Source organism: Nocardioides sp. F233 (genome assembly GCF_057813895.1).
Genome location: NZ_JBVASH010000003.1, coordinates 340,454 through 788,312 on the forward strand (window position 1 = coordinate 340,454; position 447,859 = coordinate 788,312).

At 70.7% G+C, this 447,859-nt stretch carries 448 protein-coding genes, 6 tRNA genes, 1 pseudogene and 2 riboswitches (2 of these 457 cut by a window edge); of the genes and pseudogenes, 273 read left to right on the top strand and 182 right to left on the bottom strand.

What is annotated here, in order from left to right; all coding sequences use genetic code 11:
- The 3 genes in view from ACZYRU_RS12885 to ACZYRU_RS12895 are tightly spaced (at most 58 nt apart) and all read left to right on the top strand, a layout consistent with a single transcriptional unit that may run on beyond the window.
- Positions 1-3,139, top strand: partial view of an ExeM/NucH family extracellular endonuclease gene (locus ACZYRU_RS12885; protein WP_488957489.1) — the final stretch only. Its footprint begins 4,649 nt before the window's first position; 3,139 of the gene's 7,788 nt are visible here — the last part of the coding sequence; its start codon lies beyond the left edge, outside the window; it ends in the stop codon at positions 3,137-3,139.
- Positions 3,140-3,197: 58 nt separating this feature from the next.
- A complete protein-coding gene (locus tag ACZYRU_RS12890) occupies positions 3,198-3,713 on the top strand; it encodes a CinA family protein (RefSeq protein WP_488957490.1) in 516 nt (171 codons plus the stop codon).
- A gap of 55 nt (positions 3,714-3,768) precedes the next feature.
- Positions 3,769-4,077 (top strand): helix-turn-helix domain-containing protein, encoded by a 309-nt coding sequence (locus ACZYRU_RS12895; protein WP_179725814.1) that lies wholly within the window; start codon positions 3,769-3,771, stop codon positions 4,075-4,077.
- A gap of 108 nt (positions 4,078-4,185) precedes the next feature.
- Here ACZYRU_RS12895 and htpX read toward each other — a convergent pair whose 3' ends face one another.
- From htpX to ACZYRU_RS12910, 3 genes are read right to left on the bottom strand one after another with little or no spacing between them, the layout of a single operon-like run.
- On the bottom strand, positions 4,186-5,058 hold the full coding sequence (gene htpX / locus ACZYRU_RS12900; protein ID WP_488957491.1) for a zinc metalloprotease HtpX: 873 nt from the start codon (positions 5,056-5,058) through the stop codon (positions 4,186-4,188).
- 56 nt (positions 5,059-5,114) lie between these two features.
- Positions 5,115-5,912 (bottom strand): DNA-formamidopyrimidine glycosylase family protein, encoded by a 798-nt coding sequence (locus ACZYRU_RS12905; RefSeq protein ID WP_488957492.1) that lies wholly within the window; start codon positions 5,910-5,912, stop codon positions 5,115-5,117.
- On the bottom strand, positions 5,905-10,440 hold the full coding sequence (locus ACZYRU_RS12910; RefSeq protein ID WP_488957493.1) for an ATP-dependent helicase: 4,536 nt from the start codon (positions 10,438-10,440) through the stop codon (positions 5,905-5,907). The genes ACZYRU_RS12905 and ACZYRU_RS12910 overlap by 8 nt, the downstream gene beginning before the upstream one ends.
- Before the next feature lie 47 nt (positions 10,441-10,487).
- On the opposite strand from ACZYRU_RS12910, the gene ACZYRU_RS12915 reads away from it, so the two are divergent.
- From ACZYRU_RS12915 to ACZYRU_RS12925, 3 genes are all read left to right on the top strand, one after another.
- Positions 10,488-11,162, top strand: a complete 675-nt coding sequence (locus tag ACZYRU_RS12915) for a class F sortase (protein WP_488957494.1) — start codon at positions 10,488-10,490, stop codon at positions 11,160-11,162.
- Between the two features lie 161 nt (positions 11,163-11,323).
- Entirely contained in the window at positions 11,324-12,025 is a 702-nt protein-coding gene (locus ACZYRU_RS12920) for a DUF5343 domain-containing protein (RefSeq protein ID WP_488957495.1), read from the top strand.
- Positions 12,022-12,561 carry a TIGR02391 family protein gene (locus ACZYRU_RS12925; protein WP_488957496.1) on the top strand — a complete coding sequence of 180 codons (540 nt, stop codon included), beginning with the start codon at positions 12,022-12,024 and terminating at the stop codon, positions 12,559-12,561. Before ACZYRU_RS12920 ends, ACZYRU_RS12925 begins: the two co-directional genes overlap by 4 nt.
- A gap of 177 nt (positions 12,562-12,738) precedes the next feature.
- Here the strand turns inward: ACZYRU_RS12925 and ACZYRU_RS12930 are convergent, their stop codons facing one another.
- The 11 genes and pseudogenes from ACZYRU_RS12930 to ACZYRU_RS12980 all read right to left on the bottom strand — a co-directional run.
- Entirely contained in the window at positions 12,739-13,245 is a 507-nt protein-coding gene (locus ACZYRU_RS12930; protein ID WP_488957497.1) for an MGMT family protein, read from the bottom strand.
- Positions 13,242-13,562, bottom strand: coding sequence for a hypothetical protein (locus tag ACZYRU_RS12935; RefSeq protein ID WP_488957498.1), 321 nt, complete (start codon positions 13,560-13,562; stop codon positions 13,242-13,244). The genes ACZYRU_RS12930 and ACZYRU_RS12935 overlap by 4 nt, the downstream gene beginning before the upstream one ends.
- A 107-nt stretch (positions 13,563-13,669) precedes the next feature.
- Positions 13,670-14,953, bottom strand: a complete 1,284-nt coding sequence (locus ACZYRU_RS12940; RefSeq protein ID WP_488957499.1) for an MFS transporter — start codon at positions 14,951-14,953, stop codon at positions 13,670-13,672.
- A 68-nt stretch (positions 14,954-15,021) separates the two neighbouring features.
- Positions 15,022-16,335 (bottom strand): MFS transporter, encoded by a 1,314-nt coding sequence (locus ACZYRU_RS12945; RefSeq protein WP_488957500.1) that lies wholly within the window; start codon positions 16,333-16,335, stop codon positions 15,022-15,024.
- Entirely contained in the window at positions 16,287-16,634 is a 348-nt protein-coding gene (locus ACZYRU_RS12950; protein ID WP_488957501.1) for a TfoX/Sxy family protein, read from the bottom strand. The genes ACZYRU_RS12945 and ACZYRU_RS12950 overlap by 49 nt, the downstream gene beginning before the upstream one ends.
- Positions 16,635-16,675: 41 nt before the next feature.
- A complete protein-coding gene (locus ACZYRU_RS12955) occupies positions 16,676-17,251 on the bottom strand; it encodes a TIGR03086 family metal-binding protein (protein ID WP_488957502.1) in 576 nt (191 codons plus the stop codon).
- Positions 17,248-17,763: an SRPBCC family protein gene (locus ACZYRU_RS12960; protein ID WP_488957503.1), complete on the bottom strand. Its 516-nt coding sequence runs from the start codon at positions 17,761-17,763 to the stop codon at positions 17,248-17,250. The genes ACZYRU_RS12955 and ACZYRU_RS12960 overlap by 4 nt, the downstream gene beginning before the upstream one ends.
- A complete protein-coding gene (locus ACZYRU_RS12965) occupies positions 17,760-18,146 on the bottom strand; it encodes an ArsR/SmtB family transcription factor (RefSeq protein ID WP_488957504.1) in 387 nt (128 codons plus the stop codon). The genes ACZYRU_RS12960 and ACZYRU_RS12965 overlap by 4 nt, the downstream gene beginning before the upstream one ends.
- Before the next feature lie 137 nt (positions 18,147-18,283).
- A complete protein-coding gene (locus ACZYRU_RS12970; RefSeq protein WP_488957505.1) occupies positions 18,284-19,000 on the bottom strand; it encodes an NUDIX domain-containing protein in 717 nt (238 codons plus the stop codon).
- The gene (locus ACZYRU_RS12975) at positions 18,997-19,581 is read right to left on the bottom strand and encodes an isochorismatase family protein (RefSeq protein WP_488958078.1); all 585 of its coding nucleotides are present in this window, start codon (positions 19,579-19,581) and stop codon (positions 18,997-18,999) included. Before ACZYRU_RS12975 ends, ACZYRU_RS12970 begins: the two co-directional genes overlap by 4 nt.
- A 21-nt stretch (positions 19,582-19,602) precedes the next feature.
- A pseudogene (locus ACZYRU_RS12980) lies at positions 19,603-20,892 on the bottom strand (nicotinate phosphoribosyltransferase); the annotation flags it as partial.
- Positions 20,893-20,951: 59 nt separating this feature from the next.
- On the opposite strand from ACZYRU_RS12980, the gene ACZYRU_RS12985 reads away from it, so the two are divergent.
- The 3 genes from ACZYRU_RS12985 to ACZYRU_RS12995 are packed head-to-tail and all read left to right on the top strand — an operon-like array spanning position 20,952 to position 23,867.
- A complete protein-coding gene (locus ACZYRU_RS12985) occupies positions 20,952-22,394 on the top strand; it encodes an HsdM family class I SAM-dependent methyltransferase (RefSeq protein WP_488957506.1) in 1,443 nt (480 codons plus the stop codon).
- A gap of 54 nt (positions 22,395-22,448) precedes the next feature.
- A complete protein-coding gene (locus ACZYRU_RS12990; RefSeq protein WP_488957507.1) occupies positions 22,449-23,453 on the top strand; it encodes a hypothetical protein in 1,005 nt (334 codons plus the stop codon).
- A gap of 39 nt (positions 23,454-23,492) precedes the next feature.
- Positions 23,493-23,867, top strand: coding sequence for a VOC family protein (locus tag ACZYRU_RS12995; RefSeq protein WP_488957508.1), 375 nt, complete (start codon positions 23,493-23,495; stop codon positions 23,865-23,867).
- A gap of 15 nt (positions 23,868-23,882) precedes the next feature.
- Here ACZYRU_RS12995 and ACZYRU_RS13000 read toward each other — a convergent pair whose 3' ends face one another.
- From ACZYRU_RS13000 to ACZYRU_RS13010, 3 genes are all read right to left on the bottom strand, one after another.
- Entirely contained in the window at positions 23,883-24,692 is an 810-nt protein-coding gene (locus ACZYRU_RS13000) for a hypothetical protein (protein ID WP_488957509.1), read from the bottom strand.
- Between the two features lie 73 nt (positions 24,693-24,765).
- Complete coding sequence (locus tag ACZYRU_RS13005; protein WP_488957510.1) at positions 24,766-25,524, bottom strand: IclR family transcriptional regulator; 759 nt, start codon at positions 25,522-25,524, stop codon at positions 24,766-24,768.
- 21 nt (positions 25,525-25,545) lie between these two features.
- A complete protein-coding gene (locus tag ACZYRU_RS13010) occupies positions 25,546-26,325 on the bottom strand; it encodes a VOC family protein (protein WP_488957511.1) in 780 nt (259 codons plus the stop codon).
- A 108-nt stretch (positions 26,326-26,433) separates the two neighbouring features.
- On the opposite strand from ACZYRU_RS13010, the gene hutH reads away from it, so the two are divergent.
- From hutH to ACZYRU_RS13095, 17 genes are all read left to right on the top strand, one after another.
- Positions 26,434-27,978, top strand: coding sequence for a histidine ammonia-lyase (hutH, locus tag ACZYRU_RS13015; RefSeq protein ID WP_488957512.1), 1,545 nt, complete (start codon positions 26,434-26,436; stop codon positions 27,976-27,978).
- Complete coding sequence (hutU, locus tag ACZYRU_RS13020; protein WP_488957513.1) at positions 27,975-29,663, top strand: urocanate hydratase; 1,689 nt, start codon at positions 27,975-27,977, stop codon at positions 29,661-29,663. The genes hutH and hutU overlap by 4 nt, the downstream gene beginning before the upstream one ends.
- Positions 29,664-29,752: 89 nt before the next feature.
- A complete protein-coding gene (locus tag ACZYRU_RS13025) occupies positions 29,753-30,952 on the top strand; it encodes an allantoate amidohydrolase (protein ID WP_488957514.1) in 1,200 nt (399 codons plus the stop codon).
- Positions 30,949-32,259, top strand: a complete 1,311-nt coding sequence (locus tag ACZYRU_RS13030) for a formimidoylglutamate deiminase (RefSeq protein ID WP_488957515.1) — start codon at positions 30,949-30,951, stop codon at positions 32,257-32,259. The genes ACZYRU_RS13025 and ACZYRU_RS13030 overlap by 4 nt, the downstream gene beginning before the upstream one ends.
- Positions 32,256-33,404: an imidazolonepropionase gene (gene hutI, locus ACZYRU_RS13035; RefSeq protein WP_488957516.1), complete on the top strand. Its 1,149-nt coding sequence runs from the start codon at positions 32,256-32,258 to the stop codon at positions 33,402-33,404. Before ACZYRU_RS13030 ends, hutI begins: the two co-directional genes overlap by 4 nt.
- A gap of 33 nt (positions 33,405-33,437) precedes the next feature.
- On the top strand, positions 33,438-34,001 hold the full coding sequence (locus ACZYRU_RS13040; RefSeq protein WP_488957517.1) for a DM13 domain-containing protein: 564 nt from the start codon (positions 33,438-33,440) through the stop codon (positions 33,999-34,001).
- Between the two features lie 17 nt (positions 34,002-34,018).
- Positions 34,019-34,981 carry a DUF389 domain-containing protein gene (locus ACZYRU_RS13045; RefSeq protein ID WP_488957518.1) on the top strand — a complete coding sequence of 321 codons (963 nt, stop codon included), beginning with the start codon at positions 34,019-34,021 and terminating at the stop codon, positions 34,979-34,981.
- Positions 34,982-35,003: 22 nt separating this feature from the next.
- Positions 35,004-35,528, top strand: a complete 525-nt coding sequence (locus tag ACZYRU_RS13050) for a hypothetical protein (protein ID WP_488957519.1) — start codon at positions 35,004-35,006, stop codon at positions 35,526-35,528.
- A 49-nt stretch (positions 35,529-35,577) separates the two neighbouring features.
- Positions 35,578-36,126, top strand: coding sequence for a DinB family protein (locus tag ACZYRU_RS13055; RefSeq protein WP_488957520.1), 549 nt, complete (start codon positions 35,578-35,580; stop codon positions 36,124-36,126).
- Positions 36,123-36,317 (top strand): DUF3046 domain-containing protein, encoded by a 195-nt coding sequence (locus tag ACZYRU_RS13060; protein ID WP_488957521.1) that lies wholly within the window; start codon positions 36,123-36,125, stop codon positions 36,315-36,317. Before ACZYRU_RS13055 ends, ACZYRU_RS13060 begins: the two co-directional genes overlap by 4 nt.
- Positions 36,314-37,594 carry an MFS transporter gene (locus tag ACZYRU_RS13065; RefSeq protein ID WP_488957522.1) on the top strand — a complete coding sequence of 427 codons (1,281 nt, stop codon included), beginning with the start codon at positions 36,314-36,316 and terminating at the stop codon, positions 37,592-37,594. The genes ACZYRU_RS13060 and ACZYRU_RS13065 overlap by 4 nt, the downstream gene beginning before the upstream one ends.
- A gap of 194 nt (positions 37,595-37,788) precedes the next feature.
- A complete protein-coding gene (gene recA / locus ACZYRU_RS13070; protein WP_488957523.1) occupies positions 37,789-38,841 on the top strand; it encodes a recombinase RecA in 1,053 nt (350 codons plus the stop codon).
- A 359-nt stretch (positions 38,842-39,200) separates the two neighbouring features.
- Complete coding sequence (locus ACZYRU_RS13075; protein ID WP_488957524.1) at positions 39,201-39,752, top strand: regulatory protein RecX; 552 nt, start codon at positions 39,201-39,203, stop codon at positions 39,750-39,752.
- Positions 39,742-40,254 carry a phosphoribosyltransferase family protein gene (locus ACZYRU_RS13080; RefSeq protein ID WP_179725843.1) on the top strand — a complete coding sequence of 171 codons (513 nt, stop codon included), beginning with the start codon at positions 39,742-39,744 and terminating at the stop codon, positions 40,252-40,254. Before ACZYRU_RS13075 ends, ACZYRU_RS13080 begins: the two co-directional genes overlap by 11 nt.
- Before the next feature lies 1 nt (position 40,255).
- Positions 40,256-41,113, top strand: coding sequence for a PPK2 family polyphosphate kinase (locus ACZYRU_RS13085; protein ID WP_488957525.1), 858 nt, complete (start codon positions 40,256-40,258; stop codon positions 41,111-41,113).
- On the top strand, positions 41,110-41,892 hold the full coding sequence (locus tag ACZYRU_RS13090) for a HipA family kinase (RefSeq protein ID WP_488957526.1): 783 nt from the start codon (positions 41,110-41,112) through the stop codon (positions 41,890-41,892). Before ACZYRU_RS13085 ends, ACZYRU_RS13090 begins: the two co-directional genes overlap by 4 nt.
- The gene (locus tag ACZYRU_RS13095; RefSeq protein WP_488957527.1) at positions 41,889-42,299 is read left to right on the top strand and encodes a DUF3037 domain-containing protein; all 411 of its coding nucleotides are present in this window, start codon (positions 41,889-41,891) and stop codon (positions 42,297-42,299) included. The genes ACZYRU_RS13090 and ACZYRU_RS13095 overlap by 4 nt, the downstream gene beginning before the upstream one ends.
- Positions 42,300-42,306: 7 nt before the next feature.
- Here the strand turns inward: ACZYRU_RS13095 and ACZYRU_RS13100 are convergent, their stop codons facing one another.
- From ACZYRU_RS13100 to ACZYRU_RS13130, 7 genes are all read right to left on the bottom strand, one after another.
- Positions 42,307-43,923, bottom strand: a complete 1,617-nt coding sequence (locus tag ACZYRU_RS13100; protein ID WP_488957528.1) for a flavin monoamine oxidase family protein — start codon at positions 43,921-43,923, stop codon at positions 42,307-42,309.
- 158 nt (positions 43,924-44,081) lie between these two features.
- Positions 44,082-45,530, bottom strand: coding sequence for an aminobutyraldehyde dehydrogenase (locus ACZYRU_RS13105; protein WP_488957529.1), 1,449 nt, complete (start codon positions 45,528-45,530; stop codon positions 44,082-44,084).
- Positions 45,531-45,549: 19 nt separating this feature from the next.
- Positions 45,550-46,917 (bottom strand): NAD(P)/FAD-dependent oxidoreductase, encoded by a 1,368-nt coding sequence (locus ACZYRU_RS13110; protein ID WP_488957530.1) that lies wholly within the window; start codon positions 46,915-46,917, stop codon positions 45,550-45,552.
- The gene (locus ACZYRU_RS13115; protein ID WP_488957531.1) at positions 46,914-47,921 is read right to left on the bottom strand and encodes an ABC transporter ATP-binding protein; all 1,008 of its coding nucleotides are present in this window, start codon (positions 47,919-47,921) and stop codon (positions 46,914-46,916) included. Before ACZYRU_RS13115 ends, ACZYRU_RS13110 begins: the two co-directional genes overlap by 4 nt.
- The gene (locus tag ACZYRU_RS13120) at positions 47,908-48,702 is read right to left on the bottom strand and encodes an ABC transporter permease (protein WP_488957532.1); all 795 of its coding nucleotides are present in this window, start codon (positions 48,700-48,702) and stop codon (positions 47,908-47,910) included. The genes ACZYRU_RS13115 and ACZYRU_RS13120 overlap by 14 nt, the downstream gene beginning before the upstream one ends.
- A complete protein-coding gene (locus tag ACZYRU_RS13125) occupies positions 48,699-49,589 on the bottom strand; it encodes an ABC transporter permease (protein WP_488957533.1) in 891 nt (296 codons plus the stop codon). Before ACZYRU_RS13125 ends, ACZYRU_RS13120 begins: the two co-directional genes overlap by 4 nt.
- Positions 49,586-50,734: a polyamine ABC transporter substrate-binding protein gene (locus ACZYRU_RS13130; protein ID WP_488957534.1), complete on the bottom strand. Its 1,149-nt coding sequence runs from the start codon at positions 50,732-50,734 to the stop codon at positions 49,586-49,588. Before ACZYRU_RS13130 ends, ACZYRU_RS13125 begins: the two co-directional genes overlap by 4 nt.
- Before the next feature lie 212 nt (positions 50,735-50,946).
- On the opposite strand from ACZYRU_RS13130, the gene ACZYRU_RS13135 reads away from it, so the two are divergent.
- From ACZYRU_RS13135 to ACZYRU_RS13155, 5 genes are read left to right on the top strand one after another with little or no spacing between them, the layout of a single operon-like run.
- On the top strand, positions 50,947-51,564 hold the full coding sequence (locus ACZYRU_RS13135; RefSeq protein ID WP_488957535.1) for a TetR/AcrR family transcriptional regulator: 618 nt from the start codon (positions 50,947-50,949) through the stop codon (positions 51,562-51,564).
- Positions 51,561-52,874 (top strand): nucleotide disphospho-sugar-binding domain-containing protein, encoded by a 1,314-nt coding sequence (locus tag ACZYRU_RS13140; protein WP_488957536.1) that lies wholly within the window; start codon positions 51,561-51,563, stop codon positions 52,872-52,874. The genes ACZYRU_RS13135 and ACZYRU_RS13140 overlap by 4 nt, the downstream gene beginning before the upstream one ends.
- Positions 52,858-53,826, top strand: a complete 969-nt coding sequence (locus tag ACZYRU_RS13145) for a hypothetical protein (RefSeq protein WP_488957537.1) — start codon at positions 52,858-52,860, stop codon at positions 53,824-53,826. Before ACZYRU_RS13140 ends, ACZYRU_RS13145 begins: the two co-directional genes overlap by 17 nt.
- A complete protein-coding gene (locus ACZYRU_RS13150; protein ID WP_488957538.1) occupies positions 53,823-54,797 on the top strand; it encodes an SIS domain-containing protein in 975 nt (324 codons plus the stop codon). Before ACZYRU_RS13145 ends, ACZYRU_RS13150 begins: the two co-directional genes overlap by 4 nt.
- A gap of 18 nt (positions 54,798-54,815) precedes the next feature.
- Positions 54,816-56,408 (top strand): PucR family transcriptional regulator, encoded by a 1,593-nt coding sequence (locus tag ACZYRU_RS13155; protein ID WP_488957539.1) that lies wholly within the window; start codon positions 54,816-54,818, stop codon positions 56,406-56,408.
- A 17-nt stretch (positions 56,409-56,425) separates the two neighbouring features.
- Here the strand turns inward: ACZYRU_RS13155 and ACZYRU_RS13160 are convergent, their stop codons facing one another.
- From ACZYRU_RS13160 to ACZYRU_RS13170, 3 genes are all read right to left on the bottom strand, one after another.
- Positions 56,426-57,169, bottom strand: coding sequence for a sirohydrochlorin chelatase (locus tag ACZYRU_RS13160; RefSeq protein ID WP_488957540.1), 744 nt, complete (start codon positions 57,167-57,169; stop codon positions 56,426-56,428).
- A 49-nt stretch (positions 57,170-57,218) separates the two neighbouring features.
- Positions 57,219-57,965 (bottom strand): phosphoadenylyl-sulfate reductase, encoded by a 747-nt coding sequence (locus ACZYRU_RS13165; RefSeq protein WP_488957541.1) that lies wholly within the window; start codon positions 57,963-57,965, stop codon positions 57,219-57,221.
- A 199-nt stretch (positions 57,966-58,164) separates the two neighbouring features.
- Positions 58,165-59,880 (bottom strand): nitrite/sulfite reductase, encoded by a 1,716-nt coding sequence (locus ACZYRU_RS13170; protein ID WP_488957542.1) that lies wholly within the window; start codon positions 59,878-59,880, stop codon positions 58,165-58,167.
- Between the two features lie 349 nt (positions 59,881-60,229).
- Here ACZYRU_RS13170 and ACZYRU_RS13175 point away from each other — a divergent pair, with 349 nt between their 5' ends.
- On the top strand, positions 60,230-61,702 hold the full coding sequence (locus ACZYRU_RS13175) for a glycine hydroxymethyltransferase (protein WP_488957543.1): 1,473 nt from the start codon (positions 60,230-60,232) through the stop codon (positions 61,700-61,702).
- Here ACZYRU_RS13175 and ACZYRU_RS13180 read toward each other — a convergent pair.
- Together ACZYRU_RS13180 and ACZYRU_RS13185 are read right to left on the bottom strand one after the other, a co-directional pair.
- A complete protein-coding gene (locus ACZYRU_RS13180) occupies positions 61,683-62,375 on the bottom strand; it encodes a response regulator (protein WP_488957544.1) in 693 nt (230 codons plus the stop codon). The two genes, ACZYRU_RS13175 and ACZYRU_RS13180, sit on opposite strands and share 20 nt — an antisense overlap.
- Positions 62,372-63,961, bottom strand: coding sequence for a sensor histidine kinase (locus ACZYRU_RS13185; RefSeq protein ID WP_488957545.1), 1,590 nt, complete (start codon positions 63,959-63,961; stop codon positions 62,372-62,374). The genes ACZYRU_RS13180 and ACZYRU_RS13185 overlap by 4 nt, the downstream gene beginning before the upstream one ends.
- 136 nt (positions 63,962-64,097) lie before the next feature.
- Between ACZYRU_RS13185 and ACZYRU_RS13190 the strand changes: the two genes are divergently transcribed.
- Positions 64,098-65,435, top strand: coding sequence for a cation:dicarboxylate symporter family transporter (locus tag ACZYRU_RS13190; RefSeq protein ID WP_488957546.1), 1,338 nt, complete (start codon positions 64,098-64,100; stop codon positions 65,433-65,435).
- Here the strand turns inward: ACZYRU_RS13190 and ACZYRU_RS13195 are convergent.
- On the bottom strand, positions 65,423-66,553 hold the full coding sequence (locus ACZYRU_RS13195) for a phosphotransferase (protein WP_488957547.1): 1,131 nt from the start codon (positions 66,551-66,553) through the stop codon (positions 65,423-65,425). The two genes, ACZYRU_RS13190 and ACZYRU_RS13195, sit on opposite strands and share 13 nt — an antisense overlap.
- Positions 66,554-66,640: 87 nt before the next feature.
- On the opposite strand from ACZYRU_RS13195, the gene ACZYRU_RS13200 reads away from it, so the two are divergent.
- The 7 genes from ACZYRU_RS13200 (at position 66,641) to ACZYRU_RS13230 (ending at position 71,115) form a co-directional block, all read left to right on the top strand.
- The gene (locus ACZYRU_RS13200) at positions 66,641-67,594 is read left to right on the top strand and encodes a YihY/virulence factor BrkB family protein (protein ID WP_488957548.1); all 954 of its coding nucleotides are present in this window, start codon (positions 66,641-66,643) and stop codon (positions 67,592-67,594) included.
- Positions 67,595-67,603: 9 nt separating this feature from the next.
- Positions 67,604-68,719, top strand: a complete 1,116-nt coding sequence (locus ACZYRU_RS13205) for a potassium channel family protein (protein WP_488957549.1) — start codon at positions 67,604-67,606, stop codon at positions 68,717-68,719.
- A 147-nt stretch (positions 68,720-68,866) separates the two neighbouring features.
- A complete protein-coding gene (locus ACZYRU_RS13210) occupies positions 68,867-69,040 on the top strand; it encodes a hypothetical protein (protein WP_179725855.1) in 174 nt (57 codons plus the stop codon).
- Positions 69,041-69,110: 70 nt separating this feature from the next.
- Positions 69,111-69,494: a hypothetical protein gene (locus ACZYRU_RS13215; protein WP_488957550.1), complete on the top strand. Its 384-nt coding sequence runs from the start codon at positions 69,111-69,113 to the stop codon at positions 69,492-69,494.
- Between the two features lie 31 nt (positions 69,495-69,525).
- Positions 69,526-69,735, top strand: coding sequence for a hypothetical protein (locus ACZYRU_RS13220; RefSeq protein ID WP_488957551.1), 210 nt, complete (start codon positions 69,526-69,528; stop codon positions 69,733-69,735).
- 548 nt (positions 69,736-70,283) lie between these two features.
- Positions 70,284-70,688, top strand: a complete 405-nt coding sequence (locus ACZYRU_RS13225; RefSeq protein WP_488957552.1) for a YjbQ family protein — start codon at positions 70,284-70,286, stop codon at positions 70,686-70,688.
- Positions 70,689-70,707: 19 nt separating this feature from the next.
- Positions 70,708-71,115 carry a YccF domain-containing protein gene (locus ACZYRU_RS13230; protein WP_488957553.1) on the top strand — a complete coding sequence of 136 codons (408 nt, stop codon included), beginning with the start codon at positions 70,708-70,710 and terminating at the stop codon, positions 71,113-71,115.
- A gap of 10 nt (positions 71,116-71,125) precedes the next feature.
- Here the strand turns inward: ACZYRU_RS13230 and ACZYRU_RS13235 are convergent, their stop codons facing one another.
- Together ACZYRU_RS13235 and ACZYRU_RS13240 are read right to left on the bottom strand one after the other, a co-directional pair.
- Complete coding sequence (locus ACZYRU_RS13235) at positions 71,126-72,346, bottom strand: alanine racemase (protein ID WP_488957554.1); 1,221 nt, start codon at positions 72,344-72,346, stop codon at positions 71,126-71,128.
- On the bottom strand, positions 72,343-73,620 hold the full coding sequence (locus ACZYRU_RS13240; RefSeq protein WP_488957555.1) for a D-arabinono-1,4-lactone oxidase: 1,278 nt from the start codon (positions 73,618-73,620) through the stop codon (positions 72,343-72,345). Before ACZYRU_RS13240 ends, ACZYRU_RS13235 begins: the two co-directional genes overlap by 4 nt.
- Positions 73,621-73,751: 131 nt before the next feature.
- Between ACZYRU_RS13240 and ACZYRU_RS13245 the strand changes: the two genes are divergently transcribed.
- Together ACZYRU_RS13245 and ACZYRU_RS13250 are read left to right on the top strand one after the other, a co-directional pair.
- Positions 73,752-74,942 (top strand): MFS transporter, encoded by a 1,191-nt coding sequence (locus ACZYRU_RS13245; RefSeq protein WP_488957556.1) that lies wholly within the window; start codon positions 73,752-73,754, stop codon positions 74,940-74,942.
- Between the two features lie 8 nt (positions 74,943-74,950).
- On the top strand, positions 74,951-75,823 hold the full coding sequence (locus ACZYRU_RS13250; protein ID WP_488958079.1) for a LysR family transcriptional regulator: 873 nt from the start codon (positions 74,951-74,953) through the stop codon (positions 75,821-75,823).
- An 8-nt stretch (positions 75,824-75,831) separates the two neighbouring features.
- On the opposite strand, the gene ACZYRU_RS13255 is transcribed toward ACZYRU_RS13250, so the two are convergent.
- From ACZYRU_RS13255 to ACZYRU_RS13265, 3 genes are read right to left on the bottom strand one after another with little or no spacing between them, the layout of a single operon-like run.
- On the bottom strand, positions 75,832-76,713 hold the full coding sequence (locus ACZYRU_RS13255) for a dioxygenase family protein (RefSeq protein WP_488957557.1): 882 nt from the start codon (positions 76,711-76,713) through the stop codon (positions 75,832-75,834).
- A complete protein-coding gene (locus ACZYRU_RS13260) occupies positions 76,710-77,765 on the bottom strand; it encodes a maleylacetate reductase (RefSeq protein ID WP_488957558.1) in 1,056 nt (351 codons plus the stop codon). Before ACZYRU_RS13260 ends, ACZYRU_RS13255 begins: the two co-directional genes overlap by 4 nt.
- On the bottom strand, positions 77,762-79,558 hold the full coding sequence (locus ACZYRU_RS13265) for an FAD-dependent oxidoreductase (RefSeq protein ID WP_488957559.1): 1,797 nt from the start codon (positions 79,556-79,558) through the stop codon (positions 77,762-77,764). Before ACZYRU_RS13265 ends, ACZYRU_RS13260 begins: the two co-directional genes overlap by 4 nt.
- A 118-nt stretch (positions 79,559-79,676) precedes the next feature.
- On the opposite strand from ACZYRU_RS13265, the gene ACZYRU_RS13270 reads away from it, so the two are divergent.
- Positions 79,677-80,603, top strand: coding sequence for a helix-turn-helix domain-containing protein (locus ACZYRU_RS13270; protein WP_488957560.1), 927 nt, complete (start codon positions 79,677-79,679; stop codon positions 80,601-80,603).
- A gap of 15 nt (positions 80,604-80,618) precedes the next feature.
- On the top strand, positions 80,619-81,215 hold the full coding sequence (locus ACZYRU_RS13275; protein WP_488957561.1) for a TMEM175 family protein: 597 nt from the start codon (positions 80,619-80,621) through the stop codon (positions 81,213-81,215).
- Between the two features lie 66 nt (positions 81,216-81,281).
- On the opposite strand, the gene ACZYRU_RS13280 is transcribed toward ACZYRU_RS13275, so the two are convergent.
- The 3 genes from ACZYRU_RS13280 to ACZYRU_RS13290 form a co-directional block, all read right to left on the bottom strand.
- Positions 81,282-81,356: transfer RNA gene (locus ACZYRU_RS13280), tRNA-Val, on the bottom strand.
- Positions 81,357-81,373: 17 nt separating this feature from the next.
- Positions 81,374-81,444 (bottom strand) — tRNA-Cys (locus tag ACZYRU_RS13285).
- 50 nt (positions 81,445-81,494) lie between these two features.
- Positions 81,495-81,567 (bottom strand) — tRNA-Gly (locus tag ACZYRU_RS13290).
- Between the two features lie 145 nt (positions 81,568-81,712).
- Here ACZYRU_RS13290 and ACZYRU_RS13295 point away from each other — a divergent pair.
- Positions 81,713-82,540: an aminotransferase class IV gene (locus ACZYRU_RS13295; protein ID WP_488957562.1), complete on the top strand. Its 828-nt coding sequence runs from the start codon at positions 81,713-81,715 to the stop codon at positions 82,538-82,540.
- Here the strand turns inward: ACZYRU_RS13295 and ACZYRU_RS13300 are convergent.
- On the bottom strand, positions 82,521-83,696 hold the full coding sequence (locus ACZYRU_RS13300) for a GAF domain-containing protein (protein WP_488957563.1): 1,176 nt from the start codon (positions 83,694-83,696) through the stop codon (positions 82,521-82,523). The two genes, ACZYRU_RS13295 and ACZYRU_RS13300, sit on opposite strands and share 20 nt — an antisense overlap.
- A gap of 93 nt (positions 83,697-83,789) precedes the next feature.
- Here ACZYRU_RS13300 and ACZYRU_RS13305 point away from each other — a divergent pair, with 93 nt between their 5' ends.
- The 31 genes from ACZYRU_RS13305 to ACZYRU_RS13455 all read left to right on the top strand — a co-directional run bounded on the left by ACZYRU_RS13305 (position 83,790) and on the right by ACZYRU_RS13455 (position 114,926).
- Entirely contained in the window at positions 83,790-85,622 is a 1,833-nt protein-coding gene (locus tag ACZYRU_RS13305) for an NAD(P)-binding domain-containing protein (RefSeq protein ID WP_488957564.1), read from the top strand.
- Positions 85,623-85,717: 95 nt separating this feature from the next.
- A tRNA-Val gene (locus ACZYRU_RS13310) sits at positions 85,718-85,789 on the top strand.
- A gap of 126 nt (positions 85,790-85,915) precedes the next feature.
- On the top strand, positions 85,916-88,534 hold the full coding sequence (locus tag ACZYRU_RS13315; protein ID WP_488957565.1) for a PKD domain-containing protein: 2,619 nt from the start codon (positions 85,916-85,918) through the stop codon (positions 88,532-88,534).
- 77 nt (positions 88,535-88,611) lie between these two features.
- The gene (locus tag ACZYRU_RS13320) at positions 88,612-88,899 is read left to right on the top strand and encodes an excalibur calcium-binding domain-containing protein (RefSeq protein WP_488957566.1); all 288 of its coding nucleotides are present in this window, start codon (positions 88,612-88,614) and stop codon (positions 88,897-88,899) included.
- A gap of 107 nt (positions 88,900-89,006) precedes the next feature.
- Positions 89,007-90,989, top strand: coding sequence for a threonine--tRNA ligase (gene thrS / locus ACZYRU_RS13325; RefSeq protein ID WP_488957567.1), 1,983 nt, complete (start codon positions 89,007-89,009; stop codon positions 90,987-90,989).
- 3 nt (positions 90,990-90,992) lie between these two features.
- Positions 90,993-91,988, top strand: a complete 996-nt coding sequence (locus ACZYRU_RS13330) for a glycoside hydrolase family 25 domain-containing protein (RefSeq protein WP_488957568.1) — start codon at positions 90,993-90,995, stop codon at positions 91,986-91,988.
- Between the two features lie 40 nt (positions 91,989-92,028).
- Entirely contained in the window at positions 92,029-92,775 is a 747-nt protein-coding gene (locus tag ACZYRU_RS13335) for a TetR/AcrR family transcriptional regulator (protein ID WP_488957569.1), read from the top strand.
- Entirely contained in the window at positions 92,772-93,320 is a 549-nt protein-coding gene (locus ACZYRU_RS13340; RefSeq protein WP_488957570.1) for an HIT family protein, read from the top strand. The genes ACZYRU_RS13335 and ACZYRU_RS13340 overlap by 4 nt, the downstream gene beginning before the upstream one ends.
- 14 nt (positions 93,321-93,334) lie before the next feature.
- Complete coding sequence (pgsA, locus tag ACZYRU_RS13345; RefSeq protein ID WP_488957571.1) at positions 93,335-93,976, top strand: phosphatidylinositol phosphate synthase; 642 nt, start codon at positions 93,335-93,337, stop codon at positions 93,974-93,976.
- Between the two features lie 132 nt (positions 93,977-94,108).
- Positions 94,109-95,002, top strand: coding sequence for a pyridoxal 5'-phosphate synthase lyase subunit PdxS (pdxS, locus tag ACZYRU_RS13350; RefSeq protein WP_488957572.1), 894 nt, complete (start codon positions 94,109-94,111; stop codon positions 95,000-95,002).
- A 231-nt stretch (positions 95,003-95,233) separates the two neighbouring features.
- Positions 95,234-95,755, top strand: a complete 522-nt coding sequence (locus tag ACZYRU_RS13355; protein WP_488957573.1) for an alternate-type signal peptide domain-containing protein — start codon at positions 95,234-95,236, stop codon at positions 95,753-95,755.
- 22 nt (positions 95,756-95,777) lie between these two features.
- A complete protein-coding gene (locus tag ACZYRU_RS13360) occupies positions 95,778-96,551 on the top strand; it encodes a signal peptidase I (RefSeq protein ID WP_488957574.1) in 774 nt (257 codons plus the stop codon).
- Positions 96,548-97,213, top strand: coding sequence for an LPXTG cell wall anchor domain-containing protein (locus tag ACZYRU_RS13365; RefSeq protein ID WP_488957575.1), 666 nt, complete (start codon positions 96,548-96,550; stop codon positions 97,211-97,213). The genes ACZYRU_RS13360 and ACZYRU_RS13365 overlap by 4 nt, the downstream gene beginning before the upstream one ends.
- Complete coding sequence (locus tag ACZYRU_RS13370) at positions 97,206-97,820, top strand: SipW-dependent-type signal peptide-containing protein (RefSeq protein WP_488957576.1); 615 nt, start codon at positions 97,206-97,208, stop codon at positions 97,818-97,820. Before ACZYRU_RS13365 ends, ACZYRU_RS13370 begins: the two co-directional genes overlap by 8 nt.
- On the top strand, positions 97,817-99,148 hold the full coding sequence (locus ACZYRU_RS13375; RefSeq protein WP_488957577.1) for a signal peptidase I: 1,332 nt from the start codon (positions 97,817-97,819) through the stop codon (positions 99,146-99,148). Before ACZYRU_RS13370 ends, ACZYRU_RS13375 begins: the two co-directional genes overlap by 4 nt.
- Before the next feature lie 50 nt (positions 99,149-99,198).
- Positions 99,199-99,834, top strand: coding sequence for a hypothetical protein (locus tag ACZYRU_RS13380; RefSeq protein WP_488957578.1), 636 nt, complete (start codon positions 99,199-99,201; stop codon positions 99,832-99,834).
- A gap of 76 nt (positions 99,835-99,910) precedes the next feature.
- On the top strand, positions 99,911-100,543 hold the full coding sequence (locus ACZYRU_RS13385; RefSeq protein ID WP_488957579.1) for a hypothetical protein: 633 nt from the start codon (positions 99,911-99,913) through the stop codon (positions 100,541-100,543).
- Positions 100,540-101,919, top strand: a complete 1,380-nt coding sequence (locus ACZYRU_RS13390) for a LamG-like jellyroll fold domain-containing protein (RefSeq protein WP_488957580.1) — start codon at positions 100,540-100,542, stop codon at positions 101,917-101,919. Before ACZYRU_RS13385 ends, ACZYRU_RS13390 begins: the two co-directional genes overlap by 4 nt.
- On the top strand, positions 101,916-102,764 hold the full coding sequence (locus ACZYRU_RS13395; RefSeq protein WP_488957581.1) for a S26 family signal peptidase: 849 nt from the start codon (positions 101,916-101,918) through the stop codon (positions 102,762-102,764). The genes ACZYRU_RS13390 and ACZYRU_RS13395 overlap by 4 nt, the downstream gene beginning before the upstream one ends.
- Entirely contained in the window at positions 102,730-103,302 is a 573-nt protein-coding gene (pdxT, locus tag ACZYRU_RS13400; protein WP_488957582.1) for a pyridoxal 5'-phosphate synthase glutaminase subunit PdxT, read from the top strand. The genes ACZYRU_RS13395 and pdxT overlap by 35 nt, the downstream gene beginning before the upstream one ends.
- A gap of 68 nt (positions 103,303-103,370) precedes the next feature.
- On the top strand, positions 103,371-104,312 hold the full coding sequence (locus tag ACZYRU_RS13405; RefSeq protein WP_488957583.1) for an acyltransferase family protein: 942 nt from the start codon (positions 103,371-103,373) through the stop codon (positions 104,310-104,312).
- On the top strand, positions 104,228-104,995 hold the full coding sequence (locus ACZYRU_RS13410) for a YebC/PmpR family DNA-binding transcriptional regulator (protein ID WP_488957584.1): 768 nt from the start codon (positions 104,228-104,230) through the stop codon (positions 104,993-104,995). The genes ACZYRU_RS13405 and ACZYRU_RS13410 overlap by 85 nt, the downstream gene beginning before the upstream one ends.
- An 80-nt stretch (positions 104,996-105,075) precedes the next feature.
- Positions 105,076-105,618, top strand: coding sequence for a crossover junction endodeoxyribonuclease RuvC (gene ruvC / locus ACZYRU_RS13415; RefSeq protein WP_488957585.1), 543 nt, complete (start codon positions 105,076-105,078; stop codon positions 105,616-105,618).
- Positions 105,615-106,208, top strand: coding sequence for a Holliday junction branch migration protein RuvA (ruvA, locus tag ACZYRU_RS13420; RefSeq protein WP_488957586.1), 594 nt, complete (start codon positions 105,615-105,617; stop codon positions 106,206-106,208). Before ruvC ends, ruvA begins: the two co-directional genes overlap by 4 nt.
- Positions 106,209-106,219: 11 nt before the next feature.
- Positions 106,220-107,299 carry a Holliday junction branch migration DNA helicase RuvB gene (ruvB, locus tag ACZYRU_RS13425; protein WP_488957587.1) on the top strand — a complete coding sequence of 360 codons (1,080 nt, stop codon included), beginning with the start codon at positions 106,220-106,222 and terminating at the stop codon, positions 107,297-107,299.
- A gap of 141 nt (positions 107,300-107,440) precedes the next feature.
- A complete protein-coding gene (yajC, locus tag ACZYRU_RS13430; RefSeq protein ID WP_488957588.1) occupies positions 107,441-107,776 on the top strand; it encodes a preprotein translocase subunit YajC in 336 nt (111 codons plus the stop codon).
- Positions 107,777-107,778: 2 nt separating this feature from the next.
- Complete coding sequence (gene secD, locus ACZYRU_RS13435; RefSeq protein ID WP_488957589.1) at positions 107,779-109,620, top strand: protein translocase subunit SecD; 1,842 nt, start codon at positions 107,779-107,781, stop codon at positions 109,618-109,620.
- A complete protein-coding gene (gene secF, locus ACZYRU_RS13440; RefSeq protein ID WP_488957590.1) occupies positions 109,620-110,888 on the top strand; it encodes a protein translocase subunit SecF in 1,269 nt (422 codons plus the stop codon). The genes secD and secF overlap by 1 nt, the downstream gene beginning before the upstream one ends.
- Before the next feature lie 4 nt (positions 110,889-110,892).
- Entirely contained in the window at positions 110,893-111,453 is a 561-nt protein-coding gene (locus tag ACZYRU_RS13445) for an adenine phosphoribosyltransferase (protein WP_488957591.1), read from the top strand.
- Positions 111,454-111,474: 21 nt separating this feature from the next.
- Complete coding sequence (locus ACZYRU_RS13450; protein ID WP_488957592.1) at positions 111,475-113,784, top strand: RelA/SpoT family protein; 2,310 nt, start codon at positions 111,475-111,477, stop codon at positions 113,782-113,784.
- A gap of 305 nt (positions 113,785-114,089) precedes the next feature.
- Positions 114,090-114,926, top strand: a complete 837-nt coding sequence (locus ACZYRU_RS13455) for a hypothetical protein (RefSeq protein ID WP_488957593.1) — start codon at positions 114,090-114,092, stop codon at positions 114,924-114,926.
- 105 nt (positions 114,927-115,031) lie between these two features.
- Here ACZYRU_RS13455 and ACZYRU_RS13460 read toward each other — a convergent pair whose 3' ends face one another.
- Positions 115,032-116,270, bottom strand: a complete 1,239-nt coding sequence (locus ACZYRU_RS13460) for a DUF349 domain-containing protein (protein WP_488957594.1) — start codon at positions 116,268-116,270, stop codon at positions 115,032-115,034.
- Positions 116,271-116,316: 46 nt separating this feature from the next.
- Between ACZYRU_RS13460 and ACZYRU_RS13465 the strand changes: the two genes are divergently transcribed.
- From ACZYRU_RS13465 to ACZYRU_RS13675, 43 genes are all read left to right on the top strand, one after another.
- Positions 116,317-117,030: an MBL fold metallo-hydrolase gene (locus ACZYRU_RS13465; protein ID WP_488957595.1), complete on the top strand. Its 714-nt coding sequence runs from the start codon at positions 116,317-116,319 to the stop codon at positions 117,028-117,030.
- Positions 117,031-117,037: 7 nt separating this feature from the next.
- Positions 117,038-118,399 carry a histidine--tRNA ligase gene (hisS, locus tag ACZYRU_RS13470; protein ID WP_488957596.1) on the top strand — a complete coding sequence of 454 codons (1,362 nt, stop codon included), beginning with the start codon at positions 117,038-117,040 and terminating at the stop codon, positions 118,397-118,399.
- The gene (aspS, locus tag ACZYRU_RS13475) at positions 118,396-120,165 is read left to right on the top strand and encodes an aspartate--tRNA ligase (RefSeq protein WP_488957597.1); all 1,770 of its coding nucleotides are present in this window, start codon (positions 118,396-118,398) and stop codon (positions 120,163-120,165) included. Before hisS ends, aspS begins: the two co-directional genes overlap by 4 nt.
- Before the next feature lie 150 nt (positions 120,166-120,315).
- Positions 120,316-121,341, top strand: coding sequence for an ABC transporter permease (locus ACZYRU_RS13480; protein ID WP_488957598.1), 1,026 nt, complete (start codon positions 120,316-120,318; stop codon positions 121,339-121,341).
- Between the two features lie 93 nt (positions 121,342-121,434).
- On the top strand, positions 121,435-123,174 hold the full coding sequence (locus ACZYRU_RS13485) for an ABC transporter substrate-binding protein (RefSeq protein WP_488957599.1): 1,740 nt from the start codon (positions 121,435-121,437) through the stop codon (positions 123,172-123,174).
- Positions 123,175-123,269: 95 nt separating this feature from the next.
- A complete protein-coding gene (locus tag ACZYRU_RS13490) occupies positions 123,270-124,286 on the top strand; it encodes an ABC transporter permease (RefSeq protein ID WP_488957600.1) in 1,017 nt (338 codons plus the stop codon).
- A gap of 14 nt (positions 124,287-124,300) precedes the next feature.
- Positions 124,301-125,392: an ABC transporter ATP-binding protein gene (locus tag ACZYRU_RS13495; protein WP_488957601.1), complete on the top strand. Its 1,092-nt coding sequence runs from the start codon at positions 124,301-124,303 to the stop codon at positions 125,390-125,392.
- The gene (locus ACZYRU_RS13500) at positions 125,392-126,624 is read left to right on the top strand and encodes an ABC transporter ATP-binding protein (RefSeq protein ID WP_488957602.1); all 1,233 of its coding nucleotides are present in this window, start codon (positions 125,392-125,394) and stop codon (positions 126,622-126,624) included. Before ACZYRU_RS13495 ends, ACZYRU_RS13500 begins: the two co-directional genes overlap by 1 nt.
- A 51-nt stretch (positions 126,625-126,675) precedes the next feature.
- Positions 126,676-128,067, top strand: a complete 1,392-nt coding sequence (locus tag ACZYRU_RS13505; RefSeq protein ID WP_488957603.1) for a replication-associated recombination protein A — start codon at positions 126,676-126,678, stop codon at positions 128,065-128,067.
- Positions 128,068-128,078: 11 nt separating this feature from the next.
- Entirely contained in the window at positions 128,079-128,633 is a 555-nt protein-coding gene (locus tag ACZYRU_RS13510; protein WP_488957604.1) for a hypothetical protein, read from the top strand.
- Entirely contained in the window at positions 128,630-128,893 is a 264-nt protein-coding gene (locus ACZYRU_RS13515; protein ID WP_488957605.1) for a DUF6167 family protein, read from the top strand. The genes ACZYRU_RS13510 and ACZYRU_RS13515 overlap by 4 nt, the downstream gene beginning before the upstream one ends.
- Before the next feature lie 11 nt (positions 128,894-128,904).
- Positions 128,905-131,586, top strand: coding sequence for an alanine--tRNA ligase (gene alaS, locus ACZYRU_RS13520; RefSeq protein WP_488958080.1), 2,682 nt, complete (start codon positions 128,905-128,907; stop codon positions 131,584-131,586).
- Between the two features lie 11 nt (positions 131,587-131,597).
- Complete coding sequence (gene ruvX, locus ACZYRU_RS13525) at positions 131,598-132,068, top strand: Holliday junction resolvase RuvX (protein WP_488957606.1); 471 nt, start codon at positions 131,598-131,600, stop codon at positions 132,066-132,068.
- A complete protein-coding gene (gene mltG / locus ACZYRU_RS13530) occupies positions 132,061-133,212 on the top strand; it encodes an endolytic transglycosylase MltG (RefSeq protein WP_488957607.1) in 1,152 nt (383 codons plus the stop codon). The genes ruvX and mltG overlap by 8 nt, the downstream gene beginning before the upstream one ends.
- Positions 133,213-133,222: 10 nt before the next feature.
- Complete coding sequence (locus ACZYRU_RS13535) at positions 133,223-134,029, top strand: shikimate dehydrogenase (RefSeq protein ID WP_488957608.1); 807 nt, start codon at positions 133,223-133,225, stop codon at positions 134,027-134,029.
- Between the two features lie 10 nt (positions 134,030-134,039).
- Positions 134,040-134,738: an A24 family peptidase gene (locus ACZYRU_RS13540; RefSeq protein WP_488957609.1), complete on the top strand. Its 699-nt coding sequence runs from the start codon at positions 134,040-134,042 to the stop codon at positions 134,736-134,738.
- 24 nt (positions 134,739-134,762) lie between these two features.
- Complete coding sequence (aroC, locus tag ACZYRU_RS13545) at positions 134,763-135,941, top strand: chorismate synthase (protein ID WP_488957610.1); 1,179 nt, start codon at positions 134,763-134,765, stop codon at positions 135,939-135,941.
- Positions 135,938-136,456 (top strand): shikimate kinase, encoded by a 519-nt coding sequence (locus ACZYRU_RS13550; protein WP_488957611.1) that lies wholly within the window; start codon positions 135,938-135,940, stop codon positions 136,454-136,456. Before aroC ends, ACZYRU_RS13550 begins: the two co-directional genes overlap by 4 nt.
- Positions 136,453-137,556, top strand: a complete 1,104-nt coding sequence (gene aroB, locus ACZYRU_RS13555; RefSeq protein WP_488957612.1) for a 3-dehydroquinate synthase — start codon at positions 136,453-136,455, stop codon at positions 137,554-137,556. Before ACZYRU_RS13550 ends, aroB begins: the two co-directional genes overlap by 4 nt.
- Positions 137,553-137,993, top strand: coding sequence for a type II 3-dehydroquinate dehydratase (locus tag ACZYRU_RS13560; protein ID WP_488957613.1), 441 nt, complete (start codon positions 137,553-137,555; stop codon positions 137,991-137,993). Before aroB ends, ACZYRU_RS13560 begins: the two co-directional genes overlap by 4 nt.
- A gap of 71 nt (positions 137,994-138,064) precedes the next feature.
- A complete protein-coding gene (efp, locus tag ACZYRU_RS13565) occupies positions 138,065-138,631 on the top strand; it encodes an elongation factor P (RefSeq protein ID WP_488957614.1) in 567 nt (188 codons plus the stop codon).
- Positions 138,632-138,639: 8 nt separating this feature from the next.
- Positions 138,640-139,047: a transcription antitermination factor NusB gene (gene nusB, locus ACZYRU_RS13570; protein ID WP_488957615.1), complete on the top strand. Its 408-nt coding sequence runs from the start codon at positions 138,640-138,642 to the stop codon at positions 139,045-139,047.
- 125 nt (positions 139,048-139,172) lie between these two features.
- A complete protein-coding gene (locus ACZYRU_RS13575) occupies positions 139,173-140,552 on the top strand; it encodes a dihydrolipoyl dehydrogenase family protein (protein WP_488957616.1) in 1,380 nt (459 codons plus the stop codon).
- A 53-nt stretch (positions 140,553-140,605) separates the two neighbouring features.
- Positions 140,606-141,781 carry a MinD/ParA family ATP-binding protein gene (locus tag ACZYRU_RS13580; RefSeq protein WP_488957617.1) on the top strand — a complete coding sequence of 392 codons (1,176 nt, stop codon included), beginning with the start codon at positions 140,606-140,608 and terminating at the stop codon, positions 141,779-141,781.
- Positions 141,782-142,114: 333 nt separating this feature from the next.
- Positions 142,115-142,666: a bifunctional pyr operon transcriptional regulator/uracil phosphoribosyltransferase PyrR gene (gene pyrR, locus ACZYRU_RS13585; protein ID WP_488957618.1), complete on the top strand. Its 552-nt coding sequence runs from the start codon at positions 142,115-142,117 to the stop codon at positions 142,664-142,666.
- Entirely contained in the window at positions 142,663-143,598 is a 936-nt protein-coding gene (locus tag ACZYRU_RS13590; protein ID WP_488957619.1) for an aspartate carbamoyltransferase catalytic subunit, read from the top strand. Before pyrR ends, ACZYRU_RS13590 begins: the two co-directional genes overlap by 4 nt.
- On the top strand, positions 143,595-144,881 hold the full coding sequence (locus tag ACZYRU_RS13595) for a dihydroorotase (protein WP_488957620.1): 1,287 nt from the start codon (positions 143,595-143,597) through the stop codon (positions 144,879-144,881). Before ACZYRU_RS13590 ends, ACZYRU_RS13595 begins: the two co-directional genes overlap by 4 nt.
- Positions 144,878-146,005, top strand: coding sequence for a glutamine-hydrolyzing carbamoyl-phosphate synthase small subunit (gene carA / locus ACZYRU_RS13600; protein ID WP_488957621.1), 1,128 nt, complete (start codon positions 144,878-144,880; stop codon positions 146,003-146,005). The genes ACZYRU_RS13595 and carA overlap by 4 nt, the downstream gene beginning before the upstream one ends.
- Positions 146,005-149,304, top strand: coding sequence for a carbamoyl-phosphate synthase large subunit (carB, locus tag ACZYRU_RS13605; RefSeq protein ID WP_488957622.1), 3,300 nt, complete (start codon positions 146,005-146,007; stop codon positions 149,302-149,304). Before carA ends, carB begins: the two co-directional genes overlap by 1 nt.
- Positions 149,301-150,326, top strand: coding sequence for a quinone-dependent dihydroorotate dehydrogenase (locus ACZYRU_RS13610; protein ID WP_488957623.1), 1,026 nt, complete (start codon positions 149,301-149,303; stop codon positions 150,324-150,326). Before carB ends, ACZYRU_RS13610 begins: the two co-directional genes overlap by 4 nt.
- A 97-nt stretch (positions 150,327-150,423) precedes the next feature.
- The gene (locus tag ACZYRU_RS13615) at positions 150,424-151,581 is read left to right on the top strand and encodes an alpha-hydroxy-acid oxidizing protein (protein ID WP_488957624.1); all 1,158 of its coding nucleotides are present in this window, start codon (positions 150,424-150,426) and stop codon (positions 151,579-151,581) included.
- Positions 151,582-151,675: 94 nt separating this feature from the next.
- Positions 151,676-152,500 carry an orotidine-5'-phosphate decarboxylase gene (gene pyrF / locus ACZYRU_RS13620; protein WP_488957625.1) on the top strand — a complete coding sequence of 275 codons (825 nt, stop codon included), beginning with the start codon at positions 151,676-151,678 and terminating at the stop codon, positions 152,498-152,500.
- Between the two features lie 2 nt (positions 152,501-152,502).
- Positions 152,503-152,964: a hypothetical protein gene (locus ACZYRU_RS13625; protein ID WP_488957626.1), complete on the top strand. Its 462-nt coding sequence runs from the start codon at positions 152,503-152,505 to the stop codon at positions 152,962-152,964.
- Between the two features lie 102 nt (positions 152,965-153,066).
- A complete protein-coding gene (gene mihF, locus ACZYRU_RS13630) occupies positions 153,067-153,387 on the top strand; it encodes an integration host factor, actinobacterial type (protein WP_488957627.1) in 321 nt (106 codons plus the stop codon).
- Complete coding sequence (gene gmk / locus ACZYRU_RS13635) at positions 153,384-153,941, top strand: guanylate kinase (RefSeq protein WP_488957628.1); 558 nt, start codon at positions 153,384-153,386, stop codon at positions 153,939-153,941. Before mihF ends, gmk begins: the two co-directional genes overlap by 4 nt.
- 58 nt (positions 153,942-153,999) lie before the next feature.
- Positions 154,000-154,329: a DNA-directed RNA polymerase subunit omega gene (gene rpoZ / locus ACZYRU_RS13640; RefSeq protein WP_488957629.1), complete on the top strand. Its 330-nt coding sequence runs from the start codon at positions 154,000-154,002 to the stop codon at positions 154,327-154,329.
- A gap of 10 nt (positions 154,330-154,339) precedes the next feature.
- Complete coding sequence (coaBC, locus tag ACZYRU_RS13645) at positions 154,340-155,593, top strand: bifunctional phosphopantothenoylcysteine decarboxylase/phosphopantothenate--cysteine ligase CoaBC (RefSeq protein WP_488957630.1); 1,254 nt, start codon at positions 154,340-154,342, stop codon at positions 155,591-155,593.
- Between the two features lie 79 nt (positions 155,594-155,672).
- Positions 155,673-156,872 carry a methionine adenosyltransferase gene (gene metK / locus ACZYRU_RS13650; protein ID WP_488957631.1) on the top strand — a complete coding sequence of 400 codons (1,200 nt, stop codon included), beginning with the start codon at positions 155,673-155,675 and terminating at the stop codon, positions 156,870-156,872.
- A 154-nt stretch (positions 156,873-157,026) separates the two neighbouring features.
- Complete coding sequence (locus ACZYRU_RS13655; RefSeq protein ID WP_488957632.1) at positions 157,027-159,072, top strand: primosomal protein N'; 2,046 nt, start codon at positions 157,027-157,029, stop codon at positions 159,070-159,072.
- Positions 159,073-159,103: 31 nt separating this feature from the next.
- The gene (def, locus tag ACZYRU_RS13660; RefSeq protein WP_488957633.1) at positions 159,104-159,649 is read left to right on the top strand and encodes a peptide deformylase; all 546 of its coding nucleotides are present in this window, start codon (positions 159,104-159,106) and stop codon (positions 159,647-159,649) included.
- Positions 159,646-160,572: a methionyl-tRNA formyltransferase gene (gene fmt, locus ACZYRU_RS13665; RefSeq protein WP_488957634.1), complete on the top strand. Its 927-nt coding sequence runs from the start codon at positions 159,646-159,648 to the stop codon at positions 160,570-160,572. The genes def and fmt overlap by 4 nt, the downstream gene beginning before the upstream one ends.
- On the top strand, positions 160,565-161,905 hold the full coding sequence (locus tag ACZYRU_RS13670; protein ID WP_488957635.1) for an RsmB/NOP family class I SAM-dependent RNA methyltransferase: 1,341 nt from the start codon (positions 160,565-160,567) through the stop codon (positions 161,903-161,905). The genes fmt and ACZYRU_RS13670 overlap by 8 nt, the downstream gene beginning before the upstream one ends.
- 40 nt (positions 161,906-161,945) lie before the next feature.
- Positions 161,946-162,962, top strand: coding sequence for an LLM class flavin-dependent oxidoreductase (locus ACZYRU_RS13675; RefSeq protein ID WP_488957636.1), 1,017 nt, complete (start codon positions 161,946-161,948; stop codon positions 162,960-162,962).
- Here the strand turns inward: ACZYRU_RS13675 and ACZYRU_RS13680 are convergent.
- The 5 genes from ACZYRU_RS13680 to ACZYRU_RS13700 all read right to left on the bottom strand — a co-directional run bounded on the left by ACZYRU_RS13680 (position 162,928) and on the right by ACZYRU_RS13700 (position 166,467).
- Complete coding sequence (locus ACZYRU_RS13680) at positions 162,928-163,308, bottom strand: hypothetical protein (protein ID WP_488957637.1); 381 nt, start codon at positions 163,306-163,308, stop codon at positions 162,928-162,930. The two genes, ACZYRU_RS13675 and ACZYRU_RS13680, sit on opposite strands and share 35 nt — an antisense overlap.
- Positions 163,309-163,392: 84 nt before the next feature.
- A complete protein-coding gene (locus tag ACZYRU_RS13685; protein WP_488957638.1) occupies positions 163,393-164,343 on the bottom strand; it encodes a hypothetical protein in 951 nt (316 codons plus the stop codon).
- A 47-nt stretch (positions 164,344-164,390) separates the two neighbouring features.
- The gene (locus ACZYRU_RS13690; protein ID WP_488957639.1) at positions 164,391-165,200 is read right to left on the bottom strand and encodes a hypothetical protein; all 810 of its coding nucleotides are present in this window, start codon (positions 165,198-165,200) and stop codon (positions 164,391-164,393) included.
- On the bottom strand, positions 165,197-165,715 hold the full coding sequence (locus ACZYRU_RS13695) for a SigE family RNA polymerase sigma factor (protein WP_488957640.1): 519 nt from the start codon (positions 165,713-165,715) through the stop codon (positions 165,197-165,199). Before ACZYRU_RS13695 ends, ACZYRU_RS13690 begins: the two co-directional genes overlap by 4 nt.
- Positions 165,716-165,747: 32 nt before the next feature.
- Complete coding sequence (locus tag ACZYRU_RS13700) at positions 165,748-166,467, bottom strand: AAA family ATPase (protein ID WP_488957641.1); 720 nt, start codon at positions 166,465-166,467, stop codon at positions 165,748-165,750.
- A 37-nt stretch (positions 166,468-166,504) separates the two neighbouring features.
- Here ACZYRU_RS13700 and ACZYRU_RS13705 point away from each other — a divergent pair, with 37 nt between their 5' ends.
- The gene (locus ACZYRU_RS13705; protein ID WP_488957642.1) at positions 166,505-167,050 is read left to right on the top strand and encodes an NUDIX domain-containing protein; all 546 of its coding nucleotides are present in this window, start codon (positions 166,505-166,507) and stop codon (positions 167,048-167,050) included.
- Positions 167,051-167,068: 18 nt separating this feature from the next.
- A complete protein-coding gene (gene ligD, locus ACZYRU_RS13710; protein ID WP_488957643.1) occupies positions 167,069-168,016 on the top strand; it encodes a non-homologous end-joining DNA ligase in 948 nt (315 codons plus the stop codon).
- A gap of 1 nt (position 168,017) precedes the next feature.
- On the opposite strand, the gene ACZYRU_RS13715 is transcribed toward ligD, so the two are convergent.
- Positions 168,018-168,251, bottom strand: a complete 234-nt coding sequence (locus ACZYRU_RS13715) for a hypothetical protein (protein WP_488957644.1) — start codon at positions 168,249-168,251, stop codon at positions 168,018-168,020.
- 99 nt (positions 168,252-168,350) lie between these two features.
- Entirely contained in the window at positions 168,351-168,770 is a 420-nt protein-coding gene (locus ACZYRU_RS13720) for a Cif family virulence factor (RefSeq protein ID WP_488957645.1), read from the bottom strand.
- Positions 168,771-168,817: 47 nt separating this feature from the next.
- Between ACZYRU_RS13720 and rpe the strand changes: the two genes are divergently transcribed.
- Complete coding sequence (gene rpe, locus ACZYRU_RS13725) at positions 168,818-169,483, top strand: ribulose-phosphate 3-epimerase (protein ID WP_488957646.1); 666 nt, start codon at positions 168,818-168,820, stop codon at positions 169,481-169,483.
- Between the two features lie 4 nt (positions 169,484-169,487).
- Here the strand turns inward: rpe and ACZYRU_RS13730 are convergent, their stop codons facing one another.
- Positions 169,488-170,078: a hypothetical protein gene (locus ACZYRU_RS13730; protein ID WP_488957647.1), complete on the bottom strand. Its 591-nt coding sequence runs from the start codon at positions 170,076-170,078 to the stop codon at positions 169,488-169,490.
- A gap of 24 nt (positions 170,079-170,102) precedes the next feature.
- On the opposite strand from ACZYRU_RS13730, the gene ACZYRU_RS13735 reads away from it, so the two are divergent.
- Positions 170,103-170,570 (top strand): MOSC domain-containing protein, encoded by a 468-nt coding sequence (locus tag ACZYRU_RS13735; RefSeq protein ID WP_488957648.1) that lies wholly within the window; start codon positions 170,103-170,105, stop codon positions 170,568-170,570.
- Here ACZYRU_RS13735 and ACZYRU_RS13740 read toward each other — a convergent pair.
- The 3 genes from ACZYRU_RS13740 to kstD all read right to left on the bottom strand — a co-directional run bounded on the left by ACZYRU_RS13740 (position 170,542) and on the right by kstD (position 173,579).
- A complete protein-coding gene (locus ACZYRU_RS13740; RefSeq protein ID WP_488957649.1) occupies positions 170,542-170,982 on the bottom strand; it encodes an OsmC family peroxiredoxin in 441 nt (146 codons plus the stop codon). The two genes, ACZYRU_RS13735 and ACZYRU_RS13740, sit on opposite strands and share 29 nt — an antisense overlap.
- 61 nt (positions 170,983-171,043) lie before the next feature.
- A complete protein-coding gene (locus ACZYRU_RS13745; protein ID WP_488957650.1) occupies positions 171,044-171,931 on the bottom strand; it encodes a MaoC/PaaZ C-terminal domain-containing protein in 888 nt (295 codons plus the stop codon).
- Positions 171,921-173,579: a 3-oxosteroid 1-dehydrogenase gene (kstD, locus tag ACZYRU_RS13750; protein ID WP_488957651.1), complete on the bottom strand. Its 1,659-nt coding sequence runs from the start codon at positions 173,577-173,579 to the stop codon at positions 171,921-171,923. The genes ACZYRU_RS13745 and kstD overlap by 11 nt, the downstream gene beginning before the upstream one ends.
- A 143-nt stretch (positions 173,580-173,722) precedes the next feature.
- Here kstD and ACZYRU_RS13755 point away from each other — a divergent pair, with 143 nt between their 5' ends.
- The 8 genes from ACZYRU_RS13755 (at position 173,723) to ACZYRU_RS13790 (ending at position 181,759) form a co-directional block, all read left to right on the top strand.
- Positions 173,723-174,844: a calcium-binding protein gene (locus tag ACZYRU_RS13755; protein ID WP_488957652.1), complete on the top strand. Its 1,122-nt coding sequence runs from the start codon at positions 173,723-173,725 to the stop codon at positions 174,842-174,844.
- Between the two features lie 45 nt (positions 174,845-174,889).
- Positions 174,890-176,038 carry a calcium-binding protein gene (locus tag ACZYRU_RS13760; RefSeq protein ID WP_488957653.1) on the top strand — a complete coding sequence of 383 codons (1,149 nt, stop codon included), beginning with the start codon at positions 174,890-174,892 and terminating at the stop codon, positions 176,036-176,038.
- A 141-nt stretch (positions 176,039-176,179) separates the two neighbouring features.
- Positions 176,180-177,367 carry a 3-hydroxy-9,10-secoandrosta-1,3,5(10)-triene-9,17-dione monooxygenase oxygenase subunit gene (gene hsaA, locus ACZYRU_RS13765; protein ID WP_488957654.1) on the top strand — a complete coding sequence of 396 codons (1,188 nt, stop codon included), beginning with the start codon at positions 176,180-176,182 and terminating at the stop codon, positions 177,365-177,367.
- Positions 177,367-178,257, top strand: a complete 891-nt coding sequence (gene hsaD, locus ACZYRU_RS13770) for a 4,5:9,10-diseco-3-hydroxy-5,9,17-trioxoandrosta-1(10),2-diene-4-oate hydrolase (protein WP_488957655.1) — start codon at positions 177,367-177,369, stop codon at positions 178,255-178,257. The genes hsaA and hsaD overlap by 1 nt, the downstream gene beginning before the upstream one ends.
- A complete protein-coding gene (gene hsaC, locus ACZYRU_RS13775) occupies positions 178,254-179,150 on the top strand; it encodes an iron-dependent extradiol dioxygenase HsaC (RefSeq protein WP_488957656.1) in 897 nt (298 codons plus the stop codon). The genes hsaD and hsaC overlap by 4 nt, the downstream gene beginning before the upstream one ends.
- Positions 179,151-179,171: 21 nt before the next feature.
- Entirely contained in the window at positions 179,172-179,807 is a 636-nt protein-coding gene (locus ACZYRU_RS13780; protein WP_488957657.1) for a flavin reductase family protein, read from the top strand.
- Between the two features lie 62 nt (positions 179,808-179,869).
- Positions 179,870-181,222 (top strand): trypsin-like serine peptidase, encoded by a 1,353-nt coding sequence (locus ACZYRU_RS13785; protein ID WP_488957658.1) that lies wholly within the window; start codon positions 179,870-179,872, stop codon positions 181,220-181,222.
- Between the two features lie 36 nt (positions 181,223-181,258).
- Positions 181,259-181,759: a TetR/AcrR family transcriptional regulator gene (locus tag ACZYRU_RS13790; protein WP_488957659.1), complete on the top strand. Its 501-nt coding sequence runs from the start codon at positions 181,259-181,261 to the stop codon at positions 181,757-181,759.
- Here the strand turns inward: ACZYRU_RS13790 and ACZYRU_RS13795 are convergent.
- Genes ACZYRU_RS13795 through ACZYRU_RS13805 form a run of 3 tightly spaced genes read right to left on the bottom strand, consistent with a single transcriptional unit; the run spans position 181,689 to position 184,731 of the window.
- Entirely contained in the window at positions 181,689-182,681 is a 993-nt protein-coding gene (locus ACZYRU_RS13795) for an acyl-CoA dehydrogenase family protein (RefSeq protein WP_488957660.1), read from the bottom strand. The genes ACZYRU_RS13790 and ACZYRU_RS13795 overlap by 71 nt on opposite strands.
- Positions 182,681-183,586, bottom strand: coding sequence for an acyl-CoA dehydrogenase family protein (locus ACZYRU_RS13800; RefSeq protein WP_488957661.1), 906 nt, complete (start codon positions 183,584-183,586; stop codon positions 182,681-182,683). The genes ACZYRU_RS13795 and ACZYRU_RS13800 overlap by 1 nt, the downstream gene beginning before the upstream one ends.
- Positions 183,583-184,731, bottom strand: a complete 1,149-nt coding sequence (locus ACZYRU_RS13805) for an acyl-CoA dehydrogenase family protein (RefSeq protein ID WP_488957662.1) — start codon at positions 184,729-184,731, stop codon at positions 183,583-183,585. Before ACZYRU_RS13805 ends, ACZYRU_RS13800 begins: the two co-directional genes overlap by 4 nt.
- Positions 184,732-184,828: 97 nt before the next feature.
- On the opposite strand from ACZYRU_RS13805, the gene ACZYRU_RS13810 reads away from it, so the two are divergent.
- The 5 genes from ACZYRU_RS13810 (at position 184,829) to ACZYRU_RS13830 (ending at position 189,606) form a co-directional block, all read left to right on the top strand.
- Positions 184,829-186,034 (top strand): acyl-CoA dehydrogenase family protein, encoded by a 1,206-nt coding sequence (locus ACZYRU_RS13810; protein WP_488957663.1) that lies wholly within the window; start codon positions 184,829-184,831, stop codon positions 186,032-186,034.
- A 5-nt stretch (positions 186,035-186,039) separates the two neighbouring features.
- Complete coding sequence (locus ACZYRU_RS13815; RefSeq protein ID WP_488957664.1) at positions 186,040-186,843, top strand: SDR family oxidoreductase; 804 nt, start codon at positions 186,040-186,042, stop codon at positions 186,841-186,843.
- Positions 186,844-186,880: 37 nt separating this feature from the next.
- Positions 186,881-188,044: an acetyl-CoA C-acetyltransferase gene (locus ACZYRU_RS13820; RefSeq protein WP_488957665.1), complete on the top strand. Its 1,164-nt coding sequence runs from the start codon at positions 186,881-186,883 to the stop codon at positions 188,042-188,044.
- A 75-nt stretch (positions 188,045-188,119) separates the two neighbouring features.
- The gene (locus ACZYRU_RS13825; protein ID WP_488957666.1) at positions 188,120-188,638 is read left to right on the top strand and encodes a SigE family RNA polymerase sigma factor; all 519 of its coding nucleotides are present in this window, start codon (positions 188,120-188,122) and stop codon (positions 188,636-188,638) included.
- On the top strand, positions 188,635-189,606 hold the full coding sequence (locus tag ACZYRU_RS13830) for a hypothetical protein (RefSeq protein WP_488957667.1): 972 nt from the start codon (positions 188,635-188,637) through the stop codon (positions 189,604-189,606). The genes ACZYRU_RS13825 and ACZYRU_RS13830 overlap by 4 nt, the downstream gene beginning before the upstream one ends.
- 21 nt (positions 189,607-189,627) lie before the next feature.
- On the opposite strand, the gene ACZYRU_RS13835 is transcribed toward ACZYRU_RS13830, so the two are convergent.
- Complete coding sequence (locus tag ACZYRU_RS13835) at positions 189,628-190,335, bottom strand: PilZ domain-containing protein (protein WP_488957668.1); 708 nt, start codon at positions 190,333-190,335, stop codon at positions 189,628-189,630.
- Positions 190,336-190,505: 170 nt separating this feature from the next.
- Here ACZYRU_RS13835 and ACZYRU_RS13840 point away from each other — a divergent pair, with 170 nt between their 5' ends.
- Together ACZYRU_RS13840 and ACZYRU_RS13845 are read left to right on the top strand one after the other, a co-directional pair.
- Positions 190,506-190,886 (top strand): VOC family protein, encoded by a 381-nt coding sequence (locus ACZYRU_RS13840; protein ID WP_488957669.1) that lies wholly within the window; start codon positions 190,506-190,508, stop codon positions 190,884-190,886.
- Positions 190,886-191,320: a GNAT family N-acetyltransferase gene (locus ACZYRU_RS13845; RefSeq protein ID WP_488957670.1), complete on the top strand. Its 435-nt coding sequence runs from the start codon at positions 190,886-190,888 to the stop codon at positions 191,318-191,320. Before ACZYRU_RS13840 ends, ACZYRU_RS13845 begins: the two co-directional genes overlap by 1 nt.
- 17 nt (positions 191,321-191,337) lie before the next feature.
- Here ACZYRU_RS13845 and ACZYRU_RS13850 read toward each other — a convergent pair whose 3' ends face one another.
- Positions 191,338-191,712, bottom strand: coding sequence for a hypothetical protein (locus ACZYRU_RS13850; protein WP_488957671.1), 375 nt, complete (start codon positions 191,710-191,712; stop codon positions 191,338-191,340).
- 52 nt (positions 191,713-191,764) lie between these two features.
- Between ACZYRU_RS13850 and ACZYRU_RS13855 the strand changes: the two genes are divergently transcribed.
- A complete protein-coding gene (locus tag ACZYRU_RS13855) occupies positions 191,765-192,754 on the top strand; it encodes a GNAT family N-acetyltransferase (protein ID WP_488957672.1) in 990 nt (329 codons plus the stop codon).
- Positions 192,755-192,760: 6 nt separating this feature from the next.
- Here ACZYRU_RS13855 and ACZYRU_RS13860 read toward each other — a convergent pair whose 3' ends face one another.
- Positions 192,761-193,018 carry a hypothetical protein gene (locus ACZYRU_RS13860; protein ID WP_488957673.1) on the bottom strand — a complete coding sequence of 86 codons (258 nt, stop codon included), beginning with the start codon at positions 193,016-193,018 and terminating at the stop codon, positions 192,761-192,763.
- Between the two features lie 92 nt (positions 193,019-193,110).
- On the opposite strand from ACZYRU_RS13860, the gene ACZYRU_RS13865 reads away from it, so the two are divergent.
- A complete protein-coding gene (locus ACZYRU_RS13865) occupies positions 193,111-193,437 on the top strand; it encodes a hypothetical protein (protein WP_488957674.1) in 327 nt (108 codons plus the stop codon).
- 26 nt (positions 193,438-193,463) lie between these two features.
- Here ACZYRU_RS13865 and ACZYRU_RS13870 read toward each other — a convergent pair whose 3' ends face one another.
- From ACZYRU_RS13870 to ACZYRU_RS13885, 4 genes are read right to left on the bottom strand one after another with little or no spacing between them, the layout of a single operon-like run.
- Complete coding sequence (locus ACZYRU_RS13870; RefSeq protein WP_488957675.1) at positions 193,464-194,531, bottom strand: NAD(P)H-dependent flavin oxidoreductase; 1,068 nt, start codon at positions 194,529-194,531, stop codon at positions 193,464-193,466.
- Positions 194,524-195,279: a CoA-transferase subunit beta gene (locus ACZYRU_RS13875; protein WP_488957676.1), complete on the bottom strand. Its 756-nt coding sequence runs from the start codon at positions 195,277-195,279 to the stop codon at positions 194,524-194,526. Before ACZYRU_RS13875 ends, ACZYRU_RS13870 begins: the two co-directional genes overlap by 8 nt.
- Entirely contained in the window at positions 195,276-196,175 is a 900-nt protein-coding gene (locus tag ACZYRU_RS13880) for a CoA transferase subunit A (RefSeq protein ID WP_488957677.1), read from the bottom strand. The genes ACZYRU_RS13875 and ACZYRU_RS13880 overlap by 4 nt, the downstream gene beginning before the upstream one ends.
- A complete protein-coding gene (locus tag ACZYRU_RS13885) occupies positions 196,175-196,933 on the bottom strand; it encodes an enoyl-CoA hydratase family protein (RefSeq protein WP_488957678.1) in 759 nt (252 codons plus the stop codon). Before ACZYRU_RS13885 ends, ACZYRU_RS13880 begins: the two co-directional genes overlap by 1 nt.
- A 96-nt stretch (positions 196,934-197,029) precedes the next feature.
- Between ACZYRU_RS13885 and ACZYRU_RS13890 the strand changes: the two genes are divergently transcribed.
- On the top strand, positions 197,030-197,914 hold the full coding sequence (locus ACZYRU_RS13890) for an SDR family oxidoreductase (protein ID WP_488957679.1): 885 nt from the start codon (positions 197,030-197,032) through the stop codon (positions 197,912-197,914).
- A 110-nt stretch (positions 197,915-198,024) separates the two neighbouring features.
- Here ACZYRU_RS13890 and ACZYRU_RS13895 read toward each other — a convergent pair whose 3' ends face one another.
- A complete protein-coding gene (locus ACZYRU_RS13895; RefSeq protein ID WP_488957680.1) occupies positions 198,025-198,963 on the bottom strand; it encodes a type IV toxin-antitoxin system AbiEi family antitoxin domain-containing protein in 939 nt (312 codons plus the stop codon).
- A 243-nt stretch (positions 198,964-199,206) separates the two neighbouring features.
- Here ACZYRU_RS13895 and ACZYRU_RS13900 point away from each other — a divergent pair, with 243 nt between their 5' ends.
- The 4 genes from ACZYRU_RS13900 (at position 199,207) to ACZYRU_RS13915 (ending at position 203,492) form a co-directional block, all read left to right on the top strand.
- Positions 199,207-199,812 (top strand): hypothetical protein, encoded by a 606-nt coding sequence (locus ACZYRU_RS13900; protein WP_488957681.1) that lies wholly within the window; start codon positions 199,207-199,209, stop codon positions 199,810-199,812.
- Positions 199,812-201,461 (top strand): Y-family DNA polymerase, encoded by a 1,650-nt coding sequence (locus tag ACZYRU_RS13905; RefSeq protein WP_488957682.1) that lies wholly within the window; start codon positions 199,812-199,814, stop codon positions 201,459-201,461. Before ACZYRU_RS13900 ends, ACZYRU_RS13905 begins: the two co-directional genes overlap by 1 nt.
- Before the next feature lie 109 nt (positions 201,462-201,570).
- Entirely contained in the window at positions 201,571-202,071 is a 501-nt protein-coding gene (locus ACZYRU_RS13910) for a hypothetical protein (protein ID WP_488957683.1), read from the top strand.
- A gap of 74 nt (positions 202,072-202,145) precedes the next feature.
- Complete coding sequence (locus tag ACZYRU_RS13915) at positions 202,146-203,492, top strand: phospholipase D-like domain-containing protein (protein ID WP_488957684.1); 1,347 nt, start codon at positions 202,146-202,148, stop codon at positions 203,490-203,492.
- 3 nt (positions 203,493-203,495) lie between these two features.
- On the opposite strand, the gene ACZYRU_RS13920 is transcribed toward ACZYRU_RS13915, so the two are convergent.
- Complete coding sequence (locus ACZYRU_RS13920) at positions 203,496-203,969, bottom strand: nuclear transport factor 2 family protein (RefSeq protein WP_488957685.1); 474 nt, start codon at positions 203,967-203,969, stop codon at positions 203,496-203,498.
- Positions 203,970-204,038: 69 nt separating this feature from the next.
- Here ACZYRU_RS13920 and ACZYRU_RS13925 point away from each other — a divergent pair, with 69 nt between their 5' ends.
- Positions 204,039-204,368, top strand: a complete 330-nt coding sequence (locus ACZYRU_RS13925; protein ID WP_488957686.1) for a TraR/DksA family transcriptional regulator — start codon at positions 204,039-204,041, stop codon at positions 204,366-204,368.
- Here ACZYRU_RS13925 and ACZYRU_RS13930 read toward each other — a convergent pair whose 3' ends face one another.
- Both ACZYRU_RS13930 and ACZYRU_RS13935 read right to left on the bottom strand, forming a co-directional pair.
- Complete coding sequence (locus ACZYRU_RS13930; protein ID WP_488957687.1) at positions 204,369-204,809, bottom strand: VOC family protein; 441 nt, start codon at positions 204,807-204,809, stop codon at positions 204,369-204,371.
- A gap of 22 nt (positions 204,810-204,831) precedes the next feature.
- On the bottom strand, positions 204,832-205,782 hold the full coding sequence (locus tag ACZYRU_RS13935) for an RNA polymerase subunit sigma-70 (RefSeq protein ID WP_488957688.1): 951 nt from the start codon (positions 205,780-205,782) through the stop codon (positions 204,832-204,834).
- A gap of 95 nt (positions 205,783-205,877) precedes the next feature.
- Here ACZYRU_RS13935 and arr point away from each other — a divergent pair, with 95 nt between their 5' ends.
- Positions 205,878-206,288 carry an NAD(+)--rifampin ADP-ribosyltransferase gene (gene arr / locus ACZYRU_RS13940; protein WP_488957689.1) on the top strand — a complete coding sequence of 137 codons (411 nt, stop codon included), beginning with the start codon at positions 205,878-205,880 and terminating at the stop codon, positions 206,286-206,288.
- 15 nt (positions 206,289-206,303) lie between these two features.
- Here the strand turns inward: arr and ACZYRU_RS13945 are convergent, their stop codons facing one another.
- Complete coding sequence (locus ACZYRU_RS13945) at positions 206,304-206,714, bottom strand: VOC family protein (RefSeq protein ID WP_488957690.1); 411 nt, start codon at positions 206,712-206,714, stop codon at positions 206,304-206,306.
- A gap of 53 nt (positions 206,715-206,767) precedes the next feature.
- Between ACZYRU_RS13945 and ACZYRU_RS13950 the strand changes: the two genes are divergently transcribed.
- Positions 206,768-210,073, top strand: coding sequence for an error-prone DNA polymerase (locus ACZYRU_RS13950; protein WP_488957691.1), 3,306 nt, complete (start codon positions 206,768-206,770; stop codon positions 210,071-210,073).
- A gap of 9 nt (positions 210,074-210,082) precedes the next feature.
- Here ACZYRU_RS13950 and ACZYRU_RS13955 read toward each other — a convergent pair whose 3' ends face one another.
- On the bottom strand, positions 210,083-210,574 hold the full coding sequence (locus tag ACZYRU_RS13955; RefSeq protein ID WP_488957692.1) for a hypothetical protein: 492 nt from the start codon (positions 210,572-210,574) through the stop codon (positions 210,083-210,085).
- Between the two features lie 108 nt (positions 210,575-210,682).
- Between ACZYRU_RS13955 and ACZYRU_RS13960 the strand changes: the two genes are divergently transcribed.
- A tRNA-Pro gene (locus ACZYRU_RS13960) sits at positions 210,683-210,756 on the top strand.
- 55 nt (positions 210,757-210,811) lie between these two features.
- On the opposite strand, the gene ACZYRU_RS13965 is transcribed toward ACZYRU_RS13960, so the two are convergent.
- From ACZYRU_RS13965 to ACZYRU_RS13980, 4 genes are read right to left on the bottom strand one after another with little or no spacing between them, the layout of a single operon-like run.
- Positions 210,812-211,207, bottom strand: coding sequence for a response regulator (locus tag ACZYRU_RS13965; RefSeq protein ID WP_488957693.1), 396 nt, complete (start codon positions 211,205-211,207; stop codon positions 210,812-210,814).
- Positions 211,204-212,748 (bottom strand): acyl-CoA synthetase, encoded by a 1,545-nt coding sequence (locus tag ACZYRU_RS13970; RefSeq protein WP_488957694.1) that lies wholly within the window; start codon positions 212,746-212,748, stop codon positions 211,204-211,206. The genes ACZYRU_RS13965 and ACZYRU_RS13970 overlap by 4 nt, the downstream gene beginning before the upstream one ends.
- Before the next feature lie 10 nt (positions 212,749-212,758).
- Entirely contained in the window at positions 212,759-213,883 is a 1,125-nt protein-coding gene (locus ACZYRU_RS13975) for a DUF5938 domain-containing protein (RefSeq protein ID WP_488957695.1), read from the bottom strand.
- 5 nt (positions 213,884-213,888) lie between these two features.
- Positions 213,889-214,677 carry an SDR family NAD(P)-dependent oxidoreductase gene (locus tag ACZYRU_RS13980; protein WP_488957696.1) on the bottom strand — a complete coding sequence of 263 codons (789 nt, stop codon included), beginning with the start codon at positions 214,675-214,677 and terminating at the stop codon, positions 213,889-213,891.
- Between the two features lie 162 nt (positions 214,678-214,839).
- On the opposite strand from ACZYRU_RS13980, the gene ACZYRU_RS13985 reads away from it, so the two are divergent.
- Positions 214,840-215,454, top strand: coding sequence for a TetR/AcrR family transcriptional regulator (locus ACZYRU_RS13985; protein WP_488957697.1), 615 nt, complete (start codon positions 214,840-214,842; stop codon positions 215,452-215,454).
- A gap of 386 nt (positions 215,455-215,840) precedes the next feature.
- Here ACZYRU_RS13985 and ACZYRU_RS13990 read toward each other — a convergent pair whose 3' ends face one another.
- The 10 genes from ACZYRU_RS13990 to ACZYRU_RS14035 form a co-directional block, all read right to left on the bottom strand.
- The gene (locus ACZYRU_RS13990) at positions 215,841-216,458 is read right to left on the bottom strand and encodes a response regulator (RefSeq protein ID WP_488957698.1); all 618 of its coding nucleotides are present in this window, start codon (positions 216,456-216,458) and stop codon (positions 215,841-215,843) included.
- Positions 216,459-216,519: 61 nt separating this feature from the next.
- A complete protein-coding gene (locus tag ACZYRU_RS13995) occupies positions 216,520-218,211 on the bottom strand; it encodes a SulP family inorganic anion transporter (RefSeq protein ID WP_488957699.1) in 1,692 nt (563 codons plus the stop codon).
- On the bottom strand, positions 218,208-218,621 hold the full coding sequence (locus ACZYRU_RS14000; RefSeq protein WP_488957700.1) for a hypothetical protein: 414 nt from the start codon (positions 218,619-218,621) through the stop codon (positions 218,208-218,210). The genes ACZYRU_RS13995 and ACZYRU_RS14000 overlap by 4 nt, the downstream gene beginning before the upstream one ends.
- 491 nt (positions 218,622-219,112) lie before the next feature.
- Positions 219,113-219,661, bottom strand: coding sequence for a flavodoxin family protein (locus ACZYRU_RS14005; RefSeq protein ID WP_488957701.1), 549 nt, complete (start codon positions 219,659-219,661; stop codon positions 219,113-219,115).
- Entirely contained in the window at positions 219,658-220,503 is an 846-nt protein-coding gene (locus ACZYRU_RS14010; protein WP_488957702.1) for a universal stress protein, read from the bottom strand. Before ACZYRU_RS14010 ends, ACZYRU_RS14005 begins: the two co-directional genes overlap by 4 nt.
- 8 nt (positions 220,504-220,511) lie before the next feature.
- On the bottom strand, positions 220,512-221,435 hold the full coding sequence (locus tag ACZYRU_RS14015; protein WP_488957703.1) for a universal stress protein: 924 nt from the start codon (positions 221,433-221,435) through the stop codon (positions 220,512-220,514).
- The gene (cydD, locus tag ACZYRU_RS14020; RefSeq protein ID WP_488957704.1) at positions 221,425-224,781 is read right to left on the bottom strand and encodes a thiol reductant ABC exporter subunit CydD; all 3,357 of its coding nucleotides are present in this window, start codon (positions 224,779-224,781) and stop codon (positions 221,425-221,427) included. The genes ACZYRU_RS14015 and cydD overlap by 11 nt, the downstream gene beginning before the upstream one ends.
- Positions 224,778-225,797 carry a cytochrome d ubiquinol oxidase subunit II gene (gene cydB / locus ACZYRU_RS14025; protein ID WP_488957705.1) on the bottom strand — a complete coding sequence of 340 codons (1,020 nt, stop codon included), beginning with the start codon at positions 225,795-225,797 and terminating at the stop codon, positions 224,778-224,780. Before cydB ends, cydD begins: the two co-directional genes overlap by 4 nt.
- 20 nt (positions 225,798-225,817) lie before the next feature.
- A complete protein-coding gene (locus ACZYRU_RS14030; RefSeq protein WP_488957706.1) occupies positions 225,818-227,251 on the bottom strand; it encodes a cytochrome ubiquinol oxidase subunit I in 1,434 nt (477 codons plus the stop codon).
- Positions 227,252-227,393: 142 nt separating this feature from the next.
- Positions 227,394-228,380, bottom strand: coding sequence for an Acg family FMN-binding oxidoreductase (locus tag ACZYRU_RS14035; RefSeq protein WP_488957707.1), 987 nt, complete (start codon positions 228,378-228,380; stop codon positions 227,394-227,396).
- Between the two features lie 108 nt (positions 228,381-228,488).
- Between ACZYRU_RS14035 and ACZYRU_RS14040 the strand changes: the two genes are divergently transcribed.
- Positions 228,489-229,160 carry a response regulator gene (locus ACZYRU_RS14040; protein ID WP_488957708.1) on the top strand — a complete coding sequence of 224 codons (672 nt, stop codon included), beginning with the start codon at positions 228,489-228,491 and terminating at the stop codon, positions 229,158-229,160.
- On the opposite strand, the gene ACZYRU_RS14045 is transcribed toward ACZYRU_RS14040, so the two are convergent.
- Complete coding sequence (locus ACZYRU_RS14045) at positions 229,135-229,548, bottom strand: pyridoxamine 5'-phosphate oxidase family protein (protein WP_488957709.1); 414 nt, start codon at positions 229,546-229,548, stop codon at positions 229,135-229,137. The two genes, ACZYRU_RS14040 and ACZYRU_RS14045, sit on opposite strands and share 26 nt — an antisense overlap.
- A gap of 119 nt (positions 229,549-229,667) precedes the next feature.
- Between ACZYRU_RS14045 and ACZYRU_RS14050 the strand changes: the two genes are divergently transcribed.
- On the top strand, positions 229,668-231,245 hold the full coding sequence (locus ACZYRU_RS14050) for a GAF domain-containing sensor histidine kinase (protein WP_488957710.1): 1,578 nt from the start codon (positions 229,668-229,670) through the stop codon (positions 231,243-231,245).
- Positions 231,246-231,258: 13 nt separating this feature from the next.
- Here the strand turns inward: ACZYRU_RS14050 and ACZYRU_RS14055 are convergent, their stop codons facing one another.
- The 3 genes from ACZYRU_RS14055 to ACZYRU_RS14065 are packed head-to-tail and all read right to left on the bottom strand — an operon-like array spanning position 231,259 to position 232,683.
- A complete protein-coding gene (locus tag ACZYRU_RS14055) occupies positions 231,259-231,687 on the bottom strand; it encodes a DUF1003 domain-containing protein (protein WP_488957711.1) in 429 nt (142 codons plus the stop codon).
- Complete coding sequence (locus tag ACZYRU_RS14060; RefSeq protein WP_488957712.1) at positions 231,680-232,108, bottom strand: pyridoxamine 5'-phosphate oxidase family protein; 429 nt, start codon at positions 232,106-232,108, stop codon at positions 231,680-231,682. The genes ACZYRU_RS14055 and ACZYRU_RS14060 overlap by 8 nt, the downstream gene beginning before the upstream one ends.
- Positions 232,105-232,683: a hypothetical protein gene (locus ACZYRU_RS14065; RefSeq protein ID WP_488957713.1), complete on the bottom strand. Its 579-nt coding sequence runs from the start codon at positions 232,681-232,683 to the stop codon at positions 232,105-232,107. The genes ACZYRU_RS14060 and ACZYRU_RS14065 overlap by 4 nt, the downstream gene beginning before the upstream one ends.
- 303 nt (positions 232,684-232,986) lie before the next feature.
- Between ACZYRU_RS14065 and ACZYRU_RS14070 the strand changes: the two genes are divergently transcribed.
- The 3 genes from ACZYRU_RS14070 to ACZYRU_RS14080 all read left to right on the top strand — a co-directional run bounded on the left by ACZYRU_RS14070 (position 232,987) and on the right by ACZYRU_RS14080 (position 236,283).
- The gene (locus ACZYRU_RS14070; protein WP_488957714.1) at positions 232,987-233,829 is read left to right on the top strand and encodes a helix-turn-helix domain-containing protein; all 843 of its coding nucleotides are present in this window, start codon (positions 232,987-232,989) and stop codon (positions 233,827-233,829) included.
- 138 nt (positions 233,830-233,967) lie between these two features.
- Positions 233,968-234,264, top strand: coding sequence for a helix-turn-helix domain-containing protein (locus ACZYRU_RS14075; protein WP_488957715.1), 297 nt, complete (start codon positions 233,968-233,970; stop codon positions 234,262-234,264).
- A gap of 111 nt (positions 234,265-234,375) precedes the next feature.
- Positions 234,376-236,283 (top strand): hypothetical protein, encoded by a 1,908-nt coding sequence (locus tag ACZYRU_RS14080; RefSeq protein ID WP_488957716.1) that lies wholly within the window; start codon positions 234,376-234,378, stop codon positions 236,281-236,283.
- Between the two features lie 66 nt (positions 236,284-236,349).
- Here the strand turns inward: ACZYRU_RS14080 and ACZYRU_RS14085 are convergent, their stop codons facing one another.
- Complete coding sequence (locus tag ACZYRU_RS14085) at positions 236,350-236,700, bottom strand: nuclear transport factor 2 family protein (protein ID WP_488957717.1); 351 nt, start codon at positions 236,698-236,700, stop codon at positions 236,350-236,352.
- Positions 236,701-236,820: 120 nt separating this feature from the next.
- Between ACZYRU_RS14085 and ACZYRU_RS14090 the strand changes: the two genes are divergently transcribed.
- The 4 genes from ACZYRU_RS14090 to ACZYRU_RS14105 all read left to right on the top strand — a co-directional run bounded on the left by ACZYRU_RS14090 (position 236,821) and on the right by ACZYRU_RS14105 (position 240,794).
- A complete protein-coding gene (locus ACZYRU_RS14090; protein ID WP_488957718.1) occupies positions 236,821-237,597 on the top strand; it encodes a helix-turn-helix domain-containing protein in 777 nt (258 codons plus the stop codon).
- A 9-nt stretch (positions 237,598-237,606) separates the two neighbouring features.
- Positions 237,607-238,623 carry an NADP-dependent oxidoreductase gene (locus tag ACZYRU_RS14095; protein ID WP_488957719.1) on the top strand — a complete coding sequence of 339 codons (1,017 nt, stop codon included), beginning with the start codon at positions 237,607-237,609 and terminating at the stop codon, positions 238,621-238,623.
- Positions 238,620-239,315 (top strand): GntR family transcriptional regulator, encoded by a 696-nt coding sequence (locus tag ACZYRU_RS14100; RefSeq protein WP_488957720.1) that lies wholly within the window; start codon positions 238,620-238,622, stop codon positions 239,313-239,315. Before ACZYRU_RS14095 ends, ACZYRU_RS14100 begins: the two co-directional genes overlap by 4 nt.
- A 159-nt stretch (positions 239,316-239,474) precedes the next feature.
- Entirely contained in the window at positions 239,475-240,794 is a 1,320-nt protein-coding gene (locus ACZYRU_RS14105; RefSeq protein ID WP_488957721.1) for a cytosine permease, read from the top strand.
- Here the strand turns inward: ACZYRU_RS14105 and ACZYRU_RS14110 are convergent.
- A complete protein-coding gene (locus tag ACZYRU_RS14110; protein ID WP_488957722.1) occupies positions 240,772-241,374 on the bottom strand; it encodes a TetR family transcriptional regulator in 603 nt (200 codons plus the stop codon). The genes ACZYRU_RS14105 and ACZYRU_RS14110 overlap by 23 nt on opposite strands.
- A 115-nt stretch (positions 241,375-241,489) precedes the next feature.
- Here ACZYRU_RS14110 and ACZYRU_RS14115 point away from each other — a divergent pair, with 115 nt between their 5' ends.
- Positions 241,490-242,287 carry an SDR family NAD(P)-dependent oxidoreductase gene (locus ACZYRU_RS14115; protein ID WP_488957723.1) on the top strand — a complete coding sequence of 266 codons (798 nt, stop codon included), beginning with the start codon at positions 241,490-241,492 and terminating at the stop codon, positions 242,285-242,287.
- 64 nt (positions 242,288-242,351) lie between these two features.
- Positions 242,352-243,323 carry an AurF N-oxygenase family protein gene (locus ACZYRU_RS14120; protein ID WP_488957724.1) on the top strand — a complete coding sequence of 324 codons (972 nt, stop codon included), beginning with the start codon at positions 242,352-242,354 and terminating at the stop codon, positions 243,321-243,323.
- Positions 243,324-243,413: 90 nt separating this feature from the next.
- On the opposite strand, the gene ACZYRU_RS14125 is transcribed toward ACZYRU_RS14120, so the two are convergent.
- Together ACZYRU_RS14125 and ACZYRU_RS14130 are read right to left on the bottom strand one after the other, a co-directional pair.
- Positions 243,414-244,382 carry a cation diffusion facilitator family transporter gene (locus ACZYRU_RS14125; RefSeq protein WP_488957725.1) on the bottom strand — a complete coding sequence of 323 codons (969 nt, stop codon included), beginning with the start codon at positions 244,380-244,382 and terminating at the stop codon, positions 243,414-243,416.
- A 17-nt stretch (positions 244,383-244,399) separates the two neighbouring features.
- Positions 244,400-245,134, bottom strand: a complete 735-nt coding sequence (locus tag ACZYRU_RS14130) for a PaaX family transcriptional regulator C-terminal domain-containing protein (RefSeq protein WP_488957726.1) — start codon at positions 245,132-245,134, stop codon at positions 244,400-244,402.
- A 102-nt stretch (positions 245,135-245,236) separates the two neighbouring features.
- Here ACZYRU_RS14130 and ACZYRU_RS14135 point away from each other — a divergent pair, with 102 nt between their 5' ends.
- Both ACZYRU_RS14135 and ACZYRU_RS14140 read left to right on the top strand, forming a co-directional pair.
- Positions 245,237-246,079 carry an SDR family oxidoreductase gene (locus ACZYRU_RS14135; RefSeq protein ID WP_488957727.1) on the top strand — a complete coding sequence of 281 codons (843 nt, stop codon included), beginning with the start codon at positions 245,237-245,239 and terminating at the stop codon, positions 246,077-246,079.
- Entirely contained in the window at positions 246,076-246,447 is a 372-nt protein-coding gene (locus ACZYRU_RS14140; RefSeq protein WP_488957728.1) for a hotdog fold thioesterase, read from the top strand. The genes ACZYRU_RS14135 and ACZYRU_RS14140 overlap by 4 nt, the downstream gene beginning before the upstream one ends.
- Positions 246,448-246,464: 17 nt before the next feature.
- Here the strand turns inward: ACZYRU_RS14140 and ACZYRU_RS14145 are convergent, their stop codons facing one another.
- Complete coding sequence (locus tag ACZYRU_RS14145; RefSeq protein WP_488957729.1) at positions 246,465-246,749, bottom strand: hypothetical protein; 285 nt, start codon at positions 246,747-246,749, stop codon at positions 246,465-246,467.
- Positions 246,750-246,855: 106 nt separating this feature from the next.
- Positions 246,856-248,064, bottom strand: coding sequence for a cytochrome P450 (locus tag ACZYRU_RS14150; protein ID WP_488957730.1), 1,209 nt, complete (start codon positions 248,062-248,064; stop codon positions 246,856-246,858).
- A 130-nt stretch (positions 248,065-248,194) separates the two neighbouring features.
- Between ACZYRU_RS14150 and ACZYRU_RS14155 the strand changes: the two genes are divergently transcribed.
- Positions 248,195-248,740 (top strand): TetR/AcrR family transcriptional regulator, encoded by a 546-nt coding sequence (locus tag ACZYRU_RS14155; protein WP_488957731.1) that lies wholly within the window; start codon positions 248,195-248,197, stop codon positions 248,738-248,740.
- A 7-nt stretch (positions 248,741-248,747) separates the two neighbouring features.
- Here the strand turns inward: ACZYRU_RS14155 and ACZYRU_RS14160 are convergent, their stop codons facing one another.
- A complete protein-coding gene (locus ACZYRU_RS14160; RefSeq protein ID WP_488957732.1) occupies positions 248,748-249,416 on the bottom strand; it encodes a hypothetical protein in 669 nt (222 codons plus the stop codon).
- A gap of 70 nt (positions 249,417-249,486) precedes the next feature.
- On the opposite strand from ACZYRU_RS14160, the gene ACZYRU_RS14165 reads away from it, so the two are divergent.
- A complete protein-coding gene (locus ACZYRU_RS14165; RefSeq protein WP_488957733.1) occupies positions 249,487-250,590 on the top strand; it encodes a PucR family transcriptional regulator in 1,104 nt (367 codons plus the stop codon).
- A 46-nt stretch (positions 250,591-250,636) separates the two neighbouring features.
- A complete protein-coding gene (locus tag ACZYRU_RS14170; protein ID WP_488957734.1) occupies positions 250,637-252,241 on the top strand; it encodes an SDR family oxidoreductase in 1,605 nt (534 codons plus the stop codon).
- On the opposite strand, the gene ACZYRU_RS14175 is transcribed toward ACZYRU_RS14170, so the two are convergent.
- Positions 252,225-253,565 carry a DUF7168 domain-containing protein gene (locus ACZYRU_RS14175; protein ID WP_488957735.1) on the bottom strand — a complete coding sequence of 447 codons (1,341 nt, stop codon included), beginning with the start codon at positions 253,563-253,565 and terminating at the stop codon, positions 252,225-252,227. The genes ACZYRU_RS14170 and ACZYRU_RS14175 overlap by 17 nt on opposite strands.
- 12 nt (positions 253,566-253,577) lie before the next feature.
- Positions 253,578-254,726 (bottom strand): CDP-glycerol glycerophosphotransferase family protein, encoded by a 1,149-nt coding sequence (locus tag ACZYRU_RS14180; protein ID WP_488957736.1) that lies wholly within the window; start codon positions 254,724-254,726, stop codon positions 253,578-253,580.
- 80 nt (positions 254,727-254,806) lie between these two features.
- Here ACZYRU_RS14180 and ACZYRU_RS14185 point away from each other — a divergent pair, with 80 nt between their 5' ends.
- The 16 genes from ACZYRU_RS14185 to ACZYRU_RS14260 all read left to right on the top strand — a co-directional run bounded on the left by ACZYRU_RS14185 (position 254,807) and on the right by ACZYRU_RS14260 (position 270,518).
- Complete coding sequence (locus ACZYRU_RS14185) at positions 254,807-255,469, top strand: acyltransferase (RefSeq protein WP_488957737.1); 663 nt, start codon at positions 254,807-254,809, stop codon at positions 255,467-255,469.
- Positions 255,466-257,325 (top strand): acetoacetate--CoA ligase, encoded by a 1,860-nt coding sequence (locus ACZYRU_RS14190; protein WP_488957738.1) that lies wholly within the window; start codon positions 255,466-255,468, stop codon positions 257,323-257,325. The genes ACZYRU_RS14185 and ACZYRU_RS14190 overlap by 4 nt, the downstream gene beginning before the upstream one ends.
- On the top strand, positions 257,322-258,686 hold the full coding sequence (locus tag ACZYRU_RS14195; protein WP_488957739.1) for a hemolysin family protein: 1,365 nt from the start codon (positions 257,322-257,324) through the stop codon (positions 258,684-258,686). Before ACZYRU_RS14190 ends, ACZYRU_RS14195 begins: the two co-directional genes overlap by 4 nt.
- Positions 258,679-259,743 carry a hemolysin family protein gene (locus ACZYRU_RS14200; RefSeq protein WP_488957740.1) on the top strand — a complete coding sequence of 355 codons (1,065 nt, stop codon included), beginning with the start codon at positions 258,679-258,681 and terminating at the stop codon, positions 259,741-259,743. Before ACZYRU_RS14195 ends, ACZYRU_RS14200 begins: the two co-directional genes overlap by 8 nt.
- A gap of 38 nt (positions 259,744-259,781) precedes the next feature.
- Positions 259,782-260,360 (top strand): cardiolipin synthase ClsA, encoded by a 579-nt coding sequence (gene clsA / locus ACZYRU_RS14205; protein WP_488957741.1) that lies wholly within the window; start codon positions 259,782-259,784, stop codon positions 260,358-260,360.
- Positions 260,353-261,222 (top strand): DUF881 domain-containing protein, encoded by an 870-nt coding sequence (locus ACZYRU_RS14210; protein ID WP_488957742.1) that lies wholly within the window; start codon positions 260,353-260,355, stop codon positions 261,220-261,222. The genes clsA and ACZYRU_RS14210 overlap by 8 nt, the downstream gene beginning before the upstream one ends.
- Entirely contained in the window at positions 261,219-261,551 is a 333-nt protein-coding gene (locus ACZYRU_RS14215; protein ID WP_488957743.1) for a small basic family protein, read from the top strand. The genes ACZYRU_RS14210 and ACZYRU_RS14215 overlap by 4 nt, the downstream gene beginning before the upstream one ends.
- Positions 261,544-262,323, top strand: coding sequence for a DUF881 domain-containing protein (locus tag ACZYRU_RS14220; protein WP_488957744.1), 780 nt, complete (start codon positions 261,544-261,546; stop codon positions 262,321-262,323). The genes ACZYRU_RS14215 and ACZYRU_RS14220 overlap by 8 nt, the downstream gene beginning before the upstream one ends.
- An 11-nt stretch (positions 262,324-262,334) precedes the next feature.
- Positions 262,335-262,724, top strand: a complete 390-nt coding sequence (gcvH, locus tag ACZYRU_RS14225) for a glycine cleavage system protein GcvH (protein WP_488957745.1) — start codon at positions 262,335-262,337, stop codon at positions 262,722-262,724.
- Between the two features lie 40 nt (positions 262,725-262,764).
- Positions 262,765-263,283, top strand: coding sequence for an FHA domain-containing protein (locus ACZYRU_RS14230; protein ID WP_488957746.1), 519 nt, complete (start codon positions 262,765-262,767; stop codon positions 263,281-263,283).
- Positions 263,284-263,285: 2 nt separating this feature from the next.
- The gene (ftsR, locus tag ACZYRU_RS14235; protein WP_488957747.1) at positions 263,286-264,017 is read left to right on the top strand and encodes a transcriptional regulator FtsR; all 732 of its coding nucleotides are present in this window, start codon (positions 263,286-263,288) and stop codon (positions 264,015-264,017) included.
- Positions 264,018-264,058: 41 nt separating this feature from the next.
- Positions 264,059-264,529 carry a bifunctional nuclease family protein gene (locus ACZYRU_RS14240; protein WP_179726065.1) on the top strand — a complete coding sequence of 157 codons (471 nt, stop codon included), beginning with the start codon at positions 264,059-264,061 and terminating at the stop codon, positions 264,527-264,529.
- 101 nt (positions 264,530-264,630) lie between these two features.
- On the top strand, positions 264,631-265,281 hold the full coding sequence (locus ACZYRU_RS14245) for a MerR family transcriptional regulator (protein ID WP_488957748.1): 651 nt from the start codon (positions 264,631-264,633) through the stop codon (positions 265,279-265,281).
- Between the two features lie 58 nt (positions 265,282-265,339).
- Positions 265,340-265,430, top strand: a riboswitch (glycine riboswitch).
- Positions 265,431-265,515: 85 nt separating this feature from the next.
- Positions 265,516-268,338 (top strand): aminomethyl-transferring glycine dehydrogenase, encoded by a 2,823-nt coding sequence (gcvP, locus tag ACZYRU_RS14250; RefSeq protein WP_488957749.1) that lies wholly within the window; start codon positions 265,516-265,518, stop codon positions 268,336-268,338.
- Positions 268,339-268,345: 7 nt separating this feature from the next.
- Positions 268,346-269,653: a serine hydrolase domain-containing protein gene (locus tag ACZYRU_RS14255; protein ID WP_488957750.1), complete on the top strand. Its 1,308-nt coding sequence runs from the start codon at positions 268,346-268,348 to the stop codon at positions 269,651-269,653.
- 22 nt (positions 269,654-269,675) lie between these two features.
- Entirely contained in the window at positions 269,676-270,518 is an 843-nt protein-coding gene (locus ACZYRU_RS14260; protein ID WP_488957751.1) for a thioesterase family protein, read from the top strand.
- 9 nt (positions 270,519-270,527) lie between these two features.
- On the opposite strand, the gene ACZYRU_RS14265 is transcribed toward ACZYRU_RS14260, so the two are convergent.
- The 3 genes from ACZYRU_RS14265 to pepN are packed head-to-tail and all read right to left on the bottom strand — an operon-like array spanning position 270,528 to position 275,242.
- Positions 270,528-271,934 (bottom strand): DNA recombination protein RmuC, encoded by a 1,407-nt coding sequence (locus tag ACZYRU_RS14265; RefSeq protein WP_488957752.1) that lies wholly within the window; start codon positions 271,932-271,934, stop codon positions 270,528-270,530.
- A gap of 60 nt (positions 271,935-271,994) precedes the next feature.
- The gene (locus ACZYRU_RS14270; protein WP_488957753.1) at positions 271,995-272,807 is read right to left on the bottom strand and encodes a formate dehydrogenase accessory sulfurtransferase FdhD; all 813 of its coding nucleotides are present in this window, start codon (positions 272,805-272,807) and stop codon (positions 271,995-271,997) included.
- A 5-nt stretch (positions 272,808-272,812) separates the two neighbouring features.
- Positions 272,813-275,242 (bottom strand): aminopeptidase N, encoded by a 2,430-nt coding sequence (pepN, locus tag ACZYRU_RS14275; RefSeq protein WP_488957754.1) that lies wholly within the window; start codon positions 275,240-275,242, stop codon positions 272,813-272,815.
- Between the two features lie 54 nt (positions 275,243-275,296).
- Between pepN and ACZYRU_RS14280 the strand changes: the two genes are divergently transcribed.
- From ACZYRU_RS14280 to ACZYRU_RS14290, 3 genes are all read left to right on the top strand, one after another.
- Positions 275,297-276,178: an oxidoreductase gene (locus tag ACZYRU_RS14280; protein ID WP_488957755.1), complete on the top strand. Its 882-nt coding sequence runs from the start codon at positions 275,297-275,299 to the stop codon at positions 276,176-276,178.
- A 13-nt stretch (positions 276,179-276,191) separates the two neighbouring features.
- A complete protein-coding gene (locus ACZYRU_RS14285) occupies positions 276,192-276,413 on the top strand; it encodes a hypothetical protein (RefSeq protein WP_488957756.1) in 222 nt (73 codons plus the stop codon).
- A 260-nt stretch (positions 276,414-276,673) separates the two neighbouring features.
- A complete protein-coding gene (locus tag ACZYRU_RS14290) occupies positions 276,674-278,074 on the top strand; it encodes a hypothetical protein (protein WP_488957757.1) in 1,401 nt (466 codons plus the stop codon).
- Positions 278,075-278,112: 38 nt separating this feature from the next.
- Here the strand turns inward: ACZYRU_RS14290 and ACZYRU_RS14295 are convergent, their stop codons facing one another.
- The 3 genes from ACZYRU_RS14295 to ACZYRU_RS14305 all read right to left on the bottom strand — a co-directional run bounded on the left by ACZYRU_RS14295 (position 278,113) and on the right by ACZYRU_RS14305 (position 279,999).
- Entirely contained in the window at positions 278,113-278,274 is a 162-nt protein-coding gene (locus tag ACZYRU_RS14295) for a hypothetical protein (protein ID WP_488957758.1), read from the bottom strand.
- A 105-nt stretch (positions 278,275-278,379) separates the two neighbouring features.
- A complete protein-coding gene (locus ACZYRU_RS14300) occupies positions 278,380-279,216 on the bottom strand; it encodes a hypothetical protein (protein ID WP_488957759.1) in 837 nt (278 codons plus the stop codon).
- Between the two features lie 36 nt (positions 279,217-279,252).
- Positions 279,253-279,999 carry a peptidylprolyl isomerase gene (locus ACZYRU_RS14305; RefSeq protein ID WP_488957760.1) on the bottom strand — a complete coding sequence of 249 codons (747 nt, stop codon included), beginning with the start codon at positions 279,997-279,999 and terminating at the stop codon, positions 279,253-279,255.
- Between the two features lie 60 nt (positions 280,000-280,059).
- Between ACZYRU_RS14305 and ACZYRU_RS14310 the strand changes: the two genes are divergently transcribed.
- Entirely contained in the window at positions 280,060-280,926 is an 867-nt protein-coding gene (locus ACZYRU_RS14310) for an LLM class F420-dependent oxidoreductase (RefSeq protein ID WP_488957761.1), read from the top strand.
- On the opposite strand, the gene ACZYRU_RS14315 is transcribed toward ACZYRU_RS14310, so the two are convergent.
- On the bottom strand, positions 280,916-281,065 hold the full coding sequence (locus ACZYRU_RS14315; protein ID WP_488957762.1) for a hypothetical protein: 150 nt from the start codon (positions 281,063-281,065) through the stop codon (positions 280,916-280,918). The genes ACZYRU_RS14310 and ACZYRU_RS14315 overlap by 11 nt on opposite strands.
- A complete protein-coding gene (locus ACZYRU_RS14320; RefSeq protein WP_488957763.1) occupies positions 281,062-281,184 on the bottom strand; it encodes a hypothetical protein in 123 nt (40 codons plus the stop codon). The genes ACZYRU_RS14315 and ACZYRU_RS14320 overlap by 4 nt, the downstream gene beginning before the upstream one ends.
- Here ACZYRU_RS14320 and ACZYRU_RS14325 point away from each other — a divergent pair.
- Both ACZYRU_RS14325 and ACZYRU_RS14330 read left to right on the top strand, forming a co-directional pair.
- On the top strand, positions 281,171-281,467 hold the full coding sequence (locus tag ACZYRU_RS14325; protein WP_488957764.1) for a TetR family transcriptional regulator C-terminal domain-containing protein: 297 nt from the start codon (positions 281,171-281,173) through the stop codon (positions 281,465-281,467). The two genes, ACZYRU_RS14320 and ACZYRU_RS14325, sit on opposite strands and share 14 nt — an antisense overlap.
- Entirely contained in the window at positions 281,464-281,763 is a 300-nt protein-coding gene (locus tag ACZYRU_RS14330) for an antibiotic biosynthesis monooxygenase family protein (RefSeq protein ID WP_488957765.1), read from the top strand. The genes ACZYRU_RS14325 and ACZYRU_RS14330 overlap by 4 nt, the downstream gene beginning before the upstream one ends.
- Here the strand turns inward: ACZYRU_RS14330 and ACZYRU_RS14335 are convergent.
- The gene (locus ACZYRU_RS14335; RefSeq protein WP_488957766.1) at positions 281,750-282,508 is read right to left on the bottom strand and encodes a sulfite exporter TauE/SafE family protein; all 759 of its coding nucleotides are present in this window, start codon (positions 282,506-282,508) and stop codon (positions 281,750-281,752) included. The two genes, ACZYRU_RS14330 and ACZYRU_RS14335, sit on opposite strands and share 14 nt — an antisense overlap.
- A 48-nt stretch (positions 282,509-282,556) precedes the next feature.
- Between ACZYRU_RS14335 and ACZYRU_RS14340 the strand changes: the two genes are divergently transcribed.
- Complete coding sequence (locus tag ACZYRU_RS14340) at positions 282,557-283,192, top strand: HD domain-containing protein (protein ID WP_488957767.1); 636 nt, start codon at positions 282,557-282,559, stop codon at positions 283,190-283,192.
- Positions 283,189-283,746, top strand: a complete 558-nt coding sequence (locus ACZYRU_RS14345; RefSeq protein WP_488957768.1) for a DinB family protein — start codon at positions 283,189-283,191, stop codon at positions 283,744-283,746. The genes ACZYRU_RS14340 and ACZYRU_RS14345 overlap by 4 nt, the downstream gene beginning before the upstream one ends.
- Positions 283,747-283,766: 20 nt before the next feature.
- Here ACZYRU_RS14345 and ACZYRU_RS14350 read toward each other — a convergent pair whose 3' ends face one another.
- Positions 283,767-284,177, bottom strand: a complete 411-nt coding sequence (locus ACZYRU_RS14350) for a VOC family protein (protein WP_488957769.1) — start codon at positions 284,175-284,177, stop codon at positions 283,767-283,769.
- A gap of 201 nt (positions 284,178-284,378) precedes the next feature.
- Between ACZYRU_RS14350 and ACZYRU_RS14355 the strand changes: the two genes are divergently transcribed.
- A complete protein-coding gene (locus ACZYRU_RS14355; protein ID WP_488957770.1) occupies positions 284,379-284,630 on the top strand; it encodes a hypothetical protein in 252 nt (83 codons plus the stop codon).
- On the opposite strand, the gene ACZYRU_RS14360 is transcribed toward ACZYRU_RS14355, so the two are convergent.
- Genes ACZYRU_RS14360 through ACZYRU_RS14370 form a run of 3 tightly spaced genes read right to left on the bottom strand, consistent with a single transcriptional unit; the run spans position 284,614 to position 285,922 of the window.
- The gene (locus tag ACZYRU_RS14360) at positions 284,614-285,168 is read right to left on the bottom strand and encodes a DapH/DapD/GlmU-related protein (protein ID WP_488957771.1); all 555 of its coding nucleotides are present in this window, start codon (positions 285,166-285,168) and stop codon (positions 284,614-284,616) included. The genes ACZYRU_RS14355 and ACZYRU_RS14360 overlap by 17 nt on opposite strands.
- A gap of 17 nt (positions 285,169-285,185) precedes the next feature.
- Positions 285,186-285,452 (bottom strand): hypothetical protein, encoded by a 267-nt coding sequence (locus ACZYRU_RS14365; RefSeq protein WP_488957772.1) that lies wholly within the window; start codon positions 285,450-285,452, stop codon positions 285,186-285,188.
- Complete coding sequence (locus ACZYRU_RS14370; RefSeq protein WP_488957773.1) at positions 285,449-285,922, bottom strand: hypothetical protein; 474 nt, start codon at positions 285,920-285,922, stop codon at positions 285,449-285,451. Before ACZYRU_RS14370 ends, ACZYRU_RS14365 begins: the two co-directional genes overlap by 4 nt.
- A gap of 47 nt (positions 285,923-285,969) precedes the next feature.
- Between ACZYRU_RS14370 and ACZYRU_RS14375 the strand changes: the two genes are divergently transcribed.
- Both ACZYRU_RS14375 and ACZYRU_RS14380 read left to right on the top strand, forming a co-directional pair.
- Entirely contained in the window at positions 285,970-286,521 is a 552-nt protein-coding gene (locus ACZYRU_RS14375; RefSeq protein WP_488957774.1) for an RNA polymerase sigma factor, read from the top strand.
- Positions 286,518-287,276, top strand: coding sequence for a hypothetical protein (locus ACZYRU_RS14380; protein WP_488957775.1), 759 nt, complete (start codon positions 286,518-286,520; stop codon positions 287,274-287,276). The genes ACZYRU_RS14375 and ACZYRU_RS14380 overlap by 4 nt, the downstream gene beginning before the upstream one ends.
- A gap of 2 nt (positions 287,277-287,278) precedes the next feature.
- Here the strand turns inward: ACZYRU_RS14380 and ACZYRU_RS14385 are convergent, their stop codons facing one another.
- From ACZYRU_RS14385 to ACZYRU_RS14395, 3 genes are read right to left on the bottom strand one after another with little or no spacing between them, the layout of a single operon-like run.
- Positions 287,279-287,701 (bottom strand): DUF3224 domain-containing protein, encoded by a 423-nt coding sequence (locus tag ACZYRU_RS14385; RefSeq protein WP_488957776.1) that lies wholly within the window; start codon positions 287,699-287,701, stop codon positions 287,279-287,281.
- A 53-nt stretch (positions 287,702-287,754) separates the two neighbouring features.
- Positions 287,755-288,501 carry an SDR family oxidoreductase gene (locus tag ACZYRU_RS14390; protein ID WP_488957777.1) on the bottom strand — a complete coding sequence of 249 codons (747 nt, stop codon included), beginning with the start codon at positions 288,499-288,501 and terminating at the stop codon, positions 287,755-287,757.
- A 20-nt stretch (positions 288,502-288,521) separates the two neighbouring features.
- Positions 288,522-288,983 (bottom strand): VOC family protein, encoded by a 462-nt coding sequence (locus ACZYRU_RS14395; protein WP_488957778.1) that lies wholly within the window; start codon positions 288,981-288,983, stop codon positions 288,522-288,524.
- A 151-nt stretch (positions 288,984-289,134) separates the two neighbouring features.
- On the opposite strand from ACZYRU_RS14395, the gene helR reads away from it, so the two are divergent.
- The 4 genes from helR to ACZYRU_RS14415 all read left to right on the top strand — a co-directional run bounded on the left by helR (position 289,135) and on the right by ACZYRU_RS14415 (position 294,490).
- Entirely contained in the window at positions 289,135-291,276 is a 2,142-nt protein-coding gene (gene helR / locus ACZYRU_RS14400; protein ID WP_488957779.1) for an RNA polymerase recycling motor ATPase HelR, read from the top strand.
- 66 nt (positions 291,277-291,342) lie between these two features.
- A complete protein-coding gene (locus ACZYRU_RS14405) occupies positions 291,343-292,539 on the top strand; it encodes a hypothetical protein (RefSeq protein WP_488957780.1) in 1,197 nt (398 codons plus the stop codon).
- Positions 292,536-293,327 (top strand): SDR family oxidoreductase, encoded by a 792-nt coding sequence (locus ACZYRU_RS14410; RefSeq protein ID WP_488957781.1) that lies wholly within the window; start codon positions 292,536-292,538, stop codon positions 293,325-293,327. The genes ACZYRU_RS14405 and ACZYRU_RS14410 overlap by 4 nt, the downstream gene beginning before the upstream one ends.
- 11 nt (positions 293,328-293,338) lie before the next feature.
- Positions 293,339-294,490, top strand: coding sequence for a sulfotransferase family protein (locus tag ACZYRU_RS14415; protein WP_488957782.1), 1,152 nt, complete (start codon positions 293,339-293,341; stop codon positions 294,488-294,490).
- On the opposite strand, the gene ACZYRU_RS14420 is transcribed toward ACZYRU_RS14415, so the two are convergent.
- Both ACZYRU_RS14420 and ACZYRU_RS14425 read right to left on the bottom strand, forming a co-directional pair.
- Complete coding sequence (locus tag ACZYRU_RS14420; RefSeq protein WP_488957783.1) at positions 294,483-294,959, bottom strand: nuclear transport factor 2 family protein; 477 nt, start codon at positions 294,957-294,959, stop codon at positions 294,483-294,485. The two genes, ACZYRU_RS14415 and ACZYRU_RS14420, sit on opposite strands and share 8 nt — an antisense overlap.
- A 71-nt stretch (positions 294,960-295,030) precedes the next feature.
- On the bottom strand, positions 295,031-295,333 hold the full coding sequence (locus tag ACZYRU_RS14425; protein WP_488957784.1) for a DUF1330 domain-containing protein: 303 nt from the start codon (positions 295,331-295,333) through the stop codon (positions 295,031-295,033).
- A gap of 28 nt (positions 295,334-295,361) precedes the next feature.
- On the opposite strand from ACZYRU_RS14425, the gene ACZYRU_RS14430 reads away from it, so the two are divergent.
- Positions 295,362-295,811 carry a MarR family winged helix-turn-helix transcriptional regulator gene (locus ACZYRU_RS14430; protein ID WP_488957785.1) on the top strand — a complete coding sequence of 150 codons (450 nt, stop codon included), beginning with the start codon at positions 295,362-295,364 and terminating at the stop codon, positions 295,809-295,811.
- Between the two features lie 3 nt (positions 295,812-295,814).
- On the opposite strand, the gene ACZYRU_RS14435 is transcribed toward ACZYRU_RS14430, so the two are convergent.
- Genes ACZYRU_RS14435 through ACZYRU_RS14450 form a run of 4 tightly spaced genes read right to left on the bottom strand, consistent with a single transcriptional unit; the run spans position 295,815 to position 297,506 of the window.
- Positions 295,815-296,090 (bottom strand): hypothetical protein, encoded by a 276-nt coding sequence (locus ACZYRU_RS14435; protein WP_488957786.1) that lies wholly within the window; start codon positions 296,088-296,090, stop codon positions 295,815-295,817.
- A gap of 10 nt (positions 296,091-296,100) precedes the next feature.
- Positions 296,101-296,568, bottom strand: coding sequence for a pyridoxamine 5'-phosphate oxidase family protein (locus tag ACZYRU_RS14440; RefSeq protein ID WP_488957787.1), 468 nt, complete (start codon positions 296,566-296,568; stop codon positions 296,101-296,103).
- Positions 296,569-296,580: 12 nt separating this feature from the next.
- Positions 296,581-296,991 carry a VOC family protein gene (locus tag ACZYRU_RS14445; protein ID WP_488957788.1) on the bottom strand — a complete coding sequence of 137 codons (411 nt, stop codon included), beginning with the start codon at positions 296,989-296,991 and terminating at the stop codon, positions 296,581-296,583.
- A 5-nt stretch (positions 296,992-296,996) separates the two neighbouring features.
- The gene (locus ACZYRU_RS14450; RefSeq protein WP_488957789.1) at positions 296,997-297,506 is read right to left on the bottom strand and encodes a helix-turn-helix transcriptional regulator; all 510 of its coding nucleotides are present in this window, start codon (positions 297,504-297,506) and stop codon (positions 296,997-296,999) included.
- 166 nt (positions 297,507-297,672) lie between these two features.
- Between ACZYRU_RS14450 and ACZYRU_RS14455 the strand changes: the two genes are divergently transcribed.
- Genes ACZYRU_RS14455 through ACZYRU_RS14465 form a run of 3 tightly spaced genes read left to right on the top strand, consistent with a single transcriptional unit; the run spans position 297,673 to position 300,472 of the window.
- Positions 297,673-298,494 (top strand): alpha/beta fold hydrolase, encoded by an 822-nt coding sequence (locus ACZYRU_RS14455; protein ID WP_488957790.1) that lies wholly within the window; start codon positions 297,673-297,675, stop codon positions 298,492-298,494.
- Positions 298,491-298,886 carry a hypothetical protein gene (locus ACZYRU_RS14460; protein WP_488957791.1) on the top strand — a complete coding sequence of 132 codons (396 nt, stop codon included), beginning with the start codon at positions 298,491-298,493 and terminating at the stop codon, positions 298,884-298,886. The genes ACZYRU_RS14455 and ACZYRU_RS14460 overlap by 4 nt, the downstream gene beginning before the upstream one ends.
- Complete coding sequence (locus ACZYRU_RS14465; RefSeq protein ID WP_488957792.1) at positions 298,883-300,472, top strand: FAD-binding oxidoreductase; 1,590 nt, start codon at positions 298,883-298,885, stop codon at positions 300,470-300,472. Before ACZYRU_RS14460 ends, ACZYRU_RS14465 begins: the two co-directional genes overlap by 4 nt.
- On the opposite strand, the gene ACZYRU_RS14470 is transcribed toward ACZYRU_RS14465, so the two are convergent.
- The gene (locus tag ACZYRU_RS14470) at positions 300,450-301,310 is read right to left on the bottom strand and encodes an SDR family oxidoreductase (protein ID WP_488957793.1); all 861 of its coding nucleotides are present in this window, start codon (positions 301,308-301,310) and stop codon (positions 300,450-300,452) included. The genes ACZYRU_RS14465 and ACZYRU_RS14470 overlap by 23 nt on opposite strands.
- A gap of 120 nt (positions 301,311-301,430) precedes the next feature.
- Here ACZYRU_RS14470 and ACZYRU_RS14475 point away from each other — a divergent pair, with 120 nt between their 5' ends.
- Positions 301,431-301,592: a hypothetical protein gene (locus ACZYRU_RS14475; RefSeq protein WP_488957794.1), complete on the top strand. Its 162-nt coding sequence runs from the start codon at positions 301,431-301,433 to the stop codon at positions 301,590-301,592.
- Here ACZYRU_RS14475 and ACZYRU_RS14480 read toward each other — a convergent pair.
- Both ACZYRU_RS14480 and ACZYRU_RS14485 read right to left on the bottom strand, forming a co-directional pair.
- The gene (locus ACZYRU_RS14480) at positions 301,577-302,377 is read right to left on the bottom strand and encodes a maleylpyruvate isomerase family mycothiol-dependent enzyme (protein WP_488957795.1); all 801 of its coding nucleotides are present in this window, start codon (positions 302,375-302,377) and stop codon (positions 301,577-301,579) included. The two genes, ACZYRU_RS14475 and ACZYRU_RS14480, sit on opposite strands and share 16 nt — an antisense overlap.
- Positions 302,374-303,390 (bottom strand): zinc-dependent alcohol dehydrogenase family protein, encoded by a 1,017-nt coding sequence (locus ACZYRU_RS14485; RefSeq protein WP_488957796.1) that lies wholly within the window; start codon positions 303,388-303,390, stop codon positions 302,374-302,376. The genes ACZYRU_RS14480 and ACZYRU_RS14485 overlap by 4 nt, the downstream gene beginning before the upstream one ends.
- Before the next feature lie 64 nt (positions 303,391-303,454).
- Between ACZYRU_RS14485 and ACZYRU_RS14490 the strand changes: the two genes are divergently transcribed.
- From ACZYRU_RS14490 to ACZYRU_RS14505, 4 genes are all read left to right on the top strand, one after another.
- Entirely contained in the window at positions 303,455-304,996 is a 1,542-nt protein-coding gene (locus ACZYRU_RS14490; RefSeq protein ID WP_488957797.1) for a helix-turn-helix domain-containing protein, read from the top strand.
- Positions 304,997-305,116: 120 nt separating this feature from the next.
- On the top strand, positions 305,117-305,917 hold the full coding sequence (locus ACZYRU_RS14495) for a glycerophosphodiester phosphodiesterase family protein (RefSeq protein ID WP_488957798.1): 801 nt from the start codon (positions 305,117-305,119) through the stop codon (positions 305,915-305,917).
- Complete coding sequence (locus tag ACZYRU_RS14500; RefSeq protein ID WP_488957799.1) at positions 305,914-307,269, top strand: MFS transporter; 1,356 nt, start codon at positions 305,914-305,916, stop codon at positions 307,267-307,269. Before ACZYRU_RS14495 ends, ACZYRU_RS14500 begins: the two co-directional genes overlap by 4 nt.
- 120 nt (positions 307,270-307,389) lie before the next feature.
- Entirely contained in the window at positions 307,390-307,779 is a 390-nt protein-coding gene (locus tag ACZYRU_RS14505; protein ID WP_179726105.1) for an RNA polymerase-binding protein RbpA, read from the top strand.
- Positions 307,780-307,801: 22 nt separating this feature from the next.
- On the opposite strand, the gene ACZYRU_RS14510 is transcribed toward ACZYRU_RS14505, so the two are convergent.
- The 4 genes from ACZYRU_RS14510 to ACZYRU_RS14525 all read right to left on the bottom strand — a co-directional run bounded on the left by ACZYRU_RS14510 (position 307,802) and on the right by ACZYRU_RS14525 (position 311,553).
- Positions 307,802-308,245 (bottom strand): FxsA family protein, encoded by a 444-nt coding sequence (locus ACZYRU_RS14510; RefSeq protein ID WP_488957800.1) that lies wholly within the window; start codon positions 308,243-308,245, stop codon positions 307,802-307,804.
- Between the two features lie 48 nt (positions 308,246-308,293).
- Complete coding sequence (locus ACZYRU_RS14515) at positions 308,294-309,043, bottom strand: polyprenol monophosphomannose synthase (protein WP_488958081.1); 750 nt, start codon at positions 309,041-309,043, stop codon at positions 308,294-308,296.
- Between the two features lie 28 nt (positions 309,044-309,071).
- Complete coding sequence (lnt, locus tag ACZYRU_RS14520) at positions 309,072-310,655, bottom strand: apolipoprotein N-acyltransferase (RefSeq protein WP_488957801.1); 1,584 nt, start codon at positions 310,653-310,655, stop codon at positions 309,072-309,074.
- Positions 310,656-311,088: 433 nt separating this feature from the next.
- Positions 311,089-311,553 (bottom strand): Lrp/AsnC family transcriptional regulator, encoded by a 465-nt coding sequence (locus ACZYRU_RS14525; RefSeq protein ID WP_488957802.1) that lies wholly within the window; start codon positions 311,551-311,553, stop codon positions 311,089-311,091.
- 28 nt (positions 311,554-311,581) lie between these two features.
- On the opposite strand from ACZYRU_RS14525, the gene ACZYRU_RS14530 reads away from it, so the two are divergent.
- From ACZYRU_RS14530 to ACZYRU_RS14585, 12 genes are all read left to right on the top strand, one after another.
- Complete coding sequence (locus ACZYRU_RS14530; protein WP_488957803.1) at positions 311,582-312,508, top strand: 5'-3' exonuclease; 927 nt, start codon at positions 311,582-311,584, stop codon at positions 312,506-312,508.
- A 160-nt stretch (positions 312,509-312,668) separates the two neighbouring features.
- Positions 312,669-313,916, top strand: a complete 1,248-nt coding sequence (urtA, locus tag ACZYRU_RS14535; RefSeq protein ID WP_488957804.1) for an urea ABC transporter substrate-binding protein — start codon at positions 312,669-312,671, stop codon at positions 313,914-313,916.
- Between the two features lie 86 nt (positions 313,917-314,002).
- Positions 314,003-314,887, top strand: a complete 885-nt coding sequence (gene urtB / locus ACZYRU_RS14540) for an urea ABC transporter permease subunit UrtB (RefSeq protein WP_488957805.1) — start codon at positions 314,003-314,005, stop codon at positions 314,885-314,887.
- Entirely contained in the window at positions 314,884-316,014 is a 1,131-nt protein-coding gene (gene urtC / locus ACZYRU_RS14545; protein ID WP_488957806.1) for an urea ABC transporter permease subunit UrtC, read from the top strand. The genes urtB and urtC overlap by 4 nt, the downstream gene beginning before the upstream one ends.
- Complete coding sequence (gene urtD, locus ACZYRU_RS14550; RefSeq protein ID WP_488957807.1) at positions 316,011-316,763, top strand: urea ABC transporter ATP-binding protein UrtD; 753 nt, start codon at positions 316,011-316,013, stop codon at positions 316,761-316,763. The genes urtC and urtD overlap by 4 nt, the downstream gene beginning before the upstream one ends.
- Positions 316,756-317,436 (top strand): ATP-binding cassette domain-containing protein, encoded by a 681-nt coding sequence (locus ACZYRU_RS14555; RefSeq protein ID WP_488957808.1) that lies wholly within the window; start codon positions 316,756-316,758, stop codon positions 317,434-317,436. Before urtD ends, ACZYRU_RS14555 begins: the two co-directional genes overlap by 8 nt.
- A 1-nt stretch (position 317,437) precedes the next feature.
- Positions 317,438-317,740, top strand: coding sequence for an urease subunit gamma (locus ACZYRU_RS14560; protein WP_488957809.1), 303 nt, complete (start codon positions 317,438-317,440; stop codon positions 317,738-317,740).
- Between the two features lie 11 nt (positions 317,741-317,751).
- On the top strand, positions 317,752-318,090 hold the full coding sequence (gene ureB, locus ACZYRU_RS14565) for an urease subunit beta (protein WP_488957810.1): 339 nt from the start codon (positions 317,752-317,754) through the stop codon (positions 318,088-318,090).
- On the top strand, positions 318,083-319,789 hold the full coding sequence (locus ACZYRU_RS14570; RefSeq protein WP_488957811.1) for an urease subunit alpha: 1,707 nt from the start codon (positions 318,083-318,085) through the stop codon (positions 319,787-319,789). Before ureB ends, ACZYRU_RS14570 begins: the two co-directional genes overlap by 8 nt.
- A gap of 3 nt (positions 319,790-319,792) precedes the next feature.
- On the top strand, positions 319,793-320,458 hold the full coding sequence (locus tag ACZYRU_RS14575; protein ID WP_488957812.1) for an urease accessory protein UreF: 666 nt from the start codon (positions 319,793-319,795) through the stop codon (positions 320,456-320,458).
- Positions 320,451-321,161, top strand: coding sequence for an urease accessory protein UreG (gene ureG / locus ACZYRU_RS14580; protein ID WP_488957813.1), 711 nt, complete (start codon positions 320,451-320,453; stop codon positions 321,159-321,161). Before ACZYRU_RS14575 ends, ureG begins: the two co-directional genes overlap by 8 nt.
- Complete coding sequence (locus tag ACZYRU_RS14585) at positions 321,145-321,894, top strand: urease accessory protein UreD (RefSeq protein ID WP_488957814.1); 750 nt, start codon at positions 321,145-321,147, stop codon at positions 321,892-321,894. The genes ureG and ACZYRU_RS14585 overlap by 17 nt, the downstream gene beginning before the upstream one ends.
- On the opposite strand, the gene ACZYRU_RS14590 is transcribed toward ACZYRU_RS14585, so the two are convergent.
- Entirely contained in the window at positions 321,891-322,967 is a 1,077-nt protein-coding gene (locus tag ACZYRU_RS14590; RefSeq protein ID WP_488957815.1) for a substrate-binding domain-containing protein, read from the bottom strand. The genes ACZYRU_RS14585 and ACZYRU_RS14590 overlap by 4 nt on opposite strands.
- A gap of 89 nt (positions 322,968-323,056) precedes the next feature.
- On the opposite strand from ACZYRU_RS14590, the gene ACZYRU_RS14595 reads away from it, so the two are divergent.
- Positions 323,057-323,416 (top strand): MarR family winged helix-turn-helix transcriptional regulator, encoded by a 360-nt coding sequence (locus tag ACZYRU_RS14595; protein WP_488957816.1) that lies wholly within the window; start codon positions 323,057-323,059, stop codon positions 323,414-323,416.
- A gap of 4 nt (positions 323,417-323,420) precedes the next feature.
- Here the strand turns inward: ACZYRU_RS14595 and ACZYRU_RS14600 are convergent, their stop codons facing one another.
- The 16 genes from ACZYRU_RS14600 to ACZYRU_RS14675 form a co-directional block, all read right to left on the bottom strand.
- Entirely contained in the window at positions 323,421-326,201 is a 2,781-nt protein-coding gene (locus tag ACZYRU_RS14600) for a DEAD/DEAH box helicase (RefSeq protein WP_488957817.1), read from the bottom strand.
- Positions 326,198-327,067: a diacylglycerol kinase gene (locus tag ACZYRU_RS14605; RefSeq protein WP_488957818.1), complete on the bottom strand. Its 870-nt coding sequence runs from the start codon at positions 327,065-327,067 to the stop codon at positions 326,198-326,200. Before ACZYRU_RS14605 ends, ACZYRU_RS14600 begins: the two co-directional genes overlap by 4 nt.
- A gap of 20 nt (positions 327,068-327,087) precedes the next feature.
- A complete protein-coding gene (gene tatC, locus ACZYRU_RS14610) occupies positions 327,088-327,861 on the bottom strand; it encodes a twin-arginine translocase subunit TatC (protein ID WP_488957819.1) in 774 nt (257 codons plus the stop codon).
- Positions 327,862-327,933: 72 nt separating this feature from the next.
- Positions 327,934-328,212, bottom strand: coding sequence for a twin-arginine translocase TatA/TatE family subunit (gene tatA / locus ACZYRU_RS14615; RefSeq protein ID WP_488957820.1), 279 nt, complete (start codon positions 328,210-328,212; stop codon positions 327,934-327,936).
- A 59-nt stretch (positions 328,213-328,271) separates the two neighbouring features.
- Positions 328,272-329,279 (bottom strand): helix-turn-helix transcriptional regulator, encoded by a 1,008-nt coding sequence (locus ACZYRU_RS14620; RefSeq protein ID WP_488957821.1) that lies wholly within the window; start codon positions 329,277-329,279, stop codon positions 328,272-328,274.
- A gap of 94 nt (positions 329,280-329,373) precedes the next feature.
- Positions 329,374-330,336 carry a helix-turn-helix transcriptional regulator gene (locus ACZYRU_RS14625; protein ID WP_488957822.1) on the bottom strand — a complete coding sequence of 321 codons (963 nt, stop codon included), beginning with the start codon at positions 330,334-330,336 and terminating at the stop codon, positions 329,374-329,376.
- Positions 330,317-331,423, bottom strand: coding sequence for an FKBP-type peptidyl-prolyl cis-trans isomerase (locus ACZYRU_RS14630; RefSeq protein ID WP_488958082.1), 1,107 nt, complete (start codon positions 331,421-331,423; stop codon positions 330,317-330,319). Before ACZYRU_RS14630 ends, ACZYRU_RS14625 begins: the two co-directional genes overlap by 20 nt.
- A gap of 39 nt (positions 331,424-331,462) precedes the next feature.
- Complete coding sequence (gene pafA / locus ACZYRU_RS14635; RefSeq protein WP_488957823.1) at positions 331,463-332,824, bottom strand: Pup--protein ligase; 1,362 nt, start codon at positions 332,822-332,824, stop codon at positions 331,463-331,465.
- A gap of 91 nt (positions 332,825-332,915) precedes the next feature.
- Entirely contained in the window at positions 332,916-333,962 is a 1,047-nt protein-coding gene (locus tag ACZYRU_RS14640; RefSeq protein WP_488957824.1) for a hypothetical protein, read from the bottom strand.
- An 83-nt stretch (positions 333,963-334,045) separates the two neighbouring features.
- Positions 334,046-334,924 (bottom strand): proteasome subunit alpha, encoded by an 879-nt coding sequence (gene prcA, locus ACZYRU_RS14645; protein ID WP_488957825.1) that lies wholly within the window; start codon positions 334,922-334,924, stop codon positions 334,046-334,048.
- A 1-nt stretch (position 334,925) separates the two neighbouring features.
- The gene (prcB, locus tag ACZYRU_RS14650) at positions 334,926-335,780 is read right to left on the bottom strand and encodes a proteasome subunit beta (RefSeq protein WP_488957826.1); all 855 of its coding nucleotides are present in this window, start codon (positions 335,778-335,780) and stop codon (positions 334,926-334,928) included.
- 6 nt (positions 335,781-335,786) lie between these two features.
- Positions 335,787-335,984 (bottom strand): ubiquitin-like protein Pup, encoded by a 198-nt coding sequence (locus ACZYRU_RS14655; protein WP_488957827.1) that lies wholly within the window; start codon positions 335,982-335,984, stop codon positions 335,787-335,789.
- Positions 335,985-336,165: 181 nt separating this feature from the next.
- Positions 336,166-337,674 carry a depupylase/deamidase Dop gene (gene dop / locus ACZYRU_RS14660; RefSeq protein ID WP_488957828.1) on the bottom strand — a complete coding sequence of 503 codons (1,509 nt, stop codon included), beginning with the start codon at positions 337,672-337,674 and terminating at the stop codon, positions 336,166-336,168.
- Positions 337,675-337,887: 213 nt separating this feature from the next.
- On the bottom strand, positions 337,888-339,651 hold the full coding sequence (gene arc, locus ACZYRU_RS14665) for a proteasome ATPase (RefSeq protein WP_488957829.1): 1,764 nt from the start codon (positions 339,649-339,651) through the stop codon (positions 337,888-337,890).
- 130 nt (positions 339,652-339,781) lie between these two features.
- Entirely contained in the window at positions 339,782-340,747 is a 966-nt protein-coding gene (locus tag ACZYRU_RS14670; protein ID WP_488957830.1) for a tRNA (adenine-N1)-methyltransferase, read from the bottom strand.
- A gap of 182 nt (positions 340,748-340,929) precedes the next feature.
- Positions 340,930-342,060: a site-2 protease family protein gene (locus tag ACZYRU_RS14675; RefSeq protein ID WP_488957831.1), complete on the bottom strand. Its 1,131-nt coding sequence runs from the start codon at positions 342,058-342,060 to the stop codon at positions 340,930-340,932.
- Positions 342,061-342,135: 75 nt separating this feature from the next.
- Here ACZYRU_RS14675 and ACZYRU_RS14680 point away from each other — a divergent pair, with 75 nt between their 5' ends.
- On the top strand, positions 342,136-343,050 hold the full coding sequence (locus tag ACZYRU_RS14680; protein WP_488957832.1) for a RecB family exonuclease: 915 nt from the start codon (positions 342,136-342,138) through the stop codon (positions 343,048-343,050).
- On the opposite strand, the gene ACZYRU_RS14685 is transcribed toward ACZYRU_RS14680, so the two are convergent.
- On the bottom strand, positions 343,013-343,720 hold the full coding sequence (locus tag ACZYRU_RS14685) for an HAD family hydrolase (RefSeq protein WP_488958083.1): 708 nt from the start codon (positions 343,718-343,720) through the stop codon (positions 343,013-343,015). The genes ACZYRU_RS14680 and ACZYRU_RS14685 overlap by 38 nt on opposite strands.
- 145 nt (positions 343,721-343,865) lie before the next feature.
- Here ACZYRU_RS14685 and ACZYRU_RS14690 point away from each other — a divergent pair, with 145 nt between their 5' ends.
- A complete protein-coding gene (locus tag ACZYRU_RS14690; protein WP_488957833.1) occupies positions 343,866-344,099 on the top strand; it encodes an excisionase family DNA-binding protein in 234 nt (77 codons plus the stop codon).
- Positions 344,096-345,421, top strand: coding sequence for a tyrosine-type recombinase/integrase (locus ACZYRU_RS14695; RefSeq protein WP_488957834.1), 1,326 nt, complete (start codon positions 344,096-344,098; stop codon positions 345,419-345,421). Before ACZYRU_RS14690 ends, ACZYRU_RS14695 begins: the two co-directional genes overlap by 4 nt.
- A gap of 220 nt (positions 345,422-345,641) precedes the next feature.
- Here ACZYRU_RS14695 and drmB read toward each other — a convergent pair whose 3' ends face one another.
- Genes drmB through ACZYRU_RS14720 form a run of 5 tightly spaced genes read right to left on the bottom strand, consistent with a single transcriptional unit; the run spans position 345,642 to position 355,225 of the window.
- Complete coding sequence (gene drmB, locus ACZYRU_RS14700; protein WP_488957835.1) at positions 345,642-347,573, bottom strand: DrmB family protein; 1,932 nt, start codon at positions 347,571-347,573, stop codon at positions 345,642-345,644.
- Positions 347,570-351,088, bottom strand: coding sequence for a helicase-related protein (locus ACZYRU_RS14705; protein ID WP_488957836.1), 3,519 nt, complete (start codon positions 351,086-351,088; stop codon positions 347,570-347,572). Before ACZYRU_RS14705 ends, drmB begins: the two co-directional genes overlap by 4 nt.
- Positions 351,085-352,785 carry a nuclease-related domain-containing DEAD/DEAH box helicase gene (locus ACZYRU_RS14710; RefSeq protein WP_488957837.1) on the bottom strand — a complete coding sequence of 567 codons (1,701 nt, stop codon included), beginning with the start codon at positions 352,783-352,785 and terminating at the stop codon, positions 351,085-351,087. Before ACZYRU_RS14710 ends, ACZYRU_RS14705 begins: the two co-directional genes overlap by 4 nt.
- A complete protein-coding gene (locus tag ACZYRU_RS14715) occupies positions 352,773-354,287 on the bottom strand; it encodes a DISARM anti-phage system protein DrmE domain-containing protein (protein WP_488957838.1) in 1,515 nt (504 codons plus the stop codon). The genes ACZYRU_RS14710 and ACZYRU_RS14715 overlap by 13 nt, the downstream gene beginning before the upstream one ends.
- Positions 354,284-355,225, bottom strand: a complete 942-nt coding sequence (locus ACZYRU_RS14720; RefSeq protein WP_488957839.1) for a hypothetical protein — start codon at positions 355,223-355,225, stop codon at positions 354,284-354,286. The genes ACZYRU_RS14715 and ACZYRU_RS14720 overlap by 4 nt, the downstream gene beginning before the upstream one ends.
- Before the next feature lie 192 nt (positions 355,226-355,417).
- Here ACZYRU_RS14720 and ACZYRU_RS14725 point away from each other — a divergent pair, with 192 nt between their 5' ends.
- Entirely contained in the window at positions 355,418-355,801 is a 384-nt protein-coding gene (locus ACZYRU_RS14725) for a DUF3846 domain-containing protein (RefSeq protein ID WP_488957840.1), read from the top strand.
- 9 nt (positions 355,802-355,810) lie between these two features.
- The gene (locus ACZYRU_RS14730; RefSeq protein WP_488957841.1) at positions 355,811-356,272 is read left to right on the top strand and encodes a very short patch repair endonuclease; all 462 of its coding nucleotides are present in this window, start codon (positions 355,811-355,813) and stop codon (positions 356,270-356,272) included.
- A gap of 8 nt (positions 356,273-356,280) precedes the next feature.
- On the opposite strand, the gene ACZYRU_RS14735 is transcribed toward ACZYRU_RS14730, so the two are convergent.
- From ACZYRU_RS14735 to ACZYRU_RS14745, 3 genes are read right to left on the bottom strand one after another with little or no spacing between them, the layout of a single operon-like run.
- Positions 356,281-357,090 (bottom strand): protein NO VEIN domain-containing protein, encoded by an 810-nt coding sequence (locus tag ACZYRU_RS14735; RefSeq protein WP_488957842.1) that lies wholly within the window; start codon positions 357,088-357,090, stop codon positions 356,281-356,283.
- Positions 357,091-357,097: 7 nt separating this feature from the next.
- Positions 357,098-358,927, bottom strand: a complete 1,830-nt coding sequence (locus ACZYRU_RS14740) for a DEAD/DEAH box helicase (protein ID WP_488957843.1) — start codon at positions 358,925-358,927, stop codon at positions 357,098-357,100.
- Positions 358,924-360,330, bottom strand: a complete 1,407-nt coding sequence (locus ACZYRU_RS14745) for a hypothetical protein (protein ID WP_488957844.1) — start codon at positions 360,328-360,330, stop codon at positions 358,924-358,926. Before ACZYRU_RS14745 ends, ACZYRU_RS14740 begins: the two co-directional genes overlap by 4 nt.
- A gap of 120 nt (positions 360,331-360,450) precedes the next feature.
- Here ACZYRU_RS14745 and ACZYRU_RS14750 point away from each other — a divergent pair, with 120 nt between their 5' ends.
- On the top strand, positions 360,451-361,143 hold the full coding sequence (locus ACZYRU_RS14750) for a hypothetical protein (protein ID WP_488957845.1): 693 nt from the start codon (positions 360,451-360,453) through the stop codon (positions 361,141-361,143).
- Between the two features lie 13 nt (positions 361,144-361,156).
- Here ACZYRU_RS14750 and ACZYRU_RS14755 read toward each other — a convergent pair whose 3' ends face one another.
- Positions 361,157-362,182, bottom strand: a complete 1,026-nt coding sequence (locus ACZYRU_RS14755) for a DNA cytosine methyltransferase (RefSeq protein WP_488957846.1) — start codon at positions 362,180-362,182, stop codon at positions 361,157-361,159.
- A 155-nt stretch (positions 362,183-362,337) separates the two neighbouring features.
- Here ACZYRU_RS14755 and ACZYRU_RS14760 point away from each other — a divergent pair, with 155 nt between their 5' ends.
- Positions 362,338-363,249: a NaeI family type II restriction endonuclease gene (locus ACZYRU_RS14760; RefSeq protein WP_488957847.1), complete on the top strand. Its 912-nt coding sequence runs from the start codon at positions 362,338-362,340 to the stop codon at positions 363,247-363,249.
- Positions 363,250-363,945: 696 nt separating this feature from the next.
- Here ACZYRU_RS14760 and mobF read toward each other — a convergent pair.
- Positions 363,946-367,458, bottom strand: coding sequence for a MobF family relaxase (gene mobF, locus ACZYRU_RS14765; protein WP_488957848.1), 3,513 nt, complete (start codon positions 367,456-367,458; stop codon positions 363,946-363,948).
- Between the two features lie 589 nt (positions 367,459-368,047).
- On the opposite strand from mobF, the gene ACZYRU_RS14770 reads away from it, so the two are divergent.
- The 19 genes from ACZYRU_RS14770 (at position 368,048) to ACZYRU_RS14860 (ending at position 385,794) form a co-directional block, all read left to right on the top strand.
- Positions 368,048-368,476 (top strand): hypothetical protein, encoded by a 429-nt coding sequence (locus ACZYRU_RS14770; protein WP_488957849.1) that lies wholly within the window; start codon positions 368,048-368,050, stop codon positions 368,474-368,476.
- Positions 368,461-369,423, top strand: a complete 963-nt coding sequence (locus tag ACZYRU_RS14775; RefSeq protein WP_488957850.1) for a hypothetical protein — start codon at positions 368,461-368,463, stop codon at positions 369,421-369,423. The genes ACZYRU_RS14770 and ACZYRU_RS14775 overlap by 16 nt, the downstream gene beginning before the upstream one ends.
- A 26-nt stretch (positions 369,424-369,449) precedes the next feature.
- A complete protein-coding gene (locus ACZYRU_RS14780; protein ID WP_488957851.1) occupies positions 369,450-370,127 on the top strand; it encodes an SAF domain-containing protein in 678 nt (225 codons plus the stop codon).
- Entirely contained in the window at positions 370,127-370,891 is a 765-nt protein-coding gene (locus ACZYRU_RS14785) for a CpaE/TadZ family protein (protein WP_488957852.1), read from the top strand. The genes ACZYRU_RS14780 and ACZYRU_RS14785 overlap by 1 nt, the downstream gene beginning before the upstream one ends.
- A complete protein-coding gene (locus ACZYRU_RS14790; protein WP_488957853.1) occupies positions 370,888-372,363 on the top strand; it encodes a TadA family conjugal transfer-associated ATPase in 1,476 nt (491 codons plus the stop codon). The genes ACZYRU_RS14785 and ACZYRU_RS14790 overlap by 4 nt, the downstream gene beginning before the upstream one ends.
- Positions 372,360-373,217 carry a type II secretion system F family protein gene (locus ACZYRU_RS14795; protein WP_488957854.1) on the top strand — a complete coding sequence of 286 codons (858 nt, stop codon included), beginning with the start codon at positions 372,360-372,362 and terminating at the stop codon, positions 373,215-373,217. Before ACZYRU_RS14790 ends, ACZYRU_RS14795 begins: the two co-directional genes overlap by 4 nt.
- Complete coding sequence (locus ACZYRU_RS14800) at positions 373,214-374,113, top strand: type II secretion system F family protein (RefSeq protein WP_488957855.1); 900 nt, start codon at positions 373,214-373,216, stop codon at positions 374,111-374,113. Before ACZYRU_RS14795 ends, ACZYRU_RS14800 begins: the two co-directional genes overlap by 4 nt.
- A gap of 33 nt (positions 374,114-374,146) precedes the next feature.
- Positions 374,147-374,341 (top strand): hypothetical protein, encoded by a 195-nt coding sequence (locus ACZYRU_RS14805; RefSeq protein WP_030485704.1) that lies wholly within the window; start codon positions 374,147-374,149, stop codon positions 374,339-374,341.
- Positions 374,310-374,726, top strand: a complete 417-nt coding sequence (locus tag ACZYRU_RS14810) for a TadE/TadG family type IV pilus assembly protein (protein ID WP_488957856.1) — start codon at positions 374,310-374,312, stop codon at positions 374,724-374,726. Before ACZYRU_RS14805 ends, ACZYRU_RS14810 begins: the two co-directional genes overlap by 32 nt.
- Positions 374,723-375,145 carry a TadE/TadG family type IV pilus assembly protein gene (locus ACZYRU_RS14815; RefSeq protein WP_488957857.1) on the top strand — a complete coding sequence of 141 codons (423 nt, stop codon included), beginning with the start codon at positions 374,723-374,725 and terminating at the stop codon, positions 375,143-375,145. The genes ACZYRU_RS14810 and ACZYRU_RS14815 overlap by 4 nt, the downstream gene beginning before the upstream one ends.
- A complete protein-coding gene (locus ACZYRU_RS14820; RefSeq protein WP_488957858.1) occupies positions 375,142-375,561 on the top strand; it encodes a TadE/TadG family type IV pilus assembly protein in 420 nt (139 codons plus the stop codon). The genes ACZYRU_RS14815 and ACZYRU_RS14820 overlap by 4 nt, the downstream gene beginning before the upstream one ends.
- Positions 375,558-378,566: an AfsR/SARP family transcriptional regulator gene (locus ACZYRU_RS14825; protein ID WP_488957859.1), complete on the top strand. Its 3,009-nt coding sequence runs from the start codon at positions 375,558-375,560 to the stop codon at positions 378,564-378,566. The genes ACZYRU_RS14820 and ACZYRU_RS14825 overlap by 4 nt, the downstream gene beginning before the upstream one ends.
- 53 nt (positions 378,567-378,619) lie before the next feature.
- The gene (locus ACZYRU_RS14830) at positions 378,620-379,480 is read left to right on the top strand and encodes an abortive infection family protein (protein WP_488957860.1); all 861 of its coding nucleotides are present in this window, start codon (positions 378,620-378,622) and stop codon (positions 379,478-379,480) included.
- Between the two features lie 82 nt (positions 379,481-379,562).
- Positions 379,563-380,201: a hypothetical protein gene (locus ACZYRU_RS14835; protein WP_488957861.1), complete on the top strand. Its 639-nt coding sequence runs from the start codon at positions 379,563-379,565 to the stop codon at positions 380,199-380,201.
- Between the two features lie 691 nt (positions 380,202-380,892).
- Positions 380,893-381,801 (top strand): bifunctional DNA primase/polymerase, encoded by a 909-nt coding sequence (locus ACZYRU_RS14840; protein ID WP_488957862.1) that lies wholly within the window; start codon positions 380,893-380,895, stop codon positions 381,799-381,801.
- A gap of 337 nt (positions 381,802-382,138) precedes the next feature.
- Complete coding sequence (locus ACZYRU_RS14845; RefSeq protein ID WP_488957863.1) at positions 382,139-382,987, top strand: serine/arginine repetitive matrix protein 2; 849 nt, start codon at positions 382,139-382,141, stop codon at positions 382,985-382,987.
- Positions 382,980-383,957: a ParB N-terminal domain-containing protein gene (locus ACZYRU_RS14850; RefSeq protein ID WP_488957864.1), complete on the top strand. Its 978-nt coding sequence runs from the start codon at positions 382,980-382,982 to the stop codon at positions 383,955-383,957. The genes ACZYRU_RS14845 and ACZYRU_RS14850 overlap by 8 nt, the downstream gene beginning before the upstream one ends.
- A gap of 216 nt (positions 383,958-384,173) precedes the next feature.
- Complete coding sequence (locus ACZYRU_RS14855) at positions 384,174-384,668, top strand: cell wall protein (protein ID WP_488957865.1); 495 nt, start codon at positions 384,174-384,176, stop codon at positions 384,666-384,668.
- Positions 384,669-384,672: 4 nt separating this feature from the next.
- On the top strand, positions 384,673-385,794 hold the full coding sequence (locus ACZYRU_RS14860) for a C40 family peptidase (RefSeq protein WP_488957866.1): 1,122 nt from the start codon (positions 384,673-384,675) through the stop codon (positions 385,792-385,794).
- Positions 385,795-385,801: 7 nt separating this feature from the next.
- Here ACZYRU_RS14860 and ACZYRU_RS14865 read toward each other — a convergent pair whose 3' ends face one another.
- Entirely contained in the window at positions 385,802-386,908 is a 1,107-nt protein-coding gene (locus ACZYRU_RS14865; protein WP_488957867.1) for a hypothetical protein, read from the bottom strand.
- The gene (locus ACZYRU_RS14870; protein WP_300578894.1) at positions 386,898-387,077 is read right to left on the bottom strand and encodes a hypothetical protein; all 180 of its coding nucleotides are present in this window, start codon (positions 387,075-387,077) and stop codon (positions 386,898-386,900) included. Before ACZYRU_RS14870 ends, ACZYRU_RS14865 begins: the two co-directional genes overlap by 11 nt.
- Before the next feature lie 71 nt (positions 387,078-387,148).
- Here ACZYRU_RS14870 and ACZYRU_RS14875 point away from each other — a divergent pair, with 71 nt between their 5' ends.
- Genes ACZYRU_RS14875 through ACZYRU_RS14890 form a run of 4 tightly spaced genes read left to right on the top strand, consistent with a single transcriptional unit; the run spans position 387,149 to position 390,565 of the window.
- Positions 387,149-387,469 carry a DUF6112 family protein gene (locus ACZYRU_RS14875; RefSeq protein ID WP_488957868.1) on the top strand — a complete coding sequence of 107 codons (321 nt, stop codon included), beginning with the start codon at positions 387,149-387,151 and terminating at the stop codon, positions 387,467-387,469.
- A 32-nt stretch (positions 387,470-387,501) separates the two neighbouring features.
- Positions 387,502-387,807, top strand: coding sequence for a DUF6112 family protein (locus ACZYRU_RS14880; protein WP_139624216.1), 306 nt, complete (start codon positions 387,502-387,504; stop codon positions 387,805-387,807).
- A gap of 10 nt (positions 387,808-387,817) precedes the next feature.
- On the top strand, positions 387,818-389,110 hold the full coding sequence (locus ACZYRU_RS14885; protein WP_488957869.1) for a TrbL/VirB6 family protein: 1,293 nt from the start codon (positions 387,818-387,820) through the stop codon (positions 389,108-389,110).
- A gap of 6 nt (positions 389,111-389,116) precedes the next feature.
- Positions 389,117-390,565 (top strand): SCO6880 family protein, encoded by a 1,449-nt coding sequence (locus tag ACZYRU_RS14890; protein WP_488957870.1) that lies wholly within the window; start codon positions 389,117-389,119, stop codon positions 390,563-390,565.
- Between the two features lie 11 nt (positions 390,566-390,576).
- On the opposite strand, the gene ACZYRU_RS14895 is transcribed toward ACZYRU_RS14890, so the two are convergent.
- On the bottom strand, positions 390,577-391,863 hold the full coding sequence (locus ACZYRU_RS14895; RefSeq protein ID WP_488957871.1) for a DUF6884 domain-containing protein: 1,287 nt from the start codon (positions 391,861-391,863) through the stop codon (positions 390,577-390,579).
- On the opposite strand from ACZYRU_RS14895, the gene ACZYRU_RS14900 reads away from it, so the two are divergent.
- Positions 391,862-393,760 (top strand): DUF262 domain-containing protein, encoded by a 1,899-nt coding sequence (locus ACZYRU_RS14900; protein WP_488957872.1) that lies wholly within the window; start codon positions 391,862-391,864, stop codon positions 393,758-393,760. The genes ACZYRU_RS14895 and ACZYRU_RS14900 overlap by 2 nt on opposite strands.
- Before the next feature lie 109 nt (positions 393,761-393,869).
- On the opposite strand, the gene ACZYRU_RS14905 is transcribed toward ACZYRU_RS14900, so the two are convergent.
- Positions 393,870-394,265, bottom strand: coding sequence for a hypothetical protein (locus tag ACZYRU_RS14905; protein WP_488957873.1), 396 nt, complete (start codon positions 394,263-394,265; stop codon positions 393,870-393,872).
- A 108-nt stretch (positions 394,266-394,373) separates the two neighbouring features.
- Here ACZYRU_RS14905 and ACZYRU_RS14910 point away from each other — a divergent pair, with 108 nt between their 5' ends.
- From ACZYRU_RS14910 to ACZYRU_RS14925, 4 genes are all read left to right on the top strand, one after another.
- Positions 394,374-394,790 (top strand): hypothetical protein, encoded by a 417-nt coding sequence (locus tag ACZYRU_RS14910; RefSeq protein WP_488957874.1) that lies wholly within the window; start codon positions 394,374-394,376, stop codon positions 394,788-394,790.
- Positions 394,787-395,035, top strand: a complete 249-nt coding sequence (locus ACZYRU_RS14915) for a hypothetical protein (protein WP_488957875.1) — start codon at positions 394,787-394,789, stop codon at positions 395,033-395,035. The genes ACZYRU_RS14910 and ACZYRU_RS14915 overlap by 4 nt, the downstream gene beginning before the upstream one ends.
- Positions 395,036-395,188: 153 nt before the next feature.
- On the top strand, positions 395,189-395,596 hold the full coding sequence (locus ACZYRU_RS14920; protein WP_488957876.1) for a hypothetical protein: 408 nt from the start codon (positions 395,189-395,191) through the stop codon (positions 395,594-395,596).
- A gap of 32 nt (positions 395,597-395,628) precedes the next feature.
- Positions 395,629-397,077, top strand: a complete 1,449-nt coding sequence (locus ACZYRU_RS14925; RefSeq protein WP_488957877.1) for an ATP-binding protein — start codon at positions 395,629-395,631, stop codon at positions 397,075-397,077.
- Here ACZYRU_RS14925 and ACZYRU_RS14930 read toward each other — a convergent pair.
- Positions 397,074-398,213, bottom strand: coding sequence for a PD-(D/E)XK nuclease family protein (locus tag ACZYRU_RS14930; RefSeq protein WP_488957878.1), 1,140 nt, complete (start codon positions 398,211-398,213; stop codon positions 397,074-397,076). The two genes, ACZYRU_RS14925 and ACZYRU_RS14930, sit on opposite strands and share 4 nt — an antisense overlap.
- Before the next feature lie 92 nt (positions 398,214-398,305).
- On the opposite strand from ACZYRU_RS14930, the gene ACZYRU_RS14935 reads away from it, so the two are divergent.
- From ACZYRU_RS14935 to ACZYRU_RS14970, 8 genes are all read left to right on the top strand, one after another.
- The gene (locus ACZYRU_RS14935; RefSeq protein ID WP_488957879.1) at positions 398,306-399,385 is read left to right on the top strand and encodes an ArdC-like ssDNA-binding domain-containing protein; all 1,080 of its coding nucleotides are present in this window, start codon (positions 398,306-398,308) and stop codon (positions 399,383-399,385) included.
- Positions 399,382-399,843, top strand: a complete 462-nt coding sequence (locus ACZYRU_RS14940) for a hypothetical protein (protein WP_488957880.1) — start codon at positions 399,382-399,384, stop codon at positions 399,841-399,843. Before ACZYRU_RS14935 ends, ACZYRU_RS14940 begins: the two co-directional genes overlap by 4 nt.
- Positions 399,840-401,555 carry a type IV secretory system conjugative DNA transfer family protein gene (locus tag ACZYRU_RS14945; protein WP_488957881.1) on the top strand — a complete coding sequence of 572 codons (1,716 nt, stop codon included), beginning with the start codon at positions 399,840-399,842 and terminating at the stop codon, positions 401,553-401,555. Before ACZYRU_RS14940 ends, ACZYRU_RS14945 begins: the two co-directional genes overlap by 4 nt.
- 281 nt (positions 401,556-401,836) lie before the next feature.
- Entirely contained in the window at positions 401,837-402,376 is a 540-nt protein-coding gene (locus ACZYRU_RS14950; RefSeq protein ID WP_488957882.1) for a hypothetical protein, read from the top strand.
- A 589-nt stretch (positions 402,377-402,965) separates the two neighbouring features.
- Entirely contained in the window at positions 402,966-403,379 is a 414-nt protein-coding gene (locus ACZYRU_RS14955; RefSeq protein WP_488957883.1) for a single-stranded DNA-binding protein, read from the top strand.
- A 12-nt stretch (positions 403,380-403,391) separates the two neighbouring features.
- Entirely contained in the window at positions 403,392-403,928 is a 537-nt protein-coding gene (locus ACZYRU_RS14960; protein ID WP_488957884.1) for a hypothetical protein, read from the top strand.
- Between the two features lie 118 nt (positions 403,929-404,046).
- A complete protein-coding gene (locus tag ACZYRU_RS14965) occupies positions 404,047-404,346 on the top strand; it encodes a hypothetical protein (RefSeq protein ID WP_488957885.1) in 300 nt (99 codons plus the stop codon).
- Complete coding sequence (locus ACZYRU_RS14970) at positions 404,346-405,653, top strand: hypothetical protein (RefSeq protein WP_488957886.1); 1,308 nt, start codon at positions 404,346-404,348, stop codon at positions 405,651-405,653. Before ACZYRU_RS14965 ends, ACZYRU_RS14970 begins: the two co-directional genes overlap by 1 nt.
- Positions 405,654-405,712: 59 nt before the next feature.
- On the opposite strand, the gene ACZYRU_RS14975 is transcribed toward ACZYRU_RS14970, so the two are convergent.
- The 7 genes from ACZYRU_RS14975 to ACZYRU_RS15005 are packed head-to-tail and all read right to left on the bottom strand — an operon-like array spanning position 405,713 to position 417,493.
- Complete coding sequence (locus ACZYRU_RS14975) at positions 405,713-407,788, bottom strand: hypothetical protein (RefSeq protein ID WP_488957887.1); 2,076 nt, start codon at positions 407,786-407,788, stop codon at positions 405,713-405,715.
- Between the two features lie 2 nt (positions 407,789-407,790).
- Positions 407,791-410,049, bottom strand: a complete 2,259-nt coding sequence (locus tag ACZYRU_RS14980) for an AAA family ATPase (RefSeq protein ID WP_488957888.1) — start codon at positions 410,047-410,049, stop codon at positions 407,791-407,793.
- The gene (locus tag ACZYRU_RS14985) at positions 410,030-411,232 is read right to left on the bottom strand and encodes a hypothetical protein (RefSeq protein ID WP_488958089.1); all 1,203 of its coding nucleotides are present in this window, start codon (positions 411,230-411,232) and stop codon (positions 410,030-410,032) included. The genes ACZYRU_RS14980 and ACZYRU_RS14985 overlap by 20 nt, the downstream gene beginning before the upstream one ends.
- Positions 411,210-414,410: a DEAD/DEAH box helicase gene (locus ACZYRU_RS14990; RefSeq protein ID WP_488957889.1), complete on the bottom strand. Its 3,201-nt coding sequence runs from the start codon at positions 414,408-414,410 to the stop codon at positions 411,210-411,212. The genes ACZYRU_RS14985 and ACZYRU_RS14990 overlap by 23 nt, the downstream gene beginning before the upstream one ends.
- On the bottom strand, positions 414,407-415,759 hold the full coding sequence (locus ACZYRU_RS14995; RefSeq protein WP_488957890.1) for a protein kinase domain-containing protein: 1,353 nt from the start codon (positions 415,757-415,759) through the stop codon (positions 414,407-414,409). Before ACZYRU_RS14995 ends, ACZYRU_RS14990 begins: the two co-directional genes overlap by 4 nt.
- Positions 415,749-416,423 carry a vWA domain-containing protein gene (locus ACZYRU_RS15000; protein WP_488957891.1) on the bottom strand — a complete coding sequence of 225 codons (675 nt, stop codon included), beginning with the start codon at positions 416,421-416,423 and terminating at the stop codon, positions 415,749-415,751. Before ACZYRU_RS15000 ends, ACZYRU_RS14995 begins: the two co-directional genes overlap by 11 nt.
- A gap of 11 nt (positions 416,424-416,434) precedes the next feature.
- Positions 416,435-417,493: an FHA domain-containing protein gene (locus tag ACZYRU_RS15005; protein ID WP_488957892.1), complete on the bottom strand. Its 1,059-nt coding sequence runs from the start codon at positions 417,491-417,493 to the stop codon at positions 416,435-416,437.
- Between the two features lie 432 nt (positions 417,494-417,925).
- Here ACZYRU_RS15005 and ACZYRU_RS15010 point away from each other — a divergent pair, with 432 nt between their 5' ends.
- Complete coding sequence (locus ACZYRU_RS15010) at positions 417,926-420,226, top strand: ATP-binding protein (RefSeq protein ID WP_488957893.1); 2,301 nt, start codon at positions 417,926-417,928, stop codon at positions 420,224-420,226.
- Here the strand turns inward: ACZYRU_RS15010 and ACZYRU_RS15015 are convergent.
- Entirely contained in the window at positions 420,204-420,872 is a 669-nt protein-coding gene (locus ACZYRU_RS15015) for a hemerythrin domain-containing protein (protein WP_488957894.1), read from the bottom strand. The genes ACZYRU_RS15010 and ACZYRU_RS15015 overlap by 23 nt on opposite strands.
- Positions 420,873-421,057: 185 nt before the next feature.
- Between ACZYRU_RS15015 and ACZYRU_RS15020 the strand changes: the two genes are divergently transcribed.
- The gene (locus ACZYRU_RS15020; RefSeq protein ID WP_488957895.1) at positions 421,058-421,489 is read left to right on the top strand and encodes a hypothetical protein; all 432 of its coding nucleotides are present in this window, start codon (positions 421,058-421,060) and stop codon (positions 421,487-421,489) included.
- Here the strand turns inward: ACZYRU_RS15020 and ACZYRU_RS15025 are convergent.
- Positions 421,404-422,858: an aminotransferase-like domain-containing protein gene (locus ACZYRU_RS15025; protein WP_488957896.1), complete on the bottom strand. Its 1,455-nt coding sequence runs from the start codon at positions 422,856-422,858 to the stop codon at positions 421,404-421,406. The genes ACZYRU_RS15020 and ACZYRU_RS15025 overlap by 86 nt on opposite strands.
- An 82-nt stretch (positions 422,859-422,940) precedes the next feature.
- On the opposite strand from ACZYRU_RS15025, the gene ACZYRU_RS15030 reads away from it, so the two are divergent.
- Positions 422,941-423,603, top strand: coding sequence for a LysE family translocator (locus ACZYRU_RS15030; RefSeq protein ID WP_488957897.1), 663 nt, complete (start codon positions 422,941-422,943; stop codon positions 423,601-423,603).
- Between the two features lie 5 nt (positions 423,604-423,608).
- On the opposite strand, the gene ACZYRU_RS15035 is transcribed toward ACZYRU_RS15030, so the two are convergent.
- A complete protein-coding gene (locus ACZYRU_RS15035) occupies positions 423,609-424,079 on the bottom strand; it encodes a cupin domain-containing protein (RefSeq protein ID WP_488957898.1) in 471 nt (156 codons plus the stop codon).
- Positions 424,080-424,157: 78 nt separating this feature from the next.
- On the opposite strand from ACZYRU_RS15035, the gene ACZYRU_RS15040 reads away from it, so the two are divergent.
- Positions 424,158-424,784, top strand: a complete 627-nt coding sequence (locus tag ACZYRU_RS15040; protein WP_488957899.1) for a TetR/AcrR family transcriptional regulator — start codon at positions 424,158-424,160, stop codon at positions 424,782-424,784.
- A 27-nt stretch (positions 424,785-424,811) separates the two neighbouring features.
- Here the strand turns inward: ACZYRU_RS15040 and metH are convergent, their stop codons facing one another.
- Positions 424,812-428,534, bottom strand: coding sequence for a methionine synthase (gene metH, locus ACZYRU_RS15045; protein ID WP_488957900.1), 3,723 nt, complete (start codon positions 428,532-428,534; stop codon positions 424,812-424,814).
- Positions 428,535-428,549: 15 nt separating this feature from the next.
- A riboswitch (S-adenosyl-L-homocysteine riboswitch) is annotated at positions 428,550-428,620 on the bottom strand.
- A gap of 42 nt (positions 428,621-428,662) precedes the next feature.
- Here metH and ACZYRU_RS15050 point away from each other — a divergent pair.
- On the top strand, positions 428,663-429,508 hold the full coding sequence (locus tag ACZYRU_RS15050; RefSeq protein ID WP_488957901.1) for a PAC2 family protein: 846 nt from the start codon (positions 428,663-428,665) through the stop codon (positions 429,506-429,508).
- A gap of 307 nt (positions 429,509-429,815) precedes the next feature.
- Here ACZYRU_RS15050 and mshC read toward each other — a convergent pair whose 3' ends face one another.
- The 4 genes from mshC to ACZYRU_RS15070 all read right to left on the bottom strand — a co-directional run bounded on the left by mshC (position 429,816) and on the right by ACZYRU_RS15070 (position 433,284).
- The gene (mshC, locus tag ACZYRU_RS15055) at positions 429,816-431,051 is read right to left on the bottom strand and encodes a cysteine--1-D-myo-inosityl 2-amino-2-deoxy-alpha-D-glucopyranoside ligase (protein WP_488957902.1); all 1,236 of its coding nucleotides are present in this window, start codon (positions 431,049-431,051) and stop codon (positions 429,816-429,818) included.
- A gap of 182 nt (positions 431,052-431,233) precedes the next feature.
- Positions 431,234-431,974: an SCO1664 family protein gene (locus ACZYRU_RS15060; RefSeq protein WP_488957903.1), complete on the bottom strand. Its 741-nt coding sequence runs from the start codon at positions 431,972-431,974 to the stop codon at positions 431,234-431,236.
- Between the two features lie 8 nt (positions 431,975-431,982).
- A complete protein-coding gene (locus tag ACZYRU_RS15065) occupies positions 431,983-432,546 on the bottom strand; it encodes a DUF3090 domain-containing protein (protein ID WP_488957904.1) in 564 nt (187 codons plus the stop codon).
- Positions 432,547-432,555: 9 nt separating this feature from the next.
- A complete protein-coding gene (locus ACZYRU_RS15070; RefSeq protein ID WP_488957905.1) occupies positions 432,556-433,284 on the bottom strand; it encodes a histidine phosphatase family protein in 729 nt (242 codons plus the stop codon).
- Between the two features lie 30 nt (positions 433,285-433,314).
- On the opposite strand from ACZYRU_RS15070, the gene corA reads away from it, so the two are divergent.
- Positions 433,315-434,295 carry a magnesium/cobalt transporter CorA gene (gene corA / locus ACZYRU_RS15075; RefSeq protein ID WP_488957906.1) on the top strand — a complete coding sequence of 327 codons (981 nt, stop codon included), beginning with the start codon at positions 433,315-433,317 and terminating at the stop codon, positions 434,293-434,295.
- Positions 434,296-434,488: 193 nt separating this feature from the next.
- Here corA and ACZYRU_RS15080 read toward each other — a convergent pair whose 3' ends face one another.
- Positions 434,489-435,316: an undecaprenyl-diphosphate phosphatase gene (locus ACZYRU_RS15080; protein ID WP_488957907.1), complete on the bottom strand. Its 828-nt coding sequence runs from the start codon at positions 435,314-435,316 to the stop codon at positions 434,489-434,491.
- Between the two features lie 96 nt (positions 435,317-435,412).
- Between ACZYRU_RS15080 and ACZYRU_RS15085 the strand changes: the two genes are divergently transcribed.
- Both ACZYRU_RS15085 and ACZYRU_RS15090 read left to right on the top strand, forming a co-directional pair.
- On the top strand, positions 435,413-436,366 hold the full coding sequence (locus tag ACZYRU_RS15085) for an aldo/keto reductase (protein ID WP_488957908.1): 954 nt from the start codon (positions 435,413-435,415) through the stop codon (positions 436,364-436,366).
- Entirely contained in the window at positions 436,363-436,596 is a 234-nt protein-coding gene (locus ACZYRU_RS15090; RefSeq protein ID WP_488957909.1) for a DUF5703 family protein, read from the top strand. Before ACZYRU_RS15085 ends, ACZYRU_RS15090 begins: the two co-directional genes overlap by 4 nt.
- 72 nt (positions 436,597-436,668) lie before the next feature.
- Here ACZYRU_RS15090 and ACZYRU_RS15095 read toward each other — a convergent pair whose 3' ends face one another.
- The gene (locus ACZYRU_RS15095) at positions 436,669-438,012 is read right to left on the bottom strand and encodes a M20/M25/M40 family metallo-hydrolase (protein WP_488957910.1); all 1,344 of its coding nucleotides are present in this window, start codon (positions 438,010-438,012) and stop codon (positions 436,669-436,671) included.
- A gap of 40 nt (positions 438,013-438,052) precedes the next feature.
- On the opposite strand from ACZYRU_RS15095, the gene ACZYRU_RS15100 reads away from it, so the two are divergent.
- Positions 438,053-438,754, top strand: a complete 702-nt coding sequence (locus ACZYRU_RS15100) for a hypothetical protein (protein WP_488957911.1) — start codon at positions 438,053-438,055, stop codon at positions 438,752-438,754.
- A 6-nt stretch (positions 438,755-438,760) separates the two neighbouring features.
- Here the strand turns inward: ACZYRU_RS15100 and ACZYRU_RS15105 are convergent, their stop codons facing one another.
- Together ACZYRU_RS15105 and ACZYRU_RS15110 are read right to left on the bottom strand one after the other, a co-directional pair.
- On the bottom strand, positions 438,761-439,249 hold the full coding sequence (locus ACZYRU_RS15105) for an aminoacyl-tRNA deacylase (RefSeq protein ID WP_488957912.1): 489 nt from the start codon (positions 439,247-439,249) through the stop codon (positions 438,761-438,763).
- Positions 439,246-439,866 carry a LysE family translocator gene (locus tag ACZYRU_RS15110; RefSeq protein ID WP_488957913.1) on the bottom strand — a complete coding sequence of 207 codons (621 nt, stop codon included), beginning with the start codon at positions 439,864-439,866 and terminating at the stop codon, positions 439,246-439,248. Before ACZYRU_RS15110 ends, ACZYRU_RS15105 begins: the two co-directional genes overlap by 4 nt.
- Before the next feature lie 173 nt (positions 439,867-440,039).
- Between ACZYRU_RS15110 and ACZYRU_RS15115 the strand changes: the two genes are divergently transcribed.
- Positions 440,040-441,002, top strand: coding sequence for a LysR family transcriptional regulator (locus ACZYRU_RS15115; protein WP_488957914.1), 963 nt, complete (start codon positions 440,040-440,042; stop codon positions 441,000-441,002).
- Here ACZYRU_RS15115 and ACZYRU_RS15120 read toward each other — a convergent pair.
- The 7 genes from ACZYRU_RS15120 to ACZYRU_RS15150 all read right to left on the bottom strand — a co-directional run bounded on the left by ACZYRU_RS15120 (position 440,989) and on the right by ACZYRU_RS15150 (position 447,716).
- Positions 440,989-441,840 carry an alpha/beta fold hydrolase gene (locus ACZYRU_RS15120; RefSeq protein WP_488957915.1) on the bottom strand — a complete coding sequence of 284 codons (852 nt, stop codon included), beginning with the start codon at positions 441,838-441,840 and terminating at the stop codon, positions 440,989-440,991. The genes ACZYRU_RS15115 and ACZYRU_RS15120 overlap by 14 nt on opposite strands.
- Positions 441,841-441,916: 76 nt before the next feature.
- A complete protein-coding gene (locus tag ACZYRU_RS15125; RefSeq protein WP_488957916.1) occupies positions 441,917-442,711 on the bottom strand; it encodes an ATP-binding cassette domain-containing protein in 795 nt (264 codons plus the stop codon).
- Positions 442,708-443,730, bottom strand: coding sequence for an ABC transporter ATP-binding protein (locus tag ACZYRU_RS15130; RefSeq protein WP_488957917.1), 1,023 nt, complete (start codon positions 443,728-443,730; stop codon positions 442,708-442,710). The genes ACZYRU_RS15125 and ACZYRU_RS15130 overlap by 4 nt, the downstream gene beginning before the upstream one ends.
- Positions 443,723-444,709 (bottom strand): ABC transporter permease, encoded by a 987-nt coding sequence (locus ACZYRU_RS15135; RefSeq protein WP_488957918.1) that lies wholly within the window; start codon positions 444,707-444,709, stop codon positions 443,723-443,725. Before ACZYRU_RS15135 ends, ACZYRU_RS15130 begins: the two co-directional genes overlap by 8 nt.
- Positions 444,706-445,635 (bottom strand): ABC transporter permease, encoded by a 930-nt coding sequence (locus ACZYRU_RS15140; protein ID WP_488957919.1) that lies wholly within the window; start codon positions 445,633-445,635, stop codon positions 444,706-444,708. The genes ACZYRU_RS15135 and ACZYRU_RS15140 overlap by 4 nt, the downstream gene beginning before the upstream one ends.
- Positions 445,622-447,304, bottom strand: a complete 1,683-nt coding sequence (locus ACZYRU_RS15145) for an ABC transporter substrate-binding protein (protein WP_488957920.1) — start codon at positions 447,302-447,304, stop codon at positions 445,622-445,624. Before ACZYRU_RS15145 ends, ACZYRU_RS15140 begins: the two co-directional genes overlap by 14 nt.
- A gap of 323 nt (positions 447,305-447,627) precedes the next feature.
- A tRNA-Leu gene (locus ACZYRU_RS15150) sits at positions 447,628-447,716 on the bottom strand.
- A gap of 125 nt (positions 447,717-447,841) precedes the next feature.
- Between ACZYRU_RS15150 and ACZYRU_RS15155 the strand changes: the two genes are divergently transcribed.
- Positions 447,842-447,859 carry the beginning of a LysR family transcriptional regulator substrate-binding protein gene (locus ACZYRU_RS15155; RefSeq protein ID WP_488957921.1) on the top strand. The gene runs 576 nt beyond the window's last position, so the window shows 18 of its 594 coding nt (coding positions 1-18); the start codon lies at positions 447,842-447,844; the stop codon falls past the right edge of the window.

Sequence of the window (447,859 nt, forward strand, 5' to 3'; positions counted from 1 at the left end):
CCAGCGCGGCGTCGCGTTGACCCTGCCGGACGCCGCACCCTCGACGTACCACGGGGGTGACCAGGTCACCTTCGACATCGCCTCGTGGGCGATGTCGGCCGACGAAGACCAGCACGACACCGAGCTGCAGGTGAAGCTCGGTGGGACGGTCCTCGGATCGTTCCCGGTCGACAACGCCCGGGGCACCGCGCCCTACGACCGCACCGGAACGGCGCACGTCACCGTGACCCTGCCGGCCGATGTGGCCGACGGCACCACCACGCTGACCGTCCATGGCCCGACCACGAAGACGTCGGTCCCGCTGGTCCTCGCGACCGAGGACGGGCTGACCGACATCCAGATCGTCGGAACCAACGACTTCCACGGCCGGATCCAGAACGACCCGGCCTCGGCGTCGGCAGGCGCCGCGGTCATGTCGACGGCGGTCAAGGAGCTGCGCCAGGCCAACCCGAACACCGTGTTCGCGGCTGCCGGCGACCTGATCGGTGCCTCCACGTTCGAGTCCTTCGTCTCGAACGACAAGCCCACCATCGACGCCCTCAACGCAGCGGGCCTCGAGGTGTCGGCCGTGGGCAACCACGAGCTCGACCAGGGCTACGACGACCTGATGAACCGGGTCATGGCTGCCTATGACCCGGCGACCAACCCCGACGGCGGCGCGCAGTGGCAGTACATCGCGTCCAACCTGAGGGTGCGTGCCACCGGAGACCCGGCGGTCCCGGCGTCATGGGTCAAGACCATGGACGGCGTGGACGTCGGCTTCGTCGGCGCGGTCACCGAGGCGCTGCCGACCCTGGTCTCGCCGGACGGCATCGCCGACATCGAGGTCGAGGACATCGTCGACTCGGTCAACGCCGAGGCGAACCGGCTGGCCAACGACGAGGACGTCGACCTCGTGGTGATGCTGGTGCACGAGGGCGCGCCGTCCACCGACTGCGCGACCATGGACGACTCCGGTCCGTGGGCCGAGATCGTCAACTCGATCACGCCGAACGTCGACGCGATCGTCTCCGGCCACACGCACCTCGCCTACAACTGCAGCTTCCCGGTTGCCGAGTGGGCGGACCGTCCGGTCAAGGAGCGCCCGGTGGTCTCGGCCGGCCAGTACGGCGAGAAGCTGAACAAGCTGGTGTTCTCGGTCGACCGTTCGACCGGCGACGTGCAGGCCCAGACCCAGCAGGTCCTGAACCTCAAGACGTGCAGCAACAGCACCACCTGCACGCCGTACACCCCCGACCCGGCGGTCGCCCAGATCGTGCAGGACGCGGTCGACGTGGCCACGCCGATCGGCAACCAGGTGCTCGGTCCGATCCAGGGGCCGTTCAACCGCGCGAAGCGGGCGGACGGCACCACTGAGAACCGCGGTGGCGAGTCGACGCTCGGCAACCTCGTCGCCGAGGTCCAGCGGGCCGAGACACCGCAGGAGCAGGGAGGTGCGCAGATCGCGTTCATGAACCCGGGCGGCCTGCGCGCCGACATGGCCGGCACGCTGACTGGCGACACCCGCAACCTGACCTACCGCCAGGCGGCCGCGGTGCAGCCGTTCGCCAACGGGCTGGTCAACATGGACCTGACCGGTGCACAGATCGAGAAGGTCCTCGAGCAGCAGTGGTCGCGGACGCCCGACGGGACGCAGATCCCGGCCGGCCTGACCCGCTACTTCCTGCGGCTCGGCGTCTCCAAGGGCTTCACCTACACCTACCGCGAGGTACCCGCGCCCGCCGTACCCGTCCAGGGTGGCGGACCTGCGGTCGACACCTGGGTGGGTGACGTGACGGGGATGTGGCTCAACGGCGTGCCGATCGACCCCGCACAGACCTACTCGGTCACGGTGAACGCGTTCCTCGCCGGCGGTGGCGACTCGTTCTGGGAGCTCAAGAACGGCCAGGGCCAGGCGCAGTGGGGTGTCACCGACCTGCAGGCGATGACCCACTACATGTCGACCCACACCCAGATCGGCGGGGCGGCCCTGCCGGTCGACTACTCCCAGCGAGCGGTCGAGGTCCACGACGTGGCCGACGGCTACCCGCTCGGTGGACGTCTCACCTTCGGCGTCGAGTCGTGGAGCCTGTCGAACGCCACCGACGCGAAGGACACCCAGATCGAGGTCAGGATCGGCGACGACCTGCTCGGCACGGCGACCCTCGACAACACCGTCGGCACGGCTGCGATCGACAAGACCGGACGGGCGAGCATCGACGTCCCGCTGCCGGCGGACACGCCGCTCGGCCAGGTCGAGGTGACGCTGACCGGCGCCACCACGGGCACGGAGGTGCCGGTCCTGGTCGACGTCGTCGCGGGCACGTTCGTCAACGACACCAAGCCGGTGATCACCGGTACGGCGAAGGTGGGCTCGCAGCTGTCGGCCTCGGCCGGCACGTGGACCCCGACGCCGGGCTCGGTGTCCTACCAGTGGTCGGCCGCGGGGGTGGAGATCGGCGGCGCGACGTCGGCGACGTACACCCTGACGGCGGCCGAGGCCGGGAAGACGATCACGGTCGCGGTCACGGCGAAGGCCGACGGGTACGACGACAAGACCGTCGTCTCCGACCCGACCGGTGCCGTCGAGGCAGCGGTCATCGTCAACACCGCCGTACCCGTCGTCTCCGGTACGCCGCGGGTGGGTCGGACCCTCACCGCCACCTCGGGGACCTGGACGCCGACGCCCACGTCGGTCAGCTTCCAGTGGTACGCCAACGGGGCGCCGATCGCTGGCGCCACCGGACCGAGCCTGGTCCTCGGCGCGGCCCAGGTCGGGACCCGGGTCACGGTCGCGGCCACCGCGCACGCGACGGGCTTCGCCGACGCCACGGCGGTCTCGGCCCAGGTCGGCCCGGTCGCCCAGGGCTCGGTGGCGCTGACGGTGAAGACCACACCGAAGAAGATCAAGGTCGGCAAGACGAAGACCAAGGTCATCGTCTCCGTCACCACTGCCGACGGCGTCCCGGTCACCGGCCAGGTCACGATCAAGGCCAAGGGGCAGAAGGCGAAGACCGTCACCGTGGTCAACGGCCAGGCGAAGGTCACGCTCAAGGCCTTCGGCTCGGTCGGCGCGAAGTCGATCAAGGTCTCCTACCTGGGCAGCCCTGCGCTGGCCCCGGCGCAGACAACGACGACGGTCTGGGTGGTGCGTCGCTGACCCGACACGCCTGAGCTGACCGAGGGCCTCGGTCGGTGCCCCGTGACACGATGCGGTCATGGAGTCACCGGCCGAGGCCCTCGTTCGTGCCCTGCGCGACGCCGAGGCCAGCGTCGCGACGGCGGAGTCGCTCACCGGCGGCCGACTGGCGTCCCGGCTGACGGAGGTCCCCGGATCGTCGGTGGTGTACGCCGGCGGAGTGGTCAGCTACCAGACCCACATCAAGGTCGAGGTGCTCGGCGTGCCCCAGGACGTCGTCGACACCTACGGGGTCGTGTCGGCCGAGTGCGCCCGCGCGATGGCCGACGGGGCGCGGCGGCTGCTCGGGACGACGTACGCGCTGAGCACGACCGGAGTCGCGGGTCCGGACCGCCAGGAGGACAAGCCGGTCGGGACCGTGTACGTCGGCCTGGCCGGTCCCGGAGGTACCCAGGTCCTGGCCCTCGACCTGACCGGCGACCGGTCACAGATCCAGGCAGCGGCCGTCGACGCGGCGGCGGCCGCCCTCGCCGACGAGCTGGCCGCGGCGCGCTCAAGGGCTGGGCAGCCAGCGGAAGATTCGGGGCTCGGGTAGCGTTGGGCACAAGACGTGACCACACCCACCCCCAACCCACGGAGAGGAGTTCGCGATGGTGCTCTTTCGCCGGTCGCTCGGTGACATCCTGCGGAGTCGCCGTACCGAGCTCGGACTGACCCTCCGTGAGGTCTCCGGGGCGGCTCGGGTGAGCCTGGGCTACATCTCCGAGATCGAGCGTGGCCAGAAGGAGGCGTCCTCCGAGCTGCTGGCGTCACTGTGCGACGCGCTCGAGATGCCGCTGTCCGACGTGCTGCGCGAGGTCGCCGACGCGGTGGCCCTCGAGGAAGCCGCGGCCCTGGTGGCCGCCGCGCCGACCCCGATCGCGCCGCGCCGCGCGCCGGTCGTCGCCTCCGCCGCCTGACGGACATCAGAAGAGTTTCACCGGCCGGCCGGTGAAACTGGCGCTGGGACGAGGAAGCATCCTCGTCCCAGCGCCAGTTTCGTCGTCCAACCTTGCGGGGCAGCGGCCTCAGCGGCGCGCCATCGCCTCCAGGCGCGCGATCCGGTCCGCCATCGGCGGGTGGGTCGAGAACATCTTCTGCACGTCGCCCGCCCGGAATGGGTTGGCGATCATCATGTGGCTGGCGTTCTGCAGCTGAGGCGTGGGGGCCAGGGGAGCGCGGGCGGTGCCGGACTCCAGCTTGCGCAGCGCCGAGGCCAGGGCCAGCGGGTCGTCGGTGAGGCGAGCGCCGTCCTCGTCGGCGTCGTACTCGCGGGTCCGGCTGATCGCCATCTGGATCACCGCGGCCGCGAACGGCGCGAGCAGGGCCGTACCGATCATGACCAGCGGGTTGGGCCGGTCCTCGTCGTTGCCGCCGCCGAAGAAGGACGAGAACGCCAGGAACTGCGCGACCGAGCTGATCACGCCCGCCACGGCAGCGGCGACGGAGCCGGTGAGGATGTCGCGGTTGTAGACGTGCATCAGCTCGTGGCCGAGCACGCCACGAAGCTCGCGCTCGTCGAGCAGGACGAGAATGCCCTCGGTGCAGCAGACGGCGGCGTGCTGCGGGTTGCGGCCGGTCGCGAAGGCGTTCGGCGCCTGGGTGGGGGACACGTAGAGCTGCGGCATCGGCTGGCCCGCGCGCTCGGACAGCTCGCGCACGATCCGGTACATCGCCGGCTGCTGCGACTCCGAGACCGGGTAGGCGTGCATCGCCTTGATGGCGAGCTTGTCGGAGTTCCAGTAGCCGTAGGCCGTCGTACCGACACCGATCAGCGCGAAGATCCAGATGAACGCCGAGCTGCCCGTCGCGGCGGCGATCAGGCCGCCGACCGCGAGCAGCAGCGCGAAGATCGCGCCGAACAGCCCGGCGGTCTTGAGGCCGTTGAAGTGCTGGTGCATGCCTGGTCAACGAACGACGGTGCGTGTCGCGTTCCGCACGCCGGGCGAGACCCGGGTCACGCGGCCGGCTGGCAGCGCGGACACCAGTACGTCGTCCGCTCCCGGCCGGCCTCGCCCACCGAGCCGGCCTCGACCGTCGTGCGGCAGCGCAGGCACGGCTGCCGCTGGCGCCGGTAGACCCAGACCGGGTTGCGCCGGTCGCCAGTGGTCAGCGGCTGGCCGTGCTCGAGCCCCGAGCGCAGCATCAGCCGCGCCCGGCGCACCAGGCGCAGCGGGTCACTGACGCTCGCGACCGGAGACTGCGGGTGCACGCCCTGGACGAAGCAGACCTCGGAGAGCCAGATCGTGCCGAGCCCGGCGACGACGGTCTGGTCGAGCAGCGTGCTACCGAGGATGCGGTCGGGCGCGGCGGTGAGCCGTGCCAGCGCGGTGGCCTCGTCGTCGGCGGTCCACGGGCCGAGCAGGTCGGGGCCGAGGTGGCCGATCACCGAGCCCTCGTGGGCCGTGGGCAGCAGCTCGACCAGCCCGAGCAGGAACCCGATCGCCTCGGCCCGCTCGGTGCGCAGCACCACGCGAGCGTCGGCGGCGGGCCCCGGCCAGCGGGCGCCGGGAGCGATCACCCGCCAGCTGCCTTCCATCTTGAGGTGGGTGTGCAGGGTGAGCGGCGCGCCGTCGGGCACGGCCAGCCGGGTGAGCAGGTGCTTGCCGTGGGTGGCGGTCCGCTCGACGGTGGCTCCGGTGAGGTCGGTGGTGGCGAGCTGGGGGACCCGCAGGTCCGACCCGGTGAGGGCCTGGCCGGCGAGCGCGCGGTCCAGCCGGTCAGCGGTCCGACGGACCGCATCGCCCTCAGGCACGGACCCGCAGCCCGCGCGGGGTGGCCACGAACCCGGCCGCCGCGAGGGCGTCGCGCATCGGCCCGCCGCTGCCGAGCAGGGCGGTGCCGTCGGCCTTCTCGACCGTGAGCTGCCCGAGCGTCCCGCGGCGCACGGCGGTCGAGAGGGCCTCGGCGGCGGGCGTGAGCAGGTCGGGGTCCTCGGTCCAGGTCAGCAGGGTCCGGCCGCCGCGCTCGACGTAGAGCACCAGCGCCCCGTCGACCAGCACGACCAGGGCGCCCGCCTTGCGGCCTGGACGGTGCCCGGCACCCTCCTGCTCGCGCTCCGCCGTCGGCCACGGGAGGGCGGCGCCGAAGGGGTTGGCCGGGTCGGTGGCCGCCAGCGCGACCGCGACCGGCTTGGCGTCGAGCCCCTCGCCGACCGGCGTCGAGAACGAGCGCAGCCGGTCGACCGCACCGGCCGTGCCGAACTGGGCGGCGCCGAGGCCCTCGACGAAGTACCCGCGCCGGCAGCGGCCGGCGTCCTCGAACGCGCTCAGCACCTTGTAGACCGCGGCGAACCCACCCGGGACCCGCTCGTTGACGACGGCGCCGCGGGTCACCACGCCGTGGCGCTCGAGGAGCTGCTCGGCGATGGCGTGGGCGCGGCGGGTCGGGTCGGTGTCGATCGGGGGCAGCAGCGCCCAGCGGCCGGCGGTCTCCGGAGGTCCGGTGCGCGCGACGCGTCCCGGGCGCGCCGGAGCGCGGCGGGTGCGGTGGGCGGCGCGGCCGGAACGGGTCAGCGCGCGCAGCGGGGTGAGCGTGTCGTTGGTGAGGTGGCCGCTCCACACCAGCGCCCAGAGCGCGGCGCTGACCGCCTCGTCGAGCGGGCCGTCCTCGCCGGCCTCGACGCAGGCGCGGGCCACCTGGTCGGCGACCTGCCGGAAGAACCAGGCGCCGCCCGGCGCGAGCACGTCGAGCACGCGCTGGTGGAGCGGGTCCTCGACCGGGCCGGGGTCGGGGAGCGTGAGGTGGGCGCGGTCGGCGAGGTGGAGCGAGACCCAGCCGTCGCTGCCGGGCAGGGCGCCGTGCCCGGACCAGACGACCTCGCCGGTCGCGGTCAGCTCGTCGAGCAGGGCCGGCTCGTAGTCGCGCACCCGGGCCGGCAGCACGAGGGACTCCAGCGCACTCGCCGGCATCGGCGCGCCGGCCAGCTGCTCGATGGTGTAGAGCAGGCCGTCGACCCCGCGCGGCCCCTTGCCGGTGGTGATCTGGTGCCACGCCGTCGAGAACCGGGCCAGTGTGGTCGGCTCGACCGGCTCGATCTCGTGGCGCAGCCGGGCCAGCGAGCGCCGCCGCAGCCGGCGCAGCACCTCGACGTCGCACCACTCCTCTCCGGCCCCGACCGGCCGGAACTCGCCGGACAGCACCCGACCCTGCGCCTCCAGCCGCTGCAGGGTGTGGCGCACGACCGCGACGCCGAGACCGAGCCGGGTCGCGACCTGTTCGACGGTGAACGGTCCGTGGGTGCGGGCGTAGCGGCCCACCAGGTCGGCGAGCGGGTCGTCGACCGGCTCGGTGAACGCGGCGGGGGTGCCGGGCGGCGCCGGGACGCCGAGGCCGTCGCGCAGCCGGGCGACGTCCTCGACGACGGCCCACGCGTCGCCGTAGGGCATGCGCACCTCGACCGCTCGCCGGGCCGCGACCAGGTCGGTCAGCCACTCGGTGACCGGGGCGTCCTCGCGGGCGCGTGCGGCGACCTCGGCGGCCGTGAGCGGGCCGAGCAGGCGGAGCAGGTCGACCAGGCCCTCGGCGTCGCGCGCGCGGCGCTCGGGGGTGGTGCGCTGCAGCTCGGCCTCGACCTCGGCGAGGACGTCGGGGTCCAGCAGCTCGCGGAGCTCGGCGCGCCCGAGCAGCTCGGCGAGCAGGCCCTGGTCGAGGGTGAGCGCGGCCGCCCGGCGCTCGGCCAGCGGGGAGTCGCCCTCGTAGACGAACTGGGCGACGTACCCGAACATCAGCGTGCGGGAGTACGGCGACGGCTGGGTCGTCTCGACCTCGGTGACGGTGACCTCGCGCTGGTCGACGCGGCGCAGCAAGGCGGTCAGGCCCGGCAGGTCGTAGACGTCGTTGAGCACCTCGCGAACCGTCTCGAGCACGATCGGGAACGCCGGGTAACGGGCGGCGACCTCGAGCAGCGCCGCAGCACGCTGCCGTTGCTGCCACAGCGGCGAGCGACGGCCGGGATCGCGACGGGGCAGCAGCAGCGCCCGCGCGGCGCACTCGCGGAACCGGGCGGCGAACAGCGCGGAGCCGCCGACCTCGCGGGTGACGATCTCCTCGATCTCGTCGGGCTCGAACGCGATCAGGTCGGCGCCGGGCGCCTCGGCGTCGGTGTCGGGGATCCGGATCACGATGCCGTCGTCGGCCGCCAGCGCCTGTCCGTCGACGCCGTAGCGCTCGCGCAGCCGGGCGTTGATCGCCAGCGCCCACGGTGCGTGGACGGCGGTGCCGTAGGGGGAGTGGACGGCGAGGCGCCAGTCGCCGAGCTCGTCGCGGAACCGCTCGACCAGGACGGTGGTGTCGCTGGGAAGCACTCGGGTGGCCTCGACCTGCTCACGGAGGTAGGCGACCAGGTTGGTGGCCGCGTTGTCGTCGAGCCCGACCTCGCGCGCCCGCGCCTCGGCGTCGGCGTCGGGAAGCGCGGCGAGCTCGCGGGTGAAGGCGCCGATCGCCTCGCCGAGCTCGGTCGGGCGCCCGGCGGTGTCGCCCTTCCAGAACGGCAGTCGCCCGGGCACGCCCGGAGCCGGGGTGACGATCACGCGGTCGTGGGTGATGTCCTCGATCCGCCAGCTGGTCGCGCCGAGCGCGAACACGTCGCCGACCCTGCTCTCGTAGACCATCTCCTCGTCGAGCTCGCCGACCCGTCGGTTGGTGCCATCGCCGGCGAGGAAGACGCCGTAGAGCCCACGGTCGGGGATGGTGCCGCCACTGGTGACCGCGAGCCGCTGCGCGCCGGGGCGGCCGCTGATCAGACCGGTGACCCGGTCCCAGGTGATGCGGGGGCGCAGCTCGGCGAACTCGTCGGACGGGTAGCGCCCGGCGAGCAGGTCGAGCACGGCGTCGTACGCCGACCGGGGCAGGTGGGCGTAGGGGGCGCTGCGCCGGACCAGCGCGAACAGCTCCTCGACGTCCCACTCGTCGGCGGCCGTGGCGGCGACGACCTGCTGGGCGAGCACGTCGAGCGGGTTGGCCGGGACCCGGAGGGCCTCGATGCCGCCGGTGCGCATCCGGGCGACGGCGACCGCGGCAGGCGCGAGATCGCCGCGGTGCTGGGGGAAGAACACACCGGCCGAGGTCTCGCCGACCTGGTGGCCCGCGCGGCCCACCCGCTGGAGGGCACTCGCGACGCTCGGTGGTGAGGCGATCTGGAGCACGAGGTCGACCGCGCCCATGTCGATGCCGAGCTCGAGGCTGCTGGTGGCGACCACCGCTGGCAACCGGCCGGACTTGAGGTCGTCCTCGACCAGCGCGCGCTGCTCCTTGGACACCGAGCCGTGGTGGGTGCGGGCGAGCACCGGAGGCGCTCCCGCTGCCGCCCCCGACTGGGCCATCACCTGGGCCGGCGGGACGATGCCCTCGGTCGTCATCTCGGCGGCGATCTCGTTGAGGCGCGCGGTCAGCCGCTCCGCCGTGCGTCGCCCGTTGGTGAACACGATCGTCGAGCGGTGCTCGCCGATCAGCGCGGCCACCCGCTGCTCGACGTGGGGCCAGATGCTGGCCCGGCTCGGCGGGGCGGTCGGGTCGTCGTCCTCGACCACCTGCCCGAGCTCGGTCATGTCCTCGACGGGCACCTCGACGCGCAGGTCCCATTCCTTGTGGGTGGGCGGGGCGACGATCTCGACGGGGGCGGTGCCGCCGAGGAAGCGGGCGACCTCCTCGGTGGGCCGCACGGTCGCGGACAGCCCGACTCGCTGGGCCGGCTGGGGGAGGAGGGCGTCGAGGCGTTCGAGGCTCAGCGCGAGGTGGGCGCCGCGCTTGGTGCCGGCGACGGCGTGCACCTCGTCGATGATCACCGTCTCGATGCCGCGCAGGGTCTCGCGGGCCTGGCTGGTGAGGATGAGGAAGAGCGACTCCGGCGTCGTGATGAGGACGTCGGGTGGTCGGGTCGCGAGCCGGCGGCGCTCGTTGGCGGGGGTGTCGCCGGAGCGGATGCCGACCGTGACCTCGGGGAACGGCTGGCCGGGGTGGAGCCGCTCGGCGGTCTGCCGGATGCCGGTCAGCGGGGCGCGCAGGTTGCGCTCGACGTCGACCGCGAGCGCCTTGAGCGGGGAGACGTAGAGGACCCGGGTGCGGTGCAGCTTGTCGTCGGGCGCCGGCGTGGTGAGCAGCCGGTCGAGGCCGGCGAGGAAGGCGCTGAGCGTCTTGCCGGACCCGGTCGGCGCGACGACGAGGGTGTGCTGGCCGCGCGCGATCGCGTCCCACGCGCCGGCCTGGGCGGCGGTGGGCTCGGCGAAGGCGGCGCGGAACCAGGTCCGCGTCGCCTCGCTGAAGCGGGCCAGGGGGTCCTCCATTCCGTCATCTTCCCGCACGGCACCGACACTGCCGCGACAATGGTCGGGTGGCTGTGGAGGAGGGGAGCCGGCGGCGTGGTCTCGCGCTGGTCGGCGGCGTGGTCGGGCTCGTGCTGGCGGTGCTGCTGGCCTGGTTGCTGCTGCGCGGCGGGGACGAGCCGTCCCGGCCGGTCGCCGTACCCCCTGCCGCGACGCCGACAGCCACTCCGACCCCGACCCCGCCCGCTGACCCGTGCGCACGGCCCGCGACGACGGGGTTCGTGCCGACGACCGTGACCGTCCCCGGTGTCGCCCGCAAGGCCCGGGTGCTGGCCCTGCCGCGCGATGCGGCGGGGGTGCCCGGCGTACCTCCCGTGTCCGACAAGCTGTCCTTCGCCTGGGACCGTGGCGGCATCGAGCCCGGCTCGGCGGTCGGGCACGTCCTGCTCAACACGCACACCTGGCCGGGGTCGAACACAGGGGGTTACCCCGCGATGGGGAACCGGCTTCTGGACCTGCTCGACGTGGGCGGCCGCATCGTGCTGCGGGGTGAGGGCGGCGCGGTCGCGTGCTACACCGTGACCAAGCGCGACGAGGTGCGTGCGGAGGACGGCTACCGCGGCTGGGACGCAGTCGACGGCCCGCCACAGGTGGTCATCGTCGTGTGCTCAGGGCAGCGGCTCGGCCCCGGCCGCTGGACACACCGGACGCTGTGGTTCGCCGACCTAATAGAGGCTCTGTAGGTGCTCGACGGCACCCGCGCCCGGCCACGGGCTACGCGACCCTCAGCGGTCCGGTGGAGGGCTTCTACGCCGTGCGGGTGGCTGGCCGCTTTGGAGAAGGTGCACCAAGTGTCGGGCCCGCCCGGTAAGGTCTCGGCCATCGAAGCACTTCAGGAGGAACTGTGCCGAACTACCCCTACATCTCCGGGCAGGCGGGGCTAGTCAGCGCGTTCGGACAACTCCGGAAGGGCTTTCCCGCGAAGGTCGACGCCGGATACCTCCAGCGCTTCAAGATCGCCCCGTCCAACGAGTCCTACGTCATCTCGATCCTCAGGTTCCTCGGGTTGGTAGACGACGAGGGCAACCGCGTCGAGGCCAACACCCATTACTTCTTTGGCAGCGACGACGCCTTCAAGGGCGGCCTCGAGAAAACCCTGCGCACCGCGTACTCACAGTTGTTCAACGAGATGGGCAATGACGCGACACTCGACGCCGAGAAGGTCGATCTGACCCACTGGTTCCGCGCCTCCGACAAGACCTCCGACTTGGTCGGTCAGCGGCAGGCCACCACATTCCAGACACTTGCTGCTTTGGCCGGGCACGGCGACCTTCCTGCGGCTCGGGCTGTTACTGCGAAGAAGACGGCGTCCGGTTCCAACGGAACAGCCCAGAAGGTGACGGCAAAGAAGGCGGCTCCGACGAAGGGGGACGAGCCCACCCGAGACGAGCAGAGTCACAACGGGTCCGGCGGTGGCAAGGTTGGGTTCTCGACTGGGCAGGGCGTTGGCCTCACTGTTCGTGTTGAGGTCAACCTGCCGCCCGGAGGCGACGCCGACACGTACGACGCCATCTTCGCGAGCATCAAGAAGCACTTGATGTCGTGAGCGGACCGTTCGACCGCTTCGAACACATCGCGAGGTCCCTCAGCGCAGACCAGCCCGCAAAGGGTCCGCTGCCCCCCGGCCCGGTCGGAGAGGCCGTGCCGGAGCAGGACGAGGCGCATCCCTTCGAGTCGCGAAACATCCACCCTGACCTCCCGCCCAAGGTGCGCAAACTCTTCGACGACGGCCACCCCGAGGAGGCCGTGTTCCAGGCGTTCAAGTTCATCGAGCACGAGGTCAAGACGATCAGCCAACTTCGTGGCAAGACGGGCTACGCGCTTATGATGGACGCCTTTAACGAGAACAACGCCAAGATCCAACTGAACCCGTTGGCCACAGACTCCGACCTTGATGAGCAACGCGGTTTCAAGTCGATCTTTGCCGGAGCTGCTGCTGGCATCCGCAACCCGCGCGGTCACGAAGTGGAGATCGGGGACACCCCCGATGAAGCCTTGGACTACCTCGCCCTCGCGTCATTGCTCCTGAGGCGGATGGACGCTGCCGGAGTTAGGAACGACGGCACTCAAGCAAGCCTCTGACGGTCTCCGTCAGGATTTCCACGGTCACTAGTACAGGTCGCGGCGACCAGTCTGCGACAGTCGCGTGCTGCGGCAGCCACTGACACAACGCTGCCTTGTGTGCCACTCGGGCCCTCGCCGACGCAAAGAGGCCCGGCCGCCGAAGCGACCGGGCCTCAATCCCGGTAGATCTAGGGACTACCGGCGTGGTGTGCAGTCGGGGCAGGTCGACTGCGGCACGGTCTCGTGGCCACGACGACCGCAGGGCGACGGCTCGCGTAGCACCTTCGCCCTTCGCGAGCCGCTGCCGCCGGAACGGGCAGGCGCCACCACCTTGGTCACTCGGTCGGCCGGGTCGAGCGGGGGCAGGGCGATCAGGCGGCCCGCGATGTTGGCCACGCGGCCGTCATCGAGCAGGGCCACGCCTTCCTCCACCAGCGTGCGGCGGTGGCGGGCGACCTCGTCGGGCCATTGCTCCTCGTGGTCGGCCCGGTTCACTCGACCGTCTGCCATCACGACTCGCCAGAAGGGGACGCCGTCGTTGTCATCGAACGTCAGCGGCATCAGCGCGTTGCCGACCGCCCTGCTCGCGCCGGGGCTGCCGACCTGCGCGGCAATCTCTCCATAGGTGCGAACCTGTCCGGCCGGAATCTGGCGCGTGGCGTCCCACACGTGGGCCTGGAAGTCGGTCGTTGCGTTGATCATGCGGGGATCCTCTCAGCAGGGGCCGACAGATCGGCGGGATTCTCGTCGTATTCCTCTGCGTCGGTGTGCAGCGTGTCGGCCCACTGGAACGACAGCCGCGCCAGCGCCTTGGCCTTGGTCTGCCGACCGGCCCGGCCACGACGGACCACCAGACGCACCAGATCGTCCTGTAGAACGGCTCGTCGCTCGGCCTCGGTGTCGGCAGCCGCCCAGCCCGCCGCGAAGGTTCCAGTGGGCTCGGCCCGGTACGACACCGTGGGGGACTTGGCGCGGCGGGCTCGCCGCTCGCGCATCAGTCCCAACTGCTGCGCCTGCAACCGCTCGACTCATCGTCATCGGTGGCGGCGTCGAGCAGGGCGTTCAACTCGTCCAGGCGGTGCTCGATCTCGGGCAGCAGGGTTGCGCCGCCCCAGTCCGGGGACAGCTACCTGACCGGCTCCGGTACGGCTGCCCGCCCGTTCACCGCAGCCGGCAGGTGCCGCTCCAGCACCGTCGTCACCACCGCGATCGCACCGCACCCGACCACCATCAGCCCGATCAGCGCAGCTCCCTGGCCACGCTCGAGCAGGAATCCGGCGACGACCGGTCCGGCGACGGTGCCGGCCTGGACGGCCGCGGCGTTGAGCGCGTTGTAGCGCCCGCGCAGGTGGTCGGCGGCGAGGTCGTTGTTGATCGCGGGGAGCGTGGGCTGGAGCAGGGTCTCGCCGATGCCGAACACGATGCCGAAGCCGAGCAGGCCGGTGACCGCGAGGGCGCTGCCGGGTGCGAGCGCACCGGCGCCCATGAGAAGCCAGGCGGCGGCCCACAGCAGGGCCATCACGGAGAGCACCCGGGTGCGGCGGCGGCCGCGGATACGGCCCATCACCGTGAACTGGAAGGCGACGATGACGAAGGTGTTGAGGGCGAACCCGAGGCCGATCATCTCGGTCGACAGGCCGGCGTCGCCGCGGGCGAAGGCGGGCAGGCCGACCTCGAACTGCCCGTAGCCGATGAAGGTGGCGACGAAGGTGAGCAGCGTCAACCAGCGCACGGCGGGGCTGCGCAGGATGGTGCGGTAGCCGGGCGCCTTGCCGGTCTCGAGCCCTGCCTCCAGGTTGCGCGGCGGGTGGAGCACCCGGCCGTGCAGGTGGCGCAGCGGGCCGAGGAAGAGGGCCAGCGGGATCAGACCGGAGGCCGCGTCGGCGAGGTAGATGGCCGTGAACGTCTCGGGCCAGGCGACGTCGGCGAACAGGCCGCCGACGATGCCGCCGACCCCGAGGCCGAGGTTGGTGAGCGCGAAGTTCACGCCGAAGTACTGCTGGCGGACCTCGCCCTCGACCACGGTGGCGATCAGCGAGTTGAAGGCCGGCCAGGACGCTCCGAAGTTGATGCCGATGAGGAGCAGCGCGACCGCGGCAGCAGCCGGGGTGGTCGCGAACGCGAGCAGCACGGTGCCGACCACCATCGCGGACTGGCCGCCGAGCATGACGACGCGGGCGCCGTACCGGTCGGTCAGGGCGCCGCTCGGACCGGTCACCACGAAGGCAGACAGGGCGATGACCGCCATCAGCAGGCCGGACAGCCCGAGTCCGAAGCCACGCACCTCGTGGAGGTAGATCAGCGTGAAGGGCAGCACCAGGCCGCGGCCGAGCGTGGAGATCGCCACCGTGGACAGCAGCCACCGGCCCTCGGTGGGAAGTGCGGTCCAGAACGACTTCAACGAGATCATGCGTGGACCGTGTGCTTCACACAGGAAATCCTACGGAAGTTGCCGGTCGGCAACCGAATCGTGTGGGGTCAAACGACCTCGGTTGTGGGGGACTTCACGCCGGCACCTCCGTTGGCGCTCGCCGGGACGTGCCGCTCGAGCACCAGCGCCATCGCCGCGATCGCCACGCAGCCCGCGACCATGGTCGCGATGTAGGCCGCCGCGAGGTCGTGCTGGAGCAGGAAACCGGCCACGACCGGGCCGGCGATCGCGCCGCCCTGGAAGGCGGCTGCAGTGATCGCGTTGTAGCGGCCGCGGGTGTGGTCGGTGGCGAGGTCGTTGGCCATCGCCGGCACGGTCGGCTGCAGCAACGTCTCGCCGAGTGCGAAGACCGCCATGTAGGCGAGCACGCCGGCGATCGCGAGACCACCGCCCGGGACGATCCCGGCCGCGCCGAGCAGCCCCCATGCCGCGGCCCAGATGAAGGCCATCACGACCATCACCCGGGTGCGCAGGTGCCGCTTGATCCGGTTGAGGACGGAGAACTGCAGCACCACGATGACCACCGTGTTGACCGCGAAGGCGAGGCCGACGGTGCGGGTCGACACCTCGGCGGCCTGCCGGGCGAAGCCGGGGAAGCCGGCCTCGTGCTGGCCGTAGCCGATGAAGGTGCCGACGAAGGTGAGCAGGGTCAGCCAGCGCACGGCCGGTTGCCTGAGGATCGCGAGGTAGCCGACGGTGGCCGGCGTGCTGCCGTCCTCGGGTGCGGTCGCACGGCCGTGGACGTGGCGCAGCGGGCCGAGCAGCAGCGCCAGCGGGACGAGTCCGGTCAGCGCGTCGCCGACGAAGATCGCGGTGAAGGTGCCGGGCCGGTCGACGTCGGCGAACAGGCCGCCGACCACGCCGCCGACGCCGATGCCCAGGTTGACCAGGGCGAAGTTGATCCCGAAGTACTGCTGGCGCAGCTCGCCGCTCACCACCGCGGCGATCAGCGCGTTGAACGCCGGCCACGAGACCCCGAAGTTGAAGCCGACCAGCACCAGTGCCGCTGCCGCCACCGCCGGGGTCGTCGCGAAGGCGAGGGTCAGGTTGCCCACGATCATGGCCGCGAGGCCGACGAGCAGCACTGCGCGGGCGCCGTACCGGTCGACCATCGCACCGCCCGGGCCGGTCACCAGGAACCCGACGATCGCGATCAGCGCCATCAGCGTGCCCGACAGGCCGAGCTCGAAGCCGCGGACCTCGTGCAGGTAGATCAGCGTGAACGGCAGGGTCAGGCCGCGGCCCAGGGTCTGGATCGCGACCGTCGACAACAACCAGCGGCCCTCGGTGGGCAGGGCCGCCCAGAACGTCCTCACTTCGGTGGCAGGGCCGCGGCGTACGTCGCGCCGCGGTGCACCCACGCACCCAGCGCCTCATCGGTGGCTACGTCGGCGAGGTCGACCCGCAGCCAGCCGCTCATCGACCGTCCGCGCATCTCCATCGGGTACGCCGCCGTCGTGGCGACGAGCTCGTCGCCCTCGGTCGGGTCGACGCGCACCATCAGGCCGCCCTGGCCGCTGGCGGCGACCGCCATGTTGCCGCCGACCATGAAGCCCAGCCCGCCGAACATCTTCTTCTCGGTCAGCTCCTGGCCGGCCGCGCCGGGCTCGTCCGCGAGGAGGTCGCGGACCCGCCCGGCCAGCTCTTCGTCGTACGCCATGGCATCAGGCTAGGACCGGCCACCGACATCGTTCGACCTGATTACGAGCGCTGCCACGCGGGGTCGCGGCCGATGAACCCGATCAGCCGGTCCTGCCAGCGCGCATCCTCGGCGACGGGCACCTTCGCGCCGTACTGCCCGCTCTGGCGCAGCATCTCGTCCAGCGGCGCCATTCCCTCGACCATCACCTGGCAGCGCTCGGCGTCGAGGGTGTCGTCCTGGCCGGTCGCGCGGGCGAGGTCCCAGGTGTGCATGAAGACGTCGCCGGTGTAGAACTCCGAGATCGCGCGGGGGAGCGGCATCTGGGGGAGGCGCGGGTGGGCGAAGGTCACGTCCGCGTTGGCCGGGTCGTCGAGGACCGCCTGGACAGCGGCGGCATGGTGGTCCCACGCGGCGACCGGGTCGGCGTCGACGTCCGGGCCGGGCGGCAGCTTGATGTCGGAGCCGTCGGCGAGGAAGGCGGGGAACCACTCGACGAGGTGGCGTACGACGTCGCGGGCCCGCCACTCCTGCACGGGCGTGGGGGCGTCCCACCCGTCCGCAGCCACACCCCGGACGCGAGCGCCGAAGGTGGCCGCGATGCTGCGGTGCTCCTCCGCGGGGCCGCCCGGGATCACTTGTCCGCTCCCGTCAGCGTGGCGAGGAGGCGGTCGAGGGCGGCGTACCCCTCGTTGATGCCGACCTCCATGCCGCTGGCGAGCATGCCGGCGCGGGACTCGAAGTCGTAGACCACCGAGAGCGCCTCGAGCCGGGTGCGGCCGCCGGGGAGCTCGACGAAGACCATCGTGTCGAGGCTGACCGCGTCGGGCATCTCCTCGAAGCCGAAGGTCTGCACGATCTTCTCGTTCTCGTTGACCCGGTGCACGGCGCCGTAGAAGTGCGCGATCTCCTCGCCGTCACGGATCGCGGTGTAGCGGTACTCACCGCCGGTACGGATGTCCCACACGTCGATCGCCATGCCGATCGAGTCCGGGCCCATCCACTGCCGGACCAGGTCGGGCTCGACGTGGGCGCGGAAGACGAGGTCGCGCGGGGCGTCGAACTCGCGGACGATCCGGACCGTGGGGACGTCGGGGTCCGCCTCGATCAGGACCTCGGGGGCCGTGCTGCTCGGGCTGCTGGTGGTCATCCTGCTGCTCCTTCGTGTCGCTGCTCGTCGGTGTCGGTGGCGGTGCCGGTGTCCTTGCCCTGCATCCGGGCGAGGACCTGGTCGAGTCGTCGGTAGCGCTCCTCGGCCTGCTGCCGGTAGCGCTCGATCCACTTCGTCATCAGGTCGAACACCTCCGCTTCCAGGTGGACCGGGCGCCGCTGGGCCTCGCGGCTGCGCCGCACCAGTCCCGCCTCCTCGAGCACCTTGAGGTGCTTGGAGACGGCCTGGAGCGAGACGTCGTACGGCGCCGCGAGCTCGCCCACCGTCGCGTCGCCCGCCGCCAGGCGGGCCACCATGTCGCGCCGGGTCGGGTCGGCGAGGGCGCCGAAGACCCGCGACAGCCGGTCGTCTTGCTCAACCATGTGGTTGATTAGACGCCTGGATTGCGCTCGTTGTCAACCGTTGGGTTGAGGATGGCGCTGCGGTTTGGTCCCAAACCGCAACATCTCCCGGCGTGTCGCTGCGGTTTGGGACCAAACCGCAGCGCCCGGCCGCAGGATCAGCCGCGCACCATCGGCGGTGTCACGACAGTGGCGGAGCCTCGCCGGTACAGCAGCGCCCGCCGTCCACCGGCCTCGGTCGCCTCGCCCCGCACGTCGGTCGGTACGACGAACCCGTCGGTGCCGAGGACCTTGCGGCGGAAGTTGCCGAGGTCGGGAGGGGAGCCCCAGACGGCGGCGTACACGCGGCGCAGCTCGGGCAGCGTGAACGGCTCGGCGACGAACTCGGTGGCCAGCGTCGTGTACTCCAGCTTGGCCCGGACCCGCTCGCGCGCGTCGAGCAGGATCTGGCGGTGGTCGAAGGCGAGGGTGGGGCCGTCGTCGCCCTCGAGCAGGTCGTCGACGACCCACCAGCGGGCGTCGGCGGCGTCGGTGCCGGCCTGTGGCTCGGGCAGGTCGGGGGCCAGGGCGACGTGGGCGATCGAGACGACGCGCTGGCGCGGGTCGCGGTCGGGGGCGGAGTAGGTCCGCAGCTGCTCGAGGTGACCGGAGAAGCGCGCGGAGTCGCTCAGGCCGGTCTCCTCGCGCAGCTCGCGCCACGCGGCCTGCTCGGCGTCCTCGTCGGGCTCGACGAACCCGCCGGGGAGCGCCCACGAGCCGCGGAACGGTTCCTCGCCGCGCTCGACGAGGAGGACGGCGAGCGCGCCGTCGCGGATCGTGAACACGGCGAGGTCGACGGCGACGGCGAACGGCGGGTGCGCGGACGTGGTGCTCATCGGGCCACCTCCACGCCGGCCGCGGCCAGCTCCTCGAGCGCCGCCTTCGACGAGTCGGGGGCGACGCCGGCGTGCAGGCCGTCGAGCAACCGGACCCGGAACCCCGCCCTCACCGCATCGAGGGCGGTGGCCCGCACGCAGTAGTCGGTGGCGATGCCGGTGACGTCGACCTCCGAGACGCCCGCCGACCGCAGGACGTCGACCAGCCGCTCGCCAGCAGCCGTGACCCCCTCGAAGGCGGAGTACGCCGGCTCACCCATGCCCTTCACGACGTGGTGCGTCACCGCCGACGTCACCAGCTCGGGCGCGTACTCCGAGCCGGCCTCGCCCTGCACGCAGTGGACCGGCCAGGTGGTCACGAAGTCCGCCTCCTCGCCGGGTGCGTGGAAGTGACCGCCGTTCGTCTCGCCCGCGTGGTGCCAGTCGCGGGAGGCCGCGACCACCGCGTAGTCACCGGCGTGGTCGGCGAGGTGCCGGCTGATCCGCTCGGCGACCTCGCGGCCGCCGGTGACGCCGAGCGAGCCGCCCTCGACGAAGTCGTTCTGGACGTCGACGACGACCAGGGCACGGGTGCTGTCCATCGCTGTCTCCTCTTGTGGCTCGTCGCGCAGGCTGGTGGTGAGGTACGCCGGACCGGCGGCGACCGTGCGCGCGTCGGCCGGCAGGGTGGCCAGGGTCCGGGCCGCGAACGAACGGACCTCGGCGAGCGTGGGCCGGTGCACGACCTCGCCCGACCGGATCAGGGCGACCTGGACCGGCTGTGCGCCGGGCCCGGGCGGGGGAGCGCCCTGCCCGGTGAACCACTCGGCGACGAGGATGCCGCTGCCGTCGTACTCCCGGAAGGCGTGCTTGCGGCCGCCGACCGAGCCCTTGTCCTTGGACTTCTTCGCGACCGAGCGCAGCGGCTCGCTCGGGGCGTCCGCGATCGCGACCAGCTTGTAGACCATGCTCGCGGTCGGGTGGCCGGAGCCGGTCGCGACGCGGGTGCCGACGCCGTACCCGTCGATGGGGGCGTCCGCGAGCGCGGTGATGACGAACTCGTCGAGGTCGCTGGTCACAACGATCCGCGTCGAGGTCGCGCCGAGCGAGTCGAGCAGCTGTCGCGCCTTGTGCGACTCCTCGGCCAGGTCTCCGGAGTCGATCCGGACCGCGCCCAGGCCGGTCCCCGCGACCTCGACGGCGGTGCGGATGCCTTCGGTGATGTCGTAGGTGTCGACGAGCAGCGTGGTCCCGACGCCCAGCGCCTCGACCTGGCTGCGGAAGGCGTCGGCCTCGGTGTCGTGGGCCAGCGTGAACGCGTGCGCGGCGGTGCCGGCCGTGGGTACGCCGAACCGGCGGCCCGCGGCGAGGTTGCTCGTCGTCGCGAAACCCGCCAGGTACGCCGCCCGCGCGGTCGCGACCGCCGCCTCCTCGTGCGTACGACGCCCGCCCATCTCGATGATCGGCCGGCCACCGGCGGCGTCGACCATCCGCGCGGCCGCGCTGGCGATCGCCGTGTCGTGGTTGAGGATGCTCAGCGCCAGTGTCTCCAGCAGCAGGCACTCGCCGAGCGTGCCGGTGACGGTGAGGATCGGGCTGCCGGGGAAGTAGAGGTCGCCCTCGCGGTAGCCGTCGACGTCGCCGGAGAACCGGAAGTCGGCCAGCCAGCGGGCGGTCTCGTCCCCGATCACGCCGGCGGCCTGCAGCCAGGCGAGCTCGTCGGCGTCGTACGTGAAGTGCTCGATCGCCTCGAGCAACCGGCCCAGTCCGGCGAGCATCCCGTAGCGCCGGCCCTCGGGCAGGCGGCGTGCGAAGGCCTCGAACACCGCCGGGCGGCGGGCACTGCCGTCGCGCACGAACGAGTCGAGCATGGTGAGCTCGTAGCGGTCGGTGAGCAGTCCGGTGCGGTCCATCCCAGCTCCTCGATGTTGTAGTCAGTGTGACTATAACAGGCGTGCCCTACTGTCCCAGCATGGCGCGCACCACCGAGGCGGACGAGGCGGCCGACGCCTACGAGCGCCACCTCGCCGTCAACGAGCGCGACCGGCGCCGCGCGCAGGGCTCCTTCTACACGCCCGCCGAGCTGGTCGAGTGGGTGCTCGACCGCGCGCTACCGACGCAGGGGAGCGTGCTCGACCCGGCCTGCGGGACCGGGCACTTCCTGGTCGCCGCCGCCCGTCGCCTCGGCGTACGTGCGGTCCACGGCTCCGACCTCGACCCGGACGCGGTCCGGATCGCCCGCGAGCGGCTGCAGGCGCTCGACCCGACCGTCCCCGTCGCGGACATCGCGCGCCAGGTGGTCGTGGCCGACGGGCTGGTCGCCTGGCAGGACGCCCGCTTCGACGCGGTGGTCGGCAACCCGCCCTTCCTCGGCCAGCTCCGCCGCCACTCCGCCGGGCAGAGCGAGGAGCACCGGCGCGGGCTGGGCGCCTACACCGACACGAGCGCGGTGTTCCTGCGCCGCGCACTCGACCTCGTCGTACCCGGCGGCACGGTCGCCCTCGTCCAGCCGATCTCGGTCCTCGCCGCTCGCGACGCGGGCCCGGTCCGGGCCGCCGTCGCCGAGTGCGGCGCCGTCACCGACTTCTGGTGCAGCGACCGTCCGGTCTTCGACGGCACCACCGTGCTCACCTGCGTCCCCGTCGTGCGGACCGGCGCCAGTCCGCCCACCGACCCCGACGGCTGGGGTGCGCTCGCGGCGCCCGGATTCGGGATCCCCGCCGTCGCCCTGCCCGCTGACGCCGGCACCCTCGCCGACGTCGCCACCTGTACCGCCGACTTCCGCGACCAGTACTACGGCCTCGCGCCCTTCGTCCACGACCACCTGCCCGGTGGCACCCCGCTGGTCACCACCGGCCTGATCGACCCCGCCGAGTCGCGCTGGGGGAGCGCGCCGACCCGCTTCGCCCGTCAGCAGTACGACGCCCCGGCGGTCGATCTCGCGGCGCTCCGTGCGGACGGCACCCTCGCCCGGTGGGCCGACGCGCGCCTCGTGCCCAAGCTGCTGGTCGCCGGGCAGGGACGGGTGATCGAGGCGGTCGCCGACGAGGCGGGTGCGTGGCTGCCGTCGGTGCCGGTCGTGAGCGTCGTACCGCACGATCGGGCCGACCTGTGGCGGCTGCTGGCCGTGCTGCTCGCGCCCCCGGTGGTCGCCCACGCCGCCGCCCGCTACCTCGGCGCCGGCCTGACGCCGGGCTCGGTCAAGGTCAGCGCGCGCCAGCTCGCTGCGCTCCCGCTGCCCGCCGACGCCGACGCCTGGACCACGGGCGCCCGGCTCGCCGAGGCCGCCCAGCGTGGCGGGGTCGACGACCGTGCGTCCTGCTTCGCCGAGCTGGCGTCGGTGATGACGACCGCCTACGGCCTGGCCGCCGGCCACGAGGTGGCCGCCTGGTGGCTCGAGCGCCAGCAGCGCTGAGCCCTCGGGCGTTTGCGGCCCACGACCTGCGGGCACGGGCGAACCGTGTCCCGCATGCTGACGACGCTCGCCCCGCACCTGCCCGCCGGCCTCGAGGTCCCGGACGAGCTCGAGCAGGCGTGGTCCTGGATGGAGGACCAGGGCTGGGGCATCGCGAACGGCCGCGACTACTTCCTCGCCCCCTACGCGGGCGACCGCGTGCTGGGCGCGGTGTTCGGCGTGCTCGAGGACTTCCTCGAGCACTGGCTCGTGCCCGGCTTCCCGACCGATCGGCTCGCGCCGATCGGCACCATCGGCGGGGACGGCTCGGCCGCCGCGCTCTGGCTCGACGACGACGGTCGGCTGCACTTCGTCGGGCTCGGCTCCGAGGGGGAGGCCTACCTGCTCGCCGACTCCACCGTCGACTTCCTGCGCCTGGTGGCGGTCGGCCACAGCGAGCTGACGAGCCACGAGCTCGGGCTGCCGCCCGGCGACACCGAGGCGGTGGCGGCGCTCGCCCCGTTCCGGGCCTGGGTCGAGGCGACCTTCGACGTCGTCGTCCCGACCGAGTGGCCGGCGGTCGGCGAGGACGAGTTCACCGACTGGATGGACCGCCTCAGCGGTACGCCGGTCCCGGCAGGGCTGCGCCGGGTGCCCGACGACAGCCCCGGAGCCGACCTCGTCGCCGGCGACGCGCGGACCCTGCTCCAGGTCGTCGGTGGCCCCGACGGTGCGAGCGCCCTGCGTGCGGTGGCCGCCACGGCCGGGATCGTCGTACCTCGCGACATCGGGGAGCTGCGCTGGGCCGGTGCCGCCCTGCGCTCCGCCGGACTGGAGGTCGCCGTACGCCGGGGCGTCGTCGAGACCGTCTTCGTCCGGGTCGCGGACTACCCGCGGCGCGAGACGCTCCTCGACACACTGTCGCTGAGCGCCACGCTCGACGACGTGGTCGCGGTGCTCGGGCGGCCGGAGTGGCGCGGTGCCCGCGGGCTGCGGTACGTGGTGGACGGCCGCTACCTGCACCTCGAGGTCGGCGACGCCGGCATCGAGCGGCTGACTCTCATGCTCCGGACACCATAGGACCGATGACTCCGGCCCCGCCGGCAGGTCCACCCGGGCATGAGCGAGTTCCTGGCCGACGGAGTCGAGCTGTTCGCCGGCATCTGCGTGCGCGACCACGCGCAGGCCCGGCCGTGGTACGAGGCGCTGCTCGGAAGCCCACCCACCTTCATGGCGCACGAGAAGGAGTCGATGTGGGAGGTGGCGCCGCACCGGTGGCTGGTCGTCGAGGAACGGCCCGAGCGCGCCGGGTACGCCGCGCAGACCCTGTTCGTCGACGACCTCGTCGCCCGGGTCGCGGCGATCGCGGAACGCGGTGTCGAGCCGGCCACCGAGGAGGTCTACGGCGACGGCGTGCGCAAGGTGATCTTCCGGGACCCGGACGGCAACGAGGTCGGCTTCGGGGGCAACCCCGGAGCCGACCTCGTTGACTGATCCCGAGGTGCGGGCCTACTTCACCGACGTGCAGTAGATCTCGGGGTCGGCGGCGACGGCGATCGCGTTCGGCGCCGGCGTCACGTTGCCCGGGTTCTCGACCGTGGAGGTGATCCCGACCCGGAACGGGCTGGTGAGCGGGACCGTCACCAGCTCGGACTCGGTCAGGCCGAAGGACTTCGCGTAGACGGCCGTGCCGTCGCTGACGACGGAGACCGTCGTGCGTGCCGTGGCGTCGGAGTTGTCGCTGAGGCCGAAGCGGGCCCGCAGCAAGATGCAGTTGCGGTTGACGTTGAAGTCGACCAGCGGTGCGGTCGGGCCCCAGTTGTAGCTGGCGAACGCGGGGCCGTACGCGGTTCCGTTGACCTGGACCGACTTCTGCTGGCCCCAGCCCATGCTGGTGCGGGCCTTCAGCTTGGTCAGGTCCTTCCACTCGTAGACGCCGACGGTGACCTTGGCGGACTTCTGCTTCGGGCCGGTCGCGCTGATGACGCGGTACTTGCGGGTGACTGCCGTGGTGGTCCTGTCCTTGAGCCTGTAGGTGCCGTCGGCCTTCACCTTCGCCGAGGCCTGGGCCTTCCAGGCCGTGCCCTTGCGCTTCTGCTGAAGGGTCACCTTCGTGACCTTCTTGCTGGTCACGGTGCCGGTGACGACGACCTTCTTGCCCCGCTGCACGACGGTGCTCTTGGCGGCGATGGTGATCGCCGGGGCGGCGGCGTGGGCCGCCGACGACGAGGCCTGCGGGGTGGTGGCGACGGCAGGAGTGGCCAGGGTGAGTGCGGCGGTCAGCAGCAGTGCTGACGGCCCGGCAGTGAGGATCTTCATGGGCGATCGATCCCCGGGAGAGGGGTTGCCGAAACCCCATCCGTCACACCGGCTGCTCCCCCCGGCGTGGGCCCTACCGGCCCCGCAGCCTCCGGCTGAGCGTCCCGGCGGTCGCGACGACGGCCCCGGCCAACCGCTCGCGCTGCCGCTCGTCCAGATCCTCGGTCGGGTACGTGATCGCCACGCCCGCGACCGGCATCTCGTTGTGGTCGAGGACCGCGGCGGCGACGCTGGCCATGCCCTCGGTGACCTCGCTGTCCTCGATGGCGTACCCGCGTTGCCGGGTCTCCGAGAGCACCGAGCGCAGCGCGGTGGGGGAGCCGGGGCCGACACCGGTGCGGTCGACGAACGATGCCTTGTCGGGGTAGAGCGCCCGGACCTGGCTCGGGGGCAGGTGGGCCAGGATCGCGCGACCGCTCGCGGTCAGGTGCGAGGGCAGCCGGACGCCGACGTCGGTGACCAGCGGTGGGCGCCCCGGGGCGCGCTCCTCGACGACGTAGAGCACGTCGCGGCCGTGGGGGACCGCGAGGTGCGCGCTGTGGCCGGTGCGGTCGACCAGGGTCGCCAGCGGGCGCCGCGCCAGGCGCTGCAGCGGTGCCTGGCGCTGGTAGCCGGACCCCACCTCGAAGGCCGCGACGCCCAGGCCGTAGCGACGGTCGTCGGCGAGGTGGACGACGAAGCCCTCGTCGGCCATCGCCTGGAGCAGGTGGTACGTCGTGGAGCGCGGGATCCCGAGCTCCCGCGCGATCCGTTCGACGGCGACCGGCTCCGGCTGGCCGGCGAGGAAGCGCAGGACCCGCAGGGCCCGGGTCGCTGCGGGTACCTGTGCCATCAGTCGTCGATCGGTGAGCCGTCAGGCCTGGCCGAGCAGGCCGAAGACCTCGCCCTGCGCGCCCTGGACCACGGCCATCCGGCCGAACGGGCTGTCGGTGGGCTCCATCCGGGTCGAGCCGCCGAGCTCGGAGACCTTCGCGACCGCGTCGTCACAGGAGGCGACGGTGAACCAGGTCAGCCAGACCGACGGGACGCCCTCCGGGAGCATGGCGGCCGTGGTCATCCCGCCGACCGGCTCGCCGTCGGGCTGCTTGAAGGTGAAGTAGGTGAAGTCGGGGGAGCCCATGTCGTCGTACGCGTAGCCGAAGACGGCGCCGTAGAACGCCTTCGCCGCGTCGAGGTCGCGGGAGTGAAGCTCGTTCCACGAGTAGGCGCCCGGCTCGTTGCAGATGCCGGCGCCGATGTGGTTGCCGGCCTCCCAGACGCCGAACGTCGAGCCGTCGGTCGCCGTACCGAAGAACATCCGGCCGTGCTTGCCCATGGCGGTCTCGACGTCGAACGGGTCCATGTGCAGCGCGCCGCCGGCAGCCTTGATCGCCTCGGCGGTCGCGTCGGCGTCGTCGGTGGCGATGTACGTCGCCCAGTTGCTCGGCATGTCCGGCATCGGCTTCGGGCCGATGCCGGCCGCCGGGCGACCGGAGAGGGTCGCGATCCGGTAGCCGCCGGCGTCCTCGGGGGCGGCGTCGACCGTCCAGCCGAGCAGCTCGCCGTAGAACGCGGCGGCGGCGTCCGGGTCGTCGGCGGCCAGGTCGACCCAGTTGGGGGTGCCGGCGGACCAGGCGGTGTCTCGAGTGGGCATCGGAGCTCCTCTGCTCGCGAAGGGTGACCCGAGAGTGTGTCTCGGATCTGAGACCGATCATGCCGCGGGACGCTGGCGGGCGCCAGTCCCAGGGCCCAAGATCGAGGCATGGAGAAAGTGATGGTCGGAACGGGCGCGGTTTCGTTCGACGACGTGGTTGCGGTTGCCCGTGGCGGTGCCGCTGTTGTGCTCAGCGACGAGGCCCTCGCCGCGATCGACAAGGCGCGCGCGGTCATCGAGGACCTCGCCGCGTCCCCGACGCCCCACTACGGCGTCTCCACCGGGTTCGGCGCCCTTGCCACCCGCCACATCGCCCCCGAGCTGCGTGCCCAGCTCCAGCGCTCGCTGGTCCGCTCGCACGCCGCCGGCAGCGGCCCCGAGGTCGAGCGCGAGGTCGTCCGCGGCCTCATGCTGCTGCGCCTCTCGACCCTCGCGACCGGACACACCGGCGTCCGGCGCGAGACGGCCGAGCTGCTCGCCGGCCTGCTCACCCACGGCATCACACCGGTCGTCCACGAGTACGGCTCGCTCGGCTGCTCCGGCGACCTCGCCCCGCTCGCGCACTGCGCGCTCGCCCTCATGGGCGAGGGCCCGGTCCGCAACGCGGCCGGCGAGCTCACCGACGCCGCCACCGCTCTCGCCGCCGCCGGCCTCAGCCCGGTCGAGCTGCACGAGAAGGAGGGCCTGGCGCTCATCAACGGCACCGACGGCATGCTCGGCATGCTGGTGCTCGCGATCAACGACCTGACCGACCTGCTCAAGGTCGCCGACATCTCGGCCGCCATGTCGGTCGAGGGCCAGCTCGGCACCGACCGCGTGTTCGCCCCCGAGCTGCAGGCCATCCGCCCGCACCCCGGCCAGGCGGCCTCCGCGGCCAACCTCACCGCGATCCTGCGTGACTCCGGCGTCGTCGCGTCCCACCGTGGCCCCGACTGCAACCGGGTCCAGGACGCCTACTCGCTGCGCTGCTCGCCGCAGGTCCACGGCGGTGTCCGCGACACCGTCGCCCACGCGGTCTCCGTCGCCTCGCGCGAGCTCGCCTCGGCGGTCGACAACCCGGTCGTCCTCGCCGACGAGAACCGCGTCGAGTCCAACGGCAACTTCCACGGTGCGCCGGTCGCCTACGTGCTCGACTTCCTCGCGATCGTCACCGCCGACCTCGCCTCGATCGCGGAGCGTCGTACCGACCGCTTCCTCGACAAGGCCCGCAACCACGGCCTGCCGCCGTTCCTCGCCGACGACCCGGGCGTCGACTCGGGCCTGATGATCGCCCAGTACACCCAGGCCGCGATCGTCTCGGAGCTCAAGCGCCTCGCCAACCCGGCCAGCGTCGACTCCATCCCCAGCAGCGCGATGCAGGAGGACCACGTCTCGATGGGCTGGTCGTCCGCGCGCAAGCTCCGCAAGGCCGTCGACGGCCTGACCCGGGTGCTGGCCATCGAGCTGATGACCGCCGCCCGCGCGCTCGACCTGCGCGCCCCGCTGACCCCCAGCCCGGCCACCGGCGCCGTGGTGGACCTGCTCCGCAACGCCGGCGTGGGCGGACCCGGCATCGACCGGTTCCTCGCCCCCGAGATCGAAATCGCCTACCAGCTCGTCGCCGACCGGTCCGTCACCGGTGCCGTCGCCAACGTGATCGGAGAACTCGCATGACCGACAACCCCCGCCTGCCCATCCACGCCGCGACCGGCACCGAGCTGACCGCGAAGTCGTGGCAGACCGAGGCCCCGCTGCGGATGCTGATGAACAACCTCGACCCCGAGAACGCCGAGCGTCCCGAGGACCTGGTCGTCTACGGCGGCACCGGCAAGGCTGCCCGCAGCTGGGAGGCGTACGACGCGCTCGTGCGCACCCTGCGCGACCTCGAGGACGACGAGACCATGCTCGTCCAGAGCGGCAAGCCGGTCGGCGTGTGGAAGACCAACAAGTGGGCCCCCCGCGTCCTCATCGCCAACTCCAACCTGGTCGGCGACTGGGCGAACTGGGAGGAGTTCCGCCGCCTGGAGGAGCTCGGCCTCACCATGTACGGCCAGATGACGGCCGGCTCGTGGATCTACATCGGCACCCAGGGCATCCTCCAGGGCACCTTCGAGACCTTCGCCGCCGTTGCCGACAAGCGCTTCAACGGCACCCTCGCCGGCACGATCACCCTCACCGCCGGCCTCGGCGGCATGGGCGGTGCCCAGCCGCTCGCCGTCACCATGAACGACGGTGTCGCGATCTGTGTCGACGTCGACCAGAGCCGGATCACCCGCCGCATCGAGCACCGCTACCTCGACGTCCAGGCCGACAACCTGGAGCACGCCCTCGAGCTGGCCGTCCAGGCCCGCGACGAGAAGCGCGGCCTGTCCATCGGCCTGCTCGGCAACGCCGCGGAGATCTTCCCGCAGCTGCTCGAGATGAAGGCCCCGATCGACATCGTCACCGACCAGACGTCGGCGCACGACCCGCTGTCCTACCTCCCCGTCGGCGTGGCCTTCGAGGACTGGCAGAGCGCCGCCGAGCGCGACCCGGCCGGCTTCACCAAGGACGCCCAGGCGTCGATGGCCACGCACGTGCGGGCGATGGTGGAGTTCCAGGACGCCGGCGCCGAGGTCTTCGACTACGGCAACTCGATCCGCGACGAGGCGCGCAAGGGCGGCTACGACCGCGCCTTCGAGTTCCCTGGCTTCGTCCCGGCATACATCCGCCCGCTGTTCTGCGAGGGCAAGGGCCCCTTCCGCTGGGCCGCGCTCTCCGGTGACCCGGCCGACATCGCCGCCACCGACAAGGCGATCCTCGAGCTGTTCCCCGACAACGAGCGCCTCCACAAGTGGATCGGCATGGCGCAGGAGCGGGTCCACTACCAGGGCCTCCCGGCGCGCATCTGCTGGCTGGGCTACAAGGAGCGCCACCTGGCGGGCCTGAAGTTCAACGAGATGGTCAAGAGCGGCGAGCTCAAGGCGCCGATCGTGATCGGCCGCGACCACCTCGACTGCGGCTCGGTCGCCTCGCCGTACCGCGAGACCGAGTCCATGCTCGACGGCTCCGACGCCATCGCCGACTGGCCGCTGCTCAACGCCATGACCGCGGTCGCCTCGGGCGCCACCTGGGTCTCGCTGCACCACGGCGGCGGCGTCGGCATGGGGCGCTCGATCCACTCCGGCCAGGTCTGCGTCGCCGACGGCACCGAGCTCGCTGCGGCGAAGATCGAGGCCGTGCTGACCAACGACCCCGGCATGGGCGTCATCCGCCACGTCGACGCCGGTTACGACCGCGCCATCGAGGTCGCTGCCGAGCGCGGCGTCCGGATCCCGATGTCCGAGGCCACTCACTCCGAGCCTGCGAGGAGTGAGTGATGGCCGAGGAGGTTGAGGAGCGCCGGCTGGGGGCCGAGCGCAGCGAGGCCGACAGCGGCGCGTCACGAAACCAGGAGGGCTGATCCACCGTGGACCAGGTTGCTGACTTCGAGCAGATGTGGCGCGACCTCGTGCCCATCGGACGCTCGGCGTCCTCCGGCGGCTACTTCCGCCAGCCGTGGCACGCGGCCGAGCTCGAGCTCCGTGCGTGGTTCCGCGAAGCGGCCACCGCGCGCGGGCTCGAGATCGAGGAGGACCCGTTCGGCAACCTGGTCGCGTGGTGGGGGCCGGCGGCCGACTTCGCCGCCACCGGCAAGATCCTGACCGGCTCCCACCTCGACTCCGTCCTCGACGGAGGCGCGTACGACGGCCCGCTCGGTGTCGTCTCCTCCTTCGCCGCGCTCGACCTGATGCGCGAGCGCGGCGTCCAGCCGGCCCGACGCCTCGGCGTCGCCGCGTTCGTGGAGGAGGAGGGCTCGCGCTTCGGCCGGGCCTGCCTCGGCTCCCGGCTCGCTGTCGGAGCCACCACGTGGGCCGACGCGGCCGAGCTCACCGACCGCGAGGGTGTCCGTCTCGGCGACGTCATCGAGGGTGGCGAGTCCACGATGCTCGACGGCGTCGCCACCTACGTCGAGCTCCACGTCGAGCAGGGCCGCGGCCTGATCGACCTCGACGCGCCCGTCGGCGTGCACGACGCGATCTGGCCTCACGGCCGCTACCGCTACGACATCGCCGGTCGCGCCGACCATGCGGGCACCACCCGCATGGAGGACCGCGTCGACCCGATGCTCACCTACGCCATGACCGCGCTCGCCGCCAACAAGCAGGCGCGCGTGCAGGGCCAGCGCGCCACCTTCGGCCGGATCGACGTACGGCCCAACGGCACCAACGCGGTCCCGTCCCACGTTACCGGCTGGCTCGACGCCCGCGCCGAGTCCGACGCCGCCCTCGCTTCCCTGGTGGGCGAGATCGAGCGCCAGGCCACCGAGCGCGCCGAGCGCGACGGCACCACCGTCACCGTCACGGCCGAGTCCGTGAGCGGCGAGGTCGCCTTCGACGTCGCCCTGCGCGACGAGCTCGCGGGACGCCTGGGGGGCGTCCCGATCCTGCCGACCCAGGCCGGGCACGACGCCGGCATCCTGCAGGACGCCGGCATCCCCACCGCCATGCTGTTCGTCCGCAACCCGTCGGGCGTCTCGCACTCGCCGTACGAGACCGCGGAGATGGCCGACTGCCTCGTCGGCGTGACCGCCCTCGCCGACTCGCTCACCGGCCTGGTGACCCGATGACCGCGTTCCTGCTCGAGCGCGCCTGGGTCGACGGCCGCGTGCAGGACACCGTCCGGGTCGAGGTCGAGCACGGCCGGATCACCTCGGTCGTGCCCGACGCGACCGAGACCGGCGTACCGCTGCGCGGCCTGACCCTGCCGGGCCTCGCCAACACCCACAGCCACGCCTTCCACCGGGCGCTGCGCGGTCGCACCCAGACCGACCGCGGCACCTTCTGGACCTGGCGCGACCAGATGTACGCCGTGGCCGGGCGTCTCGACCCGGACACCTACTACGAGCTCGCGAAGGCGACCTATGCCGAGATGGTGGCCGCGGGCTTCACCTCGGTGGGGGAGTTCCACTACCTGCACCACCAGCTCGACGGGACGCCGTACGACGACCCGAACGCGATGGGCAACGCCCTGCTCGCCGCGGCGCGTGACGCCGGCATCCGGATCACGCTGCTCGACACGCTCTACCTCTCCAGCGGCTTCGGCGCCGCACCCGAGGGCGTGCAGCGGCGCTTCTCCGACGGCAGCGCCGAGGCCTGGCAGGAGCGGGTGTCCGCGCTCGCGCCGCTCACCGGTGCCGACGCGCTGATCGGTGTCGCCGCCCACTCGGTGCGCGCGGTCCCGGCCGACTCGCTGAAGGCGTTCGCGCCGTACGTCGAGGACGGCGTGCCGGTCCACGTGCACCTCTCCGAGCAGGTCAAGGAGAACGCCGACTGCGTCGCCGCGCACGGCGTGACCCCGACCCGGCTGCTCGCCGACCACGGCTTCCTCGGCCCGATGACGAGTGCCGTGCACGCCACGCACCTGACCGACGAGGACATCCGGCTGCTCGGCGAGGCGCGGGCGTTCGCGTCCTTCTGCCCGACCACCGAGCGCGACCTCGGCGACGGCATCGGCCCGGCCCGTCCGCTGCAGGAGGCCGGCTCGATCCTGACCCTCGGCTCCGACAGCCACGCGATCATCGACGCGTTCGAGGAGATGCGCGCGGTCGAGATGAACGAGCGCCTGGCCAGCCAGGCGCGCGGCCACTGGACCGCTGCCGAGCTGCTCCTCGCCGGAACCGCCGACGGCCACCGCAGCCTCGGCTTCGCCGACGCCGGCGAGATCGCGGTCGGCCAGCGCGCCGACCTCGTCACCATCGACGTCGCCTCGTCGCGCACCGCCGGCACGGGCGGCGACGAGCACACCGCCGTCTTCGCCGCCAGCGGTGCCGACGTCACCCACGTCGTCGTCGACGGCAAGGTGGTCTTCGAGGGCAACCACGACCAGGTGGGCCGCTCGCTCGCCGACGCGATCGGAAAGGTGTGGAACGCGTGAGCCTGCTCATCACCAACATCAGCGAGCTGGTCACCAACGACCCCGCCGCCGATGACCTGCTCGGTGTGCGCACCGACGCGGCGGTCGTCGTGGCCGACGGCGTCGTGTCGTGGGTCGGGTCCGCCGCCGATGCGCCCGCCGCCGACGAGGTGTTCGACGCCCAGGGCCGGGCGGTGATCCCCGGCTTCGTCGACAGCCACAGCCACCTGGTGTTCGCGGGCGACCGCGCCCTGGAGTTCCAGGCCCGGATGGCGGGGGAGTCGTACGCCGCCGGCGGCATCCGCACCACCGTGGCCGCCACCCGCGCCGCCTCCGACGACCAGCTCGCGGCCGGCGTCGCACGCCACGTCGCCGAGATGCGCCGGCAGGGCACGACGACCCTCGAGATCAAGTCCGGCTACGGCCTCTCCGTCGAGGACGAGGCCCGCTCGCTGAAGGTCGCGCGCCAGTTCACCGACGAGACCACCTTCCTCGGCGCCCACGTCGTCGCGCCCGAGTACGCCGACGACCCGGCGGCGTACGTCGACCTGGTCACCGGCCCGATGCTCGAGGCCGCTGCCCCGCACGCGTCGTGGATCGACGTGTTCTGCGAGCGCGGTGCCTTCGACGAGGACCAGGCCCGCACCATCCTCGCCGCCGGCGCGGCCGTCGGCCTCAAGGGCCGGCTGCACGCCAACCAGCTCGGCGAGGGCCCGGGAGTCCGGCTCGCCGCCGAGCTCGGCCTCACCGCGGTCGACCACTGCACGTACCTCACCGACGACGACGTCCACGCGCTGCGCGACGCCGGCACGGTCGCGACCCTGCTGCCCGGCGTCGAGTTCAGCACCCGGCACCCGTACCCCTCGGGTCGCCGGCTGATCGACGCCGGCGTGACGGTCGCGATCGCCAGCGACTGCAACCCCGGCTCCTGCTACACCAGCTCGCTGCCGTTCTGCATCGCCCTGGCCGTGCGGGAGATGGGCATGACGCCGGGCGAGGCCGTGTGGGCCGCGACCGCCGGTGGCGCCGCCGCCCTCGGCCGCACCGACGTCGGTGTCCTCGTCCCCGGTGCCCGCGCCGACCTGGTCCTGCTCGACGCGCCGACCCACGTGCACCTGGCCTACCGGCCGGGCGTGCCGCTCGTCGCCCGTACCTGGAGCGCCTGACGCTCGGCTCGATCACGGCCTAGGGTGAGCGGCGTGAGCCGCCGACGTGCGACCTGGCTGGCGACCGGGGGTGTCCTGGTCGTCGTGCTCGTCGCTGCGCTGGCGGTCTTCGAGCCCTGGCTGCTCGTCGTCGACCGCACCGCTGACGACGGCGACGACCCCGCCGCCGTCGTCGGTACGGCGAGCGGCGGGCTCGCCGACACCACCGTGCCCTCGGCGCGCGGGGACGAGCTGACCCGCGTCGTGCTCGCCTCGGCCGACTTCATCGACGGAGAGCACGGCACCACCGGCAGGGCCACCGTCTACCGGCGCAGCGACGGCAGCCGCTACCTGCGGATCGAGGACCTCGCCACCTCCAACGGCCCGGACCTCCACGTCTGGCTCACCGACAAGCCGAGCGGCGGCTCGTGCGACGGGTGCCGCGACTCGTGGGGCATCTACGACGACGACGCGTATGTCCGGCTCGGCGAGCTGAAGGGCAACCGGGGCAACCAGAACTATGAGATCCCTGCCTCTGCGGACCTCTCGGCGATGCGCTCGGTCGTGATCTGGTGCGACCGCTTCAACGTCGCCTTCGGCACGGCACCGCTGACCTGACCTCTAACCTGACCTCCGTGCAGCACCTGCGGATCACCTCGCCCCGTGACCTGACCCCGGCCGTGCTCGACGCGCTGAAGGCGGACCCCGCGGTCACCAGCCTCACCTGCGTGCACGGCGCCTCGTTGGTGCCCGAGGGCGACGTGGTCGAGGCGGACGTGCCCCGCGAGGCGGTCAACGACGTCGTCGACGTGCTTCGCGAGATCGGCGTGCCGCGGGAGGGCTCGATCCACGTCGTACCCGTGGCCACCTGGCTCTCGCAGCCCGCGCTGGACGCGGAGCGTCGTACGCCGGGCTCCTCGGCCGACTCCGTCGTCTGGGCCGACGTCACCCAGCGCGCGTTCGACGAGTCCGAGCTCAACTGGACGTTCCTGACGTTCATGAGCCTGGCGACGCTGATCGCGAGCATCGCGATCGTCCTCGACTCGCAGATCCTGGTGATCGGCGCGATGGTGCTCGGTCCGGAGTTCGTGCCGGTGGCGGCCCTCGGCCTCGCGCTCGTCCGGCGCCGCCCCACGCTGTTCAGGTACGCCGCCCGATCGCTCCTCGTCGGGTTCGCCGTCGCGATCGTGGTCACGATGCTGGCCGCGTTCGCCGCGCGCGGCCTGGGCTGGATCACTGCCGACCAGGTGACCGCGCCCCGGCCGGGCACGGCCTTCATCTACACCCCCGACAAGTGGTCCTTCATCGTCGCTGTCGTCGCGGCGGCGGCCGGCGCGCTCTCGCTCACCTCAGCCAAGGTCGGCGGCCTGTCGGGCGTCTTCATCTCGGTCACGACGATCCCCGCCGCGGGAAATGTCGCGCTGGGACTGGCGTTCGGGCTCCCCGACGAGATCCGCGGCAGCCTGCTCCAGCTGCTCCTCAACATCTCCGGGATGGCCGCCGCGGGCTGGCTGACCCTCGCCTTCCAGCAGGCCGTGTGGAGCCGGATGTCGGCGCGACGCGCGCACCTCGTCGCGAAGATCCGCCGGCACGACTGAGCGGTCCGGCTACGGTGCGGGCATGGAGCCGTCCCGCGACCTCACCGCGGCCATGCCGAGCGCCCGCCGCAGCCAGTCGGCGGTCGTGTCCGGCTGGTACGCCACCCACGCCGACGCCGGTACGCCGGGCCCGCACCTGCGGCTGTCCGCCTCCGACCTCGAGGATCTCGTGGTCCGCACCGACCAGGTGCCCCAGCTGTGCGCCCTGCTCCAGGCCATGGCGCAGCGGGTCGACGAGCAGTGGGCGGTCGATGGCGAGCAGTACGCCGACGAGGTCGTCCGCCGCGCGCCCGATCCCCAGGACCCCGCCGTGGAGCGGGCCGCCGCCCTCGACCGGCTTCGCTTCGCCGCGGCCGTGGGAGAGCGTCTCGACGAGGTCGTCGCGCTGATCCGCGCGGCCGACAGCACCGACGAGGCGATCGACGCCGTCGGCGCCCTGCTCGAGGTCGACCCGGTCGTGGTCCTCAGCCGGTTGACCCGCTTCAACCTGCTCGGGCTGACCCGCCCGGCCACCGAGCGGCGCTGGCAGTTGATCGACGGCGATTGACCGGATCCCCGCTCGTGGTGGGGGATTCCGGGCCACGAGGATGGTCCCCGTGAGCAACGAGACGACCGCCGAGATCACTCCCGACACGAAGGACTGGACCTGGGTGCTCGACCGCCCGTGCCCCGACTGCGGGTTCGACCCCGCTGCCGTCGACCGGGTCGCCTTCGGCGACGCCATCCGCGACAACACGGACTTCTGGGTGGCCGTGCTCGACGACCCGCGCGCCGGCGAGCGGCCCGAGCCGACGGTCTGGTCGCCCACCGAGTACGCCTGCCACGTCCGCGACGTGCACCGCATCTTCCTCGGCCGCGTCGAGCAGATGCTCGCCGAGGACGACCCGCAGTTCGCGAACTGGGACCAGGACGAGACCGCCGTCGCGGAGCGGTACGACGAGCAGCGGGCTGAGGACGTCGTACCTGACCTGGTGGCGGTCGCCGACGCCGTCGCCGACGCCTACGACCGGGTCGCCGACGACGCCTGGAGCCGTCCGGGACGGCGCAGCAACGGCAGCGTCTTCACCGTCGAGACCCTCGGCAGCTACCACCTGCACGACCTGGTGCACCACCGCTGGGACGTCCGGTGGATCATTGCGGAGTGAGGCACACCGAGTTCTGGGCACGCATGGAGCGCAACCTCGGTGAGGCCTACGCCCACGTGTGGGCCGACAGCTTCGTGATCGGGACGCTCGACCACCGCACCCCCAGTGAGGCGCTGTCCGCCGGCGTCTCGCCCAAGGAGGTCTGGCGCGCGGTCTGGGAAGCCCGGGAGCTGCCGGAGACCGAGCGGTGACCGACGTCGTCGAGCCCGACCTCGCCCTCGGTGCGGTGCAGCGCCGTACGGTCCGCGTCCTCGTGCTCACCCAGGCCGTCGGCGCCGTCGGCATCACCATCGGCATCGCCACCGCGTCCCTGCTCGCGCGCGACCTGTCGGGCGCGGAGTCGATGGCCGGACTCGCGCAGACGGCACAGGTCCTCGGCGCCGCGGTCATCTCCTTCCTGCTGGCGCCGCTGATGGCACGGCGGGGCCGTCGTACCGGACTGATGACGGGGTACGTCGTCGGTTCGGCCGGAGCCCTGACCGCGGTGCTCGCCGGCGTGGCCGGCTCGATGGCGCTGCTGCTGGTGGGCGCGATGATGCTCGGCGCGACGACCTCGGCCAACAACGCCGCGCGGTACGCCGCCACCGACCTCGCCACCGACGACAACCGTGCCCGGTCGCTGTCCCTCGTCGTGTGGGCCACCACGATCGGCGCCGTCGCCGGACCGAACCTCACCGGACCGGCCGGCTCCTTCGCCGACGCCGTCGGCATCCCCGAGCTGACCGGCCCGTTCGCGATCGGCGCGATCGGCATGCTGGTCGCCGCGGTCCTCGTCGGCCTGCTGCTGCGGCCCGACCCGCTGCTCACCGCGCAGCAGGCCGCGTCGCGTGCCGCACCGGGCGTCGTACGGACGGGCTCGTCGTGGAGCCGCGCGGCTGCGACCGTGCGCGAGCGCCCGGTCCTCGGCTACGCCATCGGCGGGCTCGCGCTCACCCACGCCACGATGATCGGCGTGATGACGATGACGCCGCTGCACATGGAGCACGGCGGCTCGGGCCTTGAGGTCATCGGCATCGTCATCAGCGTCCACGTGCTCGGCATGTTCGCCTTCTCGCCGTTCGTCGGCATGCTCGCCGACCGCGTCGGCCGCCCGCCCGTGCTGGCTGCCGGGGGAGTCGTGCTGCTCGCCGCGCTGCTGCTCTGCGCGTCCTCACCCACCGGGATGTCGTGGGAGGTGACCGCCGGGCTGTTCCTGCTCGGCGTCGGCTGGTCGCTCGCGATGGTGTCGGCGTCCACGCTGGTCGCCGAGCACGCACCGCTCGAGGTGCGCACCGACGTGCAGGGCGTCTCCGACCTCGTCATGGGCCTGACCGCCGCCGCTGCCGGCGCGGTCGCGGGCGTCGTCGTCGGCGGGGCCGGCTACCCCGCCCTGGCGCTGGGGAGCCTGCTGCTCGTCGTGGGCGTCCTCGGCTGCGCGGCCCGGGCGATCGCCGAGTCGCGTGGCGCCGCGACACGCCGACTCGCCTGACGCGACTTCGAACAGGTGTTCGGCTAGGTTGGTCCTACGGCAGCAGCCGGACCGATCGGGTCCCTCGGCTGTCCACAGGTACGACGTCCGGGCGAGTTGTCCACACCCACGACACGACTGATCAGGTTGTGTCGGGACCTCGCCCTAGCGTCGCCGACGTACCTGGCCCACCACGACACTAAGGACTGAGGACCATGGCTGGAGACGACCGGCAGAAGGCGCTCGAGACCGCCCTGCTCAACATCGAGAAGCAGTACGGCAAGGGTTCGGTGATGCGGCTCGGCGACGAGACGCGTGCCCCCCTGGACGTGATCCCGACCGGGTCGATCGCGCTGGACGTGGCGCTCGGCATCGGTGGCCTCCCGCGTGGCCGCGTGGTGGAGATCTACGGCCCGGAGTCCAGCGGTAAGACCACCGTCTCGCTGCACGCCGTCGCCAGCGCCCAGGCCGCCGGCGGCATCGTGGCCTTCATCGACGCCGAGCACGCGCTCGACCCCGACTACGCCAAGGCCCTCGGCGTCGACACCGACGCCCTCCTGGTCTCGCAGCCCGACTCCGGTGAGCAGGCCCTCGAGATCGCCGACATGCTGATCCGCTCCGGCGCCCTCGACCTGATCGTCATCGACTCCGTCGCCGCACTCGTGCCCCGCGCCGAGATCGAGGGCGAGATGGGCGACAGCCACGTCGGCCTCCAGGCCCGCCTGATGAGCCAGGCGCTGCGCAAGATGACCGGTGCCCTCAACCAGTCCAAGACGACGGCCATCTTCATCAACCAGCTGCGCGAGAAGATCGGCGTCATGTTCGGCTCGCCCGAGACCACCACCGGTGGTCGCGCGCTGAAGTTCTACTCCTCCGTGCGCCTCGACGTCCGCCGCATCGAGACCCTCAAGGACGGCACCGACATGGTCGGCAACCGCACCCGGGTCAAGGTCGTCAAGAACAAGGTCGCCCCGCCCTTCAAGCAGGCCGAGTTCGACATCATGTACGGCAAGGGCATCTCCCGCGAGGGCAGCCTGATCGACGTCGGCGTCGAGGCGGGCCTGATCCGCAAGGCCGGCGCCTGGTACACCTACGAGGGCGACCAGCTCGGCCAGGGCAAGGAGAACGCCCGCACCTTCCTCAAGGACAACCCCGACCTGGCCAACGAGCTGGAGAAGAAGATCCTCGAGAAGCTCGGCGTCACCCCCACCGTCGAGGGCGACTTCAACGACCTCTCCGACGAGCCGATCGGCGTCGATTCCTTCTGATCCGAGGCAGGCCGGCGGGCCGGGGCCGCGAGGCTCCGGCCAGCAGAGGTCGGGAGATTCGGGGCCGCCGGGTTCCGGGCCGGGTTACCCGAACGTTCTGCGCATCCGGGCGGGCCGCACCCTGCGGCCGTCCGGGCGCCGCAGGCGCCGGACGGCACAGCCCGGGCGGCGAAGTCGGGGTGCCGTCGGCGCTGGAATGACGAGCCCTGGCGAGGCTGGGTCGCGCCGACGGCGGGGCCCCCGCTCCGAGCCGTACGGGCTGTGCCGGTAGGCGCCGGAGGCGCCCGGACGGACGTCCCCAAGTGGCCCGGCCGGATGTGCTGGACCCGTGGCGCGCGAGATGCGACAGGAGGCGACCGATGCACGACGAAGAACCCCCCGAGGACGACGGCTGGACCGAGGACGCCGACCCCGAGTCGGTGGCCCGCAAGATCCTCCTCGACCAGCTCAGCATCAAGGCCCGCAGCCGCAAGGAGCTCGAGGACCGCCTCGCCCGACGCAATGTCCCGGCCGACGTGACCGCCCGCCTCCTCGACCGCTTCGAGGAGGTCGGCCTGGTCGACGACGAGGCCTTCGCCCGCGCCTGGGTCGAAGGCCGGCAACGCAGCCGCGGCCTGGCCACGAAGGCCCTGGCCGCCGAGCTGCGCCGCAAGGGCGTCGACGACGACACCACGAAGACCGTGCTGGCCGAGGTCGACCCGGCGCACGAGGAGGAGACGGCGGCGGTCCTGGTCCGCAAGAAGCTGCGCAGCATGCGCGGCCTCGACGCGCAGGTCGCCACCCGCCGCCTGGTCGGGATGCTGGCCCGCAAGGGCTACTCACCCGGTGTCGCGTACGCCGTGGTCCGGCGCGAGCTCGGGGCCGCAGCGGAGTCGATGGACGCCGGTGCAGAATGGGCGGGTGACGACTGACGCGGCCCCGGCGCCTGAGCGCGAGATCCTGACCTACGACCTCTTCGGCACCGCGGTGCGCGACCTCGCGCAGCAGGTGGTCGACGACGGCTTCGAGCCGGACATCGTGCTGGCGATCGCCCGCGGCGGGCTCGGCCTGGCGATGGGCCTGGGCTACGCGCTCGACGTGAAGAACCTGTCGGCGGTCAACGTCGAGTTCTACACCGGGGTCAACGAGCGGCTCGACGTACCGATGATGCTGCCGCCCACGCCGGCCGCGATCGACCTCACCGGCATGAAGGTGCTCATCGCCGACGACGTCGCCGACACCGGCAAGACCCTCGAGGTGGTCCGCGACTTCTTCGTCGACCACGTGGCCGAGGCTCGCACCGCGGTGATCTACGAGAAGCCGTGGACCGTGATCCGACCGGAGTACGTGTGGCGCCGTACCGACGCCTGGATCGACTTCCCGTGGTCCTCGACCCCGCCGCTGGTCGACCGTCGCGGCGGCCAGGCCCACTGACATGGCCTTCCCCCTCTCGGACCTGACGTCCGCGCTGCGCGTCGCACCCGGCCCGATCGACCTGGGCAAGGTCGAGACCGACGCCGCGCCCGGCTTCGACGGCGACAAGAAGGACGGCGAGGCCGCGCTCGCCGCGCTCGGCCCGAACCTCGAGGACCTGCAGGAGCGGCTGTTCGCCGACGGCAAGTCCGGCGGCCGCCGGTCGATCCTGCTGGTGCTGCAGGGCATGGACACCTCCGGCAAGGGCGGCACGTTGCGCTCGACGGTCGGCCTGGTCGATCCGCAGGGCGTGCGGATCACGTCGTTCAAGGCCCCGACGCCGGAGGAGCGTGCCCACGACTTCCTGTGGCGGATCACCAAGGCGCTGCCGCCCGTCGGCCTGATCGGCGTCTTCGACCGCTCGCACTACGAGGACGTCCTCATCGGGCGCGTCCGTGAGCTGGCCCCCAAGGAGGAGATCGAGCGTCGGTACGACGCCATCAACGCCTGGGAGGCCGAGCTGGCGGCCGAGGGCACCACCATCATCAAGTGCATGCTGCACATCTCGGCCGCCGAGCAGAAGGCGCGACTGCTGGCGCGGCTCGACGACGCGACCAAGCACTGGAAGTACAACCCCGGCGACGTCGACGAGCGCGAGCTGTGGCCGGCGTACCAGGAGGCGTACGAGATCGCGATCGCGCGCACCAACACCGAGGTCGCGCCGTGGCACGTGATCCCGGCCGACAAGAAGTGGTACCGCAACCTGGCGATCGGCACCCTGCTCCACGACGCACTGCAGGCCTTCGACCTCGACTGGCCGAAGGCCGACTTCGACGTCGAGCACGAGAAGCAGCGCCTCCTCGACGAGAAGCCGCTGTGACCGGACGGATGGAGCAGGTCAAGGTCACCCGGTACGTCACGCCGCTGCGCGAGGGCGGCAGCCTGCCCGGGATCGTGGAGGCCGACGACCTCGGCACGTACGTGTGCAAGTTCCGCGGCGCCGGCCAGGGCACCCGGGTACTGGTGGCCGAGGTCGTGGTGGCGGGCATCGCCCGGCTGCTCGACGTACCCACGCCCGACCAGGTGGTGCTCGACCTCGACCCCGAGATCGCGCGCTACGAGGCCGATGAGGAGGTGCAGGACCTGATCAACGCCAGCACCGGCCTCAACCTCGGCATCGACTTCCTGCCGGGCTCCTTCGGCTACGACCCGACGAGCACCCCGGACGCCGACCTGGCCGGCCGCGTGCTCTGGCTCGACGCGTTCACCGCCAACGTCGACCGCAGCTGGCGCAACCCCAACCTGCTGGTCTGGCGCGGCACCCTGCAGGCCATCGACCACGGTGCGTCGCTGTACTTCCACCACTCGTGGTCCGGCGGCCCGGGTGACCCGGCCCGCTTCGCGGCGCAGCCGTACGACGCCTCGGAGCACATCCTGCGCGGGTTCGCCGAGCAGGCGCTCGCCCAGGACGCCGACCTCGCGGCCCGGCTGACCGACGACGCGCTGGCGAAGGTGCTGGCCGACGTGTGCGACGACTGGCTGGAGCCGGTGCCCGGGGCAGAGACGCCCGACGCGCTGAGAGAGCGGTACGTCGCCTTCCTCGCCGCGCGCCGCGACGGTGGCCGCGCCTGGCTGCCGGCGCCGGAGATGGCGTCGTGAAGCCCTACCAGTACGTCACCCTGCGCTGCGTCCCTCGCGTCGAGCGCGAGGAGTTCGTCAACGTGGGCGTCGTGCTCTACTGCCCGGCCGAGGACTACCTCGGCGTCCGCTCATCGGTGGATGCGGACCGGATCCGGGCGCTCGACGCCGACGTCGACGTCGCCTCGGTGCAGGCCGCGCTCGACGCGATCGACCGGGTGTGCCGCGGCGACGCGCACGCAGGCTTCGGCGTGGGCGTGCGCGCGACGGCGTACGGATCCCGCGCCCAGAAGGACGACGCCAGCACCCGCTTCGGGTTCCTCAAGGCGCCGAAGAGCACCGTGCTCCAGCCCGGGCCGGTCCACGGTGGGGTCACCGCCGATCCGGCCCGGACGTTGGAGCACCTGCTCGAGCAGCTGGTCCTCTAGCGCGCCGCTAGGCGACGACGGCCTTGGCCGCCCGCTCGCCGGAGGTCACCGCGCCCTCGAGGAACCCGTAGTACTCCACGCTCGTGTGCTCGCCCGCGAAGTGGACGTTCCCCTCCGGCACGGCACCCTGCCCGAAGAGCTGGGTGTACTGGCCGGGGCGCTGCGCCGTGTAGGCGCCCTTGGACCACGGGTTCCCGTACCAGAAGTCCCTATAGGACTTCCCCGTGTACGCCGCGGTGGTGCCGGGGAAGATCGGTTCGATCTGGCTGAGCATGGCGTTCACCTGTGCTGCCGGCGCCGGCCCGAACGGAGCACCGCTCCAGCCGTTCGTGACCTGGCTGCCGCTCGGGAAGAAGCACATCACGCCGGAGCTCGTCTCCCGGTCCGCCGTGTCGTCCCACGCACACTGGAACCCGGACTTCGTCGTGTAGGCCGTGCCGCCGTGGCCGAGCGGGATCCAGGGCCGGGTGCGCAGCTGCAGATGGATCTTGCCGTTGGCGCCCAGGCCCTGCTCGTCGATGGTGCGGAGCTTCAGGCTGGAGAAGCCCGACTGGGTCAGGTCGCAGTCGCGCAGCGTGGTGAACGGGAGCGCGAGGACGACCTTGTCGGTCGTGACATCGACGTAGGAACCGCCGTTGCGGAAGGTGCACCGCACGGAGCCGTTCGACATCGTCTTGACGGCGACCAGGGCGTGGTCGTACTTGACGGTGCCGCCCGGAAGCTCGCTGATCATCCGTGTGACGAGCTGGTCGTTGCCGCCGTTGACGTGGTACTTCTCGTCGGCGCCGTTGATCGGGTCGAGGCTGTTGCGGGGGTTCCAACCCAACAGGTAGATCAGGTTGAGGGCCGACTGCTGCTGCGGCTCGAGCCCGTACTCGGACATGACGTTGCTCTGCATCAGCTTGGCGAACCTGCTGTTGAGCCCGCCCGGCACATTGGCCGCGAGCCAGTCGTCCACCGTCATGTTGTCGAGCGCGACGCCGGCGCTCGTGTGGTTGTCGAAGGTCTGGCTGTACGGCGCGCTCGCGATCGCGGAACGCAGAGCGGTGTAGACCTGTCCCCAGTCGGCGTTGGCCGCGTCGTAGGAGTAGTTCGCCCCGTCGATCCAGTACTTGTCCGGCAGGCCGTGGTAGTTGCCGCCCGCGACGGCGTCGAGCTTGAGTCCGAGCGAGCTCGCGAGGTTGCGGGTCGCGTTGTGGTCGGTGTTGATGAACGCCCCGCCGTGCTCGACCGTGGCGCCGTCGTCGAAGTAGTCGCGCAGCGAGTAGCAGCGACCGCCCGCACGGGTGTTGCCCTCGTAGACCGGGGCCACGATGCCCTTGACCTTGTAGAGCCAGTGCGCGGCGCGGACGCCGGCCAGGCCGGCGCCGACGACCAGCACGCTGGGGGAGGTGGCCGTCGCCGCGGCTGCCCGCAGTGCCCCCGGCCCGGCAGCGGTGATCGCGAGAGCCGCGCCGGCCCCGCCGAGACCACGGAGCACGGCACGTCGGGTCGGTCCTGCAGTGCCGCTCGCCTGCTCGGACTCGAGGATCTCGGAGACCGGCCGGCCGGTCCGCTCGGCTTCGCCGTGGGCTGCCAGGATGCGGCGGACCGCGTCGGTCGCCGGGTTCTTGGAGGATCGCATTCCCTGGGCACCACCGTTCTGTGAGGCGCGACGAGCGCGCGTGGGACGTGGCGCAAGCCTCGGGGACGTTCTGCTCGCGGTGTCCCTACACTTCGTCGCTTTTGGGTCGACCTGCAGACATTGCGTAGGTGCCGTCGCCGGGGCCCGGCCCGCCGGGGTCAGGCGGGACGGAACGAGTCGTGGACCACGGGCGCGTCGTGCCGGAGCATCACGTGCTGGGTGACCGTGTACTCCAGGACCGCCTCGTGGCTCATGTCCTTGCCGTAGCCGCTGGCCTTCCGCCCGCCGTGCGGCGCCTCGGAGGCGATCGGCAGGTGGTCGTTGACCCAGGTGACGCCGGCCTCGACCCGATGGGCGACCCGGAGCGCCCGTTGCACGTCCCGGGTCCAGACCGACGAGGCCAGACCGTAGGCGCTGTCGTTCGCGAGCGCGATGGCGTCGTCCTCCTGCTCGAACGGGACGACGGCGAGCACGGGGCCGAAGACCTCCTCCTGGATGATCTCGGCATCCTGCGCGACATCGGTCAGCAGGGTCGGCGGGTAGTAGGCGCCCGTGCCGTCCGGTGGGGTGCCGCCGCACCGGAGGGTGGCGCCGTCGGCCACGGCGCGGGTGACGAACCCGTGCACCCGGTCCCGGTGCTCGATCGAGGCCAGTGGGCCGATGTCGGTCGTCGGATCGTCGGGGGAGCCGACCCGGATGGCGCCGAAGCGTTCGGTGATCGCGTCGACCAGCTGGTCGTGCACCTCCCGCTGGACGTAGACCCGGGTGGCGGCGGTGCAGTCCTGACCGGAGTTGTACGTCGCAGCCATGGCGATCCCCGCAGCCGTCGCGTTCAGGTCCGCGTCGGCGAAGACGATCGCGGGCGCCTTGCCGCCGAGCTCGAGGTGCAGTCGCTTGGCGCCCGCGGCCGCGGCCGTGGCGACGGCCCGGCCGGCACGGGTGGACCCGGTGATCGAGATCATCGCCACGTCGGGGTGGGCCACCAGTGCTTCCCCGGTCTCGGCGTCGCCGGTGACGACGTTGAGGACTCCGGCAGGCAGACCGGCGGCGTGCGCGATCTCGGCGAGCCGCACGGTCGTCGACGGGGTCTGGGGCGAGGGCTTCAGGACGATGGTGTTGCCGGCGGCCAGCGCCGGTCCGAGCTTCCAGATCGCCATGACGAACGGGAAGTTCCACGGTGCGATCCCCGCCACCACGCCGATCGGGCGTCGCAGGAGCACCGAGGTGTAGCCGGTGCTCAGCACGCCGGCGCCCGAGCCTTCGAGCGATCGGGCCGATCCGGCGAAGAACCGCAGGTTGTCCAGGCCGAAGGGCAGCTCGCCGTCGGCGAACACGGCTCGGGGCTTGCCGGTCTCGCGGACCTCGAGGTCGGTGAGCTCGTCGGCGTGCGCGGCGAGCGCGTCGGCGACGGCGACCAGGCAGGTCGCCCGCTCTGACGGTGTCCGGGCCGCCCAGGCGGGCAGCGCGGCGACGGCCGCCCGGACCGCCTCGTCGACCTCGGGGCCGCTCGCGGTCCGCTCCTCGGCGAACACCTCGCCAGTGGCGGGATTGGTGAGCGCCTGCACCGGGCCGGTGCCGGCGCGACGGGTTCCGTCGATGAACAGCATGGTGGTCCCTTTCTGGGGATCAGGAGTTGAAGCCGACGCCGAAGCGGTCGAGGAGCCGGAGCCAGGGGCCGCGCCGGCCGGTCAGGTCTTCGCGGGCGAGGGCTGCCCGAGTCGCCTGGATCGCGAGGTAGCGCACCGGCTCCGGCGGGAACGGGATCGGCCGGTCGGTCAGCACGCTCGGGCCATCACCACCGTCGAGCAGGTCGACCAGTACCTGACCGGCGAGTCGGCTCGACGCCACGCCGAGCCCGGTGAAGCCGAGTGCATGGCCGATCCGGCCGGACCGGTCGAGGCCGACGTACGGCGTGAACCGGCTGCTCGTGTCGATGGCCCCGGCCCACCGGTGGGTGAAGCGGAGGCCTTCCAGCTGGGGGAAGGTCTCGAAGAACTGCCGCGCGAGCAGCCGGTGGGACACGTCGCGTTGCTCCCGCGCCGCTGCCATGGCGCCGCCGTAGTAGTAGATCGCGTCGTAGCCGCCCCACAGGATCCGGCCATCGGCCGTCGGACGGTAGTAGTGGAACTGGTTGCCACTGTCGGTCAGGCCCTGCCGTTCCGCCCAGCCGATCCGGGACCACTGCTCGGGGCTGAGCGGTTCGGTGACGAGCACGTGGTCGTAGACGGGTACGACGTACTTGCGGAGCCGACGCCGCAACGGGGGGAAGGCGTTGGTGGCGAGCGCGATGCGTCCGGCGCGCACGTGGCCGTCCGGGACCAGGAGGCTCCCCGGAGCCGCCGCGGTCACGGAGGTCCCTTCGTGAATGCGTACGCCGAGCTCCAGCGCCCACCGGCGCAGGCCGACGGCCAGCGCGATCGGGTCGACCAACCCACCGCCGGAGCGCACCCGCAGGCCGCCGAGGTAGGTCGGCGAGGCGACGTCGGCGCGCACCTGCTCGGCATCGAGGATCGTCACCTGCTCGCCATGGTCGGCCATCAGCTTGGCCGCGGACTCCAGCCCGGCCGCCTGGTGGGGTGTCGTGGCGACGACCGTCTTGCCGCACAGCCTCAGGTCGGCGTCGATCCCGGCGCCGACCAGGTCGGCCACGAGACCGGCCACGTTCTGTCGGCCGAGCCGGACCAGGGCGTCGAGCTGCTCGGGCCATCGCTCGACCCCGTGGGCGAGTCCGTGGGTGAGCGAGTCGGACACGAATCCGCCGTTGCGCCCGGATGCACCGAAGCCGATCCACCGGTCCTCGAGCAGCACGACGTCGCGACCGGGTTCCTTCTGCTTCGCCGCGATCGCCGTCCACAACCCCGTGAAGCCACCGCCGACCACGGCGAGGTCTGCTTCGGTCTTCGCGCGCAACGGCTCGGTGACGGGCCCGGCCGTGGGATCGGCGTGCCACCACGGCCGGGGCTCGGCGTCGGCGAGTGGGTCGAACCCCGTCACGGGATGCTCACCGCGTCGGCGGCGTCCCAGGTGATCCCGACCCGGTCGCCGCGGACGACGCGTGTGAAGCCCTGCTCGGTCACCAGGACCGGGCGGTCCTGTCCCACGACACCGACCGCGATCGTCGAGCTGCCGCCGGTGAACTGGACGTCGATGATCTCGCCGTCGAGGGTGCCCGCACCGGGCGCGGTGACCGTGATGGCCTCCGGACGGACGAGCACGTCGCTCCCGTCGGCCGCGAAGAAGTTGCTGCTTCCGACGAACTCGGCCACGAACCGGTTCGCCGGACGCCGGTAGAGCTCGTGCGGAGGAGCGACCTGCTGCACCCGGCCGTGGGCCAGGACCGCGACCCGGTCGGCAAGGGACAGAGCCTCCTCCTGGTCGTGGGTCACGACGATGAAGGCGATACCCACCTCGTGCTGCAGCCGCTTGAGCTCGAGCTGCATCTCGGCGCGCACCTGCTTGTCCAGGGCCGAGAGCGGCTCGTCGAGCAGCAGCACCTGCGGCCGGTTCACGATCGCGCGGGCCAGCGCGACCCGCTGCCGCTGGCCACCGGAGAGCTGGTGGGGGCGGCGCTTCGCGTACGGGCCGAGGGAGACGGTCTCCAGCGCTTCGGCGACCCGGCGCGCGGCCTCGGCGCGTGCCACGCCGGCGCGGGCCAGCCCGTAGCCGACGTTCTTCTCCACGCTCATGTGCGGGAACAGCGCGTAGGACTGGAACATCATGTTGACCGGCCGGCGGTGCGGAGGCACCCCCAGCAGCTCGGTGCCGTTGATCGTGATCGACCCCGTGTCCGGGGTCTCGAAGCCCGCGATCGAGCGCAGCAGGGTGGTCTTGCCGCAGCCCGACGGCCCGAGGAGGGCGAAGAACTCTCCCTGAGCGATGTCGAGGGACACCGAGTCGAGAGCCTGGACGTCCCCGAAGCTGCACCCGACGGAGGTGATCCGGACGAGCGGATCGGGTGCGACGTGCACTGGTGCTGGAGTCGACTCAGTCGTGGTCATGGGACGTTCCCTTCGGGCGCAGGGCTCGCGAGGCGATCGCCACGACCACAACGGTCACGAGCAGCAGGAGCGTGGCCAGGGCGTTGATCTCGGGGGTGACCCCGAACCGCACTCGGGAGTAGATGGCGATCGGCAGCGTGGGAGTGGACGGCCCGTCGGTGAAGAAGGCGATGACGAACTCGTCGAGGGAGAGGGTGAAGCACATCAGCGCGCCGGCCACGACGGCCGGCGAGATCGTCGGCAGGGTGATGTGGACGAAGGTGGCGATCCGGCCGGCGCCGAGGTCCGCCGAGGCCTCCTCGAGCGATCCGTCCAGCTGGACGAGCCGGGCGCGGACCACCGCGACGACGAAGGCGGTGCCGAACGCCGCGTGGGCGAGCAGCACCGTGCCGAGCCCGAGCGGGAAGGCGACCAGGCTGAACAGCGCGAGCATCCCGATGGCGAGGACGAGGTCGGGCAGGATGGCCGGCGCCATCGCGAGGGTGTCGAGGACGGTCGACCGGGCGTGCCGGACCAGTCCCACCGCGAGGAGAGTGCCGAGCACGGTGGCGAGGGCGGTGGAGCCGACGGCGACGACGAGCGAGTTCACCAGGGCCTGCCCCAGGTCGGCGTCGGAGAACAGCTCGCCGTACCAGCGCAGCGAGAAGCCCTTGAAGTTCAGGGCGAACCGCGTGGAGTTGAAGGACATGACGACCACGGTGAGGATCGGCAGCCACAGGAACACGAGGCAGGCGATGAGGGGGAGTCGGAGCCAGCCGATGCCCTTTCGACGGTTGCTCATCGGCCGCTCACCGCGAATCGCCGGGACACGAGCGACTGGACCGCGAAGAGCGCGAGCAGGGCGAGGACCATGACCAGCGCCAGCGTTGCGCCGAAGGGCCAGTCCCGGGCCACGAGGAACTGGTCGCGTACCAGGTTGCCGACCATCACGGTCTTCCCGCCGCCCAGCAGCTCGGGAATGACGAAGTTCCCGAGACTGGGCACGAAGACGAAGATGCAGCCCGTCACGACACCCGGCAGCGACAGGGGCAGGGTCACGTCGAGGAACGTGCGCGCCTGGCTCGCGCCGAGGTCGCCCGCCGCCTCCCGCAGGTCCGCGTCGAGCCGCGACACCGAGGCGAAGATGGGCAGGATCATCAGTGGCAGGTACGCATAGACCAGTCCGACCACCGACGCACCGCGAGTGTTGAGCATGCTCAGCCGGTCCTCGATGATCCCGGATCCGACCAGGGCGTCGTTGACGACGCCCTGGGTGCTGAGCAGGACGATCCAGGCGTAGGTACGGATCAGGAAGCTCGTCCAGAACGGGATCACGATCATCAGCAGGCAGATCGTCCGGGCTCGCGGCCCGAGCCGGGCAACGGCGTACGCCGTCGGGTAGCCGATCAGGAGGGCGAGCACGGTGGCGATGCCCGCGACCACGACAGAGTCGACCATGACCTGCCGGTAGACCGGTTCGAAGGCCCGGCTGATGTTGTCGACGGTGAACTCGTGGACCACGCCGCCGAACCGTCCTCGCCGGAAGAAGGCGTAGCTGAGGACGATCAGCAGCGGGACGACCACGAGGACCGCCATGAAGGCGAACCCGGGGCCGAGGAAGGCCACGCGCTCGAGGATCGCGCTGCGCCGCTGCGTGGCCTTCACCCGGGTCGTCGTGCTTCGGCTCACGACGAGGAGGTCACGGCGGTCAGGAGATCGGTGTACTTCACCGAGTCCTCACCGAGATCGACGAGCCCCTCGCCCTTCAGCAGCTGCTCGGGCGTCTCCTCGAGCGTGGGCGCTGCCTGCTTCTCCTCGGGCGTCACGAGCGCGGCGGCCGCCTCGTTGGGGACGTTGTAGTAGACGTTCTTCGACACCCAGGCATGGGTCTCCGGGTCGAGCATCTGGTTGATGAAGGCGAAGGCGGCTTCCTTGTTCTTCGAGGACTTCAGCACGACCATGGTGTCCACCCACAGGTCGCTGCCCTCCTCGGGAACCGTGAACTTGATGTCGGGGTTCTCCGCGGTCCCGTAGCCGCACCACCCGTCCCATGACTCGGTCATCACGGCTTCCCCGGAGATGAGCTTCTCGTAGAAGGTCGTGTTGTCGTAGCCGAGCAGGTCCTTCTTGGTGTCCTGCAGGAGGTCGGTGGCCTTGGCGAGCTCGTCGTCGTCGGTGGTGTTGAGCGAGTAGCCCAACGACTTCAGGGCGGGTAGGGCCAGCCACCGTTCGGTCGAGAGCATGGTGACCTTGCCGGTGTACTCCGGCCGGGGCGTGAGGATGTCGTTCCACGACGTCGGCGCCGGCTTGACGAGGTCGGAGCGGTAGCAGATGCCGGTGGTGCCCCAGGTGTACGGCACGGAGTACTCGTTGCCCTTGTCGTAGGCGAAGGTGCTGGCCTCCGGGTAGAGGTGGCTCAGGTTCGGCACGAGGTCGGCGTGGATCGGCTCGAGCAGTCCCTGCTCGGCGAGCGCCTGGGCGTACTGGCCGGACACGAAGGCGACGTCGATGCCGGGGTCGGCGGTCGCGGTCAGCTTGGCGACGATCTCCTCGTTCGTTGCGTGCTGCGCCACCGTCACGGACGCCCCGACGGCCTTCTCGAAGGTCGTCGCGATGTCTTCGGGCATGTAGCCCTCCCAATTCGACACGACGATCGACTGCTCGGACAGGTCGGCCTTCGGGTCGAGGTCGTCCTTGCCGGCGGGCGCGCCACCGCCGCTCGATCCACCGCACGCGGCGAGTCCGAGGGTGAGCGTCAGCGCGCCGATCGTGGCCTGCAGCGCGGTGCGCCGACGTCGACCGGTGGTGCGCCGAGAGTGCGGAGGATTCGTCATGGGATGCGTCATGGTGGTGCCCCTTTCCCGGCGGCGCCGTGGTCCGACGCGCCCTGTTGGGCCGATACTTTGCATGAACATTCAAATCGTGGCAAGGGTCAGTTTGCGCTTGATTTCTGATCGAAACGGCCATTCTTTGAATTCCTGTTCAAATCCAGATCGGTCTGCAAGACTCCGCGTCAGGACGTTTCTTCGACCGAAGGGAGACGACGGTGGCGCGCGCGAAGAACCAGCGGCGACGCGACGAGTTGGTCGGTGCCGCCCAGCGCGCCGTGCTGGAGCACGGCACGGCGGTGAAGCTCCGGCACGTGGCCGAGGAGGCGGGGCTGACCTCAGGCGCGGTGCTCTACCACTTCCCCGACATGCAGGCGCTCCTGCTCGAGGCCAACCGGGCAGGCATGGAGCGCTTCTACGACCAGCGGGTCGCTGCCGCGGCCGAGATCGACGACCCTGTCGGGAAGCTGGTGCTCACCGTGCGGACCGGACTCCCGGTCGACGGCGACGACGCCTCCGTGCGGCTGCTGTGCGAGCTCGGCGGCGCCGCCGGGCGGCAGCCCGTGTACGCGGCGCTGCTCACGGCCCTCTACGACCGTCAGGTCGCGATGTACGAGGTGATCCTGGCTGCCGGCGTGGGACGGGGCGAGTTCCACCTCGCGCAGAGCCCGACGACGATCGCCCGCAACATCGTGGCCCTCGAGGACGCCTACGGGTACCGGATCGTCGCCGGCCACCAGCAGATCGACCACGAGACAGCCGCGGAGCTGATCCTCGACTATGCCCGCCTCGCGACGGGACACCCGCTGCCGACCGACGAAGGAGCCCCCGCATGACCCGACCGTTGACCGTCCTCTTCATGCCCGAGTCGGCCTACGGTCCGACCAACCAGTGCATCGGTGTCGGCAAGGTGCTGCTCGACCGCGGGCACCGGGTCGTGTTCGCGGCCGAGCGGTCGTGGGCCGGCAAGCTGGCGCCGCTCGGGTTCGACGAGGACCTCGTCGATCTCGCCGAGCCGGCGCCCGAGGCCGGTGAGGAGGCCGCCGGCCAGTTCTGGATCGACTTCATCGACGAGACCGCACCGGAGTTCCGCAAGCCCACCATCGAGCAGCTCGGCAGCTTCATCCAGCCGACGTACCAGGCCTTGATCGACGGCGCGAAGTACTGCGAGCCGCAGCTGCGGGAGATCATCGCCCGCCATCGCCCCGACGTGATCGTCGAGGACAACGTCGTCGCGTTCCCCGCACTGACGACGGCGGGCGTGCCGTTCGTCCGGATCGTTTCCTGCAACCCGCTCGAGGTGCGGGGTGACGACATCGCACCGCCGTTCTCGGGCTATCCGGCCGCCGACCGCTCCGGCTGGGCCGAGTACGTCGCCGAGTACGAGCGGACCCACAAGGCCCTGTGGGACGACTTCAACGGCTGGGTGGTCGCCCAGGGCGCGGCGCCGCTGCCCGAGGGGGAGTGGATCCACACCTCGCCGGACGCCAATCTCTACGTCTTCCCCGAGGAGCTCGACTACACCGACCAGCGCCCGCTCGACGAGCGCTGGCATCGCATCGACTCCAGCGTCCGCGAGACCGACGACGAGTTCACCCTTCCCGAGGCCTTCGCCGACCGGGAGCCCGGAGCGGCACTGATCTACCTCTCCCTCGGGTCGCTGGGCGGCGCCGACGTCGCGCTCATGCAGCGGCTGATCGACGTGCTCGCCACGACCCGACACCAGGTGATCGTCAGCATGGGGCCGCGAGCCGAGGAGCTGCGCCTCGGAGAGAACATGTACGGCGCAGCGATGGTCCCGCAGACCCGGGTGATCCCGCTCGTCGACCTGGTCATCACCCACGGCGGCAACAACACCACGACCGAGACCCTGCACTTCGGGAAGCCGATGATCGCGCTGCCGTTGTTCTGGGACCAGTACGACAACGCCCAGCGCGTCGACGAGGTCGGCTTCGGCGCCCGGCTCTCGACCTACGAGTTCGCCGATGCCGAGCTGGTCGACGCCGTCGAGCGCCTGGTCGCCGACGTCGACCTGCGTGAGCGGCTGACCGCGATCGGGGCCGCGATCCGTGGCCGTGACGGCCTGCGCAAGGCGGCCGACGTCATTGAGCGAGTGGGGCAGCACCACGGTGCTTCCCGCGACTGACCTCGAGGATCTCTGCCTGCGTCGGCCCGCGTCGGCGGAGGCCACGCTCGCCTTCCTGCGGGCCGCGGCCGAGCCGCGGTCCGTGGGCCGGGTGCGGGTGACGGGCGGCGTCGTCCCGCATCTGGCCCCGGACGCCGCCGCGCGCCGGGTCGAGGTCGACCAGACGAACGCGTCGTGGATCGTCGACGACGCGGTCGTCGCCAAGTGGCACAACCCGCCGTTCGTCGGACCGCACCCGGCCGGCGACCGGCTCCGACGACTGGCCGGCGCGGGCTTCGAGGCGATGCCCCCGCTCGTCGCGCTCGCCGAGTGGTGCACCGACGACGGGTCCTGGGTCCCGCTGGTGACGGCGACGGCCTACCTCCCGGGAGCCGAGGACGGCTGGACCTGGTGCGTCCGCGAGGCCCGCACGGCGCTCGGCCTCGAAAGCGGCTCGGTGTCCACCCATCCCGGGTGGGCGGCGGACCTGGGTGAGCTGGTGGCACTGATGCATCTCGGTCTGGCCGAACCGGGGGCGCCGGACGTCGCCGTCCACGGCGACCTGCACGTGGGGCAGCTCCTGCGACAGGAGGACGGGCGGATGTACATCGTCGACTTCGACGGCAATCCGACGCTCTCCGCCGAGGAGCGGATGGCCCAGCGGCCCGCGGCCTACGACATCGCCGGCATGCTGCTGTCCCTGGAGAACGTCGGTCATGTGGTGCGCCACCGCGCCGCGGACCCCGTGCCCGACAGCGACATCGTCGCCTGGACCGAGGCCACCCAGCACGACTTCCTCTCCTCCTACCGGGCGGCGCTGTCCGCGGGCGGCCGACCGGACCTGCTGGACGAGTCGCTGCTGGAGCCGATGATGACCGACCAGATCCATCGCGAGCTCGCGTACGCCACCGACTTCCTGCCGAGCTGGCGCTTCGTGCCGCAAGCCGCCCTGACCAGGAGGGGAATGCTGTGAATCCCGAGCTCTTCCGAGCCGATCTCGAGGAGAAGCCCGCTCGGCTGCGCGCCTTCGCTGCTTCTCTGCCCGATCTGGAGCTGCCCCGCCCCGGACCGACGGGGGTCACCTACCTGGTCGGCATGGGGTCATCGCACTACGCGGGCCAGGTCGTCGCCGCACGTCTGCGTCGCGATGGGCAGCACGCCCACGCCGAGCTGGCCAGCACCGACCTGCTGCCTCGCCTGCGTGAGGGCGACCTGGTCCTGGCCGTGTCAGCGTCGGGCGGTTCACCCGAGACCATCGACGCGGTACGCCGGCTCCGGCAGCAGGACTGCGCCGGAGCGAGCTTCGTCGCGGTCACCAACCACGCGGGCTCTGACCTCGAGGCGCTCTGCGACGACGTCCTCCCGCTCCTGGCCGGTCCGGAGCGCGGCGGCGTCGCGTGCCGTACGTTCCAGCACACCCTCGGCCTCCTCCTCTCGTCGAGCCCCGGCTTCGACCCGGCGACCCTGCTGCGGGCGGCGGAGGCGACCGAGGACCTGCTCGATCGGGTCGACGCCTGGTTGCCGCGCACGAGCGAGCTGCTCCTCGGGCCTGCCGGGTCCTGGATCGCGGCTCCCGCCCGCCGCTTGTCGTCGGCGCTCCAGTCGGCACTGATGCTGCGCGAGGGACCCCGGCTGTCCGCGGTCGGCTGCGAGACGGGCGACTGGAGTCATGTCGACGTCTACCTCACCAAGACGCTCGACTACCGCCTGCTCCTCCTGGGTGGCTCCCGCTGGGAGCCCGAGATGCTGCGATGGGTCGAGGAGCGAGGTACCACCGTCGTCGCCGTCGGGCCGACGTCGGTCCCGTTCGGCGCTGCGAGCTCCATCAGGTACAGGCACGACGAGGACGACGACGTCCGGCTCCTGTCGGAGACCGTGGTGGCCGAGCTCGTGGCCGCGTCGGCCTGGGCGGGAGCTGCGCCCGCCCCGTCTGCCCAGCATTGAGAGAAGAGGCGGGGTCCGGTGGCGGTGACGGTCGCGGATGTCCTGGAGATGCCCGTCGTGCGCGCCGCAGAGCCGGTGCTGGTGGCCGGCGCGGACGGACTCCGGCGGGCGGTCAGGTGGGTCCACACCTCCGAGCTGCCGGACATCGCCGACCTGCTCCGAGCCGGGGACCTGGTGCTGACCACCGGCATCGCGCTGCCCGACCGGGAGGCGGACCTGTCCGACTTCGCGCGGAGCCTCGCCGAATCAGGTGCAGCAGGGCTCTTCGTCGAGCTCGGACGGCGCTGGGACAGCGTGCCGGCCGCGCTGACGGCAGCGTGCGACGGACTGGGACTTCCCCTGGCGGCGTTGCGTCGCGAGATCCGGTTCGCGAGCCTCGCCCAGAGCGTCGGTGAACGGATCGTCGATCGACAGCTGCACGAGCTGCGGGAGTCGCAGCAGGTGCACGACATCTTCACAGCCCTCAGCGTCGACGAGGCCGCTCCCGATGACATCCTGGCGGCCGTCTCACGGCTCGCCGGGGCCGCGGTCGTCCTCGAGAGCGAGGGCGGCAGGATCCTCGACTACGTGGCAGGCCCCGGAGACACCGCGTCGTTCCTCGAGGACTGGCAGCGGCGGTCGGCCGCCGTGCACCCACGTGGCCGCACCAGCTGGGACCCGAGCAACGGCTGGCTCGTCGTCCGCATCGGTCGGACCGAACGGCGATGGGGGCGCCTCGTCATCGACTCGCCGGCGGAGCCGCCTCAGCGGCTCATCGCCGTGGCCGAACGGGGCGCGGCGGCACTTGCGATGCACATGCTCCACCACCGCGAACGCACCAGCCGCGAACGGCAGGTTCACAGCGAGCTGCTCGTCGCGCTTCTCGCGGACCCGGCCGCTGCCGAGGTCGAACAGCGCTGCAACGTGGCGGGGATGCCCACGGCCGAGCGTCAGTTCATCGCCCTCGCCCTGCGCCACGATCCCGAGCACGTCCGCCGCAACGGCATCACGGGCGAGCTGCTGTCCGCCGTCGTGCACGCTGTCGCGACTCGCCGCATGGCTGCCTTGACCAGCGCCATCGGCGACGTCGTGAGGGTCCTGCTGTCGGTGCCGCGGTGTGTGTCGGCGACGCAGGCCGCCGACGACCTCGTCGGAACGATTCCCCGTCGGGTCGGCTTCCTGGCCGCCGCCGGCGGCGTGGTGGACGACTTCGCCTCGGCCGACCGAACTCTCCGCGAAGCGCACCAGATCCTGCTGACGCTGCCGGCGCAGGCAGCGAGCGGAACGGTCCACCACCTCGTGGACGCTCAGGTACGCGGGCTGCTGACCGCGTTGATCGGGGACGAGAGACTGGCCGTCTTCTGCGACCGACAGCTCGCCGGGCTGCGTTCGGCCGACGTGGGGCTCGACGGCCGGCTCGAGCAGGCGCTGCGAGCACTGCTCGAGCATCCCAACAGCAAGTCAGCAGCAGCCGCCAGCATCAACGTGTCGCGGCCGGTTCTCTACGATCGCATCGCCCAGGTGGAGCGGATCCTCGGCGTCTGCCTCGACGACGGTGAGACGCGGACGTCCCTCCACCTGGCGCTCCTGGCCGCTGACCTCCTGGCCGGCACCCACGAGCCTGGCGCGTAGCGACGGCGCCGGGTCGGTCAGACGGGGACCAGCTCGACCGCGCCGACGGCGTACCGGGCGAGGATCGTGCGGGCGATCTCCGGGTGGGCGCCGAGCGGCTCGGAGACGGCGACGGCGCCGGCCTCCAGGGCGAGCTCGGTGGCCCGGTCGACCAGGTTGCCGGGCGCCAGGAACAGCGAGGCGACGGCGATGTGGCGGCGGCCCTCGGCGCGGAAGGCACGCACGGCCTCGCCGGTGGCCGGCGGGGCGCTGGTGGCGTACGCCGCCGTGACGGGCAGCTTGTGGTGCGCGCCCCACAGCCGGGCGAGCCGGGCGACGGCCTGGTTGGCCAGCGGGTCCGACGTACCGGCAGCGGCGAGCACGAGCGCGTCGAGCTCGCGCACCCGGGCGTCCTTCAGCGCGTCGCGGAGCCGCTCGTCGAGCACCTCGAGGAAGCGCGCCTCGAGGCCGAGCACGGCCGTGGCGCGGATCTGCAGGCCGGGGTGGCGCGTCGTGGCCTCGGCGATCACCTCGGGCACGTCGACCCGGGCGTGGAAGGCCTCGACCAGCAGCAGCGGTACGACGACGATCTCGTCGTACCCCGCCTTCACCAGCCGGTCCACGACGGTGTGGAAGTTCGGCTTGGCGAGGTCGAGGAACGCCTTCTCGATGCGCAGGTCGGGACGCAACGCCTTCGTCGCGTCGACGAGCGCGGAGACGGTGGCGGCCGAGCGCGGGTCGCGGCTGCCGTGGGCAAGGGCGATGAGTGCCGGAGCGGTCATCGTCGGTTCCCCCCTTCTTCCAGGGTGCGGTCCTCCGGGATGCGGGTGGTCATGAGTGGATCCCGCATTCGGTCTTGTTGGTGCCGGCCCAGCGACCGCTGCGCGGGTCCTCGCCGGGGGCGACCCGGCGGGTGCACGGCGCGCAGCCGATGGACGGGTAGCCGTCGTAGACGAGCGGGTTGACGAGCACGCCGTTCTCGGCGATGTAGCGCTCGACCTGCTCGTCACTCCACCGGGCGATGGGGGAGACCTTGACCTTCTGCTTCTTGGCGTCCCAGCCGATCACCGGAGCGATCACGCGGTTGTGCGTCTCCGCGCGGCGCAGACCGGTGGCCCAGGCGTCGTACTTGGCGAGCGAGTCGGCCAGCGGCTTGACCTTGCGCAGGGCGCAGCACAGGTCGGGGTCGCGCTTGTAGAGCTCGGGGCCGTACTCGGCGTCCTGCTCGGCGACCGTCTGGACCGGGGTGATCGAGATCAGGTTGACCTTCATCGTGGCCGCGACGGCGTCGCGGGTGCCGATGGTCTCGACGAAGTGGTAGCCGGTGTCGAGGAAGACGACGTCGACGCCGGGCACGACCTTCTCGGCCAGGTGCGCCAGGACGGCGTCGCCCATCGAGGAGGTGATGCAGAACCGCTCGCCGAACGTGGCGGCAGCCCACTCGATGATGACCTCGGCAGGGGCGAGCTCGAGCTCGGCGCCCCAGTGGGACACCAGCTCGCGGAGCTCCTCAGGGGACCGGCCGGCGGTGTGCGACCCGCGGAACTCGCGGGCAGCACGCGTGGTGGCGGTGGTCATGAAGCACCTCCTTCAGGGGTGCGGGCGGACGGGGCGGCGGGCCCCAGGAACTGAAGACTGAAGGCGCGGAGACAGCTGCGGCATTCCCAGCCGCCTGCTTCGCGTGGCCACAGGTCGGTGTCGCCGCAATAGGGGCAGTGGAACGGCGACGCGGCGCGCGCGCTCCGTCCGCTGCCCGGCTCGACCGACCCGTGTGCCATCAGACAGATTCCAGGGTCTTCTCGCCGCGCAGCAGATCCTCGTCCGCGCGGTGGACCCACTCGTCGAACGCCTCGCCGTCGTTGCGGTCGGCGAGGTAGTTGGTGACGATCGTGGTGACGTAGTCGTCGAGGCCGACGCTGGTGACCTTGTGGGCGCGCAGCTTGCGGCCGAAGTTGGCGCGCAGGCCGGTGGCGCCACCGAGGTGCACCTGGAAGCCCTCGACCTGCTCACCGTTCGAGAGCACCATCTGGCCCTTGAGGCCGATGTCGGCGATCTGGGTGCGGGCGCAGGCGTTCGGGCAGCCGTTCACGTTGATCGTGATCGGGGTGTCGAGGTCGGGGAAGCGCTTCTCGAGCTCGACCGTGAGCAGGCGCGCCCGCTCCTTGGTGTCGACCAGGGCCAGCTTGCAGAACTCGATGCCGGTGCAGGCCATCGTGTTGCGGCGCCAGTTCGAGGGACGGGCCGTCAGGCCGATGCCGTCGAGGCGGTCGAGCAGGGCCTCGGTCTTGTCGCCGTCGACGCCGATCAGGACGATCTTCTGGTACGCCGTCAGGCGGGCACCCTCGACGCCGAACTCCTCCATCAGGTCAGCGAGCTGGACCAGGGCGGTGCCGGAGATCCGGCCGGCCGAGGGAGCGAGGCCGACGTAGAAGCGGCCGTCCTTCTGCTCGTGGACGCCGATGTGGTCGCGGTGGCCGACGGGCGTCTCGGGGGACTCGAGGGTCTCGAGCTTCTTGCCGAGGTACTCGTTCTCGAGGACCTCGCGGAACTTCTCGACACCCCAGTCGGCGACGAGGAACTTCAGCCGGGCGCGCGAGCGCAGGCGGCGGTAGCCGTAGTCACGGAAGATGCCGGCGACACCGGCCCAGACGTCGGGGACCTCGTCGAGCGGGATCCACACGCCGAGCTTCTGCGCGAGCATCGGGTTGGTGGACAGGCCGCCGCCGACCCAGACGTCGAAGCCCGGGCCGAGCTCGGGGTGCACCGAGCCGACGAAGGACACGTCGTTGGTCTCGGGGGAGACGTCCATGCTCGGGTGGCCGGTGACCGCGGTCTTGAACTTCCGCGGGAAGTTCGAGAAGTCCTTGTTGCCGATGTAGCGGCGCTCGATCTCGAGCAGCGCCGGCGTGCCGTCGATGATCTCGTCCTTGGCCACGCCCGCGACGGGGGAGCCGAGGAACGGGCGCGGTGAGTCGCCGCAGGCCTCCAGCGAGTGCAGGCCGACCGCCTCGAGGCGTTCCCAGATCGCGGGCACGCTCTCGATCTCGATCCAGTGGTACTGGATGTTCTCGCGGTCGGTGACGTCTGCGGTGTCGCGGGCGAAGTCCACACCGATGGTGCCGAGCGTGCGGACCGCGGCCGGCGCCAGCAGCTTGCCGTCGGAACGGACCCGCAGCATGAAGTAGCGGTCGTCCAGCTCCTCTTCCTCGAGGGCGGCGGTCTCGTTGCCGAGGATGCCGGGCCTGCGCTGGGTGTAGAGGCCCATCCAGCGGAAGCGGCCGCGCAGGTCGGCCGGGTCGATCGAGTCGAAGCCGCGCTTGGAGTAGGTGTGGAGGATCCGGTCCCGCACGTTGAGCGGGTCGTCGTCCTTCTTGGACTGCTCGTTCTTGTTGAGCGGCTCGGTGTAGCCGAGAGCCCACTGGCCCTCCGCGCGCTTCGGGCGCGGGATCTCGGTGAACTTGGCTCGCTCGGGCTTGAAGCGCAGGTCAGGCATGCTGAGAGGAGGTCCTTCGCTGATGGGTACGCCTGGATATGAGGGCGTGCGGCTCGGGTGGATGCGGCGGCGACGTCAGCGGGGCCAACACATCATGCTGCGCGTGCGCCCGAAGTCCACGTGGCGTCGAACCACGAGGTGCGCATGGGTGGCAGCAGTGACCATGTCAATGAGTCTCATCCCTCGGACGTCGGGTCCACAAATCTGAATCTCATTATCTGGATGCCATTCCCATAATGTGGACAGATCGTCCGCTGGAACCGCCCGTTCAGGCGGGACCTGCGACGCACGTCACACCAGGTGCTGCCTGCCAGCGCGCCAGCGGGTGTTCGCCACTACGCTGTGCGCCATGAGCGACAACTCCCTCAACGGCGCCCTCGTCAGCAGCGCCTACAACCAGGCCCTGGAGGTCATCGCCTCCGTCGAGCCGCGCATCGCGGACGCGACGCGCCAGGAGCTCGCCGACCAGCGAGCGTCGCTCAAGCTGATCGCGAGCGAGAACTACGCCTCCCCGGCCGTGCTGCTCACCATGGGCACCTGGTTCAGCGACAAGTACGCCGAGGGCACGGTCGGCCACCGCTTCTACGCCGGCTGCCAGAACGTCGACACCGTCGAGGCGCTCGCGGCCGAGCATGCTCGCGAGCTGTTCGGTGCCGAGTACGCCTACGTCCAGCCCCACTCCGGCATCGACGCCAACCTGACGGCGTACTGGGCGATCCTCGCCCACCGCGTCGAGGGACCGTGGCTGCAGGACGCCGGCGTCAAGAACATGAACGACCTCTCCGACGCCGACTGGGAGAAGCTGCGCCACGAGCTCGGCAACCAGCGCCTGCTCGGCATGAGCCTCGACACCGGCGGCCACCTCACCCACGGCTTCCGCCCGAACATCAGCGGCAAGATGTTCCACCAGCAGCAGTACGGCACCGACCCGGAGACCGGGCTCATCGACTACGACGCCCTGCGCGCCAAGGCCAAGGAGTTCAAGCCGCTCATCCTGGTCGCCGGCTACTCGGCGTACCCGCGCCGGGTGAACTTCGCCAAGATGCGCGAGATCGCCGACGAGGTCGGCGCCACCCTCATGGTCGACATGGCCCACTTCGCCGGACTGGTCGCGGGCAAGGTGTTCACCGGCGACGAGGACCCGATCCCGCACGCCCACGTCGTCACCAGCACCTCGCACAAGTCGCTGCGCGGCCCGCGCGGTGGCTTCATCCTCGCGACCGAGGAGTACGCCCCCAGCGTCGACCGCGGCTGCCCGATGGTGCTCGGCGGCCCGCTCTCGCACGTGATGGCCGCCAAGGCCGTCGCCTTCGCCGAGGCCCGCACCCCCGCCTTCCAGACCTACGCCCAGGCCGTCGCCGACAACGCGAAGTCGCTGGCCGAGGGCCTGATGAAGCGCGGCACCAAGCTGGTCACCGACGGCACCGACAACCACATCGTGCTGCTCGACGTGTCCTCGTTCGGCCTCACCGGCCGCCAGGCCGAGTCCGCGCTGCTCGACGCCGGCGTCGTCACCAACCGCAACTCGGTCCCGTCCGACCCGAACGGCGCCTGGTACACCTCCGGCATCCGGATCGGCACCCCCGCGCTCACCAGCCGCGGCTTCGGTGGCGCCGAGTTCGACGCGGTCGCCGACCTGATCGTGGAGGTCCTCGAGAACACCACGCCCGGTACGACGTCCGCCGGTGCGCCGTCGAAGGCCTCCTACGTCCTCGCGGACGGCGTGGCCGACAAGGTCCGCTCTGCCTCGGCGGAGCTGCTCGACAAGCACCCGCTGTACCCCGGTCTCGACCTGTCCAGAGCTAGCGCCAGGAGTAGCTGACCTCGGGCCGCCCGCCGCTCGCGCCGTACCTCAGGCCGCGGGCGGCGAGCCCCTGGTCGGCGAGGTGCTCGAGGTAGCGCCGCGCGGTGACGCGCGAGCTGCCGACGGCGGTCGCGACCTCGCTCGCCGACAGGTCGCCGTCGGCCTCGCGCAGCGCGGTCGTGACGGCACGCAGCGTCTCCGTGCTCATCCCCTTGGGGAGCGGCGCGGTGGCGCTGGGACGCAATGACCCGAGCAGCCGGTCGACCTCGTCCTGCACCACCTCGGCCGGGGCGGCGTCGAGCTCGGCGCGGTAGGCGGCGTACTGCTCGAGCTTGGTGCGGAAGGTCGCGAACGTGAACGGCTTGAGCAGGTAGAGCACGACGCCCTGGCCGACGGCCTGGCGCACCACCTGGGTGTCGCGGGCGGCGGTCACCGCGATCACGTCGCACAGGTGGCCCGCGCCGCGCAGGCCGGCCAGCAGCCCGAGCCCGTGGGTGTCGGGCAGGTTCATGTCGAGCAGCACCAGGTCGACCGGGGAGCCGGCGTCGCGGGCCGCGTCCAGGGCCCGGGCTGCCTCTCGCGCCGAGCGGGCGATGCCGGCCAGGGCGAAGCCCGGCACCCGCGCGACGTACGACGCGTGCGCCTCGGCCGCCAGCTCCTCGTCCTCGACGACGAGCACCCGCACGCTCATGACGCCGCTCCTGCGCGCAGGGTCACCGTGAACTCCGCGCCGCCCAGGGCGGATCGGCCGACGGTGACGTCTCCGCCGTGCTTGCGGGCCACCTGGACGACCAGCGCGAGGCCCAGCCCGCGGCCGGTGCCGGGCTCGGCCTTGGTGGTCCAGCCGCGGTCGAGCGCCCGCTCGGCGGCGTGCGCGTCGAGTCCCGGACCGCTGTCGCCGACCCGTACGACGAGCGTCCCGGCGTCGCCCTCGAAGGCGACCGCGACCCGGCGCGGGTCGGCGAGCGCGACGGCGTCGAAGGCGTTGTCGACCAGGTTGCCCACGACGGTGACCAGGTCGCGGGCCGGGATGGCGGTGCCGGCGGGGACGGTGCCGGTGATGGCGAGGTCGATGCCCCGCTCGGCGCCCTCGGCGGTCTTGCCGAGCAGCAGTGCGGCCAGCACCGGGTCCTCGACGGCGCCGACGACCTGGTCGGTCAGCAGCTGGGCGACGTGCAGCTCGGACGTCGCGAACTCGACCGCGTCGTCGGGGCGGCCCATCTCGATGAGGGACACCACGGTGTGCAGGCGGTTGGCGGACTCGTGGTTCTGCGAGCGGAGCGACTCGGTGAGCCGCCGTACGACCTCGAGCTCGCCGGTCACCGAGCGCAGCTCGGTGTGGTCGCGCAGCGTGACGACCGAGCCGACGTCGCGGCCGTCCCAGCGGGCCGGGGCAGCGGAGACGACGAGCATCCGCTCGCCCGCGAGGTAGAGGTCGTCGGACTCGGCGGTGCGCCCGCGCGCGGCGGCGACCAGGCCGGGCGCCAGGCCGAGTTCCTCGACCGGTCGGCCGACGACGTCCTCGGGCAGCGCGAGCAGCCGGCGCGCTTCGTCGTTGACCAGCTGCACCCGGCCGGTCCCGTCGAGGAGCAGCAGTCCCTCGCGCACGGAGTGCAGGACGGCCGAGTAGTACTCGTACATCCGGGCCAGCTCCTGCTCGCCCATCCCGTGGGTGACCCGGTGCAGCCGCCGGCCCAGCAGCCACGCGCCGGCGAGGCCGAGCAGCAGCACCAGCAGGCCGCACAGCACGACGATCGTGACGTCGCGCCGCAGGCCGCGGTCGATGTCGCTGACGGTGATCCCGACCGAGACCAGGGCGACGACCCTGCCGCCGTCCTCCACGGGTACGACGGAGCGCACCGACGGGCCGAGCGTCCCGGTGTACTGCTGGGTGAAGACCTCACCCCGGGGTGCGTCGCCGAGGTCGCCGACGAACTTCCCGCCGATCTTCGTCGGGTCGGGGTGCGTGTAGCGGGTGCGGTCCAGGCCCATCACGACGACGAAGTCGGTGTCAGTGTCGCGGCGGACCTGCTCGGCCCACGGCTGCAGCTCGGCGGTCGGGTCGGCGCTGCGCAGCGCCTCCCGGACGGCGGGGGAGTCGGCCACGGTCTGGGCCACGGCGACCGCGCGCTGGGTCGCTCGGCTCCGGGAGTCGCGTCGGGCGTCGTACGACGCCATCAGGATGCCGACCAGGACGAGCAGCAGCACCGTGCCGACCTGCAGCACCAGCACCTGGCGGGCGACCGGGCGGTCGCGGAGCAGGCGGGGACGGGGCACGTCGCCATTCTCGCCCACCCCGGGGCCGCTGATGTGACGTGCGCCACGAACACAACGAACACAACGGTGACGGTCGTCACGACGGGTCGCAGAGTGGCGGAGAACCCCAGCCAGACCAGGCGATACCGGAGGAACCATGACCACCACGGCGCGCGGTGCGCGGACGCACCACCTCTATCTCGCGGTGATCGGCGCGGTGCTGCTCGGCATCGCGACCGGCCTGCTGTTCCCGGCCTTCGCGGTGGAGCTCAAGCCGCTGGGCGAGGGCTTCGTCAACCTGATCAAGATGATGATCCAGCCGGTCATCTTCTGCACGATCGTCCTCGGCGTCGGATCCGTCGCCAGCGCTGCGAAGGTCGGCCGGGTCGGCGGCCTCGCGCTCGCGTACTTCCTGGTGATGTCGACGGTCGCGCTGTCGATCGGCATGCTCGTCGGCAACCTGCTGCAGCCCGGCGACGGCCTGCACCTGACCGCCGACGCCGTCGCGACTGCCCAGCAGAAGGCGGCGGAGGGCCACGCCGACACGACCGCGTTCCTGCTGGGCATCATCCCGACGTCTGCGTTCAGCGCGCTCACCAGCGGCAGCGTGCTGCAGACCCTGCTGGTCGCGCTGCTCGTCGGCTTCGCCCTGCAGCGGATGGGGACGACGAGCGCTCCCATCATCACCGCCGTCGGCCACCTGCAGCGGCTCGTGTTCCGGTTGCTGGCGATGATCATGTGGGCCGCGCCGGTCGGTGCGTTCGGCGCGATGGCCGCGGTCACCGGGCAGGGCGGCGTCGACGCGCTGAAGAGCCTCGCGGTGCTGATGGTCGGCTTCTACATCACCTGCGTGCTGTTCGTGGTCGTCGTCCTCGGCACGCTGCTCAAGCTCACCACCGGGATCAACATCTTCGCGCTGCTGCGCTACCTGGGCCGCGAGTTCCTGCTCATCCTCGCCACGTCCTCCTCGGAGTCCGCGTTGCCCCGGGCGATCGCCAAGCTCGAGCACGCCGGCATCGACAAGACGACTGTCGGCGTCGTCGTCCCGACCGGCTACTCGTTCAACCTCGACGGCACCGCGATCTACCTGACCATGGCCTCGATCTTCATCGCCGAGGCCGTCGGCACCCCGCTCGCGATCGGTGAGCAGATCTCCCTGCTGCTGTTCATGATGATCGCGGCCAAGGGCGCCGCGGGCGTCACCGGCTCCGGCATGGCGGTGCTGGCAGGCGGCCTGCAGTCGCACCGTCCCGACCTGGTCGACGGTGTCGGACTGATCGTCGGCATCGACCGGTTCATGTCCGAGGCCCGGGCGCTGACCAACTTCGCCGGCAATGCGGTCGGCACCGTCCTGGTCGGGCACTGGACCGGCACCATCGACCGGGCCCGGCTGGACCGCGTGCTCGCCGGCGAGGAGCCCTTCGACGAGACCACGATGATCGACGACCACGTCGCCCCCGAGGCCGAGCCGGAGCGCGTGCCTCAGCCGGTCTGATCGACCAGGTCCAGGCTGTAGCGGGCGATGGCTGCTCTCGTGGCTGCCATCGCCCGCAGTGCGTCCGTGGGCTCCTCCCCGAGCACCTCGAACGGGATCGCGGACAGCCCGCTGAAGATCAGCAGGTGCAGCGCGTGCGCCCGGCGGACCGTGTCGGTGCCGAGGTCGACGCCCTCGGCGACCAGCCCGTCGACGTACGCCGCCAGGCAGGCCTCGTCGCGCTCGGCCAGGTCGCTCGCGTCACGGCGCCCGATCTGGACGTCGCCGACGAGGAGCTGCCCGAGGTCGAACCCGACCGGCAGGGCCATGAAGAACCCGAAGTCGATCATCGTGAAGCCGTCGCGTCCGGGCCGGACGAGCAGGTTGTTGGGGCACGCGTCGCCGTGGCCGACCAGCTCCGGCAGGGCCAGCAGCTCCTCGGTGAGCCGGGGGAGGTGCTCGACGGCGGCCAGCAGCCGGGGTTGCAGGTCCGCGAACGCCCCGGCCACGAGCGGATGGCGCCACACGCCCTCGTCCCCGAGGATCGGCAGCACCTGGTGCCCCAGGCGCCCGTCGACGTAGCTGCGGACGTCCCACTCCCGGCTGCCGATCCGGGCGAGCGCCCGGATGCCGGGCCGCGCGGCGAACCGGCCCAGCAGGTGGGCCGCCTGCCGGTAGCGGTCCAGGTCCCACACGACATCCGTCGCCGGCACGACCTCGAGCCACACGGCGTACGCCCGCTCGTCGATGTAGTGAACCCCCAGCGCTCGCGGGATCGCCAGTCCCTCGGGCAGGTGGTCGGCGAGATCCGAGGCGTAGACCGCGCCCTCGGTGCGCCACGGCACCATCGCGGCGGCCCAGGACCGGATCTCCTCCGGCACGTCGAGGAAGAACGGCGAGCGCGACCACTCGTGGACGTGCTTCACGAAGAGGCGGAAGTCGTGCGCGTGGCCGTCGACGGAGGCGGTGCCGCGCACCCACCAGCGGCCGCCGGTGGTGATCGCGGGCAGCGCGTAGTCGACGACCTCGGCGTACGACGAGACCAGCTCGACGTCGTCCACCCCGAGCAGGTCGGCGACCATCGCAGCGAGCACGTCGTCGCCGACATCGGCGGCACCGAGAGCGGATCGGTCGTGCACGGTGACCTCCTGAGCGACGCAGATCACCCGATCGTAGGGCCGTGCGGGTCCCCGGGGCACCGACTCCGGGCCGCTAGCGTGAGGCCCATGGCGGAGGACTCGGGCACCCAGGTCGTGCTGCCGTGGCCCCGTCGCCTCGCCCACCTGGTCTGGCGCCTGGTCGTCACGACGGTGAGCTCCTGCCTGAAGTACCGCGTCACCGGCCTCGCTGCCGAGGCCGCCTTCTTCGCTGTCGTCTCGGTGCCGCCGCTGATCTTCGCGCTCGCCGGTGGCGTCGGCTATGTCACCGAGCACTTCACCGCCGCCCAGGTCGAGGAGGTACGACGCGCCGTCGTCGACCTGTTCTCGCGCTTCCTGACCGACACAGCGGTCAACAAGGTGATCAAGCCGACCATGGACGACGTGCTGCGCGGCGGCCGGTTCGACGTGATCTCGCTCGGGTTCGTGCTCGCGCTCTGGTCGGGGTCCCGTGCCCTCAACGTCTTCGTCGACACCATCACGATCATGCACGGGCTCGGCGGGCACCGGGGGATCGTGAGGACCCGCGCCCTGTCGTTCGTCCTCTACATCCTCGCGGTCATCACCGGCGCGATCACGCTGCCGCTCGTCGTCGCCGGCCCCAAGCTGGTGCGGTCCTGGCTGCCCAACCGGGCCGAGTTCCTGATGCAGTTCTACTGGCCGCTCATCGTCGTTCTGTGCGTGTGCTTCCTCGCCACGCTCTACCACGTGTCGGTGCCGGTGCGGACCAACTGGAGCTTCAATCTGCCGGGCGCGGTGTTCTCGCTGACCAGCTGGATCGTCGGTTCCTACCTGCTGCGCTGGGTGCTCACCGTGACCGCTGAGGACTCGCACTCGATCTACGGCCCGCTGGCCGCGCCGATCGCGATCCTGGTGTGGCTCTACATCGCCGCACTGGCCGTGCTGATCGGTGCGGGAGTCAACGCTTCCTTCGACGAGGTGTTCCCCCAGGAGACCACGCAGCGGGCGCGCCGGGAGCTGCTGGACCGCCTGCTGCGTCGTACGCCGGACCCGGTGGAGTAGGTTCCCGCCGTGGGCGTGCTGAGCGGAGGACCGGCCGAGACCCCCCTGACGGGGCAGGTCGCGCTGCCGGAGCGGAACCGGTCGCCGTGGTGGCAGCTGGGCCGCCGGCTGTTGCTCGCATTCGCGATCCTCGCCGGCACCGTGCTGCTGGTCTACCTGGACCGCGAGGGCTACCGCGACACCGGTGACGCGACCGCGGCCGACCCCAACGGCACGATCTCGCTGATCGACTCGGTCTACTACACGACCGTCACGCTGAGCACCACCGGCTACGGCGACATCTCGCCGATCAGCGACGGCGCCCGCCTGGTCAACGCCTTCATCATCACGCCGGCCCGCATCGGGTTCCTCGTGCTCTTGATCGGCACCACGCTCGAGGTGCTCGCGCAGCGCAGCCGCGAGCTCTTCCGCATCTCCCGTTGGAGGAAGCACATGGGACACCACGTCGTGGTGATCGGCTACGGCACCAAGGGCCGCAGCGCCGTCGAGACGCTGGTCGGCAACGGCCTCGACCGCGAGCACATCGTGGTCGTCGACCCGAGCCCGGTGGCCCTGGCCGACGCCCACGCCGACCAGCTCGCCGTCGTCACCGGAGACGCCACCCGGCGTGGCGTCCTGCAGCGCGCCGGCGTCGCGGAGGCCGACCAGGTCATCATCACCACCGGTCGCGACGACTCCAACGTGCTCGCCGCGCTGACCGTGCGCCAGCTCAACCCCGACGCCTGGATCGTCGCGTCGGTCAGTGAGCAGGAGAACGCCCCGCTGATGCGCCAGTCCGGCGCCGACTCGGTGATCACGTCCTCCGACGCCGTCGGCCGACTCCTCGGCCTCTCCACGCTCTCGCCCACGCTGGGCACGGTGATGGAGGACCTGCTGACGTACGGCGAGGGGCTCGAGGTCGCCGAGCGCGAGCTGCTCGTCAACGAGGTCGGCATGCCGCCCCAGTCGCTGCCCGACCAGGTGATCGCGGTGATCCGCGACGAGAAGGTCTACCGCTACTTCGACCCGGTCGTGACCCTGCTCGCGCGCGGCGACCGGCTGGTCGTCGTACGTCCGGCCAAGGAGCTGCCGTGGGCCCCGCGTCCCGGCACCCACGACGAGGACTTCGCCACCGACGAGGACTGACCCGATCGGCGGTCGGGACCGTCGACGGGACCACTGGTCCTCCCGGACTACGCCGGCCGCCGACGACCGTCCTGACCTGCGGGTCGATCGGTCCGAACCCGGTCGCGGCGCGCGACATCGGGTGCGCGAACCGGCAGTGTTGGCCGCATGGGGAAGGACTTCGGACCGTGGGTGCGCCACGACTGGTGCCCTCGTTGCTACCGGCTGACGGAGCAGACGCGTTGGTACCGCCGGCTGCTGGGGGAGCCGCCCGACCAGCACGAGCGGCGGGTGCGCTGCAACGAGTGCTCGGCCGACCTGGACCACGCCGCTGCGAGCTGAGGGGCGTGGGGTTGCAGCCTGCGGATCGGGTACTGCGCGTGCGTAGCCCGTATCCGAGGAGGAGGCACCCATGCACCACAAGAGCACGACAGAACAGCTGAGGGACGACCTGCGCGACCTGGTCGACGCCGTCGTGCCCGACGTCGAGTCCGCCGTCCACACCGTCGCGGAGAAGGCCCCACCCCTGATCCACCACGGCCGCGCGGCGGCCGTCGAGAAGGGCGCGCACGCCGCGACGTTGCTCGCCCGACGGATCCCGGACCCGGTCCTCGACCGGCTGCCGGACTCCGTCGCGGAGCGCATCCCGCAACCGCACCGCAGGCGTGGCCGCGCACTCGTGGTGCTCGGCGCGCTCGGCCTGCTCGGTGCCGCCGCGGCACTCGCCGCGCGCCGTCGGCAGGCGCCACCGCAGCGTCCCGTCGCGGCTGGGCCCGACGAGGAGAGCCGGGCCTGACGCATTCGAACACATGTTCTATTCTGGCGTCATGACGGGGGTGCGGCACGTGTGGGTCCGGCTGGCGTTCGTGCCCGTCGAGCTGCCCGGCCTGGTGCTCGACTGGCGCTCGACCGAGCGCGGGTGGGAAGGCCTGGTGTCGTACGTCGACCGTGAGGGCCGGGCGGTCACCGAGTGGCTGGCCGCCACTGCCTTGCGACCCATCGGGCCCGACCACAAGGCCGGCGCGGCGGGCCGGTGACCCGGCCGGAAATCGGCCGACCTCATCTCGCCGATTTCGCCCCACGTGGCGGTTCCGGCCACTACTCTCGGTCCCGGTTCCCCAACCACAGCGTGCCCGACGAACCCCACACTCGCCGGGCACCAGGCGCCCTGCCCGGCCATGCCGGGCAGGGCGTTCCTCTTGGCGGGATGGGCACTTCGTGACGCGGCGGGTAAAGCCTTCGCGAAGTTCGCTCCCGGCCTTCCGCGGTCGACCTATGGTGAGCCAGGACCAGGCGAGTCTCGGGATCTGCCCGGTTGCGACGATGAAGGGATCCCGCGCATGTCGATCGTGCGACGTCCGCAGCTCGACGCGGCTCCCTGCATCCCTCCTTCCCCGGCTCGTGGTTGTTCCCTGCAACGAGCCGGCCGTGGTGAGGCGTCCCCACTCAGCCTGACCACGGGCGGGTGCTCTCCGGGAGACCACTGAGTGCCTGTCGGGCCCGGGAATCCCCGGGTGTCCGCTCCGTCGCAGGAAGAGCGCGCCTGCGACGGAGCGGGCGACGACATGGACGACATGATGGTCGCGTGGACACCGAGACCCGGACCTACCGCACGGGCGACCGCGATGTCGTCCTCGACCTGACCCGCGACTGCGCAGCGTTCGTGGCCGGCCGCGGCGACGGCCTGCTCCACGTCTTCGTCCCGCACGCCACCTGCGGCCTCGCGATCCTCGAGACCGGCGCCGGCAGCGACGAAGACCTGCTCTCGCTCCTCGGTGACCTGCTGCCCGCCGACGACCGATGGCGGCACCGCCACGGCACCCGCGGCCACGGCCGTTCGCACGTGCTGCCGGCACTGGTGCCGCCGTACGCCACCGTCCCGGTGCTCGCTGGGAGCCTGGCCCTCGGCACCTGGCAGAGCATCTGCCTGGTCGACCTCAACGTCGACAACCACGAGCGTGACGTGCGGTTCAGCTTCCTCGCGGGGTGAGGTCTCCTAGGCTCGCCCCATGAAGGTGCTGCTGAACGTGATCTGGCTGGTCCTGTGCGGGTTCTGGATGTTCCTCGGCTACCTGGCCGCCGGCGCCCTGTGGTGCATCACCATCATCGGCATCCCGTTCGGCCTGGCGTCCTTCCGGATCGGCTTCTTCGCGCTGTGGCCGTTCGGTCGCACGGTCGTGGTCCGGCAGAGCGCGGGGATCGCGAGCGGGATCGGCAACGTGCTGTGGTTCGTGTTCTCCGGGATCTGGCTGGCCATCGGCCACGTCGTCACCGGCGTGCTGCTGTGCCTCACAGTCATCGGCATCCCGCTCGGGCTGGCCAACTTCAAGATGATCCCGGTCAGCCTGCTGCCGCTCGGCCGCGAGATCGTGCCGACCGACCAGGCCGGCGCGGTGCTGGCCGGCGCCCGCTTCTGACCGGCACGCGTCACAGGAACGCGCGTCCCTCGCCGCGGTAGGTCGGCACCTGGTCGACGACCCTCCCGTCATCGACCAGGTGCAGCTCGTTGACCCGCTCGCACACCTCGCCGGCCTTGGCGTGCCGGAACCAGACCCGGTCGCCGACCCGGAGGTCGGCGGCGTTGGTGAGCGGGGTCTGCGCCTCGCCGGCGCCCTCCATCGACGTGAGCCTGAGCCCGGCGGGCCACACCGGCGTCGGGAGCCGGTCCGGGCCGGGGACGCCGCTGGCGACCCAGCCGCCGCCGAGCACCGTGGCGATGTCGGGGGTCGGGCGTCGTACGACACTGGTGACGAAGTACGCCGCCGGCCGGGGCTGGAAGCGGCGGTAGCCGTCGAACAGGGTGGGGCAGTAGAGCCCCGACCCGGCGGCCACCTCGGTGACGGCGTCCTCGGCGACCGTGGTCTCGATGCTGCCGGTGCCGCCGCCGTTGACGAACTCGAGGTCGACGACCTCCCGGACGGCGGCCACCGCCGCGCCCCGGCGGCGGGCCAGCTCGGCGATCGAGGTCGCCTGGACGGCACGGATCTGCGCGCGGTGCAGCAGCGAGCCCGTGTTGTCGCCGAGGCCGGCCACCTGTCCCTCGTAGGCCATCATCCCGACCAGCCGGACCTTCGGGCGGGCGGTGATCGCGAGCGCGGTCCGGCGGGCGGCCTCGGGTGCGTGGACGGGGGAGCGGCGGGTGCCGAGGTGCACCCGTCCCTGCAACAGCTGCAGCGAGGCGTCGAGGTCGAGGCAGACCCGGATCGGAGGCGCGCCCGCGGGCAGGGCGCTCTCGATCAGGTCGACCTGCTCCATCGAGTCGACCATCAGAGTCACGCGGGCGGCCAGCTGCTCGTCGCTCGCCAGCTCCTGGATCGCGTGCACGTCGGCCGTGGGGTACCCGACCACCACGTCCTCGCAGGTCCGCGCGAGCCACAGCGCCTCGGGCAGGGTGAGCGCGAGGACGCCGGCGAACCCGTCGAGGTCGAGCACTGCATCGCTGATCGCGCGGCAGCGCACCGACTTGGTCGCGAGCCGCACCGGCTTGCCGGCCGCCCGGCTCACCAGTGAGCGGGCGTTGGTGGCGAGCGCGCCGAGGTCGACGACGGCGTACGGCGGCTCGAGGTGGGCGGTTGCTGCGGCGAGCGTGGCGACGCTGGCCGCGGGCGTGGTGACGGCCGCCAGGTCGAGCACCTGCGTCGCGGTCATCCGAAGATCCGCTCGACGTGGGCGTTGGTGAACACGCCGTCGGGGTCGAAGCGCTTGCGGACCTCGAGGAAGGCGTCGAACTCGGGGTAGAGCCCACGCAGCGTCTCGGCACCCAGGGTGTGCCGTTTGCCCCAGTGCGGGCGGGCGCCGTACGCCGCCGCGATCTCCTCGATCGCGGAGAAGTACTCCTGCCAGGCCATGCCGGCGTACGCGTGCGCGGCGATGTACGCCGTCGGGCGGCCGTAGGACGGGCTCAGCATCGACTCCGTGTCGGCGGCGACGAAGCGCACCTCGAGCGGGAAGTTCACGTCGAACCCGCGGCGCTCGATCATCGCGAGGATGTCCGTGAGCGCCGCGGTGGCGGCCTCGCGCGGGAAGGCCCACTCGGTCTCGGTGAACCGGACCAGCCGTGGGCTGGAGAACACCTGGTGGCTGACGTTGACCCGGCTGGACGAGCCGGCCAGCCGGGTGACGGTGCGGTTGAGACGCGGGATCGCCGACGGGAAGCGGCGCCCGGCACGGCACACCAGGTCGAGGACCCGGTTCTCGACGATCACCTCGTCGACGTACGCCCCGACCTTGCCGCGGGTGCGGATCGGCTCGTCGGTGCGGTTGAGCTCCTTGGTGAGCGCGTCGTCGGCGTGCGGGAAGACGAAGAACTCGAAGTGGTCGTTGCCGTCGGCGTACGCGTCGAGCTCGGCGAGCACCTCGGACAGCGGGAGCCGGTCGCGACGCTCGTGGAGGCGGAAGGACGGCACCGTGCGCAGGGTGTACGCCGTCACGACGCCCAGCGCGCCGACACTGACCCGGGCCGCGCGCAGGTCGTCGCCCGAGACCTCGACGACCGTGCCGTCGGCGGTGACCAGCTCGGCCGACTCGACGAGGGTGGCGAGGTTGCCGAGCTTGGCGCCGGTGCCGTGGGTCGCGGTCGAGATGGCACCGGCCGCGCTCTGCACGTTGATGTCGCCGAGGTTGGCGAAGGCCAGGCCGTGGTCGTCGAGGAGGTCGTTGAGGTCGTGCAGCCGGGTGCCGGCGGCGACCCGGACCAGGCCGGTCGCGCGGTCGACGTGGTGCAGGCCGGTCAGGTTGTCGAGGGACATCAGGGTCCCGTCGGTGACGACGTTGTCGCCGAAGGCGTGCCCCGCACCGACGACGCGGACCACCTCGCGTCGCTCGGCAGCGCTGCGCACGGTCGAGACGACCTCGTCGACGGACGACGGCAGGGCGTGCCGAGCCGGGGTGCAGCTCTGGTCGCCGGTCCAGTTGTTCCACATGGCGACCACCATGCCTCGGCCCGGCGTACCGGTGAAGCACGGGAATCCGCACTCACTCACATCGGCCCGGTTGTCAATCGACGGTGGGTTGTTGTTTCCCTCGAGCGCGTGAGCGGGGTCACGCTTCCTCCATGGCCGCGACCGATCCCCACCGCCGCTCCAGCTGGGCCGTCCTCGCGGCGTTCGCCGTCGTCGGCGCCGTCACCCAGCTGCTCTGGCTCACCTATGCGCCGGTCACGACCGCGGCCGCCGACCACTACGGCGTCTCCGAGGGCGCGATCGGCTGGCTGGCCAACGTCTTCCCGCTCTTCTACGTCGTCCTCGCGATCCCCACCGGCCTGGCCCTCGACCGCTGGCTGCGCCCGACCCTGGCGCTCGGTGCGGTGCTCACCGCGCTCGGCGCGTGCGTGCGCCTGGCCGGCGACGACTTCGGTACGGCGCTCGCGGGCCAGACCCTGATCGCCATCGCCCAGCCCCTCGTGGTCACCGCCACCTCGGCGGTCCCGGCCCGTTACCTGCGCGCCGCCGACCGGCCCCGCGGCATCGCGGCCGCCTCCGCCAGCACCTTCGCCGGCATGATCCTGGCCTTCCTGCTCGGCACCGTCGTCAGCCTGCACACCGCGCTGGTGGTCGGGGCGGTCGTCGCGGTGGGTGCGGCGGTGGTGCTCCTCGTCGTGCTCCGCGAGGCGCCCGGGTTCGTGCCCGAGCAGCCCGCGGCCGGCCTGGTGGACTTCCTCGCCGCCTGGCGCAACCCGGTCGTGCGCCGGATGTGCGTGCTCGTGCCGATCCCGTTCGGCACCTTCACCGCCCTCACCACCTGGGGCCAGCCGCTGCTCGAGCCCGCCGGCGTCAGCAGCGACCAGGCCGGGCTGCTCCTGCTGCTCAACGTCACCGCCGGCGTGATCGGCTGCGCCGTCGTACCGGTGTGGGCGGCGGACCGCGGCCGGCAGCGCCAGGCCGTCCTCGCCGGGGTGCTCGCCGCCGTCGCCGGCTGCCTCGTCCTCGCGTCCTTCCCGGGGATGGGCACGGGGCTCGGTGTGTTCGTCGTGGTCGGTGCGCTCCTGCTGCCCGCCCTGCCGATCGTGCTGGAGCTGAGCGAGCGCGCGTCCGGGCCGTCCGCCGGTGCCGCCGCGGGTCTGGTCTGGATGGCCGGGCAGCTGGGCGCGCTGGTCGTCACCGGTCTCGCCGGCCTGCTGGTCGACGCGCCGGCCGCGGCGTTCGCCTTCCTCGCCGCCGTCACCCTGCTCGCGCTGCCGGCCCTCCCGCTAGCATCACGGACATCGACCTCCAGACCCGCAAGCTCCGCTACTTCCTCGCGGTAGCCGACGAGCTGCACTTCAGCCGCGCGGCCGCGCGCGTGTTCCTCACGCAGCAGGCCCTGAGCAGGCAGATCAAGGAGCTCGAGGAGGAGCTGGGAGTCCAGCTCTTCGAGCGGACCACCCGCAGCGTCGCGCTGACCCCGGCGGGGGAGTCCTTCCTCGTCGCCGTTCGCGACGTGCTGGAGCGCCTCGACGACGCGGTCGCCAGCGCTCGTCGTGCCGACCGGTTGCTGAGCGGGCGGATCCGGCTCGGCTTCATCCCCGGCGCCGCGCTCGAGCTGACCGCCCCGATCATGACGGCCTTCCGTGCGGCGTACCCCGACGTCGAGGTGCAGATGCGGGAGTTCCCTGCCAACGACCCGTCCGCCGGCCTGGCCTCCGGCGTCACCGACGTCGCGTTCATCCGGCTGCCGCAGGGCACCCAGCGGATCGAGACCGAGGTCCTGTTCACCGACCCGGTCGTCGCGATGGTCGCCGAGACCCATCCGCTCGCGACCCGCACCTCGGTCTCGGTGCGCGACCTGATCGCCCACCCGCTGACTCTGTCCGACACGACCGACGAGGTCTACCGCGCCTTCTGGGGCCTGTACGACGCCCGCTCCAGCCCGGGTTCCTTCGTGGCCGTGTCGTCGGTGACCGAGGAGACCTCCCTGGTCTCCGCCGGCGCGGCGATCGGCGTCACCGGCGCCGCGGTGATGACCTACGCGCCGCTGCCGGGCGTCCGGTTCCTCCCGATCGAGGACTGGCCGGGCTCGCAGGTCGCCGTCGCCTGGCACGTCGGCGAGCGCTCACCGGCCGTCGCCCGCTTCGTCGACACGGTGTGTGCCGTACGCGACCGGGAGCGGGAGGTCGTCGAGCGGATCGAGGCGCGTGGCAAGGTGTAGCGCCCGCGTCAGGCCGGGGCGAGCACGATGTCGAACCGCACCCGTGACCACGGGCCTTCGACCACGCGGCCGCCGGGGGCGGGCGTGCCGGCCGCCTGTTGCTCGAACCGCTTCACGAGCGAGTCCTTCACGCCGAAGACCGAGTCGCGGTCGAGCAGGTCGTCGCCCTCGACGAAGATGTGCGTGACCAGCGTGCGCTGTCCGGGCGCGGTGACCATGAAGTGCAGGTGCGAGGCGCGCATGGGGGAGCGGCCCGTGGCGGCGAGCATCCGGCCGACCGGGCCGTCATGGGGGATCGGGTACGGCGTCGGCGTGATCGCCCAGAATGCGTAGTTGCCGTCTGGACTGCTGAGCAAGTGCGCGCGGGCGGCGGTCCGGTCGTCGTCGTACTGGACGTCGTAGAAGCCGTCGTCGTCGGCTTCCCACACCTCGATCCGCGCGCCCGCGACGGGACTGCCATCGGTGTCGGTGACGGTGCCCTCGACCCAGCACGGCTCGCCGGCCGCTCCGCCGGCGAGGTCGCCCCCGGACTCGATCCGCGGCGAGCCGTCGACGAAGAACGGCCCGAAGACGGTGGCCTCGGTGGCGTCGCCGTGGGCCTCGTTGTTCATCGCGATGGTCTGCATCGAGGCGCCGAGGACGTCGGACAGCAGGATGAACTCCTGTCGCCGCTCATCGGTGATGTGGCCGGCGTCCGTGAGGAAGCCGATGCCGGCCTCCCACTCCGCCTCGGTGAGCCGCACCTCGCGCAGGAAGGCGTGCAGGTGCCGGGTCAGCGCCTGCACCACCTCCTTGAGCCGCGGGTCGGCGGTGGTGTCGAAGGAGCGGAGGACGCGCTCGACCAGGTCCTGTTCGCGGGCCTGCTGCTCGGCGGAGACGGGCGTGCTCATGCGGGATCGGCTCCTTCCCAGACCGCGCGGAGGAGCGCGGTGAGGTTCTCGGTGGTGACCGGCGTCGGGTTCGATGGTGGTACGACGGGCAGCACGGCCGCCACCGCGTCGGGGATCTGGTCCTCGCGGAACCCGTGGTCGCGCAGCGCTCTCGGCGCAGCGACCTTCCTGCGCAGCTGCTCGAGCCCGGCCAGGGCGGTCGGCGCACCGAAGGCCGCGGCCAGCCGGGCGTCCGCCTCCGGCGCGTTTGCCACGTTGAGCGCGAGCACGTGCGGCAGCACCGCCGCGTGGGTCTGCGCGTGCGGGAGGTCGTAGCGGCCGCCGAGCACGTGGCAGATCTTGTGGTGCAGCGCGGACCCGGCAGAGGCGAACGCGACTGCGGCGAGGTAGGCGCCGTGGATGGTCTGCTCGCGGCCCTCGATCGAGTGCGGGTCGGCGACGACGGCGGGCAGTCCGGCGCGCAGGGCACGGGCGCCCTCGGTGGCGAGGGCCGCGTTGATCGGGTCGGCTCGCGGCGCCCACAGCGAGTCGACACAGTGCGCGAGCGCGTTGAGGCCGCTGGCCACGGACATGTCCACCGGCAGGCCGGTCATCAGCGTGGCGTCGTACACGACGGCGCGGGGGAGCACCCGCCGGTCGATGCCGGTCGTCTTCACAGCCCCCTCGGTGAGCCCCCAGACGTCGGTGGCCTCCGAACCGGCGTACGTCGTCGGCACGGCGATGACCGGGAGGCCCGTGGTGAGCGCGACCGCCTTGCCGAGCCCGGTCGTCGAGCCGCCACCGACCGTGACGATGACGTCGACCTTCGCCTCTGCCGCGGCGGCGCGGGCGCGCTCGGCGACCTCGACGGGGACGTGCATGACCACCTCGTCGTACGTCAGTGCGACGGGCAGCCCCGCGGTCACCGTCGCGGCGAGATCGGCCTCCCGGTCGGAGGCGATCACCATCACGCGGGTGGCGCCGAGCGAGGCGACCTCCTCGGTGACGGCGGCGGCCGCCTCGCCGGACGCGAGCCGGACCCGCTGGGGCAGGGTGTCGTGGACGAACCTCACGCGTCCCTCCCCAGCACCGTGCTGAGCGCAGCCTGCAGGGCCGCCTCGGGGTCGTCGGCGAGAGTGTGGGCGCGCCAGGCGACGTGCTTGTCGGGTCGGATCAGGAGAGCTCCGCTCTCCTCGACCTCGCGCAGCTTGGACCAGTCGTAGTACAGGTCGGTGACCTCGCGCCCGGGGCCGATCACCACGCTCGCGAGCGCCACCCCCAGTTCGGCCGCCACCTTCTCCGCCGCGGGCACCCAGTCCTCGCCGGCGACGCCGGTGATCAGCGTCCAGCGGTCGTACGGCGCCAGGTCCATCATCGCGAGCTTCGCGACGTTGTCGCCGACCCACGCGTGCGGCAGGTGGGCGCCGGGCGAGGTCGACATGACGTGGTAGAGGTCCTCGTCGGCGCTGGGGGCGGGCCGGGTGCCGTCGGAGACGATCGCCCGCGACCCGTAGAACTGGCCGAGCTCGACCCCGTGGGCGTTGAACTCGTAGTTCTTGCGGTCCATCGCCGTCACCAGCGCGGCCCGGCGGGCCGCGCCGTCGGGGGTGTTGTCCTTGCGCTGCTCGATCACCGCCGCCATCTCGGCCGGGTCGGTGAGCCCGGTGATGCCGAGCGCGTCGAAGATCTCCGCGAACTCGCGGGCGCTCCGGTTGGCGCGGGTGACGATCCGCTTCGCGACCGGCGCGCGCTCCTCCGAGTAGCTCTCCAGCAGGCTCGGGTCGGCCTCGCCCCTGAGGACCGCGGCCAGCTTCCACGCCAGGTTGTAGGAGTCCTGGACCGACGTGTTGGAGCCGAGGCCGTTGCTCGGCGGGTGCCGGTGGATGGCGTCACCGACGCAGAACACCCGTCCCTGCTGCAGATGGGTCGCGTACATCTCGTTGACGCCCCACAGCGAGTACCCGGTGATCTCCGGCTCCAGGTCGGGCATCCCGAGCAGGTCGCGCACGATCCGTGCGGCCTCGGCGTCGTCGAGGTGCGGTGGTTCCTCGTTGATGTCGTAGCCCCACACGATCAGCCACTCGTCCCACGGCCGCACCATGCGGACCAGTCCGGTGCCGATCCCGCCGACGTTGGAGCCGGGCTGGATCACCCAGTAGAGGACGGAGGGCCGGTGGTCGACGTACGCGCTGATGTCGGCCTTGAAGGTGATGTTCATCGACCCGGCGATGTCCATCGCGCCCTCGAACGGCAGGTCGATGTCGGCGGCGACCTTGGAGCGCGCGCCGTCCGCGCCGATCAGGTAGCGGCAGCGGATCGTGTACTCGTGGCCGGTGAGCCGGTCGCACACCCGCACGTCGACCTTGTCGTCGTCCTGCACGTGGGAGAGGTACTCGGTCGAGAAGCGTGCCTGGGTGCCGCGCTCGGTCGCGTTGCGGACCAGGATCGGCTCGAGGTAGGTCTGGGGGATGTCGACGGTCAGGCACGGTGAGGCGAGCTGGTAGTCGGCCTCGCGGTCGGGCCGGGTGCCCCAGGTGTGGATCCGGCCGATCTCCTCGCCGGCAATGCTCGTGCAGAAGACGGTGTCGCCGCACAGCTCGTGGGGCGTCGCGTCGGCGAGGACCTGCTGCTCGATGCCGAGGTCCCGGAAGACCTCCATCGCGCGCTGGTTGGTGATGTGGGCGCGTGGGGTGTTCGCCGTCCAGCGGTACTTGGTGATCATGATGTTCGGGACCCCGAGGGTGCTCAGGAGGAGCGCCGCCGCAGCGCCGCCGGGGCCCGAGCCGACGACCAGCACGTCGGTCTCGACCACGTCCTCGACCGCGGGCAGCTCGGTGTCGGCGATCCCGTCGTTGAACTCAGCCATGTCCCCGAGACTGCGGGCTCGGCTGTGGCGGCCGCCACACCAGCGGGCGGTGATGGCGGAAATGCGCACCTCTGGCGCACCTCTGGCGCATTGATGGTTGACATGTCATCCTTTCTGCATGTGGGCGGTTCCGGAAGCTCGGATCTTCGAGGTCGGCGACGTGGCCGAGGTCGGAGCGTGGGAGCGGCACAACGCCGAGGCCCTGATCGAGCTCGCCTGCGCGATCCCCGCGGGCCCGTTCCGTGCCCGGGAGGTGAACCTGCAGGTCGACCGGGTCCGGGTGGCTCACGTGTCCGGTACGCCGCACACGGTGGCCCGCGATGCCGCTCTCGTGGAGTCCCGGCCGGTCGACGCGATCGCCGTGTACGCCGCACTGCGTGGCGAGGCGCTGCTCGAGTCCGGCGGTCGCCGCCAGGTCGTCCGTCCGGGCCAGCTCCTGGTCTGCGACGCCGATCGCCCGTTCCTGCGCGGGTTCGGGCACGGGCTCGAGGAGCTCGCCGTCACGGTTCCGCGGGCGGCCTTTGCCGAGCTGACCGGCCTCGACTCGGTTGCCGAGCCGCTGGTGGTCGACGCGGCCGGCGCCGGCGCGGACCCGCACGCCCGGGCGCTGGTCCGGCTGGTCGGGCGGGCGGTGGCGGCCGACGTACGCGTGCCGGCGGACGAGCGCGCCGTCCTCGAGCTGGTCTCGGTCCTCGCCGCCGGCTCCCGCGGTTCCCTCGCCGTCGCCCACCGGGTCGCCGCCCGCGCGTACATCGATGACCACCTCACCGACCCGACCTTGTCCGCGGCATCCGTCGCCGCGGGCGCGGGCATCAGCGAGCGTCAGCTGTCCCGCGTCCTCGCCGACGCCGGCACGTCGGTCCCGCGCCAGGTCCTCGCCCGCCGCCTCGACCTGGCCCACGCCCTGCTCGCCGCTGGCGTCGCCTGCCGGACGGTCGACGTGGCTGCCCGCTGCGGGTTCGCCTCCCCGTCGTACTTCTCCCGGGCATTCCGTCGACGCTTCGGCCTGGCCGCGGGCGAGGTGCGGCGCAGTGCCGCCTCCTGAACCTAGGCTCCGTGCATGCACACCGGCCGCCTCGAGGCGTTCAGCGACGGCGTCCTCGCCATCGCCATCACCGTCATGGTCCTGGAGCTCAAGCCGCCGGACGGCGAGGACTGGCACGCCCTGCTCCACTCCACGGGCCTGGGCCTGCTGACGTACGTGCTCAGCTTCGTCTACATCGGCATCTACTGGAGCAACCACCACCACCTGTTCCAGCTGGTCGACCACGTCGACGGCGCGGTGTTGTGGGCCAACCTGCACCTTCTCTTCTGGCTCAGCCTCTACCCGTTCACCACGGCCTGGCTCGACGAGAGCCGGATCGCCGAGGTGCCCACGATCGTCTACGGCATCAACCTGCTCGGCGCGGCCATCGCCTACTTCCTCGTCCAGCTGGTCGTCGAGCGCACGCCCTCCGGCCAGCGCACGAAGGAGGCGCTCGGCAACGACCTCAAGGGCAAGCTCTCGCCCGTCCTCTACATCGCCGGCATCCTGCTCGCGCTGTGGGAGCCGGTCGCCGGGCTCGTGCCGATGGTCGTGGTGGCGGCGATGTGGCTGGTGCCGGACCGGCGGGTGGAGCGATTCCTGGCGGGGGAGAGAGGTGAGGGCGCGGAGTGAGGGCGGGCGCCGAAACCAAGAAACCGGCCAGATCCGTGGGATCTGGCCGGCTTCGTGCCCGAAGGCTGGTGGGCGATACTGGGTTTGAACCAGTGACCTCTTCCGTGTCAAGGAAGCGCGCTACCGCTGCGCCAATCGCCCCTGTGGAGTTGTCTGTGAGGTGGGTACGGGATTTGAACCCGTGTACACGGATTTGCAGTCCGTTGCCTCGCCTCTCGGCCAACCCACCGCGGCGGCCCTACACACTGGCCTGGTCAGGCAGTGGGTCTGACCACTCCGAGCGGACGACGAGGCTCGAACTCGCGACCTCAACCTTGGCAAGGTTGCGCTCTACCAACTGAGCTACGTCCGCATCGCACCACGTTCTTGGCCTTTCGGCCCGCCCTGCGGTGCGTTGAGAACATTAGCCGATGGGGTGAACGGCGCCAAAACGGGGGTCCACTTCCGGCATGTCGCCGGTTCCTCAGGCGTGGATCGGGGCCTTCTACGCTGGCCTCATGCGCGTGTGGATCAACGGCCGAGTCCTGTCCGACCCGATGGCGCCGGCGGTGCCGGTGACCGATCACGGGCTCACCGTCGGCGACGCCGTGTTCGAGGCGGTCAAGGTCGTCGACGGCAAGCCGTTCGCGCTGCAGCGCCACCTCGAGCGGCTCGAGCGGTCGGCGGCGGGGCTGGGGCTGGTGGGCCTCGACACCGATGCCGTACGACGAGGAGTGGTCGCCGTGCTCGATGGCGACGCGATGCCGCTGGGCCGGCTGCGGATCACCGTCACGGGCGGCAATGCGCCGCTGGGCAGCGGGCGTGGTGACGACCCGCTGACGACGATCGTGGTGGCGGCCCCGATGGCTCCCGCCCCGGAGACCACCGCGGTGATCACCGTGCCGTGGCCGCGCAACGAGCGGGGGCCGCTCGCCGGGCTGAAGACGACGTCGTACGCCGAGAACGTGGTCGCGCTGGCAGCAGCCCGCGAGAAGGGCGCCAGCGAGGCGGTGTTCGCCAACCTGGCCGGCCACCTGTGCGAGGGGACCGGCACCAACGTCTTCTACGTCGTCGACGGAGAGGTGCGGACGCCGACCCTGGCGGGCGGGTGCCTGGCCGGGGTCACCCGGGCGCTGGTGCTCGAGTGGTTCGGCGCGACGGAGGTCGACGAGCCGATCGACGTGGCGGCCACCGCCGACGAGGTCTTCCTGGTCTCGACGACCCGCGACGTGCAGGGCGTGCACCGCTGGGACGACCGTGAGCTGCCGGCCCCCGGCCCCGTGACGAAGCAGGCCGCAGCGACCTGGCGGGAGCGCGAGGCGGCGCTCATCGGGATGGATCGTTGATCGTCAGGCTGACGCCCTCGCCGAGCCGGTAGGGGTTGGTCGCGAGCAGCGCACCGAGCACCCGGCGCAGCCGCGAGATCTCGGCGCGGACGGTCACCTGACGCCCGCTGTCGCCGTACAGCACCTGGCTGAGGCGGCCCGCGGACACACCGGCCGGGCCGGCAGCGGCGATCGCCGCGAGCAGCTCGGCATGGCGGGGTGTGAGCGCGACCCGCCACGGGGACTCGCCGCCACGGACCTCGAGGGTCGCCGGCGCGCTGCGGAGGTCGAGCACGGCCGACAGCACGTGGGCCGAGGCGGACGGCCGGATCAGCCAGCCGCCACGGAGTCGCTCGGGCAGGCACAACCCCAGACCGGGTACGGCGAGCGCCCGGTCGGGTTGAGGTGTCTCGACCCGGTCGCGGACGGCGACGCCCTGGTGGGCGGCGACCCAGCCGTGGTCGTCGACCACGAGCAACGGGCCGTTGGCGCCGGAGAGCAGCGGCTCCGCCGTACGCCGCAACTGGTCGAGACGCTCCTCGTGGTGGCGCCACAGCCGGGCCTCGGCGAGGCGGACCGATGCCGTGACCAGGGCCTCGATCGCCGGGTGCAGCGTGAGGGCGGGGCCGCTGACGTCGACGATGCCGAGCAGCGAGCCGTCGATCGGGTCGTGGATGGGGGAGGCCGTGCAGTACCAGGGCACCTGCGCGTTCTCGAAGTGCTCGGCCGAGAACAGCTGCACCGGGGCCGCCTCCGCGAGCGCGGTCCCGATCGCGTTGGTGCCGACCGCCTGCTCGGTCCAGGTCGCACCGTCGGTGAACCCGAGCCCGTCGGCCTGCCGCTTCACCCGCGGTGAACCGCTGCGCCACAGCACCACGCCCTCGGCATCGGTCACCACGACCAGGTAGTTGGACGCGTCGGCAGCGCTCAGCAGCAGCTCGCGGATCTCGTCGATGACCAGCGAGAGGCGCGACGTACGACGGCGCTCCTCGACCTCCGACGGCGGCAGCGGGTCGCGACCATTGCGGCCGTCCGGGTCGATCCCGAGGCTCAGCACGCGGGTCCACGACCGCGCCACGACGGCCCGCGGCCGCTCGGGCGGCGCGGACCCGGAGAGCACCGCATCGTGGATCCGGACCAGGTCGCGGGCCCGCATCGCGAGGTCGTGCGTGGCCATGTCACCACCGTAGGCGGTGCGATGTGATCGGGGCCACATGCAACAACGTGCAACGGTTCCCGGCGCCGGACGTCCGGGAGTCTCCTTCTCGGCATGACCCAGCTCGACGACCGGCCCGTCACCACGGCCGACACCGACCCCGCCACCGCCTGGTTCGCGGCCTTCGAGGACGCCCTCGCGGCCCGCGACATCGACCGCGCCGCCGGCCTGTTCGCCGCGACCAGCTTCTGGCGCGACCTGATCGCCTTCTCCTGGAACCTGACCACCGTCGAGAACCCCGACGGCGTCGCCGACCTGCTCGCGAACACCCTCGACCGGGTCGACCCGCACGGCTTCCGGCTCACCGAGCCGGCCGACACCGCCGACGGCGTCACCACCGCATGGTTCGAGTTCGAGACCTCCGTCGGCCGCGGTCGCGGCCTGGTCCGGGTCGTCGACCCCGGTGACGGCGACGGACCGAAGGCGTGGACCTTCCTCACCACCCTGTTCGAGCTCAAGGGTCACGAGGAGCCGAAGGGCGTACGACGCCCGATGGGCGCCGTGCACGGCGCCACCAAGGAACGCGTGACCTGGCTGGAGAAGCGCCAGGCCGAGGACGCCGCGCTCGGCGTCGACACCCAGCCGTACGTCCTGGTCGTGGGCGGCGGTCAGGGCGGCATCGCCCTCGGCGCCCGGCTGCGCCAGCTCGGCGTACCGGCCCTCGTCATCGACAAGCACCCGCGCCCGGGCGACCAGTGGCGCAACCGCTACAAGTCGCTGTGCCTGCACGACCCGGTCTGGTACGACCACCTGCCGTACCTCAAGTTCCCCGACAACTGGCCGGTCTTCGCGCCCAAGGACAGGGTCGGCGACTGGCTGGAGTTCTACACGCGGGTGATGGAGGTGCCGTACTGGTCGAACACGGTCGCCACGTCCGCGGCCTACGACGACAGCACGGGGGAGTGGACCGTCCACCTCGAGCGTGAGGGCACGCCGCTCGTGCTCAAGCCCACCCACCTGGTGATGGCGACGGGCATGTCGGGCAAGGCCAACGTGCCGACGTACCCGGGCGCCGACGTCTTCCAGGGCGAGCAGCACCATTCCTCGCAGCACCCCGGCCCCGACGCGTACGCCGGCAAGAAGGTCGTCGTGGTCGGCAGCAACAACTCGGCCTTCGACATCTGCGGCGCGCTGTGGGAGAGCGGCGCCGACGTGACGATGGTGCAGCGCTCGTCGACGCACATCGTGAAGAGCGACACCCTGATGGACATCGGCCTGGGCGACCTCTACTCCGAGCGCGCGCTCGAGAACGGCGTCACCACCGAGAAGGCCGACCTGATCTTCGCGTCGCTGCCGTACAAGATCATGCACGAGTTCCAGATCCCGCTGTACGACAAGATGCGCGAGCGCGACCAGGACTTCTACGACCGGATGGCCGCCGCCGGCTTCGACCTCGACTGGGGCGACGACGGGTCCGGCCTGTTCATGAAGTACCTGCGCCGCGGCTCGGGCTACTACATCGACGTCGGTGCCGCCGAGCTGGTGGCCAACGGCGACGTCAAGCTCGCCCACGGCCAGGTCGACCACCTGACCGAGACGTCCGTCGTACTGGCGGACGGCACGGAGCTCCCGGCCGACCTCGTCGTCTACGCCACCGGCTACGGCTCCATGAACGGCTGGGCCGCCGACCTGATCAGCCAGGAGGTCGCCGACCGCGTCGGCAAGGTCTGGGGCCTCGGCTCGGACACCACCAAGGACCCCGGCCCGTGGGAGGGCGAGCAGCGCAACATGTGGAAGCCGACCCAGCAGGAGAACCTCTGGTTCCACGGCGGCAACCTCCACCAGTCGCGCCACTACTCGCTCTACCTGGCCCTCCAGCTCAAGGCCCGGCACGTCGGCATCGACACCCCCGTGCACCGGCTGCAGGAGGTGCACCACCTCGGCTGACGCGCCCTCGGCGCGGGCCTGATGTGATCCCGATGCGAGCCGCGGTCGCGAGATGCGTTAGAGTCTCCGACCGCGGTTCCTTCGGGTCCGCGTCCGGGCGATTGGCGCAGTGGTAGCGCGCTTCGTTCACACCGAAGAGGTCACTGGTTCGAACCCAGTATCGCCCACCGGAGAACCACCAGAGCCGCACTCCCCGAGTGCGGCTCTCGTGCATTTCAGCCGACCGCGGCGTCGGCCCGCTTCACCGAATCGGGGTATGCGCGGGCCGCCGGACCGTTCCTACTGTCGAACCCATGAAGCTCCCAGCCGCGGCGGCTGTCGTGCTCGGCGCGACCAGCCTGGCCCTCGTCCCCACGCCACCGTCCGCCACGGCCGCGGTGCCGACGGTGGTGGCGAGCCTGGTGCAGAACATCTCGACGGCGGCGTGGTCGACGCCGCTGCCCGACCCGGCGGGCATCACCTACCTGCCGGGGCGCGACCACTTCCTGATCTCCGACTCCGAGGTCGACGAGACGCCGATCTACCAGAACGTGAACATCCTGGAGACGACCCGGACCGGGACGATCGTGGACCGGGGCGTCACGTCGGCGTACAGCCACGAGGCGGCCGGCATCGCCAGCAATCCGTCCAACGGCCACGTGTACGTGTCGGACGACGACCAGTTCCGGGTGCACGAGATCACCGCCGGGGCGGACGGACGGTACGGCACGGCCGACGACGGGCACACCTCGATCAGCACGGCGGCGTTCGGGAGCACCGACCCGGAGGACGTGACCTACTTCCCGCCGACCGGCGAGCTGTTCGTGCTCGACGGGGCGGACAACGACGTGCACCGGGTCTCGCCGGGACCGAACGGGGTCTTCGACGGGGTCGCGCCGACGGGGGACGACACCTCGACCGAGTTCGACATCCAGCGGTACGGCGCCGAGGACCCCGAGGGCATCGGCTACCACCCGGGCCGCGGCACGCTCGTGGTGGTCGACAGCACCTCGGACCGCATCTACGAGCTCAACCGCGACCTCGTCCTCGTCTCCCAGATCGACATCGGCGCCTCCAACCAGGTGTTCGCGGCCGGTGTCGCCGTGGCGCCCGCGAGCAACGACCCGAGCCGCTACGACTACTACGTGGTCGACCGTGGTGTCGACAACGACGTGGCGCCCAACGAGAACGACGGCCGGCTCTACGAGCTGCGCGCCGACCTGCCGCCGATCGGCAACCTCGCGCCGGTGGTGGACGTCACCAAGGACGCACCCGTCGAGGTCGGTACGCCGATCGACGTGACGGCCACCGTCCGCGACGACGGCGTACCCGCGCCGGCGACCCTGCAGTGGAGCACCGTGTCCGGCCCGGGCCCCGTGAGCTTCTCGGCGCCCACGCAGCCGCAGACCAGCGCCACCTTCACCACGCCGGGCAGCTACGTCCTGCGCGCCACGGCGTCCGACGGCCAGCTCACCGGGTCCGACGACGTCACCATCACCGTCGTCGCCCGCGGCGCACCACGCCCGCTCGACACGCCGGTCGCCAAGGCCTTCGACGACGTCGAGCAGCGACCTAGCGGGTTCGCCGACTGGCTGGGCGCGACGCTGAACATCCCCAACGCGGGCGCCACCACGCAGACCATCGGCATCCGGTTCGCCGGCCTCTCCGTACCGGTCGGGGCGACCGTCACCGAGGCCTGGATCCAGTTCGCCGCGAGCGGCTCGACCAGCGGCACCACGTCGATCCAGGTGCGGGGCATCGCGGCCGACGACACCCCGACGTTCACCACCTCGTCCACGACCGTGTCCTCCAAGCCGAAGACCACGGCGCAGGTCGCCTGGAGCCCGGCGGCGTGGACGTCCGGGCAGCGCGGTGCGGCCCAGCGCACGACCGACCTGAAGAGCATCGTGCAGGAGGTCGTCAGCCGTCCCGGGTGGCGGCAGGGCAACGCGCTGGCCTTCGCGATGACCGGGTCCGGCGAGCGCCGGGCGTCCTCGCACGACGGCCCGACCCCGCCCGTGCTGCACCTCGCCTACACCGTGCCGCAGCAGCAGGACACGCCGCCGACGGCTGTCTTCACCTCGAGCTGCAGCGCGCTGAGCTGCAGCTTCGACGGCTCCGGCTCCTTCGACGCCCAGGGACCGCTGGCCTCGCTGCAGTGGTCGTTCGGCGACGGCGGAACCGCCACCGGCGCTCTGGCCAACCGAACCTACGCCGCCCCCGGGACGTACGACGTGTCGCTGGTCGCCACCGACTCGGCCGGGCAGACCGGCACCGTGACCCACCAGGTCACCGTCGGCGACAGCACCCCGATCGGGTTCCGGGCGCTCGCCCGGACGAACGTCAACAGCACCGCGCCGTCGGTGACGGTGCCGGCCGCCGTACGCGACGGGGACGCGATGCTGCTCTTCACGACCCTCAACGTCACGACCCTCACGGTGACGCCACCCGCCGGGTGGACCCAGCTGGCCGACTTCGTCACGGGCTCGCAGCGGACCCTGCTCTGGCGTCGCGTCGCGACCGCCACCGACGCGGGGACGCCGGTGAGCGTGCAGTTGAGCGGCTACGCGAAGGTCGCCCTCCAGCTCGCGGCGTACGCCGGCGCCTCGCGCGCGACGCCGGTCGCCCTCGTCGCCACTCGCGGCGACCCCGCCAACACGCTCGACCACCCGACCCCTGCGGTCGCGGTGAACGGCGCCGGTCGCTGGGTGGTGTCGTACTGGGCCGACAAGTCGTCGGCGACCACCGACTGGCGGCCACCTGCCGGTGTCGCGGTCCGCGACGAGACGATCGGCAGCAGCGGCGGCCACATCGACGCCCTCCTCGCCGACGGCGGGGGAGCGGCGCCCGAGGGGACCTCCCCCGCGCTGACCGCCTCGACCGATGCGTCCAGCCGGGCGGCGATGATCACGGTGGTGCTGCAGCCGGGGTGACCGGTGCAGCGCCGGGAGGGTCCCGACCTGCCGCGTTCGCCGGACACGACGCGGATGTCGACCTACGCTCCAGCGCCATGAAGAGCCGTCGTCTCGCCGCCGTCCTCGCCACCGTCGCCCTGGTGGCACCCGCCTCGCTCGTCCTGGCCTCGCCTGCCGGGGCCGCGACCGGGAAGTACTACTCGAGCTGCACCAAGCTGGCGAAGGACTACCCGCACGGCGTCGCGAAGGGTGCCGGTGCGGCCTCGGCGCAGGTCGCCGAGGGCTACGGCCGCCCGGCGTACGGCACGAAGGCGCGCGAGGTCTACGCCCGCAACAGGAGCCGCCTCGACCGCGACAACGACGGCACCGCCTGCGAGCGCTGACCCGCTGCGGCAACTGCCGCGCGGGACGCCCGGTCGGCTCGGTACGATCGTGACCTGGTGCGCCGTCCGGTCGCGCCGCTGTCACGAACCACCGAGGGAGTCCTTCCGTGCCCGACATCAAGGTCGCCGTACTCAACCCTGACGCACGCCAGGAGGAGACGGTCACGGAGGGCACGAAGGCGTGGGAGGTCTTCCGCGAGGAGGCCGACGTCATCGCGGCGCGTGTCAACGGCCAGCTCAAGGACCTCTCCTACGAGCTGGCCGACGGCGACGAGGTCGAGGGCGTGCTCATCGGCAGCCCCGACGGTCTCGACATCCTGCGGCACTCGACCGCGCACGTGCTGGCGCAGGCCGTGCAGCAGGTGTTCCCGGAGGCCAGGCTCGGCATCGGTCCGCCGATCCACGACGGCTTCTACTACGACTTCGACGTCGAGACCCCGTTCGTGCCCGAGGACCTCGTCAAGCTCGAGACCGCGATGCGCAAGATCGTCAAGGAGAACCAGCGCTTCGACCGCCGGGTCACCACCGACGAGGACGCGCTGGTCGAGCTCGCCGACGAGCCCTACAAGGTCGAGCTGATCGGCCTCAAGGGCAATGCCGGCGAGGCGGCCGAGGGCGCGAGCGCCGAGGTCGGTGCCGGCGAGCTGACCATCTACGACAACATCAACCGCAACGGCGAGGTCGCCTGGAAGGACCTCTGCCGGGGCCCGCACCTGCCGACCACCAAGCGGATCCCCGCGTTCAAGCTGATGCGGAGCGCGGCGGCGTACTGGCGCGGCGACGAGAAGAACAAGCAGCTCCAGCGCATCTACGGCACCGCCTGGCCGAGCAAGGACGAGCTCGAGGCCCACCTGCACCGCCTCGAGGAGGCCGAGCGCCGCGACCACCGCAAGCTCGGTCGCGAGCTCGACCTGTTCTCGTTCCCCGACGAGATCGGCTCCGGCCTGCCGGTGTTCCACCCCAAGGGCGGCGTGATCAAGCGGGAGATGGAGGACTACGTCCGCCGCCGGCACATCGAGGAGGGCTTCTCGTACGTCGGCACGCCCCACATCTCCAAGGACGGCCTGTTCCACACCTCCGGCCACCTGCCGCACTACGCCGACACGATGTTCCCGCCGATGGAGTTCGAGGGCGCGAACTACCAGCTGAAGGCGATGAACTGCCCGATGCACAACCTGATCTTCAGCAGCCGCGGGCGCTCCTACCGCGAGCTGCCGCTGCGGCTCTTCGAGTTCGGCAGCGTCTACCGCTACGAGAAGTCCGGCGTGATCCACGGCCTGACCCGGGTGCGTGGCTTCGCCCAGGACGACTCGCACTCCTACTGCACGCCCGAGCAGGCGCCGGCCGAGGTCAAGCACCTGCTCGACTTCATGCTGAGCGTGCTGCGCGACTTCGGCCTCGACGACTTCTACCTCGAGCTGTCGACGCGCGACGACAGCAAGGCCGACAAGTTCATCGGCAGCGACGAGGACTGGGCGACCGCCACCGCGATCCTCGAGCAGGTCGCCACCGAGTCGGGCCTCGAGCTCGTCCCCGACCCGGGCGGCGCGGCCTTCTACGGCCCGAAGATCTCGGTCCAGGCCAAGGACGCCATCGGCCGCACCTGGCAGATGGGCACGGTCCAGTACGACTTCAACCAGCCGGCGCGGTTCGGCCTGGAGTACACCACCTCCGACGGTTCCAAGCAGCAGCCGGTGATGATCCACTCCGCGAAGTTCGGCTCGATCGAGCGCTTCCTCGGCGTCCTCGTCGAGCACTACGCGGGCGCCTTCCCTCCGTGGCTGGCCCCGGTGCAGGTCGTCGGCATCCCCGTTGCCGACGCCTTCACCGACTACCTCTACGAGGTCACGAACCAGCTCAAGGCGCGGGGGATCCGGGTCGAGGTCGACGAGTCGGACGACCGGTTCCAGAAGAAGATCCGCAACGCGCAGCTGCAGAAGATCCCGTTCATGCTCATCGCCGGTGGTGAGGACGTGGAGAAGGGCGCCGTCAGCTTCCGCTACCGCGACGGGCGCCAGGACAACGGCGTACCGATCGACGAGGCCATCGCCCGCGTGGTCGCCGCGGTCGAGTCCCGCGAGCAGGTCTGAGCGATGGAGGGCGGCGGTCGTCGGGCGGCGCTCGCCTGCGCCACCGCGGCCCTCGCCGTCGTGCTGACTGGTTGCGGCGGGTCCACGCCCTCGGGCGCCCCGCCCCTCCCGCCGGTCAGTACGCCGAGCGCCACCGACACCGCGGTCGACGGCGCGCCCGGCGGTGACGCCGGCGACCCCGGCGCCGACGCGAGCGACCTGGCCAGGCTGGCCGAGGAGGCTGCGCGGGGTGCCAGCAAGGGCCCGACGAGCAACATCGCGCCGCGCGACGGCGAGGTGCTCGGCGGCGACGTGAGCTGGCCGCAGTGCCCGCCGGGCATGGGCATCCCCGAGAAGCAGGGCAAGGGGCTGCCGATGCCGCTGCCCGAGGCGGAGTACGTCGTCCTCGGCCTCACCAACGGCCCCGGCTTCACGCCCAACCCGTGCCTGGCCGACCAGGTCGCCTGGGCGAAGAGCAACGACGTCCTCGTCTCGGTCTACGCCGTGTCGAGCTACCCGAGCGCCGAGACGCTGAAGAAGTACGGCGCCGACGGTCCGTACGACGCGACCGACCGGCTCGGGAAGCTGCGCAACGTCGGCTACCAGCAGGCGCGGTTCAACATCGGCACCATGGGCCAGGTCGGGGTGGTCAGCCCGATCGTGTGGATCGACGTCGAGCCGGTGCCGAACTTCGACTGGAGCACCGACCTGCAGGCGAACGCCGCGGTGATCGAGGGCGTGGCACGGGGCTACACCGACGCCGGCTTCACGATCGGCGTCTACTCCACGCCCCACCTCTACCGCCGCGTCGTCGGCGACCTCAGCCTCGGCGGCGTACCGGAGTGGCGCGCGGCCGGCCAGACGTCCCGCGACGAGGCACTGAACCGGTGCGGACCCGACTGGTCCATCCAGGGCGGCACCGCCGTCATGGGGCAGTGGGTCGAGCAGCAGCGCGACCTGAACCTCACCTGCCCGGGGATCGCGGCCGACCTCGGTCGCTGGTTCCACCGGTTCTCGTGACCGGGCTCGTGCCCGTGGGGCGACGTGAGAGGGTTTGCCCATGACCTCGGAGGGTGTGGACACCGAGCCGCTCGACGGGCGTCGGCGGCGCTGGCAGGAGCACAACCAGGTGCGCCGCCAGGTGATCATCGACGCTGCGATCAGCGTGCTCGAGCGCCAGGCGCCGGGCGAGGAGGTCCAGGTCCAGGCGGTCGCCGACGAGGCGGGCATGAGCCGCACCGTCATCTACCGCCACTTCGAGGACCGCTCCGACCTCGATCGGGCCGTGCAGCGGGAGATCTGCGACCAGGTCGGCGGTGAGCTGCTCCCCGCACTGTCGTACGACGGCACGCCGGACCAGATCATCCACCGCATCGTCGGCAGCTTCATCCGGTGGGCCGAGGCCCATCCCACGCTGTACTGGTTCGCCGAGCGCGACCTCGCCGGCTGGGGCCCGAGCCCGCTGAGCCAGGCGGTCGAGCAGGTCGCCGAGGGCATCGAGGGGATCATGGCCATCGTCGTCGCGGCGATGGGCGTCGAGCTCTCCGACGACGACCGGGCTGCCCTCGACCCCTGGGTGTTCGGCATGATCGGCGCCGTGTTCGCCGCGGTCCGCCGCTGGCTCGAGCGCCCCGTCCGCGAGCCCGGCATCGAGGCGTGCATCAGCATCCTGGCCGAGTCGATCTGGCTGCAGATCAACGGCATGGCGCTTTCCCGCGGCCTCAACCTGCCCGACCTGCCGGTGGCCGAGCTGCTCCAGGCGCTCAACCCCGCCGACAGTGATGCCGGCTCCGAGGGCGGCGCATGAGCCCCACCACCGGGCCCGACGGGCTCGACCGGCTCTGGACGCCGCACCGGATGGCCTATGTCCGCGGCGAGGCCGACGACCAGACCGATGCGCAGCCCGCGCACGCCGACCCGCGACCGGCCTGCCCGTTCTGCCGGATCACCGCCGACCCGGCGACGTCCACCGACGACGAGCTGGTGGTGGTGCGGGGGCGCACGGCGTACGTCGTGCTCAACCTGTACCCCTACAACCCCGGCCACCTGATGGTGCTGCCCTACCGCCACGTCGCCGACTACCTCGACCTCGACGACGAGGAGACCGACGAGGTGACCGCGCTGACCAAGGCGGCGCTGCGCACCATCCGCGCGGTCTCCCAGCCGCACGCCTTCAACGTCGGGCTCAACCTCGGGGGTGCTGCGGGTGGCTCGCTGTCGGGGCACCTGCACCAGCACGTCGTACCGCGCTGGTCGGGGGACGCGAACTTCATGACCGTCATCGGCGGCACCAAGACCTTGCCGCAGCTGTTGGGGGAGACCCGCGATCTGCTCGCGGAGGCCTGGCAGTAGTAGGTTCCTGACCCGTGTTGGAGCGCTTCAAGGAGTTCTGGGCCGGGACCGTGCTGCACCCGGTGGTGCGGCTGTTCATCCGGCTGGGCATCAGCCCCGACGCGGTGACCCTCGTCGGCACCATCGGCGTGAGTGCCGGTGCCCTGATCTTCTTCCCGCAGGGCGAGCTGCTGATCGGCGTCCTGTTCATCACGGCGTTCGTGTTCAGCGACCTGATCGACGGCCGGATGGCCCGCGAGACCGGCCGGGTCTCGAAGTTCGGCGCCTTCTGGGACTCCACCCTCGACCGGATCGGTGACGGCGCGATCTTCGGCGGCCTCGCCCTCTACTTCGCCGGCACCGGCAAGGACCAGGGCGACAGCTACCTCTACCTCTGCGTGACCCTGTGGTGCCTGGTGATGGGTTCGGTCACCTCCTACGCCCGCGCCCGCGCCGAGTCCCTCGGGATGGACGCCAGGGGCGGCATCGCCGAGCGGGCCGACCGGCTCGTCTCGATCCTCGTGATGACCGGTCTCGGGGTGTTGCTCGACCTGCCGATCCTGATGTACGTCACCCTGTGGGCACTCGCTCTCGCGAGCACCTACACGGTGGTCTTCCGGGTGCTGAAGGTACGCCGGCAGGCGCTCGCCGCCGAGGCCGGTCCGTCCGGCTCCTGAGGGATGCGACGGACCCGACGCGGCCCGTCACGGACATGTGGTGAGGCCTCTCCCGCGGCGGTGCCGGAACGAGGTGTCCGCGCTGCCTCCCCGGCGTCGGGAGGACGCGACTCGCGCCGTACGATTGGTCACATGAGCGAGCAGCAGGAGCACGGCACCACCCGGGTCAAGCGCGGCATGGCCGAGATGCTGAAGGGTGGCGTCATCATGGACGTGGTGACCCCCGACCAGGCGAAGATCGCCGAGGACGCCGGTGCGGTGGCCGTGATGGCGCTGGAGCGGGTCCCCGCGGACATCCGTGCCCAGGGTGGCGTGTCGCGGATGAGCGACCCCGACATGATCGACGGCATCATCGCCGCGGTCTCGATCCCGGTGATGGCCAAGGCCCGGATCGGGCACTTCGCCGAGGCGCAGGTGCTGCAGTCCCTGGGTGTCGACTACATCGACGAGTCCGAGGTGCTGACCCCGGCCGACTACGCGAACCACATCGACAAGTGGGCCTTCACGGTTCCGTTCGTGTGTGGTGCGACCAACCTGGGTGAGGCGCTGCGTCGGATCACCGAGGGTGCGGCGATGATCCGCTCGAAGGGTGAGGCCGGCACCGGTGACGTGTCGAACGCGGTCACCCACATGCGCACCATCCGTGCCGAGATCCGCCGGCTGGGTTCGCTGGCCGACGACGAGCTGTACGTCGCGGCGAAGGAGCTGCAGGCGCCGTACGACCTGGTGGTCGAGGTGGCCCGCACCGGCAAGCTGCCGGTGGTGCTGTTCACCGCGGGTGGCATCGCGACCCCGGCGGATGCGGCGATGATGATGCAGCTCGGTGCCGAGGGTGTGTTCGTCGGCTCGGGCATCTTCAAGTCGGGCAACCCGGCCGAGCGGGCCGAGGCGATCGTGAAGGCGACCACCTTCCACGACGACCCCGACGTGGTCGCGAAGGTCTCGCGTGGTCTGGGCGAGGCCATGGTCGGCATCAACGTCGAGGACATCCCCCAGCCCCACCGTCTGGCCGAGCGCGGCTGGTGACCCCCGGGCGGGACGATCCCGCCCACCCGCACGACCCCACCGGGGCCGTGGTCCTGATCACTCGGGACCGCGGCCCCGGGCCTGTTCCGGGACCAAAGTCCCCGTTTCCCGTACGCGCCGTGTCGTCGCGTGATTGCCTTCGTTCTGGTTGTCGGAGCGACGCTTCGCACCACGTCAGGAACACAACAGATCTGCCGGGCCTCGGGACAAGGCATGGGGACTGGAGTAGACATGAAGAAGACGACGAAGGGCGCGTTCGCGGCGGGAACCGCGGCCGTCCTGCTCATGGGTGGTGCGGGCACCCTGGCGTTCTGGACCGACAGCGGGACTGTCGCGGGCGGGACGATCACTGCTGGTGACCTCAAGATCACGGCGCCCTCCTGCGGCAACTGGACCTACGACGGCGGCGAGCAGGCCCCCGGGGCCACCTTCACTCCCGGTACGTCGCTGCTGGTGCCCGGTGACGTGATCACCAAGACCTGCACGACGGTCCTGACCGCCACCGGTGAGCACATGCGGGGCACCATCGTGGCCAGCACGCCGACCTCGATCGCGCCGTACACCGTGAACGTCAGCGCGATCACCGACGCGACCACGCCGCTGACCGCGGGCCAGACGTTCACCGAGGCCAACCACGGCGACACGCTGTCGGTGACGGTGACGGTCGCTCTCCCGGGCGCGGACACCGGCTCGCAGACCGTCACCAAGGTGCTCGACGCGATCACCCTGACGGCGACCCAGGTCCACAGCTGATCCAGGCCGGTTCGACGTTCCCATGCGTCCAGTCCTCGGGTGGATCGGTCAGGTCGTTGCCTGGCTCGTGATCCTCGGTGTGGTGCTGGTGCTGGCGGTCGCGGTGCTTGTTCCGCGACTCGCCGGCGCCACGCCCTACACCGTGCTCACGGGCTCGATGCGGCCCGACTACCCGCCGGGGACCCTGGTGGTGGTCAAGCCGATCGACACCGAGGACCTGCGGCGCGGGGACGTGGCGACGTACCAGATCGAGTCCGGTGAGCCAGCGGTGGCGACCCACCGGATCACCGGCATCGGCGTCAACCTGAAGGGCGAGCGCACGTTCACCTTCCAGGGCGACGCCAACGACGCTCCCGACCCGGACCCGGTCCTTCCGGTCCAGGTCAAGGGCAGGGTCTGGTACTCGGTGCCCTACCTCGGCCATCTCAACAACGCACTGAACGGAACGCAGCGCCAGGTGGCGGTGTGGGTCGTGGCAGGCCTGCTGATCGGGTACGCCGCGTTCATGTTCGTCAGTGGCCTACGGGATCGTCGGCGCAGGCCGGCGCAGGGAACACCGGATGCCGGAGACACCGAGGACGCGCCGCAAGGTGGGCCGTCGAAGGATCCGGACGAGGGCGAACGATGGAGTCCGCGACCGGCCACGACCGTACGGCCCGCTCGGCACGGACCGTCTCGCTCGGGCGTCGGCATCGCCTCACTGGCGCTGGTCACGCTCGCCATCTGCTTGATCCGGCTCGGCCGCGGCCGATCCGACCACACGAACGATTCATCTCGAGGAGAGCTCACGTCATGATCCGCCGGCTCGCAGCCGTCCTCGCCGCCACTGTGGCAGTGGTGGCGACGACGAGCGCGCCCGCGCGCGCCGACGGCGAGCTCGGGCTGAGCACCGACGGCGTCAGCTGGGCCTCGGAGCTCACCACCCCGCTCTTCGCACCGACCTCCCGGATCGTTCCGGGCGACGTCGAGGTCCGCTCCTTCCAGGCTCGCAACCAGGGACCGAGCGTCGGCATCCTCACCGTCGACGTCCTGTCCAGCGACCCCGACGGGCTGCTGGCGTCGTCCGACCTGGACCTCGAGGCCAAGGTGGGCAATGGTCCCTGGCAACCGGTCGCGGTCGGCACCACGAGGGCCGCAACCCGGCTGAAGGTGCCGCGCGGACGACAGGTCGAGGTCGACCTTCGAGCGAGCTTCGACTGGGCATCCACGCGCCGGGTCCAGTCCGTGCCGTTCTCGGTCCGGCTCACGCTGTCCGAGTCCGGCTCGGTCGCGGGCGAAGAAGCAGGCAAGGGCGACAAGGGCAGCAAGGGCGAGGTCGGTGGAGCCGAGGACGGGTTGCCGGACACCGGCTCCTCGATCAGTCCGGGGCTGGTCGCGCTCGGCGCCGCCCTGGTCGGGGCCGGGCTGGCCCTGGTGCGCCGTCGCGGCCGGCGTGAGGACGGGGACTGCCATGCATGAGTCCTGCCCGCGGCACCGCGCCCGACGGGCCCGTTGGTTCGGCCGCGGCCGAACCCGCGCACTGCTCGCCGCCGGCATGCTGCTCGGCGTCGGTGCGGTCGGCACGTCGGCGTACTGGAGCTCCAGCACGCAGATCCCGGGCGCAAGCATCACGGCTGGAGAGATCCACATCGACCTCGGTACGAGCCCGCCGCGCACGAAGCCCGAGACCTACACCTGGGGCCAGATGGGGGCCGACGTCAACCCGGGCGAGTCCCGGGCCCGGATCCTCAGGGTGAGCAACAACAGCCGAGGCGCGCTCCGGTTCTCCTACACGTTGAGTGCGACGGCCACCGACAACGCGTTGGGCAACGCGCTCAAGGTCACGGTGATCCGGGGCGGCACCAGCAACGGCACGACCTGCGCGACGGCGCCCGGGAGCAGCACACCCATCTCGAACGCAGGCTTCCCGATCGCGGCGACGAGCGTCGGCACGCTCACCTCGACGGCCGCGACGCCCTACGACGACCTCTGCATCCAGGTGAGCCGTCCTACCGGTACGCCAGCTGCCGGCGGGCTGACCGCGAACCTCAACTTCGTCCTCGCCGCAACCCAGGTGGTTTCATGATCAGCCTGCAACGCGTCGGTCGCGAGGCCGTGCTGTGGACCGGAGGAGCCCTCGGCACGCTGTGCCTCGCCGGCTTCCTCGCCGGATGGCTCCTCCACGTCACGCCCCTCGTCTTCGTCTCGGGATCGATGAGCCCGACCTACGAGGCCGGTGCCGTCGGGATCGCCCGCGAGGTGCCCGCGAGCCGGCTCGAGGTCGGCGACGTCGTCAGCGTCGTCAACGCCGCCGGCAACCGCGTGACGCACCGGGTGGTGGCCACGACTCCGTCGGATGCCGGCGTGGCGCTGACCCTGAAGGGCGACACGAACAACCTTCCCGACGACGAGACCTACGACGTCGCCACGGCGGACCGGGTCGTCTTCGGAGTCCCGTACGTCGGCTACGTGCTCAACGCGGCAACGACGCCGTTCGGCCTGCTGGTCATGGCGCTGATCGCCTTCGGTTCGGTGGCGCTCGGGTTCGGACGTCGTGACGGCGATGCACCACGTCACGGCCGCACCCGTCTCCTGCTGCCCACCGGAGTCGCCTCGCTCGTGGCTCTCGGCGGGGTGGTCGGCGTGAGCGGCGGCGCGCCGTGGGCCTTCACCTCCGCGGTCTGGACCGACAGCGCGACCGCGACGTCCTCCATCGGAGCCGTCGCCACCGACACGACGCCTCCGGTGCTGAGCGACCCGCGCCCCAGCGGCGGCGCGAGCGCGAGCACGTGGAGTGGCATCGACTGCGCGGACTCGGGCTCTGGGGTATCGCAGCTGTGTGTCACGGCAACCGACGCGGGTGGGTCGGGGATTGCCTCTGTCTCCGTCAAGCTGGTCCGCACGAGCAGCAACGAGTGCTGGAACGGCACGGCTTGGGTGTCCGGCACCGGCTGCGCCGCGCAGACGATGACGGTGCTGACCGGCAACCAGTACCGGACCTCCGGCCTGACAGCAGCGTTGATGTCGACGGGCACATACCGGGCGACCTACGTCGCGAGCGACGGAGCGGCGAACCCGGCCACGCCGCTGACCGTCGACTTCGCCGTTCAGCCTGCGCCAACGATGACGAGCTGCGTCGGCAACGGAAACGGCAGCACCAACGGCTTCACCATCGGATGGAGCTGGTCGGGCACCGCGACGACGTCATTCAAGGTGTACTTCAACAGTAGCCCGACGCGTAGCGCCGTGACCGTCACGGCCAGCGGCCCGTCCTACTCCTACACGACTGTCGGCATCAACGCGGAGAACGGCACGTTCCAGGTGGCGGCGATCATCGACGGGATCGAGTCCCCGAAGTCGAACGGGTGGAACTACACGGCACAGGGCGGCAAGTCCTGCACCGTCGTCCCGTAGTCACCGGGCGAAAGTCCTCAGTCGGTTCGTCGGCGCGCCGATGAAGGGGCATGACCACCCCGCGTCCCCGTGACCGGCGGCGTCGCCGGAGCCTCGTGCTCGCCGCCGCTGGGGCGACGGCTGCGGTCATCCTGGTGCTCGGGGTCAGTGGCACCCTGTCCAGCTGGACCAGGGCGATCATCACCAACGACGACAACACCGTCGAGGCGGCGCAGTCGCTGGTCCTGCAGGAGACCGGGCCCGGCAACGTCGTGTGCACCTCCACCGACGGGGGCGGGTCGGGCAACAGTGCGACCTGCTCGACGATCGACAAGTACGGCGGCACCGCGGTCCCGCTCGGGCCCGGTGACCACCAGACGGTGACCGTCAGCCTCGAGAACACCGGCACCGGGACCGGCGCCCTGACGCTGACGCCCGGCACCTGCGTCACCTCCGCCGGCAGTCCCGCAGCATCGGTCGACCTGTGCGACGTCGCCACGGTCACCGTCGTCTGCACCACGCCGAGCACCGTCGACACGACGGCCACGCCGGTCGCCCTGTCCGCACTCGCGGAGCTCCCGGTCGTGACCACGCTGGCCGCGGGGGAGTCCACCGACTGCACCTTCGACGTCGCCCTGCCCGCCTCCGCCTCACCGCAGGTCGGCGGCCAGGTCGCTACTCAACCGCTGGTCTGGACGTTGAGCTGAGGAGGCTCGCATGGCACCGCACGCATCCCGCAGGCACGCCAACCGTCGACGTCTCCGTCCAGGCCCGAGGGGCCTCGTGCTCGGTGCCTGTGCGCTGGCCGCCGTACTGCTCGGCCTGAGCGTCAGCGGCACCCTGTCCGACTGGACCAGCGCGATCATCTCCAACAGCACGAACACCGTCGCCAGCAGCACCGCGGTGATCCTGCAGGAGGTCGGCCCCGACGGGACCGTCGCACACGCCTCGCAGACCTGTCGTTCGAGCGACGGGGCCGCGAACAGCGCGACCTGCACCACGATCAACAAGTACGGCGGCACCACCGCCCCGCTGAGCCCCGGCGGCAGCCAGGTCACCGACGTCGTCTTCACCAACCTGGGCGCGGCCAACGCGTCCAGCTTCGTGCTCACGCCGGGCACCTGCGCGTCCACCCCGTCGACGGGGACGCCGACGCCCAACAACCTCTGCACCACCGACCTCACGGTCGCCGTCAGCTGCTCCAACGGCTCGACGTACGCCGGCGGCTCGGCCTGGACCGACCTCGTCTACCCGGCCGGAGCGGCCGCGAGCATGCCCACGCTGACCCACGCCGCAGGGCTCGCCTCCGGCGCGTCCGCGACCTGCCGGTTCACCGTCGCGCTGCCCGCCAACGCATCGGTGCTCGACCAGGGGCTGACGGTGAGCCACCCCTTGAGCTGGACACTGAACAAGTGACCCGGCCGGGCCGGTGGACGCTCCTCGTCGGGGGAGTCGCGCTGCTCGGCCTGGCCGCGGGAACCTCGGGAACCTTGTCCGGCTGGACCGTCGGGTCGGTCGCCAACGCCACGGACACCACGGCCGTCGGGTCCCTGTCGGTCACCCACGCCTACGGCGCGACCACGTGCGCCGGCGGCCCACGCACGGCTGCGGTGGCCTGCGGCCCGACCCTCACCCCGGCCGCGGGCGCCCCGGCCAGCAGCACCGATGCCATCACCAACACCAGCGGCCGGGCGATCACGCAGAGCCTGACCGCCGCTTCCTGCGCGCCCGTGCGCCATGCCAACACCCAGCAGGCGAGCGACCCGATGCTGCCGCGCAACAGCGTCGCCTTCCGGCAGGCCGACCCGTGGGGAACGACGTCGGCGGCCGCGTTCAGCGGATCCGGGTACGCGACCGACATCGTCGGCACCAACGGCTCGGGACTGCTCGGGCTGCTGTCCAACAGCTACACGATCGGTGTCTGGTTCAAGGCGGCGGACAGCCAGGGCGGCGGCCTGTTCAGCCTCGACGCGAGCCTGGCCAACGCGACCTCCGCGACCGGCAACCCGATGGTCTGGCTCGACAGCACCGGGCACGTGAGCTTCTCGGCCAACGGCACCCTGGGCCTCAACGTCACCGGAGCCAGCCCGGCGTCGTACTCCTCCGGCTGGCACCTCGCCGTGCTCACCGTCGACACCACCGGCGTGATCACCCTGACCAAGACCGTGAAGCTGTACGTCGACGGCGCCCTCGTGGCCTCGGGCTCCGGCCTCACCCTCCTGACCAGCACCACCGGCTACTGGCACCTGGGCTGGGCGGACTTCACCAGCCTCACGGCCCCGACGTCGACGTACTTCCACGGCTCGCTCGCCGGTGCGTTCGTCAACCAGAGCACCGCACTCAGCGCAGCGACGGTGTCGTCCCTCTACACGGCGGACACGGCGACCGCCTACCGGACGACCGCGACCGGGCTCAGCGGCACCGCCTCGCTCTGGATGCTGGACGACGACGGCGTGACGACGTACGGCGGCACCCTGCCCGGCGCCATGGCGAACCCGTGCAGCCAGGTCAACGTCAGCCTCACCTTCACGAACCCGGCCGCGGCCGTCGCGTCGACCAGCCTCACCAACCTGGTCGCCCCCGGCAACAACCCCCGCACCATCGCGGCACCGGCCGCGGGCCAGAGCCAGGGACTGACGGTGAGCACCACCCGCGGGGCCGGCTACAGCACCGACATCACCGGCCTGCGGCTCCACGTCCCGCTGACCTTCACCTACGGCACCAGCCCCGCCTCCGGTTGGACGATGGCGCTGCAGTGGAGTGGCGACCCCGGGGACGTGTTCCTCGCATGAGCACCCACCGGCTGCTCGTCGCCCTGCACTGGTCGCTGCTGGCCGTGCTCGTGGCGGGGGTGGTCGCGGCCGGTGCCTGGCGGTTGGACGGCGGGCGGTGGGAGCGGGTCGAGACCGCGTCGATGGGCACCGTCGCGCCGGTCAACACGCTGCTGTGGGTCGAGCCCGTGGACCCGACCACCCTGCGGGTGGGGGACTTCGTCACCTTCCACCCGCCCGGCCACGACGAGGTCAGCTACAGCCACCGGATCGCCGCCGTCCACGCCGACGGCACCTTCGAGACCCAGGGCGAGATCACCTCCCGCGACCCGTGGCGGCTGACCGCCGACGACATGGTCGGCCGGGTCGTGATGCGCTGGTACGGCGTCGGCTGGCTGGTCGTCGCCGCCCCCGTGCTCCTCGCCGGCGGGCTGCTGCTCTGGCTCGTCGTGGTCTCGCTCCGGGACCGCTCGTGGCGACTGCCGGTCGCCATCGTCGGCACCGCGCTCGTGCTGAGCGTCGCGATCGTCGTGCACCGGCCGCTGGTCCGCGCCCAGGAGCTCGGGTTCGGCGAGGTGCCGGGCGGTGCGCGGGCGACGTACGTGGCCACCGGGCTGGCCCCGGTCCGCCTCCAGGCCCACCGCGGCCCCCACGTCGACCTGCACGACGGCGAGGTCGGCTCGGTGCTCATCACGCACCGTGACCGCGAGGGACGCTACGGCATCGCGATGAGCCCGCGGATCCCGTTCTGGTGGTGGATCGTGCTCGTCGCGGCCTGCTTCGTGCCCTCGCTGGGGAGCCTCGCGAGGCCCGGCCCTAGGATCGGTGTCCATGCCCTCGATCGGAGTCTTCGCGCTGCAAGGTGACGTGCGCGAGCACCTCCAGACCCTCACCGCCCTCGGCGCCGATGCCTTCTCCGTACGCCGCCCGGCCGAGCTCGAGCGCTGCGACGGCCTCGTGCTCCCGGGGGGTGAGTCGACCACCATGGCCAAGCTGGCCCGGACCTTCGAGCTGCTCGAGCCGCTGCGTGCCCGGGTGCGCGACGGCATGCCGACCTTCGGTACCTGCGCCGGGATGATCCTGCTGGCCGACCGGATCGAGGGCGGCACGGCCGACCAGGAGACCATCGGCGGGCTCGACGTGACCGTGCGACGCAACGCGTTCGGCCGCCAGGTCGACTCGTTCGAGGCCGACCTGCCCTTCGCCGGTCTCGCCGACCCGGTGCACGCCGTGTTCATCCGCGCCCCGTGGGTCGAGCGGACCGGACCCGACGTCGAGGTGCTCGCCGCGTCGCAGGGCCACCCGGTCGCCGTACGCCAGGGACACCTGATGGCGACCTCGTTCCACCCGGAGGTCGACGGCGACGGACGGGTGCACCGGTACTTCCTCGACCTCGTCGGGTAGTCGCGTCGTTCAGCCGTCGTTCCCGGTGTCGTCGCCGGGACGACGTCGCGGCACGCCATCGTCGCCGGGTGCGCCAGCAGTGGATGGACGGGATGCGCGGCCTCGCCATCGTCGCGGTCGTGCTGTTCCACGCGGAGCTCGTGGCCGGCCCCCTGCTGTGGCTGTCCGAGGTCAACCAGGAGCTGGCCCACGTCCGGATGCCGCTGCTGATGGGCCTGTCCGGCCTGCTGCTTGCCCGGTCGCTCGCGAAGGGACCGCGGCGCCACCTGGCCGGAAAGGCGCGCGCGGTCCTGTGGCCGTACGTCGTCTGGGCGAGCCTCGACCTCACCCAGGTCTGCGTCCACCTGCTCGCGACCGGGGAGCCGCTGCCGCCCGACCTCGCCCGGCTGGCGGTCTACAACCCGTCGGGCTACCTGTGGTTCCTCGCCTTCCTGTTCTGCTACCACGTGCTCGCCACACCGCTGCCGCCCTCGTTGCGCAGCGTCGCGGGGCCTGCGCTGGTGGTCCTCGGCAGCACCGTGGAGCCGACCGACCTGCACCGGTTCGTCACTCTCGCCGGCTGGTTCCTCCTCGGTGACCTGCTCGGCCGCGTCGTCGGGCCGCGGGTCCCGGGCGTCGTGACGGAGATCGTCGGGCGGATCCGCTGGGGGGTCCTGGGCACCATCGGGCGCCAGTCGGTCGTCTACTACGCCTGCCACCTGATCGTGATGGTGTACGCCGTCCGCCTGGTCCACCACCTCGGCGTGACCGAGCCGCGGCTGGTCGTTCCTGTGGCGGCCGTCGTACCGCTGGCGGTGGGGGCGCTGCTCGTGCGCCTGCGCCGCCGTCGCTGGGTGGACGCGCTGTTCGTGTGGCCCCGGGTAGACTCCACGGCCGGCACCGAGCAGAGCGGCGCCGATGCGTACCGAGACCAAGAGGGACGGGAATGTCTGGCCACTCCAAGTGGGCGACCACGAAGCACAAGAAGGCCGCGATCGACGCCAAGCGCGGCAAGCTCTTCGCGAAGCTGATCAAGAACATCGAGATCGCCGCGAAGATGGGTGGCCCCGACCCCACCGGCAACCCCACGCTCTTCGACGCCATCCAGAAGGCGAAGAAGCAGTCGGTGCCCAACAAGAACATCGACTCCGCGGTCAAGCGCGGCGGCGGCCTCGAGGGCGGCGGCGTCGACTACGAGACGATCATGTACGAGGTCTACGGACCCCAGGGCGTCGCGCTCCTCGTCGAGTGCCTCACCGACAACCGCAACCGCGCCGCGATGGAGGTCCGCACCGCGGTCACCCGCAACGGCGGAACCATGGCCGACCCCGGCTCGGTCTCGCGACTGTTCACCCGCAAGGGCGTGGTCGTGGTCGCCAAGAGCCAGGAGGCCAAGCAGGTCTCCGAGGACGACCTGCTCGAGGCCACCCTCGATGCGGGTGCCGAGGAGGTCGCCGACCTCGGCGACAGCTTCGAGGTCCAGTCCGAGGCCACCGACGTCGTCGCGGTCCGCTCGGCCCTGCAGGAGGCCGGCATCGACTACGACTCCGCCGAGGTGCAGTTCGTCGCGACCATGGACATCCCGGTCGCCGACCCGACCGCCGCCGGCAAGGTGTTCAAGCTGGTCGACGCGGTCGACGACCTCGACGACGTGCAGAACGTGTTCACCAACGCCGACATCCCCGACGAGGTCCTGGACCAGCTCGAGGACTGACCCGGCGTGTCCCGCCGTCGCGGCGTGACCGGGTCGTCTACCTTGGGGTCCGAACACATGTTCGGACGAAAGGTGACGACGTGCGCGTGCTCGGGATCGACCCGGGGCTGACCCGCTGCGGCCTCGGCGTGGTCGAGGGCTCGATCGGCCGTCCCCTCACGCTGGTCGACGTGAGCGTCGTGCGTACGTCGGCCCAGCTCGCTGTACCCGAGCGACTGGTGACCATCGAGCGGGGCATCGACGCCCGGCTCGACGAGTACCAGCCCGACGCGGTCGCGATCGAGCGGATCTTCGCCCGGTCCGACGTCAGCACGATCATGGGCACCGCCCAGGCCGCCGGCATCGCGATGGTGTGCGCGGCCCGGCGTGGGCTGCCCGTCGCACTGCACACGCCGAGCGAGGTGAAGGCCGCGGTGTCCGGCAACGGCCGCGCCGACAAGGCCCAGGTCGGCTCGATGGTGGCCAGGATCCTGCGGCTCGACGCGGTCCCGAAGCCGGCCGACGCCGCCGACGCGCTCGCCCTGGCCATCACCCACATCTGGCGCGGCGGGTCGCAGGCCCGTATCGACGCGGCCCTGGCGGCCGCAGGAAGGACTCCGACGATGAGAGGTACGGGTCGATGATCGCCTTCGTCCGCGGCCAGGTGGCCGCCCTGACCCTCAACAGCGCCGTCGTCGAGGTCGGGGGAGTCGGCCTCGAGCTGATGTGCACCCCCGGCACCCTCGCCCAGCTGCGCACCGGCTCCACGGCGACGCTGCCCACGAGCATGATCGTGCGCGAGGACTCGCTCACCCTCTACGGCTTCGCCGACGAGGACGAGAAGACCATCTTCGAGCTGGTCCAGACTGCCTCCGGTGTCGGACCCAAGCTCGCCCAGGCGATCGTCGCGGTGCTCTCGCCCGACGGCGTGCGCAACGCGATCGCCTCCGACGACGTCCGCACCCTCACCAAGGTGCCCGGCATCGGGCAGAAGGGCGCGCAGCGGATCATCCTCGAGCTGAAGGACCGCATCGGCGTCGCCGCCGGCAGCTCCGCCGGCAGCTCGGTCGCCGACGCGGCCTGGCGCGACCAGGTCCACCAGGGCCTGGTGGGCCTGGGCTACAACGCCAAGGACGCCGACAAGGCGGTCGACGCGGTCGCCGGCGAGGCGGGGGCGGCTCCCGACGTACGCGCGCTGCTCCGGTCTGCCCTCCGCTCGCTGTCGAAAGCCTGAGAGGCTGAGGGATGCCCTTCCACGAGGACGAGCTGGAGGCGGCGGAGGACCACCACCTCCGCTCGCTGACCGCAGCCGAGGCCGAGGGAGACGAGCGCGCGGTCGAGGCCGCGCTGCGTCCGCGCAGCCTCGACGAGGTGGTCGGCCAGTCGCGGGTGCGTGACCAGCTCGGCCTGGTCCTCGAGGCAGCCCGGCAGCGAGGGAGGGCGCCCGACCACGTGCTGCTCTCCGGCCCGCCCGGGCTCGGCAAGACCACGCTGGCGATGATCATCTCCCACGAGATGAGCGCGCCCCTGCGGATCACCAGCGGTCCCGCGATCACGCACGCCGGCGACCTCGCCGCGATCCTGTCGGGCCTGAACGAGGGCGAGGTGCTCTTCGTCGACGAGATCCACCGGATGTCGCGCCCGGCCGAGGAGATGTTGTACCTCGCCATGGAGGACTTCCGGGTCGACGTCGTGATCGGCAAGGGCCCCGGCGCGACCGCGATCCCGCTCGAGCTGCCGCCGTTCACCCTGGTCGGCGCCACCACCCGGGCCGGTCTGCTGCCCGGTCCGCTGCGCGACCGGTTCGGGTTCACCGCCCACCTCGAGTTCTACGAGCCCGACGAGCTGGACCGGATCGTGCGCCGCTCGGCCGACCTGCTCGGTGTCGACCTGGCTCCCGACGGCTCCGGCGAGATCGCCGGTCGCTCCCGCGGGACCCCGCGCATCGCCAACCGGCTGCTGCGCCGGGTCCGCGACTACGCCCAGGTGCGTGCTGACGGGGTCGTCACCCGACCGGTCGCGCAGGCTGCACTGGACCTCTACGAGGTCGACGAGCTGGGCCTCGACCGCCTCGACCGAGCCGTCCTCGATGCGCTGTGCCGGCGCTTCGGCGGGGGACCGGTCGGCGTGTCCACCCTGGCCGTCGCGGTCGGCGAGGAGCGCGAGACGGTGGAAGAGGTCGCCGAGCCCTTCCTGGTGCGCAACGGCTTCCTCGCCCGCACCCCGCGGGGTCGGATCGCGACCCCCGCTGCCTGGCTCCACCTCGGGCTGACCCCGCCCGCGCTGCCGTACGACGAGGCCGGGCCGACCCTGTTCGAGGACTGACCTGCAACGATCCGGCGCCGATCCCGCGCCGATTGTCCTGTCGATCCGTGCGGTGCAAGGGTCCGTGGCTACACTGACCGGCGGTCCCGGGGACGGCTTCGTCCTGCGGTGTCCGTCCGTGCCCTTTGGAGAGGTTTGTCTGTGAAAGACCTTGCGTCACTGCTGCCGATCGTGGCGATCGCGGCCATCTTCTGGCTGCTGATCATCCGCCCCGCCTCGCGCCAGCGCAAGGAGACCGCCTCCCTGCAGGCGGCCCTCGCCGTCGGCGACGACGTGATGCTGACGTCCGGCGTCTTCGGCACCATCACGGCGGAGGCGGACGACCACCTCGAGCTCGAGATCGCCCCCGGAGTCGTGATCCGGGTGGTGCGCGGCGCGGTCGCATCCGTGCGCCGCGACGGCGAGTCGGCGCCGGACACCTCCGAGACCGACTCCCACGACCTGTCCGACCGTCCCGACGACGAAGAGGAGCGCTGAGCATGGCGTCCCGCCGTCCGCGCCCTGGGCGCCACCTGATCGTCTTCTTCCTCGGCCTGGCCGTGCTCTACGGCCTCACTGCGCTCTCGCAGGCCGGGGTCAAGGACCCCGACACGCCGTGGCGGCCCGCGCTGGGCCTCGACCTGCAGGGCGGCACCCGGATCACCCTGACCGCGCTCAAGACTCCGTCCAAGGAGAACCTGGACGAGGCGCGCCGGATCATCGACCAGCGCGTCAACGGCTCCGGTGTCGCCGAGGCCGCGGTCACCACCCAGGGCGGCCGCAACATCGTGGTCGAGGTCCCCGGCAAGACCAAGAACCGCAACCAGCTCGAGGAGACGGTCAAGCGCCAGGCGCAGCTCCGCTTCCGCCTGGTCGCCTGCTCCGACCAGCGCCCCGCGTCGTGCGACACCTCCGGTGCCAGCACCAGCGGCATGGGTCTGGGCCGCGCGCCGCTGTCGCTCGCCGAGGACGACCCGACCGACACGCCGTCGGACACCCCCTCTGACGCCGCCACCGACACCGCGTCGGGCGCCCCGGCCACCGACGCCCCGGCCACCGACACCCCGAGCGGTACGCCGACCGACGGCGCGACCGGTACGCCGACCGCCGACGACCCGGGCGGCGACGGCAAGGCGTGGACCGTGAAGGACGACATCGCCTGGTCCCGCAGCCCCGACCAGGCCGCGATCGCCCTGTTCAACAGCTACACCTGTGACGCCAAGGGCGTCGTGGTCGACGCCGACGGCAAGCCCGCCGACCAGGTCGACGACCCGGACAAGCCGCTCGTGGCGTGCTCGGAGCCCGAGAAGGACGCCAAGGGCAAGCTGACGACCCCGCCGATCAAGTTCCTGCTGAGCCGGTCCGTGGTCGAGGGAACCGAGCTCGACAACGCCAGCGCCCAGACCCCGCAGAACGGTGTCGGCTGGGTCGTCGCCATCGAGATGGGCAACAGCAAGGACCGCGCGCACCCCAAGGGCTCCGCCGGCGCCTCCTCTGACTTCGAGGCCGTCTCCCGTGCCTTCGCCGGCACCGACGAGCAGTTCGCGGTCGTCCTCGACGGCACGGTGCTGACGTACCCGGTGATGAACAGCGTGATCACCGACGGTCGCTCGCAGATCGAAGGCGACTTCTCCGAGCAGGAGGCGCTCGACCTCGCCAACAGCCTCAAGTTCGGTGCGCTGCCGATCAAGTTCAACGACAAGCAGACCTCCGTCGAGGAGATCGGTCCGTCACTGGCCGGCAACCAGCTCTCCGCGGGTCTGACCGCGGGCGCCATCGGCCTCATCCTGGTGATGCTCTACTGCCTCTTCTACTACCGCGGCCTCGGTCTGGTGGTCGTGAGCTCGCTGTTCGTGGCGGCATCGATCACCTACGCGCTGGTGCTGCTGCTGAGCAAGACGGCCGGCTTCACGCTGACCCTGCCCGGTATCGCCGGCCTGGTCATCGCGGTCGGCATCACCGCCGACTCGTTCGTCATCTTCTTCGAGCGCATCCGTGACGAGATGCGTGAGGGCAAGTCGATGCGCGTCGCGGTCGAGACCGGATGGGCCCGTGCCCGCGTCACCCGCGTCGCGGCCAACACGGTCCAGATCCTCTCGGCGCTGGTGCTCTACATCTTCGCCACCGGTGCGGTGAAGGGCTTCGGCTTCGCGCTCGGCCTCACCACGCTCATCGACCTCGCGGTGCTGTTCTGGTTCACCAAGCCGATGGTGTCCTGGCTCGCGCAGTTCAAGGCGTTCAACTCCGGGCACAAGCTGTCCGGTCTCAGCAAGGAGACGCTGGGCATGGACATCACGCCCTCCCGCCCCCGTCGTACCGCCGTCACTGGAGGTGACGCCTGATGGGCAAGATGTCCCGGCTCGGCAACGAGCTGTACCAGGGCCGCAAGTCGGTCAACTTCGTCGGCAAGCCGTGGCTGTTCTACGCCATCTCCGGCACGCTGGTCGCGCTCGCGGTGCTGGTGCTCTTCGTCAAGCCGCTCAACATGGGCGTCGAGTTCACCGGCGGTACGACGGTCTCCGTGCCGGTCGGCGCCGGCAACGCCACCCAGTCGGCGGCCGACGACCTGCGCACCAAGGTCAAGGACTCGGGCATCCAGAACGCCGAGAACCCCACGGTCACGACCGAGGGCGACTCGTCGCTGGTGATCCAGGTCGAGAACCTCAGCGAGAAGCAGCGCGGCGAGATCTCGGCGCTCGTGCACGACGAGTACCCGAGCGTCAGCGACGGTGACCTGTCCGTCCAGGACATCGGTCCGAGCTGGGGCCAGGAGGTCGCCAAGCGCGCCGCCATCGGCGTCGGCATCTTCCTGCTGCTCGTCGTGCTCTTCATCTGGGGCTACTTCCGCGAGTGGCGGATGTCGGTCGCGGCGCTCGTCGCGCTGATCCACGACGTCATGCTGACCGTCGGCGTCTACGCGCTGTCGGGCTTCCAGGTGACGCCCGCGGCGGTCACCGGTGTGCTCGCGATCCTCGGCTTCTCCCTCTACGACACCGTCGTCGTGTTCGACAAGATCAAGGAGAACACCACCGTTCTCCGCAAGAACACGCAGTCGTACGCCGACGCGGCCAACCTCGCGGTCAACCAGACCCTGGTGCGCTCGATCAACACCTCGATCGTCGCGCTCATCCCGATCGGCGCGATCCTCTACGTCTCCGCCGTCCAGCTCGGTGCCAGCTCGCTGCAGGACCTCGCGCTCGCGCAGTTCGTCGGCATGGGTGTCGGCGTCTACTCGTCGGTCATGCTCGCCCCGCGCGTCCTGGTCCACCTGAAGATGCAGGAGACCGAGATGCAGGTCCAGGCGCGCCGCGCCAAGGCCAAGCAGCGCGCGCTCGCCGACCGCTACGCCTCGGTCCCGGTCGCCACCGACGACGCGCCCGTCGCCGGCCGCCGTGGTGACGACCCGGACGCGATCCCGGACGAGCTGCTCGACGAGGAGTTCGAGGTCGAGGTCGACAACATGCCGGTCGCCCGCCGGGCCGGCTCCAGCACGGACGCCGTCGGCAAGGGCCGGGTGGTCCCGACCAACACGCGTCCGGTCAACGAGAGCGGGAGCGCCGGCCGCAAGCAGCCGGTGCGCCAGGCACGGTCCAAGCGCGGCAAGAAGTAGCGCGGTGAGCGTTCGCGACGACGTCCGCGAGCGCGCGGTCGACGCCCTCACCCGGCTGGTCCGCGACATCGCGGACTTCCCCGAGCCCGGCATCGTCTTCAAGGACATCACGCCGCTGCTGGCCGATCCGGCCGGCTTCGGCGCGGTCGTCGAGGCGATGGCCGCGGCCGGGCGTGACGAGAGCGGCGCCGTCGTCGTCGACAAGGTCGTCGGCATGGAGGCCCGCGGGTTCATCCTCGCGGGCCCGGTGGCGTTGGCTCTCGGCGTCGGCTTCGCTCCGGTCCGCAAGGCCGGCAAGCTGCCGCACGACACCCACCAGGTCGACTACGCCCTGGAGTACGGCGAGGCGGTGCTCGAGCTCCACCAGGACGCCGTCGCGCCGGGGGAGCGGGTGCTGCTCGTCGACGACGTGCTCGCCACCGGCGGCACCGCGGGAGCCACCTGCGACCTGGTCCGGCGCTGCGGCGCGGAGCCGGTCGGCTTCGCCGTACTGATGGAGCTGGGGTTCCTCGACGGTCGTGCCGCACTCGGCGACGTTCCGGTGCATGCGCTGCAGCGGATCTGAGGCCAGCACTAGACTGGCGCCATGACCGAGGAGCGCACGACGCCGCGGGTGCCGGCGGCGCCCACCCCGGTCCCCAGCGAGCCCGGCGGTGGCCGCGGTGTCCGCGCCCGGCTGGCGCGGATGGGCAGCCGCAGCCAGGTCGGGAACCCGGTTCTCGAGCCGCTGTTCCGTGCGGTGCGGGCCAACCACCCGAAGGCCGATCTCCAGCTGCTGGAGCGCGCCTACCTCACCGCCGAGCGGCTGCACGCCGAGCAGAAGCGCAAGAGCGGCGACCCCTACATCACCCACCCGCTCGCGGTGACGACCATCCTCGCCGGCATCGGCATGACCGAGCCGACCCTGGTCGCCGCGCTGCTGCACGACACGGTCGAGGACACGCCGTACACCCTCGAGGAGTGTCGCCGCGACTTCGGTGACGAGGTCGCGCTGCTCGTCGACGGCGTGACCAAGCTCGACAAGGTCGTCTACGGCGACTCCGCCAACGCCGAGACGATCCGCAAGATGATCGTGGCGATGTCGCGCGACATCCGGGTGCTGGTCATCAAGCTCGCCGACCGGCTCCACAACATGCGCACGCTGCGCTTCGTCAAGCAGTCCACGCAGGAGCGCAAGGCGCGCGAGACGCTCGACATCTACGCACCGCTCGCGCACCGGCTCGGCATGAACACGATCAAGTGGGAGCTCGAGGACCTCGCCTTCGCGACCCTCCACCCGAAGATCTACGACGAGATCGTGCGCCTGGTCGCCGAGCGCGCGCCGTCGCGCGACTCCTTCCTCGCCGAGGTCATCTCCCAGGTCGAGAAGGACCTGCGCGAGGCGAAGATCAAGGCCACCGTCACCGGTCGGCCGAAGCACTACTACTCGATCTACCAGAAGATGATCGTCGGCGGCCGCGACTTCTCCGACATCTACGACCTCGTCGGCATCCGCATCCTCGTCGAGGAGGACCGCGACTGCTACGGCGTCCTCGGCGTCCTCCACTCACGGTGGAACCCGGTCCTGGGCAGGTTCAAGGACTACGTCGCGATGCCGAAGTTCAACATGTACCAGTCGCTGCACACGACGGTCATCGGTCCGCAGGGCAAGCCCGTCGAGATGCAGATCCGCACCTTCGCCCAGCACCGGCGCGCGGAGTACGGCGTCGCGGCGCACTGGAAGTACAAGGAGGACGGGCGCGCCGGCAACGACACCGACCGCCCCGGCGACCTCGACGACATGAGCTGGGTGCGCCAGCTCCTCGACTGGCAGAGCGAGGTCGAGGACCCCGGTGAGTTCCTGGAGTCGCTGCGCTTCGAGATCAACCAGGCCGAGACCTACGTCTTCACCCCGCGCGGCGACGTGATCGCGCTGCCGTCGGGCTCGACCCCCGTCGACTTCGCGTACGCCGTCCACACCGAGGTCGGCAACCGCACCATCGGCGCCCGGGTCAACGGCCGCCTGGTGCCGCTCGAGTCGACCCTCGAGAACGGCGACGTGATCGAGGTCTTCACCTCCAAGGCCGAGGGCGCCGGCCCGTCCCGCGACTGGCTGAACTTCGTGAAGTCCCAGCGCGCCCGCTCCAAGATCCGCCAGTGGTTCACCAAGGAGCGGCGCGAGGAGGCGATCGAGCGTGGCAAGGACGAGATCGCCAAGCTGATGCGCAAGGAAGGCCTGCCCCTCAAGCGCCTGCTGTCCCACGACTCGCTGACCCTGGTCGCGAGCGCCTTCCGGCTCACCGACGTCAGCGCGCTGTACGCCGCCGTCGGCGAGAGCAACCTCGGTGCGCAGACCGTCGTACGCAAGGTCATCGAGCTCCACGGCGGCGACGAGGGCGCCCAGGAGGACCTCGCCGAGGCCGTCACGATCACCGGCCGCCGCGGCCGCCCCCGCCGTCCCACGAGCGGCGACGCCGGCGTCATCGTCACCGGCTCACCCGACGTCTGGGTCAAGCTCGCCAAGTGCTGCACCCCGGTCCCACCCGACGCGATCCTCGGCTTCGTCACGAAGGGCGGGGGAGTCTCGGTGCACCGCAAGGACTGCACCAACGCATCGAGCCTGCTCGCCCAGCCCGAGAAGCTCGTCGACGTCGAGTGGGCCCCCACCGGCCAGTCGACCTTCCTGGTCAACATCCAGGTCGAGGCCCTCGACCGCTCCCGCCTCCTCTCCGACATCACCATGGTGCTCTCCGACGCCCACGTGAACATCCTGTCGGCGAACCTCACGACCTCCCGCGACCGCACGGCGAAGTCCCGGTTCACCTTCGAGATGGCCGACGCCAAGCACCTCGACACGGTCCTCAACGCCGTCCGCTCGGTCCCCGGCGTGTTCGACGCCTACCGCGTCACCCAGTAGCTGGTGGTTGCAGGGATACCCGCTTCAGCGGGTATCCCTGCGCTTCCTGACGTTTGCAACGGCCAGGAAGCGCAAGAGGTCGTCAGGAAGTCCGCGTGCAGGAGCGTTGTCCACAGGTGCGGAAATGGGTGGCCTGACCTGCTGAGGGCCTGGGCACGGTCATCCGCATGATGTTGGCGAGCAATGATCCGCGACTTCTTCAGATCGATCTCCGCCGGGACCTCCTGGCTGCGGGACACAGCGATCGCTCATTGGCGAGTGATCTCCGTTTCGGTACGAGGGAGCGTCCGCGACGGGGCGCGTACGTGGACGGGCCGACCTGGCGGTCGCTGGACGCGGAGCAGAAGTACGCAGTCCGCTGCCGAGCCGCGTACCAACAGGCGAAGACCACCGTGGCGTTGAGTCACATCTCGGCGCTGCCCTTCCACGACGCGCCCATCTGGGGCTTCGACCTCGCAGACGTGCACCTGACGCGTTCCGATGGCTTGTCGGGGCGTCGCGAATCAGGAATCCGACGTCATTGCGGCGTGATCGAGGAAGGCGATCTGGTGGACACGAACGGGATCGTGGTCACGTCTGCGGCCCGATCCGTCCTCGAAGCGTCGTTCGTGGGAGATGTGGAGTCGGGGCTCGTCGTCGCCAACCACCTGCTCCACAACGGCGCGGTCACGGCCGAGGAGCTACGCGCGAGGTACGACCGGTCCATGGACCACTGGCCGCATTCGCTGGGGACCGAGCTGGTCCTTCGACTGGCGGACCCGAGGGTGGAGTCGGTCGGCGAGTCGCGCCTGCTGTACTTCTTCTTCCGCAGGCACTTCCCCATGCCCGTGCCCCAGTTCGAGGTGCACGACGGCGAGGTCCTCATTGCTCGTCTGGACTTCGCGCTGCCAGACCACGGGATCTGGATCGAGTTCGACGGGAGGGTGAAGTACGAGCGTCACCTGCGACCGGGAGAGGCTGCGGTCGATGTCGTCCTGCGGGAGAAGCGACGCGAGGAGCAGGTGATGGAGCTGACCGGTTGGCGATGCATCCGGGTCACGTGGTCCGACCTTGCCGATCCCGCAGGTTTGGAGCGCCGGATCCGTCGTTTCATCGAGCTGGCCTCTCGAGCGCGATGGTCCTCGACGCCCCGCCCGGCCTGATCGGGGAGCGCCGCTTCCTGACTTGTCCCGGCGCTTCCTGACGGTTGCAAAGGTCAGGAAGCGCAGGGATACCCGCCTCAGCGGGTATCCCTGCACCAACCAGAGTCAGCTGAAGTCCGCAGACGCCTTCTTGGCCATCTCGAGGAACGACCGGCGCCCCTCGAGGTTCTCCTCCAGCTCCCGGACCTTCTTCTGGTCACCACGCGCCCGGGCGGCTTCGAGCTTGGCCTCGGCCTCGGCGATGGCCGCCTCGAGCTTGGAGACCATGTCGTCGGCGCGGGCCGACTTCTCGGGGTCCGTACGACGCCACTGGTCGTCCTCGGCGCGACGGATGACCTGCTCGACGGTGCGCATGCGGCCCTCGAGGTCCTTGATCCGGTCGCGCGGGACCTTGCCGGCCTCGTCCCACTTCTCGGCGACGACGCGGAAGGCCGTCTTGGCTGCACCGAGGTCACCGGACGACTCCAGGGCCGATGCGATGGCCTCGGCCTCCACGAGGAGCGACTCCTTGACCACGGCGTTCGCGGCGAACTCCGTGTCGAGGGCGGCGTTGGCGGCGTCGCGGGCACCGAAGAAGGTGTCCTGGGCGCCGCGGAAGCGGCGCCACAGCTCGTCGTCGACGGCCTTGGGGGCGGGGCCGGCGGCCTTCCAGTCGCGCATCAGGTCGCGGTAGCGGCCGGAGGTCGGACCCCACTCGGTCGACGACGCCAGCGCCTCGGCCTCGGTGACCAGGCGCTCCTTGACGACCCGGGCGCCCTCGCGCTTCTCGTCCTGCTCGGCGAAGTGCGACTTGCGCGACTTCGTGTACGCCGAGCGCGCGGAGGAGAACCGGCGCCACAGCTCGTCGTCGGCGGCCTTGTCGATGCGGGGGAGCTTCTTCCACTCCTCGAGGAGCTCGCGCAGCCGGTTGGCGCCGTTGCGCCAGTCCCGCCCGGCCGCGATCTTCTCGGCCTCACCGGCGAGTCGCTCCTTCTCGGCCCGCGCGTCGGCGACCTTCTGCGCCTTGGCGGCACGGCGGGCGTCACGCTGGGTGGCGATGACCGGGCCGAGCTCGTCGAGCTTGCGCACCAGGGCGGCGATGTCGCCCACGGCGTGGACGTCGACGAGCTGCTCGCGCACGAGCTTGACCGATGACGTCGCCTCCTCGGGCGACAGCACGCCGGTCAGCACCCGTTGGTGGAGCAGGTCCACCTCGAGCGAGAGGTTGTCGTACCGCTTGGTGTAGAAGGCCAGGGCCTCCTCGGGTGTCGCGTCAGGCATCTGCCCGACCGCCCGCTCGCCATCGGTCGTCTTCACGTAGACGGTGCCGTCGTCGTCGACGCGGCCCCAGTCGGAGGTAGTCACAGTGGCCCATGCTAATCAAAGCCGAAGCGCTCGATAGGCTGGGCCGGTGCTGATCGCCGCTTTCCCCGCTGGACCGTGGGGCACCAACTGCTACGTCGCGGCCACCGCACCCGGCGCCGAGTGCGTCGTGATCGACCCCGGGAAGGACGCCGCGGCCGGCGTCGCGGAGGTCGTCCGGGAGCACCGCTTGAAGCCCGTGGCCGTCTTGTTGACCCATGGCCACATCGACCACATGTGGTCGGTGACCCCCGTCGCGGGGACGTACGACGCCACCGCGTGGATCCACCCGGGCGACCGGCACCTGCTCGCCGACCCGATGGCCGGCATCTCGCGCGAGTCGGCCGCCATGCTGCTCGGCGGCGACTACGAGTTCACCGAGCCCGACGACGTGGCGGAGCTGGCCGACGGCGCCAGCCTCGAGCTCGCGGGCCTGCGCTTCCTCGTCGACCACACGCCCGGCCACACCGCGGGGTCGGTCACCTTCCGCACTCCCTGGGAGCAGGGCCCGGACATCTCCGAGGTCATGTTCTCCGGCGACCTGCTCTTCCAGGGCTCGATCGGCCGCACCGACCTGCCCGGCGGCGACCATGCCGCGATGCTCCGCTCGCTGACCACCAAGGTGCTGCCGCTGGCCGACGACGTCGTCGTCCTGCCCGGTCACGGCGAGCAGACCTCGATCGGCCGCGAGCGCGCCACCAACCCGTTCCTGCTCGACCTCCTCGACTCCGGCGACGCCGGTCGAGTCACCCGAGGACTGTGATCCCCTGATGGCCAAGCCGACTCCGCTCAGCGGATTCCCCGAGCTCCTCCCTGCCCAGCGGTACGTCGAGCAGCAGGTCGTCGCGACCCTCGCGCGCACCTTCGAGCTCCACGGGTTCGCCAACATCGAGACCCGCGCCGTCGAGCCTCTCGACCAGCTGCTGCGCAAGGGGGACACCTCCAAGGAGGTCTACGTCCTGCGCCGCCTGCAGGAGGACGACACCTCGAAGGACAAGGGGATCGGGCTCCACTTCGACCTGACCGTCCCGTTCGCGCGTTTCGTGCTCGAGAACGCCGGCAAGCTCGAGTTCCCGTTCCGCCGCTACCAGATCCAGAAGGTGTGGCGTGGCGAGCGGCCGCAGGAGGGCCGCTTCCGCGAGTTCACCCAGGCCGACATCGACATCGTCGGGCGCGACACGCTGCCGTTCCACCACGACGTCGAGGTCGCCCGGGTGATGCTCGAGGCGCTCGGCCGGCTGGACTTCCTGCCCGGCTTCCGGCTCCAGGTCAACAACCGCAAGCTGATCCAGGGTTTCTACGCCGGCCTCGGCGTGTCGGGCGACGGCATCGACGAGGTGATGCGCCTGGTCGACAAGCTCGACAAGCTGCCGGCCGAGAAGGTCCGGGAGATGTTGCTCGCCGAAGCCGGGGTCAGCGAGGACCAGGCCGACAAGGCGCTGGCGCTCGCCACCATCAAGGCGACCGACGACTCCTTCGTCGAGCAGGTCCGCGACCTCGGCGTCAGCCACGAGCTGCTCGACGAGGGCCTCGACGAGCTCGCGACCCTGGTCCGCGCCTGCGCGCCGCTGGCGACCGACCGCACCCGCATCGAGGCCGACCTGTCCATCGCCCGCGGCCTGGACTACTACACCGGCACCGTCTTCGAGACCCGCCTCGACGGCTACGAGTCGCTCGGCTCGATCTGCTCCGGCGGTCGCTACGACGCCCTCGCCTCCGACGGCCGTACGACGTACCCCGGCGTCGGCATCTCCCTCGGCCTCAGCCGGCTCCTCGTCACGCTCGTCCAGCGCGGCGTGCTCACCGCCGACCGCTCCGTGCCGAGCGCAGTGCTGGTCGCGGTCACCGACGAGGAGTCGCGCGCCGACGCCGACGCGATCGCCACCGCCCTGCGGGCACGGGCGATCCCGTGCGAGGTCGCGCCCACGGCTGCCAAGTTCGGCAAGCAGATCCGCCACGCCGAGCGGCGGGGCATCCCGTACGTCTGGTTCCGCCAGGACGACGGCACGAGCGAGGTCAAGGACATCCGCTCCGGAAACCAGGTCGCCGCAGATCCGGCGACGTGGGAGCCTCCGAACGAGGACCTGCGACCGCAGGTCGTCACCACCATTGATGAAGGGGAATCCAAGTGATCCGCACCCATGTCGCCGGCGACCTGACTGCGCCTGCGAACGTCGGCCAGACCGTCACCCTCACGGGGTGGGTGGCCAACCGGCGTGATCACGGCGGGGTGGCCTTCATCGACCTGCGCGACGCCTCGGGTGTGGTCCAGGTCGTCATCCGTGACCCCGAGGTGGCGCACCCGCTGCGCAGCGAGTTCTGCCTGAAGGTCACCGGCGAGGTGGTCGAGCGCACCGAGGGCAACATCAACCCCAACCTGCCGACCGGGCACTACGAGGTCGTCGCGACCGACGTCGAGGTGCTCAGCGCCGCGGCGCCGCTGCCGTTCCCGATCAGCGACCACGTCGAGGTGGGGGAGGAGGTGCGGCTCAAGCACCGTTACCTCGACCTTCGCCGCAGCGCGCCGGGCAACGCGATCCGGCTGCGCAGCAACGTCAACAAGGCTGCCCGCGACGTGCTGGCCGGTCACGACTTCGTCGAGATCGAGACGCCGACGCTGACCCGCAGCACGCCCGAGGGCGCCCGCGACTTCCTGGTGCCGGCGCGCCTGCAGCCCGGCAGCTGGTACGCCCTGCCGCAGAGCCCCCAGCTGTTCAAGCAGCTGCTCATGGTCGCCGGCATGGAGCGCTACTACCAGATCGCGCGCTGCTACCGCGACGAGGACTTCCGCGCCGACCGCCAGCCGGAGTTCACCCAGCTCGACATCGAGATGAGCTTCGTGACCCAGGACGACGTGATCACCCTGGGCGAGCAGATCGTCGCCGCGCTCTGGAAGCTGATCGGGTACGACGTCCCGCTCCCGCTGCCGCGCATGACGTACGCCGACGCGATGGCCCGGTACGGCTCCGACAAGCCCGACCTGCGGATGGGCCTCGAGCTCGTCGAGTGCACCGACTACTTCAAGGACACCCCGTTCCGCGTCTTCCAGGCGCCGTACGTCGGCGCCGTCGTGATGCCGGGCGGCGCGAGCCAGCCCCGCAAGCAGCTCGACGCCTGGCAGGAGTGGGCCAAGCAGCGCGGCGCGAAGGGCCTGGCCTACGTCCTGGTCCAGGAGGACGGCGAGCTCGGCGGTCCCGTGGCCAAGAACATCACCGACGAGGAGAAGGCCGGCCTGGCCGCCCACGTCGGCGCGCAGCCCGGTGACTGCATCTTCTTCGCTGCCGGTCCGGTGAAGTCCAGCCGGGCGCTCCTGGGTGCTGCCCGTCTCGAGATCGGCCGTCGCGGCGGTCTCCTGGACGAGAACGCCTGGAGCTTCCTGTGGGTCGTCGACGCGCCGCTCTTCGAGCCCGCTGACGAGGCCACGGCGGCCGGCGACGTCGCTGTCGGTGGGGGAGCGTGGACCGCGGTCCACCACGCCTTCACCAGCCCGCAGGACCTGGAGTCCTTCGACGCCGACCCCGGGAACGCCCTGGCGTGGGCCTACGACATCGTCTGCAACGGCAACGAGATCGGCGGCGGCTCGATCCGAATCCATCGCGAGGACATCCAGAAGCGGGTCTTCGAGGTGATGGGGATCGCCGAGGCCGAGGCCGAGGAGAAGTTCGGCTTCCTGCTCGAGGCGTTCAAGTTCGGCGCGCCCCCGCACGGCGGCATCGCCTTCGGCTGGGACCGCGTGGTCGCCCTGCTGGCCGGCACGGACTCCATCCGCGACGTCATCGCCTTCCCGAAGACCGGCGGCGGCTACGACCCGCTGACCGCAGCCCCGGCGCCGATCACGCCGGAGCAGCGGAAGGAAGCCGGTGTGGATGCCCGTCCGGCGGAGGAAAACAAGGCCTGAGGCCTGTCCGCCGGACGGTTTGCCGGGCGTCGAGACCAAACCGTTACCGCGTCGCTATCGCCTTGACGCACCTGGTGCGCCTAGTGTCACGGACGGCGCGAGGCCACTGTGGCCCGCGTCGCATCCGTGACACACGGCGACGAGGTGAAGATGACGATCCCGGGCTCCGAACTGGAGATCCACGAGACCGAGACCCCGGTGGGGGACGACTCCGTCGTCTCGGTGGCCGGCCGGTCCCCGACCCAGCTGGCCATCGCCCGCTTCAAGGCGGACAAGCTGTCGATGATCTCGTTCGTGCTGTCGGTGTTCATCATCGTCTGCGCGATCGCGGCGCCGATCCTGGTCGCCTTCGGCGTGCTGGCCCCCAACGAGCAGCACCAGGACCTCCTCTCGGCCGACGGCGTCGTGCCCGAGGGCGCGTTCGGCGGCATCTCGTGGAGCCACCCCTTCGGCATCGACCCGGGCCTCGGTCGTGACCTGCTCGCCCGGCTGATGCTGGCGATCACGTCGTCGCTCTCGATCGCCATCAGCGGCACGATCCTGACCGTGATCATCGGTGCGGTGCTCGGCATCGTCGCCGGCTTCTCGGGCGGCTTCGTCGACGCGGTCGTCGGCCGGATCATCGACCTGACGCTGTCGTTCCCGCAGACCCTGATGCTGCTGGCCCTGTCCGGCCCGGTCGTGCTCCTGCTCCGCAAGCAGATCGCCGACTTCCCGGGCCTCGGGTTCTTCCACAACCGGGACCTGTCCAACGGCTTCTACGTGGTCGTCATCCTGGCCGCCTTCGGCTGGCCGCCCGTGGCGCGCGTCGTGCGCGGCCAGGTGCTCTCGATCCGTGAGCGGGAGTTCATCGAGGCGGCCCGCCTGCTGGGTGCCTCGCGACGCCGGCTGTACTTCAAGGAGGTGCTGCCCAACGTCTGGGCGCCCGTCCTGGTCTACGTCACGCTGCTGGTCCCGGCCTACATCTCGGCCGAGGCGGCCTTCAACTTCCTCGGTGTCGGCATCAAGCCACCGACACCGACGCTGGGCAACATCCTCGCCGACTCGGTCAGCTACACCAGCGCCGATCCGACGTACTTCTTCCTGCCCGGCGCCCTGCTCGCCCTGATCGTCGTGGTGTTCAACCTCGTCGGCGATGGCGCTCGCGACGCGCTCGATCCGAAGTCGCACCGATAACAAGGACCCCAGTGCTCCGCCGACATCACACGGGACCCGGAGCACTGCGGCGCCGGCCGGGCCGGCGTCACTCACCGAAAAGGAGATAGTTGGATGGCCTTCAAGAAGCCATTGGCTGCCGTGGCCGCCACAGCGCTCGCGGCGACACTCGCCGCGTGCGGTGGTGGCAGTGACGACGGCAACAACAGCGGCAACAACAACGCCAAGGCGGAGAAGGGTGGCAACGCCATCTTCCTCGTCGGTGTCCGCAACGTCGAGCACTGGGACCCCCAGCGCATGTACATCGGCCGCGACCTCAACAACTCGGGCCGACTGTTCTACCGCAGCCTGGTGGCGCTGCCCGCCTCCAACGACCCGGTCATCGGCACCACCCCGGTCGCCGACCTCGCCACCGACACCGGCACCCCGGCCGATGGCGGCAAGTCCTGGAGCTTCACCGTCAAGGACGGCGTGAAGTGGGAGGACGGCAAGGACATCACGTGCGAGGACTTCAAGTACGGCGCGTCGCGCAACTTCGCGACCGACGTGATCATCGGTGGTCCCGCCAACTACCTGTTCACCTACCTGGACATCCCCACCGGTGACGACGGCCTGCCGCAGTACAAGGGCCCGTACACCAAGAAGGGCCAGGACCTGTTCGACAAGGCCGTCACCTGTGACGGCAAGACGATCACGTACCACTTCAAGAAGGCGTGGCCGGACTTCCCGCTGTCGATCGCGCAGCTGCGGTACATGGACCCGTACCGCGCGGACCTCGACAAGGGTGACGCGAACAACTTCGTGATCATCTCCAACGGTCCCTACAAGCTGGACGGCACCTGGAAGGAGGGCACCGGCGGCAAGCTCGTTCGCAACGAGAACTGGGACGCGTCGACGGACCCGATCCGCAAGGCCTACCCGGACACCTGGGACTTCCGCGAGGGTGACACCGACGAGGCGATCTACGAGCAGCTGCTCGCCGACTCCGGTGACGCGCAGTACTCCGTGACCGAGCGTCGTCTCCCGCCGGCCCTCTTCAGCCGCAAGGACGAGGCTGGGGACCGCTACACCCACGTCGAGTCGCCGTACGTCGACTACGTGCTGCCGAACTTCAACTCGCCGGTCTTCAAGGACGCGAACTGCCGCGAGGCGCTCAAGCTCGCGACCGACCGCGCTGCGTGGATCAAGGCCGGCGGTGGCCCGGAGTACTTCAAGGCCGCTGACTCGGTCGTGAACCCGGGTGTTCCCGGCTACGAGAAGAACCCCGCGTTCGACGCCATGGGCGAGTCCGGTGACACCGACGCTGCCAAGGCCGCGCTCGACAAGTGCTCCGCCCCGAAGCCGGTGAAGATCAAGTTCACCTACTCGGGTGGCACCCCCACCTCCGACAAGCAGGCGTCCGCGCTCAAGGACGGCTGGGACAAGGCCGGCTTCGACACCGAGCTGGACCCGCTGGAGGACACCTACTACTCCGTGATCCAGAAGCCGGACGCCGACTTCGACGTCACCTGGGGTGGTTGGGGTGCTGACTGGGCCTCGATCGGCACGGTCATCCCGCCGCTGTTCGACAGCCGGATCAACATCACCCCGGACTCGAACGGCAACGACTACGGCAACTACAAGGGTGGCCCCGAGGTCAACCAGCTGATCGACGACGCCTACGCGGAGCCGGACCTCGACGCCGCTGCGAAGAAGTGGGCCGCTGCCGACGCCAAGCTGGGTGCGGACGTCGCCTACATCCCGCTGGAGATCACGCTCTTCAACTTCGTCCACGGAGGCAAGATCACCGGCTACGCCAACAACGTCTCGGTGAACGGCTACGCCGACCTCGCCGTGCTCGGCGTGCAGAAGTGATTCTGCGCTAATCACAAGACAGTCGGGGGTCGCCCCCAGGGCGGCCCCCGACTGTCGGTGCCCACCGGCCGTCTCATCCCAGACTGAGGTCTCCTGTGCTCGCGTACGTCATCCGCCGGCTCTTCGCCGGCGTGATCATGCTCATCGTGATGAGCATCGTCACCTTCGCCCTGTTCTTCGCCTCTCCGATCGACCAGGCGTCCTTCATCTGCGGCAAGAACTGCTCCGCCGCCCAGAAGAAGGAGACCTCCGCCGCGATGGGGTACGACGACCCCTTCGCCGAGCAGTGGGTGAAGTTCGCGAAGGGCGTCTTCCAGGGGCGTGACTACCCCGACGACCCCAAGCTCCGTGAGACCGCTCCGGACACCATCGTCCACTGCGACGCCCCCTGCCTGGGCTACTCCCGGCAGCGTGGTGACACCGTCACCAACCTGATCAAGGACACCTTCCCGGTCTCCTTCTCCCTGGCGATCTCCGCCTTCATCCTCTGGATGACAGGTGGCGTCCTGCTCGGCGTCGCCGCAGCCCTGAAGAAGGGCACCATCATCGACCGCGGACTGGTCGGCCTGTCCCTGATCGCGTACGCCTTCCCGACGTTCTTCGTCGGCCTCGTGCTCTACAAGTTCGTCGCGATCAAATGGGGGCTCACCGAGATCCCGCGCTACACCTCGATCGCCGAGGGCGGTGTCGGCGGCTGGCTCTCCAGCCTGACGCTCCCCGCGATCACGCTCGCCCTGTTCTTCATGGCGGCCTACGTCCGCATGACCCGGTCCTACGTGATCGAGTCGTTCCAGGAGGACTACGTGCGCACCGCCCGGTCCAAGGGACTGCCCGAGCGCACGGTCACCTTCAAGCACGCCCTGCGTGCGGCCCTCACCCCGATCGTCACCATGGCGGGCCTCGATTTCGCCGGCCTGATGGGCGGCGCGATCATCACCGAGTCGGTCTTCAACTACCCCGGCATGGGCAAGCTGGCCGTGCGGGCCAGCAAGGACTTCGACCTCCCGACCACCGTCGGACTGGTCGTCCTGCTGGCGGCCTTCGTCATCCTGGCCAACATCATCGTGGACCTGTTGTACGCCGTCATCGACCCGCGCGTGCGGCTGGGCTGAGAGGAACTCCCGGAATGTCCACCACGTCCCCGTCCCCCCTCGCCACGACGGAGGCGGCTTCCGAGCCGCTGCTCTCCGTCCGCGAGCTGCAGGTCCACTTCCCGACCCAGGATGGTCTGGTCAAGGCCGTCAACGGCCTGACCTTCGACCTCGACCGCGGCAAGACGCTCGGCATCGTCGGAGAGTCGGGATCCGGCAAGTCCGTGTCGAGCATGGCGATCATGGGCCTGCACCGCGGCACCAACGCCAAGATCAACGGCGAGATCGTCCTCGACGGCGTCAACCTCCTCGACATCAGCGCCGAGGACATGCGCAAGAAGCGCGGCCGCGAGGTCTCGATGATCTTCCAGGACCCGCTGTCCGCGATGCACCCCTACTACACCGTCGGCAACCAGATCGCCGAGGCGTACAAGGTGCACCACGACGTGTCCCGCAAGGTCGCCAAGCAGCGCGCGGTCGAGATGCTCGACCGGGTCGGCATCCCCAATCCCGACAAGCGCGTCAACGACTACCCCCACCAGTTCTCCGGTGGCATGCGTCAGCGCGCGATGATCGCGATGGGCCTGATCAACGACCCCAACCTGCTCATCGCCGACGAGCCGACCACGGCACTCGACGTGACCGTCCAGGCACAGATCCTCGACCTGCTGCAGGACCTGCAGCGCGAGTTCAACTCGGCGATCATCATCATCACGCACGACCTCGGTGTCGTGGCGGAGATGGCCGACGACGTCCTGGTGATGTACGCCGGTCGCGCGGTCGAGTACGGCCCGTGCAAGGAGATCCTCACGCACCCGGAGATGCCCTACACCTGGGGCCTGCTCTCCAGCGTGCCGGACCTGACCGGTGACACCGAGGCGCGGCTGATCCCGATCCCCGGCAACCCGCCGAGTCTGCTGAACCCGCCGTCCGGCTGCGCCTTCCACCCGCGGTGCCCGCACCGCGACAAGGTCCCCGGTGACCTGTGCCGGACCGAGCTGCCGATGCTCGTGCCCGGCCAGCGCGGCGACGCCCACACCAAGCGCTGCCACCTGCCCAACCCCGACGCGATCTACGCGGCCGAGGTGCTTCCGGTCATCGCGCCGGACCTGGCCGAGGAGCTGTGATGACGAACGACACGATCAACCAGGGCTCGGACCCCGAGGACGCGGCGGTGCCGAAGGTGTCGGGCCACGGCGCCTCGGTCGCGCCGAGCGGCGCGAAGCCGATCCTCGAGGTCGACCAGCTCCGGATGTACTTCCCGGTCAAGTCGCCGGGCCTGCTCCGTCGTACCGTCGGCCAGGTCCAGGCGGTCGACGGCGTCTCCTTCCAGGTCGCCGAGCGCACCTCGCTCGGCCTGGTCGGCGAGTCGGGCTGCGGCAAGTCGACGACCGGTCGCCTGATCACCCGCCTCTACAAGCCGACCGCCGGGGCGATCCGGTTCGAGGGTCAGGACATCGCCCAGGCCGGGCCGTCCGAGCTCAAGCCGCTGCGCCGGGAGATCCAGATGATCTTCCAGGACCCGTACACCTCGCTGAACCCGCGACAGACGGTCGGCTCGATCGTCGGCGCGCCGCTGGCGATCCACAAGGTCCTGCCCAAGGACAAGATCCTGCCGCGGGTCCAGGAGCTGCTCGAGATCGTCGGCCTCAACCCGGAGCACTACAACCGCTACCCGCACGAGTTCTCGGGCGGCCAGCGTCAGCGCATCGGCATCGCCCGCGCGCTGACCCTGCAGCCCAAGCTGCTCGTGGCCGACGAGCCGGTCTCCGCGCTGGACGTGTCCATCCAGGCGCAGGTCATCAACCTGCTCCAGGACATCCAGAACGAGTTCGGCGTCGCGTTCCTCTTCATCGCCCACGACCTCGCGATCGTGCGGCACTTCTGCCCCGAGATCGCGGTCATGTACCTCGGCAAGATCGTCGAGATCGGCGACCGGGACTCGATCTACAACAACGCGCACCACCCCTACACCCAGGCGCTCCTGTCGGCCGTCCCCGACGTCAAGCAGGCGGCCACGGGTGCCCGGATCGAGCGGATCCGGCTGCAGGGCGACGTGCCCAGCCCGATCGACCCGCCGTCCGGCTGCCGGTTCCGCACCCGCTGCCCGATCGCCCAGGAGATCTGCGCCCGGCACGAGCCGCCGCTGCTCCAGATCGGTCGCCAGCACAAGGTGGCCTGCCACTTCCCGGGTCGCCTGGGCCAGGCGCCCCACGAGCCGCTGACCGCCGGCCTGCTCGGTGTCGACGCCGAGGGTCGTCCCGACCCGGGCGCCAGCCCGAGCACGGACCTGGTCGAGCAGCCCGGGTACGCCGACACCTGGTTCGACCTCGACAACAAGTCGATCGGGCGCGCCTGAGCCCCAGCCTCGGCGTCGGGGTGTCGTCCCTGCTGACTAGGCTTCGTCATCGTGGATGACGAGCCCCAGCTGTTCGACACCCCGGGCTCGTCCGCAGGATTCGGGACGGTGGCGTCGGGCGGCTCGCTCGCCGACGCCACCCACTCCTCGGCACCCCTGGCGGTGCGGATGCGTCCGCGCACGCTCGAGGAGCTGGTCGGCCAGGAGCAGCTGCGCGCCCCGGGGTCGCCGCTGAGGCAGCTCGTCGAGGGCGACCAGTCGCTCTCGCTGCTGCTGTGGGGCCCGCCGGGCACCGGCAAGACCACGATCGCCTCGATCATCAGCCAGCAGACCGGTCGGCGATTCGTGGAGGTCTCGGCGGTGTCCGCCGGGGTCAAGGAGGTCCGGGCCGCGATCGACTCGGCCCGGCGCCAGCTGGTGGCCACGGGGGAGGAGACCGTCCTCTTCGTCGACGAGGTGCACCGGTTCAGCAAGGCGCAGCAGGACGCCCTGCTGCCCGGTGTCGAGAACCGCTGGGTGACCCTGGTCGCGGCGACGACCGAGAACCCGTCGTTCAGCGTCATCTCGCCGCTGCTCTCGCGCAGCCTGCTGCTGCGCCTGCAGTCGCTGACCGACGACGACATCGCCGCCGTCCTCGACCTGGCCGTCGCCGACGAGCGCGGGCTCGACGGCGAGCTGGTCCTCGAGGAGGCGGCCCGCGACCACATCGTGCGCCTCGCCGGGGGAGACGCGCGCCGGTCGCTGACCTATCTCGAGGCCGCGGCCGGTGCCGCCCGGAGCAAGGGGGTCTCGACAGGCTCGACCACCCTGGTGATCGACGTGGAGACGGCCGAGACCGCGGCCGACCAGGCCGCGGTGCGCTACGACCGCGACGGCGACCAGCACTACGACGTCGTCAGCGCCTTCATCAAGTCGATCCGGGGCTCGGACGCCGACGCGGCCCTGCACTACCTCGCCCGGATGATCGAGGCGGGGGAGGACCCCCGGTTCATCACGCGCCGGCTGATGATCCTGGCCAGCGAGGACATCGGCCTGGCCGACCCGACCGCGCTCCCCACGGCGGTCGCGGCCGCCCAGACCGTCCAGCTGATCGGCATGCCCGAGGCGCAGCTGACCCTGGCCCACGCCACCATCGCCCTCGCCGTGGCGCCGAAGTCGAACGCCGTGACGACCGCCATCTTCGAGGCGATCGGCGACGTGCGCGCCGGCAAGATCGGCCAGGTCCCGCCCCACCTGCGCGACGCCCACTACGCCGGCGCCAAGACGCTCGGCCACGGCCAGGGCTACGTCTACAGCCACGACGCGCCCTTCGGTGTCGCCGAGCAGCAGTACGCACCCGACGTCGTCCGCGACGCCGCCTACTACCGCCCGACCGAGCTCGGCGCGGAGGCCGCGGTCAAGCAGCGGTGGGAGCGAGTTCGTCGCATCATCCGTGGCAAGTAGGCTTGCTCGTCGTGACCTCCGACCTCGCCGTCCCGACCTGGCTGGTCGTGGTGACCCTCGTCGCCGTCGCGGCGCTCGCGGTCGCGGCGTACCGGCTGTCCCGGTCCGTGCGCCAGGCGCGCAGCCACACCGAGGCGCTGCTCGCCGCAGCCGCCCAGGACGCCGACGCACTGCGCGAGCAGCTCGCGGGCATCGAGGCGGAGCTGCAGGCCAAGCAGGAGCTGGCTCTGCGCCGGGAGCGGACGCCGGTCGCGGTGGTCGACGACCGCGAGTACGTCATCACCGACCTCGGCCAGGAGCACGGACCGCGAGTCCCCGCACGCGTCGTACCCGCGCCGATGTTCGCCGACATCGTGCTGCGCGAGAGCGTCATCAAGACCGCTGCCCTCGCCGCCGGACTGCGCCGAGCGCTGTCCCCGGAGGTCCGCAACCGGATCCGGTTCGAGATGAAGCGCGAGGTCAAGCGCTCGCGTAAGGAGCGCCGCCTGATGCTCAAGGCCGCGCGCCGCGACATCGAGTCGCGCCAGCGGGCGACCCTGCGCCCCGACCTCGAGGTCTCGTCGTGAAGGGCGGGGTCTGGTTCGCGGCCGGCGCCGCTGCCGGTGTCTACGGCATGGTCCGGGTCCGCCGTCTCGCCGAGGCGTTCACCCCCGACGGCATGCGGGACCGGATCGGCGCGGCCGTCCTCGGCGCCCGGATGTTCGGCGAGGAGGTCGCCCGTGGCCAGGCCGCGGCAGAGATCCACCTGCGCCAGCGCTTCGACGGCGCGGACGCTGGTCCGCCCCAACTCATGAATCCCCAGCCCAGCAAGGAAGGCACCCGTTGAGCGAGCAGTACCTGAGCAGCGCGGAGATCCGCAACCGGTTCCTCGCGCACTTCGAGAACCGCGGCCACACCGTCGTACCGTCGGCCTCGCTGCTGCTCGACGACCCCAACCTGCTCTTCGTCAACGCGGGCATGGTGCCGTTCAAGCCCTACTTCCTGGGCCAGGAGACGCCGCCGTTCCAGCGCGCGACCAGCGTCCAGAAGTGCGTGCGGACCCTCGACATCGAGGAGGTCGGCAAGACCACCCGCCACGGCACGTTCTTCCAGATGAACGGCAACTTCTCGTTCGGCGACTACTTCAAGGAGGGCGCCGTCCAGTTCGCGTGGGAGCTGATCACCAACTCCCAGGCCGACGGCGGCTTCGGCTTCGACCCCGACCGGATCTGGGTCACCGTGCTCCCCGAGGACGACGAGGCGCGCGAGGCGTGGAAGCGGATCGCGGGCCTGCCCGACGAGCGGATCCAGCCGCGCGGGCTCAAGGACAACTACTGGAACATGGGCGTGCCCGGTCCGGGCGGTCCTTGCAGCGAGATCTACATCGACCGCGGCGCCGAGTTCGGCCCTGACGGCGGCCCCGAGGCCGACGAGGACCGGTTCCTGGAGATCTGGAACCTGGTCTTCATGCAGGAGGAGCTCAGCGCGGTCCGGGCGAAGGACGACTTCGACATCGCCGGCCCGCTGCCCAGCAAGAACATCGACACCGGCATGGGCCTCGAGCGGGTCGCGTACCTGCTCCAGGGCAAGCACAACATGTACGAGATCGACACCGTCTTCCCCGTGATCGAGAGGGCCATGGAGCTCTCCGGCAAGAAGTACGGCGCCCCGGGGCCCGACGGCCACGTCGACGACGTCCGCTTCCGCGTGGTCGCCGACCACGTCCGCAGCTCGCTGATGCTCATCGGCGACGGCGTCACCCCGGGCAACGAGGGCCGCGGCTACGTCCTGCGCCGCCTGCTGCGCCGCGCCGTGCGCAACATGCGCCTGCTCGGTTACCAGGACCAGTCGCTGCCCGAGCTGCTGCCGGTCTCGCGCGACAAGATGGGGGAGAGCTACCCCGAGCTGGTCTCCGGCTGGGACCGGATCGCGCAGATCGCGTACGCCGAGGAAGAAGCGTTCCGCAAGACGCTCCAGGCCGGCACCCAGATCTTCGACCTCGCCGCCGGCGACGTGAAGCAGTCCGGCGCCACCACCATCCCCGGTGACAAGGCGTTCGCGCTCCACGACACCTACGGCTTCCCGATCGACCTGACCCTCGAGATGGCCGCCGAGGCGGGCCTGAGCGTCGACGAGCCCGGCTTCCGGCAGCTGATGGCCGAGCAGCGTGAGCGGGCCAAGGCCGACGCGCGCGCCAAGAAGGGCCAGCACGCCGACACCGCGGTCTACCGCGACATCCTCGACGCCAACGGCCCGACCGAGTGGCTGGCCTACGAGACCCTCGAGACCGAGTCGAAGCCGCTCGCGCTGCTGCGCGAGGGCGCCGCCGTCCCCGTGCTCACCGGCGGCGAGATCGGTGAGCTGGTCCTGGACCGCACGCCGTTCTACGCCGAGTCCGGTGGCCAGGTGGCCGACGCCGGCGTCATCGAGTTCGAGGGCGGCGCCGTCGAGGTGATCGACGTCCAGCGGCCGGTGCGCGGCCTCGTGGTCCACCAGGTCCGCGTCGTCGACGGCGAGCTGCCCGCCGACGCGAGGCTGCTGCACGCCAAGGTCGACCCGCAGTGGCGCATCGGCGCCCGCCAGGCGCACTCCGGCACCCACATCGTGCACGCCGCGCTGCGCGAGGTGCTCGGGCCCACCGCCCTCCAGTCCGGCTCCTACAACCGACCGGGCTACCTGCGCCTCGACTTCGGCTGGCTCAACGCGCTCTCGCCCGAGCAGGTCCGCGAGATCGAGCAGGTCTCCAACAACGCGCTGCGCGCCGACCTGCCCGTCGGCTGGCAGTACATGACCCTCGGCGAGGCCAAGGACTGGGGCGCGATCGCCCTCTTCGGTGAGACGTACGACGACCAGAAGGTCCGCGTCGTCGAGATCGGCGGTCCGTGGTCGCGTGAGCTGTGCGGTGGCACGCACGTCGACCACTCCAGCCAGGTCGGCACCATCGTGGTCACCAGCGAGGCATCGGTCGGCTCCGGCAACCGCCGCATCGAGGCGCTGACCGGTGTCGAGGGCTTCGACTACCTCGCCCGCGAGCGCGACGTCGTCGGCCAGCTCTCCACGCTGCTCAAGACCCAGCCCGGCGACATCGTCGGCCGGGTGGGCGACCTCGTCGAGCGGCTCAAGCAGAGCGAGAAGGAGATCGAGAAGATCCGTCTCGCCCAGCTGCTGTCCGGTGGCGCCGCGCTCGCCGAGGGCGCGAGCATCGTCAACGGCGTGCGCCTGGTCGCCCAGCGCCTCGACGGCGCCAGCGGCGGCGACGTGCGCACCCTCGCGACCGACGTCCGGGCCCGCCTCGCCGGTGACGCCCCGGCGGTCGTCGTACTGATCGGCGCGGCCGACGGCAAGGCGGCGATCGTGGCGGCCCTCAACGACGCGGCTCAGGCCCGCGGCCTCGCGGCCGGCGACCTGGTCCGCGCTGCGGCCCCCTTCCTCGACGGCAAGGGCGGCGGCAAGGCCGACCTGGCGCAGGGCGGCGGCACCGACGTGTCCCGGATCGACGAGGCGCTGGCGGCGGTCACGGCAGCCGTCGCGGGCAACTGAGACACGGGCCGATGCGTTTCGGGGTCCGCCTCGGCGTCGACCCGGGTGATGCCCGGATCGGCGTCGCCCGCAGCGACCCGTCCGGGATGCTCGCCACCCCGGTCGAGACGGTGCGTCGCGGCAAGGGCGACCTGCGCCGCATCCACCAGCTGCTCGCCGAGGAGAACGCGGTGGAGGTGGTGATGGGTCTGCCCCGCTCGCTCTCCGGCGGCGAGGGCCCGGCGGCGATCAAGACCCGCGAGTTCGCCGTACGCCTGGCGAAGCGGATCGCGCCCGTCCCGGTGCGCCTGGTCGACGAGCGGCTCACCACCGTGACGGCGGAGGCTATGCTGCGCGACCAGCGCAAGGGAGCGAAGCGCCGAGCCGTGGTCGACCAGGTCGCGGCCGTCGTCATCCTCCAGCAGGCGCTGGATGCAGAACGCGCGACCGGCAACCCTCCGGGGGAGCTGGTGACCCCCACGCACGAGGAGACGCATGACTGAGCCGCAGCCCGAGCACGTCGAGGACGCAGGTCACGACCTGCTCCCCGGTACGGCGGCCGGTGGCCGTCGGCGGGCCGAGAAGCGGCGTCGGGGCGGTTGCCTGCCGATGCTGCTCGTGGTGGTGCTGTTCTGCGGCATCGTCGCCTGGTTCGCGCGCGGTGCGATCGCCGACGTCAAGGACATGCTCGCCGGACCCGAGGACTTCGCCGGGCCGGGCAGCGGCGAGGTCACCTTCGTCATCGACCCCGGACAGTCGGTCTCCTCGATGGGCGCCGAGCTCGAGGACCTCGGGGTCGTGAAGTCCTCCGAGGCCTTCGTCGACGCCGCGGCCAAGAACAGCAGGTCCACGAAGATCCAGGCCGGCACCTACCTGCTCAAGAGCAGGATGAAGGCCGTCGACGTCGTCACGATCCTCGTCGACCCCTCGCAGATCGCCCAGGACACGGTGACCATCCCCGAGGGCAAGCGGACCTCGGACATCGTGAAGATCCTCGCCAAGAACACCGACTTCAAGGCCAAGGAGTTCCAGGCGGTGCTGGCCGACCCGGCCGCGCTCGGCCTGCCTGCGTCGGCGGGCGGCAACCCGGAGGGCTACCTGTTCCCGGCGACGTACACGATCACCCCGACCGACACCCCGCAGACGATCCTCGCCGCGATGGTCGCCAAGGGGCAGTCGGTGATGGAGGACCTCGGCCTCGACGCCCAGGCGCAGGCGCTCGGCCTGACCGCCCACGAGGTGCTGACGGTCGCGAGCATGCTGGAGTTCGAGGCCAACCGCACCCAGGACTACCCGAAGGTGGCGCGGGCGATCTACAACCGCCTCGACAAGGGGATGGCCCTCCAGTCGGATGCGACGGTCGCCTACGCCAACGGGCTCTCCGGCGAGGTGTGGACCACCTCGGCGCAGCGCGACATCGACTCGCCGTACAACACCTACGCCCACACCGGCCTGCCGCCGGGCCCGATCGGCAACCCCGGTCAGGCGACCATCGACGCCGCGCTGCACCCGGCCGACGGGCCGTGGCTGTACTGGGTCGTGGTCAACCTGAAGACCGGCGAGACCGTCTTCTCGACCACGCTGGCCGAGCACAATGCCGCCACCGAGCGGCTGCGTGAGTACTGCACGACCTCCGACGCCTGCTGATGGCGCGTCGATGAGGTGCGCGGTGCTGGGCGACCCCGTCGCCCACTCGCTCTCGCCGACCCTGCACCGGGCGGGGTACGCCGCGCTCGGCCTCGATGCGTCGTACGACGCCGTGCGGGTGCCGGCCGGTGAGCTCGCCGGCTTCGTGGCCGGCCTCGGCCCGGAGTGGCGGGGGCTGTCGGTGACCGCACCGCTCAAGCGGGAGGCGCTGGCGCTGGCCGACGAGGTCTCGGACCTGGCCGTGCTGGCCGGGGGCGCCAACACACTCGTGCGGACCCCGACCGGGTGGTTCGCCGACAACACCGACGTGCCGGGGGCCGTGGCGGCGATCCGGGAGCGTTTTGCCGGGGACCTGTCGGCGGCGACCGTCCTCGGCGGCGGTGCGACCGCCGCGAGTGTGGGCCTGGCGCTGGTCGACCTCGGCATCGCCGAGATCACCGTCGCCGCGCGCAACCCGGCCAACGCGGCCGAGGCGGTGGCCGCGATCGAGCGGCACCCGTCGGCGCCCCGGGTGGTCGTCGTACCGCTGGACGAGGTGGGGGCGACGGGCGATGTCGTGGTGTCCACCGTCCCGGCTGCCGCGCAGACCGCCGACCTGGTCAGCCGGGTGCTCCCGGCCGCGGTGGTCTTCGAGGTGACCTACAACGAGTGGCCCACGCCGCTGGTCGCGGCCGCCCTGTCCGCGGGCACCACCGTCGTGTCCGGGCTGGACCTGCTCATCCACCAGGCCGTGCTGCAGTTCGGCATGTTCACTGGTCACGACGGGCCACTCGACGCCATGCGCTCGGCGGGCGAAGCCGCGCTCGCGGCTCGATAGGTTCATGGCCATGGAGTGGGTGCCCGCGCTGGCCTGCGCGCTCATCGGTGCGGCGCTGGGGCTGCTGGTCCCGTGGCTGATCGCGCTGTGCCCCGAGCCGGAGCACGACCCGACCGAGAACCCCGACGACTACCCCGACCACGTGCCGTTCGCCGTGCTCGCCGCCCGCCCCGGGCTGCGCCTGCGCAGCGTGGTCGCGTGCGGGCTCGCGGCCGGCGTGCTCGGCCTCGTGCTGGGGTGGAGCTGGGGCCTGCTCTGGCTGCTCTTCCTCGTGCCGGTCTGCTGTGCGCTGACGGTGATCGACTACGTCACCTGGTACCTCCCGTCCCGGCTGATCCGGCCGTCCTGGTTGGTGACCGGAGGGCTGGTGGGTGCGGTCTCCGTGATCGTGGGCGAGCCGCGGGTGGCGCTGTGGGGCCTGGCCGGGTTCGTCGCGCTCGGCGGCTACTACGGCCTGATCCGGCTGGTGAGCCCGCGCGCGATGGCCGGTGGCGACGTTCGCCTCGGCGCGCTGCTCGGCATCGCGCTCGGTCCGTTCGGTGCGCCCGTGCTGCTCGCGTCGGTGCTCGCCGCCGCCGTCCTCGGCGTGCTGGGCATGGTGCCGATGCGGCGCAGCGGAACCATGATCCGCCGGCGGGTGCCCTACGGCCCGTTCCTGGTGATCGGTGCCCTGGTCGCCGTCGTCGTGGGACAGGTCCTCGGCGCCTGAGCCCACCGTGGGAGACTGGTGCCCATGTTGCGCTGGCTGACTGCGGGGGAGTCCCACGGCCCCTCCCTGGTCGCGATCCTCGAGGGCCTGCCGGCCCACGTCGAGGTCACGACCGATGACATCTCCGACTCGCTCGCCCGTCGTCGCCTCGGTTACGGCCGCGGCGCCCGGATGAAGTTCGAGGCCGACGAGGTGACCATCACCGGCGGTGTCCGGCACGGTCGCACCCAGGGCGGCCCGGTCGCGATCCAGGTCGGCAACACCGAGTGGCCGAAGTGGGAGACCGTCATGGCGGCCGACCCGGTCGACCCCGCCGTGCTCGAGGCGCAGGCGCGCAACGCCCCGCTCACCCGTCCGCGTCCCGGCCACGCCGACCTCGCGGGCATGCAGAAGTACGACTTCGCCGACGCCCGCCCGATCCTCGAGCGCGCCTCCGCGCGTGAGACCGCGGCCCGGGTCGCGCTCGGCCGGGTCGCCAGCAACTTCCTGGAGCAGGCGACCGGTGCCCGGATCGTCAGCCACGTGCTCGAGATCGGTGGCGTCCGTACGCCGTCGCGCGAGCTCCCGGCACCCGACGACGTCGAGCGCCTCGACGCCGATCCGGTGCGCTGCCTCGATGCCGACGGCTCCAAGCTCATGGTCGAGCGGATCGACCAGGCCCACAAGGACGGCGACACCCTCGGCGGCGTCGTCGAGGTCGTCGTCCACGGCCTCCCGCCGGGCCTCGGCTCCCACGTCCACTGGGACCGCCGCCTCGATGCGCGCCTCGCCGGCGCGCTGATGGGCATCCAGGCGATCAAGGGCGTCGAGGTCGGCGACGGCTTCGAGCTCGCCGCGACCCCCGGCTCGCTCGCCCACGACGAGATCGTCCCGACCGAGGAGGGGCTGCGGCGCGTGTCCGGCCGTTCCGGCGGCACCGAGGGCGGCATGACCACCGGCGAGGTCCTGCGCGTGCGCGCCGCGATGAAGCCGATCGCCACCGTCCCGCGCGCCCTGCGCACGGTCGACCTCGCCACCGGCGAGGAGACCGTCGCCCACCACCAGCGCTCCGACGTGTGTGCGGTCCCCGCAGCCGGCATCGTCGCCGAGGCGATGGTCGCGCTGGTGCTCGCCGAGGCGGTGCTGGAGAAGTTCGGCGGCGACTCGGTCCAGGAGACCCGCCGCAACGTGCAGTCGTACCTCGACACCCTCCGGTTCAAGTGACGAGCGGGCCGCGTGCGGTCCTGATCGGCACCATGGGTGCCGGCAAGACCACCGTCGGCCGGCTGCTCGCCGAGCGGCTCGGGGTCGGGTTCGCCGACACCGACGAGCTGATCGAGGCGCAGCACGGCAAGACCGTCCAGGACATCTTCGTCGAGGACGGCGAGGCGACCTTCCGCGCGCTCGAGAGAGCCGCGGTCGCGCTGGCGCTCGACGAGAGCGACGGCGTGCTGTCCCTCGGCGGCGGCGCGGTGCTCGACCCGTCGACCCAGGCACTGCTCGCCGCCCACCAGGTCGTCTTCCTGCGCGTCGGGCTCGCCGACGCCGTCAAGCGGGTCGGCCTCGGCTCCGGTCGGCCGCTGCTGCTCGGCAACGTCCGTGCTCGGGTCAAGCAGCTCCTCGACGAGCGTGCGCCGGTGTACGCCGGCCTGGCCCGGATCATCGTCGACACTGACGGCCGCGAGCCCGCCGAGATCGCTGCCGAGATCGTCACCGCCCTGCAGGGAGACCCCGCATGACCGATCAGCCCACCGTCATCCCGGTGACCGCGGCGGCGCCGTACGACGTCGTGGTCGGCCACGGCGTCCTCGACCGCCTGCGCGGACTGCTGCCCGCCGGAGTCCAGCGGGTCGCGATCATCACCCCCGAGTCGCTCGAGGACCTGCTCGAGCCGTTCGCGGACCTGCTCGAGGGCCTCGACGTCATCGTGCTGCAGGTTCCCGACGGCGAGGAGGCGAAGAACTGGGAGGTCGCCGCGGCCTGCTGGGAGTCGCTCGGCGAGGAGGGCTTCACCCGCTCCGACGCCGTCGTCACCCTCGGCGGCGGCGCGACCACCGACCTCGGCGGCTTCGTCGCCGCCACCTGGCTGCGCGGCGTCGCTGTCGTCCACGTCCCGACGACCGTGCTCGCGATGGTCGACGCCGCGGTCGGGGGCAAGACCGGCATCAACACCCCCGCCGGCAAGAACCTGGTCGGCTCCTTCCACGAGCCCGCCGGCGTGCTGTGCGACCTGTCGCTGCTCGAGACGCTGCCGCGCGCCGAGCTCGTCGCCGGCCTCGGCGAGGTCGTGAAGTGCGGCTTCATCGCCGACCCGCGGATCCTCGAGCTGGTCGAGTCGACCGATCCAGCGTCACTCACCGCCGACTCGCCGGTGCTGCGCGAGCTGGTCGAGCGGGCCATCCGGGTCAAGGCCGAGGTCGTCGCCGGCGACCTCAAGGAGACCGGGGGAGTCGACGGCCACCCCGGCCGCGAGGTCCTCAACTACGGCCACACCCTGGCCCACGCCATCGAGAAGGCGACCGACTACTCCATCCGCCACGGTGAGGCCGTCGCCCTGGGCTGCGTGTACGTCGCCGAGCTGGCCGCCCGCGCCGGGTCGCTGGCGCCGGAGGTCGTCGACCGGCACCGTGCGGCGTTCGGCCGGGTCGGCCTGCCGACCTCGTGGAGCGGCGCCGACTTCGACACCCTGCTCGCCACGATGCGGGTCGACAAGAAGGCCCGCGGCAACCAGCTGCGGTTCGTCGTGCTCGAGGACCTGGCCCGGCCCGTCGTCCTCGCTGGTCCGTCCGAGGAGGACCTGCGCTCGGCGTACTCCGCGATCTCGGGAGGCGCCGCGTGACCACCGTCCTGGTCCTCAACGGTCCCAACCTCGGCCGGCTCGGGCGGCGCCAGCCCGAGATCTACGGGCACACCACCCATGACCAGCTCGCCGAGCTGTGCGTCGGCTGGGGCCGCGACCTGGGTCTCGAGGTCGACGTGCGGCAGACCAACCACGAGGGCGAGCTGCTCGACTGGCTCAACCGGGCGGCCGACGACGACACGCCCGTCGTGCTCAACGCCGCCGCCTGGACCCACTACTCGCTGGCCCTCTACGACGCCTGCGCGCAGCTGACCGCGCCTCTCGTGGAGGTCCACATCTCCGAGCCCAAGCAGCGTCCGGAGGAGTTCCGGCACACGTCGTACGTCGAACCGCACGCCGCGACCACCATCTCCGGCCAGGGCATCGACGGCTACCGGCAGGCGCTCGAATTCATCGCAGCACGGGGCGCGCACTAAGATCGACTGCCGGCCCCGCGTCCACTCGTGGAGCCACCCGATCTTTCGACATCTCGACAGAAGGCTGACGCATGGCAACGACGAACGACCTCAAGAACGGCATGGTGCTGAACCTGGAGGGCCAGCTCTGGCAGGTGGTCGAGTTCCAGCACGTGAAGCCGGGCAAGGGCCCTGCGTTCGTCCGCACCAAGCTCAAGCACGTCGAGTCGGGCAAGAACGTCGACAAGACGTTCAACGCCGGCACCAAGGTCGAGACCGCCACGGTCGACCGCCGCTCGTTCCAGTACCTCTACAACGACGGCACCAACTTCGTCTTCATGGACGTCCAGGACTACGACCAGATCGAGGTCGACCCCGCGATCGTCGGCACCGCCGCCGGCTTCCTCCTGGAGAACCAGGAGGTCATCGTGGCCACCAACGAGGGCCGCGTGCTCTTCATCGAGATGCCCGCCTCGGTCGAGCTCCTGGTCTCCTACACCGAGCCCGGCGTCGTCGGCGACTCCGCCACCGGCCGCACCAAGCCCGCCACGCTCGAGACCGGCGCCGAGATCCAGGTCCCGCTCTTCATCGAGCAGGGCGAGAAGATCAAGGTCGACACCCGCGAGGGCGGCTCGTACCTCTCGCGCGTGAAGGGCTGATCCCCCTCGTGGGAGCCCGGACCAAGGCCCGCAAGCGCGCCCTCGACGTCCTGTACGCCGCCGACCTGCGCGGCGAGACGGGCGTCGAGGCGCTCGAGCGGGTCATCGCCGAGGGCGAGCCCCCGGCGAACCCCTACACCTCCGTCCTCGTGCGCGGCGTCTCCGAGCGCCGCGAGCGGATCGACGAGGTGCTCGAGGAGTTCTCCACCGACTGGAGCTTGGCCCGGATGCCCGCGGTCGACCGCAACGTGCTCCGGATCGGCGTCTGGGAGCTGCTCTGGGCCGACGACGTGCCCGACACGGTTGCCGTGACCGAGGCGATGGGGCTGGTCCGCGAGCTGTCGACCGACGAGTCGCCCGCGTTCGTCAACGGTGTGCTCGGCGCGATCCAGCGCAAGAAGGCCACACTGGTCTGACCGGTTGACCAGTTGCGGTTGGGGACCAAACCGCGACATCTCCCGGCGTGTCGCTGCGGTTTGTGCCCAATCGCTGCCCCGGCTGACGCTGGTCGACCCCTTGCCGGGTGTGCCAGTGTGGCGCCATGACAGGCCAGCTGGAAGCCGACGTCGTCGTCATCGGGCTCGGGCCCGGCGGTGAGCACCTCGCCGCCTCGCTGGCCCGGGCCGGGCTCTCCGTGGTCGGCGTCGACCGCCGCCTGGTCGGTGGCGAGTGCCCGTACTTCGGGTGCATCCCGTCGAAGATGATGATCCGAGCGGCCGACGCGCTCGCCGAGGCACGGCGGGTCTCGGCGCTGGCGGGGGACAGCGAGGTCCGGCCGGACTGGACCGTCGTCGCCGACCGGATCCGCGACGAGGCCACCGACGACTGGGACGACAAGGTCGCCGTCGAGCGCCTCGAGAAGGCGGGCGCGCAGTTCGTGCGCGGCCACGGGCGACTGGCCGGGCCCGGCCGGGTCGTGGTGACGACCGACGACGGCGAGGTCGCGGTGACCGTACGGCGCGGGGTGGTGCTCAACACCGGAACCGAGCCAGCGGTACCGCCGATCGCGGGGCTCGAGGACACGCCGTACTGGACCAACCGCGACGCCGTGCAGCTCCGCACGCTGCCGGAGTCCCTCATCGTGCTCGGCGGTGGCGCGATCGGCTGCGAGCTCGCGCAGGCGTTCTCCCGATTCGGGGTCGCGGTGACGATCGTCGAGGCAGGGGAGCGGATCCTCGGTCCCGAGGAGCCCGAGGCCTCCGGCGTCGTCGCCGCGGCGCTCGGCGCGGAGGGGATCGTCGTCCGCGCCGGAGCGGCCGTCGAGTCGGTCGGCTACGACGGTGACTTCGGCGTCGTGCTGGCCGGCGGCGAGAAGCTCGTCGCCGAGGACCTGCTGGTCGCGGCCGGTCGTCGTACCAACCTCTCCGACATCGGGCTCCACACCGTCGGTGCCGATCCCACGGCTCGCGCGATCGACGTCGACGAGCGGATGCGGGTGCGTGGGGTCGAGGGTCTGTGGGCGATCGGCGACATCACCGGCAAGGGCGCGTTCACGCACATGTCGATGTACCAGGCGAACGTCGCGATCCGCGACCTCACCGGCGAGGACGGGCCCTGGGCCGACTACCGCGCCGTCTCGCGCGCCACCTTCACCGACCCGGAGGTCGGCTCGGTCGGGCTGACCGAGGACCAGGCCAGGCGGGCGGGGATCCGGGTCGGCGTCGGTACGGCGGCGCTGCCGGAGTCGAGCCGCGGCTGGCTGCACAAGGTCGGCAACGACGGCCTGGTCAAGGTCGTCGTCGACCTCGACCGCGACGTCCTCGTCGGCGCCACCGCGGTGGGGCCGGCCGGCGGCGAGATCATCGGCATGCTCGTGACCGCCGTCCACGCCGAGGTGCCGCTCGCGACGCTGCGCGGGATGCACTTCGCCTACCCGACTTTCCACAGGGCGATCGAGACCGCGCTCTCCGCCGTGTCGTGAGGGTGGCGCCGGGGTAGGTTGGCCGACGACCGCTGCCTATCTCGGAGGTACACGTGAGTCACTCGTCGACCGACCCCCTGACCGACCACCTGTCCGACCCGCTCACGGACCCGATCGGTCCGCCGCCCGGTGCACCTCCGGTCGGGCCGCCGCCTCCTCCTCCGGTGGGTGGGCCTCCGGTGGGTCCGCCGCCGACGAGCCCCCCGACGAGCCCCCCGACGAGCCCGCCGCCGAGCCCGCCGCCGAGCGTCGAGCCGCCGGCCGTCGTACCCGAGGCCGTCGAGCCGCGCCGCTTCATGTCCGCGACCGACTTCCTCGACCGCCGCGACAACGAGGTGACGCTGGGGCCGGCGACGTGGGGCTGGCGCGGGCGGGTACGCCGCTGGTCGGGCGGGCTGGTCAAGCCCGCGATGGGTGCTGCTGAGCGGTCCTACGAGGCTGACCGGGCCGCGATCCAGAAGGACTTCGACGGCCCCCGCACCATCGCGTTCGTGAACCCGAAGGGCGGCGCGGCCAAGACGACCGGGGTGCTCGCCGCGGGCTACACCTTCGGCACCGTGCGTGGCGGCGGCGTGATCGCGTGGGACAACAACGAGACGCGCGGCACCCTCGGGATCCGCGGCACCCGCAGCACCCACCGCAACACCACCCGCGAGCTGCTCGAGGACCTCGGCCGGTTCAAGGACGTCTACCAGTCCCGGATCGGCGACCTCGGTGCCTTCGTCCGCTCCCAGGGCGACGCCCACTTCGACGTCCTGGCCTCCGACGAGCGCCCCGACGTCACCGGCGTCATCCACGCCGACGACTTCGCCGAGGTCCACGCCCTGCTGGAGCGCTTCTACCGCCTGCTCCTGATCGACACCGGCAACAATCTCCGCGCCGAGAACTGGCTCGCCGCGGCCGGCGCTGCGGACCTCCTCGTCGTGACCAGCACGGTCCGCGAGGACACCGGCTACAGCGGTCTGTGGATGCTCGACGCGCTGCAGGACGCCGGCCACGAGAACCTGAAGTACAAGACCATCACGGTGCTCTCCGACCCGAGCCAGAAGGTCGACGAGGCGCTCGCGCGCGACCTGGTGCAGGTCTACGAGCAGCGCACCCGCGGCGTCTACCGGGTTCCCTACGACCCGGCGCTGGTGTCGGGCTCGGTCGTCCCCTACGTGCAGCTGTCCGCCGAGACGCGACGGTCCTGGCTGCGGGCGTGCGCGGCGATGGCGACGGCACTGTGAGCCGGATCTGCGTGAGGGCGACGTACGCGGTCCGATAGGCCGCCGGTTGCTCGCGGAGGGACCTGGCGGTGCCGGGTCCCTCCGGGCTGTCGTGGTCAGACCAGATGTCGATTGGGCAGAAACCGCACGTCCAGGGCCCGTTGCGTTGCGGTTTGGGACCAAACCGCAACGTCCGCGCCGCCCGACGCCACCAGATCCGCGCAGCGCGTCCGGTGTCCCGCGGCACACCGATCCCGGTTCGCCGAGAGCCCCGCCCAGCGGGTAGGGTGAGCCGCAGTTCGACATCCTTTAACGAGCCGTCCCGTGAGGCGGAGAAGGAGGTCAGGCACGCTGATGCCTACCCACGCGCAGGTCCCCGCAGACGGACGCGTCGTCCTCGACGCCGGCGACATCAGCCGGGCGTTGATCCGCATTTCCCACGAGATCCTCGAGCGCAACAAGGGCGCCGAGGATCTTCTTCTTCTCGGGCTCCACACCCGCGGCGTCCCGCTGGCCCGCCGCCTGGCCGACAACATCGCCCAGGTCGAGGGTACGACGGTCGCCACCGGCGAGCTCGACGTCACCATGTACCGCGACGACCTGCGGTCCAACCCGACCCGCGCGCCGCACCGCACCCAGGTGCCGGCCGGCGGGATCGACGGCAAGACGGTCGTCCTGGTCGACGACGTGCTCTACTCCGGGCGCACCATCCGGGCCGCGCTCGACGCGCTCTCGGACCTGGGCCGGCCGGCCGTCGTACGGCTGGCGGTGCTGGTCGACCGGGGCCACCGGGAGCTCCCGATCCGTGCCGACCACGTCGGCAAGAACCTGCCGACCGCCCGCAGCGAGCGCGTCAGCCTGCGGCTGGTCGAGACCGACGGCGAGGACGAGGTGCGCATCCAGTGAACAAGCATCTGCTGAGCATCGACGACGTGAGCGCCGACGACATCCAGGAGCTCTTCACGACGGCGGCGGAGATGCACGACGTGCAGAACCGCCAGGTCAAGAAGCTCCCGGCGCTGCGTGGCCGCACCGTCATCAACCTGTTCTTCGAGGACTCCACCCGCACCCGGTCGAGCTTCGAGATCGCCGGCAAGTGGCTCTCCGCCGACGTGATCAACCTGTCCGCCAAGGGCAGCAGCGCGAGCAAGGGCGAGTCCCTGCGCGACACCGTGCTGACCGTGACGGCCATGGGCATCGACGGCCTGGTCGTCCGTCACGGCGCCAGCGGCGCGGCCGAGCAGATCAGCCGCTGGGTCGACGTACCGGTCATCAACGCCGGCGACGGAACCCACGAGCACCCCACCCAGGCGCTGCTCGACGGCTACACGCTGACCCGCAAGCTCGGCACCCTCGAGGGCAAGCACGTCGCGATCGTCGGCGACCTGACCCACAGCCGGGTGTTCCGCTCCAACGTCAAGAGCCTCACCAAGCTCGGCGCCACGGTCACCGCGGTCGCCCCGCCGACGCTGATGCCCTCGGGCGTGGGCGACTGGTCGAAGGCGGCGGGCTTCGCCACCAGCTACGACCTCGACGAGGTGCTGCCGCAGGCGGATGCCGTGATGATGCTGCGCGTCCAGCGCGAGCGGATGAGCGGCGGGTTCTTCCCGACCGCGCGCGAGTACACCGTCGGCTACGGCCTGACCCGCGACCGGCTCGCCGTGCTCAAGCCCGGCACGCCGATCCTGCACCCCGGCCCGATGAACCGCGGCCTGGAGATCTCCGCGGACGCCGCCGACGCCCTGGACTCGGTCGTGCTCGACCAGGTCTCCGCCGGCGTGGCCGTCCGCATGTCCGTGCTCTACCACCTGCTCGCCGGCGAGGAGACCAGCGCATGAGCATCCTGATCAAGGGCGCCACCCTGCCCGACGGTACGACGACCGACGTCCTCGTCCAGGACGGCACCGTCGCCGAGCTGGGCAAGGTCACCACCAAGGCCGACGACACGATCGACGCCGACGGCCTGCGCCTGCTGCCCGGCCTGGTCGACCTGCACACCCACCTGCGCGAACCCGGTCGTGAGGACGCCGAGACGGTGCTCACCGGTTCGCGTGCCGCCGCGGTCGGGGGCTACACCGCCGTCCTCGCGATGGCCAACACCCACCCGGTCACCGACACCGCCGAGGCGGCCGAGCGGGTCTTCGACCTCGGCCGGAAGGCCGGCCTGGTCGATGTCCAGCCGGTCGGCGCGGTCACCAAGGGCCTGGCGGGCGAGGAGCTCGCCGAGCTCGGCCTGATGGCCCGCAGCCGCGCCAAGGTCCGGGTCTTCTCCGACGACGGCAAGTGCGTCCACGACCCGCGCGTGATGCGCCGGGCGCTGGAGTACGTCAAGGCATTCGGCGGCGTGGTCAGCCAGCACAGCCAGGACCCGTCGCTCGCCGGCCCGACCGCCTGCTGTCACGAGGGCGAGCTGTCCGGCCAGCTCGGCCTGCCCGGCTGGCCGGGCGTCGCCGAGGAGATCATCGTCGCGCGCGACGTGATGCTGGCCCGCCACACCGGCAGCCGGGTCCACGTCGCGCACGTCTCGACCGCCGGCAGCGTCGAGGTGGTCCGCTGGGCCAAGGCGCAGGGGATCGACGTGACCGCCGAGGTCACGCCCCACCACCTGCTGCTCACCACCGACCTGCTCACCGGCTACGACCCGACGTACAAGGTCAACCCGCCACTGCGTCCCGACGAGGACGTGCAGGCGCTGCGCGAGGCGCTGGCCGACGGCACCATCGACGCCGTCGCCACCGACCACGCGCCGCACGCCCGCCACGACAAGGAGCACGCCTTCGTCGACGCGGCCTTCGGCATGCTCGGCCTCGAGACCGCGCTCCCGGTCATCACCACCGTGATGGTCGACTCCGGCCTGCTCGACTGGGCCGGCGTGGCCCGGGTGATGAGCGCGAACCCGGCCCGGATCGCCGGCCTCGACGGCGAGCACGGCCGCCCGATCGCCGTCGGCGAGCCCGCCAACCTCACCCTGGTCGACCCCACCACGAAGGTCGTCGTCGACCGCGCCGCCAGCGTCTCGCTGAGCCGCAACAACCCCTGGCACGACCGCAAGCTCACCGGTCGGGTGGTCGCCACGCTGCTGCGCGGCACCCCGACGGTCCTGGAAGGAGCGCTCGCATGAGCACCCCCGCACTGCTCGTCCTCGAGGACGGCCGCACGTTCCACGGCGAGGCCTACGGCGCCGAGGGCGAGACCTTCGGCGAGGCCGTCTTCAACACCGGCATGACCGGCTACCAGGAGACGCTGACCGACCCGTCGTACCACCGCCAGGTCGTCGTCATGACGGCTCCCCACATCGGCAACACCGGCGTCAACGACGAGGACCCGGAGTCGAAGCGGATCTGGGTCGCCGGGTACGTCGTCCGCGAGCCCGCGCGCATCCCGAGCAACTGGCGCTCGCGCCGCTCGCTCGACGACGAGCTCAAGGCGCAGGGCGTCGTCGGCATCTCCGGCATCGACACCCGCGCGCTCACCCGCCACCTCCGCGAGCGCGGCGCGATGCGGGTCGGCATCTCCACCGTCGAGACCGATCCGGCGAAGCTGCTGGAGAAGGTCAAGGACTCCGCCGAGATGTCCGGCGCCAACCTGTCCGAGGCCGTCTCCACCAGCGAGGCGTACGTCGTGCCGGCGCGGGGGGAGAAGCGGTTCACCGTGGCCGCCCTCGACCTCGGCATCAAGGACATGACCCCGCAGCGGATGAGCGAGCGCGGCATCGAGGTCCACGTGCTGCCCGCCACCGCGAGCATCGAGGACGTCCTCGCGGTCGGCGACAACGGCCCCGACGGACTGTTCTTCTCCAACGGCCCCGGCGACCCGGCCGCGACGACCGGCCAGGTCGAGCTGCTCCAGCAGGCGCTGGCGCAGGACCTGCCGTACTTCGGCATCTGCTTCGGCAACCAGCTCTTCGGCCGCGCGCTCGGCTTCGGCACCTACAAGCTCAAGTACGGCCACCGCGGCATCAACCAGCCGGTGATGGACCTGACCACCCGCAAGGTCGAGGTCACCGCCCACAACCACGGGTTCGCGGTCGACGCCCCGGTCGACGCCCCGACCGAGACGCCGTACGGCACCGCCACGGTCAGCCACGTCTGCCTCAACGACGACGTGGTCGAGGGCCTGGAGCTCCGCGCCGAGGGCAAGCTCAAGGCGTTCTCCGTCCAGTACCACCCCGAGGCCGCTGCCGGCCCACACGACGCGGCGTACCTCTTCGACCGCTTCACCACGCTCCTGGAGGAGAACGCCTGATGCCGAAGCGCGAAGACATCAAGTCCGTCCTGGTCATCGGCTCCGGCCCGATCGTCATCGGGCAGGCCTGCGAGTTCGACTACTCCGGCACCCAGGCCTGCCGGGTGCTCAAGGAGGAGGGCCTGCGGGTCATCCTGATCAACTCCAACCCGGCCACGATCATGACCGACCCGGAGTTCGCCGACGCGACGTACGTCGAGCCGATCACCCCGGAGTTCGTCGAGAAGGTCATCGCCAAGGAGCGCCCCGACGCGATCCTGCCGACCCTCGGCGGCCAGACCGCGCTCAACGCCGCCATCGCGGCCCACGAGAGCGGCGTCCTGGAGAAGTACGGCGTCGAGATGATCGGCGCCAGCTTCGAGGCGATCCACCGCGGCGAGAACCGCGAGCTGTTCAACGCCATCGTCCACAAGGTCGGCGGCGAGGTCGCCCGCTCCTTCGTGTGCCACTCGATGGAGGAGGTCGAGAAGGCCGCCGCCGACCTCGGCTTCCCGATCGTCGTCCGCCCGTCCTTCACCATGGGCGGCCTCGGCTCCGGCATCGCCTACGACGAGGAGGACATGCACCGCATCGCCGGTGCCGGTCTGTCCGCGTCGCCGACCACCGAGGTCCTCATCGAGGAGTCGATCATCGGTTGGAAGGAGTACGAGCTGGAGGTGATGCGCGACAAGGCCGACAACGTCGTCATCATCTGCTCGATCGAGAACTTCGACCCGATGGGCGTGCACACCGGTGACTCGATCACCGTCGCGCCCGCGATGACGCTGACCGACCGCGAGTACCAGCACCTGCGCGACCTCGCGATCGGCATCATCCGCGAGGTCGGCGTCGACACCGGCGGCTGCAACATCCAGTACGCCGTCAACCCGGCCGACGGCCGGGTCATCGTGATCGAGATGAACCCCCGCGTCTCGCGCTCCTCGGCCCTCGCGTCGAAGGCCACCGGCTTCCCGATCGCCAAGATCGCGGCCAAGGTCGCCGTCGGGTACACCCTCGACGAGATCCCGAACGACATCACCAAGGAGACCCCGGCCTCCTTCGAGCCGAGCCTCGACTACGTCGTGGTCAAGGTCCCGCGCTTCGCGTTCGAGAAGTTCCCGACCGCCGACCCGACGCTCACCACCCACATGAAGTCGGTCGGCGAGGCGATGGCGATCGGCCGCAGCTTCACCGAGGCGCTCAACAAGGCGCTGCGCTCGCTCGAGAACAAGCACGCGCCCTTCGACTGGGCCGCCCCGGTCGGTGACAAGGCTGCGCTGCTCGAGAGCATCAAGGTCCCGCACGACGGCCGCCTGCAGGAGCTGATGCAGGCGATCCGCGCCGGCGCCACCCAGGACGAGATCCACGACGCGACCAAGATCGACCCCTGGTTCGTCGACCAGGTCTTCCTGATCGACGAGATCGCCCAGCAGGTCGCCGCCACCGAGACTCTCGACGCCGGTGCGCTCCGCCTCGCCAAGCGCCACGGCCTCTCCGACGCCCAGATCGCGGCCATCCGCGGGTTGCAGGAGTCCGAGGTCCGCATCGCCCGGCAGACGCTCGGTGTCCGGCCGGTCTTCAAGACCGTCGACACCTGCGCCGCCGAGTTCGCCGCGGCCACGCCGTACTACTACTCGTCCTACGACGAGGAGACCGAGGTCCAGCCGCGGGCCGAGGGCAAGCAGGCCGTGATCATCCTCGGCTCCGGCCCGAACCGGATCGGCCAGGGCATCGAGTTCGACTACTCGTGCGTCCACGCCAGCCTTGCGCTGGCCGAGGCCGGCTACGAGACGATCATGGTCAACTGCAACCCGGAGACGGTCTCGACCGACTACGACACCTCGGACCGGCTCTACTTCGAGCCGCTCACGATGGAGGACGTGCTCGAGATCTACGAGGCGGAGAAGGCCGCCGGCCCGATCGCGGGCGTCATCGCGACCCTCGGCGGCCAGACCCCGCTCGGACTCGCGCAGGGCCTGCAGGACGCCGGCGTCCCGATCGTCGGCACCAGCCCCGAGGCGATCGACCTCGCCGAGGAGCGCGGTGCGTTCGGCCGGGTCCTCGCCGACGCCGGCCTGGTGGCGCCCAAGCACGGCACCGCGGTGTCGTACGAGGACGCGCAGGCGATCGCCCACTCGATCGGGTACCCGGTGCTGGTGCGGCCGTCGTACGTCCTCGGCGGACGCGGCATGCAGATCGTCTACAGCGACCAGGCGCTCGAGGCCTACATCAACGCCGCGACCGAGATCAGCCCCGACCGGCCGGTGCTGGTCGACCGGTTCATCGACGACGCGGTCGAGATCGACGTCGACGCCCTGTACGACGGCACCGACCTGTTCCTCGGCGGCGTGATGGAGCACATCGAGGAGGCCGGCATCCACTCGGGCGACTCGTCGTGCGCCCTGCCGCCGATCACGCTCGGCAACGCCGAGATCGCCCGGATCCGCGAGGCCACCACGGCCATCGCCAAGGGCGTGGGCGTGCGCGGCCTGATCAACATCCAGTTCGCGCTGGGAGCCGACGTGCTCTACGTGATCGAGGCCAACCCGCGCGCCTCGCGCACCGTCCCGTTCGTCTCCAAGGCCACCGGCACCCAGCTCGCCAAGGCCGCGGCCCGGCTGATGCTGGGGGAGTCGATCGCCGAGCTGCGCGCCTCCGGCGTGCTCCCGGCCGAGGGCGACGGCGGTACCCTGCCCGCGGACTCGCCGATCGCGGTCAAGGAGGCGGTGCTGCCGTTCAACCGGTTCCGTACCAAGGACGGCCAGTTCGTCGACACCGTGCTCGGTCCGGAGATGAAGTCGACCGGCGAGGTGATGGGCTTCGACGCCGACTTCGGCACGGCGTTCAGCAAGTCGCAGGCCGCGGCGTACGGCCCGCTGCCGACCTCGGGCAAGGTGTTCATCTCGATCGCCGACCGCGACAAGCGCACGATGATCTTCCCGACCCGGGTGCTGGTCGACTACGGCTTCGAGATCCTCGCGACCCAGGGCACCGCCGAGGTCCTGCGTCGCAACGGCATCCAGGCGACCGTCGTGCGCAAGCACTTCGAGGGCAAGGGCCCCGACGGCGAGCCCACCGTCGTCGACATGATCTTGGCCGGTGACATCGACCTGATCGTCAACACCCCGCACGGCAGCACCACGTCGTCGGGCGGCGGCGGGGACTCCCGCATCGACGGCTACGAGATCCGCTCCTCGGCCGTGCTCACCGGTACGCCGTGCATCACCACGGTGCAGGGCCTCGCGGCCGCCGTGCAGGGCATCGCCGCCGTGCGGGCCGGCTCGATCGGCGTGCGCTCCCTGCAGGAGTGGCACGCATGACGCTCTACGACAAGCTCTTCGAGCACGTCCTGGTCAGGATGGACGCGGAGAAGGCGCACCACCTGACGTACGACGCCCTGCGGGCCGGCGGCCCGGTGCTCTCGCGAGCGCCGATCCCCGGATCTGCCCCGGTCGAGGCGATGGGCCTGAGGTTCCCCAACCGGCTCGGCCTGGCGCCCGGCTTCGACAAGAACGCCCAGGTCTACGACCGGATGGGCGCCTTCGGGTTCGGCCACGTCGAGATCGGGACGGTCACCGCACTGGCGCAGCCCGGCAACCCCAAGCCGCGACTGTTCCGGCTTCCGGAGGACCGGGCGATCGTCAACCGGATGGGCTTCAACAACGACGGCGCCACCGCGGTCGCAGCCCGGCTGGCGAAGCGCAAGCGCAAGTCCGGTGGGCTCGTGCTCGGCGTCAACATCGGCAAGTCCAAGGTCGTGCCCGACGACGACCAGGCGGCCGTCGAGGCCGACTACGAGACCTCGACCCGGCTGCTCGCGCCGCACGCCGACTACCTCGTGGTCAACGTGAGCTCGCCCAACACCCCCGGCCTGCGCAACCTGCAGGCGGTCGAGAAGCTCGCGCCGCTGCTGGCCCACGTGCGTCGTACCGCTGACGAGGTGACCTCCTCGCCGCTGCCCCTGCTGGTGAAGATCGCGCCGGACCTGTCCGACGACGACGTGCTCGCCGTCGCCGACATGGCCCTCGAGCTCGGCCTCGCCGGGATCATCGCGACCAACACCACGATCTCCCGCGAGGGCCTGCGTACGTCGTCCGCAAAGGTCGAGGCGATCGGCGCCGGCGGCCTCTCCGGCGCGCCGCTCACCGAGCGGTCCACCGAGGTGCTGCGGCTGCTGCGCGGTCGGGTCGGTCCCGACCTGACCCTGATCGGCGTCGGCGGGATCAGCACGCCCGAGCAGGCCCGGGAGCGGGTCGCTGCCGGTGCCGATCTCGTGCAGGCCTACAGCGCCCTGATCTACGGTGGCCCGATGTGGCCACGACAGATCCTGAACGCACTCTGATGGGTCTCGATACGCCGGTCGCGAGCTCGTTCCTCGCTCGCGCGGCTACTCGACCTCCCCGCCGGACCCACTCCCTCGCAGGCTCGGGAGTGGAGCGGTGAGCTTCGGGGACTACCAGATCGAGCTGTACCTCGGTGCTCTCGGCGGGGTGCTCCCCGCGCACCCGTTCGACCACGCCGACCTGGAGTCGCGCGCCCTCGCGGCGCTGCCACCCGAGCTGCGCACGTACGTCGCCGGGGGAGCCGGCGACGAGGCGACCCAGCGCGCCAACGTCGCCGCCTTCCAGCGCTACGCGGTCGTGCCGCGGATGCTGCGCGCGTCGGCGGAGCGCGACCTGTCGGTCGAGCTGTTCGGCCGCACGCTCGCCAGCCCGCTGCTGCTCGCGCCCGTCGGCGTGGTCGGGATCTGCACGCCCGACCAGCACGGTGACGTCCACGCCGCCGAGGTGGCGGCAGCGACCGGCGTACCGCTCATCGGCTCGACGCTGATGAGCGACCCGCTCGAGGACGTCGCCGCCGCGGCGGGCGACGCAGGCACGTGGTTCCAGCTCTACACGCCGAAGAACCGCGACCTGGCCGCGAGCCTGGTGCAGCGGGCCGAGAAGGCGGGCTACGAGGCGATCGTGATCACGCTCGACACGTGGGTGCCCGGGTGGCGGCCGCGTGACCTCGCCAGCGGCAACTTCCCGCAGCTGCGCGGCAAGGCGCTGGCCAACTACACCTCGGACCCGGTCTTCCAGCAGATGACCGGACCGAACCCCGACCCCGGCACGGTCGTGATGACCTGGGTCGGCACCTTCGGCCACCCGGTCACCTGGGAGGACCTGCCCTGGCTGCGGTCGCTGACCGACCTGCCGATCGTGCTCAAGGGCATCTGCCACCCCGACGACGCCCGCCGCGCGCTGGACGAGGGCGCCGACGGCATCTACTGCTCGAACCACGGCGGCCGCCAGGCCAACGGCGGGGGAGCGGCGCTCGACTGGCTGCCCGACGTCGTGACCGCGGTCGACGGCCGTGCGCCTGTCGTCTTCGACTCCGGCGTGCGGACCGGAGCCGATGTCGTCAAGGCGCTCGCGCTCGGCGCCGACGCCGTCGCGATCGGCCGACCCTACGTCTACGGGCTCGCCCTGGGCGGCGTACCCGGCGCCGTCCACCAGGTCCGCGCCCTGCAGGCCGAGGCGGACCTGATCATGGCCGTCGACGGGTACCCGACGCTGGCCGACCTGACCCCTGAAGCCCTGAGGAGACTCTCGTGAATTTCGATACACCGGTCGCAGGCTCCTTCGTCGCCTGCGCGGCTACTCAATCTCCCCGCGTGATCCACCCCCTCGCGAGCTCGGTGGTGGGACGGTGACGTTCGGTTCCCGCCTGCACGCCGCGGTCGCGGACCGCGGCCCCTTCTGCGTCGGGATCGACCCGCACGCCGCGCTCCTCCAGGCCTGGGGGTACGACGACGACGTCGCCGGGCTCGAGCGGTTCGCGCTCGGCGCGGTCGAGGCGGTCGCGCCGCACTGCAGCATCGTGAAGCCGCAGTCGGCGTTCTACGAGCGCTTCGGCAGCCGCGGCGTCGCCGTCCTGGAGCGGGTCATCGCCGAGTCCCGCGCTGCCGGTGCGCTGATCCTCCTCGACATCAAGCGCGGCGACATCGGCTCCACCTCGCAGGCCTACGCCGACGCGTACCTCGACCCCGCCTCGCCGCTCGCGAGCGACGCGGTCACGGTCAGCCCGTTCCTGGGCTTCGGCTCGCTGCAGCCCTTCGTCGACACGGCGACGAAGCACGATGCTGGGCTGTTCGTGCTCGCCGCGACGTCCAACAAGGAGGGCCCCGAGGTGCAGGAGGCGGTCACCGACGGCCGCAGCGTCTCCGGCACGATGCTCGACCACCTCCGCCGGCTCAACGCCGACGCGACCCCGCTCGGGTCGTTCGGTGCCGTCGTCGGCGCCACGCTCGAGGACGACCGCGGCCTGGACCTCGCGTTCAACGGCCCGATCCTCGCGCCCGGGTACGGCGAGCAGGGCGGCACCACCGCCGACATCCGCCGGATCTTCGGGGTCAGCGCCGGCAACGTGCTCGCCAGCTCCTCGCGGGGCGTGCTGCGGCTGGGCCCCGACGCGGCAGCGATGCGCGAGGCCGTGCTGCGGACCAACGACGAGCTGCGCGCCCTCCAGGGCTGAGCGTGCGTCGCAACCTGCTGGTCGTCGCGGCCCTCCTGGCCGCGGTCGTGGTGGGCTTCCTGGTGCTGCGCAGCGGCGGCGAGGACGACCCGTTCGCGACCTACTGTGATGCGGTCACCGACCACCGCGATGACGTCGGCGCCGCGCTCGGCGCCGGCCCGACCACCGGCCTGCTGCGCGCGCTGCCCAGCTTCGAGGCGCTCGCGGACGAGTCACCCGAGGACATCCGGGCGGACTGGAGACTCGTCGTCGAGCGGATCACCGCGCTGAAGAAGGCGCTCGACGCCGCCGGGGTGGACGCGGCGACGTACAGCTTCGACCAGCCGCCCGCCGGCCTGCCCGCCGATGACAAGCAGGCGATCGACGCGGCCGCGGCTCGGCTGGGCTCCGCGGACACGGCCACCGCGCTGGCCCACGTCGAGCAGCAGGCCCGCGACGTCTGCAAGACGCCCCTCAGCATGTAAGGGCACCTGACCCCGCATTGCCCGCTGCGTCGGGCAATGGCTAGATTGGCCAACGGCGGCTCCGCCCGCTCGCTGCCCCGTTGACCGAAGGAAAACTCACCCGTGGCTCTGCCCCCACTCACCCCCGAACAGCGCCAGGCTGCCCTCGAGAAGGCAGCCGCCGCCCGCCGGGAGCGGGCCGAGGTCAAGAACCGGCTCAAGAACTCCGGAGCCTCCATCCAGGAGGTGCTCCAGCAGGGCCAGGTCAACGAGGTCATCGGCAAGATGAAGGTGCTCGACCTGCTGCAGTCCGTGCCCGGCCTCGGCAAGGTGCGCGCCCGGCAGGTCATGGAGCGCCTCGGCATCGCCGAGTCGCGCCGGGTGCGCGGGCTCGGGACCAAGCAGGTCGCCGCGCTCGAGCGCGAGTTCGCCCCCGAGGCATGACCGCCAAGCTCTTCGTCCTCGCCGGACCCACCGCGGTCGGCAAGGGCACGGTCGCTGCTGCGATGCGCGAGCAGCACCCCGAGATCTACCTGTCCGTCTCGGCCACGACGCGTGCGCCCCGGCCCGGCGAGGTCGACGGCGTCCACTACCACTTCGTGTCTGCCGAGGAGTTCGACCGCCTGGTCGCCGAGGGCCAGATGCTGGAGTGGGCCGTCGTCCACGGCGTGAACCGCTACGGCACCCCGCGCGGTCCCGTCGACGAGGCACTGGCCGCGGGTCGGCCCGCGCTGCTCGAGATCGACCTCCAGGGCGCCCGCCAGGTCCGGGACTCCGCGCCCGACGCCGTCTTCGTGTTCCTCAAGCCCCCGTCGTGGGACGAGCTGGTGCGCCGGCTGGTCGGTCGCGGCACCGAGGACGAGGAGGAGCGGGAGCGCCGCCTGGCGACCGCGCGGGACGAGCTCGCTGCCGAGGCGGAGTTCGACGTGACGATCGTCAACCGTGAAGTTCACGCTGCCGTCGAGGAGTTGGTATCCTTGATGGTTGGCTCGCGCTGATCGACCTGATCGGCCCCTGCTTCCTCCTGCCCGCCCAACCTCTGTGAGGCCTCTCCACGTGTCTGCCCCGAACATCGCCGCCGAGGGTGTCACCAACCCTCCCATCGACGACCTGCTGTCCAAGACCGACAGCAAGTACAAGCTGGTGCTCTACAGCGCCAAGCGCGCGCGGCAGATCAACGCGTACTACTCGCAGCTCGGCGAGGGCCTGCTCGAGTACGTCGGCCCGCTCGTGGAGACCCACGTGCAGGAGAAGCCGCTCTCGATCGCGCTGCGCGAGATCAACGAGGACCTGCTGACCTGCGAGGACATCGACCCGGCCGAGCTCGCTGCCGAGGCCGCTGCCGCTGCGGCTGCCGCCGAGGCCCCGGTCGCCGACGCTGAGTGATCTGAGCGCCATGTCGTCGGCTGCGTCGTCGGCTGGGTCCCGGCCCCGGGTGGTGCTCGGCGTCGCGGGCGGTATCGCCGCCTACAAGGCGTGCGAGCTGCTGCGCCGGTTCACCGAGTCCGGCCACGACGTGACCGTCGTACCGACCGCGGCGGCACTGGAGTTCGTCGGCGCGCCCACCTGGGCCGCGCTGTCGGGCAAGCCGGTGTCCGCCGAGGTCTGGGACGGCGTCCACGAGGTGCCGCACGTCCGCCTCGGGCAGACGGCCGACCTGGTCGTCGTCGCGCCCGCGACCGCCGACCTGCTGGCCAAGGCCGCCCACGGGCTGGCCGACGACCTGCTCACCAACACCCTGCTCACCGCACGCTGCCCGGTCGTGCTCGTCCCGGCGATGCACACCGAGATGTGGGAGCACCCGGCGACCACCGCCAACGTCGCCACGCTGCGCTCGCGCGGCCTGCTCGTGATCGAGCCCGCCGAGGGCCGGCTCACCGGCGCCGACACCGGCAAGGGTCGGCTTCCGGAGCCTGCCGAGATCTTCGAGGTCGCCCGCGACGTGCTCGCCCGCGCGCAGGCCGGCTCCGCGGCGACCACCCTCGACCTGGCGGGCCGCCACGTCGTCGTCTCCGCCGGCGGTACCCGCGAGCGCCTCGACCCGGTCCGCTTCCTCGGCAACCGGTCCTCGGGCCGCCAGGGCTACGCGCTCGCCCGCGCCGCCGTCGCCCGTGGTGCCGAGGTCACCCTCGTCGCCGCCAACGTCGACCTGCCCGACCCCGCCGGGGTGAAGGTGGTCCGTGTCGAGTCGACCGCCGAGCTGCGCGACGCCGTGCTGATCGCGACCGCCGGCGCCGACGCGGTCGTGATGGCCGCGGCGCCTGCAGACTTCCGCCCGACCGAGCTGTCGGACGTGAAGATCAAGAAGGCCGACGACGGGTCGGCCCCCTCGATCACGCTGCAGCAGAATCCCGACATCCTCAAGGAGATCTCGACGCACCGGGCCCGCCCGGAGGCCGTGATCGTCGGGTTCGCCGCCGAGACCGGTGACGCTACCGGCAGCGTGCTCGACCTGGCGCGTGCCAAGCTGGCCCGCAAGGGCTGCGACCTGCTCGTCGTCAACGACGTGAGCGGGGGAGCGGTCTTCGGGAGCACGGACAACGAAGCGGTGATCCTCGGCGCCGACGGGTCCGCGGTCGACGTACCGCACGGATCCAAGGGTGCGCTCGCGCACCACATCTGGGACCAGGTCGTCTCGCGACTTTCCTGAGACTCACGAGCATCACCTCAGCCGGTCCGTATCGTTGGACCACCGCCCATCAGCCCCCCAACCAGGAGTTCCCACCACCATGACCGGACGTCTGTTCACGTCGGAGTCGGTGACCGAGGGTCACCCGGACAAGATCGCCGACCAGATCAGCGACACCGTGCTCGACTACCTGCTCGAGCACGACCCCACGAGCCGGGTCGCTGTCGAGACCCTGCTGACCACCGGCCTGGTCGTCGTCGCCGGTGAGGTGACGACCGAGGCGTACGCCCCGGTCGCCCAGCTGGTCCGCGAGAAGATCCTCGAGATCGGCTACGACTCGTCGGACAAGGGCTTCGACGGCAACTCCTGCGGTGTGCAGGTCGCCATCGGCGCGCAGTCGCCGGACATCGCGCAGGGCGTCGACACCGCCGAGGACGTCCGCCTCGGCGGCTCCTCCGACGAGCTCGACAAGCAGGGCGCGGGCGACCAGGGCCTGATGTTCGGCTACGCCTGCGACGACACCCCGGAGCTCTTCCCCCTGCCGATCAAGATCGCGCAGACCCTCGCGGAGAAGCTCACCGAGGTGCGCAAGGACGGCACGCTGCCGTACCTCCGCCCCGACGGCAAGACCCAGGTCACCATCGAGTACGACGAGGACGACCGTGCGGTCCGCGTGGACACCGTCGTGCTGTCGACGCAGCACGCCGAGGACGTCACGCAGGAGCAGATCGCTGCCGACATCAAGGCGAAGGTCATCGAGCCCGTGCTCGAGCAGTTCAAGACCAGCGTCCCGTTCGACGGCTACAAGCTGCACATCAACCCGACCGGCAAGTTCGTCGTCGGTGGCCCGATGGGTGACGCCGGCCTGACCGGTCGCAAGATCATCGTCGACACCTACGGCGGCATGGCCCGCCACGGCGGCGGCGCGTTCTCCGGCAAGGACCCGTCCAAGGTCGACCGCTCGGCTGCCTACGCCATGCGCTGGGTCGCCAAGAACATCGTCGCCGCGGGCCTCGCTCGCCGCGCCGAGGTCCAGGTCGCCTACGCGATCGGTGTCGCCAAGCCCGTCGGCGTCTTCGTCGAGACCTTCGGCACCGGCGTCGTCCCGGACGAGAAGATCCAGGCGGCCGTGCTCGAGGTGTTCGACCTGCGCCCGGCCGCGATCCTGCGAGACCTCGACCTGCGTCGCCCGATCTACGCCAAGACGGCCGCCTACGGTCACTTCGGTCGCGAGCTCCCCGAGTTCACCTGGGAGCGGACCGACCGCGCCGAGGCGCTCAAGGCCGCCGCGGGCATCTGATTCCCGCCGACCCGGCACAAACTGGCCCGGGATCGACGTCGACCCGGCAGAAAATGACCTCGAGAGAGGCCACTTTCTGCCGGGTCGGCCGGTTTTCGGAGCTACTTTGTGCCGGGTCGGCGATGGGTCGGGGCCCGCTGGTAGAACTGCGGCCATGACACCCACTCCCGACGAACCGGCGCTGGAGCTGCCCGGTCTCGTCCGGGACCGGGCAGCCGAGGGCCGGGCCAAGGCGGCTGCCACCCGGGCGCGGAAGGCGGCCGAGGCCGAGATCGCCGAGGTCGACCCGGTCGCCCACGTGGTGCTCGACCTGGCGCTGGCCCACCTCGACCGCACCTTCGACTACGCCGTGCCGGCCGCGATGGCCGACGGCGCGGCGGCCGGCACCCGGGTCAAGGTGCGCTTCGGCGGCCAGGACGTCGACGGCTTCGTCGTCGCTCGCGCCGCTGCCTCCGAGCACGACGGCCGGCTCGCTCCGCTCAAGCGGCTGGTCAGCGCCGAGCCGGTGCTCAGTCCCGCGGTGGCGGAGCTGTGCGCGCGCGTCGCGGAGCGGTACGCCGGCGTGAGCGCCGACGTCCGCCGCCTCGCTGTGCCGCCGCGGCACGCCACCACCGAGAAGGAGCCGACGCCACCCGAGCCGGCGCTGGCGTACGACGCGGCCGTGGCCGACCGCGCCTGGGCCGCTTACCCTGCTGCCGCCCCCTTCCTCACCCATCTCCGTGGCGGCCACGCGCCTCGAGCCGTGTGGTCGGCCGGCCCCGGCGAGGACTGGCCCGCGCTGCTGGCGCACCTGGCCGGCGCCGCGCTGGCCGCGGGCCGGGGGACCGTCGTGTGCCTGCCCGACCACCGTGACGTCGCCCGTCTCGACGCCGCGCTCACCACCCTGCTCGGCGAGGGCCACCACGTCGCGCTCCACGCCGACCCGGGCCCAGCGGCCCGCTACCGCGAGTTCCTGGCCGTCGCCCGTGGGGAACGCCGGATCGTGGTCGGCACGCGTTCCGCCGCCTTCGCCCCGGTCCGCGACCTCGGTCTGGTCGTGGTGTGGGACGACGGCGACGACCTGCACGCGGAGCCGCGGGCGCCGTACCCCCATGTCCGGGAGGTCCTGCTGCTCCGGGCCGAGCAGGAGCGCACGGCCGCGCTGGTCGGCGGGTTCGCCCGCACCGTCGAGGCCCAGCACCTGCTCCACACCGGCTGGGCGCGCGAGATCGCACTGCCGCGCGCGACCCTCCGGGAGCGAGCGCTGATCGGCGTCAGTGGCGCCAGCGACGTCGCGCTCGACCGCGACCCGACCGCCGGCGCGGCCCGGGTGCCGAAGGAGGCCCACGACGCGCTGCGCTGGGGACTCGAGCGTGGACCGGTGCTGGTGCAGACCCCGCGGGCGGGCTACGCGCTGCGGTTGGCCTGCGAGCGCTGTCGCACGCCGGCCCGCTGCCAGGCCTGCGCCGGGCCGCTCGAGCTCACCGGACCGACCACGCCGCCACGCTGCCGATGGTGCGCCACCGAGGCGCCCGCCTGGGCGTGCCCGGAGTGCGGTGCCACCGGCCTGCGGGCGCCGGTCGTGGGCGACGCCCGGACCGCCGACGAGCTCGGCCGCAGCTTCCCCAAGGTGGCCGTCGTGTCGTCGTCGGGCGACAAGATCCGGTCCCGGGTGGGGCCCGAGCCGCGGATCGTGGTCGCGACGCCGGGGGCCGAGCCGGTCGCCGAGGGAGGGTACGCCGTCGTCGTGCTCCTCGACACCTGGTGGGCGCTCGGGCGCGACAGCCTGCGTGCGCCCGAGGAGGCGCTGCGCCGGTGGTGCAACGCCGTCGGCCTGGTCGGGCCGGGCGGTCGCGCGCTCGCGGTGGGCGACCCGGCGAACCCCGTGCTGCAGGCGCTGGTGCGCTGGGACGCCGCCGGGTTCGCCCTGCGTGAGGCCGAGGAGCGGCGCGAGGCCCGGCTGCCCCCGGCAGCGCGGATCGCCACCGTCACCGGCGCGGCCGGCGCGCTCGACGACCTGCAGGCACTGCTCGAGCTGCCGGCGGCCGCCGAGGTGCTCGGGCCGGTTCCGACGCGCGACCCCGACGCGGAGCGACTGGTGCTGCGGGTGCCGCGCGCTGACGGGGTCGCCCTGGCCCGGGCGCTGCGCGAGGCGCAGCGGTTGCGCTCGGCGCGCAAGCTGGAGCCGGTGCGGATCCAGGTGGACCCGTGGGAACTCTGAGTCTGCATGCACGGGCCACTAGGCTGACGCGGTGGCGATCCGACCCATCCGACTCTTCGGCGACCCCGTCCTTCGCAAGCCCGCGATCGAGGTCGTCCACTTCGACGCCGAGCTGCGCCAGCTGGTCACCGACCTGACCGACACCATGCTCGACGCGCCGGGCGCCGGCCTGGCCGCACCCCAGATCGGCGTGGGCCTGCGGGTCTTCACCTGGTACGTCGACGGCGAGGTCGGGCACCTCGTCAACCCGAAGCTGCAGCTGTCCGACGAGACCCAGGACGGCCCCGAGGGCTGCCTGTCGCTGCCCGAGCTGACCTACGACTGCCTGCGCGCACTGTCCGTCGTCGCGAGCGGCTTCACCATGCACGGCGACCCGGTGTCGATCGAGGGATCCGACCTGCTCGCCAGGGCGATCCAGCACGAGACCGACCATCTCGACGGCATCCTGTTCATCGACCGTCTCGACGACGCGGGCCGCAAGGCCGCGATGCGCGAGATCCGTGAGTCCGAGTGGTTCGGCCTCGAGAAGCCGACGATCAAGCTCTCGCCGCACGCCACGGGAGGCTTCGGCCGATGAGGGTCGTCTTCGCCGGCACCCCCGAGGTCGCCGTCCCCGCGCTCGACGCGATCGCTGCATCCGGCCACGAGCTGGTCGGCGTGGTGACTCGTCCCGACGCCCCTGCCGGTCGAGGGCGGAAGCTGACGCCGAGCCCGGTCGCGCAGCGCGCCGAGGAGCTCGGCGTACCCGTCCTCAAGCCGGCCCACCCGCGCGACCCCGAGTTCCAGGACGCGCTCAAGGCACTGGAGCCGGACTGCTGCCCGGTGGTGGCGTACGGCGCGCTCCTCCCGCGAGCCGCGCTCGACATCCCGGTCCACGGCTGGGTCAACCTGCACTTCTCGGTGCTGCCGTCCTGGCGCGGTGCCGCGCCGGTGCAGCACTCGATCTGGGGCGGCGACGAGTACACCGGCGCCACCACCTTCCGGATCGTCGAGGCGCTCGACGCCGGCCCGACCTTCGGCGTGATGACCGAGCGGATCCGGCCCACCGACACCGCCGGCGACCTGCTCGGCCGGCTGGCCGAGGGCGGCGCGAGCCTGCTCGTCGCGACCCTCGACGGCATCGCCGACGGCTCGCTCGAGGCCCGCGAGCAGCCCGCCGACGGGATCAGCCTGGCGCCCAAGATCAGCGTCGACGACGCCCGCGTGGACTGGAAGGAGCCGGCAGTCGGTGTCGACCGCCGGATCCGCGCCTGCACCCCGGGCCCCGGCGCCTGGACCACCCTCGAGGATGAGCGGGTCAAGCTCGGCCGGGTCGAGATCGTCACCGACGGTCCTGACCTCGCGCCGGGCGCGATCCAGGTGGGCAAGAACGAGGTCCTCGTCGGCACGGCGAGCGACCCGGTCCGGCTCACCGACGTCAAGGCGTTCGGGAAGAAGCAGATGGGCGCGGCCGACTGGGCGCGCGGCGTACGACTGCCGGAGACCGCACGCTTTGAGTAGGCAGAAGCGGCGGGCGGTCGACCCGGCCCGGCTGGCCGCCTTCGAGGTGCTGAAGGCGGTGCGGGTCGATGACGGCTACACCAACCTGCTGCTGCCAGCGGCGCTCGCGCGCCACGGCCTGAGCGGGCGTGATGCCGCGTTCACCACCGAGCTGGCCTCGGGCACGATCCGCCGTCAGGGCACGTACGACGCCGTGCTCGCCGCCTGCATCGACCGGCCGCTGCGCAAGGTCGAGGCCAAGGTCCTCGACGCCCTGCGCCTTGGCGTCCACCAGCTGCTGGCGATGCGGGTCCCGACCCACGCTGCGATCGACACGACCGTGACCCTTGTCCGTGACCAGGTCAACCAGGGCGCGGCCGGGTTCAGCAACGCGGTGCTGCGCAAGGTGGCCGCGCGGGACCTCGAGGCTTGGCTCGCCGACGTCGCACCCGACGACCTCGCTGTCGCGCACAGCCATCCGGCCTGGGTGGTCGACGAGCTGCGCCGCGCGCTCGGTGACCGCGCCGACGAGCTGCCCGCGCTGCTGGCCGCCGACAACGACCCGCCGCGGGTGACCCTCGTGGCCCGTCCCGGCTTGGCGGCGCGCGCCGAGCTGTCCGGTACGCCGACCCCGTACTCGCCGTACGGCGTGGTCCTCGACGGCGGCGACCCGGCCGGCGTCGAGGCCGTGGCCGAGGGCCGCGCTGGCGTGCAGGACGAGGGCTCCCAGCTGGTCGCGCTCGCCCTGGCGTCCTCGCCTGTCGAGGGCCGTGACGAGCGCTGGGTCGACCTGTGTGCGGGTCCCGGCGGCAAGGCGTCCCTGCTGGCGGCGCTGGCCGCGGAGCGTGGTGCGAGCCTGACCGGTGTGGAGCTGCACCACCACCGGGCCCGGCTGGTCGCCCGCGCCGCCGCCTCCAGCGGGGGACTGGCCGGCGTCGTCCAGGCCGACGCCATGCGCGCACCCTTCGCCGACGCGAGCGCCGACCGGATCCTGCTCGACGCCCCGTGCACCGGGCTCGGCGCCCTGCGGCGTCGTCCCGAGGCTCGCTGGCGTCGTCGTCCCGCGGACGTGACCGAGCTGGTCGGGCTGCAGCGCGCGGTGCTGGCCGAGGCGGTCCGGGTGCTGCGGCCCGGGGGAGCGCTCCTCTACGCGACCTGCTCGCCCGTGCTGGCCGAGACCGCCGACGTCGTGACCGCCACCCTCGCGGACCACCCGGACGTCCGGCTCGAGGACGTGGCCGCGCACCTGCCCGTCGTACCGGATGCGGAGGGGCCGCTGCCCGGCACCGTCCAGCTCTGGCCGCACCGGCACGGGACCGACGCGATGTTCCTGGCCCTGCTGCGCAGGGCCTGAGCCGCGGAATGAACCGGGAAAGTTGACGGTTCAACCAGTCATGAAGAAGATCGGGTTCCTCTCCTTCGGCCACTGGACGCCGAGCCCGCACTCCCAGACCCGGAGCGCCGCCGACACGTTGCTGCAGTCCATCGATCTCGCCGTCGCGGCCGAGGAGCTGGGCGCGGACGGCGCGTACTTCCGGGTGCACCACTTCGCCCGCCAGCTGGCCAGCCCGTTCCCGCTGCTCGCGGCGATCGGTGCGCGCACCAGCCGGATCGAGATCGGCACCGGCGTGATCGACATGCGCTACGAGAACCCGATGTACATGGTCGAGGACGCCAGCGCCGCCGACCTGATCTCGGGTGGGCGACTGCAGCTCGGCATCTCGCGCGGGTCACCGGAGCAGGTGATCGACGGCTGGCGGTACTTCGGGTACGCGCCCGCCGAGGGCGAGGCCGAGGCCGACATGGCGCGCCGGCACACCGAGGTGTTCCTCGAGGCGCTGAAGGGTGAGGGGTTCGCCCAGCCGAATCCGCGCCCGATGTTCGCCAACCCGCCCGGCCTGCTGCGCCTCGAGCCGCACTCCGAGGGCCTGCGCGACCGGATCTGGTGGGGCGCCGCGTCCAACGGCACCGCCCGCTGGGCCGCCGAGCTCGGCATGAACCTGATGAGCTCCACGCTCAAGGAGGACGAGAGCGGCCAGCCGTTCCACGTCCAGCAGGCCGACCAGATCCGCGTGTTCCGCGACGCCTGGGCCTCAGCCGGGCACCAGGGCACGCCGCGGGTGTCCGTGAGCCGGTCGATCTTCCCGCTCGTCTCCGAGGAGGACCACATGTACTTCGGTGGCCGCCCCGACGACGACCAGGTCGGCCAGATCGACAACATGCGCGCGATCTTCGGTCGCTCGTACGCCGCCGAGCCCGACCAGCTGGTCGAGCAGCTGCGCGAGGACGAGGCCGTCGCGGAGGCGGACACGCTGCTGCTGACCGTCCCCAACCAGCTCGGCGTCGACTACAACGCGCACGTGCTCGAGTCGATCCTCACCCACGTCGCCCCGGAGCTGGGCTGGCGCTGACTGTTTCGCGCTGTGTCATGCGGTTTGGTCCCAAACCGCAGCTCCGCGCCCCGAAACCGTGCGGTTTGGGACCAAACCGCACGGGATTGCGCGACCAGGACCACGCGCTGCTGCGGAGATGGTCGAACGCTGCCTGAACCGCCACGTCGGTCGCGTCGTAGTCCTTGCCGCTGTTCCAGAGCCCTTCGGCGAGGTCGGCCACAGCGAGGCTGCCGAGCTTGAGCTGAACCGCTCCCCGGACGATCAGCAGGTCGACCGCCTTCGCGAGTGAGGCGGCAGCGGGGACCGTGCCGAGGTCGGCCGCCGTGACGCTGACGCCGGCGATGGCGGAGTGCTGCTGGCCCACGAGGAAGGCGGCGTCCTCCAGGTCGTCCGAGGCTTTGCGCAGCGTCGCTGGCTCGACCTCGAGCTCGGCGGAGCTCGGGGTCCGTCATTGCAACGGTTCCGTGAGGTCGAACCCGGAACTGGGGAGCCCGTTGGGAAGGACGACGTACTGGCCAGCCGTGCCCTCGAGGACATCGCAGCTGCCGGAGGGAACGTCGCAGGTCACCACCTCGGGCCGCGCTCCACGAAGCAAGCCGTACGCCGTGTCCTGGTCGCTCCACCCTCGAAGGTCCAGGCGTGTGCCGTCGGCCTGGGGGGTGACCTGCGCTCCGCCGGGGCCGAGCAGGAGCTGGCCCGGACGTTCGTGGTCGATGCGCCAGGGGCTGTCCGGGTTGACCAGGAGGGAGGTCGACCGCGGCGGGATGTCGTCGACGTCCAGCTCCGTCGCCTCGCCCGTGGCGAAGTCGTAGGACCAGGTGCCCGCGGCATCGAGGACGAGGCTGTCGTCGGACATCGCCGGAATGTTCATCTCGAGCTCCGGGTAGAGGTCCGCGAAGTCGTCTTCGTCCGGGTCCCCGGTCGCGGCTGTCGACCGGATGATCTCCTCGCCGGACTCGAGGTCCCACACCACCAGGGCTGCCTGGGGAGTGCCGTAGGCGTCCTCGTCCCCGGACTCCATGTCGAGCGCCGCGAGGTGCCGGCCGTTGGGAGAGGATCGGAGGGAGGCTCCCAGCACGTCGATGCCTGTGTCGATCACGTTGCCGGTCCGGGACGCGAACCTGAGCTCGTGGGTGTCCGGCGTCGGGCGGAAGCCGTCGTCCGGATCCTCGTCCTCGAGGAAGGAGACGCCGTCGCCGGCGACCACGAAGGTCGCGATCGCCACCCCGGTGTCGATCCGGACGTCGTCCACGTGGACGGTGCTGCCGACGGCGAACGGGAGGCCGGCCGCGGAGACGGGGTCCTTGCTGCGCTGCCACGACGGCGAGCTGCCCGCAGGGGCGTCGTCGCACCCGGTGCAGATCGCCAGCAGGACGCCGACGAGGGGCACCAGACGCACGGGGCCATGGTGCCACCCCGTCCGGTCGTGAACCCCGGGCCGCTGGTTCAGTCGACCCAGACCAGGCCCTCCCCGAGCGCCTTGATCTCGGCGTTCGTGGTGCCCTGCCCGCCCTGGACACTGATGAAGATGCCGTCGTGCGCCTCGGTCGTGTAGACGCTCGGGTCCGCGCCCTTGTCGGTCGAGGACAGCCAGGCGTCGCGCTCTGCGGCACCACGGATCACGAGGCCAGCGACGCCGCCGTCGGCGGACGTGCAGGCGGCCTTGTCGTCCACGAGGAACCACTCGCAGGACCAGCCTGCGGGGGCGGTGACCGGCGCCTTGTCGACCTTGCCGAGCATCCCGAGGGCATCGGCGTCGGCCATGGAGACGGCGACGGTGATGCCGGGCCAGTCCTGGGTCAGGGTGCCGAAGCCGTCGGACCACCAGGTGTTGATCCGGTCGGTGGGACCGGAGACGAGGGCGACGAAGCCGGTGCCGGCACCGGGCAGGGTGCTCGCGCCCAGCTCGTAGAGCCCGGTCTTGTCGGTGCGGATCGTCGCGGTGAGGCCGTCGCCGAGGTCGAGCACCTGCCCGACCTGCAGGCCGGTGGCGGGCGCCGACGTGGAGTTCGTGGCGACCGCGCGGTCGCGGGCCGCCGTACCGTCGCCGGTCATCACGCCCGCGGCCACCGAGACAGCGGCGACCGCAGCCACCCCCGCGACGACTCCGGACACGGCGACGCGGCGCCGACGGCGCAGGTGCTGGCCGGACGTGAGGGAAGCGGCGGCGAGGTGCTCGAGGTCGGGGCGCTCGTGGCGCAGCCGCTCGCGCAGGGCCGGGCCGACGAGCGGGTCGAGGTGGTCGAGGTCGGTCATGGGAGGGTCCTCTCGGAGATCGGGTCGATCAGCGGGCGCAGCCGCAGCAGGGCGCGGCGGGCGCGGGTGCGCACCGCCGACTCGCTGATCCCGAGGTCGGCGGCGGTGTCGGCGACGCTGCAGTCCTCCCAGTAGCGGAGGACCACGACGGCGCGGTCGAGCGGGGCGAGGCCGGCCAGTGCGGCCAGCAGGTCGATCCGCAGCTCCGGGTCGTGGCCGCGAGCCGGCGGGCCGACGTCCGCGTCGGTGAGGTCGCTCGGACGCTCCCCGGACCGGCGCAGCCGGCGGTGCGACAGGAAGGTGTTCAGCAGCATCGTCCGCGCATAGGCCACCGGGCTCTCCGCGGTCTGCACCCGCCGCCAGCGCACGAAGACCTTGGCGTACGTCGCCTGGGTCAGGTCCTCCGCGAGGTGGTGGTCGCCCGTCAGCAGCATCGCCGCGTGATGGAGCTGGGTGCCGGTCTCGCGCACGAACGCCGAGAACTCCTCGGCCTGCCGGTCTGCCTTCACACCCACCTGACGCTCCAGACCCCGGGTCGCGTGACAGGTCAGTCCAGGACGTGGCGCAGGTAGCGCCGCGGGTCGTCGAGGTAGCGGCGCCAGTGCTGGACCAGCTCGAGCTCCTCCCACGTCGTACGACGAAGCCCCCAGTCACCGACCTCGAGGATCGTCGCGCCCGGCATCGCCGCCAGCACGGGGGAGTGCGTCGCGCACAACACCTGACCGCCCTCGCCGACCACCCGGTCCAGGACCGAGATCAGGCCGAGCGAGGAGGAGAACGAGAGCGCCGCCTCGGGCTCGTCGAGGCAGTAGAAGCCGGGGGAGTCGAACCGGGTGCGCAGCACCTCGAGGAAGGACTCGCCGTGGCTCATCTCGTGGAAGACCGGCTCGCGGCCGTTGCCGGGGTTCGCCTCCAGGAAGCTGTACCAGCCGTGCATCGTCTCGGCCCGCAGGAAGAACCCCCACCGCCCCGCGCCGAGCCCGCGCTGGACCTTCAGCGCCCGGTGCAGCGGCGACTCCGACTCGCGCGTCGTGTGTCGCCCCTGGTTGGTGCCGCCCTCCGGCGAGAGCCCGTACGCCACGGCGACCGCCTCCACCAGCGTCGACTTGCCGGACCCGTTCTCGCCGACCAGGAAGGTGACGCCCTTCGCCAGCTCGAGGCCCTCGCGCATCACCTGCTCGACGGCCGGGATCGTCATCGGCCACTCGTCGCGGTCGAGCCGGTCCTCGGCAGTGACCCGGACGACGGGCGGCTGGTCGAAGTCCACGGCCTCACGGTACGGCCAGGTTGGCTACCTTGGCAGGATGCAGCCCTGGCAGCGCCGTACGACCCGGATCGCCTACGAGAACCCGTGGATCCGGGTTCGCGAGGACGAGGTCGTCCGGCCCGACGGCAGTGACGGGATCTACGGCGTCGTCGAGGTACGGCAGCCGGCGGTGTTCGTCGTACCGCTCACCGAGGACGACGAGGTCGTGCTCGTCGAGATCGACCGCTACACGACGGGCGATCGGGCCTCGCTCGAGCTCCCGGCCGGCGGCGCGGACGGTCAGGACCCGCTCGTGGCGGCCCAGCGCGAGCTGCGCGAGGAGACCGGCCTGGCGGCGTCGGACTGGCAGGAGATCGGCCGGATGAACGCGCTCATCGGCGTCGCCCACGCACCCGAGGTGGTCTACCTCGCCCGTGGCCTGACGTACGTCGGCGACGACGCCATGCTCGAGGACGGCATCCGCGCCGTGCACCGGGTGCCCCTCGACGAGCTGCTGGTCCGGGTCGGCCGCGGCGAGATCACCGACGGTGAGAGCCTCGCCTGCCTGCTGCTCGCGCTGGTCGCGCTCGGCCGGGCCGGCTGACCGGTACCCTCAGCAGCCATGGCGTCCCCCGCGGTGGAGATCGAGGTCGAGAACCGTGTCGTGCGGGTGAGCAACCCGGACCGCGTCTACTTCCCGCAGATCGGTGCCACCAAGCTCGACCTGGTCGAGTACTACCTCGCCGTCGGCGACGGCATCGTCAACGCGCTGTGGGAGCGCCCGTGCATGCTGCACCGCTTCCCGAAGGGCCTCGACGGCGAGAAGGTCCATCAGAAGCGGCTTCCCGCGGGCGCGCCCGACTGGGTCGAGACCGTGCAGCTGTACTTCCCGCGCTGGAAGCGCACCGCCGACGAGCTCTGCGTGACCGAGCTGGCCTCGGTGATCTGGGCGGTGCAGATGTCGACCGTCGAGTTCCACCCGTGGAACAGCCGCCGCGGAGCCACCGAGATGCCCGACGAGTGGCGGATCGACCTCGACCCCGGCCCCGCGTCGACGTACGACGACATCCGGCGCGTCGCCCACGTGGCGCACGAGGTGCTCGACGAGCTCGGCGCCGTCGGCTACCCCAAGACGAGCGGCAGCAAGGGCATCCACGTCTACGTCCGGATCGCGCCGGAGCACGACCACAAGGGCGTACGACGGGCCGCGCTCGCCTTCGCTCGCGAGGTCGAGCGGCGTGCGCCCGAGCTGGTCACCACGACCTGGTGGAAGAAGGACCGCGACCCGGCGGCCGTGTTCGTCGACTACAACCAGAACGCCCGCGACCACACCATCGCGGCGGCGTACTCTGTGCGTGGCCTGCCCGACGCCCGCGTCTCCACGCCGATCCGCTGGGACGAGGTCGACGACGCCGACCCGCGCGACTTCACGATCAGGACCGTGCCGGCCCGCTTCGCCGAGCTCGGCGACCTGCACCACGACATCGACGACCACGTCTTCGACATCGCGCCGTTGCTGGAGTGGGCGGACCGGGACGACCTGCCGACCGACGACGCGGGAGACTCCTAGATCAGGCGCTGAGCGGCTGGGCGGGCTGGTCGCCCTGGTCCGGATCGTCGAGCGCGGCCCGCAGGTCGCGGGCGTGGGCGTGCAGGATCACCGCGGCGAAACCGTTGCCGCAGGCGTCCTCGTGGTCCGCCTCGCGGTCCCACTCGTCGGCCAGCCGGCGGGCCTCGGCCCGCGGGTCGGTCAGCAGCTCGCGTGCCGCGGCCCGCTTGCGGGCCTCGCTGTTCATCATGGGCATCGGGTGCCTCCCCCCAGAGTGCTGTTCCCTCCATCATCGACCGGTTCCGGCCGTGATGGAGGGAAAACGCCCGATCATCGGGACAGCGACGTCGGTGCGTCAGGCGGGTTCGTCGTCCCAGGCGACGGCACTGATCCGCCAGCCGTCATCCGTCCGCACGAGCTGCAGCGACTTGGTCCCCGCGCCCGTCATCGGGACGCCGTCCTGGTGCCACGACTTCGCGTACCCGCACCACACCTGTGCGATGCCGCCGAACCGGTCCACCCGGGCATCCAGGACCCACTCGCGGAAGTCCGCGAGGGTGCCGCCGCCGAGCAGCGCGACGCGCGGGGCGATGAACGACTCGACGTCGTACGACGCGAGCGTGGCGCCGGCACTGCTCACCAGCAGCGCCTCGGGCAGCAGCACGGCGCGCAGGTCGTCGGCTCGGGTGGCCGCCTCGGGGCCGCTGACGAAGGCGGCGAAGAAGCGGTCCACGACCGCACGGATCTCCCGGTCGTCGGTCTCGTCGGCAGGCACGCCCACGATCATGCCCGAACGCCGTCGACCTCCTAGACTGGCCGCCCGTGGGCCACATCCAGATCACCCCGTCGATCCTCAACGCCGACTTCGCGCGGCTCGGTGAGGAGGTCGCCCGGATCCCCGGTGCCGACTGGGTGCACGTCGACGTCATGGACAACCACTTCGTCCCGAACCTGACCTTCGGTCCGGCGATGGTCGAGGCGCTGGCGCGGGTCAGCCCGGTGCCGCTCGACGCGCACCTGATGATCGACGACGCCGACCGCAACGCCCCGGCGTACGTCGAGGCCGGCTGCGGCTCGGTCACCTTCCACGTCGAGGCGGCGAAGGCCCCGGTGCGGCTCGCCCGCGAGATCCGCTCGGCCGGTGCGCGCGCGTCGATGGCCCTCAAGCCCGCGACGCCGATCGAGCCCTACGAGGACCTGCTCCCCGAGCTCGACATGGTGCTGATCATGACCGTCGAGCCGGGCTTCGGTGGCCAGAAGTTCCTCGACCTGTGCCTGCCCAAGATCCGCCGCGCCCGCGCGCTGATGGACAAGCACGGTGTCGAGACCTGGCTCCAGGTCGACGGCGGCGTCTCCCTGGAGACCATCGAGCGCTGCGCCGAGGCGGGCGCGGACGTCTTCGTCGCCGGCTCCGCCGTCTACTCGGCCGAGGACCCCGACGCCATGGTCGCCGCGCTGCGGGCCAAGGCCGACGCGGCGCGTTCCTAGGCTTTCAGAGCTCGGGCGGTGCCCCGACCTCGACGGGTACGTCCGGCCGGTGGGCGCCGACCCACGTGAGCAGGTCCTGCAGTGGCTCGAGCGCAGCCATCCCGATCACCGCGGTCAGCGCCGCGGCGGGTGGCGTGATGCCGAACGACTGCGCCAGGTCGGCGGTGATCGTCGGCGTCCCGGTCAGCGTGATGTCGCCGTCGTGCCGGGCGACGAACCGCAGCACCGGCAGGTGGGTCGCCTCGTCGACGTACGGCGGCACGATCTCCCACCAGCGCACCTCGACCAGCGCCACGTCGGGCCAGGTGACCAGCGCGGTGACGTCCGCGCCGCGCACCGTGACGCCGACGCCGTCCAGGTTCACGTCGGTGGCGTGCTGCAGTCGTGTCCGGCTCCCGGCCAGCCGACGCGCGCCCCAGCCGAGGACCACCAGGCCGGCGAGCGCGAGCATCAGCGCGTTCAGCCGGTCGTAGGTGTCGAGGCGCTGGCTGGCGATCGCGGTCAGCGGAGCGACGAGCAGGATGCCGCCGACGACGACGGCGGCGACGGCTCTGCGCGGGCGGCCACCGGCAGGGGCGGGCAACCGGACATCCATGCCGGGCACCCTAACCTTGGTGCCATGGACCTCCCGCCCGTCGTCGCCGCGATCCACGTCGCCAAGGCGACCCGGCTGCCGATGCAGCCGAAGGACGAGGTCGAGGTGGAGACCGGGCGAGGGATCGTGGGGGACCGCTACCACGGCACGAGGCACCGCCACGTCACCGTGCAGAGCCGGGAGACGCTCGACGAGGCTGTCGCTGTCTTCGGGCGCGTGGTGCCCAGTGAGCTGACCCGCCGCAACCTGACGATCAGCCACGGCGCCGTACCGCGTGACCCGGGCACCCGGATCCGGGTCGGCCAGGTGCTGCTCGAGGTGGTCCGGGTCGCGGCGCCGTGCAAGCTGCTCGACGACACGATCGGCGCCGGAGCGCAGGAGGCGCTCCGACGCCGGGCGGGGACCGTGTTCCGGGTCCTCGAGGGCGGCACCATCCGGGTCGGTGACCCGGTCGAGCTGGAGGTCAGCCCTCCAGGGCGGCGTCCAGCGTGATCTCGGTGCCGGTGAGCGCCTTGCTCACCGGGCAGCCCGCCTTGGCGGTCGCCGCGGCGGCCGCGAAGCCCGCCTCGTCGAGGCCGTCGACCTCGCCGCGGACCGTGATCTTTACGCCGGTGATCCGGACCCCACCGGCCGGGTCCGGGCCGACGGTGACGTCGGCGGTGACGTCGAGGGCGAGGGGCGTTCCGCCTGCCTTGGCGACCTCGTTCGACAGCGACATCGCATAGCAGGCGGAGTGGGCGGCGGCGATGAGCTCCTCGGGGCTCGTGGCGCCGTCGGCCTGGTCGGCGATCCGTTTGGGCCACGACACGTCGTAGGTGCCGAGGCCGGACGAGGTCAGCTCGACCTGGCCGGAGCCGTCCATGAGGCCGCCGTTCCAGGCGGTGCGTGCGGTACGAGTGGGCATGGCAGGGCCTTTCGTCGGGGACGCGCCCAACGTAGCGCCGGCACGCGTCCCCGCAACAGGCTCAGGCCACGGTGAGCACACAGTCCGCGAGGACAGGGGAGCCGTGCCGCTCGCCGCCGTCGATGCTCGCCGACCCGATGATCGAGGAGCCCTCCCTCCAGCCGGCGACCCGGATCGTCTCGCCCGGGAACACCACGCCGGCGAACCGGCCGGTGAACCCTCCGACCCGGGTGGCGTCGCCGCCGAGCAGGCCGTCGGTGAGCTCGCGCAGCACGATGCCGTAGGAGCACAGCCCGTGCAGGATCGGTGCGGGGAAGCCGGCGGCCTTCGCGAAGCCGGGGTCGGCGTGCAGCGGGTTGCGGTCACCGCACAGGCGGTAGAGCAGCGCCTGCTGCGGCGTCACGGTGTACGACGACACGTGGTCGGCCTCCCGCTCGGGCACCACCACGGGAGTGGCCGTGCCGCGGTCGCCGCCCCAGCCGCCCTCGCCCTTGACGAAGATCGACGAGCGCACCCGCCACAGCTCCTCGCCCGTCCCGTCGGAGCCAGCGGTCGCCACGCCCTCCTGCCAGATCACGGCCGCCTTGCCCTTGTCCCAGACGTCGGTGAGCGTGGTGCGCACGGTCGCCGTACCGGAGGTGGGGAGCGGGCCGGAGACGGAGATCGACTGCGAGCCGTGGACCACCTGGGCCAGGTTGATGTCGCACCCGGGCAGGTCGAGCGGCGGCGGGTCGGTCTCGTGGAAGGTCGGGGCGACGACGCCGAAGGACGGCAGCACCTGCAGCGCGGCGTCGTCGAGGGTGTAACGCAGCGCGGAGGCCGACAGGTTGTCGCCGGTGCGCGAGCCCGCGCCGATGCCGAGGTGGTAGAGCAGCACGTCGGACTCGGTCCACGAGAACGTGCGGGAGCCGAGATCGGCCCCGATCGCGATCGACGGGTCAATCGGCATGGGCGATGTCCTCTGCAGCGAGATATCCGAACACGATGGCGGGACCGATGGTGCCACCCGGGCCGGGGTAGGTGTTGCCCATGACGGCTGCCGAGACGTTGCCGGCGGCGTACAGGCCGGGGATGACCGCACCGTCCTCGCGCAGCACCCGGGCGCGCTCGTCGGTGACCAGGCCGCCCTTCGTGCCGAGGTCGCCGGGGACGATCTTGACCGCGTAGAACGGGCCCTTCTCGATCGGCGCGAGCGAGCAGTTCGGCTTGACGGTCGGGTCGGAGTAGTACTTGTCGTACGCCGACTCGCCGCGGTGGAAGTCCTCGTCGACACCCGCGCGGGCGAAGCCGTTGAAGCGCGAGACCGTCGCGTCCAGCGAGCCCGACGGCAGGCCGACCTTGGCGGCCAGCTCCTCGAGCGTGTCGGCGCGGGTGACGACGCCCTCCTTGTACCAGCGGCCGGGGAACGGCTGCCGGCCGGCGACACCGGCGAAGAGGTAGCGGTTGCGGTACGTCTGGTCGAAGACCATGTACGACGGCACGTGGTCCACGCCGGTGGCCTGGCCCTTGTAGATCTCGTGGGTGGCCTCGACGTAGGGCAGCGCCTCGTTCATGTACCGCGCACCCGCGGAGTTCACGATGATTGAGCCGGGCAGGTTGCGCTCGGCCAGGCAGAACCACGCGCGGTTCGGGAGCGGGATGGTCGGTCCCCACCAGGCGTCGTCGAGCAGGTCGGTGGCGGCACCGGCCGCCGTACCGGCGAGCAGGCCGGCGCCGGTGTTGGACGCGGCACCCGTGGACCAGGCCGAGGAGGTCGGCTGGGGGAGGAACTTCTCACGCAGCTCCTGGCTGTGCTCGAAGCCGCCCGAGCCGAGGATCACGCCCCGCTCGGCGCGGATCTCGCGGCGCTCACCGTCGGACTCGACCACGACGCCGACCACGCGGCCGTCCTCGACGAGCAGGTCCAGCAGCGCGGTGTCGTAGGCGACCGGCACTCCGGCGTCGACCAGACCCTTGCGCAGGCCGATGGCGATCGCGTTGCCCATCGCGAACATCTTCTTGCCGGTGAGGATGGCGAGCAGGCGCTTGACCATCACCTTGATCATGGTCAGCGGGCCGCGGATGGTGCGCAGGCCGAGGCTGAGCTTGCGGAAGTCTGCCTGGGTGACGATCAGGTTGGCCGGCGCCTTGGTGTACGGCGGGTGCAGCCGGTCGAGCTCGTCGCCGAGGAAGCGTGCGTCCATCGGGACCGGCTCGACGCTGCGCCCACGCGGGCGGCCGCCCGGCTGCTCGGGCAGGTAGTCGGCGTACTCCGGCACCCAGGTGAACCGCAGCGGGGTCTTCTCCTTGAGGAAGTCGAGGACCTCAGGGCCGCGGTCGAGGTAGGTGTCGCGGCGCACCTTCGGAACGACGTCCCCGACGATCGAGTCGAGGTACGTCTTCGCTGCCTCGCGATCGCCCTCGTCGACCTGGCCGGCCGCCCGCAGCGCGTAGTTGCCGGGGATCCACACCCCGCCACCCGAGCGCGCGGTCGAGCCGCCGAAGTGGCCGCTCTTCTCGACCAGGACGGTGTCGAGGCCCTGGTGGGCCGCGGCGAGCGCGGCCGACATGCCGGCACCGCCGGCGCCGACCACGACGACGTCGTAGGAGTCCTTCATGGCCAAAACTGTAACAGGTTCTAGTCCGCCCGCGACCCGGTCCATCGGCGGGTGAGCTCCGCTGCGCTGGGTAGGTTGACCGAGCGCCGGAGGGATCGGTCCTGTCGGCGAGCACATCCTCTCGCTATGTCTTGGGAGTTCACATGAGGAAGATCAACGCGGTGGGGTGCGCCCTCGCGGCCACCCTGACGGTCGGAGCGACCGCGCCGGCGTTCGCGCAGGGCCTCGTCGGCACGCCGAAGAAGGACAAGATCGTCGGCACGGCCGACAAGGACCAGATCCTCGGTCTCGGGGGCAAGGACAAGCTCTTCGGCGGTGACGGCAACGACCGGGTCGAGGGCGGCACCGGCAACGACCGGATCCACGGCGGCAACGGCGACGACTCCGCGCTGCTCGGCGGTGACGGCAACGACCGGATCTTCGGTGAGGCCGGGGCTGACTACATCCTGGGCGGCGCGGGCAACGACCGGATCAACACCGGCGACGGTGCGGACGACGCCTACGGCAACGAGGGCAACGACCGCATGAGGTCCGGCAACGGCGACCCGACCCGGCCGCTCACGACCGGCAACGGTGTCCCGAACGGGTACGAGGGGGCGAACCTGAACGGGGAGTCGGGCAACGACCGGCTCGTCGGCGGTGCCGGCAACGACGACCTCTACGGAGGCGAGGACGACGACCGGCTCAAGGGCCGCAGCGGCGCCGACTACCTCGAGGGTGGTGGCGGCGACGACCGCCTCGTCGCCGGCGACGGCAACGACTACCTGATCGACGACGACTACGAGGCCGTCGGGAGTGGTGACGACGTCCTCAAGGGTGGTGTCGGGAACGACGGCTTCGAGCTCTACTCCGGGCGCGACCGGGCGGTCGGCGGCGCCGGTGACGACCGGTTCTACGTCTTCGGTGCGGGCGACGGCGACGTGCTCAAGGGCGGCGCCGGCAACGACCGGTTCGGCTACGGCACGGAGCCGCTGAGCGGTCTGTTCAAGGCGCTGGGCGGCGCGGGCGACGACACCCTCTACGTCGGCGACCTCGACCGCGGCGCCGTGGTCAAGCCGGGCGCGGGCAACGACAAGATCTACGTCAAGAACCCGGCCAAGGGTCTGCGGATCACCTGCGGCAAGGGTGCTGACACCGTCTACTTCAACATCAGGGTGAAGAAGGTGAGGACGAAGGGCTGCGAGAGCGTCGTCTACGGCAACGACGCCTTCCACTACGACCCCGACGGCACGGTTCCGCTGCGCCACCGGCCCGCGCGTGGCTGACGCCGCGCGCACGACGTACGTCGACCACGACTCTTGGGAGAACAGATGAGGAAGATCAACGTCATCGGGTGTGCCCTCGCGGCCACCCTCGCGGTCGGCGCGGCGGCGCCGGCCCTCGCGCAGGACTTCGTCGGTACGCCGAAGAAGAACAAGATCATCGGAACCCCGGCCGACGACCGCATCCTGAGCCTGGCGGGCGCGGACAAGGTCTGGGGTGGTGACGGCAACGACCGGATCGAGGGCGCTGCCGGGAACGACCGCCTCTTCGGCGGCAACGGCGACGACGACGTCTGGGGCGGCGCCGGCAACGACCGGTTGTTCGGCGAGGCGGGTCGCGACCACCTGTACGGGGACCTCGGCAACGACCGGCTGGACACCGGCGACGGTGCCGGCGTCGCCTGGGGTGGACCGGGCAACGACCGGCTTCGTGCCGGCAACGGTGACCCGAGCGAGCCGGACTCGCAGCGCCCGGGCTACGTCGGGGCGACCCTCCTCGGTGACGCAGGCAAGGACCGGCTCGTCGGTGGGGGCGCGAACGACGTGTTGCTCGGCGGAGCCGACAACGACCGGCTCAACGGCAGTCTCGGCAATGACATCGCCGCCGGCGCCGCAGGCGACGACAGGGCCAAGGGCGGAATCGGCGACGACGTCGTCGACGGCCAGGAGGGCGCCGACAAGGTCAAGGGCGGCGTCGGCAACGACCTGGTGATCGGTGGACCCGGCCGCGACAAGGTCCTCGGCGGTGCCGGCGACGACACGCTGCGCGACGGCGTCTCGTACGACTTCGACCACAAGTACGGCTCGTCGTTCTACGGCTCCGGCGTGGTGACGAGCGAGGGCGACCTCTTCAAGGGTGGTGCCGGCAACGACACCTTCGGCAACCAGAACGTCGGGGGGCTGCTGACCGGCCTGCTCAAGGCGCTGGGGGGCGCGGGCGACGACAGGCTCTGGCTCGGTGACCTCGACACCCGCTCGGTCGTCAAGGCCGGCTCCGGCAACGACACGCTGTACGTCAAGAACCCCGCCAAGGGCCTGCGGATCAGCTGCGGCGCCGGTGTCGACACGGTCTACTTCAACGTCAAGGCGAAGAAGGTCAAGGTCAAGGGCTGCGAGACCGTGCTCTACGGCAAGGATGCCTTCCACTTCGACCCGGACGGCGTCATCGACGCCTGGTGGCGCGCGGTCGTCGACTGAACGCGGCCAGCGCTCGCTGGCGGGGTGTCGGACCCTCGGGTCCGGCGCCCCGTTCGGCGTTGTGGGGGACCCCGCTTGTGCCAAAAGTAGAACCTGTTCTAATCTGGTCCAGCACACACTGTCGCAGACACAGGAGCTCCCATGAACCAGGACTTCGCCCCCGAGGTGACCGCCGTCCTCGACGGCGTGCGTGACCTCCTCCCGACCATCCGCGAGCGGGCCGAGGAGGGTGAGCGTCTCCGCGTCATCCCGGACGCCTCGATCAAGGAGCTCGAGGAGACCGGTTTCTTCCGGCTGCTGCAGCCGAAGCGGTACGGCGGCATGGAGGCCGACCCGGTCGCGTTCTACACCGCCGTGCGCGACATCGCCACCGCCGACGGCGCCACCGGCTGGGTCTCCAGCGTGGTCGGTGTCCACCCCTGGCAGGTCGCCCTGTTCGCCGACGAGGCGCAGCAGGCCGTGTGGGGTGACGACCAGAGCGTGCGGCTGTCGTCGTCGTACGCCCCGACCGGCAAGGCCGTCATCACCGAGGGCGGCTTCAAGCTCTCCGGCCGCTGGAGCTTCTCGTCCGGCTCCGACCACTGCAGCTGGGTGCTGCTCGGTGGTCTCGTGTTCAACGAGGAGGGCCAGGTCGTCGACTTCCGCACCTTCATGGTCCCGCGGGAGAAGTACCAGATCGTCGACGTCTGGAACGTCGTCGGCCTGCGCGGCACCGGCTCCAACGACATCGTCGTGGAGGAGACCTTCATCCCCGAGGCGTTCACGCTCTCGATGGGGGAGACCGGCGCCTGCCGCGGCCCGGGCCAGGAGGTCAACACCAGCGACCTCTACAAGCTGCCGTTCCACTCGATCTTCACCAGCACCATCGCCACCCCGATCATCGGCATGGCCAAGGGTGCGTACGCCGAGCACGTCGAGATGCAGCAGAAGCGCGTGCGTGCGGCGTACCTCGGCGAGAAGGCGTCCCTCGACCCCTTCGCCGCGGTTCGCATCGCGCGCGCGTCCTCGGAGATCGACGCCGCCTGGGCGCTGCTGATCAACAACATCCGCGAGGAGCAGGCCCACGTCGCCCGGGGCGAGCAGATCCCGCTCGAGCTGCGGCTGCGGGTGCGTCGCGACCAGGTGCTCGGCACCGCCCGCTCGATCGAGGCGATCGACGCCCTGTTCGAGGCGTCCGGTGGTCGTGCGCTCGCGGAGGGCACCTACCTCCAGCGTGCCTGGCGCGACTCGCACGCCGGGCGCGTGCACGCCGCCAACGACCCCGAGCGCGCGCTGCAGATGTACGGCGCCCAGCAGTTCGGCCACAAGGTCGACCCGGGGATGTACTGATGGCCTTCGGTCAGGAGGAGACCCGTCGTTCAGCGAAGGCGGGCGACATCACGCTCAACTACTACGAGGCCGGCCCCGAGGGCGGCTCCGTGGTGGGCGGGGGACTGCCGTTCGTGCTCCTGCACGGCGGCGGCCCGGGCGCGTCGGCGTGGAGCAACTTCGGCTCGGCACTGCCGCGCTTCGCCGAGACCTTCCGGACCCTGCTGGTCGACCAGCCGGGCTTCGGCGCCTCCGACAAGCCCGAGGTGACGGCCAACTACTTCCGCCACTCCGCGTCGTACCTCGTGAAGCTGCTCGACGAGCTGCAGATCGAGCGGGTCCACCTGCTCGGCAACTCGCTGGGCGGCGGCACGGCGATGCGGTTCGCGCTGGAGTACCCCGACCGCGTCGGCCGGCTGGTGCTCATGGGCCCGGGCGGCCTGTCGGTCAACCTCTTCCACGCCGATCCGACCGAGGGCGTCCAGCGGCTGATGGACTTCAGCATGAACCCCAGCCGCGAGGCGCTGCGGGCGTTCATCTCCACGATGGTCGTCAACCAGGCCCTCGTCACCGACGAGCTCGTCGAGGAGCGATTCGCCGACGCGACCGCACCGGGCTCGCTCGAGGCGATGCGCTCGATGGGTGTCTCGTTCTGGAACCCGGAGTGGGCCGAGGACGGCATGCTCTGGCGCGAGGCGCACAAGCTGCGCAAGCACACCCTGCTGACGTGGGGCCGTGAGGACCGGGTGAACCCGCTCGACGGCGCGCTGGTCGCACTCAAGCAGATCCCCAAGGCCCAGCTCCACGTCTTCCCCAACTGCGGCCACTGGGCACAGATCGAGGCGGCCGAGGAGTTCGCCGAGATCTGCACCGCCTTCCTGGCCCGCCACGTCGAAAGGCCGCGGTCGTGACGATCGACATCAAGTCCATGGGCTACATCCGGGTCGCGAGCACCGACCTGGACGCCTGGAAGACCTTCGCCGGCAAGGTCCTCGGCCTCGCCGAGGGCCGCGGCCCCGACCCGGACAACCAGTACTGGCGCATCGACGAGGTCTCCGCGCGCGTCGTGGTGTTCCCCTCCGACGTCGACCAGCTCGACTGCACCGGCTGGGAGCTCGCCGACCACCAGGCCCTGCAGGCCGCCCGCGAGCACCTGCAGAAGGCCGGCGTGGAGTTCGAGGAGGGCACGAAGGAGGAGCTCGACGAGCGCCGCGTCCAGGAGCTGGTCCGGTTCCGCGACCCGTGGGACAACGTCTTCGAGCTGTTCCACGGCATCACCTACGAGGCGCGGCCCGTCGTGACGCCGTACGCCGCCACCTTCGTCACCGGCGACCAGGGCATGGGCCACATCGTGGTGCCCGTGCTCGACGACGTCGAGGCGCTGCGGTTCTACACCGAGGTGCTCGGCTTCCGGCTGCGCGACTCGATGAGCATGCCGGGCGAGTTCGTCGGCAAGGAGCCGGGCAGCAAGATCTGGCTGCGCTTCCTCGGCGTCAACCCGCGCCACCACTCGTTGGCGTTCCTGCCGATGCCCAACCCGAGCAAGTGCGTCCACGTGATGCTCGAGGTCGACAAGCTCGACCACGTCGGCCGCGCCCTGGAGCGCGTGCGCAAGCACGGTGCGCCGCTCTCGGCGACCCTGGGCCGGCACATGAACGACGAGATGATCTCGTTCTACGTGAAGTCGCCCGGCGGCTTCGACGTCGAGTTCGGCACCGAGGGCATGACCGTCGACGACGGCCGCTGGGTGGCCCGCGAGTCGACGGCCGTCTCGTACTGGGGCCACGTGTTCGGCGGCCAGTGAGTGGCCACTAACGTGAGTGACGTGAGCGAGATCCCGGAGGGCATCAGCCCCGACGCACGGGAGACCTGGCCGCACCCCGAGCTGATCCAGTCCTGGCTCGGGGACGCGGAGGTCGACTTCGAGCTGCGTCCCGGTGAGGAGGTCGCGGTCCACGACGACCCGGAGGCCCAGGCCGCCGCGCGTCGGTTCCGCGACACCCTCGGCTGCTTCGCGTCGGGCATCACCGTCATCACCACGATGAGCGGCGACGAGCCGGTCGGCATGACCTGCCAGTCGTTCGCCAGCGTCTCGCTCGACCCGCCGCTGATCACCTTCATCCCGGCCCGCAGCTCGCGGGCCTGGCCGGCGATCCAGCGCTCGGGCCGGTTCTGCGTCAACGTCCTCGCGGCCGACCAGGAGCACGTCTCCGGGCAGATGGCGACCAAGGGCATCGACAAGTTCGCCGGGATCTCGTGGGAGCCCGCCGCCGCGACGGGTTCGCCCGTCATCGAAGGCACGCTGGCCCACCTCGACTGCACGATCCACGCGGTCTACGAGGGCGGCGACCACTTCATCGTGGTCGGCAAGGTCGAGCACCTCGAGGCACACCCCGAGGACGCCGCGGCCACCGAGCCGCTGCTCTACTTCAAGGGCCGGTACCGCACCACCGAGTCGTGACCCACGCTCGTCCGGCGCGTTGATCCCCTGATCGAGTACGACGAACCGGTCTGGGGGGATCGATGAGGATGCGCAGGTCGCTCGGGGTGGTGGCCGTGGCCGCCGCCCTCCTCGCCGGGCTGCCGGCGGTCGCGCCGGCGCTCGCCGACCCGGCCCCCGGACAGCCCGGGCAGCCGGCTCCCGCGCGCCACGGCGCGGTGGTGCAGGACCTCGAGAACCCCGCCGGTGCGGCGTACTGGACCCGGCGCCGGATGCGCGAGGCGGTCCCGCTCGACCTCGACCCCAGCGGCGCCGTGATCGGCTCCAGCGCTGACGGTGCTGACAGCGCGGCCACCTCACGGGCGAGCGTGACACCGCCCGGTGTGCGCAGCACCGGGAAGCTGTTCTTCCGCGACCCGAAGAAGAACCAGGGCTACGTCTGCTCGGCGTCCTCGGTCAACACCCCCGAACGCAACCTCGTGGTGACCGCGGGGCACTGCGTCTACAGCACGCTCGACGGCTGCGTGCTGCTGTGCACGGCGCGGCACTACTTCTCCGACTTCGTGTTCGTCCCGTCCTACGACCACGGCACGGCGCCCTACGGCCAGTGGACGGGCGTGCGGGCGATCACCCAGCAGGCCTGGATCGCCGACGAGGACGACGGCCACGACCAGGCCTTCCTGGCCGTCGCACCGATCGGTGCCGCGAACCTGGTCGACGTCGTCGGCGGCAACGGGCTGGCCTGGAACTACCCGGCCCGGGAGGACGGCGTCCGCGTCGTCGGCTGGCCGGCGCAGGCGCCGTACGACGGCCAGAGCCGGCAGGAGTGCAGCGGGTCGACGACGGTCTCGCAGGTCACCGACCCGACGGACGCCCAGATCTCCTGCCCGCTGACCGGCGGGGCGAGCGGCGGGCCCTGGTTCCTGCGGATGGCGAGCGCCGACACGGGATTCATCTTCGCCGTGACCTCGCGCCGGCCGGCCGACGGCACGCCCCTGCTCTTCGCCATGCCCTTCGACTCCTCGATCGAGACCCTGCTGGCGGCCGCGCGGAGCGCGGCTGTCCCGGTCTCGGCCCGGGTGGCGGCCCGGCCCGGCAGGAAGCCGCGGCTGCGCCTGGTCGCCACCGCCGCGACGGTCGGCTTCGGCGAGACCTACCAGCTGGTCGCCGAGACCCGGCGGGTGCGCCGGATCGTGCTCCAGGTCCGCCCGGAACCGGGCGCTGCGTGGCAGCGGGTCGCGCGGGCCCGCGTGCGCGAGGGCGTCACGGTGTTCGACCAGGCGCTCCCGCCCGGGACCCGCTGGTACCGGATCCGGGAGCGGGGCACCCGGCGGCACAGCAAGCAGGTCGCGGTGACCGTCGGAGTCTGCCCGCTGCCCCTGGACCGCAGCCCCGGTGTGGTGAGCAACACCCGCTGCACCAGCCCCGTCGGCTGACCGTCGGGCGTCGCCGTCAGGCACCATCGAACAACCATGCACAGCCTGGACCCCACCGAGGACTTCGCGATCCGCCTGGTGCGGCGCTTCCTCCTGCTCTGCGAGCACCCGCGCACCCGGCAGCGGATGCTGCGGCTGGTGCGGCAGTCGACACAGGTGGGTCCGGACGCGCCGAAGCTCTACGGCTGGATCAACCGCGCGGTGCTGCACCCGCGGTTCCAGCCGGTCGTGGAGCGCCGGTCGATGTCGGCGATGAAGGCCGAGCTGGTCGCCTCGCAGCTGATCGGGCTCGCGATGACCCGCTACGTGCTGAAGATCGAGCCGCTGGCGTCGGCGCCGGTCGACGACGTGGTCGCGATGGTCGCGCCGGCGATCAACGCCGCGCTCCAGGGGCCGGACGCGTTCACGGCCGTGGTGGGCGGCGACGTACCGGAGCCGGTGGTCGCCGCCCGACGACGGACGCTGCTCAGAGCTCCACGGCTGCCCGGTGCCGGTGCGGTGCGCCGTACAGCTGCCCGAGTGCGTGTGCGCGCTTGAACACCAGGTGGGCGTCGTGCTCCCAGGTGATCGCGATGCCGCCGTGCAGCTGGACGCACTCGCTCGCGGCCAGGTCGGCCGTCTCGAGGGCGTACGACGCCGCCGAGTGCGTCAGGAACGCAGCCTCGGCCGGGTCGGTCTCCGCGTCGGTGAGGGCGTACGACGCCGCCCAGCTCGCCGAGCGGGACATCTCGACCCGCGCGAGCACGTCGGCCATCCGGTGCTTGAGCGCCTGGAACGAGCCGATCGGGCGGCCGAACTGCACCCGCTCCTTGAGGTAGCCGACGGTCATCTGCAGCGCCCGGTCGGACAGCCCGACCGCGAGGGCGGCCACGGCCGCGGCGCCGACGAGCTCGGCCCGGGCGCGGGCCGCGGTGCCGTCACCGACCACCGTCAGCTCGGCACCCGCCCGGTCGAGGTGGGCCAGCCGGACGCTCTGGTCCATCGACTCGGCCCAGGTAGCGGTCGCGCCGGTCACCTCGACGAGGTCGTCGCCGCGGACCGCCAGGATCACCTCGGCGCGGTCGCCGTCGAGCACCGGGCCGTCGTCGAGGGCGATCGTCGCGATCTCACCCGCGGCGAGGCGGGGGAGCAGCCGCTTCTTCGCGTCCTCGGTGCCACCGGCCAGCAGCGCCTCGGTGGCGACCGTCGTGGCGAGCAGCGGGCTCGGCGCGATGGTGCGGCCGATCTCCTCGAGCACCACGGCGGTCTCGAAGAAGGACACCCCGACGCCGTCGTACTCCTCGGGCACGGCGAGCGCCGCCACGCCGATCTGCTCGCACAGGGTCGCCCAGAGCGCCTCGTCGTACCCGGTCTCCGACGTCGACGCGGCACGCACCGCGGTCGAGTCCGCGCGCTTCTCGAGCAGGCCGCGGACGGTCGCCGCCAGCTCGGCCTGCTCCTCGCTGAGGTCGAACTGCATCACGCGCTCCGGAGGGTCTCGAGAATGCGGGCGCGGTGGTCGGCCGGCGTGCCCCAGGCGGTGACCAGCGCGCGGATCTTGGTGATCCAGACGCTGAGGTCGAACTCCTGGGTGTAGCCGATCGCGCCGTGCACCTGCAGGCCGGTGCGGGAGGCGAGGTACGCCGCGTCCGCGCAGGCGACCTTCGCGGCCGAGACGGCGCGCGCCCGGTCGCCGGTTGACCCTGTCGAGACCAGAGCCGCGCCGTAGACCAGCGGGCGCGCGAAGTCCAGCGCGATCCGCACGTCGGCGAGCTGGTGCTTGATCGCCTGGTAGGAGCCGATCTCGCGGCCGAACTGCTTGCGCTGCTTGACGTAGGTCACCGCGTCGGCGAGCACCCGCTCACCGGCGCCCAGGAGCTGGGCCGCGGTCGCGAGCACGGCGAGGTCGTACGCCGCCGCGAGGTCGCCGTGCTCGACGGCCTCTCCGGGGGTTACGTCGAAGACGTGGCGGGTGCGGTCGACCGAGGTGTGGGCGGTCCCGGCGGTGGCGGTGTGCAGGGTGCCGTCGACGACGGCGTAGACCGCGTCGGCGACGTCGGCGTCCAGGGCGCGGGGCATCGCGACGGTGGCGACGCCCTCCACCTCGGCGCCGAGAGCGACGGGCAGGTAGGCAGCGGCCTCGACCCACGGGCCGGGCACGGCGTGGCGACCGAGCGCCTCGAACGCGACGCAGACCTCGACGGGGGAGGCCTCGGTGGCGAGCATGGTCAGGCCCTGCTCGGCCAGCCGCTCCCAGAGCTTCAGGCCGGCGGCGTGGTCGCCCTCGGCCCAGCTGCGGGCAGCGGCGACGGAGTCGGCGGCGGCCAGCAGGGAGTCGAGCGAGGCGGCGAAGTCCTGCTGGTCGGTGGTGAGCTCGAACTTCACTTCTGGACTCCCTTCGGCTCGCGGGGCAGGCCCAGGATCCGCTCGGCGATGATGTTGCGCTGGATCTCGTTGGTGCCCGCGTAGATCGGTCCGGACAGCGAGAAGGTGTAGCCGTCGAGCCAGCGGGACTCGAGCTCGGCGTCGGGGCCGAGCAGGTCGAGCGCGGTCTCGTGGAGGGCGACGTCGAGCTCGCTCCACCACACCTTGTTGACCGAGCCGGCCGCGCCGATGTCGCCGCCGTCCTTGAGCTTGGTGACCGTGCCCCAGGTGTAGAGGCGGTAGGCCTCGGCCTTGAGCCAGGCGTCGACGACGCGGTCGGCGACGCGCGGGTCGGGCTTCTCGTCGTACAGCGCGAGCAGGCGGTCGGCCGCTGCGGTGAACCGGCCGGGGGAGCGTAGCGACAGGCCGCGCTCGTTGCCGGCCGTGCTCATGGCGACCCGCCAGCCGTCACCCGGTGCGCCGAGCACGTCGGCGTCGGGCACGAAGACGTCATCGAAGAAGACCTCGGCGAAGCCCTCCTCGCCGTCGAGCTGCGCGATCGGGCGGACCGTCACACCCTCGGCGTCGAGCGGGAACAGGAAGTAGGTCAGGCCCGCGTGCTTCTGCGCCTCCGGGTCGCTGCGGAACAGGCCGAAGCCCCACTGGGCCAGGGCCGCGCGCGAGCACCAGATCTTCTGCCCGTTGAGCACCCAGCCGCCACGCTCCTCGTCACGACGGGCGGTGGACTTGAGGGAGGCGAGGTCGGAGCCGGCCTCGGGCTCGCTCCAGCACTGCGCCCAGACCCGCTCGCCGGTCGCCATCGAGGGCAGGAAGCGGTCCTGCTGCTCGGGGGTGCCGTGCTCGAAGACGATCGGGGCGAGCAGGAAGATCCCGTTCTGCGAGACACGCAGCGGAGCGCCGGCCCGGTAGTACTCCTCCTCGAAGATGATCCACTCCACGAGGGACGCCTCGCGGCCGTGGTACTCCTTCGGCCAGGACACGACCGACCAGCGCTCGGCGGCGAGCTTCGCCTCCCAGGCCTGGTGCAGGACGAAGCCCTCCGCGGTGTCGAGGGACGGCAGCGGCTCGGCCGGCACGTTGGCCGCCAGCCAGGCGCGAGCCTCGGCCTGGAAGGCCAGCTCGGACTCGCTCAGTTCGAGATCCATGTCAGTTCGGGTTCCTCATCGGCGTGGAGGTCGTCACAGTCGAAATGTAGGCCCGGGCGCTGCCCGAACCAAGCATTTGCTTGGTAGAGTACCAGCCATGAACCTCACCGAGGGGCCTGAGGACCGCGCTTTCCGCGCAGAGATCCGGGAATGGCTCGGCGACCACCTGACCGGCGAGTGGGCTGCGCTGCGCGGGCTCGGCGGCCCCGGCCGCGAGCACGAGGCGCACGACGAGCGCCTGGCCTGGAACCGCCACCTCGCCGAGCACGGTTGGACCGCCGTCGGCTGGCCCACCGAGCACGGCGGCCGCGGACTGTCCCTGTGGCAGCAGGTGATCTTCCACGAGGAGTACGCGCGGTCCGACGCGCCCGCCGGCGTCAACCACCTCGGCGAGCAGCTCCTCGGCCCGACCCTGATCGCGTTCGGCACGCCTGAGCAGCAGCAGCGCTTCCTGCCCGAGATCGTCGGTGTCCGCGAGCTGTGGGCGCAGGGCTACTCCGAGCCCGGTGCCGGCTCCGACCTCGCCAACGTGCAGACCCGGGCCCGTCTCGACGAGTCCACCGGCGAGTGGGTGATCGACGGGCAGAAGGTGTGGACGTCGCTGGCCCACCTCTCCGACTGGTGCTTCGTCGTGGCCCGGACCGAGGCTGGATCGCAGCGGCACCAGGGGCTCTCGTTCCTGCTCGTCCCGCTGCGCCAGGACGGCGTCGAGGTCCGGCCGATCGAGCAGCTGACCAGCGGCTCGGAGTTCAACGAGGTCTTCTTCACCGGCGCGCGCACCTCTGCGGATCTCGTGGTCGGCGAGCCGGGCCGCGGCTGGGGCGTGGCGATGGGTCTGCTCGGCTTCGAGCGCGGCGTGTCCACGCTCGGCCAGACCGTCGGCTTCGCCCGCGAGCTCGAGAGCGTCGTGGCCCGCGCGAAGGAGAACGGCTCGATCGACGACCCGGTCCTCCGCGACCGCCTCGCCACCCTCAAGACCGAGCTCGCCGTGATCCGCAGCTTCGCGCTGCGCGCGCTCGCCCTGGTCGAGGGCGGCCAGGACTCGGCCGCCGGCGGTGGCGCGGGCTCGATCTTCAAGCTGGCCTGGGCGACCTGGCACCGCACCCTCGGTGAGGTCGCCATGGACGTCGCCGGCCGCGACGGCCTGCTGACGCGCGGCGGGTCGTCGTACGACCTCGACGACCACCAGCGCCTCTTCCTCTTCTCGCGTGCTGACACGATCTACGGCGGCAGCGACGAGATCCAGAAGAACATCCTCGCCGAGCGTGTGCTCGGCCTTCCCCGCGAACCCAAGGGAGCCTGAACCTCATGACTGCGATGCGACCCGAGCAGCCCACCCCCGACTACGTTCCCGGGCACGACCTGCTCGCCGGCAAGGTGGTCGTCGTGACCGCCGCCGCCGGTGCCGGGATCGGTGCGGCCGTCGTACGCCGGGCGCTGGAGGAGGGCGCCAAGGCGGTCGTCTTCAGCGACACCCACGAGCGTCGCCTGCAGGAGGCCGAGGCCGCGCTGGCCGAGGAGTTCGGCGCCGACCGCGTGCGCCAGCTGGTCTGCAACGTGACCAAGGAGGAGGACGTCACCGCGCTCCTCGACGCGGCCGAGGAGTTCGGCGGCGTCGACATCATGATCAACAACGCCGGCCTCGGCGGCACCGACTCGATCCTCGAGGTCACCGACGAGACCTGGAACCGGGTCATCGACATCACCCTGACCGGCACCATGCGCGCCACCCGTGCCGTGGGCCAGCGCTTCGTCGCCGCCGGCAAGAAGGGCGTCATCGTCAACAACGCCTCCGTCATCGGCTGGCGTGCCCAGGAGGGACAGGCCCACTACGCCGCCGCCAAGGCCGGCGTGATGGCGCTGACCCGCTGCTCCGCGCTCGACCTCGCGCCCCACGGCATCCGCGTCAACGCGGTCTCGCCGTCGCTGGCCATGCACCCCTTCCTCGAGAAGGTGACCTCGCCCGAGCTGCTCGTCGAGCTCAAGCAGCGCGAGGCCTTCGGCCGCGCCGCCGCCCCGTGGGAGGTCGCCAACGTGATGGTCTTCCTCGCGAGCGACTACTCGTCGTACCTGACGGGCGAGGTCATCTCCGTCAGCAGCCAGCACGCCTGATCCTTCCGCTCTGCCCCTCTGAACAAGGAGTCCTGCCATGGCTGAGGCCTACATCGTCGACGCGGTCCGCACCGCCGTGGGCAAGCGCGGTGGAACGCTCGCCGGCGTCCACTCCGCCGACCTCGGCGCCCACTCGCTCACCGCGCTCGTCGAGCGCACCGGCATCGACGCCGGCGCTGTGGACGACGTCATCCTGGGCTGCTGCGACACCATCGGCTCCCAGGCCGGCGACATCGCTCGCACCGCCTGGCTGGTCGCGGGCCTGCCCGACCACGTCCCCGGCGTCACCATCGACCGCCAGTGCGGCTCGTCGCAGCAGGCCGTGCACTTCGCGGCCCAGGGTGTCATGTCCGGCACCCAGGACCTCGTCGTCGCCGGCGGCGTGCAGAACATGAGCGCCATCCCGATCTCCGCCGCGATGATGGTCGGCCAGCAGTACGGCTTCACCACGCCGTTCGCCGAGTCGCCCGGCTGGATCAAGCGGTACGGCGACCAGGAGGTCAGCCAGTTCCGCTCCGCCGAGATGATCGCGGAGAAGTGGGACGTGTCCCGCGAGGACATGGAGAAGTTCGCGCTGGCCTCGCACGAGCGGGCCAAGGCCGCGATCGCCGAGGGCCGGTTCGCCAGCGAGATCGCGCCGTACACGCTCGAGGACGGCAGCGTCTTCGACACCGACCAGTGCCCGCGCGACACCTCCCTGGAGAAGATGGCCGGCCTCGAGCCGCTCGCCCCCGGCGGCCGGATCACCGCCGGCGTCGCGTCCCAGATCTGCGACGGCTCCGCCGCGATGCTCATCGCGTCCGAGCAGGCCGTGAAGGACCACGGGCTGACGCCGCGGGCCCGGATCGTCCACCTGTCGGTGCGCGGCGACGACCCGGTCTGGATGCTCACCGGCCCGATCCCGGCGACCAAGCACGCGCTCGCCAAGGCTGGCATGACGATCGACGACATCGACCTGTTCGAGTGCAACGAGGCCTTCGCCTCGGTCGTGCTGGCCTGGATGAAGGAGACCGGCGCGCCGCACGAGAAGGTCAACGTCAACGGCGGCGGCATCGCGCTCGGTCACCCGATCGGCGCCACCGGCGCCCGCCTGATGACCACCCTGCTCAACGAGCTCGAGCGCACCGGCGGCCGCTACGGCCTGCAGACCATGTGCGAGGGCGGCGGCCAGGCCAACGTCACCATCATCGAGCGTCTCTGAAAGTTCTTCGCCTCACCGCGGAACCCCGGTGTCCCCTCCCTGCGTAAGGGAGGGTGACACCTGAAGGGAGCCACGATGCGCAACCAGCGTGACGACGCGTTCGACGAGTTCGCGACGACGGCGTGGCCACGGCTGCACCGCATCGGCTACCTGCTGACGGGCGACCACCACCTCGCCGAGGACCTCGCGCAGACGGCGCTGGTCCGCACCTACTCCTCGTGGAGCCGGGTGCGGACCGGTGACGCGCCGGCGTACGCACGGCGCGTGCTGCTCAACCTCAACGTCGACCGCCTGCGCCGCAAGCGGCTCGTCGAGGTGGGGGGCGCCGCGCTGGCCGTCGTACCAGTGGCGGGCGGGGCCGCGTCCGGCGCGACGGTCGAGGACCGTGACCAGATCGTGCGCCTGCTCGCCGGGCTGACCGAGCGTGAGCGGCGGGTGGTGGTCCTGCGCCACTACTGCGACCTGAGCGAGGCCGCCGTCGCGGCCGAGCTCGGCATCGCTGCGGGCACGGTCAAGAGCGCGCTGTCGCGCGCCCTCGCCAAGCTGCGGGTGTCGATCACCGAGGACACCGACGAGCTGAGGGGTGCGTTGTGAGCGATCGAACCGTCGCCGAGCTGGAGCGGCTACTGACCGGGAACGGCCCGTCCGGGCACGGACCCGACCTGGACCTGATCCGTCGACAGGGGCGGAACCGCCGGCGGGTACGCCGGGTCGGCGCGGCGGGCACCGCCGTCGCCGGCGCCGCGCTGGTGACCGTGGTGGCCGTGGCGATGACCGGTGGCACCGAGCAAGCGGCCGATCCGGCGGCGCCGAAGCCTGCAGTGTCCGCTCCGGCAGGGCTCGGTGAGCTCGCCAGGCGGGTGCTCGCCGAGGTGCCCGGCGCCGAGCAGGTCTCGCCCTCGTTGGTCACCATCCCGTCGCCTGGCAGGCGCTTCATGGGCGCTGACATCCCGGCGGAGGTGCAGGGGCAGGCGGTCGAGCTGCCCGACGAGGCGTACGTCGGCGTGACGCTGTTCGAGCGCAAGGACCTGCCGGCCTGGCTGTACGACGGCACCGAGGCGATCGAGAAGGCGCACGGCGACGAGGACAACGGCTGGGAGACCGGCACGACGGACCTCACCGGCGTCGCCGTCGACGTCGGGCCACGCTACCTGGCCTGTGCGACCACCGGCGGGCGCGGGGGGAGCTGCCACCCGGCGATGGTGACCCGCCAGGGCGGGGCGTGGAACTACGAGTGGGGGATGGGTACCGACCGCTTCCTCGAGCCCGGCGCGCCGATGGAGGTCTTCTCCACCGACTCCACCGTCGACGGCGCCGGAGGGACGCTGGCGATCGCCGGCCTCGACGGCACCGAGGTCGCACGGGCCGTGTTCATCGGCACCGACGGCACCCGGGTCGAGGGCACCGTGCTCGCCGGCACCCTGGTCGCCGGCGACTCGCTGTTCTTCGGCGAGGTCGCCGGACCACTGGCCCGGGTGATCGCGTACGACGCCGCCGGCGACGTGATCGAGGACCACGCGCTGCGTGACTGCAAGGACCCGGTGGACTGCGAGGTGCGCTGAGTCCGGTCTCCGGGACCGGCGTCAGCGGCGGCGGCGCCGGCGGCGCTCGGTCTCGAAGACCAGCCGCCGGATCCGGTCGCCGTGGACACTCGGGTCCACGAAGGCGATCGCGACACCGAGCCCGCCGCTGGCGAACCGGACGTGGCGTACCACCACGGCCGCCTGGACCAGGTTGTCGCCGTCGATCCGCGTGGTCGTCTCGACACTCGTGCCGACCGGCGGCGGCTCGGTACGCACGGTCGCCATCAGGCCGCCCTCGCTGACGTCGACGACCACGCCGAGGAGCTCGACGGGCTCGGGCTGCTCTGCAGCCGGCTCGTCGGCGGGCTCGGTCCCGTGGGTCTCCTCGGTCTCCGGCAGCCAGCGCAGCAGCACCGGCATCGAGATCCGGGCGCGGAAGAAGGCCCGCTGCTGCAGGCGCGCGGCCGGTGAGCTCGGGCGGAGCAGCCAGACCTCGCCGTACGCCCGCCGCCCTGGCCGGGTGCTCACCGGGCACTCCATCCGCCCGAGCGGGTAGGTCCAGGCCAGGGTGACGTCGAAGTGGTGCTCGTTCGGGTCCAGCCCGGTCGGGCAGGCGACGACCAGCGTGGTCGACCCGTCAGGCTGCGGCTCGAGGTCGAGCACCTTCGTCTCCAGCGCCACCGGCTCGCCGGCAGTCGGCCGCAGGGTCAACGCGACCGTCTGCAGAACCGTCGGATGCAGGTCGGGCTGGACGTCCGTGTGCTGCATGCCGACCTGATCGGCCGCGGATCGTCGTACCTGAGGACTGGTTTCGACGCGCGAACGCGACCTCGCAGGCTCGGTCGCGCGGTTGCTCAACCTCCCCGGCCCCACGCCGCGCCCTCGTTTCTCGGGCGAGGCCGGCCGGCGATGTCGGCCCGGCCTGCTTCGATGTGACCATGATCGATCACCTCGGCATCAACTGCGCCGACCTCGCCGCGTCCAAGACCTTCTACGACCAGGTCCTCGCCCCGCTCGGCTACGGCCGGGTCCTCGACTACGACGTCGCTGTCGGCTACGGCCCCGAGGGCGATCCCGCCTTCTGGCTGAGCAGCTACGCCGACATGCCGCCGCAGCGCGAGGTCCACGTCGCGTTCAAGGCCGCCGACGTCGCCGCGGTGCACGCCTTCCACGAGGCCGCCGTCGCGGTGGGTGCCGAGGTGCTCCACGAGCCGCGGCAGTGGCCGGAGTACCACCCCGGCTACTACGGCGTGTTCGTCCGCGACCTCGACGGCAACAACATCGAGGCCGTCTTCCACGGCTACGTCGCCGAGGCCTGATGGCACTGGACGTCGTCGTCTCCCACGGCCCGGCGCTGGAGGAGTGGCGGGCGATCCACAACGCGATCATCCCGACCGACCCGCTCACCGCGGCCGAGGTCGAGGAACGCTCGGGGCGTCACCGCCTGACGCTCGGGTACGACGGCGGCGTCCTCGTCGGCAACGCCACGGTGCGACCGCCCGATGCCGAGGGCACCGTCACGGTCATCGTGCGGATCCTCCCCGGTCACCGGCGCCGGGGGCTCGGGTCGTCGTACCTCGCGTCGGAGCTCGCCGCGGCCCGCGCGCTGGGTGCGCGCCGGATCGAGACCGTGGTGCTGTCGTCGAACGACGACGGGCTGGCGTTCGCGGCGGCGCACGGGTTCGTCGAGCACGACCGCTACCTGCTCGACGGCGACACGGTGCCGTTCGTCGACCTGCACCTGCCGGGCTGAGTGAGCCCGGGGCGGGCTCAGAGCACCGTCCACCAGATGCCGACGACTGCCGGGATCAGGCCCAGCAGCAGCCACGGCGAGCGCCACGACCGTCCGTTGATGACGAGCGTGGCCGCGATGCCGCCGACCATGAACGCCGCGGCGATCACGTTGAGGCCGATCCGGGCGTCGGTCCGGTCCGCGGCGACGTGGTCGGCCGCGATCACGAAGCCCGCCGAGAGGTGGAAGATCGTGGTGACGACCAGCACCGAGACCACCCGGCGCTGCACGCGCTGGAGCCGCTCGATGTCCTTGGGGTCCGGCGCCTTGCGGGGCGCGTTCGGGTCCATCAGGTGACGGCGGCGGGGGGAGGCTGCGCTCGGGCTCGACCCCTGCGGCGACGTCTGGTTCACGCCCTCAGGATATCCAGTGGCACCGGCGCGTGCCGCATCGGAGGCTGGTGCCATGGACCTCCACCCCTTCGGACCCGACGACCACGACGACGTGGCGGCCTGGACCGCCCTGGCCAACGCGATCACGGACGCCGATGTGCCGTGGGTGCAGCGTGAGACCCCGACATCGGCGGCGGCACGGTTCCGCCACGGCTGGGACGGTGAGCCGGAGTCGCCCTACCTCCTGCGGGTGGGTGGGCACGCCGTCGCCTGGGGCTCGGTCGCGACGAGCGAGTACGACAACCGTGACATCGCCTTCCTCGACCTCGGCGTGCACCCCGAGCACCGGCGCCGGGGCCACGGCACGGCTCTGCTCGACGCCCTGCTGGCAGAGGCACGCCGTCGTGGGCGGACCAGCCTCGTCGTCGAGGCCTGGGAGTCGGAGCCGGGTGACGCGTTCGCGACGAGGCACGGCTTTCGGCGCAAGCTCGCGTCGATCAACCGGCGACAGTTCCTGGCCGGGGTCGACCAGGCCGAGCTCGACCGGCGCCACGACGCAGCATTGCCCCATGCCGCCGACTACGTGCTCGAACGCTGGCCCTGCCCGACCCCCGACGTCCGGCTCGACGCCCTTGCGGTGCTGGCGTCCGCCATCAACGACGCTCCGATGGACGACCTCGACTACGAGGACGAGGTGTACACCGCAGGGCGGATGCGTGCGTACGAGACGGCGGTGGCGGGGCGCGACCAACGCCTGTACCGCCTCGTCGCCCGGCACCTCCCGACCGGCGAGCTCGCCGGCCAGACCGTCGTCGTGGTCTCCGCCGCCGACCCGGCCCGGGGCGCCCAGCACGACACCACCGTCGCCCGAGCCCATCGCGGTCACCGCCTCGGCCTGTTGCTGAAGATCGGCATGCTCCGCTGGCTCGCCGACGCCGAGCCCGAGCTCGAACGGATCGACACCTGGAACGCCGAGTCGAACGACCACATGATCGACGTGAACGAGGTGCTCGGCTACCGGGTCATGGGCCGGGAGTGGGCCTACCAGCGGTCGCTGGACTGAGGCGCTCTAGGAGTAGCGGTGCGACTTCGCCGCGTGCCCGCGCTCGCGGGTGCAGGTGCGCCCACTGATGTTGCGATGACCGCACAGCGCGCTGTCGTCCGTCTCCGTCTCTGCCGCCGGCGCGGCCTTGGCGGGCTCCGCCTTCGCAGGCGCTGCCTTGGCAGGCTTCGCGGCCCGCGTGGTCGGGGCGGGACGGCCGGCTCGGGCCTGGGCCTCCGCATAGCGGGCCTCGCGCATCGCGCGTACTGCGTCCATCTTGCTCATCGGCGGCTCACCTGATCGACCCTAGGGGAGTGGTCCGACACTTCACCGAGCGGGTCGTTAGGCTCGGTGGTCGGACGAGATGAGGTACTGACATGGTGGCGAGTCGAGCCGCGCGCGAGCGCAAGGCCGCGACGCAGGCCGGCCCGCTGGCGCGGGTACGGATCGAGGTCGGAGCCGACGACCAGTTCGTCTACAAGATCAGCTGTTCGGAGTGCACGGCCAAGGGGCACCGGCCGTGGTCGGCGTACCGCTCGGGCGCCGACAACGGGTTCATGGCGGCGATGGACCGCTGGGTCTTCCACCTCAAGGAGCAGCACCCGTCCAGCGACGCGCCCTGCCTCGAGTTCCTGCCCGCGGCCGAGCAGCGCCTCCACGAGCGGCGGATGCAGCAGGAAGCAGCGAGGACGCGACCGGACTGACCGGTCGCGCCCTCGCTGTCACGAGGTCACACGACGTACGACGACGCTCGCTTCAGCTCGCCGGCCGCCTCGACGACGATCCGCTCGACCAGCTCCTCGCACGACGGCAGGTCGTCGATCACGCCGACGACCTGGCCGCTGGCGAGCACGCCGGCGGACGTGTCGCCCTCGACCAGGCCCGCACGGAGCATGGTCGGGGTGTTGGCGGCCAGCGCCATCTGGCCCAGGGTGCGGCCCTGCGCCTTCTTCATGGAGCGGCCGTCCTTGAGCAGCTGGGTCCACGACATCCCGGAGGACTTCTTGAACTCCAGGGTGCGCCGGGCGGTGGGACCGAGGCGACGCACGGCGGAGGTCTCCTCCAGCGACTCGACGAGGTCGGTGCGCAGCATCCGGTGGGGCATGCCGTCGACCTTGGTCGTGACGACCGTGTCCGAGAGGCCCTTCGACAGGTACAGCTCCTTGACCGCCTGCGGGACCGCGGAGTCGCGGGTCAGCAGGAAGCGGGTGCCCATGCCGACGCCGGCAGCGCCGTACGACAGCGCCGCGGCGAGACCGCGACCGTCGAAGAAGCCACCCGCGGCGATGACCGGGATGTCGACGGCGTCAAGCACGGTCGGCAGCAGCAGCGTGGTCGGGACGGCGCCGGTGTGTCCGCCGCCCTCGCCGCCCTGGATCATCACGGCGTCGGCGCCCCACGAGGCGACCTTGACCGCGTGCTTGGCCGCACCGATCGAGGGCATCACGACGATGCCGTGCTCCTTGAGCTTCGCGATCAGCTCCGGCTTCGGGGCCAGCGCGAAGGACGCGACCTTCACGCCGTGGTCGATCAGCAGCTGGCAGCGGTCGGCGGCGTCACCGGCGTCGGCGCGCAGGTTGACGCCGAACGGCTTGTCGGTGCGGCCCTTGACCTCGATGATCGCGGCCTCGAGCTCGGCGAACGTCATCGTCGCCGAGGCGAGGATGCCGAGGCCGCCGGCGTTGGCGGTGCCGGACACCAGGCGTGGACCGGAGACCCAGCCCATTCCGGTCTGCACGACCGGGTGGGGGACGCCGACCAGGTCGGTGAACGGCGTACGGATCTGCTGGTCAATCATTCGGGACCTCCTTGAAGCGAAGACCCTTCGGGTCCAGCATCTCGCGGATGAGGAGCAGCTCCTCGTACGACGGCTCGCGGGTCACCGGCACCTCGGCCGGCACCTCGAGGGCGAACCCCGTGGCCGCGACGACCTCGTCGACGGTCACGCCCGGGTGGACCGAGACGAGCCGCATCGTGTGGTCGGCACCTCCCATGTCGAAGACGCCGAGGTTGCTGACGACCCGGTGGATGTCGTTGAAGCGCGAGGCGCCGGTGCCGGCGGCCTCGGCGCGGGCCGGGCCGACGCCGGAGACGATGTCGACCTTCTCGACGAAGACACGGGAGGAGTGCTTCGGGACCCAGTACGACGTGCGGTTGTTCACCGTGTTGCCCGGGGCGCCGCGTGAGCCGAGCAGCTGGCGCTTGGGCTGGGCGAACGGGCCGATCGCGGAGATGTTCTGGTTGCCCTGGCGGTCGACCTGGGTGGCGCCCATCATCACGTGGCGCTTGCCGTAGGCGACGACGTCGAACACGCGGCGGAACGGGATCCAGCCCTCGACGACGTCCTTGCCGCCCAGCGGCGGGGTGCCGCCCAGGAACACCGACTCGCCGTCGCTGATCACCAGATCGGGGTTGGAGGTCAGCTTGGCCAGCCGGACGCCGAGCGTCGGCAGCAGGCCCATCGGGCTGGCGAAGATCTCGCCGTCCTCGCTGAAGGCGTCGGCGATCGCGGCGGCGCACACGTCCGCGCGGGTGTAGTCGCTCACTTGGCGTTCTCCTCGGTGAAGGCCTGCACGGCTGCCTGGTACGACGCCTCGTCGCCAGCGAGGAAACGGTCGTGGAACGCCTGCCAGTCCTCCTCGGTGCCGGACGCGGCGGCGGCGTACGCACGCTGGAACTTCTCGTCGCGCTCGTAGTCGGGCGTGCAGGTGGTGAAGTGCGCGCCGTTGGGGGTCTCGACGACGCCGGAGACCATCATCCGGCTGAGCAGCAGCCGCTGGACGGGCGTGTCGACGGTGAGGCCGGCGGTGTCGACGACCTCCTCGACGCTCAGGTACGTCTTGTCGGCGGCCATCGCGAACAGGTCGTCGAAGTACGGGTCCGGCCCGAGGTACGACGCGTTGCCGTGCTGGTCGGCGCGGTTGAGGTGCACCAGTGCGGCGTCCAGCTTCAGCGCGGGAACGGCGACGAGCTCCTCGTGACCGTGGCCATCGTCGTACGGGCTGGTGACGGTCTTGATCCACGGGTTGTTGACCAGGACGTCGGAGCCGAGGCCTGCGCGCATCGGGAGGAACGGCAGGCGCTCGGCCGCGGCCTTGAGACCGGTCTGGAACATGCCCTCGTCGAGCTCGACGACCTCCGGGATGGACGCGGTCTGGCGGGCGCGCTGGAAGTTCGGCTCGAGCGGGACCGTGTCGAGCGAGACGAAGGCGTAGACCAGCTTGCGGATCTTGCCGGCGCGGGCGAGCAGGCCCACATCGGCGCCGCCCCAGCTGACGATCGTCAGGTCGGTGAGGTCGGAGTTGTAGATCGCGCGGACCAGGGCCATCGGCTTGCGCCGCGGGCCCCAGCCGCCGATGCCGATGGTCATGCCGCTCTCGAGGCTGCCGACGACGTCGTCGATCGACATCCGCTTGTCGCGCGGCTTGCGGTTGCTGCTCATCAGGCCCCCTTGGCCTTGTCGGTTCCTGCGAAGTCGTCGCGCAGCTCGTCGCTGACGCCCATCAGGTTGAGCTCGAAGGTGAAGCCCTGCTCCCAGCGGTAGGACTTGTTGACGTCGATCGGGTCGATCCCGTTGAGCGCTTCCTTGGCGGCCCGGATCACCTTGGTGTTCTTGGCGGCGATCTCGCCGGCCACCTTGAGGGCGGCGTCGAGGAGGTCCTCGCGCGGGACGACCTCGAGCACCGAGCCGAACTGGACCAGGTCCTTGGCCGGGATGGTGCGTGCGGTGAAGTAGAGGGTGCGCATCATGTGCTGGGGGACCAGGCGCGCCATGTGGGTGGCGGCGCCGAGGGCGCCCTGGTTGACCTCGGGTACGCCGAAGAAGGCGTCGTCGCTCGCGACCACGATGTCGGCGTTGCCGACCAGACCGACACCGCCGCCGACGCAGAAGCCGTTGACGGCCGCGACGACGGGGACCGAGCACTCGTAGACAGCCTTGAAGGCGGCGAAGCAGCCCTTGTTGGCGCCGATGAGGGCGTCGAACCCGGTGGTGTTCTGCATCTCCTTGATGTCGACGCCGGCGTTGAAGCCCTTGCCCTCCGCGCGGAGGACGACGACCTTGGTCGCCATGTCGGCGCTGGCCTCGTCGAGGGCTGCTGCCACGTCGAACCAGCCCTGGACGGTGAGGGCGTTGACCGGGGGAGCGTTCATCGTGACGACGCGGATCCCGTCGGGCCGCAACTCGCTGGTGACTGTCATGCCGACATGCTACCAAGCATTTGCTTGGTATTGTGTGTGCTGTCCCGAGTCCGAGTGGACGAGGAGCAGACCAACCGAGCCGTAGAGGAGACCGAAGTGAGCAGGTTGCTGGAGGGCCGGGTCGCGATCGTGACCGGTGCCGGACGAGGCATCGGACGCGCGCACGCGCTCGAGCTGGCGCGCCACGGCGCCAAGGTTGTCGTCAACGACTTCGGCGTGTCGGCTGCGGGTGAGGGCACCGACGAGTCGCCCGCGCACCAGGTCGTCGCCGAGATCGAGGCGATGGGCGGGCAGGCCGTCGTCAACGGCGCGGACGTCGCCGACTTCGCTGCTGCCGAGGCCATGGTCCAGCAGGCGATCGACACCTTCGGTGGCCTCGACATCCTGGTCAACAACGCGGGCTTCCTGCGCGACCGGATGCTGGTCAACACCAGCGAGGAGGAGTGGGACGCCGTCGTACGCGTGCACCTCAAGGGTCACTTCGCGCCGCTGCGCCACGCGGGTGCCTACTGGCGTGCCGAGGCCAAGGAGGGGCGCCAGCGCGCGGCCCGCGTGATCAACACCTCGTCGGGCGCCGGCCTCCAGGGCTCGCTCGGCCAGACGACGTACTCCGCCGCGAAGGCGGGCATCGCCGGCATGACCCTGGTCGCCGCCGTCGAGATGGGCCGGTACGGCGTCACGGTCAACGCGATCGCCCCGGTCGCCAAGACCCGGATGACCGAGGGCGCCTTCGACACCTCCGCGATGGCACTGCCCGAGGACAACTCTCCCGTCGTGGCCTGGCTCGCTTCCGAGGAGGCCGGCGACGTGACCGGTCGCGTCATCGAGATCGACGGCTCGGTCATCACTGTCGAGAACGGCTGGACACACGGACCCTCACGCGACGCCGGTGCCCGCTGGGAGGCCGAGAAGGTCGGTCCCGCTCTCCGGGACATGCTGGGCGAGGCGCCCGCGCCGGAGCCGGTGTACGGCACCGCCTGAAATGCCAGATTCACCGGCCGACCGGTGAAACTCGCGCTTGGACGAGGAACCTGCCTCGTCCAAGCGTGAGTTTTGTGCCAGGTCTGTGACAGGTGCGACTGGTGGGAGGTTCAGGCGGCCAGGCGCATGACTCGCAGGATGCGTGCGACGGTGGCTTCGGGGCGGGCGAGATCGGCCCAGGTGATCCGGATCATGGTCCACCCGGTCAGCTCGCGGAGCTGGTCCTCGCGCTGCTTCTCCCGGATCACCATCTGTTCGATGGTCTCGCCGGGACGGCGGAACCGGTGGTACTTGACCTGGCCGTCGAACTCGAGCATCACCTTGAACTGGGGCCATGCGAAGTCGACGCGCCCTGCCAGGAGACCGCTCGGATGCCGGATCTCGTACTGGGCGATCGGTGCTGGTACGTGTGCGGCGCGGAGCATGAGCCGCGTGCGCGTCTCGCCCACGGACTCGGCCCTGCCGTCCGCCAGTCCGAGGATGTGGCGAAGCCGGAGCGACTCTGGCCAGGCTCTCATGCGGTGGTCGTAGTGGTCGAATAGCGCGATCAAGGTGGTCAGGCCTGCTTGGACGTACCAGTCGATGATGGCCACGGCCGGTTCAAGATCTGCCAGCGTGGCGGTGTCCAAGGCTGTGCGTGTTGGCGCCGTCAGCCAGCCGCGCTCGTCGCGCGTGAGGTCGTTGACGAGGAGCTCCCCTCGGTGGTGGACCACGAGGGCTGCTGACCGTTCCCCCTTGCCGCACAGGCTGGTGAAGTGGACTGAGGTGAGGTCGAGTCCCCAGTCGGGCCCTCCGTGCTCGATGCAGGCGCTGACGTGGGAAGCGGCCACGTTGTCGTCGTACAGCTGGCGAGCTCCCTCGAGGAGGAGCCGGTGTCGAGCTACGGGATCTGCGTCCTCCCAGATGGCGCGGAGTGCGTAGACGCCTTGGCGGAGGCGCACCAGGAAGCCGGCGCGTACGGCACGCTTCAGGGCATCGTCCGTTGAGCCGGCGGCGATGGCGTCGCGACGTAGCAGAATCCCGTGTGCGTCGACGAGGTACTCGAGCATGCCGGTGAGCCTGCCCTCTTTCCGGGCGGGGTGCTTGTGTCGCCCACCGTGTTTGTGGATAGCGAGATGCACCGCCTCGGGCCTGTGGATGACTGATCGGCTTGGACGAGGAAACCGGTGCTGGGACGAGGATGCTTCGTCGTCCCAGCAGCAGTTTCACCGGCCGGCCGGTGAAACTCGTGGCGGCCCTCACGGCGGAGGCCGCCACTTGCTTTGTTCGAACGGATGTTCGAACATGGGCGGGTGAGTGTTCGCCCCCTCGAGATCGACGACCCGCGTGCTGTGCTGGACCAGCTGCGCGGGCGGATCGCTGCTCTCGAGGGCGGGCCGACCCGGCTGCTGGTGCCGGTGCTGCCCGCGCTCGCCGGCCTGGTCCAGCTGCGCACCGGCGGGGTCTACGGCGTCGACTCGGCGAGCCTCGGGATGGCGCTGGCGGCCGGCGCCTCGCAGGCCGGTGAGTGGGTCGGGTTCGCAGGCTGGGACGACTTCGGTGCCGAGGCCGCCCAGCAGCGCGGGATCGTGCTCGGGCGCACGGTCCTCGTCCCCACGCCGGGCGAGCACTGGCTCGAGGTGACCGCGGCCCTGGTCGACGTGCTCAAGGTCGTGGTGCTCCGCCCGCCTGGCGGCGTCGACGCGAAGTCCGCCTCCCTCCTCGAGGCCCGGCTGCGGGCCAGGTCGGCGGTGCTCGTCGTGCAGGGGGAGTGGCCGCGCTGCGAGGCGCGGCTCAGCGCGGAGCAGGTGACCTGGGACGGCATCGGCCACGGTCGTGGGCGGCTCCGTGAGCGGCGGGCAACGCTCGTCGCGAGCGGTGGTGGGCGGATGCCGGTGCGGGCGGACGTGGTGCTCTGATGCGGACGATGGTGCTCTGGTGCCCGGACTGGTCGGTGACCGCGGCGCTGCTCGAGCGCGTTGACGCGATGCCCGACGATGCCCCGCCCCCCGACGTCGCGGCACCGGCCGTCGTCCTGGCCAACAACAAGGTGGTCGTGTGCAATGCCGGCGCCCGGGCCGAGGGCGTACGCCGCGGCCACCGGCGCCGCGATGCCCAGGCGCGCTGTCCCGAGGTGGTGCTCCTCGACGCCAACCCCGACCGCGACGCACGGTGGTTCGAGCCGGTGCTGGCGGCGGTCGAGGCGGTACGGCCCGGTGTGGCACCGCTGCGGCCCGGGCTGCTCGCCGTCCCCGCCCCAGGGCGGTACTTCGCGCGCCGCGGGATCGACGGCCAGGGCACGCAGATCGGTGGGGAGGAGGCCGCGGCGGCGGTCCTCGCCGAGCACCTCGTCGAGGCCGGGGTCTGGGACAGCCGGTTCGGTGCCGCCGACGACCTCTACACGGCCGAACGTGCTGCGCGGGAGGCGCCGCCCCAGTCCTGCCTCTCCGTCCCCTCGGGCTCCTCGGCGGAGTTCCTGCGCGGCCTGCCCGTCACCGTCCTCGCTGACGACGGGCCGGAGGGCGCCGAGCTCGCCGACCTCCTGCGCCGGCTCGGGCTGGTGCTGCTCGCCGACTTCGCCCGGCTCGGTGCCGGTGAGGTCGCCAACCGTTTCGGCAGCTACGGCACCGACGTGTGGCGACGGGTGCAGGGCCGTGAGGTGACCCGGCTCGCCTCGCGCACCCCGCCACCCGAGCTGGCCTGCGAGATCGCCTTCGAGCCCCCGCTCGACTCCGCCGAGGCGGTCACCTTCAGCGTCCGCACCACCGCGGAGCGGTTCGTCGCCGGACTGGCCGACCGGCAGCTGGTGGCGACCTCCGTACGGATCGAGGCCGAGTTCGAGGAGGGCGTCTCCGCCAGGACCTGGCTGCACCCACGCTGCTTCACCTCCCGCGACCTCGTCGACCGGGTGCACTGGCAGCTCCAGGCCGGCATGGCCTCCTCGGGGCTGCGCAGCCGCAAGAGCACCGGCGAGACCATCACCTCCGCAGTCGCCCTCGTCCGCTTCCTGCCCGACGTCGTCGAGCCCGCCGGCGACCACGCCGACGGGCTGTGGGGCGGCGGAGCCGAGGAGCAGGTGGTGCGCGGTGTCGCCCGGGTCCAGGCGATGGTCGGGTACGACGCCGTCCGGGTCCCCGTGCTCCAGGGCGGCCGCGGTGCCGCCGACCGCCAGGCCCTGGTCCCCTGGGGTGAGCGGCCGCTCGGTCTACGCCCGGTCGAACGACCCTGGCCCGGCCGGATCCCCGGCCCCGCGCCGAGCCGGGTCTTCGCCACGCCGCTCGAGGCCGAGGTCGTCGACGAGGCCTCGGTCCCCGTCGCGGTCACCGCGCGGGGACTGGTGACCGGCGAGCCGTGGCGGATCAGGCTCGGGCGGCACTGGTGCCCCGTCGCCTCCTGGGCCGGGCCGTGGCCGGTCGACGAGGGGTGGTGGCTGGCGGGCTCGGGTGCGGGCTCGGGTGCAGGCTCGGGGCGGGCTGCCCGGTTCCAGGTGGTCGGTGTGGACGGCCGGGCCTGGCTGCTGTGCTGGCGTGCACCCGGCAGCTGGGAGGTGGAGGCGGCCTATGACTGAGTGACGACTGGTCGCACCGTCGGTGGCGTGCACCCGCCACGCCACTGGATATCGGCGACCGCGGCGCCCTACCCTGCTGGAGGGAGGGCGTGAACCTCTGGAGGAGAGCATGGGACTGACCGGGAAGCCGGCTGACCTCGTCGGGCGCAACCTGCGGGCGCTGCACGGCGCGCTCGAGCACAGCGTCACGATCCAGATGACCCGGTTGCAGGGGCTGATGGACGACCTCGTCTCCCGCGGCTCGCTGACCCGCGCCGAGGCCGACCACCTGCTCGGCCAGCTCGTCAGCACCGGGAAGGCGTACTCGCACGCGCTGCTGCAGGTGCTCGACACCGTGCGCCAGCAGCCCGCGAAGCTGCCGATCCCGCCCCAGCTGCGACCCAACCGCCGGCGTACCGAACCGGCCCCCGCTGCTCCCACCGCCGCTGCGGTGCCCGACAACGTCGAGTCCCTCGTCGTCCCCGACCTCCACGCCCTCACCGTCGCCCAGGTGAAGCCCCGACTGGTCGGTCTCGGTCCCGACGACCTCCGGCGGCTGCGCGAGCGCGAGGTCGCCGGCAGGAACCGCAAGGGCGTGCTCACCGAGATCGACCGGCTGCTGAAGGACTGACCTCGCCTGTAACGAATTCCCTGGTCCTGCCGCTGTGAGGGAGGAAGGCTCGGGACACCAGGAGAGTGGGAATCGTGCGGTTCGTGTGGGACAGGTCGACGGTCGGTACGACGCGGGGGCTGGTGGCGATGTCGCTGGCGGTGCTGCTCGGGGCGGCGCTGCTGGTGGTCGGGCCAGGGCGTACGCCGGCGGCGCAGGCTGCACCCGACCCGGCGTACGTCGTCAAGCCCGGGATCGTCTTCAACCACCCGTTCCGCAGCGCGAAGAAGAAGACGAAGATCCAGCGCCGGATCATCACGACCGTCAAGAACGTCCCGGCGGGGGAGTCGATCCGGCTGATGACCTGGAACTTCGACTCGCCGAAACTGGCGAAGGTCTTCATCAACGCCCACCAGCGTGGCGTCTCGGTGCAGATCATCATGTCCCGCGGACTGGCGAAGGGCCAGGGGCCGGGGCGGTCCTACCCGACGCTGCGCAAGGCGCTCGCCAAGGGCAACGCCGAACGGCCCAAGGAGCTGCGCAGCTGGATCCGCACCTGCGCCTCGACGTGCCGCGGCAAGGGCGGTGCGATGCACTCCAAGCTGATGCTGGTGAGCCGGTCGGGCGCGACCAGCTGGATCGCGATGCAGGGATCGGCCAACTTCACCGGTGCGGCGGCGGTGCAGCAGTTCAACGACTGGACCACGATCACTGAGAACCAACCGCTCTACGACGGCTGGATGACGATGTGGAAGCAGGCGAAGAAGGACGAGAACGCCCGCCCACTGCGGTTCACGGTGCCGAGCACCACGACCCCGGGTTCGACGATCACCTCGATGTTCGCGCCCCACAAGCGGAAGACCGACCCGGCGCTCAAGGTGCTCGACCAGGTCCAGTGCACCGGAGCGACCAACGTCCCCGGCGGGCGGACGAAGGTGCGGGTCGCCAACGCGGTCTGGGGTGACGAGCGAGGCGTCAAGGTCGCCCGCAAGGTGCGCGAGCTGGCCAACGCGGGCTGCGACGTACGCATCGTCTTCATGATGATGCCGCTGAAGATCCGCACCATCCTGCGCGGCCTGCCGGCGAAGCAGATGGTCTACATCACCGGCGCGACGGCCAACAAGTTCAAGGACCGCTACGTCCACCTGAAGGGCCTGTCGGTGCAGGGCAACGTCGCCGGCCGCGCCGACGGCAACGCCGTCCTGTCCAGCAGCGAGAACTGGACCCAGCTCGGCTGGCACTCCGACGAGCAGGACGTCATCTTCTGGGACGACGCCGCGATGGCAGGGAAGTACGCCGCGTGGGTGGACCTGATCTACCGCCAGGCACCGCGCAGCCTCGCCAACTACGTCAGCTCCGCCGACCCGAACGGTCGGGTCGTGCCGGGCACCGAGTTCCTCGCGCCGAAGGACTACCCGTTCGAGGAGCTCGAGCTCGACTGAGGGCTACTGGTCGGCCCAGCGGTTGGCGATCAGCTTGAAGCTGGGGGTGTCCTCGAGCGACGTCATCGCCTCGTAGATGCGCTCGTACTGCGTCGACGCGATCCGCCAGGCCCCGTCGGGGTCGCGACGGTAGGTGTCGACGTAGTAGCCGCCGCCGCGGATCCGGACCTTGAACTCAGGCACGATCACCGTGTCCTCGAACGCCCACGACCCAGTGGCGGTGTCGCCGTCGACGTCGATCTCGGGGTGGTTGGCGATGTGGATCGTGACGATCCCGGGACCGAGGTTCTTCGACATGTACTCGACCACCGCGTCCCGGCCGTCGAAGTGCAGCGGCGTGCCCATCGCCTGCGTGCCGTACTTCGCGTCGACGTCCTCGGTCAGGCAGTCGGCGTACTCGTCCCACTTCTTCAGGTCGAGCGTGCGGAAGTAGCGGTGCTTGAGGCGCTTGATCTCCTCGATCGCGACAAGGTCCATGGCCGCACTGTAGAACCTGTTCTAGAAATGGTCGAGGGGTGTCGGTCCGCAGTGGCAGCATCGGTCGGCATGGACGGGGTGCGCGAGCTGCTGGCGGCAGAGCGGGAGGAGGCCCGGCGGCGCCTGGCCGACCTGACCGGCAGCTTCGACGAGGTCGTCGCCGCCTCCCGCGACACCAACGCCGACGACGAGCACGACCCCGAAGGCGCGACGATCGCCTTCGAGCGCTCGCAGCTGGCCGCCCTGGTGGCACAGGTGCGACGGCGCCTGGCCGAGGTCGATGCGGCCCTGGCCCGGCTCGACACCGGGACGTACGGCGTGTGCGAGACCTGCGGACGGTCGATCGCCGAGGGCCGGCTCGAGGTGCGACCGACGGCGCGGACCTGCGTCGGCTGCTGATCAGCCGAGCTGCTCGAACAGCGACACGACGATCCCTTCCGGCCCGCGCACGTACGCCATCCGCACACTGCCCTCGTACTCGCCGATCCCGCCGACCAGCCCATACCCGTCGGCCGCGACCGCGTCGACCGCGGCCTGCAGGTCCTCGACCTCGAAGGACACGTTGCGCAGGCCGACCTCGTTGGCCAGCGCGTCCGGGGAGCCGGGCGTGTGGTCGGGCGTGACGAAGCTCGACAGCTCCAACCGCGGCCCGTCGCCCGGCGTCCGCAGCATCGCGATCCGGCAGCGCGCGCCCGGGATGGCGCAGACCGTCTCGACGAACTCGCCCGCCACCTCACCGGTGCCCTCGACCTCGAGCCCGAGCCGGACGAAGAACGCCGTCGCCGCCTCGAGGTCCGCGACGGTGATGCCGATGTGGTCGAAGCGTCGTACGTGCGTCATGGGCCCCATCCTGCCCCCGCGGTCAGGCCCCGGTGGCCAGCTCCTCGGGCAAGCCCAGGCTCGGGAACCGGTCCGAGCCGAAGATGACGACGTCCGCGACGGCGCCGTCGGTGACGCGCAGGACGTCGATGGTGAGCGGCAGGTACGCCGCCGCGTCCTCGCGCCACAGGTAGAAGGCGATCGCCGGCTGCCGGTTGACGGCGGTGGGTACGGCGCGCAGGCCCTCCAGGTCGGCGAACCCGTCGGCGACCCAGTCGGCCAGGACGGCGTCCCGCCCGACACGCACGCCCGGGGTGGGTGGCATCGAGGAGCGGACGTCGGGTCGCAGCATGGCCGCGATCGCGTCGATGTCGGTCGCCACGGTGGCCTCGGTGAACCGACGTACCAGCTCCCGCGTGGCGTCGTCCCGGCCGCCGTCGCTCCAGTCCTGGCGGTCGGCGGGCAGATGCTCGCGCATGCCGGCCCGGGCGCGCTGCAGCGCGCTGTTGACCGAGTTGACGGAGTCGCCGAGCAGCTCGGCGACGTCCTTGGCCGGCCAGCCGAGCACGTCACGCAGGATCAGCACCGCGCGTGGTCGCGGGGCGAGGTGCTGCACCGCGACGACGTACGCCAGCTCGATCGTCTCCCGGACGACGACAGCCGACTCGGGATCCTCCGCCTCGTCGGCCAGCTCGTCGAGCAGGCGGTCGGGGTAGGGCTGCAGCCACGGCACCTCGCCGCCCGTCGCAGGCTTCGGGCGCCGTTGGGCGAGCAGGTCAAGGGACGCATTGGTCGCGATCCGGTACAGCCAGGCGCGGAACGACGCGCGCCCCTCGTACGTCTCCCGCCGGCGCCAGGCCCGCAGGAAGGTCTCCTGCACGGTGTCCTCGGCGTCCTCGAAGGAGCCCAGCATCCGGTAGCAGTGCACGTGCAGCTCGCGACGGTGTCGCTCCGCCAGCCCCGTGAACTCCGCCTCACCGACCTCAACGCTCATCACGCCATCCTTCCCTCTCGTTCCTGTCGTGTCGTCCATGTGACGCTCGCGCGCGGGAGAACTCATCACGTCGCCCGTCCGCCTACGCTGGCCCGGTGAGCGACGCGCTGGACGAGGGGCCTTTCTTCCACGGCACGAAGGCCGACCTGCAGGTCGGCGACCTGCTCACGTCGGGCTTCCGGTCGAACTACCGGCCCGAGGTCGTGATGAACCACATCTACTTCACGGCCCTGCCGGACGGTGCCGGCCTGGCCGCCGAGCTCGCCGCCGGCGACGCCGAGCCGCGGGTGTACGCCGTCGTACCCACCGGTCCCTTCGAGAACGACCCGAACGTCACCGACAAGAAGTTCCCCGGCAACCCCACGCGGTCCTACCGCAGCCTGGAGCCGCTCCGGGTCGTCGGCGAGGTCCACGACTGGACGCGGCTGACCCCCGAGGCACTGCAGGGCTGGCGCGACCGGTTGGCCGTACTGCTCGAGGACGAGCGGGGCGAGATCATCAACTGAGCGGCGGCGGGAACCTCAGTCGAGGCAGAACTCATTGCCCTCGACGTCGTACATGTTCTGGCAGGACTCGTTCTCGTCGTCGGCGAGCAGGAGCGTGCCGCGCCGGGCGCCGAGGGCCTCGAGACGGGACGCGTCCGCCTCCAGCACGGCGAGCCGCTCGGCACCGGTCAGGCCGGTGACGACCCGGACGTCGAGGTGGACCCGGTTCTTGGCGACCTTGGTCTCGGGGACGCGCTGGAAGTACAGCCGCGGGCCGACGCCAGTGGGGTCCTGGCAGACGGCCCAGGCGTCGTCGGGGTCGGGCGGGTACGGCGGGTCGACGTACCCGAGGGTGGCCTTCCAGAAGTCGGCGACGGCCCGCGGGCTCGCGCAGTCGAAGGTCACCTGCACCTGCCGCACCGACGTCGCCGATGTCACCGTGGTCACCGGGGGAGCGTAGGACATTGCAGATCGAACACGTGTTCGATTAGTCTGGGGTCATGGGCTGGAACAACCCCCCGGTCCCGTGGAGCGAGCTCGAGCGGCGACTGTCCGGGCGCGCGCCCGCGCTCGAGGCGCCGGTGTCGCGCCGCAAGCGGCCGCGGGTCGAGCCCGACCAGGTGGTCAGGCCGACCGCGTCGACGCCGTACGCCGAGCTCCACTGCCACAGCCACTTCAGCTTCCTCGACGGCGCCAGCTCGCCGGGCGACCTGGTGAAGGAAGCCGTCCGGCTGGGGCTCGACGCGCTCGCGCTGACCGACCACGACGGGTTCGCGGGGGCGCCGCTGTTCGCGGAGGCAGGAGCGGACTACGAGCTGCGGACGATCTACGGCGCCGAGCTGACCCTCGACGTGCACCGCTCGCAGAACGGCATCCCCGACCCCGAGGGCAGCCACCTGCTGGTGCTCGCGCGCGGGGTGGAGGGCTATCACCGGCTGTCGGGGGCGATCACCGAGGCCGGGCTGCGCGCGCCGGAGAAGGGCAGTCCCGCCCACGACCTCGACGAGCTCGCCGAGCGGGGCCGCGGGCACTGGGTGGTGCTCACCGGGTGCCGCAAGGGCACGGTCCGCCAGACCCTCGCCGCCAGCGGTCCCGCTGCAGCAGCAACCGCCCTCGACCACCTCGTCGACAGGTTCGGCCCCGAGCACGTCGTGGTCGAGCTGACCGCCAGCGACCACCCGGGCGGTGAGGAGGACAACGACCTGCTGGCCCGGATCGCCGACGACCGCGGCCTCCCGGTGCTCGCGACGGGCAACGTCCACTTCGCCGCCCCCGAGAAGCGGCGGCTGGCGGCGGCGATGGCGGCGGTGCGGGCGCGACGCAGCATCGCCGAGCTCGACGGCTGGCTGGACCTGTCCGGTGGTGCGCACCTGCGCAGCGGGGAGGAGATGCTGCGGCGGTTCGCGCACCGGCCGGACGCGGTGCGACGCTCTGTCGTCCTCGCCCGCGAGCTGGCGTTCGACCTGCGCAAGGCCTCGCCCCGGCTGCCGAAGCAGGGCATCCCGGAGGGACGTACGCCGGGCGAGCACCTGCGCGACCTGCTGGAGCGGGGCTTCATGGAGCGGTACGCCCACGAGCCGCACGCGGAGGCGGCCCGGCAGCGGGTCGAGGCCGAGATGAAGGTGATCCTGGAGAAGGACTTCGCCGGCTACTTCATCATCGTCCACGACATCGTCGCCTTCGCCCGTGAGCAGAAGATCCTGTGCCAGGGCAGGGGATCGGCGGCGAGCAGCGCGGTCTGCTACGCGCTCGGGATCACCGCCATCGACTCGGTCTTCTACAACCTTCCGTTCGAGCGGTTCATCTCCCAGCACCGCGAGGAGGAGCCCGACATCGACGTCGACTTCGACTCCGACCGGCGCGAGGAGGTGATCCAGTGGGTCTACGACACCTACGGGCGACGCAACGCCGCGCAGGTGTGCAACGTGATCAGCTACCGGCCGCGGATGGCGGTGCGTGACGCCGCGAAGGCACTCGGCCACTCGCCCGGGCAGCAGGACGCCTGGTCCAAGCAGGTCGACAGCTGGGGGAGCGACGTGGAGAAGGACCTCGGCATCCCCGATCCCGTCGTCGCGCTCGCCGAGGAGCTGATCGGTGCGCCGCGCCACCTCGGCATCCACTCCGGCGGCATGGTCCTCACCGAGCGCCCGATCGGGGAGGTCTGCCCGATCGAGAAGGCGCGGATGGACAAGCGGACCGTGCTGCAGTGGGACAAGGACGGCTGCGAGTCGATGGGGCTGGTGAAGTTCGACCTGCTCGGCCTCGGCATGCTCGGCGCGCTCGACCACATGATCCGACTCGTCGCCGAGCACCTCGGTCAGGAGTGGACGCTGGCGACGCTGCCCAAGGAGGAGGAGGCGGTCTACGAGATGCTCGGCCGCGCCGACTCGATCGGCGTCTTCCAGGTCGAGTCCCGTGCCCAGATCGGCACCCTGCCGCGGCTCAAGCCGGACTGCTTCTACCAGCTCGCCATCGAGATCGCGCTGATCCGCCCCGGCCCGATCCAGGGCGGTGCGGTCCACCCCTACATCCGCCGCAAGACCGGACGGGAGAAGGTGACCTACCCGCACCCGCTGCTGGAGCCGATCCTCGAACGCACCAAAGGCGTACCCCTGTTCCAGGAGCAGCTCATGCAGATGGCGGTCGCGCTGGGTGACTGCTCGCCCGACGACGCCGACCTGCTGCGCCGGGCGATGGGCTCGAAGCGGGGGATCGAGCGGATCGAGAAGGTCAAGGAGAAGCTGTATGCCGGCATGGCACGCAAGGGGATCACCGGCGACGCCGCCGACGCGATCTACGTCCAGGTGCTGTCCTTCGCCGGCTTCGGGTTCGCCGAGTCCCACGCGCTCAGCTTCGCGCTGCTCGTCTACGCCTCGTCGTGGTTCAAGCTGCACTACCCGGCGGCCTTCCTCGCCGGGCTGCTGCGCAACCAGCCGATGGGCTTCTACTCCCCGCAGTCCCTGGTCGCCGACGCCCGCCGCCACGGCGTCGTCGTCCTGCCGCCGGACCTGGTCCACTCCGACGTCCAGGCCGGGCTCGAGGCCTGCGAGGCGAGGGCCGAGGACCCGTTGCGGTACGACGGCACGCTCGCCGTGCGCCTCGGGCTCGACGCGGTGAAGGGGATCGGCACCGAGGTCGCGACCCGGATCGTGACGGCCCGTGCCGAGGCGCCGTACGCCGACATCCGCGACCTCTCCCGCCGCGCCGCACTGACCCAGGCCCAGCTCGAGGCGCTCGCCACCGCCGGCGCTCTCGACGGGTTCGGGCTCGACCGGCGCCAGGCGCTGTGGATGGCCGGGTACGCCGAGGAGGGAGACCAGCTGCCCGGCAGCACTCCCGCGCCGGCGCCGCCGATCCTGCCGGAGATGACGCCGCTCGAGGTGACCCTCGCCGACCTGTGGGCGACCCGGATCTCGACCGACGTCCACCCGATCCAGCACTTCCGGGAGACGTTGAGCGCCGCCGGCATCAAGGCGGTCGGTGACCTGCCGGCCACCGAGGCGGGGCGCCGGGTGCACGTCGCCGGGCTGGTCACCCATCGCCAGCGGCCGGGCACTGCCGGCGGGATCACCTTCCTCAACCTCGAGGACGAGACCGGGATGCTCAACGTCGTCTGCTCGCAGGGCGTGATGCGCGCCCACCGGCAGGCCGCGCGCAACCGGGTCGCGGTCGTGATCCGCGGGATGGTCGAGCGCCAGGACGGCGTCACCAACCTGGTCGCCGACCGGGTCGAGCCGCTGGACGCCGTACTGCCGGGTGCGGGCGATGCCCTGCAGGCGCGGCAGTCCTCGCGGGACTTCCGGTGACGCCCGTGCCTACAGGCCGTCGGTGTTGAACTCGTCGCCGCTGACCCGCCAGGTCCCGTCGGTCAGCGTGAGCTGGTAGAGCGTCGTGATGTTGGCGAGGTCCGAGCCGACCTTGACCGTCGCCACCCCGTCACTGCCCTCGAGCTCGGTCAGCCGGACGTCGTCCTCGCCGAACAACGGCTTGCTGAACACGTTCTCCCAGCTCGTGCAGGCTTCCTCCCGCGACGTCGACTCGTCGGCGAACAGCGCGATCGAGCGCAGGTAGTCGTCGGTCGCCAGGGCGCAGTCACCGGTGACCAGGAACTCCTTGAGCGTCGCCGAGATCGCCGCCTCGTCCCCGTCCGTGATCGGCCCGCTCCCGGACCCCGCCTCGGGCGCCGTCGTGACCACGCTCGGCGTCGGCTCCGCCGCGTCCTTCGTGCCGCCGCCGTCGCTGCCGTCGTCGCCACAGCCGGTGAGGGCGAGCGGGAGCACGAGGGCCACGAGAAGTCGTCGATCCATGCAGCCAGTTCCTACCGTACGGCGCGCCGCGACGAGGCCGATTCGAGGGAGCCCACCGGCCTGCGGTAGTGTTCCGTTCGCTTCGGACGGTGATCCCGAACGGGGCATCGGGCTGTAGCGCAGCTTGGTAGCGCACCTGACTGGGGGTCAGGGGGTCGCAGGTTCAAATCCTGTCAGCCCGACCGAAGAAACCGGCTCTGACCAGCGGAAAACGCTGAGTCAGGGCCGGTTCGCATTTCACCCGACGTCGAGGTGCTGCGCGAGTGCGCTGACGACGTCGGAAGGGTGGTGGCCCTTGTCGAACGACCGGTCGACGCCGACCTGGGCGAGGACGGTGGGATCGATGTCCGCGGAGCTGTAGGTGATGACGACCAGCTCGGGGTGGTGCGCGCGGAGACGGGGGATGAGGTCCAGGCCGCTCATGTCGGGCAGGTGGATGTCGCAGATGGCGGCGTCGAGCCGCGCCTCGGTGCTGAGCTGCAAGGCCGTGAGGGCGTCTGCCGCGGCTCCGGCGAGCGTGAGGGGTGCCATGGACCCGACGAGCTCGGACAGGACGAGGAGCAGCAGCGGGTTGTCCTCGACGACGAGGACGGACGCCGTACGGCTCAGGGTCGGGTCGGGGGTCGGGTTCATGTCAGCTGCTTCTTGATCTCGGTCTTGAGGACCTTGCCGACCTTGGAGCGCGGCAGGTCGTCCCAGACCTCCACCTGCTTGGGTGTCTTGACGCTGCCGATCCGCTCCTTCACGAACGCCTGCACCTCCGCAGGGAGGACGGACCGGCCCGGCCGCAGCTGCAGGACAGCGGTGAGGCGCTCGCCCCACTTCTCGTCGGGCAGGCCGATGACCGCGCAGTCGGCGATGGCCGGGTGGGCCATCAGGGCCTGCTCGACCTCGGTCGAGTACACGTTGAAGCCACCGGTGATCACCATGTCCTTGGCCCGGTCGACGATGTGCAGGAATCCCTCGTCGCCGGGGTCGGTGCTGAGGTAGCCGATGTCGCCCGTGTGGTGCCAGCCGTACGCCGACGCCTCGGCCGTCGCCGCCGGGTTCTTGTAGTAGCCGCGCATCACCAGCGAGCTGCGGACCACGATCTCGCCGCGCTCGCCGTCGGGCAGCAGGCGGCCGTCGGTATCCATGACCGCGACGGTCACCAGCGGTGCGGGACGCCCCGCCGACGACAGCCGCTCGGCCGCGATCGACCCGTCGTCGCGGAAGTGGTCGCCCGGTGCCATCGTCGAGATCATCATCGGCGCCTCGGTCTGGCCGAACAGCTGCGCCATCACCGGGCCGATCCGGGTGAGCGCCTCCTCCAGCCGGCGCGACGACATCGGCGCGGCGCCGTACCAGAAGCACTGCAGGGACGAGAGGTCCGTCGTCGCGAGGTCCGGGTGGTCGAGCACCATGTAGATCAGCGTCGGCGGGAGGAACGTGTGGGTGACGCGGTGCTCGGCGACGGCCGACAGGAAGCCGCCCACGTCGGGAGTCCTCATCACGACGATCGACCCGCCCGAGGCGAGCACGGGGAAGCACAGCACGCCGGCGGCGTGGGTGAGCGGCGCAAGGGCGAGATACGTCGGCCGGGCGGGTCGCGCCGGCCAGGGGTAGCCGATCAGGGTCAGCGCCGTCATCGTCTCGAGGTTGGCGCCCGTGAGCATCACGCCCTTGGGGCGCCCGGTGGTGCCACCGGTGCCGACGATCATCGCCAGGTCGTCATCGGCAGGCCGGTCGACGGGTTCCACGCCGCAGGCCAGGAACTCCTCCCAGTCGAGGGCCCACTCGACGGACCCGTCGAGGCAGACCAGCGTCGTCACCGCGGGCAGGTCGCCGCGGATCTGGTCGACCAGCCCGGCGTACGACGCCTGGAAGACCAGCGTCGTGCACTCGAACAGGTCGAGCAGCTCGCGGTTCTCGGCTGCCTCGTTGCGGGGGTTGATCGGGCACCACACGGCGCCGGCGCGACTGATCCCGAACACGCAGGTGAAGGCGACCGGATCGTTGGACGCGAGGACCGCCACCTTGTCGCCGGGCGCCACGCCACGGCCTGCGAGGGCGGACGCGATCGTGTCGGCGAGGCCCCTCACCTCGCCGTACGTCCACGTCCGCCCGTCGCAGACCAGGCAGGGGGCGTCCCCTCCCAGCGACGCACCCTTGTCCAGGTAGTCGACCAGCCGCACCGGTGGCTCCTCAGCCCTCGACGGTGAGCACCGGTTCGGAGACCAGGCCGAACGCCCGCAGCTGGCCCAGGAGGGCGCGGTGCCCGAACGCCTTGCAGCCCGACGCGAACCCGACCCGGAGAGGCGGCTGCTGGAGCAGCGAGTACGCCGCGTAGGCCTGCAGCAGCCCGGTCTGCTTGTAGTTCTGGTTGCCGTGGATCACGCAGTGCGCCCGGCCGAGTGGACCCGAGGCGTGCACCGAGTCGAGCGACTTGTTGAGCCGGGGGTTCTCCCGCGGGGGCATCTGATTCATCACCTGGGCCGCGGTCGCGGTGAGCGCGGCGTCGCGGTCGGCCTCGTTCATGTCCTTGGTCGCCTCCAGCGCGCCGGCGACGATCTGCGGGACGCCGTTCATCAGGGCCGCGTTGAAGACGCCGCCCTGCGCCTTGCAGTTCGCGACCCGCGGGTCCGTGCGGTACCAGACCGGGTGCGACGTACCGCCCCACGGCAGCGACAGCGCGAGCTCGTGCTGTCCGGGTACGACGAGCGGGACCAGGCCCTGGGTCGGGTCGAACTCGACGTACTGGTTCTGCTGGAGGTAGTGCGCCCTCGACGTCGCGGCGTTGACCAGGATGGTCTGGGTCGAGGCGATCGTGGGGGATCCACCCCAGAACACCGCGATGTCGAGGGAGTCGAGGCCGGGCTTCTCGAGGCAGAGCTCGGCGGCGATCTCGCCGGTCGTGTACATCTGCGCGATGCCGGGGGAGAGCAGCAGACCGGCGGCCGCGAAGTCCGCGCCCCAGCGCTCGTCGCAGGTGATCAGCCAGTCCTGCTCGCCGGTGGTGTCGAGGTAGTGGGTGCCGGCGGCCAGGGCCGCCTCGACCACCTCGGGGCCGTACTTGGAGAAAGGCCCGACCGTGTTGCACACGACGGCCGCGCCGCGGAACAGCTCGGTGAGCGCGGCCACGTCGTGGGCGACCTCGACGATCTCGTAGTCGGCGGTCTCGATGCCGGGGACGTTGGCCTCCATCGAGGCCTTGAGCTTGCCGCCGTCGCGACCGGCGGCCACGAACGGGACGCCGAACTCGCGGAGGTACTCGCAGATCAGCCGGCCGGTGTAGCCGGAGGCGCCGTAGACGATCACAGGCTTGGTCATCGTGCTCACATCCCCATTCCGCCGTCGACCGGGAGGCCGATGCCGTTGACGAACCGTGCCCGGTCCGACGCGAGGAAGACGACCGCGTCGGCGATCTCGTCCTCGGTGGCCAGCCGGCCCGACGGGGTCAGCGCGACCACGCCGGCCACGGCCTCCTCGGGCGAGGGGAACAGCCCGAGCGCGGTCATCTCGTTGGCCAGCCCGGCGCCCATCTCGTTGGGCACCAGGCCGGGGTAGACGCAGTTGACCCGGACGCCGAGCCCCAGCTTGCCGCTCTCCATCGCCGCGATCCGGGTGATCCGGTCGACCGCCGACTTCGAGGCGGAGTACGCCGACAGCGCCGGGAAGGCGATGGTGGCGGCGACCGAGGCGATGTTGATGACGACGCCGCCCTTGCCGGCAGCACCACCCGGCCCCATGGTGCGGAAGGCGTGCTTGATGCCGAGCGAGGTGCCGACGACGTTGACGTCGAAGATCCGGCGTACGACGTCCGGGTCGAGGTCGACGAAGAGCCCGGCGATCTCGATCCCGGCGTTGTTGACGAGGATGTCGAGGCCGCCGACCTCGCGCACCGCCTGGGCGACCGCCGCCTCCCAGGAGGCGTCGTCGGTGACGTCGAGGTGGACGAAGGCGCCGCCGATCGACGACGCGACCTCCTTGCCCTTCTCGTCCTGGACGTCGGCGACCACGACGGTCGCGCCCGCCGCGGTGAGGAGCTCGGCGAACTTTCGGCCGAGGCCCTGGGCTCCGCCGGTCACCAGGGCGGTGCGCCCGGCCAGCTCGGGTGTGGTCATGGGAGCGACTCCTTCGTCGGTTCGTCTGGTTCACGGGGCTGCGTGTGATGCAGGACACACAACTCCCGAACCTTGACGAGTGTCAAGACTTCTCTGGACATATGCCCAGAAATGTCTGGACATCTGTCAAGAGCGGTCCCGGATCGGGTAGTGTCCGGCGACATGACGACTGCCACGGCGCGTCGTACGCCCGCCGACAAGCACGACGAACGCCGTCGTGCCCTGGCTGACTCCGCCCTGCGGACCCTCGGTGAGCTCGGCTACGCGCGCGCCAGCCTGCGCGAGATCGCCAACAACTCCGAGTTCTCCCACGGCGTCGTCCACTACTACTTCCACGACAAGCTCGAGCTGATCGTCTACTGCGTGCGCCAGTACAAGGCGACCTGCGTGCACCGCTACGACGGCGTCGTCGCCGCCGCGACCACTCCCGAGGGTCTGGTCGAGGGCTTCGCCGACAAGCTCGCGGAGACGATCGTCGACGAGGCCCCGATGCACCGCCTCTGGTACGACCTGCGCTCCCAGAGCATGTTCGAGGAGAGCCTGCGCGAGGCCGTGCTCCAGATCGACCAGACCCTCGAGGACATGGTCTGGCGGGTCGTCTCGACGTACGCCGAGCTCGCCGGGCGACCCACCGCGATGACCCCGCATGTCACCTACGGCCTGCTCGACGGCCTGTTCCAGCAGGCCCTGCTCGGTCACCTGTGCGGGCGCCAGGGCGTGCTCGACGACCTGCGCACCCAGGTGCGCGAGCTGATGCCCGTGCTGCTCGCCGGCTGAGTGGGCCCGGGGTGCCACGTCCTGGTTGATGGTGGGCGTGGCTACGCTCGGGTTCGTCGTGAACTTCTGGGCGTGGGCGTTGCTGAGCCCGCTTGGCCCGCCGTTCCGGGACACGGAACGCTGGGCTTGCTCGGCCGGATCGTCGTCGGCGCGCTGACCGACCGCTTCGGTGGGCGGGTGATGTTCCCGCTGCTGTCGCTGGCGACCGTCGTACCGGTGCTGTTCGTGGCCTTCGTGGCACCACCGTCCGACCGGTTCGCCGGTGTACGGAGCGCCCGTGAACCCCTGTGCGAGCAGACCAGGGCCTCCATCAGACCCGGGGCGATTCAACCTGCCCCCGACCTGCTCGTGTCAACGCATCCCAACTCTTCGCTGACGTCGAGGTGCTACGGGCCTGTTAGTAGCGCTTGAGTCAGGCGCGCAACGAGGTCGACGATCTTCGCGCCAGGATCGTGTTCGCTCGACGCCAACGTCTGTGTGATCTGGCTGTCTGTCATGCCACCAACGAGGAGCTCGAGTATCCGGTGCTCATCCTCGGTGACAGTCGGCTTGAGGCTGTCGATGGTCGACTCGAGCAGCCTTGTGGCACGCCCGACGCTGTCGGAATCCATCAGGGTCGTGCCCGGTCCCAGCTGTCGGACCGTGTTCATGATGTTGCTGCTGCGGCTCACCTTGACGATGAATCCCGCGGCACCGGCGAGAACAGCTGCCGCCCCTGCCTCGTCGTCCCCGGCCGCAGTAAGGAGAAGACCCACGATCGAAGGATTCTTGGACCGGACGGCGCGACAGACCTCGATGCCAGTGCCGTCCTGCAGGTGAAGGTCCAGGAGCATGACGTCCGGCGCAAGCTGAAGGATCTCCGGAACAGCCTCCCGCGCTGATCCGGTGTCGCCCACGACCTTGATGTCCCGGGCGGGGATGAGCAGGTCACGTACACCGCGCCGGACGATGTCGTGGTCATCCACGAGGTAGACGCGATGGAGACGGGAGAGGTAGCCCTGCATCCACCCGTTGTACTCCCGCCGCGCCGACCGTGCCAGCCCTGCGAACGTGGTCCCACTGCGGTCATTCTGCGGATGCCGCTCGAAACGCCTCCACCGCTGTCGGGAGCGTGGGGTAGACGTGCTCCTCGCCGATCCGGTCGACAAACCCCGAGCGCTCGAGCAGCAGTCGTACGGCGTGCTCGACTCGGGCGAGCGCGACGACGACGCCGCGTTCAGCGAGCTCCTGGCGGACCGACTCGAGGGCCTCGACAGCCGTCGAGTCGACGTCCGAGATCGCCTCGGCGTTGAGCACGAGCCAGCGCACCGGCGCGTTCGTGGTCACTGCAGCGAGCACCCGTGTCCGGAAGTCCTCGGCGTTCGCGAAGAAGAGCGGAGAGTCGTAGCGGTAGACCAGGAGACCAGGCACGACGCTGGCGCCGGGGTGGTCCTGGACGTCGTGCATTCCGGCGAGTCCGTCGACGTAGCCGAGCACGGCGTCGTGCGGGCGGGCGACTCGGCGCAGCAGGTCGAGGAGCGAGAGTCCGATTGCGACGAGGACCGCCTGCAGTACTCCGATGGCCACGACCGCAGCCGCAGTAGCGACCGCGATCGCCAGCTCGGACCGTCGTACGCGAGCGATCCGCCTGAACTCGTCCAGGCGGATCAGGCGGACGGCGGCGTACACGACGACCGCGCCGAGCGCGGTCGAGGGGAAGGCTTCGAGCAGCGGGCGGAGGGCAACGGCCGCGACGACCGTGCCGGCCAGGGTGAAGAGACCGGTCGCTTGGCTCCGGGCGCCCACAGCATCGGCGATGGCCGTGCGGCTGCCGCTGCTGCTGACGGGGAAACCTCGCATGAAGGCGGAGCCGGCGTTCGCCAGGGCGAGGCCGAGGAGCTCGCGGCGGGCGTCGATGTGATGGTCGCGTGGCGCGGCGAATGCGCGTGCCGTCAGGACGTTGTCGGTGTAGCCGACGAAGGCGATACCCAGAGCCGGCAGCGCCGCCGCCGCGAACAATGTGCCTTCGAAGTGGGGGATGGCCGGAGCGGGAAGACCAGCAGGGATGTCACCGACGAGGGGAACTCCGTGCTCGGGGAGCGACAGGAGAGCAGAGGCGGCAGTGGCGCCGAGCATGCCAAGCAGCGCGACGGGCGCATGGCGCCAGATCGCAGTCCCGACGAGCATCGCGGTCAACGTGGCAAGTCCGAGAGCGGCGGTGGCAGGTCGGACGTCTCTGATGTGCTCGACGACGTAGAGGAAGCGCTGCCATGAATCGTCCTCAGGGACCGGGATGCCGGTGAGCCTGCCGAGCTGCGACACGACCATGATGAGCGCGACGCCCGCAAGGTAGCCGACGAGGACCGGCCGGGACAGTAGGTCTGCGAGCACGTTCAGTCGGGCAGCCCACGCGATCAAGCACACCAGCGCCACGGTGAGCGCGAGTACAGGTGCGAACGCCGTCGGGTCGTGCCGGCCAGCCGCGACGGAACCGACGGCGGACGCCGTCAGCAACGCTGTCGTCGACTCCGGGCCCACCGAGAGAACCGGTGAGGACCCGACGGCGGCGTACAGCCCAAGGGCTCCGAGCGCCGCCCACAGGCCGGTCTCGGCGGGAAGGCCCGCGAGCTCGGCGTACGCCATCACCTGGGGCACGAGGTACGCGGTGACCGAGACCCCGGCAATCAGGTCGGCGCGCCACCAGCCGCGCTGGTAGTCGCGCCACCAGGCCAACGTGCCCGCTGGGCGACCTTGCTGCTCGGGAGTCCGTGCGGTCAACGGAGCTCCGGGAACCTCTGCACGAGCGAGGCCTGCGACCAGCGGCGTCCGAGGCCCCACGTGGTCCCGATGCCGAGGAGGGCGAGCATGAAGGCCCAGCGGGCGAACGCGGTGCCGGCCAGGTTGTTCCGGAAGCCCTGGAGCGCACCCTCGGCTTCGAATCCGAGGAATCCCTGGGGCGGGGTGCCGCCGTGGATCCAGGCTGCGGGGCCGAACCGGTCGACGGTCCCGTCCTGAGCGACCCCCGTCGCACAGCCGAGGCCGAGGAGCTTGTCGAAGAAGGCCCACAGGAAGACGAGGCCGAATGCGATGCGCGCGGCCGCGAGCGTGCGACGGGCGGCGCCGGCACGGACGGCGGTCTCGTCGTCGTGCTCGAGGATGTGGTGGACATGAGTGGCGAACGTGGACATCGTCGTGTCCCTTCCGCGAGTGGTTGTTCTCCGATTCCACCGCTGTCGTCACGGGCGGCGCAGGGGCGCAGGTCGCGATCCAGCGGGCCCAAGGTCCCATCAGCGGGAAGCAACGGGGAGTCGAGGGAAGCGGCAGGGCCGACGCTCCGCCGCCAGCAGGAGACACCCCTCGACGAGAGAGACCAAAGGCCTGCTACCCCGCGCCGTAGGACACTTATCGTACCGCCGCTGCGAGCGCGACGATTTCCACGGACCTGTGACGAAGGGACGTGAAGACCATGTGGTCGGATGACTGGGGACTCTGGTTGGCCATGGCATTGGGCCTGGGCGGGTTCTGGGTGCTGCTTGTCGGGGTTCTGCTCTGGCTCGGTCCGGTGAGACAGCGCTACGTGGAGGAGCGCGGGAGACCATTGCCCGGTGGAAGGCAACGCTAGGGCAGCTCCCGGGCCCCGATGACGTCCTCCAGCCCTGCACGTCTCACGAACGCAGGCTCAGACTGCGTGGTCGCGCTCGGCGAGGCATGCGGTGCCGATCATCTGACCCCAGCGCTCCGCGCGCTCATCCTCTCCGGGGACCAGCGGCCCCCGCGTGCCGTCGACCAGGAAGGCCATCGGCTTGCGGAGGAGGCGGAACCCCCGGCGGTGGAGCAACCGGGATGCAGTGACACCGGCGGCCAGAGGCAGGCGGCGTACCTTCGCCACCCGGGTGTCGAAGACGGCGGCCAGGCTGGTCCCGAACCGGTCCGGGCCGATGGCGGCGATCCACTCGCGGGCGCCGATCTTGGCCCGGTCCGGCGGTGCGCCCTGACGGATGGCGTCGGCGCGGCTGCCGGGCCGGCTCAGGGAGAAGGCGTGCGTCGGGGCCCCCAGCAGCAGCAGGTCGACCCGGACCGGGCCGGTGGACGCGAGCGAGGTGACCGGCACGCCGTGCGCCTCGAAGCCTGCCTTGCGCAGGCCGCGGACGATCGCCCGCGCCACCTGTGCGGTGTTGTCGAACAGCGACTCGTACACCACGAGCGCGCTGGGGTCGTCCCGGCTCATGACGGAAGGACGACGGTCGGCTCGGGGACGACGGCGACGGTCGTGTGCGCCCGCTCCACGACGGCGGTCGCGATCGATCCGGTGACCAGGCGCCCGATGGTGTCGAGGGGGTGGCGCCCGACGACCACGAGGTCCCACGCGGCGGTACGGCCGCCGAGGACGTCGTCGACCAGCCCGTGCGTGACCCGGAGGGTGACCGGGACGTCCGGGTACTTCTCCGCGAAGCCGGCGACGGTCTCGGCGAGCAGCAGGTGCGCCTCGTCCTCGGGACCGAGGTCGACGTCCTCGACGCGGACGTTGCGCAGACCCGCGACGGCGGCGACGACGTCCCACACGCAGTGGACCACCGTGAGGGCCTGCCCGCGCAGGGATGCCTGCGTAAAGGCGAAGTCCAGGACGGCCAGCGAGGACTCGGTGCCCTCGACCCCGACCAGGACGCCCTTGCCGCGGTGCTCTTCGGCCCGCGGTCGGCACACGACGACGGGGCAGTAGGAGAGCCGGCTGACCGCGGCGCTCACCGAGCCCAGCAGCATGCTGCGAACGGTGCCGCGTCCCCGGGAGCCGAGGACCAGCAGGTGGGCGTCGTGGGAGAGCTCGACCAGGGTGCCGCGCGGGTCGTCGGCGGCGGTCAGGCCGACCACCTCGACGTCGGGCGCGACCTCGCGCGCCAGCTGCACGGCCTCGGCGTTGATGCGGTGGACTGCGCCCTCGTCGGCGCTGAGGACGACGAGGGGGCGGCGCTCGAGCGTGGCCTGCTCCGCTGCCCAGGTGATCGCGCGGGCGGCGTGCTTGGACCCGTCGGCGCCGACGAGGATGCTGCCTGGCCGGATGGCGTTGCTCATGACGTCCCTCAGCTCTCGGCCGGCGCGTCGGCCTGCGGTACGACGGCCACGGTGGTCCGGGACCGTTCGATGACGGAGGTGGCGACCGCGCCCGTGACCAGGCGCAGCAGCGAGTCGACCGGATGCCGGCCGACGACGATGAGGTTCCACAGCGCACTGGTGTCGCTGAGGCAGTCCTCGGCCATGCCGCGGGCGAGCCGGAGGTCGACCGGCACCTCGGGGAACTTCGAGGCGATCCCGGCAACGCTCTCGCCGAGCAGGACCCGGTACTGGTCGAGGCCGGTCTCGCGCGGCGAGACCATGACCGGACCGTGCACGGCGCCGACCTCGTCCCACACCGCGTGGACGACGGTGAGCGGGAGGTCCATCAGCGAGGCCTGCTGGAAGGCGAACTCGATCACGGGCAGTGACTCGGGGGTGCCGTCGGCGCCGACGAGGATGCCCTGCCGCGCCCGGTCCTCGTGCCTCTGGGGACGGCACACGACCACCGGGCATCCGGCGTCGCGGCTGACCGCGGCGCTGACCGAGCCGAGCAGCTTGCTGCGCAGCGGGCCGCGGCCGCGGGAGCCGAGGACGAGCATCGTGACGTCGCGGGAGATCTCGACGAGCACCTGGCGCGGGTCGCCGATCCGGGCCGCGACGGTCACGTCCAGGCCGGGGTGCAGGTGCAGGGCGACGTCGGCGGCCTCCTGGGCAAGTGCGCGGGCGCTGACGAGGGCTTGGGAGGGATCCCAGGAGTAGACGGCGCCCATGCCGCTCCAGGCAGCGGTCGGCACCTCGGGGCCGTGCACGGCGGTGACGACGGTCAGCGGCCGTCGCTCGAGGAAGGCCTGCTCTGCGGCCCAGCGGACGGCGCGGTCGGCGTCGTCGGAGCCGTCGGTGGCGACGACGATGCCGTTCGCGGCGACGGGGTCGATGGAGTCAGTGGTCATGCATCCAGCGTCGTCCGGCGCCGCTCGTCCCGGTACGGGCCGAGGCCCCGGACCCGGCGGGACCTTCGACCCGCGGCTCGAGCCGGACCGTCCGGTCGACCAGGTCGAGGCCGGCCGCACTGTGGGTGATCCACAGCACCGAGCGGTCACGCTGCCCGGACAGCAGCTCCCGGGCGAGTACCTCGGCCGTGGGGTGGTCGAGGTGCGCGGTCGGTTCGTCGAGCACCAGGACCGGGTGGTCGGCGAGCAACGAGCGGGCGACGCCTAGACGGGCGCGCTCCCCGCCGGAGACGCCGCCATGGCCGGAGCCGAGCCAGGTGTCGATCCCGTCGGGAAGGCCGTCCAGCCAGGTGCCCAGGTGGGCACGGCGCAGTGCTTCCTCGACCTCGGCGTCCGTGGCCGCTGGGCGCGCGAGCCGGACGTTCTCGGCCACGGTGGTGGCGAAGACGTGAGGGGCGTCGTCGACCAGGCCGACGCGGCGTCGTACGTCATCCGGGGCGAGGTCCTCCAGGGCGGCACCACCCAATCGGGCGTCGCCCCCGGCCGGGTCGAGGAAGCGCATCAGGACCGCGGCGAGGGTGCTCTTGCCGCAGCCGGAGGGCCCGACCACGGCGATCCGATCACCCGGCTCGAGGTCCAGGGTGACCGGCGCGACGAGGGGAGCGCGCAGGTCCCAGCGTGCCGTCAGCTCGTCGAGTGCGATGGCGTCGCCGTCCGGCGCGGTCCGGCTGGGGACGTCCGCCACGGCCGGAGCCGTGGTCTCGAGAGCGCGCAGGCGGGCGTTCGCGGCGGCCGTCCGCGCGGCCAGGACCCCTGCGTCGGCGCAGGGCAGAGCCACGTCGGCGAGCGCCAGCGGCAGCAGCACCAGCAGGGCCATCACCGGCTTCGACAGGCTCCCGTCGGACACCGGTCCCGCGGTCAGCGCGGCGGTGGCTGCGACGGCGCAGCCGCTGCCGACGAGCACCACGGCCCGCGCGGCCGACAGCCACCGGGTCGCGGCCGTCGTGACCGCGCCCATCCGGGCGCTCGTCGCGGCGGCCCGGTCCGCCACCGGGAGCGAGCGCTGCCACATCCGCAGCTCGGCGCCCACCTGGACCGCCTCGACGACGCCGTCCGACAGTCGGGCGCGGAGCCCGACGAGTCGCTCCTCGGCGGTCCGCGCACCGTGCCGCGCAAGGAGGAAGGCAAGACCGCCCACCAGCGTCGTACCGGCGACGACCGCGCCGGCCGCGGGGAGGAAGGAGGCGGCGACCAGGCTTGCGAGCAGTCCGGTGATCCCGAGCTGGGCGAGGGGCATCCGGACCCGGAGCTGCCGGTCGACGACCCCGTCGACGTCGTCGACGACTGCGCTGAGCACGTCGCCGCGCCGACGGCCCAGGCGGGCCGGGACGAGCGGGACCAGTGCGTCGTAGACCTCGACCCGGCGGCGGGCGAGGAGCCGCAGTGCTGCGTCATGCGACCAGAGCCGCTCGACGTAGCGCAGCACGGGCCGGGCCAGGCCGAAGGCGCGGACGCCCACGACCGCGACGAGCAGGGTCAGCACCGCAGGGCGGGTGGATGCCTGGACGATCAGCCACCCGGCGGTCGCGGTCAGCGCCACTCCCGACGCGGAGGCGAGCGAGCCGACCAGCGTGGCAGCGAGGAGACCGCGACGCTCGGAGCGCTCGTACCCGACGGGCAGGGCGGCGGGAACGGGCGCGGTCCGGCCGGCATGCGACGGACGGGACGGCGAGGCACGTACGACGGGCGACGGCAGCTCGATCCGGTGCCCGGCGAGAGCGACCAGGCGCGGCCGGTGCGCGACCACGACGACCCCGCGGGTGCGGGCGAGCGTGACGATCGTGTCGGCGATGACCTGCTCGGTCAGGTCGTCGAGGTGCGCCGTGGGCTCGTCCAGGAGCACCCACGGCCGGTCGGCGAGCACGACCCGGGCGAGCGCGAGCCGGGCCCGCTCGCCGGCGGAGAGGGTGGTCCCGTCCTCGCCGAGGGGCGCGTCGAGGCCGTGGTGCAGCGCCCGGACCCGCTCCTCGAGCGCGACCTCGCGCAGCACAGCCCACAACCGGACCTCGGATGCAGCGGGGTCGGCGACCCGGAGGTTGTCCGCGATGCTCCCGGCGACGAACTGCGGCTGTTGTGGGAGCCAGGCGACCTGGGACTGCCAGGCCGGTCCACCGACCGGTTGGCCGCCGGCGGCGATCGCGCCGTGGTCGAGGGGGACCAGGCCGGCGACCGCGGCGAGCAGGGTGGACTTGCCGCACCCTGACGGTCCGGTCAGTGCGGTGATGCCTCGGGCGGGGACGAGGGCGGAGACGTCGTGGACAGCGGGCGTCGTGCGGCCGGGCCACGTGACGGTGACGTGGTCGAGCACGAGCGGGCAGTCGGCCGGCGCGGCGCGGTCCATGCCCGCCGGCGGTGCGCCGGCGAGCAGGTCGTGCGCGGCGGAGAACGTGGTGGCGCCCTCGGCAGCGGCGTGGAACTCCGCGCCGACCCGGCGCAGCGGCCAGTAGGCCTCCGGAGCGAGCAGCAGCACCACGAGCGCGGTGTGCAGCCCGATCCCGCCGCCGGCGAGCCGGACACCGACCGTCACGGCCACCAGGGCGACCGACAGGGTCGCGACCAGCTCGAGGACCGCTGACGACGCGAACGCGATCCGCAGGGTGCGCAGCGAGGCGCGACGGTAGCGGTCGGTCACCTCGGCGATCCGCGCCGACTGGGCCCGGGCCCGTCGGTGCGCGACCAGGGTGGGCAGGCCCCGCACCACGTCGAGGAAGTGGCCGGAGAGCGAGGCCATCGCCCGCCACTGCTCCTCGGCACGGTCGCGGGTCGCGAGCCCGACCAGGGCGCCGAACACGGGCACCAGCGGGAGGGTGGCGACGACGATCACCGCGCTGAGCAGGTCCTGGCTCGCGATCGCGAGCACCGTCAGCGGCGGCAGCACGGCGGCGACCACGAGGGCCGGGACGTAGCGCGTGACGTAGGGCTCCGCCGCGGCGACGCCCCGGGTCGCGAGCACGGCCTCCTCGCCGGTTCCCTCCGCGGAGCCGGCCCGGTCGACGTACGCGCGGACCAGCCGGTGCCGCAGCACGGTGCCGACCGTGGCGGCGGCCCGGGCCGCGCAGAGATCGCTGACCGCGCCGGTCAGCGCCCGCAGCGCGAGCACGCCGACGACGGCAAGGCCCCAGCCCACGACGTCCTGGCCGCGCAGCACGGCGAGGACCAGGCCGGTCACGACCCACGCCTGGGCGATGACCACGACACCACCTGCGATGCCCCCGGCGACCACGCCGGCCAGCGCGGCCCGCGCGGGTGCCAGCAGGGCGCGCAGGCGCGGGTCGGACGGCTTCATCGGGCGCTCGCGCTCTCGGCCGCTGCGGGGATGTGGTGCGTCGCGATCCGCTTGCGGAACACCCAGTAGGTCCAGCCCTGGTAGGCCAGGACCAGCGGGGTGAACACGACTGCGGTCACGGTCATGATCTTCAGCGTGTACGACGTCGCGGCCGCGTTGGTCGTCGTCAGGCTCGCGCCGCCGGCCAGCGTGCTCGGCATGACGTCGGGGAACAGGGCGAGGAACAACCCGGCGACCGCGAGCGCGATGGTGACGAAGGTGCCGAGGAAGGCCCAACCCTCACGGCCGGCGCGGGCGGCAAGTCCCGCACCCACCAGTGCCAGTGCTGCGGCCACGAAGGCGACCGCCGAGCTCGGGGATCCGGTCTGCTGCTGGGTCCAGGCCAGAAAGGCGACGGCCAGCGCGGCGGTGAGCGCGACCGACGGGACCGCGAGCCGGCGCGCGCGGTGCCGGATCTCACCGTCCGTCTTGAGCGCGATGAACAGGGCGCCGTGGGTCACGAACAGGGCCAGCGTGGTCAGGCCGCCCAGCAGGGCGTAGGGGTTGAGCAGGTCGAAGGAGCCGCCGGCGTACTCGAGGTCGCTGTCGATCGGCACGCCGCGCAGGATGTTGGCGAACGCGACGCCCCACAGCACCGACGGCACGAGCGAGCCGACGACGATCGCGAGATCCCAACGAGCCTTCCAGCGGGCGTCGGGCCGCTTGGCGCGGTACTCGAACGCCAGCCCGCGCACGATCAGGGCGACCAGGATCAGCAGCAGCGGCAGGTAGAACCCGCTGAACAAGGTGGCGTACCACTCCGGGAAGGCGGCGAACGTCGCGCCGCCGGCGACCAGCAGCCAGACCTCGTTCCCGTCCCAGACCGGTCCGATGGTGTTGATCATGACGCGTCGTTCGGTGTCGTCGCGGGCCAGGACCGGCAGCAGCAGGCCGACGCCGAAGTCGAAGCCCTCGAGGGTGAAGTAGCCGATCCACAGGACGGCGATCAGGATGAACCAGACGGTGGTGAGCTCCATGGTGGGTCTCCTCGCGGCGCTCAGTAGGCGAAGGCGAGGGGACGGTCCTCGCCGGTGTCGGTCGGTACGTCGGGCGGCAGCTCTTCGGCGCCCTTGCGGATCCACGTGAGCAGCAGCCGCACCTCGACGACGGCCAGCACGCCGTAGACCGCCGTCAGCGAGAGCAGGGAGATCCAGGCCTCGGTCGTCGTGAGGCCGGGGGAGACCGAGTGCTCGGTCGTCATCAGGCCGAAGACGGCCCACGGCTGACGCCCCATCTCGGTGAAGATCCAGCCGAAGGAGTTGGCGAACAGCGGCAGGAACGGGACGGCGATCGCCGCTGTCAGCACGGCGCGGCCCTGGGGGGTGCGGCCCTTGCGGGTCGCCCAGAGCACCCACGTGGCCACGGCTGCGCCGGCTATGCCGAGGCCCATCATCAGCCGGAACGTCCAGTAGGTCAGCGGGATGACCGGCGTGTAGTCGCCGGGGGAGTAGTACGCCGCGCCGGGGTCGGTGCCGTAGGCCTCCTGATACTTCGCGCGCAGGTCGTTGATCCCCTCGACCTCACCGTTCGGCGTACCCGTGGCGAGGAAGGACAGCAGTCCGGGGATCTTGACCGAGAAGGTCTCGTGCTCGCCGTCGAGGGTGCCGAGCTGGAAGACCGAGAAGTCGGCCGGTTGCTCGGTCTCGTAGAGGCCCTCGGCCGCAGCCATCTTCATCGGCTGGACCTCGGTCATGATCTTGCCTTGCACGTCGCCGCTCACGAAGACGCCGAGCGCGGCCACGAGCACGATCCAGGCGCCGGTGCGGACGGCGGGGCGGTACACGGCACGGTCCTCGTCGGTCCGGGCCCGACGCAGGTGCCACAGCGCGATGCCGAGGACGAAGGCGGCACCGGTCATGTAGGCCGAGAGCACGACGTGCGGGAACGTGACGAGCTGGACCTTGTTGAAGAGGACCGCGGCGAAGTCGTTCATCTCGGCGCGACCGGTGCCCGGGTTGAAGGCGTAGCCGACGGGGTGCTGCATCCACGAGTTCGCGGCGAGGATGAAGTACGCCGAGAACAGGGTGCCGACGTGCACCAGCGCGATGCAGGCGGCGTGCAGCTTCGGGGGCAGTCGGTCCCAGCCGAAGATCCACAGCCCGAGGAAGGTGGACTCGAGGAAGAACGCGAGCAGCCCTTCGATCGCCAGTGGGGCGCCGAACACGTCGCCGACGAAGCGGGAGTAGTCGCTCCAGTTCATCCCGAACTGGAACTCCTGCACGATGCCGGTCACCACTCCGATCGCGAAGTTGATGAGGAACAGCTTCCCGAAGAACTTGGTGAGGCGCAGCCAGCGCTCGTCCCGGGTGCGCAGCCAGGTGATCTCGTATCCGGCGATGATCGCCGACAGGCCGATCGTGATGGGGACGAAGAGGAAGTGGTAGACGGTCGTGATGGCGAACTGCCACCGCGCGATGTCGGTCGGGTCCACGGGTTCTCCTGGCAGGGTTCGGGAGGGGCGCGCTGGGCAGGCGCCCGGTGCTGACCACGCTAGGAAGCGGCACGGGTGCTGCCCCACGGCCGGATTGCCCGGACCGGCGGGACCTTCGGCCCCTCGGTGGTCGTCCTCGGGCTCAGCGCTCGAGGACGTCGGCCAGGGCCCGGCGCGGGGTGCGGGGCAGGTCGCGCCGGCCGATCGCCTGCCAGCCGACCCGGACCAGCAGGTGGGGCTCGAAGCGGGTCGCGAGCACGGTGCGGGCGATCTCGTGGCGGGTGCTCTCGACCTCGATCGGCTGGCTCATCGGCGCCACGGACATCCCCGACCTCGTGGCCTCCAGCCACAGGTCGCTCAGTGCCTCGCCGGTCCGCAGCCAGCTGCCGACGTCGTCGTGCCGGCCGCCGAGGGCCAGCACCCGTTCGCCCCCGTGGATCACCAGCCGGGTGTCCTCCAGCAGGCCGGGGCGGAACCGGGACCGTGCGTGCAGCGGGTCGGGGTCGTCGGAGAGCACCTCGAGCGGGATGCCGTCCGGTCCGCCGCGGTCGATCCACCGGTCCTGCTCGAGGAGTCGGCGTCCCTCGACCTCGAGGAAGCCGAGGGCACGGTTCGCGAGCAGCTCGAGGCGGAACCGCGCGGCGTCGCTCGTGACGGCTTCGGCGTGCACGCCCCAGGAGGCCGCGTGGCGGCACAGGTCGTCGAGGCGGTCGGCCGGGACCGGCCACGCGGTGAACCGGCGGCGGTCGGTGCACCGGCTGCGCAGCAGGTCGATGTCGCCGCGTGCGACGGCATGCCGTACGACGCGGAACACGGCGACCTGGGCGAGGAGGGTGTCGTCGACGGGCAGGGGGAGACGCTCGACGGCGGTCTCCCAGCCCAGCGCCCGCGCGGCGAACTGCAGGTGGTGCAGGGCCGCGCCACAGCTGATGGTGAGGTTGCGCCCGCGGGGGTCCTCGGCCGGCAACCGGCGGCGCAGGTCGGCGTGCAGCTCGAGCAGCCCGGCGTCGTACCGCCACCGCCAGGGCTGGGTGTTGTGGACGCTCGGGGCCAGGCAGGCCAGCTCGACCAGGCGCTCGACCACCGCGGAGGGCGCCTGTTCCGGGCGCGTGCCGAGTCGGTTGCTCATGGCCCCACGGTCCCTCCCGAGTGCCGCCGGCGGCAGGGCACAAGGTCCTCAACCCGAAGGTGTCCGGTCCCACCACGGGCTGGGCAGGTGAGGGCTAGCGTGGGTGGCGTGAGCGAGGAAGCAGTGCCCGAGGGAGAGCAGCAGATCCGCGTCTACCTGCTCGACGACCACGAGATGATCCGCCGCGGGATCCGTGACCTGCTCGAGAGCGAGGGCGACATCGTCGTCGTCGGCGAGTCCGACTCCGCCGCGGAGGCCGTCCGCCGGATCCCCGCCCTGCGGCCCCACGTGGCGATCCTCGACGGGCGGCTGCCCGACGGGTCAGGGATCGACGTGTGCCGTGACGTGCGCTCGCAGGACCCGTCGATCAAGGCGCTCATCCTGACGTCGTACGACGACGACGACGCGCTGTTCGCCGCGATCATGGCCGGCGCCGCCGGGTACGTGCTCAAGCAGGTACGCGGCACCGACCTCCTCGACATCGTGCGCCGGGTCGCCGCCGGGCAGTCGACCCTCGACCCGTCGGTGACGGCCCAGGTCCTCGACCGGATCCGCTCCGGCCCGCCGGTCAACAAGGAGCTCGCGTCCCTCACCGACCAGGAGGGGCGGATCCTGGACCTGATCGGCCAGGGCCTGACCAACCGGCAGATCGCCCGCGAGATGCACCTGGCGGAGAAGACCGTGAAGAACTACGTCTCCTCGCTGCTGGGCAAGCTCGGGATGTCGAGCCGCACGCAGGCCGCGATCTACGCGGTCAAGAACCCGCCCCGCCAGGCCTGACGATCCGCCGGCCGGTCAGGGACCGCACGGTGATGCGCAGCCCGAGAACCCGTGACCCGGTGGCCCAGGGGTGTGGCTCGTCGGCCGCACGTTGCTGCCGCTCGCAACGGCCGCGCACCAGCACGCTCCAGCCCTCGTGACGCTCGGCGTCGATGTCGTCGACCTCGAAGGCGACCTCCCGGCCCGCGCAGTCGCGCGCCATCAGCGAGTACGGCGTCGTGCGCAGCAGGACCGCATCGCCGTCGACGGCGAAGTTCACGGGCGTCACGGAGATGCCCTCGACGCCCGACCACGCGACCCGGCCCACCGGTCGGGAGCGGAGGAGGTCCCAGCACTCGTTCTCGGACAGCACGGCCAGCCGGCCGGGCCTGATGTCGGAGTCCTGCACGAGGACCACCTCCTTCTCGGGGACCCTTCCATCGTGCGCCGCGACCGTGACGCAGGGCAGATGCGAGGGACCCGGGACCCGGGGGTCCTTGTGCCCTGGGGGCGGTAGCGTTCGTGGCCATGGACGGCGCGGAGACGGAGCGGCCCGTGGACCTGGGGCAGGTCGAGTTCGAGGACCTCGTCCACGCGGTCCTGGACCGGATGCACGGTGCCCTCGACCAGCAGGCGCGCCTGCAGCTGTTGCTGGACGCGGTCGTCACCATCTCGGCGGACCTCAGCCTCGACGGCGTGCTCTCGCGGATCGTCGCGATCGCGAGCCGCCTGGTCGATGCGCGGTACGCCGCCCTCGGCGTGCTGAGCGCCGGGCGCCAGCGCCGGCTGCGCACGTTCGTGCACCACGGCATCTCCGACGACCTCGCGGCCGAGATCGGCGACCTGCCGACCGGCCACGGCCTGCTGGGACTGATCATCGACCGGCCCGAGCCACTGCGGCTTCACGACATCGCGCAGCACCCGTCGTCGTACGGCTTCCCGGAGCACCACCCGCCCATGAGCTCGTTCCTCGGGGTGCCGGTACGGATCCGGGATCGCGTGTTCGGCAACCTCTACCTGACCGAGAAGGCCGGAGGCGGCGACTTCACGGCCGAGGACGAGGAGATCGTCGTCGCCCTCGCCGCGGCGGCGGGCGTCGCGATCGAGAACGCGCGCCTCTACGAGGACACGACCCGGCGCGAGACCTGGGCCCGGGCCACCGCGGCGCTGGCGCCGGCCCTGGCCGATCCCGACCCCGCCGACGACCCCGTCGCCCGGGTACTGGCGCAGGCCTGCGACCTCGCGGGCGCCGACGCAGGCTGGGCCGAGGTGGCCGCGGACGACGACGAGGCCCAGGTGATTGCCCGGGTCGGTGACGCCGCGCTGGCGGCCGAGGGACCGGTACTCGGTGTTCCCTTCGCGCCGACCGCCGGCGTCAGCGGCACCCTGTGCCTTGCGTGGTCGCCCGACCGGGAGGATCGCTACCACGTCCTCGACCCAGCCCTGGTGGCGTCGTACGCCGAGCAGGCGGCGCTCGCGCTCCAGCTGGCCGAGGCGCGGGAGGAGCATCGGCGGCTCGCGGTCTTCGAGGACCGGGACCGGATCGGGCGCGACCTGCACGACCTCGTGATCCAGCGGTTGTTCGCCGTCGGGCTGGGGCTGCAGGGCGCGACCCGGATGGTCGAGCGGCCCGAGGTCGCGGTCCGGATCGAGCAGGCAGTCGACGACCTCGACGCGACGATCAAGGACATCCGGCGCGCCATCTTCGGGCTCAGCTCGCTGGAGACGGCCGGCGACATCCAGGCGGAGGTCACCCGGCTGGTCGACCGGGCCGCCTCGACGCTCAAGTTCCGTCCGGCGCTGCGGTTCGAGGGTCCGGTGCGGACCCTGGTGTCTGCCGACCTCGCGCCCGACCTGCTGGCTGTCCTGGCCGAGGGGCTCTCCAACGCGAGCCGGCACGCTGACGCCGACGCGGTCGAGGTGGTCCTCGAGGCGGGGGACCGGATCGTGCTGACGGTCCGCGACGACGGCCGTGGCGTGTCGGGGGCGGTCGCCGAGAGCGGCCTGGCCAACATCCGGGTACGGGCCGAGCAGCGGGGTGGGACGCTGGCGGTGGAGTCCGCACCGGGCGGTGGCACGGTCCTGGTCTGGTCCGTGCCGCGCTGACGCGTGCGCGGGCTCAGCTCCCCGCCGGCTGGCCGTCGACGAGGCGGCGGTGCAGCTCCTGGGTGAGGGCGTGGATCTGGCGGGTCAGCTCGGTGTTGGTCTTGAGGTCCAGCTCCTGCTCGACGAAGTCGTGATCGGCCTTGGCCCGCTGCACCTCGGCCTGCCGGTTCTGGCCGATCATCACGAAGGTCGACAGGAAGATCGCCTCGAGGGAGACCACCAAGGTCAGGGTGGGCCAGGGACTGTGCTCCGCGGCCGTCATCCAGACCGTGAACACCACCGCGTGGAGCCACACGAACGGCATCGAGCCCGCGAACGCCGTGATCGCGTCGGCCAGTCGTGCCTGCCAGTCCTCGGCGCGACGCTGCAGGTAGCGCTCGACGCCGGGGTGACGCGCGGCGCCCCGGCCGGGGTGGTCGGGCGCTGAACCGTTCTCAGTCATCGACGAGCCGTCGGCCGGTGATCCGGGTCGGCCGGATCCTGACGTGCACGGGCCGGAAGCCCCGCGCCCACGGGAGCGGCCGGACCGACTGCTGGGCAGGGAGGTCCTCGTCGGCGACGTACGACGACCGCCCCCGCACCAGCACGCTCCAGCCGGTCTGGCGGAAGTCGTCGAGCCGGTCGACCTGGAAGGAGACGGTCGCGTCGGCGAGCCGGCGGCAGAGGTCACTGTCCGGTGAGACCCGGAACAGCACGGTGTCGGCATCCATCCGGAAGTTCACCGGCAGCGCAACCGGTCCCTCGTCGTCGGCGTAGACGACCCGCCCGACCCGCGCGAGACCGAGGAGGTCGAAGCACTCGGGACGCGACAGGTCGTGCAGCGTGGCCTGCTGGAGGTGCTCCCAGGCCTCTGCCCCGCTCATCGCAGGACCGGGAAGCGACGCACGACGGGGAGCTGTGCCCAGGCATGTCCCAGGCCCCAGGTGGCGCCGGCACCGGTCAGGCCGAGCACGATCATGCTGGCGGCACCGAGCAGGTGGTCGTCGAGGACGGGGTTGTTGGCCGGGGGCAGGACGACGCTCCACATGAGGACGTACATCACGAAGCCGGCCAGCGTGCCCAGGCGCATCCCGATGCCGAAGGTGAGCGTGACGCCGATGACGAGCAGGCCGAGCATGAAGCCCCAGTCCGCGAACGCGGTGCCGGCCAGTCCGTTCCAGAACTCCCGGAACGGGCCGTCGGCGGCGAAGCCGAGGAAGCCCTGGGTCGGGCTGCCGCCGTGGATCCACGCGGCGTCCCCGAACCGGTCGACGGTGCCGTCCTGCGCGACGCCCGTGGCGTACCCGAGGGCGAGCAGCTTGTCGACGAAGGCCCACAGGAAGGTCAGGCCGAAGCCGATGCGCAGCAGGCCGAGGGCCCGGCGGGCAGCGGTGTCGGACACCGCGGTCTCCTCGGTGTGGTCGATGAGGTGGTGGAGGTGGGTGCTGAAGGTGGTCATGGCGACGCTCCTCGGTGGTTGGTACGTCGAGTCGACCAGCGAGCAGGGGGTCGGGGCAGGGGCGCAGGTCGCCCGGCCGGGGGACGAAGGTCCTGCGAGCCGTGAGCTCCGCCGCGCCCCAGCGGGACTGCGGTGAAGCCGTTGTCGGATCTGACAACGTGATCCGGAGCGAGCGTTCCGTGGCGCCCGGTGATCTCAGATCCGATATCGCGCCACGGCAAATGTCGTGTTCCGGGCGGGTCCGCAGGGCAGTGTTGTCCCGCACAGCCACGTGACCGGGCTGGCTTGAGGGGGACGCACGGCATGTGGGGGATCGTCGCGTCGTTCGAACGACGGGCGGACGGCGACGCGGAGCTGACGGAGACGTGGTGGCGCGCCGTTGCCACGCTGGGAGTGCGCCGCGGGACGCCGGCTCCGCTGATGCGCTCGGTCCTGGCCAACGCGCTGGCGATCGTGCAACTCGGTGAGGTCTCCGACATCGAGCACCTTGCGCAGCTCGTGGCCCAGCTCGGTGGCCGGGAGGTCGCGGAGTTCCAGGACGAGACACTCGCCGCGATCGACGGGCCCGGCCGCGAGCTCACCACCGCCCTGGCCCGGGCACTGGGGGAGCGGGCCTGGGGACTCCCGGGCGCGGCTGCCGGCGTGGTCGACCTCGCCGAGCGCCCTGACCTGGTGGCGGTGTGCTCTGCCGCAGTGACGTGGTTGATGACCGTCGGCGACGGCGCGCCGCAGCCGCCCCCGATCAGCGACCTCGACGGCCTGCTCGCCGTCTTCCGCGACGGCGGTGTGCTCGAGTGGCGGGCGCTGACCGATGCCACCCGGGCCGAGCCGTGGGCGGGCGTCATCGACGACCACCTCGCGATGCTGGATCCCGAGGTCCAGATCGCCGAGACGAGGAGCCTTCGGGCCGTGAGCGAGATGATCCGCCGCATCGTCGAGGACGACGAGCGCGCCGCGATCGCTGCTCACATCCGCAACGCCATCGCGGAGACCGGGCTGACGCAGCGGGAGTTCGCCGCCCTCGTCGGTACGTCGTCCTCCCGCCTCTCGACGTACGCCACCGGCTCGGTGACACCCTCGGCAGCCATGATGCTGCGGATCAACCGTGCCGCGCGGCGGGTCCGGCGCGGCGTCATCCCCGACTGACGTCGGGACGCCTCCCACCCGGCCCGGCGACGTTCTACCGTCCGTGCTCCATCCCCTCGCGAACCCTGCGCTACTCGAGGAGACCGTGCTGGCGCTGCGCACCCGGGACGTGGAGCTGTCCGAGAGGCGCCCGGCTGCATGGGTGCGCTGGCGACGCTGGGAGACCGAGCAGGGCGGCAGGGGACCGGCGGCGTGGACCGGGTGCTGGTCGGGCGCCAGGTGCAGCGGCTGGTCGCGCTGAGCGGCGTGACGCAGCGTCAGTTCGCCGCCCGGATCGGTACGTCGGCATCGCGCCTGTCGAGCTACGTCAGCGGCTCGGTGACCCCGTCCGCCACGATGCTGCTGCGGATGCAGCGCTCGGCCCGCGCCTTCCGGCACGAGCGGACCACGGCGGCCGGATCCTCCGCGAACGTCGCCTCGCCCCTGCGTGCGTGAGTCGGCCGCACCGATCAGGGGACAGAGTTCCCCAAGCCGGGTCATGGCAGAAGCGCTCGCCGGGAGTGGGATGGAGGTGCTCCCACGTCCGCTTCCCAAGGGGGGAACAGCATGTCCAGAACCCAGCGCTCCGACCGAGCGCGCTCCGGGCTGCGGCGCCGCCGTACGCTCGCGATCCTCAGCTGTCTGGTGCTGGCCGTCGCGGCCGCACTCCTCCCGTCCGGCCCCGCCCGGGCGGCCACCAACCCCTTCAGCATCGACGGCAACGTGCCCGACGCGGGCACGATCCAGCTCAACGACCCGTTCGGCGCCGTCAAGGAGCTCGGTCCCAAGAACGGCACCTCCACCAAGATCGGCGTGATCCACACCGCCGCTACTCCGATGCTGGACACGACCAACCCCAACGGGCAGGTCGACCTGCGCCGCGCCTGGCTGAGCCTCAAGCGCGACAGCGACAACAACGACTGGGTCTACTTCGCCTGGGAGCGCGACGCCAACACCGGCAGCGGCTTCATCGCCTTCGAGTTCATGAAGAGCGGCGTCCCGGCAGCCTGCAACGGCTACAACAACACCGAGGCGCAGCTGATCGCGAGCTGCAACCCGTGGAAGGACCGGCAGGCCGGTGACTTCCTCATCCTGTGGGACCAGCAGGGCAGCAGCACCACGCTCTACAAGCGGGTCTGGCAGCAGTCCGGCTCGAACCTGGTCCTCGGCGCGAGCCAGACCATCGTCAACGGCGAGGCGAAATTCAGCTCCGACGGCTTCAAGGGCGAGGCGGCGGTGAACATCACCGCAGAGGGCCTCTCCAACCCCGGGGCGTGCGTGTCGTTCGCGAACGTCATCCCGAGCACCGTGACCGGCAACTCGGACCAGGCCGACTACAAGGACACGATCCTGCAGGTGCTGCCGCCGATCAGCAACTGCACCGCCACGATCGTGACCACGCCCAAGGACGGCTCCGGTGGGGCCATCCCGGCCGGCGGCCTGTCGATCGGCACCGGTGTCACCTCGGTGAAGGACTCCGCGACGATCAGTCTGGCCGGAGGCTCCGCGACACCGACCGGATCGATCTCGTTCTTCCTGTGCCAGCAGGCCAGTGGCACCTGCACGACGGGCGGCACCTCGGTCGGCTCGGTCAGCATCGCGGGCGGCAGCTTCCCGAAGACGGTGAGCTCGCCGACGGCGTACGTCACCTCGGCAGGCAGGTACTGCTGGCGGGCCGAGTGGCCCGGTGACGCCGCCAACGGGATCCCGCCGGCGAGCGACTCGGCGGCGACCGAGTGCTTCACGGTCAACCCGGTCACACCGACACTGTCGACCACTGCTGGCGCGGACGTCGTCCTCGGCAACGCCGTGACCGACAGCGCGGCGCTCGGCGGTACGGCGACCCGGCCGGCCAACCCGGTGATCAACCTGACCGGCACAGCGGGTCCGGCGGCGGACGGGACGATCACGTTCAAGCTGTACGGCCCGAGCGACACCGGCTGTGGTGTCCTGGTCTTCACCTCGACCGCGGTTCCGGTGAGCGGCAACGGCACCTACAACGCGCCGTCGTTCACCCCGACCGCACCGGGCAACTACCACTGGGTGGCCGTCTACAGCGGGTCGTCGCCGAACACGTCGGGCATCACGCACAACGCCGCGTGCACCGACACCGACGAGGACGTGACCGTGTCCGACGTGCCGTCGTCGATCTCGACGGCCCAGCACTGGGTCCCGAACGACTCCGCGACCGTCTCCGCGCCTGCCGGCGGAAACCTGAGCGGAACCGTCCACTTCGCCCTGTACGCCAACGGCACCTGCACCGGAACGGCCATCTACACCGAGGACAAGGCGGTCAGCGGCTCCTCGCCGAAGACGGTGTCGACCTCGAACAGCACCGCGCAGGACGCCACCGGCACCTTCTCGTGGGGCGTCAGCTACGACAGTGACAACCCGGCCCAGCGAGACATCCCGGCCAGCTGCCAGGAGACGTCGTCGCTGACCGTGGCGAACGGGAGCACCGTCTCGAGTCCCTGATCCCGCAAGCACGGGAGGCGGGTCGGCACCCGGTGTCGACCCGCCTCCCCGTCCGTTCTGAAGGCCTCAGGCGGGGACCTTGTCGAGGAAGCCGTGCACGTCGCGGATCCGGCCGTCCGCGTCGAGGACGACGACGTCGAACCCGACGACGACCGGCTCGTCACCCGCGGGCCCGAGTCCCCACTGGAACCGGATCCGGTCGTGGTGGCCGTCGACGACGCCGACCGAAGTGAACACGAACCCCGGGAACTGGGCGTGGACGCCGTCGACCAGGGCGTGCAGCCCGGCGCGGCCCGAGACCTGGGCGAGCGGGTCGGTGTAGCTGACCTCGGGCGAGAAGTGCTCGGCCAGCAGCTGCTCGCGGTCGGCGGGCGCGGCGTTCCAGGTGGCGAGGTAGGCGTCGACGAGGTGGTTCATGGTCTGCTCCGTTCGGTGGTGCGTGCGGTGGACGGGCACCACCGTGGCCTGGAAGGGGGGAGCGGGGCCATGACCTCCGAGGTCATGGGGCACCGGCCACAGGCTCCCTAGGGTGGGTGCATGACCACGCTCGTGGAGAGCCCGCAGGTGGGCCCGATGCTTCGCTCGTGGCGCGAGCGCCGCCGGTTCAGCCAGCAGGAGCTGTCGAACCTCTCGACGGTCTCGACCCGCCACCTGAGCCGGGTCGAGACGGGCCGGGCGCACCCGACGCCGGAGATGATCCTGCACCTGGCCGACAATCTCGAGGTGCCACTGCGCGAGCGGAACCAGCTGCTCCTCGCGGCCGGGTACGCACCGCGCTACTCCGAGCAGTCGCTCGACGACGGCTCGCTCGCGGTCGTGATGGACGGGCTGCGCGGTCTCCTCGACGCCCACCTGCCGTACCCCGCGGTTCTCCTCGACGAGCACTGGGACGTGGTCGACGCGAACGCTGCCATCGGGGTGCTGCTCGCCGATTGCGCGCCCGCCCTGCTCGAGCCGCCGATCAACGTCGTCCGCCTGTGCCTGCACCCCGACGGGCTGGCGTCGCGGATCGAGAACCTCGACCAGTGGGCCGGCCACCTGCACCACCAGGCGCACAGTCGCGCCGCGCGCACCCACGACCCCCGCCACCACGCGCTGGTCGCCGAGATCGTCCGGATGTACGGCAGCACGCCCCGCCTCGACGCCTCCCTCGGCCCGGTGCTCAGCCTGCAGCTGCGCACCGACGAGACGGTGCTGCGGATGTTCAGCACGTCGGCCCAGCTGACCACCGCGACCGACGCCGCGCTCGAGGGGCTGCGGCTCGAGACCTTCCTGCCGGCCGACCGCGCGACCAGGGAGTTCTTCGGGAGATAAGTTCAGTCCGTGCAGACCACCCAGATCCGGCTCGCCGCCCGCCCCGTGGGCGAGCCAGCCGACGACGACTTCGCCTTCGTCACCGAGGACCTCCCCGAGCTCGAGGACGGCCAGGTCCTGCTGCGGACGATCTACCTCTCGCTCGATCCCTACATGCGGGGCCGGATGAGCGCCGCGAAGTCGTACGCCGAGCCGGTGCCGGTCGGCGGGGTCATGGTCGGCCAGACGGTGTGCGAGGTCGTCGAGAGCCGCTCGGACCGCCGCGCGGTCGGGGACGTCGTGCTGGCGTACACCGGCTGGCAGACGTACGCCGTCGCGAACGCCCGCCACACCCGCAAGCTCGACCCCGACGCAGCCCCGGTCTCCACGGCCCTCGGTGTGCTCGGCATGCCGGGCTTCACGGCGTACGCCGGGCTCCTGGAGATCGGCCGCCCGCAGCCGGGCGAGACCGTGGTCGTGGCCGCCGCGACCGGACCGGTCGGGTCGGCCGTCGGCCAGATCGCGCAGCTCAAGGGAGCCCGCTCGGTCGGTATCGCCGGGGGCGCGGAGAAGGTCCGTGCGCTCATTGAGGAGTTCGGATTCGACGTGGCCCTCGACCACCGCTCGCCGAGCTTCCGCGAGGACCTCGCCGCGGCGACCCCCGACGGGATCGACGTGTACTTCGAGAACGTCGGCGGCCCGGTTGCCGACGAGGTGACCCGCCGGCTCAACCTGTACGCCCGGATCCCGGTCTGCGGCCTGGTCGCCAACTACAACGCGACCGACGTGCCGGCCGGACCGGACCGGCTGCCCGGGTTCATGAGCCGGGTGCTCACCCTGAGCCTGACCGTGCGCGGGTTCATCCAGAGCGAGTTCGAGCCCACCCTGACCGAGGCCTTCCATCGCGACATGACCGCGTGGGTGCGCGAGGGCAAGGTCCGCTACCGCGAGGACGTCGTCGAGGGGCTGGAGAACACGCCCGAGGCCTTCCGTGGCCTGCTCGTCGGGCGCAACTTCGGCAAGCTGCTGGTGAAGGTCGGAGAATGACCAGCCCGGGGGAGAGCACGGACTTCGAGTCGGAGGCGGCCCGGGTCGCGGCGGCGATCCGCGACCGGATCCTCGACGGCACCCGCGCGCCGGGCAGCAAGCTGGTCGAGCGCGACCTCGCCGACGAGCTCGGCGTGAGCCGGGTCCCGGTCCGCGACGCGCTCAAGACGCTGGTCAGCGAGGGTCTGGTCACGCCCCGGCCGCGTACCTGGGCGGTCGTGCGCGAGTTCTCCCCGGCCGATGTCGCCGACCTCAACGAGGTCCGCTCGGCACTCGAGGTGCTCACCTTCCGTCTGGCCGCGAACCGTCGTACCCGCGACGGGTTGGCGCAGCTGCGCGCGGTGCTCGACACCGAGCACGAGGCCGTACGACGCAACGACCCCGTCATGGCGCGGCGGGCCGCCGCGGACTTCCACGAGCAGGTCACCATGCTCGCGGGCAACGACCTGCTCCACGAGATCGGTGGCTTCCTCAAGAGCCGGATCCGCTGGCTGCTCCTCCAGCACGAGGACGTCGACGGAGTCGCCGACGAGCACCAGGCCCTCTACGACGCGATCGCCGAGCGCGACGTCGCCCGGGTGAGCACGCTGATCCTGGCCCACATGGGCAACATCCGGTACCTCGACGACCCGACCTGGCGCGACGAGGACCCGCTGCTCGGCGGCACGGCGGGGGTCGAGTCGGCCGGCTGAGTCGGCCGCGCCCGGTGGGTGGGCAGGGGTTCCCCTCGCCGGGCACCGGATGGTATACCAATCTGTTGTGATGGCGGCCACGGTGGCCGTTGTGCGCCGATCAATGGCATACCAACCTCCGGACGGCTCGCCCGACCGGCCCAGCAGAGAGTCCTGCCGATGACGACCTCCACGGGAACCCCGTCCGGAACCGACCGGGACCAGGCGCCCGGGCGTGAGCTCGAGTCCGAGTTCGAGCACAGCCCGGTCCCCGAGACGCACCGCAAGTCGCTCCTGACGGTCTCGGCCGTCTGGTTCGGCTTCCCGATGATCCTGACCAACGCGATCCCCGGCGGCCTGGTCGTGGCGCTGCTCGGCTTCTGGCAGGGCGTCGCGGCGATCCTGGTCGCCAACGCGATCATGTTCGTCTACGTCAGCCTGCTCAGCTACCGCGCCGGCCAGACCGGCAAGAGCTTCGCGCTGCAGGCCACCGAGACCTTCGGCACCCTCGGGTACGCACTGGCCTCCGGCTTCCTCGCGACCGTCGTCGTCGGCTGGTTCGCCTTCAACACCGGCGCCACTGGTGCCAGCCTGCACCAGGCCTTCGGCTGGAACGAGACGCTGGTCGTCCTCGTCGCCGGCACCGCCTTCATCGCCGTGACGTACGTCGGCATCAAGGCCCTCTCGTGGCTCGGCGCCATCGCCGCTCCGCTGTTCATCGTCGCGGTGATCATCGCGATCGCGGTGGCCGCCAGCACTGCCGACTTCTCGCAGGTCACCAGCTACGCGGGCGTCGGCGGGGGAGCGATGACCTTCGGCGTCGCGGTCACCTCGATCATGGCGACCTTCGCGGACTCCGGCACGATGACAGCCGACTTCACCCGCTGGTCGCGCAACGGTCGTGAGGCCGTCCTCGCCACGGTCACTGCGTTCCCCATCGCCAGCCTGATCGCCCAGCTCAGCGGCGGCGTCCTGGTCGCAGCCGGCGCCATCGCCAACGCCAGCGCGGTCGGCGGCGACTTCACGCCGATCCTCACCGGCGAGGACAACGTCCTGCTCAACGCGTTCGTCGTGGTCTTCGTCCTGATCAACCTCGGCTCGGTCTGCACGCACTGTCTCTACAACGGCGCCCTCGGCTGGTCGCACCTGACCCGCTCGACGATGCGGCTGCTGACCCTCGTGCTCGGCGTGCTCGGCGTGGTCGTCGCCCTGGCCGGCGCCTGGCACCACTTCGTGAGCTGGCTGGCCTTCCTCGGCGTCCTCGTGCCGCCGCTGGGCGCCGTCCTGATCGCCGACCAGGTCCTGCTCCGCAGCCGCCTCGAGGGGCGTGCCGAGTCGCCGGTCCGGATCACTGCCTTCCTGGCGTGGGCCATCGGTGCCGGCGCCGCGGTGATCGTCCACTACTCCGCGGACTTCCTGTCCGACGCCGTCGTCGGCCTGGTCGTCGGCCTGGTCGCCTACCTGGTCATCGAGAAGGTCAGGACGCCAGCCCGAGCGTGAGCGCCCGCAGGCACCGGACGGCCAGCTCGACCGGTGCCTCGGGACTCTCGCCCCGTGCCCAGTCCTCCAGGGACACCCGGATCGCGTCCGTCGCCGCAGCCGCCACGAGCCTCAGCTCGAGCGGGTCGGCGGCGGGCGCGATCGTCGTCAGGACGGGGAGCAGCCGGGCCTCGGAGTCCCGGTTGACGCGGTACCAGACGGCCGCGAGGTCCGGGTCCTCCGAGGCCGCGCGCAGCAGTCCGCGCACCGACGGCAGGTCGGCGGCCGTGGTGTCGTCTCCCGCGCCGAGGGAGTCCCGGATCGCCGCCTCGACGGCCGGGAGCAGCGGAGCGCCGGGCTCGGTCGCCGCCAGCCGGGCTCGCCAGGCGTCGCCACCGACGGTGAGCAGCGGCGCGACCGCGTCCTCCTTGGTCCGGCTGTAGCGGTAGAAGGTCCGTAGCCCGATACCGGCCGCGGCGGCGATCGCCTCGGCCGTCGTACCCGCGGCGCCGTGCTCGGTGAACAGGCGGGCGGCCACGCGCGCGATCTCGAGCTGGGTCGCGGCCCGCCGTCGCTCGGTCAGGCTCGCTGTCTCGCTCACGAGGACAGACTAGCGATTTCTTCGCGAGCATGGGCATATTGTGCCGTAGTGGCACGTTGTGCCAGACAGACCGCGATGACACCGAAGCCACCGCGACGATCGAGAGGAAGTCGAGATGAACCGTTACGAGGGACGCCGGGCTCTGGTCACCGGAGGCGGCTCGGGCATTGGGCAGGCCACCGTGCTGCGCATGCTGGCCGAGGGCGGCAGTGTCGTGGCCGCCGACGTGAGCGAGGCCGGTCTCGCCGACACCGTCACCAAGGCGGGTGCGCTCGACGGGGGTGCGGCCGTCCGGCTGACCACCGTCGTCATGAACATCGCCGACGAGGACTCGGTCAAGGCCGGCGTCGCGGCCGCCGTCGAGGCGCTCGGTGGCCTGGACGCCGTCGTCAACGCCGCCGGGATCCTGCGCTCGAGCCACACCCACGAGACCACCCTCGAGTCGTTCGAGCAGGTTCTCCGGATCAACCTGGTCGGCACCTTCCTCGTGATCCGCGAGACGATCCCCGCGCTGCGCGAGGGCAACGGCGCCGCCGTGGTGAACTTCAGCTCCACCTCGGCGATGTTCGCCCACCCGTACATGGCGGCGTACGCGGCCAGCAAGGGCGGCATCCAGTCGATGACCCACGCGCTCGCCTCCGAGTACGCCAGCGCCGGCATCCGCTTCACCTCCGTCCAGCCCGGCTCGATCTCCTCGGGCATGACCGACGGCTCCGGTGCGAGCGGGCAGAGTGTCGGCCCCGGCCTGCCGGAGGACGCCGACATGAGCCTGTTCATGAAGCTCGCCCCTGCCCTCGGCCAGGGTTTCGCCGGTCCCGAGACCGTCGCCGGTGTCGTGGCCATGCTCGCCAGCGACGACGGTGCGTTCATCACCGGCACCGAGGTCCGCATCGACGGCGGCACCCACTTCTGATCCGGCTCGGAGTCAATCGTCGTGCCGCCCTTGCGTTAGGTGTTACCAGCGGTAACATCTGACCATGGGCGGCATCGGCGTTGACCGGACGAACTACCAGGACCAGCTCCGGACCCTGTCCGAGGCCTCGGTCGAGCACCACTTCGACGCGTTCGTCGACATCGCGTGGGACGACCCGGCGTACGCCATCGACCCGCATGACCCGCGCTGGATCCTGCCCGACGTCGACCCGCTCGGCCGGACCTCCTGGTACCGCGAGCTCCCACGGGAGCGGCAGATCGAGGTCGGCTTCTACCGCCAGACCAATGTCGTCAAGGTCGGGCTGCAGTTCGAGCAGGTGCTCGTCGCCGGGCTGATGATGTACTGCCTCGACCTGCCGAACGGGCGCGCCGAGTTCCGGTACTCGACCCACGAGGCGACCGAGGAGTGCCATCACACCCAGATGTTCCAGGAGTTCGTGAACCGGACCGGCCTGGACGTCCCGGGCGCGCACAGCCTGTTCCGCGCTCTCGGTCCCTTCCTCCCGCTCGCCGCCAAGCACCTGCCGTTCATCTTCTTCGTCGGTGTGCTCGGCGGCGAGGAGCCGATCGACCACGTGCAGAAGGTGATGCTCCGCTCCGGTGCCCCGATGCACCCGCTGCTCGAGCGGATCAGCCAGATCCACGTCGCCGAGGAAGCCCGTCACATCGGCTTCGCCCACCAGTTCCTGGAGCACCGCGCACCCCGGCTCAACGTCGTGCAGCGCGGGGTCGCCTCGGTGCTCACCCCGGTGCTGATGCGCGTGCTGTGCGACGCGATCGTCGTACCCGGCCCGACGGCGATCCGCGCCATGGGCATCCCGCGGGAGGTCGCCCGCGAGGTCTGGTGGGAGAGCCCGGAGTCCCGCAAGTTCTTGCGCGACATGTTCGGCGACGTCCGGATGCTCGCGGAGTCGACCGGCCTGGTGAACCCGGTCTCGCGCCGGGTCTGGCGTGCGCTGGGCATCGCCGGTCGCCCGAACCGGTTCCGGAGCGAGCCGGCGCCCGCCGCTGACTGAGAACGACCCTGAACGGGCCGGCGGGATCTGACATCGGCGGGGATCGCGTCAACCTGGTTGATGTGATCTCCGCCGGTGACCCCCATGCAACTAGCTCAGGTACCAGTCCGGCAGCGGTCCGGGCCGCAGGTCCGTGCCGTCACCGGGCCGGGTGAGGGTGAGCACCGCCCGCACGATCTCCGGCCGCTCGTGCAGCGCGTCCGCGACCGCACCGAGCCGCTCCGCGACGTCGGACTCCGGGGCGTCGCCCTCCAGGTCGACGGCGGCGACCAGGAAGATCCGGTCGGCACCGACCCACTCCATGTGCAGGTAGCTGATGCGGGCGATCTCGGGGTGCTCGAGCAGGGCGCGCAGCGCGATGTTGCGGGCCAGCGGCGTGACCGCCTCGCCGGTGAGGAAGTCCATGTTGCGGCGGATCAGGAAGAGCGCGACCACGCCGAGCAGGACGCCGACCAGGATCGAGCCGAGCGCGTCCCAGACCGGGTCGCCGGTGAGCTGGTGGAGCAGGATGCCGACGAACGCGACGACCAGGCCGACGAGGGCGGCGAGGTCCTCGGCGAAGACCGCGCGCAGCATCGGGTTCGAGGTGATCTTGAGGTAGCGCAGCGGGTGCAGCCGACGAGGTACGGCGGCGTCGCGGGCCTGACGCAGTGCCTGCAGGAAGGACGTGCCCTCGAGCAGGAAGGCCAGGCCGAGCACGGCGTACGCCCAGACGTACGACGGCGCCTCCTCCTCGGCGTTCAGCGACTGGACGCCGTGCCAGATCGACACCGCCGAGCCGACCGTGAACAGGCCGAACGCGGCGAACATCGACCAGATGTAGCCGACCCGCCCGTAGCCGAGGGAGTGCTCGGCGTCGGGCGGTCGCGCGGCCTTGCGCTCGCCGACGAGGAGGAACACCTCGTTGCCGGTGTCGGCCCAGGAGTGGGCGGCCTCGGCTGTCATCGACGCTGAGCCGGTCACGCCGGCAGCCACGGTCTTGGCCACGGCGATCAGCGCGTTGGCGGACAGCGCGACCAGCACCGTCACCAGGCTCTCGCTGCGCTCCGCCGACGTCACCCGGCCATTGTGCGGGTTCAGGCGGCGCCGTCGGTGAGGCTGTGCCGCATGTCGACCACCCACTGCTTGTAGGCGACGTGGGAGGCCCGCAGCGCGTCGCCCGGCCAGTCGTCGGGCAGCAGCGAGGGCGGCAGCACCGGGTCGGCGAGCAGGTGGCGCCCGGACGTGGCACAGGCGGTGAACCGCAGCACCGGGTCGTCGGTGGCGGTCGCGTCCAGCAGCCGCCGGGCGGTCGCGGCCCACGCGCCGAGGTCCCACAGGCGTGCGCAGAGCGACGCCGGATCAGCAGCGGGCGTCGCGCCGGTGAACCGCTCGCACACCTCGCTGATGGCGTCCGGCCAGGCCAGGTCGAGGTTCGCCGGCCGGGTCCACAGGCCCTCGCGGAGCTCGGCGAGCCGCAGCTCGGCGAGCGCGACACGCAGCTCGGCCCGGTCGCTCGCCGTACGGCCGGCGGTGGTCACCGCCACCAGCTCCCAGCTCCCGTCCCACGCCCGGAGCGACGGGTGGGCGGCCTCCTCCTGCCGGCGCTGGCGTACGACGAGCCGCTTGGACAGGCGGTAGGCCCCCTCGTCGTCGCGGACCACGTCGCCGGCGGTCGCCATTCGCGAGAGCGCGACTCGGACGGTCGGCTCCGCGAAGCCCACGACCGACGCGGCGGCGACCAGCTCGCGGGTGGTCAGCCGCGGGACCTCGGCGCCGAGCAGCAGCGTGAGCAGCGCGGACCGGGTCGAGACGGGCTTCAGATCAGGCATGACGAGAGGGATGTTACAGAACGACGACGGGTGTCGCGATCCTGTTGTGACCTATGTCTAACACTCTTGGCGCGACTGTTGCTTCTGTGTAACGGTGCCGCCATGACGGAGACAACGCAGAAGCGACTGGCAGGGCGGACCCTGATGATGTCCGGCGGAAGCCGGGGGATCGGGCTGGCGATCGGGCTGGCGGCAGCGCGTGAGGGCGCCAACGTCGTGCTCCTGGCGAAGACCGACGTGCCGGACCCGCGCCTTCCCGGCACCGTCCACACCGCGGCCGCCGAGATCGAGGCGGCCGGTGGACAGGCGCTCGCCGTCGTGGGCGACGTGCGCGACGAGGCCTCGGTGGAGGGCGCCGTGGCGCGTGCGGTCGAGCGCTTCGGCGGCATCGACATCTGCGTCAACAACGCCTCCGCCATCGCGCTCGACAGCACCGAGCAGCTCCCGGTCAAGCGGTTCGACCTGATGACCCAGATCCAGCTGCGCGGCACCTACCTGCTGACCCGCGCCTGCCTGCCCCACCTGCGCACCGGGACCAACCCGCACGTCCTCTCGCTCAGCCCGCCGCTGAACATGTCGCCGGAGTGGCTCGGCAAGCACCCGGCGTACACGCTCGCGAAGTACGGCATGTCGCTGCTGACGCTCGGTTGGGCGGCGGAGTACGCCGAAGCAGGCGTCGCTGCCAACTGCCTGTGGCCCGAGACCCTGATCGCCACCTCCGCGGTGCAGAACCTGCTCGGCGGCGACGCCGCGATGGAGAGGGCGCGGACGCCCGAGATCATGGCCGACGCCGCGGTCGAGGTGCTGACCCGGCCCTCGCGCGAGTTCACCGGCAACGCCGTGCTCGACGTCGACGTGCTGCGCGAGGCCGGGGTGAGCGACCTGTCGTCGTACGGCGGCACGGGCGAGCTGGAGTACGACATCTTCGTGGACGCGCCGCGGTGAGCGCCCCGCGGGACAACTACGCCGCCACCCTGGGCGTCGACGTCGTCGGGTACGGCGGCGGCCGGGCCGAGGCGCGGGTGACCGTCACCGACGACCACCTCAACCCGCACGGCACCGCGCACGGTTCGTTCCTGTTCTCCCTGGCCGGCATCGCGCTCGCCGCGGCCGCCAACGACGCCGAGCACTCCGGCGTCGTGAGCGCGGTCCACATCGACTACGTGCGGCCAGCGCGCGTGGGGGACGCGCTGGTCGCCGCCGCCGAGGTCGCCGAGCGGCTCGCCAAGGAGGACCTGTTCGTCATCCGGGTCACCCACGGCGACGAGCTGGTGGCGCGCGCCAACGGCCGGGCGAACCGGCGGGCCCGCTGACCTGCGTTTCCGAGAGCTCAGCCCTCGGTGAAGTAGTTGTGCACGTCGTAGAACGACGTCTCCGGCGCGGGCAGCCCGAACTCGGCCGAGAACGGGCCGATCTGCTCGGCGGCGAAGGTGTCGAACTGCTCGCGGGTCTGCCACACGTCGGTGACCCGGATGCCGTCGTCGGTCGCCGTGACCCAGTGGCTCACGGCTCCGGCCGGGCCCGGCCCACGGGGGGTCAGGCCCATCTTGGCGCACACCTGGTCGTACTGCTCCAGCGTGCCGCCCGCAAAGTCCATCACGATCGCTACCGCCATGACCTGCTCCTCGGGTTCGAGTGGCCGACAGCGGGGAGCGGTGCCGGCACCTCTCGACGGTAGGCCGGCACTCTCGGGGGAACATCCCCACCAATGGGGTGATTCGTCAGCGCTCCAGGGCCAGCCGCAGCCGCGAGTGCCGGCGCACGAAGATGCTCGGCACCCAGGCGGTGGCCTCGTCCTCCGGGCCGTCGAGCCGGAACGACGCCGTCCGCGTGAGCAACGTGTGGATCGCGACCGTCGCCTCGAGCCGGGCCAGTGCCGAGCCGACGCAGAAGTGGATGCCCCGGCCGAACGCGAGGTGCTGACGTACGCCGTCGCGGCCGAGGTCCAGCAGGTCCGGCTCCTCGAACCGGGCCGGGTCGCGGTTGGCGGCGCCCCAGAGCAGGAGCAGGGTGCTGCCCGCGGGCAGGTCGACGCCGCCGAGCGTGGTGTCGGCGAGCACGTGCCGGTAGTGGCCACGGAACGGCGACTCGAGGCGCAGGCACTCGTCGAGGAACGGGTCGATCAGGTCCGGCTCGGCGCGCAGCCGGTTCTGCAGGCAGCGGTCGGCCGCGAGCCGGTGCGCCGCCGTGCCGAGAAGGCCCGCGGTGGACTCGCCGCCGGCGCCGACCAGCTGGAGCAGCACCAGGACCGCCGTACCGGCCTCCAGCTCGTCGAGCTGGACGGCCAGCGCGAGCTCGCCCATCAGGTCGTCGCCGGGACGGTCGAGCGCGGCGTCGAAGCGCGCGGCGAGGTAGTCGTGCAGCGCGAAGGACGCGTCGATCGTCACGTCCAGCCGCGTCTCGTCCACCCAGCCGCCGAGCATCTCGGTGCTGTCATAGGCCCACCGCAGCAGTTCCGGCACGTCGTCGGGCGCGAGCCCGATCAGCTCGGCGACCAGGGCGAGCGGCAGCCGGTCGGCCATGTCGACGGCCCAGTCGCCGCCGGCCCCGGAGAAGTACGTCGACCAGAGCCGGTCCACCTGTCCTGTCACCGAGGACTCCAGGGCCCGGATCCGGCGCCCGATCGTGCCGAGCACCGCCGTGCGGTGGATCTTGTGGGTCGGGTCGTCGGCAGTGGCGAGGACCTGCTCGACGCTGCCGCCTCCGTCCATCGGCAGCGCGGTGGCGGACCCGTCGGGCCGGCGCAGCAGCACCGATCGCAGGTGCGAGGAGTACGTCCCGGGCGCGGCGAGCACCTCCTGGACCAGGTCCCACGACGAGACCAGGTGGACGTCGGTCCCGGAGACGCGGTGGACGGGGGAGCAGGACCGCAGCCGGGCCAGTGCCGGATAGGGATCGGCGACCAGTGCTGGGTCGAACACGTCGAACATGGAGCCAGTGTCAGCCCGGGGGAGCGGCGCGTCATCAGAAGCGGACAGGTCCGTGCAGACATACCCAGGATGTGTCTCATCTGATGCCTGAACCTGGCCATGGAGTGTCTCAGTGCGAGACGCTCTGTGCATGACTCAGGGCGACTGGCTGCTCGACGGGAGGCGCCGTGAGGCCGCCGTACGACGCATCCACCGCGCCGCGGGCGACCTGTTCCTCGAGCGGGGCATCGAGCGGACCACGGCCGACGCCATCGCCCGTCGCGCCGGCTGCTCGCGGGCGACCTTCTACCGCCTCGTCGGCAGCCGGGCAGCGCTCGTCGACGCCCTGCTCACCGACGGCGCGGCGGCGGTCGTCGCGCGGGTCGAGGAGGCGACGGCCGGGATGACCGGCGCCGAGCGGGCGACCGAGGCGATCGTCACCGCTGCGGAAGCCATCCGCGACGACCCCGTGGTCGCCACCTGGCTGCGCGACCGCGGCAGCATCGACGACCTGCTCGGCGGCCCCGACGGCGTCACCGCGCTCGCCCGGACCCTGACCGGCGCAGCTCGCCCGGACAGCCGGGACGGTGAGTGGATCGTCCGTTCGGTGCTGTCCCTGGTGGCGATGCCGGGCACGGACCCGACGAAGGAGCGCGCGCTCGTGGCGTCGTACGTCGTCCCGCCGCTCGACCTGTGAACCCCGGTCAGAGCCAGCCGGCCAGCCCGAAGGTCACGGCGAGGACCAGGTCGACGGCCGCCATCGCACCGACGATGGTGAACCGCTTGCGGTGGCTGTCCATGTCGAACACGGTGGCCGCGATCCAGAAGAAGGTCCCGTAGCCGAGCACCACGATCGGGAGCAGGAACGGCTCGCCCCAGTACCACCACGACCAGTGGAAGATCCCGGCCCGGTGCAGCAGCACCTCGACGAAGACGCACACGCACGACCACCAGGTGATGAAGAACCAGCGGTTCGGGATCCCGAGGATCTTCATGCCCTTGTCGGTCGGCAGGAACTTCACGAACTCGATGCCGCTGATCAGGAACAGGAAGACGATCTCGACCGACCAGCCGATCAGGATCAGGTACGCCGTGTCGCCGGTCACCGTCCACAGTGGCGCCCGGTCGCTGACGTGGAACCACGCCGAGTTCACCAGCTCGTTGAAGACGTCCATCAGGAAGAACGCGAGCCCGGCCGCGATCACGTCGTACCGCTTGCGCTCGACCTCGTTGGCGTAGACGTACATGACGATGCCGAAGAAGGTCACGACGTACCAGTGCAGGTTCGACGGGTCGCGCAGCATCGCCAGCGCCTCGCGGGCGGCGTCGGTCGGGACCAGGGTCGCGAGCAGGGGCGACAGCAGGGGAGTCACGTCGACCGAACCTAGGGCCGGTTCCGGGATCACGACGTGGCGATCGCTCCACCGTGGGAAGGTTCAGCTTGTGGAGCTCTCCATCGAGCAGGCGATGCGCCCGCACCTCGACGCGATGTGGGCCGACCGTGACCGGATCGTGCGACGGGTGACCGACGCCGTCACCGGAGGCGTGCCCAGCTATGCGACCACGCCGTCGAGCGAGGTCTGGATCGGGATGACCCGGATCCTCGAGCGGGCCGCCCACGGCAACCCGTTCGGCCCGCCCACCGAAGAGGACCGGCTCGCCGCACTCGGCACCGGCGTCCAGGGAGCCGGTGCCGGCATCGCCGTCGACGACCTCGTGACCGCGGTGCTGCTCGGGGCCCGCGAGGTCGAGCACGACGTCCTGGACCGGGCCGCCCTCGCCGACGTCCCCGCTGCCGACCTGCTGACCGCCTCGCGTGCCGCCCGGGTCTGGGCGGAGCAGGTCGCCGTCTGGGCGGCGCAGGGGCTGCAGGGCGCGCGGCCCGACGCGGTCGAGCCGCACGTGCACCACGAGCAGCTGGTCGCCGAGCTGCTCGCCGGCGACCTCGACGCCGCGCGCGACACCATGCTCCGGCTCGGGCTCGACCCGGCCGCCCGGTGGCGGGCGGTCGCCGTCGTCGACGGCGTCACCCCGGCGCTGCGCCTGGCCAACCACGGCGGCGTCTGGGGTACGACGGCCGGCCTGGTGCCCCGACCACCCAGCGTGCCGCGGGAGCTGACCGCCGGCGTCAGCGGACCCACGGAGCTCGATGGGCTCCCGACCGCGCTGCGCGACGCGACCCGTGCGGCCCGGGTCGGCCGCCGGTTCGGCCGGACCGGCGCGATCACGCTCGACCAGCTCGGACTGCTGGTCCCGCTGCACGAGGACCCGGCCCTGGCCCGCCGACTCCACGAGCGGTGGATCGCCCCGCTCGCGGCCGAGCCCCGCCACGACCTGCTCCGGACCCTCGCCACCTGGCTGGCCCGCGACGGCCAGGTCGACGCCGTCGCCCGCGACCTCGCGGTGCACGCCAACACGGTCCGCAACCGGTTGACCCGCACCGCCCGGCTGCTCGGCGAGGACTGGCGGACCCCGCAGGGCCGGGGAGAGCTCTGGGCTGCCCTCCAGGTCACCGGCACTGAACTTGTGGAAACCTCCACCACCTGATCCGGGTCGAGCGGCGTTGGATGGGTGCGCCACCGACGGAGGACCCATGCGACGTACCACCAGGCTCGTGCTGCCGCTGCTGCTCGCGGCCCTGCTCATCACACCGCTGCGCGCTCCCCAAGCACGCGCGGACGGCGGCGGGGGCGAGATCGACCTGCAGGACCTGCTCGCCCAGGTCCCCGGCATCGTGCACGCGCTGCTGGCCGGCCGGGCCGGCATGCTGCGCTGCCCGGTCCTGATCGGCGGCACCATCGGCCTGCCCGAGGGTGCCGGGGAGCCCGGTCGTCAGGGCACCGACACCGGCAACCCGCTGCGCGAGGGCGATCCCACCGACGCCCCCACGGGCCTGCCTGCCCAGGTGGTCTTCCGCAGCGCCACCCAGACCTTCAACCGGCGCTACCAGTTCGCGCTCGACCACGGCACCGTGTGGTTCAAGTCCAACACCGAGGTCACCGGCATCCGTGAGCCGTGGGCCCGCCTCGCCATGCCCGCCTGCATCGCCGGGAGGATCGCGGCGATCTCCGCCGATGACGACGAGTTGGTCGCGATCGACCAGCAACGCTGGATCTACGGCATGGACGGTGCGCTCAAGGCGGCGCCGTACTTCAACTGGTCGCTGCGCTGGGGGCCGCCGCTGTGGACCGGTCCCGGCCACCAGCTCCCGACCGGCATCAGCGCCTGGTCGTGGTCGGTCGTCTCCCAGCTCGAGGACGGCACCTGGACCGACGACGCCGGCAACGCCCACCGCGTCGGCACCGGCAAGGTCTCCCACATCTGGCTGCTGAGCCACGGCGGACAGCGACTCACCTACCTCGACCCGTGGCTCGCCTCGGACCTGAGCTACGAGATGTGCGGCCCGCTGCGCGGCCGGTTCCGCTCGGTGAACATGTCCGCCTCCGGCTCGACCGTCTTCGTGGTCGGGCAGTACGGCGATCTCTTCACCCGCCTCTACGACTTCGACATCGCCGGCGCCGACCCGATCTTCTTCGACTACGCCTACGACGACCAGCGCGGCGTGGCGAACCCGAGGATCCAGCTCCCGTCGCCTGCGTGGGTCCACCAGCCGAAGGTGCCCGGCGTGATCACCGACCTGATCTCGATCCACAAGGTGGGTGCCGGCGCCACGAAGCGCGAGCTGCGCGTTGAGGGCCGCAGGGCCGGCGTCGTCGGCTTCTGGCACAAGGACATCAGCGCGCCGGCCTGGTCGTTCACGCCCACCGGTGGCTCCCTGGTCGGCAGCGTCCTGCTCAACCCGGGGCGCGACACCTCGGCGGTCGGCCTCGCGGCCAGCGAGGACCGGACCTACGCCGGCGCCGTGCCCGGCGGGACCGTGACCATCCCCGACTTCAACACCTACTGCACGCCGTCGCGGGTCGACGTACGCCTGACGACGGGAGAGACCTTCTCCCTGCGGCTGCACACGACCGACAACATCCGGCAGTTCGAGCGGGCCCGCGGGCTCGACGCGACGCCACGGATGTTCAACGGGATGCTGGAGGTCCCGACGGCCCTGCAGGCCACCACGGACCCTCAGGTCAAGGCGTTCCTCGACGCGATCGGCCCGGAGCGGTACGTCCGGGCGAACCTCGACGGCACCACCGGTCAGCTGGTCTTCCGCAAGCAGCCGTGGCGGCTCACCTACCGCCCGTGATCGCGCGCTCGGTGCCCAGGCTGGCCCGGGCGGCAGCCCGGGTGCCGGCGTCGCGGGACCCGGGGGCGGCGTGCCCGGCCTGCGCGGCGCCCTTCCAGGTGCCGCGGATGTCGTGGTCGCGCTGCATCCGGCCGAAGTAGTCGACCACCTCGACCTCGCGCGCCCGGATCGCCAGCTCGGTCGACGTGGGACCTTCGGCCACCGGGGCGTCGGCCGCGACCGCTGCTGCCCGCGCCGCGGCCCGTGCCGTCGCCAGCCGGTCGCCGACGTGGTCGGCCCAGGCCTCGTAGAACGCCGCCCGGGCGGTCGACCCGTGCACCGGCTTGAGCTCCCAGCGCCGGCGACGGGCGTTCCACACCTCGCGCTGGTCGGCCTTGTGGGCGCCCGAGCGCAGGTGGGCGTCACCGTCGGTGACCATCTGCGTGACCAGCGTGGCGTAGAGCGCCTGGACCACGGCGATGTCGGACGGGAAGCCGTAGAGCGTGACCCGAGTGTTGCTCGTGTAGATCGCCACCCGTACGTCGTTGGCGCGCGCGATCTCGAGGACCAGCCGCACGTAGCGGGCCAGTGAGCGCTTGCCGGACTCGCCGATCAGCACCGTCTCCCAGGTCGGCTCCTCGCGCTTCTCCTCGGCACCGGCCGTGGCCCGGGCGACGGCGAGCGCGATCTGGTGGCGGGTGGCCAGCGACTGCGCCTTGGCGAAGAAGGCCTCGCGCTCGGCGGTGTTGGAGGTCCGCTCGGCCTGGCGCAGCAGTCGGCCGATCCGCAGCAGGGTGCGGTCCTCACCGTCGACACCGGTGTCGAGCCCGTGCAGCCGGTAGGCGGTGTGGAGCAGGTCGGCCAGCACCGGCATGCCGACGTCCTCGAGCAGCCGGAGGTACGTCGTGCGGAACTCCGGCCCGTGCCCGACGGCACCCGCCAGGTGGTGGGCGAGCTCGTGCAGCACCACGGCCGCGCGCAGCGACCACGCCCCACCGACCTCACGCGGCGGGATCGCCATCACGCCGCGGGCAGGCAGCTCGTCGTACTCGTAGTGCGCCTTGGTGTGGCCCCGGCGCGCGCGGACCACGACCGGCACTCCGGCGAGGTCGAGACCCGTGCCGTCGTCGTACGGGCTCCCCGTGGCGACGAGGTGCGCGAGCACCTTGTCCACGAACTCCTGGACGTGCGCCGGATCGGTGAACCGCGGCTCGGTCTCGGGCTCGAAGGACTGAAGCGCGCTGCCGACCCGGATCCGCAGCGGCTCACCCGGCGTGCGTGCGGCCTCGTCGAGCCAGCCGGTGAAGAGGTCCTCGGCGGCGTAGACCTCGCGAGTGTCGGGCATGCGCCCAGCCTGTCAGGCGGCCCCGACAGTTCCCTGGTCGCCGGTGGCGAGCTCGCCGCGGAGTTGGTCGCGCAGCTCGACGAGCCCGGTGATCGCCTCGACGAAGCGCACCGTGCTGTCGCCGACGCCGTTGTCGTCGAAGTAGTGGTGGCGCATCGCGGCGCGGGCGATCCGGTGCTCGTCGTGCTCGAGCCGGTCGGTGAGCAGCTCGGTCAGGCCGGGCAGGTCCTCGGTGTCGATGACGTCGGCGCAGCGGCTGACCGGCACCTCCTGGCGCAGCCGCTCGGCGTCGTGGTGCCGGTCGGTGATCAGGATCGGCTTGTCGGTCTGCAGGTAGAGCCAGTCCAGGCCGACGGAGGAGACGTCGGTGACCATCGCGTCGCAGCCGGGGAAGACGGCGAGGATGTCGCCCTGCCAGATGGCGGCGTGCCCGGCCTCGGGGTCGCTCTCGGCGGCCCGCTCGACCAGCTCGAGGATGGCCTGGTGCGCCTCGCGGATCGCCGGCGTCAGGCTGGTGGTGACCTTCGGGTGCGGCTTGTAGACGAGCCGGATGTCCGGCACGGCCAGGATCGAGCGGGCGATGTCGACGCCGAACACGTCGACCGACGTGTAGTCGTTGTAGCCCGCGTCGCCCTCCCAGGTCGGCGCGTAGAGGACGGTACGACGCTCGCTCGCCGGCAGCAGGGGAGCGGGGCGCAGGTCGAGCTGCGGCCGGCCGATCCGGACCAGGCGGTGCTCGTCGAGCTCCATCAGTGCGGCCCGGTGCCGCTGGACGGCCGCCTCGCCGGCGACGAAGACGCGGTCGTACGCCTTCGCGTTGTTGGAGATCATCGACTGCTTGTCGCTCTCGCCGTGGTTGATGTGCACGTGCAGCATCCGGCCGTCGAGCAGCGAGTTGAAGTTGAGCATCGAGTTGTTGCAGTAGACGACGACCTTGGTGTCCAGCTCGTCGTACGTCGCCGCGAGGTCGGCGAAGCCGGGCGCGAAGAACACGGGCAGCGAAGTGCGCTCCTCGACGATGGCGCGGGTCTGGGGGTCGCGCGTCAGGATGCCCACGGGGTGGGTGTCATCGAGCCGTTCCAGCACCGGGAGCCACTGGAGGAGCTGGTAGACCCGGGTCGGGTCGTCGGCGAAATAGGCGATGACGTGGGGCTTCTGCACTGACCGATACTACGGCCACGAATGGTGGGTGGACGAACCGGCGAACCCGCATGATTGTTGCGTTTCGGTAACCTCGCCCGGTGCTCGATCTCCGGCGCCCGCTCCGCCGCCTCCTGAACCGTTCCGTCCACGCTGCCTGGCGGTGGGCGGAGCACGTGGGCGACGTCTCGCCGGACAGCGCCCTGGCCGCCACCTTCGGCACCTTCGGGCCCGGTGCCTGCCTGGCGTTCCCGCTGTCCGACGTGGTCAACGCCAGCGCCATCCACATCGGGCGCGACACCCTGATCGGCAAGTACGCCACCCTCTCGGTCGGGTACGGCCCGACCCAGGAGGTGCTGCCCGAGCGCGGCCTGCGGGTCGGCGAGCGCTGCGTCCTCGGCGCCCGGATCACCATCACCGCCCACGAGTCGATCGAGATCGGCGACGACGTCTGGTTCGGCCAGGACGTGTTCATCTCCGACGCCAGCCACGGCTACACGAACCCCGAGATCCCCGTGGGCCTGCAGTTCGGCACCCACCAGCCGGTCTCCATCGGCTCCGGCACCTGGATCGGCCACGGCGCGATGATCCTGCCGGGCACCACGATCGGCCGGAACGTCGTCGTCGCGGCCGGCTCCGTCGTGCGCGGGGAGGTGCCGGACCACGCCGTCGTGGGCGGCGTCCCGGCCAGGCTGATCCGGCGCCTCGACGCCGACGGCAGCTGGTCCCGCGTGACGGGTGACGCGCCTACGCTGACCTCATGAGCCGGATCGAGGAGCTCGCACGCTTCGTCGGGATCCCGGGCGGCTACGACGACCTGTGGGCCTGGTCGGTCCGCGACCTCGACGGGTTCTGGTCGGGAGTGGCCCGGCATCTCGGCTTCGACCTGCCCGGCCCGGTGCTCGCGGAGGAGCGGATGCCCGGCGCCGTCTGGTTCCCCGAGGCCCGGGTCAGCTACGCCGCTGCCGTCCTCGACGCCCGCCCGCACGACGAGGTCGCCGTCGTCGGCGTGACCGAGGACCCGGCCGCGACCGTCGAGATCACCTGGGGCGAGCTGCGGCGTCGTACGGCGAGCCTGGCCGCGACCCTGCGCGGCCTCGGCGTGGGGGAGGGCGACCGCGTGGTCGGCTTCGTGCCCAACACGCCCGACGCGGTCGTCGCCTTCCTGGCCACGGCCAGCCTCGGCGCGATCTGGTCGGTGTGCGGCATGGACTACGCCGCCTCCGCGGCCCGCTCGCGCTTCGAGCAGCTCGAGCCGGTGGTGCTGGTGCACGCGTCGTCGTACGTCCACGGGCAGAAGGTGCACGACCGCAGCGACGTCGTCGCCGAGCTGACCGCCGCGCTGCCGACGCTGCGCGCGGTGCTCGAGGTCGGGACGCCCGCCTGGGACGAGGCGCTGGGGGCCGACGTCCCCTTCGAGCCGGTGGCCGTCGCCTTCGACCACCCGCTGTGGGTGCTGTTCTCGTCGGGCACCACGGGGCGGCCGAAGGGGATCGTGCACGGCCACGGCGGCGCACTCCTGGAGCAGGCCAAGGTGGCGGCGTACCACTTCGACCTCGGGCCGGGCGAGCGCCTGTTCTGGTTCACCACGCCCTCGTGGATGATGTGGAACTTCGTCGTCGGAGCCCTGCTGACCGGCGCCTCCGTGGTGACGTACGACGGCAGCCCGGCCCATCCCGCCACCGACGGCCTGTGGGCGCTGGCCGACCGACTCGACGTCACCGTCGTCGGGATGAGCCCCGGCTACGTGGCCGCGTGCCAGAAGGCCGGCGTGGGACCGGCCGGTCACGACCTCTCTCGGCTGCGCCGGGTCGGGATCTCCGGTTCCACCTTCCCGGCGACCAGCCACGAGGAGCTGCAGGCCGAGCTCGGCCCGGACGTGCAGGTCTGCTCGATCAGCGGCGGCACCGACGTCGTCAGCGCCTTCGTCGGTCCCGCGCCGACGGTGCCGGTCTGGCCCGGCGAGCTGTCCCGGCCCTGCCTGGGCGGCGCGCTCGACGCGTTCGATGCCGAGGGCCACCCGGTGCGCGGCGAGGTCGGCGAGCTGGTCGTCACCCGGCCGATGCCCTCGATGCCGCTGTACTTCTGGGGCGACGACGACGGAAGCCGCTACCACGACGCCTACTTCGACACCTTCCCCGGCGTGTGGCGCCACGGCGACTGGATCACGCTGACCGACCACGGCTCGGTCGTCATCCACGGCCGCTCCGACGCGACCCTCAACCGCAACGGCATCCGGATGGGCAGCGGCGACATCTACGAGCCGGTCGAGGCGCTGCCGGAGGTCCGCGAGGCGCTGGTGATCGGGCTGGAGGAGCCCGACGGCGGCTACTGGATGCCGCTGTTCGTCGTCCTCGCCGACGGCGCCGAGCTCGACGAGGCACTCGACGCACGGATCCGCGACGCCGTCCGCACCCACGCCTCGCCGCGACACGTCCCCGACGTCGTGATCGCCGCGCCGGGCATCCCGCACACCCGGTCCGGCAAGAAGCTCGAGGTGCCGGTGAAGAAGGTGCTCACGGGCCGGGACCTCGGCGGCTCCTACGACCCCGGTAGTGTGGACGCACCAGAGCTGATCGACTGGTACCGAACCGTGGGCAGGAGCCGCAGAACCCGATGACCGCCTGGCTACTGCTGGGACTCGCCATCCTCCTGGTACTCGCGTGCGGCCTGTTCGTCGCGGCCGAGTTCGCCTTCGTCACCGTCGACCGCGGCCAGGTCGACCGGGCAGCCGCCGACGGCGACGCGGCCGCGATCGGGCTGCAGAAGGCGCTGCGCTCCCTCTCGACCCAGCTCTCCGGTGCCCAGGTCGGCATCACCATCACCAACCTGGCCATCGGTTTCCTCGCCGAACCGGCGATCGCCGAGCTGCTGCGTGGCCCGCTGGAGACCGCAGGGGTGTCCGAGAGCGCGGTCCGCCCGGTCAGCGTCGCGCTCGGCCTGACCCTGAGCACCCTGCTGACCATGCTGGTCGGCGAGCTGGTCCCCAAGAACGTCGCCATCGCGCTGCCGATGACGACGGCCCGGCTGACCCAGCGCCCGATGCGGATCTTCACCGCGGCCGCGCGCGGCCCGATCAAGGTGCTCAACGGCAGCGCCAACGCGATCGTGCGGCGCCTCGGCGTCGAGCCGCAGGAGGAGCTCCGCTCGGCCCGCAGCTCCACGGAGCTGGCCTCCCTGATCCAGCACTCGGCCGACGAGGGGACCCTCGACGCCGACACCGCCGAGCTGATGGAGCGCTCGGTCGAGTTCGGCACCCGCACCGCCGGCGAGATCATGACGCCGCGGGTGCGGACCCGCTCGCTCGACGCCAACGACCGCGCCAGTGCGGTGATCGCGCTCGCCCGCGAGTCCGGCAACTCCCGGTTCCCGGTCCTCGACGACACCGACGCGGTGGTCGGCACGGTCCACGTCAAGAACGCCGTGGCCCTCCCGCTGCACGAGCGGGCCACCACCAAGGTCAAGCACCTGATGGCCAAGCCGATCCTGGTGCCCGACTCGCTGCGCCTCGACCCGTTGCTCGCGCTGCTGCGCGCCGACGGCTTCCAGCTCGCCATCGTCCTCGACGAGTACGGCGACCACGCCGGCATCGTGACCCTCGAGGACGTGATCGAGGAGATCGTCGGCGACATCGCCGACGAGCACGACCGCCTCGGCAGCCGCGGCCGGCTGCGCCGTGACGGCACCTGGTCGCTCTCCGGGCTGCTGCGGCCCGACGAGGTCGAGGACCTGACCGAGATCGAGCTCCCCGAGAGCGAGGACTACGACACGGTGGCCGGGCTCGTGCTCAAGCTGCTCGGCCGGATCCCGCAGCCGGGCGACGTTGCCGTCGTACCGCTGCCCGTGACGGGGGAGGACGACGAGGAGCCCGCGCGCCGGGCCGTGCTGACCGTCGACCACATGGACGGCCTGCGGATCGACCGGATCTCGCTGCGCGTCGAACCCGTGCAGCCGGGGGAGGAGGTCGGGACCGATGGGTGACTTCGGTGGCGTGCTGCTGGCAGTCGTCCTGCTGGCCGCCAACGCCTTCTTCGTCGGCGCCGAGTTCGCGCTGATCTCCGCGCGACGCAGCCAGATCGAGCCCCGCGCCCAGGCCGGCTCGCGGATGGCCCGGATCACCCTGGCAGCGATGGAGCGGGTCTCGGAGATGATGGCTGGCGCCCAGCTCGGCATCACTATCTGCTCGCTCGGCCTCGGTGCCGTCGGGGAGCCCGCGCTCGCGCACCTGATCGAGCCCGTCTTCCACGAGCTGCACGTGCCCGAGGAGTGGCTGCACCCCGTGGCCTTCGTGATCGCGATGACGATCGTGGTCTTCCTCCACGTCGTGCTCGGCGAGATGGTGCCCAAGAACATCGCCATCGCCGGGCCGGACCGCGCCGCCCTCATCCTCGGCCCGCCGATGCTCGGCATCGTCACCGTGCTGCGGCCGGTCATCGCCACGATCAACGCGATCGCCAACGCCATCCTCCGGCTGCTGCGGATCGAGCCCAAGGACGAGATCGGCAGCACCTTCACCCGTGAGGAGGTCGCGGCCCTGGTCGAGGAGTCGCACGGCGAGGGCCTGCTCGCCGAGGACGAGTACGACCGGCTCTCCGGCGCCCTCGGCTTCACCGAGAAGACCGTCGCCGAGGTGATGATGCGGCCCGATGCGCTCGCCACCGTCGTACGCGGCTCCACCGGTGCCGACGTCGAGGCGCTGTGCGCCGCCACCGGCTTCAGCCGGTTCCCGGTCGTCGCCGAGGGCGACGACCCGGTCGACCTGCTCGGCTACCTCCACATCAAGGACGTCCTCGAGCCCGACGAGGAGCGTCGTCAGCGTCCGGTCGCCGACCGCTGGATCCGGCCGTTCGCGACCGTCACCGACGACACCCTGCTGCACGACGCGCTCGAGGTGCTGCAGCACCGCGGCGCCCACATGGCCCGGGTCGTCGACCCCGCGGGTACGACGCTCGGTGTGGCCGCCCTCGAGGACGTCATCGAGGAGCTCGTCGGCGAGATCCGCGACGCCGCACACTCCGAGGAGCCTTCGGCCCCGTGAGCACGCCGACCCCGACCCCCGCCACTAGAGTGTCGTCCGTGGCTGCTCGACGGGTGCTGACGCTGCCCAACCTGATCAGCTTCCTGCGCCTGCTCGGCGTCCCGCTGTTCCTCTACCTCGTGCTGGGCCCCGAGGCCGACGTCCTCGCGCTCGTCGTGCTGATGGCCTCCGGCGTCACCGACTTCCTCGACGGCTGGCTGGCCCGCAAGCTCGACCAGGCCACCGAGCTCGGCCAGCTGCTCGACCCGATCGCCGACCGGCTCTACATCCTCGCCGTCGTCGTCGGCCTCGCGATGCGCGACATCATCCCGTGGTGGGTCGCCCTGTGCCTGCCGCTGCGCGACCTGCTGCTGTGGGGCCTGGTGCCGCTGCTGCGTACCCGCGGCTACAGCGCACTCCCGGTGCACTTCCTCGGCAAGGCCGCCACCTTCAACCTGCTCTACGCCTTCCCGCTGCTCCTGCTCGGCGACGGCGACGGCCGGGTCGCGGTGCTGGCCCAGGTGTTCGGCTGGGCCTTCGCGCTGTGGGGGATCGGCCTGTACTGGTGGGCTGGCGTGCTCTACGCCTGGCAGGTGCGCAAGCTGCTCGCGAGCACCGAGCGACGCACCCATGCCTGACAGCCTCGACCGGGCCCGGACGCCGCTGCTGACGCTGATCACGCAGGAGGCGCTGGACCGCGACTACCAGGTCGCGGCGTCCCGGGCGGCGACGCTGGCGGCCGAGGGGGCGGGGGAGACCGGGCCCCGGCACGGCTACCGGGTCGGCGTGGTCGTGGTGATCGGCCTGTTCGCGATGCTCGTGACGGTCGCTGGAGTGCAGACCTCCCAGGACTCCGACGTGGCCGACGCCAGCCGGGCCAGCCTGATCGACCGGATCGAGGCCCGCCGGGCCACCGTCGGCCGGCTCCAGGACGAGGCCGCCCGGCTGCGCTCCGCCAACGCCAGGGCCGAGGACCAGCTGCGCGCGCTGGGCGAGCGCTACGGCGCGCTCCGTGCCCGCGTCTCGGAGGTCGGCGCACTCACCGGCTTCGCGCCGGTGACCGGTGCCGGCGTCCGGGTCACGCTCGACAACCCGCCGTACGTCGGCGCCGACGAGCAGCTGCGCGACTCCGACCTCGCCCTGCTCGTGGACGGGCTGTGGGAGGCCGGGGCCGAGGCGATCTCGATCAACGGCCAGCGGCTCAATGCCCACGGCGGCATCACCAACGTCGGCGAGGCGATCGAGGTCAACGGCCTCGGCGTCGCACCGCCGTTCACGATCCTGGCGATCGGGGACCGCAGGACGCTCGCGTCGAAGTTCGCCGAGTCCCAGGCGGGGCAGCGGTTCCTGGCCCTGGCCCGGCAGTACGGCTTCGAGCAGAAGATGGACAATGTGGACGACCTCCACCTGCCTGCCGCGCCCGGCGCGCTGGGACGGCTACGGTCGGCCGAGCAGAAGAAGACCACGCCCCAGGGGCAGCAGGGAGGTGACGGGCCGTGATCGCGGTTCTCGGACTCGTCGTGGGCGTCGCCCTCGGCTTCGTGTTCCAACCGGACGTGCCCCCCTCGGTCGAGTTCTACCTGCCGATCGCGGTGGTCGCCGCCCTCGACGCCGTCTTCGGCGCGTTGCGTGCCTACCTCGACGGGATCTTCGACGACAAGGTCTTCGTGGTCTCGTTCCTCAGCAATGTGGTGATCGCGGCCGGCATCGTCTACCTCGGCGACCGCCTCGGCGTCGGCGGCCAGCTCTCGACCGGCGTCGTCGTCGTCCTCGGGATCCGGATCTTCACCAACGTCGCCGCCATCCGCAGGCACATCTTCCATGCCTGACCCGGAGCCGGAGGAGCCGCAGCCCGAGCCGCAGCCCGAGCCGCAGCCCGAACAGAGCCCGGTCGACCGGCTCAAGGCCGCGCTCCTGCGCCCCTCGCGCAAGCAGCTGGTCGCCGCGGGGCTGCTCGCGCTGCTCGGCTTCGGCGCGGTGACCCAGGTGCGCACCGCCGACACCACCGACACCTACGCCGGCCTGCGCCAGCAGGAGCTGATCGACCTCCTCGACGGCCTCGCCGGCGCCCGCCAGAAGACCGAGACCGAGATCGACCGGCTCGACAAGGTCGCCGGGGGGCTGCGCGACGACTCGTCCAAGCGGCAGACCGCCATCGACCAGGCCGATGCCGAGGTCGACGACCTCAACATCCTGGCCGGGCTGGTGCCGGTCACCGGCCCGGGCCTGCGCGTCACCATCAAGGAGGAGGACGGCCGGGTCCGGCTCGGCTCCCTGCTCGACACCGTGCAGGAGCTGCGCACCGTCGGTGCCGAGGCGATCGAGATCAACGGCAAGGTGCGGGTCGTGGCGCAGACGTCGTTCACCGAGGCCGACGGCGGCTTCGTCGTCGACGGCGAGCGGATCGAGGCGCCGTACAGCATCGTCGCGATCGGCGAGCCGGGTGCGCTCGCGAACGCGATGACCTTCGCCCTCGGCCCCAAGAAGCAGCTCGAGGAGGACGGCGCCACCGTCGGCGTCCAGCAGCTGCGCACGGTCGACATCGAATCTGTCGTGCGACGCGACCAGCCTTCGTATGCCGTTCCGGACCAGGGGCAGTAGCCTTCGGTGCCATGACGAACCCCGCGGACCTGAAGTACACCGTCGAGCACGAGTGGCTGCGGCAGCCCGGTGAGAGTGCCGGCTCGGTGCGGGTCGGGATCACCGACTACGCCCAGGACGCCCTCGGCGACATCGTCTACGTCTCGCTCCCCGAGGTCGGCGCAGCCGTCACGGCCGGCGACTCGTGCGGCGAGCTGGAGTCGACCAAGTCGGTCAGCGACGTCTACGCCCCGGTCACCGGTGAGGTCGTGGCCGTCAACGAGGCCCTCGACGCCACCCCCGAGCTCGTCAACACCGACCCGTACGGCGCCGGCTGGCTCTTCGAGGTCGTCCCGGCGGACGCCGGCGACCTCGACGGACTCCTCGACGCTGCCGCGTACGAGGCCCAGCTCGACAACTGATCCGGTAGGTTCGTAAGAGACCCACCGTGAGGAGCAACTGATGCCGTTCTGCACCGCCTGTGGTCGGCAGAACCCCGATGACGCCCGCTTCTGCTCGCAGTGCGGGACCCGCCTTGTCGCGCCTGAGCCGGCGCCCCTGACCGACGCCACCGCGACGATCCAATTCGGTGGTGGCGCGGGTGCTGGTGCCGGCGTCGAGACCTCCGACCGCGCCCTGAGCCCGGTCGACGCCGCGGCCGTCGACGCCCTGCCGATCGGCCATGCGCTGCTCGTCGTGCAGAAGGGACCGGGCTCCGGCAGCCGGTTCCTGCTCGACGCCGACGAGGTCAGCGCGGGCCGTCATCCCGAGAGCGGGATCTTCCTCGACGACGTCACGGTCTCCCGCCGCCACGCGGTCTTCCGCCGCGACGGTGACACGTTCACCGTGGAGGACGCCGGCAGCCTCAACGGCACGTATGTCAACCGGGACCGGATCGAGAAGGTCCAGCTCAAGGACAGCGACGAGGTCCAGGTCGGCAAGTACCGCCTGGTCTTCTTCGCGGGTCACGAGAGCGCCTGAGCATGACCGCTGCCGTCGCTCGGGGCGAGCGGGAGCCACGGCTCAACATCGGCCAGGTGCTCGACCGGCTGCGGGCCGACTTCGAGGACATCAGCATCCCCAAGATCCGGTTCCTGGAGTCGGAGGGGCTGGTGAAGCCGGAGCGCACGCCGTCCGGCTACCGCAAGTTCTCCGAGGCCGACATCGAGCGGCTGCGCTACATCCTGCGGATGCAGCGCGACCACTACCTGCCGCTCAAGGTCATCGGCGAGCACCTCGACGCCATCGACCGCGGACTGGCCCCGCCCGAGCCGGAGCCCGTCGTCCCGACCGTGCCGACCGTCGCGCTCGGTGCCGACGGACTGCCCGCGCCCGAGTCGTTCCGCCGTACCGACCGGTTGCGGCTCTCGCGCAAGGAGCTCATCAAGGTGGCAGGGATCGACGAGGACCTCCTCGGACAGCTCGAGTCGTTCGCTCTCATCAGCTCCTCGGCGACCGGGCACTACGACACCGACGCCCTGGTGATCGCGCAGACCGCACGCGAGCTGGCCGACTACGGCATCGAGCCGCGCCACCTGCGCGCCTTCCGCACCGCGGCCGACCGCGAGGTCGGGCTCATCCAGCAGGTCGTCACACCGCGCAAGGGCCGCGACGCCGGTGCGAGCGCTCGCGCGGAGGAGGCGGTCAGCGAGATCGCCGCGCTCTCGGTGCGCCTCCACGCGACCCTGGTCAAGGCCGGCCTGCGTCGCATCTGAGCCCTCCTGAGCGGCTCGACGCGACGCAGTAGGCTGGACGCATGCGCGAGGTCGACGTGATGGGTGTCCGGGTGGAGATGCCCTCCAACCAGCCGATCGTGCTGCTCCGGGAGGTCGCGGGTGACCGCTACCTGCCGATCTGGATCGGCGCCGTCGAGGCCACCGCGATCGCGTTCGCCCAGCAGGGCGTCGTCCCGCCGCGGCCACTGACCCACGACCTGATGCGCGACGTGCTCACCGCGACCGGCAACGAGCTGAGCGAGGTCCGGATCACGGATGTGCGCGAGGGCGTCTTCTACGCGACCCTCGTCTTCGCCTCCGGCGTCGAGGTGAGCGCGCGCCCCTCCGACTCGATCGCCCTCGCCCTGCGCACCGGTACGACGATCTACTGCTCCGAGGAGGTCCTCGCCGAGGCCGGGCTCGCCGCGCCCGCCGAGGAGGAGGACGAGGTCGAGGCGTTCCGCGAGTTCCTCGACCACGTCTCGCCGGAGGACTTCGGCGCCGAGGGCTGAACGAGCTGTCAACCTCAGCCTCAGGTTGAGGGTTTTCGGCGACACGCCCGGCCACGTCTTTGACCGGCCCGACACCCCGGACGTACCTTGAGGGAGTCGAAATGACAGCAGTGCAATCCCCCTTGCCTGAAGCGCCGCGACCTGGAGGTTCCGTGAACGAGCAGCAGCCCGAGAAGGTCGGTCAGGACGTGACCGCGGCGACTGCTGCCGCGCAGGAGCAGGGCCTTCTGTTCACCGACGACGTCTCGCCGCTGCCCAGCGACCTCGGCTACCGCGGGCCGACCGCGTGCAACGCCGCCGGCATCACCTACCGCCAGCTGGACTACTGGGCCCGCACCGGCCTGATCGAGCCGAGCGTGCGCGGCGCCAAGGGCTCCGGCTCGCAGCGTCTCTACAGCTTCCGCGACATCCTGATCCTCAAGATCATCAAGCGGCTCCTCGACGCCGGCATCTCGCTGCAGAACATCCGCACCGCGGTCAGCCACCTGCGCGAGCGCGGCACCGACGACCTCACCCAGGTCACCCTGATGAGCGACGGCGCCTCGGTCTACGAGTGCACCAGCAACGACGAGGTCATCGACCTGCTGCAGGGCGGCCAGGGCGTCTTCGGCATCGCCATCGGTGGCGTGTGGCGCGAGATCGAGGGCACGCTGGCCGAGCTCCCGAGCGAGCACGCCAACGAGTCGGAGCAGACCGGCCCCGTCGCCGGCGACGAGCTGGCCGCGCGCCGCGCTGCCCGCCACGTCGGCTGAGCACCCACCGAACGAGGTCAGCCGCACAGGCGTCGTACCTGTAGGCTGTACCTGCTGTTGATGCTGCACGGGAGAGTCAGGCCCCGTGCCTGCGCCGAAGGGGCAATCCCTCCCCGGAACCTCTCAGGCGCCAGGACCGTGCGGAGCAGGCAACTCTGAAGGCGCAGTGACGCGCTGACAGAGGGGGAGGGCTCGATTCATTTCATCGACCCGACCCGAGGAGCACCTCTGCTCATGAGCGCACCCTTCGTCAACCGTCACATCGGCCCGGACGACGCCCAGGTCGAGACCATGCTCGACCGTCTCGGCCACGCATCTCTCGACGCCCTGATGGACGCCGCCGTCCCGAAGTCCATCCGCTCCACCGACCCGCTGGGCCTGCCCGCCGGTGTCGACGAGGAGACGGCCGCCGCCGAGCTCCGCGCACTCGCCGGTACCAACGTGCCGGGCGAGTCGATGATCGGCATCGGTTACCACGCCACGGTCACCCCGGCGGTCATCCGCCGCAACGTGCTCGAGGACCCGAGCTGGTACACCGCCTACACGCCGTACCAGCCGGAGATCTCGCAGGGCCGCCTCGAGGCGCTGATCAACTTCCAGACCATGGTCGCCGACCTGGCCGGCCTGCACACCGCCGGCTCCTCGCTGCTCGACGAGGGCACCGCCGCCGCCGAGGCGGTCGCGCTGGCCCACCGCGCCAACCGCAAGGCCGCCGGCCCGTTCGTCATCGACGCCGACGCGCTTCCGCAGACCATCGACGTCGTCGCCACCCGCTGCGAGGGCCTCGGCATCGAGATCCTCGTCGCCGACCTGACCGACGGCCTGCCCGAGGGACCCGTCTCCGGCGTGCTCATCCAGTACCCCGGTGCGTCGGGCCGCGTGGCCGACATCAAGCCGGTCATCGACGCCGTCCACGAGCACGGCGGCCTGGCCGTCGTCGCCGCCGACCTGCTCGCGCTGACCCTGCTCGAGGCGCCCGGCGCCCTCGGTGCCGACGTCGTCGTCGGCTCGGCCCAGCGCTTCGGCGTCCCGCTGTTCTACGGCGGCCCGCACGCCGGCTTCATGGCCGTCCGCGAGGGCCTCGAGCGCCAGCTGCCCGGCCGCCTGGTCGGCGTCTCCGTCGACGCCGAGGGCCACCTGGCGTACCGCCTCGCACTGCAGACCCGCGAGCAGCACATCCGTCGCGACAAGGCGACGTCGAACATCTGCACCGCGCAGGTGCTGCTCGCCGTGACCGCCGGCATGTACGCCGTCTACCACGGTCCCGACGGGCTGCGGGCGATCGCCGGTGACATCCACGGCCTGGCCCGTCGCGCTGCCGCGTCCTTCGAGGCGGCCGGCATCGAGGTCGTCAACGACACCTTCTTCGACACCCTCAACGTCCGGGTTCCCGGCCGCGCGGAGGCCGTGGTCGCCGCTGCCCGCGAGGCGTCGATCCACCTGCGCCTCGTCGACGCCGACACCGTCGGCATCTCCTTCGGTGAGACCGCCCGCGAGGCGACGCTGGTCGGCTTCCTCGGTGCCTTCGGCGTGAGCGAGGTGTCGGCCGAGGGCGACGCCGGGCTGCCCGAGGACCTCGAGCGCACCACCGAGTTCCTCACCCACCCGGTGTTCAACACCCACCACAACGAGACCTCGATGCTGCGCTACCTCGCGCGGCTCTCGAACCGCGACTACGCGCTCGACCGCGGCATGATCCCGCTCGGCTCGTGCACGATGAAGCTCAACGCGACCACCGAGATGGAGCCCATCTCGCTGGCCGGCTTCGCCAACCTGCACCCGTTCGTGCCGGCGGCCGACGCCGACGGCTACCGCCAGCTGATCGACCAGCTCGAGGGCTGGCTCGCCGAGGTCACCGGCTACGACCGGGTCTCCATCCAGCCCAACGCGGGTGCCCAGGGCGAGTACGCCGGCATGCTGGCGATCCGCAACTACCACCGGGCCAACGGCCAGGGTCAGCGCGACGTCTGCCTGATCCCGTCCTCCGCGCACGGCACCAACCCGGCCTCGGCCGTGATGGCCGGCATGAAGGTCGTCGTGGTCAAGGCCAATGAGGACGGCACCGTCGACCTCGCCGACCTGCGGGCCAAGTGCGAGCAGCACTCCGAGACCCTCGCCGCGATCATGGTCACCTACCCGTCGACGCACGGCGTCTACGAGGAGACCATCACCGAGCTGTGCGACCTGGTGCACGAGCACGGCGGTCAGGTCTACATCGACGGCGCGAACTTCAACGCGCTGCTCGGCTACGCCGCGCCCGGCAAGTTCGGCGGCGACGTCTCGCACCTCAACCTGCACAAGACGTTCTGCATCCCGCACGGCGGCGGCGGTCCGGGCGTCGGCCCGGTCGCGGTGCGCGCCCACCTGGCGCCGTACCTGCCCACGCACCCGCTCCACCCCGACGCCGAGCGGCGTGAGGGCACCGGCGCGATCAGCGCGGCGCCGTTCGGCTCCGCCGGCATCCTGCCGATCTCGTGGGCCTACATCCGGATGATGGGCGGCGAGGGCCTGACCCGCGCCACTGCGATCGCGGTGCTCTCGGCCAACTACGTCGCGGCGCGCCTGGGCGAGCACTTCCCGGTGCTCTACCGCGGCGAGTCCGGGCTGGTCGCCCACGAGTGCATCCTCGACCTGCGTCCGATCACCGCGGAGACGGGTGTCTCGGTCGACGACGTCGCCAAGCGGCTCATCGACTACGGCTTCCACGCCCCGACCATGTCGTTCCCGGTCGCCGGCACGCTCATGGTCGAGCCGACCGAGTCCGAGGACCTGGCCGAGCTGGACCGGTTCTGCGACGCGATGATCGCCATCAAGGGAGAGATCGACCGCGTCGCCGCCGGCGAGTGGGCCGTCGACGCGTCGCCGCTGCACCACGCCCCGCACACCGCCCGGACGCTCGTCGGCGAGTGGGACCGCTCCTACTCCCGCGAGGTCGCCGTCTTCCCGGCCGGCATCTCGCCCGACAAGTACTGGCCGCCGGTGGCCCGCATCGACCAGGCGTACGGCGACCGCAACCTCGTGTGCGCCTGCCCGCCGATGGACGCCTACGCCGAGTGACCCCTCGGTGAGGTCGTACGACGACGCGCTCGCGTCGCTGCAGGCCGCGGGTCGGCTGCCGTCGGTCTCGGCGGCAGTCGCCCGCGGAGGCATGCCGGTCTGGCAGGGCTGCGTGAGCGTGCTGCCGGACCAGGAGGTGACCAGCGCGTCGTCGTACCGGATCGGGTCGATCACCAAGACCCTGACGGCCGTGCTGGTGATGCAGCTGCGCGACGAGGGACTGCTGGCCCTCGACGACCCGATCGGGCGGTTCGTGCCGGAGGCCGGCTATGCGTCAGCCACCGTGCGTGGCCTGCTCGCCCACACCGCGGGCCTGCAGAGCGAGCCGGCGGGTGCCTGGTGGGAGCGGGTCGACGGCGGCACCGTCGACGAGCTGCTCGCCGCCAACGACGGCTCCGGCCGGGTCGCAGCGGCGGGGGAGTCCTACCACTACTCCAACCTCGGCTTCGCGCTGCTCGGCGAGGTCGTCGCCCGGCTGCGCGGCGGGTCCTGGTGGGATGTCGTGCAGGCGCGGCTGCTCGCCCCGCTCGGGATGGGCGCGACGTCGTACCACCCACCGGCCGACCACGCGCCGGGCCGCAGCGTCGACCACTTCGCCCACACGCTCTGGGCCGAGCCGCACTCGGACACCCGCGCGATGGCACCGGCCGGGCAGCTGTGGAGCACCACTGCTGACCTGCTGAGGTGGGCGGACTTCCTCGCCACCGGACACCCCGACGTGCTCGGCGCCGACACCCTCACCGAGATGGCCGAGCGGGCCACGCCCGCCGAGGCGTACGGCCTCGGGCTGCGGGTGCTCTGCGTCGACGGCCGCACCCTCGTCGGCCACACCGGCTCGATGCCGGGATTCATGGCCTCGCTCTTCGTCGACCGGTCGACCCGCGACGCCGTGGTCGCCCTCACCGACGCCACCACGGGGCTGCGCGCCGAGCGGGTCCCGGCGCGCTTCCTCGCGCCCTATCCTGGCGCTCCGGCGCCGACGGTGACGCCGTGGCGTCCGTCCCTCCGGCCGGTGCCGGACCGCGTGGGCGAGGTGCTGGGCGTCTGGTTCTGGGGCAACACCGGCTTCGGCATCGAGTGGCGCGACGGTGAGCTCCAGGTCCACGACCTGCGCACCGGCGAGCTCGAGGAGCGCTTCCGTCCCGAGGGCGAGGGCTTCCTCGGCATCGAGGGCTACCACCGCGGCGAGACGCTCCACCTGCGGCGGCGGGCGGACGGCACGGTCGGGCACCTGGAGTGTGCGACCTTCGTCTGGACCCGCTCGCCGTACGACCCGCAGGCACCGATCCCCGGGGGTCCTGCTCCGCAGGCGTGACCCGAGGGGGCATGATGCTCCCGTGAACGAGAACACGTTCCAGTTCGCCTGGTTCCAGCAGTCCGCCGCCGGCTTCGACCCGCTGCCGCTCGCGCAGAGCCTGTGGCGCGACGACCAGATGCACGGCGTCGCGGTCAGCGGCCTGCTCGCCCGCGCGCTCGAGCACGCCGTCACCGAGGCCGGCCGCACCGACCTGGTGCCCGCGCGGTACCACGTCGACCTGTTCCGCCCGGCCCGGATGATCACCACTACGGCGTCTGCCCGGATCGTCCGCGAGGGCCCGCGCCTGGTGCTGCTGGACGCCACCGTCGAGCAGGAGGGCGAGGTCGTCGCCCGCGCCGGTGCCACCTTCCTCGCTCCGTCCACGAACGCCGCAGGCGAGGTCTGGGCCGCACCGGGGGAGCGGCCCACCCCACCGGCCGCGGACCTGCTGCCCACGCCCGGCGAGCACCACGTCCCGTGGTTCGCCAGTGCCGCGCCGTGGTCCGACAACTTCGGCGACCACCAGAACGGTGGGCGTCACCAGACCTGGCAGACCGCCGTCCCGATCGTGTACGGCGAGGAGTGCACCCCGTTCCAGGCCGTGGCCTCGATCGCGGACGCCACCAGCATGGTCACGAACTGGGGCAGCCGCGGCGTCGAGCACATCAACACCGACATCGACCTGGCCCTGTGCCGCCGGCCCGACAGCGTCCGACTCGGGCTGCGTGCCGCCGACCACGTCTCGTCGGACGGCATCGCCGTCGGCACGGCCGAGGTCTTCGACTCCACCGGGGTGATCGGGACCGCCACCGTCACCTCACTCGCCAACACCCGCCGCACGGTCGACCTGTCCGGTGGGGTGGAGTCGCGCGGCGCCGTCTGAGGCGTCCGGTCAGCCTGCTTTGGTGTCGTCCACGATCTCGGCGTCGACCGCGAGGTCGAAGTCGAAGGTGAGCTCCTCGCGGTCGAGGTCGGCCAGCGCGGAGAACTCGCTCGAGGTGAGCGCCTTGGGGGTCTCCTCGATCTCGGTGGGCGCGGGGATCGTGGCGACCGGGTCGGCGGCGTTGAGCTTGCGGGCCGCGGGGAGGACGGAGCGCTCGAGGGAGCCGGTGAAGGTGTTGTAGTCCTTCACGCTGCGCTGGATCGAGCGGCCGAGCTTGTCGACGTGCTCGGAGAGCTTGAGGATGCGGCGGTAGAGGACCTGGCCGAGCTCGAAGAGGACCTGGGCGTCCTCGGTGAGCGCCTCCTGCTTCCAGGTGAAGGCGACGGTCTTGAGCAGGCCCCACAGGTTCGTGGGGGTGGCGAGGACGATGCCCTGCTTGAAGGCGTGCTCCATCAGCGAGGGGTCGACCTCAAGGGCAGCGTTGAGGAGCTGCTCGTTGGGGATGAACGCGACGGTGAACTCCGGGCTGATCGCCAGGCCCGTCCAGTACCCCTTCTGGGCGAGGGTGTCGACGTGGCCACGGACCTTGCGGGCGTGGTCCTCGAGGAGGCGCTGCCGCACCTCGGGCTCGAGACCCTCCCGCTGGGCGTCCATGAACGCGTTGTAGGGGACCTTGGCGTCGATCGCCATCTGCTTGCCGCCGGGCAGGTTGATCACCATGTCGGGACGGCGGGCACCGGAGTCGGCCTCGACGGAGTGCTGGAGCTCGAAGTCGACCCGGTTGAGCAGGCCGGCGGTCTCGACCAGGGTGCGCAGCTGGGTCTCGCCCCAGGCGCCGCGGACGGCGTTGTTCTTGAGGACCGAGGCCAGCGTGTCGGCGGCCTTGCGGGAGTCCTCGACCGAGCGCTGGGTGTGCTGGATCTGGGTGGCGAGCTCGGTGTGCTGGCGCACCCGGGCCTTCTCGAGCTCGTCGACCTTCTGCTGCATCGAGCGGAGGTGCTCGACGACGGGAGTCAGCGTCTTGAGGACCTGGGTCTGGCCGGACTCGCCGCGCTCACGCTCCTGCTGGGCCTGGCGCTGCTGCTCGACCAGGGCGCGGTAGCGGGCGCGGGCGTCGTCGACGGCGTCGCGCAGCTCGTCGACCGTGGCCAGGGCCCCGGTCAGCTCGGCCTGCACCGCAGCACGGGCGGCGGCCTCCTCGGCGCGGGCCTCGGCGGTGTGCGACTCGCCTTGGAGCTGGACCCGCTGGACCTCGTGGCGCAGCTCGGCGAGCTCAGCCTCGTGACGGGCCGCGACGACCTCGGGAGCCTCGCCCGGAGCGACCTCCGGAGCAGCGGGCACGAGCGACTGGCGCACCATCCAGCCGACCCCTGCACCGAGCAGGAGACCGACGAGGAGAGCGAGGAGGATGGCCATGGGTGCAGTCAAACAGGAGGGCCCGACAGAACCCCTCGGGGCGCGCCGGAAGTGGCCGGATCAGGCGTACCGAACCGTCCGGTCGCCCTTGGTCCAGCCGTACAGCGCGAGCCCACCGGCACCGGCCAGCCGCACCGACAGGCCGGTCGGGGCACCGACCGCGACGAGCGCGCCGATGCCGCTGGCGACCGCCTTCTGGACGAGCTCGAACCCGGCGCGGCCGCTGACGACGAGCACCGCCTCGGCCGACGGCGCGCCGGCCAGGATCCGCGAGCCGACGACCTTGTCGACGGCGTTGTGCCGCCCCACGTCCTCGCGTACGGCGACCAGGGTGCCCTCCGCGTCGAAGAGCCCGGCCGCGTGAGCACTGCCGGTGCGCTCGAAAAGCAGCTGGTGCGGCCGCATCAGGTCGGGCAGCCGGCGGACCAGCTCGGGGGAGGGGAGTGGTCCCGACCAGGGCAGCGACGGCCGGCGGGCGAGCACCTCGTCCACCTCGTCGGTGCCGCACACCCCGCACGCCGCCGACCCGGCGCTCAGCGCGTCGAGCTGGCTCGGTACGCGCGACGGCACCTCGTCGAGGGTGACGGTGACGACGTTGAACTCCTGCTCGGGCCGGAGCTCGACGTCGGTGCAGTAGGCGACACCGGCCGGGCGGCCGAGGCCCTCGTGGTGCACCCAGCCCGCAGCCAGCTCGAAATCGTTGCCCGGGGTGCGCAACGTCGTCCACACCCGTCGCGCCGGAGCGCCCGGCCAGGCCAGCCGGATCTCGAGCGGCTCCTCGGTGAGCACCCGGTCCTCCGGCCGGCGTACGTCGTCGCCGCGGTGCTCCTCGACCCGCAGCCGCGTGGTCGGCCCCGGGCGCCGTGCCTTCACACCGGTCACAGCACGGCCCGCCGCCGGCGGAGCTCGTCGAGCCGGTCGGTCAGCCGGCGTCGTACGGCGCCCGGCAGGTCCTGCTCGAGTGCTGCGACAGCCGCGGCCTCGGTGGCGTCGTCGAGGTGGGTGATGGGGAAGTAGGCGTCGACGACGTCGCCCTGCACCCAGCCCTGGTGGGCGGCGATGATCGCGGGCAGCTGCTCGAAGTAGGCGGTCGCGAACGCGGCGGTGATGTCGCGCTGGCCGGCCTGCCACAGGCCGTTGCCGGCCGCCTTGACCTCGTAGTTGGGGACCGAGACCTCGCCGGTCGCCCGCGCCCAGGCGAACTCCTTGGCCTCGACGGTCGGCAACGAGGAGACTGCGCGCGCGTGGTGCACGGTCGTCGCGCCGCTGCGCTCCGCCTCGAGCGCGGCGTCCAGCGAAGCCCGGTCGGTGGCGCCGAGCTCGGCCAACCGGCGGCGGGCCTTCCAGCGCAGGTCGTTGTCGGCGGCGATCCCGTCGGGCAGGTGCTCGCCGGCCACCCAGCGCTCGAGCTCGCCGGCATCGGAGGCCGACAGCACCGTCGCCCGGAAGGCCGACAGCTGCAGCTCGGAGGCGGCGTCGGCCGCGTCGGCCGCACGGCGTACCGCGGCGTGGAACCGTTCCGTCGTACCGGCCGGTGCCAGCGGCAGCACGGTCTCCAGCACCCACGGCAACAGGTTGCGCGCGCCGTCGGAGGTGTCCTCGACCGGCGGAGCGGTCGCGAGCAGCTCGGCCACCTGGGTTGGGGTGACCGCACCCTCGAACATGCCCAGCCGGACGCTGTTCCACATCGTCGCGCGCAACTGCGGGTCGGTCATCGCCGGCGCCAGCGTCGGCAGCGCCGCCATCGTCAGCGCGTCGGGCGGGCTGACCGCCCAGGTCGTCTCGGTGGCGTCGAGGAGGGTCGGCGCGTCACCGACCTCGAACGGGGTGGCCGGGCTGTCGACGACGAACGGGCGCTGGGTCCAGCCGTCCGGACCGTGGGTGGCGACGACGAGGTCGTGGCGGCGGTCGGCAGGGTACGCCGCGGGCGACGTACGACGGACGACACCGGCAGCGCGGTCGACGTCGAGCCGGTCCGCGCCCGGCGTGAGCAGCCAGTCCTTGATGAACCCGTCGAGACTGGCGCCGCCGGCCGCCCGCTCCCAGCTCGCGAACAGGTCGTGCATCGTCGCGTTGCCGAACCGGTGCAGCTCGAAGTGCTCGCGCACGCCGCCGAGGAAGGCGTCGTCACCGAGCCGTCGGGCGAGCTGGCGCAGCACGTTCGAGCCGCGCGCGTAGGAGATGCCGTCGAAGTTCTGCAGCGCCGAGAGGGCATCGGGAGCGGCGTTTCCGGCGACGGGGTGCGTCGTCGGGCGCTGGTCCGCGGTGATGCCCCACGTGCGACGGGCGTACGAGTCGTGGAGCGGTCCGTCGGCGTACTCCGTGGCGTCGGTGATGACGCGCAGGCCCATGTACTCGGCGAAGGACTCGTTGAGCCACAGGTCGTCCCACCACTGCGGCGTGACGATGTTGCCGAACCACTGGTGGGCCATCTCGTGGGCGATGATGTTGGCCCGGAAGCTGCGATCGGCCCGGGTGCTCGCGCCTTCGAACAGCAGCGGGTCGCGCAGCGTGACGCAGCCGGGGTTCTCCATCGCACCGGCGTTGAACTCGGGCACGAACGCCTGGTGGTAGTCGCCGAACGGGTACCGGATGCCGAACAGCCGGTGCAGCTCGTCGAACGACTGCCGGGTCAGCGTCAGCAGCTCGTCGGCCTCGCGGTCGAGCGTCGCGGCGAGGCTCTGCCGCGAGCTCAGGCCGAGCGGGATGCCGTCGTGCTCGTCGCGGATCAGGTGGTAGGGGCCGGCCACGACAGTGACGAAGTACGTCGCCAGCGGCTCCGTCGGCCCGAGCGCCCACTGCTTCGTGGTGCTGTCGCCCCCCGTCTCGGTGGCCGGGGCGTTGCCGACGACCAGCCAGTCGGCAGGCGCGGTGACCCGCATGGAGTACGGCGCCTTGAGGTCGGGCTGGTCGAAGCATGCGAACACCGACGGTGCCGCGTCCATGAAGGACATCCCGTAGACGTAGGCCTTGCCGTCGACCGGGTCGACCGAGCGGTGCAGCCCCTCGCCGTCGTTGCGGAAGGCCATCGTCGCCTCGACGACGAGCTCATGCTCGCCGGCCGCGAGGTCGAGGCCGAGCCTGCCGTCGGCCAGCTCCTCGACGTCGAGGGGCTGGCCGTCGAGCCGGACCGCGTGCAGCGCCCGCGGCTTCACGTCGACGAACGTCTCCGCCCGCACGCTGCGGAACCGGATCGTGGTCACCGAGCGGAAGGTCTCCTCGCTCAGCGACAGGTCCAGCTCGACGTCGTACGACGACACGGTGAGCACGCTCGCGCGGTGCTCGGCTTCGGCGCGGGTGAGGCTCATCCCGCCAGCCTAGAACTCAACCGGGTGCGGGGTGGATGTGGGAGGGTTCGGGCCATGCGTCCGTGGACCCAGGTGCCGCCCCAGCAGGGCCGGCGGTACGTCATCACCGGTTCGAACGGCGGCCTCGGCCTTGAGACCGCGCGGATCCTCGGGTCCCGCGGCGCCGAGATCGTGATGGCCTGCCGCAGCGTCGAGAAGGCCTCCGCCGCCGCCCGGACCGTGCCCGGTCACGACAAGGGCCGGGTCGAGGTGCGCCAGGTCGACGTGAGCTCACTGGACTCGGTCCGGCTGTTCGCGAAGGGCCTGGAGGCCGACGGCCGGCCGGTCGACGTCCTCGTCAACAACGCCGGCGTGCTCGGCGTACCCCACTCGGTGACGGCCGAGGGCGTCGAGATGCACTTCGCGACCAACTACCTCGGGCACTTCCTGCTGACGCAGCTCCTGCTCCCCGTGCTCACCGACCGCGTCGTCGTGATCAGCTCCCGCGAGCACCGCTCCGGCCAGATCGACCTCGACGACCTGGGCTGGCAACGCCGCCCCTACCGACCCTTCCAGGCGTACGGCGACTCCAAGCTCGCCGACCTGCTCTTCATGCGCGAGCTGGACCGTCGCCTGCGCAGCCAGGGCTCCCACCTGCGCGCCGTCGCCGCCCACCCGGGCGCCTCCGCCACCGCGATCACCAGCGGATCCGGCCACCCGGTCGTCACCGCCATCGGTCACTACGGCCAGCAGCTCGTCGGCATGCCCGCCTGGCGCGGCGCCCTGTGCACCGTCTACGCCGCCACCATGCCCGTCGACGGCGGCACCTACATCGGCCCGCACGGCCGCACCGAGCTGTGGGGCTGGCCCGCGCCCGCCCGGATGTCGCGCAAGGCGGACGACGAAGTGCTCGCGCGGGCGTTGTGGGACCGGTCGCTCGCGCTCACCGGGCTCTGATCGAGGCGACACGGTGGAGCTGATCGAGGCAGCCTCCGCTGAGCTCGCCCGCGTCGTACGGCTCCTGCCGGCCGGGTCATGGGACCTCCCGACACCGGTCGGCGTCACGGTGCGCGAGCTCGTCGAGCATGTCGTGGCCGGGAACTGGTTCACCGTCGCCCTGCCCAGCGGCCGCAACGCCGATGCCCCGGGTCTCGGCGACGACGGCTGGTCGCAGTGCGAGCAGAGCCAGTGACGAGCCTCGAACCCGGCGGTCCTCCACCTGGATGTCGGTGGGCTGCGGTCGCGTAGCCGGCACAGACCTTTGAAAGGCGCAGCGACGAGGAGGGTGCGTAGGGGCTGGGTTCCGCGGTCGGCCCGCCTCCCCGGATGTCGAGGAGGTCGCGCAGCGACCGTCACGAGACCACCGCAACAACCTCGAAAAACCGCTAGGAACAAGGCGAAAGTCCTCCGTCAACACTGGCCGTTCGAACATGTGTGCGATAGAATCAGACCATGATCTCGGACCTCTCGGAAGCCACACCGGAGCAGCTGCTCCACGCTTCCGAGGGCAGTGTCCGGGAAGGCCGGCTCCTCGAGGTCCGCAAGCTCGAGTTGCTGCTCGCCTGGGCCGACCTCCACTCCAGTGACCCGCAGGCCGAGCCCGACGCCGTGCCCGTGAGGTTCGGTGGTCCGAAGCTGATCAGCCTCGGCGGCGACGGCACACCCGAAGTGGTCGACCTCGCGCTGGTCGAGATTGCGATCGCCCGCCACGAGAACGTCCTGGCGACCCGCAGCGCGCTGGCGGATGCGTTCGACCTGCGCCACCGGCTCCCTGCCGTGTGGGCCGGCGTGAAGGACGGACGCTGCGAGGTCTGGGTGGTGCGGAAGGTCGCCCGGATGTCGCGCAAGCTCGACCGCCACCAGGTCCGGATCGTCGACGCTGCGGTCGCCGCCGCCCTCGACGAAGCACCCTCGCGGATCCTCGCGATCGCGGAAGCCAAGGTGATCGAGGCCGACCCGGTCGCCCACGCCGAGCGGATCAGCGACAACCGCAAGGGCAAGGGTGTCTGGTACCCCCAACCCCGCCCCGGCTCGCAGGTCGACGACACCGACAACACCGCCGGTATCGGAGTCGTGTTCGCGCGGATCGACGAGGCCGACGCCGCCGAGCATGCTCGGATGGTCGAGGACCTCGCCACCGCGCTCGCCGAGCATGCCGACGTTCCCGACGGCGCAGAGCCGCTGGGCATGGACCATTGGCGCGCCGAGGCGTTCGCGATGCTGGCGGACCCTGCTGCGGTGCTCGCGTTCCTGCACGGCGTCGAGGCCGACCCCGAGTCCAGTAGCGCCCCGGCCGCATCGGCCGCCGAGATCGTCGTCCACGTCGCCCAGCAGGCCGACGGCAGCCTCGGCCCGCTGGCCCGGGTCGAAGGCCTTGGCCCGCGGTTGCTCGACCAGGTCCGCGGCCTCCTCCGCCGCCATGCCAACGTCACGGTCTCCCCGGTGATCGACCTCCACGCCGGCAGGTCGGTCAACGGCTACGAGCACCCCACCGACGTGAAGCGCCGCACCGAGCTCAGGACGATCGGGGACGTGTTCCCCCACGCCACCGGCATCTTCAGGAGAAGCGGCCGGGCGCCGGATCACGACCACACGACGCCGTACGACAGGCACGGTCCACCCGGCCAGACCGGCGACCACAACGACACCCCACTCACCCGGCATCATCATCGGGCCAAGACACACGTGCGTGGCTACACGGTGCTGCAGCTCGGCCCCGACAAGTGGGTCTGGGGCACACCCCACGGCCTCTACCGACTGGTGACCAGCACCGGCACCACCACGATCACTCGAGCCGAGTACCAGCTGCACGCACAGCAGGCGATCGTCCTCGCCGACCACTACGCCGCCTGACCCGGACACGCCCACCGAGGCGTCTCGAGAGGCAGCGGCTACCTGGTGCCGAACCCAGCGTGGTCTGCGATGGAGAGCTGGTAGGCCCACCAGGTCTCCATGTCCTCCAGCCACTCGACAGGCAAGTCCTCGTGGTTGACGCGAATGGTCGTCCACGGGCTGCCGGCGGCATCCCTGGACTGGTCCAGGGTCACCGTCACTCTGCTCTCCTGGGGAAGCACCAGCGTGCCGTCACCCCACGACTCGCCCCGCATCCAGTTCCATTTCCGGACCGCGCGCTTCGGTCGGTCCACCTCGATGAACGACTACCGGATCGAACCACGTGAGCCTGTCAGCTGATCGGCGTGGTCGTCCGAGCTGGCGAAGTGCTGGGTCTCTGGGGCGTACTCGGGCTCCGGGCCGGCGGAGAAGCCCCAGGTTCCCCCGGGCACCCACGCATGACTCCACGTCGTCACGTGGGCACAGATCGTGAACAGCTTGCGGCGGGTACCGCGGATGGTGCGTTCGACCTCCACGGAACCTGTCGCGCCTGAGAGGCTGCGAGCCCCGGGGGCCTGATCGACATCGCGGGCGATCCTGGCCGAGGCCGCAAGGCCGGCCTCGCCCCCGGGAACCACGAGTGCGGGCGGTGGCCCAGCGAGTCGCTCCAGGGCGAACGCACTCGTCATCCGCACGCTCGCGGGCGCGGAGGGGGCGGCAGGCCACGCTTCCAGCAGGTACCACTCGACCGGCTCCTCGCCGTCCTCGTCCGCCCGGCCGTGATCAGCACCTCGACCGCGTGCGCTGACCCGCAACCGATACGCCCCCGGCTTGTCGACGAGCGGGACGGAGGGGTCGCTGTCCACCAACTCGGTGACCAGCAGTGGTCCTGGGGCGTTCAGGCTGAGCTCGACCACGTCCTCCCACTCAGCATCGGGTTCACCCGGATGAGCCTCCAGGAGACGGGTGGTCACCGAGAAGGGCCCCCATTGGTCCCCGGACGTGATCAACAGCTCCCCGTCGGCCGCGAGGTCGGCGCCGGCTTGGACCAGTGTGTTGTCTGCCTCGTCCCAGGACTCGACGCGGAGAGGTTCGAGATCGTGCCCTCGGACGGCGATGGCGCCCTCGTCGGACCCGAGGACGACGTTCCGCTCCATCTGCATCGACGGCTCCTCAGTACGACGGGCCGAGCTCAAGCGTCAGCCGATCTTGATGCTCTCGAACGTGACCGGCGTGTTCGGCCGCCCGCCACCGCTCTGTGCCCAGTACCCGTCGTTCCCGCTCGCGGTCGCCTTCTTCAGCGTCGCGATCGACGCGGCGTCGAGGTGGCCCCAGACGGTGTAGTCCGGCGGGAACTGGGAGTCGCCGAAGACGATGAAGAACTGGCCGCCACCGGAGTGGGGCTGGCCGGTGTTGGCCATGGCGAGGGTGCCGGCCGGGTAGGTCTCGGTGCCGTCGACCTCGTCGGGGATCGTGTAGCCCGGGCCGCCGGTGCCGGTCTTGGGGTCGGCGTCGGCGGCCTTCGGGTCGAAGTACGGGTCGCCGCACTGGAGGAACTCGAAGCCGGGGTCGTTGCCCTGGCGGTGGCACGAGGTGTTGTCGTAGTAGCCCTGCTTGACCAGGGAGACGAAGGACTCGACGGTGCAGGGCGCCTTCTCGGCGTCGAGGGTGACCGTGAGCTTGCCGATCGAGGTGGTGAGCACCGCCGCGACGTTGCTGGTGTACTCGGGCGTCGTCGGCGGCATCTCGACCTTGCGCGCGGGCTCGCCGTCCTGGGCCCAGTCACACTGGCCGGCGGCGTCCGGCGTACCGGCCGTGGTCGCCTCCGTCGTCGCCTCAGTCGTCGGCTCCGCCTTGGCGGGGTCCTTGGCGGTGTCGTCGCCACAGGCGGAGAGGGACGCGAGGAGCAGCAGGGCCGGGACCCCGGCGAGCAGGCGAGAGCGCATGGCCCGCATCGTACGCAGCGAACCCGAAACGCCCGAGAGGCCCGGGCGTAGGTTGGCGCCATGGACCTCGGTATCCACTATGCGAGCTTCAGCCACCCGGAGTGGGATCGGCGACTGGCCGCGCGTCTCGCGGCGACGGCGCGGATCGCCGACGAGGGTGGGATCGCGCTGTTCACCGTCATGGACCACTATTTCCAGATGGAGATGTCGGGCGGCCCGCTCGAGCCGATGCTCGAGGGTTACACGACGCTCGGCTTCCTCGCCGGTCGCACCGATCGGATCGACCTCGGCCTGCTCGTGACCGGCGTGACTTACCGGCACCCGGGTCTGCTCGCCAAGATCGTGACGACGCTCGACGTGCTGTCCGGCGGCCGGGCGTGGCTGGGAATCGGTGCAGGCTGGTACGAGCGCGAGCACGCTGGGCTCGGCGTACCGTTCCCGCCGGTCGCCGAGCGGTTCGAGCGCCTCGAGGAGACGCTGCGGATCTGCCGCCAGATGTGGGGCGACGACGACGGCGCCTTCGAGGGAACGCACTACCGGCTCGCCGAGACGATCTGCGTCCCGCCTCCTGTGCGCAGGAAGGTCCCGATCGTGATCGGGGGCTCGGGGGAGCGCAAGACGTTGCGCCTCGTCGCGCAGCACGGCGACGCCTGCAACCTCTTCACGGGCGACGGGCCTGGCGGGGTGGCTGCCAAGCTCGACGTGCTGCGGCGGCACTGCGACGACGTGGGCCGAGACCACGACGAGATCCGCAAGACGATCCTGTGGTTCGGCGACCCGGTGGCCGAGCCGGACCGGTTCGCCCGCGAGATGGAGACTTACGCCGGCCTGGGCATCACCCTGACAACACTGATGCCGCCCACTGCGGATCCTGAGCGGTGGGCGGCAGCGCTGGTCGAGCAGGTCCTGCCGACCCTCAGCCGATGAGCGCGACGAAGCCGGCCGGCAGCTCGTCGTCCTCGAGCACGCGCATCTCGATCGGGCCACCGCTGTAGGAGTCCTCGGCGATGATCATCAGGTCCTCGTCGAACGACCAGAAGATCACGTTGCGGTTGAGCTCGATCACGGGTCGTTCCTCTCGGTGGGGTGGAGTGCGATCCGGCGGTGGGAGGCGAAGGCGACCTCCCGGTCGGCGCGGTCAGCCGCGGTGAAGGCGCAGTAGCCGGTGGTGGTGGCGAGGTACACGGGCGCTGCCACTGATCTCCGCGTCGACGTACGGGCCGTCGTCGAGAGCTGTCTCGAGGTCGTCGGCTCACCTGCCGGCTGCCGGGCGATCCCCGCGCTGATGGGGGAGATGATGGCCGATCACGCGCTCGAGGAAGAGCTGAGCGCGCGGCTCATGTCGACGGGCTGGGAGAGCCTGGCCGTGCGGCTGGCGCAGGCCGTCCGCGCGTTCGCGCGCGAGTACGGCGACGCCCCGAGGGCGTGGCGGGCCGCGCGAGAGCCGGATGGGAGGGTGGAGCCATGATCCTCGAGCACGCCGTCCTGCCCGTCCTGCCCGGTCAGGAAGCCGAGTTCGAGGCGGCCTTCGGCCAGGCCCGGTCGATCATCTCCGCGATGCCCGGCTTCCGCAGCCTCGCGCTGCGCCGCTCGCTGGAGTCGCCGAACCTCTACCTGCTGCTGGTGGAGTGGGACACCCTCGAGGACCACACCGAGGGCTTCCGTGGATCGCCGCAGTACGACGCGTGGCGGGCCCTGCTGCACAAGTTCTACGACCCGTTCCCGGTCGTCGAGCACTACGTCGACGTGCTCACAGCATCGTGATTGCGACGACCACGCCCGCCAGCACCACCGCGCCACGGAACACCCGGGAGGGGATTCGCCGGCCGATCCGGGCGCCGATGTAGCCGCCGCCGATCGAGCCTGCGGCGAGCAGCCCCACGGCGCTCCAGTCGAGGTCGGCGACAGCGACGAAGATCGCGCCGGCGACGAGGTTGCCGGCCAGCAGGGCCAGCGTCTTGAGCGCGTTGACGACCCGCAGCTCGACGTCGGTGCCGAGCCCGAGGACGGCGACCATCATCACGCCCGCGCCTGCGCCGAAGTAGCCGCCGTACACCCCGGTCAGGCCGGCGAACAGGGTCGTCAGGGGCGAGAGGTGGTGGCGTGGGCCGGAGTCCTCCGCTCGGTAGCGGGCCAGGTTGCGCGCGAGCCAGGGCTGGGCTCCGACCAGGCCGCAGGCGAGCAGGATCAGCCATGGCACGGCGGCCTCGAACGCGCCGGCCGGGAGCGCGAGGAGCAGGACTGCGCCGGCGACCGCGCCCACGGCACAGCACAGCAGCACGACCCGGGTGATGCCCGGGTGCTCCCGCAGCTCCGACCGGTACCCGAACGAGCCGCTGAGCCCGGCCGGGATCAGCCCGACCGTGTTGGATGCGTTCGCGACGACCGGCGGCAAGCCGAGGGCGACGAGGACGGGGAAGCTGAGCAGCGAGGCCACTCCGACGGTCGAGCTGAGGATGCCGGCGCCGAATCCCGCGCCCAGGACGGCCAGCTGTTCGAGGCCGCTCATGGCGGCATCCTAGGCTTGGGGGTGTTGCCCAGGTGGCAGGGTGGGGCCATGGACGACGACGCGCTGCTGATCGACCGCCAGCCCCTGCCGGACGGCGTACCCGCGCGGCTGGGGGACCAGCTCCGGTTCCTCGCCGAGGCCGACAAGCTCAAGACCGTCCTGCGTGCCTCGCCCCTGGCCGCCGCCGACCGCCGCGAGAACGACGCCGAGCACGCGTGGCACCTCGCGCTGATGGTGGTCCTGCTCGCCGAGTACGCCGACGAGCCGATCGACGTCGGCCACGCGATCAAGCTCGTCGTCGTCCACGACCTCGTCGAGATCTACGCCGGCGACAGCCCGGTGTTCGTCCCCGGCGCCGCCGACGACCAGCAGGAGCGCGAGATCGCCGCTGCAGAGCGGCTCTTCGGCCTGCTGCCTGACGACCAGGCCGCGTCGATGCGGGCGCTGTGGGACGAGTTCGAGGCTGCTTCGACTCCGGAGGCGCGGTTCAGCAAGGCGATGGACCGGCTCCAGCCGATGCTGCTCAACTGGCTCAACGGTGGCGGCACCTGGGAGATGCCGGGCGCCACCGAGGCCCTCGTCCGGGCCCGCGAAGCCGGTGTGGTCGCCGGCTCGACGTCGCTCGGCTCGGTCACCGGGCTGCTGGTCGACGAGGGAGTACGCCGCGGTTGGATCCGTCCGTGAGCACCCCGGAGCGCTGGACCCGGGCCACCGTCCACCCCGACATGTGGCTCGACGCCGCCGAGGATCCCCGGGAGTCCGACGGTCCGGCGGCACAGGGGGAGCGCGGCACGCTCGAGGAGTACCTGCGCAGCTACCGCCTCACCCTGCGCCTCAAGTGCGACGGCCTCGACGCCACCCAACTCGCCCGCCGCTCCGTCCCGCCCTCGACCCTGTCGCTGCTCGGCCTGGTCCGCCACCTCGCCGAGGTCGAGCGCGACTGGCGCAACTGGATCACCACCGGCCCTCACGAAGGCGGTCTGTACGGCGAGCCGGACGGCGACTTCCTCGGTGCTGTCGGTGACGAGGCCGTCGTCGAGGCGGCCTGGGCGGACCTGGCGCGTGAGCAGGCGGCGACCGACGCCGTGCTGGCGTCGGTCGAGGACCTCTCGTCCACGCTGGGACGCTCGCAGGTCGTCGTACGGGACCTGATGGTGCACCGGATCGAGGAGTACGCACGGCACTGCGGGCACGCCGACCTGCTGCGGGAGTGCATCGACGGACGGGTGGGGCAGTAGACGTACCGGCTTACGTTATGTCAGGTCTTCGGCTGGAACAGCTCCACGGGGTTGCCCGAGGGGTCCGCCAGGAGGATCTGGCTGCCGCCCGGTCCGCTCACGAGGCCGCTGACGAAATCGACACCGTCGGCACCGAGCCGGACCACCTCGTCCTCGAGGTTGTCGACGACAAGATGGATCCGGTTGCGGCCGGGCGACGACGTCAGCGACTCGGGCGTCGCACGAGCGCCCGAGCTGGCGGCTCCGGACAGCAGCAACCTCAGCGGACCGCGGGTGACATCGGCGAACGCCGGCGCAGCGCTCATGTTCAGCGTGAAGCCCAGGTGGGTCGTGTAGAACGCGATCGCAGCGTCCACGTCGTCGACGAGGTACCGGACGCCGACCGTGCCAGTGCTGTCGGCGGTGTTCGCAGGGGAGTCAGGGGTCGTCATGGGAGAGCTCCTTCCTGACGCCTCCACCGTAACCCCGATTCCCGTTATCTGACATAATGTCACTTATCGGCGCACTGCGGCGTGCTGCGAGAAGGGGTGGGATAGAACTGCTCCGTGCTCTGGAGCTGGTCACGTCTGCGCTCGACCGTCGCTGCCCTGGAGCTCCCTGAGGGTCAGTAGGTCGTCGGGCTCGCAGGCGCGATGCTCGCGAACGAGTCCGTCGACACGACCGCCGAGGTCGAGCTGCTCGTCACGGACGCGCTGTACGACGACCTGAGCCGCGACAACTGGCGACGACGTACGACGGACGACGGTGCGTTCGTCAGCGACACCTACCTGCTCGACGTGACCGGCCTCGTGGCCGACGGGTGGAGCCGTGATGACATAACACTGGTCTCGATGGTCCAGGTGCGCCCCGAGGCGGTGCAGGCGGTCCTCAGGCCGGCGCGCTGAGCTCCTTGCGCACGACGACGCTGATGCCCGTCACGACACACATCGGCGGTACGTCGGCTGCCACCACGGCGCCCGCACCGACCACCGAGCCCCGCCCGATCGTCACGCCCGGCGTGACCGTGGCACCGGCGCCGATCCACACGTCGTCCTCGATCACGATAGGCGCGTGGGTGATGAAGTCGAGACGCTCGGCAGGCTCGACCGGGTGCCCAGCGGTGCTCAGCGTGACTCGCGGCCCGATCAGCACGCGGTCGCCGATCGTGATGCCGCCGAGGTCGAGGAAGTAGCAGCCCTGGTTGATGAACACGCGCTCACCGAAGGACGCGCCGAGCCCGTAGTCGCAGAAGAACGGCGGCAGGATCGACAGCGATTCGGGCAGCTCGCCGCCGAGGATCCGGGTCAGCAGCGAGCGGCGCTGCTCGAGGTCGTCGAACGGCAGCGCGTTGAGCTCGGCGGTCAGGCCCATCACGACGTTCACGCGCTCGCCGAACGCACGGGACTCAGGGGTTCGGGTCGGGATCCGCTGCTCGTGGCGCACAACTGGATGCTGGCACGTCAGGGCAGCTCTGCCTCGAGCGCCGCACGATCGGCGGCGATCTTGCCGCGATCAGCCACGGTGGCCCGTCGGAACTGCATCTCGAGCACGGCGTACGCCTGGTCCTCGTCGAACCCGTAGCGCTCGCTCAGCGCCTCCACGGCGGCAGCCGGCGTCGCGGCCGCCAGGATGAGGGCAAGGACGGCGGGTGCGTCGCCCAGGGCGCGATCGATGGCCGACACGATGCGCAGATGCTCACGGACCCTGCTCTCCTCCTCGGCGTTCACGGCAGCAGGGTAGGCGCAGCAGTCTCCCCCGAGAACCCGAGCCGCTCCCACAGCGCCGTCGGGACGAGGGCGAGCCCGTCCGGGTCGAGCACGGCGACGCTCCCCCGGGCCGCGATCCGCTTCACGCACTCGGTCAGCAGGTAGCGACCGATGTTCTGGTCGTACCTCATCTTCTTCACGAAGAACCGCCCGATCACCAGCAACCGGTCCGGTTCGACGCCGGCCGCCGACGCGACCGGCGTCACCCAGGGCGCACCGGCCGGCGGCGCGTACACCTGCACGTGTCCGACCACGTTGCGCGTCGGCGCCACGGTCACCGGCGCCTGGTCGAACACCCAGGACACGTCCACATCGATCTTCGTCAGCCAGTCGTACGCCGACCGGTCGCCCAGGACGCCCGGCGCGGCGTCCAGCGACACCAGCACGTCGACCAGCCGGTCGAGGTCCTGCTCGATGCGCTCGCGGATCATCGCGGCAACACTAGTAACACCAGCACCGAGCCGGACACTACAAGGACATGAGCACCTCCGAGGACGCCCAGGACGCCGCGTTCAGCGAGGCGTGGCGCCGTGACGGCCCACGCGTCGCGGCCTACGCACGCCGCCACGTGGCACCGGACGACGTCCAGGACATCGTCGCCGAGACGTTCGTGCAGGCCTGGCGCCGCTGGGACGACGTGCCGGAGCCACCGATCGGCTGGCTGATCGCCACGGCCCGCAAGGTGATCGGGAACAACCGGCGCTCGGCACGCCGCCGCACGGCCCTCCACGACAGGCTCGTGCTGCTCGACCACGCCGCCCGTCCCGAAGCGGACGCCGGGATGCTGGCGACCGACCGGGTGACCGCACTCGAAGCCCTCGCCGCCCTGCCCGACGGCCAGCGCGAGGCGCTCCTGCTCGTCGCGTGGGACGGCCTGTCCCCCGACGCCGCCGCCGAGGTCCTCGGCATCCGGCCGGGCACCTTCCGGGTCCGCGCCCACCGCGCCCGGGCGGCCCTCGACCTCGACCCGCCGGCGGACCTGCGCACCGCCTCCCCCAGCCGACCCGTCACCGAAGGTGGACTGCGATGACCACGGACTCCCTGACCGCCCGCATCACTGCCCTGGCCCCCGCTCCCCCGGAGCTCGACCCGGCCTGGTCCGAGGCGACGCTCGCCCGGATCCTCCAGGACGACCGGGCCACGCTCCGCGCCGCAGCCGTAAGACGCCGGCGCACCCGCCGACGTACCGCCATCGGTCTCGGCCTCGCCTTCTCGGTGGTCGGTACGACGACCGCCGTCGCCATCGGCGGCCCCACCGAGGTGGTGTCCAGCGTCATCAAGGACTTCGCCCGGCAGCCGAACACCACCGGCAACGGCCTCGGCGAGCTCCACGACCCCGTGCTGGTCGCGCAGTTCGACACCGACCACGGCGTCTTCGCGTTCTGGGTGGCCACGTCGTCGACCGGCAAGGTCTGCTACGCGATGAGTGACGGCGTGTGGGACGGCACCGGGGCGCCGACGAAGCGGGAGCTCGAGTACGGCTGCGGCGGCACGATCTGGGTCGGCGACGACGTCCCGCCCCAGGAGCTGACGTCGCCCGAGCAGCTCGGCGGCTACTTCACCGACAGCGAGCCCCTCGTGTACGGCGTCTCGCCGTGGCCGACCGCGGCGCAGGTGCGGGTCCAGGCGCCCGGCGTCGACCGGACCCTCCCGGTGCGGGCCGACTCCCACGGCTACGGCACAGCGCTGCCCGAGGCGGTCGGCGTACCGCAGGTGACGCTGACCTTCCTCGACTCCGGGGGCCAGGTCCTCGGGACCAGGGTCAGCGTCGCGCCGGTCGGCTGACCTCACGCGGGGAGCGCGTACTCCAGCTCCACCCGGTGGGTGCCGTCCTCGTCGATGCTCAGCGAGCCCTGCCCGCTGATCCCGGCGAGGCCACCGGTGCCGCTGTCGGGCACGACGGTGAAGTACTCGTCGTACCGGTCGCTGCCGTGCGTCGACGCCGCGTGCACGAACCCGAAGGTCCCGGACCGCTCGCCCAGCGTCCCCTCGAAGGACTCGACGGCGACATAGGTACCGGCGCCACTCACGGTGTTCAGCCCGCCGACGAACCACGTGACCGACCGTCCGGCGAGGTCGCCGACGAAGGTCTTCACCATCGCAGCGACGCCAGCAGGTGCGGCCGTCTGGGGTACGGCGACGCCGCCCACGACGGTCGGCAGGTCCAGGGGCGTCCAGTCGGAGACGGTGAAGGTGGCAGCGGCTCTCATGGCGCCGAGGCTACGCATCTGTCCGGCAGGGCCGCTTGAACAAAGCCGACAGCTCAGCGGCCGCCCGACACGTCGAGCACCGCACCGGTCGTGTACGACGAGGCGTCGTCGAGCAGCCAGCAGATCGCGGCTGCGGCCTCGGTGGGCGTGCCGGGTCGGCCCATCGGGATCGACGGCGCGACCCGGTCGAGGCGGCCGGGCTCGCCGTTGCGGGCATGGATCTCGGTGTCCATCAGCCCGAGCCGCACGCTGTTGACCCGGATCCCCTGGCCCGCGGTCTCGACCGCGAGGCCCCGGGTGATCGTGTCGACGGCCGCCTTCGACGCCGCGTAGTCGACGTACTCCCCCGGCGAGCCGAGCTCGGCGGCTCGGGAGGACACGTTGACGATGGCGCCGCCGGAGCCGACCGGCGGCGCCATCAGCCGCACCGCCTCCCGCGCGCACAGCAGCACGCCCAGCACGTTGACCTCGAGCACCCGGCGCACGCGCTCGGCAGAGAGGTCCGCGACCCGCGACGTGGGGGCGACGACGCCGGCGTTGTTGACCAGGGCGCACAGCGGTCCTGCCTCGGCCGGCAGCGTCCGGAAGACCCGCTCGACAGCCGCTTCGTCGCTGACGTCGAGCTGGACCGCCCCTGCCCAGGCCCCGTCGGCCGAGCAGCCGGCCGCCACCGACTCCGCGGCCGAACGCTCGGACCGGTAGGTGAGCAGCACGTTCCACCCGGACCGGGCGAGCATCTGCGCCGTCGCCGCGCCGATCCCCCGGCTGCCACCGGTCACCACTGCGAGTCGTCGCTCCATGCCGCGACGCTAGCGATTGATCAGTCCAGGCAGAACTCGTTTCCCTCGGGGTCGGCCATCACGATGTGTCCCGCCGCCATCGGCGGCTCGGGCTCAAACCTCTCGAGGCGCCGGGCACCCAGCGCCTCCAGTCGCGAGCACTCAGCCTCCAGCGCGGCCATCCGGTCCTCCCCCGCCAGCCCGGGTGCCGCACGCACGTCGAGGTGGACGCGGTTCTTGACCACCTTGTCCTCGGGCACCTGCTGGAAGAACACCCGTGGTCGCGTCCCGTCGGGGTCCTCGATCGCCGAGCGGGAGTTCCGTTCCGAGTCGGGGACCCCGATCCGCTCGAGGAAGACGTCCCACGCCGCCAGCGGGTCGTCGCCCTCGGCCAGGGGCACCCCGGGCGGGCCCGGGATCACGTAGCCCAGGGCCGAGGTCCAGAAGGTCGAGAGGGCACGCGGATCGTGGCAGTCGAACGTGATCTGGAGGTCTCGGCTCATGCTCCGGTTCTACCGGGCTCCGCCGACACAACTCCTTCCGTACTCAACGTATAGCGCAGAGGGGGTCTTGCCGCAAGGCCCCCTCGAGCAGGCAGAATCCCGGTCTCCGCCGAGCGGAGAAGCCACGAAACCCCCCCTGGGAGCTGATGATTTGACCCACGCGACGACTCGCGCGTTCGACCTGCAGGACCACCCGGCGAAGGCCGACCCGGCCCTCGTCGCCACCGACGAGGAGCACTTCGCGGCCATCGAGGCCAGCCTCGAGCACACCGTCGCCGAGCTCGAGGACCGCCTGGCCGACGTACGACGCCAGCCGGGTGGCAGCGGGCAGGAGGCGATGGACCGCGACCTCGAGGTGCACCGGCTCAGCTCGCGGCTCAAGGCGTTGCGCCGCTACCGGCTCGACCTGTGCCTGGGCCGGATGGTCACCACGGACGGCGAGACCGTGCACGTCGGTCGGTTCGGCCTGACCGACGCCGGCGGCCGACGCCTGCTCGTCGACTGGCGCTCGCCCGCGGCCGAGCCGTTCTTCGGCGCGACCCACGGCAATCCGATGGGCCTGGCCAGCCGGCGCCGGTACCGCTGGACCAACGGCCGCGTGAGCGACTACTGGGACGAGGCGTTCACCGCCGATGCGCTCGCCGCCGCCGGTGCCGCCCTCGACGACCAGTCCGCCTTCGTCGCGAGCCTCGGCAGCAGCCGCTCCGAGCGGATGCGCGACGTGCTCGCCACGATCCAGGCCGACCAGGACGCGATCATCCGCGCCGGCTCGCGCGGCACCCTGGTCGTCGACGGCGGCCCGGGCACCGGCAAGACCGTGGTGGCGCTGCACCGTGCCGCCTATCTCCTGTACGCCGACCCGCGGCTCGGTGACGGCCGTGGCGGCGTTCTCTTCGTCGGCCCGCACGAGCACTACCTCGCGTACGTCGCCGACGTGCTGCCCAGCCTCGGCGAGGAGGGGGTGCGGACGTGCACGGTCCGCAACCTCGTCGCCGAAGGCGCTGCCGCGCACGAGGAGGCCGACCCCGAGGTCGCCCGGTTGAAGGCCGACGCCGCGCTGGTCGGCGCCGTCGAGCCCGCCGTCCGGCTCTACGAGGAGCCGCCCGCCGAGGGCATGGTCGTCGAGACCGACTGGTCCGAGGTGTGGCTCAGCCGGAGCGACTGGGCCGAGGCGTTCGGGGCGCCGGACCCGGGCACGCCCCACAACGAGGCACGCGACCAGGTCTGGGACGCGCTCCTCGACATCCTCGTCGACAAGCACGACGAGGTCGACGCGACCGAGGAGCAGCTGCGCCGCTCCTTCCGGCGCAACGGCACGCTCGTCGACGCGGTCACGAAGGCGTGGCCGATGATCGAGGCGACCGACCTGGTCGGCGACCTGTGGGAGGTCCCGGCGTACCTGCGCCACTGCGCTCCCTGGCTGTCCCCCGACGAGGTCCGCACGCTGCGCCGTACCGGACCGCAGGCGTGGACCACCGCCGACCTGCCCCTCCTCGACGCCGCCCGCGCCCGCCTCGGCGATCCCGAAGCCGCTCGCGCCCGACGCCGGCAGGAGGCGACCGCCGCCCGCGAGAAGGACGAGATGGACCGCGTCGTCGACCACCTGATCGCCACCGACGACTCCGACATGATGATCATGTCGATGCTCCGCGGCTCCGACCTGCGCGGCGCGCTCTCCACCGACCAGCAACCCACGGCGGACGCCGACCGGTACGCCGGCCCCTTCGCGCACGTCGTCGTCGACGAGGCCCAGGAGCTCACCGATGCCGAGTGGCAGATGCTGCTGCGCCGCTGCCCGTCGCGCAGCTTCACCGTGGTCGGTGACCGCGCGCAGGCCCGGCACGGATTCGCCGAGTCCTGGACCGGGCGCCTCGAACGCGTGGGCCTGCACGACATCGACCTCGCCTCGCTCACCGTCAACTACCGCACGCCGGCCGAGGTGTTGGAGGCAGCGGCGCCGGTGATCCGCTCCGTCCTGCCCGACGCCAACGTGCCGACCTCGGTCCGCAGCACCGGCATCCCCGTCGAGCACGCTGCACCCTGCGATCTCCCGACCATCCTGGACGACTGGCAGCGGACCCACCCCGAGGGCATCGCCTGCGTCATCGGCGACCCCGGGTTCGCGGCCACACCGCGGGTCCGCTCGCTCAGCCCCGAACACGCCAAGGGCCTCGAGTTCGACCTCGTCGTCCTCGTCGCCCCGGGCCGCTTCGGCACAGGTATCGAGGGCGCTGTCGACCGGTACGTCGCCATGACCCGCGCGACCCAGCGGCTGGTGGTGCTCGACGCCTGATCGGAGGGGTCCCGATCAGCGAGACCAGCGGTCGCGAGGAGCAGGCCGCTGCCTAGTTTCCGCTGCGTGACACAAGAGATCGGGATCACAACCAGCGCCGGCACCGCCCTCCTCGCGGAGGCGATCCAGGAGGCCGAGCGCGTGCTGCTCGCGGCCCCGCACGTCCGGACCGAACGCGACGTCGCGGAGGGCCTCGACTACCTCGCCGGCCTGGTCCGGGTGGGCCTGGCGAGTGCCTGGGCCAGCGACCCCGCCGACCCGCACTTCGCCCGGCCCTCGACCCAGTGGACGAAGATGGGCCTCGACAACCCGGACACGCTCTACTTCGCGGCGCAGATCTCCGGAGATGCCGAGTACGTCGTCACCGGCAACCGCGGCACCAGCGCGGACCTCGTGTTCCAGGTGCTCGCCGGCTCCCACGCCGGCAACACCTCACCGGCCAGCCACCTGGCCTTCGACGACCGCGACTTCCACGTCGCCGACGACGGCAGCTTCGAGATCCGGTTCGGTCCTCGGGAGGACGGCGGACCCGGCTACTTCACCCTCTCCCCGGACGCCCAGCGGCTGCTGGTCCGGCAGACCTTCAGCGACTGGACGACCGAGCGTGCCGGCACCCTGCGGGTGCAGCGGGCCGACCGGATCGGCGTACCGGGCGAGCCGGTCACCCTGGCGACCATCGAGGGGCGCTACGCCCGTGCCGCACGCACCCTGCTCGGCTACGCCCGGACCTTCCTGGAGTTCGTCGAGCGCTTCTACCTCGACCAGCCGGTCAACACGATGTACGCCCCGAAGATCACGCCCGGCGGCCTGGCCAGCCAGTACAGCTCGGCCGGGCACTTCGACCTCGCCGACGACCAGGCGCTCATCATCACCGTGCCTGCCTCCGGCATGCCGTACCAAGGCATGCAGCTCGGCACGAAGTGGTACGTCTCCCTCGACTACGTCAACAACCAGACCAGCCTCACCGCTGACCAGGCACACGTCGACCCCGACGGCCGGATCCGGTTCGTCGTCAGCCGGCAGGACCCCGGCCTGGCCAACTGGCTGGAGACCACCGGCCTCACCGAGGGCTACCTCCAGATTCGCTGGCAGCGCGTCGACCGGCCGCTGACGGCCGAGGACGGACCGACCACCGAGCTGGTGCCGTACGCCGAGCTCGCGCAGCGACTGCCCTTCCACGACCAGCAGCGGGTCACCCCCACGCAGTGGGCGCAGCGGATCACTGCCCGCCAGGCCGCCGTCGGCGATCGGATGATGGCATGAGCGATCCCGTGACCGGCGTCCTCACCGGCAAGGCCGTCCTCGTCGCCGGTGTCGGACCAGGCCTCGGCCACGCCCTCGCGGTCCGCAGCGCAGTCGCGGGTGCGGACGTCGTCCTCGCCTCCCGGAACGCCGAGCGCCTCGAGGCCGTCGCGACCGAGGTCCGGGCGACGGGACGCCGTGCCGTCGTCGTACCGACCGACCTCACCGACCCGACCGCGGTCCGCCACCTCGTCGACACCGGCGTCGCCGAGCTCGGCCGCCTCGACGCGGTGCTGCACAACGCCTACCTCCCGCCCAGCCGGGAGAATCTCCTCGACTCCGGGCTCGACCGGGTGCGCGAGGAGCTCGCCTCCCCGCTGATGGCGCTGGAGATGGTGCGCCGTGCGGCGCCCGCGTTGATCGAGAACAGGGGCGCGGTCGTCGTGGTGAACTCGATGATCCTGCGCAACCGGCTTCCCCTCTTCGGGGCCTACCGGATGACCAAGGCCAGCCTGCTCGCCCTCGCCCGCGGGCTCTCCATCGAGCTCGGCCCGCAGGGCGTCCGGGTCAACTCGATCGCGCCCGGCTACATCATGGGCGACGCCGTCGAGGCCAGCTTCGCAAAGGCAGCGCGGGCCCGCGGCGTGACTCCCGACGTCATCCACGACGAGATCGCGGCGGACACCGACCTGCGGCGCCTGCCCCGCCCCGAGGAGATCGCCGACGCGGCGGTCTTCCTCGCCTCCGACCTGGCCCGGGCGATCACCGGGCAGTGCCTCGACGTCACGTCCGGCGCGACCCACCACTGAGAGAGCACACGATGAACCTCGCAGACGAGCTGCACGACCGCGCCACCACCCGCACCGGACTGACCGACTTCGGCGACAGCGAGTACGTCGACGGGCTGCATGCCCTCCTCGACGGCTACGAGAACGAGGCCAGCCTGACCGAGAAGGGCCGCGCGAAGGTCGAGGGAGCGCTCGCCAACGCGCTCGCCGGCCGGCTCCGCACCGAGTCGGCCTGGCGCGAGCACCCGGCCCACGCCGAGACCCCGGTGACCCGGCCGATCTTCGTGACCGGCCTCCCCCGGTCCGGTACGACGGCCCTGCACCGGCTGCTCTGCGCCGACCCGCGCCACCAGGGCCTCCAGCTCTGGCTGGCCGCGGCGCCGCAGCCGCGCCCGCTGCGCGACCACTGGGCGTCCAACCCCGACTTCCAGGCCATGCAGGCCCAGATCGACCGTCGCAACGCGGCCGTGCCGGGCCTGAAGGGCATGCACTTCATGGCCCCCGAGGTGGTCGAGGAGTGCTGGTGGCTGGAGCACCAGTCGATGCGTTCGCTCGCCTTCCCGAGCGTCGCGCACCTGCCGTCGTACACCCGCTGGCTGGGCGAGCAGGACCTCGGCGGCACCTACCGCCGGCACCGCCGGATCCTCCAGCTGATCGGCATGACCAGCCCCGAGAAGCGCTGGGTCCTCAAGAACCCCGGCCACCTGTTCTCGCTGGACGCGCTGATGACGGCCTACCCCGACGCGCTGGTCGTGCAGACCCACCGTGACCCGCGCAGCGTCATTGCGTCGGTCAGCAGCCTGACCTCGAAGACGTCGGCCGGGAACTCCACCGTCTTCCAGGGCGCCACCGTCGGGCGCGACAGCCTCGACATGTGGAGCACCGCCACCGACCGGTTCCTCGACGCCCGGGCCACGTACGACCCGGCGCAGTTCGCCGACGTGCGCTACGAGGAGTTCATCGCCGACCCCGTCGGCACCGTCGAGCGCCTGTACGACGCCTTCCGGCTGCCCTTCGACGACGAGGCGCACGCTGCCGTGACGGCCGCCGACGACGTGAGCCGCCGCGGCGACCGGCGTCCCGACCACGCGTACTCGCTCGAGGAGTTCGGCCTGAGCGCCGGCGAGGTCACCGAGCGCTTCGACCGCTACCTGACGGCGTTCCCGGAGCTCGCCCTCAGCTGAGGTCGAGCCCGGTGGCCGGCGTGGCGAGCACCCGGAAGCTCGGCAGGTCCGCCAGCGAAACCGACGTCTCGCAGAAGCGCCGGTAGGAGATCTCCACGATCAGCCAGCCCCGCTCGGCGTCGCGGCGGTAGCGGTCGGTCGAGAGCGACGCCCCTTCGACGACGTACCCCACATCGGTGCACACGGTCCGGTCCGACACCGTCCAGGTGCCGGTCGCGTGGTCGCCGTCGACCTCGATGCTCGGGTTGCCGAGCTGGTGCACGGTGATCCGCTGGTCGGTGAGGCGGGTGCGCAGCTCGGCGACCAGCGCGTCGGCGCCCTCGGTCACCAGGTCGGGGCGGTAGCGCGCGACCATCTCCGGTGCGAGGGTTGCGGCGACGGCGTCCCAGTCGCGCAGGTCGACGCTGCGCATGTAGCGGTGGCGAAGTTCCATGACCGCCCACCGGTCGGCGGACTGCGGGTCGTGCATGCGGGCTCCTCGGCTCGGGGTGGAGCAGCGAGCGTGCCGGGAGCGACGGCGCGGGCGTCCGCGGCTCCCGATCAGCGGGACCCGGCGTCGACGCCCCGCAGCAGGATCGAGGTGCCGACGGTCGCGGCCGTCCGATCCGCGGAGATGGTGCGGTACGCCGGCGACGCGGCCCACCGCCGCGCCTCGTCGGCGTCGCGGAACCCGATCAGCACGAACTTCTGGTGCGGCCACTCCCCCTCGAGCACGGCCGGCGCGGTGTCCGCGACGAGCAGCTCTCCGTCGAAGCCCTCGAGGGTGGCCGCGAAGGCCGCGGCGTAGCGCAGGTAGCGGTCGAGGTCGTGGATCGTGAACTGGGCGGCGACGTAGGCGGTCACGGGAGGTCCTCTCGATTACACTTCACTGGTGAAGTATTCGGGAGATGCCGACGGTAGCACCGCGGCCCACGACGAGCGGCTCTACCACCAGCTGCAGCTCGCAGCGCACCTCGCGCGCAAGCACGCCGACCGCGCGGTGCTGGCAGCCACCGGGCTCACCGTCGCCCAGGTCGCCGTGCTCAACGTCGTCGCCGCGGACCACGACGTCACCCAGCGCGACGTGGCGAGCGCCCTCGGGATCAACGAGTCGGCGGTCACCGCGATGGTCCGGCGCCTCGTCGACGCCGGGTACCTCGTCCGCACCGCCGCCGACGGCCGGACCCGGCGCCTCGGGCTCACCGACCGCGGCGCGGTCGCCCGAGCCGAGAGCCGGCGAGCCTTCGAGCCGATCAACGCCCTCCTTGCCGGCGGCCGCACCTCCCTCGAGGTGCGAGACCTGGCTGCCCGTCTCGAGGACGTGATCGGCCGCCTGGGGTGAGGATCAGCCGGCGCGGCCGACCTCCAGTGCGGTGACGAGCTCGTCCAGCAGTGGCTTGGCGTCCTCGGCGATCGAGAGCGCCATGAACGACGACATGGCCACCATGACGTCGTAGCGGCCTTCCTTGCCGCGCTTGCCCGGCTTGTGCTTGACCTGCACCTCACGGAAGGTCGACACCGGGTTCCGGGCGGCCTCGTCGAGGCCGTTGTGCCGGAACTTCGCGAGGGTGGCGCCGTCGAAGACCAGCGACTCGCCGTTGAGGCCCTTGAGCTCGATCACGAGCGCGAGCCTAGGGCGCGAGCCACTCCCCTGACCGCAGAATCGTGCGCCCGACGATCTCGTTCGACTCGCGCCAGGCCTGCACCCGCTCGGCCCGCAGCACCAGGAACACGTAGCCGGGCAGGCCGCGCGGGTCCCAGTCCGCCTGCCCGGCGTAGGCCTCGCCGAGCTCGGCGTCGTCGCCGACGCCGACCGACCGCTCGAGCACCGCGTCGATCATCGCGACGTCCCGGGTCGGGCCGACGCCGAGCCGGGCGACGCCCGAGGCGAGCAGGTTGCGCGCGGTGATCGACCCAGCCTCGACCGCGACCACGATCCGCTCCCCCACCCAGGCCAGGGACACCGGCACCAGGTGGGGTACGCCGGCCGCCGAGGCCGTCGCGACCCACACGTCGATCGCAGGAGTCGCCAGCAGGGCGCGGGTGTCGGCCTGACGCGTCGCGCGGTCGCGGGCCGGGGGCGGGTCGAAGTCGGCCACGGACGGCTCGGTTCAGCCGGCCTGGTTGATGCGGACGTGGTTGCCGGCCGGGTCGCGGAACGCGCAGTCGCGCACGCCGTACGGCTGGTCGATCGGCTCCTGGATGACCTCGGCGCCGATGGCCTGGATCCGGTCGAAGGTGCCGTCGAGGTCGGGGGTGCTGAGCACGAGCGTGGCATAGGTCCCCTTCGCCATCATCTCGGCGATGACGCGCTTCTCGTCCTCGGTGATGCCGGGGTCGGCCGCCGGCGGGCAGAGCACCACCGACGGGGTCGACTGGCCCTTCGGGGCCACGGTGATCCACCGCATCTCGCCGTACCCGACGTCGTTGAGGATCTCGAAGCCGAGCACGTCGCGGTAGAAGGCCAGCGAGGCCTCCGGGTCGGTCTGCGGGAGGAAGCTGTGCTGAATGCTGATGTCCATGTCGCTCACGCTAGTGGCGACTCGAAGTGCGGCGCTTCTCGATTCCTGACCGATGCCGAACCGGGTCCGGGACCGTCCGGACTGGTCTGCGCGCCACCGCGCCGCACCGGCCGGGTGACCTTCTTCGTCACGCACGACGGTGGCTCGATCGCACCGTCATCAGGCGAGGGCGCGTCGTCGCGATAGGCGCTCGGCGGGACTCCCACCAGCTCGGTGAACCGGGTGCTGAAGGTGCCGAGGGAGGAGAAGCCGACCTCGAAGCAGATGTCGGTGACGCTGAGGTCGCCGCGGCGCAGCAACGCCATCGCCCGCTCGATGCGCCGGGTCATCAGGTAGGAGTACGGCGGCTCGCCGTACGCCTTCTTGAACTCGCGGCTCAGGTGCCCGGCCGACATGTGCACGTCGCGGGCCAGCGCCTCGACGTCGAGCGGGCGGGCGTACTCGCGATCGATCCGGTCGCGCACCCGCCGCAGCAGCGTCAGGGTGCGCAACCGTTCGGGATCGAGGGTGCTCACGCCCCCATGATGTACTCCACCGGCGGCCCAGCGGTCCAGCCACCGTCGACGGCGAGCCGGGCCGCGACACCAGACCGGAGGGCTGAGCCACGGAGGCAGTGGGCAACGCCTCCCCACCGACATGGCAGGAACTGTCCTTCACGTCGGTGTGAGTAGGGTCGCACGCATGGCCCGCCGGATCGAGCTGTCCGCACCCGTCGGCGTCCGTTGGGAGCCCGACGACCCCCTCGGGGTGGGTGCGCTCGTGCTCGGCGGGTCCAGCAGCCGGGTGGACGACCAGCGGGCCCGGCTCCTGGCCGATCACGGCGTGCTCGCGGAGTCGATCCAGTGGTTCGGCGGTCCCGGGCAGCACGCCGGGCCGTGGGAGATCCCGCTCGAGACCTTCGCCGCCCGGGCCGAGGCACTCGCTGCCGACTGCGATCGCGTGGTCCTGGTCGGCCTGTCGTTCGGCGCTGAGGCCGCGCTCGCGACGGCGTCCCTGACCGACGCACCGATCGACGGGGTCGCCGCCTTCGCGCCCAGCGACGTGGCGTGGGCCGGGATCACCGACGCCGGGCGCCAGACCTCGCACTGGACGCTCGGCGGCGCACCGGTGCCGTTCGTCCGGTTCGTGCCGTGGGAGCCGCCGACCGACCCGCCGGCGTACCGCGACCTCTACGCGCGCTCCCGCGATGCGGCACCCGAGGAGGTGGCCGCGGCGTCCCTCCCGGTCGAGCGGATCAAGGAGGTGCTGCTCGTCGCCGGCGATGACGACCAGGTGTGGCCCGCCCGGGAGCAGGCCGAGGAGATCGTGCTCCGCCGGGCCCGGCACGGGTGCGCCACCTCCCTCGTCGCCGATCCCGGCGCCGGCCATCGTGCGGTGCTACCCGGTGAGGACGTCGTCGTCAGCGGGCAACGGATGCTGCGCGGCGGCACCGAGGACGCGGACCGCAGGCTCGGCTCCGCCGCCTGGCCCGCCCTGCTCGACCTCGTAGGGTCGCGCGCATGAGCACCCAGCCGCCACCACCCCCGCCCGGCTACCTGCGCGTCAACCTCCAGGGCAACCGGATGATCACCATGATCACGCCGAGCGTGCAGGTCAACGGCTACCCGGTGCCCGCCCAATTCGGCCCCAACGTCGTCCCGATGCCGCCGGGCGTCCACACCGTGTCGGCCCACGCCCAGTGGATGTGGCGCTACGGGCAGGCGAGCCAGCAGGTCCAGCTCGCCCCGGGCCAGACCGTGGACGTCTACTACGCAGCGCCCGTGCTCACCTTCATGAGCGGCGCGATGGGCTTCACGAAGCAGAAGGTCCCCGGCCTGGTGCCGTTCGTCGTCCTCGTGGTCCTGCTGCTCCTGGTCGCCATCGGCCTGCCGACCGCCGCGATCCTGGCCTCGTGAACCCGCGCACCGACCGTTCCTGGTGGGGCTGGGGCACCGACGCCGCTCAGCTCACCGCCGCGGAGACCACCGAGCTCGTCGACCGGGTCGCGCTGCTCCTCCCCGGCCACGACCTGACCGACCATCGGCCGCCGGACCCGTACGCGCTCGACGTACCCATCCCGAGGGTCGTACCCCCGAGCGCCCTCGCGGACCTCTGCTCGGCCGACGTCGTCGACCGCCTGTCCCACGCCCGCGGCAAGGCGTTCCGCGATGTCGTGCGCAACCTGCACGGGGACGTCGGCCACGTCCCCGACCTGGTCATCCGCCCCCGCACCGAGCAGGACGTCGTCGACGTCCTCGACTGGTGCACCTCGAGCGGCCTCCCCGTCGTCCCGTACGGCGGCGGCAGCTCGGTCGTCGGCGGCGTCGAGCCCCGCTTCGACGGGCCCGCGGTCACCCTCGACCTCGCGGGGCTCGACCGCGTGCTCGAGGTCGACCCGGTCAGCCGCGCCGCCCGGATCCAGGCGGGTGCCCACGGCCCGGCGCTCGAGGACCAGCTGCGCCCCCACGGCCTGACCCTGCGCCACTTCCCGCAGTCCTTCGAGTTCTCCACCCTCGGCGGCTGGCTGGCGACCCGCGCCGGCGGTCACTTCGCCACGCTCGCCACGCACATCGACGACCTCACCGAGTCGATGCGCGTCGTCTCCCCCGCCGGTACGGGCGAGTCCCGTCGCCTGCCCGGCTCGGGCGCGGGTCCCTCCCCCGACCGGATGTTCCTCGGCTCCGAGGGCACGCTCGGCGTGATCACCGAGGCCTGGATGCGGCTGCAGCAGCGCCCGCAGTGGCAGCGCACCGCCACCGTCGCCTTCGACTCGTACGACGCCGCCGTCTCCGCGACCCGAGCCGTGGCCCAGTCCGGGCTGCACCCCGCGAACTGCCGGCTCCTCGACCCGGCCGAAGCGCTGATCAACGCCGGCACCGCGGTCGACGGCGGCCTGCTGATCCTCGCCTTCGAGTCCGGCGACCACCCGGTCGACTCGTGGCTGGGCCGGGCTCTGGAGCTGGTCGCCGACCACGGCGGCACCGTCGTCGCGACCCGCGACCGGGCGACCCCGGCCGACGGCGCGGACGCGTCGCGGGCCTGGCGCTCGGCGTTCATCCGGATGCCGTACCAGCGTGATGCGCTGGCCCGCCGCTCGATGGTCGTCGAGACCTTCGAGACCGCGTGCACCTGGGACGCGTTCCCCACGTTCCATGCTGCCGTCACGGGAGCGGCCCAGCGCGCGATCGACGAGGTGTGCGGCGGCCAGGGTGTCGTGACCTGCCGGTTCACGCACGTCTACCCGGACGGCCCGGCGCCCTACTACGGCGTCTACGCCGGCGGCCGGTGGGGCAGCACGCTGGCCCAGTGGGACGAGATCAAGGTCGCCGTGTCCACCGCCATCGCCGACCACGGCGGCACGATCACCCACCACCACGCGGTCGGTCGCGACCACCGTCCCTGGTACGACGTCCAGCGCCCCGAGCCCTTCGCCGCCGCGCTGCGCGCGGCGAAGTCCGCGCTCGACCCCGCCGGCATCCTCAACCCCGGAGTGCTGGTCTGACCCACTCCTCACTGCGCTCCCACAGCTCCGCGGCGAGCTCGTCGGTGACGACCTTCGACGGCGTCTTCTCCCGCTCGGCGTCGTAGTAGCGCCCGGTGGCGCCGTCGACCGCGAGCGAGGTGGCGCAGTACAGCGACGTCCGCGCACCCTGCTCGGGCGACTTCATGAACAGCTTCATCACGTGCCTCACCCCGAACGGCACCTCCCGCCACACGTCGGAGGCGATCGCGCCGGGGTGCAGCGAGTACGTCGTCACGCCGGTGCCCTCCAGCCGGCGGCCGAGCTCGCGGGCGTGCAGCACGTTGGCCAGCTTGGACACGCAGTACTCGTCGAACGCCGTGCGGGTCACCGACGGCCGCCGTACGGCGTCCCAGTCGATGCCCGGCGCCCGGTAGTGCCCGGTGCTGGCGACGTTCACGATCCGCCCCGGTCCGGTCTCGACGATCCGGTCGCGGAGCAGCTCGGTGAGCAGGAACGGACCGACGTGGTTGGTGCCGAAGGCCAGCTCGAACCCGCTCGCGGTCATCCCCCGCTTGCCCGCGAGGCCCGCGTTGTTGACCAGCACGTCGAGCCGCTCGCCGGAGGCCAGGAACGTCTCGGCGGCCGTGCGTACGGACGCGAGGTCGCCGAGGTCGAGCGGAAGGAAGTCGAGGTCGGCGTTGCCGGTGCCGGCCGTGATCTCGCTGATCGCGGCGCGGGTCTTCTCCTCCGAGCGGCCCGCGATCACCACCCGGGCACCGCGGCCGGCGAGGCCGCGGACGGTCTCCTTGCCGATCCCGGTGTTGGCGCCGGTCACGAGGAAGGTCTTGCCGGTCAGGTCAGGCACGAGGTCACCCATACCGCGATCCTCGCGGCCGACCGGCCAGCCTGTCGTCCTCCCGGGGTCGCAAACGGCCGACGCGCCGTGTGACCTGCATCACCCTTGGGGTGTGACGTGGGTCATGCAAGGGTGGGTCCCATGAATGTGCTCGCCGTCGCTGCGCTCCTGGCGCTCGTGCTGCTGTTCGTCCTCGCCATCGGCGCCCTGTTCGCCGTCGTGCTGCTCGCCGGTCGGTCCGGCCGCAAGGCCCAGGCTGCCCAGGTGCCGACCACCGACCCGCGCGGTCAGTCGATCGCCTGACCCAGCACCGCCCCGACGTGGGCGCGGACGTCGTCGTCCCCGGTGATCGACACGCGGTCGTCGCCGACGCGGTGCCACAGCCACGCGTCGAGGTCGGCGGCGGTGCCGGTGACCACGAGTCCGGCGGGTACGCCGGGGTCGGCCACGACGTGCTGGTCGGGCTCGCCGCTGCGCTCGACGCCCTCGGGCGTGGTGCCGGAGAAGGTGCCGAGCTGGACCCACACGGACGTCGCGGTGTCGGTGGCGCGGAACTCGGCGTACTGCGGGCGCGGGTCGAAGCGGCCCCAGGGCGGCAGGCCGCCGTACATCACCGCGAGGGCCTCGTCGACGCCGTCGGCTGCCAGCGCGGCCGGCAGGCCGGTGACCTGCCCGGCGGCGAGCTCGGCGTCGAGGCGGTGGATGAGCGCCTCGTGGGCCTGGCGACGGTACGTGAACCCGACGTCCTGGTCGCCGGGAACCGACCAGGACCAGGCGGGATCCGTGGGATCGGCCGCCGCGAGGGCGGCCACGAACGCGTCATGGGTCGCGTCGCACGCGGCCAGCACCTCGGCGTACGTCGCCGGCCGCTCGGGCTCGGTGTAGGTCTCCGGCGGCGCGGGCCGGTGGGTGATGACGTGCTCCCAGAAGTGCTGCACCTCGGTGAGGTGCCAGGCCAGGTCGGCGGCGTCCCAGTCGGGGCAGGACGGCACCCGTGCGTCGGGCGGGCAGCTCGCGAGGACCTCGGCGAACCGGGCCGACTCGGTGCGGATGTGGTCGAGGTAGGCGGCGGGGTCGAGTCGGGTCACGGCTGGAGCAGCACCTTGATCGCCCGGCGCTCGTCCATCGCGCGGTAGCCGTCGGGCGACTCGTCGAGCGGGAGGGTGAGGTCGAACACCTGGCCGGGGTCGATCCGGCGGTCGAGGACCATCGGCAGCAGCTCGGGCAGGTAGCGGCGCACCGGTGCCATGCCGCCGCGGACGCCGACGTTCTTGTCGAAGAGCCGGCGCGCGGACAGCTCGACGCCGTGCGGCGCCCCGACGAAGCCGACGCCGCCGCCGGGCCGGGTCACCTCGATCGCGGTGGTCATCGCGTCGTTCGTGCCGACGCACTCCAGGGCGGCGTCGACCCCGACGCCGTCGGTCAGGTCCTGGACCTCGGCCACGGCGTCCTCGCCCCGGGCCGAGATGACGTGGGTGGCGCCGAACGACCGGGCCACGGCCTGGCGGGGCTCGTGGCGCGACATCGCGATGATCCGCTCGGCGCCCATCACGGAGGCGGCAAGGACGCCGGACAGCCCGACCGCACCGTCGCCGACCACGACGACGGTGTCGCCGGGCTTCACGCCGGCCGAGACCGCGGCGTGCCACCCGGTCGGCATCACGTCGGAGAGCGCGAGGACCGAGGGCACCAGGTCGGCGTCGGGGACGCCGCCGGTGCTCACCAGGCTGCCGTCGGCCTGGTTGACCAGGGTGTACTCCGCCTGCCCGCTGGCGGTGAAGCCGAGGTTGGTGCACACCGACTGGGCGCCGTTGAGGCAGTGCGGGCAGGTGTTGTCGCAGTGGCAGAACGGGACGACGACGAAGTCGCCCACCCGCACGTCGCGGACCTCGCTGCCGATCTCCTCCACGACACCGATGCACTCGTGGCCGATCGTCGCGCCGGGCCGGATCGGGTTCTCGCCCCGGTAGGGCCACAGGTCGGAGCCGCAGATGCAGCCCGCGGTCACCCGCACGATGGCGTCGGTGGGCCGGCGCAGGGTCGGGTCGGGAACCTCGTCGACGCGGATGTCGCGGGCCCCGTGGATGGTCGTCGCACGCATGTGAGGATCCTTTCAGATCGCCGTGGCGTCTTGCGTTATCTCACATGTGAGTTACCGTCGTGGCATGACGTTCGAGGCGCCCCACGAGGACTACAAGGGCCGGATCGGCAACCTCATCCGCGACGCCCGCAAGCACCGCGGCCTGACCCAGGCACAGCTCGCCGAGCGGCTCGGCACCAGCCAGAGCGCGATCAACCGGATCGAGAAGGGACACCAGAACCTGTCCCTCGAGATGCTGGCCCGGATCGGTGCCGCCCTCGACTCCGAGATCGTCGCTCTCGGCGCCGGCCCGACCCACCTGCGGGTCAAGGGCCCCACGACGCTGTCGGGCAGCATCGACGTCAAGACGTCCAAGAACGCCGGCGTCGCACTGCTCTGCGCCTCGCTGCTCAACCGGGGCCGGACCACGCTGCGCAAGGTCGCCCGGATCGAGGAGGTCAACCGCCTGCTCGAGGTGCTCGACAGCATCGGCGTGCAGACCCGGTGGATCAACGGCGACAACGACCTCGAGATCATCCCGCCCAAGGACCTCGACCTGACCCGGATCGACGAGGAGGCGGCGCGCCGTACCCGCTCGGTCATCATGTTCCTCGGCCCGCTGCTGCACCGCGCCGACGTGTTCGAGCTGCCCTATGCCGGCGGCTGCAACCTCGGCACCCGCACCGTCGAGCCGCACATGTCGGCGCTGCGTCCCTTCGGCCTCGAGGTGAAGGCCACCGACGGCTGGTACCACGCGCAGCTCAACCGGGCGATCGTCCCCGGCCGCCCGATCGTGCTCACCGAGCGCGGTGACACGGTCACCGAGAACGCCCTGATGGCCGCCGCCCTGCACCCGGGCACCACCGTCATCCGCAACGCCTCGTCCAACTACATGGTCCAGGACCTGTGCTTCTACCTGCAGGCGCTCGGCGTCCAGGTCGAGGGCATCGGTACGACGACCCTCACCGTCACCGGCCGCGAGTCGATCGACGTCGACGTCGACTACTCGCCCAGCGAGGACCCGATCGAGGCGATGTCGCTGCTCGCCGCGGCGATCGTGACCCGCTCGGAGATCACCGTGCAGCGCGCGCCGATCGAGTTCCTCGAGATCGAGCTCGCCGTGCTCGAGGGGATGGGCTTCCGCTACGACCTGTCCGAGGAGTACCTCGCCGCCAACGGCCGCACCCGCCTGGTCGACATCACCACCCACCCGTCCGACCTCGTGGCTCCGGGCGACAAGATCCACCCGATGCCGTTCCCCGGCCTCAACATCGACAACCTGCCGTTCTTCGCGGTGATCGCGGCCGTCGCCGAGGGCACGACGTACCTCCACGACTGGGTCTACGACAACCGGGCGATCTACCTCACCGAGCTCAACAAGCTCGGCGGCCGGGTCACCCTGCTCGACCCGCACCGGGTGCAGATCGAGGGCCCGACGTCGTGGACCGGCACCGAGCTGATCTGCCCGCCCGCGCTGCGTCCCGCAGTCGTCGTGCTGCTCGCGATGCTGGCCAGCAAGGGCACCTCGGTGCTGCGCAGCACCTACGTGATCCACCGCGGCTACGAGGACCTCGCCGAGCGGCTCAGCTCGCTCGGCGCGGACATCGAGACCTTCCGCGACATCTGATGAGGCTCCCGCTGCCGAGCCTGCGAGGCAGCGGGACCAGAGCCCAGGTCGAGTAGCGCCGCTGCCGAGCCTGCGAGGCAGCGACGCGCGTATCGAGACCCCAGTGAGTGAGGCAGACAGATGCAGCCGGAGCCCTACCTTCCTCCCGGCAAGGTGCTGGCCTTCGCCCACCGCGGCGGCGCCTACCACCCCGAGATCGAGGGCCTCGAGAACACTCTCGCCGCGTTCCGGCACGCCGCGGCGCTCGGCTACGACTACCTCGAGACCGACGTGCACCTGACCGCCGACCGCGTGCTGCTGGCGTTCCACGACGAGGTGCTGGACCGGGTCACCGACCAGCAGGGCGCGGTCCGCGACCTCACCCTGGCCCAGGTCCGCCAGGCACGCATCGGCGGCCGCGAGCAGGTCCCGACCCTCGTCGACCTCCTCGACGCCTTCCCTGAGGCTCGGTTCAACATCGACATCAAGGCCGACGGCGCGGTCGACGCGCTCGCCGACCTGGTCCGCGAGCGCGACCTGTGGGACCGGCTCCTGGTGGCGTCCTTCTCCCGCAGGCGGATCCGCCGGTTCCGGGCACTGACCGACGGGCGGGTCCCGACCGCCGCCGACCCGTGGCAGATCGTGGTCTTCCGCCTCTCCCCCAGCACCCGGGTCGCCCGGCTGCTCGCGGGCGACGGGTTCGCCGCCTTCCAGGTCCCCCACCAGCAGCGCGGGCTCACGGTCACGAGCCCCGGATTCGTCCGCCGGGCCCACGCCGCAGGCCACCAGGTGCACGTGTGGACCATCGACGACCCGGCCGAGATGACCACCCTGCTCGACCGCGGCGTCGACGGCCTCTTCACGGACCGGACCGACGTGCTCAAGGATGTCCTCCAGGGACGCGGCCAGTGGTGGTCCGCGCAGGGAGGGACATCAGCATGAACGCATCGGCGCCCATCGCCGACCTGGGGCCGCTCAACCGTGCGCGGGAGCAGCGGGCCTGGTACTTCACCGACTGGGCTGCCTCGGCGTTCCAGACCACCGTCGCGGGCGTGCTGTTCGCGCCCTACCTGATCTCCGTCGCGGAGAACGCCGTCGGCGAGCACGGCCGGATCCACCTGCTCGGCCTGTCCATCGCGCCGGGCTCGCTGCCGTCGTACGTCATCACGCTGTCGACGGTGCTCAGCGTCTTCTTCTACCCGGTGATCGGGGCCTACGCCGACCGGATCGCGCGCAAGCCCGACCTCCTCGTGGCCTTCTCCTGGATCGGCGCGGCCGCGGCAGGCGGGCTGTTCTTCATGAGCGGCGAGAACTGGCTCTACGGCAGCATCGCCTTCATCGTGGCCAACCTCGCCGGAGGTGCCGCGATCGTGGTCAGCGACTCGATCCTGCCGGTGATCTCGACCGAGGACGAGCGCGACCGGGTGTCGTCGAACGGCTGGGCCTACGGGTACGCCGGCGGCGGCCTGCTGCTCGCCGTCAACTTCCTGGTCGTGAGCTTCCACGACTCCCTCGGCATCGACAAGGAGATGGCCGTCCGGCTCTCCCTGCTCTCCGCAGCCGTGTGGTGGGCGGCGTTCATGGTCATCCCGTGGCGCGGCATCCGCCGGCACGAGCCGATGGCCGTGGAGGCGGTCGAGGGCGGCGTGCTGACCCGGTCGTTCGGCCAGCTGTGGGCCACGCTGAAGGACCTGCGCAACTACCCCGTCGCGCTGACCTTCCTGGCGGCGTACCTGTTCTTCAACGACGGCATCCAGACCGTCATCAACTCCGCCTCGACGTTCGGCACCAAGGAGCTCGGGTTCGGCGACGGCTTCGTGCTCGGCACCTACCTGCTGGTCCAGCTCGTCGGCATCGGCGGCGCTCTCCTGTTCGCGCGCGTCGCCGGGCGCCACGGCGCCAAGAAGGTCATCCTCGCCGGCCTGGTCGGCTGGATGGTGATCGTGACGGTGGCGCTCGTCGTACCCGAGAAGAAGATGGTGCCCTTCCTGCTGCTCGGCGTCGCGATCGGGATCGTGCTCGGCGGCACCCAGGCGCTGGCCCGGTCCTACTTCTCGCTGTTCATCCCGCGCGGCAAGGAGGCGGAGTACTTCAGCCTCTACCACGCGATGGACCGCGGCACGTCCTGGTTCGGGACCCTCACCTTCGGTCTCGTCTACCAGCTCACCGACTCCTACCGACCGGCGATCTTCGCGCTGATCGCGTTCTTCGTGCTCGGCGGGCTGCTGCTGATGCGCGTCGACACCGAGCGCGGCATCCGTGAGGCCGGCAACGCCCAGCCGGCCGTCATCTGACGCGGAGCGCCGGTCCCGACTGGTCTGGACCAGGGTCCCGGTCTGGAACGTTTGCGGATTGGAACCTTTTCACGCTGGGTAGCGTTGAGGGGGTAGACGAAACATGGGAGGTGGAGTCTGATGGCTGAGCGCACACTGCGTGGTGCCCGACTGGGAGGCCAGTCCTTCGAGGACGAGCGGGGTATCGAGTTCGCGGCCCGGCAGCAGGTCGGTTACAAGTGTCCGCAGGGACACGAGTTCGAGATCACGATGTCCATCGAGGCCGAGGTCCCCGCGATCTGGGAGTGCCCGCGCTGCGGCCTGGAAGCAGAGTCGACCGCCGGCATCGAGCGTGAGGTGAAGGCCGAGAAGCCCCAGCGCACGCACTGGGACATGCTGCTCGAGCGCCGTTCCGAGAAGGAGCTCGAGGAGATCCTCACCGAGCGCCTGGAGCTGCTCCGCGGCGGCGAGATCGGCCCGGCCCACCTGCACCGCGCCAACGCCCGCAAGAAGAAGCCTGCGAAGGCCTGATCAATGACCGCTCACCGAGCGGTCACTGCTCGTCGATGACTTCGCCCCGGACCACTGTCGGTCCGGGGCGAGTGTCGTCTCCGGGGCCGTACGACGCCGTGGTGCGCCGCACGACCTGACGCCCGGCGTACGACACCAGCAGGCCGCGGAAGAGCGGCCGGGTGACGGGCAGGATCAACAGGATCCCGAGGACGTCGGTGACGAAGCCGGGGCTGAGCATGAACGCGCCGCCGAGCACGACGAGCGCGCCGTCGGCGAGCTCCTTGTGCGGGAGTCGTCCGGTCTCGACCCGCTCGCGCAGGGCCTGCCAGGCCTTGCGGCCCTCGCGCTTGATCAGCCAGGCGCCGAGGAAGCTGTCGAGGACGAGGAGCAGGATCGTCCACCAGGGTCCGATCACCTGGCCGACCTTGATCAGCACGACGATCTCGAGGATCGGCATCACCACGAAGGCGAGGAACAGCAGCACCGCTGCCCTCCTGCTCCTCCTGCTCATCGCACCCCGCCCCTCATCTCGTCATCTCGTGTTCTGAAGCTCCCGGGTCGACGCGACCTGCGGCTGGCCCTTCACCCGGTGCCAACGCTGCCGCAGGCCCCACCAGGTGATCCGCTTGAGCGACTCCAGGGCGACCTGGCCGCTCATCTTCGACTCGCCGCGGACCCGCTCGACGAACTCGATCGGGACCTCGCGCACGATCAGCCCGGCCTGAAGCGTCCGGGTGACCAGGTCGGTCTGGAAGACGTAGCCGGTCGAGCGGACCTCGTCGAGGCGGATCCGCTCCAGGGTGGAGCGGCGGAACAGCCGGTAGCCGGCGGTTGCGTCGCGGACCCCGATGCCGAGGAGCATCCGGACGTAGAGGTTGCCGCCGCGCGAGAGCAGCTCGCGCTGCCAGGGCCAGTTGACGACCGAGCCACCGGGCACCCAGCGCGAGCCGATGACCAGGTCGGCGTCGTGGAGGCCCGCGAGCAACCGCTGGAGCTGCTCGGGCTGGTGGGAGCCGTCGGCGTCCATCTCACCGATGACGTCGTAGCCCGCGTCGAGGGCCCAGGCGAAGCCGGCGAGGTACGCCGCGCCGAGGCCGGCCTTCTCCGTGCGGTGCAGGACGTGGACCTGCGGGTCCGCCAGGGCGATGCCGTCGGCGATCGCGCCGGTGCCGTCGGGCGAGCCGTCGTCGACCACCAGCACGTCGACCTGCGGCTGGGCGGTCCGGACACGCTCGACGATCCAGGCGATGTTGCTGGCCTCGTTGTAGGTCGGGATGACCATCACCGTGCGGCCCAGGAAGGAGTGTTGCTCAGACAACGGGTGCCTCACTCGGGGTCGGGGAGAGCGCAGGCGGTTCCTCGTCGGGAGCGTCCTGCGCGGGGTCATCGAACTCTCGCCGTCGACGGTACGCCAGGGCACCTGACACGAGAGCGGCGAGCGTCAGCAGGGTGAACATCCGTGTCGGCCAGGCGTCGAGCCGCATCGCGGGGGTCAGGGCGCTGCTCAGCCCGACCTTCTCCACGAGGACCGTCGTGGTGCGCGGTTGCGCGGACGCGACCACGCTGCCGTCGGGAGCGATCACGCCGCTCTGACCGTTCGTCGAGGCCACCGCCAGCCAGCGCCCCGCCTCGATCGCCCGGAGCCGGGTGATCGCGAACTGTTGCTCGATCTGGTGGGTGAAGATGAAGCTCGCGTTGCTCGTCTGCACCGTCAGCAGCTCGGCACCGTCGCGCACCTGCGGAGGCATCACGTCGTCGTACGCGACGTCGAAGCAGATCGCGTCGCCCACCCGGACCCCGGCGACCCGCAGCGGCTGGGTGCGGGTGCCGCTCTTCATGTCGCGCGAGATGAGGGCGAGCTGGCCGAACTTCGGGTTCCAGATGTCGCGGAACGGGATGTACTCGCCGTACGGCACCGGATGGTGCTTGGTGTAGCGGTCCCCCGGCCCCGTCTGCGGGTCCCACACGATGCCCTGGTTGAGCACGTACCTCCGTCCGCCGTCGACGATCCCGCCGACGACCACCGGCACCTGCGCCGCGTCGACCGCCTCCCGGATCCCGTCGTTGACCCGGCCCGGCTCGAACGGGTCGACGGCGGTCGAGTTCTCCGGCCAGAGCACGAAGTCCGGCTGCTGGACCCGGCCCGCGGCGGCATCGGCCGCGAGCTTCACCGTCGCGTCGACGTGGTTGCGGGTGACCTGCTCGTGGTCCCAGAGGATGTCGTTGCCCGGACCGGGCACGTCGCCCTGGACGACGGCCACCGTGGTGGAGCCGGTCTCCGGGACGTCGTACGGCAGCACGGCGGGGGTCACCAGGACGGCGAGCACGCCAACGGCGACGGCGGCCCACGCCCGGCGCTGCTCCCGGGCCAGAGCCGCCTCCGCGAACCGGGCGAGGCAGAAGCCGGAGAGGGCGAGCAGGAAGGACAGGCCGGTCATGCCGACGTACGCGACCGCCGGGGCGGCCGGCGTGTCGACCGCGGCGAAGGCGAGCCGGCCCCAGGGCATCCCGCTGAAGGGCCAGCCGCTGCGGACCGTCTCCATCGTCGTCCAGGCCGCGGCCAGCCACAGCGGCCAGGCCGGCAGTCGGCGTACGAGCGGGACGGCGAGGCCGAGCAGGCCGTAGAACAGTGCCTCCACGGTCGACAGCGCGAGCCAGGCGTCGGCGCCGATCGAGTCCTTCATCCAGGAGATGTGGCTGAAGTAGAAGACCACCCCGAAGACGAGGCCGACCAGGCCGGAGCGGCGCACGGTGAGGTCGCGCGTGGCGAACGCGTAGCAGGCGACGCCGAGCGGCAGCAGCCACGGCAGTGCCACCGGCTCGTAGGACGCGGTCAGGAGCACACCACCGACGGCTGCGAGACCGACAGCCGGGAGGAGGGGACGCTGCGTCACGACGAGAGCCTAGACGAGCCCCGGGTGCGCGCTTGCAGGGTGTCGGAAGGACCCGAGCCACCTTCGGACCATCCCGGCTCCCGACTGGCTGCCGACGCACGCGACGTTGTCTAGGGGGACCCGGGTCCTTCCGGCTCGCTCTCGAGGTTGCGAACCGACCTCCGCGAACCGTCCCCGTGCGGAGCTGGTGCTACTCCGCCGACATACGGCCACTCGGACGTCGGTCCGCCGGCCACGACCTGCACGAGCGAACGCCTCCGTACTCTGGTGACGTACGCCACTCCTGTCAACCGTCCCCTGACCTGCGGCGATACACGTTCTCGCAGGTCAGCGGGGCCCCCGCGAATCGCAAGATCTCGCAAAAAATTGGGACTGCCGCGGCGTGTCGCACGGCGACACGCCGGTGACGTGGCCCGCCGGTGCGGCCCGGCGGTCAGTGGCCGACGGGGCGGTTCTCGTAGTACGTCGACAGGACGATCGTCGTCCGGGTCGACACGTTCGCCGCGGACCGGATCCGACCGAGCAGCAGCTCGAGCTCCATCGGCGTCGTGGTCCGGACCTTGAGGAGGTAGGACTCCTCCCCCGCGACCGACCAGCAGGACTCGATCTCGGGGATGTCGACCAGCCGCTCCGGGCAGTCGTCGGGCTGCGAGGGGTCGATCGGGCGGATCGCGATGAACGACGTCAGCGGGACGCCGATCTCGGCGTAGTTCACCGTGGCGCCGTACCCGAGGATCAGGCCGCGCTGCTCGAGGCGCTTGACCCGCTGGTGCACCGCGGAGGTGGACAGGCCCGTGGCCCGCCCGAGATCGGTGTAGGACATCCGGCCGTCCTTGGCCAGGAGCTCCAGGATCTGCCGGTCGGTCGCCTCGACCGCTGGATTGCTGCTCTGACTCACATCGCGCAGCCTAATAGGCTGCGTCGTGATGACTGAGCGCCTTCTACTCCTCGATACGGCCAGCCTGTACTTCCGGGCCTACTTCGGCTCCCCGGAGATCCTCGCCCCGGACGGCACGAACGTGAACGCGGTGCGCGGCCTGCTGGGCTACATCTCCCAGCTGGTCGACCAGTACCAACCCACGCACCTGGTCTGCTGCTGGGACGACGACTGGCGTCCGCAGTGGCGCGTCGACCTGATCCCGACGTACAAGGCGCACCGGGTGGTGGAGGAGGTTGCCGGCGCCCCGGACGTCGAGGAGGTCCCGGACCCGCTCGAGCTCCAGGTGCCGGTCATCCGCGACGTGCTCGCCGCGTTCGGCATCTCCGTCATCGGCGCACCCGGCTACGAGGCCGACGACGTGATCGGCACCCTGGCCACCGGCGCCGGCATGCCTGTCGACGTGGTCACCGGCGACCGCGACCTGTTCCAGCTCGTCGACGACGCGGCTGCCGTCCGCATCCTGTACGTCGGCAAGGGCGTCGGACGCCACGAGCGGGTCGACGAGGCCTGGGTGCTCGACAAGTACGGGGTCCGCGCCGACCAGTACGCCGACTTCGCCACCCTGCGCGGCGACGCCTCCGACGGCCTGCCCGGCGTCAAGGGCGTCGGGGAGAAGACCGCCGCCTCGATGCTGCAGAAGTACGACGACCTCGCCGGCATCGTCGCCGCCGTCGACGACCCCTCCAGCGACCTCGGCCCCGGACCCCGCGCCAAGATCCGCGACGCGGCCGCCTACCTCGCGGTCGCTCCCCAGGTGGTCGCCGTCGCCCGTGACATCGACCTGGGCCGCGACCACCTCGCCCTCCCGTCCGCCCCCGTCGACCCCGAGGCGCTCGCGGCGCTCGTCGAGCGGTGGTCGCTTGCCTCACCGGTCGAGCGGCTGACCGGCGTGCTGGCGGCGACAGCCGTGTAACGCGCAGTGCGGATCACGAAACACCGATTTCATTCCATTTGGTAGTAACCGGAAATCAGCCCTTCCTAGGTTCATCGCCACCGGGGCCCGGCGTCGTGCCCCCTGGCCCAGCACCCGTCCCCCGAGTCGACGGGTGCGATGACCGAGAGGGTTGTCCTCCGTGTTCCACTCCCGTTCCCGCCTCACCACCAGCACTGTCCTGGCCCTCACCGCAGCACTCAGCCTGAGCGCCTGCGGTGGCTCCAAGTCCGGCGACGCAAGCGCCTCCGCCGAGAGCTGCGTCGACACCTCCGGCGACACGATCAAGCTCGGCTTCCTCAACTCCACGTCCGGCGCGATGGCGATCAGCGAGCAGACGGTCCGCGACTCGCTGTCCCTGGCGGCGGAGCAGATCAACGCCTCCGGAGGCATCCTCGGCAAGAAGATCGAGCCGGTCGTCGAGGACGGAGCCAGTGACCCGGCGGTCTTCGCCGAGAAGATCGAGAAGCTGCTGACCGGCGACTGCGTCGCCGCCGTCTTCGGCGGCTGGACCTCGGCCTCGCGCAAGGCGATGCTGCCGGTCGTCGAGGCCGACGACGGGCTGCTCTTCTACCCGGTGCAGTACGAGGGCCTGGAGGCCTCGAAGAACATCTACTACACGGGCGCCACGACCAACCAGCAGATCATCCCGGCCATGGACTTCCTCAAGTCCAAGGGCGTCAAGACGCTCTTCCTCGCCGGTTCCGACTACGTCTTCCCGCGCACGGCGAACAAGATCATCAAGCAGTACGCCGCCGAGCTCGGCATCAAGATCGTGGGCGAGGAGTACGTGCCGCTGGACGACGACGACTGGACCACCCAGGTCGCCAAGATCGTGGCCGCCAAGCCCGACTTCGTGTTCAACACGATCAACGGCTCGTCCAACGTCGGCTTCATCAAGGCCTACTACGAGCAGGGCCTGACCGCGAGGACGACGCCGATCATCTCGGTGTCGATCGCGGAGGAGGAGGCGCCGGCGATGGGCAAGGACGTCACCGGCCAGTACGCCGCGTGGAACTACTTCGAGTCGGTCAAGAGCCCCACCAACGACGCCTTCATCAAGGCGTTCCAGGACAAGTACGGCGCGGACCGGCCGACGTCGGACCCGATGGAGGCGGCGTACACCTCGCTGTACCTCTACAAGAGCCTGGTCGAGAAGGCCGACTCGTTCGACGTCGCCAAGATCAACGCCGCTGCCGACGGCGTCACCTTCGACGCACCCGAGGGCACGGTCACCATCGACGGCGACAACCACCACATCGCCAAGACCGCACTGATCGGGCAGATCAACTCCGACAACCAGTTCGACGTCGTGTGGTCCTCGGAGAAGCCGATCGAGCCGGACCCGTTCCTCAAGGGCTACGCGTGGTGGGACCCGAGCGCGAAGTGACCTGACGGTCCTCGCACCCGCTCCCCCGCTCCCCGGGGTGCCGTGCCGTCCGGCGCGGCACCCCGGGCCACCCGTCAGGAGTCCTCGTGGACGCGTTCACCACCCCGTTGCTCGCCGGGACGGCGACCGGCGCGCTCTTGCTCATCGCCGCGCTCGGCCTGGCCCTCACCTTCGGCCAGATGGGCGTCATCAACATGGCCCACGGCGAGTTCCTCATGGCCGGCGCCTACACGACGTACCTCACCCAGCAGGTCGTGACCGACACCGACCTGTCGATCCTGGTCGCCCTGCCCGTCGCGTTCCTGGTCGCCGGTGCCCTCGGGCTCCTGCTCGAGGTCGCGATCATCCAGTGGATGTACCGGCGTCCGCTCGACACCCTCCTCGTCACGGTCGGCGTGAGCCTGCTCCTCCAGCAGCTCGCCAAGGATCTCTTCGGGGCCCAGGGCGACCCGGTCCGCACGCCTGGCTGGCTCGACGGGAACGTGGACGTGCTCGGCTACCACTGGCCCTACCGCCAGATGTTCACGATCCTGCTGGCCGTGGCCGCGCTGGCCGCCCTCGGCGCCCTGCTCAGGTACACCGCGTACGGCCGGCGGATCCGGGCGACGGTGCAGAACCGCGACCTCGCCGAGACGATGGGGGTCTCCACCCGCACGGTCGACCGGGTGACGTTCTTCGTCGGCTCGGGGCTCGCGGGGATCGGCGGCGTGGCGGTGTCGCTCATCTCGGGCACCAACCCGAACCTCGGTACGACGTACATCATCTCCGCCTTCCTCGTCGTCGTCGCCGGCGGTCTCGGCCAGCTGAAGGGCACCGTCATCGCCGCCTTCACCGTCGGGGTCGTGACGGCCTACTTCACCGACTGGTTCAGCTCCAGCATGGCGCAGGTGCTGACCTTCGCGCTGGTCGTCGTGTTCCTCCAGCTCCGGCCACAGGGGCTGTTCACCGTTCGCACCAGGGGGCTCGCATGAAGCAGCTGCAGACCTGGGGCCGCACCTGGGGTCCGGTGCTGGGCATCGCCCTGGTCGCGATCGCGCTGCTCGTGGTCGCGCCCGCCGTGCTGAGCCCGTTCCGCCTCAACAACCTCGGCAAGTACGTGTGCTGGGCGATCGCCGGCGTCGGCATCGGTCTGGCGTGGGGCCGCGGCGGCATGCTGGTCATGGGCCAGGGCGTCTTCTTCGGCCTCGGCGGCTACGCGATGGCCATGCACCTCAAGCTCGAGGCAGCCATGGCCGTCGGCGGGCCGGACGCGGTCCCCGACTTCATGGTGCTGTACGGCGACGGCACCATGCCCGGCTGGTGGGAGCCGTTCCGCAGTGGCGCCTTCACCCTGGCCGCCATCGTCGTGCTGCCGGCCCTGGCGGCCGCGGTCCTCGGCTGGGCGATCTTCAAGCGCCGGGTCAGGGGCGCCTACTTCGCGATCCTCACCCAGGCCCTCGCCGTCGCGTTCGCCACGCTTCTCGTCGCCACCATCAAGCAGACCGGCGGGTTCAACGGTCTCAACCAGTTCACCCAGTTCTTCGGCTACAACCTCTACGACCCGGCGAACAAGCGGATGATCTACTCGATCGCCGCGACGGTGCTGGTCGTCTGCCTCGTCGTTGTGTGGCAGCTGTACCGCAGCCGGTTCGGCGAGCTGCTCGTCGCGACCCGCGACGCCGAGGAGCGGGTCCGCTTCCTCGGCCACGACCCGGCGAACATCAAGCTGGTCGCCTTCGTGCTGGCGGCCGTGATGGCGAGCATCGGCGGCGCGCTGTTCGCGCCCATCACCGGGATCATCTCCCCGTCCGACGTCGACGCGACGGCATCGATCCTCCTCATCGCCGGCGTCGCCCTCGGGGGACGCGCCCTGCTGCTCGGACCCGCCCTCGGCGCGCTCGCCGTCGGATTCGGCCGGACCGCGCTGTCGGAGTCCTTCCCCGACCAGTGGACCTACTTCCTGGGGCTGCTCTTCATCGTGGTGATCCTGTTCTTCCCCGCCGGACTGGGCAGCGTCGGCTCCCAGGTGCTCGGCCGGCTACGGGCGTTGCCGTCAGTCCCCCGGCACAGGTCCGCCCCTGCGGCTGCGGCCGGCGACGAGCTGGAGGTGGCCCGGTGAACGACGACTACCTGGAGATCCGCGGAGTGTGCGTCGAGTTCGACGGGTTCCGGGCGATCGACGACGTCGACCTGACCCTGCTCCAGGGCCGACTGCACTTCCTGATCGGGCCCAACGGCGCAGGCAAGACCACGCTGGTCGACGCGGTCACCGGACTGGTCCCCGCCACCGGACTGGTCCGCTACCGCAACCAGGACCTGCTGCGCACCAGGCCGCATCGGATCGTGCGCTCCGGCATCGGGCGCACCTTCCAGACGGCCACCGTCTTCGAGGGCCTCTCCGTCCTGCAGAACCTCGACATCGCCGGCGGCATCCACCGTCGGGCCTGGCAGATGGGCCTGGCCCGACGGGGCACGCCGTCGTACGTCGAGGAGGCGCTCGAGACCATCGGGCTCACCGCGCTGCGGGACCGGCCCGCGGGCGTCCTCGCCCACGGTCAGAAGCAGTGGCTGGAGATCGGCATGCTCCTCGTGCAGGACGCCCGGGTGATGCTGCTCGACGAGCCCGTGGCCGGGATGAGCGCCGAGGAGCGCGAGCAGACGGGCGACCTGCTCCGGCGGATCGGCCGCGAGCGGACCATCGTGGTCATCGAGCACGACATGGAGTTCGTGCGCCGCTACGCCGACGTCGTGACGGTGATGCACGCCGGCAAGGTCCTCGCCGAGGGGACCGTCGCCGAGATCCAGGCCGACCCGAGGGTCCAGCAGGTCTACCTGGGCCGCACAGCCGAGGAGGCGGACCATGCTTGAGCTGCGCGACGTGACGGCCGGCTACGGCCGGACCCGGGTCCTGGAGGACGTCTCGCTCCACGTGCCCGAGGGCGGCGCCGTCGCCGTGATGGGCCACAACGGAGCCGGAAAGACCACCCTGCTGCGCGTCGCCGTCGGCCTGCTGCCGGTCATGCGGGGGCAGGTCCTGCTCGACGGCGAGGACGTCACCCGGCTGCGCCCCAACAAGCGGGTCGCCCGCGGCCTGGGATACGTGCCGCAGGGCCAGCTGTCGTTCCCCCAGATGACGACGCTGGAGAACCTCCAGCTGGTCACCACGGACCGGTCCGCCATCGACGGGGTGCTGGACACCTTCCCGGCCCTGCGCGACCTGCTCGGACGTCGCGCCGGGCTCCTGTCCGGCGGCCAGCGCCAGCAGCTGGCGATCGCCCGGACGCTGCTCACGAAGCCGCGGCTGCTCATCCTCGACGAGCCGACCGAAGGCATCCAGCCCAATGTCGTCGCCGAGATCGAGTCCGTGATCACCGCGCTGACCGCGCGGGGCGACCTGTCGGTGCTGCTCGTGGAGCAGCACGTGGGGTTCGCGCTGCGCAGCACGGACGCCTACGCGGTGCTCGAGTCCGGCCGGGTGACCTCCAGCGGCGTCGGCGGGGCGGGCGCGCTGGACGCGGTCCGCGCAGCCATGGCGGTATGAGATGCACCTGACCCCCGCCGACACCGAGAAGCTGCTGCTCAGCGTCGCCGGCATGATCGCGCGCGACCGGCTCGCGCGCGGCGTGCTCCTCAACTACCCGGAGGCCGTCGCGCTGCTGTCGTGCTGGGTGATCGAGGAAGCCCGCGCCGGCGGCACCGTCGTCGACCTGATGGAGCGCGGCCGCGAGGTCCTGGTCCGTGACCAGGTCATGCCCGGCGTCGCGGAGATGCTCCTCGACGTCCAGGTCGAGGCCACGTTCGACGACGGACGCAAGCTCGTCACCCTCCACCACCCGATCGCCTGAGGAGAGCTGCAGTGGGAATCCTGACCGACGGCCCCGGCGCCACCCGCCCCGGGCCTGGCACCGTGCTGCTCAACGCCGACAGACCCGCGTCGGAGCGGCGGCTGCTCGTCGTGACCAACACCGGGGACCGTCCCGTCCAGATCGGGTCGCACCTCCACCTGCCCGACGCGAACCCGGCGCTGTCCTTCGACCGCGCCGCGGCCCACGGGTTCCGGCTGGACGTGCCGTCGGGCACCTCGCGCAGGTTCGAGCCCGGCGCGTCGCAGGAGGTCGCGATCGTCGCGCTGCGCGGTGCCCGGGTCGTGCCCGGCCTCCAGGTCCGCACCGACGGAGGTGCGCTGGATGGTTGAGATCAGCCGCGCGGCGTACGCAGCCCTCTACGGCCCCACCGTCGGCGACCAGGTCCGCCTGGGCGACACGGACCTGTGGATCGAGGTGGAGCAGGACTGGGTGGTCGGCGGCGAGGAGGCCGTCTTCGGCGGCGGCAAGTCGATCCGCGAGTCGATGGCGCAGTCGACCCGCACCTCGGCGGAGGGCGCCCTCGACACGGTGATCACGAACGCGCTGGTGCTGGACCACTGGGGCGTCGTGCGCGCCGACGTCGGGATCCGCGCGGGCCGGATCGTCGCGCTCGGCCGCTCCGGCAATCCCGACATCGCCGACGGCGTGCACCCGGACCTGGTCATCGGCCCGGGCACGGACGTGATCGCCGGCGAGGGGAAGATCCTCACCGCCGGTGCGATCGACGTGCACGTGCACCTGCTGTCCCGCTCGCAGCTGGTCGAGGCACTCGCCACCGGCATCACCACGATCGCCGGTGGCGGCACCGGTCCCTCCGAGGGCTCGAAGGCGACCACGGTGACGCCCGGTGCCTGGCACCTGACCGCGGTCCACCGCGCGCTCGACTCCGTGCCGCTCAACGTGCTCCTGTTCGGCAAGGGCAACACGGTCAGTGCAGGTGGCCTCGCGGAGCAGGCGCTCGCCGGCGCCGCGGGCTACAAGGTCCACGAGGACTGGGGCTCGACCCCCGCGGCGATCGACGCCTCGCTCCGCGCGGCCGACGAGTTCGGGCTGCAGGTCGCCCTCCACTCCGACAGCCTCAACGAGGCCGGCTACGTCGAGTCGACCATCGGTGCGATCGCCGGCCGCGGCATCCACGCCTTCCACGCCGAGGGCGCCGGCGGCGGGCACGCGCCGGACATCCTCACGGTCGCCGGCCTCGCTCACGTCATCCCGGGCTCGACCAACCCGACCCTGCCGCACACGGTCAACACCGTCGCCGAGCACCTCGACATGCTCATGGTCTGCCACCACCTCAACCCGCAGGTGCCGGAGGACCTCGCCTTCGCCGAGTCCCGCATCCGGGCGACGACGATCGCCGCCGAGGACCTCCTGCATGACATCGGCGCCCTGTCGATCACGTCCTCGGACGCGCAGGCGATGGGACGCATCGGTGAGGTGATCTGCCGCACCTGGCAGGTGGCGCACGTGATGAAGGCGCGGTACGGCGCCCACGGCGACCTCGCCGAGGGGCCGGCTGACAACGCCCGCGCCCGGCGCTACGTCGCCAAGTACACGATCAACCCTGCGGTCGCACACGGCATCGACCACGAGGTCGGATCCGTCGAGGCCGGCAAGCTCGCCGACCTCGTGCTGTGGGACCCCCGGTTCTTCGGGATCCGCCCGCAGGTGGTGCTGAAGTCCGGAGCGCTCGTGTGGGGAGCGCTCGGGGACCCCAACGCCTCGATCCCGACCCCGCAGCCGGTGCTGATGCGTCCGACGCTGGTCGAGGACGGCAGTGCACACGCCGTCACCTTCGTGTCCCCGGCAGCCCTGGCCGACGGCCTCGCTGATCGGCTCGCCCTGCGCCGCCGGCTGGCCCCGGTGAAGCCGACCCGCGGGGTGACGAAGGCCGACATGGTCAACAACGCCGCGCTGCCCCGCATCGACATCGACCCGGAGACCTTCCAGATCGACGTCGACGGCGAGCGGGTCGTCCCGGCCCCGGCGACCGAGCTGCCGCTGGCGCGCCTCTACTCGATGTTCTGAGGCATGGCGATGACCCACCCCGAGCTGGTCCTCCTGCTGCTCGCCGACGCGCGCCTGCCCGTCGGCGGGCACACACAGTCCGGCACGCTGGAGGGTGCCCTGGCGCACGGGCTGACGGCGGCCGACGTACCCGGATACCTCCGCACCCGGCTGCTGAGCAGCACCCGGGTCGAGGCGGGCACCGCCGTCGTCGCCCGGGCCACCGTCGACCGTCACGGCTCTCTCGACCAGGTGGAGCGGGCCTGGGCGGCCCGCACGGTGTCGCCAGCCCTGCGCGAGGCGTCGCGCGCGCAGGGCCATGCCCTGCTGCGCCTGGTGCGGCGCACCTGGCCGGACCTGGCGCGACCGCTCGACGACCTCCCGCGGCCGAGCCGAAGCACGGTCCTCGGGGCCGTGTGCGCCGGACTCGGCCTGGGCGCGGCCTCGGTGGCCCGCCTGGTCGCGTACGACGACGTGCAGACCGTCTGCGCAGCAGCGCTCAAGCTGCTGCCGCTCGACCCCGTCACCGTCGCGGGCTGGGCCGCGGAAGCCCTCACCGGCATCGCGGACCTCGAGGCCGCGGTGTCCTGGGCCGAGCTGCCCACCGACATCCCGGCCTGCTCGGCCCCCCAGATCGAGGCGTGGGCACAGGCCCACGCCGCCAGCACCAGGAGGTTGTTCCGTGCCTGACCACCCCCATCCCCACGCGGCCCGGCCGCCGTCCCCGCGTCCGCTGCGCCTCGGCGTGTGCGGTCCGGTCGGCACCGGCAAGAGCTCCCTGATCGCGCTGTTGTGCCGGGAGCTGTCCGCCCGGCTCGAGCTCGCCGTCGTCACCAACGACATCTACACCGACGAGGACGCCCGCTTCCTGCGCTCGGCCGGCGTGCTGGCTCCGGAACGCATCCGCGCGGTCGAGACCGGTGCCTGCCCCCACACCGCGATCCGCGACGACATCAGCGCGAACCTCACGACCGTCGAGGAGCTCGAGGACGCGTTCCCGGGCCTCGACCTGGTGCTGCTCGAGTCCGGTGGGGACAACCTCACGGCCACCTTCTCCCCCGCTCTCGTCGATGCCCAGGTGTTCGTCCTCGACGTCGCCGGCGGCGGCGACGTCGCCCGCAAGGGCGGTCCGGGCATCGAGCGCGCTGACCTGCTGGTCGTGAACAAGACCGACCTGGCGCCGTACGTCGGCGTGGACGTGCCCCGGATGCTGGCCGACGCCACCGCAGCCCGTGGCGAACGGCCGGTCATCGGGCTCTCCCGCACGGACCGGTCGAGCATCGACGCGCTCGTGGCGTGGGTCGAGGAGGTCCGCCGCAGCCAGACGGCGGGGGTCCTCGTCCCCGTCGACCCCGGCCCGATGGCGCGCCACGTGCATGCTCACGAGCACTGAGCGCACCGCCCGGACCCGGATCCGCGTGTCCCCGGCGGACACCGGTCGGTGCCAGGTGCGCAGCACGGTCACCCTCTCCGACCCGACCGCGTCCTCCCTGCGGCCCGTGCTCGTCGACCACGACCACACGGGCGCCCGGATCTCGCTCGTGCCGGAGGGCGCCCTGCTCCTGGCCGGGGACCGGGTCGAGGTCGACATCGCGGTGGATGCCGGTGCCCGGCTCGACGTCGTCGAACCGGGGGGCACCGTCGCGTTCGACATGCGCGGCGGCCGGGCCCGTTGGGACGTGCGGATCACGCTCGGCCGTGGTGCCGTGCTGACCTGGGCCGGCGAGCCGTTCGTCGTCGCCGCCGGTGCTGCCGTCCAGCGGTCCACCCGGGCCCGGATCCGGGACGGGGCGGTCCTCGCGCTGCGGGAGTCGCTGGTCCTGGGCCGGCACGGCGAGGAGCCGGGCCGGGTCAACCAGACCACGGAGGTGCTCTCGGGGAGCGGCCCGGTCCTGGTCGAGGACCTCACCATCGACGCGCTCACGGCCCGGGCACTCCTGGGCGGGCACCGGGTGATGTCCTCGGTGCTGCTGGTGGGTGCTCCGCCGCCCGACGACGCCGAGCACCGCTACGACCTCGAAGGTGGGGCCGTGCTGTGGCGCCGGCTCGGGGTGCAGGCTCACGAGGCGGATCTCGGACCCGTGTGGCAGGCCGCCCGTCGTGCGGCCGGTGGCGGAGGGTCCTAGTGCACGCGCGCGATCCGCTGCTCGACCCGGAAGCCGAGGCCGTCGGCGACCGCGACGTACACGTCCTGGTCCAGCAGGTTGCCGTCGAGCCGCATGAGGCCGCGTGGGCTGGAGTAGAAGTGGCCGTCGGGCAGCGTCGCGGCCGCGGCGACGCTGAGCGATCCGCAGACCTCTCCGACCCGGGCGAGGAAGGTGATCGCCTCGTAGCACGACTCCCCGACCGCGTTGAGAGCCGGCGCCCAGCGGCCCCAGCGGGCGTAGTAGTCGCGCGCCAGCGCCGAGCTCTCGGCGGTGTCCATGCCGTCGAAGTACGCCGCCGCGGCGTACATGCCCTCATTGGCGACCAGCCCGCCCGCGAGCAGGGTGTTCTCCTCGACCGCGGGGCTCAGCCGCGGGAGCGTGGCGGTCAGTCCGGAGCGGGCGAACTGCCGGTTGAAGTGCACGGCGTCCTGGCCCATCAGGAGCATGATCACGCCGTCGACCGGCTGACGCGCCAGGCCGTCGATCACCGTTGCGAAGTCGGTCGTGCCCAGCGGCACGTAGGTCTCGCTCACGACCTCCGACGGGGTGTCCTCGAGGGCCAGGCGGGCCGTCGTCCCGGTCACCCGTGGGAACACGTAGTCGTTGCCGAGGATCGCCCAGCGCCCCACGCCGAGCTCCTCGCGCATCCAGTGCGCCGCCGGCAGCAGCTGGTTGATCGGGCGCTCACCGATCAGGAAGACGCCCGGCGTCGGGTCGCTGCCCTCGTGCATGGCGCCGAACGCGTACACGACACGGCCGCCGACCCGTCGGGTGATCGCCTGGCGCACCGCCGACGTGTGCCAGCCCGCGACCGCCTGCACCCGTTGGTCGTCGACCAGGCGCCCGACCTCGGCGGCCACGTCCTCGGGCTCGCGTCCGCCGTCGACGACCACCAGCTCGACCTGCCGGCCTGCGATCCCGGTGCCGGCGTTCAGCTGCTCGACCGCGAGCTCGCCGCAGGCCAGGCAGGAGGGCCCGTAGATTCCGGTCGGGCCCTGGAGCGGTACGACGAAGGCGACGCTCAGCCGGTCGTCGTGGCGCGGGAGGGGCACGGATGACTAGGTTAGGAGCGGAATGGCGAGGTGACGCCGGCGTTCACACGCGTTCACGAGAACGTCACAAACCGGGCGAGGAGGCCGCCGTGAGCCACCAGCTGCGGGTCAGCCTGGCCGTGCAGGTGCGGCAGGTCGAGGCCGGGCTGCGCCGCGTGCTCCAGCCGATCCTCGACGAGCAGGGCCTGGCGATGGACCACTGGCGGATCATCGCCGTGATCGGCGACGCGCCCGGTCTCGCCATGAGCGAGATCGCCACGGCCGCCGTCGTCCCGGCCGCCAGCCTCACCCGGCACGTCGACCGGCTGGTCGCCCAGGGCATCGTCGTGCGCCGGATCGACCCGGACGACCGGCGCCGCGCCGTGGCAGCGCTGTCGCCCCGCGGTGAGGCGTACGCCGCCCGGTTGCGGGCCGCCGAGCGCTCGGTGGCGCCCGGCGGACTCGGCTGACCGGTCAGCCCGTCGCGACGATCCCCCGCCGCAGCAGCTTGACCAGCTGCCGCGCGGTGTCGCGGACCGGGGTACCGGCGGCGGCATCGGCGATCTGGCCGGCGAAGTCGATGAGCTGCTTCATCTGGCGCACGAAGTCGCCGGCGGTCTGGTCGTTGCGGGTGATGATCTCGTCGAGCTCCTGGCCCTCGGCCCAGCGCCACGCGGTCCACGCGAAGCCCGCGTCCGGCTTGCGCAGGAAGTCGAGGCGGTGCTCGCGCTCGAGGCGCTCCAGCTCGCCCCACAGCCGCGTCATCGCCTCGATGGTGACCGCGATGGCGCCGCCCGGCGTGTTCGGCGGGCCGTCCTCGGGGCGGCGTGCCTCGTAGACCAGTGCGGAGAGCACCGCGCCGAGCTGGGACGGTGTGAGGTCGTCCCACAGGCCGGTGCGCAGCGACTCGGCGGCGACCAGGTCGAGCTCGGAGTAGATCCGCATCAGGCCGCGGCCACGCTCGGTGACCTCGTCGTCCCGGAGGTAGTCGAGTGCCTCCAGCACCTCGCAGACGCGGTCGAAGGTCCGCGCCACGGTGTTGGTACGACGCTCGATCCGCGCCGACAGCACGTCCGTGTCCTTCTGCAGCTTCGCGTAGCGCTCCGCCCACCGGGCGTGGTCCTCGCGGTCCGCACAGCCGTGGCAGGGGTGCTCACGGACCTGGGCGCGCAGCGCCTGGATCTGGCGAGCGACGTCCTCGTCGACCGGACCGCGCTCGGCGCGCGGGCGGGTGACCGACAGCGGCAGTGCCCGGACCGCCTCGCGGACCAGCTGGGCAATGTCCTTGCGCTGGTGGGGGTTGCGGGCGTCGACCCGCTTCGGCAGCTTGATCCGGGCCACCGGCTCGACCGGCGTCGGGAAGTCCATCATCGCCAGCCGCCGGCCCTGCCGCTCGGCGGTGATGACCAGCGGGCGGTGGCCGTGCTCGGACAGCCCGGGGTCGACGACGACCGCGGGCCCGGCGAACTTCCCGACGGGTACGACGATCACGTCGCCGGGCTTGAGCTGCTCGAGCGAGGCGAGCGCGTCGTCGCGACGGTCCTGCCGGCGTACCTTGCTCGACTCCTTCTCCAGCTCGGAGATCCGGCGGCGCAGCCCGGCGTACTCCATGAAGTCGCCGAGGTGGCACTGCGCGGCGTCGGCGTACCCGGCCAGTGCGTCCTCGGCCTTGCGCTGCTGGCGGGCCAGCCCGACGACGGCACGGTCGGCCTGGAACTGGGCGAAGGACTGCTCGAGCAGCTCGCGCGCCTGGTGGCGGCCGTAGGAGTGCACCAGGTTGACCGCCATGTTGTACGACGGCCGGAAGCTCGAGCGCAGCGGATAGGTGCGCGTCGAGGCGAGGCCCGCCAGCTCGCGCGGGTTCATCCCCGGCTGCCAGAGCACGACGGCGTGGCCCTCGACGTCGAGACCGCGGCGACCGGCACGGCCGGTGAGCTGGGTGTACTCCCCCGGCGTGATGTCGGCGTGCGTCTCGCCGTTCCACTTGCTCAGCTTCTCCAGCACCACGGTGCGCGCGGGCATGTTGATGCCGAGGGCGAGGGTCTCGGTCGCGAACACGATCTTGACCAGGCCGCGCAGGTAGAGCTCCTCGACGCACTCCTTGAAGGCGGGGAGCATACCGGCGTGGTGCGCGGCGATGCCGCGGGACGCGGCGTCGAGGAAGTCGTGGTAGCCGAGCACGTGGAGGTCCGCCGACGGCAGCCCGCCGAGCGTGCTCTCGACGTACGCGATGGCCTCGTCGCGCTCCTCGGGCGAGGTGAGCCGGAGCTTGGCGTCCAAGCACTGCTGGACGGCGGCGTCGCACCCGGCGCGGCTGAAGATGAAGTCGATGGCCGGGAGCAGGTTGTCACGTTGCAGTCGCTCGACGACGTCGAGGCGGCCGGGGATCCAGATCCGGCGGCCGTTGCCGACGTTGCGGCTGCCGGGCCCGCCCTGACGGGACCCGCGGGGCTGGCGGTGACCCTTGAGCCGAGTGGAGGCCCAGTCGTCGCGGGCCAGCTTCATCAGCTCGTCGTTGACCGGGGCGCCCTCGCGGACGAAGCCGGCGGCCGCGTCGACGTCGGTCGAGGCGAACAGGTCGAGCAGCCGGCGCCCGACCATCACGTGCTGGAACAGCGGCACCGGGCGACGCTCGGCGACGATGGTGCGGGTCGCCCCGCGCACCGTCTCCAGCCACTCGCCGAACTCCTCGGCGTTCGAGACCGTCGCTGACAGCGAGATCACCGAGACCGACTCGGGCAGGTGGATGATGACCTCCTCCCACACGGCGCCGCGGGAGCGGTCGGCGAGGTAGTGCACCTCGTCCATCACGACGAACCCGAGCCCGACGAGGGTCCGGGAGCGCGCGTAGAGCATGTTGCGCAGCACCTCGGTCGTCATCACGACGACCGGCGCCTCGCCGTTGATCGTGGTGTCGCCGGTGAGCAGGCCGACCTTGTCGGCGCCGTACCGCTCGACCAGGTCGTGGTACTTCTGGTTCGACAGCGCCTTGATCGGCGTCGTGTAGAAGCACTTGCGGTCGGTCTCGAGCGCGAGGTGGACCGCGAACTCCCCCACCACCGTCTTGCCGGCGCCGGTGGGCGCGGCGACGAGCACGCCGTCGCCCTCCTCGACCGCCTTGCAACCCTCGACCTGGAAGTCGTCGAGCGGGAAGTCGTAGCCGGCGGAGAAGTCCCGGAAGACGGGGTGCCCCTTGTCCTTGCGGTACGCCGCGTAGCGCTGCGCCGGGCTGAGGGCGTCGTCGTGCTCGCTCATGCGATCACCCGCAGGGCGCCCGGGACGGACTCGACGGTCAGGGGCAGCGGGCCGAAGCGCTCGCCGTCGGCGTACCCGACGATGCCGGAGCAGGCGACGGTCACCCGGCGCACCCGGTGGCGCTCGTACTGCGGATGGCTCACGTGACTCCCGTCGAACAGCTTCGGATAGGTCCGCACCAGCTCGCGGCGGCTCAGCGGCTTGATCAGCACCACGTCGAGCAGCCCGTCGTCGAGCAGGGCGCCCTCGGTGATCCGCAGCCCGCCGCCGAAGGACGGGCCGTTGCCGACCGCGACCAGCGTCGCCTCGACCTGCCGCTCGACGCCGTCGAGCTCGAGGACGTAGCGCAGCGGCCGCAGCACCGGGAGCTCGGCGAGGGTGGCGAGGTTGTAGCGCATCTGCCCGCGGGGCCAACGCATCCGGTTGGCGCGTTCGTTGACGACCGCGTCGAACCCGGCGGCCAGGACGCAGCCGAAGTACCGGTCGCCGACACGGGCCAGGTCGACGGTCCGTGGAGTGCCGTGCAGGATGCGTACGGCGGCCGCCGCGCCGTCGCCGCGCGGCAGGTCGAAGTAGCGCGCGAAGTCGTTGCCGGTGCCGGCGGGCAGGATGCCGAGCGGGACGTCGGTGCCGGCCACCGCCTGGATGCCGATGTTCACCATCCCGTCGCCGCCGCACACGACGAGCGCGTCCGGCTCCTCGCCCGCGGCCACCCGGGCCAGGTCGAGGGCCTCGTCGGCGTCGCGGCCGGTGAGGGCCGTCGTACGCCATCCGGCGCCGTGGAACCGGGGCAGCGCCTCGTCCCGCATCCGCGCACCTCGCCCCTTGCCCGAGGTCGGGTTGGTCAGGACGATTGCGCGGGGCACGGGTGAAGGCTAGCGGCGGGTCACAGATCGAGCGGGCTGGCCTCGTCGGGCGAGAGTCCCGCGTTGATGGCCTTGCCCGCGCGCCGGCGGTCGTTGAGCCGCGCGATCACCTCGGAGAGGAGGAACAGCACGATCATCGGCACGGCCATGAACGTCATCGTGAACGGGTCCGTCGAGGGCGTGGCCGCCGCGGCGAAGATGAACGTCCCGATCACGATCCACGGCCGCGCGGCCCCCAGCGCCTTGCCCTTGACCACGCCGGCCATGTTGAGCAGCACCACGAACACCGGGATCTCGAACGCGATGCCGAAGACCAGCAGCGTGCGCGTGAAGAAGCTGAGGTACTCGTTGAACTCGACCAGGTTGGTGAGGTCGGCCTGGGTGAACCCGATCAGGATCTCCAGGCCCTTGGGCAACGTGACGTAGCCGAGCGCGATGCCGCCGAGGAACAGCGGGCCGGCGATCACCGCGAACAGGACCGTCCAGCGCTTCTCGTTGGAGTGCAGGCCCGGGAGGATGAACGCCCAGATCTGGTAGAGCCAGATCGGGCTGGTGCCGACGACGGCGGCGATGCCGCACAGCTTCAGGTAGAGGATGAAGCCGCCGGCGACGCCACTGGTCGTCGCCATCGTGCGCTCCGCGCCGAGAGCCTCGCGAGCCTTCTGGTACGGGTCGTTGATGACCGCGAAGATCGGGTCGAAGAAGAAGAGCGCGACGATGAACCCCACGAGCAGCACGAATGCGGCCTTGAGGATCCGCGCGCGCAGCTCACGCAGGTGGTCGGACAGCGCCATCCGCCCGTCGTCACCGACAGGATGGACGGGCTTCCCGATGAAGAGTCTGAGAAGTCCCGTGAACGCCAAGGGTCAGGCGTTGTTCTCGCGGCGCTCGTCGACGATCTCGCCCTCGGCCACGTCGTCGAGCCGGGTGTCGTCGGCGGCGTTCAGCTCGCCGGTCGACGTGGTGGGCTTCTTCTTGTCGTCCTCGTCGTCGCGGAGCCCCTTGGTCTCGGCCTTGAAGATCCGCAGCGCCTGGCCCGTACCGCGGGCGAGGTCAGGGAGCTTGGCGGCGCCGAAGACCAGCACCACGATCGCCAGGATGACGAGCCACTCGGCGCCCTGGGGCATTCCGATCAGGGGAAACATCGGCGGGGACCAACTCTCGATCGTCGGGTTGTGCTGACGTAGATCATCCTACGCCGCTCTCACCGGTACAGACTGAGGGTCTCCTGTGCGCGAGCGGTGAAAGTGTCGGTGAATTCCGAGGGGTGGACCACCGTCGCGTGCGGCGCCAACCGCAGCAGCAGCCTCGTCAGCCACCTGCGGTCCACCACGACCAGGTCGACCTCGGCCGACCCGTCGTCGTGCGGACGCACGTCGCGCACCGGGTAGTAGTCGGTGGCCCACCGCGCCTGGGGAGCCAGCCGCAGCGTCACGACCGTCGCGTCCGGTACCGCGTCGTCGGTGAACAGCCCGTCGCTGAGGTCCCGCGGCTCCCGGCCGGGGGCGGTCCGTGCTGATGGGAGCAGCTCGGCCTTGGTGATCCGGTCCAGCCGGAACAGCCGGTCGCCCTCCGCGCGGTGACAGTGGGCGTCGAGGTAGGAGAACACCCCGTGCGTCACGACGCCGTACGGGTCGACGAGCCGCTCGGACTCCTCGTCGCGCGAGGGCACGAAGTACAGCAGCCGCAGCTGCCGGCGCGTGGCGACGGCCTCGTCGACCAGCGCGGTCAGCTGGGCGGCCACGACCTGCTGGGCGTCGCGCGGCGAGGGCGTGATCTCGACGTGCGGCGCGCCCACGGCCGCCTCGAGCTTGGCGAGCACGCGGTCGACGAGCTCGGGGGTGGCCCCAGCTGCTGCGGTGTCGCGGAGCATCCGCAGCGCGACGATCATCGCCGAGGCCTCCGTCGCGCTCAGCCGCAGCGGCCGCGCGAGGTAGTCGGCGTTCTCGACCCGGATCACACCCTCCGTGACCGGGCTGCCCTCCTCGGTGACGATGGCGTCCAGGTCGACGTCGATCAGGTCGTCCGGCAGTCCCCCCGGCAGGCCGCACATGAACAGCACCTTGAGGTCCTGCACGACCTGCTTGGGCGTCGTACCCAGCAGCTGGGCGGCCTCCTCCAGCCGGACGCCGTCGCGGTGGTGCAGGAACGGTACGAGCATCAGCAGCCGGGCCACCTGGTCCCGCGCGCCCGGTGCCGGGGTCCGGCTCATCCGACTGCTCCTCGACGTTGCGGTTTGGTCCCAAACCGCATCCCTTCTCGGCGTGTCGTTGCGGTTTGGGACCAAACCGCAACAGCAAGACCGGTCACGAGACCGCCTCCGTGAGCCGTGCGACGACCTGCTCGCGGATCGCCACCGGCTCGACGAGGACGACGTCAGGACCGTGCGACAGCACCTCGTCAGCCAGGCCCTGGGTGGGTCGCACGAGCACCAGCCGGTCCCAGCCGGTGCGGTCGTCGGGTCCCGTGACGCCGACCTCGATCCGCTCGGCGGAGCGGCGCAGACCGTGGCCTGCACCGTCGCGGACCAGCAGCACGGCGGTGGTGCTCGGCGTCGGCGGAGCCATCCGGCGGGCGATCTCGCGCACGTCGGTCTCGGGCGGTACGTCGTAGGCGCGCGGCGGGCCCACCAGCTCGACCTCGCCCTGCACCCGGGACAGCCGGAAGACCCGCTCGGCCGCGCGGTGGGCGTCGTACCCGACGAGGTACCAGCGACCCGAGTACCGCACGACGCCCCACGGCTGGACCCGGCGACGCATGGGAGCGTCGGCGTCCGGGCGTTGGTAGTCGAACTCGATCGCGTTGCGCTCGCACACCGCGACCCAGCACTTCTCGAACGCCGGCTCCTCCGCGGTCAGCAGCGGCCGGGCGATCTCGAGGGCGTCCAGGTCGACGTCGATCCCGGCTGCGGTGAGCTTGCGTACGGCGTCGGTGGTCGCCTGCGCCATGGTGGCGTGCTGCCACACTCGCGAGGCGATGCCGACGACGGCGGCCTCCTCCGGTGTCAGCTCGACATCGGGCAGCGCGAACGCCTCCGGTGGGATGCGGTAGCCGACCTCGTCCTCGAAGAGCGGGTCGATGGTCGCGACCTCGACGGGTACGCCGAGGCTGCGCAGCTCCTCCTTGTCACGCTCGAACATCTTCTCGAAGGCGTCCGGGCGTGAGTCCGGGTACAGCAGCTCGCGGATCCGCTCCTTGGCGATCGGCCTGCGCTGCACCAGGAGCATGATCAGCAGGTTGAGGAGACGCTCACTCTTCGGTGCTGGCATCCGTGCTCGGCTCGGCGCTGGGGTCGGTGGCGCCGTCGGTCGGAGCCGCGCCGTCGGTGGGCGTGGCCTCGGGGGCCGGCTCCGGCTTCGGCGGGGTGTCGGCGGCGTCGAGGATGTCGACGACGAAGTAGAGCGTCGAGTTGGCAGGGATGTCCTCGCCCTGGGCCTTGTCGCCGTACCCGAGCTTCGGCGGGATCTGGATCAGCACGCGGCTGCCGACGGGCAGGCCGACCAGGGCCTGCGACCAGCCCTTGACGACGCCGGCGTCCTTGCCGCCGACGACGGCTTCGAGAGCGGTGCCCTTCGAGTAGTTCTCGTCGAACGGCTTGGCGCCGTTCGGGATCTGGCCGAGGTAGTGGGCCAGGATCGTCTGTCCCTTCGTGACGACCGGACCGGTGCCCTTGGTCAGCGTGGCGACCTCGAGGTCACCGCTGGGCTTGGGCGTGCCCTTGAAGTCGAGGCCGGTCGGTACGCCGTCCGCCTCGACGATCTTCGGCGCCCACGCGGGGGCCGCCTCCTGAGCACCCTCCGGACCGGCGATGCCGGCGATGTCGGCGACAAACAGCAGCCCGTCCTCGTTGCCGATGTCGAGGCCCGCGAGCAGGCTGGCGGCCTGGCTGCCGAGGTAGCCGCCGAACGCGACGTCGCTGCCGACGGTGACCGCGATCCGGCTGCCGACCTTCTGGCCCGCCTTGATCTCGTCGGCGAAGCCGAGGGACAGCAGCTCGGTGAGGGTGTTCGGCTGCTTCTCGGTGCCGACCGTGACCAAGGTGCTGAGCGACGTGGCTGCGTAGCTGTCGAACGGGACCTTGTGGGTCCAGCCGTCGGCGAGGGTGAACTCGACCCGGACGAGGTCACCCTTCTTCAGCGTCGCGCCGTCACCCTCGGTGATCACCTTGGCCGCCGGCTTCTTCGCGGTCATCACGGACTTCCAGTCCAGCTTGGGCGACTCGCCGACCGGGCCACTGATCGTGACGGCGTCGAGGCCCTTGGCCTGGTCGGAGTCAGACCCACCGCACGCAGCGAGCACGAGGCTCGCCGGCAGCAGGGTCGACACAAGGAGCACGGAGGGACGTCGCAGGCGCATCAGCACGCGCAAACCCTACCGAGTGCCCGAAGGCTTGTGTCACATGCCGTCGATAAGGCGTTGCACGCGCTCGTCGTACGCCCGGAACGGGTCCTTGCACAGCACGGTGCGCTGCGCCTGGTCGTTCAGCTTGAGGTGCACCCAGTCGACGGTGAAGTCGCGGCGCCGTTCCTGGGCGCGGCGGATGAACTCACCCCGCAGGCGTGCGCGGGTGTTCTGCGGCGGGACGGACTTCGCCTCGAAGATCTTGAGGTCGCTGGTCACCCGGGCGACCGCGCCCCGCTTCTCAAGGAGGTAGTAGAGACCCCGGCCGCGGTGGATGTCGTGGTAGGCGAGGTCGAGCTGCGCGACGCGCGGGTGGCTGAGCGGGATGCCGTGCTTGGCGCGGTAGCGGTCGATCAGCTTCCACTTGATGACCCAGTCGATCTCGCGGTCGACCAGGCTGAGGTCGTCGGACTCGACGGCCTTGAGCCCGCGCTCCCACAGGTCGAGGGACCGCTCGATGATCGGCGTGGAGATGCCGCGGCGGTCGACGAAGTCGCGGGCCTTGCTGAGGTACTCGCCCTGGATGTCGAGCGCGCTCGCCTCCCGGCCGTTGGCGAGGCGGACCTTGCGGCGGCCGGTGACGTCGTGGGAGATCTCGCGGATCGCACGGATCGGGTTCTCCATCGTGAGGTCGCGCATCACCACGCCCTCCTCGATCATCCGCAGCACCAGGTCGCAGGAGGCGACCTTGAGCATCGTGGTCGTCTCGCTCATGTTCGAGTCGCCGACGATCACGTGCAGACGGCGGTACTTCTCGGCGTCGGCGTGCGGCTCGTCGCGGGTGTTGATGATCGGGCGGCTGCGGGTGGTCGCGCTGCTCACGCCCTCCCAGATGTGCTCGGCGCGCTGGCTCACCGAGTAGCTCGTGCCACGCGGCGTCTGGGTCACCTTGCCGGCACCCACGATGATCTGGCGGGTCACCAGGAACGGGATGAGTACGTCGGCCAGCTTGGAGAACTCACCGGCCCGGGAGACGAGGTAGTTCTCGTGGCAGCCGTAGGAGTTGCCGGCCGAGTCGGTGTTGTTCTTGAACAGGTAGATCTCGCCCGCGATCCCCTCGTCGTGCAGGCGCTGCTCGGCGTCCAGCAGCAGACCCTCGAGGACCCGCTCCCCCGCCTTGTCGTGCGTGACCAGCTCGGCGACGTCGTCACACTCGGGCGTGGCGTACTCCGGGTGGCTGCCCACGTCGAGATACAGCCGCGCACCGTTGCGCAGGAAGACGTTGCTGCTGCGGCCCCAGCTCACGACCTTGCGGAAGAGGTAGCGCGCGACCTCGTCGGGACTCAGTCGCCGCTGTCCGCGAAACGTGCACGTGACGCCGTACTCGTTCTCGATCCCGAAGATCCGACGGTCCATGAATGAACACTACTGCTGCGCCGGGCACGGTGCGGGAGATGCGAGCGGAGGGATGCGGTTTGGTCCCAAACCGCATCATTTCGGGCCCAGGTCACGCGGTTCGTGCCCAATCGACGGGGTTGGTCGAGCGGTACCAACGGTTCATGACCCGAGCTCGGCCGGTCTCGGAGTAGAAGGAGTCGTCGACGAGGGCTCGCCACTTCCGCAGACGTTCGGCCTGGTGTGGTCGGCCGAGGACGCGGTCGAGCTCGTGCATGAGAGTCGCGGCGTGGTTGAGCAAGTCATCGAGGGTGTAGCCGCGGCGGACGTACGGCGTGCTGGCGAGTGCCCGCTCGCGGCGGAGGTCGCGCTTGTGCACGGGCGCCTCGCGGTGGATGGCGCCGTCGTACTCGTGGAGGTTCAACGTCCCCAGCACGACCAGGTCGGCACGGCACACGAACTGCCCGTCGTCGTCGTGGATGTCGACCTGGGAAGCGGTGGCGACGTCCATGACGTCGTGGAACTTGCGGAGGAGTGTCTCGCCTGCGGACTCCGCGGCGCCGTCGCGGGCCTCCCACACACGGCGCAGACGTCGGGTCCCCGGCCGCTTGGACTTGAGCACCTTCTGGACGGCTGCGTCATCGACATGCCCCAGACGGACGGCCGAATCGACCATGATCGCGAGGTCGAGGTCGCCCATGTCCCGCGCCGCCCGCAGCAGTATCTCGGCCGGCTCGTCGACAGGCAGACCATGCACGATCTGGGCTTTTGTCTCATGAACGAGGCGACTGCAGATCAGACCGGGGCGTCGTGGCCGGCGCTGACCGCGGGATGCGGCGAAGTGCGGCACATGCTCGGGCAGGGCCGGCAGCTGCCAGCCGAGCAGCCGGGCACCTGTCACGTGGGTGAAGACGGCGCCGGCAGGCAGGATCAGGAGCAGGGCGCTCAGGTCGCGAACGAAGTTCTCCCAGGGCCCGAGGTTGGGCGTCTCGATGCGGTACAGGCCGTGCGCGACACGCAGATGCCCGGCAGAGCGCACCTCGCCCCGGATCGCACCGTCCGCCCCGATCTCCATGGCGCAAGGTTCCGCGCTGGTCGCACCCCGATCAAGCCGCGATCGGGCGCCTGTGGAAAGCGCGTCGGGCAGGCTTCGTGCCATCCGCCGTTTGGGCACAAACCGCAGCTGGGACGGCCGAATCGTTGCGGTTTGGGACCAAACCGCAACGACCGGCCGACCACGAGCTACAGGGGCGGAGCGACCGGCGGCTCACCGGCGGGCGGCTCGCCGTTGGTGGGGTTCTCGAGCGGCGCGACCGCTCCAGAGACCTGGTCGGTCGGGTCGGCGGGGTCGTCGGTGCTCGGGTTGGAGGCACCGGACCCGGGGGCGCTGTCGTCGGGGAGCGGGGCGGCGTGCTCGGGCTTGCCACGGGGGCCGAGGAGCTCGGCGACCCGAGCAGGGCGCAGCCGGGAGAACTTCCGCGGCTGGCTGCGGGTGCGGTCGAGCACGGCGACCTCGAGGTCCTCGACGGGGATCACCCGGTCACCCTCGCCGGTGTGCCCGAGTGCGGCCACCGCCACCGAGAGTGCCTCTCCGAGCGTGGCACCCGCGGCGTAGTGCGAGGACAGATACGACGACACGGTCTCGCTGTCGCCGCCCATCACCGCGAAGCCGTGCTCGTCGGCGACCCGGCCCTCGTAGGTGAGGCGGTAGATCTGGTCGTCGGCGGCGGTGGCACCGACCTCGGCGACGAAGATCTCGACCTCGTACGGCTTCTCGCCGCCCGAGGAGAAGATCGTGCCGAGGGTCTGCGCGTAGGCGTTGGCGAGGCCACGGCCGGTGACGTCGCGGCGGTCGTACGCGTAGCCACGCATGTCGGCGAGCCGGACGCCGGCGATGCGGAGGTTCTCGAACTCGTTGTAGCGGCCGACCGCGGCGAACGCGAGCCGGTCGTAGAGCTCGGACACCTTGTGCAGCGCCTGCGACGGGTTCTCCGTCACCAGCAGCACGCCGTCGGCGTACTGCACGGCGACGAGCGACCGGCCGCGGGCGATGCCCTTGCGGGCGAAGTCCGCCCGGTCCTTCATCAGCTGTTCGGGCGAGACGTAGAAGGGGGTGCTCATCTCAGGCCTCCTCCCCCGCGCCGGGCAGGGGTGCGAGCGGTCCGTCGGGTCGAGCCATCCGGGCGCCGACGACCTGGTCGGCGAGCGCGCCGATGGCGGCCTCGTCGAGCTGGACGGCGCCGTCGGCGGTCACGACCCACACGATCGGGAAGATCCGGCGGGTCAGGTCGGGCCCGCCGGTGGCGGAGTCGTCGTCCGCGGCGTCGTACAGCGCCTGGAGGCAGACCCGGACGGCGTCGTCAGACGACAGGCCCTCGTGCCACAGCTTCTTCAGCGCGCCGCGAGCGAACAGCGAGCCCGAGCCGACGGTGAAGAAGGACGCCTCCTCGTGGCGGCCGCCGGTGACGTCGTACCCGAAGATCCGGCCGGAGCCGCTGTCGAGGTCGAAGCCCGCGAACATGGGTACGACGGCCAGACCCTGCATCGCCATGCCGAGGTTGGCGCGGATGAGTGCGGAGAGCCGGTTGGCCTTGCCGTCGAGCGAGAGGATCGAGCCCTCGATCTTCTCGTAGTGCTCGAGCTCGACCTGGAACAGGCGGACCATCTCGACCGCGAGCCCGGCGGTGCCGGCGATGCCGACCACGGAGTACTCGTCGGCCGGGAAGACCTTCTGGATGTCGCGCTGGGCGATCACGTTGCCCATCGTGGCGCGACGGTCCCCGGCCATCACCAGGCCGCCGGGGAAGGTGACCGCGACGATGGTGGTGCCGTGCGGAGCGATGTCTCCGGCCCCCGTCGTACCGGCCGGCAGCGACCGACGCGCCGGCAGCAGGTCAGGGGCGTTCTCGGCCAGGAAGTCGCTGAACGAGGAGGTGCCAGGGCGCAGGAAAGCGCCCGGGATGCGTGCGTCGCTCATCGGGGGCTACTCGCCGCCCTTCTGGATGAACGACTTCACGAAGTCCTCGGCATTGGTCTCGAGGACGTCGTCGATCTCGTCGAGGATCGCGTCGACGTCGTCGTCGAGGGCATCCTTGCGCTCGGCCACCTCGGACTCGGGAGCGACCTCGGTCGACTCCTGCGCCTCGTCGGACTTGCGCGGCTGCTTCTGCTCCTGGGCCATGACGCCAGCCTAGTGGTCATCTCCGAAAGTTGTTCGGAGGTGGCACGTGCTCCGAGTGCGTGCATCGCAAGGCGCAGGCGCGAAGCCATACCGGGTTGTCTCGCGAGCGTCTGCAACGCCGCGAGGTGCGTGCTCGGGGTGCGGGCCACCCGAAGAACTTCCGGAGATGACCACTAGCCATTCAGCGGCTGAGTGCGCGGACCAACTCGTCAGCCGTTGCGCACCGATCGATCAGCTCGCCGACGTGGGCCTTGCTGCCGCGCAACGGGTCGATCGTCGGAACCCGCTGGAGCGACTCGCGCCCCGGCAGGTCGAAGATCACCGAGTCCCACGACGCGGCGGCGATGTCGGCGGCGTACTTCTCGAGGCAGCGGCCGCGGAAGTACGCGCGGGTCTGCTCGGGCGGGTTGGTCATCGCCTGCTCGACCTCGTCGTCGGTGAGCAGCCGCTGGATCCGGCCGGCCCCGACGAGACGGTGGTAGAGGCCCTTCTCGGGACGGATGTCGGAGTACTGGTAGTCGATCAGCTGCAGCTTCGCGTCGTCCCAGGCCAGACCGTCGCGGGAGCGGTACTGCTCGATCAGCTTCAGCTTCGCGACCCAGTCGAGCTGGTCGGCCAGTGACATCGGGTCGGTCTCGAGACGGGCCAGCACGTCCTCCCAGCGGGTGAGCACGTCGACCGTCTGGGGGTCTGCGTCGGCGCCGTACCGGTCCTCGACGTACTTCTTCGCCAGGTCCAGGAACTCCAGCTGGAGCTGGATGCCGGTCAGCCTGCGGCCGTCGGCCATGGTGACGGTCTGGCGCAGCGACGGGTCGTGGGACACCGCCCGCAGCGCGGCGACCGGCATGTCGACGACGAGGTCGCGGCCGATGAACTTGTCCTCGATCATCGCCAGGACCAGCGAGGTGGTGCCGACCTTGAGGTACGTCGCGATCTCGGACAGGTTCGCGTCCCCGATGATGACGTGCAGCCGGCGGTAGCGCTCGGGGTCGGCGTGCGGCTCGTCGCGGGTGTTGATGATCGGGCGCTTGAGGGTCGTCTCGAGACCGACCTCGACCTCGAAGAAGTCGGCGCGCTGGCTGATCTGGAAGCCGTGCTCGCGCCCGTCCTGGCCCTTGCCGACCCGGCCGGCGCCGCAGAAGACCTGGCGGCTGACGAAGAACGGCGTCAGGTGCCGGACGATGTCGGCGAAGGGGGTCGATCGGCGCATGAGGTAGTTCTCGTGCGCGCCGTACGACGCACCCTTGTTGTCGGTGTTGTTCTTGTAGAGCACGATCTGCGGGTTGCCGGGCAGCTGCTGCGCGCGGCGCGCGGCGTCGAGCATGACCTGCTCCCCCGCCTTGTCCCAGCGGACGATGTCGAGCGGGGTGACCACCTCGGGCGTGGAGTACTCCGGGTGCGCGTGGTCGACGTAGAGCCGGGCACCGTTGGTGAGGATGACGTTGGCGAGGCCGAGGTCCTCGTCGGTGAGCTGGGTGGGGTCCGCGATCTGGCGCGACATGTCGAAGCCGCGGGCATCGCGCAGCGGCGACTCCTCCTCGAAGTCCCACCGCGCGCGGCGCGCCCGCACCGTGGCCGTCGCGTAGGCGTTGACGACCTGCGACGAGGCCACCATCGGGTTGGCGGTCGGCTGGCCCTGGACCGAGATGCCGTACTCCACCTCGGTGCCCATCACGCGGCGCACGCTCATGCGTCCAGCCTACGGGTACGACGACGCCCCGACACGGGTCCGTGTCGGGGCGTCGTACGTCAGATCAGGTTCAGCGGCTCTTCGCGACCTTGACGGCAGCGGTGACGCCGAGCGCGACGAGGGCGAGGATGATGAGCTTCTTCATGGGAGGTCTCCTCAGGAAGTGGTGCGGACGGGGACGGGCCCACCCTAGGTGAGCGGGCCAAGCGGGACCTACAGGTACTGGCCCGTGTCGTTGACGGTGTCGATCGAACGGCCCGGCTCGGTGCCCTGCTTGCCGGTGATGAGGGTGCGGATGAAGACGATCCGCTCGCCCTTCTTGCCCGAGATCCGCGCCCAGTCGTCGGGGTTGGTCGTGTTGGGCAGGTCCTCGTTCTCCTTGAACTCGTCGACGCACGCCTGCAGCAGGTGCGAGACCCGCAGGCCCTTCTGGTCGTGCTCGAGGAAGTCCTTGATCGCCATCTTCTTGGCCCGGTCGACGATGTTCTGGATCATCGCGCCGGAGTTGAAGTCCTTGAAGTAGAGGACTTCCTTGTCACCGTTGGCGTAGGTCACCTCGAGGAACCGGTTCTCCTCGGTCTCGGAGTACATCCGCTCGACCGTCGCCCGGATCATGCCGCCGACGGTGGCCTTGCGGTCGCCGTGGAACTCGGCGAGGTCCTCGGCGTGCAGCGGGAGGCTCTGGGTGAGGTACTTGCTGAAGATGTCACGCGCCGACTCGGCGTCGGGCCGCTCGATCTTGATCTTCACGTCGAGACGTCCGGGCCGCAGGATCGCCGGGTCGATCATGTCCTCGCGGTTGGAGGCACCGATGACCAGGACGTTCTCAAGCAGCTCGACGCCGTCGATCTCGCTGAGCAGCTGGGGCACGATGGTGTTCTCGACGTCGGAGGACACGCCCGACCCACGGGTGCGGAACAGCGAGTCCATCTCGTCGAAGAACACGATGACCGGCGTACCGGTGCTCGCCTTCTCCCGCGCCCGCTGGAACACGAGCCGGATGTGGCGTTCGGTCTCGCCGACGTACTTGTTGAGCAGCTCGGGGCCCTTGATGTTGAGGAAGTACGACTTCCCCTCCTGGCCGGTCTTCGCGGCGACCTTCTTGGCCAGCGAGTTGGCGACGGCCTTCGCGATCAGCGTCTTGCCGCAGCCAGGAGGGCCGTAGAGCAGGATGCCCTTGGGCGGCTTGAGCTCGTGCTCGGCGAAGAGCTCGGGGTAGAGGTACGGCAGCTCGACGGCGTCCTGGATCGCCTCGATCTGGTTGCCGAGACCGCCGATCGTGTCGTAGGTGATGTCGGGGACCTCTTCGAGGACGAGCTCCTCGACCTCCGACTTCGGGACCTTCTCGTAGACGTAGCCGGCACGCGAGTCGAGCAGCAGCGAGTCGCCGGCGCGCAGGGTCTCGGTGAGCAGCGGGTCGGCGAGCCGGACGACCCGCTCCTCGTCGGCGTTGGCGATGACCAGGACGCGCTCGCCGTCGGCGAGCACCTCCTTGAGCATGACGACCTCGCCGACGCTCTCGTAGTCGAACGCGGCGACCACATTGAGGGACTCGTTGAGCATGACCTCCTGGCCACGCCGGAGGGTCTCCAGGTCGACGTTGGGGCTCGCGGTCACCCGCAGCTTGCGCCCGCCGGTGAACACGTCGACGGTGTCGTCCTCGTTGCGCTGGAGGAAGGTGCCGAAGCCGGCCGGCGGCTGGGCGAGCCGGTCGACCTCCTCCTTGAGCTTGAGGATCTGGTCGCGTGCGTCGCGCAGCGTCCCGGCGAGACGCTCGTTCTGGGCGGTCACCGCCGCCAGGGAACGCTGGGCCTCGGCGAGCCGGGCCTCGAGCGAACGAGCCGCTCCGGTCGGGGTGTCGACGAGGCGACGGCGCAGATCGCCGACCTCCTCCTCGAGGTAGCGGACCTGGTCCTCGAGCTCCTCGCGGCTCGGGGAACGGTGTCCGCCCGTCGTGCCTTCTCCCATGCTCGTCATGGCACACCTCCTTGATCCGACACTACTCGGGCGGGTGTTACAAGGAAGTGATTAATGCGCTTTGGGCAGAAACAACATGTCTCGAGGCGGAATTGTTGCGGTTTGGGACCAAACCGCAACATGCGGAGCCTCAGTCGGCAGCCGGCGTCTCGGGTACGCCGGGCGGCCGGGGGCCGGTGTAGTCGGGGCCGTACGCGCCGGGAGCGGGGCGACGCTTCTTGAGCGGCGCACGCTCGCCGGGAGCCATCCGACGCGCGGTGACGAGGAAGGCGGTGTGCCCGATCATCTTGTGACCGGGGCGCACGGCGAGGCCCTCGACGTGCCAGTCGCGGACCAGGGACTCCCACGGCGCGGGCTCGGTGAACCCGCCGTGGACCCGCACCGCCTCGACGAACTTCGAGAGCTGGGTGGTCGTGGCGACGTACGCACACACGATGCCACCGGGCAGCAGCGCGTCGGCGGCGGCGTCGAGGCAGTCCCAGGGGGCGAGCATGTCGAGGATGATCCGGTCGCACCGCTCCCCCGACGCGGGCAGCGCCTCGGCTAGGTCGCCGAGGGTCAGGTTCCAGGCGGGGTGGTCGCCACCGAAGAACTGGGTGACGTTGCGGCGGGCGACGTCCGCGAACTCCTCGCGGCGCTCGAAGGAGGAGACCTTGCCGTGCGGTCCGACGGCGCGCAGCAGGGAGCAGGTCAGGGCACCGGAGCCGACGCCGGCCTCGACGACGTGGGCGCCGGGGAAGATGTCGGCCATCGCGACGATCTGGGCGGAGTCCTTGGGGTAGACGACGGCGGCACCGCGCGGCATCGAGACGACGAACTCGGAGAGCAGCGGCCGGAAGACGAGGTACTCGCCGCCGACCGACGAGGTGACCGCGAAGCCCTCCTCACGGCCGATCAGCTCGTCGTGCTCGAGGTGGCCCTTGTTCGAGAAGAACCGCTTGCCGGGGACGAGCTCGAAGTTGTGCTTGCGGCCCTTGCCGTCGACCAGCCGCACCCACTCGCCGGCACGCAGGGGGCCGCGGTGGACGCCGGACCAGGCTTCGGGGGCTACGTCGCCAGCAACGTCGGCGGCGGGGCTGTGGGGCGCATCGGTCACCGGCGCAATCTACCGGCTCCGAGGTTGGCGCCAGTAGGCGACGTCGTCGCGAGCGTCGTGAGACGCGGGTGAGGGCAAGGCGGCGGAGCGACGACGTGCTCGGCCGCCCATCGAGCGACGCCAACGCCGCCAGCGCCCGCGGGTCGCGGCGCGCAGCAGGCGTCACCTGCTGGCGCCAACCTCTATCTTCGGACGGCGCGGATCAGGTCGGCCGCAGCGAGCACGCCGTACACCCGGCCGTCGTCCTCGAGCAGGACGTACTCCGACGCGGGCGTCGACCTGACCTTGTCGAGCAGCGCGGCGCCGGTGATCCACACGGGCAGCGCCAGGCCGGGCTCGAGGGTGCGGGCGACGGTGGAGACGGCGACCCACGGCGCACGGTCCGCGGGTACGGCGCGCGCGGCGGTCTCGTCCACGACGCCGACCGGGCGTCCGTCGGCCGTGGCCGTGACGATGCTCCCCGCGCCCGCCTCGCGGGCCTGGCGCATCGCCTCGGCCAGGGGCAGGTCGTCGGGGACGGTGAGCGCCCGTCGGGCGAGGTCGCTGGCGACGACGCCGTCGAACTGACGGGTGATCCCGGCGACCGCGAGCGCCTGGCTGGCGCCGGTCCACAGGAAGAGGGCGACGATCAGCAGGACGAGCGGGTTGACGACGTCACCCGCGCGGGAGGACCACAGCGCCCAGGCACCGACGAGGACGGCGGTGCCGCGACCCGTCCAGGCGGCGACGGCGGTGCCGGTGTGCACCCGGCCTGTCACGGCCCACACGCCCGCCTTGAGGACCCGGCCGCCGTCGAGCGGCAGGCCGGGGACCAGGTTCAGCACACCGATCATCAGGTTGGCACCGGCCAGTCCCTCGATGACCAGGCGCAGCAGCCCGTCGGGGGTGACGAACCAGGCCGCCAGGGCGGCCGCTCCGACGGCGATCGAGGTGATCGGGCCGACCACGGCGATCCAGAACTCCTGGCGCGGTCGCCGCGCCTCCCCCTCGATGGAGGTGGCGCCGCCGAGGAAGTGCAGCGTGATGGAGTGGACCGTGAACCCGAACCGGCGGGCCACCACGGCGTGCGAGGCCTCGTGGAGCAGCACGGCGAGGTAGAGCGCGATCGCGAAGGCGATGCCGACGACGTACGTCCACGCGCCGAGGCCCGGCTGCACCTGCTCGACCCGCGGGCTCATCACCACGGCGATCAGCCCGGCGATGACGAACCACGAGCTGGAGACGAGCACGTCACTTCCGGCGATCCGGCCGATCCGGAACATGCCCCGGGGCAGGGGCGCACGCCCCTGGGCCGATCGCTGTCTTCCGGACACACCACGAGGCTATCCGGGATTCGGCTGCCGGACGTCCTCGGCGTGGTGTCGGAGGGCTGCCCTACTGTCGATCGCATGACCAGCACACCAGCAACCGCCGGCATCGAGCCGGCCGATCCGTCGGAGCGGGGCGGCACCCGGGTCGACGGTGTCGAGGTGCTCGGTGCGCTCTCGCCCTCGCGGGTCGGCGACTTCCTCAACTGCCCGCTGCTCTACCGCTTCCGCAGCATCGACCGGCTCCCCGAGCCGGCGTCCCCCGCCGCCGTGCGCGGCACCGTGATCCACCGCGTCCTCGAGCAGCTCTTCGACCTGCCCGCGACCGACCGCACGCCCGAGCAGGCCGACCGGATGCTGGCGCCGGCCTGGGAGGAGCTGCAGCAGGTCGAGCCCGCGGTCACCTCGATGTTCCCCGAGGACGGACCCGAGATCACCGCGTGGCTCGCGTCCTGCCATGAGGTCCTCGCCAGGTACTTCGACCTCGAGGACCCCACGCGGCTCGAGCCCGCCGACCGGGAGCTGTACGTCGAGACGCTCACCGACGCGAAGCTGTTGCTGCGGGGCGTGATCGACAGGGTCGACGTCGCCCCGGACGGCGCGATCCGCGTGGTGGATTACAAGACGGGCCTCTCGCCCGGCGAGATGTTCGAGGGCAAGGCCCTGTTCCAGCTCAAGTTCTACGCCCTCGTGCTGTGGCGGATGCGCGGCGTGGTGCCCAAGATGCTGCAGCTGGTCTACCTCGGCAACAGCGAGGTGCTGCGCTACGAGCCCGACGAGCGCGAGCTGCTCGCCACCGAGCGCAAGGTGTTGGCGGTGTGGGACGCGATCCGGGCCGCAACCGAGCGTCAGGCGTTCGAGGCGCGCAAGGGCGCGGGCTGCACGTGGTGCGCCCACCAGGCGCTGTGCCCGGCGTACGGCGGCACCCCGCCGCCGTACCCCGCGGAGCGTGAGGCGGTCAGGCCGGACGCAGCGAGCCCAGCTCCTGCGGAGTGACCCCCTCGAGGGTCTCCCGGAACACGCGACCGGGACCGGGCGGGACCGGCACGTGGTTCGGTACGACGAGCACGGTGCACCCGGCCGCCGCGGCCGACGTGGCACCGGTCGGCGAGTCCTCGATCGCGATGCAGTCGGCGGGGTCGACGCCCAGCGCCGCGGCCGCGGTCAGGTAGGCCTCGGGGTGCGGCTTGCCATTGTCGACCATGTCGCCGGTGACGATCACCCGGAAGGTCTCGGGCGGCAGGTGCTCGAGGATCGGCGCGACGAAGCGCTGGTAGGACATGGTGACCAGGGCGCACGGCACCCCGGCGCCGTGCAGGGCCAGCAGCAGCTCGCGGGCGCCCGCGCACCACGGGACGGCGTGCCGGACCTGGTCGACGACGCCGTCGAGCAGCATCTCGACGACCTCCTCGGCGGTCTGCGGGAGGCCGAGCTTGGCCTTGATGTACTCCCCCGACACGAGCAGGTCGTTGCCCACGAGCTGCATCGCGTCCTCGTGGGTCCAGGTGCCGCCGTGCTCGGCGGCGATGGCCTCCTCGGTCGCCATCCAGTAGGGCTCGGTGTCGACGAGGGTTCCGTCCATGTCCCAGAGGACGGCCGCGGGCAGCCTCTGACCAACTTCCTCGTGCTGACCTGCAGGTTCACGAGAAGACGCGGTGTTCAGAATGCCCTCCAACAAGCTTCATGCGACTAACGATGCGACTATGCACCCTAGGTGCGCGCCCGGCCCCATTGACGGGCATCCCGGTGAACGGCTGACATCTGGCGGGGTTGAGATCCCTCCAGTGGTCGCCCGCTCGCACCTCAGGTACATGAGCAACCACACGATCGCCGCCCCGATCACGACCTGGGCGGAAGCACGCACGACCGACCGCGAGGTCCTGAACCGGGCCGAGGTGGCTGCGCTCCTGACGGTCGACGCCCGGACCGTCGACCACGCGATCGAGGACGGCACGATTCCCGCGATCCGATTGGGCCGGCGCGTCCTCATCCCCCGGCGGCCGTTCCTGGCTGCGTTCGGCATCACCTCGTCGGAGTCGGGATGACCGCCCGGCGGCCGGCGAGCGCCGGCGGGCGCGCTCGCCGGGAGAAGGGCACCGGGTCGATCACGTCGTACCAGACCAAGGCTGGGAAGCGGTGGCGGTACGAGATCGAGGTCCCGATCGACCCGCGCCGCCCCGACGACGGGACGCGCACCGTGTCCCGCGCGGGGTTCGCCAGCTATGCCGACGCGGAGGATGGCCTGACGCTGCTCCGTGCCGACACCCTGCGCGGCGTACCCCAGGTAGTCAGCCGCGACACGTTCGGCGCCTATGGCCGCCGCTGGCTCGAAGGGCATCCCGTCGGCAACGGCACCCGGATGTACATCCAGCGCGTCCTGGACGCAATGGATCCCTACATCGGGTTCGTGCGGATGGCGGACATCCGCCCCACGGACCTGGCCGCTGCCTACCGCGGTCTGGAGAACGGCACGAAACAGATCCCATCGCGTAAGCGGCGCCAGAAGGGCCTCGCACCATCGACCGTCGCGCGCTACGCGAACTGGGTGAACTCGATCTTCCTCGCCGCCGTCGACGAGGGGCTCATCCACAAGAACCCGGCGAACTCGAAGCATGCCGGCCGGCCGCGCGGTGAAAGCGCGCGGCGCGTGAAACCCTTCGTCATCTGGAACGTCGATCAGCTGACGCACTTCTGCGAGTGGGCCCTCGCCGAAGACGAACCATTCGCGCGGGTCTGGATCATCCTGAGCCGCACCGGGCTCCGCTCCGGCGAGATCCTCGCGCTCCGATGGGGCGACCTCGACACCAACAAAAACGAGTTGCGGGTCGAACGAGCGCTGCACTACGACGAGACGCTCCCCCTCGGCGAGCGCTACGTGATCGGACAGGTCAAGGGCGGACGCCCGCGGACGGTGACCTACGACAAGACCTGCGCCGATCTACTGCAGGGCTGGCGCAAGGAGCTGCCAAGCCTTCTCGCAGGCGGGATGGGGAATGTCGCTCCGCTACGCGGGCTTCGGGCCGACGATCCGGTGTTTCCGAGCTTGCCCGGCCGGTCCGCAACGCAGTCCGGGCTCCATGCGGCATTCAAGCGCGTGCAGAAGCATTACCGGCACGCGCATCCCGAGCGCGATCTACCCATCTTGACCGTCCACGAGCTCCGTCACACCCACGCGTCTCTGCTCTTCGAAGCCGGTCAGTCGGTCAAGGTCGTCCAGGAGCGTCTCGGCCACGCCAGTGCGCAGGTCACCCTGAACACCTACGCGCACCTGCTCCATGACGCCCAGTCGCGGGCCGCGGCGGCTCTCGACGAGCTCCTTGCAACACAGAGGCCCAGGACGGACCTCGGCGAGCCGGGTTCGAGCTGATTTACGACATTTAGTCCCGCGTGGGTGACGCCCACCGGCTGAGTGCCTGAAAACGGCCCCTGACCTGCGAAGACACCTTCCAACGTCTTCCAGCGTCAGGGGTCGTTTTTCGTTCTTGTGTGGCCCCTGTGTGGCCCGAGGGCGCCGGGGCAACTCCGTGTCCCGAGATCCTGTCAAGATGGAACTCACGACGAACTTCGCGCAGCGCTCAGGCGCGACCTCAGGAGCTGAGGTCGGAAAAAAAGCCCAGGGTGGGATCCTCGAAGGTCCCGACGACAAGACCTCGGTCGAGGAACCTGTTGAACTCCTCGCAACTCGTCTCGGGAAGCAACGCGCACCCGTGGCAGGCAGCGAGGTTGCACGAGTCGGGCCCTTGGCCGCGCTCGCCCGCATCCATGCAGACGGGATCGGTCGAACACCACTGGGCATCGCTGAGCGCGGCGGCAAACACTGGCTGCAGGCGGCCAGGTCGCGACATGCGGACCAGCCCGCCCATCGTCCCTTCGGAATCACCGGCAGCCGTGTAGATCAGCAGGCCGGCCATGTCCCGAGAGCCCTCACGGGACACGTACAACCGCTCGCGAAGCGATGCCGAGCTGTACCCGCAAGTGAACACAAGCTCGTTGATGAGGAGGTGTGCGACCGTGTGCAACATGATCATGCGCGGCGAGATGTCACGCGGGCTCCCACCACGGTCGGTGATCACCTGCCCATACTGGTTCGCGATTCGATCCGCCCGCGCCTGGACATCGCCACGCGCCTCCCAGGCCGAAAGCCGCTCTGGGGCAAGCTCGAAGTAGATTCCTTCTCCCTTGACCACGTAGGCCGGCAGCCAGTCCTTGTCCGGCGGCAGCGGACGACGACGAAGCAGGGCCTTGCCCTCGGCGATCTTCAGATCACGGTCTCGGCCACGGGTGAACCCGCGGAGCACCCGCGTTTCGCGCAGGACCGTGACGCTGCGGACGCGCTCGATGTGAGTCCCGATGGCGGGGTGAACGCCTGGATCCGATGCGCGCAGCTCGTCGTCCTGAGGTGTCTCGCGCAGCAGCTTGAACTCTGGGTAGCGCCAGATATCCAGGTCGCCCGATTCATCATCGTCGTCGCCCTCCTCGGATGAACCAATGCCGAATCTGTCCTGGTAGGCCGCGAGCAGCTCGTCGTCGGTGAATTGGTCAAACAGATCTCCGGCTCCCCGGGTGGCCTGCCGGATCTCAGCCACGGTGGCGTCCTTGCCCCGCATCGTGAACAGGAACGCCATGGTCGGCTCGACGTCGGCCCGCTTGAGGAGATCGCGCATCGCGCCACTGACAGCACCGACCTTCTGTGGCAGGAAGATCGAGGACTCAACATACGGAAAGTAGACGTTGCCACTGGCCCGGAGCGCACCCTGAACCGGTTGGTCGCACGGGCCGTCCTCTTCATGCAGCCACGGCCGGGCCCCGGTGCATAGATACGGATCCGACCGGCCGGCCAACTGCTGCGTCAGGAAAGTGCTGTCCTCCCCTGACTCGGTTTTCATGCCTCCGGTCGTGATGCCTTGTAGGGACCGCGACGCGCCGCAGCCCTTGCGCTCATCTCGCTTGTTCTTGGCGTCGTAGCCGCACCGGACAACCTGGCCCTCGAGTCCGCCGCCTCCGGTCGAGAACAGTCGCAGCACTCCGGTGCACGTGGGATTCCTCGATCGGTGCACCCATTCCCTGAATGGGAAGTCATCGATGTGGCCATTGCCGCAGATCGCGACGAAGGGCACCTGGGACATCTTCGGCCCGAACCGGCGCTTCCCCACGCAAGTGGGCTCGTCGCATCGCACTGCATCCTGAAAGCTGAGTGGCACTTTCTTGAGCCGCTTGCAGTACATGCAGAACGAGTAGCACGGGAACCTCAGCGCTGGGACGGTCAGCTTCTCGTTGCGGTGATCTTCCGGCGAGCCCTTGCGGTAGTCCGGAGGCAGGCGAAACTCCTGCACCTTCAGCCGTGCCTCAAGTCGCCAGTCGTTGACCCGGAAGTCCTCCAGCGCCAGGTCGGCGTTGTTGCGGGGGAACCAGTGGTCGAGCCCGGCCGTGATGACGGATGTGCCATCGACGAGCACGCTCATGGCGCCGACGCCGAAGGGCGACACCAACTGCGCTCGGCGCATGCTGCCTGACGTCATGCCTGTGCCTCCGGCTCTTCGAGGTCATCGGTGAGGTAGTCGAGCGTGACGGAGAGTTGGCACTCGGCGTCAACACTGCGCATGCTCATCGGTGTTTCCCAGGTGATGTTCTTGTTTCCGGGATCCGCAAGATCGCCAGCCGGACGCATCAGTCCCTGCTTCGGGTCGCCGTTGAAGTAGTTCACCGTCGCCCACGTCGTGCGCTCGCCCTTCTCCCACTGGCGCGAGCGCTCGGCGACCCACTGATCGAAAACCGGCAACTCGTCGCTGTCAACGAGAGCAGCTCGCGTTCGAAGCAGCGCTATCGAGTCCTCGAACTCGGCCTGTGGGAACGGGCTGGGGTCAAGCGTGGGATTGAGCTGGCGCATCCGCGAGATCGCGGCAGCGTGCAGTGCACGCTTCAGCACCGGCTCCGCGAAGGGCGTCACCGACGTGGGTTCGACCTGCGCGTACAGCTGCTGGTGATAGGTCCGGAACCGCTCGTAGTGGCTGCGGTCGCGCGGCTTCGCGGACCCGTAGATCGTGATGACAAGGCCGGGCGTCTTCACATTGCGGCCCACGCGACCGCTGACCTGGATGTACTGCGCGGTGGTCTTCGGCTGACCAACGATCGTCATCAGGCCGAGGCGGTCGATATCGACACCAACCTCGATGATGTTCGAGGCGAGGCAAATGTCCACGCACTTCGCGTTTTCGGGGCAAGCTCCGGAGCCGACGCACTTGGCGCCGTCCGCGCAATCAGGATGCGGCAGGCGGAACTCCAGTTCCTCGATTGCCTTCGGGATCTCGTCGCTGCGACGGCGCGAGGTGAGCTCCATTTTATTACGCGGGTACCTCGGCGTGATGCCGTCACGCCGTTGCAGGCCGACCAGATAGTCAGGAACGTCGGAGTCCAGCAATGACAGTGTGTTGCCGAGCTCTCGAAGGCTGTTCAGGAAGTTGAGGTTGGTCCAGTAGCCGTCCCGATCGGCTGGATTCGGGATCTGCGGTCCGGCTTGAAGGGTTGCCGCCGCGACTCGCGCCTGGACCGTCTGTGTGGAGCCGAGTGACGGACTCATGACACCGAGGTACCGCCGCCCTGGTGCTGGCTTGCCATCTGGCAGCCGTGCGGGTTCTGCAAAGAACGAACGCCCCTCTTCCAGCCCGTGGGGCGGGAACAGGGCGACGTCCTCGCGACCGAACAGTCCGAGGATTTGATCTTCATAGCGACGCACTGTGGCAGTCGACGCGATGATCTTTGCGGGCACCGGCGGATCGCTGCGACGGTCCGTGGTGAGGTCATCGATCATGGCTTCGTACAAGCCGACCATCGACCCCAGCGGACCCGAGATGAGGTGGAGCTCGTCCTGGATGATCAAGCCTGGCGGCGAGTAGATCCGTTCACCGTGCTCTCCGAGGCCGAACATCGTCCGAGCAGCGGGTTGCCAGGCCATGGTGGCGAATTTGTCGACAGTGCCGATCACGATTGACGGGCGCGACTCGTAGATGCCCTCATCGACGACGTGGACGGGCAGGCCCTCGCGGCCGCTGAATCGGCAGTGTTCATCCGGGCACCGGAAGAGGAAGCGGCCGCCGGACCACACGTAGCCAGGAGTGTCTTGCCCGCGCGGCTTACTGACCGGTCCCATTCGTGCGCCGCACCACGGGCACTTAAGGAGCAGGAACTTGTTCGAAGCGCGGGAATCGCGTCGAAGTTCCGCCAGCGCTCGTTCGGCTGCCGTCCACCGGTTCGGCGTTGAATCCCCGCCGAGCCAAACGCCGATCCCGAACGGGGCTGTCCCAAGTTCATCCTGCTGGCCCGAGCGGACGTCCTCAAGGACGCAGATCAGCGACGATGCCCGCAGGAACTGCTGGGCCGTGAGCAAACGCAGCGTGTAGCGCATGAGGGTGTCGGTGCCGGCGTCGTCCGGGTTGCGGAGCCGGCGAGCGAGCAAGGAGATGGCCGATGCGCCAAGGTATGCCTCGGTCTTTCCGCCACCAGTAGGGAAGAAGATCAGGTCGACCAACGTGCGCTTCTGATGGGTTGGGTCGACGAGTTCGGGGAGGCTCGCCAAGATGAAGGCGATCTGGAACGCGCGCCAGCGGCCACCGTTCGGATCGGGCGTTGCAGCCGGGTGCGGCCCGTCGGGCCGGTAGACCCCCTGCTTGTCCTTGATCAGATCTCGCGGCTCGAGCCGCGACCGAACCTGCTGATAGAGCATCGCGAAATTGGCGAGCTGGAAGGCCCGGCCCGCGAGAGGGTCATGCTGTACCAGGTACCAGCCCTCCCTCATGCGCTCGAGGGCTTCAGTGCACTTCCTCATGTGTTCCTGCGCCGCGTTCTGGTAGCGCGCTGGCAGATCACCGATCGACCTTCTGCGGTCGTCGATCCACTGGGCATAGAGCTCGAGGACCTTCTCAACTTGGGCCTCACCGGTGGCGGTCGTGTTTGCGAGCTCCTCCATGCTGACGCTGACCGGGGTACGAGTGCCGTCGGGGTGCTCCTCGAAGACGTCCGGCGTCAGGCTGGTGACCTCGTAGGCCGGCATTGCGTCCGCCTTCACAAACGGGACCGTCGGGTCGCCGTCTTCGTCTACTGAGTCCTCCCAAGTCGCGGCGCATCCGTGGCCGATGGCGAACGTGCGTCGGTGCCGGTAGAGGAGCGCGATCGATTCCTCCTCCTCGTCGCTGTCTGGCTGCTCGACATCTGGGTAGGGCTCAATGCGCAGACCGTCGACTGCCGTTGCCGAGAATGCGACCTGGAAAAACGCACTTCCCGATCCCGTTCCGACGGCGTCATCGACGACAGCGAGCGTCACCAGGCGAAGATCAGGGTCTGCCTCACCGGGCACAGCGCGGCTGAAGACTGAAACACTGGGCTTGATGCGCGGCTCGATCTTGGGCTCGACGACGACTGGTGTCGTCGGCAGTGGCGAGCGCTTTCGCTCGCGTCTCAGCACCTCCGCTGCGGCAGTTGCGTCGAGTACGAATGGGCGCCGGACCCACCAGGTCAGCGGCGGCGTATCTGGCGCGGTGACCTTGACCGGGTCGTAGTAGGCACCAGTCACCTGGATCCTGAGTGCTGCCTCGTCGGCCACGCGCACCTTGAAGGAGATCGCCATGGCCGACGGCTTCCGCCGGTTCGCGTCAGACAGGTCAAAGTCGTCGGCATCCGGTTGGTCTTGCCGACGTGGGCCCCGTACTTCCGACGGCGGCTCTTCGGGGTTCTCCTCGCTCTCGGGGAGTCCTGGAATGACGGCGGAGTCGTCGCCCTCGGATGCAAGACTGCCTGTCGGCGTACCCCCGCTGTAGAGAACACCGACGCCGTACCGGCGCAGCGGATCGGACCGGGTCAGCACCTCCTCGAGCGTGTCGCGGTCGTGGAACTGTCCATTGACCTCGTCCTTCTTCTGGAAGGACAGCGACGGTCCGGAGCAGTCGATGGGATTGCCGCTGGGTGCCTCGCCGTCAGGCGGCCCGAACAGCTCGCGTCGTACTGCCGCCTCGACGACGCCGCGTGCTTCAACACCGCTCATTGATTCCCTGCCATTCCTGCTAGCCCGGTGCTCTCCTCGATGACGCCGTAAAGGCGATCGGTGGCTCGGGTCAGGCCCACGTAAAGGACGGACTCGAAGTTCGGGACGTTCACGCGGTCCAGGTCTGTAACGATCACGGCCGGCGCTTCGAGGCCCTTGAAGGCTTGGATCGACGAGTAGCGGATCCTCCCCTTCTTGATGGTGTCGCCTCCAACTTGGACAAGCACGCTCTTGAGCCATGGATCGCTCGTGGTCGCGGCGACTGAACCTGTGCCGAGGGGACTGAGCACCACGATCTCGCTGAGGTCGAACGACTCGTCGCGCAACGCCTCGACCGCTTGACGCAGCAGCGGCGACTGATCCTCGCCACGCACGTACTTGAGGAGGACCGGGTTGGTTCCGTCGTCGTCGCGTCGGAACCTCTGGTACCCGGGGGTGAGCCCGCTGAAGAAATTGACGCTGAACCCGATTCTCGGGAGGTTCCGGCAATTCATCGTGAGTCGGTGGGACGGCAAGTGGGGCATGCCCTCCTTGAGGAGCTCGCGGCCACGACCATCGTCGTAGATGGCCTGGCGCTCGAAGTCGCCGAACATGAGGACCCGGCCGCCGGAGAGTCCGTCTTTGACCATCAGCTCGAAGACGTCTAGATATGTCTCGGTTAGGAGATCCTGGACCTCGTCGATGATCAGGAAGTCAGCAGGCGGCTCACCCAGTTCAAGCAGCACCTCGACGGCTCGTTCGGGAAGCTCGGAAGACCAGAATGCTTGGCTGGCGTCAGCCGGCGCCTTGAGTCCAGTCAGCGCCAAGAGCTGGCTATGGAACGTGCCGACCGACAAGCCTGGGTCACTGATGTCCTCCGCTAGGCGGCGGCCAAGCAGCCTGTTGAAGCAGATGAGGCTTCCGGTTCGCCCGAGGGCCAGTTCGCGACGTGCCGCCTCAAGAGCCAGGAAGGTCTTGCCTGACCCGGCCGGTCCGGTGAACAGCACGCTCTGGTTTTCGGACATGGCATCGAGTGCGAGGAACTGTTCCTCTACGAAACGGACGAGCTGATGCTCGCGCGCCGACCGCACGTCCCCGGCGACGATGCCGAACTCAAAGTTCGGCCGAAGAAGCATGGCGATCTGCTTTGCCGTTGCTCGGTCAGGCCCGACGCCCCCGTAGGAGAAGCCGTTAAAGGTGGCGTCGAGGTTGGCGACCCCACCTGCGAAGACGCGACGGATCGCACCAATTGGATCGTTCTTTAGGTCCTCTGAGTCGAGCACCTGCCAGTCGAACCACTCGTTCGTGGGCTTGAGCATCGTCCGTGCACGGGTCGCTGTGAACCATGCGGCGCTCAGAGTCGGAATCGACCTGAGATCGATCTTCTTCTTCAGTAGGTCCTTCCGAATCGAGTGCATCGCTTCTGCAGCCTGTTTGAACGGACCCCGCGTGGTCGGGGCCTGGTTGCCCAGTCGCCAGACGCCGTCATCGAAGGTGAAGTGCTCGTGCGACTTCACCTCGATCACCAGGATTCCGAGATCTGGTGCAACGACGACGAAATCTGCTTCGCCCTCCGGGTTGCGGACATGTTCGGCGATGTTGAGCGAGTGGAGGACGATCCAGTCGTCGGTCGTCCGATCCTCTGCGAGCTTCCGATAGACCGACTTCTCCCCCGGTGCTGCCCCTTCCGGAAAGAGCGGGGGAATCAGTCGAGCCACTGGGCGCTCCCGTCCGTGAACGGCACGCGAACTTGATGGCGGCTGACGATTTCGGTGAATGGCGCCTTCGCGAGGACCCGGGCAACGATCATGCCGCGGAAGCCTTCGCGAGGCAGGTCCAAGTGCAGAATCCCATCACGTTCCAGGACCCGCAGGTCGGCATGCCCAACGGCCGCTTCGAGCTCCTTGCGGAGATCGGCACTTGCCTTGTAGACGGCCCGTCGAAGGGTGATCGCGTTGCCGTAGGTCGGCTGCGCCGGCTCACCGAGCCAGTCGAGGAGCAGCGCGAAGTCCGCGTCGCGCTGAGGGCATATCAGGCGCGGATCTGCCCATGCCCGCACTTGGCCATAGGAACGCACCCCTACACGTTCGAGCTCTGACATCGCCCTACGGGACCCGACATGCGCCAGTCGTTCTTGGAGGCGAGCCTTCCATCGCGCCTGAGTAGCGAGGATTCCAGTCGCTCTCGCCCCCAGTGAGACGACAGCTTGGTCGTACATTGCGCCGCGCTCGGTCTCGCCCTCGCGAAGGACGAGGTAGGTGCCAGGCACGATGCTCTTCACGGCTTCGTACCCAACGCGGGCACCCTCGGGCTGTTTCGGGTCTAGCGAACGGATCCGATCGCCGTCGTCGAGCCACAAGCCCTGGCCGCCAGCGAGGAGGACCTTCCATGCCTCCACTTCATCACTTGTCGGCTCACGGTCGCCGGACGTACGCGTGCCCCAAACCGGCTGGGGAAAGTAGACGTCGGTGACGTCCTCGTCCTCAGCGACTGCGTTCTCAGGCTCGGCCGTGTCCCCGATCTGGTGCACGGTGGTCTTCACAACGATCTGCCCCTCCGCATGAACGCCGAGCGTGGAGGACGGCACTGAGCGGTTCCCGAACCAAGCCGGCATCAGGAACGTGACTTCGGGGGTCACTGGCGCTGTAACCACGGAGGAAGGCATGAAGGTCGGCGGAGCGATGACGTAGCTGATCTCGACCGTTCGCCTGACTGCATCGAGTTCGCTCGGGATCAAGACCGTGGCGCCGACTTCATCGAGCCACGAAGCCAAACCAGCGCGAGCAGCTCCCTTGCTCGCGACGGCGACGCATCCGTCCGGTCCAACTTCCTGGATTGATTCGAGCAAGACGGCACCGGTCGGCGAGTCTGTCGCACCCACGGCCACCGCTGCATCCGCAATGAGGTCGAGCAGGTCTCCATCGCTGACGAGCTTCCGGAGACGCTTCGCCTGCCGGACGATGTCGTCGATCAGCGGCTGGTTCGTCTGAAACTCCCTGGGTTGCGGCTGCGTCATGCGCCGCCATCGCAGCGCGTTAGCGGCCTGGAGTACGCCGTTCCAGACCTCGCTTCGTTCATCTCCGAGGGCGAACAGCGCGCGACGGATCGCGGCATTTAGCTGAGCCCCGGCAGGATCTCCAACGGCGAAGATCGACACACCCTGGTGCATGAGGGAGCCCGCAGCCTCGTAGCGATGCGCGACGTCTTCTATCCGGCTCATACGGCCACCGTGAACGCCAAGGCTTCAACCGCCGTGGGCGGACGCCACCGGAGCTCGTCGACGATCGACACCGGTCGACTGTTGTTGTGGCGGGCCTCGATCACGGTCTCTGCCGCCGACTCATCCGCCACCGAGCGATCGACAATACACAGCACCACCGGCGTCGTGATGTCGTTCAGGAGCTTGATGGCGCCGAAGCGATCGAGGACTGTCATCAGGCACGTCGCGGGAAGCTCCCAGCCCTCGCCGAATCGGTACGCAGGGACGATTGGCGTGGACCACGTGGCCGCACGGTCGTCGTCGGGCAGCACGTACGCGCTCATGGGTGTGCCCTGCCCACTGTCGGCTGCACCGTCACCGATGACGGAGTTGAGATCCTCGCGGAGCCACTTTGCGGTCCCAACGAGTGCCAGATCGGCCGACGGAGCCGCAAGCCGTGCCGCCCAGTTTTTGGAAGCGCCCGTTAGCTCGGCGAGGTACCCCGGATTCGGCACGTCGCCCACCGCGCGGTCGGCGACCCCGTCCAGCTGAGCCACCGCCTTGTAGCGCGCCACAGGCAACAGTTTGCCGCCCGTAAGAACCCGCGGATCGTTTCGGCTCTCCTCGAGCGACGAGAAGGCGCCGGTGATGATCAGCCGATCAGTGACAGCTCGCAGATAGGTTGTCCGGTCAGCGGCCCGGAAGACATCAATCGGCTCAGCCAGCTGTGGGGCGGGGCTCGAGAGCATCCAGCCACAGCCCACGAGCGCAGCGACGTAGTCGCGACGAGGGACAGAGACCGCCACAACGAGCTGGCGTCCGTCTAGTTCGGTCGCATACCGGCGAAGACGAGATCCGAGGCTGACGAAGGCGCCGATCCACGGGGCACTGACAGGTGGCCCGCCCGGCTCGTCTGCAATCCCGAGCATCACACGAGGCGCTGCAGAAACCGCAGTCATCCATCCCTCCTCCCTGTCGCCGACAACCCGAAGGTTGGACCGTTCACCAATCGCGTTTGGATGCTAGGCGTTGGCCCCGACAGAAGTCGTGAGTCCGCAAAATCCGCCGGAGATTCTCAACCACTGCCAGTTTCATCTTGGGCTGGCCTGCAACGACGCCGCGGAGCGGGTCGGACGGGCGAGAATGGCTGCGTGGACTATGACGAGACTGCGCCGGTGCTCGCGCTCGTGACCGATCCCGATTCAGAGACAGCGCTCCTACGTCCAATGAGCCTGAACGTCCCTGGCACGATTGCCGCCACGATCGAGGGTTCGATCGAGGCAGTCGAGATCGACGGAGGGAGCGTCCTTTGGGTGGATGCGTCAGGGAAGAACCGCAGGCTGGCGACGAACCTGCTTGCGACGAAGATCGCCCACCGCCACAATGCGGGCCTGTACCCTGATGACACGATCAACGGGCGCGCCCTGGTCGTCGGAGAGACGAACGGGCCCTCCGGCGATCTCGTCTCTGCCGATGTTTCGCCGGCCACGCTCGCGGCGCTCAAACGGCACGGGATCGAAGTCCAGCCGGGTTAGATGGGCATAGTGAGCGAGGATCTCAACGCGGACAACTCGTGGGCATCGTCCCCAGGCCGTCGGCGCAACATGCAGGCGAACCGCTCGCGCGACACCAAACCCGAGCTCGCCGTCCGGCGCCTCCTGCATGCCCGCGGGTTCAGGTATCGTGTCGCGGCCGCTCCCGTCGCAGGGCTGCGTCGTCGTGCCGACATCGTCTTCATAAAGCAGCGCATTGCGGTCTTCATTGACGGCTGCTTCTGGCACGGTTGCGCGGAACACGGCAGGAAGAGCTTTCAGCACAACGTCGACTACTGGCCGGCCAAGATCGCGACCAACATGGCGCGTGACCTCGACACCACCGCTCGCCTCACTGATTCAGGATGGCGTGTGCTTCGCTTCTGGGAGCATGAATCGCCCGCCGACGTCGCTTCGGCGATCGCCGCCGCGGTCGTTGACGAGCGGCAGCGTCAGGGCCGTGATCGTTCGTGACGACCACCTCACCACCCCGGTAAGGCGGCGGAGAGTTCCTCCCCGAGGTGGGGAATCCCGCCCGAGATAACCTCCACAGGAATGCTGAGCTTCACCGCCGCCCAAGCCCCGAGTGTGCCGACGTCCTGGGGCACGTTGGCTGCCACCCAATCCGACGGAACGGAGCCCACGCCAGCGAGATCGAACTCGGTGGTCAGCCGCACGGTGACGAGCACCCAATTGGGGTCGCGAAGCATGACGTCGTACTCGTGACGTGACAGGTATGCAGTGAATCTCCCGAGGCGCGTGGTGCTCTTGACCTCGAGGTGGCCGGAGACAGCCTCCGTGGAAACGGCGACGTCATAGCCGAAACCGTCAGACCAGGTCGACACATGCTCGACGAGGGCATCGGACTTCTCGCGAAGTAGACCGACGAGCGCAGCCTCCCCTGCCGCCCCCACTCGCTCTCGTGCCGCTGTGTCGACCTTGCCCCAGCTGGAGATGAGCTGCTCGTAGACCGCAGAAGCAGCCAGGCCGAGCGCTTCGCCGGCCGTGACGATGTCCGTAGGCAGTTCGTCAGGTGAACGAACAAGTTCGTCAGCATCCTGGACCCAAGGTGGCGCTGCCTTCTCAAAGATGGCACCCAGGACAATGTTCGCCGCTGGCACCCGTGAGCCGACGCTTTCGAGCAGGTCCAGGTCTCGAAGCCACGTGAGCGCGGTTGCGTATTGGGTCGGGGTCAGGTCGCTGTACCGCGCATGCGTAGTCAGTAGTGCCTGGGCTCGTGGCACGCCGCCGCTCGTCGGAAGAATCTCCAGCCAACGCTTGGCGGCGAGCAAGACGGGCTCAGGCGGAAGGCGCACGCAGATGCCTCTTTAGCGCCGCCAGATCGCCCCGGTCGATGCCGCCGCCCACTGACGGCTCTTCCTCAAGATCCGCGAGCTGCTGGACAGCGGGGTCGTCGAGGATCCCGCCCATGAACCTGAGTTTCTCGGCAAGACGTGACGCAACGACTTCGTCGATCGTGCCCTCAGATGCGAGAACCGTGACGCGAGTCCTGACGTCTTTGCGCAGCCCGAGCCGGTGGATCCGGTCGAGGCTTTGCAGGAAGCGGCCGGCGGCGAAGTCACGGTCCACGTAGACGGCGTCATGGCACTCGTGGTGCAGGCTGATGCCCTCCCCCAGGGTTGCTGGGTTCGACAGCAGGACCATGCAGTTGGGGTCCGTGCGAAAGCGCCGGATCTGGTCGTCGCGATCTGGAGTTCCTCCGTGAACCATCGCGGTGCCAAAAGGTGCGAGTACCCGTTCAAGGGTGTTGAGGCTACGGATAAAAGTCGACCACAAGAGCGTCTTGCGACCAGCGGCCGCGTTCTCCCGAACTATCGAGAGGGTTTCCTGGTACTTCGGCGACATCTCGTATGCAGGTAGGTCCTGCATCAGTTCGTAGAGCGAGGAGCGCTCCGGGACTGGTAGTGGCGGCACCTGGTAGGCGAGCGGTTCGTACTGGGTCGTGCCAACCGCCAGCAACGCGGGGCTGGTCGCGGCCATCAGCATGTAGACGATGATCCGCCCAAGCGCCTGGAAGTCTCCTTCGGACCCGGCAGCCCGTGCTGAGAACTGGCCCACGAGTGCTTCGTAGATCTCGGCGTGCAGGGGCGGCAGCGGCACGACACGCAGCGTGGTGTCTACCGGCGGGAGATCCAGCTCGCCCTTCGTCGTGCGGGTGAACAACGGCCGCAAAGCCTTACTGGCGGCGGAGAGATCGCCGCCGTTAACTGCCCGCAGCACACTTTGGCGTCCAGTGCCGGGCCAGACGAAGCCGAAGAGGTTCTCCAAGTCCCGCACGCCGTTCGGCGCCGGAGTGCCGGTCAGGATCAGACGTCGCCGGCTGCGCGGCCCGAGCGCCAGACAGGCTGCCCCGTAGGTGCCGCTGGCTCCCAGCTTCATCCGGTGCGCCTCATCGAGAATGATCATCGACGGCTTCTCCGTTAGCCACCGGCCGAGTGATGTGACCATGTTGGCGAGTCGCTCGTAGTTCACGATGATGGCTTCCGACGTGCCCGAGGGCACACCGTCGACGACGTCCATGATGAGTGGCCTCCGAAGGCACTCCGCGTTCTCGTACTTCCAGGCGTCGTAGCAAGACTTGGGGCCGACGATGAGGAGTCGCTCTATGCCTTCCTGGTGGCGGAGCGCTTGGAAGACAGCTAGCCCAACGCGCGTCTTGCCCGCGCCGGGGACCGAGAAGTTCGCGCCGTGTCGCAGGGAGAGGAGCTTGGCGATGTCCCGCTTCTGAAACGAAGTGAGATCGCCGGCCCACTCTGGGCCCAGCAATCCGAGGACGGCTTCGGGGTCGACTTCAGTCGGCGTATCGGGCGCATCGAGTCGCGCTGAGACCGTCTGGGCGTCCTGCAGTGCGTCCACGACAAGTGACTGCAGGTGGGGCTCCCACACGACATCGTCGGCGCCAGTGTGGGGCCAGCTGCTTAGAACTTCGAGATGCGTCAGGAGGTCGTCGAGATCAACCTCGATGCTCCCCGCCGTTCGCTGTGTGCTCGTCTGGAACCCGACGGCGAGTCGGCGGAGATCGGCCTCAAGCCCAGGCCGGGCGACCATCCTCGCTCTCGCGACTTCGGCCGACAGCCCGATCGTGAGGCTCGGAGCGCCCTCCGTCATCGCGACCGAACGGCGTCGAGGAGCCAGGCCACACCGTCACCAGGCGTCGGGAAGGCCCGGCCGGCCTGCCGGGCGAGGCTCTCGAGGCTGTCACGCAGCACGATGAGCGCGTCGTCGAACGCCTCCTCGTCGAGTGCGCGCTTGGCCCTCGCCTCCGCGAACTCGTTCGCGCACTGGACCACGTAGTCGGCGGCGTCAGTCAGACGCTCAGGGACAGCCGTCTGTCGCTTCTTCAGCTCGGCGTTCTGACCGGCAAGCTTGACGGCGACGTCGAACGTGTCGCGAGCCTGCTTCATCGTGGCTGAGGCCTGCGCGACCTGCTCCGGCGTCGAGTTGGCACCGTCGGTCGAGACGGCCTTCGCCCGAAGCAGTTGATTGGTCAGCGCTTCGGTGGCCGCGGCGTCGCTGCTCGGGCTGGGAAGCGTCGCTCCAGGAATACCAGGAACCGCGACGGGCGGTGTCGCCGTGACCTTCGGCTTGAGCTCTTCAGGCAGCCGGGTCTCGAGATACCGAGTGTGGAAGTCGGACTCAGCCAGACGCAGGGTGGTCTTTGGGTAATCGAGGAGTACCAGCGCCAGTCGGGAGTGCAACAACCGCTTCGCCGCATCCGGGTCAGTCGTAGCGAGCTTGGTGTAGTCGCGGTGAAGCTCGCGGAGCTTCTCCTGGTGCTGTTCGAAGTCGATGAGCCGGAGGGATGCGCCGGCATCGGTCTTGCTGCGCTCGATTGCATCCAGGATGAGCTTGTAGACCCAGCGGTCGCGCTGGAGCGTCTGGAGCTTGATGTTGAAGTCCTTCGCGACGTCCCCCTCGGAGCGGCCGCGGCCAAGCTCCTCGTCGATCGCGATCAAGCGGTTGATGTAGGAATAGTCGCGACGACGGTCCTTGCGCAACTGCAACGACAGCTCGACGCTGTTGATGTCCTTGCGCGTGGTGTCGTCGGGGAGGACGCCAACCCGGATGTTCTGCACTCCAAGGTCGATGAGCGCGGCCGCGCGGGTGTTCCCATCGACCAGAATGCCGTGCGGGCTGACGATGCCAGGCTCGCGCTGGCCGACGTCGTCGAGCTCGTCCATGAGCGCCGTGTAGTCCGGGTCCGTCTGGTCCGGGTTCGACGGCCGTTGCCGCAGCAGGTCATGGAGATAATCCTGCGCTGCCTGGCCCCACGGGTCCTCGTCGATCGCCTTGTTGCGCTCGGGATCAAGCGTCCGCTGCGCGCGGATCCGGTGCGTGTCAGGGTTGAAGTAGAGCATGTCCACCGGCATCGAGATCACGTAGAGGTGCCGCGGCTCGCCGCGCCAGTCGATGGTGACCTTCGCGCCGTCCTCCGTCATCGCCTGCCTCAGACGCTGGTTGATGACGGCCTGGATCTCCTCCCCCTTGGGAGGGATTCCGAAGTCGGACACTTGTGCTCCTATCGAGTCATTTCCGGGGCGAAGTTCGCGGTAGGCCATCTTGGCAAAGGGCACCGACACTTCGCAGTGGATCAGTAGGGTGGCCGCCGTACGAGGGAGGAGAAGTCACCAGTGGAGCAGCCAGTGTGGGATGACCCGGGGGCCGGCGGGACGATGGTCCGGGGAGCATTGTGGCTCTTGCAGGTTGTCGGCGAGGGCAACACGTTCACGAAGAACCAGCTCCGCGACGCCTTCCCCGGTATCTCGCAAGTGGATCGAAGGATCCGCGACCTGCGCGACTACGGCTGGGTCGTCTATTCGAGCGCTGAGGATGCGTCACTGCTTCGTGAGGACCAGAGGTTCGTCAAGGCGGGCGTGCCGGTCTGGGATCCACAGGCAAGGCGAGCCAACGCCCCCGAGAAGACGATCAGCACGAAGGAACGCCAGGCGGTCCTTGCCCGGGATGGGTACATGTGCACGTTGTGCGGGATTGCCGGCGGAGAGCCGTATCCGGACAACGCGGTAATGACGGCCGTCCTCGCCGTCTCACAGCGTACGGTTTCCGAAGACGGTGGAGTGGTGAAGCAAGTGCTTGTCACCGAGTGCAAGCGGTGCCGGTCGGGCGAAACTCCTCCACCGCTCACCGCCGCCGAAGCGGTGACTGCCGCAGCCGACCTCAGCCCCCGAGAGCTCCGCAGGCTGATGCGATGGATGGAGCGCGGCCGCCGCGGCACGACTGAGCTCGATCGGGCGTGGTCGGCCTACCTGCGCGTGCCTCCGGACGAGCGCAAGCACGTGGCAGAGCGGCTCAGCAGCTTCGAGTAACGGGACGCGACCGTCAGGCCGCATCCTCCTTCACACCGCGCTCGTTCTGCTCTGCCCAGTTCGGCTCAAGAGCATCGCGGATGGCAACACCCATTGCCCGCGCAACCGGCGGCGGGAACGCATTGCCCATCGTCTTGTACGCGTTCGTCTTCCGCAGAACCTCATCGATCTTCCAGGTATCGGGAAAGCCCTGGATTCGCGCGGCCATGCGGACGTTGAGCTTGAACGGCATGTCCTCGGGCCAGTCCGCGCCTGGGGCCACACCGTGGTCGGCAAGTCCAATGCCGTTAACTCCGAGCCGGAGCCACTGGGCACGTGCTCGGGTGGGGCCAAGGTCGGCCCCGCCGTGCTTCTCGGAACCACCAACCAGGGTGGGCCCAATCGTGGTCGCAACCTCGGAGGCCCAGCGCCCTGCTCCCCGCCAGCCATTCGCCGACACCAGATCCTTGAGCGCCTCGCCAACGGTGACGCGTGCATCGGCAGGAGTCACCGGCTCGGGCCACCTGAACCGTTCACGGTCTACGGCTTCCCGGAATGCAACGAGCACGGAGCGCGGCCGCAACTGCGGAACGCCGAAATCCGCCGCGTAGACCATCTTCCAGATCGGATCCTTGTATCCGAGCGCTTCGAGTCGATCGATTGTCTCTTGGCGCCATCCCGCGAACTTGTCGTCCATGAGTCCACGGACGTTCTCGAACATCGCTGCACGAGGGCGGACCTCTTCGACCATGCGGAGCGCGTCCGGCCAAAGGTTGCGGCTGTCGGAGGCGCCTAGCTGCTTGCCTGCTTTGGATGCCGGGGTGCAGGGCACGCCGCCGGCAACGAGGTCGATATCGGCGTCAGCGAACTCGCTGAATTCAACTTCACGGACGTCCTTCTGCTCGACCCGCCAATCGGGCTGGTTGGCGCGAAGGATCTCGCAGGCAGGCTGCCAGTACTCGACCAGAAGCTTGTGCTCGTAGCCAGCTTGCTCGAGACCGAGCGCCTGGCCTCCAGCACCCGCGCAGATCTCGATCGAGGTCAGGGATCGGCTGGTCATGGCCGAAGCCTACGAGGGACGAAGGACATTTCTGGCGCTGCCACGCCGTCGAACACATGTTCTACCTCGGTTGCCGGGATGGTGCGTCTGTCGGGAGCTAGGTGGGCTAGCGTCAGGCCGTGCCGCCAAGACCAGCAGTCGTGCCGCCTGGAGCGATGTGCCAGCCCGATGCGCGCAGGGGTGTTCAGGCCCCGTCGCACGTCATCATCGATCCCTCGCAAGATGCTGAGCTTCAGGAGGTGCATGCATGGCTCGTGGCGCAGCCACTGACGGACCTTCTCCGTACCGCAGCCGATGATGCCGTCAAGTACGTCCTCGACGGCGCTCGGACGTGGCGCTTTGACCTGCTCGACCCGAAGGTCGATTCCGACGAGCGCTCCTCGGTCGGCACCAAACTGCAATACCACGTCATCGAGCAGCTTGGTCTCAAGAAGGTGCCGCCTCTCGATACCGAGATCGCCGGGATCCCCGTTGAGATCAAGGGGACTGTCCGCGACGCGACCGCTCCCTGGATGATTCCGCGCGAGGGGCAATGCCAGGTCACGATCCTGATCAGGATCGACCCCAAGGGCAACAAGTTCGCGGCGTGGCTGATGCGGGCTCACCGCGCGTGGCTCAGCGGCGGAAAGGGAAATCAGGACCTCAAGCGCTCGCCACTCGTCGATGCGTTCAGGGCATATGCGCTCGAGCTGGTGCCGTGGACTGACCTGCCGCCCCAACCGCTCGCCTTGCTCACCCACGACCAGGTCGAAGTGGTGTTCGGCACCGAGGGCCTGCGCAAACGGGCGACGGCTCTCTTTACCTACCTGCCGGGTGTTGTTATTCCTCGATCGTCGCTGGTGACTGTGGGGGCTGGACTCCATGACCCGATGAAGCGGCTGCGTGAGGCCAAGGCAACCTTGCGTCACGAGCACGATCTGATCGTCCTTGTGGGCAAGTGGGTAGATGAACGTCAAGCGGCCCGCGCCTTCGGTCATCAGCTTGGCCCGGAGGACTGGGTTGCGGTCCCTCGTGTTCTCTTCGCGCAGGCGGGCATCGAGGTGCCCCCTCTTCGAATCCAGGAGTGATCGACAATCCATCCTGGCTCACTCCCCCGGTCCAGGTCGGCCGCAGGCCGGGCAGTTGTCCACCTCGTAGGCCGGATGCAGCGCGCACGGATCGTCGGTCGTCACCATTGACTTGATCGCTGCGCCCGGGTGCTTCGAGAGGAGAGCACGGATCTCCTCAGCGTGGTCAGCAATCGGCGCCGGGAAGATCCCCAGAACCTCACCCGTGCCCGACCGGACGATGAATCGTGAGTGCAGCATCAGGCTCTGAACCTTATGCGGGCCGGCGAGCCAGAGGTGCCCGACAAGGCAGCGGGACAGTTCGCCAGACTCCCCGGGCAGCACAGCCCGCGGTAAGCAACGCGATCTTGATCGCGTCCCACGCGAGAAAGAGGACGACGGCGTTCAGCCACCCTGGGGCGCCCGCCTCCGCCGCGCTCGCTGTGATCTTCACCGTCAGCAAGAGCACCGCCGTCAGAGCCATCAGCATGAGCGCGGTGCTCAGCCGTGGGCGCGACGCCCGCACTCGTCGAACAAGTACGTTGGACGGGGCGTAGCGCTGCATCCAGCGGTACACCATGGCAACTGCAGCAACGACGGGGAGAGCGAGCACAAGAATCACGATGGGCCACCTTTCCGAGGGACAGACCTGTCGTACGCGAACGGCTGGCATCATCGCCACCATCGACAGAGCACCTGTGGAGAACTCGTGAGTTCTCAGACCTGTGGGACCGAAATGGTTCGGGAATTCGCCTCGGCCCCGAGTGCCTGCCGGTCGACACCCGAGACGGCGAGGACCTCCCTCAACGCGACCTGCGCCCTACGACGGTCCGCCCGCTGAGCCTCGTTCCTCGCTCCGCCGCCAACTGGGAGATCGGAGATGATCTTGTAGCGATCGCGGTAAGCGGCCACCGTCACCGCCTTGTCAAGCCAGGCTCCGTCAAAGCCTTCGCCGACCTGACGCGGCCTGAGTCGCCGGGCCCACGATTCACCGGAGGCGACCGCGCCCTCGGCAAGGGCACGAGCGCGCGACTCGATCAGTTCCTTGCGTTGCTCTATCGCCTGTCGGTCCTCGGCTGACATCGGGCCGAGCGGCTCAGGGATCAGCCCGGCGATCAGTCGTGGACGGAGCCGACAGCCGCGCGGCGGAGTCGCTGCGAGCTTGTCGACTCGGTAGCGGAGCACCGCGGCGATGTCGTCGGCGTCCTCGAGACCATGTCGACCAACGACTCGAGGCAGAAGACGCTCGAGATCGTGGTGGTATGCCTCGGCGCGTCGTAGTACCGCCGCGAGCGGGCCGAAGGCCGTCGACTCGACGACCGCGGCATGCTGCTCGTCGGTCAACCCGGAACGGCTGAGCAGGTCGTTGAAGCGGTCGTGCTGAGCTTCAGCGGCGATCGTCTCGAGTTCGGCCGCGAGGCGGTCGATGCCGCCGTGAAGTTCGTACTCGGCCTCAATGGTCTGCGTGGCCGAGAGGTCGGCGCCGCTGTGCTGGAGGACGCCGTACAGGACTGTTCTGGCCGTCACGTCATCCGCCTCCGGCGCGGAGTGGCTGTCATCGGGCTGGTCGAGGGCGACGTACGCGATGTTGGCCTCGCGGCCGCGGGTCATGGAGACGTAGAGGTTCTCCCGGGTCGTGGATGCAGTGACGACGACGTGCGCCGTGTCGACGGTGACTCCTTGAGCGCGATGCGCGGTGACGGCGTAACCGAGGTCGACGTGCTCGGCGACGTACTCCGGCGGCAGGACCGTTCGCCCACCGCGGCCGTCGAGGCGCTTGACGAGGAGTGAGCCGTCACGCCGGATGTCTGTGACGAGCCAGCGGTCGCCGTTCTTCACCCACCCGCTACGCATCGTCCTGATCCGGCGGTCGTTCTGGCGCGTGATCACGATGTCGCCCATCGAGGCTCGGCAGCCGTCAACCAGGTTGACCTCGCGGTGGTCGACCGCACCGTCCAGGAGCAGGCGCTCGGCCCGGGCGCGTTCGTTGAGCGCGCGGACATCACGCGCCGACTCGGTCACGAGGATGCTCGCGCGACCGGCGGCACAGTCGGCGCGCCAGGCCACGTACGCCGCGTCGACCATCTCCTCGGTGAGGCCCTCCCGGATCCGCTTGGCGCGACCGTACGTCGAGATGATCTGGACGTCACCACGGCTCAGCGCGAGCGAGGCCTCCTTCTCCCACTCGTTGGCGAACCGGTGGATCTCATTCAGCGCCGGCGCGTCCGCACGTCGGTCGACGAGGAGCGCGAAGGCTCCGCCGGCGTCGACGGACTGGAGCTGATGTGGGTCGCCCACCAGCAGGATCTTGGCGCACGCACCGGCGGCGATCATGGTCAGCCGATCGAGCGTCACCGTGTCGGCCAGAGTCGCCTCGTCGACGATCACCAACTGACCGCGCCGCAGTTCGGTGCGCCCGTGGTCGTACTCGTGGAGCCACTTCGAGGTGTTCTCGCAGGCGACACCGAGGTCGTCGGCCAGCGCCTGGGCCGCCGCGGCGGACGGGGCCAGACCGACGACACTCCCCCGCCCGTGCTCGATGATCCAGGCCGTGCGGAGCGCCCTCATAGTCGTGGTCTTGCCAGCCCCAGCCGGTCCGACCAAGAGGTCGACCTGTCGCCCTGAGCGACAGATGCTCTCCACTGCACGCCACTGCTGAACAGTCAGCGAGACCTTGCCACGGCCACCTGCTCGTCCGGCCCCGACGCACACCGTTGGCGCGGTCACCTTCTCGGCGCGTGCCAACAACCGCCCCTCGGCCTCGAGCACTGCGATCGAGGAGTACTTCTCGCCATGCCGCGGCCGGAACCGGCTCGAGCCGTCCTCGCGCTGGAACCGGGCCGGGCTGAGAGCGAGCTCCGGCGGCGTCAGCACCACGGAGCGTGCCTGCACTGCGTCCACGATGAGGCCGAGGACGGCCTCGCGGTCCTCGGTTGTCGCGAACCTCAGATCCGTCGTCTGCTTCGCTGCCTCGGCCATCAGGTTCCAATGCGTCCACACAGCCCGCTTCACAGAGACGGCCGCGACCACCTCGGCGCCGATCGCCTCGATCGCAGCCAGCGGCACGTCCTCCGCTGTCAGTAAGTCGCCGTGTCGGCCGATCACCGACTGCGACCACCCGGTGGGCTCGGTCCCCAACCGCTCCGCGGCGCGTTGCCGCCATCCCACGGTGAGATCGGCCAGCGACCGGACCTCCTTCGCCGGGCGCGTGGCGAGCGTGGCTTGGGCCCGGAGTTCGACGATCGTCCTCGCCGAGGGCCTCCGGCCGTGGCGGGCGACGTACTCCGCGATGAGCTCGTCCTTCTTGAGCTCGATCTCGCGGGTGCGGCTGGAGAACTCGGTGATCAGGTCGTCAGTGACACCGGCGATCTCACATCGGGGATTCCGGTCGGGTCCGCGCTGCCGCAGCTCCCACTCGATGCCGAGGTCGCGCGACAGCCGGTCCGCCAGGAGTGCGTCGTAGTGCGCAGACAAGCCGGTGCGCGAGGCGAAGACCGGGCGTCCGTCGAGGCTTCGCCAGCGGCCGTCCATGACGGTGAGGACCTTGTTGGCGACGACGACGTGGGTGTGGAGCTGCGGGTCCCCGGCGCGGGAGTCGAAGTGGTCGTAGGCAACGGCCGCGACACCCGCCACGTCGACCTGTGCGACGGCGCCGTCAGCGTCGGAGATGCCCGCACGGGTAGCGGCGACCTCTCGTTCGAACAGCGCGATGACGTCTGCGACCGCCGCGTGATGGGCGGCGACGATCCGCTCCTGAGTGACGGCGTCGGCGACACCCCAGAGCACGGAGACCGACTTCGGGACGCTGAAGGTGAGGTCGAACCCAGCCACCGCTCGCCGCATCCCGGCCGCGGTCTCCTCGGCCTCGATCCGCGTCGTCTCCGCGGCGCAGTCCTCCTGAGTCATCTCCGGATCGAGAGCGGCGACGCGCTCGTCGATCCGGTCCGAGAGCCGCTTGTACGACGGATACGCCCGGCCGAGCTGCGCTCCCGTGATGGGGTCGCGGCCCATTCCGACGAGCAGAGCGAGTTGCTCCTCGCTCACCTGCATGCCTGGGCGGAGCTGGCCGGCGCCGAATGCGCCGACACCGGACCCGAGCCAGCGGCCGGGCGGCGTACCCACCTCGGAGTAGTAGCGGGTCAGCGGCGTCGACAGGACGCGGTTGCCGTCGCCGGCCGCGACGCTGCGCAGGAGGTACTGGTAGCCGCTGCCCGCGGACACCCGGCGCATCGAGACCGTCACGGCCGTTTCCGTCCCACAGCGCTCAGGTGCGCCTCCTTCTCCACAACCCCCTCGATCTGCACACCGTGTGAAGGCAAGGAGGCGGTAGCTGAGGAGGGGTGGAAGCGGGAGGGATGCGAGGTGCGGAGTGGCGATGGGCAGGTGGGGGACGAGGTGAGCGAGACGGCTGAAGGAGCGACGGGGAACGACGAAGACGGAGAGCGGAAGCGGGACGACGGGCTTGGGTAGAGACGAGCACCTGACCGTGAAGCGACCCGAGCAAAGTCGTCGGGTCCGGATCCGCAAATCAGGCTTAAGATGAGGCTCAGACGATGCACGCACCGCCCGTGGGACGTCGTCGCGCCTCATCGCCGTAGGGCGAGAGGAAGCAAGAAATCCCATGAAGAATCGACTCGGGTTGACCTTCCTGGCGACCGGCACACTTCTGTTGGCCGCGGTGTCGGCGTGTGCCGACAACGACGCGGATCCTCAGCCGACGACGCCAGCCACGTCGTCCCCGACGGAGTCGGCGGAGCCGACGACCAGCCCTTCGCCGACGTCTCCGAACGACGCCGCGACCGCGAATGCGACGGCTGCGATGACCGACTACTACTCCGTCCTCGACGGGCTGCGGGCCGACCCCTCCAGCGATCTCAAGGAACTCGAGACCGTCGCGATCGGCACACAGCTCAACGCGGTGCAGACCCTCGTACAGCGGCAGCGCGATCAGGGCCAGCGTCAGACAGGCACCACGGCCATCAGCGAGCTGAAGGTCCAGTCGGTCACCCTCGACAACTCCGACCCGGACGCCGGCAAGGTGCCCACGGTCGTCATCGACGTCTGCTGGGACGTCACCAAGGTCGACGTGCTCGACAAGAGCGGCAAGTCGATCGTCTCCCCCAACCGCCCGGACACCGGGTGGACGCGTTACACCGTCGCGAACTACGAGTACGCCGCCGACCCCACCGGCGGCTGGCGCGTGGCGACGGGCCAGGACCTCAAGCAGACGCCATGCGCGGCCTCCTGATTCGCCTCCTGCTGACTGCCCTCGCGACCGCCAGCCTCACTGCCCTTGCGTCCGGAACGTCGTACGCCGACGGCACGGTCTGCGGCCAGACCGACCCGGCGACGGGCGAATGCCTGATCTGGATCCACGTTCCGGGCAATCCCGGCACACCTGGGACGCCGGGCGAGGACGGACCAGAGGACACCGGCAGCGGCGCAGCCTGCTACTGGGACGGCACCAGCCAGGGCATCTCGAAGCCACCGCCTGGGCCGGTCCCCTGCACGAAGAACGGCGCCTACTGGTCGAACGCCTACCACTGCTACATCTCGCTGGTCGAACCACAGCCGCCCGCGGGCGACCCGTCGTGGCAGGGCCATGAGCCCGGCGACGGCGCCGTCTACTACTGCGACCAGCCGCAGACCGGGCTGCTCATCACGATCTGGACGCAGGATCCGCCGCCGAACTCCGGCACCGGACCGACACCGAGAGAGGTCGCCCAGATCGCGATCGAGAATATGCACCTCAGGGCGATCGACATCGGCATCGCTCCCGAGCCCGGTCCCGACAGCATCGGCCTCGTCGGCATGCCCGTGTGGATGTGGGCCAAGGCGCCGAGCAGCCAGACCTTCGGCCCGATCACCGAGAGCGCGTCAGCGGGCGGCATCACGATCACCGCGACGGCGAAGGTCCTGCACATCACCTGGGACATGGGCGACGGAACCGAGGTCGTCTGCGACACGGCGGGCACGCCGTACAAGCCGGAGTTCGGGCGGAAGGACTCCCCCGACTGCGGCCACACCTACAAGAAGTCGAGCGCGGGCCAGACCGATGACGCCTACACCGTCACCGCGACCTCGAGTTGGGTCATCACCTGGTCGGGCGCGGGCCAGACCGGGACGATCCGCCTCGACGGCCTCAACCGCTCGACCCAGATCCGGATCGGCGAAGCGCAGGTGCTCGTGAACTGACGAGCACCTGCGCGGGGAGGGACGAAGTGACCACGACTGCCCGAGAGGACCGGAAGCCCGGCCCCCACCGCACCGCGCCCGACGCCGGCCCGCCGGTCACTCCCCCGCCCAAGCTCCGCAGGCGGCCCGGACTGGTGGTCGCCGCCGTCGTCGTCACCGCCCTCGGCTGCCTGCTCGGCGCCTGGGCATGGAACGCGACGACCAGCACCGAGGAGGTCCTCGCTGCGACGAAGACGATCCATCGAGGCGAGGTCATCACCGCCGACGACATCCGGCGCATCCGGATCAGCGGCGACCCGGCTCTGGAGCCACTCCCTGCTTCGGCGTACGACGAGATCGTCGGCCAGCGCGCCGCGCTCGACATCTCTGCCGGCGGGCTGATCACGACCGAGTCGACGACCGATGCGCCGATGCCACCGGAGGGCCGGTCGATCGTCGGCATCTCGCTGACCCCGGCCCAGGTCCCAGCGCTCCCCATGCACGGCGGTGACAAGGTCCGCATCATCGTCACCCCTGCTGCCAACGGCGATGCCCCGACCGGCGCGCCACAGTTCACGGCCGCCGAGGTCGTCGACACAGCGATCGACGAGACCACTGGCAACACGGTCGTCAACGTCCTGGTGCCGTACGCCGACGCGAGCGTCCTCGCGGCACGCGCTGCGACCGGCAACGTCGCGCTGATTCTCGACTCGGGAGCCCAGTGATGGCGATCGTGTGCCTGACATCGGCCTCCGGTTCGCCCGGCGTCACCACCACCGCAGTGGGCATGGCGTTCAGTTGGCCACGGCCCGTCATTCTCCTCGAGGCCGACCCGACCGGCGGATCCGGCGTCCTCGCCGGATTTCTCCGCGGCACGACGCCGTACGACGCCGGGTTGATCGAGCTCGCCCTCTCACCCCTGGGCGCGGCGGACGCGCTGCGGGACGTCGTACGACCGTTGAGCCCGAACGTGTCGCTGGTCGCCGGCATCCGGTCGCACGCGCAAGCGACGGCGCTGCGTGACGTCTGGGAGCCGTTGGCGGCCGCACTCCGCGATCTGGATGACAACGGCCAGGACGTCATCGTCGACGCCGGGAGGCTCGGCCTCATGGGCTCGCCGACCCCGTTGTTGGACGCCGCCGACGCGGCTCTCCTGGTCACCAGAGCCACTCTGCCGGCGATCTCGGCGGCTCGTTCGTGGGCGGAGACGGTCCGGCAGCCCGCCACCGGATGGCGTCACCCCGGCTTGCTTCTCGTCGCCGAGGGCCAGCCCTACCGGGCCTCCGAGGTCGCCAAGGTTCTCGGCATGCCCGTCGTCGCGGACCTGCCGGACGATCCGGCCGCCGCGGCCGTGTATCACCGTGGCGCGTCGCCTCCGAAGCACTTCGAGACGGGCTCGTATGTCCGTGCGCTCCAGGCTGCGGTCCAGTCCGTCCAGGCGCACATCGTCCGGGGTCGGTTCGCGCTCGTCGAGGAGGCGCGGCCATGACCGAGACATACCGCTTCGCGAACGAGTACGGCGACTTGACGCGCCTGCCGCTCTTCAGCCAGACGTCCAACGGGGTCCCCCGCGAGGTGCCGAGCAGTCTCGACGCGACCGTTGCGTCACCGCCCCCGGCCACCTCCGATGTCGACTGGGCGCTCGTCTCGACACTGCGTGCCCAGGCCTCCGAGCAGCTCAGCCAAGCCGTGCAGTCCGGCCGCGGCCGTCTTGACAAGGAGGCACAGCAGGAGCTGGGCCGCTCGATCGTGCTGGACCTGATCGAGTCTGCGATGGCGGAGGATGTCGACGCCGGCCTCGGTTCGTGGAGTCCCGAGAAGCAGCAGGCGACCGCCCAGGCCGTGTTCGACTCCCTCTTCCGCCTCGGCCGCCTCCAGCCGTTGGTGGATGACGACCGGATCGAGAACATCGTCATCGTCGGTCACGACAACGTGCAGCTCGAGCTGATCGACGGGACGCTCGTTCCCGGACCGTCGGTGGCCGACTCCGATCAGGAGTTGATCGACTTCCTGGTCTTCCTTGCTTCGCGCAGCGAGGTCAATGCGCGATCGTTCTCCGAGGCGCAACCGAGCCTCCACATGAGACTGGACGGCGGCTCTCGGCTGGCGGCTGTGGCGTGGGTGACCACGCGACCGTCCGTCGTGATCCGTCGGCACCGGCTGATGCGGGTGACGCTGGACGACCTCGTCAAGCGCGACATGATGACGCCCGTCGTCGCCTCGTTCCTGAGGGCCGCGGTGCGGGCTCGGTGCTCGATCGTGGTCGCTGGGGCGCAGGGGGCCGGGAAGACCACGCTGGTCCGTGCCCTCTGCGCCGAGATCGACGAGCTCGAGGCGATCGGCACCTTCGAGACCGAGTACGAGCTGCACCTCCACGAACTCGGCCGGCACAAGGTGGTCATTCCCTGGGAGGCCCGGCCCGGATCGGGTGAACGTGGGCCCGACGGGCGCCAGTCGGGTGAGTTCACGCTCGACGAGGCACTCGTCGACTCCTTCCGCTTCAACCTCTCGCGGCAGATCGTCGGCGAGGTCCGCGGCAAGGAGATCTGGGCGATGATCAAGGCGATGGAGTCCGGCACGGGGTCCATCTCCACCACTCACGCGGCCGACGCAGTGGCCGCCGTGCGCAAGCTCGTGACCTGCGCGATGGAGGCGGGTCCACACGTCACGCAGGGTCTCGCGACCAGCAAGCTCGCGGCGACCGTCGACTTGATCGTCCAGTTGAGCCTGGAGACCAAGGTCGTGCCGGGCGGGGCTCAGCGGACGAGGCGGGTCGCGGAGGTCATCGCGCTGGCCCCGGGCGAGAAGGAGCCCGGCTACGCGACCACGCACGTGTTCCGCGCCGATGCCACAGGCGTCGCAGTCCCCGACGTCCTCCCTGACGAGTACCGACGGCTCGCGCAGCACGGCTTCGACCTCCCGGCGTATCTCGCGAGTCAACCGTTGGGAGCCCGGACATGACCGCGATCCTTCCGGCACTCGCGGGTGGACTCGTCGCCTTGGGGCTCCTCGGGGTGGTCGTCGCCTTGCGCCCGACCGCGGTGCCGCCGCGGGAGCCCACGGCAGCCAGTCGGCGCCGCGCCCTGAACCGGCGAACCCGAGTCCTGGTTCTTGCCGGTGGCGCGCTCGGCCTCGTCGGATGGCTCATCACGGGCTGGATCCTGGCGCTCGTCATCGCGCCGGTCGCCGTCATCGGGCTGCCCACGCTGCTCAGCGCGCCGCCGGCCGCAACGCAGATCGCACGTCTCGAGGCGATGGAGGAATGGACGCGTTCGCTCTCCGGAGTCCTCACCGTCGGCATCGGCCTGGAGCAAGCACTGGTCGCCACTCTGCGGTCGACGCCCGCGCCCATCGCGGATGAGGTCCACCGACTGGTGACCCGGTTGCGGGCACGGTGGGACACCGAGAAGGCGCTGCGCGCGTTCGCCGACGAACTCGACGACGCGACCGGCGACCTGATCGCGGCCAACCTGATCCTGGGCGCGCGTCGACGCGGAGCCGGGCTGGCGAGTGTGCTGGAAGGGCTCGCCGAGTCGGTCGGTGCTGACGTGCGTGCTCGGCGCCAGGTCGAGGCAGACCGGGCCAAGCCGCGAGCCACCGCGCGGTGGGTCACGTTGATCAGCGCCAGCGTGCTCGTCGTACTCGCACTGTCGGGGACGTACGTCGAGCCGTACCGCACGCCGGTGGGCCAGGTGCTTCTCGTGCTTCTCCTTTCGGCGTACGTCGCCACCCTGATCTGGATGCGGCGCATGGCCGCAGGCAAGCCTCTCCCCCGGTTCCTGGCGACCCGCGCGGTCGCGGAGGCGTCGCGATGATCACCGGGCTGCAGTTGGCGATCCTTGCCGGAGGTCTCGTCGGCCTTGGCATCGTGCTTCTCGTCGCCCGACTTCTGCCCGCGGAGCCCGACCTCGCGGATGCGCTCGAGCGGGTGTCCTCGTCGCGTCCGCGTTCAACCGCGTCCGATTCCGCGCGGTCGAGTGAGGAGCGGCTCGGCCTGTGGGGCCTGCGTGTCCTGCCGCCCGGGCTCTGGGTTCGTACGCCGACTCGCGAGCTCGCGCTGCTGCGGATCCCGGTCGCGCAGTTCTACGGGGAGAAGTTGATGTTCGCCGGGCTCGGCCTCGTCATCCCGCCGGTGCTCGTCGGGCTCTTCAACGCGTTCGGGCTGAGCATCCCGTTCCAGCTCCCGGCGGTCGCATCGCTCGCGCTGGCCGCCGTCATGTTCTTCATCCCGAACTACAACGCCCTCGACGATGCCAAGAAGGCACGGACCGAGTTCGCCCGAGCGCTCGGCGCCCACATCGACCTCGTGGCGTTGGAGCGGAACAACGGCATAGGCCACCGGCAGGCGATGGAGGCTGCGGCTGAGGTCGGCGACTCGTGGGTGTTCAAGCGGCTGTCCGAGGAGCTCACCCGGTCGCGGTGGTCGGGACTGCCGCCCTGGGACGCGCTGCACACCTTGGCAGAGGAGCTCGGGCTGCCCGAGTTGGACGACTTCGCCGACATCATGCGCCTCTCGGGCGAGGAAGGAGCCGGCGTGTACGCGACCCTGCGCGCCCGCTCCGCCGCCATGCGCACGGCGATGCTCAACGACGAACTCGCCCAGGCCAACGCCGTCGGCGAGCGCATGTCGATGCCCGGCTCACTGCTGGGCGTGATCTTCATGGCGCTTCTCGTCGCGCCCTCGTTGCTTCGCATGTTCACGAACTCGTGACACGGAAGGACACATCCACAGGGAGGAAGCCCCATGTTGAAGGTTCTGGTCCTGCTGCAGATCGCAGCACTCAGCAAGTACGACGACCTGCGAGCATCCCGCCGCGGTGAACGCGGGTCGGTGACGATGGAGCACGTCCTCTGGGCCGTCGCCGTCATCGGCATCGTCGGCATCGTGGTCCTCGCGGTCACGAACTATGTCACCTCAGAAGCGGGCAAGATCAAGTAGCCGCCGCCGGCGACGCGGCGAACGGGGCTCGGTCTCGATCGAGCTCGTTGTGCTGCTGCCCGCACTGTTCGCGGTCATGTTCCTCGGGATGCAGGCAGCGCTCTACTACCACGCGAAGACGGTCGCCATCGCGGCAGCTCAGCAGGGCGCCAGAGCCGCTGGAGCCGAGCAGGGCCGGGAGTCCGACGGGATCGGCGCCGCCAACGACTTCCTCGCGGAAGCCGGTGGCGATGACGTCATCACCGCGACCTCGACGCGCGCGGACCGGACCGCCACCACCGCCACGGTGACGGTCAGCGGCTTCTCGCTGAGCGTCATTCCGGGGTGGAAGGTCCGCATCACGCAGAGCGCGAGCGTGCCGGTTGAGCAGGTGACGGCGCCATGATCCGCCGGGACGAACGCGGTTCAGCTGCGATCGAGGCGGCGATCGGCGTGCCCACCTTCGCGCTCTTCGTCGGCCTGGTCATCTTCGGGGGCCGTACGGCGACCACTCATCAGGCGCTTCAGTCCGCCGCCGCTGATGCCGCTCGGACAGCCTCACTCGCGCGCAACGCGGACGTCGCCCGAGCGGATGCACGCGCGGCAGCGACTTTGAGCATCACCAATCAGAAGATCGGGTGCTCGGCAATCGATGTCGCGGTCGACACGAGCGACTTCGGCAAGCAGCCTGGCGTTCCTGGCTCGGTGAACGTCACTGTTTCTTGCCGACTCGACCTGTCCGATCTCGCCGTTCCGGGAGTCCCCGGATCCCGCGTCATGCGCGCGACGATGTCCAGCCCGATCGACACCTGGCGGGAACGATGAGCCGCCGGGACGAGCGCGGCTCCATCACCGTGTGGCTGGCCCTGTCCAGCTTCGTGATGATCTTCCTCGTCGGACTGGCGGTCGACCTCGGAGGCCAGGTCCACGCGCACGAGCGGGCCCGCGACGTCGCCGCGCAGGCCGCACGGGCCGGTGGCGAGGAGGTCGAAGGAAGCTCCGCCATCCAAGGCCACGACCTCGCGATCTCCCCCGCCGCGGCGCGTGCCGCCGCCCAGCGCTACCTCGACGCGGCCGGCGTCGCCGGAACGGTCGCCATCAATGACGGCACGACGATCACCGTGACCGTCACGGGCTCTTACGACCCGCAGTTCCTCGGTCTCATCGGCATCAACCGCCTCGACGTCACCGGCACCGCGACCGCGCGACTCGTCCGCACCCTCGGAGGTAGCGAGCAATGAACAACACCGACTCACGGCTGCGCGGCCTCCTGGCCACCCTCACGCTCGTCGCCTTCGTGGTCGGGGTGCCCGTCGTGCTCATCTCCATCGACGCGCTTCCCGACCCGAGCGCGTTCACGTGGTCGAGCCTGACGGCTCAGGACGACGGCACGCTCGCCCTCCAGGTCATCACCGCGGTCTGCTGGATCGCGTGGGCCGTCTTCACGTGCCAACTCCTCGCGTCGATCGTGTCCCAGGCTCGCGGTATCCGTACGCCGCGCCTCCCAGGTCTCGCGGTTCCCCAGCTGGCCGCCGACCGCTTGGTCGCGGCCGCGGCGCTGCTGTTCGTCGCCGTCCCAACGGTCAGCGCCGTGTTGCCCCAGCCTCGGGCGCAAGCTGCAGTCGCCGCGCCGTTGCCGGACGAGCCGCACTTAGCAGTTGCCCTGGACGCGCCCGCAGAGCCGATAGCAGAAGAGCACGTGCAGACCGTGCAGCTGCAGACCGAGCGCTACACGGTTAAGCGCGGCGACAGCCTCTGGAAGATCGCCGAAGAGCGACTCGGCGACGGCACGCGGTACGTCGAGCTCGTTGCCCTCAACCAGGCCGTCCTGGGCGGGCGTCCCGACTTCCTCCTGCCGGGGACCGTGCTCATGGTCCCCGTCGCCGACGACTCTTCGGACGGCTCGTACGTCGTCGAGCCCGGTGACACCCTCTCCGAGATCGCCGAGGACCAACTGGGCGATGCCGACGCGTACCGGTCGATCTTCAGAGCATCGCGCGGGACTGTTCAGTCGAACGGCGCGCACCTCTCCGACCCGGATCTCATCCTCCCCGGCTGGAAGCTCACGATCCCTGGACAGTCGGATCCGGTCGAGCCTCAGGAGCCGAAGCACGTTCAGGAGCCGCCTCGGCAGGACGCGACTCCACCTACCGACGGAGCTACTCCGCCCGCTCCCGAAGCAGCCGAACCCGCACCTGAGCAGGCTTCCCCCGACTCTGCCGAGGACGAGATCACCCCGGCCTGGCTGCTCCCGGGACTGGCCGGCGCTGGGGCACTCCTGGCCGGGTCGCTCTGGCTGGTGCTGCGACAACACCGGCGAACCCAGCTCCGCTATCGCCGACCCGGAAGGATCATCGCCCCACCGCCGGACGAGCTGCTCGCGGTCGAGAAGTCCGTGCAGGTGTCGGGATCCGTCACCGCCCATCCGATCGAGGAGCTCGATGCGGCCCTCCGGGTCCTGGCCCCTGCACCTCGCCTGCTGTCCGTCCGGCTCTCTTCCAGCCGGATCGTGCTGACGCTCGCGGAGCTGGCTGAGCTTCCTAAGCCATGGACCGGAGAAGGCGCTGCGTGGCACATCCCTGTCGAGGCGGTCCCGACCCCGCCCCCGGACGCGCTGTCGCCGTACCCGATGCTGGTCAGCGTCGGTCAGGCAGACGACGGAGCGCTGGTTCTGCTCAATCTCGAGGAGCTTCGTGCGCTGGCAGTGACCGGGGACAGCGATCGCAGCGCGGCGCTGGCTCGCCATCTCATGGCGGAGTTGGTCGTCAATCCTTGGGCCTCTCCCGTGCACATCGAGGCGCTGGGAATCGGCGGCGAGCTGGCCTCGATCAATCGCGACTTCGTCCGCGTCCACGAACCCGGAGATGACGCGTTCCTTCGCGCTCTGGCCGACGACCTCGCGACCGCTAGCCCGATCGGAGAGCCGGATGAGTTCCACGCCGCGGTCATCGCAGGCGGCGACAGCGGTCCGGACCTGACGCACTTGGCCGGGGCCCTCGTTGGCTTCCCGGGACGCGCTGGCCTGGCTCTGGTCAGCGTCGGAGGAGAACCGTGCCCGCCGTTCGTCGACGTCCACCTGAGCGCCGAGGGCCGTCTGCGGATCCCTTCTCTTGACCTGGATCTCGCTTCCGCGGGGCTGACTGCCGCGGAGGCGGTGGCGTGTGCCGCGCTGGTCGATCTCACCATGGAGGCCGACGTGGTGCCGGTCCCCCGTGCCGCCGACGAACGGACCGTGACGGATAGCGCAGGTGCGCTCGTCGACGAACTGACGGAACCGCGCCCAGAAGGCCAGCAGGCGGGCGCATCGTCACTTCTGCCGCTCGACACCCACGTGTATGCCGACCGCGCAGCGACGACTGTCGATGACGTCGAGACTCTCGCCCCCAACGCGTCTCCGGAAGCCGCAGCGGCCATTCATGCCTCCGATCCGGACCTGGACGAGGACCTCGCCCGATGGGATTCCCCGGTTCCCGTCGCGCCGAAGGTCACCCTGCTGGGACCGGTCACGGTCAGGACCCTGGGTGACGCGACGGCCACGGCCCACCGACGGCCCTACTACGTCGAGTTCCTCGCCTACCTCGCGCTCCACCCGAACGGCGTCACCGCGGAGAAGCTCGCAGAGGACCTCTGCATCCGTCCTCAGAAGGCGCGGTCCGACCTGAGCATCATCCGGAAGTGGCTCGGACAGAGCCGGGCGGGCAAGCCGTTCCTCCCCCGCGCGCAGCAGACCCACCAGGACGGCGTGCCGGCGACCTATGCCCTCGACGGGGTTCTCTGCGATCTCGACCTGTTCAGGCGCCTCCGTGCCCGCGGCCAGAGCCGCGGCGCCGAGGGGATCGCAGACCTCGTCGCGGCACTGCACCTCGTCAGCGGCGAGCCGTTCACCGACCTGCGCAAGGACGGGTGGGGATGGCTTCTCGAGGGCGACCGACTCGACCACATCATGACCGCCGCGATCGTCGACGTCGGGCACATCGTGATCACCCACGCGCTGACGGTCGGCGATCTCGACCTGGCCGACTTCGCGTCCAGCGTCACACTCGCAGCATCGCCCTACGACGAGGTCGCCACGCTGGACCGCGTTGCAGTCGACCGCGCCCTGGGGGACCTTGAGGGAGCCGAAGCACGGCTGCGGGGCGGCGTCTCCAACCGAAGTGACGACGACTACGGGCCGATCGAGATTCCGCCCCGCACGTCCGGGATCATGAGGCAGAAGCAGTCGTCTGCCAGCCGTCGTACTGGCTAGGAACGACTCATGGCACGGGAGTCCCTGTCGCAGTCGCCAACTAGCGTGCTCACGTGGCCACGTTCAGCAAGAAGGTGCTCCGGCTCTTGCCGGAGGAACTGACTAATACGATCCTCCGCGACATTGACGCACTCTTCGAGGACAACGGCATTCCCCTTGGCCCACCACAGCCACTCGACAACGACTCGAGCGAGCGTCGAGAGCGCACACGCCGCTACCTCGCATCGCTCGACCTCGGGAACCCGTCGCACACGGCGAGGTTGACCGGCGTCTACAGCGATACGTTGCAACGCATCGCCACGAGACGGAGCGACCCCGACTTCGAGCCCGCGTACCTCGACAGATGGGTGCGCACGCTCCGTGCGGAAGGCTTCGAAGTGGACGAGACCACATTCGCCGTCACCGACCCGAATGGGCCGACAGTTGCCTTCACCGCCGAAGCGCTCGCAGCGCTCACGGACGCTGGAGTGATCCACGACCACCTCGCCCGGCTCGGTGATGCTGTCGACAGCGATCCACGGCTTGCCGTGAGCACCGCCAAGGCGCTCATCGAGTCGACGGCCAAGTTGGTTCTCACCAAGCGCGGGAAGACGTACTCGAAGGCCGCGAAGGTACCTGCCCTCGTGACGGCAGCCCAGGAGTCGCTCGGGCTCGCGGCGAAGGCTGTCAGCGACGAAAACTCATCACTTCGCCAGGTTCTTCAATCGCTCGTGACCCTCGCCCAGGGCGTCACTGAGATTCGCAATCAAGTCGGCGTCGATCACGGAGCCGAGAGCGTGCCGACATGGGTCCGACCCCGGCATGCCCGGCTCGTGGTCGGGGCGGCTCAGGTCTGGTGCCAACTCATGCTCGAGACACTCGCCGATCCAACCGCACCCTGGCGCTCGATCGACGATTCGATCGCGACCGATTAGTTGAGGCGCCAGCCACCGTTGTTCGGCGACCGAACGGACTGATCCGGCCGTCCGATGTGCCCTGCTACGCGAGACTTCGCACGTGCGGATCGCGACGTGGAACCTCGAAGGCAAGTGGACGCCACGGCACCACTGGCTGGTCAGGTCGTTGCAAGCGGACCTGCTCCTGCTGGCGGAGGTTGTCGAGTCGGTCAACGTCTCTGGGCTCAGTATTCACTTCACCGAAGCCGAAATGCAGCCAGGGCGTCGCTGGGCTGCCGTCGCTGCGAACGCGCGGCTTCGGCCACTGCCTGATCCGCACGGCGCCACGGCTCTCGCGGAGGTCGACGGCCTTCGGATTGCCTCATCGATCCTGCCCTGGCGAAACAGCGGTGGCGCTCCGCCGTGGACCGGCGAGGACCAAGGCTCGCGAACGACTGCCGCCGTCGCGGCCATCGAGACGGCCGCGCCCATCGTCTGGGGTGGCGACTGGAATCACGAGCTGACCGGTCGCCTGTACGCGGGAAGCAGGGACGGCCGGATGTCGATCCTCGGGGCACTCGACCGTCTGGGCCTCAGCGCTCCGACAGAGGCCTCGCCCCACCGCGTGGCCGCCGCCCACAGCATCAACCACGTCGCCGTTCCCGCCTTCTGGGCTGTCGCATCGGTCGAGCGTGTGAGCGCGATCGTCGACGGGGTGGAGCTGTCGGATCACGACGCGTACGTCGTTGAGATCGAATGACTGGGGCGCAGGCCACGTGTCCCGTTTAGCGCCACGGCCCGTCGTTCCAGATGTTGATGTCGCTCCGTGCGGGCCGCAACGCGGATCGCGGCAGCCACGCCTGCCGCACGCCCTCCCGCAGACTCCCGTTGTCGATCCAGATCACCCAGGCGAACCATTGGCCACGCTCGCAGCGCCAGTCGAGGATCAACCCAGGGGCGGGGCGGCGGGTAGTTCCGACGATCGAATCGAACCAGCAGTGCCGCCAACGCCTGGGCTGCGGCCAGGCATCGTTTTCGGCGGATTCGCGGACACGGCTCCATCTTGACCCACGTTCGCACATATGTTCGACTCAGCGGTGTGGCGACGACTGGGGAACAGCAGTACATGGCGGGCTACAACTCCGGCCGGACAATCGCACTCACGACCGGCTCGGCCGACGCCGGCCGACACTGGCTGGCAGAGCACCCCGGAGCCGACAGCGCGTACGCCGCCGGGTTTGAGTGGGCACTTTGGGACTACGAAGATGCCAACGGATTGGGCCACGAATGGAGTTCCAACACGGCGATGGGGTGACCGTGAGGACCGTGTCAACGGGTTGATCGCAACGACTTAGGGATACCTCCTGACCTGCGCAAAGGCAGGTATCCCCCTCTCGAATCTGAGCAGGTATCCCGAATTCGTGGATACCTGGCGTCGCATCGTCGGGGGCATGTTCGACCCCAACAACCCGGTCCCGACGTGGTCGGTGTCGACGATGCAGCGAGTCGCTGACGAGCCGACGCTCGCGGCCGCGGCGCTGCGCTATGCCAACCTCGGCATCCCGGTCTTCCCGTGCGTCCCAGGCGGCAAGCAGCCGCTCACGCCCAATGGCTTCCACGACGCGACCTCCGTCGGCCGCGTCGTCCACGCCTGGTGGCAACGCACCCCCGACGCGAACATCGGCCTACCCACAGGCGCAACGACCGGCGTCCTCGTCGTCGATGTCGACGTCCATCCCGGCGCGAGCGGGTTCGACGCCTTCGAACGAGCGCTCAGCCAGGGGTTCGCAAACGACTGGGCGTGGCTGGTGCGAACGCCCTCGGGCGGGCTCCACGCCTACTACCCGAACGTCCGCGGCCAGGAGCAGCGCAGCTGGCAGGTCCCCGCAGCGCACATTGACTTCCGCGGCGACGGCGGCTACGTCATCGCTCCCCCGTCGCGTGTCACAGTCGAGGGCGCCCAGCGCTCGTACGACGTCATCGCCGTCGCCACGCACCGGGTGAAGCCCGTCGATGCGCTGGCGCTCCGCCGGTTCCTGGAGCCACCGCGACCGGCGCGGACTCCCCCGCCGCCCGGCATGCCGACCAAGGGATGCCGCCCCGAGGCCCTGGCGCGAACCGTCGCGCTCACGCCGGAGGGCGGCCGCAACCGCACCCTCTTCTGGGCGTCGTGCCGGATGGTCGAGAACGGGCTGAGCCACGCGGAAGTCATGGGCTGGCTCGGGCCGGCAGCACAGTACGCCGGGCTCCCGGATCGCGAGATCGAGACCACCGTCGACTCCGCCTTCCGCATTGCCTCCCGGCTCGGCCCGGGGAGCCGCCCGGGCCCTACCCCAGCGAGTGAAGGGATCCACCTGTGAACACGCACGCCGAGTACCGCCGCCACAGCTATCGGCCGCCGGAGCACCCCAGGCCTGCCGAGGCTGTCGAACCCACCGCCAGCGAGCTCGCACGGCACCGTGATCCGTCACTCGGGCCCGAACAGCCGGCACGCGAGCAGACGCAGAAGCGGATGGCGTGGGTGCGCCCCACCGAGCTGGGCTCCTACCTCAGCCCGATGGTCGGCCGAGGGATCGATCTCCAGACGGAGCTCGTTCGACGAGCGCGCCGTACCCCGGCCACGACCACTCGCACGCTCCGCCACCCAGGACCAGACCGATCGGCGACGCCCACCGTGAGCCAGGAAGGACTGGGACTGTGAACGCGTCGTTCGCCACCGCTGAAGGACTCCGCGCACTTCTTCAGCGCCTCCACGACCGAGAGAGCGTCGGCTACCTGGCCTGGCGGCAGGACGCCGAGGCGGAGCGCCTGATGGAGTTCACGATCCGCAAGTACCGAGCCCTCGCGCGCACTCACAATTGCGAGCCAGAGGACTCGGCGTACGCCGCCTTCGAGGCCATGCGCATGCGTGCCGTGAGGTGCGCGGACGACCCGTGGGCCGTCATCACTCGTGCCGTCCAGGTCAGCTTGATCGCTGAGGAGCGCGCGGCCGGGCTGCTCTGCTCGACGGCCCAGGCGCGCAGACGGGAGGTCATGCGTCACCACGACGCGCGCCGCTTCGGCGAGGACGAGACGGGGTTCCTGGAACTTCTGGCTGGGAGCAGGGGGCCGTCGCCGGTGGACCCGACGCCGTCGGCGCCGCGGTTGAAGCCCGGGGAGGCAGCGCCGACGACAGCGTTCCAGGCGCTCAACCTCGTGATCAGCATGTTCGTCGCCCTCGGCTGGCCGAGCAGCAGCGCGACCTGCACGCTCGACTACATCGCCACACGGCTGATGGAGGCCGGCGACCGCCACGTCGCCCACGCCTACCTTCGGCGTGACCTGGCCGGCCGCGTGGCCCTCGACCTGGACCGCGACTCCTGGGCCACCGTGCTGCGGATCGTGCTCGGCAACCCGGACAAGGCCGCCGCGGCGACTCGGGCCGGCGTCGGCGTACTCGCCATGCTGGTCTGCGACTGGAAGGTCGTCGACCTGCTCGCCGACGACGGGCTCGTCGTGGAGATCCGCGACTCCGCCCCGAAGGTCGCCAGGAGGATCGATGTCTGACAAGGGACACATCGAGCTCGAGCGACAGATCGATTCGATCACCGTCGGCGTACGCCACCGCAAGGACCCGGGCGACCTCAACGCGCTGATGAAGTCGATCGAGGAGGTCGGCCTGCTCCAGCCAGTCACCATCACCCCCGATGGCGTCCTGATCTGCGGCTGGCGCCGGCTCGAAGCGCTGCGCCGGCTCGGGCGGCGCACCTTGAACGTGTGGGTCCGGTCAGGCATCTCCGACCAGCTCTCGCACCTGCTCGCCCAGCAGGACGAGAACGAGCAGCGCAAGCCTCTTTCGCCGGTGGAGACCGCGCGGCTGTACGCCGAGATCAAGACGCTCGAGCAGGAGGATGCCCAACGCCGCATGGCCGCCACGCAGTTCGGCGGGGCCGGGCGCGATGGCGGAGCCTCCGGCCCCGAGGACTCCTCGGGGCCGAGCGGCGACTCCCGCTCGCGGGCGTCAATGATGATCACCGGCAAGCAATCGTTCCAACGGCTTGAGCAGATCAACTGGATTGAGGCCGTAGCGGAAGACGAATCCCACAGCGAGTCCATCCGCGAATTCGCGTCCAACATGCTGAGCGAGATCGAGGGTGGCGCACCGGTCGCTCCGGCGTACAAGCGTGTGAAGGCCGCCGTCGAACTGGCGAGCCAGCCGCCTTCCCCGTCCCAGGAGGAGCAGGACGAGGTCGCCCGGCTCGCCGCCGAGGCGCTCAAGCGCGTCCAGGAGGAAGAGAACGCCCAGCGCCTCCGCGCTCTGCGGAGCAAGGCCAAGCGCGCACCGAAGCACCACAGTCCGCGGTCGTTCGTGCTGATGTGGTCCGAGCTCGAGGGGTGGACCGCGCTGTACGACGTCGCGGAGCTTGCGGCTGCTCTCAAGGACGACGACTGGGCGCGCTTCGAGCGCGTCGTCGCCGAGACCGTCGAGCTGCGTGACCAGCTCCGTGAGGCACGTACGGCGCCCGCGTCGGCCTGATCGGCGTACCTCCCGAGTGTCCGCCACCTCGACCTCGGAGCCTCGATGCGCAACCTCACCTGGCGCCAGATCGCCGTCATCCTCGGCTGCGTCCTGACCCTCGCGACCCTTGCAGTCGGCATCTACGGACTCGTGCGTGGACCCCAGGCCGCCGAGCCGACCCCGGCGCCTCGACCGTCCGGAGAGTTCCGGGCGAGCCCGGAGAAGACGACCCCGGTGGTCACGCTCGACGATCGCGCGCTACCCCACACGACCGATCCGATCGCGTACGCACGTGCCGTGGCGTCCTCGCTGTTCGACTGGGACACCAGCCTCGGCTTCCTGCCGACCGACTACACCGCCGCCGTCCTGGCCGATGCAGACCCCTCCGGGGAGGAGACTCCCGGCCTGATCGCCGACGTCGCGACCTACCTGCCGACCGTCGACCAATGGCTCGACCTCGGGGCGATGGAGGTACGGCAGACGATCGAAATCGACGACGCCTACGTCCCCGAATCCTGGACCGCCGCGGTCCAGCAAGCCCACGGCCACCTCCGACCCGGCACGACGGCCGTCACCGTCACCGGCACGCGGCACCGGAGCGGCGTGTGGAACGGCGAGAACGCCGAGTCGTCACACGCGGTCGCATTCACCGTCTTCGTCGCGTGCGAACCCTCGTTCGACCGCTGCCATGTCCTGCGACTCTCGCAGCTCGACAACCCGCTCAAGTGACGACATGGGCATCAAGGTGTTGGCCGTCGGCGCTGCGACCGCCGTACTCCTCGCACCCGGCGCAGCCGTCCTCGGCGTCGCGACGCTGATCAGCCCCGCCGCAGCGGGATCGGGCAGCTGCATGTGGGACGGTCAGGCAACCGAGAGCCTCGGCGTCAGCGGCCCAGTGCCTGACAGCCTCAGCGCGACCAACACCAACGGTGAGACCGTCACCCTCAACCAACAGCAGCTCACCCGGGCCGCGGCGATCATCGCCACCGGCCAAAGCGAGAACATCCCGGCCCGCGGCCAGATGATCGCGATCATGACCGCGCTGACCGAGTCGTCCCTGCGCGTCCTCTCGAACACCGGCGCCTACCCCCACTCCGGCAACATCCCGAACGACGGCGACGGCAGCGACCACGACTCGGTAGGCCTCTTCCAGCAACGCCCCGCCGCTGGATGGGGCAGCGTCGAGAACCTGATGGACCCCGTCTGGTCATCCCGCGCCTTCTACGGCGGACCCAGCGGCCCGAACCACGGCTCGCCACGGGGCCTGCTCGACATCGACGGATGGGCATCGATGGACCCCGGCGCTGCGGCCCAGGCCGTGCAGGTCTCGGCCTATCCCGACCGGTACGCCGTCAACCAGCCCATCGCGGAGCAAGTCCTGGCGACGCTGAGCGGGGTATCGCTCACGAGCGAGCTCGCCTGTGCCCAACCTGCGGGCGAGGTGCCGATGAACCTTCCGCCCGGATTCGCGGGAGACTTCATCAAGGCCGCCGCGTCCCAGCTCGGCAAGCCCTACGTCTGGGGCGGCGGCAACTTCGAGGGCCCAACAGGCGGAGGCTTCGACTGCTCCGGTCTCGTCCTGTACGCCGCGTATCAAGCGTCCGGCGGACGCATCCGTCTCCCCCACTACTCCGGCGACCAGATCCACGCCGGCCAGGGCATCGCCTGGTCCGACAAGCGGCCGGGTGACCTCATCTTCTTCAGCTACCCCGGTGCCGACGGCCCGCACCACGTCGCGATCTACGTTGGCGGAGACCGGATCCTCCACGCGCCACGGACCGGTGACGTCGTCCGCTACGGGACGATCGGGGAGTTCTCCGGCGAAGTCATGACGGTTCGGCGCCTCGGGAGGTAGCGGGAAGCTACGCCACTTCGTCGTCCGGTGCCGTCTCGAGCATCTTCCGCTCCGGGGCTTTCGACAACTCTGTCGCGGCCGACTTGAGTACGACCTTCAGAATCCTTCGTCCGTCCTTCACTGAGCTGAGATTTCGAGCGTCATTCTGCCCGCCGAGCAAGATCCCGTCGGTAAGAAGTCGCTGGAGCGCACCGCGCGGCTTCGACATCTTCGAAGCCGATGCCACCTTCTTGATCTGGGCAAGCATTGTGCGGTGATGGTCCTCGAGGTTGCTCAAACGCTCCATCGCGACGGCAACTTCGCCGTCACTCAGCTCGCCGTTCTCGAACTTGCGAAGCAGGAGTAGTTCGTTCCAACCCCGAAGACCTCCGAGCAGCAATCGATGGAGTTCAACGAGCTCAGCGATCCGCTTAGGGTCGATCTCCTTCATCTGCTTGGCATCTGCACTGGGGCTGCTCCCGAATGATCGCCCCGAAAGCCTCTGTGTCAGCTCGGCGCGCACGGCTCGCAACTGCGTCTCCAGGTCCAGCTCGACCCCGCTGAGTCGATTCCAGTCCGTTTCTGAAACTGCGCCGGTGGCTCGTGCCCGGTCGTGGAGTTCTCGCAGAAGTTGAATCGCAGCCTCAATTCGGGCGCGCTGCTGCGTCTCCAGGAACCGTGCAACCTGCTCTACGGAGATCGTCAGGTCTGCGAGCGTGTCCTCGATCCGGTCGAGCTGAGCTTGTATGGATGCCATCTGCGCCATCTGCGCGACTGCAACGGGATCGAAGCCCGGCGGCGCGGGCGCAGCCTGCACCTCGCGCAACTGGACCTGATGGCTGATCTGACCGTCGGGGTTACGAAGCACGCCGCGAAAGTACGAGCCGACGTTGTCGAGCCGAGCATCCTTGAATTGCTGCAGAGATTCAGGGCTCATCTCGAAGCAGGTAGCGCCAGTTGCGTTGCGACCCTTCAAGGCCGCACCGACGAGAGGCCCAACGGCGTGAATCAGCGCCGCGAGATCGGGACCGCCCGAATCGGGTGCACGATCCCGGGCCTCGACAGGAACTGCCAGGACGGTCTCGTCTCCGAGGGGGACGAGAAATACCTCTCGGTCGCCTCCTTCAGTCGTCATCCTGACTCTCATCGCTGTCGCTCGAACCGTTCAGCCGGTTGCCGATCGCGCGCCCCGCGGCCGCCCCGCCCGCGGCACCTGCGGCGGCGCCTGCCGGACCGGCAGCGAAGAGCCCAGCAGCTCCACCCACTGCAGCGCCGGCCGCCGTGGCGGCATCCTTCTTCTCCATGTCACTTCCTCCGTACTCGGTCTGCTACTGGCCTTTGATCGTGCCAGAGACACCCGACCCTTCACTTGGGAATGACTAAGGAGGACGGCACCCACCTTCAGGACATGAGTCCCCATCAAGTGGCACGAACGATCGGTCCTGACTTCGGGGCGGTCGGCGGGTCCGGCAACCTGCGCGCCATCGTCGGTGCGCTGCTGACCTACGGCCTGATCGTCGCCGTGCTAATGCTTGTCGTCTCCGCGGCAATCTGGGCCATCGCGTCGAGTGCCGGAAGCTGGCACACGGCACAGAAGGCAAAGCTCGGCTGCTTCGTGGCAATCGGCGGGGCGGCACTCACGGGGGCCGCACTCACATGGGCCAACTGGCTGCTGGACATCGGCCCGCACCTGTAGGACGTCCGCCCGTCCGACGTCAGGAGCCTCCGATGGACCTTCTCACAGCAGCACTCCTGCTCCCCCTCGACATTTCGATCGATCCGAACTCCAACGGCCTGCCTGGGATCGGCCAGCTCAAGAAGATCGTCGGCGCCTCGATGACCGTCGGCCTGGTGCTCGCCGTACTCGCGTTGATCATCTCGGCGATCGTGTGGGCTCTCGGAGCCAACTCGTCGAACCCGCACCTCGCGGGTCGCGGCAAGCTTGGCGTACTCGTGGCCCTCGGAGCCGCCATCGTCTGCGGCGCCTCTGTGACTCTCGTGAACTTCTTCTGGAACGTCGGCCAGCAGGTCTGAGGAATCGATCATGGGTGTCTGCGACGTACCGGTGATCCACGAGGTCTGCAACGCAGCCGGCGACGCCGCCGGGGCGGTGATCACCGCCCCGTTCGACTGGCTCGCTCAGGGCATGGGCGGCGCGGCCGAGTGGATGTTCACCTCCGTCTGGAAGGTCATCGACACCACGACGTACGTCGACGTGACCAGCGGCGAGTACACAAAGGTCTACAACATCATGTTCGGCGTCGGCGTCTTCGTGATGCTCGGCTTCTTCATGCTGCAGGTCATCGGCGGCATGATCCGCCGCGAGCCAGCCGCACTCTCCAGAGCCGCACTCGGACTCGCCAAGTCGATCCTGGGATCGTTCGTCGCGCTCGCCCTACTCGCGACCGCGCTCGAGATCACCGACCAGCTCTGCATCGGCATCGTCAATGCAGCTGGCACCAACATGAACGAGATGGGCGACAAGGTCGCCGTACTCGCCGCAGGACTCGGTGCCATCAACCTGAGCGCTCCAGGAGCTGGCGCGATCCTGACGATCTTCCTGGCCAGCCTCGCCATCATCGGCGCCATGGTCGTGTGGATCAGTCTGCTGATCCGCAAGGCCCTGATTCTGATCGCGATCGTCTTCGCACCGATCGCGCTCGCGGGTGCCAGCTGGGACCACACCCGGACGTGGCTGAGCCGCTGGGCGACGTTCGTGATCGCGATGATCCTCTCGAAGGTCGTCCTCGTGGTGATCTTCCTGCTCGCGACCGCCCAGGTCTCGGCGCCGATCGATGCCGACCTGGAGTCCGTCAGCCAGCCGATGGCGGGCGTCGTACTGATGCTGATGGCCGGGTTCGCGCCGTACCTGACCTACAAGGCCATCGCCTTCATGGGCTTCGATATGTACCACGCGATGTCGGCCGAGCAGGAGGCCAAGGCATCACTCAACCGGCCGATGCCGATCCCGCTCTCTCGCCGCACGGGCAGCGAGCCGGCGAAGGTCCTGGGCGACACTGGCGGAGGCGGTGGCGGCGGTACGACGTCCGGCGCCTCGCCCGCGGCCACGGGCCCATCCACGGGCGGACCGTCAGGTGGAACCGGCGGCGGAGGTGCCGCAGCAGGTGGCGCCTCCGGAGGTGCTGCCGCGGCGGGCGGAGCGGTTGCCGCCGGAGTCGTGGTCGCAAAGGAGGCGGCAGCGGCCGGTCCTCGGCTCGGCAACTTCGTCGCCGCCCAAGCGACAGGGCAGGCACAGGCGCATGAGTCGGCCGCTCCTTCGGCCGTCCCACCCCCGGTCGCAGACTCGACGCTGGCCGAAGCCGCTGGGAAGAAGTGATCGGCCGTGGCAACGACGACCGGCGAACCGGAGCTGACCCCGATCAAGTTCTCGCGCCTGACCCGACGCGGCGTCCTGCTGGGCCTCTCCGGGCCCCAACTCGTGATGGCCAGCCTCGCGGCGGGCACCTTGATCATCGGTCTGTACGTCGGCGCCGTGGTGATGACCTTCCCGATCATCCTATTCTTGGCCGCGCTGGCGTTCGTTGGTGTCGGAGGGCGCAAGCTCATCGAGTGGGCGCCGATCGGCGCGCGATGGCTCTGGCGATCCACCGGCGGGCAACTGCTGTACCGCCGAAGGATCGTGAAGCCGCGCCCCGCCGGCACGCTGGCCCTGCCCGGCGACGCGGCGCGCCTGCGTCAGTGGGTGGACCCCGAGACGGACGCCGTCATGGTTCACGACCCGCACGCCGCGACCCTGACCGCGATCATCGGTGTCTCCCACCCCGCGTTCGTGCTGCTCGACCCAGCTGAGCAGGAGCGCCGAGTCGTCTCGTGGGGCCGCGTCCTCGCGACGGCATGCCGCTCAGGGCGAATCGCCTCCGTGCAGGTGATGGAGCGGACGCTCCCTGACTCCGGCAAAGGCCTGGCGGACTGGTGGGAGCAGCACGGCAACCGCTCAGCCTCGTGGGCGTCGACGACGTACGGCGAACTGGTCGACCGTGCTGGCCCGGCTGGCGAGCGCCATGCGTCGACCATTTCCATCTCGTTGGACATGAAGGTTGCCGGGCGAGCGATCCGGGCTGCCGGCGGAGGCATGCGAGGGGAGGCGGCCGTGCTCCGGCAGGAGATGGCGACCATGCTGGCCGCTCTCCGGTCTGCCGACCTCGCCCCCGGCGAATGGCTCACGCCCGGCGACCTGGCGCTGATTTTGCGGTCCGCGTACGACCCCGCCGTTGCAGGCGCACTTGAGCGCCAGGGCGACATCGGCCGGGACCTCGCCACCGCCGGCCCGGTCGCGGTCACCGAGTCGTGGGGCTCGCTGCGCAGCGACTCCGCGCACCACTGCGTGCTCTGGATCAGTGAGTGGCCGCGGTCGCTCGTGTATCCAGGCTTCCTCGCGCCGCTGCTGCTGTCGTCGGGAATCCGGCGGACCTTCACGCTGCTCTACACGCCGATGCGTACCGACCGAGCTGCCCGCGACATTCGCAAGAAGAAGACCGAGTACATCTCCGACGCCGCCCAGCGCCAGAAGATCGGGCAGATCGAGGACGCCCAGCAGACCGCCGAGTACCAGGACGTCCTCCAGCAAGAGGCCGACCTGACCGCCGGGCACGGCGTTCTGCGGGCGACCGGCTTCGTCGCCGTCAGCGCCAGTGACCCCGACGAGCTCGAGCGCGCCGTCGCGGCGATCGAACAGGCCGCGATCCAGGCGTCGTGCGAGACAAGAAGGCTTTGGGGTCAACAGGCGCAGGGGTTCGCAACCGCCGCACTCCCTCTGGGCCGGGGCGTGTGACGACCGATAGATCAGGATCTCGCGTACTTCTTCCGAAGCCTCGCCAGTTCCTGACGAAGCGGTGTCTTTCCGACCTTCGCCAGATTGAGAGGCGGATCCAAATCGGTGAGTACCGCAGTCTCGAGCTGGTCAAGGGTGCCCGCGTCGGTGACAGGTACGAGAACGACACGCAGGTGGGCGTGCATCCACGCCGTCAGCTGTCTCTCGTCGATGACGTCCTGGCGCGATGCCTCGGACAGTACGGAGCCGAGACTGCGGCGAAGGGTAGAGAACTCGTGCTTCTTGCCCAGATGCATCGTGGCGATCCGGCCCCACAGCGTGTTTGAGGAGACGGATCCCCCAGTGCGTGTCGCCCCGGCGAGACCGGCATAGATGAGACCGGGCCCGACCGCATGACCGAGACCGCGAGCCAGATCTGAGGCCCCAGCTTCGTCGACCCACCAGCTGTACAAGCCCGGAGCGCGAAGGCCAGCGCCCCGGGATGCCATCACGTCGTCGAGCGTCCGCGCCGACCCACGATCCTGCAGTGCCGCGAGGACGTCCGGCACGGTCGGGCCGCTGCGGGCAGCGTGAGCGAGGTACCACGACAGTCGGCGCCCGAACGAGAGACCCTTGAGCTGGTCGACCACCTGCGCACCGCGGCGGCCAACTGCTCGCTCAACGGATTCGACGTACGCCGCCCCGGCATGCACATCGAGCACCAGGTCGTCCAGTGGGCCCACTGCGCGCTCCAACTGCTCAGCCACCCTTTCGCCCCAGGCCAGCCGGTAATCGTGCGAGGTGTCGGGGAGGTACCGCTCGTACGGCTCGAGCCAATCCTCGGGGCCGACAAGCCCATGCTCGGCCGACAAGATGAACCACGGGCACCCGCTACCCTCGGCATACGCGCGCATCTTGGTGAAGTAGTCGGACACGTAAAGGTCCTTCGCCGCAGCGCCGTGCGCGAGCTTCGTCTTCACGCAACCAACCAGCACGACGTCTGCAGCCGGTACCGCCGCCGGCTTTTCTGCGACCACCGGCTGATGCGCTGGCCGCGTCCGAGGCGACGACTGCCCTACATGACTGGTTCCGGTGCCGATGGCGAATCCGAGGTTGCGCAACCACCGACGCGCAGCCTGCGACTGGAAGCGCTGACGCCCAACGCCGGTGGCGACAGAGATCACCTGCTTCACCGGCCAACGCACACCGTCGATCTCGACCCAGTACTCCCGGACGTCCTCAGGCGTGTGTCCTCCGAGGCGAGAACGCACGAGCTCGGGAGTCAGCTCGAACGGCTCGCCGTCCAGTGTGAAGCGCATGCCCATTGATATCGCGGGCAGCCGACACTTCGAGCAGGTTGCCGCATCGCTGGTGGCGCTCCCGCGAATCACCCTGGGGGGAGCAAGAGTTCCTACGAACCGGACCGCCCAGGGCTCGCCAGCTCTAGGCTCGGCACGCAGACGGCTGCGCCGGGGACGCGGGCAGGACAAGAAGGGGAAACGCATGGTTTCGGCGAACCAGACCAGAATCGCTTCGGTACTCGGGGGCAAGAGCCAGTTGCGCGTGCCGCTGTATCAACGTCGCTACGCGTGGAAGCGTGAAGAGTGGGCGGCGTTGTGGAACGACGTCCTACACCTTGCGCTCGACCGTAAGACCGATTCAGGCGAGCGACACTTCCTCGGCTCAGTAGTCCTAGCGCCGACGCCGAACGCAGCCGCGGACGCGCGTCTGGTCATCGACGGCCAGCAGCGACTTCTGACGACGAGCCTGCTCCTTTGCGCCTTGCGTGACGACGAGTCTCGTCTGCCTGCGTCCCTTCGCTCGAGAGTCGAGCGATGCCTTGTGACCGCATCGGGCAGGGGCGGCCCGTTGAAGCGCCTGAAGTTGCTACCCACCCAGTTCGATCAGAACGCGTTCTCGCGAGTCGTCCATCGCCAGGAGCTCGAGCCCGCCCACGACGCGACGAAGGCCTACCGGTACTTCCGCGAGCGGTTGGCATCCCTGCAGGAGGGCGAGGACGAGAACATTGAAGGGGTCACCGCGTCCGAAGTGGTGCGGGCCGTATTGGACGGCCTCGAATGCGTGTGCGTCACGGCTGACGACAGCGACAATGTCCACAGGATCTTCGAGTCCCTCAACAACAGGGGGCAACCGCTCACGCAAGCGGATCTGATCCGGAACTACGTCTTCATGCGGTTGCCCGCAAACGCCGAGGACTTTCATGAGTACACGTGGAGGCCGTTGGAGGAGAGGTTCACTGCGGACGAACTGACCCAACTCTTCTGGCTCGACCTCGTGCGCGATCGCCCGACAATCACGCAGCGACAGACCTACGTCGAGCAGCAGAAGAAGCTGCACAAGGTGACGACGACCGGGCTGAAACAAGCGATCCACAAGATCGTCGAGACGGGTGTGCTGTGGGATCGGATTCTCAGACCCGAGAGGGAGCCCAGCAAGGTCGTCCGAAACCGGCTGGAACGCTTGAAGGACTGGAAGACGACGACCGTCTGGCCAGTTCTGATGGCGCTCCTCGAGGAGCGGGAAAGTGGCAACGCCACCAATGCCGAGATTGCTCGCGCCATGCAGTACCTCGAGAGCTACTTCGTGCGACGCGTCGTGATCGGGCGCGCCACGGACAACATGAACCGCGTGCTACTCCAAGCGCCGCAGGCGATCAGGCAGAGCGATGAGCCCATCGACGTTGCGCTCCGACGCTACCTTTCCGGCGAAGGCAAGCACTGGGCCACCGACGAAGAACTACGCCGAGAAGTCGGGACCAAGGCGTTCTACCACCACGGCAAGGCGTTCCAGAAGACACTCATCCTTGGCTGGCTGGAGCTTGAGCTTGCCGGAGGAGAGTACGTGCTGGCCGACGACTTCACCGTTGAACACGTCATGCCTCAGACCCCAACTCCTGCGTGGCGCGCCGAGGTAAAGGCCGGAGCAGCGCCAGGCGAGAACGTGAATCTCCTCTACGCAGGATTGGTGAACACGCTTGGAAACCTCACGCTGGCGCGCTCCGGGCGGAACTCACAGATGGGGAACAAGAGCTTCGCGGACAAGAAGGCAGTTCTTGCCAAGCATGGTTCCGGCCTCCAGATGACGAAGGAGATCACGAAGAAGCACCACTGGCGACCAGACGACATCCGTAAGCGCAGCTCAGTCATGGTTGAACGGATCATCAAGACCTGGCCGGGGCCGTTGGAAACCACCTAGACCTCACCGGCCAGGCTCACGCAGTGCTCACCCGCCGGCGGACTCGGGCACCACTCTGGCCGAAACCGCGGCGGTGCGTCGATCCCGAGGACTCGATGACCGATCATCTTCAGGGCGTCGAGTCGGTCGCGGGATCCGAATCCGTGCAGACGTGTTCGCTGGCGGCGTGTTCTGCTGCAACGCGCCACCGCTCGCCATCCATCGAGAACCCGGGCCGGTCGATCCACAAGCACTTGACGCACGCCACCTGTGCGATCGAACGAACGGCGTCAAGGACGACGCCGCGCGCGAGCAGGTCCCCCGAGGGTTCGACCCGGAGCGCTTCGCGCTGCTCCCACAACCTTCGAACGATGTCCACGCTCGCCGACGCCATCCAGAAGCGACCGAATTCGTCGACCAGCCGCGGTGGGTAAAGAGTGTCGTAGTACGCGCCCCACGGCGGATCTCCGAAGTCGGCCGAGGTCCGGCTCAGCCGGCGGTGATCGCGGCTCCGGTCGTCTGGCACAAGGCGAATCTAGACGCAGGGTCCGTCAGATCGCGGATCCAAGTCAGGGGGCGGTGGCGCACCCGTTCGTGGACCGATTGTGTCGGCTCTCACTGGGAGAATCACACCGTGACAGACACTCGATTCACCACTGAGGCAGACGACATCGACCACCTCTGCCAAGTACTCGACATCGACGGAATCGATGAGCTTGAGACCTTGTTGATGATGCTCTTCGCCTGCCCCGTGGCCGTCGACAGGCTGGAGGATGAGGGTGGCGTCGAAATCGGCGTCGAGGTCATCCTCAGCGGCAACGACGCTTCAATAGGAACGGAGTTCGGATTCCCCCTCAGCGTCATCGAAATCGCACGTTCGGGCATCGAGACGATCGACGAGCTCGGTCCGTACAGCGAGTTTGACCACGAGCCGGCAACGCTCGGCGCTGGCCCGGGCGACATCGACGACATCCAGTTGATCGGCGCTCTCCAGCGTGCGCTCGGACAGGTCCGCATTTTCAACCTCATGAGCGGAGGAGCCGACGAATGATCGAAGTCCAGGCAATTGACCTGGCGGACGTGGTTGCCAGCGACGTTGAATGTGAGTGCATGGTCTGCCACCTGCCCATGGGGCGTGTTCACGGTCCAGTCGAGTGGAAGCTGACCGTCCACTTCCCGGGGCCGCGCCCGGAACCGGGCCAGGAGACGATGCTCCTGTGCACGCCGTGCTACGAGGACTGGCGCGACAACGCAGCATCGCTCCTCGCGACCGCCGGTCACAGTCATCCCGTGTGAACCTCGACCCGCCGCGCTAGCAACGTCACGAGCTCCGGCCCGGGGGGCTTGTCTGCACGGTTCAAGTCGACCGTTTGGCCTGTGCCGTTCAGTCGACGCGGCGGACCGGCACGCGCACCTCCTCGATAGGAACCATCGACCGAGGAGCCACCGATGCCTACGTTCAATGACCCGGTCGCCGACGGCGACGAACTCCGGGAAGCAGTCCGCGGCCTTGCTCACGCGACGCGCACGATCGAGGACCCGACCGCGATCTACCCGGTTCTGGGTTCCATCAGCTCTGCTCTCGCATCGCTGAGCCAGTCGCTGCACCAGCTCGGCGAGTTCCACGACGGGCCGACTCGCAAGCAGGCGTGGATGAACGGCGATGCCAACGCCGGGCGGGCAGCGTCGTACAGGGAGTCCTGGGAGCTTCATCGGGCCGCCGAGATGATCCATCAGATCGCCGAATGCGTGGATCGGGCGCACGAGATCGAGGCGACGATCGCCTACGACATCCGCGACTACCCGCCCTTCGCTCCAGTTCAGCGCTCCACGCACCAGCCAGGGATGTCGCTGTGACGGGCTGGCGGGACGGGCGCCTCCACTCAGCCGTGCTCGTCTCGCCGGGACGAGAACGGCGGCACGATCGCAAGCTCCGCAAGGCAGCCGCGAGAGAACTCCTCTCCGTCGACCGCGAAGCCCGGCGTACCGAAGCCAAGCGCAAGGCCGAGGAACTGTCTGCGGAGAAGCGGGCGACCGTGACGCTCCCCCGCGCCGGCGAACACGGCGCCGCCACACTGCGGACTCCCGGACGATTCCGCGTGCCACGCCATCAGGACACCTCGGCAACCTTGGCGGGCGCGTACCCCTTCCTCGCCGAAGGCGGCCTCGGCAGCGAAGGCGTGTTCGTCGGCCAGGACCTCTACTCCGGGAGTTCCTTCGTCTACGACCCCTGGATCCTCTACGCACGCGGGCTCATCACCGCACCGAACCTCGTGCTCGCCGGGATCGTCGGTTCCGGCAAGTCCTGTCTCGCCAAGAGCCTCTACACGAGGTCGATCCCCTTCGGCCGCCGCGTCTACGTCCCCGGCGACCCCAAGGGCGAGCACACCGCCGTCGCAGAAGCCGTCGGCGGTCGCGCCATCGCGCTGGGACATGGCATGGCCAACCGTCTGAACCCGCTCGACGAGGGCCACCGTCCGTCCGGGTACGACGACGCCCAGTGGGCCAGCCAGGTCGCTTCCCGTCGCCGCGACCTCGTAGGCGCCCTGGCGGAGACCGTGCTCGAACGCCGGCTCACCCCACTCGAGCACACGGCCGTCGACATCGCGATCGACCGCACCGTGCGCGGAGCCGACGTCCCAGTCCTCCCGATGGTCGTCGACCGGCTCCTCACACCCGATCCGACCGACGATCCCGACGGACGCCTCACGGAAGACGGACGACTGGTCGGTCACGCTCTCCGGCGCCTCGTGGCGGGCGACCTCGCCGGGCTCTTCGACGGCCCCTCGACGGTGGCGTTCGACCCAAGCCTCCCGATGATCTCCCTCGACCTGTCCCGCGTCACCGAGAACGCCACCCTCATCTCCGTCCTGATGACCTGCGCCTCGGCGTGGATGGAATCGGCGCTGCTCGACCCGAACGGTGGCCAGCGCTGGGTCGTGTACGACGAGGCCTGGCGCCTCATGTCGCATCCCGCGCTGCTGCGCCGGATGGACGCCCACTGGCGCTTGGCGCGGCACTACGGCATCGCGAACATGCTGATCTTCCACAAGCTCACCGACCTCGACAACGTCGGCGACTCCGGCTCCGCCATGCGCGCGCTCGCCTCGTCACTCCTCGCCAACGCCGAGACCCGCATCGTCTATCGCCAGGAAGCTGACCAGCTCGGCGCAACGTCAGCGGCACTGGGGCTCACTGGCACCGAGCAGTCATTAATCCCCACGCTCGGCACCGGCCAGGGGCTGTGGCGGATCAAGAACCGCTCCTTCGTCGTCCAGCACCAGATGCACCCCGCCGAGCTCGAACTCTTCGACACCACCGGGCGCATGACGAGCTAGCGCAGAACGTCGAGAACCTCATCGCGAAGTCGAGTGTCATCAGCGGACAGTCCAACCAAGACCTCGGCGAGCCGGACCGTGGAGAAGAATCCCCTGTTGTCCCTCGTGTAGATGAGCAACCGTGTGTAGTCAGGCTCCAGCCCGAGGTGGTGAAGTCTGCCTGCTTTGCCCTCCACTTGGACCGCTGCGGTCGGCCCGAAGGCGATAGATACCGACCACTCTCCCTCGGGCGGCATCAGTGTGACGTCGTAACGCCACTGACCCTGCCAGTTGGACTTCACGCCACCGAAGCGCGTGTCGCCGACGGATTCATTCAGGGAGGCGATGAGAGTGCCCGCGCAGAAGTCTCGAAGCCGCCGCTTGACCTTCGCGAGGAGTTCACGGCTCTCGCCGTATCGCTGGATCGCTGCCTCTCTAAGCGAGTCGCCGAGCAAGATCGCCTGGCCATCTTGGTCGTTGACCCCGTAGCGGCCAGCGCCGCCGCTCCGGCATAGGGCGTCGACGAAGTCGATCAGTTCATTGCTGTCCAAGATTGCCTGCTTCGTGAAATGTCGATGCACATTGGTGATGAAGAGCGACTGGTCGGGATTCTCGCGCTGGTATGAGGGGTCGGACACGTGTGCAGCGATCTGGTCCAGCAGCCTCGTATAGACGACGACCGGCGCCTTCTCCCACCCATCGGCAAGCCCGCTACGCACCTCCGACTCGCAGAGCAGCACGACGACGCTGCGCCGGCCGTCGCGCCGGCCGTACTCGGCATAGGTGTCGTAACCGTGACCGTGGCCGTCAGAGGTGTAGTAGTTCTCGATGACCAGCGAGGTTTCAGCGTCTTCGAGAATGATGTCGGCGATGTCCATGCCCTCGCCGGAAGGGCTCGTGTTCTGCTCTTGACGGACGCCGTACGGGCCGTACGGCACAGGCTGCTCAAGACCGCCGACTCGGTTGATCTCGTCGACGAAGAGGCGTTGCACGGCATCGCCAAGGTTGTGGCTGCCGTCGCTGTCCAGCAGCCAGGCCCAGAGGTTCGACAGCTGCTTCTCGTGGGTGCCGTGGTGCATCACCTCAAGAATGCTGAAGCCGGTTGACGGAGGCTTCGAGATGAGCGGCAGCAATCCGTTCAGCAGGTCGGTGGCCACAGACCGACTCTAGTGGCGGCCATGAAGCAGTGGTCGGGGCTTCGGTGGCCCTGGCGTGAACGAAGCACCTCTCCTCAGACAGGAGGTGAGTGATGAGTACGCCCGGCCACGACCGCTCAAACCGCGATGGAAAGATCGATGCGCTCCAGGAGCAGTTGTCCAAGTCCGTAACTGCCCTGGTGACCGGTGCGGACTGGAAGCGCGCCCTGACCTTCGCCTCACGGTTCCGCGGGCGCAGCTTCGGGAACTCGATGCTGATCGCGGCACAGCACTTCGCGGCGTACAAGGAAGGGAGGGTGCCCGGGCCGACGCCCACGTACGTCGCCGGTTTCCACCAGTGGCTCTCGCTCGGACGCAGCGTCGCGAAGGGACAGCGCGGCTACGGCATCCTCGCCCCGGTTACCGGCCGGTTCGCCTCGTTCACGCCCGACGACCCGAACTCCTGGCGACGCTTGGCGCGCAACGAGAAGCCGATGTCTGGCGAGTACGCCCGCACCCGAATGATCGGGGTCAAGCCGACCTACGTCTGGGACATCTCCCAGACCGCAGGAGATCCTGTGCCCGAACTCCCCCGCCCCTCCCTGCTTCAAGGCCAGGCCCCGCCCGGGCTTTGGGACGGGCTCGCCGACCAGATCACGGCCGCCGGCTTCGAGCTCCGCCTCGTCTCCTCGGCTGCGGCGATCGGCGGCGCCAACGGGTTGACCGACTTCCTCTCCCGCGAGGTCTCGGTCCGCGTGGACATGGACGAGGCGGCCCAGGTGAAGACGCTCGCCCACGAGCTCGGCCATGTCCTTCTCCACATGCCACCGGAGAGCGCCCTGTCGACGGAATCCGCCGCTGACGCGACCTTGCACCGTGGGATCGCCGAGGTGGAAGCCGAATCCGTCGCGCTCATGGTTGGCGCCGCCCACGGTCTCGACACCTCCTCCTACACGGTGCCGTACGTGTCGACTTGGGCAGCGAGCGTCCCGGGCAAGAACCCGGTCGAGGTCGTCCAGTCCACCGCCGAGCGCGTCCGCGCGACCGCGCTCGGCATACTCGACAAGGTCGACACCCAGCAGGTCGGCGACGGCAACCCTCCCGGGCTCGACCGCGAAGCCCTCAGCCACCGCAGGGGGACAGCTGCTGTCACCACCACTGCACGCCGCGATGGGGCGGTGCTCGGGCTATGAAGATCCCCGTTGTCCTGAGCGTCGTTCACGTCGCCGTCGACGCCGACGGCGTGCTCGCAGTCGACGTCGACGGTGTCCCGCGCGATTCTGAACAGGGCAGGACCCGTGGCGACCTTCGCGCCGTGATCGACGAGATCACTTCAGACCTCGGCGCGCCTGTGCGCGTCGAGGTACGCGAGGCCGACGGCTCGACCTTCACCGACGTCGCGACTCCCCGGACCCCTGCACCAACCGCCGCGGAGCAGCCACCCACTTCGCCACCTCCGGCGCTCGCTGGTGCCGGGTTCCAGCCCGGCGAGGAGGTCGCGCTGGCCTACGTCGTCATACGCCAGAGCGCCGACGCCGAAGGCAACGCGTCAGTCAACCTCCCTCCCGCGCTGATCGCCGCAACCCGCGGCGGACTCGTGCTCCTCGGGATGAGCTCCATGACAGTCACGCCGTTCGAGGCGCCGGCATGAACCCAGCAGTACGTGGCGCGAACGACGAGCTCGTGAACCTGGCACTCATCGGACTCGTGACAGCGTTCGCATTGGCGCTTCTGCTCCGCGCCGCGGCAACTGCCGCCGCGGTCGCAACGGGTGCGACCACGCCCGAAGGCGGGATCGCGAGCGGACTGCGTGTCCTCACCGATCCGGGCCGACCGGCGCGTGCCTTCGAGGCGCCCGGGTTGTCAGCGGTCACGTACTGGAGCGTGGTGACGCTGTTCCTCGGCGTCCTCGCGACAGTCGCCTGGTGGTTTTGGAGACTGGTCGCTCGCCTCCGCCACCGGACTGCTCGCGATCCCCATCGCATCAAGGGAACGGCAACCGCGCGGGACATTGACGCGACAGCATCGAGGAAGGCCCTGGTACGACGCGCCGCCACCCTCCGGCCCTCGATCCGCCACCCCCGCGCTAGCGATGTCGGCTACCGGATCGGACGCAGTTGCAGCCGCGAGATCTGGGCATCGGTCGAGGACTCGATCCTCGTGATCGGTCCGCCACGGTCCGGCAAGGGGCTGCACCTCGTCATCAACGCCATCCTCGACGCGCCCGGGGCCGTCGTCACCACGTCCACACGGCCAGACAACATCGCCGCCACCATCGACGCCCGGCGGGAGCGCGGGCCGGTCGCCGTCTTCGACCCTCAACACCTCACGGTGGGATTGCCCGCCGTCGACGGTTGCGGTGTTCGATGGTCGCCGATCCGCGGCTGCGAACAGCCCCTGACCGCGATGATCCGCGCTTCAGGGCTGGCATCGTCGACCGGACTCTCCTCCGGCGGCACGGAGTCCGGAGGCTTCTGGGAAGGCAAGGCCCGCTCCGCGCTCCAAGCACTCCTCCATGCAGCCGCGCTCGAGAAGCTTCCGACTCGGGCCCTCTTCGAGTGGTCGCTGTCCGCGTCTGCCGCAGCCGACGCCGTCGGCATCCTCGCCAGTCACCCGCAAGCCGCTGCAGGATGGTCGGACTCGCTCGAAGGCATGATCAGCTCCGACCCGCGCACTCGTGACTCCATATGGATGGCCGTCGCCCAAGCCCTCTCCTGCCTCGCCGACCCTGCCGTGCTGGACGCCGTCAGCCCGGAACCGGGCGAGGCGTTCGACCCGCGCGACTTCCTCACCCATAACGGCACGCTCTACCTTCTGGCCACGGGAGCCGGCGCGGGCGCCTCGTGGCCGCTCGTCGCCGCGTTCATGGAAGACCTCACGGAGGTCGCCCGTCACCTCGCTGCCGCGTCACCGGGCTCGCGCCTGGACCCTCCCGTCCTCATGGCGCTCGACGAGATCGGCAACCTCGCGCCGCTCCCATCGCTTCCGGTCCTGATGGCCGAGGGAGGCGGCACGGGCATCACGACGATGCCCGTCCTCCAGTCCCTCGCTCAGGCGCGCAACAAATGGAGTGACCACGCGGCCAGCACGATCTGGGACGCGAGCATCGTCAAGATCATCCTCGGCGGCGCGTCTGCCTCCAAGGATCTCCAGGAGCTATCGGTCCTCATCGGTGAGCGAGACGAACGCACCGACAGTGTGAGCATCGGCGACTACGGACAAAGGTCTCTCCAGCGGTCGAGTCGCCGGGTTGCGGTCATGCCGCCGGAGCGGATCCGAACGCTGCCGTTCGGCACGGGGCTCGTACTGCTTCGCAGCGCGCCGCCGATCGTGGTGGAACTCCGACGCTGGACGTCGCGGTAGCGGCCAGGAGCTCATCCGAACGACAGGCGGAGTCCGAACCTCGTCGATCTCTAACCGTGGCCGACGAGTCGTTGAGATTTTCTTGCGGAGGCCCGGCGTACCGCCGCGCCAGGCTCGGCCTCGTCGGTGCGCCTGGCACATGGGCCGGCTGACAGCCTGTCCATCAGTTCGCGGCTTCCTCTGCGGCGCATGGCTCGTCCTTGGAAGACTTGACGAGGACCGTCGTTGGCGCTGCCGGAAGTAGACTCGATCCGTTCGAAACACCGGAAGGGAACCTGCCCATGGGGATGAGCGCGACGCAACTTGGGTCGTTCTTCGGTCGCGGTGGTGCCGCGATGAACGCGCTCCTGCAGGAGCACGGGCTCATCGAGGGCGGACCCGGCGCGTGGCGTCCCACTGACCTCGGAGCGCAGTTCGCGAAGTGGGTCGACAAGGACAACGGGTACGGCGGGTACGCGCATCGAGCCTGGTCCTGGCTCACCTGGGACGACGACGTCATCGACGTTCTGAAGGCAAGCATCAAGGCAAACCCGGACGGTGTCCTTCCTGCAGTTCAAGCGCCTGCGGTCGTCAGTGCGGCCGCAGACAGCGTGCAAGCTGCCGCCAAGAGCTCCTGGTCCGGCAAGGGCAAGTGGATCGCGCTCGGCCTCGTAGGAGGCACCGCTGCCGCCAGCCGGGTCATCAAGTACTTCCGAGGCACGCAGTCCCGCGCGCCCGAACCTGCGTCCGATCCGCAGCCGGCCGCTGCCACTGAAGCCGCCGACAGTTCGGAGGCTCACGAAGGCGCCGCTACGAGCACCACCAACGAAGGCGCTGACTGACTGTGCCCCGTGTGGGCAGGGGAAGCGCGTAGCCAGAGGGTGCGGTCAAGTTCCGATGCCGCGTTCTCGAACAGTTCCGTACTCAATGACCCAGACGTCGATGGTCGCGCCCGCCGATTCGCCGTCGCCGGCCCGTCCTCTTGTCTGCCTCAATCCGTTCCACCCGGTCATCCGCGGGTTGCGGACGACCGCGCCACTCGCGCAGTCCGAACACACCTCCCATGGCGTCAAGGGTCGGCTTGATGAGCTTGTCCAGGTCCCACACCTCGCCCGCGGTGCGTTGGAGGCCAAGGCGGAAGTCGATCCGAACGTATAAGCGGGCGGCCGTCGGCTGGCAGCCCGACTTCTGGACAGCCTGCCGCACCGCGTCCTTCCACGGCGCCTCGCCCGCCGTGGCGAAGGTGGCAGGACGACCCTGGACTTCGATGTCGCGAGGTGACGGCTAGGCATGGCAGCACCGTAGGCCGTGGCCCGCGCTCGTGCGGGACGCCGCCGGCCCAGGCCTGGCCGTGATCGTTGGCCCCCGCTTGCCACCTAGCTCGTGCACGCAGCCCGCATCTATGGGCTGCCCGACTAAGGAGACAGCACGATGTCCATTCCCACCCAGATGAGCCTTGTCGGCTTCGTTGCATCCGCGCCAGAACTCCACTTCACCAAGCAGGGAGCCGAGTGCTGCCGTATGCGCGTCGGCATCGAGCAGTGGCGCAAAGAGGTTGACGGCAGCTTCACCAAGCTCGACCCCACCTTCCACGACATGGTCGCCTTCGAGAGCACCGCCCGCGAGACCTACGCCCGCTTCCGCAAGGGCGACTCCTTCGTGGCCAGCGGGTACGTCTACGAGTACGAGGTCGATGGCCGCGAAGGCAGCGTCATCAAGGAGGAGTTCGTCGCCCGCAAGATCGGCCACAACGCCAACAAGACCGACTACGTCGTCCAGCGCGGGCGCCATGCCGCCGACCGGACCCTGACCGCTGTGCCGCAGCCACCCGCCGTCGGCCTCTGACCAGACACTCCGATGAGTCCGTTCCCGGAGGAGCCCGACGACAGTGACGCCTACCGCAGCGTGACCGACCTGCTCGAGCGCCCACCAGCCCCGATCAACTGGAACCTCCTCGACGCCGAGCAGGCCGAGATCGAATGGCAGGACCTCGACCACTGGGTGAAGTGGCTCAAGATCACGTTCGGCCTCCCGCCCAACGTCGTGCCGCCGTACTGGCACCGCCACGACGAGCTTGTCTGGGAACTCTCAGCACTCCATTGCCACTGGCTCAGCTGCTACCACGAGTCAGCATCACCGTCGGCTCCCATCGCATGGATGCGCGAGTTCTCCGATGCTCGCTACCGCCTGCGCGATTGGGTCTCGATCTGCGGTACGCGGCTCGATCGCGACCGGCCGACACGGCAGACGACGTGGCCCGGCGAGTCAGCGCCCCAGGCAGACACCGAGGTCGAGATCCGGAATCGGGACGAAGACTTCGCGGCATTCGTCCGAGAAGACGTGCTCCGCAGGCGCCGCATCGCGGCGATCGCCAACCAGCAGCTCGTCGGCTGAGTCCAAGAGCCCGCCATGGCCAGCTCGTGCTCGCACTCATCCACAGAAGTCCGAGCAAGCGAACGCCAGCCACGACTGCCCGCTCAGAGTCGGTATCCGACCCACTGAAGGAGGGACGATGCTTCTCCCCCACGCACAGACGCTCGCGCAAGCGAGGTCCTACGTAGCGGCCCTCTCCGACCGAGCGCTCACGCTCGAGGCATCCTCCGCGTACGAGCGTGCGCTGCTCGAACTCGACCGGGTGCACGGCGACGAATGTCCCGCACTCGACACCGAAGACCTCACCGACGACCGAGACATCCTGCTTGCCGTCGCGAGCAACGCCATCGAAGAGCTCGAGAGCTACGGCATCGACCCTCTGTCGGTCGAGCTGATCCTCGCCATGCTCGTCGACGCGCACGACCTGGACATCGGCTGATGTACGGCGAGAACGGCGCCCAGATGCGCACGGAACTGGCGGCACTGCTTCGCCAGCACCGGATCATGCGCCGACTCGCTAAGGACTCATCCGCTGAGCGTGCCGCGGGCGGCCAAGAGATCCTGCGATTCCGGCAGACCGTTCTCGTCTGGTGCGCGCAGGCCATAGGGGTAGCGCGACCTCTCACATTCCCGAACGTGCCGCAGAAGCCAGCAGACCCGTTCCGTGCGGCGACCGACCATGGCGCCGCGGTGGCTGAGCTGGCTCGGGGCCTGGAGACGGCTCGCGATCAGGCGACGACACGGCCTGCGTCGAGCCAGGAGTTCACAACCCCCAGCGCGAACACCGTCGTCGAGCACTGGCGACTCGCAGCTCGCGCTGCAGCGCTCGCCGAGCACGACACGGCGCCCGACCAGGCGATCCACCTGACCGCAGCGCAGGCGCGAACGATCGCAGGCGACGTCGCGGCGATTAGCCAGGCTCTCGTCGTACTCGATCGCCGGTATCGCAACACCCCCGGATGGGAGCCCATTGCCGGGTGCGATCGACTCGGCTGGGCGGCACTCGCCACGGCCTTGGACATCAGCCTCGGGCAGCCCGACTACAGCGTCGACCAGACAGGCTGGCGCCCACGGACCAAGCCCATCGAAGGTCCAGCAAAGCCGGGAGTGCTCGGCGTCCTCCAAGCCGAGCACAACCTCCTAGTGAGGCTGGCGTCCTTCCCCGACGCCATGAACCTGCGCCTGGTCGCCGACTCGCAGCGACTGCTGAGCACCGGCCTGGTGCCGTTCGCCAAGCGGATCGACCCCGACCTCGCTGGGCAATGGGGTGCCCGTGCCGAGACCTACTCGCGCATCCAGCGCGAGCTCCGCAACATCGGAGGGCGGCTCGGCAACGGCCAGGCCGCCGCAGCCGAGGCCGCGAACGCCGTCAGCCGACTGAAGACGCTGCGACCGGAGACAGTGATCGAGCCGAGGATGCTCGGCGGCTTCCAGACGCTGTTCCGCCGGGTCGACTCGCGCATCACGGATATCCTCGAATCCGGAGTCGAGCGAGGCGCGTTCGTCAAGCGCGTGACCGTCCCACGACTGGTCAGCGGCGACGGACGATTGGTCCACCCGGTCCGCGAACGGTTCGTACCCGTTGCCCGAGCAGCGGATCTCGAGGTCATCACAATCGCACGCGAACACCTGCGGCCCTCGGAAGAGCCCACCGTCTCCTCGGCGGGCACGAGCCGGGCAGACCTCCACTCGGCCCTGATCCACCGCGCGGGCGACGGCAGGACATCCGACGTTCCTCAGCTCTAAGCGGATACGAGCCGGCAGCCTCCCGTGGTAGGTCGAGTCCGACCACCATCGCCGCCGCGCTACGGCCGCTGTTGACGCAGCGAGTTGTGATCAGGCGGATGGCATCGGGCGCAGTTGGCGCCCTCGGGAGTGCCTTCGACGGAACATGATCGGCACTCCGTACACACGTACCTGCCAGCGACGGTGCGCGCCCAGCATGGAGACGCCAGCGCATCTTGGCCGTAGACACGCTCGACCCAACCTGGTCCGGTCACCTCGGGATTCGGCAGGCCATGCTCGGGTTCGATGATTGGGACCCGGTCACCGCACGACCCACAGCGCTCGTGACCCCACCGGGCTTCGCACGATCGACAGGTGACCGCCAAGACATCACTGTCGCGTCCGACCTGAGAGGGATCTGCCTGGGCGTGACACAAGGGGCATACGAGCAGCGGCGTCAGCGACGTAGCAGCTGCCAAGATCGCACCGCCGAGCGAGGCGATCTGTGTCGCCATGTCGCGCTCGCGACCTGGGGCCTTGGCTCGATCCGCTAGGTGGCGACAAAGTACGTCGAGCGCACTCTGTTCGCGCATAGTCAACGGTCGGCGCACAGCCAATGCGTCGACTCCGGTGCGATGAAAGAGCGGGCTAAGTCCCCGTTGACCGAGGTCAGCGTTCATGACGTGCTCGATAAGACGGCGTGGAACGCGCTCCCCCGCGATACGCACCTCAGCCGGATAGGCCAAGATTGCCGGCGACATGAGCGCGATGGCAACAGCCCTAGCCACGCGTTCGAGGCTGGTTGTTTCGAGGGGAGAAACCGGGACGCCCCAGAGCGGAGCCTTGGCCGCCTTGGCGTCCTGGCCCGCCGAAAGCATTTCCATCGCCAGATCCTGTGGGAGCGTCCGGACCGCGCCGGACGCGGCGAGGTAAAGCACAACCGACCTCGCCTCGGTCGCGTCGACCAGCGTCTTCCATCGGCAGGCCACTGTCGGGTGGTCGTCGTTAGGTCCGATTACGTCGAGCAGCGGAACGAACCGAGTCGCCGCGCCGCGGCTCTTCAGCACCACGACTCCGTCGGAACTCCGCTCGATGAACGCATCTCCCCACGAGCCCCGGACTCGGGTCGGGGCGCCTGGCACCGGTAACTCGTCCTCGACGGGCGTGTAGCCGAGGTCGTCGAGTGCGCGGATGACCAACCCCAAGGCGTAGTGGTCGAATGTCCGGTGGCGGCCCAGGAACCTCGTGCGTTGCTCGTCGGGCGGCTCAGCAGCCTCTGGTTCTCGCTCATAAGCGGACCACACCAGTCCTGCGGCGCGGTAGTGCCGATCGTTGGCAATCACGTTGGTGTTCCGGAGACTCCGCTGTCCTGTTCGACGTCCTCGGAGGGCAACACCTAGAGAGCTTCCGCGCAGAGCTTGGATCCAGGCGGCGAGTGCCTCGAGCACCCTGAGCGTTTCCGCTGCCGCGACCGAGGACTCGGCGGCGCGCACCGCATCGGCACCCCAGAAGCTGTACAGCCGGCGGCGGCGAAAGTGGGTGCCCTCGTCCCGAGCACGCTCGAGATCGGCAAGATCCGAACTGAGTCGACGAAGGCGTCTGATGCGATCGCCAAGGGCCGAGCCGAGGATCGGGTGCACCAACTCGGTAACCATGCGGTTTTCGTAGAGGTCGGCGTCTTCCTCCCGCGTGACTGCCAGCGCCCGTCGCGGCACCGGTCCAGAAAGCGATCGCGCGGCCCAGTCCTCGGTGTGTGCCGATAGCCGCTCCAATGCGCGCCGCGCGGGCCGCTTCACTCGTGAAACTGGCAGCAGCTCAGCCCGCTCCCCAAGCCGAGTCACGAAGCGTTCGCAAACTCGGGAGATTGACGCGATGTTCTCCGCTAGAACGCGTTCACGGTGTTGCAGGCTGAGGGAATCGTCCTCGTGGCCGGCCAGCAGAGGAACGTCGGTAAGGGCAATCCAGGATCCTGATCCGACGGCAAGCTCCAGAGCCGACTCCAGCGAGCCAATCGCGTCGAGGTCCTCTGACTGGGCAGCGTCTCGGCCTTGAGCGCCAGCGACCGCGTCGAGCAGGTGGTCGCCGTTCAGGGCCCACCGGCCGGTCCAGTCCTGCGCGGGCCGCCCGGATCTTCCGCTGAGGCGGTCGTGTGGCACGTTCACACTCCGTAGCCACCACGAAGACGGTCGGCCTCTGCTCGAATACGCGAGGTGGTCTTCACCGGCGCTTCCCTGTCTAGCTTCCACAGGGAGTCGATGCTGTCGGCGAGTCGCTCAAGGTCGTCCGGACGCACACCGAAGCGATCCTCAAGCTTGCGGACCACCTTGGTCGAGACCAGATGGTCCACCGCTTCAGTCATGCTGCCACCAGCGTCGAGGACAACCGGGACGAACCGCTCGATCTGGCGCTCGAGCCGGTTTCCCCATCCGACTCCAAAATGGGTGAACTCCTGCTGGATGCTCGCGTTGAGAAACTGTCTCACCTTGTCGACGTCGCCGACGTAGTCGCGCGCAGCGGTTTCAAACGCCGAGTCCAGCTTGACGAACGAAATCGGGTCGTCCGTACCAAGCTTAGGCGCAGCGAACGGGACGTGCCGTGACGGCAGTTCCTGGACATGCGCTCGGTCGTATGTCTTGTCAGCAAACGCAACAGTCGTTTCGTCGTGGTTGGCGGTTCCTACGAACCAGACGTTGCGAGGGAGCGGAAGCCGTGCTCCTTCAAACCGCTCCGGAAGGTTCGGCAACTCGCTGGTCAGGAGGTCGATGTAGCCCTGGTGATCGACCGCATTCTCCAAGACCGACAACATTGTGCCGAAGTACTGCTCGGGGTGGGCGAGGTTCATCTCGTCGAGAACGATGACCATTGGTCGGTCCGCGTTCGCCGGGAGCAGTGCGCGGTAGAGCGCCTTTGTGAACTCGCTCTCTGCGAAGCGCTTCTCGAAAGCGTTGTAGAAGCCAAACAGGTCGTCCTTGTCTCGCCAGCCGGCCTGCACCTCGATGATCTGGGCGGAACCTTCACCGCTGAGTGCTTTGAAGAACTCGCGCGGCAGGCTCGTCTTTCCGGTTCCCGAGATGCCTTGTAGGAGGTGGAGCCGGCTCGAGGCGAGGCCGGCCAGGAAGAGCCGGACGTCCGAATCGGAGTAGTAGAACGCGGTTGCCGAGTCGGTGGCCATTCGGTTTCGAACCTCGTCGACGAGCTCTGCGAGCGTGTCAAGCGGGCGGGTATCGATGGGCGTGGTCAAGGCAGCGTCGCGGTCGTAAGCGGAACAGGCAGGGAACGGCTCCTTGGAGCCTTCCTTCGCTTGAAGCTCCTCCCAATCCGTCCTCTGTTGTTCAAGAGCCTGCCTGAGGGTCTCGCGCTGGGCTTGCAGACCTTCGCGTTCGTCACGAAGGACCTCAAGCTCGCCCACGCTTACGAGCTGATAGCGGAGCTGGCGCTCGACCTGATCGTGCTGCTGGCGCCAATGGGCAGCTTGCTCCTGTGCCTCCGTCAGTTCATGGGTCCTCTCACGAAGTTCAGCAACCTCGTCGGCCGGAGGTCGTCGTGATAGCTCGTCCCGCAACTGCGTCACCTGCCGAACCAACTCGTCGTTCCGCCGCTTTGCCGACTCCGGGTCTTCGCCGTACCGCGCGAGTTCCGCACGTAGCTGACTGAGTTCCTGCTCGCGGCCGTCCCTCCGCCGACGTTCCATCTCGAGGAGCGCGCGAGTCTCGGTCAACTGCTCGCGTACATCGGCTACCTGCGCCTCGACGCGACGCTCGAGCTGGCCTTCAAGCATTGACGACTTCGTCTGTGCGAAGTTCAGATCTCCCTCGACCTTGACTTCCCGTTCGCGCAGGGCCGACTCGTCGCGGCGAAGCCTTGACCACGCCTCAGCGAGGCGAGTGCGTTCGGCGTCGAGTTCCTCCTGCGCCGACGCCACGATGGCCTCGGCACGGATTCGAGCGTCCTCCGCAATGCGAGTCGCCTCTTCGATGAGGTCGTCTCGACGTCGAGCAGCCTGTGCGGTCAGCGCGCGCAATTCGTCGCCAAAGCCTGCCTTCGCCGCCGACCGTTGGCCCTCAAGTTCCAGTTCAGCCCGAGCAATCTCTGCCTCACGGGTCGCCAACTCATCAAGACGATCGGTCAACGCCGATCTATCGACCTTGAGAGTGGCTCGCTCCTCCTCGAGAACCTTGGCCTCACGCTCAGTCTTCTCGCGGGCCCTCGTCCATCTGACCTCAAGCTCTTTGACCCTGATCCACAGGTTGCGAAGCTGGGTCGCATTGCCTACCTCGGAGTCGGCGATCTCCAGGGCGATGGGGTCCGTCTCAGCGTCATCCGGAACCTTCGCTGCCGCGAGCCCAGCCTCTACATCGGCGATCTTCTTCTCCTGGTCCTGGGCTGCGCCGCGATCCCTACCCTGCTTGTTCGACATACGTCCCCTCCGATTCGGCCGCGAGGCGCTCGCACATCTCTACGGTTCCTTGAACAAGTTTGCTCAGCGTGGGCGCGAGCTCGGGCCGCGCACTCATAGCAACGAAGTGTGAGACGACGCGAACAAAGTCGACCAGCAACACGGGTGTCGCCACACTCTCGGCAAGAAGCAGGCGAGCCGTCTTGTTAGCCACACTCCCGCGTGGCGAACGCACGACCATCTTGGCCAGATCCCGGCTGAGCCCTGCCGCCTCGCAACGCCCAACGGCCGTCGCCACATCTACCTCGACGTCGGGCTGGAGGCCATAGCGGTACTGGTACTGATCGACGAAGCGGCTCAGGCATAATTCAATGCGTGCGAGAACGGCGTCTAGATCGGCCGTGGCAACTCCGGCCAGACCATGGGCCGTGAGGTCTCCGAGCTCGGCGATCGCTTGCCGGAGCGGGAGCTCTGCATCGTGCCGTGCCGCGGACTTTGGCACAGACGAAAGCCATCTAGTTACCGCACTGCGCTCTCGGCTCAACTTGGCGAGCATGTGAGTCAGCGTCAAGTGCGGCGCCCCTCGCGTTGTCTCGATGGCGCCACCGACAATGGGACTCGCGACTAGACAAGGTTCACCGGAACTCACGACAGCGGTCCGTCGGTTGTGGCCGGCGGATGCGCGACTGAAGCGCGCTAACTCGATGCTGGTGGGCTCCGGGGCCGCCGACCCTGCCGTGTCCATCAGCAGGCACTCGACCGTAATCGGCCGGCCCGCCGTGCCCCTATCGAACCGCGCTTGGTACGGCGAGACATAGCGAAGCGCCAGTGGGGGCGCCTCCTCAGCCGGGTCCGGCCACAGCTCGCCAGTGGCGATGTCTCGGTAGATCCAAGCAACACTGGCTGCCCCCGTTTCGAGTCGACCGTCGTTCGTCACCCTGGCCCTCGCGACGGCGGCCTGGACGAGCAGGTTTCGAACCAGGTCCTCGGGAAGTTGGAGGAGATCGGCGATGCGGGTTGGGGACGTTTCTCCGGCGGCGCGGATCCGAAGGACTGCGTCAAGGATGACGTCGTGCTCGATCTCCTTGACCACTTCGACAACGACGCGCCAGCGGACCGCGGGGGTGAGCACGACATGTCGTGCACGCTTCGGAAGCTCGGCAAGCGTGTACGCGTGTAGGTCACGCCGTGCGGCGGAAGCCATAGTCACTCCCTGTCAGGTCGTACAGGGCCGCGAGTGCTGGGACAGCCTCTCGACCTTCCTCAGATGTCATCTGGACTGCATCACCGACCGCGACAAGCAGGCGCCGTTGCCTACTCATTGCAACGCAGAGCCGGTTGGGCAGGACCAAGAAGCCGAACCGCCGACCGCGGCGTTCAGTCGGCTGGCTGGAGCGAGTCGTGGATAGGTAGACGACATCGAACTCGCGCCCCTGAAACGCATCCACCGAACCAATTCGGAGGCGAGGTAGACCCCGGTCGGTGTGAAGCCAAGGCACAGACGGGTTGAGTTCGAAGGTCCTGCCCCTCCTCAGAGCAAGTCCAGCCTCGGTCATGGCCTCCCAGATGGCGGTGACCTGACCCGAGTAGAAAGTAATGACGCCGAAAGTCAGCTCGTCCGAGCCCTGCAGCCCGGCGGTCAGCTCCGTGACGATGGCGTCGGCCTCCGAGCGTCGAGCGATGCTGGTGGCCATCGCGCTTTCACCGCCGCGCGAGAAGGGAACGTCGATCCACCCGCATGCCGATTGACCGTAGCGCTCCAGTCCGTGCGCGAACGCCGACGCGTCAGGGTTGCCATTGCTGAGCCGCTCGCCGAACGGCTCATAGAATTGTTCGCTGAGGAAGTTGCCCAGGACCGGATGAGTCCTGAACTGCCTGTCCAGGGTGATGACCCGACGCGTGCCATCTACCCGCTCTGACTCGCGAAGCTTGAGAAACAGCCTCTCGAACATGGACCGGTTGAGAACAGCGGAGACGGTCTCTTGGTCGTGCCTCGTGGACAGCGTCGGCACCAAGCTGTCGTCTAGCAGCTGCGGAAGCTGTCGATGGTCACCGACGAGGACGACGCGCTCGCGGGCCATGCTGAGTGGGACCATCAGGTCCAGTGGGTTCGCACGTGCTGCCTCGTCGACGATAACGGTGTCGAACGGGACTGTCTGCGCCTCCCGCATGGCACCGGAGACGGACTGCTGGCACGTCGCCGCGAGGGCGCGGGTGTGCTTCTGAAGCGACTTGCGCAGAGCGTCCGGCTGGTGCTCCACTGCGTCACGGAACTGCTCGACGGCCAAGTCGATCGAACTGGTCGTTAGCGCAACCTCCTTGTCGGCAGACAGGAGTGCGCGATGGAGCAATGCCTCGACCTCAGGCATCGTCGCCACGACGCTGGTACGAGCCCTCGCGTTCAGAAGTCGATCCAAGAGGCTCCGTTTGACCTCACCGAGATTCCGTGGAGCCTCATCGGGGTCCCGTCCCAGGGCAGCAGACTCGAGCAAGCGTCGCTCGCGGTCATCTAGAAGATCGAACACTGCCTGAGTTTCATAGGCGCTGCGTGCCGTTTGCGGCCCGTCGTCGGCAAAGGCCTCGGGCGTCGTTCGCAGGCGCCGAGCGTGCCCCGCTACCAGTGCATGAGATCGCGGCACCGATCCGGCGCCGAGGGCGTGAGCGAGTCGTTTTGCCAGAGTTCGGGACTCGTGCGCGACGTCGCTACCGACCAGATGGAGCTGATCCGCGACCCAAGCCAGTAGATCGACAGTGCTACCGACATCGAAAGGCTGCTGGCGGTACGCAGTCGCGCGATCGACGAGCGCCCTGCGCGCTCTCACCGCTCGATTGGGTGGAACAAGCTCGTAACGGCTGGCAAGCCGGGACTGCAAGTCCGTGCTCCACGCGACAAGGTAGGCGTCATCCTCGGTCCCATCGGCGCGACCGAGCTTGACCGGGGGAAGGTTGCCATCGTCGGCAGCGAGCACCAAGTTGGACACGGCGTCGTGCTGATAGCTGGTGAGCAACACGCGCTTGTTGAGCGCCGGCGCATCCTTGTTGAGCTCTGCCAGTCGTGCCTGGATCGCTGCGATAACCCGGGTCTTCCCCGTGCCCGGGGGACCTTGAATCAGCACGACGTCGCGCGAGTTGATGGCGAGATCAATGGCTTCAACCTGGGCGGTCGTCGGCTGTCCTCCGAGGATCGCTCGCACCCGGCCCGAAAGTGGATCATGACGCCGCACTCGCCCGACGGCTTCTGGGAGCTGGTCTGCGAGGATCAACCCGAGCTGACGCGCAGGGGCAGTCTCGCCGCGTGCGATCTGCTGCTGGGCGTTCTCTCGGCGACTTATGCGGATCTTGTCGAGGGTGTAGGCGCCCGACAACGACCCGCGGTCAGGCAACTGGCCACGTTCGTAAGGCCGATCCGGCCGAAGCTGAACCGTGCCGCGCCCCGTGATCGCCCCGTCCCCGATCACCGAGGTCCGTGAGCCGTCGTCCTCGAAGGAGACACCGCTCCCTGCCTCAAGCCCGACCGTTTCGCGACCGATCCGAGTCCGCAGTGCATCAGACCGGGGATGCTGGACCAGCTCAAACTCCAAAGTGCCGTCCGCGAGGACCTGGAAGCGGTCGTAGTCAGCCGATCCGATGTCGCTCGCGGCCCGGCGGGCGGCCTCGCGCTCCAGCGCGTTGTATTCCTCCCAGATCGCGAGGTACGCGTTGTCCGCCTCGGCGAGCCTTCGCATCTCCTGCTTGTCTGCGGCGCTGAGTCGCCCCATGCGAGTCGCGTCGGCCAGAGTGACCTGGCCGCGAGCCAGGACCAGGCGATGGTCCATCCGCCGCGGCCGGCGACTAATCCGAGAGACGATCAAGCGGTCGTCGGTCATCCGCAGGTCGGCGACGATACCGCTGCCGACGACACGGAACGCGCTGTCGTTCAGTTCTCCGCCACCGACCGCCAGCACCACCAGCGATTCGTTGCCATTGACGACCAGCTGCCGACTCAGCCAGTCGATGACGGCGTCCGGGCCGTCAGTCCGCCTCCGAAACCGATTCACGTCATCGACCGTGGCGTCGTCGACACCGAACACCCGACCATCAGGCCACCGCTCGACCCCATCGAAGGTCATCACCCGAACCACGACCTCTAGCTCAGCGTCGTCCCGCGACTGTCCTGCGGAGACGACCTCAGCGACGTAAGCGCCGCCGACGGCCATCTCGAGCCAGTCGTAATCGATGAAGGCGGGAGGTTCGAACACGGAGACGGCAGAGTCAGCATGGACTGTGACACCGGCTGGGGAAAGGCTCAGCCGAGCGGACTTTCCTTCGCCGACCCCAACATCACCGACCGGCCGGAGCCGAAAGGTCCGCTCCGACACGTGTGCCATCTGGTTGAGCTTCATGCTGGACGCACCGACCGCACCGCGAGGAATCGTGAAGGACGACCGGGAACCTCTAGGCGGACGCGATACACCTTGTCGACGGCCGGCTTCGGGAGCTGAGCTACTGGCACGGACTTACCAACGCGGTCAAAAGCCTGCGCCTCGTCGTGGGGGTGGATCTCGAATCCATCCCTGACCGGGCGCACAGTCACCACTGGGTCGGGTTGGTCGAAACGACCCCAGAGGTGGCGAGCTGTCACCTGGGTATCGGAATCTCGGCTTGCAACGAAGGAGTCGCGAGCGGACAGCGGTTGTTCCTTTGCCGCGGAATAGACAGTGATTAAGGTTCGCGCCTCGTTCGGGGCGCCGCAGCTCGGACACATCGCCTCGAGCCTGAAGTACGTCCACCCACACCCGACCGCACAGCCGACCACGTTGTCCAACGCGCTGTAGAGCACCTCACGCCAGCGTGCAGACCCAGGACGCTTCGCAGGATCAAGCCGACCCTCGATGAAGGTCCGCTGCGCGAGTGTCCGCATGCGTCCGCTCATGACCAGGGGGAAGAGCAGGTTCGCGAATGTCCGTTTCGGCAGGCTATTGGTCGCGTCTCCCGGATCAGCTACGTACGGCAGCGCTCCCTGATCGATCAGCCCGGGCTGACGGTTGCGCCAGTCCCCCCAAACGGTCTGCCCGTCGAGTGCATCAGCAGCAGCTCCTTCGAGCGGGTGGCGGAGCACCAGCATCCTGAAGACGTGGACGGCCAGGGTGTAGGTGTCAGCAAGTGTCGAGGCCGGGGCTGACCGTGTGATCCGCTCGGGTGCGAAGTAGCCCGGGAACCCCCAGAGTTGGGTCTCGGGCTTGGCGCGAGACGTCAGGTTGTCCGTGTCGATCAACCATGTCTCGGTTCGAGTCAGGTCGTCAGACACCATGACGTTGCCTGGGTTGAGGTCGACGTATGCGAGTCCACGTTCGTGCAGAGCGGCGAGTGTGCTTGCCAAGTTTGCCGCGATGCCGAGCCTGCGACGGAGACCGCCGGTCTGGCTGTACCAAGCGGCGTTCGCCTCCCGCGGGCCGAACTCGCGCGGAAGGTATGGCTCCCGGATCGGGGCCATGTCGCTCGCCAGGCGCATGAGATACCCCGTGCCGCCTTCCTGAATCAGCGTGAGCGGGGCGGCCACGGCGACGTCGTCCAGCGGAAGTCGTCGTACCGCAGCGATCTGGTCAAGGTCCCTTGGGCGTTCCAGAAGCTTGATTGCGTACTCAGGATGGCCCGATACCCGGTAGACCGCGCCCTGTGCCCCCTTGGCAATCTGTGGGCCTAGGACGAACTCGACGCCCGCGTCGTCAGTTACGCGGCGCTCAGAAGGCATCGTCACTCTGTAGCCGGACGATCGACTCCTCCGAGTCGAGCTCAGCAGATACGTCAGGATCGAAGACCGACAGCGTCGCCTGCGTGATGGTGGTCGTGACGAAGCGAAGGAACTTCCGGATCTCCCCCGCCTCACTTGCTTCATGCACCTCGCCACCGCTGAACCGTGCGAGCAGCTCGCGGTCGGCGTCCGCCCCGATCGCCAGCGAAAAGCGGGTGGCCTTCTGTCCACGCTCACTGTTGATCAGCAGCTCGAGCTCGGGCTCCCAACTTGGATCAGTCGGGATCCCGTCTGAAACAAGGGCGAGCGTCGGCAAGAAGGAACGCGACGGGAAAGCCTCTCTGTCCTCGATTAGCTCCCGGGCGGACCGCAATGCGTCGCCCATCGGAGTTCGACCGTTCGCCTTGAGCGACGAGTACTCGATGTCGGCGACGGGCAGGTTGCTCGAGACGAGCGTTGCTGAATCTCCACCGAACGTGATGATGCTCAGTGTGATGAAGCGGTGCCCGGCATCGACCTCGGTGAGTTCCTCGATCATCTCGGTCACGCTGTCGTTGAGGACATCGATCTTGTCGTCTTCCCGCATGCTTCCGCTGGTATCGAGAAGTAGCACGACCGGCAGAGTCCGAGCGGCCACGGGGTCATGAGCGTCGAGCAGCGACATGTATCTACGCCTCAGTTCTGATCGTTGAGCTGCCAGGGGGCAGTGGTGAGATCTGGCGCGTATCTACCGTGCGCGCGCTTCCGCCCCGAGGGGCGGATCTGCATAGCGTTGCGGGCAAGGCTGATCCGATCCGTCGGCTGAAGGGCCTGCAGCACGCCAGCTTGGAGTTGGGATTCGTCGTCGCTTGATCGGATCAGCAAGGTGCCATTCCGCGAACCGAGTTCCTCGACCGTGAGCCGCCCCGCCTTGTTCGAGATCTGGAGGTGGTCGCGACTGACCAAGGCGGACTGGGAGTCGCTGAGGATCGACCGAACGTCGTATCGGTCGTGACCACGTCCGCGCCCGATCGTGAGTGTCGTCCCCTCGGCGATGGGGATCCGATCAACCTCGCCGTCACCCAACAAGACAACAACTTCACGCGTGTTCTCTCGCGCGCCCACTCGCTGAGCAGGAGTGCGGCACTCAGGGCACAGAACCACCCCGTCCTGATACGCCGGATCATCCTCGATGACCGGAGCGGACCCCCATATACAAGATGAATCGGAGCACGCCCACTCGTCCCGAAGCGCCTGGCGCGCTTCGGGAGTTGTGATGCCCTTCGGCTTGAGATCAGCCTCCTCCATGCGCCACGAGACCTCGTAGTCCGGGACGGGTGTGTAGTCGAGCCTCTCGAAGATGACGCCGCCCTGCTCGAATACGGGCTTGACCATGCGGCTCGTGCCCTGGAGCCAGGGATGACGAGTGCGGAAGTCGCGGTACAGATCGGTGGTCAGGACTATCGCATCCGGATACTGCTCTGCGAGCTCGAGAACATCGGGATCAGCGAAGGAGACGAAGCGGGCCATCCCCCGGCGCTTCCAATCGGTGAGCCGTTGCTGGCCGTAGCCGTCCAGCCGGTGCCAAGTCCGCTTGTCGACAACCCCGAAGAAGACCGCCTTAGCGTTCTCTTGCCGCCACGCCTTGACGGCAGCTTCGACCCGCTGCCACTCGGGCCGCTTATCCCTCACGCCCGGGATGTCATTGGGGTAGGCGATCGCGGACAGGTCGATGATGACGGTCGGGTCGGCCACGAAGTCGTCCTTGGATGGGGTTCGTCTGGGGTCAGGCGCACCGTAGGACCGAGCTCCGACAGAAACGGGCCCCGGGCCGGCGGCCAGCTGAAGGTTGAGACTAGTCGGACGGCAGCCCCGCGTCAGGAGAACTACGCACGCGGCGCTCGCGGGGCTCGCGTCCTCGGCGCGCCGGCCCACCCACCGGGTTCCGGCACAACCGCCGATGCGACTATCGATGCGACTGTCCGCACCAGAACAGGATGTTCCTCAATGGGCGTGGACGACGTTCCAGTAGGCCTAGAGGTCGTCTGACCTGCGCTAACGTGTAGGTCAACGCACCTGGAAGTACCCCAGAGCACCTCGCGTCCCGTCCATGTCCCACAGGACCGCGGCAGGCTTCACGCCTGAATCGTGTCATGACGGCCCCGCGATTCCACTAGCGTCCCTGCCGTGGCGCAGGCGGACGACGACAGCTTCGGTGCCGTGCTGCGCGGATTCCGCACGGCACGCAGCCTGACCCAGGAGGAGCTCGCCGAACGGGCCGGTCTCTCCGTCAAGGCGGTCAGCGCTCTGGAGCGGGGCGAGCGGAAGCGGCCGTACCCGCACACCGTGCGGGCGCTGGCCGATGCGCTGGGCCTCGACGACGCGCAGCGGGCGGGACTCGGCGCCGCCGTGCCCACCCCCGGGTCCACCACACCGGTCACCACGACGACGCACCGGTCCGTGACGGCGCCGGCCACGGCACTGATCGGACGGGACGGCGACATCCGGCGGATCGCGGACCTCGTGGGCACCAGCCGGCTGGTCACGGTCACCGGGCCGGGCGGCGTCGGGAAGACCCGGGTCGGCGTCGCGGTGCTGGACCGGCTGGCTCCGGCACACGACGTCGCCGTGGCGGTGGACCTGGCGCCGGTACGGGACCCGGCGGAGGTCCTCGTCCAGCTCGCCGCTGCCGTCGACCTGCCCGAGCGCGGTGCGGGCGACGTGACCGACCGGCTCGTCGCCGCGCTCGCCGGCCGGCGGGCGCTGGTCCTGCTCGACAACTTCGAGCACCTGCTCGGCGCCGCCGTGGGCCTGGCGGACCTGCTGGCCCGCTGCCCCGGGCTCACGGTGCTGGTGACCAGCCGGGCCGCGCTGCGAGTGCGGTCCGAGCGCGAGGTCGGGCTGGAGCCGCTGCCGCTGCCCCACACCGACGAGTACGACGACGTACGGGCCGCTGCGGCCGTCGAGCTGTTCCTCGACCGGGCCGCGGCCGCGGGCGCCGAGCTCCGACTCGACGCGGCCAACGCACCCGAGATCGCGGCCCTGTGCCGCCACCTCGACGGGCTGCCGCTGGCGCTCGAGCTCGCGGCGGCGGGCGCCCGGCTGCTCCCGCCCGCCGCCCTGCTCGAGCGACTCACGAGCCACGGCGCGCCGCCGGGGCCGCGCGACCTCGCCGAGCGTCAGCGCACCATGACGGCCGCCCTCGACTGGAGCCTCGACCTCCTCAGCCGTGCCGATGCCGCCGTGCTCGAGCAGCTCGCGACCTTCTCCGGCGGCTTCACCCTCGAGGCCGCGGCTGCAGTCACCGGCGTCGACGACGTCCTCGCGCCGCTCACCGCGCTCATCGACCACTCGCTGGTCACCCGGGCCGCGTCGGTCGACGACCGACCGCGGTTCCGGCTCCTCGAGCCCGTTCGGCAGTACGCCGGCCAGCGGCTCGTCGCCGCCGGCACCGGCACTGACGCGGCCGACCGGCACGCCCGGTTCTACCGCGCGTGGGCCCTCGCCGCCGGTCCGCGACTGCGCGGTCCGGCGCTGGGCGAGGAGCTCGACCGGCTGGACGCGGACCACGCCAACCTGCGCTCGGCGTTCCTCCGGCTGCTCGAGCTGGACCGCGCGGACGACGCTGCCGAGCTGCCGGCCACGCTGTGGCTCCATCTCGCCCTGCGCGGGCACGCCCGGGAGGGACTCGCCTGGCTGGACCGGGCCGAGCCGGCGACGGACGTCGTGCGCGCCCACGCGCTGGTCGGCCGGATGGGGCTCCTGTTCGCCACGGGCGACATCGCCCGGATGCGCGAGGTGGCCACGGCCGTCGTACCCCTCGCCCGACGGGTCGACGACGCCGGGCTGGCCGTCGAGGCGGCCACGCTGGCCGGGCACGCCGCGGTGTTCGTCGGCGAGGTGGCCGAGGCCCAGGACCTGCTCGACGAGGCATGGACAGGCACCTCGGGGCTCGGGTTGCCGTGGGTCGAGGCGCACACACTGGTCGCCCAGGGTCAGCTCGCGCTGGTCCGCGGCGACCTCGACCAGGCCGAGCGCGTGCTCGGCCGGGCGCTCGGGATCGCGCGCGGCGTCGGCAACGACTTCACCCTCGCGACCTGCCTGACGCGCAGTGCGACGGTGACGGCGCTGCGGGGCGACACGGCCGGCACCGCCGAGCTGCTCGGCGAGTCGATCACGCGCTCGCTCGACGCCCGGATGAGCTGGCCGCTGAGCTACGCGCTGCCGGCGCTCGCCGGGGTGGCCGTACGACTCGACGAGCCCGACGCGGCGGCCTTCCTGCTGGCCGCGTCGGCCTCGCTCGCGGTCGCGGACGCGGTCGACCCGCGCTTCCCCGTGTCGCGCGAGCTGGCGGCCCAGGACCTCGCCGTGACCCGGGAGCTGCTCGGCGACGAGGCCTTCCAGACGGCCTGGAACGCGGGCCGGACCGCGGCGGCTCCGGCGATCGCGGACCTCGTCGCCGGCCTCACGCAGCGCGCACGCGGGTGATGTAGCGCCGGTACTGGCGCGCGCCGACGGTCCGCAGGAACCAGCGCACCGGCGTCGGGAGCTGCGCCATCATCTTCGCGCGCTCGTCGTCGTCGGCGTCCTCGAGGATGGCACCGAACATCAGCGGCAGCTGCCGGGCGGACATCTCGTCCCGCCCGTGCTCCCCCAGGCTCTGCCACTCCTCGACGGTGATGTGCCGCGCGACCAGCGGCAGGATCTCGCGCTCCTCCAGGTCGAGGTGCTCGAACAGTGCGGCCGCCAGGTCCTCGACGAGCCGGGCGAGCTGCTCGCCGGCGACCGCAGCCGCGTCCCGGCCCCAGGCAGCCGCGAGCGAGCGGACCTCCTCGGTGCGACCGTCGACGACCTCGTGCTGACGCTGCATCGTCTCGACGAGTGCGGTCGACGGAGCGGCGCGGACCTGCAGCAGCGGCCACAGCACGGCGTCCTCGCCGGTGTGGTGCATGTGCAGCCCGTCGAGGATCAGGGTCAGGTGCTCGCCGACCAATGCGGCGCGAGTCGTGTCGCCGGCCGCGACCGTCCGGACCAGCTGCGGCAACGCGGTGAGCTCACGGCGGAAGACACGGTGGATGACGACCATCTCGTGGACGTCGGGACGGGACGGGGCGGTGGTGGTGGCGACCTTCATGACGGACCTCCGGGTAGCGGTGATGAGTACGCATCCAGCCTGTTCGCCAGGCCCCGCGCCGCCCAGCCACGCGACTCCCACGGTGCCCCCACACTCGCCCGCTGTGCCTGTCGGCCGGCGGTGCCGCGCACCAGCATCGGTGCCGTACGGCGACCGCCCGGGTCGCCCGCAGCAAGGAGCCGACCATGGCGCCCACCACCACCCCTACGGCACCCGTCCCCTGGGTGCTCGCAGCAGCGTTCACCCTCTCCGCCGTCCACACCTGCTACGCCGCAGCAACCGGGCTCGAGGACCCCGGGTTCACCGTGACGACACCGCTCGCCTGGGTGTTCTACGCCGTCGGGTTCGGCTCGGTGTGGCTCGGCCGTCGGCCCGGGCGGGGTGCACAGATCGGCCTGCTCGCCTACCTCGCGGCCCTGCTCGCGGTGAGCGTCTTCTACTACCCGACCACGTTCACCGAGGAGAAGCAGACGGTCTTCGGCTGGTTCGAGAACGACGTGTACGTGGGCCTGCTGATGACCGCCGCCTTCCTCACGGTCGCGCGGCTCCGGTCGTCTCGGCAGCCGCGGCGGCCAGGCGTCGTACGGCCTCGGTCATCAGCGCCGGCTCGAAGGTGAACGGCAGTCGCAGGTGGTCGTCCCAGGCTCCGGTGGGGTCGGTCTCACGGCCCGGTGTGACCTCGACGCCGTTGCGCAGGGCGACCTGGGCGAACCGGGAGGCGTCGTAGGCGGGCAGCCGGATCCACAGCGCCGTGCCGCCGGCGGGAACCTGCCAGGTCCAGTCGGGCAGGTGAGTGCGGAGCAGCGCGGTCGCGTGCGCCAGACGCTCGAGGGCGACGGCGGTCCGGTCCACACCCATTGTGGGCAGCTCGGGGAGCAGCCGGGCCGCGACGGCCTGGTCGAGGAGCGGCGTGCCCATGTCGGCGTTCGCCTTGAGCTGGCCGAGCTGCTCGATCTCACAGGCGCCCGCCCGGATCCACCCGATGCGCAGCCCCGCCCACAGCGCCTTCGAGAGGGATCCGAGGGTGAACACCCGAGCGCCGGGAGGCACGGAGGCCGCGAGCGGCGCCGGCAGCGGACCGACGTGGGTGAGGTTGGTCGAGTAGGCGAGGTCCTCGACAAGGGGTACGCCGGCCGCGGCGGCGACCCGGGCCACGTCGCGGCGTCGTACGGCCGACATCAGGGTGCCGGTCGGGTTGTGGAAGGTCGGCATCACGAACAGGGCCGAGACCTGCTCGGCCGCGAGCACCTCACCGAGCCGGTCCGCCCGAAGCCCGTCGCCGTCCATCGGTACGCCGACCATCCGGGCACCGAGCGCGCTGAACGCGTCGAAGCAGCCCGGCCAGCTCGGTGACTCCACGGCGACCGTGGCACCCCGCTCCACGAGCAGCTGCGAGACGAGGGCCAGCGCCTGGTGGGTACCTGTCGTCACCAGGACCTCGTCCGGCCTCGTGGGGAGGCCGGACGAGGTGTGGTGGTCGGCGATGGCCGCGCGCAGCGACGGGAGTCCGCGCGGTGCGTAGCCGGCCTCGTCGAGCAGCGTCGGGAGGTCCTCCTCGACCACGTCCGCGAGCGCGGACGCGATCCGCGGGTCGCCGGGCTCGAGGGCGTACCTCATCGAGATCAGCCCCTCGCGTGCACCGTCGAGCCGGCGAACGGCGGCCGCGGACAGCCCGCGCTGCAGCCGTCGGGTCACCGCGGCAGGCTCGCGGTCGACGGGAGCGGCGATCCGGGTGCCGCTCCCCTGCCGGCTCACGACGAGGCCGCGACCGCGCAGCTCGTCGTACGCCGCCACCACGGTCGCGCGACTGACGTGCAGCGTGCGGGCGAGGTCCCGCTCGGAGGGCAGGCGGTCGCCCGGGACGAGGAGGCCGGCGCCGGCGGCCGAGGCGAGCGCCGTGGCGAGCCGGCGGTAGAGCGCGCCGGGACCCGACAGGTCGTCGCCGACAAGCCGTGCGAGCTCGTCGGGGTCGCGAAAACGATCCACTTGCGCCTCCATTGGCCCGGGTCCGGCCGGGCGGTCGGCGCCCACGCTAGGCGAAACGCCCAGCCGTCCGAACGGAGCACCCGTGAGCACCGCCCTCGAACCCGCCCAGCTGCTGGCCTTCGCCGCCGCGTCCGTCGTCCTGGTCGGCATGCCCGGCCCGAACATCGTCTACATCACCACACGCAGCCTCGCTCACGGGACCCGCGCCGGCGTCGTGTCGGTGCTGGGCGTCGAGACCGGGACGGCCGTGTACGCCGCCGCCACGGCGCTCGGCCTGTCCGCACTGATCGCCGCGAGCCCGACCGCGTTCATGGTCATCCGCTACCTCGGTGCGGCGTACCTCGTGCACCTCGCGGTCCGCGAGCTGACTCGGCGCCGCAGCGGCGGCGACGGTCAGGACCAGGCCGGCCCGGCGCACTTGGGCCGGGTCTACCGCGACGGCCTGTTGATGAACCTGCTCAACCCGAAGGTCGCGCTGTTCTTCCTCGCCTTCCTGCCCCAGTTCCTGACCCGCGGCGCGGAGGGCGCCGCAGCCCGGGCCGAGGTCCTCGCCCTCGGGCTGGTGACCGTGCTGGTGGCCCTGGCCGTCGACCTGACGTACGCCGTCGTCGCGGGCGCACTCGGCCGGAGGCTCCGGCGCAGGCAGCGCCGGGCGCCCCGGCACCCCGCACTGCGACGGCTGCCCGTCGCGGGCGTCTACCTCGCGATCGCGGCGGCCGCGGTCACCAACGGGGCGAGCACATGAGCCGGTCAGGCCGGCGGCGGCCCCAGGATCTCCTGGCCGCCTGCGATACCGGCAGCCACCAGCGCCTCGACGGTGACCTCCCAGCCGTCGGGCCGCGGCCCGGTGACCGGGCGTCCGGCACCACGGAAGAAGCTCTCCATCCCGCTGGGGGTGCAGATGGTCAGCAGGTCCGCCGTCTCGGAGGTGAAGCGGTAGGCGTGCGGGACGTCGCGGGGCAGGAACACCGCGCCGCCCTCGCCGACCTCGTGCCGCTCGTCGCCGACCCAGAAGATGCCGTGGCCCGAGAGGAGGACGAACATCTCGTCCTCCTTGCGGTGCACGTGGAGCGGCGACGCCGAGCCGGCGGCGAGGGTGCTGCGCACGATGGTGACCTGGTTGCCGGTGTGCGAGCCGTCGAGGAGGACCTGCAGCTCGGCGCCACCGATCCACTCGATCCGCTCGTGCTCGGCAGCTTGGGCGATGTAGGCGAGGCTCATCGGGATCTCCCGTCCGTCGGGCGACGCCCAGTTGAGCTACCGCACGTCTAACGAATAGGTGCACGGTAGGATCCGGGTGTGGCCGAGGTCAAGAGGCGTTACCACTCCCCCCTGCGCAACGGGCAGGCCGAGGCGTCACGGGCCGCAGTGCTGGCGGCAGCCCGCGCGCTCTTCGTCGAGCAGGGGTACGGCGGCACGACCATCGACAAGGTCGCCGCCCGGGCCGGCGTCAGCAAGCCGACGGTGTTCACCTCAGTCGGCAACAAGGCCACCCTGCTCAAGGTGGTCCGGGACGTGGCGATGGCCGGCGACGACGGCCCGCGGAGCGTGACCGATCGCGAGGACGTCGCGAGCATCGCCCTCGCGGGCGCGCTCGACCGCGCGATCGTGCTCACGGCGCGCCACATCCTGGCGGTGAACGCACGCTACGACGACGTCCACGAGGTGATCCGCAGCGCGGCCGGGGCCGACCCGGCGGTCGCGGAGCTCTGGGAGACCAACGAGAAGGAGCGGCACGTCGGTGCCGGACACCTGCTCGCCCGGCTGCACGCGACGCCGACCGTCCCCCTGCGTGAGGCGCAGGACCGGTTGTGGCTGCTCATGGCGACCGACCACTACCACCGCCTGGTCGTGGTCCGGGGGTGGTCGCGATCGGCGTACGAGAGGTGGGTCACCGACGGGATCCGGGCGCTGTTCGCTTCGTGACGCCCGGATCCGGCCGGAGGTGACGGGTCAGTCCTCGGGGTTGTAGCCGAGGTTCGAGCCGAGCCAGCGCTCGGCCTCCTTCAGCGTCCAGCCCTTGCGGGTGGCGTAGTCGGCGACCTGGTCCTGGGCGAGCCGACCCACGACGAAGTACTGCGACTGCGGGTGGGAGAAGTACCAGCCGCTCACCGCCGCGCCGGGCCACATCGCCATCGACTCGGTGAGCTCGATGCCGGTGCTGGCCGTGGCGTCGAGCAGCGCGAAGAGCGTCTCCTTCTCGGTGTGCTCGGGACAGGCCGGGTAGCCGGGGGCCGGGCGGATGCCGACATAGCGCTCGCCGATGAGGGCGTCGTTGTCGAGGTCCTCATCGGGCTGGTAGCCCCAGAACTCCTTGCGGACGCGCTCGTGCATCCGCTCGGCGAAGGCCTCGGCAAGCCGGTCGGCGATGGACTCCAGGAGGATGGCGCTGTAGTCGTCGAGCGCCGCCTTGAACTCCATGATCTTGGCCTGGCTGCCGAGCCCCGCAGTGACGGCGAAGCCACCGACGTAGTCGGTCAGCCCGGTGTCCTTCGGCGCGACGAAGTCGCCCAGGGACCGGTTCGGGATGCCCGCGCGGTGCTCGCCCTGCTGGCGCAGGTTGCGCAGGGTGTGAACGACCTGCGTGCGCGAGTCGTCGGCGTACACCTCGATGTCGTCGCCGACCGCGTTCGCCGGGAAGAAGCCGATCACGCCGTTGGCGGTGAGCCACTTCTCCTTGATGAGCTGGTCGAGCATGGCCTGCGCGTCGTCGTACAGCTTGCGCGCCGCCTCACCCGAGGCGGGGTTGTTGAGGATGTCAGGGAACTTGCCCTTCATCTCCCATGCGTTGAAGAAGGGCTGCCAGTCGATGTACTCGCGCAGCTCGCTGATGTCGTAGTCGTTGAAGACCCGCACGCCCTGCTGGTTCGGCACCGGCGGGACGTAGCCCTCCCACTCGATCGGCGTGCGGTTGGCGCGCGCCTTCTCCAGCGTGATGGTCGGGCGCTCCTGCTTCTGCGCGTGCCGCTCGCGGAGCGCGGCGTAGTCGGCCTCGGTCGCCTCGAGCAGCGCCGGACGCTGCTCGTCGGAGAGCAGCGCAGCCGCCACCGGCACCGAACGGGAGGCGTCCTTGACCCACACCACCGGGCCGGTACGACGCGGCGCCACCTTCACGGCCGTGTGCGCCCGCGACGTCGTGGCGCCACCGATCAGCAGCGGGATCTCCAGGCCCTGGCGCTCCATCTCCATGGCGAAGTTGACCATCTCGTCGAGCGAGGGCGTGATCAGACCGGAAAGGCCGATGATGTCCGCGCCGTGCTCCTTGGCCGCGTCGAGGATCTTCTGCGCGGGCACCATGACGCCGAGATCGATCACCGTGTAGTTGTTGCACTGCAGCACCACGCCGACGATGTTCTTGCCGATGTCGTGGACGTCGCCCTTGACCGTCGCCATCACGATGGTTCCATTGGTCGACTCGGCGTCGCCGGGCTGCTTCTCGGCCTCGATGAACGGCAGCAGGTACGCCACCGCCTTCTTCATCACGCGCGCCGACTTCACGACCTGCGGCAGGAACATCTTGCCGGCACCGAACAGGTCGCCGACGACGTTCATGCCGTCCATCAGCGGGCCCTCGATCACCTCGATCGGGCGACCGCCGCCGGCGGCGATCTCGGCGCGCAGCTCCTCGGTGTCGGCCTCGACGTCGGCGTCGATGCCCTTGACCAGGGCGTGCGTGATGCGCTCGCGCACGGGCAGGCTGCGCCACTCGGCGGCTACCGGGTCGAGGTCATCGCCCTTGGTGTTGAAGCGCTCGGCGATCTCCAGCAGGCGCTCGGCCGCATCCTCGCGACGGTTGAGGACCACGTCCTCGATCCGCTCGCGCAGCTCCGGGTCGATCTCGTCGTAGACGACCAGCGCACCGGCGTTGACGATGCCCATGTCGAGGCCGGCCTTGATGGCGTGGAACAGGAAGACGGCGTGGATCGCCTCACGCACCGGGTTGTTGCCCCGGAACGAGAAGGACACGTTGGAGATGCCGCCGGAGATGTGGACGCCCGGCAGGTTCTCCTTGATCCACGCGCAGGCCTCGATGAAGTCGATGCCGTAGGTCGCGTGCTCCTCGATGCCCGTGGCGAGCGCGAAGCAGTTCGGGTCGAAGATGATGTCCTCGGCCGGGAAGCCGACCTCCTCGGTCAGGATCCGGTACGCGCGGCCGCAGATCTCCTTGCGGCGCTCGAGGTCGTCGGCCTGGCCCTGCTCGTCGAACGCCATCACGACGACGGCGGCGCCGTACTTGCGGCACAGGCGCGCCTCGCGGATGAACTTCTCCTCGCCCTCCTTGAGGGAGATCGAGTTGACGATCGGCTTGCCCTGGACGTTCTTCAGTCCGGCCTCGATGACCTCCCACTTCGAGGAGTCGATCATCACCGGCACACGGCTGATGTCGGGCTCGGCGGCGATCAGCCGGGTGAACCGGTCCATCGCGGCGACGCCGTCGATCATGCCCTCGTCCATGTTGATGTCGATGACCTGCGCACCGACCTCGACCTGCTGCAGAGCAACCGACAGGGCGGTGTCGTAGTCCTCGGCCTTGATCAGGTTCCGGAAGCGCGCCGAGCCGGTGATGTTGGTGCGCTCGCCGATGTTCACGAAGAGCGAGTCCTCGGTGATGTTCAGCGGCTCCAGGCCGGACAGGCGGGTGGCAACCTCGACCTCCGTGACCGCGCGTCGCGACTTGCCTTCGACCGCCTTGGCGATCTCGGCGATGTGGGCGGGCGTCGTGCCGCAGCAACCGCCGACGATGTTGACCAGGCCCGCGTCGGCGAACTCGGCGATGTAGGACGCCTGCCGCTCCGGGCTCTCGTCGTACTCGCCGAAGGCGTTGGGCAGGCCCGCGTTCGGGTACGCCGACACGTAGGTGTCCGCGATCCGCGACATCTCGGCCAGGTAGGGCCGCATCTCCGGGGCGCCGAGCGCGCAGTTCAGGCCGACCGCGACCGGCTTCACGTGCCGCATCGCGTTCCAGAACGCCTCGGTCGTCTGACCGGACAGGGTGCGGCCGGATGCGTCGGTGATCGTGCCCGAGATGATCACCGGCCAGCGGCGTCCGCGCTCCTCGAAGAGCGTCTCGACGGCGAAGATCGCGGCCTTGGCGTTGAGCGAGTCGAAGATCGTCTCGATCAGCAGGATGTCGGAGCCGCCGTCGACGAGGCCGTTGGCCGCCTCGAGGTACGCCGCCACGAGCTGGTCGTAGGTGATGTTGCGCGCGCCGGGGTCGTTGACGTCGGGCGAGATGGTCGCGGTCCGCGTCGTGGGGCCGATCGCGCCGGCGACGTACCGGGGCTTCTCGGCCGTCGCGAAGTCATCGCACGCCGCGCGGGCGAGTCGGGCCGACTCATGGTTGAGCTCGTAGGAGAGCTCGGCCATGTCGTAGTCGGCCATCGAGACCCGGTTGGCGCTGAACGTGTTGGTCTCGATGATGTCGGCGCCGGCCTCGAGGTACTCGCGGTGGATGCCGGTGATGATGTCGGGCTGGGTGAGCGTGAGGAGCTCGTTGTTGCCCTGGACGTCGCTGGCCCAGTCCTTGAAGCGCTCGCCGCGGTAGCCCGCCTCGTCGGGGCGGTCGCGCTGGATCGCGGTGCCCATGGCCCCGTCTATGATCAGGATGCGCTCGGCGAGAGCACGAGTCAGCGCCTCGGTGCAGTCGGGGCGCAGGTTCTTCTCGAAGGCGGTCACGAGTGGTCCTTCCAATGTCGGAAGGCGTCCTTGCAGCTATCGCCGAGCGTGGCGGACTGGTGTCCGTTGCAACGCCTCTCGGCTGGTGCCGATGTTACCCATGTTCTCGTGACTAGGCTGGTGGAGTGATGGAGATCGAGACGGTCCCCGAGCTGGTCCGGCCCGTGGTGATCGCTGCCTTCGAGGGCTGGAACGACGCCGCCGAGTCCGCGACCGCGGTCGTCGACCACCTGATGCGGGCCTGGGACGCCAAGGTCGTCGCTGCGATCGACCCGGAGGAGTACTACGACTTCCAGGTCAACCGGCCCACGGTCGGCATCGACGAGAACGGCTTCCGGAAGCTGACCTGGCCCAGCACCCACATCGCCGTCGCCTCTCCCCCGGACCTGGACCACGACGTGATCCTGATCCGCGGGATCGAGCCCAACATGCGCTGGCGCGCGTTCACCGCCGAGATCCTGGCCGCCATCGACGACCTGGGCTGCGAGCTGTTCGTGACGCTGGGAGCACTGCTCTCCGACAGCCCCCACACCCGCCCGATCCCCGTCTCCGGCTCGACCACCGAGGCCGACCTGATGGACCGGCTGGTGCTCGAGCAGTCGACCTACGAGGGCCCGACCGGGATCGTCGGCGTGCTCCAGGACGCCTGCGCCCGGGTCGACATCCCCGCGGTGTCCTACTGGGCCGCCGTCCCCCACTACGTCGCCCAGCCGCCCTGTCCCAAGGCGACCCTGGCGCTGCTCGTCCGGCTCGAGGATCTGCTCGAGATCCCGATGCCGCTCGGCGACCTGCCCGACGAGGCGCGGGCGTGGGAGCGCGGGGTCGACGAGCTGGCCGAGGAGGACGAGGACATCGCCGACTACGTCCGCTCGCTCGAGGAGTCGCGGGACACCGCCGACCTGCCCGAGGCGTCGGGTGAGGCGATCGCGCGGGAGTTCGAGCGGTACCTCAAGCGGCGGGGCGAGGAGTCCTAGCCGGTTTCGCGCGAGCCGGATCCGTTGCGGTTTGGTCCCAAACCGCAACACGTGGGCCCTCTCGGGTGCGGTTTGTGACCAATCGAGGGCTGGTCAGACCAGTCACGGGCGCCAGCGCACCGTCCGCCACCGCCGCGCAGCGGCATCGCGAGGACCACCTCTCGACCGGGCTGACCGTTGCGGTTTGGTCCCAAACCGCAACACTCGGGCCCTCTCGCGCGCGGTCTCTGCCCAATCGAGGACTGGTCAGACCAGCACCCAGCAGCCAGACCCGCCCACCGGCCCCCCTGAAGCCGTACGCCGTCCGCTACAGCGCGAGCCCGAGCGCCGCGTCCAGCACGGGCAGCAGTACGACGGCCGCGTCGGCGTCGCTCGTGTCCGCGAGCCCGTCCGTGCCGAGTGTGGCCGCGACCCATGCGTCGACAGCAGCCGTCGCGCGCGGGGCGTCGAGGTCGTCGGCGAGGGCCGCGAGGATCTCCTCGACGACCGGGCCGGCGGGCGCGCCGGCACCGAGGGCGAGGGCACGGCGCCAGGCGGCGACGTCGTCCACGGCCTTCCACAGGTGGGCGTCGGTCCACTCCCAGTCGGTGCGGTAGTGGTGGCGCAGGAGCGCGAGCCGGATCGCCATCGGGTCGATGTCGCTGTTGCGCAGGGCGGACACGAAGACGAGGTTGCCGAGCGACTTCGACATCTTCTCGCCGTCGTAGGCGACCATGCCGGCGTGGCTGTAGACCTTTGCGAAGGGCTCTCCGGTCGCGACCTGGACGTGCCCGGCACACATCTCGTGGTGCGGGAAGACCAGGTCGCTGCCGCCGGCCTGGACCTCGAAGGCGCCGCCGAGGTGCTCCAGCGCGATCGCGGCGCACTCGATGTGCCAGCCGGGGCGGCCACGGCCGAACGGGCTCTCCCAGGCGGGCTCGCCCTCGCGCTCGCCGCGCCACACGACGCAGTCGAGCGGGTCCTTCTTGCCGTCACGGTCCGGGTCGCCGCCGCGCTCGGCGAAGAAGCGGAGCATCGTGTCGCGGTCGTAGTTCGACTCGCCGCCGAAAGCCGGGTCAGCAGCGACCGAGAAGTAGAGGTCCTGGTCGACCCGGTAGATGGACCCGGCGGCCTCGAGGCGTTCGATCAGCTCGATCACCAGCGGGATCGACTCGACCGCGCCGACGTACTCGTCCGGCGGGAGGACGCGCAGCGCCTCCATGTCCTTGCGGAACAGCTCGGTCTCGCGCTCGGCGAGCTCGACCCAGTCGACCCCGACCTTGTCGGCGCGCTCGAGCAGCGGGTCGTCGACGTCGGTGACGTTCTGCACGTAGCGGACGTCGTGGCCGGCCGTGCGCCAGGCCCGGTTGAGCAGGTCGAAGGCGACGTAGGTGTTGGCGTGGCCGATGTGCGTGGCGTCGTAGGGCGTGATGCCGCAGACGTAGAGGCGCGCGGCGTCGTCAGGACGACTCTCGACCTTGCCGCCGGTGGCGGTGTCGTGGAGGACGACCTGGGGGCCGGTGACCGGGAGCACCGGGAGACCCGGGGCGTTCCATGCGCGCATGCCTTGATGTTAGGGGTTGGCTCCAGACGAGTGACTCCACGGGGTCGCACGCTGCGCGACGCTCAGCATCCACGCTCGCGACGTTGCCGACGCTCGGAAGACGCCCGGTCTGCCAGCGCGCCGGCGCCGTGCGAGCGCGGCGCTGAGCGACCCTCGCTCGCACGCCCCCATGGAGTCACTCGTCAGAACGGCGGCCACGGGATCGCCGGCCAGCTCCCGGAGGGCCCGGGCAGCACGCCGGCCGCCAGCAGTCGTTCGGTACGACGCTCCAGGGCGCGGATCTCGTGCTCGGCGAGGTGGGTGGTCAGCCGCTCACCCAGCTCGCCCCGGACTGCGGCCAGCACCGTGGTGACGACCTCGTTCTCCTCAGTGGTCAGCGGTAGGCCGGCCCAGCCCCACAGGACGGTGCGCAGCTTGGGCTCGTGGTGGAAGGCGACGCCGTGGTCGACGCCGTAGCGGTGGCCGCCGGGCATGGCCAGCACGTGGCCGCCCTTGCGGTCGGCGTTGTTGATCAGCACGTCGTAGACCGCGAGGCGGCGCAGCGTGAGCGAGTCCTCGTGGACCAGGACGACCGGACGGTCCCGGTCGTCAAGCCCCTCGACCACCTCGAGCCAGCCCTGCGGCGAGGCTCCCGAGCGGACCAGGGTGACGGCCTCGTCGTCGGGGTCGACCTCCTGCCACTCCTGGACCATGCCGGGGCCGTGCGGCCCGTCGCCCCACCAGGTGCGCGGGACCAGGTCCCAGCCGGTCGCCTCGGAGACCTCGTACGCCGCGATCTCGCGGTCGGCAAGGGTCCCGTCGGGGAAGTCCCACAGCGGCCGCTCCCCCGCGACCGGCTTGTAGACGACCTCGCGGCCGTCGAGCTCGGCGAGGAAGGTCGCGTTGGAGGCCGGCATGATCCGACCGCGGATCTCCAGGCTCACCGGCAGGGTCACTGCTCGGTGGGCTCGCGCCGCTTGAACCCGTTGGCACGCACGCACAGGTGGCCGTCGGGGTCGATCGGCTGGCCGCAGAACGGGCAGGTCGGACGGCCGGCGCCCACGACGTGCTCAGCGCGTCGTACGAACGCCCGGGCCTGGCCAGGCTCGAGGCGAACCAGCAACAGCTCGGCCGGGTCCTCGCCGTCGGTGAGCTCGATCGGCTCCTCGCCGACCGGGAACACCTCGACGACGACGCGCTCGTCCTCGGGGTCCCACGACAGGGTCATGGTGCCGGCGCGGAACTCCTCCTCGATGGGCAGCTCGAGCGGCTGGTCGTCGGCCAGGCCGAACGGCGCCATCGCGGGTACGACGCCCTGGGTCCGCCCGTCGGCGATCACCTCGTCGAGCAACTCGTCGATCCGCTCCGCGAGCGCGATGACCTGCTGCTTCTCCAGCGCCACCGAGACCAGCCGGGTGCCGGCCCGCGCCTGCAGGAAGAAGGTGCGGCTGCCGGGCTCGCCGACGGTGCCGGCGACGAAGCGCTCGGGCGGGTCGAATCCGTGGACGATCGGCATGCTCCGAGCCTAGTGGCCCGCCGCGCCGGGGCCGGCGCCGCCGCCGACGACCGCCCCCTCGGGCTTGCCACGGCGCTTGCGGCCGGGCTTCGGCGCGAGCCAGGACAGGTCACCGTCGTGGGTGTTGCTGGCGAGGACGTAGGGCCGGTCGGGGGCGTACCGGATGACCGACACCGAGGCCGGGTCGACGCTGATCCGCTGGAACAGGTCGAGGTGCATGCCGAGCGCGTCGGCCAGCAGCGACTTGATGATGTCGCCGTGGCTGACGGCCACCCAGACGGCATCCGCCCCGTGCTCCTGCGTGACCGCGGCGTCGAGGCGTCGTACGGCGGCCACGGCGCGGTGCTGCATGGCGACCATCGACTCGCCGCCGGGAAACACCGCTGCGGAAGGCTGACGCTGGACGGTCGTCCACAGCGGCTCGCGCAGCAGCTCCTTGATCGGCCGGCCCTGCCACTCGCCGTAGTCGCACTCGGCGAGCGCCTTCTCGGTGACGGCCCTCGTGGTGGCGTGCCCGCTCGCGCGCTGCGCGTCGGCGATCGCCTTCGCCGTCTGCTTGCAGCGCTCCTGCGGGCTGGTCACCAGTACGGCGACCGGCACCGTCCCGATCCGGGAACCTGCCCGGGCGGCCTGCTCGGTGCCGAGCTCGTCGAGCCGGACGCCCGGCGTACGCCCGGCCAGGACGCCGGACGCGTTCGCGGTGGTCCGGCCGTGCCTCACCAGCAGCAGAGTCGCCATGTCGGGGAGCCTAGCCACTAGCGTGGGAGGGTGATCGTCGACAGCGCTGTGTACCGGCACGGGGTCCGCCTCCCGGTGGACTGCCACCTCCACGACTACGCCGCCCTGCGGGCCGCGGCGAGCGCCGAGCACGACTTCGTCTGGGTCGGGCTCTACGAGCCGAGCCACATCGAGCTCGGCGAGATCGCGAAGGCATTCGACCTCCACCCGCTCGCCGTCGAGGACGCGGTGGTCGCGCACCAGCGGCCCAAGCTCGAGCGCTACGAGAACAACCTCTTCCTCGTCCTCAAGACGCTCTGGTACGTCGACGAGGACGACGCCGTCGAGACCGGCGAGATCAACGTGTTCATCGGCGACGACTTCGTGATCACCGTCCGCCACGGCCGCGGGTCGGCGCTCAGCGACGCCCGGCACGACCTCGAGAAGAAGCAGACCGTGCTCGACCACGGCCCGTCGGCGGTGATCTACGCGGTGTGCGACGCCGTCGTCGACGGCTACACCGCGGTCGTCGCCGAGCTGCAGACCGACGTCGACGAGGTCGAGGCCTCGGTCTTCTCCGACAAGCGCACCCAGGACGGCGACCGGATCTACGTGCTCAAGCGCGAGCTGTCCGAGGTACGCCGGGCAGTGCTCCCCCTGCGCGAGCCGATGCGGCGCTTCGCCACCGGCACCGTCGACCTGGTCGAGGCCGAGGCCGCGCCGTTCTTCCGCGACGTCAGCGACCACCTCGCCCAGGCGACGGAGGAGATCGACACCCTCGACTCACTGCTGTCGTCGGCGTTCGACGCCCACGTCTCCCGCATCGCCATGCAGCAGAACGACGACATGCGCAAGATCTCCGCGGGCGCCGCGCTGGTCGTCGTACCGACGCTGATCGCCGGCGTCTACGGCATGAACTTCAGGCACATGCCGGAGCTGGACTGGTCCTTCGGCTACCCGTTCGCCCTGCTGCTGATGGGCTCGACCATGGCCGGGCTGTGGATCTTCTTCAAGAAGTCCGGCTGGTTCTGACCGGCCCGGGTGCCTGCGAGGCGCGAGCAGGCACCCGGACCAGACGGGCAGGTCGAGTAGGCGCGCGGATGTGGGCCTGCGAACATCCGCGACCGCCGTATCGAGACCAAGACGAGGCGTCTCGATACGCCGCTCGCTGGCGCTCGCGGCTACTCGACGAACTCGGAGCCGGGCTACTCGACGAACTCGGAGGTCAGGTCGCCGACATGACGCCGGTGCCCAGCAGCACCAGCAGCGCGCCGCCCAGGATGAGCCGGTAGGGCACGAACGCGACGATGGAGTGGCCGGCGACGAACTTGAGCAGCCACGCGACGGCGGCGTACGCGACCACGAAGCTCACCAGCGTGCCGACGACCGTCGGGCCGATGCCGATGTGGCTGTTGACGGCGTCCTTGAGCTCGTAGAGCCCGGCGGCGGTCAGCGCCGGGATCGACAGGAAGAAGCTGAGCCGCGTGGCGGCGACCCGGTCGAGGCCGGCCAGCAGGCCGACCGAGATGGTCGCGCCGGAGCGGGAGACGCCCGGCACGAGCGCGATGCACTGCGCGCAACCGATCACGATCGCGTCGCGCAGCGTGAGCCGCTTGAGGTCACGCTCCTGCTTGCCGAACCGCTCGGCGAGCACCATCACGACGCTCCACGCGATCAGCGCGCCGGCCACCCACCACAGCGAGCGGAGCGGCCCGGAGATCACGTCCTTGCCGAGGAAGCCGACCAGCCCGATCGGGATCGAGCCGACGATGACGTACCAGCCCATCCGGTGGTCCACCGTGCCGCGGTACTCCGGTCGCACCAGGCCCTTGAACCAGCCGACCGCGATGTCGCGGATGTCGCGGGCGAAGTAGACGAGCACCGCCGCGATCGCGCCCATCTGGATCACCGCGGTGTAGGCGGTGACGCCGTCGTCGTCGATGGGGAGGCCGAGGAGCTTCTCGGCGATGGTCAGGTGGCCCGTGCTCGACACCGGGAGGAACTCGGTGAGTCCCTCGACGATGCCCAGCACGACGGAGTCGAAGTAGTTCATCGCGGGACACCCTAGAGGTTGCTCCATGAAGGCAACCTGAACGGTCAACGGCGAGCCGGAGTCCGGGCCGTGGGTGGCGCAGACTAGTTTCTCCCCATGCAGCAGCGGTACGTCGGCGCCAGCGGCCTCCAGGTGTCGCGCCTCGCTCTCGGCACGATGACGTGGGGCAAGGACACCGACGAGCACGAGGCACGCGACCAGCTGACCGCGTTCGTCGAGGCCGGCGGTACGACGATCGACACCGCCGCGGGCTACACCGACGGCCGCTCGGAGGCCCTGCTCGGGTCGCTGCTCGGCGACGTCGTACGCCGCGACGAGGTCGTGCTGGCCACGAAGGCCGGCATCTGGCGCCGGGGCAAGGAGCGGGTCACCGACACCTCGCGCGGCGCCATGCTGCGCGGCCTCGACACCTCCCTGAAGCGGCTCGGCACCGACCACGTGGACCTGTGGCAGGTCCACATCTGGAGCGACGAGGTCCCGCTGGAGGAGACCCTGGGTGCGCTCGACCTCGCGGTCTCGAGCGGGCGGGCGACGTACGTCGGCATCTCGAACTTCAACGGCTGGCAGACCGCCCGGGCGGTGACCCTGCAGGAGGCCGTCGCGGGGCGGGCGCGGATCGCGTCGACCCAGATGGAGTACTCGCTGGTCAACCGGCGCGTCGAGCGGGAGGTGCTGCCAGCGGTCGAGGCGCTCGGTCTGGGCCTGTTCCCGTGGTCGCCGCTGGGCCGCGGGGTGCTGACCGGCAAGTACCGCACCGGGACACCGTCCGACTCCCGCGCTGCATCGCCGGTGTTCGCGGGCTTCGTCGACGCCTACCTCGACGACCACAGCCGCGGCATCGTCGAGGCGGTCGCCCGCGCGGCCGACGGCCTCGGCTGGACCCCGCTCGAGGTCGCCCTGGTCTGGGTGCGCGACTCCCCCGGCGTCACCGCGCCGGTCGTCGGCGCGCGGACCGCCGCCCAGCTCGCCGGAGCCCTCGGCTCGGAGGCGAAGACGCTGCCGCCCGAGATCCGGGCTGCTCTCGACGACGTCTCCGGAGGTGCTGCATGAACGTCTCCCTGATCCGTCCCGGCGTGATGCGTGGCCTGGGCCGCGGCGTCGAGTGGGAGTTCGAGCGGATCTCCTTCGGCCGGGAGCTCTCCCGCAACATGGTCGCCAAGCTGCTCGTGGAGCGCGCCGAGCACGGCGGCTGGGAGCTCGATCGCGTGCAGATCGGCCCGGACGGCCGACGCCGTGTCGTGCTGCGGCGCAAGATCATCCGGGCCGTCCGCACGGCCTGAAGGCTGCGGTTTGGTCCCCAACCGCAACATCTCGGGCCGCGGACCTGCAGTCTCTGCCCGAACGCGAGCTGGTCAGGCCAGATCCAGGAACCGGTCCATCACCCGGGCGCCGAACTCCAGGGCGTCCACCGGGACCCGCTCGTCGACGCCGTGGAACAGCGCGGTGAAGTCGAGGTCGTCGGGCAGCCGCAGCGGTGCGAAGCCGAAGGAGCGCATGCCGAGCTTGCTGAAGTGCTTGGCGTCGGTGCCGCCGCTCATCAGGTACGGCGCCACCAGGGCGTCGGGGTCCTCCGTCAGCAGGCTGCGGGTCATCGCGTCGACCAGGGCGCCGTCGTACGGCGTCTCCCAGGGCGCCTGCCGCGAGACGAAGTCGATGTCGACCCCCTCGCCGGTCAGCTCGGCCAGGGTCGCGAAGAACTCGTCCTCGAAGCCCGGCAGGAAGCGGCCGTCCACGTGGGCGGCCGCGTCGGTCGGGATGACGTTGACCTTGTAGCCGGCCTCGAGCATGGTCGGGTTGGTCGAGTTGCGCAGCACGGCGCCGAGCATCCGCGCGGCACCGCCGAACTCCTCGACGAGCGCGGGCGCGTTCTCGGGGGTGGCCTCGACGCCGGCCAGCTCACCGACGGTGGCGAGCAGGGTCTGCATGGTGGGCGTGAGCCGGACCGGCCAGTCGTGGGCGCCGATCCGGGCGACCGCGGAGGCCAGCCGCGTGACGGCGTTGTCGTCGTTCATCATCGAGCCGTGGCCGGCACGGCCGCGGGCGCTGAGGCGCATCCAGGCCATGCCCTTCTCGGCGGCCTCGATCAGGTAGAGGCGGCGGCCGCGGACCGTCGTGCTGAACCCGCCGACCTCGCCGACCGCCTCGGTGCACCCCTCGAACCACTCCGCGTGGTTCTCGACGAGCAGCTGGGCGCCCTCGTGGCCACCGGCCTCCTCGTCGGCCGTGAAGCAGAGCACGACCTCGCGCTCGGGCGCGCGTCCGGCGCGCTGCCGGGCCCGGACCACCGAGAGGAGCATCGCGTCGAAGTCCTTCATGTCGACCGCGCCCCGACCCCAGACGTAGCCGTCCTGCACCTCACCGCTGAACGGGTGGACGGTCCAGTCCTCCGCCGCAGCAGGTACGACGTCCAGGTGGCCGTGCAGCAGCAGCGCACCCCGCTCGGCCGTGGCCTGCGAGCCCGAGCCGCCCCAGCGGGCCACGACGTTCGCGCGGCCCGGCCTGGTCTCGATCACCTCGGCGGCGATCCCGACCTCGTCGAGCAGCGCCGCGACGTGCTCGGCGGCCTTCCGCTCACCGGTGCTCTCGCCGCCGCCGTAGTTGGAGGTGTCGATCCGGATCAGGTCGCGACACAGGTCGACCACCTCGGCAGCGACGTCGTGGTCGGGCACCGGCGTGGGGGTCGTCGATTCGGCCATGCGGTCATCGTTGCACGGCTCTCACCACTAGCGTTCTGCCGTGGCCCCTCGCAAGTGGAAGCAGTACCGCCCCGACGACACCCCGGAACCCGACGGGGCGCCGGCGCAGCCGCCGCCCACGCACAAGCCGTACACGCCGCCGAAGCAGCCGAAGCCGGTCCGCAGCCTCGAGGAGCGGACCGTCCGTCGTACCGGCTCCGGCGGTACGCCGGTGAAGCTGGTCGTCGGCGGCGTGGTGGCGGTCGCGGGCGCCACGGCGCTGATCTTCGCCCTCTCCGGCGGCGGTGATCCGCCGGGCGCCGACGAGCCGCAGACCGACAAGGGCTTCGACGCGCTGGTCGCCGCGTTGAAGGAGGAGCGCGGCTCGACGCTCGTGCGCCGCGCGGTGATCTATCCCGAGTACGCGAGCGTGTCCGCGCCATACAAGCCGGACAACCCGGCCGACGAGCGCCAGCTGGACTATTACTGGGACGGGGACCTCAACGAGCCCTCCAAGACCACGGGCGACGAGGAGTCGTTCGACCTGGCGGACGTCGACAGCACCGTCCTCGACGGGCTGTGCCCCGAGGTCAGGAAGCTCGTCGAGGACCCGACCAACTGCTACCTGGTCATCGAGAAGCCCGACCTCGAGGACGAGACGCCGGCCTGGATCTCGGCGTACGCCAGCAACGAGTTCAACCAGACCGCGTACGTCGAGTACGGGCTCGACGGCACCCAGGTGGAGGTCCACCCGGCCACCTGAGGCCGGTCAACCCTGTGTCGTCACGTCCGCGACGGTGGCGCCGAGCGCGGCGACGAGCGCGTCGCCGTCGACGGTGAGCGCGACGCCGTACCCGCCCCCGCCGATCGACACTGTGCCGCTCACCCGGCTGTCCGCGATCACGGGCAGCGCGGTGAGCGCACCGAGCGGCGTGATCGTGCCGCGGACGTAGCCGGTCACCTCGCGGGCGGCGTCGGCCGACGGCATCGAGAGCCGGTTGACGCCGAGCAGCGCACGCAGCAGCGGCCACGAGATCTCGCGGTCGCCCGGCACCAGGACGAAGCGGTGGTCGCCCTCAGCCACCCGCACGACCATGGTCTTCACGATCTGGCGCGGCTCGATCCCACGGACCGCGGCCGCCTCCTCCAGCGAGCTCACCGGGCCGTGCCGGGTCACCTCGAAGCCGAGGCCGAGCGCCTCGGCGGCCGCTATCGCACGGGCGGACCGGTCGGTCTCGTCGGTGGTGGCGTCGCTCATGCCTCGACCGCCAGCGCGGTCGCGAACCCGAGCATCACGACACCGGTGGCGCCGTCCAAGCTGCGCCGGAACGACGGCCGCGTGAGCGCGGTGGCGGCCTTGCCCGCGATCCAGACGACCGTCAGCAGCACGATCGCGCCGATCACGACCAGCGTCAGCGCGTAGGCCAGCAGCGCCGGGACGCCCTGGTCGGCGCCGACGAACTGCGGCAGCACTGCGAGGTTGAACGCCAGCACCTTGGGGTTGGTGATGTTGCAGACGAAGCCCTGCCGGAACGCCGTACGCGCCCGGACCACACCCGGCCCCTCGCCCACCGACCACACGCTGCCGTCGCGGCGCAGCGCGTCGCGCAGGGCGTTCACGCCGAGCCAGACGAGATAGGCGACACCTGCCCAACGGACCGCCAGGAACACCGGCTCCGCGTGGGCCAGCACGGCGCCGAGCCCGGTCGCGGCGAGGACGCCCTGCAGCGCTCCCGCGGCGGTGATGCCCGACGCGGTGGCGATGCCGCGGGCGCGCCCGCCCACGACGGTCGCCCGCAGCATCAGGAAGGTGTCGGGGCCGGGTGCGGTGGCCAGCAGGGCCGCGAACACCACGAAGGACAGGTACGCGCTCACGCAGCGATGCTAGGCCCGCAGGGCATTGCGGCGTCCGGGACCCGCGATCGGTGGTCACTCGGAGCCGCATCCTCTCGAGGCCCGTGGGCCGCGACCACTAGCATCGAGACTCCCCGGTCCCGTCCGACGGATCCCCCGCCGTCTCGGACGCCCGCAGACGCGACGGAGCACGCGTGCCCACGATCGACCCCCGCCGCCTCATGGTGCTGCGCGCCTTCGTGCACTCCGACTCGGTCACGGCGACCGCGGCGGCGCTGCACCTGACGCCGTCCGCGGTCTCCCAGCAGCTCAGCGCGCTCGAGCGCGAGGTCGGGCACGCCCTCGTCGTGCGAACCGGGCGCAAGCTCGCGCTGACGCCGGCCGGGCGGATCCTCGCCGAGCACGCCGAGGAGATCAGCTCTCGGCTCAAGATGGCCGAGGCCGACCTGGCCGCGCACGCCGGAGGCGTGCTGGGCCAGCTCCGGATCGGCGCCTTCCCGACGGCGATCGGGTGGGTGGTCGCACCGGCCATCGTCGAGCTGCGTCGCCAGGCACCCGGGGTCGACGTCAAGGTCGTCGACGCCGAGGCGCACATGAGCCACCGGATGCTCATGCGCGGTGACATCGACGTCACGGTGAGCCTGGAGTACGAGTCCGACCCCGAGCGCGACTCTCCCGACATCGCGAAGTTCCCGCTCTACATCGAGCGGTTCAAGGCAGTCCTCCCCCACGCTCACCCGCTGAGCGGCGAGGAGGGTGTCGAGCTCACTCAGCTCGCCGGGGAGGGCTGGATCATGCCGTCGCCCGGAAACCCCTGCCGCACGATGGTGCTGCAGGCGTGTGCCGAGGTCGGCTTCCACCCGCCGATCGTCCATGTCTCCGACGACTACCGGGCAGCAGTCGCGCTCGTCGCCGCCGAGGCCGGCATCTGCCTGGCCCCCGAGTCCGCGCTCTCGGCCCGCGACGCCGACCTGGTGACCGTGCTGCCGACGCGCGGCATCGCCCCGCTGCGCAAGGTGATCATGACGACCCGGCGCGACAATCAGGGGCATCCGGTGGTCCGGGCGGGGCTGGAGGCGATGCGGGCGGCACTCGCCGCGCCGGACGCGGAGATCTACGGACCGCTCGCGAGGTCGGACACCTTCAGCGTCGAGTGACGGCCACCGACGGGGCGCTCTCGCGGAGGAAGGCGTCGACGTGGCGGTGGTACTCCTCCGGCACGTCGCGGCGGACGCAGTGCCCCGCACCCTCGATGACGACGACGTCGAAGCCCGGTGCGACGGCCGTGAGCCGCTCGCGCGAGTGCTTGTCGACGATGACGTCGCCGGTACCGGTGACCAGCAGCGCCGGGACACCCGCGGGACCGACCGTGATCTGGCGCGCGGTCGGCGTCCAGATCCGCCGCTTCTCGTGGAGCCGCTGATCCATGTAGTCGGTGTCGACCGCCTTCATCGCCTCGGCCAGCGGGAGCAGCTCCTGCTCGGGCCAGTGCGGCTTGAGCTCGCGCTGGAGGTCGACGAGCTCCTGCAGGGTCGCGGTGTCGACCTCGTCGAACGGGTCGCGCTCGCGCTGGTCCGCCGGAACGCTCAGCCACGGGTTGGGGCCCGCCTCCGGCACCCACCACGGCGGGTCCTCGAGGACGACGCCCGCCACCAGGTGCGGCGCGTCCGCGGCGACGAACGCCGCGATCCGGGCACCCATCGAGTGGCCGACGACGAGCGTCCTCCGCCCGGTAGCCTCGAGCAGGTCGGTGAGGATGTCGATCGCGTCCTGCACCATCACATCGGTCGACGGGACGCCTGCGTGGTCGGCCCGGCGGCCCGGCGACTTCCCGTGGCCGCGGGCGTCCGGGGCCACGATGTGGAACTCGCCGCCCCAGCGGTCGACGGCGTCGCCGTAGCACTCGCCGGACTCCACGGCGCCGTGCAGGATCAAGATGGCGGGCGCATCGGCTGCGTCCCGCCCGTACGTCCGGACGAACAGGTCGGTTCCCACAGGTCTTCTCTCTATCGGTGCGTCATGTGCTGATCGTGGCACGGCACGTCGGCGTCGTGCACTGCTCGGGCGAACGTCAGGTCGGCAGCTCGGCCTCCGGGGTCGCCGCGACGAGTGCCTGCGTGCAGGGGTGCTGCGGCGCGCGGAAGATCTCCTCCGACGGCCCGGTCTCGACGATCCGGCCGAGCTGCATGACAGCGACGCGGTCGCTGTAGAGCCGGATCACCGCAAGGTCGTGACTGACGTGGAGGAACGAGATCCCCTGGTCCCGCTGCAGGTCGGCGAGGAGGTTGAGGATCTGCGCGCGCACGCTGACGTCGAGGGCGGACGTCGGCTCGTCGGCGATGATCAGGTCCGGCTTGAGGGCCAACGCCCGCGCCACCGCGACCCGCTGCAACTGGCCCCCGGAGGCCTCGTGCGGGTAGCGCCCCAGGTAGTCGGGGCCGAGGCCCACCGACTCCAGCAGTGCCACCAGCTCGCCCGTCGACGTCGTCTCGCCGTGGGCGCGGTAGACGTTCTCCAGTGTCTGGCGCACGGTCTGGCGTGGGTTCAGTGAGGCGAGCGGGTCCTGGAAGACCATCGCCACGTTGCGCCGCAGCTGGCGCAGACCGCGCCGACCCAGCGCGGCGATGTCGTGCCCGTCGGTCCGGACCGTCCCCGACGTCGGCACGACCAGGCCGTTGGCCATCCGGGCCAGCGTCGACTTGCCCGACCCGGACTCACCGACCAGTCCCAGGGCCTCGCCGCGGCCGACGTGCAGCGAGACACCGTCGACCGCGAGGAAGCCGCGGCCGCGGCGACCGAAGCCGCCAGGCGTGCGGAACCGCTTGCTGACTCCGGTCATCTCCAGGATCGGAGCACCAGCATTCATCGAGCGACCTCCTCGAGGGACGGCAGCTGCTCCAGGTGGCAGGCGGCGCGATGGGCGCCGCCCGCCCGGGGCGTCGGCTGCGGCAGCTCGACGACGCACCGCTCCCCGACCCGGTCGGCCAGCCCGCAGCGTGGCGCGAACGCGCAGCCAGGACCGGCGTCGCGCAGGGACGTCGGAGCGCCCGGGATGGAGCGCAGCCGGGTTCGTTCTCCCGCGGTCTCGAGCCGGGCGTCGAGCCGCGGCGTCGCCGCCCGCAGACCCGCCGTGTAGGGGTGCGCCGGCACCTCGAAGATGTCGCGCAGGCTGCCGTACTCGGCCTCGCGGCCGGCGTAGAGCACGAGGACGTCGTCGGCCGCGCTCGCCACCACTCCGAAGTCATGGCTGATCAGCAGCATCGCCATGCCGCTCTCCTGCTGCAGCTCGCGCAGCAGGGTCAGGATCTGCGCCTGCACGGTGACGTCGAGGGCCGTGGTCGGCTCGTCGGCGATGAGCAGCGCCGGCCGGTTCACCAGCGCCATCGCGATCACGGCCCGCTGCCGCATGCCGCCCGAGAACTCATGCGGGTAGCGGCGCACCGCGTCCGCAGGCTCGGGGATGCCGACCCGCTCGAGCATCTCCACCGCGCGGGCACGGGCCGCCCGCCGAGACACCGACAGGTCGTGCAGGCGCACGGCCTGCGCGATGTGCGTGCCGATGTCGAGGTACGGGCTGAGTGCCGACATCGAGTCCTGGAACACCATCGCCACGTCGGCCCCCCGCGCCCGGCGCAGCGCTCGATCGTCGGCGGCCAACATGTCCTGGCCCGCGACGAGGACCCGGCCCCGGGCGCTCGCGCCGCGCGGCAGCAGCCGCATGATGGCCCGGCCGGTGATCGTCTTGCCCGAGCCGGACTCGCCGACGACCGCGAGCGTACGGCCGCCGTGCAGCGTGACGGCGAGGTCGCGGACGACGTCGAACGTCCTCCCGCCGGAGGTGAACGAGATGGTCAGGTCCTCGATCTGCAGGACAGGCTCAGGCACGGCGGATCCTCGGGTCGAGAAGCGGCAGGAGGAGGTCGACGACGAGGTTGCCGACGATGATGAGGAACGCCGAGAAGAGCGTCACCCCGACGACGATGCTCAGGTCCGACTCGTTGACGCCCGAGAGCAGCAGGTCGCCGAGTCCGTGCAGGCTGAACACCTTCTCCGCGATCACCGAGCCGCCCAGCAACGCGGTGACGTCGAGCGCGAACATCGCGGTGACGGGCACCATCACGCCGCGCACGGCATGCCGGTTGACCTGCCGCGGCGAGGCGCCGCGCGCCGTCATCGCGACCAGGTGCTCGCCGGACAGCTCGTTGAGCAGCTGGGTACGGGTGATCCGGATGTAGCTCGCAGCGAGGATGAACGAGAGCACCATCCACGGTCCGATCAGGTGCCAGGCCCAGTCCGCCGGCGACTCCGAGAACGGTACGAACCCGGAGAACGGCAGCACGTTGAGCATGAACCCGAAGACCTGGACCACCAGCAACCCGACCAGGAACGTCGGCACCGACAGGCCGAACATCGCGAAGCCCGTGGAGAACCGGTCGACGAGCCCGCCCCTGCGGATCGCCGACAGTGCTCCGAGTCCGATCCCGACGACGAGGCAGAGCACGCCCGCGCCCAGCGCGAGCGAGAGCGTGACCGGCAGGCGCTCACCGATGAGCGAGGTGACGTCGCTGCGGTTGGGGAACGAGTACCCGAAACAGGGCGCCGCGCACTCGACCTGTTGCGAGCCCTCGCCGTAGGTCCGTCCGGCGACGATTCCCTTGACGAACTGGCCGTACTGCCACATGACGCTCTGGTCGGTCTGCATGTACGCGCTGACCTTGGCCTTGGTCTCGGCCGGGCACGGCTTGCCGCACATGGCGCGCGCCGGGTCCTTGGAGGCCCCGAAGAACAGGGCGATCGTCACGAAGGCGATCGCGAGGAGCATGAACACCGCAGTGACCATGCGTCGGGCGATGTAGGAGATCACGAGGCATCCTCCGTGCGTACGTCGAGGACGTCGCGGAGCGCGTCACCGGCGAGCGTGGCGCCGAAGACGATCAGGAACACCACGGCGCCGGGAAAGAGCATGTACCAGACGTCCGCGCCGCTGTAGATCCACGGCAGGGAGTCCGAGAGCAGCTTGCCGAGGTCCGGGATGTCGCCGCGCAGGCCGACGCCCAGGAACGACAGGCCTGCGACGACGCTGACGTTGGCCGGCAGCGACATCGCGAACAGTAGGACGACCAGGCCGAACAGGTGCGGCAGCATCTCGCAACGGATGATCTGCCACGGCGGAGCGCCGGTCGCGCGCGCCGCTTCGACGAACGGGCGGGCGTTGATCGCACTCGCCTGTGCGCCGATGATCCGGGCCGGGACGGTCCAGCCGAAGAACGCGAGCACCAGCACCAGCACCATCCAGCGCGGCACCTCCGGCGGCGCGATCGCCATGATCGCGATCACGAACATCAGGCCCGGGAAGCCGAACATGAAGTCGATGAGCCGCCCGGCGACGGCGTTGAGCCAGCCGCCGAAGTACCCCATCGCCGTGCCCAGGATCGCCGCGAAGACGATCGCCAGGATGCTCGCGCCGAACGCGATGAACAGCGAGGAGCGGATGCCGTAGACGATCTGCGCGAACAGGTCGACGCCGGTGACCGGGACGACGCCCAGCCAGTGGTCCGCGCTCACGCCCCCGAACGGACCCAGCGGACGACCGCCGTCCGGGGCCAGCAGGTCGGTGTGGAAGGTGTGCGGGTCCTGGCCTTCGAGCCGGACCAACAGCGGGGCGCAGAGGCCCGCGACCAGCGGCACCACGAGCATCACCAGTCCGGCGACGCCCGACTTCTTGCGGAGGAAGCGGCGGAGGACCGACGTACGCCGGCCCTCCGCCTGCTCGATCTCAGTGATCGACACCGACGACCAGCTCGTTCGCGAACGGCGGGTAGGCGGGCATGAAGTAGTTCAGGACGTTCGATCCGGCCAACGCCTGGGTCCGCTGGACGAGGAACGGGACGATCGGGGCGTCCGCCATGATCTGCTTGTCGATCGCGGCCCACATCTCCCCCGCCTTGACGAGGTCCGGCTCCGAGATGGCCGCGTCGATGGCCGCGTCCACGGCGGGGTTGGAGTACTGCGACGCGTTCCCGCCGCCGTCGCCGATCTCGCTCGACGCGAACAGCGGCTGGATGGTGCTCATGCCACTCGGGAAGTCGGCTCCCCAGCCGTTCGTCGTCATGTCGAAGTCGCCGTCGGAGGACGAGATGAGCTCGTACCAGGTGTCGCCGTCGAGGCCCTTGAGCTCGACCTCGATGCCGACCCGCGCCAGCGAGTTCTTGATGCTCTGGGCTTCCTTCTCCTCGATCGCGCTGACGTCGGTCGGGTAGGTGAGCGTGAGTTTGAGGTCCTTCACGCCGGCGTCGGCGAGCAGCTCCTTGGCCTTGTCGACGTCACCGGTGTCGCCGCCGTCGTAGAGGTTGTAGTCGGTTGCGCCGGGGATGCCCTCGGTCATGATCGACGAGGTGATCGTGCCCCCGAATTTCGGGCCGCCGTACACGCTCTGGATCTCGGACTTGTTGATCGCGTAGTTGATCGCCTGGCGCACCCGCACGTCGGAGAGGCCGGGCCGCTTCACGTTCATCGCGAGGTAGCGGAAGTAGCCCGAGGGGCCGTTGGCCATCCGGTCCGAGATCGACGCGTCGGACTCGATGCGCTGGAACTGCGATGGCGAGATGAGCGCGTTGCTGATCGCGAACTTGTCATCGCCCTTGTCATCGATGAGGCGCTGCACGATGGTGTCGTTGTTCAGGCCCATGTCGAGGACGATCTTGTCCGGGCCGGCCAGGCGCGCCTGGTCGGTCTCGGCCTTCCAGTTCGGGTTGCGCTCCAGCACGGCCTGGGTGCCCTTGCTGAAGCTCGTCACCATGTACGGGCCGCTCGCGACCGGCTTCTCGCCGTAGGTCTCCGGCTCGGTGTCGGCCGCCTTGGGCACGGGCGCGAACGCCGGCATGCTCACGATCCACGGCCAGTTGCCGAACGGACGGGTCAGGTGGAAGACGATCTTGTGGTCGTCGATGACCTCGATGGAGTCGAGCTCCTCGCCGTCGTACGGGCCGTCGTAGTCGGCGGCACCCTCGAGCAGGGTCTTGTGGTAGCCCAGGCCACCCTGGAACATCGGTGCGAAGGACCGCTCGATGCCGTACTTGACGTCCTGCGCGGTGATCGGGCTGCCGTCGGAGAACTTCAGGCCCTCCTGGAGCGTGAACGTCCAGGTCTTGCCGCCGTCGTCGGTCGTACCGGTGTCGGTGGCGAGGTCGGGGACCAGGATCGTGTCCTTGTCGGGGAACGTCTGCCACGACGTCAGCCCGCGGTGCACCCACCGCAGCCGGCTGGTCGGCACCATCTGCGCGTTGGCGGTCTCGAACGTCTCGGTCGCCCTGCGCGAGAGGTAGTGCAGCGTCCCGCCCTGGGGCACGGACTCCATCGCCGTGGCGTTCTTCTCCTTGGTCGGGCCGTCCGACGACGAGTTGGCGTTGCAGCCGGCCACTGCGAGGGCCAGGACGAGGGCGAGCCCGACGGGCACCACTCTCCGGGATCGTTTCGTCATGGATCGCACTTCCTGTGAGGCGGTCCCGATCCGATCGGGTCCGCAGCTTGGATCTCAGGAAGGGAGTCTGTTGGCGGCCCGGAGGGCGCGTCCATCGAGGAGTTCTGCAGGGAACCTTTCAGAAAATCTGAAAGATCAGAGGGCTCTGCGCGCGCCGGGGCGAGCATAGCGACCGAAGCCGTCGGCCCGAAAGACGTCGACGTGCATCTGCGCTACAAGTCGGATTCCGTGGGGCGGGGTACACCGTCTCTCGGCCTCGACGGTGAAATGCAGAACGGCGGCCCTGGGGCCGCCGTTCTGCATGGTGTCCGAGGGGGGACTTGAACCCCCACGCCCTAATACGGGCACTAGCACCTCAAGCTAGCGCGTCTGCCAATTCCGCCACCCGGACGAGTGCGGTGAAACCGTAGCAAAGCCCGGGCCCAGACACCGCATCGGCACCCCCTGTTTGTCCGAAAGACGCCTTCCTGAGCGTGCCGGGCGACCGCGGACGGGTCGCTCTGGGATCGTGGGTGCATGCAGGACCTGCGCATC

Excerpts from the sequence above, each read along its gene's own strand:
- ACZYRU_RS15015 (WP_488957894.1), bottom strand. The coding sequence starts at position 420,872 with ATGAAGGTCGCCACCACCACCGCCCCGTCCCGTCCCGACGTCCACGAG.
- ACZYRU_RS13730 (WP_488957647.1), bottom strand. The coding sequence starts at position 170,078 with ATGGATGTCCGGTTGCCCGCCCCTGCCGGTGGCCGCCCGCGCAGAGCC.
- ACZYRU_RS13815 (WP_488957664.1), top strand. The coding sequence starts at position 186,040 with ATGACTGCGATGCGACCCGAGCAGCCCACCCCCGACTACGTTCCCGGG.
- ACZYRU_RS14100 (WP_488957720.1), top strand. The coding sequence starts at position 238,620 with ATGACCAGCCCGGGGGAGAGCACGGACTTCGAGTCGGAGGCGGCCCGG.
- ACZYRU_RS14900 (WP_488957872.1), top strand. The coding sequence starts at position 391,862 with ATGCCCATTGATATCGCGGGCAGCCGACACTTCGAGCAGGTTGCCGCA.
- recA (WP_488957523.1), top strand. The coding sequence starts at position 37,789 with ATGGCTGGAGACGACCGGCAGAAGGCGCTCGAGACCGCCCTGCTCAAC.
- pepN (WP_488957754.1), bottom strand. The coding sequence starts at position 275,242 with ATGAGCCTCACCCGCGCCGAAGCCGAGCACCGCGCGAGCGTGCTCACC.
- ACZYRU_RS12965 (WP_488957504.1), bottom strand. The coding sequence starts at position 18,146 with ATGGTTGAGCAAGACGACCGGCTGTCGCGGGTCTTCGGCGCCCTCGCC.
- ACZYRU_RS14760 (WP_488957847.1), top strand. The coding sequence starts at position 362,338 with ATGTGCCAGCCCGATGCGCGCAGGGGTGTTCAGGCCCCGTCGCACGTC.
- ACZYRU_RS14395 (WP_488957778.1), bottom strand. The coding sequence starts at position 288,983 with ATGAGCCGAGACCTCCAGATCACGTTCGACTGCCACGATCCGCGTGCC.
- ACZYRU_RS13790 (WP_488957659.1), top strand. The coding sequence starts at position 181,259 with ATGCACAGCCTGGACCCCACCGAGGACTTCGCGATCCGCCTGGTGCGG.
- ACZYRU_RS13320 (WP_488957566.1), top strand. The coding sequence starts at position 88,612 with ATGAAGAGCCGTCGTCTCGCCGCCGTCCTCGCCACCGTCGCCCTGGTG.
- ACZYRU_RS13495 (WP_488957601.1), top strand. The coding sequence starts at position 124,301 with ATGTCCACCACGTCCCCGTCCCCCCTCGCCACGACGGAGGCGGCTTCC.
- ACZYRU_RS13955 (WP_488957692.1), bottom strand. The coding sequence starts at position 210,574 with ATGGATCGACGACTTCTCGTGGCCCTCGTGCTCCCGCTCGCCCTCACC.
- pyrR (WP_488957618.1), top strand. The coding sequence starts at position 142,115 with ATGCCTACCCACGCGCAGGTCCCCGCAGACGGACGCGTCGTCCTCGAC.
- ACZYRU_RS14330 (WP_488957765.1), top strand. The coding sequence starts at position 281,464 with ATGATCCTCGAGCACGCCGTCCTGCCCGTCCTGCCCGGTCAGGAAGCC.
- ACZYRU_RS14230 (WP_488957746.1), top strand. The coding sequence starts at position 262,765 with ATGCCGTTCTGCACCGCCTGTGGTCGGCAGAACCCCGATGACGCCCGC.
- ACZYRU_RS13990 (WP_488957698.1), bottom strand. The coding sequence starts at position 216,458 with ATGCAGGGCTACCTCTCCCGTCTCCATCGCGTCTACCTCGTGGATGAC.
- pdxS (WP_488957572.1), top strand. The coding sequence starts at position 94,109 with ATGAGCGAGCAGCAGGAGCACGGCACCACCCGGGTCAAGCGCGGCATG.
- ACZYRU_RS13755 (WP_488957652.1), top strand. The coding sequence starts at position 173,723 with ATGAGGAAGATCAACGCGGTGGGGTGCGCCCTCGCGGCCACCCTGACG.
- ACZYRU_RS13270 (WP_488957560.1), top strand. The coding sequence starts at position 79,677 with ATGTGGGCGGTTCCGGAAGCTCGGATCTTCGAGGTCGGCGACGTGGCC.
- ACZYRU_RS12890 (WP_488957490.1), top strand. The coding sequence starts at position 3,198 with ATGGAGTCACCGGCCGAGGCCCTCGTTCGTGCCCTGCGCGACGCCGAG.
- ACZYRU_RS14840 (WP_488957862.1), top strand. The coding sequence starts at position 380,893 with ATGTTCGACCCCAACAACCCGGTCCCGACGTGGTCGGTGTCGACGATG.
- ACZYRU_RS12985 (WP_488957506.1), top strand. The coding sequence starts at position 20,952 with ATGGCGCGCACCACCGAGGCGGACGAGGCGGCCGACGCCTACGAGCGC.
- ACZYRU_RS13175 (WP_488957543.1), top strand. The coding sequence starts at position 60,230 with ATGAGCGACAACTCCCTCAACGGCGCCCTCGTCAGCAGCGCCTACAAC.
- ACZYRU_RS13895 (WP_488957680.1), bottom strand. The coding sequence starts at position 198,963 with ATGCTCGAGTACCTCGTCGACGCACACGGGATTCTGCTACGTCGCGAC.
- ACZYRU_RS13795 (WP_488957660.1), bottom strand. The coding sequence starts at position 182,681 with ATGCAGTTCGACCTCAGCGAGGAGCAGGCCGAGCTGGCGGCGACCGTC.
- ACZYRU_RS13375 (WP_488957577.1), top strand. The coding sequence starts at position 97,817 with ATGATCAGCCTGCAACGCGTCGGTCGCGAGGCCGTGCTGTGGACCGGA.
- hisS (WP_488957596.1), top strand. The coding sequence starts at position 117,038 with ATGGCCAAGCCGACTCCGCTCAGCGGATTCCCCGAGCTCCTCCCTGCC.
- ACZYRU_RS14200 (WP_488957740.1), top strand. The coding sequence starts at position 258,679 with ATGGGTGACTTCGGTGGCGTGCTGCTGGCAGTCGTCCTGCTGGCCGCC.
- htpX (WP_488957491.1), bottom strand. The coding sequence starts at position 5,058 with ATGCACCAGCACTTCAACGGCCTCAAGACCGCCGGGCTGTTCGGCGCG.
- ruvB (WP_488957587.1), top strand. The coding sequence starts at position 106,220 with ATGCCCTTCCACGAGGACGAGCTGGAGGCGGCGGAGGACCACCACCTC.
- ACZYRU_RS13835 (WP_488957668.1), bottom strand. The coding sequence starts at position 190,335 with ATGCAGCACACGGACGTCCAGCCCGACCTGCATCCGACGGTTCTGCAG.
- ACZYRU_RS13865 (WP_488957674.1), top strand. The coding sequence starts at position 193,111 with ATGGTGGCGAGTCGAGCCGCGCGCGAGCGCAAGGCCGCGACGCAGGCC.
- ACZYRU_RS13315 (WP_488957565.1), top strand. The coding sequence starts at position 85,916 with ATGAAGCTCCCAGCCGCGGCGGCTGTCGTGCTCGGCGCGACCAGCCTG.
- ACZYRU_RS14130 (WP_488957726.1), bottom strand. The coding sequence starts at position 245,134 with ATGCCTGATCTGAAGCCCGTCTCGACCCGGTCCGCGCTGCTCACGCTG.
- ACZYRU_RS14960 (WP_488957884.1), top strand. The coding sequence starts at position 403,392 with ATGAGTCCGTTCCCGGAGGAGCCCGACGACAGTGACGCCTACCGCAGC.
- ACZYRU_RS14120 (WP_488957724.1), top strand. The coding sequence starts at position 242,352 with ATGGGCGGCATCGGCGTTGACCGGACGAACTACCAGGACCAGCTCCGG.
- cydB (WP_488957705.1), bottom strand. The coding sequence starts at position 225,797 with ATGGAGCTCACCACCGTCTGGTTCATCCTGATCGCCGTCCTGTGGATC.
- ACZYRU_RS13965 (WP_488957693.1), bottom strand. The coding sequence starts at position 211,207 with ATGAACCCGACCCCCGACCCGACCCTGAGCCGTACGGCGTCCGTCCTC.
- ACZYRU_RS14470 (WP_488957793.1), bottom strand. The coding sequence starts at position 301,310 with ATGGGTGACCTCGTGCCTGACCTGACCGGCAAGACCTTCCTCGTGACC.
- ACZYRU_RS14245 (WP_488957748.1), top strand. The coding sequence starts at position 264,631 with ATGACAGCAGTGCAATCCCCCTTGCCTGAAGCGCCGCGACCTGGAGGT.
- ACZYRU_RS14080 (WP_488957716.1), top strand. The coding sequence starts at position 234,376 with ATGTCCAGAACCCAGCGCTCCGACCGAGCGCGCTCCGGGCTGCGGCGC.
- ACZYRU_RS14485 (WP_488957796.1), bottom strand. The coding sequence starts at position 303,390 with ATGCGTGCGACGACCATCCACGGGGCCCGCGACATCCGCGTCGACGAG.
- ACZYRU_RS14980 (WP_488957888.1), bottom strand. The coding sequence starts at position 410,049 with ATGTCGAACAAGCAGGGTAGGGATCGCGGCGCAGCCCAGGACCAGGAG.
- ACZYRU_RS13880 (WP_488957677.1), bottom strand. The coding sequence starts at position 196,175 with ATGAGCAGCAACCGCAAGCCGCGCGACAAGCGGATGTCGATCGACGAC.
- ACZYRU_RS15085 (WP_488957908.1), top strand. The coding sequence starts at position 435,413 with ATGCAGCAGCGGTACGTCGGCGCCAGCGGCCTCCAGGTGTCGCGCCTC.
- ACZYRU_RS13245 (WP_488957556.1), top strand. The coding sequence starts at position 73,752 with ATGGCCGCGACCGATCCCCACCGCCGCTCCAGCTGGGCCGTCCTCGCG.
- gcvP (WP_488957749.1), top strand. The coding sequence starts at position 265,516 with ATGAGCGCACCCTTCGTCAACCGTCACATCGGCCCGGACGACGCCCAG.
- ACZYRU_RS14815 (WP_488957857.1), top strand. The coding sequence starts at position 374,723 with ATGATCCGCCGGGACGAACGCGGTTCAGCTGCGATCGAGGCGGCGATC.
- ACZYRU_RS13330 (WP_488957568.1), top strand. The coding sequence starts at position 90,993 with ATGGAGGGCGGCGGTCGTCGGGCGGCGCTCGCCTGCGCCACCGCGGCC.
- ACZYRU_RS14790 (WP_488957853.1), top strand. The coding sequence starts at position 370,888 with ATGACCGAGACATACCGCTTCGCGAACGAGTACGGCGACTTGACGCGC.
- ACZYRU_RS14065 (WP_488957713.1), bottom strand. The coding sequence starts at position 232,683 with ATGACCACCTTCAGCACCCACCTCCACCACCTCATCGACCACACCGAG.
- secF (WP_488957590.1), top strand. The coding sequence starts at position 109,620 with ATGGGCAAGATGTCCCGGCTCGGCAACGAGCTGTACCAGGGCCGCAAG.
- ACZYRU_RS14060 (WP_488957712.1), bottom strand. The coding sequence starts at position 232,108 with ATGAGCGGGGCAGAGGCCTGGGAGCACCTCCAGCAGGCCACGCTGCAC.
- ACZYRU_RS14860 (WP_488957866.1), top strand. The coding sequence starts at position 384,673 with ATGGGCATCAAGGTGTTGGCCGTCGGCGCTGCGACCGCCGTACTCCTC.
- ACZYRU_RS13335 (WP_488957569.1), top strand. The coding sequence starts at position 92,029 with ATGACCTCGGAGGGTGTGGACACCGAGCCGCTCGACGGGCGTCGGCGG.
- ACZYRU_RS13480 (WP_488957598.1), top strand. The coding sequence starts at position 120,316 with ATGACGATCCCGGGCTCCGAACTGGAGATCCACGAGACCGAGACCCCG.
- ACZYRU_RS13985 (WP_488957697.1), top strand. The coding sequence starts at position 214,840 with ATGACGACTGCCACGGCGCGTCGTACGCCCGCCGACAAGCACGACGAA.
- ACZYRU_RS13575 (WP_488957616.1), top strand. The coding sequence starts at position 139,173 with ATGACAGGCCAGCTGGAAGCCGACGTCGTCGTCATCGGGCTCGGGCCC.
- ACZYRU_RS14530 (WP_488957803.1), top strand. The coding sequence starts at position 311,582 with ATGACTGAGCGCCTTCTACTCCTCGATACGGCCAGCCTGTACTTCCGG.
- ACZYRU_RS13675 (WP_488957636.1), top strand. The coding sequence starts at position 161,946 with ATGAAGAAGATCGGGTTCCTCTCCTTCGGCCACTGGACGCCGAGCCCG.
- ACZYRU_RS13180 (WP_488957544.1), bottom strand. The coding sequence starts at position 62,375 with ATGAGCGTGCGGGTGCTCGTCGTCGAGGACGAGGAGCTGGCGGCCGAG.
- ACZYRU_RS14985 (WP_488958089.1), bottom strand. The coding sequence starts at position 411,232 with ATGGCTTCCGCCGCACGGCGTGACCTACACGCGTACACGCTTGCCGAG.
- ACZYRU_RS13170 (WP_488957542.1), bottom strand. The coding sequence starts at position 59,880 with ATGCCTGACCTGCGCTTCAAGCCCGAGCGAGCCAAGTTCACCGAGATC.
- ACZYRU_RS13905 (WP_488957682.1), top strand. The coding sequence starts at position 199,812 with ATGCGGACGATGGTGCTCTGGTGCCCGGACTGGTCGGTGACCGCGGCG.
- ACZYRU_RS13935 (WP_488957688.1), bottom strand. The coding sequence starts at position 205,782 with ATGAGCGTTGAGGTCGGTGAGGCGGAGTTCACGGGGCTGGCGGAGCGA.
- ACZYRU_RS14420 (WP_488957783.1), bottom strand. The coding sequence starts at position 294,959 with ATGCACGACCCGCAGTCCGCCGACCGGTGGGCGGTCATGGAACTTCGC.
- ruvX (WP_488957606.1), top strand. The coding sequence starts at position 131,598 with ATGCGTTTCGGGGTCCGCCTCGGCGTCGACCCGGGTGATGCCCGGATC.
- ACZYRU_RS13810 (WP_488957663.1), top strand. The coding sequence starts at position 184,829 with ATGAACCTCACCGAGGGGCCTGAGGACCGCGCTTTCCGCGCAGAGATC.
- ACZYRU_RS13910 (WP_488957683.1), top strand. The coding sequence starts at position 201,571 with ATGGGACTGACCGGGAAGCCGGCTGACCTCGTCGGGCGCAACCTGCGG.
- ACZYRU_RS12995 (WP_488957508.1), top strand. The coding sequence starts at position 23,493 with ATGAGCGAGTTCCTGGCCGACGGAGTCGAGCTGTTCGCCGGCATCTGC.
- ACZYRU_RS13160 (WP_488957540.1), bottom strand. The coding sequence starts at position 57,169 with ATGACCGCTCCGGCACTCATCGCCCTTGCCCACGGCAGCCGCGACCCG.
- ACZYRU_RS13740 (WP_488957649.1), bottom strand. The coding sequence starts at position 170,982 with ATGCCCACTCGTACCGCACGCACCGCCTGGAACGGCGGCCTCATGGAC.
- ACZYRU_RS13950 (WP_488957691.1), top strand. The coding sequence starts at position 206,768 with ATGGGCTGGAACAACCCCCCGGTCCCGTGGAGCGAGCTCGAGCGGCGA.
- ACZYRU_RS14210 (WP_488957742.1), top strand. The coding sequence starts at position 260,353 with ATGCCTGACAGCCTCGACCGGGCCCGGACGCCGCTGCTGACGCTGATC.
- ACZYRU_RS14195 (WP_488957739.1), top strand. The coding sequence starts at position 257,322 with ATGACCGCCTGGCTACTGCTGGGACTCGCCATCCTCCTGGTACTCGCG.
- ACZYRU_RS14415 (WP_488957782.1), top strand. The coding sequence starts at position 293,339 with ATGAACCTCGCAGACGAGCTGCACGACCGCGCCACCACCCGCACCGGA.
- ACZYRU_RS13745 (WP_488957650.1), bottom strand. The coding sequence starts at position 171,931 with ATGCCGATTGACCCGTCGATCGCGATCGGGGCCGATCTCGGCTCCCGC.
- ACZYRU_RS13655 (WP_488957632.1), top strand. The coding sequence starts at position 157,027 with ATGACACCCACTCCCGACGAACCGGCGCTGGAGCTGCCCGGTCTCGTC.
- ACZYRU_RS14010 (WP_488957702.1), bottom strand. The coding sequence starts at position 220,503 with ATGAGCAACGCCATCCGGCCAGGCAGCATCCTCGTCGGCGCCGACGGG.
- ACZYRU_RS13860 (WP_488957673.1), bottom strand. The coding sequence starts at position 193,018 with ATGAGCAAGATGGACGCAGTACGCGCGATGCGCGAGGCCCGCTATGCG.
- ACZYRU_RS13240 (WP_488957555.1), bottom strand. The coding sequence starts at position 73,620 with ATGTGGAACAACTGGACCGGCGACCAGAGCTGCACCCCGGCTCGGCAC.
- ACZYRU_RS14690 (WP_488957833.1), top strand. The coding sequence starts at position 343,866 with ATGAGCAACCACACGATCGCCGCCCCGATCACGACCTGGGCGGAAGCA.
- hutU (WP_488957513.1), top strand. The coding sequence starts at position 27,975 with ATGACCGACAACCCCCGCCTGCCCATCCACGCCGCGACCGGCACCGAG.
- ACZYRU_RS13395 (WP_488957581.1), top strand. The coding sequence starts at position 101,916 with ATGAGCACCCACCGGCTGCTCGTCGCCCTGCACTGGTCGCTGCTGGCC.
- ACZYRU_RS14505 (WP_179726105.1), top strand. The coding sequence starts at position 307,390 with ATGGCTGAGCGCACACTGCGTGGTGCCCGACTGGGAGGCCAGTCCTTC.
- fmt (WP_488957634.1), top strand. The coding sequence starts at position 159,646 with ATGAGGGTCGTCTTCGCCGGCACCCCCGAGGTCGCCGTCCCCGCGCTC.
- ACZYRU_RS14555 (WP_488957808.1), top strand. The coding sequence starts at position 316,756 with ATGCTTGAGCTGCGCGACGTGACGGCCGGCTACGGCCGGACCCGGGTC.
- ruvA (WP_488957586.1), top strand. The coding sequence starts at position 105,615 with ATGATCGCCTTCGTCCGCGGCCAGGTGGCCGCCCTGACCCTCAACAGC.
- ACZYRU_RS13595 (WP_488957620.1), top strand. The coding sequence starts at position 143,595 with ATGAGCATCCTGATCAAGGGCGCCACCCTGCCCGACGGTACGACGACC.
- ACZYRU_RS14310 (WP_488957761.1), top strand. The coding sequence starts at position 280,060 with ATGGACCTCGGTATCCACTATGCGAGCTTCAGCCACCCGGAGTGGGAT.
- ACZYRU_RS13255 (WP_488957557.1), bottom strand. The coding sequence starts at position 76,713 with ATGAGCACGCCCGTCTCCGCCGAGCAGCAGGCCCGCGAACAGGACCTG.
- ACZYRU_RS14280 (WP_488957755.1), top strand. The coding sequence starts at position 275,297 with ATGCGTCCGTGGACCCAGGTGCCGCCCCAGCAGGGCCGGCGGTACGTC.
- ACZYRU_RS14720 (WP_488957839.1), bottom strand. The coding sequence starts at position 355,225 with ATGACTGCGGTTTCTGCAGCGCCTCGTGTGATGCTCGGGATTGCAGAC.
- ACZYRU_RS14810 (WP_488957856.1), top strand. The coding sequence starts at position 374,310 with ATGTCACCTCAGAAGCGGGCAAGATCAAGTAGCCGCCGCCGGCGACGC.
- ACZYRU_RS14680 (WP_488957832.1), top strand. The coding sequence starts at position 342,136 with ATGACCAGCACACCAGCAACCGCCGGCATCGAGCCGGCCGATCCGTCG.
- ACZYRU_RS13215 (WP_488957550.1), top strand. The coding sequence starts at position 69,111 with ATGCACCACAAGAGCACGACAGAACAGCTGAGGGACGACCTGCGCGAC.
- ACZYRU_RS14490 (WP_488957797.1), top strand. The coding sequence starts at position 303,455 with ATGACGTTCGAGGCGCCCCACGAGGACTACAAGGGCCGGATCGGCAAC.
- ACZYRU_RS14865 (WP_488957867.1), bottom strand. The coding sequence starts at position 386,908 with ATGACGACTGAAGGAGGCGACCGAGAGGTATTTCTCGTCCCCCTCGGA.
- ACZYRU_RS15020 (WP_488957895.1), top strand. The coding sequence starts at position 421,058 with ATGGCGCCCACCACCACCCCTACGGCACCCGTCCCCTGGGTGCTCGCA.
- ACZYRU_RS13690 (WP_488957639.1), bottom strand. The coding sequence starts at position 165,200 with ATGACCGACCTCGACCACCTCGACCCGCTCGTCGGCCCGGCCCTGCGC.
- ACZYRU_RS13980 (WP_488957696.1), bottom strand. The coding sequence starts at position 214,677 with ATGACCACACCCGAGCTGGCCGGGCGCACCGCCCTGGTGACCGGCGGA.
- ACZYRU_RS13140 (WP_488957536.1), top strand. The coding sequence starts at position 51,561 with ATGACCCGACCGTTGACCGTCCTCTTCATGCCCGAGTCGGCCTACGGT.
- ACZYRU_RS14945 (WP_488957881.1), top strand. The coding sequence starts at position 399,840 with ATGAACCCAGCAGTACGTGGCGCGAACGACGAGCTCGTGAACCTGGCA.
- ACZYRU_RS14495 (WP_488957798.1), top strand. The coding sequence starts at position 305,117 with ATGCAGCCGGAGCCCTACCTTCCTCCCGGCAAGGTGCTGGCCTTCGCC.
- ACZYRU_RS13975 (WP_488957695.1), bottom strand. The coding sequence starts at position 213,883 with ATGACCAAGCCTGTGATCGTCTACGGCGCCTCCGGCTACACCGGCCGG.
- ACZYRU_RS14445 (WP_488957788.1), bottom strand. The coding sequence starts at position 296,991 with ATGGACATCAGCATTCAGCACAGCTTCCTCCCGCAGACCGACCCGGAG.
- ACZYRU_RS15000 (WP_488957891.1), bottom strand. The coding sequence starts at position 416,423 with ATGTCGCTGCTCGACGCTCATGACCCCGTGGCCGCTCGGACTCTGCCG.
- ACZYRU_RS14620 (WP_488957821.1), bottom strand. The coding sequence starts at position 329,279 with ATGAGCCGGACCCCGGCACCGGGCGCGCGGGACCAGGTGGCCCGGCTG.
- ACZYRU_RS14385 (WP_488957776.1), bottom strand. The coding sequence starts at position 287,701 with ATGAGAGCCGCTGCCACCTTCACCGTCTCCGACTGGACGCCCCTGGAC.
- ACZYRU_RS13840 (WP_488957669.1), top strand. The coding sequence starts at position 190,506 with ATGATCGATCACCTCGGCATCAACTGCGCCGACCTCGCCGCGTCCAAG.
- ACZYRU_RS14075 (WP_488957715.1), top strand. The coding sequence starts at position 233,968 with ATGGGTGCGCTGGCGACGCTGGGAGACCGAGCAGGGCGGCAGGGGACC.
- ACZYRU_RS14800 (WP_488957855.1), top strand. The coding sequence starts at position 373,214 with ATGATCACCGGGCTGCAGTTGGCGATCCTTGCCGGAGGTCTCGTCGGC.
- ACZYRU_RS13275 (WP_488957561.1), top strand. The coding sequence starts at position 80,619 with ATGCACACCGGCCGCCTCGAGGCGTTCAGCGACGGCGTCCTCGCCATC.
- ACZYRU_RS14895 (WP_488957871.1), bottom strand. The coding sequence starts at position 391,863 with ATGCGCTTCACACTGGACGGCGAGCCGTTCGAGCTGACTCCCGAGCTC.
- ACZYRU_RS14920 (WP_488957876.1), top strand. The coding sequence starts at position 395,189 with ATGCCTACGTTCAATGACCCGGTCGCCGACGGCGACGAACTCCGGGAA.
- ACZYRU_RS13380 (WP_488957578.1), top strand. The coding sequence starts at position 99,199 with ATGACCACCCCGCGTCCCCGTGACCGGCGGCGTCGCCGGAGCCTCGTG.
- ACZYRU_RS14240 (WP_179726065.1), top strand. The coding sequence starts at position 264,059 with ATGCGCGAGGTCGACGTGATGGGTGTCCGGGTGGAGATGCCCTCCAAC.
- ligD (WP_488957643.1), top strand. The coding sequence starts at position 167,069 with ATGGCGTCCCCCGCGGTGGAGATCGAGGTCGAGAACCGTGTCGTGCGG.
- mshC (WP_488957902.1), bottom strand. The coding sequence starts at position 431,051 with ATGCGCGCATGGAACGCCCCGGGTCTCCCGGTGCTCCCGGTCACCGGC.
- ACZYRU_RS13450 (WP_488957592.1), top strand. The coding sequence starts at position 111,475 with ATGACCGAGGAGCGCACGACGCCGCGGGTGCCGGCGGCGCCCACCCCG.
- ACZYRU_RS14630 (WP_488958082.1), bottom strand. The coding sequence starts at position 331,423 with ATGCGCCTGCGACGTCCCTCCGTGCTCCTTGTGTCGACCCTGCTGCCG.
- ACZYRU_RS14950 (WP_488957882.1), top strand. The coding sequence starts at position 401,837 with ATGGGGATGAGCGCGACGCAACTTGGGTCGTTCTTCGGTCGCGGTGGT.
- gmk (WP_488957628.1), top strand. The coding sequence starts at position 153,384 with ATGACCGCCAAGCTCTTCGTCCTCGCCGGACCCACCGCGGTCGGCAAG.
- ACZYRU_RS13000 (WP_488957509.1), bottom strand. The coding sequence starts at position 24,692 with ATGAAGATCCTCACTGCCGGGCCGTCAGCACTGCTGCTGACCGCCGCA.
- ACZYRU_RS14135 (WP_488957727.1), top strand. The coding sequence starts at position 245,237 with ATGACGGAGACAACGCAGAAGCGACTGGCAGGGCGGACCCTGATGATG.
- ACZYRU_RS14785 (WP_488957852.1), top strand. The coding sequence starts at position 370,127 with ATGGCGATCGTGTGCCTGACATCGGCCTCCGGTTCGCCCGGCGTCACC.
- ACZYRU_RS13085 (WP_488957525.1), top strand. The coding sequence starts at position 40,256 with ATGGCCTTCCCCCTCTCGGACCTGACGTCCGCGCTGCGCGTCGCACCC.
- ACZYRU_RS13925 (WP_488957686.1), top strand. The coding sequence starts at position 204,039 with ATGGACGGGGTGCGCGAGCTGCTGGCGGCAGAGCGGGAGGAGGCCCGG.
- ACZYRU_RS12940 (WP_488957499.1), bottom strand. The coding sequence starts at position 14,953 with ATGATCTCGTTGAAGTCGTTCTGGACCGCACTTCCCACCGAGGGCCGG.
- ACZYRU_RS14015 (WP_488957703.1), bottom strand. The coding sequence starts at position 221,435 with ATGACCACTGACTCCATCGACCCCGTCGCCGCGAACGGCATCGTCGTC.
- ACZYRU_RS13930 (WP_488957687.1), bottom strand. The coding sequence starts at position 204,809 with ATGACGCACGTACGACGCTTCGACCACATCGGCATCACCGTCGCGGAC.
- ACZYRU_RS13805 (WP_488957662.1), bottom strand. The coding sequence starts at position 184,731 with ATGGATCTCGAACTGAGCGAGTCCGAGCTGGCCTTCCAGGCCGAGGCT.
- ACZYRU_RS15125 (WP_488957916.1), bottom strand. The coding sequence starts at position 442,711 with ATGAATGCTGGTGCTCCGATCCTGGAGATGACCGGAGTCAGCAAGCGG.
- ACZYRU_RS13340 (WP_488957570.1), top strand. The coding sequence starts at position 92,772 with ATGAGCCCCACCACCGGGCCCGACGGGCTCGACCGGCTCTGGACGCCG.
- ACZYRU_RS13365 (WP_488957575.1), top strand. The coding sequence starts at position 96,548 with ATGATCCGCCGGCTCGCAGCCGTCCTCGCCGCCACTGTGGCAGTGGTG.
- coaBC (WP_488957630.1), top strand. The coding sequence starts at position 154,340 with ATGTCGTCGGCTGCGTCGTCGGCTGGGTCCCGGCCCCGGGTGGTGCTC.
- ACZYRU_RS14705 (WP_488957836.1), bottom strand. The coding sequence starts at position 351,088 with ATGAGCGGTGTTGAAGCACGCGGCGTCGTCGAGGCGGCAGTACGACGC.
- ACZYRU_RS13735 (WP_488957648.1), top strand. The coding sequence starts at position 170,103 with ATGGACCTCCCGCCCGTCGTCGCCGCGATCCACGTCGCCAAGGCGACC.
- ACZYRU_RS14955 (WP_488957883.1), top strand. The coding sequence starts at position 402,966 with ATGTCCATTCCCACCCAGATGAGCCTTGTCGGCTTCGTTGCATCCGCG.
- ACZYRU_RS14000 (WP_488957700.1), bottom strand. The coding sequence starts at position 218,621 with ATGTCCACGTTCGCCACTCATGTCCACCACATCCTCGAGCACGACGAC.
- ACZYRU_RS14350 (WP_488957769.1), bottom strand. The coding sequence starts at position 284,177 with ATGACGACCCCTGACTCCCCTGCGAACACCGCCGACAGCACTGGCACG.
- ACZYRU_RS14695 (WP_488957834.1), top strand. The coding sequence starts at position 344,096 with ATGACCGCCCGGCGGCCGGCGAGCGCCGGCGGGCGCGCTCGCCGGGAG.
- ACZYRU_RS14170 (WP_488957734.1), top strand. The coding sequence starts at position 250,637 with ATGCGACGTACCACCAGGCTCGTGCTGCCGCTGCTGCTCGCGGCCCTG.
- pafA (WP_488957823.1), bottom strand. The coding sequence starts at position 332,824 with ATGGACCGTCGGATCTTCGGGATCGAGAACGAGTACGGCGTCACGTGC.
- mobF (WP_488957848.1), bottom strand. The coding sequence starts at position 367,458 with ATGCGCCGGGTGTCCGCGGGCAGCGGCTACCAGTACCTCCTGCGCAGC.
- ACZYRU_RS14775 (WP_488957850.1), top strand. The coding sequence starts at position 368,461 with ATGCGCGGCCTCCTGATTCGCCTCCTGCTGACTGCCCTCGCGACCGCC.
- ACZYRU_RS14625 (WP_488957822.1), bottom strand. The coding sequence starts at position 330,336 with ATGCCAGCACCGAAGAGTGAGCGTCTCCTCAACCTGCTGATCATGCTC.
- ACZYRU_RS14515 (WP_488958081.1), bottom strand. The coding sequence starts at position 309,043 with ATGGTCATCCCGACCTACAACGAGGCCAGCAACATCGCCTGGATCGTC.
- ACZYRU_RS12970 (WP_488957505.1), bottom strand. The coding sequence starts at position 19,000 with ATGAGCACCACGTCCGCGCACCCGCCGTTCGCCGTCGCCGTCGACCTC.
- aroC (WP_488957610.1), top strand. The coding sequence starts at position 134,763 with ATGTTGCGCTGGCTGACTGCGGGGGAGTCCCACGGCCCCTCCCTGGTC.
- ACZYRU_RS13535 (WP_488957608.1), top strand. The coding sequence starts at position 133,223 with ATGAGGTGCGCGGTGCTGGGCGACCCCGTCGCCCACTCGCTCTCGCCG.
- hutH (WP_488957512.1), top strand. The coding sequence starts at position 26,434 with ATGGAGAAAGTGATGGTCGGAACGGGCGCGGTTTCGTTCGACGACGTG.
- ACZYRU_RS13785 (WP_488957658.1), top strand. The coding sequence starts at position 179,870 with ATGAGGATGCGCAGGTCGCTCGGGGTGGTGGCCGTGGCCGCCGCCCTC.
- ACZYRU_RS13295 (WP_488957562.1), top strand. The coding sequence starts at position 81,713 with ATGCGCGTGTGGATCAACGGCCGAGTCCTGTCCGACCCGATGGCGCCG.
- ACZYRU_RS13410 (WP_488957584.1), top strand. The coding sequence starts at position 104,228 with ATGTCTGGCCACTCCAAGTGGGCGACCACGAAGCACAAGAAGGCCGCG.
- ACZYRU_RS14850 (WP_488957864.1), top strand. The coding sequence starts at position 382,980 with ATGTCTGACAAGGGACACATCGAGCTCGAGCGACAGATCGATTCGATC.
- pdxT (WP_488957582.1), top strand. The coding sequence starts at position 102,730 with ATGCCCTCGATCGGAGTCTTCGCGCTGCAAGGTGACGTGCGCGAGCAC.
- ACZYRU_RS13355 (WP_488957573.1), top strand. The coding sequence starts at position 95,234 with ATGAAGAAGACGACGAAGGGCGCGTTCGCGGCGGGAACCGCGGCCGTC.
- ACZYRU_RS13825 (WP_488957666.1), top strand. The coding sequence starts at position 188,120 with ATGCGCAACCAGCGTGACGACGCGTTCGACGAGTTCGCGACGACGGCG.
- ACZYRU_RS13005 (WP_488957510.1), bottom strand. The coding sequence starts at position 25,524 with ATGGCACAGGTACCCGCAGCGACCCGGGCCCTGCGGGTCCTGCGCTTC.
- ACZYRU_RS13870 (WP_488957675.1), bottom strand. The coding sequence starts at position 194,531 with ATGATTGACCAGCAGATCCGTACGCCGTTCACCGACCTGGTCGGCGTC.
- ACZYRU_RS14885 (WP_488957869.1), top strand. The coding sequence starts at position 387,818 with ATGGGTGTCTGCGACGTACCGGTGATCCACGAGGTCTGCAACGCAGCC.
- ACZYRU_RS12930 (WP_488957497.1), bottom strand. The coding sequence starts at position 13,245 with ATGATCAACGCAACGACCGACTTCCAGGCCCACGTGTGGGACGCCACG.
- ACZYRU_RS13010 (WP_488957511.1), bottom strand. The coding sequence starts at position 26,325 with ATGCCCACTCGAGACACCGCCTGGTCCGCCGGCACCCCCAACTGGGTC.
- ACZYRU_RS13115 (WP_488957531.1), bottom strand. The coding sequence starts at position 47,921 with ATGACCACGACTGAGTCGACTCCAGCACCAGTGCACGTCGCACCCGAT.
- ACZYRU_RS14715 (WP_488957838.1), bottom strand. The coding sequence starts at position 354,287 with ATGAGCCGGATAGAAGACGTCGCGCATCGCTACGAGGCTGCGGGCTCC.
- ACZYRU_RS14090 (WP_488957718.1), top strand. The coding sequence starts at position 236,821 with ATGACCACGCTCGTGGAGAGCCCGCAGGTGGGCCCGATGCTTCGCTCG.
- ACZYRU_RS13165 (WP_488957541.1), bottom strand. The coding sequence starts at position 57,965 with ATGACCACCGCCACCACGCGTGCTGCCCGCGAGTTCCGCGGGTCGCAC.
- ACZYRU_RS13300 (WP_488957563.1), bottom strand. The coding sequence starts at position 83,696 with ATGGCCACGCACGACCTCGCGATGCGGGCCCGCGACCTGGTCCGGATC.
- ACZYRU_RS14340 (WP_488957767.1), top strand. The coding sequence starts at position 282,557 with ATGGACGACGACGCGCTGCTGATCGACCGCCAGCCCCTGCCGGACGGC.
- mltG (WP_488957607.1), top strand. The coding sequence starts at position 132,061 with ATGACTGAGCCGCAGCCCGAGCACGTCGAGGACGCAGGTCACGACCTG.
- ACZYRU_RS14995 (WP_488957890.1), bottom strand. The coding sequence starts at position 415,759 with ATGCCTTCTGAGCGCCGCGTAACTGACGACGCGGGCGTCGAGTTCGTC.
- ACZYRU_RS14150 (WP_488957730.1), bottom strand. The coding sequence starts at position 248,064 with ATGTTCGACGTGTTCGACCCAGCACTGGTCGCCGATCCCTATCCGGCA.
- ACZYRU_RS14755 (WP_488957846.1), bottom strand. The coding sequence starts at position 362,182 with ATGACCAGCCGATCCCTGACCTCGATCGAGATCTGCGCGGGTGCTGGA.
- ACZYRU_RS14265 (WP_488957752.1), bottom strand. The coding sequence starts at position 271,934 with ATGGCCATCCTCCTCGCTCTCCTCGTCGGTCTCCTGCTCGGTGCAGGG.
- ACZYRU_RS14050 (WP_488957710.1), top strand. The coding sequence starts at position 229,668 with ATGGACGGCGCGGAGACGGAGCGGCCCGTGGACCTGGGGCAGGTCGAG.
- ACZYRU_RS12990 (WP_488957507.1), top strand. The coding sequence starts at position 22,449 with ATGCTGACGACGCTCGCCCCGCACCTGCCCGCCGGCCTCGAGGTCCCG.
- carA (WP_488957621.1), top strand. The coding sequence starts at position 144,878 with ATGAGCACCCCCGCACTGCTCGTCCTCGAGGACGGCCGCACGTTCCAC.
- ACZYRU_RS12975 (WP_488958078.1), bottom strand. The coding sequence starts at position 19,581 with ATGGACAGCACCCGTGCCCTGGTCGTCGTCGACGTCCAGAACGACTTC.
- ACZYRU_RS14145 (WP_488957729.1), bottom strand. The coding sequence starts at position 246,749 with ATGGCGGTAGCGATCGTGATGGACTTTGCGGGCGGCACGCTGGAGCAG.
- ACZYRU_RS12950 (WP_488957501.1), bottom strand. The coding sequence starts at position 16,634 with ATGGCGTACGACGAAGAGCTGGCCGGGCGGGTCCGCGACCTCCTCGCG.
- dop (WP_488957828.1), bottom strand. The coding sequence starts at position 337,674 with ATGAGCGTGCGCCGCGTGATGGGCACCGAGGTGGAGTACGGCATCTCG.
- ACZYRU_RS14875 (WP_488957868.1), top strand. The coding sequence starts at position 387,149 with ATGACTAAGGAGGACGGCACCCACCTTCAGGACATGAGTCCCCATCAA.
- ACZYRU_RS14070 (WP_488957714.1), top strand. The coding sequence starts at position 232,987 with ATGTGGGGGATCGTCGCGTCGTTCGAACGACGGGCGGACGGCGACGCG.
- ACZYRU_RS15065 (WP_488957904.1), bottom strand. The coding sequence starts at position 432,546 with ATGCCGATCGTCCACGGATTCGACCCGCCCGAGCGCTTCGTCGCCGGC.
- urtC (WP_488957806.1), top strand. The coding sequence starts at position 314,884 with ATGAAGCAGCTGCAGACCTGGGGCCGCACCTGGGGTCCGGTGCTGGGC.
- hsaD (WP_488957655.1), top strand. The coding sequence starts at position 177,367 with ATGGCCTTCGGTCAGGAGGAGACCCGTCGTTCAGCGAAGGCGGGCGAC.
- hsaA (WP_488957654.1), top strand. The coding sequence starts at position 176,180 with ATGAACCAGGACTTCGCCCCCGAGGTGACCGCCGTCCTCGACGGCGTG.
- ACZYRU_RS13845 (WP_488957670.1), top strand. The coding sequence starts at position 190,886 with ATGGCACTGGACGTCGTCGTCTCCCACGGCCCGGCGCTGGAGGAGTGG.
- ACZYRU_RS14380 (WP_488957775.1), top strand. The coding sequence starts at position 286,518 with ATGACCACGGACTCCCTGACCGCCCGCATCACTGCCCTGGCCCCCGCT.
- ACZYRU_RS13715 (WP_488957644.1), bottom strand. The coding sequence starts at position 168,251 with ATGCCCATGATGAACAGCGAGGCCCGCAAGCGGGCCGCGGCACGCGAG.
- ACZYRU_RS14370 (WP_488957773.1), bottom strand. The coding sequence starts at position 285,922 with ATGATCCGCGAGCGCATCGAGCAGGACCTCGACCGGCTGGTCGACGTG.
- ACZYRU_RS14335 (WP_488957766.1), bottom strand. The coding sequence starts at position 282,508 with ATGAGCGGCCTCGAACAGCTGGCCGTCCTGGGCGCGGGATTCGGCGCC.
- kstD (WP_488957651.1), bottom strand. The coding sequence starts at position 173,579 with ATGAAGGACTCCTACGACGTCGTCGTGGTCGGCGCCGGCGGTGCCGGC.
- ACZYRU_RS15050 (WP_488957901.1), top strand. The coding sequence starts at position 428,663 with ATGGAGATCGAGACGGTCCCCGAGCTGGTCCGGCCCGTGGTGATCGCT.
- ACZYRU_RS13265 (WP_488957559.1), bottom strand. The coding sequence starts at position 79,558 with ATGGCTGAGTTCAACGACGGGATCGCCGACACCGAGCTGCCCGCGGTC.
- ACZYRU_RS14640 (WP_488957824.1), bottom strand. The coding sequence starts at position 333,962 with ATGGCACGAAGCCTGCCCGACGCGCTTTCCACAGGCGCCCGATCGCGG.
- tatC (WP_488957819.1), bottom strand. The coding sequence starts at position 327,861 with ATGGCGCTGTCCGACCACCTGCGTGAGCTGCGCGCGCGGATCCTCAAG.
- ACZYRU_RS13855 (WP_488957672.1), top strand. The coding sequence starts at position 191,765 with ATGGACCTCCACCCCTTCGGACCCGACGACCACGACGACGTGGCGGCC.
- ACZYRU_RS14990 (WP_488957889.1), bottom strand. The coding sequence starts at position 414,410 with ATGAAGCTCAACCAGATGGCACACGTGTCGGAGCGGACCTTTCGGCTC.
- ACZYRU_RS14115 (WP_488957723.1), top strand. The coding sequence starts at position 241,490 with ATGAACCGTTACGAGGGACGCCGGGCTCTGGTCACCGGAGGCGGCTCG.
- ACZYRU_RS14105 (WP_488957721.1), top strand. The coding sequence starts at position 239,475 with ATGACGACCTCCACGGGAACCCCGTCCGGAACCGACCGGGACCAGGCG.
- ACZYRU_RS13820 (WP_488957665.1), top strand. The coding sequence starts at position 186,881 with ATGGCTGAGGCCTACATCGTCGACGCGGTCCGCACCGCCGTGGGCAAG.
- ACZYRU_RS15095 (WP_488957910.1), bottom strand. The coding sequence starts at position 438,012 with ATGGCCGAATCGACGACCCCCACGCCGGTGCCCGACCACGACGTCGCT.
- ACZYRU_RS14880 (WP_139624216.1), top strand. The coding sequence starts at position 387,502 with ATGGACCTTCTCACAGCAGCACTCCTGCTCCCCCTCGACATTTCGATC.
- ACZYRU_RS13220 (WP_488957551.1), top strand. The coding sequence starts at position 69,526 with ATGACGGGGGTGCGGCACGTGTGGGTCCGGCTGGCGTTCGTGCCCGTC.
- ACZYRU_RS13230 (WP_488957553.1), top strand. The coding sequence starts at position 70,708 with ATGAAGGTGCTGCTGAACGTGATCTGGCTGGTCCTGTGCGGGTTCTGG.
- carB (WP_488957622.1), top strand. The coding sequence starts at position 146,005 with ATGCCGAAGCGCGAAGACATCAAGTCCGTCCTGGTCATCGGCTCCGGC.
- ACZYRU_RS13500 (WP_488957602.1), top strand. The coding sequence starts at position 125,392 with ATGACGAACGACACGATCAACCAGGGCTCGGACCCCGAGGACGCGGCG.
- ACZYRU_RS14190 (WP_488957738.1), top strand. The coding sequence starts at position 255,466 with ATGAGCCGGATCGAGGAGCTCGCACGCTTCGTCGGGATCCCGGGCGGC.
- ACZYRU_RS13050 (WP_488957519.1), top strand. The coding sequence starts at position 35,004 with ATGGAGCCGTCCCGCGACCTCACCGCGGCCATGCCGAGCGCCCGCCGC.
- ACZYRU_RS14175 (WP_488957735.1), bottom strand. The coding sequence starts at position 253,565 with ATGCCCGACACTCGCGAGGTCTACGCCGCCGAGGACCTCTTCACCGGC.
- ACZYRU_RS12895 (WP_179725814.1), top strand. The coding sequence starts at position 3,769 with ATGGTGCTCTTTCGCCGGTCGCTCGGTGACATCCTGCGGAGTCGCCGT.
- ACZYRU_RS15035 (WP_488957898.1), bottom strand. The coding sequence starts at position 424,079 with ATGAGCCTCGCCTACATCGCCCAAGCTGCCGAGCACGAGCGGATCGAG.
- ACZYRU_RS14500 (WP_488957799.1), top strand. The coding sequence starts at position 305,914 with ATGAACGCATCGGCGCCCATCGCCGACCTGGGGCCGCTCAACCGTGCG.
- ACZYRU_RS13190 (WP_488957546.1), top strand. The coding sequence starts at position 64,098 with ATGACCACCACGGCGCGCGGTGCGCGGACGCACCACCTCTATCTCGCG.
- tatA (WP_488957820.1), bottom strand. The coding sequence starts at position 328,212 with ATGTTTCCCCTGATCGGAATGCCCCAGGGCGCCGAGTGGCTCGTCATC.
- secD (WP_488957589.1), top strand. The coding sequence starts at position 107,779 with ATGGCGTCCCGCCGTCCGCGCCCTGGGCGCCACCTGATCGTCTTCTTC.
- ACZYRU_RS14570 (WP_488957811.1), top strand. The coding sequence starts at position 318,083 with ATGGTTGAGATCAGCCGCGCGGCGTACGCAGCCCTCTACGGCCCCACC.
- ACZYRU_RS13130 (WP_488957534.1), bottom strand. The coding sequence starts at position 50,734 with ATGACGAATCCTCCGCACTCTCGGCGCACCACCGGTCGACGTCGGCGC.
- ACZYRU_RS14965 (WP_488957885.1), top strand. The coding sequence starts at position 404,047 with ATGCTTCTCCCCCACGCACAGACGCTCGCGCAAGCGAGGTCCTACGTA.
- ACZYRU_RS14085 (WP_488957717.1), bottom strand. The coding sequence starts at position 236,700 with ATGAACCACCTCGTCGACGCCTACCTCGCCACCTGGAACGCCGCGCCC.
- ACZYRU_RS13235 (WP_488957554.1), bottom strand. The coding sequence starts at position 72,346 with ATGACCGCGACGCAGGTGCTCGACCTGGCGGCCGTCACCACGCCCGCG.
- ACZYRU_RS13540 (WP_488957609.1), top strand. The coding sequence starts at position 134,040 with ATGGAGTGGGTGCCCGCGCTGGCCTGCGCGCTCATCGGTGCGGCGCTG.
- ACZYRU_RS14460 (WP_488957791.1), top strand. The coding sequence starts at position 298,491 with ATGAGCACCCAGCCGCCACCACCCCCGCCCGGCTACCTGCGCGTCAAC.
- ACZYRU_RS14560 (WP_488957809.1), top strand. The coding sequence starts at position 317,438 with ATGCACCTGACCCCCGCCGACACCGAGAAGCTGCTGCTCAGCGTCGCC.
- ftsR (WP_488957747.1), top strand. The coding sequence starts at position 263,286 with ATGACCGCTGCCGTCGCTCGGGGCGAGCGGGAGCCACGGCTCAACATC.
- ACZYRU_RS13075 (WP_488957524.1), top strand. The coding sequence starts at position 39,201 with ATGCACGACGAAGAACCCCCCGAGGACGACGGCTGGACCGAGGACGCC.
- ACZYRU_RS14585 (WP_488957814.1), top strand. The coding sequence starts at position 321,145 with ATGCTCACGAGCACTGAGCGCACCGCCCGGACCCGGATCCGCGTGTCC.
- arc (WP_488957829.1), bottom strand. The coding sequence starts at position 339,651 with ATGACGAGCATGGGAGAAGGCACGACGGGCGGACACCGTTCCCCGAGC.
- ACZYRU_RS14575 (WP_488957812.1), top strand. The coding sequence starts at position 319,793 with ATGGCGATGACCCACCCCGAGCTGGTCCTCCTGCTGCTCGCCGACGCG.
- ACZYRU_RS13705 (WP_488957642.1), top strand. The coding sequence starts at position 166,505 with ATGCAGCCCTGGCAGCGCCGTACGACCCGGATCGCCTACGAGAACCCG.
- ACZYRU_RS14940 (WP_488957880.1), top strand. The coding sequence starts at position 399,382 with ATGAAGATCCCCGTTGTCCTGAGCGTCGTTCACGTCGCCGTCGACGCC.
- prcB (WP_488957826.1), bottom strand. The coding sequence starts at position 335,780 with ATGAGCGACGCACGCATCCCGGGCGCTTTCCTGCGCCCTGGCACCTCC.
- ACZYRU_RS15090 (WP_488957909.1), top strand. The coding sequence starts at position 436,363 with ATGAACGTCTCCCTGATCCGTCCCGGCGTGATGCGTGGCCTGGGCCGC.
- ACZYRU_RS14220 (WP_488957744.1), top strand. The coding sequence starts at position 261,544 with ATGCCTGACCCGGAGCCGGAGGAGCCGCAGCCCGAGCCGCAGCCCGAG.
- ACZYRU_RS15080 (WP_488957907.1), bottom strand. The coding sequence starts at position 435,316 with ATGAACTACTTCGACTCCGTCGTGCTGGGCATCGTCGAGGGACTCACC.
- ACZYRU_RS14820 (WP_488957858.1), top strand. The coding sequence starts at position 375,142 with ATGAGCCGCCGGGACGAGCGCGGCTCCATCACCGTGTGGCTGGCCCTG.
- ACZYRU_RS13610 (WP_488957623.1), top strand. The coding sequence starts at position 149,301 with ATGACGCTCTACGACAAGCTCTTCGAGCACGTCCTGGTCAGGATGGAC.
- ACZYRU_RS14290 (WP_488957757.1), top strand. The coding sequence starts at position 276,674 with ATGATCTCGGACCTCTCGGAAGCCACACCGGAGCAGCTGCTCCACGCT.
- ACZYRU_RS12910 (WP_488957493.1), bottom strand. The coding sequence starts at position 10,440 with ATGGAGGACCCCCTGGCCCGCTTCAGCGAGGCGACGCGGACCTGGTTC.
- ACZYRU_RS13030 (WP_488957515.1), top strand. The coding sequence starts at position 30,949 with ATGACCGCGTTCCTGCTCGAGCGCGCCTGGGTCGACGGCCGCGTGCAG.
- ACZYRU_RS13360 (WP_488957574.1), top strand. The coding sequence starts at position 95,778 with ATGCGTCCAGTCCTCGGGTGGATCGGTCAGGTCGTTGCCTGGCTCGTG.
- ACZYRU_RS13760 (WP_488957653.1), top strand. The coding sequence starts at position 174,890 with ATGAGGAAGATCAACGTCATCGGGTGTGCCCTCGCGGCCACCCTCGCG.
- ACZYRU_RS13100 (WP_488957528.1), bottom strand. The coding sequence starts at position 43,923 with ATGCGATCCTCCAAGAACCCGGCGACCGACGCGGTCCGCCGCATCCTG.
- ACZYRU_RS14805 (WP_030485704.1), top strand. The coding sequence starts at position 374,147 with ATGTTGAAGGTTCTGGTCCTGCTGCAGATCGCAGCACTCAGCAAGTAC.
- ACZYRU_RS13105 (WP_488957529.1), bottom strand. The coding sequence starts at position 45,530 with ATGCTGTTCATCGACGGAACCCGTCGCGCCGGCACCGGCCCGGTGCAG.
- ACZYRU_RS14915 (WP_488957875.1), top strand. The coding sequence starts at position 394,787 with ATGATCGAAGTCCAGGCAATTGACCTGGCGGACGTGGTTGCCAGCGAC.
- metK (WP_488957631.1), top strand. The coding sequence starts at position 155,673 with ATGACCGGACGTCTGTTCACGTCGGAGTCGGTGACCGAGGGTCACCCG.
- ACZYRU_RS14740 (WP_488957843.1), bottom strand. The coding sequence starts at position 358,927 with ATGACGGAGGGCGCTCCGAGCCTCACGATCGGGCTGTCGGCCGAAGTC.
- ACZYRU_RS14055 (WP_488957711.1), bottom strand. The coding sequence starts at position 231,687 with ATGACTGAGAACGGTTCAGCGCCCGACCACCCCGGCCGGGGCGCCGCG.
- ACZYRU_RS14970 (WP_488957886.1), top strand. The coding sequence starts at position 404,346 with ATGTACGGCGAGAACGGCGCCCAGATGCGCACGGAACTGGCGGCACTG.
- ACZYRU_RS14455 (WP_488957790.1), top strand. The coding sequence starts at position 297,673 with ATGGCCCGCCGGATCGAGCTGTCCGCACCCGTCGGCGTCCGTTGGGAG.
- ACZYRU_RS13485 (WP_488957599.1), top strand. The coding sequence starts at position 121,435 with ATGGCCTTCAAGAAGCCATTGGCTGCCGTGGCCGCCACAGCGCTCGCG.
- ACZYRU_RS14375 (WP_488957774.1), top strand. The coding sequence starts at position 285,970 with ATGAGCACCTCCGAGGACGCCCAGGACGCCGCGTTCAGCGAGGCGTGG.
- ACZYRU_RS14770 (WP_488957849.1), top strand. The coding sequence starts at position 368,048 with ATGACCGACTACTACTCCGTCCTCGACGGGCTGCGGGCCGACCCCTCC.
- ACZYRU_RS14600 (WP_488957817.1), bottom strand. The coding sequence starts at position 326,201 with ATGAGCGAGCACGACGACGCCCTCAGCCCGGCGCAGCGCTACGCGGCG.
- ACZYRU_RS12960 (WP_488957503.1), bottom strand. The coding sequence starts at position 17,763 with ATGACCACCAGCAGCCCGAGCAGCACGGCCCCCGAGGTCCTGATCGAG.
- efp (WP_488957614.1), top strand. The coding sequence starts at position 138,065 with ATGGCAACGACGAACGACCTCAAGAACGGCATGGTGCTGAACCTGGAG.
- ACZYRU_RS14870 (WP_300578894.1), bottom strand. The coding sequence starts at position 387,077 with ATGGAGAAGAAGGATGCCGCCACGGCGGCCGGCGCTGCAGTGGGTGGA.
- prcA (WP_488957825.1), bottom strand. The coding sequence starts at position 334,924 with ATGAGCACCCCCTTCTACGTCTCGCCCGAACAGCTGATGAAGGACCGG.
- ACZYRU_RS14655 (WP_488957827.1), bottom strand. The coding sequence starts at position 335,984 with ATGGCCCAGGAGCAGAAGCAGCCGCGCAAGTCCGACGAGGCGCAGGAG.
- ACZYRU_RS14035 (WP_488957707.1), bottom strand. The coding sequence starts at position 228,380 with ATGAGCAACCGACTCGGCACGCGCCCGGAACAGGCGCCCTCCGCGGTG.
- ACZYRU_RS14390 (WP_488957777.1), bottom strand. The coding sequence starts at position 288,501 with ATGGAGCGACGACTCGCAGTGGTGACCGGTGGCAGCCGGGGGATCGGC.
- gcvH (WP_488957745.1), top strand. The coding sequence starts at position 262,335 with ATGACGAACCCCGCGGACCTGAAGTACACCGTCGAGCACGAGTGGCTG.
- ACZYRU_RS14795 (WP_488957854.1), top strand. The coding sequence starts at position 372,360 with ATGACCGCGATCCTTCCGGCACTCGCGGGTGGACTCGTCGCCTTGGGG.
- ACZYRU_RS14005 (WP_488957701.1), bottom strand. The coding sequence starts at position 219,661 with ATGAGCCGGGACGACCCCAGCGCGCTCGTGGTGTACGAGTCGCTGTTC.
- ACZYRU_RS14305 (WP_488957760.1), bottom strand. The coding sequence starts at position 279,999 with ATGCGCTCTCGCCTGCTCGCCGGGGTCCCGGCCCTGCTGCTCCTCGCG.
- ACZYRU_RS15105 (WP_488957912.1), bottom strand. The coding sequence starts at position 439,249 with ATGAGCGACGCCACCACCGACGAGACCGACCGGTCCGCCCGTGCGATA.
- ACZYRU_RS14355 (WP_488957770.1), top strand. The coding sequence starts at position 284,379 with ATGCTCGCGAACGAGTCCGTCGACACGACCGCCGAGGTCGAGCTGCTC.
- ACZYRU_RS15070 (WP_488957905.1), bottom strand. The coding sequence starts at position 433,284 with ATGGCGACTCTGCTGCTGGTGAGGCACGGCCGGACCACCGCGAACGCG.
- ACZYRU_RS13885 (WP_488957678.1), bottom strand. The coding sequence starts at position 196,933 with ATGACAGTCACCAGCGAGTTGCGGCCCGACGGGATCCGCGTCGTCACG.
- ACZYRU_RS14475 (WP_488957794.1), top strand. The coding sequence starts at position 301,431 with ATGAATGTGCTCGCCGTCGCTGCGCTCCTGGCGCTCGTGCTGCTGTTC.
- ACZYRU_RS14300 (WP_488957759.1), bottom strand. The coding sequence starts at position 279,216 with ATGCAGATGGAGCGGAACGTCGTCCTCGGGTCCGACGAGGGCGCCATC.
- ACZYRU_RS14410 (WP_488957781.1), top strand. The coding sequence starts at position 292,536 with ATGAGCGATCCCGTGACCGGCGTCCTCACCGGCAAGGCCGTCCTCGTC.
- ACZYRU_RS14935 (WP_488957879.1), top strand. The coding sequence starts at position 398,306 with ATGAGTACGCCCGGCCACGACCGCTCAAACCGCGATGGAAAGATCGAT.
- drmB (WP_488957835.1), bottom strand. The coding sequence starts at position 347,573 with ATGACGTCAGGCAGCATGCGCCGAGCGCAGTTGGTGTCGCCCTTCGGC.
- ACZYRU_RS13305 (WP_488957564.1), top strand. The coding sequence starts at position 83,790 with ATGACCCAGCTCGACGACCGGCCCGTCACCACGGCCGACACCGACCCC.
- ACZYRU_RS13200 (WP_488957548.1), top strand. The coding sequence starts at position 66,641 with ATGGCGGAGGACTCGGGCACCCAGGTCGTGCTGCCGTGGCCCCGTCGC.
- ACZYRU_RS13920 (WP_488957685.1), bottom strand. The coding sequence starts at position 203,969 with ATGGACCTTGTCGCGATCGAGGAGATCAAGCGCCTCAAGCACCGCTAC.
- aroB (WP_488957612.1), top strand. The coding sequence starts at position 136,453 with ATGACCGATCAGCCCACCGTCATCCCGGTGACCGCGGCGGCGCCGTAC.
- ACZYRU_RS13370 (WP_488957576.1), top strand. The coding sequence starts at position 97,206 with ATGCATGAGTCCTGCCCGCGGCACCGCGCCCGACGGGCCCGTTGGTTC.
- ACZYRU_RS14155 (WP_488957731.1), top strand. The coding sequence starts at position 248,195 with ATGACTCAGGGCGACTGGCTGCTCGACGGGAGGCGCCGTGAGGCCGCC.
- ACZYRU_RS13210 (WP_179725855.1), top strand. The coding sequence starts at position 68,867 with ATGGGGAAGGACTTCGGACCGTGGGTGCGCCACGACTGGTGCCCTCGT.
- cydD (WP_488957704.1), bottom strand. The coding sequence starts at position 224,781 with ATGAAGCCGTCCGACCCGCGCCTGCGCGCCCTGCTGGCACCCGCGCGG.
- ACZYRU_RS14825 (WP_488957859.1), top strand. The coding sequence starts at position 375,558 with ATGAACAACACCGACTCACGGCTGCGCGGCCTCCTGGCCACCCTCACG.
- ACZYRU_RS13120 (WP_488957532.1), bottom strand. The coding sequence starts at position 48,702 with ATGAGCAACCGTCGAAAGGGCATCGGCTGGCTCCGACTCCCCCTCATC.